Raw genomic sequence first — 453,964 nt, 5'->3', positions numbered from 1 at the left:
TCGCGATGCTCTCGTCGGTCCTGCCGTACTCGCTCGAGACGCTGGCCCTGCGCACGATGCGGCCGGCCGTGTTCGGCATCCTGATGAGCCTGGAACCGGCCGTCGCCGCGACCGCCGGCTTCCTGGTCCTGCACCAGCGCCTGGCCGCCGTCCAGCTGGCCGGCATGGTCTGCGTGGTCGCCGCGTCGATCGCGATCACCCGCACGCCGCGCTCGGAGGCCCCCGACATCTGACGGGTGGCTCTGATCCCGCCCCGCTGACTAGGGTGGGGGTCTGGTGAAGGGGGGAACGGCGATGTCGATCGACAGATTCAGTCCGAAGGCTCGGCTGGCGGACACCGGTGAGGGCATCACCACCGACGAGCTGCACCTGGCGGCCCGCAACCACGGGATGCCGCTGGAGGCGCTGCGCTACGACCTGACGCCGCCCGGGCTGCACTACGTGCTCGTGCACTACGACATTCCGATGACCACCGCCGGCAACTGGCGTCTCACCGTTGACGGTTGTGTCGAGCAACCGATCTCCTTCGGTCTGACCGAGCTGCGGGCGATGGGCCGGCAGACCGTGCGGGTGACGCTGGAGTGCGCCGGCAACGGGCGCGCGAGCCTGCAGCCCCGGCCGATCAGCCAGCCCTGGCTGATGGAAGCCGTCGGCACCGCGGAGTGGACCGGGGTCCCGCTGGCCGACCTGCTCGCCGCGGCCGGCGTCCGGGCGGACGCGGTCGACGTCGTGTTCACCGGCGCCGACCACGGCATCGAGCGCGGCGTCGAGCAGGACTACCAGCGCGGGCTCTCCGTCACCGAGGCGCTGGAGTCGGGCGCGATCGTCGCCTGGGAGATGAACGGGCTGCCGCTGCCGCCCCAGCACGGGTACCCGCTGCGGCTGGTGGTCCCCGGCTGGTACGGCATGGCCAGCGTGAAGTGGCTACGGTCGATCGAGCTGATCGACCACGAGTTCACCGGCTACCAGAACGCCGTCGCGTACCGGATCCGGACCGAGGCCGACGAGCCCGGCACCCCGGTCACGCGGATCGAGCCCCGGGCCCTGATGATCCCGCCCGGGCACCCGGACTTCATGAGCCGGCACCGCTTCGTCACCGCCGGCGAGATCGTGCTGCAGGGCCGGACGTGGTCCGGCTGGGCCCCGGTCGACCGCGTCGAGGTGAGCACCGACGCCGGCGTCACCTGGTACGACGCCGAACTCGATGCCCCAAGCAACGATGACCTCGCCTGGCGCTCCTTCACCTACTCCTGGACCGCCACTCCCGGCGAGCACGTGCTCACCTGCCGCGCCCACGACAGGTCCGGCCGGGTCCAGCCCGTCGAGGCCCCGTGGAACCGTGGCGGCTTCGCCAACAACACCGCCCAGCGGCTGACCGTCCTGGTCCGGTAACACCCCGCGTGTCGCTGCCGGCGCCGCTCACTCCCGGTCACATCATGGGAAGTGGGCAACGCACGACTCTCAGCCAGGAGACAAGCGCGATGAACGGGACCGAGCTGCACCTGCACGCCAGGATTTTCCGCACCGGCACCACCTGGTACGCCGACATCGACGACCCGGTCGACCCCGTACCGGAAGCCCCGCTCTGGTACGGCCAGTACGAGTCCCAGAAGGCCGCCATCGACGCCGCCTGCGAACGTCTCGCCGCCTACCACCTCCCCACCCCGCAACAGCACCTCTCCCCACACCATTTCAAGGGATAACCTCCCAACTTGTGGGTTCACCCCCTCGCATGCGGTCGGATAACCCACAAATTGGCGGGTTATCCCCGGAAAGAGGGTGGGCGGGTTTAGACCTCGTGACGGGGGCGGCTCATGGTGATGAGTACGAGGGCTGCGAGGGCTACCGCAGGCAGGGCCGCGGCGATGGACAGGATGGCGTAGTCGTACCAGCTGGGTGCCCAGTCGGCCGCCGTCGGGAGGAGGCGGGTGCGGTCGGCGGGGTCGACGACCACGGAGATGTAGCTGCCGGGGCCCGGCAGGCCGGGGAGCTTGCCGGCGCCCTCCAGGGCGGTGGGGACCTGGGTCTCGGGGTGGCGGACCATCACCGTCGTCAGCTGGGTGCGCCAGGTGGTGGCGTGGAGCGCGGTGACGACCTCGACCTCGCGGACCGGCTGGGTCTGGATGAGGCGGAGGTCGTCGTCCAGGCGGGCCAGGGCGATCGGAGTCACGACGGCGCCCGCCAGCAGCGCCAGGACGGCGGTGGCGGCTCGGAGGCGGTCGCGCCAGGTCATACTCCAGGGATACCGCAGATGACCGGAACGCGCCTGTCGGGACGGTCGTGCGACGTGGGGCCACGTGCTCGCCGACGACCCGCCGGCTACTCCGGTTCGTTGCCGGCCGAGCCGCCGACGACGTACGGCGTACTGACGCCCTCGTACATGAGGTGGGTCATCAGCCCCTCTGACGCGTGCGGCAGGTTGTGGCAGTGGTCCATCCACAGGCCGGGGTTGTCCGCGGTGAAGGCGATCTCGTAGGTCTCCTTGTCGCCGACCTCCAGGGTGTCGACCCACCACGGGGTACCGGTCGACTTCACCCCGTTGCGGGACAGCACGACGGCGTGGTGGCCGTGCAGGTGCATCGGATGGGACTGGCCGCTGCTGTTGGAGATCGTCATCGTCACCACGTCCCCTTCGGTCACCATGTACATCGGCACGTCGGGGAACTTGTGGCCGTTGATCGTCCACCACAGACCCGGCACACCGTCGAGGAAGCCGGGCCGGCGGCCGATCCGGTACTCGAAGGCGCGGTCGGCCTTCGCCGGGTCCAGCGCCAACGGCGCCGGGGAACCGTAGGACAGCAGATCCACGGTTGCCGATGGCAAAGGATCGGCCGGCGCCTCGACGCCGGGCGGGGCCAGGGCGAGCGAGCCGCCGCCGGCCTCCAAACGTACCCCGGTGGGCGGGATCGTGACGTCGAGGTCGACCCGGGCCCCGGCGGCGAGCGGGAACGCGTCGGTGGTCGGGGTCGGCCCGTTCAGATCCTGACCGTCGACGGCGAGCACCTTCACCGGGGCCCCGACCAGCCCCGTGCGGACGAGGGCGTTGTCGGTGTTGACGATGCGCACCCGCAGCCGCGTCCCGGCCGCGACGTCCTCGCGGGAGGAACCGGTGCGGCCGTTGATCGTCCGGCGGTCGTCGTAGGTGTGGATCGCGGCGACGAGATCCCGGTCCTCCGTCCCGCGCGAGCCCTGCGCCGAGGGGCCGGCCGGCGCCGCCCGCGGGCTGATCACGATGGTGCCGAACAGGCCGTTGCGGACCTGCTCGCTGGAGACCTGGTGGGAGTGGTACCAGTACGTACCGGCCTGCTCCGCGCGGAAACGGTAGACGTGCTTGCCACCCACCGGTACGGCGTCCTGGGTGACGCCCGCGACCCCGTCCTCGGCGTTCGGGACGTCGATGCCGTGCCAGTGCAGGGTCGCGCCGTCGGCGACGGACTCGTTGACCAGCGTGACCTCGACCAGATCGCCCTGGACCGCGCGGATCAGTGGTCCGGGCGACGTGCCGTTGAGGGTGTAGCCGTCGACGGACTGCCCGGTCGCCAAGGTGAACCGCTGCTCGCGCGCCGTCAGGGTCAGCGCGACGTCCGGGGTACCGGCGCGGGGACCGGTGAGGTCGACGACGCTCTTCCCGCCGTGGTGGTCGTGCTCCGACGACGACGCTCCCGGACCGCCGCCGTAGTCGGCGAACCCCATGCCGGTCGCGGAGTACTCGTCCGGGACGAGGCTGGTCGCCCAGAGGTAGGCCAGCGGCACGAGCACCGCCAGCGCCACCCCGACGGCGACCAGCCGGTTGCGCAGCCGGCCGGTCCGCCGCTCCTGCCCGCCGTCGGCCGACGCACCGGCGGCGGGCTGCTCGAGGTTGTTGCCGTCAGCCACTGGTCGCCATCCGGGGTGCGACCGCGCGGCGGGAGGCGGCTCCGGCGACGCCGGCGATGGCGAGACCGTTGATGCCGTGCAGGACGCCGAGTGCGGGCAGGCCGAACGAGGCCACCGCGAGCACGAACTGGAGTACCACCAGGCCGACGACGACACCGGCCAGCATCCGGCCGCGCGGCACGTCGGTCAGGAACGACACGATCAGGAAGATCAGCGCCACCAGGCCGATCGCGATGCCGGCGGTGCTGTGGAAGCTCTGGCCGAGGTTCGTGTAGTCGGCGCCGATCGCCGCGCCGTCCTGCGCGTCGCCGGCGATGGTGAACCCGGCCAGCGCGATCGACGCGACCTGGAGCACCACCGCCAGCGCGATGGCCGAGGCGAGCGCCCGGTACGCCGTCCTCATGCCCGCTGCCCCTGACGCCGCTTCGTCACGAACACGACCGCGGCCACGATCAGCAGCACCGGCAGCACCGGCGGATGCCCGCCGAGCACCACACACCCGACCGCCGCGAACACCGCGACCGCCGCCAGGGCGATCAGCAAGGGCACCGGCACCCGCGACCCACGCGCCGCCCACCCCGGCCCACCGGGCCATCCCGCCCCGGAGCCGGCCGACCCCGGACCGGCCGATCCCGGACCGGCCGATCCCGGACCGGTTGAGCCCACTCCCGGACCGCCCGACTCCGGCGCCGTCCACGGCGGCCGGGTCCAGCCGAACGGACCTGCCCACGCCTGCTCGCCCGCTGCGTCGCCTGCCGTCGCGCTGCCCGCCTGCTGCCCACCCGGCAGGTCCGCGAAGAGTGCCGCCAGGTCGGCGGCCGTCTTCGCCTGCAAGGCCTGACCGACGCGTTCGGTGTGTTCGTCCGTACTCAGCCGGCCGGCCTCGTAGTGCTCGCCCAGCCGCTTGACCGCGTCCTCGCGTTCCTTGTCCCCGATCCGGACTCCGCCGGGTCTGTGCTCACTCATGGCCCCTCCTCGGTGCTCGCCGTCGTTCAACTGCACCGATCGTGTCCTTCCGGACCCCTGCACCGCGTCGCCTCCGCGGCGACACCTCGGCTACCCCGCAGGGAGCACCCTGCCCCGCCCGGCGCAGGACGGCGTACTCCCCCGGGCGTAGTCCTCGTCAGGGACCGGCCCGGGGCCGGCCCCGAAAACCCCAGGCGCCCGGCACCGGTGGGCACTAAACTCGCCGACGGTCGTCCCGCCGCATCCGTGGGACGGATCGCCGGCAGACTCCGGCTGCTCCACCGACCCGGCTCCCCAGTCTGCGTGGGCCGGCCCTGGAGGCGTGATGTCAGCAACCACCGCGGTGATCCGCGCGACGAACCTCACCAAGACCTACCGGTACTCCGAGCAGGCGCCCGGCCTGGCCGGAGCGGTCCGCGGCCTGCTTCGCCCGCAGCGCCGCGAGCGGATCGCGGTCGACGCCCTGAGCCTGACCGTGCCGCCGGGCCAGATCATCGGCCTGCTCGGCCCGAACGGCGCCGGCAAGACCACCACGATCAAGATGCTTTGCGGGCTGCTCCGCCCGACCGGCGGCGAGCTGGAGGTGCTCGGTCACCGGCCGGCGCGCCGCTCGTTCGACTTCCTCAGCCGGATCTCGGTCGTCTTCGGCCAGAAGTCGATGCTGTGGTGGGACGTCTCGACGTACGACTCGTTGCTGATCCACCGGGAGATGTACGCCCTGACCAAGCCGCGCTTCGACGCCGCCGTCGACGAGCTGTCCGAGCGCCTCGACGTCACCGACCTGCTGCACGTCCCGGTCCGCAAGCTGTCCCTCGGCCAGCGGATGCGGTGCGAGCTGGTGCTGGCGCTGCTGCACGGCCCGGACCTGCTGTTCGCCGACGAGCCGACAGTCGGCCTGGACGTCGTCGCCAAGCTTGCCCTGCGCAACTTCCTGGCGGAGTTGAACCGGGACCACGGAACGACGATCGTGCTGACCAGCCACGACATGAGCGACGTCGCCGCGCTGTGCGGGCGGATCGCCCTGATCGACCACGGGGTGATCGGGTTCGACGGCGACCTCGCCGAGCTGCGCGCGCGCAGCGGTCAGCACGCCGACGCGGACCTCGACCAGGTGCTCGCCGCGATGTTCCGGGGCCGCTCGTGAGCGCTCGGCGCACGGTCCGGCTGCTCCGGGTCCTGACCGTGCACGAGGTCCGGATCATGCTGCACTACCGCTGGTGGCTGGCGCTGATGCAGATCGGGAACGTCATCCCGCCGTGCGTCTCGCTGCTGGTCTGGCACGGCGCGATCGACCAGGGAGCGACGCCGCCGGTCTCTTCGACGTACCTGACCAGCTACCTGGTCCTGGTCAGTGTCGTGAACATGCTGACCTCGAGCTGGACGTCGGGCTTCCTCGCCGCGGGCATCCGGCTCGGCGGGCTCAACCGCTGGCTCGTCCGGCCGTGCTCGACCCATCTGGCGAGCCTCGCCAACAACGCGGCCGAGAAGTTCCTGAAGCTCGGATTGCTGCTGCCGCCGGTCGTCGTGCTCGGTCTGGTCTTCCGCGACGATCTGAGCCTGCCGGGCAGCTGGTCGCGCTGGATCCTGTTCACGGTCGCGCTGGTGCTGGCGGCGACGATGACGTTCGCCTTCGACGTCGTGGTCGGCTCGCTGGCGTTCTGGCTGGAGGACATCGCCGCGATCAACCGGCTGCGGTTCCTGCTGGCGCGGCTGCTCTCGGGCGCGCTGATCCCGCTCGCGCTCTTCCCGGCTGCGCTCCAGCCGTTCCTGGCGGCGCAGCCGTTCCGCTTCCTGGTGTCGTTCCCGCTGGAGGTTCTGCTCGGTACGGCGGAAGCGACGGGCTTCCTGCTGCAGGCCGGCTGGTTCGTCGTACTGGTCGGCGGCGCGGTGGTCGTCTGGCGCCTCGGACTGCGCAACTACCAGGGCGCGGGCGCATGAGGGGCCGTTGGCCGCGGCTGCTCTGGGGCTGCTTCCGGCAGGCCGTTCGCCGGGACCTGCAGTTCCGCAGCCAGACCCTGATCAACGCGCTCTCGTCGATCGGCGACCTGGCCCTCGGCATCGTTCCGGTGCTGATCCTCACCGGCGCGGGCGGCACCGCGTGGACCGGTTCGCTGGCCGTCGTGGTCGTCGGGATCTACGGCATCTCCACCGGCCTGATGGACTGTTTCGTCACCCCGAACCTGGCCAAGATCGACGGCTACGTCCGGCAGGGCGATCTCGACCTGATCCTGGTCCGGCCGGTGAACGCGCAGTTGTTCACCGCGCTCCGCTGGATGGAGCCGGCCGAGCTGGGCCGCGTCGCGTCCGGCTTCGCCCTGGTCCTGGCCGGTCTGCACACCGCCGGCCTGCAGCCCGCCCCAGACCTCGTACTGCGTGCGCTGGCCTGGGCAGCGATCGGCTTCGTCGGCTTCAGCCTGCTGTGGGCGAACCTGGTCTACCTGGCGTTCTGGTTCGACAGCGCCGAGCCGGTGAACGAGATCGCGCTCCAGCTACGTGAGGCGGGCAAGTACCCGATCAGCTACTTCTCCGGTCCGGCGCGACTCGTGCTGTCGACGGTCGCGCCGGCCGGCCTGATCGCGGCGGTGCCGGTCCAGACCCTGACCGGCACCACCTCACACCTGCTGCTCGCCCTACCGGCCCTGGTGGTGGGCCTGCTGCTCACGGTGCTGCACTGGCAGCTGGCGAGCCGCCGCTACAGCAGCGCGAGCAGCTAGGACGCCGCCGCGAGGATCTGGTTGACGTCGTCGTTGGCCTCGGCCAGCGACGACGGCTCCTTCTCGAACGACATCACCGAGTCCATCGCCGGCACCATCACCGCGGTGACGTCGGCCGCGTTCGGGTTCGCCGGGAAGGGGAACACGTCGCCGGACTCGACCGGCTCCAGGAACGGCGTGATGTCCCACCCGTCGGCCTCGAACGCGGCCTTCGCGGCCGGCATCGACGCCGTCACCGCCGGGAACACCACGCCGGCCTTGGCGACGATGTCCTGGGCGGTCTTCGAGCCGAGGAACTTCACCCAGGCCCAGGCCGCGTCCCGGCGGGTGGTGTCGGCCCAGATGGTGTCCGCCAAACCGTTCATCATCGACATCCGCTTGCCGACCGGTCCCTGCGGCAGCCGGGCCAGCTTGGTCTTCACCTGCTTCAGACCGGCGTACGTCGCCAGCATCCAGGAGCCGTTCGCCGTGATCGCGTACTTGCCCGCGCCGAACGAGGTCGTCACGTCGACGCCGGACTTGGCCTGCGCGTACGTCGGCATGTAGCCCTTGCTGATCAGGCCGCGCCACCAGCTGATCGTCTCGATGAACTTCGGGTCGTCGTAGAAGAACTTGGTGCCCCACGGCTCACCCTCGGAGTACTTCCAGCCGTTGATCGCGGCGTACCAGCTCCAGCTGGTCTGGCCGTCCGCGCCGCCGGCGTCGCCGTAGCCGAGCCCGTAGACCTTGACGTTGTTCTTGTCGAAGCCGGGCTGGTCGCCGCGCCGGCCCTTCGCGTCGACGGTCAGCCGGGCGACGATCTGCTCGAACGTGCCGCCGTCCTTGGGGTTCCAGGTCATCGCGTTGAGCTGCTCGGTGCTGATCCCGGCCGCGTCGGTGAGCGCGCTGTTGTAGAAGTACACCTCGGTGTCGAAGTCCTTCGGCAGCCCGTACCGCTTGCCGTCGGCACCGATCCAGCGGTCGGCCAGGCCGGGCTGGTAGATCGACAGGTCGACGTTGTCGCGGGCCACGAAGTCGTCCAGCGCGAGCACCTGGCCCTTGTCCGCGAACAGCGGGTACTTCGCCGAGTGCGCGGTGAACACGTCCGGCGCGGTCCCGGAGATGAAGCCGGTGACCAGCTTGTTCCAGTAGTCGTTCCAGCCGTACTGCTCGATCTTCACGCTGTACTGCGGGTTCTGCTGCTGGAACACCTTCGCGCACTCGGCGTACATCGGCAGCTGGGCGGAGTCCCACAGCCAGTAGATGACCTCACCCTCGCCCCGCGAGGCGGCTCCGTTGTTGCAGCCGGCCACGGCCGAGGCGGCCAGGCCGGCCAGCGTCCCCTTGAGCAACGTGCGTCGTGAAACGTTCATCTCGACCCTCACTTGATCCCGGAGAAACCGATGGAGTTGGTGATCCGCTTGGCGAACGCCAGGAACAGGATGATCATCGGCAGCGCCGCGACCAGCGTGGCCGCCATCAGCCCGGCCCAGTCCGGCCCGCCCTGCGGCGTCTGCGACCGGAACACGCCGAGCGCGACGGTGAGCACCCGGACGTTCTCCTGCTGCCCGACCAGCAGCGGCCAGAAGTAGTCGTTCCAGGAGTTGATGTAGGTCAGGATCGCCAGCGTCGCGATCGGTGCCGCGCTCATCGGGATGATGATGCCGAAGAAGATCTTGCGGTGCCCGGCGCCGTCGATCATCGCCGCCTCCTCCAGCTCCCGGTTGATGCCGAGGAAGAACTGGCGCAGGAAGAAGATCGCGAACGGCGTCATCAGCGCGCCCGGCAGGATGATGCCGGCGAAGCTGTTCAGCAGGCCGAGGTTCTTGATCAGCACGAAGTTCGGCAGCGTGGTGAAGATCGGCGGCACCATCAGCGCGGCCAGGAACAGCGCGAACACCTTGTCCCGGCCGGGCCAGCGCAGCCGGGCGAACGCGTACGCCGCCATCGCGCTGAAGAACACCTGGCAGACCGTCGTCACGGTGGACACCACCAGCGAGTTGCGCAGGTAGAGCCAGAAGTTGACCGAGGCCCCGGAGCCGCCCTGGGCCTGCGCCTCCTCGACCGTCGCCAGCCCGAGTACCCGCTTGAAGGCGCCGAGGGTGGTCTCCACCGGCAGCAGCGAACTCGGGTGGCCGGCCAGCTGGGTGTTGTCGGAGAACGCCGTCCGGAGCATCCAGTAGAACGGGAACAGGGTCAGCAGCATCAGCACGATCAGGCAGGCCCACGCCACCGCGCGGCTCGGAGTGAGTGCTTTCCTCATGCCAGGTCACTCTCCTTGGCCCGGAGCAGCCGCAGCTGCAGCAGCGAGACCACCGCGAGAATGGCGAACAGCACCATCGCCATCGCCGAGGCGTAGCCGAAGTCGAACCGGGTGAAGGCCCGTTCGTAGATGTAGAAGTAGATCACCCGGGTGGCGTTGATCGGCCCGCCCTGGGTGGTCACCGCGATCGTGTCGAAGACCTGGAAGGAGCCGATCATGGTGACCACCAGGACCATCACCAGGACCGGCCGCAGCAGCGGCAGCGTGATCCGCCAGAACGTCTGCCACTCCGAGGACCCGTCCACCTCGGCCGCCTCGTACACGTACGACGGGATCATCTGCAGGCCGGCGAACACCAGCAGCGCCGTGTAGCCCATGTGCCGCCAGATGTTGATCCCGGCCACCGTCGGGATCGCCCAGTGCGACTCCCCGAAGAAGGCGATCGGGTCGATGCCGACCCAGGTCAGCGCCTGGTTCACGATGCCGACCTGGAAGTCGAGCATCCAGTACCAGACCAGCGCGACCACGACGTTCGCGATCAGGTAAGGCAGCAGGATGACCGCCCGGACCGTGATCGACTTGGTCAGCCGGTACATCAGCATCGCGATGAACACGGCCAGCACGGTCTGCAGGCCGATGTTGATCACGACGTACTCGACCGTGACGACGAGGGCGTTCCAGAAGAAGCTGTCCTGCACCATCCGCTCGTAGTTCTGCAGCCCGTTGAACTCGGGCGGCTGCAGCAGGCTGTACTCGGTGAAGCTCAGGTACGCGCCGCGCAGGGTGGGCCAGATGTAGAACACCACGAAGCCGAGGGTGGCCGGGGCCAGGAAGATCATCGCGACCTTCAGGTCCCCGAGCTTTTGTCGTTGTCGCCGCGCCGGAGTGCTGGTGGCAGCACTCGCCGGGGAACTCGTCGTCACGGTCACAGCCGATCTCCTCCTCAGTCGATGGCTCGGACGTCCAGCAGGATCGCGCTCTCGGGCCACTGGGCCGGGACCTGGATCCCGACGGCGGCGAGAGCGGCGCCGTTCAGTTCCACCTGGCCACCGTCGACCCACCAGGTCGCGGGGTGCCGCGGCTCGGGGCCGGGCGTGGCCATCTTGCTGACGCGGTACGTCCGCTGCGGTTCCAGGCCGGGCAGCCGGACCCGGCCCACGTCGGAGGTGACCGACTGGGTCAGCTGGACGGCGCTGTAGACCGCGCGGGAACCGTCCTGCGCGACGACGCCGTGCAGCAGGACGTCCTCAGGCCCACGGTCGGCCCGGACCACCCGGCCGGTGTGCAGCAACGGCCGAAGCTCCTTGTGCAGCGCGACCCAGCCTGCCAGTTGCGCGCGCTCCTCGGCCGACGCCGCGCTGATGTCCCACTCGATGCCGAAGTGGCCGAACAGCGCGGTCGCCGCCCGAAAGGCCAAGGTCTGGGTCCGGCCGGTGGTGTGCGCCCTGGGCGGACCGACGTGGCAGCCGATCAGCTCCGGCGGCAGCAGCAGCTGGGTGTAGCGCTGGATCTTCTGCCGCTCCAGCGCGTCGTTGCTGTCGCTGCCCCAGACCCGGTCGGTCCGCTCCAGCACCGCGAGGTCGACCCGGGCGCCGCCGGACGAGCAGGACTCGATCTCCAGCCCTGGGTGCCGGCGCTTCAGCTCGTCCAGCAGCCGGTAGACGGCGAGCGTCTGCTCGTGAATGCCCGCCGCGCCGGTCAACTGGTTGCCACCATCAACGAAATCCCGGTTGTGGTCCCACTTGAGGTAGGAGATGTCGTACTCGTTCAGCAGCGCGTCGAGCCGCTCGAGAATGTAGTCGTACGCCGCCGGGATGCCCAGGTTGAGGCCCTGCTGGTACCGCGCGGTCGGCGGCGTCCGGTTGCCGGTGGCAAGGATCCAGTCCGGGTGCTCGCGAGCCAGGTCGGAGTCGGGGTTGACCATCTCGGGCTCCACCCAGAGGCCGAACTGCAGCCCGAGGCCGGTGACGTGGTCGACCAGCGGGTGCAGGCCCTTCGGCCAGATCCCCTCGTCGACGTACCAGTCGCCCAGGCCGGCGCGGTCGTTGCGACGGCCGCGGAACCAGCCGTCGTCGAGCACGAACCGCTCGGCGCCGACCTCGGCGGCCGCGTCGGCGAGCGCCGTGAGCTTGGTCAGGTCGAGGTCGAAGTAGACGGCTTCCCAGGTGTTCAGCACCACCGGGCGGTCCGTCGACGGGTGCGTCGGGCGGGCCCGCAGGTACTCGTGGAAGCGGGCCGACAGCTGGTCGAGGCCGACGCCGTACGAGCCGTAGATCCAGGGCGTGCTGTAACTGCCCTGCGGTTCCAGCCGGCCCTCGCCGGGCAGCAGCAGCTCGCCGCCGCCGATCACGGCGTACCCGCTCATGCCGCGTTCGGCGTACGAGCGGTGGTTGCCGCTCCAGGCGGTGTGCAGGCCCCACACCTCGCCGAAGCCGAAGCCGAAGCCGCGGGTGCCGGCGATCAGCAGCAGGGTGGCATCGGCACCGGTGCGGCCGCGGCGGTTGTCGCGCAGGTGCGCCCCTTGGGTGAACGCGTGCCGCTGCGGGTGCCGCTCGCCGATGTGCCGGCCGGTCAGGTCGAGCAGTTCGGTCGCCTCGGTCGGCACCGGCAGCGCGAGCACCAGCCCGTCCACCGTGTACGCCGAACCGCCGGTGTTCGTCAGGTCGGCCTTCGCCTTGACCAGACCGGAGTCGGTCAGCTCGATGGTCAGCGCGAGCTTCAGCTGCGCGACCGGATCGACGGCGGCGACCGAGACGACGTTGCCGTCGCGGGTGCCGTTCTCCAGCCGGAACGCGGCGGAGAAGTCCCGGCCGTCGCGGTGCCCGGTGAGCCCGGGCAGGCCGAACCAGCCGGCGGAGTACTCCGGAACGACGGAGACCGGGAGGTCGTCGTTCAGGCCGTTGCCGGTCTGAACCGCGCCGGCGCCGCGCCTGAACTCCACCAGCGCGCTGTCGCTCAGCTCACCCAGGTCCGCGCCCCAGTGCAGCACCGACGGTAGGGCCGGACCGGAGCAGTCCAGCACGAGACTGACGCCCGCGGAGCGGAGCTGCAGCACGTTGATGTTCGACACTGTTGGTTCACTCTGCTTTCTGATTGATTTCAGGACGGAACTATTTCCCTTGACACACCGGATGTCAATGCTTCACGTAATTAAGTAAGTACACTGGGCTGCTGTCCCGTGCGCGCCCAGACCTTTACAACGAAGGAACTGCCGACCGCCGACGGCGGTCAGCTGATGTCCGGCAGCCGGGTCGGCATGCGGATTCGCCTTGTTCAGCAGGGCCTTGAGCGCATTCGCCGGATCGACTCGACCGCACCGGCAGTGTTCGCCTGCACCCGGTCGGGCGCTGCTCACAACTTCACAACATCCTGGTCCGGGCGTTCGGCATCCGGACCGGGTCACGCCTCGGCGATGCTCCTTCGCCGAACCGATCCGAGCCAGGCATCGACCTTGCCGACCTCCGGCGTAGGAGGCAGAACCGACGTCCGCAGCGCGTCGTCGAGTTGCTCGTGGAGGTCGAGACGCCAGCGTTCGACCTCGTCCCACGGCAGCGCGCCCGCCTTGACCGCGAGCAAGCGGTCGCGGTGCGGACCGACGTCGACCACGAGCACACCTTCGGCCAGCAGCGTGCGGGCCGAGAGCAGCAGACGAATCAGGTGCATGACGTGCTTCCACTTCGGCGCACCGTCACGCCGGAAGTCCGCTTCCAGCTTCTTGAACTGGCTCAGCACGTAGCCGGAGTACGTCTGGTAGGCGAGCTGGGACAGGAAGGCCGGCCGCAGCTCCAGCAGTTCGTCGCCGAGCGGCGTCCGCGTCACCACCAGCGGCGAGTGCAGCACCTCGAGCAGGTTCGGATTCGCCTTGAGGGCCAACTCGCAGAACCGCTCGACCTCCCGGGAGAACCATTCCGGCTCCGGCCCCTCGACGTGCGTCGGCGGCTTGGCCAGTGACCAGAACGCCTCCGTCGGCGCGACGTACACGCCGCGGGTGTCGGTGTCCGACGTGTCGGTGTCCAGCCCGAAGGCGCGCGACCCGACCACTGCGGCGTAGATCGTCCGCTCCCGCACGAGGCGGTCCCCGTCCGGCGCCTCCACCCCGATCGCCTCGTCCTGGTACGCCGTCCGCAGACTCAACTGGTCCCGCCTGGCCGTCGTACTCCGCCCGTCGGCGAGCCGCACCTCGTACCGCCCGTCGGCCGTGGCGCCATCGATCCGCCCGGTCGCACCCCGCTGCGCCGTACCGCCGGCGTCGTCCGGCCGGGCAGCACGCAGTACGACCTGAGTCCCGACCGGCAACTGCGGCCCATCGATCGCCATGCGGCCATGCTCCCCCACTGCCGGGCCAGTCGCTGACGGCGTATTGACAAATTAATCTGTCAATACCAGTCTGGTGCTCATGAAGCTGCTGGAAGAGCCGGAGGCGGTACGGGCCGCCCTGTCGCCGTTGCGTCGGGAACTGCTGCGGCGGCTGCGTGAGCCCGCCTCGGCGACGCAGCTCGCGACGGCGCTGGACATGCCGCGACAGCGACTCAACTACCACCTCCGCGCGCTGGAGAAGGCCGGCCTGGTGGAGCTGGTCGAGGAGCGGCAGCGCCGGGGGTGCGTCGAGCGGATCCTGCGTGCGGCCTCGGTCGCCTTCGTGGTGGACCCGTCGGTGATGCAGGGCGAGTTCACCCGGCTGCACGACCAGTACGCGGCCGAGCACCTGGTGGAGGTTGCCTCAGGCACCGTTCGCGACGTCGCCCGGATGCAGCAGAAGGCCGATGCCGCCGGCAAGCGACTGCTGACTTTCACGCTGGAGACGGAGGTCCGGTTCGCCGAACCGGGCGACGTGCACCGGTTCACCGACGCGCTGACCGAGGCCGTCCGCCAGGTGGTCGAGTCGTTCGACGCTCCTGGCGGCCGCCCGTACCGCCTGGTCGCCGGCGGCCACCCAGCACCCCGACCTACCGAAGGAGAGGACGCAGAATGAGCGAGCAGAGGCCGACGATCGTGGTCACCGTGGCCGCGCCGGTCGAGGCGGTGTGGGACGCACTGCGCGACAAGGACAAGATCCGGCACTGGCACGGCTGGGAGTTCGAAGGATCCGAGGGCGGGTTGGACCAGGAGATCGACCACATCTACTTCGCCGCGATCACCGAGGAGGACGCGCAGGCCGGGGTGCTGGAGATCCAGGGCGGCGACCGCTTCGTCGTCGAACCCGCCGACGGCGGCACCCGGGTCACGCTGACCCGGGCCGCCTTCGGCGAAGACCCGGAGTGGGACGCGTACTACGACGACGTCACCGAGGGCTGGATCACGTTCCTGCAGCAGCTGCGGTTCGCGGTTGAGCAGCACGCCGGCGACGCCCGCCGAACCCTCTTCTACTCGGGCGCGGGCGGCCAGCAATCAGCGGCCGACGCACTCGGACTCACCGCGCCGGTCGGAGCGTCGTACGCGCTGGAGCTGGTGGGCGAGCCGGCCACCGGCACGGTGTGGTTCCGCTCCGAGCACCAGGTCGGGATCACGGTCGACGCCTGGGGAAACGGCCTGCTCGTGCTCAGCCACGTCCCGCCCGGCCCGGACAAGCCGGCCGGCGCGGCGATGGCGATCCTCAGCCTGTACGGCGTGGACGACGAGACGCGCTCCGCGATCGACAAGCGCTGGCGCGACTGGTGGACGACTCGCCACCCGGAGCCATCCGCAAGCTGAGCCCGCAACCTTTGCGCCCGACGCCGCATCGAGCCTTGTAGACGACCATCTGGGGGCTCACATGCACAAGACATCGATCGCGCTGACCGGCGCAGCGGCGCTGCTGATCGGGACGAGCGCACCGCCCGCGGCGGCAGAGATCAGCAACCCCGCCGCGGTGGGGGACGTGAGGGTCGCCTGGGCGACGCCGGCGCATGAGGGGGTTCGGGTCACCTGGACCGAGAGTGCTTCCGCCGCGAACACCCTGACGCTCTACTCCAGCGACCCTGGCGCCGGACCAACCGAGCTCGGCACCACGCCCGCCGGAGCGGCGAACGAACTCGTGGTCACGCCCGCCCGCTTCAGGAGATCGAGCGATCCGGCGGTCAAGTGGTGGATCGTCGTGTCCGCAGCGGACGGCGGCTCGGCGAGGTCGGTCGACTTCGACATGTTCACCTACCGACCGTCGGCCGTGGATTTGTCCTTCACGGCCGACGGCCAGGTCCGGTGGACCGTGCCGGCCGACACCAGCACCGACGGAACGCCGAACGACCCGCTCGACCTGCCGACGGCGTACCGCTACCGCGTCCAGCAGTCCGTCGACACCGACCCCGACTACGGCAACTGGGAGTGCGCCGTGGTCAGGGATCTTCCGCCGACGACCAGCCGGACCGGGGTCGTGCCGAGCGCGCAGGGCCTGCCGTACGAGGTCGTGGTCGACGCCGAGAACGAGTGGGGCGTGCAGGACGGCCCGGGTGACTTCGTCGGAGTCACCAACCCGCCCAGTATCGCCGGGCCCGCGAGAACGCAGTACGGGGCGACGACGACGCTGACCGGTCAAGTGTTCATCCGCTGGCTGCTCGTCAGCGGAGGGCCGCCGTCCTGTGACGACCGGAGGACGGAGTCCGTGCTCGACACGGTCGTCGTGCAGCAGCGGACGTCGAGCACGGCGCCCTGGACGGTGGTCGGCACGACCAAGACCGACCTCGCCGGCAAGTACACCGCCGTGGTGAAGAACCCCGGCCACCGCGAGTACCGCGTGGTCAGGCCGAACAAGGACAACGGCGAGAGCCTGTCGTACGGCGCGGTCAGCGGCACCACGACGGTCCGGGCGACGACGCGGGTGGTGTCCGCGAAGTTCATCAGCCCGGTGATCAGCTATGGAACCCGTCCGCAGGCCTACCTGTGGGTGGATCCGGCCGGCGCACAGCGAGCGGCGCTGCAGTTCAAGAACGCCAGTGGTGTCTGGCAGGGCGTGTCCTACAAGACCCTGTACGCCGGTCGCGGGCTGCTGTCGTTCCCCTGGAACCGCCGAGGCGTGACGCAGTTCCGCTGGTGGGTGCCGGGCACAGCGACGGCCGACGCGACGTACAGCGGCGTGTTCAACCTGACCGTGCGCTGACCCGGCCGCATCACCTTGGGGGTGTTCGGTTCACAGGGCTGCGCGTAGCCTCGCGGCGCGTTCGTAGCCCTGCTCCCAACCGTCGCCACCCGGCACGAGGATGACGCGCTCCACCCCCGCCTCCGCGTACGCCGCGAGCTGGTCGACCGCCTTGGCCTCGTCGATGTCGTCGACTTGCGGGCCGACGATGGTGAGGGCCGGTCGCGGCCGGTCGTAGCCGGCCGCAAGGTCCTCCAACGCGGCGATCCGCGCCGGCACGTCGTCGACTGCGAGCCCGATCGAGACCCAGCCGTCGCCGAAACGCGCGGCGCGAGCGAGCGCCTTCTGGCCGTCGCCCGCGACCAGGAGCGGCGGAACCGTCGCACCAGGAGCAATCGCAGCCTCCAGCCCCTCCTCCAACTGGACCTTGCGCCCGGCAATCAGATCAGGAAGCACCTGCAGCGCCTCATCCGTCCGCCGCCCACGGCTTTCGAACGACGTACCGGCCGCACGCCAGCCGACGTCGCCGTGGGCCGGGTTGCCCGTGCCCACCCCGAGCAGGAGCCGGTCGCCGGAGACGTGCTGCAGCGAGGTCACCTGCTTCGCCGCCCAGGCGACTGGCCGCAGCGCCAGCAACATCACGCCGTACCCGATCTTGACCCGCTCCGTCACCGCCGCGGCCGTCGCCAGCACGACCGTGCTGTCGAGCATCGGCGCACTCGCGATCAGGTGGTCGGTGGACCACACCGACTCGACACCGGCCCCCTCGGCCAGCCGCGCCGCGGCCCGGGCGTCACCAAGCACCGGCCGGCTCGGATCCGGCGTGGACGTCGGAAGAATCAACCCCAGTTCGATCGTCATGCCCACTACAACCCGCGCCACCACCGAGGTCTTCCGGAGATGGCCTCCGTTTTTCTTGGTTTTGCTGATCGGAGTCCGCGGAGGTCGGCCGCAGCGTCCGCTGCCGGCCCTGCTCCCCCGTGGCGCGCCGACATGCCGCGTGACGGAACATCCGCTTCCCGCGTCGACGTTGACTTCAATGACCTGGGGACGCTGTCCCCTCGCCGACCGGAAAGGCCGTGATGAGCACCGACGCCGACACGCTGACCGCCGAGGATTTCGAGTTCCTCCAGCGCGCGCTGTACGGATTCCTGTCCGTCGCCGCGGGTCCGCTGCCACCCCAGCCCCGCCCGGTGTGGTTCGAGGCCACCGCAGAAGGCACGATCCAGCTGTTCACCGGCCCGGACACCGTCAAGGTCCGACGCCTCCGCCGCGACTCCCGCGCCTCGATCGTCGTCGCCGCCCCCGTCGGCGAACGCGAACGCTGGGTGTCGATCGCCGGCCGAGCCACGGTGGAACCCGACGGCGGGCGCGAGCTCGCCACTCGACTGGCCGAGCGGTACTGGGACCTGACCGACCCGGTCCGGGCGGAGGACCTCGCCGGGATCCTGGCGGAGGAGTGGGTGCGGATCGTGCTCCACCCGGAGAAGGTCAGTCGGTATTCGTACTGACCTGCGGAAACCACCGACTTTGAGCACGGCTCGGTCATTCCAAGTGGCTGGAGACGGCTGAGCCGTGCTCAAAGTTGGAGTGTGAGGTGCGAGAGACAGCCGCTGGCGGCGGGGAGCGCACGCGGTACGACGCGAGCAGGCGAACCACCGACCACCCCGACGGAATCATCGGGCCCACCCGGTGACACCCGCCGTCGGCCAAGCGGGCGGCAGCACGCATGAACTCAAACGGGCAAGCCGGAGCAGCACCGCAGCGAGCGTGGGCGCCGGCTCGGGCCACACCACAGAAGCCGCACAGACGACTTCGCCCCGGCAGCCAGGCTGCCGGGGCGAAGTCAAACTCTCAGGGGTGGAGGTGGCGGGAATCGAACCCGCGTCCTTCAGCGTCGCTCCAAGACTTCTCCGGGCGCAGTCTGTAATGGCGTTTTCTCAGTCCCAGCGCTCGTACAGACACGTCGCTGACGGACTCAGTCACTGTTAATGTCCCGCATCAACCCCGTGACCGGGTTGATGAAGCAAGCTCCCTAGCTGAGGCCAGGAACCGGGTCGGAAGCACTCCCGGGCTGACCGCTTCTTTAGTTGCTCAGGCCGTCAGGCGGCGAGAGCGAAGCTACTGCGCTTGGAATCGGCAGTTATTGGTTTCCAGAGATCGTTTACGAGATAACCCTGGATCCTCGGCCCGCTTCCCTTGGAACGTACGTCCAAAGTCGAAACCGTTCACCCCCTGTTGAGTTGTCAAACTCCCACCCGCCCCGAAGGACCGGTGGAAGGTCCACACTACCAAGTCCAACAAGCCACCCGCACCCGGGATTCCCGCCGGCCGCCGGCCTACTTGATCAGGCGCAGGGTGAACGGGTAGCGGAAGTTGGTGCCGAGCATGGTGGCCAGGCCGGCCACGCCGGTGAGCACGAACCAGACCAGGCCGAGCATCGGGAACAGGAAACCGGTGAAGCCGTCGGTGACCGCGGTGACGACGCCGAGCAGCATGAACAGGCCGAGGGCGCTGAGCTGGAAGTTCACCGCCTCGACGGCGTGCTTGCGGACGGCCGGGTTCTCCTTGCCGGCGGTGGCCGCGATCAGGGCGGGGCCGACGAAGAACGTGGGGTAGCCGAGCCAGTGCGAGATCGTGCCCAGGCCGCGGCCCTTGCCGTCGTACCGCTGGAGGGGGGCCGGGCGGGTGAACGCGGCCGGCGCGTAGGTGGGGACCGGGCGGGCCAGCAGCCCGTCGAAGGAGCCGTTCAGCTCGGCCCGGGTGCGGGCCTTCAGCGCCAGCTCGAGCCGGGTGTCGAACTCGAAGTGGGTCAGCCGGCCGTCGGCGTACATTTCTTGCAGGATCTCGACCGCGCGGTCCCGTTGGGCCGGCGTCACCAGCAGCTCTGAAGTGGACATGCCTCCACTGTGCGCCGCGGCGGGCGTCCGCCCCATCGGGTTCCGCCCGGAACGACCCCTGAGCCGACCCCAGGGCCGCGCTCAGCCGAAGGGGTCCGTACGCCGGGGTGGTGGCGGGCGACCAGTCCGCGGATCAGCGGCGGTGGCGTTCGGAGAGGGCTCGTTGGGCTTCGCGGGAGGCCTGGCGCTCGGCCAGGGCGTGGCGCTTGTCGTAGTCCTTCTTGCCTCGGGCCGTCGCCAGCTCGACCTTGGCGTAGCCGTCCTTGAAGTACAGCGACAGCGGGACCAGCGTGACGCCCTGCTGCTCGATCGCCTTGATCAGCTTCTGCATCTCGTCGCGGTGCAGCAGCAGCTTGCGGGTGCGGCGCGGCTCGTGGTTGGTCCAGGTGCCGTGCGTGTACTCCGGGATGTGCATGTTCTGCAGCCAGAGCTCGTTGCCCCGCACCGAGGCGAACGCGTCGACGAGGGAGGCCCGACCCAGCCGCAGGGACTTCACCTCGGTCCCGGTCAGCACGAGTCCGGCCTCCACCACGTCGTCGATGTGGTAGTCGTGTCGCGCCTTACGGTTCTGCGCGATCGGCTTCTGGCCGGTCTGTTTCACCATCCCGCCAGTATCCCAGACACCTCACAGCCACTTCATCGGGTTAACCACGCGGCCGTCCTGGTAGATCATGAAGTGCAGGTGGCAACCGGTCGAGTAGCCGGTGTTGCCGACGTAGCCGATGACCTGGCCCTTGCGGACTCGCTGGCCCACCCGGGCCCGGTACCGGGACAGGTGGTTGTAGACCGAGGTGAGGGAGCTGCCGTCGAGAACGCCGTGGGAGACGAAGATCCGGTTCCCGTAGCCGCCGTTGTAGTAACGGTCCGTCACCACCCCACTGGCCACGGCGCGGATCGGCGTACCGCAGCCGGCGCCGAAGTCGGTGCCGTCGTGCAGCTTCCAGTAGCGCAGGATCGGGTGGAACCGCATCCCGTACGGCGACGTGATGTAGGTGTTGACCGGGTAGCTCAGCCCGCCGTCGTTCCGGGGCGGGGGCGGGTCCGGCAGCTTGCGCGGCGGTCGCTTCTCCTTTTTCGCCTTGGCGCGCTCGGCCGCTTCGGCGGCGGCCTTGCGGCGGGCGGCGGCGGCCTTCTCGGCCAGGGCCCGGGCCTTCTCGGCCCGCGCCCGGGCGATCAGGACCTGCTCGACCCGGCGACGCTCGGCGACCAGCGACTGGTACTGCGCCAGCTCGGAGTTCTTGTCCTTCTCGGCCGCCTGCTGGGCGGTCAGCCGGGTCGCGGCGACGGCAGCGGCCTCGGCCTTGTCCGCGGCGACCTGCTTGGTCAGCTTGCTGACCTCCTGAACGGTCCGCGCCGCCTCGGCGCGCTGGGCGGCGACCACTCGCTCCGCCTCGGCCAGCTTGGCCTGCTTGTTCGCCAGCTGCGCCTGGGCGTTGTTCAGGCTGGTGATCACGTTGCCGGTGATGCCGAAGACGTTGCGCTGCACCTGCATGCCGCTGGCCAGGTCGGCGGGCGAGGCGCCGCGCAGCACGATGGCCAGCCCGACCAGCGAGTTCTGCTGCTGGTACGCCGACCGGACCGCGCGTCCCGCGACCTGCTGCTTCTGCGCGATCAGCTTCTGTCCCTCGGCCACGTCGCCGCGGGCCGTCGACAGCGCCTGCTCGGCGGCCCTGAGTTTGCTCGCGGCAACGACGTCGGCGGCCTTGGCGGCGGCCAGCTTGCCCTGCGCCGCGGCGTACCGCGCCTGCACGGTCTCGTACCGCGTCTCCGCCTGGTTGTAGGCGGCAACGGACTTGGCCAGCTGGTCGTACGACTCGTGCAGATCGGCCTTGGACTGGTTGATCTGGGCGTCGAGCTGCTTCTTCTGCGCGTTCGGGTCAGGTGGGTCCGCCTGGGCAGACGGAACCACCGCCAGCGCTCCGGCGGTCAGGGACAGGACAACGCAGCAAGCGGCGACAATCGTCTGCCGAGCGGGCGGTCGCGTGCGTGACCGTCCGCTCGAGGTGGCGCTGGCGCCGATGCTGTCGTCTCGCTTGATGCGCGCCCGCTCTCGCAGGTTCGCACCGGGGAAGTGCGGGACCACAGTCGACCCCTTGCTCTGGGTTGAGGTGTCGTGCTACTGCACGATAAGCCACCCGGGTCAGACTTTGAGGTATTTCCGCGTCGTCAGGAATGTCGGGACCACCGCGAGCACCAGACCCACCACGACCATGATCAGCGTCGCCTGGAAGGTCTCCGCGGCGCCCACCCACTGCCAGACCCGGAAGGTCTCCTGGGCCCGCTGCATGACGACGAAGTACACGCCGACCCAGAGGGTGCCACAGGCAAGCACTGCGCCGATCAGGGCGGCCAGCACCGCCTCCAGCAGGAACGGCAGCTGGATGTAGAAGTTCGAGGCGCCCACCAGGCGCATGATGCCTATCTCCCTGCGGCGGGCGTAGGCTGCCAGCCGGATCGTGTTGGAGATCTGCATCAGCGCGGCGACCAGCAGCAGACCGGCGGCCACCAGCGCCCCGACTTGCAAGCCGTTCAGCGCCTTGAAGAGTGGATCGAGGTACTGTCTCAGGTCCTGCACGGTGTCCACGCCCGGCAGGCCGGCCACCGCGCTGACCAGGTTCTGGTAGCGCTGAGGATCTTTCAGCTTGACCCGGAAGGACTCCTGCATCTGGTCCTCGGTGACCGTGCTGACGATCGGCGAGTCCTTGTACAGCTTCTTGAACTGCTCGAACGCTTCCTTCTTCGTCTCGCCGAACACACCCTCGGGCGCGGTGTCCGGGCTCGACTCGATCACCTGCTTGATCCGGTTCTTCTGCTCCGTGGTCACCTCGGCGCCCGAGCAGCCGCGGCCGCCGGAGTCCTTGGTGCAGAGGAAGATCGAGATCTGGATCTTGTCGTACCAGTTGCCCTTCATCAGCTCGACCTGCTCGCGGGCGAGCAGCGCGCTGCCGAACAGCGACAGCGAGACCCAGATGGTGACGACGACCGCGATCGTCATCGACAGGTTCCGCTTCAGGCCGATCCCGAGGTCGGAAAGGATGTAGTTCAAGCGCATCAGTCAGTCAGTCCCTGTATCAGGCAGTCTCAGTGCTGGTAGCCGTAGACGCCGCGCGACTCGTCGCGGACGACGTGGCCGTTCTCCAGCTCGATCACGCGCTTGCGCATCTGGTCCACGATCGACACGTCGTGGGTGGCCATCACGACCGTCGTGCCGGTCCGGTTGATCCGGTCCAGCAGCTTCATGATGCCCACCGACGTGCCCGGGTCCAGGTTTCCGGTCGGCTCGTCGGCGATCAGGATCATCGGCCGGTTCACGAACGCGCGCGCGATCGCGACGCGCTGCTGCTCACCGCCGGACAGCTCGTCGGGCAGCCGGTCCTCCTTGCCGTCCAGACCGACCAGCTCGAGCACCTCGGGCACCGTCTTGCGAATGTGCGCGCGCGGCTTGCCGATCACCTGCAGGGCGAACGCGACGTTCTCCGCGACGGTCTTGTTCGGCAGCAGCCGGAAGTCCTGGAAGACGGTGCCGATCTGCCGGCGCATCTGCGGGATCCGCCAGCTGGCCAGCCGGTTCAGGTCCTTGCCGGCGACCATGATGTGGCCCTTGGAGGTCCGGTGCTCACGCAGCACGAGACGAAGGAACGTCGACTTGCCGGACCCGGAGGTGCCGACCAGGAAGACGAACTCGCCCTTTTCGATCTCGACGTTCACGTTCAGCAGGGCAGCCTTGGACTGGCCCTCGTACGTCTTGGAAACATTCTCGAAGCGGATCACGGGACATTCCGGCCGTGGTCGGGAACAGGGAGCGACGCAGCGGTAACCACCAGAGCACCGTACGCCACTGGGAGCGGCCGTCGATCAGTGTAGGTGCTCCGGCAGGCGGATTCGGTCAGGCGTGCCGCCCTCAGGCGGGGGCGGGGGCGGTTCCGTTGCCGTTCTCCGGGCGGGCGTCCGCAATCCGGGCGACGGCGGGCTCGGGCTTGCGCCCGGCGCGCCGGGCCGCCTCGACGTGCAACCGGGCCAGCTCGACCGCCTGCCGGGACACCTTCACGGTCTTCTTCTCAGCCATCGGCGACTGCCTTCCTCGACGACTTCGGTGTTCGCGTCCGCGAGTTCAGCGTACGCGGCCTCGCCGACCCGGTCGATCGCCACGGCGGCGGTCAGCGCGGCGACCAGGTCGTAGTCCTCCGGCTGCAACAGCTCGGAGCGCATCAGTGAACGCAGCGTCACCACGCCGGCGTCCGTGCCCACCTCGTCGCCGGCTAAGATCTGCTCGACCGCCCAGCGCACCATCCGCATCGTCTCCTCGCGGTGCCGCCAGGTGTCCAGCTCCCGGTCGGACTTGCGGGTCAGGTAGGCGCCGAGCATCACCCCGCCGAGCGCGAGGAACGGACTCAGCACCGTCGCCACCACGCCCACCACCGAGATCCAGGTCGGAATCACGGACACGTCCCAGTAGTCATCGACGTCCTCCCAAATCCGTGGTGGTGACCGGCGGATGATGCTACGAAGGACAGCACACCAGCCGCCACCGACAGAAAGCGCCTCCGATGGACGACCCCGACTGCTACGACGTGTTCGTCCAGGGGACCGTGTTCCTGGACATCGTTCTCACCGGCCTGGAGAGCGCCCCGACCACCGGGACCGAGATCTTCGCCGAGGGAATGGGGTCCTGCCCGGGCGGCGTCGCGAACTTCGCCATCGCCGCCAGCCGGCTCGGCCTGCGCAGCGGCCTGGCCGCCGTGTTCGGCGACGACGTGTACGCCGACTTCTGCTGGCGCACGCTGGCCGACCAGGAGAAGGTCGACCTGTCCCACTCCCGCCGGATCGGCCACTGGCACTCCCCCGTCACCGTGTCGATGTCGATCGACCGGGACCGGGCGATGGTGACCCACGCGCACGAGGCGCCGGGCGACCCGAGCAAGCTGGTCGGGCCGGGCCTGCTGACCCGGTCGGCGATCGTGCCGGTCGCCGAGGAACTGCCGAGCTGGACCGCGGAGGCCCGGGCGTCCGGCGCGCTGCTGTTCGGCGACGTCGGCTGGGACCCGACCGACACCTGGTCGCCCGCCGTGCTCGACGTGCTCGACGGCTTCCACGCCTTCACCCCGAACGCCGGCGAGGCGATGGCCTACACCCGGACCGACTCGCCGAAGGCCGCTCTGCACAAGCTGGCCGACCGGGTCCCGCTGGCCGTGGTGACGAACGGCTCGGACGGCGTACTGGCGATCGACTCGGCGACCGGTGAGGAGGAGCACATCCCCGCGCTGCCGGTCCGCTCGTACGACCCCACCGGGGCCGGCGACGTGTTCCTGGCGTCGCTCGTGCTCGGTACGTTGCGCGGCTGGCCGCTGGCGCACCGGCTCGCGTTCGGCAACCTGTGCGCCGGGTTGTCGGTGCAGCACTTCGGTGGCTCGCTGGCGGCGCCCGGGTGGGGCGACATCATCGACTGGGTGCGCGACCACAGCCGGCACCGCCCCGGCGACGTCGATCCCGAGATCCTGCGGTACTACACGTTCATCGGCGACGTCCTGCCGGAAGGGCCGGTGCCGATCGTCCGCCGCGCCAGCGCCACCATCGCCCGGCTGTCCGACGCCTGACCGCCCCTGCAACGCCTGACCGCCGGCGCCGCACCGAGGCCCGGTGCGGCGCCAAAAGTGGTCAGCGGCCGAGCCGCAGGTTCCGGACCGGGATCGTGTAGAAGTCGCCGTTGGACGTCTCGGTCACCGCGTTGCGAACGAAGTAGAACCGCCGTCCGTCCGGGGAGAACGACGCGTGGTACTCGTCGGCCTCGGTGTTCACCGCCTCGATCGGATGCGGCGCGCCCCAGCCGTGAGCGGTCCGTGCCGACGCCTGCAGTTCACCCCACGGTGCCTGGAAGGCGGCGATCCGGGAGAACACCAGGTACCGCCCGTCCGGCGAGACCACCGGGTTGAACTCCCAGCCGGCGGTGTTCAGCTTCGGCCCCAGGTTCACGGCCGGGCCGAAGGTCCCGTCGCGGCGCGGCGCTGCCCGCCACACGTCCCAGCCGCCCTGGCCGCCGTCGCGGTTGCTGCCGACGTACATCGCGCCGTCCGGCCCGATGCTCGGGTAGAGCTCGTCGATGGGTGAGCCGTCCGCGGCGACGCCGCCCTGGTTCACCGCACCGGTGTGCCGCGGGGCACTCCAGCTCCCGTCCGGCCGGCGGTCGACCACCCAGACGTCGATGTCGTCGCGTGCGGTGCCGCCGACCGGCCGGATCGAGGAGAAGTACAGGTGCTTGCCGTCCGGGGTGACGAACGGGTCGATGTCGGAGTACGTGCCGGAGAACGGCGCGACGACCGGGGTGCTCCAGCCGGTCCGGGTGCGCTGGGACTGGTAGATCGTGGCCTGCCGGGAGACCGGGAAGAACGAGGCGGCGCGGCTGAAGTACGCCGTCCGGCCGTCGGGGGTGAAGGTGATCCGGTACTCCTCCTGGTCCGGGGTGGAGATCACCCCGGGGGCGAACAAGGCAGGAGCCCGGTGACCCGTGACGGCCGAGTCCCCGGCGCGCGCCGGGGTTTCCGCGGTCGGGCCGGCAGTGGCGGGCAGAAGCAGGGTCGAGCTCAGGGCCGCGGTGACGGCGAGCAGGCGAGCGAGCACCTGGAAACCTCCTGGGTCTGGCGGTGGGACACCGCAAGCCTCGGGGTCCTGGGCACGACCACCGCGCCGGAAAGGGACGAAGCGGTGGACGGCGGGGACGAACCGGCCGTTGCCGAGTGCGGGCTCACAGACCGAGGGCCGCCCGGACGACCGCCGCGTGCGACCGGCCGGAGACGACCTGGTCGCCGGACGCCAGCCGCAGCGCCACCTCGCCGTGCGGGAGCGGCTGCAGCTCCACCACCCGGTCGATCCGGACGATCACCGAGCGGTTGACCCGGACGAACTCCTGCCCCGGCAGCCGGTCCTCCATCTCCCGCAACGTCGCGCGCAGCAGCACCCGCCGGTCGTCGGTGTGCACCCGCACGTAGTTCCGCTCGGCCCGCACCGACTCCACCCGCCGTACGTCGACGAAGCCGATCCCGGTCGGCCCCGGCACGGGGATCCGCCGGGCCGGCGCCGGACCGGCCGGCCGCACCGGGCGGTGGTGCTCCCGCACCCGGGCCAGCGCCTCGGCCAGCCGCTCGCGCGAGAACGGTTTGAGCAGGTAGTCGACGGCCCTCTCGTCGAACGCGCGGACCGCGTGATCGGCGTACGCCGTGGTGCAGACCACCGCGGGGCGGTCGCTCCGGCCGAGCAGTTCGAGCAGCGTGAAGCCGTCGTCACCGGGCAGGCGGACGTCCAGGAACACGGTGTCCGGGCGGTCCTGCGCCAGTCGCCGCATCGCGGCCGGCACGTCGCCGACCGCGGCCACGACCTCGACGTCCGGGTGCTCGCCCAGCATGCGTTCGAGCCGGGCCCGGGCCGGCGGCTCGTCGTCGACGATCAGCGCGCGGATCACGGCCGGACCGCCGCGTCGGCCGGCACAGCCGGCCGGTAGGGGACCCGGATCGTCGCCACGGTGCCGCTCGGCTCGTTCGCGGTCAGCGTCAGCGTCGCGGCCGGGCCGAAGGTCTCGGTCAGCCGGGCCCGCACGTTGGCCAGGCCGATCCCCTCGGCCGCACGCGCGGCGGACCGCCCGCCCGCGGTCGTCGGTCCGGCGTCCGGGCCCCCGGCACCCAGTCCGGCACCGTCGTCGGCCACCTCGATGACCACCTCGTCGCCCGTGCGGACCGCGCGGATCCGCAGCGTGCTCCGGCCGGCGCGCGGCGCCAGACCGTGCTGCACGGCGTTCTCCAGCAGCGGCTGCAGCAGGAACGGCGGTACGCCGGCATCCCGGGCCGCCGGATCCACGGCGACCTCGACCCGCAAGCGGTCCTCGAACCGGTGCTCCTCGATCTTCAGGTACGCCGAACCGATCGCCAGCTCGTCGTCCAGCGGCACGAGCGCGGAACTGTCCCGGCTGATCGACGACCGCAGCAGCGCCGAGAGGTCCACGATCATCGCCTCCGCCACGTCCGGCCGGTGGTGCACGTGCGCCGCGATGGTGTTGAGCGCGTTGAACAGGAAGTGCGGCTGGAGCTGGCTGGTCAGCGCGTCCAGCCGGGCCGCGGTGAACCGTGCTTGCGCGTCCCGGGCGGCCTGCTGGTAGAAGACGGCGTGGGCGAACCCGGTGACGAGCACGAACAGGATCAGATTGTTCACCAGGCTCGCCATCAGCAGCTCCGGCCACCGCGGGACGGTGACCGGGTACCAGCCGACCAGGCCGTTCAGCAGCACCACGGCGACCGCCCGGCCGACCACCACGACGGCGAACCCCGCCAGGTGAACGAGCAGGTTACGCCGGGCACCGGTGATCGGCCACCGGAAGGCGAGCCAGAGGATCATCACCGTGAACGGCACCCACAGCAGCGAGGACGCGACGTTGGTCGGCAGCACCTCCGCCCAGCCCGGCATCGGCTGACCTTCCTGCGACACCATCGTCCGGTACTGCAGGGCGGTGACGATCGCGTCGCCCGACCAGGCGAGGGTGGCGAGCACGGCCCAGCCCGCCGCTCGCCGGCGGGTGATCGGCGCGTCGACCGCGAGCATTGCCATCGCAGCAGCGTAGGCGCGGGTACGGCTCACGGCGACGGAGTCAGGGACGGGCCGGCGCGCACCCTATCGCCGAAAGTCGATCCGGCAAGTGCATTTTCCACAGCGTGGACTTCGGCACCGGCGGACCCGTTCGGTCATAGGGTCGGAGACTGCTGACCGTCGAGGTGGAGGTACGTCGAAGATGTCGGGTACAGGTCGAATCGACCGGCGGGGCTTTCTCACCCTGGGAAGCGGACTGGCCGTGGCGGCGGTCACAGGCTGCGGCTCCAACACCGGCCGCGAAGGGGCCGGTGGCAACGTCAGCGGCGACAAGCCGGCGCTGTCGCAGTGGTACCACCAGTACGGCGAGGCCGGGACCCAGCAGGCCGTCGAGCGGTACGCCGAGGAGTACCCCGACGCCACCGTGAGCGTGCAGTGGTCCCCCGGCGACTACGACAAGAAGACGGCGGCCGCCCTGCTCACCGACGGCGGGCCGGACGTGTTCGAGTACGGCAACGGCCCGAGCATCGACATGATCAAGGGGGGCCAGGTGGCCGACCTGAGCGACCTGCTCGGCGACGCCAGGAGCGATTTCACCCCGTCGCTGCTGGAGCGAGTGACGTACCAGGGCAAGCTCTACGCGATCCCGCAGGCGACCGACATGCAGTTACTCGTCTACCGCAAAAGCCTGCTCCAGCAGGCCGGCGTCCAGCCGCCGCAGACCGTCGACGAGCTGCTCGCGGCGGCGAAGAAGCTGACCACCGACGACGTGAAGGGCCTGTTCGTCGGCAACGACGGCGGCGTCGGCATCCTCGGCGGACCGGCGCTGTGGTCGGCCGGCGCCGACTACCTGACCCAGGACGGGCGGTTCGGCTTCGACACCCCGGCGGTGGCCGAGTCGCTGCGCAAGCTGCGCGAGCTGTTCAGCTCGAAGGCGTTGTTGCTCGGGGCCCCGACCGACTGGTCCGACCCGTCGGCGTTCACCCAGGGGCTGACCGCGATGCAGTTCACCGGCCTCTGGACGCTGCCGCAGATCCAGAAGGCCTTCGGGGACGACTTCGGCGTACTGCCGTGGCCGAAGCTGGACGCCTCCACCGGCGCACCCAGCGTGCCGGTCGGCGCGTACAGCGCCTCCGTCAGCACGAAGTCGAGCAACGTCGACGCGGCGAAGAAGTTCGTCAAGTGGCTGTGGGTCGACCAGACCGACAAGCAGCTGGACTGGGCGCAGAGCTACGGCTTCCACATCCCGGCCCGCAAGAGCCTGGCCGAGAAGGCGGACAAGCTGAAGTCCGGCCCGGCCGCCGACGCGGTGCGATTCGTCAACGAGCACGGGCACGCCCAGACACCGTTGCTGTGGACCCCGAAGTCCGGTACGGCGTACTCGGACGCGCTGAACCGGATCGTCAAGTCCGGCAGCGACCCGGCGACCGAGCTCAAGGCGGTCAAGGCGGTCGTCGAGGCCGAGCTGAAGCGCATCGCCGGCTGATGTCGTCGCCGGCTCCGCTCGGTGCCCGGTTGCGCGGCCGGCACGACCGCAACCTGTGGTTCGCCGTGTTCGTCGGGCCGTTCGTGCTCGGCCTGCTGGTGTTCGTCTACGTCCCGATCGTCTGGTCGGTGGTGCTGAGCTTCTTCGACGCCCGCAACACCGTCACGCCGACCGATTTCGTCGGCCTGGGCAACTACCTGGACATGCTGCGGGACGCGGCGTTCCGGTCCAGCCTGCTCACCTTCGTGGTGTTCGCGGTGTTCATCGTGCCGACCACGTTCGTGGTGTCGCTCGGGCTGGCGCTGATGGTCCACCGGACCCGGTTCGCGCAGACGTTCTTCCGGTCGGTGTTCTTCCTGCCGACCGCCTGCTCGTACGTCGTCGCCTCGCTGGTCTGGAAGTTGTCGATCTTCAACGGGGTCCGGTTCGGTCTGGCGAACACCGTGCTCGGCTGGTTCGGCGCCGAACCAGTCCCCTGGCTCTCGGTGACGCAACCGCCCTGGTACTGGCTGGTGATCGTCACCGCCCGGATGTGGCTGCAGGCCGGGTTCTACATGATCCTGTTCCTGGCCGGGCTGCAGCGGATCGCGCCGTCGCTGTACGAGGCGGCCGCGATCGACGGCGCGACCGGCTGGAAGGTGCTCCGCTACCTCACCCTGCCGCAACTGCGGGCGACATCGACCGCCGTCCTGCTCCTACTCCTGATCAACGCGTTCCAGGCGTTCGACGAGTTCTACAACCTGCTGGCCAGCGACGGGCAGTACCCGCCGTACGCGCGACCGCCGCTCGTCTACCTGTACTACGCGGCGCTCGGTCAGGGCCAGGACTTCGGTCACGGCAGTGCCGGCGCCGTCCTGCTCACGTTGCTGATCGCGCTGGTCGCGCTCGTCCAGGGCCGGTTCCTGGGCCTCGGCCGGAGGGAGGACTGAGATGGCCACGATCCAGCGATCCCGCGCGGACCGGACCGGCTCCGTCCTGCGGTACGCCGTGCTCGTCGTCGGCGCGGTGCTCTTCCTGCTGCCGTTCTACCTGCTCGTGCGCAACGGGTTGTCGACCGAGCAGGACATCACCTCGCCGTCGTGGACGTTCTTCCCGTCGTCGCTGCAGTGGAGCAACGTCGTCGACCTGTTCAACGACCCGGCGGTGCCGATGGCGCGCAGCCTGGTCAACTCGCTGGTGATCTCGGTGGTCCAGACCATCGGCGTCCTGGTGATCTCCGGACTGGCCGGCTACGGGCTGGCGCGGATCCCGTTCCGGTACGCGAACGCGGTGTTCTACTTCATCGTCGCCACCCTGCTGATCCCGGCCGCGGTGACGTTCGTGCCGAGTTTCGTGCTGGTCTCCACGCTCGGCTGGGTCAGCACGTTGCGCGGGCTGATCGTCCCCGGCTTGTTCCAGGCGTTCGCGACGTTCCTGTTCCGGCAGTACTTCCTGGGCTTCCCGCGCGAGCTGGAGGAGGCGGCGCAGCTCGACGGTACGGCGTACTGGGGAACGTTCTGGCGCATCGTCGTGCCGAACTCCACCGGCTTCATCGCCGCGATCGGCACGATCACCTTCATCGGCTCCTGGAACGCGTTCCTGTGGCCGCTGGTGATCGCCCCGGACCGCAACGCCTGGACGGTGCAGATCGCGCTCTCCACGTTCCTGACCGCGCAGACCATCAACCTCCCCCAGCTGTTCGTCGCCGCCACGATCGCGATCCTGCCGTTGCTGGTGATGTTCGTCTTCCTGCAGCGCTGGATCGTCGAAGGCGTCGAGCGTTCCGGAATCAGCGAGTAGCCGACTCAGACGTACGGGATGATGTCGCGGCCGTAGGCGGCGAGCGTCTCCTCCTTGGCGTCGTGCTGGAGGTAGAGGGCGAACTGGTCGACGCCGATCGCCGTCAACTCCGCCAGCCGGGCGAGGTGGTTCTCGACCGGGCCGAGCACGCAGAAGCGGTCGATCACCTCGTCGGGCACGAAGGCGGTGTGGCTGTTGCCGGCGCGGCCGTGCTCGGCGTAGTCGTAGCCCTGCCGGTCCTTGATGTAGTCGGTCAGGGCCTGCGGGATACCGCCGGTCGTGCCGTAGCGGGCGACGATGTCGGCGACGTGGTTGCCGACCATGCCGCCGAACCACCGGGTCTGGTCGCGCTGGTGCTCCAGATCGTGCCCGACGTACGCCGGCGCGGCAACGCAGAACTTGATCGCCGCCGGGTCGCGACCCGCCTGCTCGGCGGAGCGGCGGACCGCCGCGATCATCCAGGCGGCGATGTCGGGATCGGCCAGCTGCAGGATGTACCCGTCGCCGACCTGCCCGGTCACGGCCAGCGCCTTTGGCCCGTACGCCGCGACCCACACGTCCAGCGCGCCCGCGGAGACCCAGCCGAACTTGAGCTCCTGGCCGCGGTAACTGACTGTCTCACCGCGGGCCAGGCCCCGGACCACCTCGACACACTGCTTGAGCTCGGCGAGCGTGCCCGGCTGCGCACCCAGCGTGCGCAGCGCGGAGTCGCCGCGGCCGATGCCGCAGATCGTGCGGTTGCCGAACGTCTCGTTGAGGGTGGCGAACTGGGACGCGATCACGGTCCAGTCGCGGGTACCGGGATTGGTGACCATCGGGCCGACCAGCACGCTGCGGGTGGCGGCGAGGATCTGGGGGTAGAGGACAAACGGTTCCTGCCAGAGCAGGTGCGAGTCGAACGTCCAGACGTAGCTGAACCCGGCCCGCTCGGCCTGGACCGCGAGCTCCACCACCGCCGAGGCCGGCGGGTCGCACTGGAACACCACTCCGAAGTCCACCGGTTTCCCCCCTCAGACCAGGTACGACGACAGCCCGCGCCGCAGGTACCGCCCGTGTCCCTTCCGGCCATGGTAGTTGCCGTCAGCCACGATCACCGTGCCGCGCGAGATCACCGTGTCGACCCGGCCCTTGACCTCGAACCCCTCGTAGGCGGAGTGGTCCAGGTTCATGTGGTGGGTCTCGGCGCTGATCCGGGTGGTGCCGTTCGGGTTGTAGACCACCAGGTCGCCGTCGGCGCCGGGCTGGATCACGCCCTTGCGCGGGTAGAGGCCGAACATCCGGGCCGGCGTCGTCGCGATCGTCTCCACCCAGCGCTCCAGCGACAGCTGCCCGTCGACCACGCCCTGGTAGACCAGATCGACGCGGTGCTCGACGCCGCCGATGCCGTTCGGGATCTTGGAGAAGTCGCCGCGGCCGAGCTCTTTCTGGTCCTTGAAGCAGAACGGGCAGTGGTCGGTCGACACGATCGCGAGGTCGTTGCTGCGCAGCCCCTTCCACAGGTCGCGCGCGTGCGACTCGTGCTTGCTGCGCAGCGGCGTCGAGCAGACCCACTTGGCGCCTTCGAAGCCGGGCGCGCCGAGCTGATCCTCCAGGGTCAGGTACAGGTACTGCGGGCAGGTTTCGGCGAACACGTTGCGGCCGTCGTCCCGGGCGGCGGCGACGTGCTCCAGCGCTTGGCTCGCCGACAGGTGCACGATGTAGAGCGGGCAATCCTGAGCGACCTCGGCCAGCGCGATCGCCCGGTTGGTCGCCTCCGCCTCCAGCGCCGTCGGCCGGGTGAGGCCGTGGTGGATCGGGTCGGTCTCGCCGCGGGCCAGGGCCTGCTGCACGAGCACGTCGATCGCGATGCCGTTCTCGGCGTGCATCATGATCATCGCGCCGTTCTCCCGTGCGGTCTGCATCGCCCGCAGGATCTGGCCGTCGTCGGAGTAGAACACCCCGGGATAGGCCATGAACAGCTTGAAGCTGGTGATGCCCTCGTCGGCGACCAACTGGTCCATCGCCTTCAGCGCGTCGGCGTCGACGCCGCCGAGAATCATGTGGAACGCGTAGTCGACGTGACAGTTGCCTTCGGCCTTGGCGTGCCAGGCGGCGAGCCCGTCCTGCACCACCTCACCGGTCCGTTGCACGGCGAAGTCGATGATCGTCGTGGTCCCGCCGAACGCCGCTGCCCGGGTGCCGGTGTCGAAGGTGTCGCTGGCCGCGGTCCCGCCGAACGGCAGCTCCATGTGGGTGTGCGCGTCGATCCCGCCCGGCACCACGTACTTGCCGGTGGCATCGATCACCTCGTCGGCCTGCACCGGCCCGGCGTACTGCGGGTCGAGCAGCGCGACGATGCGCTCGCCTTCGACCAGGACGTCGGCGACCTGCGTCCCCGTCGGTCCGACGACGGTCCCACCCTTGACCAGCAACGACATCGCGCGCTCCTTCGGCTGATTACGGTGCGGTCAGGTCCCCGTACGCGTCGGGCCGGCGGTCGCGGTAGAACTGCCAGCGGTCGCGGACCGTGTCGAGCAGGCCCAGGTCGAGGTCGCGCACGATCAGCTCCGGGTCGTGGTCGTGCCCGAGGTCGCCGACGAACTTGCCCTCGGGGTCCACGAAGTACGACGACCCGTAGAAGTCGTTGTCGCCGTAGTCGGACTCGATGCCGACCCGGTTGATCGCGCCGATGAAGTACTCGTTGGCCACCGCCGAGGCCGGCTGCTCCAGCTGCCACAGGTACGACGAGAGGCCGCGGTGCGTCGCGGACGGGTTGAACACGATCTTGGCCCCGGCCAGTCCGAGCGCCCGCCACCCCTCCGGGAAGTGCCGGTCGTAGCAGATGTAGACGCCGATCCGGCCGACCGCGGTGTCGAACACCGGGTAGCCGAGGTTGCCGGGCCGGAAGTAGAACTTCTCCCAGAACCCCTTCACCTGCGGGATGTGCGTCTTCCGGTACTTGCCGAGGTACTTGCCATCGGCATCGACGACCGCGGCGGTGTTGTAGAGCACCCCGGGCTGCTCCTGCTCGTACACCGGCAGCACCATCACCAGGCCGAGCTCCCGGGCCAGCGCCTGGAACCGCTCGACCGTCGGCCCGGGCACACTCTCGGCGTACTCGTAGAACTTCGGGTCCTGCAGCTGGCAGAAGTACGGCCCGTAGAACAGCTCCTGGAAACAGATCACCTCGGCCCCGGCCGCCGCCGCCTGACGCGCGTACTCCTCGTGCGCCTTGATCATCGACTCCTGGTCGCCGGTCCACGAGGTCTGCACCAACGCCGCCCGCACGATTTCCGCCATCGTGACCTCCCGCTCGCCGAGCACCCATGCTCCATCCGGCACACCACTCCCGTCAACGGATACCGCGGTCCTGGCCGGTGGTATCGCTCTGCGGGCGCTGAGGTGTCCGGCGGTCAGTAGGTGAAGGTGCGGGCGGGCGCAGGCAGGACGCGGCCGCCGACGGTTGTCCAGTCGTCGGGCAGGAGCGTGGTCAGCAGCTCGGAGCCGGCGCCTTGCACGATGTGGAGGTTCCGGCCGAGGCGGGCGGTGAGCTGAGTGGCGGCGGAACCGGTGGCTTCGTCCTCGGGCACACCCATCGCGGGGGCGAACACCCGGGCGCGGACGCGGCCGGCCGGCTCGTCCTGCCACGCCCACAGGAATGTGTGCCCCGCCGAGTACTCCGCGGGCGAGGCGGCCAGCACGTCCGGCGGGGTGTCCAGCTGGTGCCAGTCGAACGTGCTGCCCCAGGTCGCGTGGGCCCGGACGAAGGTGTAGCCGTCGGCGCGGGTGACCGGTACCTCGCCGGCCGGGACGCGCAGTACGTCGGTGCGGTGGCCCTGGGAGTGCAACCACCAGGCGGCACCGACCGTCGGGTGACCGGCGAACGGCATCTCGGCCGTGGCGCTGAAGATCCGGATCCGGCCGGCCTCGGCCTCGTCGACGAAAACCGTCTCGCTGTAACCGAGCTGCGCGGCGACGGCCTGACGGTCGGCGTCCGGGACCTGCCGCCCGTCGACGATGCCGAGCGGGTTGCCGAAGGCGCCGGAGGAGTCCACGAAGACGCGGACCACCTGGACGTCGAGGGTGGTCACCGGCTCAGCGCGCTCTCACCGGACGGCACGGTCGTACCTCGGAACGGGTCAGAAGACGAGAACGGCCGCGACGACCGCGATCAGGACCACGACGCCGCCGACGACGGCCAGCATCCGGCCGTTCAGCTTCGGCTCCTCGGCGGTCCCGACCTCGCCCTCGTTGACGAAAGCGCGGAACATCTGGGTGCTGGCGCCCGGGTCCTGCTCGTTCTCGGTGACGTTGTTCGTGCCGTTCTGGTCAGCCATGGCGCTGACCCTACCGGCGGCACCGGACCGTCAGCACACTGCAATCGCCGATCCGGCCGACTCTCACTCTCCGTACACGCTACGTCCACCGTCTGCTCATCGACCGCCGTCGTGCGCAGATGTACCATTTGGTACATGCGCTTCGAGCACTCCATCACCATCGACGCCCCGGCCGAACGTGTCTGGGCGGTTTTCAGCGACGTTGCCCGCTGGCCCGAGTGGCTGCCGACCGTGGACGCCGTCGAGCGGCTCGACGAGGGCCCGCTCCGGGTCGGTTCACGAGCCCGCATCCGCCAGCCGAAGCTCGCCGTCGCGGTGTGGGAGGTGACGCACTTCAAGGACGGCGAGTACTTCGAATGGGTGTCCCGCGGCCCGGGGATCCGGACCACCGGCGGGCACCGGGTGGTCAGTACGCCGGCCGGCACGGTCGCGACCGGGACGATCATCCAGGAGGGCCCGCTGGCTTGGCTGCTCGGCCGGCTCTACGCGAAGCTCACCGACCAGTACGTGGCCCTGGAACTGGAGACCCTGAAGAAGGTCACCGAAGGGTGATCCCGCGGACCACCGGAACCCCATTGGCCTTCGCACGGGGTGGGGTGTGAGCCGGGAGACTCTGCTCGCCGACGCGGTCGAGCACTTCGCCCGGCACGGGATCGGCGACGCGAGCCTGCGCAGCATCGCGACCGCGATCGGCACCAGCCACCGCATGCTGATCTACCACTTCGGCTCCCGCGACGGACTGCTGGCCGAGGTGGTCCGCACCGTCGAGCAGCAGCAACGCGACCTGCTCGCGCAGCTGGATGCCGAGGATCTTTCGGTCGAGCAGCAGGCGGAGCAGTTCTGGCGCCGCGTCACCGAGGCGAGCCTGGTCTACGGCCCGCTCTTCTTCGAGCTCTCCGCCCACGCCATGCAGGGACTCCCCCACACCGAGGCCCTGAAGGCCGACCTCATCACGGTCTGGCTGCCACCGTTGACCGACCTGTGCGTGAAGGCAGGCGTCCCTCCCGACCAGGCCCCGGCGTATGCCCGGCTCGGGCTGGCCGCCGCCCGCGGCCTGCTCTTCGACCTGCTGCTCACCGACGACCGTCCGGCCGTTGACGAAGCTTCCGCCCTGCTCAACCGCCTCTTCACCCTGCCCAGCCCGAGCTGACCGCTTCCCGGCAGCGACCGCGAGGCACCGCGGACGCCGGTGGAGGCGGACGGCCGAGCCCGTCGGACCGGCACGCGGGACCGTGAACGCGCAACAGCCCGTCCGTGGTGCCCGCTTCCTGCCCGTGGCCCCCGTTTCCTGTCCGAGGGTTGCGGACCGGAGCAGCACCACCGCTCGCCCGGGTCGGTATCCGGCTCGCTAGTCGGCGCTGGGCAGTCGCCTCGAGATCAACGGGAGACGCGAGCTGTTGCTGCTACTCGGGCTCGGTGGGGCTGGCGATCCAGCCGGCGACCACGGGGAGGCGGGTTTCTCGGTGCAGGGCGGTGAAGGCGAAGGGCTGGGTGAGGGCTACGTCGAGGCGGCGGGATTGGGTGACGGACACGGACGTGCGCATCATGCCCATCGCGGTCACGGCGGCGGCTTCGAAGCCGGTGGCGTAGAACCGGGCGAGCACCGTCTGGTTCGCCTGGCCGACGACGAGCGGGTCCGGGCTGATGGCGCTGAAGTGGCCCTGGGCACCGGGGTCGGACGTGACGGCGGTGAGGCCGAAAAGCTCGCGCTGGGCCAGCAGGTCGTGCTCGGCCTGGACGGCGAAGGACGGCAGGGAGAGGTTGACCTCGGGAGTCGGTGACGTGGTCTGGGTGATCGTGAGGGCCGGGGCCAGCTGCTGACCGGGCTGACCTTGCTGCACGAGCATCGACCCGGGGCGACCGGCGGCAGGCCTGGCAGCTGCCGCGAGCAGACCGGCGAGGACGTCAGGCTGGGCTGCCTCGGGAGAAGCGATGGCGAGCAGAACGTCGACGTCGGCGTCCCCCTGGACAGTGATCACGGTCAGCGGGCCGGCGGCCGGGTCGTCGTACACGCGGACGGCGTCGAGGTCGCGGTCGGTGCGGTCGAGCCAGTGCCAGGAGCCGGACCAGGGGCCGGTCGGGATCCGCTTGATCTGCTCGCGGAACGGGCGGGCCCAGGTGGTGCGCAGGGAGAGCGCCGAGGCGAGCACGACGGCGAGGTCGGGGGTGACCTGCAGCGGCATCTCGCGGATCAGGTGATCGGTGTGCTCGGCGGCCCAGGCGTCCAGTGTGGCCTTGTCGCCGGTCAGGTCACCGGTCAACGTCCCGGTGAGCTCGGTCGGGATGACGCTGTCGAACGTCTCGCTGAGCTTGAGCTGCTGGTGGACCCAGACCCCCAGGGCCGCGTGCAGGTCGGTGGCGGAGTCGACCGTGCGGATCAGGTCGACGGCTTGGGAGGCGGCGGTGGATGCGTCGACGCCGGCGGCTTCGGACAGCTCCGCACGCCCCGGCTCGTCGGCAGCGGTCGCCAGCAGCGCGAGCAACGGCCACAGGCCGAGGCCGGAGATGACGGTGTTGCCGGGCGCGAGGGTGCGCGCCCAGCGGGAGGTGAGACTGTTGACCGCGGTCACGACGTTGGCATCCATGGGCTCCACCCTGCCATGGGGGTCGAGCCGTCAACAGGAACCGCACGAGCACCGAACCTGCACCGGCGACGCACTCACCCCAGGCAAGCCTCCGCAGGGCGACTATTCGGCGGCATGACGCTGATTTTCATTACTGGCCACCCTGGGTAGTCGATCCCACGCACCCCGCTGTGTCAGTATGCCGCCCATGAGCACGCCTGCCGACTCCGCCGAGGCGCCGGATTCTCCCGTCGCGACAGGCGATACCGCGCCCCCGGTCGGCCCGCCGCCGGCCACCTCCGACGCACCCTCCAACCAGCCCGCCGGCGACTCCGGCGAGCCCCCGCACGGCGACGCGCACGGCGAGGAGCAGAAGGAGCCGGCCGCGTCCTCGATCGCGTTCACCGCGACCTTGATCGTGCTGGTCGGCCTCGCGCTGTTCGGGCGCCGGCTCTTCGCCGGGCTGTTCACCGACGACGGTGTCCGGACCTGGGCGACCATGTTCGTCGGCGTGACGGTCCAGGCGCTGCCGTTCCTGGTGCTCGGCGTGCTGCTGTCCGCCGCACTGACCGCGTTCGTGCCGGCCTCCTTCTTCGCCAAGGCGCTGCCGAAGCACCCGGCCCTCGCCGTACCGGTGGCCAGTGCGTCGGGCGTGATCCTGCCGGGCTGCGAATGCGCCTCCGTGCCGGTGTCGGCCGCGCTGATGGCCCGCGGCGTCACGCCCGCCGCGGCGATCGCGTTCCTGCTCTCGGCGCCCGCGATCAACCCGGTCGTGCTGGCCTCCACCGCCGTGGCCTTTCCCGGTCAGCCGAAGGTCGTGATCGCGCGGGCGGTGACCTCGCTCGGGGTGTCGATGCTGATCGGCTGGCTCTGGCTGCTGACCGGCAAGGGCGGTTCCTGGCTGCGGATGCCGAAGAGCCGGCACGCGGAGGGCACCGGCCGGCTCGAGGTCTTCCGGTCGTCGATGCTGCACGACTTCCTGCACGCCGGTGGCTTCCTCGTCGTCGGCGCGGCCGCCGCTGCGACGCTCAACGTGGTGGTCCCGCGCGAGTGGCTCGACACCGTCGCGAGCAACCTGCTGCTCTCGGTCGTCGTGCTCGGCCTGCTGGCGGTGCTGCTGGCGATCTGCTCCGAGGCGGACGCGTTCGTGGCGGCGAGCCTGACCCAGTTCTCGCTCACCGCGCGGCTGGCGTTCATGGTGGTCGGGCCGATCGTGGACGTGAAGCTGATCGCGCTGCAGGCCGGCACGTTCGGCCCGAAGTTCGCCGTCCGGTTCGCGCCGGCCACCTTCCTGGTGGCGATCCTGGCCAGTCTTGTCGTGGGATGGTGGTTGCTGTGAGGCGCAACGTCGCAGGGCTCGTGGTCGTCTTCGTCGGCGCGGCGATCGTCCAGCTGGCGATCTCCGGGACCTACCTGCGGTACGTGAAGCCGGGCATGCGCTGGATGCTGCTGGCGGCCGGAGTGATCCTGATCCTGCTCGCGGTCGCCGACGTCCTGGCCGACACCCGCCGCAAACCGGCAGGTGAGCACGTGGAGCACGCCGACGACGGTCACGGCCACCACGGCCTGCCGCGCGCGGCCTGGTTGCTGCTGATCCCGGTCTTCGCCCTGCTGGTCGTCGACCCGCCGGCCCTCGGCGCCGACGCCGCCCAGCGCCAGTCGCCGGTCGCGGCCAAGCCGGTGGAGCCGAAGGGCAACTCCTGGCTGGCCAAGAGCGCGCAGGGCAACGCCCCGGTGCCGCTGGCGGTCCGCGACTACGCCGTCTGGGCGGTGTGGGAGAAGGAGAGCATGAAGGGCCGCAGCTTCCAGCTCACCGGCTTCGTCACGCCCGGCAAGAACGGCAGCTGGTACGTCTCCCGGATCGGCTTGACCTGCTGCGTCGCCGACGGCACCGCGTTCATGGTCGAGGCGCGCGGCCAGGCCGCCCCACCGAAGAACCAGTGGGTCACGGTGACCGGCGAGTGGGCCGAGCCGACCAAGCGCACCGACGGCGACGTCGCCGCGCTCACCGTGTCCGAGGTGAAGACGGTGACGGCCCCGGCCAACCCGTACGAATGAGCACTGCACGGTCCACCGCCGACCTGCTCGAGGGCCTGGCGAGCACCAAGCGCTACAAGTACGTCTTCTTCTGGGGCGACACCCCGAGCGCCGACGGGCAGGCGGACGCGAGTTGCCTGAGCCAGTGGTACCGGGCGCCGTTCACGGTCGGCGAGGTGCGCTACCCGACGGCCGAGCACTGGATGATGGCGGCCAAGGCGCGGCTGTTCGGGGACCGCGACGCGGAGCGGGACGTGCTCGCTGCAGGACATCCTCAGCAAGCGAAGGCGATCGGGCGCACGGTCCGCGGCTTCGACACCGAGGTGTGGCAGCAGCACCGGTTCGATCTGGTTGTCGAGGGCAACGTGCGGAAGTTCGAGCAGAACCCGGTACTGCGCGACTACCTGCTCGGTACCGGCGAGCGCGTCCTGGTCGAGGCCAGCCCGGTCGACCGGATCTGGGGCATCGGCCTGGCCGCCGACGACGAGCGCGCCGAGCACCCGGACCAGTGGCGAGGCCTCAACCTGCTCGGCTTCGCGCTCATGCAGGTCCGCGACCAGCTCACCACCGATTAGGGCTTCACACCACCTTGTACGCCGACTCGTCGGCCCAGCCGGCGACGAGCGGCGTACCCGTCGGCCGGTGCACCGCGACGAACGCGAACGGCCGGTCCAGGTCCACCCTGAGCCCTCGGGCCCCAGGGATCGGCGCGGACCCGGCCACGGCCGGAATCGCCGTCACCGCGGCCGCCTCGAACCCGGTCGCCGAGAACCGCGCCATCACCGCCTGCTTCGCCTGACTCACAGCCAACGGCATCGAACTCAGCCCCGGGAAGTGCCCCCGCCGCGGGTCCGACGCGGTGACCAGCCCGAACACCTCCGGGCACGCCAGCAGATCGTGCTCGGCATCGACCTCGAAGTACGGCACCGACAAGGTCACCGTCGGTTGCGGATCCATGGTCTCCACCACGGACACCGCCGGGGACGGCAAACCCTCCAGCAACCGGACTGCGTCAGCGCCGCCCTCACCAAGTCCAACCGCCGCAGCGAGAACCTTGTTGCGCGCGACAGCCGGGTCCGCGACGACCAGCCGAACGTCGATGGCGCCGCTCCCCCGCACGGTGACCGCCGTCATCGCGCCGTTTGCCGTGTCGTGGCACCGGACGGTGCTGAGATCCGGATCGACCCGCGACAACCACCACACCGACCGGCCGCCGACTCCTCGCTCCCACGCCTCGAACGGCTGCGCCCAGGTGGTCCGGACAGCCAGCGCGGATGCCAGGACCAGCAGTGTCTCCGCTGTGAGCTGGACCGGCATGCGCTCCAGCAGCCCGTCCGTCTGCTCGACCACCCAACGGTCCAGCGCCTGACGCCCGGTCAGCACACCGCGGAGCTGAGCCGGAATCACCTGGTCCAGCCCCGGCTCCAGCGGAACCTCCGGCCGGGTCCACAGCCCGATGGCTGCCCGCAGCTCCGGCGTACCGGGTAGCAGTCCTGCCCATTGCCCACCCGCGGCCATCAGCTCTGAGCGAGCTGGCTCAACAGCGACAGAGCCGAGTACGGCGAGCAGCGGCGCGGCCCCGTAGCCGGAGAGCACCGTGCTGCCGTCACCGGGCAGTGCTTCGGTCCAGCGGGTGGTCAGGCGGCTGACTTGCTGAGCATCCACTCGACCGAGTCTGCCTCGGTACGGGGTCGGCGGCGGATCACCGTACAGGCCATGCCGCCGATGATCAGCAGCGCCGCGATGCCCTGCTGCAGCCCGACGGCTTCACCGCGCAGCAGCCAGGCCGCGCCCATCCCGACCACCGGGACCAGCAGCGAGAACGGCGCGACCGTGCTGGCGTCGTACACGCGCAGCAGGAAGCCCCAGACACCGAACCCGAACAGCGTCGCCACGAAGGCCAGGAATGCCAGTGCGCCGGCTCCGGTCAGGTCGATTCCCCGCAGCGCCTCCAGATCGGCACGCGGTCCTTCGACCAGCAGCGACAGGCCGCCCAGTGGAAGAACTGCCACGGCACTCACCCAGACCATGAAGCGCAGGGTGTCCTGCGGCTTGGCGTGCCGGGTCACGGTGTTCGAGACGCCCCAGCAGGCACCCGCGGCGATCACCAGCAGCAGCGCACCGAGCGGCGCCGTGAGACCGCGGTCGAGCACGATCAGCAGCAATCCGGCGCAGGCGACGGCAATCCCGGCCAGCTGCGGCCGGCGCGGGCGCTCCCCGAGCAGTAGAACCGCGAAGATCACCGTGAAGATCACTTGGCACTGCAGGACCAGCGAAGCCAGGCCGGCCGGCACACCGCGGTCCATCGCCACGAACACCAGCCCGAACTTGGCCACTCCGAGTGCCAGTCCTACTGCGATCACGTATCGCCACGCGACCGGCGGCCGGCCCAGCACGAAGATCGCCGGCACCGCCGCGAAGAAGAAGCGCAGAGCCGAGAACAGCAGCGGCGGGAAGTCCTCGAGACCCACCTCGATCACGACGAAGTTCACTCCCCAGACCAGGACGACGGTGAGCGCGAGCAGCACGTGACGAGGACGCATGGCCTCAGTCTGGGTGGGCTTACAGTTTAGAACCAGCGCACATTACTACCACTGACAGTGCAGGAGTACTTAATGATGGATCTCGGTCGGTTGCGCGCTCTGCACGCCGTCGCGGTGTACGGCTCGGTCGGCGGCGCGGCGGATGCTCTCGGCTACACGCCCTCTGCGGTCTCTCAGCAGCTGGCCAAGCTGGAGCGGGAAACCCGGACGACCCTGCTGGAGAAGCGCGGCCGGGGCATCGTGCTCACCGACGCCGCCCAGGAACTCGTCGCCACCGCGTCGAAGGTGCTGGAACTCGTCGAGGACGCCGAGCTGCGACTGGAGGAGCACCGCGGCCAGGCGATCGGCGAACTGGTCGTCGCCGCCTTCGCCACGGCGGCCAGAGGACTTCTCCCGGCCGCGCTCCCCGGGCTGATCGACGGCCATCCGGCCCTGGACGTGCGCGTCGTCGAGATGGACCCCTTCGACGCGGTGACGGCGGTGCACCGCGGCGAGATCCACGTGGCGGTCGTGCACGACTGGCACAACACCCCACTCGCGCTGCCGGAGGAACTGTCCCGGCTGAAGCTCGGCACGGATCCCGCGGACATCCTCGTACCGGCCACCCATCGCCTGGCGGGCAAGGAGTTCGTGCGCGCGACCGACCTGGTCGGCGAGCGCTGGATCTGCCAGCCGGCCGGCACGATCTGCCACGACTGGCTGGTCCGGACGATGCGCAAGGCCGGCGTCGAGCCGGAGGTGGCGTACTCGGTCGCGGAGTACCAGACCCAAGTCGCGATGCTTGCCCGAGGCATCGGTATCGGCCTGCTCCCGCGGTTGGGCCGGGGACCACTGCCGCCCGGCGTCGTCGCCGTACCGCTGCAGCCGGCGCCGAGCCGCCGCATCTACGCCCTGTGGCGAACGGCGACCGCCCGACGGCCCGCCGTCGCGGTCACGCTGGCGGCGCTGCAAGCCGCGTGGGCCGAGCGCGACACCGCCTGAGCCGGAGAAGAGTCTGACAACGACAGCCCGACCGGCGAGCACAAGACCGCGGCGTGCCGACACTCTCCGTCACCGATTGACAGCGCGGAGCATCGAGGCTAAGTTCCCGGACAACTATTAGGAAACCTTCCTATCAGGTCCTCACTCCGTCCACCGCCCCCGGCGAAGTAGGAGGCACTCCGGGATGACGCGTACCCGCTGGTCGGCGCTGGCAGTCAGTGTGCTGCTGACCGCCACCGCCCTGGTCACCACGACCGCGACCACCAGTTCCGCCGCCCCCGTCCGCTACGAGTCCGTGAACGCCGCGATCTCCCCAGGCGTCGGCCCGACGGCCGACTCGCTCACCGTCGACACGGTCGCCGCCACCACCCCGGTCGCGATCAACGGCCAGCTCCGGGTCTGCGGCACCAAGCTGTGCAACCAGTACGGCAAGCCGATCCAGCTGCGCGGAATGAGCACGCACGGCCTGCAGTGGTACAGCCACTGCGTCAAGACCGCCTCGCTCGATGCCCTGGCCAACGACTGGAAAGCCGACATCCTGCGCATCTCGATGTACGTTCAGGAGGGCGGTTACCAGACCGACCCGCGGCGGTTCACCGACCTGGTGCACCACTACATCGAGGAGGCCACCCGGCGCGGCCTCTACGCGCTGGTCGACTGGCACCAGCTCGACCCGGGTGACCCGAACGCCAACCTGGCGCTGGCCAAGACGTTCTTCACCGAGATCGCCGATCGGCACAAGTTCAAGACCAACATCATCTACGACATCGCCAACGAGCCGAACAACGTCTCCTGGGCCGGCATCAAGTCGTACGCCGAGCAGATGATCCCGGTGATCCGCGCCAAGGACCCCGACAGCGTGGTCTTCGTCGGCACCCACGGCTGGGCCTCGCTCGGCATCTCGGACGGGCGGACCGAGGCCGACATCGTCAACAACCCGATCAACGCGACGAACTTCATGTACACCTTCCACTTCTACGCCGCGTCGCACCAGGACGAGTACTTCAACGCCCTGGCCCGAGCCGCGGACCGGATCCCGCTGTTCGTCACCGAGTTCGGCACCCAGACCTACACCGGTGACGGCGGCAACGACTTCACCTCCGCGCAGAAGTACCTCGACTTCCTGGCCAGCAAGAAGATCGGCTGGACCAACTGGAACTTCTCCGACGACTTCCGCTCCGGCGCCGTCTTCATCCAAGGCACCTGCGCCGGGAACTCGTTCACCGGCACCAGCGTGCTGAAGCCCGCCGGCGTCTGGGTCCGCGACCGGATCCGCACCCCGGACGACTTCCCGACCAGCTGAGCCGTCCCGGGCCGGCCTCCGCCCCCAGGGCCGGCCCGGGCCTCATCGCGACGGCAACCTCTCGTCTAACCGCGCAGCTTTCTAGCTGCCCCCGGCCGGGACCTCCTCGCGCCGAAGTCCCGGCGTACGGCGCCGGCCGCTCGCGGCACGCGAGCGGATCGCGAAGGACGTCATCGTCCCGGCCGAGCCGCCGTTGACACGTCACCCACCGGCGAGCCTCTGTGCCTCGCCGCCCCAACGGATGCCATCGAGGACTTGAGCACCTCGCCACCTTCGGCACCCGCGCTGGGAGTGGCTGACACGGCGGCGGCACTACGTCGCCCCTGACGTGGGCTGGGACGGGGATTTGACCGTGCCCTAGCGGCACGGTCTGGAGTGGGCTCGTGGACGAACGAGAGAGAGGACCGAAAATGCGTTGTCGACGAGTCGCTCGTGCGGGGCTGGCATTGGTGGTCACTGCTGGTCTCGGCGGGACGTTGATCACCGCCGCGCCGGCGATCGCTGAAGAGACCAGAATTCCCCATGCCGCTGCCGAGCCGGTGAAGCCGGCCTGGGGCAAGTGTCCGACCGGTGTGGCGCCAGGGGCTCCGCAGTTGCAGTGCGCGAAGGTGCCGGTGCCGCTGGACTACTCCAAGCCCGACGGCCGGAAGATCGAAATCTTGATCTCCCGGCTGGCCAGCCCGAAGCCGGCCGGCCGGCGAGGTGTTCTGCTGCTCAACCCGGGCGGCCCGGGCGGATCAGGTGTGGCACAGCCCGCTGAACTGGTCGCGTTGGGACTACCGGCGACCGTCTCCGCGGCGTACGACCTGATCGGCATGGACCCGCGCGGCGTTGGCCACTCGTCACCCGTGAGCTGCGGCTTCCGGGCCGACGACGAGTACGCCGCCAACATCCCGCCGTACGCCGAGAACTCGGCCGCCGTCGTCAGGCAGGCCAAGATCGTCCAGCGGGTGGCCGCTCAATGCGCCGCCAACGACAAGCAGGGGTTGCTGCCGCATATTTCGACGGCCAACACCGCCCGCGACATGGACCAGATCCGGATCGCGCTCGGCGAGCAGAAGATCAGCTTCTTCGGAGCCTCCTACGGTTCGGCGCTGGGCTCGGCCTATGCCTCGATGTTCCGCGAGCGGACCGACCGGATCGTGCTGGACAGCAACCCCGGCACCACCTCCCTGGATCGTGCCGCCGTGCGGCGATTCGGGCCGGGCATGGAGCAGCGGTTCCCCGACTTCGCGAAGTTCGCGGCTGCGCGCCACGCCGGCTACGGTCTCGGCCGGACCCCGGCCGAGGTGCGAAGGAACTTCTTCGCCCTCGCCGAACAACTGGATCGCAAGCCCGTCGACGGAATCGACGGTGCGACCTTCCGGCTCTACGTGTTCGCCGGGTTGTACGGCGATTCGAGGTTCCCGCTGACGGCCCAGATCTGGCAGTCGCTGGCCGGCTCCGACGACGCGGCCGTCCAGCGCCAGCGGGCGGACGGCCGGATGCCGGCTGTCCGCGCCTTGCCTGGGTTGAGCGCCGGCCCAGGCACCGCAGGCGCGGCACCGTCGCCGTACGACAATGCCTTCTCCTCGTTCCTTGCGGTCACCTGCAACGACACAGCCTGGCCCACGGACGTCGCGACCTACCAGCGAGATGTCGCCAGGGATCGCAAGCGCTTCCCGATGTTCGGTGCCGCCGGCGCGAACATCAGTCCCTGCGCCTACTGGCCTCGGCCGGCCGAACCGCCCGTGCGGATCACGAAGGACGGACCGGCCAACGTCCTGATCCTGCAGAACCTGCGTGACCCCGCCACCCCGCATCTCGGCGGAGTGCTGCTGCGCAAGGCGTTCGGGCACCGGGCCCGGCTGGTGAGCGTCGACGCGGGTGAACACGGCGTCTACGTGTACGACGACAACCCGTGCGCGCTCAACCTGACCACCACCTATCTGGTCGACGGAACCCTGCCCAGGCGGGACACGTTCTGCTCGGCATCGACGCTGTCGGGGCTGAACCTCGACGCGGCGGCCCAGCGGACACGCGCCGCCGTACTCGACCGGCTGGATCGCTGAGCCAGTAGCGACACGAACGGGTACACGCGCGACGGCAAGTGCCGTGTCGAGTGCCGCGCAGTAGACGGGGAATTGGGAGACACGCCCTACTGCCAGTGCGTGGGGCGGAGCAGGCTCGCGGGGATGCGGGTGGAGCTGTCTCCCTGCGCCGCGTTGACCTGGGACTGGGTGACGAAGAGCGCCCCGGTGAGATCAGCACCCCGGAGGTCGCAGTCGCGCAGATCGGCGCCGATCAGATCCGCCAGGCGGAGATCGGCGCCGGCCAGGTCCGCGGCGATCAGGTAGGCCCCGCGCAGGTTGGCGCGGCTGAGATCGGCCTTGCCGAGGCGAGCGCCGACGAGATCGGCGCCGCGGCGTTCCTTCTTCTTGCTCTGCTTGCCGCGGACGAGCTCACTGGTCCTGACGAGCAGCTCGTTGACGCTGGAGCGCTCCTTGGCCAGGTCAACGTCCAGCACCGGCTGCAGAGTGAGGCCCTCGACGTGGCGAAGGCTCTGCCGGAGCTCAGCGCGGATCGGCGCGGTCTCCGGCCGCTGCTCGGCATCCGTCAGGTACCAGAGCAGCTCGTGCAGCTGCCGCATGATCGGCAGCGCCGCGAACATCTCCTGCCCGGGCTGCTCGCGCCAGCTCACGCCGGCCAGCTTCGACAGCTTCTGCCCGGCGCCGAAGCAGTCGTACACCGTGCAGCCTGGGAACCCGGCGCCGCGCAACTTCTGGTGGATGCCGCAGCGGTAGTCGTCCTGGAGATTGACGCACGGCTCACCGGCCGCCTTGTCGATCGCGAAATCGGCCGACCGCGCGAAGGTCAGCGCGACGCAGCAGAGCCCGAAGCAGTTGCCGCAGTCCGCGCGCAGCGTCTCCGGGACCGGCACGTCAGTTCTGGTCGGCGACCGTCTGGCCGGTCCGGCGCCAGCGGATACCGGCCTCGACGAAGTCGTCGATCTCGCCGTCGAACACCCCGGAGGTGTTGCCCGACTCGTACTGCGTGCGCAGGTCCTTCACCATCTGGTACGGGTGCAGCACGTAGGACCGCATCTGGTCACCCCACGAGCCCTGCACGTCACCGCGCAGCGCGTCGATCTGGGCCCGCTCCTCGGCCTTCTTCAGCGCGAGCAGCTTGGCCTTGAGAATGACCATCGCGCTGGCCTTGTTCTGCAGCTGGGACTTCTCGTTCTGGCAGGAGACGACGGTGCCGGTCGGCAGGTGGGTGATCCGGACCGCGGAGTCGGTGGTGTTGACGCTCTGACCACCCGGGCCGGACGAGCGGTACACGTCGATCCGCAGCTCCTCCTCGGGCACGTCGATCTCGTCGGTCTGCTCCAGCACCGGGACGACCTCGACCGCGGCGAACGAGGTCTGCCGGCGGCCCTGGTTGTCGAACGGGGAGATCCGGACCAGCCGGTGGGTGCCCGACTCGACGCTGAGCGTGCCGTAGGCGTACGGCGCCTTGACGCCGAAGGTGGTCGACTTGAGCCCCGCCTCCTCGGCGTACGACGTGTCGTAGACCTCGGTCGGGTAGCCGTGCCGCTCGGCCCAGCGCAGGTACATCCGCTGCAGCATCTCGGCGAAGTCGGCGGCGTCGACACCACCCGCGCCGGAGCGGATCGTCACCAGGGCCTCGCGCTCGTCGTACTCGCCGGACAGCAGCGTGCGGACCTCGAGGGACTGGATCGACTTGGCCAGCGCCGCGATCTCCTTCTCCGACTCGGCCAGGCTGTCCGCGTCGTTCTCCTCGCGGGACAGCTCGATCATCACGCCGAGGTCGTCGATCCGGCTGCGCAGGTTGGTCACCCGCTCCACGTCGGCCTGCAGGCTGGACAGCCGCGACGTCACCTTCTGCGCGTTCGCCTGGTCGTCCCACAGGTCGGGAGCGGCGACCTGCTCCCCGAGGTCGGCGATCTCCCGGCGCAGCGCGTCCAGATCGAGCACCTTCTCGATCGAGGTCAACGTCGCGTCGAGCTGCTTGAGCTCCGCGTCAAAATCCAGTCCAGCCACAACCAAGCAGCGTACCCGCTCCGCGTGCCGCACCGGAATCCACCGGTGCCGGTATCCGCCGGTCAGCTCGCGGCAGGCCTGCGGCCAACTGACGAGGTAACCGCTCTCCAGGTCGTCTACGGCAAGATCGAGTCGACGTACCCGCCATCGACCCGCACCGCCCCACCAGTCGTCGCCGACGCCTGCTCCGAGCTCAGATAGACCACCATGTTCCCGATCTCCGTCGGCTCGATCAGCCGCTGGATCAACGAGTACGGCCGGTGCTCCCGCATGAACTGCCGCTGCGCCTCGTCCCAGGGCAGCTCCTCGCCGACCAGCTCGCCCACGAACTCCTCCACCCCCGGCGTGTGCGTCGGCCCCGCCATCACCGAGTTCACCGTCACTCCGGTCCCCGCCGCCGCCTTCGCGAACCCCCGCGTCACCGCCAGCAGCGCCGTCTTCGTGACCCCGTAGTGCACCATCTCCAGCGGCGTCACCACCGCCGAGTCGCTCGCGATGTTCATCACCCGCCCGAACCCGCGCTCCGTCATGCCCGGGAGGTACATCCGGATCAGCCGCACCGCCGACAGCACGTTCACCTCGAAGTACCGGCGCCACTCGTCGTCCTCGATCTCCAGCACCGGCTTGGCGCCGAAGATGCCGAGGTTGTTGACCAGGATGTCCAGCTCCCCGGCACGTTCCCGCAGCGCCTCGGCCCCGTCCGCGGACGCCAGATCCGCCGCCACCGGCAGCAACTCGGCCGAGGGCACCTCCCGGGCGATCGCCTCCGCGGCCCGTTCGGTCCTGTCCTGGTCCCGTCCGTTCACCACCACACTCGCTCCCGCCCGAGCCAGCTCGGTGGCGATCGCCTGCCCGATGCCCTGGCTGGATCCGGAAACCAGCGCCCGTCGTCCCGTCAGATCGATCCGCATGGACCCATCGTGCCCCACTCGGCCGGCAGTTCAGCGGATGGGAACGACGGCGGACGCGGTGGAGGCGATGCCGGCCGATCCCTGCCACCCGGGCGGCTGGAACGGTAGGTCGACGGTCGACGTCAGCTCGACCGTGACCGTGGTACCGGTGACCTCGGCCGACCAGTCCAGCCCGTCGAAACGGTTGCTAGCGGCCACCGTGTCCAGGTACTCCGCGGCCAGCCGCCGAGCCTGCTCGACGTCCAGCTCCGCAGTGCTGCCGGCACTGGTCTGGCCGTAGATCGCCGCCAACCCGTTGGCTGCGGCAAGCACCGCTCCATCGGCGGTCGCATCCAGGTCACGCCGCACCAGGAACACCTTCGAGATGTCGGTGACCACGGCAATCATCAGCAGCACGATCGCGGTGAAGCCGATGATCAGCACCGTCATCTGCCCGCGCTCGTCCCGCCGCCGCATCGCCGGCACGCGGCGTCGCGTTGTCGATCCGGTGATCGCACCGGCTCTCGGCGTACGGCGACTCATGGCGTGCCCTTGGCTTCGCGGTAGTCGCCGTACGGCTCGGTGTGCGAGGCGGAGACCTGGACGGCGGGACGCGAACCGCCGAGCGCCTCGGGGATGAAGGGCAGCGGCACCTGGTAGTCGAGCTCGACGGTGACCGTGGAGCCTGGCTCCAGACAAGCCGGCGTACAGGAGATGGTCAGGTCGCCGGACTGCAGCTCGAGACCTTGGTCCTTCATCGCCAGCCGCGCCGCCTCGAACGCCCGCGCCCGCGCGTCGTCCTCGGTCAGCCCCGACGGCACGATCACGAACGCCCGCCCGGCCGCCCGCGTCGCCGCCGTCGCGCCGTACGAGGCGCGCTGGACGTCGAATACCCCGAGCATCACGTAGATCAACGGCACCAGCAGCAGCAACGCCAGCCAGGAGAACTCCACCACCGCACTACCCTGCTCGTCCCGGACCTGCTTGCGCGCGCAGGCTTCCCGGCGGCTCATTCGCCGGTCTCCTTGATGGCGTGCCCCTCGACGGAGAAGTCGATGCCCGGCCCCCACAAACCGAGCGCGGGCATGTGCGCGGAGATCGCCACCCGGACGACCGGCTGCCCGTCGAGGTCGACCTCTTCCGCGGTGACCGACTCGATCAGCTCGTCCCGGACGACGCCGTCGACGAGCTGCCGGGTCCGGTCGGCGCCGTCGGCGGTGTCGCGGTTGAGCACAGCCGCGTAGTGCGCTCCCTCGGACGCCGCCGCGGTCATCGTGTTCCGGAGGTAGAGGAACAGCCCCACCTGCAGAATGCCCAGGAACAACGGCACCACAACAACCGACACCAGCACGAAGTCCACCACCGCCGCGCCCCGCTCACCCCGCACCCGCCCGCGCCCGGCGAGGCGCAGCCGGTCCCGCCATCGGCGGCATCCGGTGGAACGCCCCCTGCCGCGAACGGCAGAAGGCATCGCCACGCGGCGTACCGATCGCGCGGGCGGGGTGGGCGGGACGTAGGTCACTTGCCAGTGACGGAGTTCAGGGCGCGTTCGAGCATGGCTCTGAGCTCTGTGGCGGCGAACCCCCAGATGGCAACCACCAAGCCGGCGGTCATCACCGTGATCAGCACCCAGCCGGGCACGTCGCCGCGCTCCTTCGCGGCGGGGCGTGGGGTCAGCACCAGCGACAGGAACAGTCTGGTCAGCAACAGGGACATGGTTTCTCCTCAGTTCATCCGGCGATCAGCCGGATCCCGACGGCGCCTGGGTAGAAGGCGAAGGCGATGGTGACGGGCAGCACCAGGAACACCACGGGCACCATCATCGCGACCTCCCGGCGAGCCCCGGACTCGATCAGCTCACGCCGGCTCGCCTCCCGGATGTCGCCCGCCTGGGCCCGCAGTACGTCGGCCAGCGGGGTGCCGCGTTCGAGGGCGACCGCGAGCCCGTCGGCGAACCGGGACAGCGCGACCAGGCCCGTCCGGTCCGCGAGTCCGTCGAGCGCGCGCACCAGCGACGACCCGGCGCGGGTCTCCGCGAGGACGCGCTGCAGCTCGTCGGCCAGCTCGCCCCGGCACGAACGGGCCACCCGGTCGAGCGCCGCCGCCGGACCTTCGCCGGCCGCGACCGAGAGGGCCAGCAACTCCGCGACCGTCGGCAGCTCGGCCAGCAACCGCCGCTCGCGCTTCCGCACCTGACCGGTCAGATAGGTGTCCCGCGACAGGACGCCGAGGACGGCAAGCAGGGCGCAGAACACCAGCAGGCCGACAGGGTTGCCGGCGCCGAAGGACAGGGCGATCAGAGACACGAGCAGACCGCCTCCGAACCCGGCCGTCCCCCACAGCACCTGCTCGATCCGGAACTCCTCCACACTGCGGTCGATGCCCGCCCGAGCCAACCGGCGCCGGATCGACGCCGCTCCACCGAGGATCCGCTCGAGCCGGACCGCTCCCGCCCGCAACGAAGGACCGAACATCCGCAGCATCGCGTGGAACGGTGAGCCCGAGTCGGTGACGCCGAGAAACACGTCGGCGCCGGCCAGGTCCCGCAGGTACGGGCCGATCCGGTCGTCGACCGTCGGCTTGCGCAGGAACGGCAACCGCCGAACCACCAGCAGCAGACCGGCCCCGAACACCGCACCGAGCAGGCCGCCCAGAACCGTCGGGCTCATCGCGGCACCCACCCTGGTCCGCGGCAGGACACGGCCCGCCCGATCACCACGACCGCCCGGCTCATCGCACCACCTGCTCGTTCCTCAGTCGGCCGCGCGTTCCCACGCACCGTGTCGGTCGGCCTCACCGCAGGACTCGTTCCGGCTCGGGGAGGCGGCCGATGCGGAGCATGACGCGGTAGGCGAGCACGCAGACGGCGGCGCCGATACCGATGACCAGTGCGCCGACCGGCGAGTTGTAGCGCTGGATCACGTCACCCTGGAAAGACAGCAGACCAAGCACCAGCCAGGGTGCGGCGACAGCGACGCGAGCGCCGTTGACCGACCAGGACTGGCGGGACTCCAGCTCCGACCTGGTGCGGGCGTCGTCGCGCAGGAAGCTGGACAGAGACCGGAGCAGCCGGCCGAGATCGCCGCCGCCGACCTCGCGGGCGATGCGCAACGCCTCCACCACCCGGTCACCGACCGGGTCCGCCAGCCGCGCCTTCAGCCGGTCGAGCGACTCGGCGAACCGCCCGGTCGACGCGTAGTCGGCACCGAACCGCCGGAACGGTTCGCGCAGCGGCAACGGTCCACGCTCGCCCACCTGCGCCAGCGCCTCGGACAGCGACAACCCGGCCCGGACCGCGGAGGCGATGTTGTCCACCACGTCCGGCCACAACTCCCGGAACTCGGCCAGCCGCTTGCGCGCGCGACTCTTCAGCACCGCCACCGGTACGCCGCCGGCCATCAGCCCGAAGACCACGCCGACCGGCAGGGCCGCCGACACCAGGAACATCAGCACGAACGCCACGAACCCCGTGATCAGGCAGGCCCCGATGAACGCGCCCGGCGTCACCCCCTCGACGCCCGCGCGAGCGAGCAGGTCCCGGCTGCGGGCGACCAGCCGCCCGTCGGTCTTCGCCTTCTCCTCCCGCGGCGCGACGAACGTCCAGACGAGCAGCAGCACGCCGATCCCGAAGAACAGCCCGAGCAGCAGTCCCATCAGTTCACGCCCCGCGGCAACTCGGTGAGCAAACCGGACGGGGAGTAGCCGGCCTGCTGGAAGCGCTCCGGGTGCGGCAGTTGCCCCTCGGCTCGCCGCAGCACGCCGCCGAACGTGCCGAACAGCGTCTCGGTCTCGATCGTCTGCTCCTCGATCCGCCCGCTGACGGCAACGATCTCCCGGACCCGCCGCTGCCCGTCGTGCGCGATGCCGAGGTGCACCACCAGGTCGACACAGCCCGCCACCGTCGGCAGCACGAACCGGGAGCCGATGTTCTCCCCCGCCAGCAGCGGGAGCGTGCACATCTTGGTCAGCGCCTCGCGGGCCGAGTTCGCGTGGATCGTGCACATGCCGGGCAATCCGCTGTTCAACGCGAGCAGCAGGTCGAGGCACTCCTCGCCGCGGACCTCGCCGACGATCACCCGCGACGGCCGCATCCGCAGCGACTCCTTGACCAGGTCGCGCAGCCGCACCTCGCCGGTGCCCTCCAGCCCGGCCTGCCGGGTCTGCATCGACACCCAGTCGGGGATCGGCAGCTTGATCTCGAAGACCTCCTCGCAGCTGATCACCCGCTCACTGCCGGGGATCGAGCCGGCCAGCGCGTTCAGCATCGTGGTCTTGCCCGCCTGCGTCCCGCCGGAGACGAGGATGTTGAGGCCGACGGCAACGGCCGCGTCCAGCACCGCGGCGGCATGCGGGGTCAGCGAGCCGAGCGCGACCAGGTCGGCCAGTCGCGTGGCCCGGACGGTGAACTTGCGGATGTTGATCGCGGCGTACCGCTGGGTGATGCCGCCGAGCACGATGTGCACCCGGCTCCCGTCCGGCAGCCGGGCGTCGGTGAACGGCTGGGAGACGTCGATCCGCCGCCCGGTCGTCTTCAGCATCCGCTCGACCAGGTCCGCGACCTCTTCCTCGGTCAGCACGGTGGTGGTCAGCTCGTGCCGGCCCTCCCGGGCGATGAAGACCCGGGACGGCTCGTTGATCCAGATCTCCTCGACCGCCGGGTCGTCCAGGTAGCGCTGCAGCGGCCCGAAGCCGGCCACCCGGTCGTGCACCTCGCGGCTGACCGCCTCGACGTCGCCGATCGGCGGCACGATCCCGGTCAGGCTGCGCTCGTCGTACTCGCGCACCACGGTGGCGACGATCGCGTTCACCGCGGCCGGGTCGCGCAGCGGGTCGATGCCCTCGCGGCGGACGAGGTCGCGCACCTGCGCGTCGATCAGCTCGACGGCGCCACCGAACCCGTTGCGGCGTGCGGCGACTCTGTCGGCTGTCATCGGCTCCCCGTGTCCGTCGGTGTTCCGGAAAGGCGACCACTTCGTCACCCTGAGCGACCATCTTCCCAAGCCCGAGGGGTCGGGCGCCAACCCGTTCCGCCCGGCCTGTGGACAACTTCCGGCAGGCAGAGGCCGCCTGACCGTAACCACGCGGTCACTGTGAGGTCCACCCCCGTTGCAGCTTCCTGCAGAAACCAGTACGCCGTACGGCGTCCGCCGACCTCGGCCGGATCGGGTGTAACACCCCCGGTGGACCGCAGCGTCGTACAGGGTGAGGCCACGACGGAAGGCAGTGATGAGACCGACGACGGACGATTTCGAGGAGTTCGCCAGAGCGCGGACCCCTCATCTGTACCGAACGGCGTGGCTGCTCACGGGCGACAGGCACCACGCCGAGGACCTGGTCCAGGAGACGCTGGCGAAGATGTTTCGCGCCTGGCGAGGCGTCCGGCGGATCGACAACCCGCCGGCGTACGCGCAGACGGTGCTGGCGCGCACGTTCATCTCGCAACGCCGCCGGCGCAGCTGGACCGAGCAGCCGACGTCGACACTGCCGGAACGGGCCGAACGCCCCGGCGACGTCGAGCTGCGGGTGTCGTTGCAGAACGCGTTGGCCGAGCTGGCGCCCCTCGATCGTGCGGTGCTGGTGCTGCGGTTCTTCGAAGATCGCAGCGTCGAACAGGTCGCGCTCGATCTCGGCAAGAACGCCGGTGCGATCAGAACCAGGACGTCCCGGGCCCTCGACCGGCTCCGGACCGTTCTCGGCGACGACGCCGTCCACCTGATCGCACTCTGACCCGACGTCCCAGGAGAAAACCCCGATGAGCAACCTGAACGACTCGCTGCCCGACTTGATGCGGCGGGCCACCGAGAACCTCGAACCCGAGTCCCCCGACCTGGTCGAGCGGGGAATGCGCCGCGGCGCGGCGCTGCGCCGACGCCGGACCGCCCTGCTGAGCTTGACCGGCGCGACGGCGGCCGTGGCCACCGCCGGCGTCATCATCGGCGGGACCCAGCTGTTCGCCGGCAACGAGCCATCGCAGCCGCCTGTCGCCGGCCCCGGGACGCCGTCGGCCAAGCCGTCGGCCAAGCCGTCTGCCAAGCCTCCGGCCGCCAAGCCGTCTGTCGCCACGCCCGCGCACACGCTGGGAATTCTGACGAAGCTGCTGCCGGGCAACCTGAAGCTGTCGGCTCCGAAAAGCTGGAACGACAACGGATGGCACTACGCGGAGGTCGTCGTCGACGACGGCAAGGGCGCGTCGCTGATCCGCGCCCAGCTGGCCACCACCACGCCACCCGAGAGCTGCGCAGGCCTGCCCAGCAACTGCACGGTCCGTCCGGACGGCTCGATCATCTACTCCACCACGAACGAGTCGATCTCCCCCCTCCTCGCGCCGAGCAACCCCGGCGGTGTGCAGAACACCGTGGTGAACATCTCCTCTGCCGACGGTCGACGAATCAGCCTCTACAGCCTCAACGCGCCGCAGCCGACTGCCGCCCGCACCAGCCGGCCCGAGCCGCTCTTCACGGTCGAGGACCTGACCCCCATCGCGTCCAGTGATCAGTGGGCCTTCCCGCCCGAGCAGGTCGGCACTTCCGAGCCGGACCCCAAGAACCCGGGCACCGGCAAGCCCACCATTGCGTTGACAGCGACTCTGCAAACCTTGAAGAACGTCCTGCCCAAGGGTCTGCAGCTCACCCGCCCCGAGACCTCGGGTGGCGGCACGGAGGGACACAACGCCGCGTCGTACCTCGTCAACGACGGCAAGGGCGTGTCGCAGGTCGCGGTGTCGCTGCGCTACGAGAGGCCGGTGACCAAGTGCTCGGACGAGGGTGGTGCACGGCACTGCGAGGTCCGCGCCGACGGCGCGGTGGTGCGCTGGTCGACGAACGAGCCGTCCTACTCGGACGAGCGTCAGGCCGCCATGGGCGTTCTCGCCAACCGGATCGAGATCCACTACCCGGACGGCCGGTCGATCGACATGGTCAACTACAACGGGCCGGAGGAGAAGGAAGCGCGCACCCGCGCGAAGCCGGTGTTCAGCAAGGACCAGCTGCTGACGATGGCCGGTGACCCGGCGTGGAAGTTCCCGGGAACCGGTACGAACTGAGGCTTGCCCTCGTCCGCCGCAGACCCTCCGAGGGGTGGGTCAGCGGTGGACGAGGGTGTGTTCGAAGGCGTACCGGGAGGCGCGAAACAGGTGTGAGCCGTACTCCACCGCGCGCCCGTGATCGTCGTAGGTGATGCGCGTGGTCGCCAGCAAGGGACAGCCCGGCTCCTCGGAAAGGAGCCGGGCTTGTTCCACGGTCGCGGGCTGTGCCGAGATGGTCTGGTGCGCCACCTTCAGGCGGACGCCCTCCGCCCGCAGCAGTTCGTACAGGCCGCGCTCGGCCAGGGTGCTCGGGTCGGTGTCGAGCATCTCCGGAGGCAACCAGTTGCGCATCAGCGCGAGCGGTTCGCCATCCGCCCGGCGGAGGCGCTCCAGGCGCAGTACGCGATCTCCTGCCTCACACTGGAGAGCTGCGGCGACGTCAGCGCTCGCCGGTGCGACACCGAAGCGCAGTACTTCCGTCTCCGGCTTGCGGCGCGCTGCGGAGAGATCGTCGTACAGGCTGGTGAGCTCCAGCGAGCGGCGGACCTGGCCGGAGTTGCCGACAACCTGCGTACCGACGCCGCGCTTGCGTACGAGCAGGCCCTGGTCGACCAGGCGGGCGATGGCCTGCCGCACCGTCGGACGGCTGAGCCCGTACGCCTCGGCGAGATCCACCTCGTTGCTGAGCCGGGAACCGACCGGGAGGTCACCGCCTTGGATCGCTGCCTCCAGCTGCTGGGCGAGCTGGACGTGAAGCGGGGTACGGCTGGTGCGATCGACGCTGACCTGGACGGTGCTCATGGGCACATCTTGGGCTGTCCAGGGCCTACCGTCGAGTCGCGGCGCAGATTTGATCAGATGTCTTCCTTTGTCGGAACGGGTTTCACCGCACTTCGCCCAGCCTGACCGGACGGTGCTGCTCGTGCGATGTCATCGCGGCCAAGGCGATGCGCAGCGCCCGGCGCGCGTCCTCGCCGGTGACCGGCGGTTCGGCGTTGCCGCGCACCACTTCGGCGAAGTCGAAGAGCTCCTGCACGTAGGCGTCGCGGAACATTTCCTCGTCGCTGCGCAGGGTTCGCTGGTGCGATCCGGTCGCGTCGTAGTGCACGGCCGCAGTGCTGGGCAGCCGCCCGGCGACCACCATGCCCTTGCTGCCGAAGACCTCGCCGCGCACGTCGTACCCGTAGAGCGCGGAGAAGTTCGCCTCGGCGGTCGCGATCGCCCCGTTGTCGAAGGTGATCATCACGACGGCGGTGTCGAGCAGCCCGTCGGCCTTGTACTCGGGCGCGATCAGCGCGTCGGCCCTGGTGTAGACCTCGACCGGCTCGGCGCCGGGATTGAGCCAGAGCAGGGTGTCGAAGTCGTGGATCAGGGTTTCGCGGAAGATCGTCCACGGCCGGACTCCCGCTGCGTTCGACAGACCCGCCGGCCACCCCGGGTCCCGGGTGATCGAACGCATCAGCTGCGGTGTACCGATCCCGCCGGCCTCGACGGTCGCCCGCGCGGCCCGGAAGTCGGCGGCGAACCGTCGGTTGAAGCCGACCTGGAACGGCACCCCGGCCGCTGCGGTCGCCGCGATGGCCCGATCGATCTGCTCCAGCGTGAGCGAGGCCGGCTTCTCGCACCAGACCGCCTTGCCCGCCCCAGCCGCCTTGACCACCAACTCCTGGTGCGCGGCCGCGATCGAGGCGATCACCACGGCGTCGATCTCGGGGTCCGCGAGCAACTCGTCGACCTCGCTGGGTCGCGCGCCGTACTGGCCGGCCAGCTCCTCGGCAGCCTCACGCCGCGGATCCGCCACCGCCACCAGCTCGGCCCCTGCCACGTGCCGCGCGAGGTTGCGCGCGTGCAGCGCCCCGATCCGCCCGGCCCCGACCAGGCCCATCCTGACCACTGCCAACCCGTGATCGCTCCGCATCCGCCCTCCGGTCCCCTCGGTTGTCCTTGGTCCAGCTCAGCTCATCATGGTGGTTCGAGCGTGGAAGGAGCGAGCGATGACGAAGGTGTGGTTCGAGCCACAGGACGTGCGGCTGGAAGATCTGCTCGAGGTGCTGAAGGCGGAGACGGATCCGGCGGACTACCCGCTGGCTGCTCGGGTGGAGCGCCAGGTCCTGGTGTACGACGCTGAGCGGATCCGCGGCGCGGAGAGTCGGGCCGTGCAGACCGAGTTCATCCGGGCGCTCGGGGACGGGCCGGGCCTCGTGGTGCTGAAGGGTGCCTTCGGCAAGGACGTGGTGGATGCCGCGACGGCCGAGTTCGAGGCGATGATCGAGCAGCAGCACCGGGCCGGCACGGCGGCCGGCGACCACTTCGCCACACCAGGGGCGAACGACCGGGTCTGGAACGCGCTGGAGAAGCTCGCGCTGCGCGCCCCGGAGGTCTTCGTCCGGTACTACGCCAACGACCTGCTCGCCCTGGTCGCCCGGGCCTGGCTCGGACCGGCGTACCAGGTGACCTCGCAGGTGAACGTCGTGAATCCAGGAGGTGAAGGTCAGACGGTACATCGCGACTACCACCTCGGATTCCAGTCCGACGTAACCGCCGCGCTCTACCCTGCCCACGTGCACAGGTTGTCGAGCGTGCTGACGCTGCAGGGTGCGGTTGCTCACTGTGACATGCCGGTGGAGTCCGGACCGACGCTCTACCTGCCGCACTCGCACAAGTACGAACTGGGCTACCTCGCCTGGCGCCGGCCCGAGTTCGGCGACCACTTCGTTGCCAACCACGTCCAGCTGCCGCTGGAGAAGGGAGACGCGGTGTTCTTCAACCCGGCGCTCTTCCACGCTGCCGGTGCCAACCGTTCCGCCGGAATCCACCGGATGGCGAACCTGCTGCAGATCTCCTCGGCGTTCGGGCGCGCGATGGAGAGCGTCGACCGGGTCCGGATGGCGGTCACGCTCTACCCCGTGCTGCGTGCCCTCGGGCAGGATGACGCCTTCGATCTGGACACCGTCATCGCCGCCGCCGCCGAGGGTTACGCTTTTCCGACGAACCTGGACCGGGACCAGCCCATCGGCGGTCTCGCACCCCGGACCCAGGCGGAACTGCTCCGCCAGGCCCTCGACGAGGACTGGCCGACCGACCGCCTACGACAAGCCCTCGACGAGCACGCCGTACGCCGCCGTACGGACGACATCTGAAGGAGAAGGCATGGAACCGCTTCGTTTCGGCATCCTCGGCGCCGCCCGGATCGCCGGCCGGGCGATCGCCGAGCCGGCCCGGCTGACCGGCGCCCGGCTGGTCGCGGTCGCGGCCCGGGACACCGACCGCGCCGAAGCCTTCGCCGCCGAGCACGGGGTCGAGCGCGTGCACGCGTCGTACGACGACGTGCTCGCCGACCCCGAGGTGGAAGCGATCTACAACCCGCTCGCCAACGGCCTGCACGGCCCGTGGAACCTGCGTGCCATTGCCGCGGGCAAGCATGTGCTCACCGAGAAGCCGTCGGCGAGCAACGCGGCCGAGGCGGCCACGGTGCGCGACGCCGCGCGCGAGGCCGGCGTCGTGGTGATGGAGGGCTTCCACTACCTCTTCCATCCGGTGATGAAGCGGCTGCAGGAGTTGCTGGCCAAGGGTGAGCTCGGGGAGCTGCGGCACGTCGAGGCGACCATGGTCATGCCTCCCCCGCCGGACCAGGACCCGCGCTGGTCGCTCGCACTGGCGGGCGGTGCGGTGATGGACGTCGGTTGCTACGCGCTGCACGCCCAGAGGATGCTCGCGCCGTGGGGCGGCGGTCAGCCGAAGCTGGTCAACGCGCGCGCCGGCGAGCGCAAGCGGCTGCCAGGTGTCGACGAGTGGCTGAACGCGGACCTGGAGTTCCCGAACGGCGCGACCGGCGCGGTCCGGACCAGCATGGCCGCCGAACAGCTCGACTTCAGCCTCAAGGTGGTCGGCGCCCGAGGTGAGGCGTTCGCGCCGAGCTTCGTGCTGCCGCACCAGGACGACCGGGTGATCGTCACCACCAAGGAGGACCACTGGGTGGAGCACCTCGGGCGCAAGTCGTCGTACACGTACCAGCTGGAGGCGTTCGCCGCGCACCTGCGGGAGGGCACCCCGCTGCCGATCGACGCGGACGACGCGGTCGCCACGATGGAGCTGATCGACGCCTGCTACCGCGACGCCGGTCTCCAGCCCCGCCCGATCACCGAGCTCTGACGTCAACCGGTACGCCGCTCGCGGGGTCGCCTCCGCCCAGGCGATACGCCGCCTGCCGGCCGCGCCGGCCCGAGCCGGTACGACGTGCGCCGGCCGCCACGCTCCTCGAGGTTGCGTGGTGGCCGACGTCGCACGGGGTGACCCTGACGGCTACTTCCGCGCCTGCTTGGTCGGCGGGATGACCGCGCTGTCGGCCGGGCTGGCCTTCGGCTGTTTGGGTTGCTTGGGCTTGCGGACTTCGCGTCCACCCTTGTTCTTCGACATGGCGCACTCCGGGGCTGGATCTGGCACTACGGACGACTCGGCTGAGCCTGGTTCGCCGCGGTACTCCTCTTGCCCCGGGGGTCACCCTCGACGCTACACCTCTGACGGTGATCAGTCGTGGGTTGGGAAGCCCAGGTTCAGGCCACCGTGGCTCGGGTCCAGCCAGCGTGAGGTGATCACCTTGCCGCGGGTGAAGAAGTGCACGCCCTCGGTCCCGTGCGCGTGCGTGTCGCCGAACAGCGAGTTCTTCCAGCCGCCGAACGAGTAGTACGCCATCGGCACCGGGATCGGGACGTTGACGCCGACCATGCCCACCTCGACCTCGGTCTGGTACCGCCGGGCCGCGCCGCCGTCGTTGGTGAAGATCGCCGTGCCGTTGCCGTACGGGTTCGCGTTCACCAGGTCCAGCGCCGCGTCGTACGACGGCACCCGAACCACCGACAGCACCGGGCCGAAGATCTCGTCGGTGTAGATCGACATGTCCGGCGTGACCTTGTCGAACAGCGTCGGCCCGAGCCAGAAGCCGTCGTCGCCGCCGTCGAACGGGCCCTCGCGGCCGTCCACCGCCAGCTCGGCGCCGGCCTCGACCCCGGCCTCGACGTACCCGACGACCTTGTCCCGGTGCGGCCCGGTGACCAGCGGGCCCATGTCGCAGCCGCGGGTCCCGTCGCCGGTGCGCAGCGTCGCCATCCGCTGCTTGATCTTGGCGATCAGGTCGTCGGCGACCGGCTCGACCGCGACCAGCGCCGAGATCGCCATGCAGCGCTCCCCGGCCGACCCGAAACCGGCATTCACCGCGGCGTCGGCGGCCAGGTCGAGATCGGCGTCCGGCAGCACGACCATGTGGTTCTTGGCCCCACCGAGCGCCTGGACCCGCTTGCCGTTCGCGGTGCCCTTCTCGTACACGTAGCGCGCGATCGGGGTCGATCCGACGAACGAGACGGCCTTGATGTCCGGGTGCTCGAGCAGCCGGTCGACGGCCTCCTTGTCACCGTGCACCACGTTCATCACGCCGTCCGGGAGGCCGGCCTCCTTCCACAGCGCCGCCACCGCGTTCACCGCGGACGGGTCTTTCTCGGACGGCTTGATCACGACGCTGTTGCCGCAGGCGACCGCGATCGGCACGAACCACAGCGGCACCATCGCCGGGAAGTTGAACGGCGAGATCACCGCGACCGCCCCGAGCGGCTGGCGGATCGAGTACACGTCGACGTTGGTCGACACGTTCTCGCTGAAGCCGCCCTTCAGCAGGTGCGGGATGCCGCAGGCGAACTCGACCACCTCCAGCCCACGGGTCACCTCGCCGAGCGCGTCCGACAGCACCTTGCCGTGCTCGGCGGTGATCAGCGCCGCGATCTCCTCCTTGCGCGCGTTCAGCAGCTCACGGAACGCGAACAGCACCTGCGCCCGCTTGGTGAGCGACGTCCGGCCCCACGCCCTGGACGCGTCGTGGGCGACCTTGACCACCTCGTCGACGGTCGCGGCCGAGGCCAGGTCCAGCTCGCCGGTCACCTCGCCGGTGGCGGGGTTGTAGACCTTGCTGGTGCGCTCCGAGACGCCCGTCCAGGGCGTCCCGCCGATCAGATGGGTGATTCGCTCAGTGCTCACAGCTGCATCCCTCGTGTCGTCGGTCCTGCGGTGATGTCCTTGCTCCTGCCGGGCACGGCGTGACCGGATCTCATCCGAGCACCTCGCTCCTGCGTGCCATCTCGACCTCCACCGGGCGGCCCTCCTGCAACGACTGCACCCCGGCGGTGCAGACCGCGGCCGCGGCGTAGCCGTCCCAGGCGGTCGGGCCGTCGATCTCTCCCCGCGCCGTGGCGTCCACCCAGCGCTGCACCTCGATGTCGTACGCCGTACCGAACCGGGCGCGGTAGTCGTCGGGCACCGCCCCACCCCAGTGTCCGGCCCGTCTGGTCAGCACGTCGACCCCGAGGCCGATGGTCGCGCTGCCCTTCTCGGCCACCGCCTCGCAGCGGACCTCGTAGCCGACCTGGAAGTTCACGAACACCTCGACGTCCGCGATCGCGCCGCTCGCCATCTCGAACACCGCGAGCTGGGGATCGAGCACCCCGTCGGCGACCAGACCGGTCGGCTTCGGGGCGCGCACGGTGATCCGGGCGATCTCGTCGTCGAACAACCAGCGCGCGACGTCCACCTCGTGCACGAGCGAGTCGCGCACGATCATCTCGCTCCGGAACGACTCAGGGACCGTCTTGTTGCGGTGCACGTTGTGCAGCAGCAGGGTCCGGCCGAGCTCTCCAGAGTCGAGCAACTGCTTCAGCGCCGCGTACTCCGGGTCGAACCGGCGCATGAACCCGACCTGGATCAGCTGCCGCCCCAGCTTGTGCTCCGCCTCGACCACGCGCAGCGAGGACTCGGTGTCCATGGTCAACGGCTTCTCACAGAGCACCGGCTTCCCGTGCTCCAGGCAGGCCATCAACTGCTCGGCGTGCGCAAATCCGGGCGACGCGATGATCACGGCATCGACTTCGGCGTTCCCGATCAGCGCGAGCGGATCCTCGATCACGCGGATCGCGTCCCCGTCTCCAGTCCCCGCCGCGGGAGCAGACGAGCTGCCGAGGGACTCGGCCAGCGTGGTCGCCCGGGGCAGGTCCGGGTCGGAGACGGCGACCAGGCGTGCCCCGGAGATCCGTCGCACCACCCGCTCGGCGTGGTCGGCGCCCATCACCCCGACACCGATGATCCCGATCCTCAGGTCCCGCATCTCCACCTTCTCTCTGACGACTGCTCGCCCCGGCGACTTCCCCACCGCTCCGGCGGGTCCTCCCGCCCGAACCGGCGACTTCCGCCACCGGCCTGCGGTTGCTCCGACACGGCGGTTGCTTCTTGCCGCCGGCGCCAGGGACGTACCCGGCGTCAGCGACTTCTGCCGCCGAGGTCGGCAGCCTTCTCGGCCGAGCCCCGGCCGAAGAGGTGCGTGGCCGGCCTCAGGACCAGCCGGCCACGTCCCGGCGTACTGATCAGTGCGGTTTCGTGGTTTCCTCCGGGCCGACCACCAGTTCGGGGTCGAAGCCGCGGAGCTCGTGGCTCAGCGCCTCCAGCTCCGACCCGCCGGCCATCTCGGTGGTCAGCTGCTCCAACGTGATGTCGGACCGGTGCGTGTCCAGCGCGACCCGCCCGAGCTTGAGGATCACGAAGTGGTTGCCGACCAGGTACGCGTGGTGCGGGTTGTGGGTGATGAAGACGACCCCGATGCCCGCGTCCCTGGCCTTGACGATGTACTTCAGCACCACGCCGGACTGGTTCACGCCCAGCGCCGCGGTCGGCTCGTCCAGGATCAGCACCTTGGCCCCGAAGTGGATCGCCCGGGCGATCGCGACACACTGCCGCTGACCGCCGGACAGCTTGCCGACCGGCTGCTCCAGGTTGGGGATGGAGATCCCCATCTTGGTCAGCTCCTCCTGCGCGATCCGCTTCATCCGCGCCGCGTCGAGCACCCCGAACGGGCCCTTGGTCAGCTCGTTGCCGAGGAAGAAGTTGCGCCAGACCGACATCAGCGGCGCCAGCGCCAGGTCCTGGTAGACGGTTGCGATGCCGCTGTCCAGCGACTCGCGCGGCGAGGAGAAGTGCCGCTGCTCGCCGTTCACCGACATCGTGCCCGAGGTGTAGTCGTGCAGGCCGGCGATGATCTTGATCAGCGTCGACTTGCCCGCGCCGTTGTCGCCCAGCACGCAGGTGATCTCGCCCTGCCGCACCGACAGCGACACCCCGCGGAGGGCGTGGATGTTGCCGTAGCTCTTGCCCACGTTCTCCAGGTGCACAACCGGTGTGGTCGGGCTCCCGGTCGCCTCGCTGGCGAAGCTCTCCGTCGTGCTCATCGGGCATCCGCCTTGTTCTTGACGACCAGGTTGACGATCGTGGCCAGCAGCAACATCGCGCCGAGGAACGCCTTGAACCAGTCCGGGTTCCAGCCGGCGTACACGACGCCGAGCTGCACCATGCCGAAGATCAGCGCGCCGACCGCGCCGCCGACCACCGAGCCGTAGCCCCCGGTCAACAGGCAGCCGCCGACCACCGCGGCAATGATGTACAGGAACTCCTTGCCGACGCCCTCACCGGACTGCACGACACCGTTCTGCACGAACAGCAGCTGCATCCCGGTGAACCAGGCGAAGAACCCGACCGTCATGAACAGCCCGATCTTCACCTTCTTCACCGGTACGCCGACCGCTCGCGCCGACGCGGCGTCGCCACCGACCGCGAAGATCCAGTTGCCGATCTTGGTCCGCAGCAGCATCCAGGCGGCGATCGCGACGAACACGGTCCACCAGACCACGATGATCTTGATCGTCAGGCCGCCGAGCTTGAACTCGGAGGCGAACAGCGCCTTGGCCGAGGTGAACCCGTCCATGTCGCTGATCGAGTTGGACGCGACGGCGCCCGACGTCAGCCGGGTCACCGCGACGTTCAGCCCCTGCAGGATGAAGAACGTGCCGAGCGTGACCAGGAAGCTCGGCAGCCCGGTCCGCATCAGCAGCCAGCCGTTGAACAGACCGATCGCCAGGGCGAGCACGAGCGCGACCGCCATCCCGACCCAGACGTTGACGCTGAACTGGTAGGCGAAGATGCCGGCGGTCAGGCCACCGGTCGTCACCGCCACCCCGGCCGACAGGTCGAACTCGCCGCCGATCATCAGCAGCGAGACCGGAACGGCCATCACCCCGATCAGCGAGGCCTGGTAGAGGATCGTCCCGGCGTTGTTGAGGTCGCGGAACGGCTCCGCGGTGACCAGGAAGAACACCAGGATCACCGCGGCGCCGACCAGCGACCCGATCTCCGGGCGGCTGAGCAGCCGGGCGCCGATCGAACGCGCCGAGACGCGGTCGTCGGCGTCGGCGGGGGCCGCGATCGTCGATGCCATCGCCGCGACCTCAGCGGGTCCCGGCCGCGGCGAACTTCTCGACGGCCTCGATGTTGGACTTCTCGACGAACGACGGGCCGGTCAGCGTGGCCTCGCCACCACCGATCGAGTTGCCGTTGGTCTTGCTCAGCCAGATCGCGTCGATCGCCAGGTACCCCTGCAGGTAGGGCTGCTGGTCGACGGCGAACTGCACGGTGCCGTCCTTGACCGCCTTCGCCATCTCCTTGCTCATGTCGAAGCTGCCGATCTTGGCCGAGGACCCGGCGTCCTTGGCCGCCTGGACCGCGGTCAGCGTGACACCGGCGTTCAGGCCCACCAGGTAGTCGACCGACTTGTCCTGCTGCAGCTTCGAGGTGATCGTCGCCTGCGTGCCCGGCTGGTCGGCACCGTCGACGTTCAGGTTCTCGACGACGCCGAACTTGTTCTTGATGCCCTGGCAGCGCGCCTCGAGGCTGACGTTGCCCTGCTCGTGCACGATGCAGAGAACCTTCTTCGCGCCGAGCTGCTTGAGCTTGTCACCGGTCGCCTCGCCGGCGATCCGCTCGTCCTGGCCGAAGTACCCGATCGCGCCGGACTGCTTCCAGGTGTCCAGGCCGCCGTTCAGCACGGTCACCGGGATTCCCGCCGCGATCGCCTTCTTCACGTTCGGCATCATCGCGTCGGGCTTGTTCAGCGTCACCGCGATGCCGTCGACCTTGGAGTCGATCGCGGTCTGCACCAGGTTGGCCTGGGCGGCGCCGTCGGGGTCCGAGGAGTACTGCAGCTCGATGTTGTCCTTCTGCGCCGCCGCCTCCGCACCGCGCCGGACGATGTCCCAGAACGTGTCACCCGCCTTGGAGTGGGTGATCAGCGCGACCTTGATCCGCGGCGTGGTCGCCACGTTGCCCGAGCCGGCGTCCGCCTTCTGCTCCTCCTGCTTGCCGCCGGAGTCGCTGCAGGCTCCTGCCGCGAGCACCAGCGCCAGTGCCGCACTGGTGACTACGGCCTTTCTATGCCACCGAACCATGACCACAACCAGCCTTTCCGAAGTTCCCGCGGGTACGCCGCGGCGTTGCTACTGACCAGAGAGTGCATACTCTCCTGACCGTCAGACGGATACACCACCCCCGTGGCTGTGCAGGTACGCCAGGGTGCGTCGCGCGATCGGCAGCGGCACCTCAGGCGGACAGGGGAACATGTCCTGCTCGACGATCGCGAACAGGTCGGCATCGAGGCCGGACAGCGCTTCGAGCACCGGCGGCAGCTCGGGTACGCCGCCCGGCGGCTCGCACATCACACCGCGCTTGACCGCCTCGTCGAAGCCCAGACCTTCGGCCTGGACTTCCGCCAGGACGACCGGGTCGACCTGTTTGAGGTGGACGTAGCCGATCCGGTCCGGGTAGTCCCGGATCAGCTGCAGGTTGTCACCGCCGCAGTAGCTGATGTGCCCGGTGTCCAGGCACAAGTTCACCTGGGCGGCGTCGGTCTCGGCCAGGAACCGCTCGACGGTGTCCTGGGTGTCGACGTGCCCGTCGGCGTGCGGGTGGAACTGCGTCCGCAGCCCGTACTCGTCGGCGATCCGCCGGCCCAGCTCGGTCACCTGGCGGCCGTGCCACGCCTGGCCCTCGTGATCCAGCCGCGGCTCGACAATCTCGCCCCCGTCGCCCCGCCACATCGACGGCATGACGACCAGGTGCTTCGCGCCCATCGCCGCCGCCAGCTCGGCGACCGGGGACACCTCGCGCCAGGTCGACTCCCACGAGTCGGGTCGGTGCAGCTGCTCGAACGTCGTACCGGCGGTGACCTCCAGGCCGCGCTGGTCCAGCTGGTCCTTCAGCCGGGCAGGATCGGAGGGCAGGTAGCCGTACGGGCCGAGCTCGATCTTGGTGTAGCCGGCCTCGGCGACCTCGTCGAGAAACCGGGTCCACGGCGTCTGCCGCGGATCGTCGGCGTACCAGATGCCCCAGGAGTCCGGCGCGCTGCCGATCGTAACCTTGCCCATGTCAACGATCCGCTCGGGGATCGACGGGCGCGTAGTACGGCTGCTGCCGCTTCTTGGCCTCCTCGTACGCCGCGGAGGCGGCGCGGGTGGAGTCGAGCTCGGAGACCTGGCTCACCGGCACGTCCCACCACGAGTCGCTGTCCGGCCCGCCGATCAGGGGGTCGGTGGTGACGTGGATCGCGATCGGACCGGTGGCCGCCTTGGCCGTGTGGATCGCCTTCTCCAGCTCGTCGCGGTCCGACACCTCGATCACCTCGACGCCGAAGCTGCGCACGTTCGCCGCCAGATCGACCGGCAGGTGATCGCCGTCGAGCCGCCCGTCCGCACCGCGCCGGCGGTACGCCGTGCCGAACCGTTGGGAGCCCAGGGACTCCGACAGGGCGCCGATCGACGCGAAGCCGTGGTTCTGCACCAGGACGACGATGATCTTCAGGTTCTCCTGGACGGCGGTGACCAGCTCGCTGGACATCATCAGGTAGGACCCGTCGCCGACCAGGACGAAGACGTCGCGGTCCGGGGCGCCGAGCCGCACACCCAGCCCGCCGGCGATCTCGTAACCCATGCAGGAGAAGCCATACTCGACGTGGTATCCCTTCGGGTCGCGGGTCCGCCACAGTTTGTGCAGGTCGCCCGGCATCGAACCGGCCGCACAGACAACGACATCAGACGGCGCCGACAATTCGTTCACGGCACCGAGGACCTGGCCCTGGGTGAGCAGTCCCGCGGCCAGTTTCCCGGTCACCTCGGCCGGCGGGTTGTAGGTGTTGTCCACAACCTGGTCCCACTGCCGGGCCAGCTCGGTGGCCGAGTCCGTGTACTTTCTCTGCACAGACCAGCCATCGAGCGCGGAAGCCAACGAAACAAGGGCTTCCCGGGCATCGGCAACGAGAGGAAGACCCGCATGCTTGCCACCGTCGAAGCGCGCCACGTTGATGTTGACGAACCGCACGTCAGGGTTCTGGAAGGCCGTCCGGGACGCGGTCGTGAAGTCGCTGTAGCGGGTGCCGACGCCGATCACCAGGTCGGCCTCGCGGGCCAACGCGTTCGCCGCCGTCGTCCCGGTCGAGCCGACGGCACCCACCGACTGCGGGTGGTCGTAGCTCAGCGAGCCCTTGCCTGCCTGGGTTTCCGCGACCGGGATGCCGGTGGCCTCGGCGAAGGAGCGCAACGCGTCCTGGGCCTGCGAGTAGGCGACACCGCCACCGGCGACGATCAACGGACGCTGCGCTGCCCGGACCAGCTCCGCCGCCTTCTCCAACATCGATGCCTCCGGCAACGGCCGGGCGACGTACCAGGTACGCTCTGCGAACAATTCGTCCGGCCAGTCGTACGCCTCGGCCTGAACGTCCTGCGGCAGCGCGATCGTCACCGCGCCGGTCTCCACCGGGTCGGTGAGCACCCGCATCGCGTTGAGCAGGGCAGCGGGAAGCTGTTCCGGCCGCCAGACCCGGTCGAAGTACTTCGACACCGGGCGGAAGGCGTCGTTCACCGAGACGTCGCCGGCCGAGAAGTTCTCCAGCTCCTGCAGGACCGGACTCGCCACCCGGGTCGCGAACACGTCGGACGGCAGGATCAGCACCGGCAGCCGGTTCACGGTCGCCAGCGCCGCCCCGGTGACCATGTTGGTCGAGCCGGGCCCGATGCTCGCCGTGCAGGCGTAGGTCTGCAGCCGGTCACGCATCCGGGCGAAGGCGACGGCGCTGTGCACCATCGCCTGCTCGTTGCGGGCCAGGATGTACGGCAGCGCGGCGGGATCCTCCAGCTCGGCCTGCAGCAGGGCCTGCCCCAGACCGGCCACGTTGCCGTGCCCGAAGATGCCGAAGCACCCGGCGAACAGCTTCTGCCGTTGCCCGTCGCGCTCCGAGTACTGGACGCTCAGGAATCGCACCAGCGCCTGGGCGACCGTGAGACGTACCGTCATCGCTGTCCTCCGAAAAGTAGCTGCGGGTCCATCGTGGAAGGGTGCATACCGGCCGGACGTCCGGCCCAGGCCTGGTCACTGCGTGCCGAACGGGAGGCGCGGATCGAGCTGCTGGCTGTCCCACAGCTTGCGGACCCAGCCGTGCTGCGGGTCGTCGCTGATCAGCCACTCCCGCTCGCTGCCAGGACCGGCCATCACGTTCAGGTAGTACATGTCGTAGCCGGGCGGCGCCATCGCCGGGCCGTGCCAGCCGTGCGGGACCAGCACCAGGTCGCCGTTGCGGACCTCGGCGAGCACGTCGATCGGCCGGTCGTCGGTGCCGTAGACCCGCTGGTAGCCGATCGGGTCGTTGCCCTCGACATCTTCCGGCGCCTCGGCCGACAGCTGCATCTCGAAGTAGTAGATCTCCTCGAGCACGCTCTCCTCACCCGGCTTGTGCTCGTCGTGCTTGTGCGGCGGGTACGACGACCAGTTGCCGGCCGGGGTGAGCACCTCGCACGCGATGATCGAGTCGGCCTCGAGCACCGCCGGCGTGCCGAAGTTGCGGACCTGCCGGGAGGAGACGCCGGCACCGCGAAGCTCGGTCTCCACCTGCTCGGTCCCGAGCCGGCGGAACGGGTAGTCACCGGCGGCCTTGGCGTGCGGGAAGGCGATCCGGGCGCCGTCTGCGCTGACAACCGCGACTCTGGTCCCGCGCGGCACGTAGGCGAGATCGGTCGGACCGGCGAACACGTCCGCGCGGCCGGCGAGCGGTACCGTCTCGCCGTCGACCACCACTTCGGCCGAGCCACTGAGCGGCAGCACCAGGTACTCGCAGTCCTCGGTGTCGAACTCGACCGACTGACCGGGCTGCAGAGTGCGGATCGTCAGCCCGGTGTGGTGCCAGTCCTGCTCCCCGGGCCGGACCACGAGGTCGTACCCGTCGCGCGCCGTGGAACCGGCCGGCCTGAACCACTCGGTCATGCGGCACCTCCATGTACCAGCGTGGCGGCTTGCTGGACTGCGGCGGCCACGTCGCCGTCGGGCGGGAAGAGCAGCGCGCGGCCCACGACCAGACCGCGGACCGACGGCAGACTGAGCGCCTTGCCCCAGGATGCATACGTTTCCTCCGGCGCGACAGTCGGATCGCCACCGAGCAGCAAGGTCGGCAACGTGGTGGCCTCCATCACCCGCTCCAATTCGTCGACGACCGGCAGCTTGAGCCAGGTGTACGCACTCGTCGCGCCGAGTCCGGCGGCGATGTGCACGGACCGGATCACCGAATCGGGGTCGAGCAGGTTGCTCACCCGGCCGTCGGTGCGCACGGACCAGAAGGGCTCGACCATGGCCATCAGCCGACGCTCGGCCAACTCGGTGACGGCCTGCGCGCTGCTCTCCAGCGTCGCGGCGGTGCCCGGGTCGTCGAGGCAGATCCGGGTGAGCATCTTGCCGCCGTCCAGCCGCCGCGCAGCGATGTCGTCCGCCGACCGGTACGCCGTGAACCTGTCGTCCAACTCGAAGGAGGCACCTTGCAGACCACCGCGGTTCATCGACCCGATGACCAGCTTGCCCTCCAGCGCTCCCAGCAGCAGGAGATCCTCGAGGACGTCAGGCGTGGCCAGGACGCCGTCAACGCCGGGCTGCTGCAGCGCCGTGCAGAGCCGCTCGATCAGCCCCGGCCGGCTCGCCATCGCCATCCGGTCGTCTCGCACCCCCAGCGCGCCGCGTGCCGGGTGGTCCGCCGCAACGATGAGGAGTCGCCCGTCGTCGCCCACCAGTTCACGGCGACGCCGCTGCTGCCACGCCTCGGCCACCCGCTCCGGATGCCGCACGCGCAGCTCAGTCAGATCCACGCGCTGCCCTGTACCCCCCTCCCTGACCCGTGCTGCACGGTCACCCGGACCCACGCTTCCCGGGCTGCTCGCCGTCTGCGGGGAGGTCGCGGGAGCCGCACGTGCCGCCGTGTTCGGCCCGCTCTCCTGCACCGAGCCAGCCGCCGGGGTGGAGCCGCCTGCCGATGCCGGACCAGCCGGGCTTGGGCCGGTTACGTGCGCCGCACCGCTCGTCGGGACCGACCCCGACGCAGTCGCCGCGCCCATGACCGGGCTCGACTCCGTCGCGGCCGCCGCTCCAGTCGCTGCGCTCGCCCCGGTCATGCGTGTGGGGTCAGTCCCCGGGCTCGTACTGGGCACCGGACCACTTGCCGACTGCGGACTGCTCGCAGGCGCTGGACCGGTCGTGGTCGCCTGCTGCGGGGGTTGGTGGGCGGTCATGCGGTTTCGCCCATCAGGGTGAGGACTTCGGACTCGGTGGGCATCGCGGTGGAGCACTCCAGCCGGGAGGCGACGATGGCGCCCGCGGTGTTGGCGAAGCGGATGATGCGTTCCAGCGGCCAGCCGGCGAGCAGGCCGTGGCAAAGGGCTCCGCCGAACCCGTCTCCGGCGCCGAGGCCGTTGACCACGTCGACCGGGAACGGCGGCACCTCCACGCGTTCGTCCCGAGTGCGGGCAAGTGTGCCTTTCGGCCCCTGCTTCACGACGGCCAGGTCGAGCCCACGGTCGAGCAGCGCTTGCGCAGCCTTGTCCGGATCGGTCTCGCCGACGGCGACCTCGCACTCCTCGCGATTGCCGACAGCAACCGTGCAGTGGGCCAGCGCCCTGCTCACCTGCTCGTGCGCCTCGCTGGGGTCCGCCCAGAACATCGGGCGGTAGTCCAAGTCCAGCACAGTGAGCGGGCGACGCTCACGCGCCTCCCAGGCGGCGAAGTGCGCGGAGCGGCTCGGCTCGGCCGACAGGCCGGTCACGGTCGACCAGTAGATCTTGGCGTCCTTGATCGCCTGCAGATCCAGCTCCTCCGGGTTGATCACCAGGTCCGGTGCCTTCGGGAAGCGGTAGAAGTACAGCGGGAAGTCGTCCGGCGGGAAGATCTCACAGAAGGTGATCGGCGTCGGCAGTCCGTCGACCGGGGTGACGAACCGGTCGTCGACGTTGAGCTCGTGGAGGGTGCGGTGAATGAAGGTGCCGAACGGGTCGTTGCCGGTCCGGCTGATCACCGCCGCCTTCCGTCCGTGCTTGGCCGCCGCGACCGCCACGTTGGTCGCACTTCCGCCGAGGAACTTGCCGAAGCTCTCGACGTCTTCCAGGTGCGTTCCTGTCTGCAGCGGGTACAGGTCCACCCCGATCCGCCCGATCGTCAGCACGTCGTCCACCATCAGCCCACCTCACCTCGCTCCGTTCCATCGCCGGCATCTCCCACAGAACCACCGTCGGTTGCGGAAGCGCGAGCGCCACCGGCTGCGGCCGGGCCATCCGCGGCTGAAGCGAGACCGAGGGCGGTTGCCGCGGGACCGGTTGTGCTCGCAGGTGCGGCGGCGTTCGTGGGGTTGGTGGTGGATTCGGCCAGGGAGCGGAGGTGGGTGATGCTGGCCCGGACGTCGGCGACGGGGCCTTCGTCGGTGGGGCGGGACTGGAGGATGGTGTCCTGCTCGAGGACGTACCAGCCGGTGTAGCCCGAGGACTCGAGGGTGGCGACGATGGCGGCCAGGTCGACGTCACCAGCGCCGAGTGGGCGGTACATGCCCTCGCGGACGGCATCGGTGTAGCTGACCTCGCCGGACTGCACCTTCGCCGCCCAGGCAGCGTCGACGTCCTTGAGGTGCGTGTGCTTGATCCGCGTGGTGTGCTTCAGCGTGAGCGCAACCGGGTCGACACCACCGATCAGCAGGTGGCCGGTGTCCAGGGTGAGGCCGATCGTCGAGCCGGCGAGGACCCGGCGTACGTCGTCCGCGTTCTCGATCATCGTGCCGACGTGCGGGTGGATCGTGGCGAGCACGCCCTGGGCGGCGGCGAGTTCGGTCAGCCGGTCGAGGTTTGCCAGCAGGGTGGACCAGCCGTTGTCGTCCAGCACCGGCCGGCCGTCGTACCCGTCGCTCCCGGTGGCAGCGGCGATGACGAGCGTCGACGCGCCCGCGGCGACGAAGCTTTCGAGGGCCCGCGCGACCTCGGGTACCGGGTCGTGCGCGGCATCGTGCAGCACCACCGGAACGAAGCCGCCGACAGCGCGCAGCCCGAGATCGGCCAGCGTCTTCGCCTTCTCCGCCGGGTCGTCGGGCAGGAACCCGTCCGGCCCGAACTCGGTCGCGGCGATGCCGACGTCGCGCATCTCGGCCAGCACTGTCTCCGGGTCGTACTGCCAGCCCCAGCCGGGGACCTCGCAGACACCCCACGAGATCGGGGCTCCGGCGATCCGGGCAGCAAGGTCACTCATCGGCCGATCTCCTCCAAGGCGACTACGCGGTTCTCATGGCGGGACAGTTCACACGCGTCGGCGACCCGGAAGGCCTGCAGGGCGTCGCGGACGGTGCACGGGACCTCGCGGGTGCCGGCGACCACCTCGGTGAAGGCGGTGAGCTCGGCGACGTACGCGGGGCGGAAGCGATCCATGAACGTGGTGTGCGGAACGCCTGCGGGGAAGGTGACGCCGGGCTCGGCGGATCGCAGCGCGGTGTGGTCGTCGAGGCCGACGGCGAGTGAGCCCTCGCTGCCGAGCAGCTCCATCCGGACGTCGTGGCCGGCAGCGTTGTACCGGGTGCCGCTGACCGCGACGAAGGTGTTGTCGTCGAGGGTGAGCAGCGCGGACGCCGCGTCGACGTCGCCGTACTCGCCGAAAAAGGGCTCGCCGCGGTTCGCGCCGGTCGCGTAGACGGTAACGACCTCGCGGCCGGTGACGTACCGGATGATGTCGAAGTCGTGCACCAGGCAGTCGCGGAAGAAGCCGCCGCTGGTCGGGATGTAGCCGGCGGGTGGCGGGAACGCGTCGTTGGTGTTCGCGCGGATGTGGTGGACGAAGCCCAGCTTGCCGTCGCGCACGGCCTCAGCAGCGGCCTGGTAGCCGGTGTCGAAGCGGCGCTGGAAGCCGATGTGCACCGGGACGTCCGAGCCCTCGACCAGTTCGACGACCTGCCGGGTCGCGGCCAGGTCGAGCGCGACCGGCTTCTCGCAGAAGGTCGGGATGCCCGCGGCGACGCCGGCCGCGATCAGTTCGGCGTGCGCGGAGGTCGCGGCGGCGATCACCAGACCGTCGAGCCGGCTCGCCAGCAGCGCGGGGACGTCCGGCGCGAACTCGGCGCCGAGTTCCTTCGCGGTCAGTTCCGCCCGGCTCGCGTCGGCATCGGCGACCACCACCTGGCCGACCGCCGGCAAGCCCTTCAGCGTCGCCGCGTGGAACGCTCCGATCCGCCCGACCCCGATCAACCCGATCCGCATCCACGTCCCTTTCGTCGCCGCCTGCTGGAACCGTCCCCGCCACCCGGCTGGATGGCAACGCCACCGCCCCGCTGTCACCTCAACTCGCCCGACGGACCCACCGGAGCCGGAGCAGGCGTGCGGCCGCGGGGACGGCGCGGGCGGTGCGTGGCCAGCTTCGTCGGCAGGCCTGGCGAGTGTCAATAGTTTGTTAACACATTTTGACGTTGCGACATACATACCTGCTTCATGTAACATCCGGCCATGGCCGCCCTGCCGATCCAGATCGATCGGACGAGCCCGGTGCCGCTCTATCACCAGCTCGCCGAGCAGCTGACGGCCGCCATCACCGAGGGCATTCTGCGTCCGGGCGACCCGTTCGAGAACGAGGTCGCGATGTCGGACCGGCTCAGCCTGTCCCGGCCGACCGTGCGGCGGGCAATCTCCGAGCTGGTGAACAAGGGATTACTGGTTCGCCGTCGGGGCATCGGCACGACCGTGGCGAACCAGATGGTGCACCGCAAGGCCGAGCTGACCAGCCTGTACGACGACCTGGCGCGCGAAGGGCGGACGCCGCGCACGGACGTGCTGTCGCTGAACTGCGAGGCCCACGACGACCGCGCTGCCGAGGCGCTCGGTCTGCCGCCGGGCACGCCGCTGGTCGCGATCGTGCGCCTCCGGTACGCCGGCGAGGCCCCGCTGGCGATCCTGCGGAACTGGTTGCCGCCGGCACTCAACGACCTGACGGCCGATCAGCTCGAGGCCGAGGGCCTGTACGCCGTCCTCCGGGCGCGCGGGGTCCGGCCGAGCGTGGCGCGGCAACGGATCGGGGCCCGCAACGCGACGGCCGAGGAACGCCGGATCCTGCACCTGTCGAAGGCGGAGCCGCTGGTGACGATGACCCGCAGCGCGTACGACGCGGACGGCTCGCCGGTCGAGTTCGGCGACCACTGCTACCGCGCCGACCAGTACTCCGTCGAGGTCGTCGTCTCCGACCGCTGATCCGGGTCCGGGGCCAACGCGCGCGCTGCCGCGCAGCAGCGGCGCCCAGAGACGGTCAACACGGAGCCGGCCCGCGCGGCGGTGAACGGGTACTGCCGTCACCGCCCCGGGGACGGCCGTTCACCGCCCGGGGACAGGTACCGCCGTACACCCGCCCCGGGGGACGGATGCTGCCGTTCACCGCCCCCGCGGGTCAGGCTTGGTTGTCGAGCAGGGTTCGGACCAGTCGCAGGCCTACCGAGAGGTGGGCCAGTTCTGGGCCTTCGGTCTCGACGATCTCCTCCATCATCGAGGCGGCACGGCCGAGCGCCGTTTCGTTGGTGTCCTGCCAGGCGATGACCCGGTCCTCGGGGTCGGCCGTGGTGTCGGTGGTGGCGAGAACCTGGGCGGTGAGGCGGGCGTGCACCGCGTGCAGGTCGTCCCGGAGGGCGGCGCGGGCCATCGTCTGCCAGCGGTCGGTGCGGGGCAGGCCGACGATGCGCTCGAGAAAGCGGCCGAGCTGGAGGCGTTCGCCGAGGGCGAAGTGGACCTTGGCGACCTCCAGCACGTCGAGGTCGTCTCGGTCGGCGGTCTCCACGATGCCGAGCCCCGCGTACGCCGGCGGCAGCACTGCGATCCGGGTCGCGAAGTCGGCGGGCACGCCCTGCGTCACCAGCGTTTCCCGGCGCTGCTCGAACAGCGCCAGCTCCCGGCCCCGCAGTACGTCGGGCAGGGCGGCGGTGAGCTTGGAGATCCCCGGCGTGAAGAACTCGATCAGCTCGGCGATGTCCATCGGCGGCCGCCGGTTGCTGACCAGCCAGCGGGTCGCCCGCTCGACCAGCGTCCGGGTCTCCAGCCGCATCCGGGTCTGGGTGTCGGCGTCGACGACGTTGTCGAGGTCGGCGTTCAGCGCGAGCAGGTCGGGCTGGGCGAAGATCCGCGATGCCGCGAGGTTGGCGCGCACGACGTCCTCGACCGAGCCGCCGGTCTCCAGCGACAGCCGGTGGAACGCGGTGATGCCGGAGGAGTTGACGAACTCGTTCACCACCTGGGTGGTGATGATCTCCCGGCGCAGCTGGTGCGACTTCATCGGCTCGGCGAACCGGTCCTGGATCGCCTGCGGGAAGTAGCTGACCAGCTTGTGCGCGAGGAAGTCGTCGTCGGGCAGCGAGGTCTTCAGCAGCTCGGCCTCGAGCACGATCTTGGTGTAGGCGATCAGCACCGACAGCTCCGGCGAGGTCAGCCCACGCCCCTCGGCCTTGCGGCGCTTGAACTCCGCCACGCTCGGCAGGAACTCCAGCTCCCGGTCCAGCAGCCCTTGCTTCTCCAGCCGGCGCACCCAGTCCTGGTGCACGTGCATGAGCGCCGCGGCCTGCGCGGTCGCGTTGGCCAGGCCGATGTTCTGCCGGTAGTTGCTCTTCAGCACCAGCGCGGCGACCTCGTCGGTCATCGACGCGATCACGTCGTTGCGCTGCTTCTCGGTCAGGTCACCGTCGGCGACCACCTTGTCCAGCAGGATCTTGATGTTCACCTCGTGGTCGGAGGTGTCCACGCCGGCCACGTTGTCGATGAAGTCGGTGTTGATCCGGCCACCCTTGGCGGCGTACTCGATCCGGCCGAGCTGGGTGAAGCCGAGGTTGCCGCCCTCGCCGACCGCCTTCGCACGCAGGTCGGCGCCGTTGATCCGGATCGCGTCGTTGGCCTTGTCGCCGACGTCGGCGTGGGTCTCGGCGGCCGCCTTGACGTAGGTGCCGATCCCGCCGTTCCAGAACAGGTCGACCGGCGCCTTGATGATCGCCTGCATCAGCTCCGCCGGGGTCAGCGTGGCGGGGGCGCCCTCGATACCGAGCACCTCGCGCACCTCGGGCGAGATCGAGATCGCCTTGTCGGTGCGTGGGTAGACGCCACCGCCGGCCGAGATCAGCGCGCTGTCGTAGTCGGCCCACGACGAGCGCGGCAGCTCGAACAGCCGCCGCCGCTCCGCGAACGAGGTCGCCGCGTCCGGCGAGGGATCCAGGAAGATGTGCCGGTGGTCGAACGCCGCGACCAGCCGGATGTGCTCGGACAGCAGCATGCCGTTGCCGAACACGTCACCGGACATGTCGCCGACGCCGACGACGGTGAAGTCCTCGCTCTGGCAGTCGTGGCCCATCTCGCGGAAGTGCCGTTTCACCGACTCCCAGGCGCCGCGCGCGGTGATGCCCATCGCCTTGTGGTCGTAGCCGACCGATCCGCCCGAGGCGAACGCGTCGCCCAGCCAGAAGCCGTACTCCTTGGCCACCGAGTTCGCGATGTCGGAGAACGTCGCCGTGCCCTTGTCGGCGGCGACCACCAGGTAGGCGTCGTCGCCGTCGTACCGGACCACGTCACGCGGCGGCACGATCTCGCCGGCGACGATGTTGTCGGTGATGTCCAGCAGGCCGGAGATGAACGTCCGGTACGACGCGACGCCCTCGGCCAGCCAGGCCTCCCGGTCGACCGCCGGATCCGGCAGCTGCTTGGCGTAGAACCCGCCCTTCGCGCCGACCGGCACGATCACCGAGTTCTTCACCATCTGCGCCTTGACCAGGCCGAGCACCTCGGTCCGGAAGTCCTCGCGCCGGTCCGACCAGCGCAACCCGCCGCGCGCCACCGCGCCGAACCGCAGGTGCACACCCTCGACCTGCGGGGAGTACACGAAGATCTCGTACGCCGGCCGCGGCTGCGGCAGTTCCGGGATCGCCTTCGGCTCCAGCTTGAAGCTGATGTACCCACGCGGCTCGCCGTCGGGACCCGGCTGGTAGTAGTTCGTTCGCAGGGTCGCCTTGATCACGGTCAGGTAGGACCGCAGGATCCGGTCCTCGTCCAGGCTCTTCACCGTGTCGAGCGCGGCGCTGATCTCCTTCTCCAGCTGCTCGATCGTCTGCCGGCGGACCGGGTCGTCGACGGGGCCGCGGGCCGGGTCGAAGCAGGCCTCGAACAGCTGGACCAGCAGGTTCGCCACGTCGACGTGGTTGAGGAAGGTGTTCTCGATGTAGTCCTGGCTGAACGGCGTACCGCCCTGCCGGATGTAGCGCTGGTAGGCGCGCAGGATCGAGACCTGCCGCCAGCTGAGGTTGCCGCGCAGGACCAGCGCGTTCAGCCGGTCGGACTCGGCCCGGCCTTCCCAGACCGCGCGGAACGTGTCGGAGAACAGCGTGCGCAGGTCCTCGCGCTCCTCCTGGTCCGCCGGCGCCCGCAGACCGAAGTCGTAGATGTACGCCGTGACGTCGGGCCGGCGGATCTCGTACGGCCGCTCGTCGATCACCTCGACGCCCATGTGGGTCAGGTGCGGCAGCACCTGGGACAGCGACAACGCCGAACCGGTCCGGTAGACCTTGAACCGGCGCTCGCCCGGCCACTCCTCGTCGATCGGCGTGTAGAGCGACATCGCCAGGCCGTCCTCGGCCGGCAGGCGGTCGAGAATCATCACGTCCTTGACCGCGACCCGGGCGTCGAAGTCCTCCTTGTACGCCTCCGGGAACGCGCCGGCGTACCGGCTGTTCAGCCGGGTGACGGCACCGTCGCCACCGAGGGCGTGCAGCGCGACGGCGAAGTCGTCCTGCCAGGCGCGGGTGGCCTCGACGACGCGCTGCTCCAGCAGGTCGGCGTCGTACTCGCCGACGGTCTGGCCCTGCTTCATCCGGACCACGAAGTGCACCCGGGCCAGCACGGACTCGGTGACGTGCGCGGCGTAGTCCACCGAGTCGGCGCCGATGGCGTCCTTGAGGATCTGCTGCATCTTCAGCCGGACCGCGGTGGTGTAGCGGTCGCGCGGCAGGTAGACCAGGCACGACAGGTACCGGTTGTAGACGTCACGGCGGACGAACAGCTTGACCGCGCGGCGCTCCTGCAGGTGCAGCACTGTCTGCACGATCGGCAGCAGGTCCTCCACCGGTGCCTGCAGCAGCTCGTCGCGCGGGTAGGTCTCCAGCACGTCCAGCAGGCCCTTGCCGCTGTGGCTGTTCGCCTCGAAGCCGGTGAGCTTGAACAGCTCCAGCGCCTTGCGCCGAAGCACCGGGATCTGCATGACGCTCTCGGTGTACGCGGTCGAGGAGAGCAGGCCGATGAAGCGCCGCTCACCGACCGGCTCGCCGTTCTCGTCGAACGACTTCAGGCCGACGTAGTCCAGGTACGCCGAGCGGTGCACGGTGGAGCGCGAGTTCGCCTTGGTCAGGATCAGCAGCTTCTTCTCCCGGGCCTTCGCGCTGACCTCCGGCGGCAGCAGCCCGGTGTTCTCGTCCTGCTTCGGGTCCTGGCGCAGGATGCCCAGGCCGGTCCCCGGTACGCCGCGCAGGATGCCCTGCTCGCCGCGCATCGTGAACGCGTACTCCCGGTAGCCCAGGAACGTGAAGTGCTCGTCGGCCAGCCACTCCAGCAGCTCGCGGGCCTCCTCGGCCTCGGTGGCGCTGACCGGCAGCTCGGCGTCCTCCAGCGCGGCGGCGATGCCAACCGCCTTCTCGTGCATCTTGGGCCAGTCCTCGACCGCCTCACGCACGTCGCCGAGCACCCGGAGCAGCGCACTCTCCAGTGCGCGGTGCTCGGCCGGGTCGGCGATCCGCTCGACCTCCAGGTGCATCCAGCTCTCCCGGACCAGGTCGTGCCCGTCCGCGGAGGTGGTGTCGTCCAGCACCTCGCGCAGGGTGCCGGCGACGTCACGGCGTACGACGAACTGCGGGTGGATCAGCAGCTGCAGCTCGAGGCCGTGGTCGGTGATCACCATCGCGGCGCTGTCGACCAGGAACGGCATGTCGTCGACCACGATCTCGACGACCGTCCGGCCGTTCGCCGACCAGCCGTGCTCCTCCAGCGTGGGCGTGAACACGTGCACCTTGGCCGTGCCCTGCGGACGCGAGGTCGCGGACTTGTAGTGGTGCTTGGCCGCGCCCAGACAGTCCTGCGGCTGACGCTCGGCCACGTCCTCGGCGGCGACGTACCGGTAGTACCGCTCGAGAAAGCTCTTCAGCTTCCCGGCGTCGACCGACCGGTCGTGTCCCTGCGACCCCGCGGCCACTGCCTTGGCGAGAACATCCGCCTTCTGGACGTCCAGCTTGCTCTGCATTCCCCACCGTTCCACACCGAGATTCCGACGCTGTTCGCGCCCGGCCGCACGCCGTTGTGCGGTCTCTCAGAGATTAGTCCACTTCTGTCACTGGTGTGATGCCGGGACGGTCCTTGCGAGTGCCTTACGAGTCACCTTCAGCCGTCGCCGCGGACCTCGGGCGGGCAGGTCGTCTGCTGGTGCTTCTCGACCGCGGCGACCACCTCGTCGGCAGCCTCACCGAGGGCCACCATGCGATTCGTACCGAGCACGTCGACCACCAGCTCGCGGACCAGCGCGGCATGGGCCGGCGCGCACGCCCGGATGGCCTCCAGCCCCTGCTCGGTGATCGCAATCTCCGGATACCGGGCGTCACAGGCGACCTTGGCGATCAGGCCACGCTTCTCCATCCGGCTGAGGTGGTGCGACATCCGGCTCTTCTCCCACTGGGTCGCCTCGCCCAGCTCGAACGCACGCATCCGCCCGGTCGCCGACTCCGACAGGTTGACCAGGATCTCGAAGTCGGACGCCGACAGTCCGAACTCCCGCTGCAGGTGCCGGGACAAGTGCGCCTCCAGCCGCTTCCACATCAGCAGATGGCTGCGCCACGCCTGCTGCTCGTCCTCGCTGAGCCACGGTTCGTTCACCACGCGACCATCCTACTAGTCTTGGTTGATACATCAACCCGACGGCGGGCCATGAGGCGCGGGAGCTCGACCCGGAGCTGCAGTCGTTCGTGGAGTGGGCGGAGCGGAACAACCCGAAGATCGCGAGCTGACGCCTCGGCGCAGGGTTGTTGTCGCTGACGGTGACGACGCGGGACAAGCTGGTGGCCGGATCGTTGTGGTCCGCGAGCTGACGAAGACCGGACGGCGAGCGGCAGACTCGCCGGGGTGACAAACCGATCGCTGCGGCACAACCGGGAGTTCGTGGCGTTGTGGACCGGCCAGGCCGCGTCCGCGCTGGGGACGAGCATCTCGACGCTGGCCTACCCGCTGCTGATCCTGTCGGTCACCGGTTCGCCCGGCCAGGCGGGTCTGGTCGCGTCGGTGCTGGCGCTGACGACGTTCCTGGTCAGGCTGCCCGCCGGCGTCGTCGCGGACCGCGTCGACCGCCGCCGCTTGATGCTGCTCTGCGACGCCGGCCGGATCGTCGCCGTGGGCAGCATCGCGGTCGCCGCGTGGTTCGGCTGGGTCACCTTGGCGCACGTGCTGGTGGTGGCAGTGGTCGAGGGCGCGCTGGGTTCGCTGTTCGCGCCGGCCGAGGCGGTCGCCGTACGGCGGGTGGTGCCGCCGGGTCAGGTGCAGGACGCGGTGGCAACCAACGAGACCCGGCGCCAGCTCGCCGCTCTGATCGGGCCGTCCGTCGGCGGAGCGTTGTTCGGCTGGGGACGCGCATGGCCGTTCGTGGCGGACCTGCTCTCGTACGCCGTGTCGTTCTGCACCGTGCTGACCGTACGAACCGACCTGCGGCCTCGGACTGCGCCGAAGGGGACGAGTTTTCGGGCGGAGGTGGTCGAGGGTCTGCGGTGGTTGTGGACGCAGCGGTTCCTGCGCGGGGTGACGCTGTGGCTCTCGGCCGCCGGAGTCCTGTTCACGTCGATGGGGCTGGTCACGTTGGTGCTCGCCCGCGACCTCGGCGCGTCGGCGGGTGAGATCGGCATGATGTTCACGATCTCCGGCGCGGGTGGGTTCGCGGGGGCGCTGCTGAGTCCGTGGCTGTTGCGGCAGCTGCGCGCGGGGGTGGTGGTTGTCGGGTACGCGTGGATCGCCACCGGGGCGACGTTTGCGTTGCTGGGGGTCGGGTCGGTGTGGTGGTTGGGGGTGGTGGGAGCTGTCGCGTTCTTCCCGGTGCCGGCGGTGAACGCGCTGGTGATGGCGCGGGTCGCGGTGGCGGTGCCGGACGAGGTGCACGGCAAGGTGTTCAGCGCGACCACGCAGCTGACGACGCTGCTCCATCCGGTGGGCCCGGTGGTGGCCGGGGTGGCGTTGGAGGGGTTGGGGGTGGGGTTGACGGTGGTGGTTTACGGGGTGTTGTTCACGGGGCTGGCGGGGTTGGCAACGGTGCATCCGGTGCTGCGGGGGGAACGGTGAGGGGCGCGGGTCTCAACCCGCGGCACTCACTCGGTCAACTCAGGCGCCTTCGTCGCCGGTGGCGGCTTCGGTGCTCGCAGGCCCGTCGCTCGAAGCTCCAGATCCGCCAGCCGCGCGATCACCGCCGGATCGCGCTCGCGCCACGCGGTGACCGGGTCGTCGGAGATCTTGGCGAGCTTGTGCATCGGCTGGTTGGCCATCGCGCGCAGCGCGAACAGTTCCAGGTCGGCCGCGTTGTCGATGAACTTCTGCGCCGCCGTCGCCCGCCGGGAGAACCGGATCCGCCGCGGCAGCCAGATCAGCAGCGCGAAGAGCACCGGCAGCCCGATCGTCACCCCGGCGAGCAGGTACGCGAGCTGCTCGACCGCGTGCGCCTGGTCCCGGCCGGCTTCCGCCAGGCGGCCCGCGGCTCCGGCGGCGCCGTCGACGGGCGCGCGCAGCTCGTCGCCGACCACTGGCACCTTGCCGATCGGTTCGGACATCTTGCGCAGGTCCGCGGCCAGTCCGTCACCGGCTGCGGCCGCCTTGCGGCCGGGGTACCCGAGCGCGTTGGTGATCCGGAACACCGCCAGCCCGAGCGCCGTACAGAAGGCGATCCAGCCGATCAGCAGCAGATCGCCGACCACCTGCCAGAACCGCTGCGAACCCACCGCGGAGTAGAGCTTCACTGTGCCGTCCTTTCCGGAGCCCTGATCAAGGCGTGCCCGCTGTGGGTGCGCGTGACACTAGCGAGTTTCACGGGTGAACCGTGCAGAACGTCCGGACAAGTCGTGCGAACAACTGATGGGCCTTGCGCCCGCCCGGCCCGAAGGTCGAACCATGACCATCGACAACCCCGTGATTTCAGCACCGCCCCGTACGACGACCAAGGCGCACCCGTGGCGTCACTTCCTCCGGCATGCCGTCGAGATGTTCGTCGCGATGGGCATCGGCATGGTCGTGCTCGGCCCCGCCTGGACCGCCGCGTTCGACCTCGTCGGCCTCCGCACTGACCGGCCCGAGCCGGCTGCGTTCGCCGCCGCCACCAGCATGACCGTCGCGATGACCATCTGGATGCTCTACCGCGGGCACGGCCGCCGTCACGCCGCCGAGATGGGGGCAGCCATGTACGTGCCGTACCTGCTGCTGCTCGTGCCGTACTGGCTCGGCGCCTTCCCTGCCGAGCATGTCGTGGACGGCGGACACCTGCTGATGCTGCCCGCGATGGCTGTCGCCATGCTGGCTCGCCGAGCGGAGTACTCCCAGGCCCACCACCTGACCGGTCACCCCACTCACCCCCTCATCAACACTCTGGCTCGCCGCTGGCCGACCTGGCTGGCGTTGGCGATGTCGATGGACAGCTGGTTCAACCCGGGCGTTCCCGACGCGTGGGTGATGCTGGTGCTCCCGGCGGCGTACCTGCTGATCGGTGGAGTCCGCGGACGCCTTCGCGACCCGAAGATGCTCACGCTGCAACTGGCCGGCCTCGCCCTGTACGTCGTACTGGCGGCAACCGCGGCCGGTGCCGATCCGGAGACGGCGAAGTGGATCGTGGCCGGCGGCTGGGCGTTCCACGCGCTCTGGGACGCCGCCCACCACCGGGCGAACGCCGTGGTGCCGCGAGGGTACGCCGAGTGGTGCATCGTGGTGGATCTCGTCGTTGCCCTCACGATCGTGCTGTTCTTGTGAACATGTGGACGACAGGACCAGGCGAGGATTCCCGACTGCGGCGTACGCGGACGGCGATCCTCGTGCTGGTCGCGGCGATGCTCAGCAGCTGCCTGGTCGTACCTGTCCAAGCTCTGTTCCAGGAGACGCGTCCGGCGCGCCAGGGGCTCGGAGTCGTCGGCCTCCTGGCGCTCGTCGCCCTCTACGCCGCCATCTTGTACGCCGTTGCCACGCCGCACCTCCCGCAGACCCGTCGCCGCTGGCTGTGGCTGAGCTATGGCGCGGTGACGCTGGCGTCGATGCTGCTGGTTGCGCCACTGGGCCCGGCGGACATGTACACCTGGGCATGGCTCGGCGGAGCGGCCAGCGGGCTCGGGCCGGTCGTGTTCAGCGGCTGGAAGCGCTGGCCAGCCGTCGTGCTCCCGGTGCCGGCCGCAGTCCTGGTCGGTGCGTTCACCGGTGGTTCGCTCTGGGCCCACGCGGCGATCGCGGCGTCGGTCGGCGGCGTCATCGTGGGCACGATCGTGCTGCCGCTGTGGTTGTGGGACCTGTTGCTGCAAGCAAAGACCGGCCGCGAGGCGACGGCACGGCTGGCGGTGAGCGACGAGCGGCTGCGGTTCGCCAGGGATGTGCACGACCTGCTCGGTCACCGGTTGGCGGTCATCACGCTGAAGGCAGAGCTGGCCGCGCGGCTGGTCTCAGTCGACCCGGACCGGGCCGCGCAGGAGGCCGCCGAGGTGCAGCACCTGTCGGCGACGGCTCTGGCCGAGGTACGGGAGACAGTGCACGGCTATCGCGCCGTGGACCTCGACGATCAGCTCCAGGCCGTCGAGGGCGTCCTGTCGGACGCCGGGATCCGCTGCACCGTACGGCGTACCGGTGGGGCGGTCGAGCCGGAGGCGGCGACACAGCTGGCCCTGGTACTGCGAGAGGGTTGCACCAACGTGCTGCGGCACAGTACTGCCCGATGGTGCACCATCGAGATCGCCCGGGAGTTCGAGGAGGTGCGCATGACGATGGTCAACGACGGCGCCGGATCCGCACCGGCCGGCCGCGTCGGCTTCGGCCTGCGCGGTACGGCGGAGCGCCTGGCCGGCATCGGCGGCACCCTGCGGAGCCGGCGCGACGGCGCGGTCTTCACGCTCGACGTGACGGTACCGGCGTCTTGATCCGCGTCCTGCTCGCCGACGACGAGGAGATGATCCGCGACGCCCTGGCCGCGCTGCTCGGCCTGGAGCAGGACCTTGACGTCGTCGCGCGGGCAGCAGACGGCCGGGAGGCGGTGGAGGCCGCGCGCGCCCATCGGCCGGACGTGGCGGTGGTCGACCTGCAGATGCCTGAGCTGGACGGACTGGAGGTGACAGCCGAGCTGGCCAGAGTCCTCCCGTCCTGCGCGGTCGTCATCCTGACCGGCCGCGGTCGGCCCCCACACCTCCAGCAGGCCCTCACCGCGGGCGCGAAGGGCTTCCTGCCGAAGGGCTCCCCCGGCGGAACGCTCGCCGACGTGATCCGCCGCGTCCACAACGGCAGCCGGTACGTCGACCCCGCGCTCGCCGCCGACGCCCTCACCGCACCGCCGTGCCCGCTCACCCAGCGCGAGCTCGAAGTACTCCGGCTCGCCGAGTTCGACACACCGGTCGCCACCATCGCGCGGCGTACCAGCCTGTCCCCCGGCACCGTCCGCAACCACCTGGCGGCCGCCGTGGGCAAGCTCGACGTCACCACCCGCGCCGAAGCCTTCCGCGTCGCCCGGGACAACGGCTGGCTCTAGAGACTCGTGCGGAGCTCCCAGAGCTGGGGGTAGTAGCGCAGGTCGAGGCGGGAGCGGAGGTAGCCGGCGCCGGAGGAGCCGCCGGTGCCGGGCTTGGTGCCGATCATGCGTTCGACCATGACGACGTGGCGGGCGCGCCAGGCGGCGGCCAGCTCGTCGTGCTGGAGCAGAGCTTCGGCCAGCTCCCAGATGGCGCCGTACTGGCCGCGGTCGGCGGCGACGGTCTGCAGGGCCTCGCGCAGGTCGTCGTCGGTGTCGGTGCCGAAGCCGGCGGTCCGGAGGACGACGAGGAAGGCGTCCCACAGGGTGGGCTCGGCGAGGCGCTGCTCCAGGCGGACGCGTTCGTCGTCGGTCAGGCCGCGAAAGCGCTTCACGAACGCCGGGTCCTTGGCCGCCGACAAAAACTCGATCTCCCGGAACTGCACGGACTGGAAGCCGCTGGCCGGCGACAGCCGGTGCCGGAACTGACCGAAGTCCTGCGGGGTCATCGTCTCCAGGACGTCGATCTGCTGGGTCAGCGTCCGCTCGATGGTGTGCACCCGGCGCAGCAGGTGCTGGGCCAGCCACAGCTCACCGGACAGCATCGCGTCCCGGGACGCCGTCATCTCGTGCAGGACCTGCTTGAACCACAGCTCGTACACCTGGTGGATCGTGATGAACAGCAGCTCGTCGTGCGCCGGCGGGTCGGACTCCAGCCGCTGCTGGTCGAGCAGCTGCGGCAGCCGCAGGTAGCTGCCGTAGGTGAGCCGGCCGCCCTCCTCGCCGAAGTTCACGTCGACGCCGTCCCATCGGCCGCTCACCGCGTCGGCGTCGGGACGCCCTTCGTCGCTCTTGCTCAGGCTGCTCACTATCTGAGAATAGCTGCCGCTTCAGGTTGTCACCCGGCCCGTACGCCGCTCGCCGGCGGATGCTGTTCGTGACCGGGGCGAGCGGCGGGTGTGACGCGGTGGCCGGTCATTCGTTGAAGTGGAAGTCAACGGGGTCGAGGCGAGATGTGGTGGGTCGAGTGCAGACGCTGGCGGAGCGGACGGCGACCGATGCCGGACCGGCCGAAACCGGATCCATCGGACCTGCCGATGTCGAGGCGGCGTTGCTGGCCAACTACCCGGCCCTGGTGCGCCTGGCCTACCTGATCCTGCCGCCCGCGCTCGGTCGGCACCGCCGGGTGCTGGCTGCGCACGGTGTCGTGCAGCGGGCCCTGCCCGACCGGCGCAAGCTGGAGCGCCTGCTGGCCAGGGAGACCGACGCTGCCGACTTCATCCGCCGCCGCGTGGTCCAGGACGCCGTCCGCCAGGCGCACGCCCGGACGTCGTTGCTGATGCTGCCGCAGGTGTGGGGACTTCGGTTGTTCCCCCGGTCCGGCGCGGCCGACGACCTCGCACTCGACCAGGTGATGGCCGGGTGTTCGCCGGAGGCCCGAGCGACCTGGGCGCTGGTCCGGATCGAGCGGCTCGACGTCGCCGAGACGGAGCGCCAGCTGCGAGCGATGGGCTTCGATCACGCCACCGGAGCGATCCGCGAGGCGGCGGAGCTGGACGAGAACGCCGTCGCCAGTGCCCGTGGGCCGCTGGACGCGCAGGTGTTCGACCCGTGCGCGGTCCGGCTCGCTCCCACCGACCTGCTGCGCCGGAGAGCTCGCGGTCGAGCCGTCGCCATCATCGTCACGACGATCCTGGCGGTGCTGATCCTGCTTTCGCTGCTGCTCACCGCAGGCCGGGACCAACCCGCGGAGGCGACGTCCGCCGTGACGCAGGGTAAGAGCCAGCTCAGCGCCGACGCCGTACGGCGTACTGGGGCTGTGGCGTGGCGGGACACAGCGCGAGTGGACTTCACGGCCTGGCCTGCGCGCGGCGGTCGGGTCGACGACCGCGAACTGCTGTCGAAGGCGCTCAACGCGTGGAGCGACGGGACGCTCATCACCGCTGTCGCCGGCACGTCCACCACCGCACCGGCCGAGGCCCCACAGCTCCTGTACGCCGGTGACGTCGACGGCGCGGCGGTCGTTCTCTTCCACGACGGCCGGCGGATCGCGCGCTACACGGATCGCGACGGCGGCAAGCTGGTCGTGGCCCGGACCGACGACGCCGACGTGACGACGGCCGCCGCGGTCGCGATCAGCGACGTCCCGCGCGGCGTGCGTTTCCTGACCGCGCCATGGGTCGCGACCGTCGGGCTGCGCGACCTCAAGGACCCCGACGCGCCGACCGCCAAACTGCCCTGGGCGGACGGCATCACCGGCCCGGTCAAGCCGCCGGCCGGCGACTGCTCGTCCTGGCCCGCGCTGCAACTGCGGTCGTCGGAAGCGATCGCCGAGAAGCACTCCTTCCTGGTGACCCACCTGGGCGGCCTCTCGCCGGTGCACCTCACCTACCTGCCGCCGCCGTCGTTCGGTGCCGCGCGTTCGCCGCGGGAGGCGACGAGCGGGGCCGCGCTGGTCGGCTGGTCACGGACCGTCTGCGGGCTGCGATCCCTGCAGGACAGGGGCGTCAAGTCCGCTAACAACTGGACATTCGCCGAACAGCAACTGCCCGACGGCACCTACGGCAGCTGGGTCTGCACCCGCTCCGACAGCTGGGCAGGCAGCGGCTGGGCCAGCGTCAAGCTGTTCCCCGCCGGACTGTCCGGCGGCCGCGCGACGAACACGGCGATCTGCAGCCGCTTCGACCAGAACGTGCTGGCCACGACCGCCTGGACCTCGCCCACCGGTACGACGTACTTGCTCGCCGCCGGCAGCCGGAACGTGGACCGGCTGACCATCGGCTCGCAATCCGTTCCCGGTGCAGTGGCAGCGGTTCCCGGCCGGATCGCCTCCCGGGTCAGCGGCCACCTCAGCACCGGCGGGACCATCACGCCGCTGATGAAGTGAGCTTCAGCCAGGCCCGAGCGTGTGCGACCGGTCGAGCAGGCTCCGCATCGCACGATGGAACTCGGTCTTCTGCTCCGGCGTCCAGCGTTCGGTGAGCTGGTCGAACATCGTCTCCTGCCAGCGGTGCGCGTCCTGCAGCAGCTCCAGGCCGGCGGGAGTGATCGAGACGTCGCGGCGCCTCGCGTCGTCAGCCGCGGGCCTCAGCGCCAGATAGCCGGCGCTGACCGCGTCCTTCACCAGCCGTGACGCGCCGCTCTGGTCGATACCGATCTCGCGGGCGACGGCGTTGATCGTCGCCGTTCCCCGGCCGCTGAGGGCGTGCACGGCCTCGGTGACGAGGACCTGACGTCCGCGCTGCGCCACCTGCCCGTCGCCGGCGGCGTTCCACCGCCGGGACCAGTGCCGGACGAAGGCGAACAGTGTTTGCCCAGGGCCCGTATCCGGTGCCGGTGCTTCGGTGTCGCTCATTCCGTCGCGGCCAGTTCGCGGCAGATGTAGGCCAGGTCCAGGGCAGCGGCGAGGTCCGGCAGCCGGAGAGCGGCCGAGACCACGTCGCCGGTGACCCTGAAGACCGTGGCCACCCGAGTCGGCGCGGTGCTGTCCGGCCAGGTCGCGTCCTGCTCGACCACCATCAGGCGCTCGCTGATGGGATGCCACGACCGCGGCACCAACCGGATGCCGGACCGGGTCACCCAGTCCGCGAACTCGCCGGGACCGATCGGCCCCGCTCCGCGCGGGCCCAGGACCACGATCGGGTCACTGACCGCCGCTTCGGCTTTGACCACATCCCCTTCGTTGACTGCCGTGTGCCACCGATCGAGCGCTGATTCCAGGACTGATTCCATGCCGAGTAATATATGCGATTCGCATAGATATAGCGAGGCTGTCCTCCGTTTCCCTCACGTGACGTATTGACCGGATTACGCACAGCGCCCTACGTTGCCATGCAAGCGCTCTCTTCCACCGCCCAGGGAGATTCCGATGCTCGCTGCTCTGCTTGCCCTGACAACGCTGTCGGCCCCGCTCGGTGCGCCGACCCCGCCCCCGAGCACTCCGGCGGTGACGATGTCCACCCAGGCCACGATCTGCAACAAGTACTGCGACGCGCGCGATCCGGCGCTGTCGCCGGGAGACCGGTCACCGGTGAGCGCGAGTCTGTTCGGCCGCACGCTGCGATTGCACTTCGACGACGCCGACGCGATGGGGTGGGCCTCGATCAGCACCGGCTCACCAGGTGACGAGGTGTGGCTGGACCGCTCGTTCGACGGCGGCCGGACCTGGACGTCGGGCAGCCGGCTCGGCAGCACCGCGATCCCGGCCGGGCAGTCCGGCTGGCGCACGCAGATGTACAACGTCGACGACTGGAACAACCACGGCGTCGGCGCCCTACGCGCGTGCGGCAAGGCCGCCGACCGCCCCGACATCGCCTGTACGCCGTGGGCGCGCACGACCTGGAACGCCGGCGACCGGCGGACAGCCGCCGCGACCGCGCAGATGCAGTTCTACAACTACAGCACCGGGTTGTTCGACACGACCGGCTGGTGGAACTCCGCGAACGCGCTGAACGCCGTCATCGACAACGCCCGGGTGACCGGGATGGGCAGCTACCGGTACGCGATCGCGCGCACCTACGACCTCAACCTCGGTGCCCACCAGGGCCAGTTCCGCAACGACTACCTCGACGACACCGGTTGGTGGGGACTCGCCTGGATCGCGGCGTACGACCTGACCGGGGAAGCGCGTTACCTGCAGACCGCCCGGGCGGACGCCGACCACATGGCGGCGTACTGGGACAACACCTGCGGCGGCGGAGTCTGGTGGAGCCAGGCCAAGACCTACAAGAACGCGATCACGAACTCGCTCTACATCCAGCTCAGCGCCGCGCTGCACAACCGGATCGCCGGTGACACGACCTACCTGCAGCGGGCGCAGGCGGGGTGGACGTGGTTCCAGCAGACCGGGATGATCAACGGCTCGAACCTGGTCAACGACGGCATCGACCTGTCCACCTGCAAGAACAACGGCGACGTCGCCTGGACCTACAACCAGGGCGTGCTGATCGGCGCGCTGACCGAGCTGTCGAAGGCCGCGAACAACTCGGCGTACCTGACCCGTGCGCGGCAGCTCGCCGACGCGGCGACCACGTCGTCGTCGCTGCACACCGCCGACGGGATCCTGCGGGAGCCCTGCGAGTCGGGCGACTGCGGTGGTGACGGCCCGTCGTTCAAGGGCGCACACGTCCGCGGCCTCGGCAAGCTCAACGCCGCGCTGGCCGATCGCCCGTACACGGCGTACCTGCGCCGACAGGCCGACCGGGCGTTCGCCAGCGACCGGACGGCGATGGACCAGTACGGCTTGCGCTGGTACGGGCCGATCGACAAGCTCGACGCCGCCCGCCAGCACAGCGCGCTCGACCTGCTGAACGCAACGCCCTGAGCGGCGATGCGGTTTTGCTCCCGGTGTCTACCCTGGCTCGGTGGATCGCCGGGAGCTGCTGCTGGAAGTACGACGAACCCGCAACGACTGCGTGTTCGGCCTCCGGCTCACCCTCGACGCGCAGCGCGGCGAGCGCGGGATCGCCTTCGCCGAAAGTTACGACTACCTGCCCCTGCCCGGCGATCCCGGGCGCGAGTACATCTACTCCGTCTACGCCCCGTACGACGCCCTCGGCCCGCTCACCGCGTACTTCGAGCAGCTGCTCGGGCAGACGTTCGACGGCACGCCGGCCGACCGCTTCGTCGCCTGCTTCCACGCGCTGGTCGCCGCCGGCGAACTCGGCGACAACCTCGCCCTGCAGGAGAACCACCGCCGCGTCGCCACCTGGTGCGAGGCCGCCGGCATCCCCGCCGAGAGCGAAACCTTCTCCTGGATCAACTCGGACTGAGCCCAGGCGATTCGGCTCAGGCAGGAAGCTGAAGGCGCCCGATCCGAAGACGCCAGTGCCGGCCTTCGCGCAGGTGACCGACGATCGCGCGCTGCAGACGGGTTACCTGCGGGAGACTGTCGAGGTCTGGAAGGCGATGCCCGAAGACGGACTGGAGGATGTCGCCGTCGCCGTCGGCGTCGTCGATCGCGGGCTCGAGGGTGAAACGGCGCTGGAAGCGGACAATGTTGCAGTCCGCCGGCAAGTACTCCGCCAACTGCTCGTCCAGCAACCAGGACCGGCAAACAGCCTGGTCCGGCGTGAGCTGGCGGGCGAAGTGCCTGGCGAAGAACGGCTTCGCGGCCGCGAGGGACTCGTCGCAGGCGGTGGGGTCCAGCGGGCCGTCGCCCGGGACGTGAAGGTCGAGGACGGGCTGACCGGCGTACTGGGTGCGCTCGAACTGCAACCGGCCGAGGCGGTAGAGCGTGCCGGAGAAGTGCCGGACGAGCCAGTCCTGCTCGTCGAGCCCGCCAGTGCCGTGGGTGATCCGGTGCGCGGTGAGCTTGGCGCCGAGGTCGGACAGAGTCGCACGGGAGACGTCCTCCGGTACGCGGTGCGCGCTGTGCCAGGCGCGAATGTCGGGGAGCACGCCGAGGAAGACGTGCACGAAGAAGTACGGGCTCTGCGCAGGCAGATCCGGCCAGGACAAGGACTCCGATGTCCCGACGGCCCGGCGCAGTACGTCGCACGCGCGCGCCAGGGCCTCCGGATCCGGCCGGGCAGCGGCGATCGGGGGCAGGTCCTCCGCCGGGAGCTGCAGCCATGTCGTAGGGGACGGCATGGGACCCACTGTGCACGAGTGGTGAGGTGGTCACAGGTGTCACAGGGGCGGAGGGTGTCTCGTCTCGGGGGCATGACGAACTTGGAGCAGACCTCGGTGCTGATCACCGGAGGCAACAAAGGACTGGGGGTACGAGGCAGCGCGGCGGCTCGGTGAGCAGGGGTGGACGGTCTTCCTCGGCTCGCGGGACGAAGGGCGGGGACGGGCAGCGGCCGACAAGTTGGCTGCCGCAGGAGTGAACGTGGTGATGGTCCCGCTGGACGTGACGTCGGACGAGTCGGTGGCCGACGCGGTCCGGCTCGTGCAGGAGCACACCGATCGGCTCGACGTGCTGATCAACAACGCCGGCGCTCCCGGAAAGGGCGTGCCGCCGGCGGACGCGACGGCCGACGAGATCCACTCCGTCTACGACACGAACGTGTACGGACCGGTCAGAGTGACGCACGCGTTCCTTCCGCTGCTGCAGGCGGCGCAGAACCCCCGGGTGGTGATGGTGTCCAGCGGCGTCGGCTCGTTCGCCGTGGTGACCGATCCGGATCAGCCTGTCTCCGCATTCCACGAACTGGCCTACAGCTCGTCGAAAGCGGCGCTGAACATGATCACCGTGCGGTACGCCCAGGCGCTGCCGGGCATCAAGTTCAACCTCGCCACGCCCGGCGAGATCGCGACCAAGAAGTTCGCCGCGACCGACATGAACAATCACACCGGCGCGCTGACGGTCACCGAGGGCACCGACTCGATCCTGCGCCTCGCGACGCTCGACGCCGACGGGCCCACCGGAATCTTCGTCGACCGCCTCGGCCCTGTGGCCTGGTGACGGCCTGACCGGCTCAGGGCGGATCACCCGGATCCTCCCTGAGCCGGCTGGTTCCGGCCGATCAGTCCGCGAGCCGACGGGTCCGCTGCAGCTCACGGGTGATCGCCCAGGCGTCACCCACCGGACCGACGTGCCCGAGCTTGTCGGGATTGAGCACCGACCGGATCGTCTGGATCCGGCCGTCCACGGTGTCGAGCGCGAACGTGCTGACCACCCTGCCGTCCCGGTCGCGGAGAATCGCGCCCGGCTGGCCGTTCAGCTCACGCAGCTCCACCCGCGCCTCGATCCGGTCCAGCACCGGGAAGATCGAGGCGAGCAGCCGGGCCACGTTGTCGGCACCGACCACAGTCCTGGCCAGGGCCGGCGCCTTGCCTCCCCCGTCCCCGACCATCCGCACGTCGGCCGCCAGCAACTCCCGTACGCCGTCGATGTCGCCGTCGCGGAGCGCGTCGAAGAACCGCGCGGCCAGTTCCTCGCGCTCCCGGCGGTCCGCGTGGAACCGGGGGCGTCCCAGCTCCATGTGGCGTCGCGCCCGGACCGCCAACTGACGGCAGGCCGCCTCCGAGCGCCCGACGGCGGCGGCGACCTCGGGAAAGCCGAACCCGAACACGTCCCGCAGCACGAAGACCGCCCGTTCCAGCGGGGACAGGCGCTCGAGCAGCAGCAGGGCCGCCATCGACACCGAGTCCGCCAGTTCCGCCGACCGCTCGGGATCCTCGTACGGGTCGGTGAGCAGCGGCTCGGGGAACCACTGCCCGACGTACGTCTCCCGCCGGACCCGCGCCGAACGCAGGACGTCGATCGAGATGCGGGCGACCACCGCGGACAGGTACGCCTTGACCGACGCGGGTTGCGTCGGGGACGACTCGTAGCGCAGCCAGGTCTCCTGGACCGCGTCCTCCGCCTCGGCCACGCTGCCGAGGATCCGGTACGCGATCGAGAACAGCAGCGCGCGCAGCTCCTGGAACTCCTCGGCCCGGGTCACGCGTGCTTTTCGGCGAAGCCCTGCCGCCACGACGGGTAGCGCAGCTCCCAGCCGAGCTCCCGCTTGGCTTTGGCGTTCGAGAACGCACGCCCCTCGGTCATCATGCCGACCACCATCTCACCGGCCAGCAGCCGAGCCAGCCAGGCCGGAAGCCGCCGCGGTGGTTTCGCCCCGGCGCACTCGGCGAGGTACGGCAGCCACGCGCTGACCGGAGCAGGCTCGTCGTCGACGATGTTGAACACGCCCGTCACCTTCTGCTCCACCGCCAGCACGGTGGCGCTCGCCGCGTCGTCGACGTGCACCCACGAGAAGAAGCCGGTCCCCGTTCCGACGAGCGGGAACAGCCGCTTCCGGACCAGCTCGAGCTGATCGTCGTTGGCGCCCGGCCCGTAGAAGCCGCCGTACCGCAGGACCGCGCCGCCGGCCCCGACCACCGCCTGCTCGAGGTGGTGCATCGCGTGGGTGCCCGGTATCACCTCCAGCGGGTCCTGCTCGGTCTTGACCCATCCGCCCGTGCGGATCCCGTTCATGCTGGCGTGCCCCTGCGAGACGACGTGGGCCACTCCGGTCGCGTCGGCCGCGGCCAGCAGGTGGTCCACTCCTTCGGACCGAAGCCGGTTGGTGCGGGCGAAGAAGCGGTCGGCGTTACGCAGGGTGGGCTTGCCCGCGTGCGTCGTGGACAGCGCCGTCATCTGGTTCACGATGGTGTCCGGCCTGGCCGCCGCAACGGCCTCACCGACCGAGGCGGCATCCAGGCCGTCCATCACCACTCCTTCCGCGCCCAACTGCTCCAGCAACCCGAGCTTGCCCGCGGTGGTCGTCGTCGCCGTCACCTGATGGCCACGGGCCACCAGCTGCGGCACCAGACGACGTCCGAGGACGCCCGTTCCACCTGCCACGAACACTCGCATCTCGTCGACCTCCCGAATCCGGTACTTGCTGCCGGCCCCGAGACGAGACAGCCGGAGATGCTGTGACACGGGCGGCCCGGGGTGGCACGTCTTCACGACCGCACCGGCAACGGGCCGGCGCCGTGACCGACCGGTGGTGCCATGATGTCCGGCATGGAGCTGAAGATGTCGGCGTCGTACGACGCCACCCCCGAAGAAGTCTTCGCCATCGTCACCGACGCCACCTTTCGCGAGCAGGCCTGCGAGAAGACCAAGGCGCTGTCGTACGACGTCAAGGTGAGCTCGACCGGTGGCGACACGGTGGTCCGGGTCGAGCGGAAGATGCCGGCCGACGACGTGCCGGACATCGCCCGCAAGTTCGTCGGCGAGACGCTGACCGTGGTGCAGACCGAGACCTGGCACGCGCCGAACGCCGACGGGTCCCGTGACGCCGACGTGCGCGGCGAGATCACCAACACCCCGGTCACCCTGAAGGGCACCGCGTCGATCCGGCCCGACGGCGCGGGCGCGGTGCAGGCGATCGAGCTGGACGTGAAGGTCGCCGTCCCGCTGATCGGCAAGAAGATCGAGCCGTTCGTCGTCGACGCGGTCCGCTCCGGCCTGGCCAAGGAGCACGAGCTCGGCCGCGAGTGGCACGACGGCACCAACTGACGACCGCCCGACCTGTCCCGGCCCCGTGCTCACCACGCGGGGCCGTGTCGTTGCCGCACCGACGCGACTGCTGGTGGCACTCTGGAGTCGGCCAGTCACCGGAGGTGAGCCTGTCGTGCAAAGGCAACGAGGAAATGTCGCACTGCCCGGCGAGGACGCGCACTACTGCGTGTTCTGCGAGGCGGTGGTGCTGTTCGAGCGGATCGAGGCCGGGGACCACCCGGTGGACGACCCGGCCGGCGAGTGGGTCTGCGTCAGCTGCGGGACAGCGCTGCTGATCGGACCTCCCCTGCACCTCGACCGAACGGCCTGAGACCGCCGGTCCGGGTTTCGCACCACCCTCGGCAGGGCGCGGATGCCGGCTCCCCTGCTGTCGGCATCCGCACCCTTCGGCTCGGGACTACAACGGCGGACCGAAGCCGCAGAGCACCGGCCGGGCTCGCGCCGGGTCCAGCGCGTTCGCGACCAGCTGCGCGACCGTCGGGTCGAAGGCGAGCCCGACGTGGCCGACCGGGTCGAGCGGGCAGACGTCCTGGACGAACAGGTTCCGCACCCCGCTCTCCCGGATGAACGACGTCTCGTGCGGTGTCACCAGGGCGTCGAGACGCGACGCGATCACCGTGTACCGCACCCCCGGCTGGGCGATCGGTCCGGCGGTCAGCTGCTCGACGGCCGCGCCGCCGACGATGAGCTCGTCGCAGGCCGGGCAGCCGAAGTCGCGCAGCACCTGGTCGACCAGCGGCCGCAGCCCGAGGTAGTCGCCGACGCTGACCAGCCCGGCGAACGTCGTACCGTGCGTCGGCGGGGCGAGCGCGACCACCTTGCCGACCTTGGCGGCGTAGCCGCGGACCTTCGGGCCGTAGATGCTCTGGAAACCGCCTTCGGAGTGGCCGACGAGATCGACCTTCGCGGCTCCGGTCGCGGTCCGGACCCGGTCGACGAAGGCCTCGATCTCGGCCGACGACCGGCTGATCGAGACCGTGCCGCCGACCGGGATCGCCGGCGTCGCCTGGCCGTAGGTGAGGGTGAAGGCGCAGTAGCCCCGGGCCGCGAGGTACGGGCCGAGGTAGGAGTAGTTGCCCGGGCCGTTGCCGCCGAGGCCGTGCAGCAGCACGAGCGGGTGGGGATGGGCCGCGGACGGCTTGCAGGCCCAGTTGTCGAAGCCCGCGGACGGCGCGTCGGCCGCGCTCGTCGGACCGGTGCTCGTACTGGCGCTGGTACCCGCGCTCGCCGTACCGGCGGTGACGGCGAGCAGGACGGCGGCGAGGGCACCGGCCGTCGCTCGTCGGAGCAGTGTTCTCATCGGGGCTCCTGAGGGGCTGTGTCGTTCGGTGACGACGAGGTGACCGACAGTGCAGCACGTCGACGGGCTTGCGACAAGACCTCGTGTTGAGAATCGGTGCGACTGGTCACGAACCGGACGCGCGGGGTAACGTCCGCGCATGGGCCGAGTGATCAGGGGTCTCGACGCGGAGCAGCGCCGCGCGGAACGCCGGGAACAGCTGCTGGACGCCGCGCTCGACCTGTTCGCCGCCCAGGGCTACGCGAACACCTCGATCGAGCAGATCTGCACCACGGCGTACGTCGGGACCAAGAGCTTCTACGAGGTCTTCGAGAGCCGTGAGGACTGCTACGTCGCGCTGCTCAAACGTACGTCCGAGCGGCTCGAACAGGGCATGATGGAGCTTGCCGCGGCGAACGCGGACCGCAGCGAGCGCGAGGTCGCGCCCCGGCTGCTCGCCGCGTTCGCGCACGCGCTGGTGGACGATCCTCGCCTCGCCCGGGTCACCTTCGGCCAGGCCGGCGGCATCTCCAGCACGGTCGAGCGCCAGCGCCGGACCAACCGCCGCTGGGCGGCCGGCTTTCTCGAACAGCTCTGGGACCGCTACGACGGTCCGCCGGACGAGGCGGACCGCCGGGCCCGGCGCGGCGTCGCGATCGGCCTGATCGGCGGCCTGTTCGACCAGATCTCCGACTGGCTGCTCGACGCGAACCTGCGCGACGAGAACCACCTCGAGGACCTGATCGACGACATGACCACCTTCTACATCACCGTCCGCCGGGGCCTGGTCACCGACCGCTGACGCCTACAGCACGGACGAGCTCTTCGCCCGGGTCCGCGGCGCGGCAACGAACCGGGCGGCGATGCTGACCGCGCATCGCCGCCTGCGGCAGGTCGGGGGCAGCTCCTGCGGGGAGCTGCCGAATCAGCCCTGGTGGGGGTAGCGGTAGTCGGTCGGCGGGACGAAGGTCTCCTTCATCGACCGGGGGCTGGCCCAGCGGATCAGGTTCCACATCGAGCCGGCCTTGTCGTTGGTGCCGCTGGCCCGGGACCCGCCGAACGGCTGCTGGCCGACGACCGCGCCGGTCGGCTTGTCGTTGACGTAGAAGTTGCCGGCGGCGAACCGCAGGTGGTCGCTGGCCGCCGCGATCGCGTGCCGGTCCTGCGCGATCACCGCGCCGGTCAGCCCGTACGGCGCGGCGCTCTCCATCGCCCGCAGCACGTTGTCGTAGTCGGCGTCGTCGTAGACGTGCACGCCGAGGATCGGGCCGAAGTACTCGGTGGTGAAGACCTCGTCGGTCGGGTCGTCGGAGACCAGCAGCGTCGGGCGGATGAAGTAGCCCTGGCTGTCGTCGTACGTGCCGCCGGCCAGGACCTCGATCGCGTCGGACTGCTGGGCCCGGTCGATCGCGGTCTTGTGCTTGGCGAAGGCCCGGTCGTCGATCACCGCGCCGAGGAAGTTCGACAGGTCGGTGACGTCGCCCATCGTCAGTGCGTCGGTCTCGGCGGCCAGGTCGTCGCGGATCTTGTCCCAGACCGAGCGGGCGACGTACGAGCGGCTGGCGGCCGAGCACTTCTGGCCCTGGTACTCGAACGCGCCGCGCACCATCGCGGTCTTCAGCACCGCCGGGTCGGCCGACGGGTGCGCCAGGATGAAGTCCTTGCCGCCGGTCTCGCCGACCAGCCGCGGGTAGGTCCGGTACGACGCGACGTTGGCGCCGACGGTCGACCACAGGCTCTGGAACGTCTTGGTCGAGCCGGTGAAGTGGATGCCGGCCAGGTCCGGGTGGGTCAGCACGGCCTTGCTCACGTCGAGGCCGTCGCCGGTGACCAGGTTGATCACGCCGGCCGGCAGTCCGGCGGCCTCGAACAGCCGCATCGTCCAGTGCGCCGCGAACTGCTGGGTCGGCGACGGCTTCCAGACCACCGTGTTGCCCATCAGCGCGGGCGCGGTCGGCAGGTTGCCGGCGATCGCGGTGAAGTTGAACGGGGTGATCGCGTAGACGAAGCCCTCCAGCGGGCGGTAGTCGACCCGGTTCCACACGCCCGGTGAGCTGATCGGCTGGTCGCTGACGATCTGGCGCGCGAACGCGACGTTGAAGCGCAGGAAGTCGATCAGCTCGCAGGCGGCGTCGATCTCGGCCTGCTGCGCGGTCTTGGACTGGCCGAGCATGGTCGCCGCGTTCAGGGTGTCGCGCCACGGGCCGGCCAGCAGATCGGCGGCCTTGAGGAAGATCGCCGCCCGGTCGTCGAAGGACAGCGAGCGCCAAGACGGGGCCGCCGCGAGCGCCGCCTCGACCGCGGCCCGGCCGTCGGCCTCGGTGCCGTTGCCCAGGGTGCCGAGCACGTGGGAGTGCTTGTGCGGCTGCACCACCTCGATCGTCGCGCCACCGCCGAGCCGCTGCTCACCGCCGATCGTGCAGGTCAGGTCGATCGGCCCGGCGGCGTTGAACTCCTTGAGCTTCGCCTCCAGCCCGGTCCGCTCGGGCGAACCCGGCGCGTATCCCTTGACGGGCTCGTTCGCGGGCGTCGGTACGGCGGTGACGGCATCCATGACTGCGGGGCTCCTCGATCGGTGGTGGGTACGCCGGTGGTGCGGGCCGCGGGGCCCGATCGGGGTCTGCCGCGACATCTTCGCGTCTTCATGCTGCCACGCCCACGCCCGGACCACGAAGCCGAGTGGTCCCGTCGGGGGGCTCATTGTGTGGAGCGGGCGTTCCACCTGCCGGTCCGGACCTGAGCGCACGCCCCTCCGAGACCTCGCGCGCCGGTCGGTAGATTGCCGGCATGGCAGGGATCGGGCACTTCGTCAGCGCGCAGGCCAGGGACGACTACCTCGCGCGGTACGACGCGCTGATCCGTGCGCTGCCGGGTGAGCCGGGGGCGGTCGACGCGGTGACGACGTTCGGCCAGGTGCGGGTCTTGCAGTTCCGGTCGGGCGGGGACGGGGTGCCGTTCGTGCTGCTGCACGGGCGGGGCGCCACGTCGGCGATGTGGCAGCCCAACCTGGCCGGCCTGACGGCGGCACGGCAGGTCTACGCGATCGACTGTCTGGGCGAGCCCGGGCGGAGCGTGCAGACCGTACCGATCCGGACCGCGGAGGACCAGGCGCTGTGGCTGCGGGAGACGCTGGACGAGCTCGGGGTCGGACGGGCTCATCTGGTCGGACTGTCCAGCGGCGGCTGGCTCGCGTTCAACCTTGCGCGGTACGCGCCGGAGCGGGCAGCGTCGGTCAGCCTGCTCGAGCCCGCGAACGTGCTGGCGAAGTTCGCGCCGAAGTTCCTGCTCGGCGGGTTCACGATGCTGCCGGGGGTGCCGGGAGGCGTGGGTGAACGGTTCCTCGGGTGGGTGTCGGGTGGCGCGGCGATGGATCAGCCGATCATGCGGCTGCTGACCCAGGGGCAGCGCGACTACCGCATGAGGTTGCCGTCGCCGGAGTACGTGACCGACGACGTGCTGCGATCGGTCCAGGTGCCGGTGCTCGCGCTCATCGGCGGACGCAGCGTGGTGCACAGTCCGCAGGTCGCGGTGCGGCGGGCCCAGACGCTGCTTCCGGACGTCGAGGCCGAGCTCTGGCCGGAGGCGAGCCATGCCCTTCCGGGCGAGTTCCCGGCGCAGGTGAACGCGCGGATCATCCGCTTCGCAGCCGGCCACTGACCGGCGGCACGGACGGGCCCCCAACGGCCGATGTGTTCGGCCAGGCTGAGGGGCCAAGCGCTGATCCCGCGACCGGCTCCCAAGGAAGGGAGGCCGGCCGCGGACTGCCGAGCTGTGACCGGGTCAGGCGGACTTCTTGGTGGCCTTCTTGGCAGCGGTCTTCTTGGCCGGCGCCTTCTTCGCGGCGGCGGTCTTCTTGGCCGGCGCGGCCTTCTTCGCAGCGGGCGCCTTCTTCGCCGGCGCGGCCTTCTTTGCCGGTTCACCGTCGGCGGACGCACCGCCACCGGCGCGGCGGGCCTTCGCAGCCTCCACCGAAGCGCGCAGCGCGGCAACCAGGTCGACGACTTCGGCGCCCTCCGGCTCCTCCTCCTCGGTCTCCGGCATCGGTACGCCGGCCGCCTTCGCCTCGACGACCTGCTCCAGCGCCTGCCGGTACTCGTCGTGGTACTGGTCCGGGTCGAACTCGCCGCGCAGGGTGTCGATGTACGACTCGGCCATCGCCTTCTCCTGCTTGCGGATCTCGACGTCCTCGGGCGGCGCCGCGAAGGCGGAGTCGCGCACCTCGTCCGGCCACAGCATCACCTGAAGCACCAGCACGTTGTCGTGCGTGCGCAGCAGGCCGAGGCTCTCCCGGGACCGCAGCGCCACCTTGACCAGCGCGTACAGCTCCGACCCCTCGAGCGCGTCGCGCAGCAGCACGTACGGCTTGCCGCCGGGACCGCCGTCGGCGGCCAGGTAGTACGACTTGCCGAGGTAGAGCGGGTCGACCTGGTCGGCCGGCACGAACTCCAGCACGTCGATGACCTTCTTGCTGGACAGCGGCAGGTCGGCGAAGTCGTCCGGCTCCAGCACCACCATCCGGCCGTCGGCCATTTCGTAGCCCTTGCCGATGTCGGAGTACGGCACCTCCTCGCCGCACTCGGAGCAGACCCGCTTGTACCGGATCCGGCCGCCGTCGGCGACGTGCACCTGCCGGAAGGAGATGTCCTTCTCCTCGGTCGCGGAGTACACCTTGATCGGGATCGTCACCATCCCGAACGAGATGGCGCCCTTCCAGATCGCCTGCATCGCCATCAGCTCCTGTCAGCTCGGCCGGCCGGACCGTCCAGGTCCCACCGGCGCTTCCTAGGCCTTCGCGTCACCCCGCGAGCCCTCCGCGGCGAGGAGATCGGGGATCTCCTGCGTCGCGTACCACAGCAGGTCTTCACCTTCGCACGAGTCGAGGGCGAAAACAGCGTCCTCGTCACCGGCCGCCGCCGCGTCCCAGCTGTCGGCGGCCTTCGCCACCACGGCGACCGCGTCGGCACTGTCCACGTGCACGGCGGCCACCGCCGTCCACGGCACCACGACGTGCAGCTCCAGCCGGGCGTCACCGAGCTCCGTCGAGCCGTCGGCCGGCGGGACCGCGCTCACCTCGCAGGCCACCACCACCCGGCGCCGCGGCGTCCCCGGGTCGGCCGCGATCAGGCCGACCGAGGCGCGGGCCGCCTGCGCCATCGCCGCGTACTCCAGTTCCTCGTCGTCTCCTGAGCTGTACCACTCGCGCAGCGCGGGCGTCACCGCGTACGCCGTGAGCGGGGACGGGCCGAGCTCGCCGGCGTGGCAGGCCGCGTCGAGCAGCGTCAGCGTGGACGGTAGGTAAACCCTCATCAGTCCGCCTTCTTCGTGCTCCGGGGCTTCTTCCGGCCGCGGGTGGCGCGGTTCCGGCTGCCCCTGGTGGTGTCCAGCAACTCGTCCAGCGCGTCGGTGACGCACTGGGCGAACACGGCCAGGTCAGGCATCGCCGTCCGGTCCGCGTTCAGCCCGAACGACACCTTGCCGTCGTACGACGTGACGCCGACCGACAGCCCCTGCCCCGGCATCAGCGGCACCACCGGGTACGACGCCAGCATCGGCGCGCCCTGGGCGTACAGCGGGAACTGCGGTCCCGGCACGTTGGTGATCACCACGTCGTCGATCGGCCGCACGGTGGCGGTCGCGACCCGGGCGGCGAGCGCGTGCAGGGTGGTCGGGGCGAACCCGGCGATGCCGACCAGGGACCGGGCGCTGACCGCGCGGCCGGTGTCCTTGTGCACCTTGGTCTGGTAGGAGATCTGGTGCAGCCGCATCACGGGCGAGTTCTCCCCGACCGGCAGGTTCACGGTCGAGGCGATCACCCGGGAGCCCAGCGAGGTCGGCTCCTCGTCCTCGTCGTCGCGAATGCTCACCGGCACCACGGCCCGGACGCTGCGGGTCGGCCCGACGCCCTCACCGCGGGTCATCATCCAGGCCCGGAAGGCGCCGGCGACAACGGCCAGGACCACGTCGTTCACCGTGCCGCCGTGCAGGGCGCGCACGGCGCGGTAGTCCTCCAGGTCGGTCTGCACGGTGGTGAACCGGCGCTGGCCGGACGTCTTCACGTGCAGCGAGCTCTCGTGGTGCCGCTGGGCGACCAGCGAGCCGACCACGTCGCCGATCACCTCCCGCACCGAGGTGGAACCGGTCAGGCTGGCCATCTCGGCCCGGGCCAGCTCGAGCACCGCGGTCGGGTGCCGGGTGGCGTCGGCGAAGACGCCGGCCAGCAGCTCCAGCGCGGACGGCGGGTGGTCGGGCTGCCAGGTGTCGGTCGGCGTCTCCCGCGGCTGCGCGGTGGAGTCCAGCACGACCTGGCCGATGTCGACCGTGCTGTTGCCGTCGACAAGCGCCTGGTGGGACTTGGAGATGATCGCGAACCGGTCGCCCTGCAGCCCTTCGACCAGGTACATCTCCCACAGCGGGCGGGCCCGGTCGAGCCGCCGCGACATGATCCGGGCGACCAGCTCCAGCAGCTGCGCGTGCGTGCCCGGCCGGGGCAGCGCCGAGCGGCGGACGTGGAAGGTGATGTCGAACTCTTCGTCGTCGACCCAGACCGGCCCGGCGAACCGGCCGGGCACCTGCTGGACCCGCTGCCGGTAGCGCGGCACGAACGCGATCCGGTCCCGGATCAGCGCGACCAGGCTCTCGTAGTCGAACTCGTCGTCGGAGTGCACCGGCGGCTCGAAGATGTCGACCGTGCCGACGTGCATCGGCGTGGCCGGGCTCTCGGCCTTGAGAAAGGTGAGGTCGAGCGACGACAACCGGTCCGGCATCCGCGGTCCCTTCCCTTCTCGAGGCAGGCCTGTTCAGGCTGTGCGATCACCCTAACGGTCCCCGTCGACAGTGAGCTGCGACACTACTGGAGGCGATCGTGACACGACCGGTGGTGAAGGCGGGAACCCGGCGCGGCCGGTGTTCGTAAGGGCCTGTGGGCGTGTCCGCGCCCGTCTGCACCCGATCTTGCTGAAAGGCATCTCGACATCATGCGTTCGACGCTGACCCGTGGTACCGCCCTCGCGCTCCTGCCCGCCCTCGGCATGCTGGTCCTGGCCGGCTGCGGCGACGACTCCAGCGGCGGCAGCCCGGCCGGTACGCCGAGCGCTTCGGCCGGTACCCCGACCGACGTGCCCACCAGCGTCCCGACCAGCACCCCGACCGCCGGCACCCCGAACACCAAGTCCCCGTCGAACACCGCCGACCCGTCCGGCGAGCAGGCCGACGTCACGGTCAACGTCACCGTTGCCAACGGCAAGGTGAATCCGAGCGGCCAGAGCGTCAAGGTGCAGGCCGGCCAGACCGTGCTGATCACCGCCGTCAGCGACGCCAAGGACGAGCTGCACGTGCACGGCTACGACAAGGAGCTCGCGCTGGAGCCGGGCAAGCCCGCCTCGGTGACGTTCACCGCGAACATGAAGGGCACCTTCGAGGTCGAGACGCACGAGAGCGGCAAGCTGGTCGCCAAGCTCGTCGTCTCCTGACCTGATGAGCCCTCTGCTGCTGCCCCTGCACGGGATCGGCGGCCGGCAGGACCTGCCCGTCCCGTTCGGCCTGGCCGTCGGCGGCGCCGCGGTCGCGATCGCGCTGTCGTTCGTCGTGCTCGGCCTGGCCTGGCGCACCCCGAAGTACCGCGGTGACGCGTCGGGCAAACCGTTGCCGGCCGCAATCACCCGGACCGTCGACGCGGTCTGGTTCCGCTGGCTCGTCCGGCTGGCCGGGCTGGCGGTCTTCCTGTACGCGATGGTGTCGCTGCTGTTCGGCGTCGATCGGTTGACCAACCCGATCTTCGGCTTCGTCTACATCCTCGTCTGGGTCGGTCTGGTCCCGATCTCGCTGCTGCTCGGCCCGGTCTGGCGCACCCTGAACCCGCTGCGCACCGTGCACCTGCTGATCAGCAAGCTGCTGCGTCAGCCGCCCTCCCGCGGAGTGCTGGAGCTGCCGACGTGGGTGGGCCTGTGGCCGGCCGCGCTCGGCATCTTCGCCTTCACCTGGCTCGAGCTGGTCGCGCCGGACCGGGCGACCCTGCCGGTGCTGCAGGCCTGGCTCGCGCTGTACGTCGCGATCACGCTGTTCGGGGCGATGCTGTTCGGCGACCGCTGGTTCGCGGCCGGCGACCCGTTCGAGGCGTACGCGACGCTGATGGCCAGGATGTCGCCGTGGGGCCGCCGGACCGACGGCGCGCTGGTGCTCCGCCGCCCGCTGGAGAACCTGGACGGCCTGAGGGTCCAGCCCGGCCTGGTCGGTCTGGTCGCCGCGCTGCTCGGCAGTACGGCGTACGACGGATTCTCCAACTCGTCGGCGTGGATCGGGTGGGCGCAGAACTCCGGCTACTCGATGACGCTGCTCGGCACGCTCGCGCTGATCGGGTTCATCCTGTTCGTGCTGGTGACGTACTCCGGCGCGACACTGCTGGCGGGCCGGCTGTCGGACAGTTCCCGGACGTCGCTGCCCGGCCTCTTCGCGCACTCGGTGGTACCGATCGCCTTCGGGTACGTCGTGGCGCACTACCTGACGCTGCTCATCCTGGAGGGCCAGCGGACGCTGATCTACCTCAGCGACCCGCTCAGCAACGGCGCGAACGTCTTCGGCACCGGCCTGCTCGCGGTCAACACCGGGATCACCAACCACAGCACCGCGATCTCAGTCGTCCAAGTCCTGGCGGTCGTCTGCGGCCACCTCCTGGGTGTGGTCTCGGCCCACGATCGCGCGGTCGCCCTGTTTCCGCGCCACAAGGCCCTGGCCGGCCAGGTCCCCCTGCTGGTCGTCATGGTCGGCTACACCGTCGGCGGCCTCATCCTGCTCTTCTCCACCTGAGCCGGCATGTTCACCACGGAGCAAAGAGCTGCTCTCCGCGACCACCTGATCGCGGAGGCCCGTGCCGATGAGCGCATCACCGGCCTGGCGCTCACCGGCTCGGCCGCCGCCGACGCCGAGGACGAATGGTCCGACATCGACCTCTACCTCGGCCTGGCCCCCGGCGCGGACCAGGCCGCAGTCCTGGCCGACTGGACCGACCGGATGTACGCCGACCGCGGCTGCGTCGCGCACACGGACCTGCGGGTGCGGGGCACCATCTACCGCGTCTTCTACCTCGCCGACACCCTGCAGGTCGACATCGCCTTCGCGCCCGACGGGGAGTTCGGTCCGCTCGGCCCGGCGTTTCGCCCGGTCTTCGGCAGCCCCCGGGAACTGCAGCGCTTCGCCGGCCCCGCGGCTGACGACCTGATCGGCATGGGCTGGCTGTACGCCCTGCACGTCCGGTCCAGCATCGCCCGCGGCCGCGGCTGGCAGGCGGAGTACATGCTGAGCGGCCTGCGGGACCAAATCCTCATGCTGGCCTGCCTGCGGCACGAGTTGCCGCCGGGTGAAGGCCGCGGCTACCACCGGCTGCCTCCAGCGATCACCCAGCCGGTGGAGGCGACGCTTGTGCGCTCGCTCGACGCGGCGGAGCTGACCCGGGCCTTCCGTGCGGCGATCGAGGTCTTCCTGGTGGAGGTTGCCGCGGCCGACGCGGAGCTGGCTAGACGGTTGTCCGGGCCTCTGCGTGAGTTGGCCTAGCCAGCGACTGTGAGGTGTAGGCGAGCACGGCGAAGGCGATCGCACCGAGGATCAGGTGGGAGTTGCCGGGGATGGACTGCCAGAAGGTCCAGCTCAGCTCGCGGTCGTCGCGGTACGGGACCCACCAGATCGAGCGCAGCACGAACAGCCCGTACCAGAGCACGGCGGTGACGACGGCCGGACGCCGGCCCCACCGGCGGTCGACGGCGCGGACCAGGCTGATGCCGAGCGGGATGATCCAGACCCAGTGATGGCTCCAGGACACCGGTGACGCGTACAGCACCGCCAGCGCCATCACCGAGATCGCGGTGACGCGTTCGTCGGCCAGCCAGTAGCGGCGGGCGAGCCAGAGCACCAGCAGGCCGAAGACCGCCGACAGGACGAACCAGACCGGCTGGATCCAGGACGCGTCGTCGCCGAGCCGGCTGAGGAAGCCCATGAACGACTGGTTCGCGGTGTAGGCGAGGCCGCCGACCCGGTTGGCGTTGCGGACCACGACGGTCCAGTACTCCCAGGACTGGTTCGGCACCACGGCGAACCCGATCGCCATCGTCGCGAGCAGCCCGAGCAGCGCGTTGCGGAACGCCCGCCACTGACGGGTGACCAGCAGGAAGGCCAGGAACGGCAGCGGGGTCAGCTTGATCCCGATCGTGACGCCGACCCAGAACCCGCGCCACCGCGCGTCCCGCGGCCGCACCAGGTCCAGCAAGATCATTGCGGTCAGCAACAGATTGATCTGGCCGAACTGGATCGTCTGCCAGACCGGCTCGAGCAGCAGCGAGGCCAGCGTGAGCCCGGCCAGGACGGCGATCCGCCGGCCGCGCCAGGTCTCCGGCAGCAGGGACCACGCGCCGCCGGGCAACGCCGCCCGCCAGATCGCGGCGACGCAGAGCACCGAGATCGTCGTCCAGACCACCAGCGCGACACCCCACGGGACCGCCGCCAGTGGGACCATCGCGATCGCCGCGAACGGCGGGTAGGTGAACGGCAGGCCCGAACCCGGCAGCTGCGCGTCGTACAGGGAGGCCCGGTCGAGCAGGACCGAGCCGCCCATCCGGTAGACGCGCAGGTCGATCATGCCGTCGAACAGCCCGTACGCCCAGGCGCCGAGCGCGACGAAAGCCGTGCAGCCGAGCACGGCGACGGCCAGCAGCCGCGGATCGGTCCGCGGGGGTGTGGTGGTCGAAGTCGCGGTCACGTCAGGTCGACCCCGAACAGCGACTGCAGCTCGCGCCGCGTCTCGTCGTACGACGTGTGGTGGACCGCGGTCATCCCCACCGCGCGGGCGCCGTCGACGTTCAGCTCCAGGTCGTCGACGAACACGCACTCGGCCGGTGCGAGGCCGAGGCGCTCGGCCGCCAGCAGGAAGATCTCCGGCTCCGGCTTGCGCAGGCCGACCTCACCGGAGATGACGATGTCGTCGAACATGCCGTCCCAGGTGTCGCGCGGGTAGGTGTTGCCCCAGGAGTTGGACAGCAGCGCGGTCTTCAGGCCGTGCCCCCGGGCCCGGCGCACCAGGGCGGACATTTGCGGCTGGTGCTCGAAGTGGGCGAACATGCGCTCGATCAGGCCCTCGGCCGGCAGCGGGGTGCCGTCGCGCCGGACCAGCTGCGCAGCCAGCTTGCGCTCGAAGTCGGGAACGGCGATCTGCCCGCGCTCCAGCGCGTGGATCGGGTTCAGCTCGGCCTCCGCCGGGTTCACCGCGAGCCAGTCGACGACTGCCTGGAAGTAGGCCTCGAAGTCGAGGTTGTCCCCTTCGGCCCACCGCCCGAGCGCGTCCTCCAGCCCGGACGTCAGCACCCCACCCCAGTCGACCAGCAGTCCCCGCAGCACCTTGTCGTCAGACATGCGCGCAAGACTACTCAGCAGTCCGGGCCGCTCAGCGGCGGCCGTACTCCACCGTGACGTCGCCGGACGAGGTGGTGGCGGTGACGGTCCGGGTCGCCGCCGGGTCGGTCCGCACCTCGGCGGACTCGTCTCCGGACGCCGTGTCGGTGTCGATCTTGTAGGTCTCCGTGCCCTCGGGCAGAACGACGGTGACGTCGCCGGAGCTCGCCTCGGCCTTGACCTCGGACGGCGCCACCGTGAAGGTCAGGTCGACCTTGCCGGAGCTGGTCTTGCCGGACACCTTGGTCGCGGTCAGCGCGGTCGCCTCGATGTCGCCCGACGTCGTCTGAACGGACAGCTCGCCGCCGATCGCCTGCGCCTCGACACCACCCGAGGTGACGTCGACCTTCGCGCCGCCGGGCAGGTCGGACAGCTTGATGTCGCCGTCGGTGCTCTCGATCGTGACCGCGACGTCCTTGGGCACCGTCAGCACGTAGCTGGTCTCGCACCGGAAGGACAGGAACCCGCAGCCGCCCGCGCCGATCTCGAGCTTGCCGTCGCGGTAGTTCTCCTTCGGGTCCGAGCCGAACACCGTGCGCTTGAACCGGCGGTCGACGGTGATCTCCCGGACGTCGCCCGACCGCACCTCCAGATCGGCCGAGGTGTTGCTGACGGTCAGCGCCGTGCCTTGCAGGGCGTAGCTGTCGTGCGTCGTCCGGGCGTCCTCGGTGAGGTTGGTCAGCGCCCAGTAGGCGCCGCCCAGGATCAGCGCGACCGAGATCGCGATGGCGAAACGGCGATCGGAACTCATCGTGCCGGCCGGACGGCCCTGGACCTCGGACATCGCGTGCTCCCCTGCAGTGACCGCTGGACTGACGGCTGCGGGTCACCGGCGGGTCCGGGACGGCCGGACCGGTGACGCCAGGTTCACCCTGGCACATTCCGGGTCCGGTGTCGGTGGGGTTTTCCCCCCATTCACCTCAGGTGATCCCTGACCACCCCCGCCGCCAGTTGCTGCATCGCCTTGCGCAACTTGCTCGACCGGGCCGCCTCAACCAGGCTGCGGCCGTGCGTCAGCGCCGCGTCGCAGGCCGCCTGGTCGAAGGGCAGCAGCGCGGCGGGATCGACCCCGGCGTACCGGTTCAGGGCCTCGGTGGCGGCGTCGGCCGGGGCACTGCCGAGCGACCCTGAGCGAACCCTGTTCACCACGACCCGGGTGTTTGCCGACGGGACGACCGCGCGGAGCTCGTGCAGCGCCCGGATCAGCCGGGTCAGGCCGATCGGATCCGCCGTCCCGACCACGACCACCTCGTCGGCCTCCGCCAGGGTGGCCAGGGTCGCCCCGTTGCGCCGCGGAGCGAGGGTGTCGAACGAGATCTCCTCGTCGCTCTCGAGGCAGAACCCGACGTCGACCACCGTGCACGGCGCGAGCTGACGGGCCGTCGCCCAGACCGACTCGATCGCCGTCGGCCGCAGCTCGGTCCAGCGGTCGGCGCGGCTGAGGCCGGTCAGGACCAGCAGGTGGGAGGCGACGTGGCGGGCGTGCCGGGCGAGCGTCTCGACGTCGAGCGAGCCGCTGCCCGCCGATCGCGCCGCCGCGGCCAAGCCCGAGGTCTCGTCGAGAATGCCGAGCTGCTGGGCCACCGCTCCGCCGTACACGTCGGCGTCGGCGAGCATGGTGGACACCCCCCGAGCCGCCAGCTCGCCGGCCAGCCCGACCGCGACGGTACTGCGCCCCGGTGCGCCGGTGGGACCCCAGACGGCGACGATCCGCCCGGCCCCGGACGGGTCGTAGTGCCGCTCGGGCATCGCCGTGGAGCCGGGAGCGACCGGAACGAAGCCGCCGGCGAAGTGCGACACGGTGGCCGGCGGTCCGGAGTCGACCGCGTCGGTGATCGCCCGGCCGAGGTCCTCACCGCTGACGTCGGCCGGCAGGATCCGCTCGATGCCCATCCGGGCCAGCCGGTCCTCGGCGCCGCTGGGCTCACCGTTGTCGGACGGGTCGACCAGGGCGAGCACGACGATTCGTCGGGCGTGCAGCGCGGCCACAGCGTCCGAGGTGAGCCGAGGCAGGTCCTCCGCGAGCAGCACGGCCCGGGCCTGACCGCTCGCCGCGGCCGCCATCACGTCGGCGATGTCGACGCAGCGGCGAACGATCCGGAGGCCCGGCGCGCGCTCGACGCGGCGGACCACGTCGGCCTCCCACGGTGCACCGGTGACCGCGAGCAGAACGGGAACCGCCATCAGCGGCCCCGCCGGACCAGCACGGGCTCACCACTGCTCATCGCCGCCAACGCGCCCGGCAGCTTGGGCAGGTCGAGTGGCTCGAGACCGACCAGCACCTGGCGTCGCGCGGAACCACCGGCGACGCCCTTCGAGGCGTCGACCTGGCTGACCCGCACGGCGTCCCAGAGTTTTCTGGCCGGTTGGGTGGCGTCCTTGGGGACGACCCAAATGTCGACCTGGTCACCGGCCGTGATGTCGGCGGGCAGCCGGCCGGTGGCGATCGACAGCGGCAGCTCGGTGCGGTTGTTCTCCGCCTGACTCACGGCGGCCCGCCGAGGCACGAACTCCCCCGCCTTGACCGCGCGGGACATGACCAGCCCTTTCAGGTCGGCGTCCGCCGCGACGTACTGGCCCGCAGCCTCGCTGCTGGTGAACCGGACCCGGACGGTGGTCAAGTCGTCGCTGGTCAGCTTGGTGCCGGCGGGCAGGTCGCGCTCGGCGGCCCAGATCGTGGTGGTGTCGTCGGCCGAGGCGAGCAGCCGGGCGCCGGCCAGCGCGGTGAGCGCGACCAGCAGCACGCCGAGCACCAGCCGGCCGTCCTTCCACCGGGCCCGCCGGTTGCGCTGCGGCGGGGCCGACGGCGCCGCGAAGCCGCTGCGGACTGGACTCTGCACCACGTCTGACTCTCCCCTGTGACCTGTCGATCGCGCTCCGGAGCCGCCATTGTGCCAACTGAGCGGGTTGTGCCGCCCTCGGTTGTCCACAGGGCCGCGGCTTGGGGACAAACTCAATCTCCCGGGAGTGAACCGTGGCAAACTGATGGAACCGTGATTGCAGGACGTTGCAATCCGCCGCCAGCGACCGTCGACCAGCGAAAGGGCGTCAGGACGAATGCCTGCACCGCGCTTCCTCCAGCTCTCCGACGTCGCCGAGGTGCTGAACATCTCGGCCAACCAGGTCTACGCGCTGGTCCGCCGCGGCGACATCCCCGCGGTCAAGATCGGCGGCCGCGGTCAGTGGCGGGTCGAGGCCACCGAGCTGGAAAAGTACATCGAGCGGCTGTACACCGAGACCCGCCAGTTCATCGACAGCCACCCGTTCGGCGAGGACGCCGAGCAGACCGAGGACGTTCGCCAGTAGTCGAGCACCTCGCCGTACGCCGGGTCAGCGGCGACGGAGGGCCGAGAGGGCCTGGGTCGGGACCAGACGGGTGTTGTGGACCTCGGTCCGGCGGCGAGGCGCGTCGAGCGGATGCTCCGCGATCTCGACGAAGTCGGCACCGACACGGTCGACGGTCCCGGTGATCGGGTGCCCACCCGGACCGGCACAGAACAGCGTCACCGGTGAGCGGTCGCGGGCGATGCCGCGCAACAGGTGTGCCAGGCCGAGCTTGGCAGCAACCGCTCCTTCGGCCGGCTCGGCCCAGGGCCCCAGTCCGTGCACGGCGGTCAACGCCGTCGCGGGGATGAGCCACTCCTCGAACCGCTCGGCCTCGATCAGCAGACAGTCCTTGCCGACCCGCGCGAGCTCCCCTTGCACCGGTTCGGCGTACGCCAGCTCCACCCGGATCACCGTGCCGGTCGCGCCACGGAGCCGGTCGAGCAGGGTGATCTTGCCGACCTCGGCCCGGATCCGCTCCGCGACCTCGCCGTAGAGATCCCCGTCCTGCAGGGCGGCGAACTGCGACTCCAGGTCCTCGAACAGAGCATCCAGACGCATGCGGTGAACCTACCCGCTCGCCGGCACGGTGCGTGCCTGCCGTCCCACGCTCCGTAGCGAATCCTCGTCAGCATGGGTTGCCAAACGTCGCATCCGACGGCTTATAGTGATCAAGCCAACGCAAACTGACGCAAACTCATAGTTCAGACGCGAAACCAGGTGAACCGGATGATTCGAGTAATCAGACCGCTCTCAGCGCTGGGCGTTGTGGTCGGGCTGGGCTTCGGCTTGCAATGGGTCACCGCAGGTGCGACGGCTCAGGCGTCGTTCGAGGACCTGATCTCGATGGCCTTCCTCGCCGTCGGCGCTGTCGCCTGGGTCGCGTACGCCTGGCTGCTGGTCGCGGTCCTGGCGACGGCCCTGGAGCAGACCCCGGGTGTTCTCGGACGGGCAGCTTCGGTCGTCGCCGGGGCGATCACTTCGCAGAGTTCGCGACCCCTCCTGCGCTCGGCCCTCGGGGTGGCGGCCGTGACCCCGCTGACCATCGGCGTCGCTCACGCCGCACCGAGCGACGCCCCTCCCCGGCAGCCGTGGACCGCCACCGAACGGGCCTCCACCGTCTCGCTCACGCCGAGTCCCCCCAACTGGCGCCTGACGGAGACGCCGTCCATCCTCCGCCTCACCGAACCTGCTCCTCCGGCTACCGCCCCGACTCGGCGGGCTGCCGCTCACCGGGCCGACGTACCGGCCGAGTCCGCTCCGGAATCGGACCGGCTCCACGGGTCGACTGGCCGGCCGGGCGTCTCACCCAACGACTGGCGCGCCACCGAGAGGCCGTCGAGCGTTCGACTCACGGGATCGGATGCCGCTAGCAACAAGTTGCCCGGCGCGCGGCCGACCGCTGAGCACGGCGCCCGGCCGGGGCGATCGGAGGTTCACGGCCGCGCGAAGCGGCCGCAGCAACAAGCCCATCAACCGGTCGAGCGCACGGACCAGCGGGCCGACCCGGCCAAGCAGTCTCGGACGGACCAGCGGGTCGAAGCTCGGGCGCAGGGGCGCACCGAGGAACCCGGGCGGCCTTCGGTGCGGGTGCCGGATCGGCCTACCGATGGTGCGCCGACGCGGTACACGGATCTGGGCAGCGGGCAGCTCGTCCGCACAAGCAGTCACGTGGTCGTCCGAGGCGACTCGCTCTGGTCGATCGCCGCCGCTGAACTCGGCGCCCGTGCCACAGCTGAAGCGATCGCCGCCCGCTGGCCGCAGTGGTACGCCGCCAACCGCGCCGTGATCGGCCCTGACCCCGACCTGCTGCTCCCAGGCCAGGTACTCCACGCCCCGTCCTCCCTCGACCGTCCCGTGCCGCCGACCCACCAGGAGAAGTGACATGACCACCCGACGCGCTCTCGCCGCCGTTCACCCCACGTCCTCCAACTCCCCCGAGCCCTCGGCCGCCGGCACGCACCTCGTCGGCCCCGAGTCCGTCACCACCCAGCCGGAAGCGAACATGCCCACGAGTCCGGCCGCGGACGCCGACACAGCAACGCACCCGGAAGCCGACAAGGCGACGCACATGGGCCTGGCCGCCCGCCCCCACAGCACGGCGGCCAGCACCGGCACGGGCAGCACCGCGGCCGGCAGCGGCGCCCGTACTCACCCGCGCACCGGGACGACGTACCCCTTGGCGGGGGCGGGGAAGGGGCGCGGGCAGGGCGGTAGGGCTCGTCGGCAGGAGGTGCCGACGCAGGGGGCGCTGGCTCTGCGGTACGACGTTGCTGAGGAGCTGGTGATTCCGGCGCGGCCTCGGTTGCGACTGGTGCACGGTGGACCGGCGTTGCCGGATGCTCGGGCGTGGAGTACTCGGCTGGTTCAGGCGATTGTCGAGGTGCTTGCCGGCGATCGCGCGATCAGCCAGCTGATTCGCTGGACCGACTCGGTGGTCTTCACCGACCTGAACCGCCGTGTGCGGCTGCTCGGTCTCACCACCACCGCCGGCAAGCGCGGGGCCAAGGACCGCAGCTGTGTTCGTTCGATCCACGTCTCGCGGCCGACGGACGACGTGGTCGAGGTTGCTGCCCACGTTCGCGCCGGCGACCGTTCGCGCGCCGTGGCTCTTCGCCTGGAGACCCACCGAGGCCGCTGGGTCTGCACCGCCCTGGAGCTCGGCTGAAACCACCGTCGCTGCTCGGGCGCTGCTGCCCGCGATCACCGAGAGGGTTGTTGATTGCCTGGCGGGCCGATGACCACCTCGGCGTACGCGCCGGCTTGCAGGGGAAAGCGCGGCCTGCCGACCGGGACGTGGCCGGGGTGGCCGACCAGGTCGGGGCGCCTCAAAGGCCGCCACTTGCGGTGGGGGCTCGGTTGGGTTGCGGGTGGATTGCGGCGCGGATTGTGAGCTTTCGGCGCCGTAGCGTGACTGGGGCGGTCGGAGTGGCCGGGTGGAGCGTTCGGGGGAACGGTGACGAAGCACGTGACAGTTGTCAGAGGTGAGCAGCGCGCGAGACCTGCGAACGACGCGAGGAAATCGAATGGGCTGGCGGCTGCGGGCGAGGTGACCGTGGCAGACGCGAGTACCTCGTACGAACAGGTGCCGGCGAGCACATGTGGGTCCGACGAGTCGGCTGCCGACGCAAGGACGCCGTACGGGCTGACACCGGCGGGAGCACATCACGAGCTGACGGCTGCGGAGCGGGAGCGGGTGTTCGGGCGGCGGCGTCGGCGGTGGTGGGTGGCTCGGGTGCCGGGCGTGTACGCGCTGGCGGTGCGGTGGCACCGGGCTCGGCGGCGGGTGGAGTGGTGGCGGTCGGAGGTGGTGTTCGCCGGGAGCCGGCAGGACGAGGGGTTGCCGGTGCGAGTGAAGCGGCACGGTTCGTTGCTGCTGCGGCAGCTCGGGGAGACCGAGATGTGGATGCAGCACAACAAGGTGACCAACCTGCGGCTGGCGTGTGCGCGGGTGGACGGGGTGCTGATCCGGCCGGGTGAGACGTTCAGCTTCAACAAGCTGGTCGGGAACGCGACGCGTCGCAAGGGTTACGTCGAAGGCATGCGGCTGTCCAACGGCGAAGCCCGGCCGGGTGTCGGGGGCGGGATCTGCCAGCTCGCGAACCTGCTGCACTGGATGGTGCTGCACTCGCCGATGACCGTGACGCAGCGCTCGACGCACAGCTTCGACCCGTTCCCGGACAACGCCCGCGCGCTGCCGTGGGGTGTCGGGTGCAGCATCGTCTACAACTACGTCGACCTGCAGTTCCGCAACGACACCGACCGGACGTTCCAGCTCCGGGTCGGCGTCGGTGAGCGGTACCTGGAAGGTGAGATCCGGGCCGACGCGCCGGTGCCGTGGTCGTACCGGGTGTTCGCCCGCGGCGAGCGGTTCCTGCGGGCGGGTGCGCAGTACTTCCGCCGCAACGAGATCTGGCGCACGGTGATCGACCGGCGGACCGGCGAGGTGGTCGGCGAAGAGCTGATCCGGGAGAACGTTGCGCTGGTCAAGTACGTGCCCGAGAACGTGCGGGTCGTCGACGTCGCCACCGGCTGACGCCCGGCCGTAGCCAGGTCGGGTTCCCCGCGGGTCGAGACCGGTGGAGCGACCGCCCCCGGACGCCCCACCGGCAGGTCTATTGGACCACTGCCGAACACGCCGGTCGAAAACTGTCGTCGGCGGGTTGCAGACTGGGTGTGTGGTGGAGGTGGCCTATCGAGAGCGGCCGGCACGGGTGCCGGGCGCGGTGTTGTGGACGCGAACGGCCGACGGACGCGCCTACCGCGTCCTGCCGGACGGGTGCATGGACCTGCTCTGGATCGAAGGGACGCTGGTGGTCGCGGGGCCCGACAGCCGCGCGTACGACGGATCAGCCGAGGGGGGGACGCGGTTCGCCGCGTTGCGGTTCGCGCCCGGGAGAGCGCCGAGTCTGCTCGGCGTGCCGGCGCGGGAGGTGCTGGACCAACGGGTCCCGCTCGCCGAGCTCTGGTCCGCCCGGCGGGTACGACGCCTGGCCGACCGGGTCGGTACGGCGGCCGATCCCGCGGTGGCGCTGGAGGACGCGGCGAGTGAGTTGTTCGACCAGGCGCCCGATCCGCTCACCACACACGTACTGCGGGGCGTCCGGCGCGGCCTCGGCGTACCGGAACTGGCCGCGGGGGTCGGGTTGAGCGAGCGGCAGCTGCATCGACGATGCCTCGACGCGTTCGGCTACGGACCGAAGATGCTCGACCGGGTACTACGGCTCAACCGCGCGCTCGACCGGGCCCGCAGCGGGTCTCCGCTCGCGGAAGTCGCCGCCCGCACCGGGTACGCCGACCAAGCCCACTTCAGCCGGGACGTGAAGGCCCTCACCGGCGTGCCGCCGCGCGTGCTGCTGGCCCCGGAGCGCGTTCCGGCAGGATGACCGGATGAAGCTGCCGACCCCGCCGGTCGCCCGGACGACGCTGCGGCACAATCCGCTGAACGCGGTCACGGCGTCGGTCGAACGCGTCACGGACGCCGACGGCCGCACGGTCATCCGCAAGGAACTCCGCCGCCCAGCGGCGCCACACACCGGGCCGAGCGACCCCTGGGCCGCCTCCGACAACCCTCGGCACTGGAACTACTGGCGGCGCGAGGTCGAGGTGTACCAGGATCCAGCGTTCGGCCGGCAACTGGCGGACACCGGCCTGCATCTCCCGGCCGCCGAGGTCGAGAGCCTCGACGGCGGCGCCGTGATCTGGCTCGAAGAAGTCCACGGCCTACCAGGCTCCGAGTTCTCCCTCGCAGACCACGCCGCCTTGGCCGCGGCCTGCGGACGCTGGCAAGCGCGCCCCGCCGAACCGCGGCCGTGGACGTCCGAAGGCTTCCTCCGCGACTATTCGACCACCCGTGCCGTCCCCTGGGAACTGCTCGACGACGACGCGGCCTGGCGACAGCGGCTGGTCGCCGAGCACTGGCCACCCGGCCTCTGTGCGGCCTGGCTCCACCTGGTTGCTCATCGCACTGAACTGCTGGACCTCGTCGAGCGACTGCCCAGAGCCCGGTGCCACCTCGATCTCTGGGTCAGCAACGTGATCCGCCGCCCGAGCGGCGAGCTGGCGCTGCTCGACTGGGCGTTCACCGGCGACGGCGCCCTCGGGGAGGACATCGGCAACCACATCCCGGACGCCGTGTTCGACCTGTTCTGGCCGGCTGAGCGGATGCCCGAGCTGGCCGAGACCTGCACCGACAGCTACCTTGCCGGTCTGCACGAGGCCGGCTGGCGAGGCGATCCCGGCCAGGTCCGCCTCGCGGTGATGGCGTCCGGGGTCAAGTACGCCTGGCTGCTGCCGCACCTGCTGGGGCGCGCGGCGGACGAGTCCCACCACGCCTACCACCAGCAGGCCGACAGCCAGCACCTCTTCCAGCAACGAGGTCAGGCGCTGACCTTCGTCGCCGGCCAGTGCGCCGAGGCCCTCAGTCGAGTACGACGGTGAAGCCGCCCGCGACCACTGCGACCCGACCAGTCACGCGACGCCGCGACCGCAGCACCCCCGACGCGTCGTACGAGTAGGCAATGCCACGACCGGCGACCGGTACCGACCGAGAGTGAGCGTCGACGCTGGCAAGCAGTTGACCGTCGCCCAGCCGCAGACTGCTGATCAGCGGCAGCAGCAGCAACGCGTCGACGCGCACCGCCTCGCCTGACGACGTGGCCGCCACAGCTCGCGCACCAGCCGGCAACGGCTGCGCCAGGGTTATCGGCAACAGCGCACCGGGAGCAGCGGACACGCCTTGCGCCCCACCAGCTCCGTGGTCGACCACTCCCAATCGCCTTCCAGCACCGGTCCACGTACTCCGGCCGGCGTCGCGCGCAGGCAGCAGGTCGACCACTGGCAGCACCAACCGCGCCTGAGCAGCAGCGGGCACTTCCCAGGAAGCACTCGACCCAGCAGGCAGTGACACGAAGGCTCCACCGCTCCACTGCGACTCACCCGTCCAGGCCGACGGAGGCGTCACGACCGAAGCGCCACCGGCTAGCTGGGCGGACTCTGCCTCGACCAGCTCGAGCCCAGTGCGGGCCAGCTGCCCAGCGCCGAGCCGGCGTGCCAGTCGGGCCAGTGAGGCATCCAGTGCCAGCATCGAGAACAGGCCGTGAATGGTGGACTCGGCTCCGGAGTTCCGGTTCACCACCCCGTCGCCGGAGATGCCGTCGTACGTGCGGCCGGTGGTCGCGTCGTACATGGGCTCGCCGGCCCGGTTCGCGCCGAAGTACCAGGCGGCGACGAACGCGGCGACCTGCCGGAGTCCCGGCCTGCCGGCGACCGCGCCGACGGACAGCAATCCCTGCAACCGCGCGTCGACGCCGTACGCGATCTGCGTCCGGTCGACCGGTGCCGGGAGCCAGCCGTTGTCCGGGCCGCCCGCTGTCATCAGCAGCGGCGTGAAGCCGGCGGTGTCACCGAGCGCGGGCCGGAGCAGTGAGCGGTCGCCGAGTACTGCACTAGCAGCAGCCAGCGCGGACGGCATCTGCGCACCCCACGCGTGCCAGTTCGAGATCGACTCGCCCCACGGCAGCAGAGCGCGGAACGGCCACTCGCGCACGCCGCCCGCACCCATCGCCGCCACCGCCTCGGCGAACCGGCGCAGCGCGACCCGCGCGGCAGCGGACCCGCCGGCACGGACATAGGCCGACAATCCCAGCACAGCCTCGGAAGTGGCATCGGCACCGGCGACGATCAACCAGGCGGGCACCCGTCGCCCGTCCACCACGTTCCACTGGCCGTACCGCACCAGCACCTGCCGCTCCAGCGCCCGCAGCGCCAGCTCCAGCCGCGCCTTCAGGAACGCCGCGAAGCGCGGATCGACCCGCCGGAAGACCGCGTAGCTCTCCCCCAGCGCCCACACCGTCCGCGCCAGCCAGTACGACGGCCCGGAGTCCGACGGGTCCGGCAGCTCGACCGGTTCGGCGCTCGGGTTGAGCGTGCCGTCGGGCTGCATCCACAGCACCACGTTCCCGGCGAACGGACCGGTCGTGGTCTGCAGGTAGGTCAGCCCGCGCAACAGCCCGTACGCCGCCTTGCGGCTGTGCGCGTCACGGAACGCCTTGTAGTGCCGCAGGTAGACGACCGCGGCCCGGGCGATGTCGTCGGTGTTGAACGCACCCTGGCCGTACGTGTCGGTCGCCGCGTCGTACGGGCCGCCGCCGATCCGCGCATAGGAGCCGTCGGCGCGGCGGTCGGCGTACGTCCACAGCACGCCGAGCGGACCGCTGCCGTACGTCGAGTGCCCAGGCGTCGCCGGCGGCGTGACCGTGTCGCCGAGGAAGTCCAGGTGGCTCAGGTTCACCAGGCGTCCCGGTGAAGGCCGACCAGCGGCAGCCGACGTCGCCGGGACCGCGCCTCCGACCGCGACCGCGAGTGATCCGCCGAGCACGGCCCTGCGGGAGACGGTCATGACAACCGGTCCAGCCTGGCAACGCCGATCTTGGCGTCGGCCATTCCGTAGAAGACGTAGTGCACGCCGTCGACCTGCTCGATCGCGGTCGGGAACACCACGTTGCCGACCGTGCCGATCCGTTCCTCGTCGGTCTCCGGCACGAGCATCGGTTCTGCCGTCCGGTCCAGCACCTTCGTCACGTCGTCGGGGTCGAGCAGCAGCGCGCCCGCGGCGTAACTGACCTTCTGGGTGGTCGGGTCGAAGCCCTTCGGCTGTTCCCCGGTCACCCCGTGGTGGATCACCAGCCAGCCCTCCGGCACCCGCAGCGGCGCCGGCCCGGCCCCGATCTTGAGCTGCTCGAACGCGAACTCCGGCATCGCCACCAGCCGGTGGTGCCGCAGGTGCACCAGGTTGCGCACGTCCTGCTCGACCGCGGCGACCGGCACGAACGAGACCCAGATCCCCGGCCGGTCGTCCTTGATCCCGGCGGGCAGGTGCACGCCCTCGCCCTCGCGGAACCAGCCCAGGTCCCACATCGGCCGGTGCAGCATCGCGTACGCCAGTTCGCCGTCCGGGCCGGGCACGGGCTCGGGGAAGAACACGGTGTCCTTGTTCGGGAACAGGTTGAGATCGGTGTCCAGGTCGGCCTGGTACTCGAAGTGCAGCGGGCCGAGCCGGGTCCAGTTCCGCAGGTCGGCCGAGACCGCGAGGGCGGGTCTCGGCCCGAGCGGCCCGTAGGCGACGTACGTCATCACGTGCGTCGCCAGCGCCGGGATCCAGGTGACCCGCGGGTCCTCGACGCCGGCATTGTTCAGGCCGCGCTCCCAGCCTTCGTCGGGAGCCAGGACGACGCCCTCGCGCCGGACGCCGGTCGGTACGCCGTCGGTCAGCTCGACCTCGGCCAGGCCGACCCGGGAGATGTTGCCAGCAGCAACCAGGCGGGGCAGCAGGTACAGCCGGCCGTCGGGGGTGTGGCCGGTGGCCGGGTTCAGTACGCCCATCGACTCGAGCTCGTTGCCCGGTTCCGGCGTCATCACGACACCGAGGCGCGTCAGCGTGTACGGAACAGTCACAGTGGAGACCTTTCAGGGTGGAGCGAGCGGAAGTCAGCCCTTGACGCCGGACTCGAGGCTGGAGGAGATGAAGCGGCGCTGGAACACGATGAACAGCGCCACCGCGGGCGCGGCCAGCACGCAGGCACCGGCGAGCACTGCACCGAACGGGTTGGCGGCCCGGGCCGACACGGTGGTCAAGTAGTTCGACAGCGACACGGCGAGCGGCTGCAGGTCCTGCTGCTTGGTGATCAGGAACGGCCAGAGGAACTCGTTCCACGGGCCGATGAACGTGAGCAGCACGCCGGTCAGCAGCGCCGGCCGGACCAGCGGGACCGCGACCCGCCACAGGATGCTCAGCTCACCGGCACCGTCGATCCGGGCCGCGTCGAACAGCTCCTGCGGCAGTTGCAGGAAGTACTGGCGGAACACGAACACCGCGGTCGAGTTGATCGCGAACGGCAGGATCATGCCCAGGTAGGAGTCGGCGAGCCCGTAGCTGCGCACGATCAGCACGTACAGCGGAATCGTCAGCAGCTGGAACGGGATCACCTGGACCAGCAGCATCAGGTTGAACACCGTGCCCCGGCCGCGGAACTGCAGCCGGGCCAGCGCGTAGCCGGCCAGCACGCCGAAGACCAGGGTGCCGAGGATCACGCCGCCGGTGAAGATACCCGAGTTCAGCAGCGACCGGCCGAGGTCGATCGCCGCGTTGATCTCGGCGTAGTTGTGCCCGGTCAGGTTGCCCGCCGACGGAAACGCGCCGGTCACCGACGGGTCCGGCTCGGTCTGCAGACTGCCGACCAGCATGTAGTAGAAGGGGAACAGGAAGACGAAGGCCCCGGCCAGCAGAGCGAGGAAGCGCCACGGACCGCGCATCATTCCTCCTTTCCGACGAAGCGCCGTTCGATCAGCGCCAGGATCAAAACCCCGATCACCAGCAGCACGCCGATCGCCGCGCCGATGTCGGGATTGCCCTGCTCGATGCCGCGCTGGTACATCACCAGCACCGGTGACGCCGAGGCGCCGTCCGGGCCGCCACCGCCGGTGAGCAGGTAGGGCTCGGTGAACAGGTTCGCCCCGGTCACGGTGGCCAGCAGGACCACCAGCGTGGTGGCCGGCCGGACGCCCGGCACGGTGACGTTCCAGAACGACTTCCACCGGCCGGCGCCGTCCATCGAGGCCGCCTCGTACAGGTCCTTGGAGACGTTCTGCAGCGCGGCCAGGTAGAGCAGGATGAAGAAGCCGAGCTGCTTCCAGGTCACGTAGATCGCGACCGTCGGCATCGCCAGGTTCGAGTTGACCAGCCAGGACGGGTCCGGCGCCAGCGGGCCGAGCACGGAGTTGACCAGGCCGTTGGAGTTGAACAGGAACAGCCAGACCCCGACCACGGCCACGCTCGCCGTCACGTACGGCACGTAGTAGCTGACCCGGAAGAACGTGCGCCACCGGATCGCCGCGTTCAGCGCGTTCGCCAGTCCCAGCGACAGCACGACCGTCAGCGGCACGTTGATCAGCAGGAAGATGCCGACGTTGCCGAACGCCCGCCGGACCGCCGGGTCCGACAGCACCGCGGCGTAGTTCTCGAACCCGACGAACGGCCGCTCCACGATCGCACCGGGGGCGGCGAAGAAGTAGTCGTGGAAGGACATGTAGACCGCGAACCCCAGCGGGTAGGCGAAGACCGCGGCCAGGAACACGACGTACGGGGTGACGAACGCGGTGCCGATCGGCTGCTTGCCGAGCACCCGGTCGAGCACCCCCGCGCGCCGCCGAGCCGAAGGCGGGGCACTCAGCACTGTCATGACTGCTTGGCGAGCTGATCGACCTTCTGGACTGCTCCGTCGAGGGCAGCGCCCGGGTCGTCCTGTCCGAAGATGACGGACCTGGAGTACGCGTCCCGGAAGGTCTGCCAGATCGTGATCGAGTTCGGCACGTTCGGCACCTCGACCGTGCGGGCCGCCTGGTCGGCGAACTGCTGGTAGTCGGGATTGGCCCGGAAGTACTCCGGGTACGCCGTGGCGACCGCGTCCCGCAGCGGCATCTGACCGGTGGCCTCCAGCAACTTGCCGTCCTGCTCCTTGCTGGTCGCGAACTTCAGCACCTCCCACGCCGTGCCGCGGTTCTTGCAGGACGAGTACATCGCGACGTTCTTGGCGTCGCTGAAGGTGTAGGTCTCGGCCGCGGGCTTGCCGGCCGACGTCGGCACCGGCGCCGCGCCCCACTCGACCTTGTTCTTGTACGTCGCGACCGCCCACGGCCCGACGATCGCCATCGCGGCGGTCCCGTCGACGAACGAGTCGCCGGTGTACTTCTCCTGCGAGGCCAGCTTCTCGGCGTACAGGGTCCGCCAGAACGCGGCGACCCGCTTGCCCTCCTCGGACGCGAACTGCGCCTTGCCGTCCTGGATCAGCTGCTTGCCACCGGTCTCGGCCGCGAACAACGGGTAGAAGTCGAACCAGGACTGGTAGAACTCGTTGCTCGGCGCCGGGTAGATCGCGTACTTCGCGGCCTTGGCGGCGACCAGCTTGCGCGAGGTCGCCAGGAACTCGTCGTACGTGGCCAGCGGCGGCTTGGTGGTGTCGATCCCGGCCTTGGCGAAAGCCTTCTTGTTGTAGAAGATCATCACCGGGTTGTCCTTCCACGGCAGCTGGTAGTACTTGCCGTCGGTGGACTTGTACTGCTCGGCGACCTTGCCGCTGCGCTGCTCGAGATAGGTCTTGCCGTCCGGGAAGCTGTCGAGCGCCACCAGGCCGCCCTGCTTCTGGAACTGCGAGACCGACGCCGGCGAGGTGTTGAAGATCAGGCACGGCGCGTTGCCCGCGGTGATCGCGGCGCCGATCACCTCCTCGGAGCTCTTGCCGGCGGGAATCTCCTGCGCGGTGACCTTCTGGTCCGGGTGGGCGGCGTTCCAGGCCGCCACCATCTGTTTGCCCCAGGCCACTTCCTCGGCGTTGTTGGACATCCAGACGGTGATCTCGCCCCGGGCCTGCGCGGCCGCGTCGGCATCACCTCCGCCGTCACCGCCTCCACAGGCGGCCGTGGTTCCGGCCAGGCCGAAGGCCAGCAGCGCAGCTGTCAGCTTGCGTTTCATGACTCCTCCAAACGTGCGGTCGAGCGGCGGACGACGAGGCGCGCCGGTGGCAGCTCCACGTCGGCGACGGTGTCGTCGGTGCCGGCTCCGTCGATCAACTGGTTGAGGGTGAGCGCGGCGGCCTCGCCGAAGGCGTAGGGGTCGGCGCGCACGGTGGTCAGGCCGGGATGCACGAACTCGGCCAGCTCGCTGTCGTCGAAGCCCGCGATGCTGAGGTCGTCCGGCACGGTCAGGCCGGCTTGCTGAGCGGCGCCGAGACCGGCGATCGCCATCCGGTCGTTGGCGTACACGATCGCGGTCGGCCGCTCCGGCAGCGCGAGCAGCCGCCGGGTCGCCTCGATGCCGCCGGCCGCGGTGAAGTCGCTGACCTCGATCGCGACCGGCTCGAGGCCGGCGGCGGCCAGCGTGGCGACGAAGGCGTCCGAGCGCGCGGTGGCGTGCACGAACGCCTGCGGACCGGCGACGTGCGCGATCCGGCGGTGCCCGAGCTCCAGCAGGTGCTCGACCACCGCGACGGTGCCGGGACGGTCGTCCAGGCAGACGGCCGGGAAGGGCGAGTCGCCTTCCGGCCGGTTCAGCGTCACGGCGGGCAGGCCGAGCTCGCTGAGCAGGTCGATGCGGGGATCGTCGTGGCGGAGGTCGGAGAGAAAGACCCCGTCGACCCGGCCGTCCTGGGCGAGGCGCCGGTAGCCGGCCGCCTCGTCCTCCCCCGGCCGGGCGACCTGGAGGACCAGCGCCTGCCCTCGGGTCGCCAGCACGCTCTCCACCCCGGCGATGAACGCCGGGAAGAACGGGTCGGACGACAGCACCGCCGGGTCCCGGGTGATCACCAGGCCGAGCGCGAACGCCTTGGACACCGACAGCGACCGCGCCCGGTTGCTCGGCCGCCAGCCGAGCTCGTCGGCGGCCGCGAGGATCCGGTCCACGGTCGCCTGCGCCAGCCCCGGCCGTCCGTTCAGCGCGAACGAGACCGCGCCCTTGGACACCCCGGCCCGGGACGCCACATCGGCAATCGTCGGTCGATCCTTGGCCACGCGGCCCTCCTGATGAGCGTTTAAACCGGTTTAAACAGGCACTAAACCGGTCAAAACCCGCGCCGTCAAGAGGTCAAGCCCTCTGCAGCCGGTAAGGAACGCTGCCGCCGCGGTCAGCGCGGAGGGCAGGCCGAAGCCGGCGACCACCTCTGCGGTGGTCGCCGGACGACGGGATCGGCTGTCAGCCCAGGGCGCGCTGGAGGTGGTGCCGGTAGGTGCCGAAGTCGGCGAGAACGTCGGCCGCAGTCGGAGCGCTACGGAGCGCGCCGACGCCTTGACCGGCGTACAGGGAGGCGGCGGTGGGGTCGGCGGCGCGGGTGGCGGCGACGTACTCGGCGTGGGCGGCGTCGTCGGTCTTCAGGGCCTGCTCGCGGCCTTGCCAGCGGTCGAAGAAGTCGTTGCGCAGCGCGCGGCCGCCGAACTCGTCCGGCCAGCCGGCCCGGGAGGCGGCATCGAAGACCGTGCCGTAGACCGTGTCCGCCTCGCTCGCCGCGAGCAGGCGATCGCGCGCCGCGGGCGGAGTGAGGGCCTCGACCGCGGTGAGGAAGGCGGTGCCGACCCAGCTGCCGACCGCGCCAGCCGCCAGCACCGCGGCGAGTCCGCGCGGGCCGGAGATGCCGCCGCCGGCGAGCACCGGTACTTCGGGACCGCCGGCCGTCGAGGTGGTCAGGTCGAGGATCGCCTGCAGCAACGGCAACGTGCCGACCTCGTTGCGCCCGTGCCCGCCCGCCTCGGCTCCACGCGCGACGATCAGGTCCACGCCCGCCGAGATCGCGGCCCGCGCGTCGGCGACCGTGCCGGCCTGCGTGGCGACCGTGATGCCCGCCTGCTGCAGCTTCCCGACGTACGGCGCGTAGTCGCCGAAGCTGAGCGACACCAGCGCCGGCCGGAGATCCAGGACGGCGTCGAGGTGCTCCGGACGATCAGCGACCGACCAGGCCATCAACCCGATCCCGTACGGCTTGCCCGACGCGGCGGCGATCGCCCCCTCGGTCCGGATCCACCCGGCGCTCACCGCCGACCCCGCCCCGAGCATGCCCAGCCCGCCGGCCGAGGAGATCGCCGCCGTCAGCTTTCCGCCGCTCACCCCGGCCATCGGCGCCCCTACCACCGGCACCGTCAGCCCGAACCTGTCCATCAGCCAGTTGCCCATGCTCACAGGGCACCACAGCGAGCCGGCGCCCGCCATGGCGAGCATCACCCAGCGAGAACGACGAAGGCCGCCCCGGGGATCCGGAGCGGCCTTCGGGGTGACGACGGGTCAGTGCTTGTAGGCGTCCGACTGCGGGTCGCCGTGGCAGCGCTTGTACTTCTTGCCGGAGCCGCACGGGCACGCCACGTTGCGCGGCGTCCCGGCGTACTCGAGACCGCCGGCGTCGCCGTCCTCGGTGCGGACCTCGACCTCCTCGTCGCCGTCGATCGTCGGCGCGGAGTAGGACAGCCGCTGCGGCTTGCTCTCCTTGCCCAGACCCTTGGCGAGCAGCCGCGGCTTGTCGGTCAGCCGCGGACCGTCCTGCGGGCGGTCGTCCTGGCGGCCGGGGAACTCGGCCACCGGGGCGCCGGGGGTGAGGATGTCCTCGGCCTCCTCGACGACCTCGGCCGCGGCCACCTCGGCGCGCATCGCCTCGACGTCGACCTCGACGTTGAAGATGAACGCGACCGACTCCTCCTTGATCGACTCCATCATCGCGGCGAACATGTCGTAGCCCTCGCGCTGGTACTCGACCAGCGGGTCGCGCTGCGCCATCGCGCGCAGGCCGATGCCCTCGCGCAGGTAGTCCATCTCGTACAGGTGCTCACGCCACTTGCGGTCCAGCACGCTCAGCACGACGCGGCGCTCCAGCTCGCGCATGGCCTCGGTGCCGAGCAGCTGCTCGCGCCGGTCGTACGCCTCGCGGGCGTCGGTGGTGAACTTCTCCACCAGGAAGTCCTGGGTCAGCCCGGAGCGGTCGCCGCCGGCCTCCTGGATCAGGTCCTCTTCGGTGAGCTCGGTCTGGTAGAGCGTGCGCAGGGCGGTGAACAGGGCGTCCAGGTCCCAGTCCTCGGCGAAGCCGTCGGAGGTCGCACCCTGCACGTAGCCGGTGACGGTCTCGTCGAGCATGTCGAGCACCTGGTCGCGCAGGTCGGCGCCCTCGAGCACCCGGCGGCGCTCGTTGTAGACGACGTGCCGCTGGCGGTTCATCACGTCGTCGTACTTGAGGATGTTCTTCCGGGTCTCGAAGTTCTGCGCCTCGACCTGGGACTGCGCCGACGCGATCGCCTTGGTGACGATCTTGTTCTCCAGCGGCTGGGTGTCGTCCTCGTTGCGCGACATCGCCCAGTCGACCATCTCGCGCTTGAACAGCCGCATCAGGTCGTCCTCGAGGGACAGGTAGAAGCGCGACTCGCCCGGGTCACCCTGCCGGCCGGACCGGCCACGGAGCTGGTTGTCGATCCGGCGGGACTCGTGCCGCTCGGTGCCGAGCACGTACAGGCCGCCGGCCTTGCGGACCTCGACCTGCTCTTCCTTCACCTGCTGCTCGAACTGCTCCAGCACCTTCGGGTACTCGGCCTCGTACTGCTCCGGCGACTCGACCGGGTCGATGCCGCGCGAGCGCAGGTCCTTGTCGGCCAGGAACTCCGGGTTGCCGCCGAGAATGATGTCGGTACCACGGCCGGCCATGTTGGTGGCCACCGTGACCGCGCCCTTGCGGCCGGCCTCCGCGACGATCGCCGCCTCCCGCGCGTGCTGCTTGGCGTTCAGCACCTCGTGCGGGATGTTGCGCTTGCGCAGCTGGCCCGACAGCCGCTCGGACTTCTCCACCGAGGTGGTGCCGACCAGGATCGGCTGCCCGGTCTCGTGCCGCTTGACGATGTCCTCGACGACCGCGTCGAACTTGGCGTCCTCGGTGCGGTAGATCAGGTCGCGCTGGTCCTGGCGGATCATCGGCTTGTTGGTCGGGATCGGCACCACGCCGAGGCCGTAGATCTTGGAGAACTCGGCCGCCTCGGTCATCGCCGTACCGGTCATGCCGGCCAGCTTGTTGTACTGGCGGAAGTAGTTCTGCAGGGTGATCGTCGCCAGCGTCTGGTACTCCTCCTTGATCTCGACCTTCTCCTTGGCCTCGATCGCCTGGTGCAGGCCCTCGTTGTACCGGCGGCCGTGCAGCGTCCGGCCGGTGTGCTCGTCGACGATCAGCACCTCGCCGTCGACGACCACGTAGTCCTTGTCGCGCTTGAACAGGTCCTTGGCCTTCAGCGCGTTGTTCAGGTAGCTGATCAGCGGGGTGTTGGCCGACTCGTAGAGGTTGTCGATGCCGAGCCGGTCCTCGACCTTCTCGATGCCGCGCTCGAGGATCGCGACGGTGCGCTTCTTCTCGTCCACCTCGTAGTCGGCGACCGGGCGCTGGTCCTCGGCGATCTTGTCGTCGGCGAACCGCGGCTTCAGCTGGGCCGCGATGTTGGCCATCTCGACGTACCAGCGCTGCGAGTCCTCGGCCGGGCCGGAGATGATCAGCGGGGTCCGGGCCTCGTCGACCAGGATCGAGTCGACCTCGTCCACGATCGCGTAGTTGTGCTCGCGCTGCACGCAGTCGGCGATGTCGTTCGCCATGTTGTCGCGCAGGTAGTCGAAGCCGAACTCGTTGTTGGTGCCGTAGGTGATGTCCTTGGCGTAGGCCAGCCGGCGCTCGGCCGGGGTCATCTCCGGCAGGATCACGCCGTAGTCGACGCCGAGGAAGTGGTACACCCGGCCCATCCACTCGGCCTGGAACTTGGCCAGGTAGTCGTTCACCGTGACCACGTGCACGCCCTTGCCGGACAGCGCGTTCAGGTACGTCGGCAGGGTGCCGACCAGGGTCTTGCCCTCACCGGTCTTCATCTCGGCGATGTTGCCCAGGTGCAACGCCGCGCCGCCCATGATCTGGACGTCGTAGTGCCGCTGGTGCAGGGTCCGCTTGGCCGCTTCCCGGACGACCGCGAAGGCCTCCGGCAGCAGCGCGTCGAGCGACTCCCCGTTCTCCACCCGCTGCTTGAAGTCGGCGGTCTGCCCGCGCAGCTCCTCGTCCGACATCGTGACGAAGTCGTCCTCGATGGAGTTGACCAGTTTGGCGATGCCCTCGAGCCGGCGCAGCGTCTTGCCCTCGCCGATCCGCAGGACCTTGTCGATCACCTTCATGGTGGGCAGTTCTCTCCTTGCTGCTGAAGCCTGGTTGCGGCGGAGGTGCCGGCGTCGCACCCGGACAGGGCGCGGCACGGTCCACCCGCCGGGCGGCGTGCGTCACCTATCGTACGGGCCAGGTGCCACCACGCCACGTCGGCTGCGTGCGTCGGGGCTTTCCAGACCTCACGACCGGCAGGCCGGGAAAGTTCCGCGAAGGCGCGGCCGGTGCGGGTCAGCGGCCGCGCAGGGCGTGACTGAGTGCGGGCGCCAGATCGCCTGACCCGGCGACCTGGACCTGGCTCAGCCCGAGCCAGCCGGCCAGCTGGACCAGCTCGTCGGCGAGCTCCTCCGGGGTCTCGGGAGGCGCTCCGGCCTCGCTGTGCGCCGACTGCACCAGCAGTACGCCGGCCGGCCGGTCCGCCTTGAGGTCGACCCGGGCCACCAGCCGGTCGCCGAGCAGGAACGGCAGCACGTAGTACCCGTAGATCCGCTGGTCGGCCGGGACGTAGATCTCGATCCGGTAGCGGAAGCCGAACAGCACCTCCGTCCGGGTCCGCTCGAACACCAGCGAGTCGAACGGGCTGACCAGGGCTCGCGTGTTCACCCGGCGTGGCAGCCGGGCGTCGCGGTGCAGGTACGCCTGACGCTTCCAGCCCTCGACACCGACCGGCAGCAGCTCGCCGGAGTCGACCAGGTCGCGGACCGCCTGCGCGGTCGGCGCCGGCGCGGTCCGGAAGTAGTCCTTCAGGCACTGGGCCGTCGCCACCCCGTGCGCCTTCGCCGCGATCCGCACGAGCTCCCGGTGCGCCTCCTCGGGCGACGGCGTCGGCGTCGCCAGCACCCCCGCCGGCAGCACCCGCTCCGGTACGTCGTACAGCCGCTCGAACTGCTGGTTGCGCCCGGCGACGGTGATCTCGCCGGCGAAGAACAGGAACTCCAGCGCGCGCTTCACGTCGGACCAGTTCCAGCCCCAGTGGTCGCGGGCACGCTCGACGTCGTCGTCGATCTGGCGCGCGGTCAGCGGGCCCTGGTCGCGCACGTCGGCGAGCACCTGCTTGAGCAGGTCGGGCCGCTCGGCCGCGATCGACCGCGGGCCGCCCCACGCCTCGGTGGTCGCCCGGGCCATCCGCCAGCGCAGCAGCGGGTGGGTCTCGACCGGGATCAGCGACGCCTCGTGCGCCCAGTACTCCACCAGGCGGCGCGGAGCCTTGCCGGACGCGCGGTCGAGCAGGTCACGCGGGTACGGCCCGAGGCGGGAGTAGAGCGGCAGGTACTGCGCGCGGCTGAGCACGTTGACCGAGTCGATCTGCAGCAGCCCGATCCGGCCGAGCACCCGGTTGAGCGCGCGCCGGTCGGGCACGCCCTTGGGGCGCGGGTCGGTGAACCCCTGGGCGGCCAGCGCGATCCGCCGGGCCTGGGCCTGGGACAGCACCTGCGTCTGCGGCTTGCTCGTCGTCACGCCATGATTCTGCCGCCCGCCACCGACAGTTCAGTACACGGCGGTCCAGGGCCGGGACAAGCTGGCCGGCCCTGGGGCCGCACGTCGGCGATTACCAGCATCTGGGTCGACCCAGCGACGGGTCCGAGCCCGGCCACGACGTCGCGGTGATGACCGCGCAGCTCAGCAGCTAGACCTTCAGAGGGCAAGGAAAGGGGCCCGGGCAACCGCTCGGGCCCCTTTCCGTGCTCCTCCCGCGATCTGTGGGCCTGTCGGGTGGCGTGGTTCCTCCGGCTCCACCTGAGGCCCGGAGGAACCACTCCCCGTCAGGTCAGACGGCCAGCCGGATGACGCCGTAGTCGTAGCCGCGGCGGCGGTAGACGACGCTGGGCTGGTTCTCGTCGGCGTCGACGAACAGGTAGAAGTCGTGACCGACCAGTTCCAGCTCGTAGAGCGCCTGGTCCAGCGACATCGGCTTGGCGGTGTGGGTCTTCTCGCGCATCACCAGCGGACCATCGCCGGTCACCGTCAGCGATCCGATCTTCTGGGTGGGCACCTCGTCCTCGGTGCTGTCCTCCGCCTCGGGGGCCAGGCCGTTCACCGGTTGCTTCGCGTTCAGGTGGCGCAGTCCCTCGGGCGCGTGCTCGCCCCGGTGGACCCGGCGCCGGTCGGCCGCCTTGCGGACCTGGGCCCGCAGCCGGTCCAGGCTGACGTCGAACGCGGCCTGCTTGGTCTCACCGCAGGCTTCGGCCCGGACCACCGGACCCTTGGTGTACATCGTGAGCTCGACGCGCATCGCTCGATCGTGCTGTCGCGGGTTCTTCTCCTGACTGACTTCCACCTCGCATCGCAGCACCCGGTGATCGACCTTCTCGATCCTGGCGAGCTTTTCCTCGACGTACTGCCGGAAGCGGTCACTGACCTCGCAGTGATGACCCTTGACAACGACGTCCACGGAAACCTCCATCGATCGGCGACATCTTTTTTACGTCTCGGGACCTCCGTTTCCTGCGTCCCGGCGCCCGAAACGACAGCACCCGCTGGCAAGCCCGCCGGACTCCGTGGAGAGGGATCCGGCTGATCCGGTCCTGTTCCACATCACTGCCCGACAAGCCCTAGCGGGTGTCATGACCCAACGCTAGTCGGCTTCGGCGGAAACCGGTAGGGAAGTTCTCATGAACCGGATGCCGTTCGTCGCCGGGTCGCGGCCAGCACCGCACCGCCGAGCACCGCAACGCCCGCTGATTCCAAGGCCCGGACCGCCTCGGTGAGCGTGGATCCGGTGGTGAGCACGTCGTCGACCACCAGGACCGGCTGACCGGTCAGCATTTCAGCCCACCGCGAACGGGCCGCGAAAGCTCCGGCCAGATTGACCACGCGTTCCGCCTCCGACAGTCCCGCCTGGTCCGCCGGCCGCCGGACCACCCGCAGCGCGTCCGCCGGCCGGACGTCGTAGCCCTGCCGGCGAAGGTGGCGCGCGGCAACGACCACGATCCGCCGCAGCGGCTCGTGCCCGCGCGCGCGGTCCGTGGCCGGAGCCGACGGGACCGGGCACAGCCAGACCGCCCGCCGCCCCTCGATCGCGCGCTCCACCGTCGCGGCGAGCAGGTGCCCGAGCGGTCGGGCCAGGGCGTACCGAGCGTTCTCCTTGTGCTCGATGATCAGCCGTCGCAGCACCCCGTCGTACGCCGCCGCCGCGGTCGCCGGCTTGAACCCAGCAGGCACCGGGTCGGGACGCGCCGCAAACGGAGTCGCCGCTCCCAGTTCGGCGCGGCACTGCGCGCAAACGGAGGCGCCGGGCCGCTCGCACCCCGCGCACGTCCCGCCCAGCACGAGATCCACGAACGCGTCCCGGATCCCCACCCGCCAACCCTCTGGCATGGTCCCCCCACGCCGCAACCACGCCCTGTGGACAACTTCCGGCCCATCAGCCGGGCGCCGCCCCGACTCAGCCGAGCAGACCGGTGATGGTGGTCATGACCGGAATGGAAATCAGGGTGCTGAGCAGGACGGCGCTGCGGGCGAGCCGGCGGCCAGAGCGGTAGTGGACGGCGTACACGTAGATGTTCTGCGCGGTGGGCAGCGCCGCCAGCAGCGTCGGCCCCAGCAGAGCCGTACCCTCGAGGCCGAGCGCCCACCGGCCGACGGCGTACGCCACGGCCGGCTGCACCAGCGTCTTGAGGGTCACCGCGAGCGCAAGGTCCGGGCCGGGGCCCAGGCGGACGGACTGCCGCGCACCGCTCAGGCTCAGCCCGTACGCCACCAGCGCGACCGGCACGGCGGCCGCACCCACCAGATCGATCGGGCGCATCAGGATCGCGGGCAACTCGAAGTCGACGGCCGCGACCAGCAGGCCGAGCAGCGACGCCACGGTCAGCGGGTTGCGCAGCGGGCGCGTGATCACCGTCCGCAGTGATGCCCGGCGACCGGAACCCTGCCGGTCACCGTCCAGCACCGCGAACGCCACCGGCGCCATGATCAGCAGCTGGAAGAGCACGATCGGCGCCACCAGCGCCCCGTCGCCCAGCACGTAGACAGCCACCGGCATGCCGAGGTTGCCGGCGTTGACGTACGAGCTCGCGAGCGCGCCGATCGTCGCCTGCGCGCGGTCCCGGCGCCAGATCAGCACGGCCACGCCGAGGTACGCCGCGAGACCGACGACCACGCCCGCCAGGCTGGTCAGCAGCACCGGCGAGAAGATCGCGCTCAAATCGGCCCGGGCCACCGTCGCGAACAGCAGGGCCGGGGTGGCGACGTAGAACGCCAGCCGCGACAGAACCTGCTCGTCCTCCGGCCGCAGCACGCGACCCAGACCGACCAGGTAGCCGAGCACGGCGACCGCGACGAGCGCGAAGAAGGCACCGACCACGGACGACATGCGCTGCTCAGGCGTCCGGTCGGCTTGTCATCACCAGCATCCTAGGAACCGGCCGCGCTCGCCCCGCCACCGGTCCCGCATGCCGGACCGGTCAGGGTCGGTCCTCTTGCAGCCGCGCCGCCCCGGTCCTGCGGGTGAGTGGCAGCACGGTGGTTGCTGCCAGCACGCTTCCGCACACCATCACCGCGGACACGGACAGGTGGTCCACGACCAGACCGCCCAGCAACGCACCGGCCGACAGCGTCGCCTGGAAGGACGAGGTGAACAGCACCGTGGTGGCTTCCCGCGACTGCGGTGCCGCCTCGGCGAACCAGCTCATCGAGCACGCCGGAATCGCCCCGTACGCCAGTCCCCAGACGACCAGCAGAGCCACCGCCGGAACGGCTGCCCGGCCGACGAGTGGAAGGAGCGCGGTCGCGACGGCCAGCAGACTCGCCGCGGTGACGAACGTGCCCCGGAGGTTCCGGGCGATGCCCAGGCCGGCCAGAACGTTGCCCGCGAACCCGGCCACGCCGTACACCAGCAGCAGCGGGCCGCCGTACGCCGCGGGGATGCCCGTCACCTCGCGCAGGAACGTGGTGACGTAGGTGTAGGTGCCGAAGTGGGCGATGACGATCAGCGAGGTCGCGGCCAGGCCCAGGCGAGTCCGGCGCAGTTTGAGCACTTCCACCAGCAGGCGCAGGCGGGTGGGGAGTTCGGCGGGCAGCGGCGGGACCACCAGGAACAGCATCCCGAGCACGCCCACTGTGACCAGACCCAGCACCGCGAACGCCGTACGCCAGCCCGCCGACTCACCGAGCAGCGTCCCCGCCGGTACGCCGACCACCGATCCCAGGGGCACTGCGGAGAAGATGACGCCGGTCGCCCGGACCACTGACCGTGGCGGCACGAGCCGAGCGGCGAGCCCCGCACCGATCGACCAGAATCCACCGATCACCAGTCCGACCAGGACCCGAGCGACCAGCTGCACCCAGAACTCGGTGGCCATCGCGGCCAGGAAGTTGGCGACCGCCAGGACCGCAATGAGCACGCACAGCATGACCCGGCGGTCCAGTCGCGCCGTCAGTACCGTGACGACCGGAGCAGCGACCGCCGCAACCAGGCCGGGCACGGTCATCAGCAGCCCGGTACGGCCTGGCGTGACGTGGAAGTCGGTGCCGATCGGTCCGAGCAGACCGACCGGCAGCAACTCCGCGGTGACGATCGTGAAGATCCCCGCCGTCACCGCACCGACGGCCAGCCACCCCAGTCCTGACGTCTTCTCGATGGGGCTTGTTGATGGTCGAGCTGTCTGGGACATGAGCCCCAGTCCAGCCGCTCCACAACGCGTCGGCTGGCAGATTCGCGACAGCCTGGTACTTGCTCGACTACCCCGTCGCTTACTTGCCGACTACCCGAACTGCCCCGGCTGGTAGTCGCCGGCGGGCTGCTCGACCATCACGTTCAGCCGGTTCGCCGTGTTGATCATCGCGATCAGGCACACCAGCGTCGCGAGCTGCTCCTCGTCGTAGTGCTTCGCCGCGTTGGCCCACACCTCGTCCGGGACACCCCCCGCGGCGTCGGCGATCCGCGTCCCCTGCTCGGTCAGCTCCAGCGCAGCCCGCTCCGCCTCACTGAACACCGTCGCTTCCCGCCAGGCCGCCACCAGGTTGATCCGCGTGGCGGTGTCCCCGTCGTGCGCCGCGTCCTTGCTGTGCATGTCCGTGCAGAACCCGCAGCCGTTGATCTGACTCGCCCGAAGCATCACCAGATGCTGCGTCCCCACCGGCAGCGTCGACTGCCGCAGTACGGCGTGGGTCGACGCCAACGTCCGCATGACCTTGCCGGCTGTCGCGCTACCCATCAGATCCAGACGAGCGTTCATGGTGTTCTCCTTTGTCCGTTGCGCTGTGTCGGACATAAGGCACCGGTGCTCGGCGCTCTGTGACGCCGGCGGAACGTGAGCTGCACCACGGGGATGGGAGGTCGATCCGTTGCTCAGCTCATCGTCTCTCGGCCTAGCTTGCCTTGAGCGTGTCTGCTGACGCAGGCACCCAGTACGCCGCCCCCTCCCCGGCTAGGTCGGCGGAAACGCCAGGATGTGCAGCAGGGCCACCTGCGAGGCCGCTCCGACGATCTCCCCCTTCGCCATGCGGTCCTTGACCGAGTCCAAGGGAATCCACGCCACCCGCTCGGCCTCGTTGACGTCCGAGGGAGGACCTACGTGATCGGCTCCGAGCGCCACGAAGGTCAGGTTCTCGGCATCGGCCATGCCGACGTTCGGCTGCAGCGCGACCAGCGGTCTGAGATCACGGGGGCGCCAGCCGGTCTCTTCCTCGACCTCCCGGGAAGCTGACTCGATGGGCGTCTCCCGCGGATCGACGTACCCGCCGGGGAGTTCCCACACCCACCGATCGATGACGAACCGATGGCGCCACATCATCAGCACGTTGTCGCGACCGTCCAGCACAGCGACCACCGCGGCCTTTGGCATCCTCAGCACGTACTGCTCGAAAGTCACACCATTGGGGAGCTCGACCGACGCGATGCTGAGGTTCAGCCGGCGGGAGTTGTCCACGGTGCGTTCGCTGTGGATGGTCCACTTGGTCAGCTCATGGTCGCCGTCGGTCGCCATGCGCGGAGGTTACCGGTCGAGGGGCTGCAGGTCGGTCGGCGTGGTTGCCAGCTGGGTGGCGCAGAGGCTGCCGGTGGGTCGCGGCCTGCGTTCAGCGGCGTTTTCCGCGACCTTGAGCACGGTCCAGCCGTCCGTACGCCGGGTCGCTGGCTGAGCCGTGCCCAAAGTCGCCGCTGCAGCGGGGGGACGGGTTCAGCCCGGATACACCGGATCCACCACCACCGGCGGATCCTCCAGCGTCTGCCAGCTCAGGTCCTTCTGCTGCCAGTGCATGCGCCCGTCCGTGTCCTTCACGGCCGGCAGCGTGTCCAGGTTGCTGTTGGAGGCCAGCGTCTTGGCCTCGAAGTTGTTCGCGACGCCCGGGACGAGACGGGGCTGCGACCCGTCGGTGTTGACGAACCAGAGTTCACGAGCGGCATCGGGGCGGGGCTTGCCGGCGACGAGCACGCCGAGCTGACTCCAGGTGGCGTCGGTGATGTCGGTCAGCGAGAGCTCCAGTTTGCGGAACTGGCCGAGCTGGAGCTGCTTGGCGTCGTTGCTGTTGACGGTGCCGGTCTGGACGAAGTTCTTGCCGGCCTTGTCGCGCATCACCATCAGCGCGCGTACGCCGTCCGGCGCCATCCGCAGGCTCAGCGGGGTGTTGCCGAGGAAGTTGACCCGGACGTCGGAGACCTTGCCGTCCTTGGCGCGGACCCGGAGCCGGGGCGCGCTGCTCCTGGCCCGGTCGACGATCCAGAGGTTGTCCTGGTTGTCGAAGCTGGGCCGCAGCACCTCGCCCTCGGTGCGCACGGGATCGACCTTGTCGTCCTCGTCCAGGGTTTCCAGCGGCGCGACGGCGACCGAGGGTTTGCCGTCGACGGTGGTGACGATGGCGCCGTCGGAGCCGCGCAGGTTCACCGCGAACGACTCGGCCGTGTACAGCGAGAGCGCGCTGTCGTCGAGCGGGCTGGGGCCGATCGGGCCGGAGCCGTCGAGCGGGATGCGCTGGACCTTGCCCTTGCTGACGCCGTACAGGTCCTTCATCTGCGGGACCGGGACGGCGGGGTCGAAGTTGGCGAAGTTCGAGAACTGCAGGGTGTCGGGGCTGGTGTCGCCGAGCAGCTTGGTGCCGCCGACGGTGATCTTCACCCGGGTGCTGATCGGGCGCAGCGTCCACATGATCTGCGCGGCGAGCAGTTCGCGGTCGCCTTCGGACAGGCCGTTGGCGACGTCGCTCAGCTCGACGGTGGCGGTGCCGTTGTCGACCGGGACGGACACGTTGACCTGGGTGCCGGGCGGGGCGGCGGTGCCGGCGCCGTTGCCGAGCCGGCTGGTCGGGCCCTTCAGCAGCTGCTGGATGAGCTGGGTGGCGTTCTGGCCGGCCGGCAGGTCGCGGGGCAGGAAGATCGGGTCGGGCACCAGCATGTTGCGTTCGCGGTTGGCGAAGTACAGGGCGAACGGTTCGAGCCGCAGCTCGAGCTGGTTGCTGCCGAGGAACACCCCGGGCGGCACGCTGGCGACCCGGTACTGCCCGTCCACCTGGGTCACCCGGAAGTCGAACGACACGGTGCTGGTGCGGGGCGCCGACGACCAGCTGCCGCGCTGGTCGATGGTGCCGACCAGCGGCGCGCGGAGCCGGAAGACGTTCTTGGTGGCGGGCGTGATCGCTTTCGTCGAGCTCTGGTCGTAGACCGAGATCCGGGTCTCGGGCTTCCACTGCGCGGCCGCTTCCGGCGTCAGGTACTCCCGGGCCACCTCGTAGCCGCCGAAGTCGGACATCGCCTCGACGAACCCGTTCACGATCGCCTGCGGGTTCATGTTGCGGCGCGGCGACTGCGCCTTGACCCCGACCATGCCGCCGCCGGCGGCGGCCGGGCCTTCCTTGCTGTCGCGGCGGATCTCGCCCTTGGTGGGCACGGTCGCGCAACCGGTCGCCAGCATCAGCGCGGCCAGCGCCGCGGCGACCAGGCCGGCACGGCGGTGTCTCACAGCTCTTCACCACCCGTCAGCTTCTGGTACGGCGCGCCGACGTCGACCAGCGACATCTCGCTGACCACCCGGGACGCGTCGGCCGGCCGGGCGGGCAGCGGCGACCCGGACAGGGTGACGTCCGGGCGACGCGGCAACGTGAGCCGGAAGTAGGCGCCGTCGCCGGGCGAGCCCCACGCGTCCAGCCGGCCGCCGTGCAGCCGGGCGTCCTCGAGCGCGATCGACAGGCCGAGTCCGGTGCCGCCGGTGGTTCGGGCCCGGGCCGGGTCGGCCCGCCAGAACCGGCTGAACACCATCTCGGCCTCCTCGGCCCGGAAGCCGATGCCGTGGTCGCGGACGGCGACCGCGGCGGCGTCCTCGTCGGTCGCGGTGCTGATCCGGATCGGCCGGCCCTCGCTGTGCTCGATCGCGTTGCCGATCAGGTTGCGCAGGATCCGCTCGATCCGGCGGGAGTCGACCTGGGCGCGGCACGGCTCGGGCATCGCCAGCTCGACCTCGCAGCCCTTCCGTGCGCGCAGGGTCTCGTGGTTCTCCAGCACCCGGGCGACGATGTCGCGCAGGTCCACGTCCTCGAGGTCGAGCGCGGCCGCGCCGGCGTCGAACCGGCTGATCTCCAGCAGGTCGGCGAGCAGCTCCTCGAACCGGTTGAGCTCGTTCTGCAGCAGCTCGACCGAGCGGCGGCTCATCGGGTCGAACTGGTCGCGCGACTCGTGCAGCAGGTCTGCGGCCATCCGGACCGTGGTCAGCGGGGTCCGCAGCTCGTGCGAGACGTCGGAGACGAAGCGGCGTTGCAGCCGGGACAGCTCCTCCAGCCGGCGGATCTGCTGCTGCAGGTTGCTGGCCATCTTGTTGAACGACACCGCGAGCCGAGCCAGGTCGTCGGTGCCGCGAACCTGCATCCGCTCCTCGAGCTTGCCGGCCGCGAGCCGCTCGGCGATCCGCCGGGCCATCCGCACCGGCGTGACGACCTGCCGGGTGACCAGCCAGGCCACGGCGCCGAGCAGGACGACCAGCAGCAGGCCCGCGGTGAGCAGGGCGCGCTGGACGACGTCGAGAATCTCCTGCTGGACCGTGAGCGGGAACAGGAAGTAGACCTCGTACCGCTCGCCGGTGGAGTTCACCCGGACCTGGGACCCGATCGCCAGGCCGGGTGCACTGGCCTGGCCGTCGTAGTTGATCTCGGTGTAGGTGTCGAACAGCTTGGACTCGTCACTGGACACCGAGGACTGCAGCTCGTGCGGGACCGACGAGCTCTCCACCCCACCGGTCTGCTGGATCAGCGTGGAGCCGGAGGTGTCGGTCGGCATCAGCACCACGTCGTACAAGCCGGCCCGGTTGGAGCTCTGGACCAGCTGGGACAGGTTCTGCGTGATGGTGGCCGGGTCGGCGGCGTTGATCGAGTTGGTCAGCGCGGTCAGCTGCGCGGCAGCCTCGGCCTGGGCACTGGTCCGGCGCGACTCCAGCACGCCGTCGGTGACCTGGCTCATCATCACCCAGCCGACCAGGATCAGCACCACGGTCGACATCAGCAGGGTGCCGGTGACGATCCGGGCCTGGATCGAGCGGCGCCAGATGTCCGGCCAGTGGGCCGGGTGGGTGCGCCAGAACGGCTGCGGCTGGGCGTGCCAGTCCACCCCTGCGGCAGTGAGCTCGATCTCGGTCCCGCGGGGTTCCGGTGCGGTGTCCGGCTTCTCCGCCTGCGACGACTCGTCGCGGCCGTACTCGATCAGTCCGCACCCGCCTTGTAACCGACGCCGCGGACCGTCACCACGATCTCCGGGTGCTCGGGGTCCTTCTCGATCTTGGACCGCAGCCGCTGGACGTGCACGTTGACCAGCCGGGTGTCGGCGGCGTGCCGGTAGCCCCAGACCTGCTCGAGCAGCACCTCACGGGTGAACACCTGCCACGGCTTGGAGGCCAGGCAGACCAGCAGGTCGAACTCCAGCGGGGTGAGCTGGATGGTCTCGCCGCTGCGCTTCACCGAGTGTCCGGCCACGTCGATGGTCAGGTCGCCGATGGTCAGCGACTCCGGGCCGGGCTCGTCCATCCGCCGCAGCCGGGCGCGGATCCGGGCCACCAGCTCCTTGGGCTTGAACGGCTTGACCACGTAGTCGTCGGCACCGGACTCCAGCCCGAGCACGACGTCCACGGTGTCGCTCTTCGCGGTCAGCATCACGATCGGTACGCCGGACTCGGCCCGGATCGCCCGGCAGACGTCGATGCCGTCCATCCCGGGCAGCATCAGGTCGAGCAGCAGCAGGTCGGGCTTGAACTCGCGGAACGCCGGTACCGCCTTGTCACCGGTCGCGCACAGATAGGTGTCGTAGCCCTCGTTGCGCAGCACGATGCTGAGCATCTCCGACAACGCCGTGTCGTCGTCGACGATGAGGATGCGGCCCCGCATCGTCCGGTTACCTTCTGCCACGCCCTGCTCCTTGCCGGTCCGGATCGTAGTGCGCTCAGTGATGCGCCCAGCGGCTGCTGGCCGTGCGCACTACGGATAGTGTCCCATTCCCCAGGTAGTGCACACGCCGGATCGCCGAGCGAACCGCTGCGAATGACGGTGGGTTGACCGCCCGGGGGGTGATCATGGTGCAAGTCGTGGCCGGGGACAACCCCGGCGAGGCGGGAGCGAGGGGAGGCGCGACGTGCAGGACGGCTTTGGCGGACAGCCGGTCCACGGGCCTTCCCAACCGGCCCCAGGGTCCGGCGCAGCACCCGGCCCGGGGTTCGGCGCAGTCCCAGGCGGTGGCGGTGCGGGTGACGGCCTGGGCGTCCGGGAGGACGGCGGTGACGCGCTGCGGCCCTGGCTGCCCGCGGACCTGCTGGACAACGCGGCCCGGACGATCTCCGAGAACAAGGCGATCATGCTGGGCCTGCCGGTCCTGGCCGGCATCGCGCTGGCCGCCGTCCAGGCGGGTCTGACCCAGCTCACCGTGCCCGGCGGCATCAGCGGCTTCCTGGACCAGAGCGACCCGTTCGAGCAGGCCGGCGCCGCCCTGATCCTCATGTACGCCGTCCAGCTGGTCCTCTTCGCCGTGGTGTCGAGCACCCTGGCCGGCATCATCGCGCTGGCGGCGGTCCGCAGCCAGCTGGGTCGCCGGCTGGGGCCACGTGAGCTGCTTCGCCTCGTCCGCCCCGCACTGCTGCCGCTGGCCGCCGTCGGGCTGCTGCAGTCCCTGTCGTTCGTCGTCCTGCTGGCCGGCTGGGGTCTGGCGGTCTTCGGGGCCGGCGCCGGAGCGGACGCGGCGATCAACTCCGACGTCGCCGGGGCTGTCGCCCTCCTGCTGATGCTGCTCGGCGGCCTGCTCGTGGTCATCTTCGGCATCCGCCTGGTCCTGGCCGGCACAGTGGTGCTGCTAGAGGGCAAGCACGCACCGGACGTCGGCCTCTACATCCCTGCCCGGGTCGGCGCCTGGGGTGCGCTGAAGCGCTCCTGGCAGCTGGTCAAGGGTAAGTTCTGGCGGGTCTTCGGCATCCTGCTGTTCGGCGGTGTGGTGGTGAACATCGTCAGCTACGCGCTGCAGTTCGGCATCACCACGCTGGTCGTGACCATCGGCAGCTGGGCCGACGGCAGTGACGGCGAGGCCGCGCTGATCGTCGGCATCGCGGTTGCGGTCGCGGCCGGGGTCGCCACGGTGCTCACGTTGATCGCCAGTCTGGCGTTCATGTCGGCCGTGCAGGCGCTGATCTACCTGGACCTGCGGGTTCGGCGTGAAGGGCTCGACCTGTGGATGCGGCCCTCGCTCCGGCCGACCGTGCCGGGACCGACGGGATGGGCGGACCGGTGATCCCGTTCGAGCCTCCCGTGGACACCACCCGGGACGAGGCGGCCGCCGAAGCGACCCGCGAGCTGTCGAAGCCGGCGTACGGTCAGGCCGGTGACTCCCTGGTCTCCAAGGCGGTGCAGAAGGTCCTGGAGTGGATTGCCGACCTGCTCGACGGTCTGGTCAGTCCGAGCACCGACGGCAAGACCGGTCTGGTGCTCCTGCTCGGCCTGATCGCCCTGATCGCCGTCGTGGTGCTCTGGCGGGCCGGCGTCCTGCGGACCTCCGGGTCCAGTGCGAACCAGGCGGTCTTCGACAGCGAACGGCCACGCAGCGCCGCGCAGTACCGGGCCCAGGCCGAGCAGGAGGCGGCCGGCGGGGACTTCACGGCCGCGGTGCGGAGCCGCTTCCGCGCCTGCGTCGCCGAGCTGACCGAGCGGACCGTGCTGGACGAGCGCGCCGGCCGGACGGCGTACGAGGCGGTCGCGGACGCGGGCCGTGCGGTGCCGGCCCTGCGGGACCCGCTCCGGCCGGCCGCTGACGTGTTCACCGAGGTTGCTTACGGCAACCGCCCAGGAACGCCGGAGCGCTACGCCGCGGTGGTCGCCGCCGACGACGCGGCCCGCCGGGTCTCCACCCGGGCGCTGGTCCAGGGATGAGCACCAGCACTGCCACCGGGCGCAGCCTCGGCGAGGGCTGGCGTGCGTTGCGGGTCCCACTGCTGGTCACCGGGGCGCTCGTGCTCGGTGTGATCGCGTTGATGATCGCGACCGCGGCCAGGACCTCCGGCCCGTTCAGCCCCGACTCGACCGAGGGCAGCGGCGCCAAGGCGCTGGCGACGCTGCTGGAGAACCACAACGTCAAGGTGACCGGTACGGAGGAGCTGGACGACGCGGTGGAGAGCGGGCAAGGCCGGGCTCTCCTGGTCGGCCCCTCCGGCAACCTCAGGAGCACCGACTGGAACAGGATCGCCTCGGCCGGCTGGGACCACGTCATCCTGATCCGGCCGGACCGTGACGCCCTGGACGCGCTCGCTCCAGGCGTCGAGAACGCCCGCGAGTCGCTGCCCAAGGGAAGCCGGGCGCCGGACTGCGATCTGCCCGCGGCCGTCAAGGCCGGCACGGTGACCGTCAGAGGCACCTCGTACTCCGCGCCGCCGTCCGCGCAGGCCTGCTACGGCGACGGCGCCAACCACACCGTCGTACGGCTGGAGCGAAGCGACCGGATCGTCGACGTGATCGGCAGCGTGCAGTCCTTCACCAACGCCGAGCTCGCGCAGGACGGCAACGCGGCGCTGGCGCTGAACCTGCTCGGCACCCACCCTGAGCTGGTCTGGTACCTGCCGCAGTACGAGTCCTCCACGTTCGACGACTCCGACGACGAGGGCGGCGAGCCGCTGATCCCGCCGGGGGTCCGGTACGTCGCCTGGGCGCTGGCCTTCGCGGTGCTCATGGTGGCGCTGTGGCGCGGCCGCAGGCTGGGTCCGGTCGTCCCGGAGCCCCTGCCGGTGATCGTGCACGCTGCGGAGACCACCGAGGGCCGGGCCCGGCTCTACCGGCGCTCACGGGCGCGGGACCGCGCGGCGGCCGCCCTGCGGGAGTCCGCTCTGGGCAAGCTGCACAAGGCGTACGGCATCCCGCGCCGGGCCGAGCCGACCGCCGTGGTGACCGCGCTGGCGGCCCGGACCGGTCTGGACCCGGCCATGCTGTACGAACTGCTCTACGGCGGTCCACCGGTCGACGACGCCGCGCTGCTGTCCCTGTCCGACGCTCTGCAAGTTCTTACCCAGGAGGTAGAACACCCGTGACAACCACGACCGCTGAGGTGACCCCGGAGCGGGCCCGGCAAGCGCTGGTCGAGCTGCGGACCGAGATCGGCAAGGCCGTGGTCGGCCAGGACACCGCGGTGACCGCGCTGGTGCTCGCGCTGCTCTGCCGCGGTCACGTGCTGCTCGAAGGGGTCCCGGGCACGGCGAAGACGCTGATGGTGCGGGCGCTGTCGATGGCGATGCGGCTGGACACCAAGCGGGTCCAGTTCACCCCGGACCTGATGCCGGGTGACGTCACCGGCTCGCTCGTGTACGACGCGAAGACCAGCGAGTTCGAGTTCCGGCCCGGGCCGGTGTTCACCAACATCCTGCTCGCCGACGAGATCAACCGGACGCCGCCGAAGACCCAGGCCGCGCTGCTGGAGGCGATGGAGGAGCGGCAGGTCACCGTCGACGGCGAGCCGCGCAAGCTGCCGTCGCCGTTCGTGGTCGCGGCCACCCAGAACCCGATCGAGTACGAGGGCACCTACCCGTTGCCGGAGGCCCAGCTGGACCGGTTCCTGCTCAAGGTCACGCTGGACATGCCGCCGCGCGACGCCGAGATCGCCGTCCTGGCCCGGCACGCGCAGGGCTTCGACCCCCGCGACCTGACCGCCGCCGGACTGCGCCCGGTCGCCGGTCCCGAGGACCTGCTGGCCGGACAGGCCGCCGTACGCCGGGTCGCCGTGCGCGAGGACATCCTGGCGTACGTGGTGGACCTGTGCCGGGCGACCAGGCAGTCGCCGTCACTGCAGCTCGGGGTGTCCCCGCGGGGCGCCACCGCGCTGCTGGCGGTCGCCCGGGCCTGGGCCTGGCTCTCCGGCCGCGACTACGTCATCCCGGACGACGTGAAGGCGATGGCACGTCCCTGCCTGCGGCACCGGGTGCAGATCCGCCCGGAGGCCGAGCTGGAAGGGGTCACCGCGGACGCCGTGCTGGAGAGCGTGCTCGCCACGGTGCCGGTACCGCGCTGATGGTCGTCACGGGCCGGGCCGGCGTCCTGGCCGGCTTGGGAGTCGTCTTCGTCGCGCTGCTGATGCCGAGCTGGTCCGGCATCGGCGTGGTCGTCGGCGTCGTGCTGCTGGTGTGCGTGGTCGACATCCTGCTGGCGGGCTCTCCCCGGCGGCTGCAGCTCAGCCGGGACGGGGACACCGCCGTCCGGCTCGGGCAGCAGGCCGTGGTCTCGCTGCTGATCGCCAACCCCGGTCGGCGGGTCAAGGGCCTGCTGCGGGATGCGTGGCCGCCGTCGGCCGGCGTACAGGACCCGCCGCACAAGCTGGACCTGCCTGCTGGGGAGCGGCGTCGGCTGATGACGCACTTGGTGCCGACGAGGCGCGGTGACCGCAAGGCGTACCGGGTGACTGTCCGGTCGATCGGTCCGCTGGGCTTCGCTGGGCGGCAGGGGTCGCACCACGTGCCGTGGACCGTGCGAGCCCTGCCGCCGTTCAACAGCAGGAAGCACTTGCCCTCCCGGCTCGCCCGGTTGCGCGAGCTCGACGGGCGGACCGCGCTGCTCGTCCGGGGTCAGGGCACCGAGTTCGACTCGTTGCGGGACTACGTGCCGGGTGACGACGTGCGCAGCATCGACTGGCGCGCCACCGCCCGCCGCGGCAACGTCGTCCTGCGGACCTGGCGTCCGGAGCGGGACCGGCAGGTCGCCATCGTGATCGACTCCGGCAGGATGTCCGCCGGCCGCGTCGGCGACGCCCCACGCCTCGACCACGCGATGGACGCCGCCCTGCTGCTCGCCGCCCTCGCCACCCGCGCCGGAGACCGCGTCTCCTTGCTCGCCTGCGACTCCGCCGTCCGCGCCGACGTACGCCGGCCCGCGCCGGAGGACGTGCTGCCCTCGTTCGTGAACGCCCTGGCGACGGTCGACGCCGAGCTGGTCCAGACCGACTTCCGCGTCGTCGTGTCCCAGGTCCTGGAACGCCTCGGCCAGCGCTCGCTGGTCGTCCTGCTCACCGGCCTGGAACCGGCCGTCATCGAGGAGTCCCTGCTGCCGGTCATCGGCCCGCTGCTGCGCCGCCACGTCGTCGTGCTCGCCTCGGTCGCCGATCCCCGCCTGGACGAGCTGGAGTCCAGCCGCGCCGACCTGATCGAGGTCTACGCCGCCGCCTCCGCCGCCCGCTCCCGCCTCGACCGCGAACGCGTCACCGCCGTTCTCACCCGCGCCGGCGTCACCGTCGTCGACGAGAACCCCGAGCACATCGCCCCCGCCCTCGCCGACACCTACCTCGCCCTGAAGAAGGCCGGCCGGCTCTAGCGAGGGTCTGCTGCATCGGTAGGAGAAGGTGGGCGCTCAACCGCCGCCAGGAATTCATGCATCGAGGAAGACGGGTTGTCGTTCGGAAACTGAGTACCGTTCCGTCGATGACGAGTCACCAGCGCCGCTGCTCGCCGCGAGGCATCCTGCCGAAGGGCCATGTATCGCGCTCCGTCGAGGCGCTTGCCGGATCGACCGTCCAGTTGGCGACTCAGGGCCTCAGCACTCTTGTTGTCGAGAAAGGCGGCCTGGTCGCGATGGTGCAGAACCAGCCACAACTCGAAGCATGGATTGGACACAGCGACCCGAATACCCTTGTCGGCGGCCAGCTTCAGTGCCCGGTGGAGATGCGGATGATTCTGCGGCCACTCGACGTCGAAAACGCACCAGCATTCGTCGATCTCTGGATCGTTCAGCTTCTCGGCGGCTGCCCGCACCAAGGTCAGCGGTACTCCACAGGTGGGATCGATGACCACATTGAGCGCCGTGTTCGCTCGGACCTCCGGAAGGCGCTTCAATGCGTTGATGTAGTCGGGCTCCGAGGCTTCGCCTTCACAGAAGACGACGACAGTGCGACGTTCCGGTCGATTCGCCGTTGTGCGCTTGAGGTCCTTGGCAGTGGTACGTCGGGGAGTCACCGGGTCAACCGATCAGGCCGAGCACGCGCAACAGTTCGGTGCGGTCGGTGTCGGGCAACGCGCCGAATCGACCATGCAAATAGGCCTTCTCCAGATTGACCGACGCGCGGACGCGCTCACCGGCGAACTCTGCCAAAGCGCCCAACCGCGTGGCGCCGCTGTCCGACTTCTCGGTGAGCCACACTTCGTCGCGGTTCAAATGGTTCAGCAGGCTGGTGTCGTGCGTAGTGAAGATCAGCTGGGCGTCCCGGGGATTCGTCGCGGGATCCTGGAACAAGCTGATGAGCTGCCCGGACAGCGTGGGATGCAAACTGGCGTCCAACTCGTCGAACAACAGGACGCTGCCCTGACGGAGAGCGAAGAGCACAGGACCGATGAGCCGGAACCAGGTTCGAGTACCTTCTGATTCCGCAGAGAAGTCCAGTGCGACCGGGCCCTGTGACGTGTTGTGCATCAGTTGCAGCCGCTCTCTGCGCCGCCGGCCGGTAAGGTTGCCCTTCGGTATTGCCTCCGGATCATCCACTACCATCACGTCCGCTATACCCAGATCGGCCAACCGCAGCATTGCCAACGCCTGTGACCGATCTTCGGCCCTCGACGGGTCGAGGTCGTCGAGCGTGAACAGCGAGGCTTGCTCGGGTTCGGGCTCGTTGAACAGATCGGCAGTGGAGTGCCTGTCGTTCGCCGGCGGGCGACGACCGTGGTGACTCAACCCGAGAGACTGGATGTTGGACAGCTCACGGGTGAACGCATCCACCAATGGATCGCCGAACAACCAGGCCCCGGACAACGCGAGTGAACGCTCGCTGAGGAGCTTCCTCATCCCCGAGAGGTGTCCGAGTCCTCGCTGGAGCTTCAGCTCGTTCCCTTCGCGCTCCAGGATGCGCTTGCGCTTCTTCTCCGGATAGTGGAAGAGGGCTTCATAGCCGACCGCTTGCCGGTCCAACTCGAGCACATACTCGAAGCGCACACCGCCGACGGCCAGCTCGAGTGTGAACGTCGATGACTGTTGAGGGCCATTCGCGAAGGCAAATGGCTCGAGGGGGATGCCGTCGCTCCAGGTCTGCAACGACGTGCCAACGGCATCGCGCAGCCAGGTCAAGCCGGCGATGATGTTCGACTTCCCGGACGCATTGGGACCGTAGATCGCGGCGACATGCAGCAGACTGGCGCCAAGGTTAGGCATGTCCCGAGCCGTGGGGCGCTCGGTGTCCACAGCCACCAACGACAGTTCGACCGGCTCCAGTATGGAGCGGAAGTTCGCAAATTCGGCCCGGATCAGCATGCACGTCCTTACGTCGCAGACCGTCATCATAGCGTCAATTTCGTCGATACATGACAGAAATGATGACCTGGCCGCAGGTGCGCAGCTAGCATGATGACGCGCGACTCACACCAGACCGAGCGGCTTGTGCGGTTCGGCGGGGATGACGAGCCGCAAGGGGTCGCCCGGGCGGACCGTGCCGCCGGTGGTGACGACGGACATGACGCCGACGCGGCGGACGACGGTGCCGCCGGGGGCCTTGTGCAGGACCTGTTTGAGCAGGCCGGTGCGGAACTTGTCGATCTGGCGGCACGGGTTGCGCAGGCCGGTGAGGGTAAGGACCGCGGTGTCGCCGAGGTGCAGGGTGGTGCCGGTGGGCAGCGCGAACAGGTCGACGCCGGTGGTCGTGATGTTCTCGCCGAGGTCACCCGGCTGTACGGCGTACCCGGCGCCGGCCAGTTCCTCGAACAGCTCGGACTGGATCAGGTGGACCTGGCGCAGGTTCGGCGCGGACGCGTCCTTGCGGACCAGGTGGAGATGCTGGACGGTGGCGCCGGAGTGGGCGTCGCCCTCCACCCCGACACCCTCGATCAGGCGTACTTCGGGCACCGCGGGCTTGCTGAAGCGGTGCTTGGTGTCCAGGTGGACCGAGTTGACTCTCACCGCCCCAGCTTAAGGAGAAGGCAAGCGGCCTGGTGATCGTCGACCGCCGGCAGGACCGCCAGCGGCGTGGTGGAGCACTCGGCCATCACCAGCTGACAGCGCGGGTGGAAGCGGCAGCCGCTCGGGATGCGGGTCGGGTCCGGCGGCTCACCGGTGAGCACGATCTTCTGCTGGGACTCCGGCAGGACCGAGAGCAGCGCCTGCGTGTACGGATGCTGCGGGTCCTGCAGGACCTGCTCGGTCGGGCCGGACTCGACGATGCGGCCGAGGTACATCACGGCGACCCGGTCGGCGATGTTCCAGGCCAACCCGAGGTCGTGGGTGACGACCAGCGCCGACAGGCCGAGTTCGTCCCGGAGCCGGAGCAGCAGGGCGAGGATCTCGCCGCGGACGGAGGCATCAAGGGAGGCCACCGGTTCGTCGGCGATCAGCACGTCGGGCTTCAGGGCGAGCGCACCGGCGATGACCACCCGCTGCCGCTGCCCACCGGACAGCTCGTGTGGGTAGCGCAGGAAGAAGCGTTCGGGCGGACGCAAGCCGGCCCGCGACAACGCCTCCGCGACCACCTCCTCCTCGTTCGGCAGGCCGTGGATCCGTGGGCCTTCGGCAACCGCTTCGTAGACGGTCTGCCGGGGGTTGAGGGAGCCGGTCGGGTCCTGCAGGACCAGTTGCACCTTGCGCCGGTAGGCCTTCAGGTCCCGCGGCCGGTAGCTCAGCGGCGCCCCGGCGTACCGGACCTCGCCGCCGGCCGGGCGTTCCAGTCCGAGCAGGGTCCGGGCCAGCGTCGTCTTGCCGCAGCCGGACTCGCCGACCAGCGCCACGATCTCGCCCGCTCCGACGGTCAGGTTCACCCCGTCGACGGCCCGGGCCCGCCGTCCGCGCGACGCGAACTCGACCGACAAGTCAGTTGCCTGTAGCACTCAGTCCTCCCCCACCAGAACACACGCCGCCGTACGCCGGTCGCCGGCCGGGCGCAGGTCGATCTGCACGGTCGAGCAGGTCTCCAGCGCGACCGGGCACCGCGGGTGGAACACGCAGCCCGACGGCAGCTGCGCCGGATCGGGCGGATCCCCACCGAGCCCCTTCGGCGCCAGCCGTGAGGCGGGGTCGCCGATCGTCGGGAAGGCCGCCGACAACGCCCGGCTGTACGGGTGCGCGAACGCACCACCGGACGGACCGGTCTCGACCACCCGGCCGGCGTACATCACCGCCAGCCGGTCGCACAGGTCGGCCAGCACGGACAGGTCGTGCGAGATCATCAGCAACGCGATGTCCTCGGCCGCGACCAGTTCGCGGATCAGCGTCAGCACCTGCGCCTGGACCATCACGTCGAGCGCGGTGGTCGGCTCGTCGGCGATGATCAGCCGCGGCTCGCAGGCCAGCGCCATCGCGATCATCACCCGTTGCCGCTGGCCACCACTGAGCTCGTGCGGATAGCTCCTCGACCGCCAGGCCGGCAGCCCGACCTGTTCGAGCAGCTCCGCCACCCGGCGACGGGCCTTCTCCGGACCGGCGAGCTTGTGCACCAGCAACGGCTCGGCGATCTGGTCACCGATCCGCTGGACCGGGTTCAGTCCGTGCTGTGCGCCCTGGAAGACGATCGACGCCTCGGCCCAGCGCACCGCCCGCAACCGTCCCCAGGTCATCGTCAGTACGTCGTCGCCGTCGAGCAGGATCCGCCCGCTGGTCCGCGCGTCGCGGGGCAGCAGCCGCAGCAGCGCCAGCGCCAGCGACGACTTGCCGGACCCCGACTCTCCGACGATGCCGAGCGCCTCACCGGCGTCCAGCGTGAGCGAGACACCTCGGACGGCGGGCACTTCCCCGTCGGCGATCCGGTAGGTGACGGACAGGTCGTCGACCTCGAGCAGACTCATCGGGCTCCTCGCAGTCTCGGGTTCAGCACGGTCTCCAGCGCCCGGCCGCAGAGCGTGAACGCCATCACGACGATCACGATGCACAACCCGGGCACCAGGATGTACCACCAGGCACCGGACGTCGCCGCGCCCCAGTCGTACGAGCCGCGCAGCATCGTGCCCCAGGACGTCTTGTTCGCGCTGACGCCGAGAAAGGCCAGCGTGGACTCGGTCACGATCGCGCTGGCCACCTCCAGCGTCGTACTTGCCAGCAGCAACGGTGCGACGTTCGGCAGCACGTGCCGGGTGGTGATGTGCCAGTGCCCGCCGCCGAGCGCGGTGGACCGTTCGATGTACGGCCGGGCCTCGACCGCCAGCGTCTGGGCCCGGATCAGCCGCGCCGTCGACGGCCACGAGGTGACGCCGATCGCGACGATGATGGTCGCCGTGCTGCCGCCCAGGATCGCGGCGAGCACCAAGGCTGTGACCAGCGACGGCAGAACCAGGAACCAGTCGGTGATCCGCAGCACGACCGCTCCGATCCAGCCGCGGAAGTGGCCGGCCACGATGCCGAGCACGGTGCCGATCACCATGCTCAGCAAGGCCGCGAGGAACCCGATCAGCAGCGACGTCCGGGATCCCCACCAGATCATCAGCAGCACCGACCGGCCCGACTCGTCGGTCCCCAGCGGCGCGTCCCAGCTCGGTGGTGCGAGCTTCTCACCCGTGCCGCGCACGACGTTCGTCACGCCCTCGTCGATGAACAGCGGCGCGACGATCGCCAGCAGCACGGCGACAACGAGAATCGCCAGCCCGGTCACGCCCGCGCGCTGGGTCCGGAACTGCGCCCAGAACCGTCGCAGGCTGCGCTTGCGTCGTGTCCAGGTGACGCTCATGCGGACCTCACCCTCGGGTCGAGCAGGTGGTACACCACGTCGGCCAGCGTGTTCATCAGGATCACCGACACCGTGATCAGCAGGAACGTGCCCTGCATGAGAGTGAAGTCCGGCACCCGGATCGCCTCGTAGAACAGCTGTCCCAGCCCCGGCCAGCTGAAGATCGCCTCGACCGTCACCGCGCCGCCGACGACGAACCCGATCCGCATGAACACCAGCGTCACGGTCGGCAGCAGCGCGTTCGGTACGGCGTGCTTGCGGCGGACGTCGTCGTCGCGCAGGCCCTTGGCCCGGGCCGTGGTCACGTAGTCCTGCCCGACCTCGTCGAGCACCGAGGACCGCATCACCAGCAGGTACTGCGCGTAAACGACCGCCACCATCGTCAGGCACGGCAGCACCATGTGCTTGGCGATGTCCAGCACGTACCCGAACCCGTCCGGCGCGTCGACGCTCTCGATCCCGCGGGTCGGGAAGATGCCCGGAATCGGGCCGACCCCGGCCGCGAACACCATCAGCAGCAGCAGGCCGAGCCAGAAGGTCGGCACCGACCACAGCACCAGCGAGATCGCGGTCGAGAACTTGTCGAACCTGCTGCCGGGCTTCCAGCCGGCCCGGGCGCCCTGCCAGATGCCGAGGCTGACCGCCATCACCAGCGCGGTGCCGGTGAGCAGCAGGGTCGAGCCGATGCGTTCGCCGATCAGGTCCAGCACCGGCCGCTTGTACTCGTACGACGTACCGAGGTCGAATCGCAGCGTCTGCCCGACGAACTGCAGGAACTGCTCCGGCAACGACTTGTCCAGGCCCAGCCGGTGCCGCTCCAGGTCCAGCTGCTCCGGGGTCATGTTCCGGCCCTGCGCCAGCGCGCGGACCGGGTCCCCCGGCAGCAGCCGGAACAGGAAGAACGTCGCGACGATCACCATCGCGATGCTGAGCAGCGCTCCCCCGGCCTTGCCGAGGGCGTAGCGCAGCATCCCGTGCCGGGCCGGCCGCTCGTCGATCGCCTGCGCCGCCGGTTGCGCGACCGTCATCGGTCGCGCTCCACGGCGGTACGGTGGACTGTCCGGTCGGTCATTCGCGCTCGTCCGCGACGCCGCCGCGGCGACGGGCGACGAAGAACCCGGCGGCGGCGAGCACGAGGACACCGGCGGCGATGCCGATGATCAGCCCGGTGTTCGACCCGCTGTCGGTCTCGGCGTCGGCGGTGACCGCCTCGACCGTGTAGAACGGCCAGTAGCTGCTGCCGCCGTACAGCATGCCCCTGTCCTCGGGGATCGGCGTGATGCCGGCGATCCTGTCCTTGCGGTAGCCCTCCAGGTTGTTCGGGTAGTACAGCGCGATCACCGGGGCGTCGGTGTAGAGCCGCTCCTGCATCTGCTTGATGATCGCCGCGCGCTTGGTTCGGTCGAGCTCCTTCTGCTGCTCCTGGTAGAGCTTCTCGAACTGCGGGTCGCAGTAGAACGACTCGGTCCCGCCACCCTCACCGGACGCCGTCGGGCGCCGGCTGCACAGGTGCGTGGCGAGCACCTCCTCCGGGTCCGGGTTGACCGACCAGCCGCTGATCGCGAGGTCGAACAACGCCGTCGTACCGGTCTCCTCGGTGAATTTGCTGGAGTCGAGCCGCTTGGTGGTCAGCGTGATGCCGAGATCCTTGAACCAGCCGGTCAGGTACTCGGCCAGCTTGTCCTCGATCGGGGTGTCGGTGTGGATGCTGAACCGGAACTGCAGCTTGCGCGACCCGTCCGGCATCGTGCGGATGCCGTCGGCCCCCTTCTGGTAGCCGGCGTCGTCGAGGATCTTGTTCGCCCGCGCCGCGTCGAACGAGACCTTGGCACCGCCCTCGGCCTGCCAGAAGAAGTCCTTGTACATCGGCGGCACGATCGACCCGTCGGCCGGCTTGGCCAGGCCGCTCTGTACCTCGTCGACCAGCTTCTGCTTGTCGATCGCGAGGTGCAGCGCCTGCCGGACCCGCGGATCCTTCAGCGCCGGGTGCCCGTCACCGATCGGCTTGTTGTCGCTGGTGGTGGCACCGTGGTTGACCTGCAGGTACGTCGCCCGCCGTCCCTCGGTGTTCCACTGCACGATGTTGTCGTCGCCCTTCAGCGCCTCGAAGTCCGGCGGCGCGAGCCGGCCGATCAGGTCGATGTCGCCCTTCTTCAGCCCGACCACCGCGGCCGCGGGGTTGTCGTAGAAGATCACCTGCAGCTCGTCGATCTTCGGCGCACCCCGCCAGTACTCCGGGTTCGCCTTGAGCTTCACGTACTGGTCCTTCTTGTGCTCAGTCGCGATGTACGGCCCGCTGGTCACCGCCGGGTAGCTGTCCGCCTCGTACTTCGCGATGTCGCCGACCTTCTCCCAGACGTGCTTGGGCATGATCGGCACCGGGTTGTCCAGCATCGAGGCCTGCGGCGTCTTGAGCTTGATCGTCAGGTCCTGGCCGTTCGCAGTGACGCTCGCGAAGTTCTCCACCGCCGGGCCGTTGGCGGTCTTCGCGCCGTCGTCGGTCATCATCTTCGTGAACGTCCAGGCCGCGTCCTGCGCCGTCACCGGCTGCCCGTCGGACCACTTCGCCGACCGGATCTTGAAGGTCCAGGTCAGCCCGTCCGGCGACGTCGTCCACGACTCGGCCAGGTCCGGGCTCGGCTGCAGCGTCTTCGCGTCCGGCACGGTCAGGAACCCGTACATCCACCGATGGATCGACGACGACACCAGCCGCACCGCAAGGAACGGATTCATCGAGTCCATCGCCTGCGTCGCGCCGACCCGGATCACCTTCGCCCCACCCGGTTCGGCCGCCTCCGCCGGCGCCGTCCCCACCGCCAGCAGCACCACCGCCGCCAGCCCCGCGAACCACTTCCTCATCACGCCACGCACCTTCCGCCCTGTGCCGTTTAGAGAGAAAGCCACACCAGAACCGTAGGCAGTGTCAACGATTTACGGAGGTTTGTTTCTGATCCGTGTTGGTGAGGGGTCAACTAGTTGCGGGGTTTTGGGGAGGTGGTTGGGGCGCACTGGTGGTCGGGATGCTGGGGTGTTGCCCGCCTGGACCGTGGTGGTCGGGCGGAGGTGGTTGGGGAGTCCCCCTCTGGTGGTTCGTGGTGCGGGTTTGTTGCAGCCCGCCCGCCCTGGGGGTGGTTGGCTCGGCGTGGTTGGCTCTGGTGGAGGAGGTGGTTGTGGAGTCCCCCACTGGTGGTTCGTGCTGCGGCTTCGTTGCCGCCCGCCACCCTGGGGGTGGTTGGCTCGGCGTTGAGCGGTGCTGGTGGTTGGTGCTGCTGGCGAAGGTGCTTGTGGAGTCCCCAGTGGAGATCCGTGGTCCTGCCAGTCGCACCCCACCCGCCGGCGTGGCGGCTGGTGCTTGCGCGCGTCGGGGATGGTGAGGCGTTGGCTGTACGCGATTGACACGTGGGGCCGTAGGTAGTGGCGACTCATGCGAATCACCAGCACCGCGCAGCGCCGACGCCCCGGCACCACCTGCTCCGCAATAGGCGACGCCCCGACCACCTGACGCGAACTTCACGCCACCGGCACGTGCGTTGAGCAGCGCCACCAATCACCCGAGGGGGACTCCCCAACCACCCCCACCAGCGACACCAACCACCAGCACCGCTCAGCGCGCCCAACCACCTCAGGGCGGGCTGCAACAAACCCGCACCACGAACCACCCGAGGGGGACTCCCCAACCACCCCCACCCCGTCAAACCCCGTTCAGTGCTTGGCGTTGCGCGACCACACGAAGCAGTACACACCGAAGCACGCGATACCGACCGCCATCAGCGTCAGCAGGACCGCGCCGAACGGCTGGTCCTTGATCGTGCGCAGGGCGGTGTCGAGTCCGCCGGCCTTCTGCGGGTCGTAGTCCAGCGCGGCCCACGCGAACAGCACGCCGACGATCACGAAGGCGATGCCCTTGGCGGCGTACCCGACCCGGCCGAGCAGGATGGTCGAGTGGGAGACCCCGCCGGTCAGGTCCTCGGTGAACTTCACCTTCCAGGACTTGTAGAGCTGCCGGACGCCGACCGCGATGATCACCAGTCCGATCAGTACGACGAGCGCTCGGCCCGCGCCGCTCTCCATCAGCCGGGCCGTCATCGACTCCTGCTTGCCGGCGCTCGATCCGCCCGACCCCATCGCGACCCGGATGGCGCTGATCCCGAGCGCGAGGTACACCACCGCCCGGCCGCCCGCGGAGAGCTTCTTCTTCGTGTCGAGGTTGCCGTAGACCAGGTCGAGGACCTTCCAGATCACCAGGGCGAACAGGCCCAGCGCGACCACCCAGAGCAGGAATCCGCCCAGCGGCTTGTCCGCGAGCTCCTGCAGCGCGCCCGACTGGGACGCCTCCTCGGACGAATTGCCCCAGGCCAGCTGGAGGGCGATCCAGGCGACCAGAAGGTAGACGACGCCGTACGCGATCAACCCGACGGTGATCGCCACGTCGTACACGCGGCTGTTCTGGGCCTGCTGGGCGGTCTTCATCATGCTCCTCACGACCCGGCTGACGTTCCGTGTCCCGGATCTCGTACCCAGTTCGCAAACGGTACGACGGGGCGGCCCGGCCGGTTCGGGCCGGCCCGGATCAGGCCGAGACCGGTGCGCTCGCCTCGCGGTCGGCGACCTCGACGTCGCCGTACTCGCCGGCCCGGACGGCGCGCCGGCCGAGGGTCCAGACGTAGCCGAAGAAGGCCAGCTCGGCGACGATCCCGATGCCCACCCGGACCGCGGTCGGCAGCGGCGACGGGGTGACGAAGGCCTCGATCAGTCCGGTGGTCAGCAGGATCACGGCCAGGCCGATCGCCATCCCGACAGTGGCGCGGCCGGTCTGGGCGAGCGCCTGCATCCGGGTCCGCGGCCCGGGCACGATCCACGACCAGCCGAGCCGCAGCCCGGCGGCGCCGGCGACGAACACGGCAGTCAGCTCGAGCAGGCCGTGCGGGGTGATCAGGCCGAAGAAGACGTCGCTCTTGCCGTGGCCGATCATCACGCCGGCGGCGACGCCGAGGCTCTCCGCGTTGTTCCACAGGACCAGCACGGCCGGGATCAGCAGGACGCCGAGCGCGAGCACCGCGGCCGCGATGGTGGCGTTGTTGATCCAGACCCGCAACGCGAAGTCCTGCGCCGGATTCTCCGAGTAGTAGGCGGCGAAGTCCCGGTCGACCAGCTGCTGGATCGCCTGCGGCGGCGCGACCGAGTCGAGCACCTCCGGGTTCGCGATGATCCGCCAAGCGACCCACGCCGCGACCAGGTAGAACAGCAGGCCGATCGTCAGCCACCACCGCCGGCTGACGTAGAGCGCGGCCGGGAAACTCACCAGGAAGTACCGCGAGATGTCGCGCCAGACGGGAGCCTGTACGCCCGTGACGGCGCCGCGGGCGTCCGCGATGAGCCCCGAGAGCCGACCGACCGTCACCGGATCGGCACCACCCGCACGCAGCGCGGACAGGTGCGTCCCGACCCGTTGGTAGAGCTGCACCAGCTCGTCGGCCTCGGCCCCGGTCAACCGACGCTGCCGGCGGGTCAGCAGGGCCAGCCGGTCCCACTGCGGCTGATGGACCGACACGTACGCCTCGACGTCCATCCCCCCGCCTTTCTGCCGGCCCGGCCCCGTTGCCTGCGGGAACGAGTCTCCCCCATTCCGGGGTCGGGTGCGTAGTACCGCCCCTCGCATAGGCGACACTGGCACCCTCGGGAAGACACGGAGGGGGCGCGGGTGAGTCAGCTCGTCACGGGGGAAGCGGTTGTCCTCCAGGTGCGGATCGCCCGGATGCCGACCCGGGCGCTGGCGTGCGCGATCGACTTCGCGCTGCAGGTGATCGTGCTGATCATCCTGTTCGCGACGCTGTTCGGCTTCCTGATCGGCGGGGCCAGCGAGGCGCTCGGGGCCGCGCTCACCTTCGTCATCCTGCTGCTGGTGCTGGTCGGCTACCGGGTGGTGATGGAGACGCTGACCCGCGGGCGGACCATCGGCAAGCTGATGCTCGGGCTGCGGGTGGTGCGCGACGACGGCAGCTCGATCCGGTTCCGGCACGCGCTGGTGCGGGCGCTGCTGTGGGTGTTCGTCGACTTCGCGCCGTGGTTCGCGGCCGGGCCGGGCATCGTGGCGAGCCTGATGAACAAGCAGGGCAAGCGGATCGGCGACATGGTCGCGGGCACGGTGGTGATCCGCGAGCGGCACCAGCCGATGGCGTCGCCGCCGCTGTTCGTGCCCGGGCACCTGGTCCAGTGGGCGCAGTCGCTGGAGCTGTCCCGGCTGACCGACGACCTGGCGAACACGTCGCGGGAGTATCTGGCGCGCTACAAGGAGCTGGAGCCGCAGGCGCGGGTGGCGCTCGGCGACGCCCTCGCCTTCAAGGTCGGCGGTCTGACCGCCCCGGCTCCTCCGGTGCCGGTCTCCTCCCCTGCCTTCCTCTCCGCCGTCCTCGCCGAACGCCGCCGCCGGGAGCTCTCCCGCCTGGCCGCGAACCGGCCCACCGGCCACACGGGCCCGTTCGCGCCGGCCAATCCGTACGCGCAGCCCCAGTCCTTCGGCGCTCCGTCCTTCCCGACGCAGTCCCCGTACGGCGCAGCACCTGCCGGGCCGCCGTATGCCGCTCCACAAGGCGTCCCGTACGGCGGACAGCCGCAGTACGGCGCGGCCCCCACCGGTCCCGGACTGCAGTACGGCGTACCGCCGGCTGGGCCGGGCAGCCACATACCGCCGGGCGCACCGCAGCGGCCCTACGGCGCCGGACCGGGCGCACCGCAGCCGCCCTACGGCGCCGGACCGGGCGCACCGCAGTACGGCACACCGCCGGGTGGATCGGCCGGCACGCAATCGCCGTACCGGCCGGCGCCGGGCGGGCTGCAGGACGTCCCGCCGAGTGGAGCGCCGCAGGCGCCGGCTGCCGGCGAGCGGCCGCAGGATTCCCGGGTCAACGCCGAAGGGTGGCACGCCCCCGGGGGTGACGAGGCGGAGCGCTGGTCCTAGTCTTGCGACCATGTCGCAGGTAGGGATTGACTGGCAAGGCTGGCTGCAGCGTTGGGACGACCAGCAGGCGGGCTATCTGCCCGACCGCGAGCAGCAGTTCGCGCTGATGCTGGAGATCGTCGAGCGGCTCGTCGGCGCACCGGCGCGCTTCGTCGACCTCGCCTGCGGACCCGGCTCGATCTCGGCCCGAGCCCTGACGCGCTTCCCGGCGACGGAGATCGTCGGCGTCGACCTCGACCCGTTCCTGCTCGAGATCGCTCGTCAGGCCGTCGCCCCCGCAGCAGCCGGAGCGGCCCGGGTGCGGTTTGCGGAGGCGGATGTGCGGGCGCCGGGCTGGGACGCAGTACTGGGCGACGGGCCCGTCGATGCCGTCTGCTCCGCGACCGCCTTGCACTGGCTGGATCCGAGCGACTTGAGCTCGCTGGCGCAGACGTTGGCTCAGCGGATCCGGCCCGGCGGGGTCTTCCTGAACGCCGACACGATGCGCCTCGGGCCGGTCGAGGTCCCCCGGCTGGACGCTCTGGCGGTCGCCCTGCGGGACGAGATCTGGTCGACCTCGCACGCGAACGGCGTGGAGGACTGGGAGACCTGGTGGAACGCCGCCGCGGCCGAGCCGGCCTTCGCAGAACTGCTCGCCGAGCGCGAACGGCGCTTCGCCGACCGGTACCGCGGGCGCGAGATCACCCTGACCGACACCGTCGAATCGTTCCAAGGCCGGCTTCACCGAGGTCGCCGTGCTCGGCCAGGTCGCGGACAAGCACCTGTTCGCCGCCCTTCGCTGACCGGACGCCGAGAACCACCCGCCGCGCGGGCGAACGGGTCATGGGAAGCGGCCTTCTCCTCACCGGGCGCGGACCAGCGAAGTTCAGCGCCGGGCGGTGAGCTTCGCGTAGTACGCCCGGGCGTCCTGCGTTCGCCCGGCACCGAGGACGCGGAGGGCTTCGGCCAGATCGGGGTGGTGGGCCGCCAGCAGCCGGGCCGCGTCCTCCAGCTCCGAGGCCGAGGCCAGGTCGCGCAGCAACGACTGGATGATCGCGACCGGGTCCGCCGCAGCCGCCGGCTCCGCACCGGGATGCTTGGCCTGGTCGACCGTCAGTGTCGTCTGCCTCGCCGCGCGCACGGCCTCGATCCGGCGCTCCTGCTCGGTCCGCGAGAGCGCGTCCCACCCCGGCTCCCCTACCATCGCCTCCAACTGCAACAGCCTCGACAGGACGGCGGGATTGCTGATCTTGGCACGTTGGCCGGACATCAGCTGGGACAGCATCGGCGCCGACAGGCCGAGCACCCCGGCCAGCTGCGCCTGGGACTGGCCGAGCCGGTCGAGCAGCCGCCGGAAGCGGTCACCCAGCGGTTCGCCGTACCACTGTCGCTGCAGGTCGAGGTTGCGTGCGTGCGCGTCGGTCACGACACCTCCGAATTACTGTTTGCAAATTGCGAATGCAAACGCTAGGTTGGACGTGTTGTCGCCCTCATCGTCTGGAGAAGCTCATGATACGACGGACAGCCGTCGCCGCGGCCGTGACCGCACTGCTCGCCGGATTAACATTCGTGAACGCGTCCACCGCGGCCGCCGCCGGTGAGCTCTCGCCGGTGATGGTGGTGCTCGACTCGTCCGGTTCGATGACGGCCCGGGACGCGGGCGGCAGCGGCACCCGGATGGACGCCGCCAAGCGCGCCGTCGGCTCGATGGTCGACGGTCTGCCGGCCGGCGCGCAGGTCGGCTTGGCGATCTACGGCGCCGGGACCGGGTCCAGCGGCGCCGAAAAGGTTGCCGGCTGCAAGGACGTTCGAGTCGTCCAGCCGGTCGGCCCGGTCAACAAGCCGGCCCTCAAGCGGGCGGTCACCGCCACCAAGGCCAGCGGCTACACCCCGATCGGGCAGGCGCTGCGGACCGCCGCGGCGCAGCTGCCCAAGGAGGGGCAGCGGTCGATCGTGCTCGTCTCCGACGGTGAGGACACCTGCGCGCCGCCGCAGCCCTGCGAGGTGGCGAAGGAGCTGAGCAAGCAGGGCGTCGACCTGCACGTGCACACGATCGGCTTCCGGGTCGACGCGAAGGCCCGCGCGCAACTCGCCTGCATCGCGCAGAACACCGGCGGCACGTACCACGACGCCTCCGACGCCGACTCGCTGCTCGGTGTGCTGGGCCGGGTCACCGAGCGGGCACTGCGGCACTACGAGCCGACCGGCAAGCCGGTGACCGGTACGGCGGATCCGTTCGCGGCGCCGGCGCTGGCACCGGGGCAGTACCTCGACACGATCGACCCGGTCGAGGAGCGCCACTACGCGGCCGAGCTGAAGGCGGGCGACACGGCGTACTTCGCGGCGACCGCGGTCCTGCCGCGGGGCAATCCGCGCGGCATCGAGGTGCTCGACATCCGGATCACCGGACCGGACGGCGCCGACTGCTACCACCGGGAGCGCGAGCTGAACACCCGCGGCAGGGACGGCGGCTCGCTGACCACGGTACTGCGCTGGAACGGCACGGTCGCGGGATCGTCCAAGCCGAAGGGCTGCAGCGTGCCGGGCAAGTACGTCTTCCGGGTCACCCGCGACGCCGACGGCGGCGGCACCGACCGGGTCCCGATCGAGCTGCAGCTGCGGATCGAGCCGCCGGTGACGGGCAGCATGGGCGAGCCGGCCCAGACCAGCCTGGTCGGCTTCGCGCAGCAGCCGGCCGGTGGGGTCCGGGCGGTGCGGGGCGGTGGGTCGTTCAACGAGGCGACGACGCTGGCCGGGCCCGGGCGGTACGGCGAGACGATCTACTACGGCGAGGAGCTGTTCTACCGGGTCAAGCTCGACTGGGGACAGGGCCTGGCCTACCGGATCACGTTCGCCGGCCGGCCGGACGGCGCGACGACGAACATCCGGACCGCTCTGTTCAGCCCGGTCCGGGCCGAGATCAAGGTCGACACGACGGCGTACACGGGGTCGACGCAGACCCTGCCCACCAGCGGCAAGCCGATCGCGACGCCGCGGGCGGTCTACCTGAACCGGAACGCGGACAACTCCGACTTCCGCAAGGCCAGCGTCGACGGCTGGTACTACATCGTGGCGAAGCTCGGCGTGGCGAGCGGCGACGCACCGGCCGGCGGCGTACCGGTGACGATCGACGTCGCGGTCGCCGGCGACAAGGTCGCGGGACCGGAGTACGGCGCGGCCACGGGCGAGACGCCGGGGACGCCGACGCCGAGCGCGTCCGAGCCCACGCCGTCGGAGTCCACGCCGTCGGAGTCCACGCCGTCGGGCCCGGCCACCGAGGCGGGCGGTGAGGTCACGCCGCAGCCGGTGGCGGACGAGTCCTCGTCGACGCTGCCGTGGATCATCCTCGGGGCAGTGCTGGTGCTGGCGGCGGCGATCGTCGCCGCCGCGCTGATCCTGCGCCGCCGTAAGCCGCCCGCGCCGCCGACGTACCCGCAGGGTCCGCCGATGCAGGGCTGGTCTAACCGGCCCTGAGCCAGCGGTACGACGCCCCTTGCTGACGGCACTCGACCCGGGTGCCGTCGGCCGTCGTCTCCACGCTGCCCGCCTCCTGCCAGCCGCAGGTCGCGTTCAGCACCACGCTGGGGTTGGGGACACGGGTCACCGGGCCGGTGGGGATCGGCTCGGGGGCCGGCGAGGGCGTCTCGGAAGCCGATGTCCTGGGCGACTCGGACGCCGACGCACCTGGCTGGGACACCGACGTACCGGGCGACGGCGTACCGCCGCCGTCGTCGGGCCCGAGGGTCGACGCCACCACCGCGATCACCCCAGCAACCAGCACTCCCGCACCCACCATCACCAGCCGCCGTAGGTGACGGGTCGGCGCGTGCGCCACAACTGCCCCGCTCCGGCCGTCAGCACCCGTCGCCCGGGCAGGAGCCGACGCATTGGGGAAGCTGCCCGAAGAATCCTCGGCGCGCTCTGACGCCGGCACAAACTGGCCGAGGCGGGGTTCAGGGCCGTCTGAGCCAGTTCGCTCTCTCCGAGCCGCCGACGCACCTGCGGCGTCCTTCGCCGCCGGGGCGAGCTGGCCGGGACCCGGCTCGGAGCCGAGGGCAGCCCGCCCAGCCGAAGCGGCCGACGCAACCGACGACGGCTGACTGGCGTTGGCGGGCGACGAGCCAGCCGGCTCGGCGGACCTCCCCGGCGACGAAGCGCCCGAACTGCCGGAGGCGGCCGACGGCGGGCGGGTTGCACCGTCGGCGGCGTGCGCGCGGTTGGAGGGCCTCGGGGCGTCGGCGTACTGCGCGGGTGGAGGTGGGAGGTGGGTGAAGACCTCGATGGGTTCGCCGTCGGGGGTGTGGGAGGGGATGGGGAGAGGCGTCGCGAGGTGCGGGGTCAGCGCGGCGAGGGCTGCTTCGGCGGACGGGGTTCGGGTGGTGGGGTCGGGGTCGAGGAGGGCGGCGACCACCGGCCAGAGGGGGCTGGGCGCGGGCGGCAGGGGGGTGGCACCGGGAGGTGGGTCTTCGCCGGTGAGCAGTTGCCAGGCGGTGACTCCGGCGGCGTACAGGTCCTGGGCGGTGGACGGCGGCTCGCCGGCGAGGATTTCGGGAGCGATGTAGCCGGGGGTACCGACGACGGAGCCGTGCTGGGTGAGGCGTGGTTCGCCCACGGACAGCGCGATGCCGAAGTCGGTGAGCCGGAGGACGGGTGCGTCGGTGCCGGTGGCCTGGAGCAGGAGGTTGGCCGGTTTGACGTCACGGTGCACGAGGCCGGCGGCATGCACCTGCGCAAGACCCGCGAGCAGCTGCGCAAGGAGCTCCGCCGCGTAGCGATCCGGCAGACCCCCGAAGTCGGCCAGCAGATTGCTCACCGAACCGCCGTCGACCAGATCCATCGCCAGCAGCGCCTGATCGTCGTCCGCGGCCCAGCTGTACGGGCTCAGGACGTGCGGGTGGTCCAGCCGCAGCCCCTGCTCGCGGACGAACCGCAGCAGCGCGCCCGCGTGCCGCTGGCGCAGGACCTTGGCCGCGCACAACCGCTCGAGCCGCCGGTCCCAGGCGCGCCAGACCGTACCGGTCCCGCCGGATCCGATCGGGTCGATCAGCTCGAACCGTCCGGCGAACACATCCGGCACCAGCGGTCCTCCTCTCACCCGGTCCGCGGCTAGCTTGCCAGCCATCCCAGGTCCGGAGCCAGCGAGCCCGGCGGGTTCGCCATGAACTTGCCGTCAGCAATGAATTCGGCGGGGCTGCGCGCGCGGCTCACAGTCCCGCCGGACAACAGCGCGCAGGCGCCGCACCCGATGGGTGCGGCGCCTGCGTGGCGTACCGGAGTACCGCGGGAACTCAGTAGCGGTAGTGGTCCGACTTGTACGGGCCCTCGACCGGAACGCCGAGGTACTCGGCCTGCTCCTTGGACAGCTCGGTCAGCTTCACGCCGAGCGCGTCGAGGTGCAGCCGGGCGACCATCTCGTCGAGGTGCTTGGGCAGCACGTAGACGTCGGTCGGGTACTCGGCGGTCTTCACGAACAGCTCGATCTGCGCCAGCACCTGGTTGGTGAAGGAGTTCGACATCACGAACGACGGGTGCCCGGTCGCGTTGCCGAGGTTCAGCAGCCGGCCCTCGGACAGGATGATCACGGTGTGGCCGTCGGCGAACCGGAACTCGTCGACCTGCGGCTTGATCGTGACCCGCTCGATGCCCGGCGTCTTGTACAGGCCGGCCATGTCGATCTCGTTGTCGAAGTGACCGATGTTGCCGACGATCGCCTGGTGCTTCATCTGCGCCATGTGGTCGGCGGTGATGACGTCCTTGTTACCGGTGGTGGTGACGAAGATGTCGGCGGTCCCGACGACGTCCTCGATCGTGGTCACCTGGTAGCCGTCCATCGCGGCCTGCAGCGCGCAGATCGGGTCGATCTCGGTGACGATCACCCGGGCGCCCTGGCCCCGCAGCGACTCCGCGCAGCCCTTGCCGACGTCGCCGTAACCGCAGACGACCGCGACCTTGCCGCCGATCAGCACGTCGGTGGCGCGGTTGATGCCGTCGATCAGCGAGTGCCGGCAGCCGTACTTGTTGTCGAACTTCGACTTGGTGACCGAGTCGTTGACGTTGATCGCCGGGAACAGCAGCGTGCCGGCCTTGTGCATCTCGTACAGCCGGTGCACGCCGGTGGTGGTCTCCTCGGTGACACCCAAGATGGCCTGGCCGATGGTGGTCCACAGCTGCGGGTCCTCCTGCAGCGTGCGACCCAGCAGCTTCAGCACGACGGCGAACTCCTCGGACTCCGCGGTCGACGGGTCCGGCACGGCGCCGGCCTTCTCGAACTCGGTGCCCTTGTGGACGAGCATGGTGGCGTCGCCGCCGTCGTCCAGGATCATGTTCGGACCCTCACCACCGGGCCACTTCAGCGCCTGCTCGGTGCACCACCAGTACTCCTCCAGCGTCTCGCCCTTCCAGGCGAAGACCGGGACCCCGGCGGGAGCGTCGGCGGTACCGTCCGGGCCGACGACGACCGCGGCGGCCGCGTGGTCCTGGGTGGAGAAGATGTTGCAGGAGACCCACCGCACCTCGGCCCCGAGCGCCGTCAGCGTCTCGATCAGCACGGCGGTCTGGATGGTCATGTGCAGCGAGCCCATGATCTTCGCGCCGGCCAGCGGCTTGCTCTCGCCGTACTGGGCGCGCATCGCCATCAGACCCGGCATCTCGTGCTCGGCGAGCCGGATCTCCTTGCGACCGAACTCGGCCAGGCCGAGGTCTGCCACCTTGTAGTCGAACGTCATACGGTGCCGCTCCCTGAGGGTGTCGGTTGGTGAAGTCTTCGGGCACGAGGCTAGCGGTCCGGGCACCCTCGCGTCGGCCCGGGGTGTTGGTTCCTGACACCGAAATGTCAGGATAAAGCCGCGCGGCTGTCAGAATGAGACATGCGCATCACCGAGGCCGCCAAGCTGCTGGGCACCACGCCCCGCATGCTGCGCTACCGGGAGAAGCTCGGCCTGCTGCCGAGGACCCGGTCCAGCCGCACCGCCCAGCGCCAGTACGACGACCGCGACCTGGCCGCGGTGAAACTCGCCCTCGAGCTCGAGCACCGGTACGACGTGACGCCGGCCGCGCTCGCCTTCGCGCTCCGCGCCCTGGCCGAACCGTCGGTCGCCGCCGACCTGCGCAACCTCGGCTACCGTACCGGCCGGCTCAGCAGCCCACCCAGCCCGGCCGAGATCGACCGCGAGCGCGCCCTGCGCTGGCTCGGCCGCTCCGGCGTCCTGCCACCCCCACCCAAACGCCCCCGCTGACCCCGGGCCCGCCCACCCCCGCCCCCGCGCCGCATTGTGCGGGGATAACCCGCCAAGTGGTGGGTTGTCCCCCGGCATACCGGCCGGTGGACCCACAAAGTGGCGGGTTATCCCCGCACATGGGGGCGGGGGTGGGCGGCGGGTCGGTGGGCGGAGGCAGGGCCGAGGCCGAGGGCGGGGCAGGGCCGAGGCCGGGGCGGGCCGGGGCCAGGCGGGGCTAGTGCGCGGGGGTCAGTGGGCGGGGGCGCCGGGGACCGGGGGGCGTTCGTCGGGGACGTAGCCCTCGACGTAGATGTCCGGCTCCAGGTAGATGTGCTGCGCCATCGGCTCGGCGCCGCGGACGGCGCGTTCGGCGGCGTTGATGGTCTCGGCCACCACGGCGGCGTCGGCGGTCGGCTCGAACGCGATCTTCGCCGCGACCAGCACCTCCTCCGGGCCCAGGTGCAGGGTCTTGATGTGGATCAGCCGCTGCACGCCGGGCACGTTCTCGATCGCCGCCACGATCTTGCCCTGCGATTCGCGGGTCGCCGACTCGCCGAGCAGCAGCGACTTCATCTCGATCGCCAGGAAGACCGCCACCACGACCAGCAGTACGCCGATCGCCATCGAGCCCGCGCCGTCCCAGACACCGTTGCCGGTGACAATGGTCAGCACGACGCCGATCAGCGCCAGCACCAGACCGGTGAGCGCGGCGAAGTCCTCCAGCAGGATCACCGGCAGTTCCGGCGACCGCGCGTTACGGACGAACTCGCTCCAGCTGGCGTCGCCGCGGACCTTGTTCGTCTCGACGATCGCGGTCCGGAACGAGAACGTCTCCATGATGATCGCGGCCACCAGCACCGCGACCGGCACCCACTTCCAGTCGTCCAGCGGGTGCGGGTCGTGGACCTTGTGCCAGCCCTCGTACAGGGCGAACAGGCCACCGACGCTGAACAGCACGATCGCGACGATGAACGAGTAGACGTAGCGCTCCCGGCCGTAGCCGAACTGGTGCAGCTCGTTGGCCTGCCGCTGGGCGCGCTTGCCGCCCACCAGCAGCAGCACCTGGTTGCCGGCGTCGGCGACCGAGTGGATCGCCTCGGCCAGCATCGAGGCCGACTGGGTCAGGCCCCAGGCAGCGAACTTGGTGATCGCGATGCCGGTGTTCGCCAGCAGTGCCGCGACGACGGCTTTCGTACCGCCACCAGCCATTTCGGTAGTCCTCCAGAGAGTCAGGGGGCCCAGAGTTGGACAAACGTCAGCGAGCGGACACGACGAACGCCGTGCCGGAACCACGCAGAGTACAGGGTCCTTCGGGTCCGGCGAGGAACGCCGACTGTCCAGCGGACAACGCTTCGGTCTCATCGGTGCCATCGGCACCGACCGTGACGGATCCGTCCACCACCGCAACGATGCGTGGTCCGTCCGCGGCCACCGTCACCGCGTCCCCGGCGAGGTGCACCCGGCGGACCGCGAAGTACGGACAGCCCGTCTCGTACGCCGTGACGCCGTCCGCCGCCGGCGTCCCGCGCAGGACCGGATCGGCGAGCGGGCTGAAGTCGACCACCGAGACCAGCTCCGGGACGTCGATGTGCTTGCTGGTCAGCCCGCCGCGCAGCACGTTGTCGGAGTTCGCCATCACCTCGAAGCCGGTGCCACGCAGGTAGGCGTGCACGTTGCCGGCCGGCAGGTAGACCGCCTCGAACCGCTGCAGCGTGACCCGGTTGAGCAGCAGCGCCGCGAGTACGCCGGGGTCGTCGGGGAAGTCCGTGGACAGCCGGTCGAGTGTCTCCACCTCGGCGGCGAAGGCGTCACCGGTGTACTGCCGGCAGGCCTCGCCGAGGGCGGCGACCAGCGGCCGGATGGTGTCCCGGTCGCTGCTCATGAACTGGGCGAACGCGTCCTGCAGCTTGCCGTCGCGCAGCAGGTCGGTGAGCTCGGCCAGGCCGGTCGGGGCGAGGGCGTCGAGCAACGCGACGGTCCGGTCGAGCGGCCGGAAACCGACCAGCGCGTCGAACGGCTCGAGCGCGATCAGGATCTCCGGCTTCGGCCAGGAGTCCTTGTAGTTGCGGTCGGCCGCGTCCCGCGGGACCCCGGCCTGCTCGTCGCGGCGGTAGCCGTCGACGGCCTGCTCCGGTGACGGGTGCGCCTGGATCGACAGCGGTTGCGCGGCGGCCAGGATCTTGGCCAGGAAGGGGAACCGGCCGTCGAACCGTTCGGCCGTCTCGGCTCCCAGCGTCTCGGCCGGGCGGGCCGACACCGCGTCGTACAGGGACTCGCCGGACGGCAGCACCGAGGGCGCCGACTCGTGCGCGCCCATCCAGAGCTCGGCCTGCGGCGAGCCGTCGGGCTCGACGCCGAGCAGCTCCGGGATCGCGGTCGGCGATCCCCACGCGTAGTCGCGGATCGCGGTCCGCAGCCGGGCTACCACGCCGGGTCCACGGCCGGGTTGCCCGGCACGATCGGTGTCTCGGTCGCCTCGGTCCCGTACCGGCCCAGGCCGATGCCCAGGTACGCCGCGGCGTACCGGCCGTGCTGGGTCAGCGCGGCGTAGCGGGCGATGTCGGTCCCGTTGGCCTGGGTGACGACGTGCACGCGGACGTCGTGCCGCTCGGCCTTCTCCTCCAGCTGGCGACGGTGCTCGGCGACCCCGGGGTCGTCCACGCCGTCGTCCAGGATGACCAGCCCCGGCCGCAGCTCCTCCGGCTTGTCGAACGGGTCCGCGAACACGTCCCGCGGCGGCTGGTTCAGCACCGGCAGCAGGTGGCCGGCGTCGGCGGCGAGCGCCGGACGGCCACTGGCCAGCCGGAGCGCCTCGACCACGCGGCGCGCGGCGCGGGCCGCCAGCACCGAGCCGCCCCAGACCAGCGGCAGCGCGTCGGCCAGCATCAGCGACAGGTCCTTGGCCGGGTTCGACGCGACGTCGTTGTTCGGCGAGCACTCGATCGCGACGTCGTCGAGCATGGCCGCGACGGCCTTGGCGTCGACGACCGGTCCGAGCTCCATCTGGTGCAGCCCCTGCAGTACGGCGACCGCCGCCGCGAGCTGGTCGTCGGACTGCGACGGCAGCCGGATCGCGTGCCGGGAACCGGCCGACGCCTGATCGATCGGCGAGCCGGCCGGGCAGGCGATCATCAGGCCACAGCCACGACGTTCGGCCTCGGCGGCGGCCGAGATGGCTTCGGCGTCGGCGGCGTTGCCACCCAGCACGATCACCAGGTCCAGCGGACCGGTCCAGCCGGGTAGACCGGGACCGGGCCAGGCCACGAACGGCACCGGGCAGACCGGCTCCAGCACCGCACGGACCAGGCGGGCGTCCCGCCCGGCCGCGACGATCGCCCGCGGGCGGAAGCCGTCGGAGCCGAGCTTCGACAGCACCTCCTCGGCCGCGTCGATCTCGGCCCGGACGCGCGCGCCGGCGCCGGCCAGCCGGCGCAGCAGGTGATCGGTCGCCTCGAGGGCGGCGGGGTCGTCCAGCCGCGAGTCGTCGAAGGAACTCATCAGTGGGTTTCGGCCTCTTTGGTCTCACGGGCTTCGTCGATCAGCAGCACGGGGATGTCGTCCCGCACCGGGTAGGCCAGCGCACAGCCGGCGTTCGTGCAGACCAGCTCGTTCGCGTCGTCGTCCACGCGGAACTCCGAGCGGCACTTCGGACAGACCAGAATGGCCAGCAGGTCCGGGTCCAGGTTGATCTTTGACGCAGCCATCAGTTCTTCTCCTCCACCGGTGCACCGGTGATCAGGGCCAGTACTTCGTCCCGGACACGCTGCATCGTGGCAGCGTCCCCGGCCTCGACGTTCAGCCGCAGCAGCGGCTCGGTGTTGGACGCGCGGACGTTGAACCACCACTGTCCCGCGTCGACCGTCAGACCGTCCAGACGGTCAACGGTAGTCCCGTCCCGGCCCGCGTAGGTGTCCTCGATCGCGGCGACCGTGGCGGCCGCGTCGTCGACCCGGCTGTTGATCTCGCCGGAGGCCACGTACCGCTCGTACTCGGCGAACACCTCGCTGGCCGGCCTGTCCTGCTCCCCCAGCGCCGCCAGCACGTGCAGCGCGGCGAGCATGCCGGTGTCCGCGCGCCAGAAGTCGCGGAAGTAGTAGTGCGCCGAGTGCTCACCGCCGAACACGGCGTCGGTCTCGGCCATCTGCTGCTTGATGTAGGAGTGCCCGACCCGCGACCGGACCGGCGTACCGCCGTGCTCGGCGACGAGCTCCGGCACCGCCTTGGAGGTGATCAGGTTGTGGATCACGACCGAGCCCGGGTGCTTGGCCAGCTCGCGCACGGCGACCGCGCCGGTGATCGCGCTCGGCGAGATCGGCGCGCCCAGCTCGTCGATCACGAAGCAGCGGTCCGCGTCGCCGTCGAAGGCCAGGCCCAGGTCGGCGCCGGCCTCGACCACCTTGGCCTGCAGGTCGACCAGGTTCTTCGGGTCCAGCGGGTTGGCCTCGTGGTTCGGGAAGTCGCCGTCGAGCTCGAAGTACAGCGGCACGATCTCGACCGGGCCGGTGGCGAAGACGGCCGGCACGGTGTGGCCGCCCATCCCGTTGCCGGCGTCCACGACCACCTTCAGCGGCCGGATGCCGCTCAGGTCGACCAGGTCGTTCAGGTGGTCGGCGTACGCCGTGAGCAGGTTCTTGCGGGTCACCCGGCCGGGCACCGGGACGGCGACCGGGCCGTCGGCGAGGAACTTGGCGACCAGGTCGGCGATGTCCCGCAGCCCGGACTCCGCGCCGACCGGCGAGGCGCCCGCCCGGCACATCTTGATCCCGTTGTACTTCGCCGGGTTGTGGCTGGCGGTGAACATCGCGCCGGGCAGCTGCAGCCGGCCGGAGGCGAAGTACAGCTGGTCGGTGGAGGCCAGGCCGATGTCGACCACGTCCGCACCGGTGCTGGTCACCCCCTCGGCGAAGGCGGCCGCGAGGCCGGGGCTGGACGGCCGCATGTCGTACCCGATCACCACGGACCCGGGTCCGGCGAGCACGTCCAGCACCTCGACGAAGGCGGCCCCGGTGGCCCGGGCGACCGCCTCGTCCAGCTCGTCCGGGACGACCCCGCGTACGTCGTACGCCTTGAAGATCGCAGCAACGTCAACCATGCGTGGACCCTATCCCGTCACCCCGGGCCAACCGCTCGCACCATCGCCGCGACGGCGGGTCACCGCATCGTCTTGATCACCGCCACGTGCTCCTCGTCGCCGTAGCCGGCCGCGACCGCGCGCTCGAACACCGCCGCGGCGAAAGCCGGGAAGGTGTCGTCGATGCCGGCCTCCGCGGCTTGGCGGACCAGCCCCTGGATGTCGTGGCCGGCGGTCCGCAAGGTGCTCTCCGGGTCGGTGAACCGGTTCTCGGCGACGACGGTGGCCATGTGCACGTTGTCGGCCGCGAGGATCGGTCCGAGCCCGGCCAGCAGCCGGCCGAACTGCTCGACGCCGAATCCCTCGGCCTGGTAGATCCGGGCCCCGTGCGCGAAGCCGATCCAGTGCCCGGCCAGGTAGGCCAGCGTCGCGGCGAACTGGGCGGCGGCGCCGGTCACCCGCGGACCGGCGTACGTCGCGGCGCCGGCGACGCTCAGCAGCAGTTTCTCGACCCGCCGGAAGGTGGCCTCCGGACCGGACACGGCGACGTACGCGTCCGGCGTACCGATCTGCCGGGGCCAGGCCAGGATGGCGCCGTCGAGGTACTCCGCCCCGAGGCCGCGGACCAGTTCGTCGAGCTCACGGGCGTCCTGCGGCGTACCGGTGCTCAGCTGGACCAGCACGCGGCCGGCGAGCTGCCCGCCGACACCGGGCGCTTCGAGAATCGCGCGGGTCGCCGCGTAGTCGGAGACGCAGACCAGCACGACCGGGCTCGCCGCGACCGCCGCGGCCGCATCGTGGGCCGCCGTCGCGCCCCGGTCGGTCAGTGCCGCGGCCTTGCCTCGGCTGCGGTTCCAGACCGTCACGCGGTGACCGGCGCCGACCAGGGCGCCGGCCAGCGCCGAGCCCATCTCGCCCAGGCCGATGACGGTGATGTCGTTGTGCATGTGGTCCTCTCCGGAATGTCGATCGCTGTCCCGTCGAGGATCCGGGCCGCGCCCCGGCCACGGCAATCACTGACATTTAGGTCAGCTCCCCGACCGAGAACTGTCGGTCGGGGCCTGGACGATGGGGCGAGAGTCGGAGGAGGCGCGATGAAGTATCCGGAGGCGGACAGCTGCGGGTTGGGCGCGGCGCTGCGGGTGATCGGCGGGCGGTGGAAGGCGGCGCTGATCTGGGAGCTGCACGCCGGTCCGGTCCGGTTCGCCGAGCTGCGGCGGCGGGTGCCCGGGATCAGCGAGAAGGTCCTGTTCCTGCAGCTGCGGGAGCTGGAGGCCGACGGCGTGGTGAGTCGCCGGGTCGTGCGCGAGAAGCCGATCTGGGTGGAGTACCGGCTGACGGCCGACGGCGCCCAGCTGAACGACGCGGTGCACGCGTTGGCCGAGTGGGGCAAGGCGTACGCGACCCCTCCGCCGCGAACGACGGAGGGGCCGATGGTGCTGAACACGCCCTAGCAGATCGAGGTCACTGCGCCTCGAACCAGCCCCGGTCCTTGCGGTGGTGCACGGTCGGTAGCTGGCGCGGGCTGGTCGGCGCGGCCCAGCGGACGGCGTTGGCGATGATCTGCTGGACCTCCGGCTGGTGGTACGTCGGGTACTCCTGGTCGCCGGGGCGGAAGTAGAAGACGCGGCCCTGGCCCCGGCGGTAGCAGCAGCCGGAGCGGAACACCTCGCCGCCGGAGAACGAGCTGACGAAAACCAGTTCGTCGGGCTGCGGGATGTCGAACAGCTCGCCGTACATCTCCTCGCGCTCGATCACCAGCGGGTGCGGCACTCCCTGCGCGATCGGGTGCCCGGCGGCCACCGTCCAGAGCAGCTCGCGGTCGTTGTCGTTGCGCCAGTCCAGCGAGCAGGTGGTGCCCATCAGCCGGATGAAGATCTTCGAGAAGTGCGCCGAGTGCAGCGCGATCAGGCCCATCCCGGACAGCACAGCCTGCTGGACCCGGTCGACCACGGCGTCGTCGACGTCCCCGTGGGCCGCGTGTCCCCACCAGGTGAGCACGTCGGTCTCGGCCAGCACCTCCTCGGTCAGCCCGTGCTCCGGCTGCTGCAGCCAGGCGGTCCGGACGGTGACCTCGTCGCCGAGCTTGGCCCGGACCCCGGCCGCGATCGTCTCGTGCATGGTGTCGGGGTAGATCTTCTGCACCGAGGCGTCGCGCTGGTCGTGCACGTTCTCGCCCCAGACGGTGACGTTAATCATTCAGCACTACCTCTCGTCCCGCCTTCGCCGAGGCGTAGCAGGCGTCGATGACCTGGGTCCGGAGGAGCGCCTCCGAACCGTCGTGCCCGGCCCAGTCGCCGGACCGCACGATGCCGACGAACTCCTTGACCACCGCGCGGTGCCCGAGCCCGGCGCCGGTGGCCGGCTTCACCTCGGCCGGCACCCCGGCGACGTCGGTGAAGATCCGCAGCGTGTCGGTGGTGGTGTAGTTCTGCACCTCGATCTTGGCGCCGCCCTCGGTGCCGAACAGCTCGATGCCGAAGTTGTCACCGGGCGCCCGGTAGGTCGCCCAGCTGGTCTCCAGCTGCAGCGCCTCGCCGCCCTCCAACCGCAGGTACGCCGTGGCCAGGTCCTCCACCTCGAACTTCGATCCCAGCGTGTCGACCGTCGGCCGGATCGCGCTGGACGCGCTGCCGCGGCCGCGCGGGCCCAGCTCGGCGAAGGTGCTCGCGCTGACCGTGGTGACCTTCGGCTCCTGCAGCAGGTGCAGCGCCAGGTCGAGGATGTGCACGCCCAGGTCGATCAGCGGGCCGCCGCCGGACAGCTCGCGGTTGGTGAACCAGCCGCCCATGCCGGGGATCCCGTTGCGCCGCATCCAGTGCGCCTTGGCGTAGTACACCCGGCCGAGCTGGCCCTCGTCGATCTGGTGCTTCAGCGCCGCGACGTCGCCGCGCTCACGGTGGTTGAAGATGACCTTGAGCACCTTGCCGGACTTCTTCGACGCCTCGACCATCCGGGCGCCCTCGTCGACCGTGCGGGCCAGCGGCTTCTCGCACAGCACGTGCAGCCCGCGCTCGAGCGCGGCCAGCGTGATCGGGGCGTGCAGCTGCGTCGGTGTTCCGATGCTGACGGCGTCCAGGCCGTCGGTCTGCAGCAGGTCCTCCCACTTCTCGTAGAGATGCGGTACCCGGTGCTTCTCGCCGAGCTCGGCCAGGGTGTCCTTCTCCAGCCCGGCCAGCGCCACCACCTCGACGTCCGGCAGCTCCGAGAACGCTTCCAGTGCGGTCCGCCCGGCAAAGCCGAGACCGACCACTCCGACCCGTAGTTTTTGATCGTTCACAGATCAGGAGTCTTGTCAGTACGTGACGATGCGGTCAACCTCATCCCACGCTACGAAACACTTTCCAACACGGCGACGTCCGCGGGAGGCGAGGTGACAGCGCCGGGTTCCACGCCCGGACGGCGCGGCGGTCAGCCTTGTTCGGTGCTGCCCTGGGTCGGGGTGTTGCTGGGGTCCCGGAGCATCCGGAGGTGGCCGCGCCGGGCGATCTCGACGGGCGCGCCAGGCCCGGGCCGGCCGGTGTCGCGCGGCAACGGGCGGGCCGCTTCGCGGACGGCGTTCGCCAGCGCCTCCAGGTCGTCGGAGGACGGACCGGCGGCGGCCGGGTCCGGAGCCAGCCGGATCACTTCCCACCCGTTCGGCGCGGTCAGCCGGTCGGCGTGGTCGGCGCACAGGTCGTAGCAGTGCGGTTCGGCGTACGTCGCCAGCGGGCCGAGCACGCAGGTGGAGTCGGCGTAGACATAGGTGAGCGTCGACACAGCCGGCCGATGACAGGCGGCGCGCGAACAGATCCTGGCGATGCTCACGACCAGACGTTACCCCCACTAGGCTGAGCGCGTGACCGAGGCTCGCCGTCATCGCAGGCACATCGACCGCCACGGCCGGGGCATGCTCGGGCCGATCAGCCGCCCGAGCAGCTTCGCGCCGCGTGGACTGCCGCTGCAGCGGTCCGCCGCGGCGCAGTTCGACGAGGTGGTCGCGATCGAGGTCACCCGGCTGGAGAAACGGCTGCCGCAGGTGGTCGCCCGGGTCGAGTTCGCGATCGAGGACGTGCCGAACCTGGACGCCCACGCCGGCGAGATCCCGCTCACCCACTCCACCGGCGGCACCTCGCATGAGCCGTACCGCATCGTGGTGTTCCGGCGGCCGATCGAGCTGCGCGCCGAGCGGTCGGGCACCAGCCTGGCCTGGCTGGTCCGGTCCGCGCTGGTGCTGGAGCTGGCCGACGTCCTGGCGCTGTCGCCGGAGCAGATCGACCCGGACTTCGACACCGACGACGACTGACGACCCGGCCGCCGGTGCCCGGCGGCCGGTTACCTCAGCGCGGCGGCGACGTCGGACTGCGCACCCAGCTGGGCGCGGAAGACCAGCGACGTGGTCAGCGGCCAGGCAGCCACCTGCGGTACGTCGTCGTCCTTCGGCTTGGCGGCCGGCATCAGCGTGACGCCAGCGACGATGTCACCGCGCAGCTGCTCCACCATCAGGTACGTCGGCCTGGCCTGCGCCTTGAAGGTGATCAGGTTCGTCGCCCCGCCGACCACGTCCAGCTTCCGCGCCTGCAGCACCTTGTTCGCGCCGTCGCGCAGCTCGAAGCGGACGCCGGCGGTCTCCCCCGGCGCCGTCACCTGCAGCACGGCCGGCTGCGCGTGTGCCGGCAGCACCAGGTACGCCGGTCCGCGCAGCGGCTCGGTCGCGCCCATGGTGGCGAACTCGCGCACCGACGAGTCGGTCATCCGGACCGCGGCGGTCACCGGCTGGTCGGAGTTCACCGTGACGGCCGAGGCGTTGCCGAGCAGCACCTTCTCCAGCCGGACCACCTTCACCGACCCGGCCGGGACCTGCACCGTCGACAGCCCGGCCGGCTTGAACGGCCCGTTCGGCCCGTTCACGGTGAGCGTGGCGGTGGCCTGCAGGTCCGTCGGGTTGGCGATCGTCAGGATCCGGACGCCGCCGCCGGGAGCCATCGCCGGCACGACCACCTTCGACGCCGGCGGCGCGGACAGGTTGAGCCAGTCGATGCCGGCCGGGACCTTGCCGGTGGTCGCGTTGTCGCGGACCGCGGGCGCGACCCGGCCGCCGGTGGACTCGACGTGCAGGGCGAGGTCGCGCTGGCCGCGGGCGATCTGGCCGAGGTAGATCTCGCTGGTGCCCCGGGCCGGGACGACGACGCCGCGCGCGTTCGGGGTGTCGAGCTGGCCGTCGGCGCCGTACAGGGTGACGTTCACCTCGGCGTTGACGCTGTCCAGGTTGGTCAGCACCAGGACGTCCCGGCGACCTGGTGCGCCGGAGGCTCCGACGAACCAGAAGTTCGACCCGGGCACCTGGCAGGGCACGCTGGCCATGCCGCGGTTCACGCCCTCCGGGGCGGACGTCGTACTGGTCGCGACGGTGCCCGCGGCGAGCGGTCCGGTGCCCCGGACGGTCAGCGGCAGCAGCTTCGAGGTCGGCGCGGTCGATGCGATCCGGCCCCGGGCGAGCACCGAGCCGACCGGGTTGGAGGTCGGGTCGAGCGGACTCATCGACAGCGGCTGCTCGGTGCCCTCGGCGGTCGGCGTACCGTCCGGCAGGACCGGTGCGACGGCGCTGACACTGCTCTGCGTCTTCGCGCCCGCGCCGGGGACCGGGCAGGCCAGAGCGGTCCGGTTGACCACCGTGCGGGTCGCCTCCTCGCTGCCGTCCGCCTGGGGCGTCGGCGGCTTGGCGCTGGTCACCGCTGCCAGACCTCCGAGCACGCCCATCGCCAGGACGCAGGCCCCGACCCGGACCCGCAGGTCCGACAGCAGTGCGATCACGACGACCTCCTGGCGTGCGTGCCGTGCGGTACGGCGACCGTGCGCCGCGCGCTCGGCAGGCAGAAGACCAGCGCGATCAGCCAGCCGATGATGCCGAGCACCCGCCACAGCTCGCGGACGTCGTCCTGGATCGGTGCCGTGCCCTCGACCCGGCTCCGGTCGACCAGCCAGGAGGCGTCACCGTCGGCGGCGCTGGCCCTGGTCAGGCCCGGCAGGGAGTCGAGCGTGGACATCAGGGTCGAGTCCACCGGCGCGGGCAGGTAGACGTAGTCGATCGCGAGCGCGGCCAGCTGCCGGCCCTCCTCACCCGTGCCACCGCCGCCGAGCGTGGAGAGCACGTCCGTGATCGGCTTGGTCTGCTCCGGCTTCGGCGCCGCTTCCAGTGCGCCCATCCGTGGGCCGCCGTCGCGGACCAGCGCGAACCGGGTCGCGGTGCTGGGATCCTTGCGCACCACCAGGATCGAGGCGTGCTGCGGTGGCCCCTGCGACGACACCAGGTACGCCGGGAGGTCCTGCGCGGGGCCTCGCCACAACGGGCCGTCGTCGCCGCGCACCAGCCAGAACCCGGCCGTCACCACGGTCGCCACCAGCACGACGCCGAGCACGCCCTGGACGATCAGGTCGGACGACCTGCCGACCGAGTCCCAGGCCACTGTCACGGTCATGATCCAGCCGGCCGTCGCGAGGAACATCAGCGGTCCGCTGCCGCCGCCGAGCCGGCTCGCGACCAGCGTGCCGACCAGTCCGGCGATCGCGGCGAACCAGCCGACCAGCTCGTACCGCTGGCGGGTCCGCCGCGTCAGCGCCAGCAGCGCGACCACGATCAGCGGGACGGCGAACCACCACGGCGCGGGCGCACCCACCGGCGTACCGGTGAGGAGGTGGGCCAAGCTGTCGCCGGGGCCGACGGACGCCGTCGGTGGCCCACCGGCTTCCTGGCCCAGGCGGGACGGGTGCAGCACCAGCTGGATCGTCCACGGCAGCACCAGCAGCAGACCCAGCACCACCGAGAACACCAACTGCCGCCCCTGGCGACGCCAGCCGAGCCCGATCAGGGCGCCGGCCACCAGGGTGACCGCGACCAGCAGGCCGAGCGCCGGAGTGAACGCGAACAGCACGGCCTGGCAGATCCCGGCGAACCAGGCGGCTCGCCAACTGCCCTGGATGACCACCCGGCGACGCCGGACGACCGTGTGCACCGCGGCACCGAGCAGCGGCAGCGCGATCGCGGCCACGCACGTCCCCAACCGTCCCTGCGAGATCGCGCCGTTCGTGAACACCGCCAGCCCGTACGCCGAGGCGCCCCACGCGCGGGCCACCCGGTCGACGACGAACGCCCGCAGCAACGCCCAGGCGGCCAGCGCGGCCAGCGGGATCGCACCGAGCAGCAGCACGGTGGTCGCACCGGACGGGCCGAAGGTCACGGTGGACAAGGCCCAGAACTGCGCCAGCCAGGCCGGCGGGGTGACCCCGGCCGGAGCGGCGGCGGCCGCGTGCCACAACGACGCGACGCTGTCGTGCGGCGGAAGCATCAGGTCGGACCGGAGCACGCCGCCGCCGATCAGGTCGCGCGCGGCGACGACCGCACCGACCGCGAGCACCACCCAGGCGACCAGGAACGGGCGGCGGATCAGCTGGCGGCGCCAGCGCGGCTGGTCCACCGCGACGCGGGCCGTGCTCTTCGCCCGCCGGGCAGTGGTGGGCACGGGTTCTTCGGGCTCGTCCGCCCAGGCCTCGCGCAGCCGCTCGGAGATCGTGCCGCCGGTTTCCTCGAGGTTGTGCCGCAAGGCGTGCACCGAGCGCGAGAAGAGGCCTTTGATGTCGTCGTACGGCACCCGGTCGAGCCGGCGCCGGTCCTTGCGGGCCTGCGTCCAGCCACCGGCCAGCACCGTGCCCAGCAGCGCGGTCCACTCGTCGACCGCGCCGGACGGCGTCTTGCCGATCAGGAACCAGACGGACCGGACGACGGTCCCGGCCAGGAACCGCAGGATGAGCAGCGGCAGCAGCTTGGCCGGAGCGTTCGCCAGCACCGTGTAGTACGCGTGCGCGCGGTCCAACTGGTAGGCGTGCCGCCGGGTGCCGGCCAGAGTGCGCTCACCGGTCGCGGCGGCCTGCGCGTGGTAGACCACCGCCTCCGGCGCGACGCCGACCCGGTACCCGGCGCGGCTGGCGCGCCAGCCGAAGTCGATGTCGTCGCGGAACATCGGCAGCCGCGGGTCGAACCCGTTCAGCGTCTCCCAGACGTCGCGGCGGACCAGCATGCCGGCCGAGCTGACCGCGAGCACCTGCCGCGGCTGGTCGTGCTGGCCCTGGTCGAGCTCGCCGTTCTCGATCCCGGTGTCGCGGCGGCCGCCGAGCGAGGTGGTGACGCCGACCTCGAGCAGTTCGCGGTCACGCGGCCAGAGCCGCAGCTTGGGTCCCCAGATCGCGGTCTCCGGGGACAAAGTTGCCTGATGCAACAAGTGTTCCAGCGCCTTGGGCGCCGGCGCGCAGTCGTCGTGCAGCAGCCACAGCCACTCCACCACCGGCAGCCGGCCGTCGTCGCCGTACGGACCGACCGCGGACGGAATCGGCGCGAAACCGACCGTTTCCAGGCCGCGGGTGACGGCGGCGCCGAACCCGGTCCGAGCGGACAGGCCGACCACCGGCTCGACCCCGGGCATCGCGGCCAGCAGCTCGGCGGTCTCGTCGGTCGAGCCGGTGTCGATCGCGATCAGCCGCTCGGGCCGGCGGTCGAGCGCCCACAGCGCCTCGGTCAGCCGGGGCAGCCAGGCAGCACCCTCGTGCCCGACCACGACCGCGGTGACGACGTGCCGGACCGGCGCGCGACCCATCGGGTCGTGGGTGAGGTCGGTCGGGAAGTCGACGGAGTCGAAAAAGTCCCAGCCGGCCGGAGCTTCGGGTTCCATCAGGAGCGGTGCACCTCAAGGGAAAGGATCGGCCAGCCACGACCCAGGGGCCGCGGCGAGCACTCACCTTACGCGAACCCCGGCACCGCCCGTACACAGCCGCGGGCCCCGGTGGACAGAGTCCAGCCGGGGCCGCACGCGAAGTCTGTGTACTTTTCTCCGACCCGACGACGGCGCAGTGGCAGGCACCACCACCCGTCGGCCGTGGGTTCCTAGACGGCCCTCTTCTTCAGCTTGCGGCGTTCCCGCTCCGACAGACCGCCCCAGATCCCGAAGCGCTCGTCGTTCTGCAGCGCGTACTCGAGGCACTCGCCCCGGACGTCGCAGCCGAGACAGACCTTCTTCGCCTCGCGGGTGGATCCGCCTTTTTCCGGGAAGAAAGCCTCTGGATCGGTCTGGGCGCACAGCGCCCGTTCCTGCCAGTTCGGCTCCTCCTCGATCGCCTCACCGTCGACAATCGCCATCAGCGCCTCTGTCACGGTACGACCTCCTCGACCCTGTTCGTTCCCCTGTACATGTGGAGTTTGCGGTCCACATGCCTGACCTCGACCGCTCTGTGTGCTGAAAGCGGTCCCCGATACCGAGTGTCCAACGAACGACACGGTTGAAATTACATTCCTGCAATCCACGAAAGTCAAGCTGTGGTCTGCTATTGGCGGTATCCGCAACACGGCTGCAAAAGAACGAGAGGCCTGTGTCCACAGGCCTCTCGGGCTCTTTCACTGCCGCGTCAACAGCTGGAAACCGCTGCCGGGTGGCATCGTGCAGCCGGCCGGGAATACGCCGTCCGGTCGGCGAGGCCGCTCAGGACGGCTGGGACCACCAGCCCTGCTGACCGGGCTGACCACCCTGACCGCCCGGCTGCTGCGGCTGGTCGTCGTCCTTCGCGGTGTCCGCGACCCGCGGTTCCACGCGGGTTTCGTCGGCCGCCTCCGGCTCCGGCTGGGCCTGGACGTCGGCCGCGGTCGCACCGGTGGAGTCCTCGGCCGGCCAGGTCTGGCCCTGCTGCCAGCTCTGCTCGGACCAGGCCTGCTCGCCCTGGGCGGCGGCCTCGTGCTGGCCCGCTTCGTGCTGAGCCTGCTCGTGCAACGGCTGCTCGTGCTGAGCCTGCTCGTGCTGTCCCTGCCACTCCGGCTGGACCTGCTGGCCGTACTGCTCCTGGCCGGCCCACTGCTGCTGACCGGCGTCAGCGCCGCTCCACTGCTGCTGCTCCTGCGGCCACACCTGGCCCTGCTCCTGGCCGGCCCACTGCTGACCCTCGGGGCTCCACTGCTGCGTCGGCTCGGCGCCCTGCGCTTCGGCCGCCGACCACGCCTGCTGGTCGCCGGCGCCCTGCCGGGCGTCACCCTCGCCGGCGGCCCAGGCCTGCTGCTCGCCCTGGTTCCAGCTCTGCTCCTGCGGCCACTGCTGCTCGCCCTGCTGGGCTGCCGCGTAGCCACCGACTGCGCCCGCACCGGCACCAGCCGCGGCACCTGCTCCGAACGCGCCGTACTGACCCGCGCCCTGCTCGGCTTGGCCGTACTGGTTGCCGTAGGCGCCGTACTGCTGGGTCGGCTGGGCCTGCTGCGCGCCGCCGTACTGGTTGCCCTGCGGAGCGCCGTACTGGCCGCCGTACTGACCCTGCTGGCCGGCGAACTGGCCCTGCGAGCCGGGCTTCGGGGCGCGCACCGGGGCGGGCAGCGTCTGGAAGGTCTTGAGGATGTACAGGCCCGCCGCGCCGTACAGAGCGAGGCCGCCGAGGGCGTAGATGAAGCTGACGATCTTCAGGCCGGCCGTGCTCGTCTCACCGAAGCCGGCGAACGCCGTGACCAGGCAGAGCAGACCGATGACGCCGATGATCACCAGCGCAGCGAGAGCGACGGTCCGGGCGTTGGCGGTGCGCTCGCCCGCTTCCGACACCAGCCACACGGCCGCGACCAACGCCGCCGCCAGGGTCAGCGCGGTCAGACCGGGCGGGGTGAGCGTGCCTTGCACACCACCGGCCGCGGCGGTGAAACCGGCCCCGCCGACGAACAGCCGGATCAGTGAGGCCAGGGCCACGAGGCCGGCGAAGGCGAGCAGGATGTACGCGACCGGCTCTCTGAGCTTCTTGGTTGCGTCGGTGACCACGAGGGCTCCTCGGGATGTTGGGCCAAGATTTTGCTGGGGCAACTGACTGATTACACACTTCGGACCCACGGCAGCATAGTCGTGCGGTGGTTCGTCGCATTGACGACTCGTGCAGACTCTTCCCATGCGATTGACAGTGCTGGCCGGTGGCATCGGCGGATCCACCTTCCTCCGCGGCCTGCTCGAGGCCCGTCCGGACGCGGAGATCACCGTGATCGGCAACACCGCGGACGACATCACCCTGTTCGGCCTGCGGGTCTGCCCGGACCTGGACACGGTGATGTACACCCTGGGTGGCGGCATCTCCCAGGAGCGCGGCTGGGGGCGGGAGGACGAGACCTGGGTGATCAAGGAGGAGCTCGCCGCCTACGGGGTGGAGCCGACCTGGTTCGGGCTCGGCGACCGGGACGTGGCGACCCACCTGGTCCGCACCCAGATGCTGGACGCCGGGTACGGGCTGAGCGCGGTCACCGAGGCGCTGTGCGCGCGGTGGAAGCTGCCGGTCCGGCTGCTGCCGATGAGCGACGACCGGATCGAGACCCACGTGGTGGTCGACGATCCGGACAACCCGGGCACCCGCAAGGCGATCCACTTCCAGGAGTACTGGGTCCGGCTGCACGCCGAGGTGCCGGCCCACCAGGTCGTCGCCGTCGGCCGGGACAAGGCCAAGCCGGCGCCCGGCGTGCTGGAGGCGATCGCCGGCTGCGACGCGCTGCTGCTGCCGCCGTCGAACCCGGTCGTCTCGATCGGCACGATCCTCGGCGTGCCCGGGATCCGGGAGGCGGTCCGGGAGACCGCGGCACCGGTGATCGGGCTGTCGCCGATCATCGGCACCGGCCCGGTCCGCGGCATGGCCGACAAGGTGCTGGCCGCGGTCGGCGTCGAGTCCACCGCCGCAGCGGTCGCGCGGCACTACGGCGCGCGGGCCGCCGGCGGCGTGCTCGACGGCTGGCTGATCGACACCTCGGACTCCGCGCAGCTGGACTCGATCGCCGCCGCCGGAATTCACGCCCAGGCCGTGCCGTTGTGGATGACGGACGAGAAGACGACCGCGGCGATGGCCGACGCGGCGCTGACCCTGGCGGAGGCTGTCCGGCGATGAGGAAGCACCTGGAGGTCTTCGCGGTCACCGGTCTGCCCGAGGTGGCGGCCGGGGACGACCTCGCCGCGCTGATCGGCGAGGCGGCCGACCTGCGCGAGGGCGACGTGCTCGCGGTGACCTCCAAGATCGTCAGCAAGGCCGAAGGCCGGCTGACCACCGGCACCCGCGCGGAGGCGGTGGACCGCGAGCTGGTCCGCGTAGTGGCTCAGCGCGGCGAGACCCGCATCGTGCAGACCCGGCACGGCCTGGTGATGGCCGCCGCGGGCATCGACACCTCGAACACGGTTCCCGGCACGGTCCTGCTGCTCCCGATCGACCCGGACCGCTCCGCCCGGCAGCTCCGCGAGGCACTGAAGCAGCGGTACGACGTCAACGTGGGCGTCGTGATCACCGACACCCTGGGACGACCGTGGCGGGTCGGCCAGATCGATCTGGCGATCGGCGCGGCCGGCGTCCGGGTGGTCGAGGACCTGCGCGGCACCACCGACAGCCATGGCAACGTGCTGGCGGTGACCGAGCCGGCCGTCGCCGACGAGATCGCCTCGGCGGGCGAGCTGGTGAAGGGCAAGGCCGACGGCGTACCGGTCGCCGTACTGCGGGGCCTGGCGGACGTCGTCCTGCCGGTCGGGCAGCACGGCGACGGCGCTCGGGCACTGGTCCGGGACGCCGAGCAGGACATGTTCAGCCTGGGCACCCGGGAGTCCGCCCGAGCGGCCGCCTTGCAGCGTACGCCGCCGGCCGGGCCGCGGGCGGTGGACCCGGCGCTGTGGGACGGGCTGCTCGCCGACGACGAGGACGTGCATCTGGAGGTGCTGGACACCTCGGTCGTGGTGTTCGGCGACAACCCGGTGGCGGTCGGCATCATCGCCGAGCGGCTGGCCGTGCTGCTGCACGCCGAAGGCTACGGGGTGAGCGTCCGGACGGGTTCGGGCAGTGAGGCGACGGTCACGTTCGGCTCACGGTAGCGATGCCTTTCTAGGCATCCTCTCAGGCGGCCTGCGTACACTGCATCCGCACGGCGGCGCCGGACCGCCCGGATCGGAAGACCAAATCACTGTGGGTAAAGCGTCGTCGCAGAAGCAGTCGCGCCGCGAACTGATCGAGAAGATGCAGCGGGACCAGGCCCGGTCCGACAAGCGCCGCACCTGGATCATCGTCGCCGCCTCGATCCTGGTCGGCCTGGCGATCATCGCCTACCCGGCGATCCGCGTGATCCAGGACTCCCGCACCGCCGACCAGGCGATCACCGCGTTCGGCGCCTCTCCCTCGGAGGCCTCCTGCGACAAGGTGATCGACGACAAGGCCACCGGCACCCAGGACCACAAGCCGGACGGCGAGATGATCGCCTACCCGGTGTCGCCGCCGTCGTCGGGACCGCACTACCAGACCTGGGCGCCGTTCGGGAAGAAGTTCTACACCGCCGACGACCGGCCGCCGGTGCCCAACCTCGTGCACAACCTCGAGCACGGCTACACGATCCTGTGGTACCGCGACTCGCTGCCGCAGGAGCAGGTCGACGAGATCGAGAAGATCTCGAAGGCGAAGCTGCCGGAGTCCACGCTCGGCAAGTTCATCGCCGCCCCGTTCAGCGACAGCGACGGCCCGGCCTGGCCGGCCGGCAAGCAGGTCGCGTTCTCGCACTGGAGCGGCAACACCGCGGGCCAGCAGACCGCGCTCGGCCACCGCCAGTTCTGCAATGCGGTCTCCGGCCAGGCCCTCAAGGAATTCATGGAGAAGTACCCGGCCATGGACGCCCAGGAGCCGAACGGCGGCTGACCGCCCGCTTCCTGTACGGCGCACAGGGCGCCTGGTCCTCGGACCGGGCGCCCTTCGTCGTACCGGGGGTCAGACGTAGCGTTCGGCGTGGTCGGACTGGACCTGGGCGACCAGGTCCTTGACCCGCTCGCCGTCGGCCAGCGGGCAGACCATGGTGACGTCCTGGGTGTGCACGATGATGTGGCCGCGCAGGCCGACCGCGGCGATCAGGTGGTCGGGGTCGTCGGTGACGATCACGTTGTCGTGGCTGTCCAGCAGGCAGCTGAGCGCCGAGCCGTCGTGACGGTTGCCCAAAGCATCGACCTGGTAGGTGCCGGCCAGCGCGGCCCAGGAGCCGACGTCCAGCCAGTGCACCGGCATCGGCACGACCACCACGTCGGCGTCCACCTTGCCCTGCGAGGCCGGCTCCATCACGGCGTAGTCGACGCTGATCTTGCGCAGCGTCGGGTAGATGCCGGCCAGCGTGGCGTCCCGCTCGGGGGTGTCCCAGACCGCGGCGACCTGGCGCAGCTGGGCGGCCGACTCGGGCAGCAGCGCGTCGAGCACGCTCAGCACGGTCTCCGCCCGCCAGACGAACATGCCGGAGTTCCACCAGAACCGGCCGGTCGCCAGGTACTGCTCGGCGGTCGCCCGGTCCGGCTTCTCCCGGAACCGGTCCACCACGTACGCCGCGGTGCCGTCGATCGCCACGCCGCGTTCGACGTACCCGAGGCCGGTGTGCGGGTGGGTCGGCTCGATCCCGAACGTCACCAGCGAGCGGGGACGGGACTCGACCAGCTCGAACCCGCTCTCGATCGCCGCCCGGAACTGCGCCTCCGGAGTGATCAGGTGGTCCGACCCGACGATCGCGAGCACCGCGTCCGGGTCGTTGCGGGCGACCACCGCGGACGCCAGCCCGACCGCGTTGGCGGTGTCGCGGCCGACGGGTTCGCCGATGATGTTGTGCTCACCCAGCTCCGGCAGCTGCTCGCGGACCAGCTCGGTGTGGGCGGCGACGGTGCACACGTAGATGTTGGCCGGGTCGACCAGACCCTGCAGCCGGTTGTACGCCACCCGCAGCAGCGAGTTCCCGGCCGCCAGCGGCAGCACCTGCTTGGGCTTGTCGGCCCGCGACAACGGCCACAACCGCGTCCCCGAGCCACCGGCCAGGATCACCACGTTTCGCATGAGCACGAACCCTACCTGCTGCCCACCCCACCGCGGCCCCGGCGTACCACCCACCCGATTGGTCTGGTGCGGCTCCCCGGCGGACGGCGCACGGTGGACCGGACACCGTCGACACTGGAGGCATGACCGCACCCCCGAACGGACTGCCCATCTACCGCCTGCTCACCGGACCCGACGACGCGACGTTCTGCGAGCGGGTCAGCGAGGCCCTGGCGCTCGGTTACGAGCTGCACGGCGGACCCTCGCTGACCTTCGACGGTTCCCGGGTGATCGCCGGCCAGGCGCTGATCTGGCGCGCGACCCACCAGCAGTCCTGAGACTCTGCCGACGGTGCAGCCGCGTTCCGATCTCGCGGCTGCTGCCGGCTCACGCCGACGACCTCCAGCGGGCGAGGATCTCGTCGCCCGAGTCGACCACGTGCTCGGGCCGGCTGTAGCGGAGCAGATCGCGGGCCGCCTTGTTGTCGGTCTCGTCCCCGAAGTCCTGTCCCGAGACCAGGTCCTGAGGAACCACGTAGTGATACCCGCGTTCCTGCGCACCGAGCACGGCGTACAGGACACAACAGATCAACTCCACGCCACAGATGACGAGGCCGTCGATGTCGCGGGTCTCGAGGAACTGCACGAACGGCCTGCTCTGCCAGGAATCGAACCGGTGCTTGACGACGACGCTGGAGCCGGGCACGGGGTCCAGGAACAACTCGGCTCCCCAACTGCCGGCCACGCAGAGGCCGTCGGCGCGCTCCCACCGTCGCTGGCGAGGAGTCAGCGCCGAGAAGTCGAGGACCTGCTGCGTGTAGACCACGTGCGCGCCCAGTTCAGCCGCGTTCTCGGCGAAGCGGTGGGCACGCCGGGCGGCCGCGGCGTTGTGGGTGTTGGTGACCGGGCCGTCCCCGGCGACCTCCGGACTGCAGAAGTCGTTCTGGAAGTCCACCAGCACCACCGCGACCTTGGACGGTGGAAGTCAAAAGAACTCTTCAGTGGCGTTCTGAATGTGATTCATGACCCGCAGTCTACGAGCCGCGTTCCACCGTCTCCTCGTCCTGCTCGTCCAGTTCGCAGGCGGGGGACGGCGGCGGTTCCGGCTCCCGTCGAGGGGGCGGCAGGCGGAGGTGGGCGAGGTCCGGCGGGACCGGGCTGTCCGGGATCCAGGTCGGGTCGGACTCGCCGTCGAGGGCGGTGGCGGGCGCATCGGTGAGGCGGAAGCGGTCCCGCAGCCGGCCGTAGAAATCCGTCGGGCGGAGCCGGACCAGCCGCAGCCGGCGCGGCGAGCCGTAGACGCCGATCCAGTCACCGGGGTCGAGCACCCCGCGCAGCTGCCCGTCGATGCTGACCGCCGCCTGCCCCGAGTGCGGCAGCACCCGCAGCGACACCGGCTCGTCGGGGGCGGCGACGACGGAGCGGTTGAAGGTCATGTGCGGCGCGACCGGCGTGAACACGATCGCCTCCGTGTTCGGCGACAGGATCGGACCACCCGCCGCGAAGCTGTACGCCGTACTGCCGGTCGGGGTCGCCACGATCACCGCGTCCGCCGAGTACGACGCGAGCAGCCGCCCGGACAGGTAGACCCCGAGCGCAACCTGGTGGTCCCGGGCCAGCTTCTCCAGCACCACGTCGTTCAGCGCGGTGACGTCGAGCGCGACACCCCAGCCGTCCCCGTCGCCGTCGGGCCGGACTGCGGGCGGCGGCAGCGACGGGCCGTGGCCGTACCGCAGCAGCGACTCGATCCCGGCCGGGATCTCCAGCTTGCGGGACGCGCGCATGGTCAGCGTCATCCGCTGCTCGATCGTCGCCCCGCCGTTGTGCACCGCCTCCAGCGCCGCCTCGACGTCGCTGCAGGCGACCTCGGTGAGGAAGCCGACCTTGCCCAGGTCCACGCCGAGCACCGCGGCGTCGTTCTTCGCCGCGATCCGGGCGCCGCGCAGGAACGTGCCGTCGCCGCCGAGCGTGACGACCAGGTCGGGGTTGCCCGCGTGGTGCAGCTCGTCCATGCCGCCGCGGCGGTCCTGGTGCTGGTTCCACACGTCGATGTCGGTGCAGCCGATGTCGTGCTCGCGGCACCAGGCACGGACCACCTCGGCCGCCTGGACGGCGAGCGGGCGGCCCTCGTGCACGACCAGGCCGATACGACTGATGGGCACGCTGTCTCCTTCACGCTGCGACGGGCCGCGCGGCCCGGCGGGGTGTTGTGCGACCACCGTAAGGCGTGCGGACAAGATCGCCACCCGGAGGACAGGCCCTAGTCGGCCCTGGCCTGCCGAGTCTCACGGGCGGCGGTGATGATCGGGTCGGTCTCGTCGTCGAACTCGCCGATCACCTCCTCCAGCAGGTCCTCCAGCGCGACCACCCCGACCGGGCGGCCGCCGTCCTGGACGACGGCGAGCTGGGACCGGCGTTCCCGCATCACCCGGATCGCTGCGGCGACCGGCGTCGCCGCGGCGATCCGCAGCGGCTCCGTCATCAGGTCGCTCGCCCGCAACGTCACCCCGCCGCCGGTGGTCGCCCGGGCCGCGTCGCGGACGTGCACGATGCCGCAGATCGCCCGGCTCTGCGCCGACACCACCGCGAGCCGCGACCGGCCCTGGTGCCGGCTGGCCAGCTCGACGTCGCGGGCGGACGCCTCGGCCGGGATCGTGGCGAGCCGGCTGGTCGGCGTCATCACCTGCGCGACCGTGGTGTTCTGCAGGGCGAGCATCGCGGTGAGCAGGTCGTGCTCGGCCGGCTCCAGCGTGCCGTGCTCGCGGGACGACTCGATCAGCAGGCGCAACTCCTCCGGCCCGTGCGCGTTGGCGATCTCGTTCTGCGGCGTCACGCCGACGGCCCGGACGAGGGCGTTCGCGAGCCAGTTGAGCACCAGCAGCAGCGGCCGTACGACGTACGTGAAACCGCGGAACGGCAGCGCCAGCAGGAGCGCCGACCGCTCCGGGTCGCTGATCGCCCAGGACTTCGGGGCCATCTCACCGAGCAGCACGTGCAGCAGGCCGATGCCGCCGACCGCGATGACCAACGCGATCACGTGGCCCGCGTCGTCCGGCAAGCCGATCAGTTCGAACAGCGGGTGCAGCAGGTGCGCGACCGCCGGTTCCGAGAGCGACCCGAGACCCAGCGTGCACAACGTGATGCCGAGCTGCGCGCCCGCCAGCATCAGGGACAGTTCGCTCACCCCGGCGATCGCGGCCCGGGCGGACCGGCTGCCGTCGGCCGCGGCCTGCTCGAGCCGGTGCCGCTTGGCGGCGACCAGCGCGAACTCCGCCGCGACGAAGAACCCGTTGCAGACCAGCAGGGCCAGCGAGATCAGCAGGGCGACCGTCGTACTCATCGGACCCGCTCCAGCACGACCAGGCCCGGCACGTGCCGCAGGACCGTCTCCACGATCAGCCGGGCCTGCTCCGGCGGGACGCGGCGCCCGTCATGGTCGAAGCGGGGCGGCAGGTCGACCACCAGGCGGTCACCGACCACCGGGATCCGGCCGAGGCGGGCCATCACCAGACCGGAGACGGTGTCGTAGTCGTCGTCCTCGGGCAGCGCGATGCCGGTGGCTTCCTGCACCTGGTCGAGCCGCCAGCGCGCCGGCAGCGTCCAGCCACCGTCGCCGTTGTCGACCAGCTCGCTCTCCGGCAGGTCGTCCTCGTCCCGGATTTCGCCGACCAGTTCCTCGGCGATGTCCTCCAGCGAGACCACGCCGGCGAACCCACCGAACTCGTCCACGACGATCGCCAGCTGCCGGTGCGCGGTCCGGAGCTGCTCCAGCACAACGGGCAGCGGCAGCGTGAACGGCACCACCACCGGCGCGGCCGCCAGCGAGCCGGCCGTCACGTGGTGCCGGTCGGCCGGTTCCACCTCGACGACGTCGCCGACCGCGACCACCCCGACCACCTCGTCGACCGAGGACGCGATCACCGGGAACCGGCTGTGCCCGGTGTCGAGCAGGTCGACCACCCGGCTCAGCGGGTCGTCCTCGTGCACGGTCACCACGTCCACCCGCGGCACCATCACCTCGCCGGCGATCCGGCCACGGAAGTCCAGCCCGTGGTCGAGCAGCCGGGTGGTGTCCTGGTCCAGCAGCCCCTGCTCGTACGACGTGGCGATGATCCGGTCCAGGTCCTGCGCGGTGGCGCCCTGCGGCAGCTCCTCCACCGGCTCGATCCCGACCCGGCGCAGGATCCGGTTCGAGGTGGCGTCGAACAGGTGGATGACCGGCCCGGCCACGGCCAGGTAGACCAGCGTCGACCGGGACAGTCGCAGCGCGACCGCCTCGGCCCGGGCGATGGCGAGGTTCTTCGGCGCCAGCTCCCCGAAGACCATCTGGATCACCGTTGCCAGCAGCAGCGCCGCGATCACCGAGACGGCCAGGCCGACGCCCGTGGGTAACCCGGCGTTCCCGAGCAGTTTCTGCAGCCCTTCACCGAGGTACGGCTCGGCCACGTAGCCGGCCAGCAGCGCGGTGACGGTGATCCCGACCTGGGCACCGGACAGCACGAACGACAGCCGGGCGGTGACCTTGAGCGCCCGGGCAGCGGCCGCGTCCCCTGCGTCGGCCAGGGCCCGCAGCCGGTTCCGATCCACCGCGACGTAGGAGAACTCCTGCGCCACGAAGTAGCCGGTGGCAACGGTCAGCGCCAGGATCAGCCCGAGGCCGATCAGGATCAGCATGACGCGAGCTTACTGGCGCCGCTGCCCCGTAGGCTCTGCCGCATGGCCGGAACCCTGCCCGAACTCTTCGCTGCCGCGGTGCGCCGCGACGGCGCCAGCCCGTTTCTCACCTACTACGACGACGTGACCGGCGAACGGATCGAGCTGAGCGCCGTCACCACCGCGAACTGGATCGCCAAGACCGCGAACCTGCTCGTCGACGAGTACGACCTCGCGCCGGACGAAACCGTCGCCCTCGCGTTGCCGCCGCACTGGCTGGGCGTGGTCTGGGCGCTGGCCACCTGGTCCGCGGGTGCGGCGGTGACCACCGGTGCGGGCGACCTGGCGATCACCGGCCCGGACTTCCGCGCCGCGGGCCGGCGGGAGACGATCGCCACCGCCCTGCTGCCGCTCGGCGGAAGGTTCCGCGAGCCGGTGCCGGAGGGCGTGCACGACTACGGCGCCGAGGTCTACAACCACCCGGACCTGTTCGTCCCGGCCGACCCGCCGGCCGCCATCAGCCCGGCGTACGACGGCCGGACGCACGCCGACCTGATCGCGGCCGCGGAGCCGATCGCGGAGCGGGTGCTGACCACCCGCGACCTGGTTGCCCCGGCCGGGCTCGATCTGCTGGTCGGAGTGATCCTCGGAGGTGGTTCGCTCGTGCTCTGCCGCAATCTGGACCCGGCGAAGCGGGAGCGGCGGATCACCGACGAAAAGGTCGACCGAGTAGTGGAGGACTGAATGCAGCGTTTCGCGGGCAAGGTCGCGCTCGTCACGGCGGCGGCACAGGGCATCGGGGCCGGAGTGGCCCGGCGGATCGCGGCCGAGGGCGGCTCGGTCGTCGTCACCGATCTGCAGCAGGACAAGCTCGACGCGCTCGTCGCCGAGCTCGGCGACCAGCGCGCCCTCGCGGTGCGGGTCGACGTGACCCGGCGGGCGGAGGTCGACGCGGCCGTCGCGGCGGCGGTCGAGCGGTTCGGCCGGCTCGACGTCCTGGTCAACAACGCGGGCGGCTGCATCGTCACCTCGCTGCCCGAGGAGACGACCGTCGAGGAGTGGCGCCGCCAGCTGGACCTGACCCTGATCGGTGCGGCCCAGTGCGTCCAGGCCGCGCTCCCCCACCTGCTGGAGTCGCGCGGCAACGTCGTGACGATCAGCTCGGTGAACGGCCTGGCCGCGTTCGGCAACCTCGAGTACTCCGCGGCCAAGGCCGGCCAGGTCGCGATGACGAAGAACTTCGCCGCCCGCTACGGCTCCAGCGGCGTCCGGTTCAATGTCGTGGCTCCCGGCACCATCCGGACCCCGAACTGGGACCACCAGCCCGACACCCTGGAACGCTTCGCCGCCGCCTACCCGCTCGGCCGGGTCGGCGAGCCCGAGGACATCGCCGCCGCGACCGCCTTCCTGGCCTCCGACGACGCGGCCTGGATCACCGGCATCACGCTGCCGGTCGAGGGCGGCATCCTGCTCGGCCCGGGCATGTTGGACCTCACCCCGTCCGGCCCGACCGGCCAGCACGCCGCGGACTGAGTCCACCGACCGTTCCACACTGTGGACGGTCACCCGGGGTCAATCTGCAGTAACTCTATCGTCTTTGTATGACTACCACCCCGAGCTGGTCCTTCGAAACCCGCCAGATCCACGCCGGGCAGAGCTCCGACCCGACCACCAAGGCGCGGGCGCTGCCGATCTACCAGACCACGTCGTACACCTTCGACAGCACCGACCACGCGGCGAGCCTGTTCGGGCTGCAGGAGTTCGGCAACATCTACACCCGGATCCAGAACCCGACCCAGGACGCGGTCGAGCAGCGGATCGCCAGCCTGGAAGGTGGCACCGCCGCGCTGCTGGTGTCGTCCGGCCAGGCCGCCGAGTCGCTGGCCCTGCTGAACATCGCCGAGGCCGGCGACCACATCGTCAGCAGTCCCAGCCTGTACGGCGGCACGTACAACCTGTTCCACTACACCTTCCCCAAGCTCGGCATCGAGGTGTCGTTCGTCGACGACCCCAACGATTTGGCCTCCTGGCAGGCGGCGATCCGGCCGAACACCAAGGCGTTCTTCGCCGAGACGATCGCCAACCCGAAGAGCGAGATCCTCGACATCGAGGGCGTCGCCGGCGTCGCCCACGCGTACGGCGTCCCGCTGGTGGTCGACAACACCGTCGCCACGCCGTACCTGATCCGCCCGATCGAGCACGGCGCCGACGTGGTGGTGCACTCGGCCACCAAGTACCTCGGCGGGCACGGCACCGCGATCGCCGGCGTGATCGTCGACTCCGGCAGGTTCGACTACGCGGCGAACCCGGAGCGCTTCCCGGGCTTCAACCAGCCCGACCCGAGCTACCACGGCCTCACCTACGCCCAGGCCCTCGGCGTCGGCAGCGAGCTGGGCAACCTCGCGTACATCCTCAAGGCGCGGGTCCAGTGGTTGCGCGACCTCGGCCCGGCGGTGTCGCCGTTCAACGCGTTCCTGATCGCGCAGGGCCTGGAGACGCTGTCGCTGCGGATCGAGCGGCACGTGGACAACGCGCTCGAGGTCGCGCAGTGGCTGGAGGGCCGCGACGAGGTGGACGGCGTCGCCTACGCCGGCCTGCCGTCGTCGCCCTGGCACGCGCTGGCCCGCAAGTACGCGCCGCGCGGTGCGGGCGCGGTGGTCGCGTTCGAGATCAAGGGCGGCGTGGACGCCGGCAAGCGGTTCGTGGACGCGCTGGAGCTGCACAGCCACGTCGCGAACATCGGCGACGTGCGGTCGCTGGTGATCCACCCGGCCTCGACCACCCACAGCCAGCTGTCCGCCGAGGACCAGCTCGCCGCAGGCGTCACCCCGGGCCTGGTCCGGCTGGCCGTCGGCATCGAGCACATCGACGACATCCTGGCCGACCTCGAAGCCGGCTTCGCCGCGGCCAAGTCCGCCTGAGCGCCGATGAGCCAGGATCACGCCGTGCACGCACCAGGTCAGGTGGCCGGTGGGTGGCGGCCGGGTGATCCTGCCGCCGGGCGGCAGTTCGCCGAGCTCGGCGAGCTGCCGCTCGAGCGCGGCGGTTCGTTGCCTGACACAACGATCGCCTACGAGACCTGGGGCCGGCCGAACGCCGCCCGGGACAACGCCGTGCTGATCTGCCACGCCCTCACCGGGGACGCGCACGTCGTCGGTCCGGCCGGCCCGGGGCAACCGACCCCGGGCTGGTGGGACGGGCTGATCCCGGCGTACCTCGACCCCACCGACTGGTACGTCGTCGCCGCGAACGTGCTGGGCGGCTGCCAGGGATCCACCGGCCCGTCCTCGACCGCCCCGGACGGACGAGCCTGGGGCAGCCGGTTCCCGGCGATCACGATCCGGGACCAGGTGGCCGCCGAGGCCGCGCTGGCCGATGCGCTGGGGATCGACCGGTGGGCGGCGGTGATCGGCGGCTCGATGGGCGGCATGCGCGCGATCGAGTGGCCGCTGCTGTACCCCGACCGGGTGGCGACGGCCGTCGTGCTCGCCTCGACCGGGTACGCGTCGGCCGAGCAGATCGCCTGGTGCGCACCGCAGCTCGCCGCGATCGAGGCGGACCCGCACTGGCACGGCGGCGACTACTACGGCACCGGCGAGGCGCCGCTGGCGGGACTCGGTATCGCGCGGCGGATCGCGCACGTCACGTACCGGTCGGAGTACGAGCTGGCGATCCGGTTCGGGCGTACCCCGCAAGGCGACGGCCGGTTCGCCGTCGAGTCGTACCTCGATCACCACGCCGCCAAGCTCGCCGCCCGGTTCGACCCCGGCTCGTACGTCGTGCTGACCCGGGCGATGAACTCGCACGACATCGGCCGGGACCGCGGCGGACAACACGAGGCGCTGCGCGGCCTGCGTTCCCGGCTGGTCGTGGCCGCCGTCGACTCCGACCGGCTGTACCCGCCCCGCCTGTCGGCCGAACTCGTCGACGCCCACCCGGCCGCCGGCCCCCTCCACCTGGTGAAGTCGCCGTACGGGCACGACGGCTTCCTGATCGAGGTGGACCAGGTCGGCCAACTCGTCGCCGACGTCTTGCACTGATCCGTTCCGCCTCCTTGGACCGGGTGGTGGTTAGCGTGCTGGGGTGGAAATCGATCGTGGGGTGGCGGAGAACTACGACGAGTTGCCGTTGTGGTCGGCGCCGTTCGGGCAGTTGATCCTGGACCGGGTGCCGTTGCGGCGGGGGCAGACGGTGGTGGACATCGGCGCCGGCACCGGGTTCCTGACGGTGGAGCTGGCGCAGCGGTCAGCAGCCCGGGTGATCGCCGTCGATCCGTGGGCGGACGCGATGGACGTGCTGCGGCGCAAGGTGGAGTACCTCGGGCTGCGGGACGTCGAGCTGGTGGTGTCCGACGCGGCCCGGCTCGAACTGCCCGACGGGTCCGTCGACGTGGTGGTGTCCAACCTCGGGATCAACAACTTCGCCAACGCGGCGACCGTGCTCGCCGAGTGCCACCGCGTCCTGCGCCCAGGCGGGCACCTGCTGATCAGCACCAACCTGGTCGGCCACATGCAGGAGTTCTACGACGTACTCCGCGAGGTCGTCGGCGCCAGCGCCAAGCTCGACGAGCACCTCGGCCACCGGGCGACCGTCGAGGGCACGCTGGACCTGCTGACCACCGCCGGCTTCGCGGCGACCGCCGACCGGACGCAGTTCAGCATGCGCTTCGCCGACGGCACCGCCCTGCTCGACCACTACTTCATCCGCCTCGGCTTCCTCGACGGCTGGCTCGACGCCGTCGGCCCCGAAGCTCTCCACGCCACCGAGCAGCAACTCAACCGCCGCGGCGAACTCACCCTCACCATCCCAGCCGCCTGCTTCACCGCGGTCAGAAGCTAGGCAACGCCGCCAGCGCGCGCAGCGGCACTCCCGGCACTGCGATTCCGAACCACGCTCCCCGGCCCAGCCAGCAGAACCCCCGGTGCCGCCGGAAGGCCTGCGACACCAGCGAGCCGAGCACCACCGCTCCCAGCAACCCCGCCAGGATCCAGCCGAACAAGGGGAAGCCCCAGAGCAGTGCGGCGACCACCGCGACGTACCAGAGCATCCCGCCGATGAACGAGGCCGGGCTGTAGAGATCGTCCCTGGTCCGCCAGGGCTGTTCTACGCCGAGGCCGCACGGGCAAGCGGGCGACGGTTCGACGGCCTGCCAGGGACCTGCCGGGCCGTCGGGCTGGTGGCCGGTCAGTTCTTGGGCCATGACTCCCACGCGGAGGCGAACATCTCGTCGACGGTGTGGGTGTTCTTCCACTCCAGGTCGCGGGCGGCGAGCTCGCCGGACGCGACGACACGGGACGGATCGCCGGGGCGGCGGGGGCCTTCGGTGGGGGTGAAGTCGATGCCGGTGACGCGGCGGGCGGCGTCCATGATCTGGCGCACGCTCGTGCCGGTGCCGCTGCCCAGGTTGTAGACCGGCTCCAGCGACTTGCCGGAGTCCAGCGCGCGGGCGGCCGCGACGTGCGCCCGGGCGAGGTCGGCGACGTGCACGTAGTCCTTGACCGAGGTGCCGTCCGGCGTCGGGTGGTCGGTGCCGTAGATCTGCGGCACCTTGCCCTGGGTCAGCAGGTTGCAGACGATCGGGAACAGGTTGTACGGGCTCGCGTCGTACACCTTCGGGTCTCCGGAGCCGACCACGTTGAAGTAGCGCAGCGAGGTGTGCCGCAGCTCGACCGCCTTCGCCTGGTCCGCCAGCAGCCACTCGCCGACCAGCTTCGTCTCGCCGTACGGGCTCTGCGGGTCGGGCCGGGTCTGCTCGGTGACGACCTCGTCCTTCGGGGTGCCGTAGACGCCCGCGCTGGAGGAGAACACGATGTTGCGCACGCCCGTGTCGGCCATCGCGGTGAGCAGCGAGACCATCGCGGTGACGTTCTGCGTGTAGGTGTGCAGCGGCTTGTCCACCGACACCCCGGCGTACTTGTAGCCGGCCAGGTGCACGACGCCGCTGACGCCGTCCAGCGTCGTGCGCACCACGTCGGTGTCCAGCAGGTTCGCCTCGACGAACGGCACCCCGTCGACCAGGAAGTCGACCTTACCGCTCGACAGGTCGTCGATCACCACGACGTCGATCCCGTCGGCCGCGAACGCCCGCACCACGTGCGCCCCGATGTACCCCGCCCCACCCGTCACAAGCCAAGTCATGCGGCCTATCCTGCCAGTCCCGCGACCCCCTGTCCGAACCGGTCCGAATCGGTATCATCAGCCAATGATCGGACTGGTTCTCGCCGCGGGTGCCGGCCGCCGGCTGCGCCCGTACACGGACACGTTGCCGAAGGCGCTGGTCCCGATCGACGCCGGCACCACCCCGCTGGACCTCACGCTGGCGAACTTCGCCGAGGTCGGGCTGACCGACGCGGCGATCGTCGTCGGGTACGCCGCGGCCGCGATCGAGGCCAGGGTCGGCGACCTGCAGGACCGGTACGGCGTCCGGCTGCAGCTGGTGCACAACGACAAGGCCGAGATCTGGAACAACGCCTACTCGTTGTGGTGCGCCCGCGACCTGTTCGCCGAGGGGGTGCTGCTCGCCAACGGCGACACGGTGCACCCGGTCTCGGTCGAGCGCACGCTGCTCGACGCCCGCGGCGGTGACCGGCGGCTGATCCTCGCCCTGGACACCGAGAAGCAGCTCGCCGACGAGGAGATGAAGGTGGTCTGGGACGACGCGGTGGGCGTCCGGCGGATCACCAAGCTGATGGACCCGGCGACCGCGACCGGCGAGTACATCGGCGTCACCCTGATCGAGCCGGCCGCCGCCGGCGACCTGACCGCCGCGCTGCGCAAGACCTGGCAGAACGACCCGGACCTGTACTACGAGGACGGGTACCAGGTGCTTGCCGACGCCGGCTTCCGGATCGACGTCGCTCCGATCGGCGCGGTCGACTGGGTGGAGATCGACAACCACGCAGACCTGGCCCGGGCCCGGGAGATCGTATGCCCCTCCTAGCCCGCTTCGTCACCGCGCCGCTGGTCGTCGACGTCCGGCGGGGCGCGCTGCGGGAGCTGGCCGAGGTGCTCGCCGACCAGCGCATCTCGACCTCCGGCCGGGTCGCGATCGCGGTCGGTCCGACGTACGGGCCGATCGTGCAGAGCACGTTCGAGCACGGGCTGGTCGAGGCCGACTGGTTCACCGTGGACGGCGGCACGATCAACACCGCGATCAAGCTGGTCGAGCAGATCCGGCAGCACCGCTACGACGCGATCGTCGGGATCGGCGGCGGCACCGTGCTGGACGTGACCAAGTTCGCCGCGGCCCGGCTCGGGCTGCCGATGGTCGCGGTCGCCACCAACCTGGCCCACGACGGCATCGGCTCACCGATCAGCACGCTGGACAACGACGCCGGCCGCGGCTCGTACGGCGTTCCGGCGCCGATCGCGGTGATCGTCGACCTGGACCTGATCGCCCAGGCGCCGCCGCGCTCGGTCCGCTCCGGCATCGGCGAGATCGTCTCGAACCTGTCCGCGCTCGCCGACTGGGAGGCCGCGCACAGCCAGCACGGCGAGGAGATCGACGGGCTCGCGGTGTCGCTGGCCCGCACGTCGGCGCAGGCCGTGCTGCACCACCCCGGCAGCATCCTCGAAGAGACCTTTCTGGCCACGTTGGCCGAAGGGCTGGTGCTGTCCGGCATCTCGATGGTGGTGGCCGGCACGTCCCGGCCGTCGTCCGGCGCCTGCCACGAGATCTCGCACGCCATCGACCTGCTGCACCCCAGCCGGCGCGCGTTCCACGGTGAGCAGGTCGGGCTGGGCGCGGCGTTCGCGTGGTTCCTGCGCGGTGATCTGGCGGCCTTCCACACCACCGTCGACTGCCTGCACCGGCACGGGCTACCGGTCCGGCCGGCCGATCTCGGCTTCGGCCTGGAGGAGTTCGGCGAGATCGTCGCCTACGCGCCGCAGACCCGGCCCGGCCGGATCACCGTGCTGGAGGAGTCGGCGCTGACCCCGGCCCGGATCGCGGCGACGGTGGCCGCGTTCAACGACCACGTCTACGCCCGGATCGCCACCGGCGACGGCGGGATCACGCCTGAAGGAAGAATCCTGGAGGACCGGTGAGGCCGGACCCGGCGACCCGTCGGCTGGACTGGCCGGGCTGCCGCAACGCACGCGACCTCGGCGGCCTGCCGACGGCGGACGGCGGGGCGATCCGGACCGGTGCGCTGATCCGCGCGGACAGCCTGCAGCACCTGACCCCGGACGCCACCGAGACGGTTCGGCAGTCCGGGGTGAGCCGGATCCTGGACCTGCGGTCGCACGGCGAGGTGACCGGCTTCCCGACACCGTTCACCGGCGACTCGCTCGGCCTGCACCTGTCACTGCAGGACCCGGCTGACCCACCCAGTACGGCGACCACGATCGTCGAGTCCTGCACCGAGATGCTCGACCGGCACCCCGAGCTGGTCGCCGCCGCCCTGCTGGCGATCGTCGAGGCGCCGCCGGGCGCCGTGGTCGTGCACTGCGTCGGCGGCAAGGACCGGACCGGGGTGATCGTCGCGCTAGCCCTCGCGGTCGCCGGCGTGCCCGAGGACGAGATCGTCGCCGACTACTTCCTCACCCAGGAGAACCTGGCGCCCTTGCTGGCCGAGCAACTGGCGGCCGAGCCCGACACGTCGCAGCACGCCTGGCTGGTCGAGTTCCGCGACACCCGTGCGGAGTCGATGACCGCGATCCTGCGCCACCTCGACACGACGTACGGCGGACCCGTCGCATATCTGCGGCACGCCGGCCTCACCGAGGAGCAGTTGGCTGCTTTGCGGGCCCGCCTCACGGCCTGACAACGCTCGGCGCGAAGGCCGGAACACACCGCAATCGCTGTGTCACCGAGAGATCCGGTCACCGAGGGTGGCCGAGCAACCCCGGCTGAAACGGTTCAGAGCGCGCCGATGTGAGGTCCGAGGCCCGCGCCCAGTAGATTGGCCCGCATGTCAACCGCCGCCGAGTCGGCCAAGACCGCTGAGATCGCGGCACTGGCCGAACGCTACGGGTTGTTCAGGAGTGCGGCGCGACCGCCGCTCCGGAGCTACCTTCGTGAACTGTGGGGACGCCGCCAGTTCATCTACAGCTACGCCCGCGCACGGACCTATGCGCTCTACGCGGGAGCGCGACTGGGATCGGTCTGGCAGGTCCTCACTCCGCTGCTGAACGCCGGGGTGTACGCCCTGGCCTTCGGTCTGCTGCTCGGGACCGCGACAGGCATCGAGAACTACGCCGCGTTCCTGATCTGCGGCATGTTCGTCTTCACCTTCACTCAGCGGTCGATGACCGAGGGGTCGCGCGCGATCTCGACCAACATGTCGCTGATCCGCACCCTGCACTTCCCCCGCGCCACGCTGCCGCTGGCCTACGTGGTGAACGAGCTGAACCAGCTGTTCATCTCGATGGGCATCCTGCTGGTGCTGGTCGGGTTCACCGACGGGCCGGCCTGGCGCTGGTTCCTGATCGTGCCGGCACTGCTGCTGCAGACGATGTTCAACATCGGCATGACGCTGATCTTCGCCCGGCTGGGCACGTTCCTGACCGACATCAGCCAGCTGCTGCCGTTCATCACCCGGACCTGGCTGTACGCGTCCGGCATCTTCTTCTCCATCCCGGACAAGCTGCGGGACGCCGACGCGCCGGGCTGGGTCATCCACGTGCTGGCCCTGAACCCGATCTCGGCGTACATCGACATCGTCCGCCGCGCCCTGCTGGAGTCGCACGCCGAGCACGAACTGCCGAATGCCTGGCCGATCGCGATCGGCTGGGCGGTGGTGACCCTGGTCGGCGGATTCATCTACTTCTGGCGTGCGGAGGACAGGTATGGCCGTGGCTGAACAGGCAGCTCCGACGCCGGCGGCGGTGCCGCCGGCCGGTGAAGCTGTCCCGACGGTGATCGCGGACAACGTCAACATCATCTACAAGGTCGCGGCCGGCTCCGGCGGCAAGGGCACCGCGGCGACCGCCTTCCGGCGGATCCTGAAGCGCCAGGACCGGCCCACCATCCGCGAGGTGCACGCGGTCAAGAACGTCTCGTTCACCGCGTACAAGGGCGACGCGATCGGCCTGATCGGCCGCAACGGCTCCGGCAAGTCGACCCTGCTGCGGGCGATCGCGGGCCTGCTGCCGCCGGCCTCGGGTGCGATCTACACCGGCGGCCAGCCGTCCCTGCTGGGCGTCAACGCCGCGATGATGAACGACCTGACCGGTGACCGCAACGTCGTGCTGGGCTGTCTCGCGATGGGCATGAGCGCCGAGGAGATCGAGCAACGCTACGACGAGATCGTCGAGTTCTCCGGCATCGGCGACTTCATCGACCTGCCGATGTCGACGTACTCGTCGGGCATGTCGGCCCGGCTGAAGTTCGCGATCGCCTCGGCCAAGACCCACGACATCCTGCTCGTCGACGAGGCGCTGGCCACCGGCGACGCGGAGTTCCGGGTCCGGTCGGAGCAGAAGATCAAGGACCTGCGTGACCAGGCCGGCACGGTCTTCCTGGTCAGTCACTCGCTGGACGTCGTGCTGGACACCTGCAACCGGGCGATCTGGCTCGACAAGGGGGTGTTGCGGATGGACGGCGACGTCAAGGAAGTGGTCGACGCCTACAACAAGGAAGCCACCGGCAAGCGCTGACGCCCGCCGTGCAGTACCGTTGATGCAACCGAACGTTGCAGAACCGGGAGATGCCGTGGAGTACGCCAGCCTGGAACGCGAGATCCACATCGACGCCTCGCCGGAGGTGGTCTTCGAGGTGGTCAGCAGCCCGGAGCACCTGCGGGAGTGGTGGCCCGACGACGCCGACCTGTCGCCGGTGCCCGGCGGCACCGGCGAGCTCGTCTTCGGCGACCGCAGCGGCCCCGACGCGCAGGTCGTCGCGCTGACCGTGGTGGAGGTCGAGCCGCCGCGCCGGTTCTCCTTCCGCTGGGTCTATCCCGGCGACGAGCCGGCGACGGCGGCGAACTCGCTGCTGGTCACCATCGACCTGGTCCCGGCCGGCGACGGCACCGTACTGCGGCTGACCGAGACGGGCTTCCGGGAGAAGGGCTGGGAGGTCGCGGTGCTCGAGCAGGCCTACCGCGAGCACGAGACCGGCTGGGACCACTTCCTGCCCCGGCTGGACGCCTACGTCACCCGACTGGTCGCCCGCCGATGACCACCGCGGTCGACGACGACCTCTGGTCCGCGATCGGCGACCCGACCCGTCGCCGCATGCTCGACCTGCTGCTGGCCGAGGGCGGCGGCACCGCCACCTCGCTCAGCGAACAGCTTCCGGTCACCAGGCAGGCCGTCGCCAAGCACCTCGGCGTACTGGACCGGGTGGGACTGGTGCACGTCACCCCGGCCGGCCGGGAGATGCGCTACCGGGTCGACGACGAGCAGCTCGCCCGGGCCGCGGCGCAACTCGCCACCGTCGGCGCCGCCTGGGACGGCCGTCTGCGCCGGATCAAGCGCATCGCCGAAACCATTCAACGCAACCAGCAGCAGAAACCCGACAGCTGAGGCCCGCGCGCGGCCGCGCTCACCGCAGCGCGTCCGCGCGGGCGAGCAGGTACCGGCGTTCGACCTCGTTGGCGGTGAGACCGGCGGCCGACAGGTAGCTCGCCCGAGCGGCTGCGCGGTCGCCGGTGGACTCCAGCAGATGGGCCCGGACCGCCGGCTCCCGATGCCGGGTCAGCGGGTCCTCGGCCAGGTGATACGTCGCGTTGAGGTCGTCCAGCAGGGCCAGTCCTCGCTGCGGACCGAAGGCCTTCGCCACGGCCACGACGCGGCTGAGCCGGATCGGAGCGGTGGGGGCCAGCTTTTCCAGCCAGAGGTAGAGCGCGGCGATCTGCGGCCAGTCCGTCTCCTCGGCGGAGGCGGACTGGGCGTGCACCGCGGCGATCGCGGCCTGGAGCTGGTACGGGCCGACCTCGCGCTGCGCCCAGACGGTCTCGATCAGCGCGACGCCTTCGTCGATCAGCTGACGGTCCCACTGGGACCGGTCCTGGTCCTCCAACTGCACGAGGTGGTTGTCCGCGTCGGCCCGGGTCGAGCGCCGCGACTCGGTCAGCAGCATCAGGGCCAGCAGGCCGCCGACCTCCGCATCGCCGGGCAGCAGGCGGCGCAGCATCCGGGTCAGCCGGATCGCCTCCGCGGTGAGGTCGGTCCGGGCGAGGCGATCCCCTCGGGTGGCGGTGTAGCCCTCGTTGAAGATCAGGTAGAGCACGTGCCGGACGGCCGCGACCCGGTCGTCGCGGTCGTTGTCGGTCGGCGGGCTGAACCGTGCGCCACTGTCCCGGAGCCGCTGCTTGGCCCGGCTGATCCGGGTGGACATGGACGCCTCGGTCACGCCGTACGCGTGGGCGATCTCCGCCGTCGTCAGGCCGCCGACCGCTCGGAGCGTCAGGGCGACCTGCGAGCCCGGGCTCAGCGCCGGGTGGCAGCACAGGAACAGCAGCAACAGGCTGTCGTCCTGGTCGGCCGGGCTCGAGGCGGCCGGGTTCGGGACGACCTGGTCGGCGACCTGCTGCTCCCGCCGGCGGGCGGCCTGCTCGGAGCGCAGCAGATCGACCATTCGCCGGTACCCGACCCGGATCAGCCAGCTCCGCGGATCGACCGGAACACCTTCCGCGGGCCATCGCCGGCTGGCGGCCAGCAGGGCCTCCTGGGTGGCGTCCTCCGCAATGTCGAAGTGGCTGAATCTGCGGACCAGCGCGCCGAGCACCTGCGGCGCCTCGGTGCGCAGCAGGTGCTCGATCTCGTCGGTGGCAACCATCAGTGGGTCAGGCTCCGGTCAGGATCCGAACTCCGGCCCCATGATCGGCCGGATCTCCATCGGCTCGCCCAGGACCTCGACCATCCGGGTGACGATGTCGGTCGCCCGCTCCAGGCTCACGCAGTCGAGCACCGCGAAGCTCGCCAGGACTTCCTTCAGCTCGGCGAACGGCCCGTCGGTGGCCACCACCCCGGCGTCGGTCTTCCGGACAGTGGTCGTCACCGCCGGGTGCCCGAGCCCTTCGCTGGTGACGAACTCCCCCGTCTCGCGCAACTCGGCCTCGAACTTCTGGTACGCCGCGAACGCGGCCAGCGCCTCCTCGGACGGGGTGTCCGCGGTCTCGGCGTCCCAGCTCGCGGCGGGGGTGTAGCTCAGCAGCAGGAACTTCATCGACGTCTCTCCTTTGTCCGAAGTGGTCACCGGCTACCTCGGTGCCGGCAGGCGGATCTCAACAATCCTCAGCTGTGACCTGGATCACATCGATTCCACGTTGAAGTCATCCCGACCGGCTCCGAGGTGTCGGTGAGTGCGGCCGACGGGGCCCACCGGAGATCGAGGAGACCACCATGAACGAGATCGTGCAGCCGAGTGCGGACCTGAAGGCGCTGGACCGGCTGGTCGGTGAGTGGACCGTGACCGGAGGCGCGGAGGGCGTCGTGCGGTACGAGTGGATGGAGGGCGGGTTCTTCCTGCTGCAGCACGTCGAGCTGACCCAGTACGGCCAGTCGATCACCGGGCTGGAGGTCATCGGTCACCTGCGGCCGTTCGGCGAACCGGCCGGGGCCGATGTGGTGTCCCGTTTCTACGACGCGGCCGGCAACACCCTCGACTACACCTACGAGCTGAGCGGGGACAAGCTGACGATTTGGGGTGGCCCGAAGGGCAGCCCGGCGTACTTCGAGGGCACGTTCAGCGCCGACGACCAGGTGATGAGCGGTGAGTGGATCTACCCCGGCGGCGGTGGCTACGAGTCCACCATGACCCGCCGCTGACGCCGTACGGCTCAGGCCGTGCCCGGCGTGGTGAGCGCCGGGCCGGCCGGCTTCTCCTGCAGGCCGACGATGAAGCCGAGGCCCCAGGAGATGTGCATGGTCGCGATCACGGCCGGCAGCCAGAACAGCGCTTTCCACGGCAGGTAGCGGCCTTCCATCGCGGAGCCGGCGATCACAGCCAGCGCGTAGCCGAGCGGGATCACGAACCCCAGGTCGAGCAGGCTGCTGCCGACGATCAGGCCGACGATGCCGACGATCGTGCCGAGGGCGAGCAGCGCCACCGCGACCGGCGGGGCCAGGTACCGCTTGCTGGCGGTCTCCGGGTGCCGGCGGATCACCTCGCGGCGCCACTGGCCGGTGTGGAAGAACTGCTTGGCGACGGCCGCCAGCGAGGAGCGCGGCCGGTAGGTCACCGACAGGTCGGGGCTGAACCAGATCAGCCCGCCGGTCTTGCGGATCCGGTAGTTGAGCTCCCAGTCCTGGGCGCGGTGCATCGACTCGTCGAAGCCACCGACCCGCTCCAGCGCCGCGCGCCGGAAGACGCCCAGGTAGACGGTGTCGGCGGGCCCGGCCTGGCCGCCCTGGTGGAAGGTCGAGGCGCCGAGCCCGAGCCGGGACCGGTACGCGCAGGCGACCGCCATCTCGAACGCCGTGCGGCCCTCGGCCGCCATCACGCCGCCGACGTTGTCCGCGCCGCTCTCCTCCAGCACCTCGACCGCCCGGGTGATGTAGCCCTGGGTCAGCACGCCGTGCCCGTCGACCCGGACCACGATGTCGTGCTTGGCCTGGGCGATGCCGACGTTCAGCCCGGCCGGGGTCTTGCCGGTCGGGTTCGGCACGATGGTGATCCGGGAGTCCGCCGCGGCCAGCCGCTCGGCGATCTGCTCGGTCCGGTCCTTGCTCGGGCCGATCGCGAGCACGACCTCCAGCTCGCCGGGGTACTCCTGGTCGAGAACGCGGCCGACCGCCTCCTCGAGGTGGCGTTCCTCGTTCAGCACGGGCATCACGACGGAGACCGGGGGCCAGTTGGACAGCGGCATCTTCAGGTCAGGCCTTACAGACTTGTGCGACGTCGTCGACGTCGGATGATGGCTTGGACGGGGTCGTCCCGGACTTGCCCGGGCTGGTGCTCGGCTTCTTGCTGGGTGACACGCTACTCGGTGTGTCCGTCTTCTGACCGTCCCCGTCCCCCGCCGCCCGGTCCAGCGCCTCGGACTTGCCGATCGCCTCGGCCACCTTGCTGCGGATCAGGTCGAAATCGGGATCACCGGTCTTGATGAGCGGTGGAACCGGCGAGAAGCTTGACACCGGAAGCTTCTTCGAGTCCAGGGCCAGATCGGTGAAGGTGCCCAGCTCGCCGGACGGGATGTTCGTCTGCACCACCTGCTTGCCGGCCGCGGCGATGCCCTGGAACTTGGTCAGCACCTTCTGCGGCGACAACTGGTTCAGCATCGCGGTCATCACGCACTTCTGCCGGGTCATCCGCTCGTAGTCGCTGGCGTTGGCCCGCGACCGGGCGAACCACATCGCGTGGTACCCGTCCAGGTGCTGGTTCTTGCCTGGCTCGATGTAGCCCTTGATCGGTGCGCCGATGCCGCCGATCGGCACCCGCTTGCCGACGTCGACGGTGATCCCGCCGACCGCGTTCAGCAGGTGCTGGAAGCCGGCGATGTCGATCAGCACGTAGTAGTTGACCTTCAGCCCGGTGATGCCCTCGACCGCCTGCTGGGTGGCCAGCAGACCGGGCTCCTGCACGCCGGGGAAGTGCTGCTTGTGGCCCATCGCCCAGGTGTAGACGCCGTTCAGGTAGCAGTTGTGGCCGCAGTCGTCCCACTCGAACCCGTTCGGGAACTGCTTGGCCATCTCGCTGCCCGCCGGGAACGGCACCTTCGCCATGTTCCGCGGCAGCCCGATCAGCACGGCCCGGCCGGTCTCGGCGTCGATGCTGGCCAGCGTGATGCTGTCCGGCCGGACGCCGATCCGGTTGGCGCCGGAGTCGCCGCCGAGCAGCAGCACGTTGTAGCGGCCCTTGTCGGCCGAGGACTTCTCGCCGCTGCCGAACACGCTGGCGACGAAGTCGCGCTGCGCCGACACGATCGTGCTGCCCCAGACCAGCGCACCGACCACCAGCACCACCAGTACGCCGTCCAGGATGCTCGCGGCCAGCCGGTGGTTGCGTTCCAGGGTGAGGGGCCGGCCGAGCCGGTACGCGTCGACGAACAGCGCCGCCCACCCGATCGCCAGCACGATCAGCAGCACCTGCACGACGCGCAGCGTGGCCGGCGCGACGATCAGGTTGATCGTGCCCGACCGCCAGACCAGCGACAGCAGGACCAGGAACAGCACGAGCGCGATCAGTCCGGCGACCACCCGCCACGCGTAGCGCCCGGCACGCTTGCTGCCGGCGACGATCTGCGCCGAGCCGGGCAGTACCAGCGTCATCAGCAGCAGCGCCACGGCTCGCCGGAAGCGAACAGGCTCGCTGAGGGTGCGCAGGTCTGGCTTCTCCTGCGGCATGACGTCCTTCCGTTCTCCGTACGGCGCTGCCGGCGCTTGCCGGGACGGCCCCCGTGGCCGGTCGTCGCGACGTTCAGTATGGCCATGGGCCGGCGAACGCCCCCAGCAGGCGCGCCGCCGTCCCTCCGGTTCCCCCTACCACCTGGTACGACGTACCGGGTGGGGCGATGGTTCGAGCCGGGCGGGTCCGGGGACGAAGCGTAACAGCCTGACAACGCAACGAAGGCGCCGCCCCGGATGGGTGCGGCGCCTTCGCGGGTGTGGTCAGCGCAGGCCGTACGCGTCCGTGATCGTCTGCTCCAGGGTGTTGCCGTGGGAGTCCGCGGCTTTCACCCGCAGCGAGATCGTCTTCGCCGGCAACGGAGTCGCACCGACGGCCAGGTAGTTGTCTCCACCCGTCGCCACCACGCCGACGCGCCGCCAGGTCTTGCCACCGTCACCGGAGAGCTCCACCTCGGGCAACTTCATTCGGCCCACCTTCGCGCCCGGCTGGGAGGTCACCGTCAGCGGCAGTTTCGTGACCCGCGTCGCCGTCGCAACGTTGGTCTGGTCGACCTCCGGCTGGAACTGCACCGACCACAGCGGCAGCGCTTCGCCGGACTCGCTCGCTGTGTCCGACCGGAACGTCCAGGCGGCCTTGATCGTCGTCGACCGCCGCGTCGCGTCCGGCCGGTCGATCTCACCCTCCAGCCGGAACGTCGCCGGACCGGGTCCCATCTCGACGCCCCGGCCGATGTCGCCCGGCCGGCCCGACTCCGCGATCAGCTTGCCGTCACGGTAGAGCCGGGTCGCCACGGCGTCGTCGACTCCCCAGCCCGCATTGCCCGCGGCGTCGTTGTACATCACGATCCCGGTGCCCAGCACGTCGCCGTATCGGGTGGCTGAGCCCTCGCGGACTCGGGGGCCGAGCACCGCCTGGTTCCAGCTGAAGTCGTAGCTCCGGCCGGCCTCGAACGTGCGAGACGCCGGCCAGTCCAGAGCGGTCACCAACTGACTGTCGGGACCGGCGGTGCGCTCCTGGAAGTTCCCGAACAGTTCCGCGCCGGCTTCGACGTACTCTGTGACGGTGCCCGGTCCGGTCCGGGGCAGACCTCTGCCCCAGGCCCCGAACATGCCGGGAGCCAGCACGGTCACCGATTTGTTCAGGCTGAGGCCGGGTGCGGTCGTGGACAAGCGGGACACCAGCGCTGCCATCTCGGCTTTGCGCACCAGCCGCTGGTGGCCGGTGAAGAACTCACCTTCCCGCACGGTGTCCAAGGTGTTGTAACTGACGGGGCTGTTCGCGAAGTCACCGGCCGGGCCCGGGACCGCCCAGTAGGACACCAGGCTCGAGGTCAGCTCGGCCGCCGGCACGGCCGGGCCGACGTGGCCGGCGAGCAGTTGGTCCACCGGCCCGGCGTACAGGTCGAACTGGATCGTCGTGCCGTCGTCCATCCGGCGAGCGAAGTAGAGAGCGCTGGCGGCCGACGCGACGGTGGGGTCGTCGACCGTGACGTCCAGCGGTTCTGCCCGGCGGGCGTCGAGCGTGGCCGTGGTGTCGGCGGTCAGGTCGAGCAGGGGCTGCACGAGCAGAGTCGTGCTCTCCCCGGTGCGTTGCAGGCTGACGACGACGTAGCGGCCGACGGGCAGTTCGACGCTGACCTCGCCGGTGCCGACCTCGATCGGGGTGTTGACGGAGCCGTCCAGGCTGGCCAGCGCGGTCTGGGCGCCGGGAGCCAAAGCGCCGGTCCGGTCGAGGTGGCGCAGGGTCAGCTTGGCCGTGCCGGCAGCGGTACGGGTGCCGCGGGACCGCTGCGAGATCGTGGCCGGGGACTGGGTCGGCGCGGTGGGGTCGAGCTTGGCCGCCTTGCCGGGCAGCACGCGGTAGGTCCCGCCGGCGGCTGTGGCCGGTGGAGGCTGTGGCTGGGTCGCGGCGGCAGGTACCGCGGTCAGTGGCGTGAGGACGAGGGCAGCGGTGACTGCGAGCTTGCACAGGACGAGTGGTAGTGAACGCATACCTGCTGAAGGCCGCTGCCCCGGCGAAAGGTTGCACGGGTGGAGGGAAACCCCTGCTCGGTCCCGCGGGTCTGCGGTTTTCACGGTTCTGTGATGGTTGACCCCGGGCCGGATCGGATACGAAGAGTTCCATGACCGTCACGCCCTGTCTGCAGTGCTGGTCGCAGACTCTCCTCCGGACAAAGGATTCCCGCCCATGAACCTGATCCGCTCCGTCGTGGTGTCGACAATCGCGTGTGGTGCCGTGCTGCTCGCCGGCAGCCAGGCCCACGCGCTCGAGGCCGCTCCCCGAGCCGCCACGCCAGCGGCACAGGCCGCGGCGCCTGGTGCCGACTACACCGGCATCGCCGCGCTGAGCAACTGCTCCGCGTCCCTGGTCCGGTACGCCGAGTCCGTCAGCACCGACAAGGCGCTGGTGCTGACCAACGGCCACTGCTACGAGGGCGGGCTGCTGAACCCCGGCGTCGTCCTGGTCAACCGGGCGTCCACCCGGTCCATCACACTGCTCCGGCCGGACTCCAGCGCGGCCGGCACGGTCCGCGCGAGCCGGATCCTCTACGGCACGATGACCAAGACCGACATGCTCGTCTACGAGGTGACCGAGAGCTACGCCACGCTCAAGACCCGGCTGAACGTCAGCCCGCTCACGCTGGCCAAGCAGGCCCCGGCCGCCGGCGCCGGGATGGCGGTCGTGTCCGGCTACTGGAAGCGGATCTACACCTGCTCGGTCCAGGCCACCCTTCCCGAGCTGCGCGAGGCCGGCTGGACCTGGAAGAGCTCGATCAAGTACCGGCAGCCGGGCTGCGAGACGATCGGCGGCACCTCCGGCTCGCCGATCGTCAGCACCAGCACCGGTGAGGTGATCGGCGTCAACAACACCGGCAACGAGGACGGCGCGCGCTGCACGATGAACAACCCGTGCGAGGTCGATGCGGCAGGCAACATCACCGTCGACCAGGGCGCGGCGTACGGGCAGCAGACGTGGTGGCTGTACACCTGCCTGACCGCGTCCCGCACGATCGACCTGAACAAGACCGGCTGTCAGTTGGTGAAGCCCGCCCGCGTCCGCTGAGCGTCCCGAGTCACTGCGCGGCGGCAACCGGTCACCACCGGTTGCCGCCCCCGGGTTCCGGAGGTTGCAGCTCGGGATGCTCGGGCGTCGAAGGGGTGACGTGGGTCACTGCGCTGGGTAGGGTCCCGGCCCATGGCAGTCGATTCTTCAACCACCGGCACCACTGCGCCCCAGCACTGGAACAGCCCGTTCGGGGTGAAGCCACGACTGGTGGCCGCGAGCGCGCTGATGCTGTTCCTCGAGCTCGCGCTGATCCGCTGGACCGGCTCGAACGTGGTCCACCTGAGCTACTTCTCGAACTTCGTGCTGCTCGGGTCGTTCCTCGGCATCGGGATCGGCATCCTGCGGGCCGGCCGGGCCCAGCGGCTGCCGTACTACTCGCCGGTCATGCTCGGCCTGCTGGTACTGGTGATCGCCTGGAAGCCGGTGACCGTGAACCGGTCCGGCGACAGCGTCATCTACTTCACCAGCCTGGACACCAGCGGCCCGCCGGTCTGGGTGATCCTGCCGATCGTCTTCGTCGCGGCCGCGGTCGTGCTGGCCGGACCGGCCGAACTGGTCGGGCGCTGCTTCACCGAGCTGCCGCGGCTCACGGCGTACCGGTACGACCTGATCGGCAGTCTGTCCGGGATCGTCCTGTTCACGGTGCTGTCGTTCCTCGGGGCGCCGCCGGTCTGGTGGGGGTTGCTGGTCACCGCCGGGTTCATCGCGCTGATGGTGCCGGGGCAGCGCGCCACCGCCGCCGTGCTGAGCGGGGCCCTGGTGGCGACGCCGTTGCTGGCGATGCTCGGCGTCCTGCTGCACGAGTCGACCCGGCCGGAGAACAGCTGGTCGCCGTACTACAAGGTGCAGACGTCCTCGTCGACCCACGAGAACACGCCGCTGCTGACGATCACGGTGAACGGCGTGCCGCACCAGCAGGCGATCCCGGCCGAGAAGCGGCTGCAGTGGGAACCGCAGTACGGGCTGCCGTACGAGCGGGCGGCGCAGAAGAACCCGGAGAACGTGCTGATCATCGGCGCCGGCTCCGGCACCGACGTGGCCATTGCCCTGCGCAACGGTGCGCGGCACGTCGACGCGGTGGAGATCGACCCGCGGCTGCGCGACATCGGGCGCGAGCAGCACCCGGACCGGCCGTACCAGGATCCGCGCGTGACGTCGCACATCGACGACGGGCGGGCGTTCCTGTCCCGGACCGACAAGAAGTACGACCTGATCCTGCTCGCGCTGCCGGACTCGCTGACGCTGGTGAACGGCGCCAGCTCGCTGCGGCTGGAGAGCTACCTGTTCACCGAGCAGGCGTTCGAGAGCGCCCGCGACCACCTGGCGCCGGGCGGCGCGTTCGCGATGTACAACTACTACCGCGAGACCTGGCTGATCGACCGGCTGGCGTCGACGGCGCAAAAGGCCTTCGGGCACAAGCCGTGCGTGGACAAGGTCGGCGACGACCTGCAGCAGGCGGTCGTCACGGTCGGGCTGACCGCGGCCGACCAGTCCTGCGGCGCGGAGTGGGCCGGGGCGAGCGCGACGACGCCGCCGCCGGCCACCGACAACCGGCCGTTCCTGTACCTGTTCACCGACCGGATCCCGTCGCTGTACCTGATCACGATCGGGCTGATCCTGGTCGCCGGCCTGATCGGTGTCGGCGTCGCGGGCGGCGGTTCGTCGTACCGGCGGATGCGGCCGTACGCCGACCTGTTCCTGCTCGGCGCGGGCTTCATGCTGCTGGAGACCAAGAGCATCACCGGGTTCGCGCTGCTGTTCGGTACCACCTGGGTGGTCAACGCGATCGTCTTCGCCGGGGTGCTGGTCGCCGTGCTGGCGGCGGTCGAGGTGACTCGCAAGTTCCGCACTCCACCACTGAAGACCATGTACGTCGTGCTCTTCGGCGGCCTGCTGCTGAGCTGGGTCTTCCCCGACAGCTGGCTGCTCGGCATGCCGGTCGGGCTGCGCGCGATCGTCGCGGTGCTGATCGCGTTCCTGCCGATCTTCGCGGCCAACGTCATCTTCGCCAAACGCTTCACCGACACCGCCGACGGCACCGCCGGCTTCGGCGCCAACCTGCTCGGCGCCCTGCTCGGCGGCTGCCTCGAGTACGCCGCCCTGCTGATCGGCTTCGACGGCCTGATCCTCGTCGCCGCCCTGCTCTACATCGGCGCCTTCCTCCTCCGCCCCAAATCCCTGGCAACAGCCGGCCGGTGACAGCTAGGTTCTGATGCCTGGGTCCTACCCGGCCTCCGCGGACGACGACGGAGGCCTTCGATGAGCGACCTGACCGACTACTACCGCCGCCGCGCACCCGAGTACGACGCGGTGTACGCCAAGCCCGAACGCCAGGACGACCTGCGCCGGCTCCGGTCGACGCTGGTCGAGCTGGTCCGCGACCAGAGGGTGCTGGAGGTTGCGGCGGGGACCGGCTACTGGACTGCTGCGCTGACGACGACCGCTCGCTCGGTCCTCGCGACGGATCTGACCGAGGAGACGCTCGCGGTCGCGCGGGAGCGCGAGTACCCGGGGAACGTGTCCTTCCGGGTCGCGGACGCCTACCGGTTGGACGAGGTCGGCGGGGAGTTCGACGTGGTGTTCGCCGGGTTCTTCTGGTCGCACGTGCTGCGGGCGGAGGCGGCGGACTTCCTGCGGAAGTTGGCGCGGCGGGTGCGGGCGGGTGGGTGGGCGGATCGTGCTCACCGACAACCTGTACGTCGAGGGCAGCAGCCGGCCGATCGCGTCCGTCGGGCCGGGTGGCGACACGTACCAGCTGCGGGAGCTCGCGGACGGTTCGGCGTACGAGGTGCTGAAGAACTTTCCCACGGGCGGACAGGTGGAGGCCGACCTTCGGGCGGTGGGCGCGGAGGTCGGCTACCAGGAGCTCCAGTACTTCTGGGTCGGGTCCGTGACGGTAGGTGTCAGGGCTGGTGGGGTGGCGGGCCGCCGGGGAAGGTGCCCGGGCCGCCGGGGAAGGTGTTGGCGCGGCGGGCGCGGCGGCGTTTGACGTTGTCGACGACGAGCAGCACGACGCCGATCACGAAGAAGAGCAGGAAGCTGCCGATGCCCAGCAGGACCGAGCTGATGAACGTGCCGAGGGCCAGCTTCGGTCCGGCGTAGTACGTCGCGCTGGTCTGGTCGTCCTGGCAGTCGACGACGACCTCCTGGGCCGGCACCTTGTCCACCGACTGCGCCACGACGTACCAGGTCTTGCCGTTGACGGTGAACTCCTGCGAGCCCGACGGCCGCTCCAGCGGGATGTCCGCGCCGGACGCGTCCTTCGCCGTGCAGGTCGGCACGAGCACCGGCACCGACGAGTACACGGTCAGCCCGTCCGACTTCAGCTGGACCGGCCCCTCGCTGATCCGGCTCGGCGTCGACGGCACGCTGTCGACCACGCGCCAGACGAAAAAGGCGCTCAGCACCAGCCCGACGACGAAGGAGGCGATCGCGAGCCGCGTCAGCGTCCGCTTCGGCGCCGGGGGCTGCCCTGGATAACTGGTCATGGCGAGCACGCTAACCCGCCGCAGGTTCCCGACCACCCGGACCGCCGCACAGCACGATCCTGATCAGTTCGTCCGCGAGCGGAGGGAGGCGCTGCCTGGCCGAACGCGGCGGCGGCCAACGGGCTTCAGCGTGAGCACCGTCGTACCGACAGCGGCGGACGCCAGCACCGAGCCGACCACCCCGACGATCGCCAGCACGAACGCGACGACCGTCGACTGCGGCCCCACCGCGTACGCCGTACCGCTGTTGTCGGCGCTGCAGTCCACCGTGACGGCCTGCGGTGGCACCGGGGCGACCGAGCGAGCCACCACGTACCAGACCCGGTCGTCGGCCGTGATCGACTCGGCTCCGCGCGGCGACTCCAGCGGGATCGGAACACCGTCGGCGTCAACCGCGTGGCACGGCGGATCCACCATCCGCTGCGATCCGTACAGGGTGAGCCCGTCCCGCTCCAGCTGGATCGCGCCGGCGCCCACCTCGGCCGGTGGACGCGGGGCCGCATCGGCGATCCGCACGGCGAAGAATCCCGCGAGCACCAGCCCGACCGTGAAGCAGGCGACCGCCAGCCACGTCCGCGTCCGCCGCGGCAGCGTCAGGGGTCCTGGGTCGTGCGTCATCTCTGAACGGTAGTGCCCACCGCGACCGGCTTTGACGCACCCTCCCGCCAAGTCGTGCCGATCAGGGCACGCCGAGCAGCCGCAGCCCCGCCGCGGTGACGGCGGCCGAGACCACCACGAGCACGAACGGCGCCCGCCGCCAGGCGAGCACACCGCCCACCAGGACGCCGGCCGGCCGCGCGATCCCGGCGTGCCCGTCCCCGTCGGTCAGCGCGGCCGTCGCCACCAGCGCCGTCAGCAGCACGACCGCCGCCGTGCCGAGCATCTGCTGCACGCGGTCCGGCAGCTCGAAGCGGGACCGCATCAACGGCCCGGCGACCCGCATGGCGAAGGTGCCGGCAGCAAGTACCAGGACAGCACCGAGAACCAGCAGAGGGTTGTCCATCAGACCGCCTCCAGCTCGGGCGTCGTACGGATCGGACGGTAGAAGAACAGGCCGAGCAGGGCCAGCAGCACCGGCAGACCGGCGGGCAGGAACGGCGTCACCGCGAGCGCGACCACGGCCCCGATCAGCCCGGCCGTCCGGGTCGCCTTGTCCTTCAGCGCCGGCAGCACCAGCGCCAGCAGCACGGCCGGGAACGCCGCGTCGAGCCCGAAAGCGTCGGTGTCGGTGATCACCGAACCTGCCAGCGCGCCGACCAGCACCCCGAGGTTCCAGCAGACGAAGATGCCGATCCCGCAGGCCCAGTACGCCGCCCGCTTCTGCCGCACGTCGTCCTGCCCGAGCGCGAAGGCGACGTTCTCGTCGGTCATCAGGTGACTGCCGGGCAGCCGCCGCCAGCCCTGGCCGACCAGGTCGCTGACCGTCAGGCCGAAGGCGACGTGCCGGCTGTTCACCAGCAGGCCGGCGACGGTGGCGGCGATCGGGCTGCCGCCGGCCGCGACGATGCCGACGAACAGGAACTGCGACGCACCCGCGAACACCAGCAGCGACATCGCCACCGGAACCCAGAGATCGAGGCCGCCACCGACGCTGATCGCGCCGTACGAGAGTCCGACCACCCCGTCGGCCAGGCAGACCAGCGCGATGTCCCGGGCCAGCCCTGGATCCAATGTTCGCCATATCGAACGCATGAGTTTTATGATGAACAGATCACAGCCGTTCGTCAACCCGAACGCCCGTACCGATGGAGCGAACACTCGATGGACAGCAAGGCACCACTCGACGTGATCGCCGGCTCGCTGCGCCGGGAGCGCGCCCGGGCCGGCCTGTCCCTCAGCGAGGTGGCCAAGCGCGCCGGCGTCGCCAAGTCGACGCTGTCGCAGCTGGAGTCCGGCACCGGCAACCCGAGCGTGGAGACGCTGTGGGCGCTGTGCGTCGCGCTGGAGATCCAGTTCGCCGACCTGATCGACCCGCCCCGGCCGCGGGTGCAGGTAATCCGCGCCGACGAGGGGCCGGCGATCTACTCCGAGCAGGCCGACTACAGCGCCACGCTGGTCGCATCCTGCCCACCGAACGCCCGGCGGGACATCTACCGCATCGCCGTCGCGCCCGGTCAGGGCCGCGAGTCGAGCCCGCACATGCCCGGCACGATCGAGCACGTCGTGCTCGGCACCGGCCGGGCTCTGGTCGGCCTCAGCACGGAGCCGGTCGAGCTCAACCCGGGCGACTACATCGCCTACCCCGGCGACCTTCCCCACCTGTTCCGCGCCCTGGAACCGGGCACGACGGCGGTGCTGATCTCCGAGACCTCCTGACGCCTCAGACCTTGCGGCCGACGCCGCCCGCGATGCACTCCTCGACCTGGTTCAGCGGCTTGACCCGCGGGCCGTCCGGCCACCACTCGTCGCACAGGACCAGGCCCGGCTCGACCAGCTCCTGCCCAGGGAACAGCGCGCGGATCTGCTCGTAGGTGCGGAAGACGCCGCTGCCCATCGGGCTGTGGGTGAACTTCTCCTCCATCGCCCGGGCGATCGCCGAGTGCTCCGGCGTCTGCGGGTCGAGGAAGTGCGCGACCACCGTGTACGAGCCGGGCACCAGCGCGTCGACGTACGTCTGCATCAGCTGGGGACCGTCGTCGCCGAGATAGTGGTGCAGGGTGCCGTTGTGGATCAGCGCGATCGGCCGGCTGAAGTCGAGGAACTCCCGCACCTGCGGCGCCTTCAGCACCTCCTCGGGCCGGAAGATGTCGGCGCTGATGAACAGGGTCTGGTCGTTCTCCTCCAGCAGTGCGCGGCCGTGCGCGAGCACCACCGGGTCGTTGTCGATGTAGAGCACCCGGGCGGACGGCTGCAGCCGCTGCACGACCTGGTGGGTGTTCTCCGCGGTCGGCAGCCCGGAGCCGCAGTCGAGGTACTGCGTGATGCCCGCCTGCCCGGCCAGGAACCGGCAGGCCCGGATCAGGAAGTTCCGGTTCGACCAGGCCAGGTCCTTGACCTGCGGCGCCACCGTCGCCACCTGGCGCAGCACCTCGCGGTCGATCTCGAAGTTGTCCTTGCCGTTCAGCGCGGCGTCGTACACCCGGGCGATGCTGGCCCGGGTGGTGTCGACGCCCACCGGTTCCGAGCTCGGGGCCTTGGTGGCATCAGGCATACGGCGACCTCGCAGTAGGACGGGCACGGACAGGACGGCACGGCTGGCACTCCGAGACTATCCATATCAGGACCAAGGGATCACAGCCCGTAGCGAGTCGCCCCTGCCTTTCGGCGGAGAGGTCGTGGTTAGATCGATCGGGCAGGTGCTGAACCAGACCGAGGGAGAGGGCCGTCGTGGCCGAGGAACCGGGCACGCCGGGCGGACCGACCGCCCTGCGGATCATGCTCGGGGCGCACCTGCGGCGGATGCGCGAGGAGGCCGGCATCAGCCGCGCCGACGCCGGCTGGGCGATCCGCGGCTCGGAGTCCAAGATCAGCCGGCTCGAGCTCGGCAAGGTCGGCTTCAAGGTCCGCGACGTCGAGGACCTGCTCACCCTCTACCAGCAGACCGACCCCGACGAACGCGCCCGGTTGATCGGACTGGCCGAGCAGGCGAACAGCCCCGGCTGGTGGCAGCGGTACGACGACGTCACGCCGAACTGGTTCCAGGCCTATCTCGGCCTGGAGGTGGCGGCCGACATGATCCGGACGTTCGAGTCCCAGTTCGTGCCCGGCCTGCTGCAGACCGAGGACTACGCCCGCGCGGTCACCCAGCTCGGGCACAGCGAGGCCCCGCTGCCGCAGGTCGAGGTGGACCGGCTGGTCGCGCTGCGGATGTCGCGGCAGGAGATCCTCACCCGCGGCCACCGGCCGACCCGGTTCTGGGCCGTGCTCGACGAGGTCGTGCTGCGCCGGTCGATCGGCGAGCCCGGCGTACTGCGCACCCAGCTGGAGCACCTGCTCGAGATGTCCCGGCGGCCGAACGTCACGCTCCAGGTCATCCCGCTGTCGGCCGGCTGCTACCCGGCGACCGGCGGCGCCTTCAGCCTGCTGCGGTTCGCCGAGGTGGACCTGCCCGACGTCGTGTACATCGAGCACCTGACCAGCGCGGTCTACCTGGACAAGCGCGAGGACCTGGACAAGTACGTCGTCACGATGGACGCGCTGTCGATCACGGCCGGCACGCCCCGGGAGACCGAGGAACTGCTCAGGTCGCTGATCGCGTCGACGGACTGACCCCACGCCGGCGAACCGGCCGACGAACCGCACTCAGAACGAAAACGCGCCGCGGACCGCCTCGACCCGGGTCTTCACGTTGCGCAGGAAGCGGTCCGGCACCGACCGGTCGCCGAGCTGGCGGAGCAGCGGGCCGCACTCCTGGTGGCCCGGACTGAGCCGCAGCGTCATCTCCCGGGTCAACCGGGTGCCTTCGGCAACTGGTTCGAAGACGTAGTCGACCTCGGCGCCGACGCCGCGCCAGCCGTACCGGTCGGTGCGCACGGTCCACCGTCGCCCCCACTCCGCCCGGGTGACCGTCCAGGACGCCGAGAACATCTCGTCGCCGCCGGCCAGGACCTGGGTGACCTGGTCGCCGGCCACCGCGCACCGGTCCGTCACGCCGGTCAGGTGCACGACCAGCGGATGGGTCCGCAGCACGTTCCGCGGCATCGTCAGGAAGAAGTAGGTGGCATCGGGATCACGCCCGACGACGACCTCGTTCCGGGTCCGGATCACCGCATCGCTCGTCGCCGGCATGCGTCGATGCTAGGGAGCCGGGCGCGGCAGCGGGAACGGATCCGGTCAGGCTTAACCGTTTCTCAACGGTTCCGGCTCCCCGGGCGGGTACGGCGCCCGAAGGCCAGGACGCAGGCACGTCCACGGCCGGTGCGGGCCGTCGCCGGGCGACTTCGGCCCGAACCAGGCGTCCAGCGCCACGTCCTCGCCGGCCGGTTCGAACGGCCCGCGCTCGACCAGCCGCAGCAGCGCGATCAGCCGCCAGGCCGGTTCCCCGGTGATTTTCATTGCCTCAGGCCCCTCCCCTGCCCGTCCTATCGAGGCGGGCCTGGGATTCGTTTCAGCCTCGTCGAGTGGGGACTGTCACACTCACCGGTCGCGGCGGGCCCGCCACTCGTCGTCACGGAACGCGAAGACCAGCTCGTCGATCCACTGCCCCTTGAAGAAGGCGTTGTGCACGAAGTGCGCCTCCCGGCGCATGCCGAGCCGTTCCAGCAGGCGGGCCGACGCGGTGTTGCCGGCCACCACGACCGCGCAGATCCGGTGCAGCCCGAGCTCGTCGAACCCGAGCCGCAGCATCGCCTCGGCGGCCTCGGCCGCGAGTCCGCGGCCGTGGTAGTCGGTGTGCAACGCGAAGCCCAGCTCACCCTGCCGGTCGGCACGACTCGCCCATTTGAGCAGCACCTCGCCGATCACCGTGCCGGTCTCGCGCAGCTCGATCGCCAGCACGAGCCACTGCCCCTCCTCGGTGAGCGTGTGCCGGTCGAGCTTGGCCTCCAGCGCCACCCGGGTCTGCTCGAGGTCGCGGACGGGCCACGGCGTGTACCGCACCACCTCGGGCCGCGAGTGGAAGGCGAACAGGTCAGCCAGGTCGTCGCGGCGGTGCGGCCGCAGATCCAGCCGGGCGGTCCGCACGGGATAGCTGGGTCGCAAGCCGTCGATCCGGTCGGCGGGCATCGGGATCCTCCCTGTCTAATGCTGTTAGACGGTAACCTAATGACGTTAGACAGACCTCACAAGGGGAGATTCGCGATGAGCTCCGGCCGGGACGCCTCGTCGCACGCGGCCGCCGGTCTGACCATCACCACGATCGTCGAGGCGGCGCTGGCCGTCGTCCGCGAGCACGGCCTGGACGGCCTCACGATGCGCTCGCTGGCCGACCGGCTGCACGTCCGGGCCCCCTCGCTGTACCACCACGTGCGCAACAAGGACGAACTGCTGGACCTGGTCGCCCGCAACGCCTTCGACGCGTTCGCCGCCGACCGGGCGGCGTACGGGCAGGTGGAGACGCTCGACGACTGGATCGCGGTGACCACCGCCGGGTCCCACCGGCTGCGCGGGTTCTATGCCGGGCACCCGGGTCTGGCCGCCCTGATCCAGGCGAAGGCCACGCCGTACCGCGACCTCGGCGAGGGGTCGCGAGCCGCCCTGATCCGGGCTCAGATCGCCGCGCTGACGAAGCTCGGCGTGCCCGAACCGGAAGCCCGCGCGCTCTTCGAGGCGACCGCCCACTGGACGCTCGCCGCCGTGGCCGCCGGCGGACCCGACCACCTTTTCACCGAAGGCCTGGAGCTCTTCATGCTCGGCGTCCGAACCCGGCTGAGCTAAAGCCTCACAGCGGCGAGGCCGGCGGCGCGGCGAACGCCGACAGCACGGTGGCGGTGATGAGGCCGGCGGCCTGCTCGGGCTGGACCCGACCGGCGTGGATCTCGTCGGCGGCGTTGTGCATCACGCTGTGCATGGTGCCGACCAGCCAGGAGACCGGCAGGTCGGAGCGGAACACCCCTTCCGCCCGGCCACGCTCGACCAGGTGCTCGACCCGTTCCATCGGGCCGGCGTGCAGGGCGCGGATCCGGCCCGGCGGCAGCACGCTTTGCGCGGCCAGCAGCAGCGAGCGGGACCGGTCGACCAACTGCCAGCTCGACGCGATCAGCCGGGCCAGCGCCTCGCGCGGGTCGCCGCTCAGGTCTACTCCGTCCAGAGCGGCGTGCCCCTCCTCGATCGCCCGGGCGAACGCCGCGTCCACCAGCTCGGCGCGGGACGGAAAGTGTCCGTAGACAGTGACCCGGCCGACACCGGCGGCCTTCGCGATCTCACTGACGCTGGCCTCGGGATTGCGGCCGAGGCAGGCCAGCGCGGCGTCCAGGATCGCCGCGATGCTGCGCTGCGCGTCCGCGCGCTTCACCTGCTGCGACATCGCCGAATCCCCTCTTTTCGAACACCGGTGTACGAGTTACTCTATCCCGAGGAACCTGAACACTGGTGTTCGAGTTATTTCCCTGGAGGTCCTCTTGTCCGCCGAAGAACCGGCCGCCGATCCCCGCCGCTGGCGCCTGCTGGGGTGGCTCGGGGCCGCGCAGTTCATGCTCATCCTCGACGTCACCGTGGTAGCGATCGCGTTGCCGAACATCGGCGCCGACCTCGGCCTGGCCCGGGACACGCTGACCTGGGTCGTCAGCGCGTACACCGTGATGTTCGGCGGCCTGATGCTGCTCGGCGGCCGCGCGGCCGACCTGTTCGGCGCGCGCCGGGTGGTGCTCACCGGGCTGACCGTGTTCACCGCGGCGTCGCTCGCGACCGGCCTGGCGAGCAACGCCGAGCTGCTGATCGGCGGCCGGGTCGCGCAGGGCATCGGTGCCGCGATCCTCTCCCCGGCCGCGCTCTCGGTGGTCACCCGCGCCTTCGCCGGCGAGGAGCGCAACAAGGCGCTCGGCATCTGGTCCGCGCTCGGCGGCGCCGGCTCCGCGGTCGGCGTGCTGCTCGGCGGCGTGCTCACCGCCGGTCCGGGCTGGCAGTGGATCTTCTACATCAACGTGCCGCTCGGCGTCGCCGTCCTGATCGCGCTCAGCCGGATGCTTCCGACCGGCCTGCCCGCGCAAACCGGCGCCCGCCTCGACGTGCCCGGCGCCCTGCTCGTCACCGCGGGCACCGGCGCCGCGATCTACGCGCTGATCAACGCCGGCGACCGCGGCTGGCTGTCCGCCGCCACTCTCGGCACCCTGGCCGGCGCGGCCGTCCTGTACGCCGCCTTCGCCTTCGTCCAGCGCGTCGTCAGCTCACCCCTGATGGATCTGCGCATCCTGGCCCGCCGCCCGGTTGCCTCCGGCACCTTCCTGATCCTGGTCGCGACGGCGCTGATGATCGCCGTCTTCTTCCTCGGCTCCTTCTACCTGCAGCACCTCTTGGGGTACGGCGCACTGCGGACCGGCCTGCTCTTCCTGCCGGTCGCTCTCGCCACCACCGTCGGGGCCCACTCGGCCGGCCAGGCGATCGCCCGGACCGGAGCCCGTACGGTCGCCGCGGCCGGTCTCGCCGTCGCCGCGCTCGGTACGGCAGCTCCGGCCCTCTGGACTGGCTCGGTGGCGGTCGTGCTGGGAATGAGCGTGGCGGCCGCCGGCATCGGTGCCGCGTTCGTGGCGGCCTCCACGACGACGTTCTCCCAGGTCGGGCACCATGAGGCAGGCCTGGCCTCGGGCATCCTGAGCACGTTCCACGAGTTCGGGGCCGCGTTCGGTGTCGCCGTGGTGTCCAGCATCGCCGCCGCCAGCATCGCCGGGACCACCGGCACCGGATTCACCCGCGGCTTCACCTTCGCGGCGATCACGGCCGCCGCGTCCGCCGTACTGGCTCTGCTGGTGGTTCCGACCGCCGGGCCGGCGGCCGATCTTGCCCAGCACGCTCACTGACCATCGCACCGATCGGAGCACCTGCATGAACGCCACCATCCGCCGCGCCCGTCCCGAGGACGCCGCCTTGGTCAGGACGCTGGTCGGCGAACTGGCCGACCACCAGGACGAGGGGCGGTACGTGACGTCGACCGTCGACCGCTGGCAGGAACTGCTGGCCGAGGACGCCGTCATAGTCCTGCTCGCCCAGTACGACAGCGAGCCGGCCGGCTACGTCTCGGCCGTCCGCCGGCTGCACCTGTGGAGCGGCACGGATGTCCTCGGGCTGGACGACCTCTACGTCCGGGAGGCCTTCCGCAGCAAGGGAATCGGCCGCTTGCTGATGCTCGAGCTGGCCCGTGTCGCGCTGCCCGAGCGGCTCACGATCTCCTGGGGTATGCGGCCCAGCAACCACGGCGGCCAACGCTTCTACCGGCGCCTCGGCGCGATCCTCGGCGACAAGGTGGTCGCCAGATGGCCCGCCGAGGCGTACTCCCGGCAGCTGACCGATGAGTCGGCGGCGACCGGCAAGGCGGCATTGGCCGACGAGGCGGCTCTGGCCGACAAGGGCGGCGTTGGCTGACGTGTAAGGGGCGCTTGCAGTCGCTGCGCCTGGGGTACTGGGCCGCCGCAGCGACGGCGCGTCCAGGCGCCGTCCAGAACGTGAAGGAGTCAACGCCATGGCGGGCGATGTCGTCGATCTGATCATGCAGGACCACCGTGAGGTCGAGCGGCTGTTCGACGAGCTGAAGGACAACCCGGAGACCCGGCGCAATCTCGTCCCGGTGCTGACCACGCTGTTGACCGCGCACAGCCGGGCCGAAGAGGCCGAGGTGTACCCGGCGGCGGCGTCCGAGGCCGGCGAGGCCGACGACGTGGCGCACAGCCAGGAGGAGCACGTCGAGGCCGACGAGCTGCTGGAGAAGCTGGCCGGCACCGACCCGGAGTCCGCGCAGTTCGACAAGGTGCTGCAGGACCTGATCGACGCGGTCACCCACCACGTCGAGGAGGAGGAGTCGAAGGTGCTGCCGGGCCTGCGCGCCAACCTCAGCGCCGAGCGCCTGGCCGAGCTCGCCGACGCCTTCGCCACCAGCCGCGAGAAGCACCTCGGCGAGCAGCCGACGGACATCACCCGCGAGCAGCTGCAGCAGCAGGCCCGCAACGCGGACGTGTCCGGGACCTCGGGGCTCGGCAAGGACGCGCTGCAGTCGAAGCTGCGCGAAGAAGCCTCGGAGTGACAGCCGGCTGCGGAAGGAAGCGACCATGAGCGCGGTACTCGTCACCGGCGCCGGCAGCGGGATCGGCGCCGCCACCGCCCTGCGGCTGGACCGGCTGGGGATGCGCGTCTTCGCCGCGGTGCACGACACCCATGACGGCGAGATCCTGGCCAAAGGTGCGTCGGCGTCGCTGTCGGTCCACCAGTACGACGCCACCGACCAGGCCTCGGTCCGGGACCTGGTCGGGGCGGTCGACACCGCCCTCGGCACCGAAGGCCTGACCGCCGTCGTCAACGTCGCCGGTGCGGGCGTCGCCGGCCCGTTGGAGCTGCTGGCGATCGACGACCTGCGGCACCAGCTCGACGTCGACGTCGTGGGACCGGTCGCGGTGACGCAGCTCGCGCTGCCGCTGCTGCGCCGCGCCGAGGGCGGCCGGGTGGTGTTCGTCGGCGCGGCGGGCAGCCTGGTGTCCATGCAGCTGGCCGGTGCCTACCACGCCTCGAAGTACGCGGTCGAGGCGATCAGCGACGCCTGGCGCCAGGAGCTCGCGGCCGAGGGCATCTCGGTCTGCCTGGTCGAGCCCGGTCCGGTCGCCACGCCGCTGTGGTCGAAGGCGCTGCAGACCCTGGACCGGCTGCCCGCCAGCGACCGGTACGCCGACCGGGTCGCCGCCGTGCGCGAGTCGTTGCACAAGGCATCGAAGAACGGCGAGAGCCCGCACAAGGTGGCCGAGCAGATCGAGCACGCGGTCACCGCTGCCCGGCCGAAGAGCCGCTACCCGGTCGGGGCGGCGGCGCACGTCGTCCCGAGGATCCGCCGGCTGCTGCCGGACCGGCTGTTCGACCGGGCCGCCCAGCGGATCGCCGCCGCCAGGTCCTGATCCACCGCTTCTCCCCAGCTGAGCCCCGCTTTCCCGGCGGGGCTCACGCATGTCTGCGCACCGCACAGACAGACGCGTTGGACAGTAGTGTGTGGTGCACTGTATTGTGACGATCATGGCCGACGCCGAAGAACTGATCCTCAGCCAGGCCCAGGAGCTCCGTCGCGGGACGGTCGTCCTGGCCTGTCTCGCGCTGCTCGAAGCACCGCAGTACGGCTACGCGCTGCTGGTGACGCTGAACGACGCGGGCGTCACGGTCGACGGCAACACGCTGTACCCGTTGCTGCGCCGGCTGGAGAAGCAGGGCCTGCTGACCAGCGACTGGAACACCGACGAGTCGCGGCCGCGCAAGTTCTACCGCGTGACGCCGGAGGGTTCGCGGGTGCGGACCGGACTGGTGCGCGAGTGGGAGGACCTCGTCGCCTCGATCGCACGACTGACCAAGGAGAACCGATGAGCGGGACCACGCTGACCGATCGCTACGTGCACGAGGTGGTCCGGCGGATCCCCGCCGACCAGCGCGCCGACGTGGCCGACGAGCTGCGGACGACCATCGCCGACACCGCCGAGGCGCGGGGCGCGGCCGACCCGGAGGCCGCGGAACGGGAGGTGCTCGCCGAGATGGGCGATCCGATCCGCCTCGCCGCCAGGTACGCCGACCGGCCGCTGGCGCTGATCGGCCCGGAGCTCTACCCGGCGTACGTCCGGCTGCTCAAGCTGCTGCTGACCACCGTGCTGCCGATCGTGGTGGCGGTCCTGGTGGTGCTCGAGGTCCTCGACAGCAACGACGTGGGCTCGGTGATCGGCAGCGCGATCGGCGGGATCCTCACCGTCGGCGGGCAGATGATCGCCTGGCTGACGGTGGTATTCGCCCTGATCGACCGGTCCCGGCACCGCGAGACGGCGGCCGCGGAGGTGAACCAGTGGAGCCCCGACGACCTGCCCGAGCTCCGGCAGACCGAGAAGCGGGACTCCGGCGCCGCCCTGGCCGTCGGGTGGAACGCGCTGATCCTCGCGCTGATCGTCTGGCAGCACACCGCCGAGCCGTACCGGGCCGGCAACGACCGGATCGAGGTGCTCGACCCGGCGCTGTGGTCGGGCTGGATCTGGCCGATCCTGGCCGGTCTGGCCGGCGTCGTGACGCTGGAAGTGATCCGCTTCGCCACCCGCAGCACGACCATGCTGCACGCCACCCTGTACGCCGTGGCCGAACTGCTCGTCACCCTGCCGCTGGCTTGGATCCTCTCCCAGCAGCAGTTCTTCAACCCGGTCTTCCTGGCCCACTTCAACAACGGCTGGACCTCGCCCGACGCCATCTACACGATCGCCGTGATCGTCGTCCTGCTGGTCGGCGGCTCCGAGATCGTCACCCGGTTCCGCGAGGCCCGCGAGCGGAGCTGACTGCGGCGGAAGGCAGCTCGGGCCCGCCTACTAGGGTGGGGGGCGGCCCCGAGCATGCCGGGGCCGCAGCGCGCGACGGCCGATCGCCGGAGCGCGGGACCGGGACGGTCCATGACGGAGTGTTCGCAGACTGGGAGCGGAGTACGCGGTGACTGACTCGACCATCATCTATACGCACACTGACGAGGCGCCGGCGCTGGCCACCTACTCGTTCCTGCCGGTGATCCAGGCGTACGCCGCCCAGGCCGGTGTCGCGGTGGAGACCCGGGACATCTCGCTCGCGGGCCGGATCGTCGCGCTGTTCGGCGAGTACCTGCGCGAGGACCAGCGGATCACCGACGACCTCGGCGAGCTGGGCGAGCTGGCCAAGACACCCGCGGCGAACATCATCAAGCTGCCGAACGTGTCGGCCTCGATCCCCCAGCTGAAGGCCGCGATCGCCGAGCTGCAGAGCCAGGGCTACGCGCTGCCGGACTACCCCGACGAGCCGAAGACCGACGAGGAGCGGGAGATCCAGGCCCGCTACGACAAGGTCAAGGGCTCCGCGGTGAACCCGGTCCTGCGCGAGGGCAACTCCGACCGCCGCGCGCCCGCCTCGGTGAAGAACTACGCCAAGACCCACCCGCACCGGATGGGCGCCTGGACCCCGGACAACAAGACCAACGTCGCCACGATGGGCACCGACGACTTCCGCTCGACCGAGAAGTCGGCCGTGATCCCCGCCGACACCACACTGCGGATCGAGCTGACCGGCGACGACGGCTCGACCACGGTGCTGCGCGAGTCGGTCCCGGTGCTGGCCGGTGAGGTCGTCGACGCCTCCGTCATGCACGTCGCGCCGCTGCGGGAGTTCCTCACCGCGCAGGTGGCCCGGGCCAAGGCCGAGGACGTGCTGTTCTCGGTGCACCTGAAGGCCACCATGATGAAGGTCTCCGACCCGATCGTCTTCGGCCACGTGGTCCGGGCGTTCTTCCCGAAGACCTTCGCGTCGTACGGCGAGACGCTGGCCAAGGCCGGCCTCACCCCGAACGACGGCCTCGGCGGCATCCTGGCCGGACTGGCCGCGCTGCCCGAGGGGCCTGCGATCAAGGCCTCCTTCGACGCCGAGCTGGCCGACGGCCCGCAGCTGGCGATGGTCGACTCCGACAAGGGCATCACCAACCTGCACGTGCCGTCCGACGTCATCGTCGACGCCTCGATGCCGGCGATGATCCGCACCTCCGGCCACATGTGGGGCCCGGACGGCCAGGAGCACGACACGCTGGCCGTGCTGCCGGACAGCAGCTACGCCGGCATCTACCAGGTCGTGCTGGACGACTGCCGCGCCAACGGAGCCTTCGACCCGGCCACGATGGGCTCGGTGCCGAACGTCGGTCTGATGGCCCAGAAGGCCGAGGAGTACGGCAGCCACGACAAGACCTTCGAAGTTCCCACCACCGGCACCGTCCGGGTGGTCGACGCCGACGGCACTGTCGTGCTCGAGCAGACCGTCTCGGCCGGCGACATCTTCCGCGCCTGCCAGACCAAGGACGCGCCGGTCCGCGACTGGGTCAAGCTGGCCGTCACCCGGGCCCGCGCCACCGGCGACCCGGCGGTGTTCTGGCTGGACGAGACGCGCCCGCACGACGCGAACCTGATCGCCAAGGTGAACGAGTACCTGACCGAGCACGACACCGACGGCCTGGCCCTGCGCATCCTGCCGCCGGTGGAGGCGATCGCGTTCTCGCTGGAGCGGATCCGGCGCGGCGAGAACACCATCTCGGTGACCGGCAACGTGCTGCGCGACTACCTGACCGACCTGTTCCCGATCCTCGAGCTCGGCACCAGTGCCAAGATGCTGTCGGTCGTGCCGCTGATGGCCGGCGGCGGTCTGTTCGAGACCGGTGCGGGCGGTTCCGCGCCGAAGCACGTGCAGCAGCTGGTCAAGGAGAACTACCTGCGCTGGGACAGCCTGGGCGAGTTCTTCGCGCTGGCCGCGAGCTTCGAGCACCTGGCCCAGACCACCGGCAACGCCCGCGCCCAGGTGCTGGCCGACACCCTGGACCGGGCCACCGCGACGTTCCTGAACGAGGACAAGTCCCCGACCCGGCGCGTCGGCGGCATCGACAACCGCGGCAGCCACTTCTACCTGTCCCTGTACTGGGCGCAGGAGCTGGCCAAGCAGACCGACGACGCCGACCTGGCCACGACGTTCGCTCCGCTCGCCGAGACGCTCGCGGGCAACGAGCAGACCATCGTCGAGGAACTGCTCGCCGTCCAGGGCAACCCCGTCGAGCTCGGCGGCTACTACCACCCCGACCCGGCCCTGGCCGCCGCGGCGATGCGCCCCTCCAAGACCTGGAACGACGCGCTCGCCACCCTGGCCTGACCTTTGTCGCCGGGGGTGCCCCGCCTCAGCTGGGCACCCCTACGGTGGGCTCCGGCTTGGCCAGGACGAGGAGTCCGACCATGGAGACGGCGGCGCCGGCGGTGATGAGGGTGGCCATCGGTACGGCGGTGTGCTCGCCGCCGAGTCCGGCGAGCGGCGCGATGGTTCCGGCGGCAACCCATTGCACGAATCCCTGCACGGCTGCTCCGGTGCCGGGGTGCTCCGGGACGGCGGCGGACGCGAGAGCACCGCCGTTCGGGATCATCAGCCCCTGGGCCGTCATCAGGACGAAGAAGCACACGAGCGCGAGCGGCAGTGGGGTGCCGAGCCACAAGGCGCCGGCCAGCATGGCGCCGCCTGCCACCAGAGCGGCGATCTGGCCGGTCAGGATGAGCTTTCGGGTGGAGACCCGCCCAGCGAGCCGGGCCGCGAGCAGCGCGGCGATCGTCATCCCGACGGCGTTGACCGCGAAGTCGATGGAGTACGCGAGCGGCGAGAGCCCGTTCATCGACTGCAGCACGAACGCGGACGTGGCGACATAGGCGAACAGCGCGCCCATTGCGGCTCCGGCGACCACCAGGTAACCGACGTACTCCCGGTTGGCCAGGACGATGCGGCCGGCGCCGACGAAGTTCCGTAGCCCGCCGGCGTGACGTCGCTCGCGCGGGAGCGATTCGGGCACTGCCAACAGCGCCGCCAGGGTCATCGCGAGACCGAGCGCTGCGACGAGCCAGAACGAGACCCGCCAGTGGGACAGCTGCAGGATGAGCCCACCGAGCAGCGGACCGACGATGGGTGCGATGCCGCCGACCGCGGCGACGACGTTCAGTACCCGGACCAGTTGGTTGCCGGTGGCCAGGTCGACGATGACGGCTCGCCCGATCACCATCGCCCATCCACCGGCGAATCCCTGAACCAGCCGGGCCGCCGTCATCACCCCGATGGTCGGCGCGACCGCACACCCGATCGAGGCCGCGGTCATGACCAGCAGAGCCGCGAGCAACGGAATCCGCCGGCCGCGCTGATCCGAGACCGGCCCGCCGATCAACTGCCCGAGCGCCATCCCGACGAAGAACGTCGTCAAGGTCAGCTGGACCTGCGTCGCGGTACCGGACAGGTCACCGGCGACCTGCGGGAACGCGGGGACGTACATGTCGGTGGCCAGGGGCGCGATCGCGGTCACGAACACCACGGTCGCGACCAGTCCGGCCGTCAGCCGCGCCTGGCGACGTGCCTGCGCCAACGGTGGCGTCGGCCCGGTGACCGCGGTAGGCAGTGGCGCCTGGTGCATCAAGCCTCTTTCAGGTAGGGAGTGGTGTCAGCGCTGGAGCTGGACCGTGATGGAGCCGTCCATGGTCGCGATGCGCTCGGCGGCGTCAGCGTGCAGGCGACCCAGGACGACGATGCCGTCGTAGTACGACTGGTCGCCGTAGTACAGGACGAGATCGTTGCCGGGGGCGTAGTAGCCGACATCACCGACGTCGGGGTCGGCGCCGGCCGGTTGACCGTCCAACGACAGCGGTGACGGCAGACGACCCGTCTTCTCCACACCACCGTGATCGCTCATCTCGACGGTGAGCGGGAGCTGCGCGGCCAGATCGCGCGTGGCGGCGCTGTCGTCGAGAGTGGCTTGGAACTGCTGACCACCGATCGTGATGCGAATTCTTGTTCCGTCCCCTGCTGTACTCCGGGGGCGCGGCGAGGTGGGCCGGGCGGATTGCTGCCCTGCGGATGGCGATCCGGTCGGCTGGTCGACGGGAGCACTGGTGGTGGGTGTCGTGGGACGGCCGTCGGGTTGACGGCTCTGACCGCTGTCGGGTGCGCACGCGGCCAGGGCCAACGCGGCGATTGTGGCCGGAACGGCGGTAGGGATACGGCGTGCGGCTTTCATCGGTCCCCTAGGGCAGACGCGGACGCGGTCAGACGGTAAGCAGGACCTTGACGGCGGTGCGCTCGTCCATGGCGCGGTAGCCCTCGGCAGCACGGTCCAGGGGCAGAGTGAGGTCGAAGACCTTGCCCGGGTCGATCTTGCGGTCCCAGATCAGCTGAACCAGTTCGGGCAGGAACCGGCGAACCGGGGCCGGGCCGCCGTGGAGGTGGACGCCGGCCATGAACAGCTCGTCGCCGGGGATCGCGACGTCGTGGGAGACGCCGACGAACCCGACGTGGCCACCCGGCCGGGTCGAGCGAATGGCCTGCATCATCGCCTCCTGGGTGCCGACCGCCTCGATCACCGAGTGGGCTCCGAGTCCGTCGGTGAGGTCCTTGACCCGGGCCACGCCGGCGTCTCCGCGCTCTTCGACGATGTCGGTGGCGCCGAACTCCCTGGCGAGTGCTTGCCGGTCGGCGTGCCGGCTGACGGCGATGATCCGCTCCGCACCGAGCTGCTTGGCGGCCAGAACTCCCAGCAGTCCGACGGCGCCGTCGCCGACGACCGCGACCGTCTTGCCCGGGCCGGCCTCGGCGGCGACCGCGGCGAACCAGCCGGTGCCGAGCACGTCGGAGGCCGCCATCAGCGACGGGATCAGGCTGGGGTCGGGCATGCCCGGGGTGGCGACGAGCGTGCCGTCGGCCAGCGGGACGCGCGCCCGCTCGGCCTGCGTGCCGATGGTGCCCATCAGCACCCGGTGCACGCAGTACGCCTGGTAGCCGGCCCGGCAGATCTCGCAGGTGTTGTCGGAGGCCCAGAAGGAACCGACGACGAAGTCGCCGACCTCGACGGTGTGGACGTCGTCGCCGATCTGCTCGACGACGCCGACGTACTCGTGGCCCATCACCTGGTGGTCGACGGGCTCGGCGCCTCGGTAGGGCCACAGGTCGCTGCCGCAGATGCAGGTCGCCGACAGGCGGATGATGGCGTCCGTCGGCTCGATGATCTTCGGGTCCTGGCGCTGCTCGACCTGGACGTTGCCCGGCCCGTGCATGACTACCTGGCGCATCGCGCGCTCCTCCTCGTGGTGACGACGGGCCCCGGCGTGGAGGGACCCGGCTTTCGAGTGAACTCGACGGCCGGAAGAGGGAGAAGTCCCTGTCGATGGGTGTACTGACAGGGCACCCTTGACGGCCTCGGGAGCATCGTCGGCGGGCTAGTGTCGACGTCGTGGACAACCGTCAAGAGGTACGCGAGTTCCTCACGACTCGCCGTGCTCGGATCACCCCGGACCAGGCGGGGCTGCCCGCGACCGGTTCCCGGCGGGTCCCGGGGCTGCGCCGCAGCGAGGTCGCAACGATCGCCGGGCTCAGCGTGGAGTACTACGCCCGGCTCGAGCGCGGCCAGATCGCCGGTGCCTCCACCGGCGTGCTCGACGCACTCGCCCGCGCGCTGCAGCTGGACGAGACCGAACGCGCCCACCTGTTCGACCTCGCCCGGGCCGCCGACGGGATCCCGGCCTCGGGCCGGCCGCGCCGCCGTACGCCCGGCAAGGCCGCGTCGCGGCTCAGCCTGCACTGGGCACTCGACACGATCAAGGACGGCGTCGCGTTCGTCCGCGACCCGCGCCAGAACCTGCTCGCCACGAACGCCCTGGGCCGCGCCTTCTACTCACCCGTGATCGGAGACAGTGGCCGGACCCCGAACCTGGCCCGGTTCCAGTTCCTCGACCCCGCCTCCCGGGACTTCTACCCCGACTGGGACCTGTTCGCCCAGATGTGCGTCGGCATCATGCGTGCCGAGGCCGGCCGCGACCCGCACGACCGCGGCCTCCAGGACCTCGTCGGCGAACTGTCCACCCGCAGCGAGACCTTCCGCAGCCTGTGGGCCGACCACAACGTCCGTACCCACGGAAGCGGCACGAAGCGCTTCAACCATCCCGTCGTCGGCGAACTCACCCTCGTCTACGAGGAACTGGCGGTCACCGCCGAGCCGGGCCTGGTACTTCTGATCTACACCGCCGAGCCCGGCTCCCCGTCGGCCGAGCGGCTCCAGCTGCTCGCCTCGTGGGCGACACCGGCCGACGTACCGACGACCAACAGCTGAAGGAACCTCTGCGGATCACCCGCAGCTGCGTCGACACGCCAAGGGGTCGGCCGACGGGTTCACTCGTCCGCAGCACTATCAGGAAGTGTCGGGACGTCTTCTGTCTGCAACTCCGCCCGGTGCCGGACCAGGCGGAGTGGATGGCGGTAGTGCCCGGCCTGCAGGGCGGCGTCGGCCGCGACTTCCACCACGACCTTGGGCTGCACCTTGATGATCGGGGTCCGGCTGCCCCGGCCCCAGTGGGTGCTGATCTCGTCGGGCCACGGGTGCCGTTGGCCCGCCGGTCTCAGCAACCGGCCGACGGCCTCGGCCTGGGCGGCTTTCAGCGTCGTCGTCCGGCCGATCACCTCGAGCTCGCGACCGCGGTACCGCCCGACGACCAGCACCTCCGGCCGCTGCACCGATCCGGTGACCGCGCCGACGATCACGTCGACGGTCTCCCGGAACTTCACCTTGACCCAGTCCCGCCGCCCCGGCTGGTACCGGCTCGACGCACCCTTCACGACCAGGCCTTCCACTCCGCTGGCCTTGAACGCCTCCAGCCATTCCTTCGCTTCCTCGACATCAGCCGTGGCCGGCGACACCTGCAGCGGCGGCCGCCACCCTTGGGCGAGGCGCTCCAGCCGGGCCCGCCGGGCCGTCCACCGCATCGGCCGTACGTCGACGCCGCCGACCGCCAGTACGTCGAACGCCACGAACGCCGCCGGAAACGCCGGCGCCAGCTTCCGCCGTACCGTCGTCACCGTGTTGACCATGCGCTGCTGCAACGCGTCGAAGTCGAGCCGCTCCCCGTTCCACACCACCAGCTCGCCGTCCAGCACGCAGTCGGTTCCCAGCTGAGCCTGGAGCGCCGCCTGGACGTCGGGGAACTTCGCGGTGAAGTCCTTCCCGTTCCGGGACCACAACCGCACCTCGCCACCCCGGCACACCACGCCGACCCGGTAGCCGTCCCACTTCAGCTCGAACCTCGAACCTCCAGGCATGGCGTGCTCACCGGGCAGCTGGTCGACCGCCCGGGCCAGCTCCAATCCGACCGGCCCGAGCAAATCGGCCGCCAGCTTGCCCATGGTGCCAGTGTTGCGCTGGGCAAGCTTTGGCGCCACCTGGGAGGAGTGAGCCGGCGGCCTACCGCGCGTGGAGGAATCGCAGCCGGGGCGTTGTAGGGGCCTCGACACGAAACGTGGCACCAGCGGCAACGAGCTAGGCCGACTGCCTCGGGAGAAACCAACCGCCACCAGTGGCGGCGGTCAAGGGTCCGTCGCCGGTCGGTGACGGACTCGAACTCGCGCCTACGAGGCGGCCACCAAGCCGTCTGCTGACCACGTTCGACCTGACGTACGGGATCGTCGCTGCCGGTCGAGCGCCGCCCGGCTGCCCCTCACACCATGCACGCTGACGAGCCGGCGAACACCGCTATCCCTGGCCCTCGGCGTGGGTGACGCCTGGTCGCCACGGCTCGTGCACGTGCGCGAGCCAGACCTTCTCGGGGTCGAGCGCACGGATTTGCCGCTGCCCTTCGGTGCGCGGTTCGTCCAACTCACCGAACCACACCGCAGTATCGCCACAGATGACCTCTGGGCGTCCCCCGGTCTCGACCACGACGATCTGTGAACCGGGCGTATGACCCGGCGCTGGGACGAGCCGGATGCCGGGAAGCAACTCGAGTTCTCCGTCTACCGGCACGTACTGCAGGTGGGCAGCGTCGACCCACTCGCGAATCGTGTATTCCTCCTCGCTGTGGGCGTCCTCGAGCTCCCGGCGCTGAACGTAGATCGGCCGTCCGGCGAAGAGGTGGTTGCCGCCGCAATGATCGGCGTGAAGGTGCGTGTTGACGACGATGTCGATGCCGGCGACGTCGAAGTCCTGCTCGCTCAAGGGATAGAGGCGGGGATCGAAGGCGGCCACCACCGCCGGGTGCATCTCCGTCATGCCGGTGTCTACCAGAACCCGACCCTCGGGATGGTCGATCACGTGCACGCAGACCGGCATGACCTCTCCCTCGACGTGCAGCTCGGCAACGAGGATCGGCGTGACGGTGATGGCTCCGTCGGCGTTCATCGGTCTCCGGTTGCGCGGTCGGCAGCGACCGTGGTGAGTCCCTGGCTGACAATGCTGGCCTCTAGAGGTGTGGCCGGTGCCGTTGTCATCGATGAGTTCCTTCCTTGGGCCCGGGCCCACTTGCGGCGCCCGATGAGGTTGTCGAGCCACGGCTCTCGCTGACCGGGACGGTACCCCAGTCGGCCACCTTTTCGGAGAAGTGTTCGTTCTCCCATCAGCTCGCGTCCCGTACGAGCTCGTGACGACCCACCTCGTCCCGCTCAGCCGGGAGACAACCCGGTCCGTGACCACCTGCGCGGCGCGTGCGGAACGGGAATCAGACGAGGTTCAACGCTAGTGCGACGATGCCGCCGACCATCGAGATCGAGGTCGACCCGACGTGCATACCGATCGACAACCGGATGTCCTTCTTCTTCCAGACGAACCACGGCCCCGGGAAGAAGAAGATCAGCTTCGACACGAACGTCCAAGGGGCCCAGAAGTGGTACAGCGAGAACAAGACCGTGCTGAGCACCGGCGCTGCTGGGCCCAGCTGGGCGATCCGGGGCAGGAGGAACCCGCGGAAGTAGAACTCCTCGATCAGCGGCAGCGAGATCCCGGTCAGCGGCAGGCAGATCGCCAGCGTGGTGAGCATCACCGAGCGTCCGTTGCCCTCGAGGTACGTGGTGGCGCTGCCGCCCACCTCGGCGAACGGGAGCCAGGTGAAGAAGTGGTCGAAGACGAAGCCGTCCAGGGGGACGAGTGCCGTCGACACCACCATCATCCACAAGAACATCGGGATGACCAGGGCGACGAGCTTTCCCCTCGGCAACGGCTTGTCGGTGTAGTGCAGCACGCCGCGCAACGAGAACCGGCCGTTGCGCTTGCGCCCCAGCCAGTACAAGCCCGCCATCAGCGGTCCGAGCACCAGGGACAGGGCGATCGCCCAGCCCAGAAACACCGGATAGCCGATGGCCAGGACCAACGGTTCGGCGATCAGCAGATAAACCGCGACGATCAGAGCACCGGGGACCAGGTGCAGAGCGATGGACAGCGGCAGCGAGTGCCGGTCGGCCAGCAAGCGCTGTGCGATGCCGTGGGGTGGCTGGGGTTCCGTCGGGACCGTGGGCTCCTGCGTGTTTTCCATGCCCACTACGGTTGCCGGGCCGCCCGACACAGCCCTGACACGACCCTGACACAGTCTCGACTGGTCAGAGCCCGTAGCGCAGCAGCACCACCCCGTTGTGGAATCCGGTGGCCTCGAGCAGCTTCAGGCTCCGGCGATCCCCGAACAGCCGCGTTCCCTTGCCGCGAGCTGCCGGGCAGACCAGCAGCCGGACCTCGTCGACGACACCGGCCTCCAGCAGCGAACGCAGGAGGGTCAAGCTCCCCCACAACCAGATGTCCTTGCCGCGCTGTGCCTTGAGCTCGCGCACCGTGGCGGCCGGGTCGCGGATCACGGTCGCCGCCGGGAAGTCGCCCCACGGCGCGTCGTCCAGCGTCGACGAGGCGACGAACTTGGTCAGACTGTTGAGCTTCTGGCCGTACGCGCCCTGATCCTCGGCGTACGGCCAGTAGCCCTTGGACTGCTGGTACGTCGCGGCGCCCAGAATCATCGTGTCCACCGAGTCGATGAAGCCCATCAGGTTGTTCTGGAAGGGATTGTCGGTGACGGCGTCGTCGAACGGCTCCCCGGCCACGAAGCTGAGGCCCCCGTCCTCCTCCGCGGCGATGTTGTCGACGGTGACCCACTGCTGCACTACGAGCTTCCGCATGGCTGTCCTTCCCTGGCGATCGTGCGGCCACCCCGGCCGCATCTACCCCTGGACGAAGCCACCGCGCCGATCTCTACATCGCCGTCCCACCGTTTTGCGAGAAGGCGCGATCAGGGGTGGCGGCGCCGAACCAGTTCGGGAGGTGGTTGCGCAGGTCGTCCTGACCTTCGCCGATCCAGGCGATGTGGCCGTCGGGGCGGAGCAGTACGGCGGGGACGTCGAGTTCCTCGCTGGTGTCGACGACGTGGTCGACGCGATCCGCCCAGCCTTCGATCGAGAGCCGCCCGGTCTGGTCGAGCAGGAGACCGCGGCCCTGGTGCATCAGGGCGTAGAGGCGGCCCTGCTTCAGCTGTACGTCCCGCAGGCGGCGGCCGAGCAGTTCGTGGCCCTCGCCGAAGTCGTAGCGGACGCCGATCGCGCTGACCATCTCGACCAGGAACCGGTTCACGTCGTCGAAGTCCAGCAGTTTCGCCACCAGCCGGCGGACCGCCTGAGGGCCGGGCTCGGTGGACATCAGCTCCATCTGCGCGCGGGTGTTGTCCAGTACGTCGGCCGCCACCGGGCGGCGCTCGCTCTCGTAGCTGTCCAGCAGCCCGTCCGGCGCCCAGCCGTTGATCTCCGCGGCCAGCTTCCAGCCGAGGTTGAACGCGTCCTGGACGCCGAGGTTCAGTCCCTGCCCGCCGGCCGGTGGGTGAACGTGCGCCGCGTCGCCGGCCAGCAGCACCCTGCCGGTCCGGTAGCGCTCGGCCAACCGGGTGGCATTGCCGAACCGGGAAAGCCACCGCGGTGAGTGCACACCGAAATCGGTGCCACCGACCGCACGCAGCTGCCGCTTGAACTCCTCGAACGTCGGCGGAACCGCCCGTTCGTCGGCCACCCCGTCGGCAGGCACGACCACGCGGTACAACCCGTCCTTGAGCGGCATCGCGCCGAACCGCAATTGAGTCTTGCGTACTTCGGCCATCACCTCGGCCAGCGTCTCCGCCGAAGCGGTCAGCTGCATTTCCCCCAGCAGCGTCTCGACCGTCGACGGCTCGCCAGGAAAGCCGACGCCGAGCAATTTCCGCACCGTACTGCGTCCGCCGTCGCAGCCGACGAGATACCGCGCACGCAATTGCGTACCGTCGGCCAAGGTGGCCGTGACACTTTCGTCGTCCTGAACGAGCCCGGCAACTGCACAGCCACGCCGTACCTCGGTACCGAGCTCGACGGCCCACTCGGTCAGCAGGCGGTCGGTGATGGTCTGCGGCAGTCCGAGAGTGTACGGATGGGCGGTGTCCAGCCCGTCCGGCGAGGCCTTCGGAATGCCCGCGAAGAAGCCACCGACCGGGTACTGCCGGCCGTGCGCGAGGAACCGCTCCAGCACCCCACGCTGGTCCATCACCTCGACGCTGCGGGTGTGCAGCCCCAGCGAGCGGACCACCGGGCTCGGCTCCCGCTCCTTCTCCAGGACCACGACGCGCACGCCCTGCAGGCGCAGTTCACCGGCCAGCATCATGCCGGTCGGCCCACCACCGGCCACGATGACGTCAATCATGAAAAACCCCCAGATTCCCCGAGTTCGCCTGCCGACGAGATCGGCTCGTCGACACAGTCCGCGTTTTTCCGCTGCGCGGATTCGGCGTCGGCTGGAGATTCTGCAGCACCATGCGGGGCTTGCGGCAAGCCCCGGGGTGCGCTATACCTTGGGTGTGGCAAGGAGATTCATCTCCTTGCCTTTTCGTTTGCGCCTTCGTTTCCGGCGCGGCCGCCGGCCGGGACCTAGGAGCGGACCAGGCGGGCGATCGCCTCGGAGGCTTCCTTGAGCTTGCGGTCGGCCTCCGGGCCGCCGGCCGCCGCCGCGTCCACGACGCAGTGCGCGAGGTGGTCGTCGAGCAGTCCGAGCGCGACCGACTCCAGCGCCTTCGTCATCGCCGAGATCTGGGTCAGGATGTCGATGCAGTACTGCTCGTCGTCGACCATGCGCTGCAGGCCCCGGGCCTGACCCTCGATCCGCTTCAGCCGGCGCAGGTACGCCTCTTTGTCGCCGATGTAACCGTGCGGTGCCTGCTCGGCCACGCTCACCACTTCCCTTCGCTGCCGTCGTCGCGCACCCTACCGGCCCGGCCGGATCCTGCTGAGGTCTTGCGCTCGCATGGGGTACCCCCCTAGGGTATCGAACCATCCCCCCGCACAAGCCGGGGACCCGTTCGGGGTGCATTGATACCCCATACCGGTAAGGAGTAGAGGATGAGTCACACCGAAGCACCAGCGGCGAGCCGGCGCTGGTGGGCGCTCGGCCTGATCGCCGCGGCGCAGTTCATGGTGATCATGGACACCTCGATCATCGGCGTCGCGCTGCCGAAGATGCAGGCCGAACTCGGGTTCAGCCCGGGCGACCTGTCCTGGGTGTTCAACGCCTACGTGGTCGCGTTCGGCGGCCTGCTGCTGCTCGGCGGCCGGCTGTCGGACCTGCTGGGAGCGCGCCGGGTGTTCGCGGCCGGCTGGGCGGTCCTGCTGGCCGGGTCACTGGTGGCCGGCTTCGCCACCGGCGTCGCGGCGGAGCTGATCGGCCGGGCGGTCCAGGGCGTCGGAGCGGCGCTGATCGCGCCGGCGGCCCTGACGCTGCTGATGATGCTGTTCGGCGGCAACCCGCGCGAGCTGACCAAGGCGATCGCGCTGTACGGCGCGGCCGCTCCGGCCGGTGGCACGGCCGGGGTGTTCCTCGGCGGCGTGATCACCGAGTACCTGTCCTGGCCCTGGGTGTTCTTCCTGAACGTCCCGATCGCCGCGGTCGCGCTGATCGCCACTCCGGCCCTGATGCCGGCCGCGCCCGCACGCCGTGGCTCCATCGACTTCGTCGGCGCGCTGACCGTCACGCTCGGACTCGGCGCCGGCGTGTACGCGATCGTGCGCGCACCCGAGGTCGGCTGGACCGACAGCTCCACCCTGCTCGTCGGCGCGGCGGCGGTGGCGCTGCTGCTCGTGTTCGTCGCGGTGCAGGCGGCCCGACGGGAGCCCTTGATGCGGCTGGGCATCTTCAGCGCACCGAACCTCGCGGCCGCCAACGTCGCGCAACTGCTGCTCGGAGCGGCGTGGGTGCCGATGTGGTTCTTCCTGAACCTGTACCTGCAGCAGGTCCTCGGCCTCAGCGCGTTCCCGAGCGGCTCGGCGCTGCTGCCGATGACGACGTTCATCATGCTCGGCATGATCGTGGTCGCCCCGAAGGCGATCGCCGCGTTCGGCCCGCAAAAGACGCTCGTCGCCGGCATGACGGTGCTCACCGCCGGACTGGCCGGCCTGTCGCTGATCCGCTCCGACGGGTCGTTCTGGGCCGATGTGCTGCCCGCCTCGCTGGTCGCGGCGGCCGGGATGTCGCTGGCCTTCATCCCCAGTCTGGGCATCGCGCTGTCGTCGGCACGCCCCGAGGAAGGTGGCCTGGCGTCCGGAATCGTCAACACCAGCTACCAGATCGGTTCCGCGCTCGGCCTGGCCGCGATGACCGCGGTCGCGGCGGCGAACGGCGCCGACCGGCTGGGCGACCTGTCCTCGCTCACCGACGGCTACTCGGCGGCATTCGTCGGAGCAGCCGTCATCGCCGCAGCCGGCGCCGTGCTGGCCGCGGTCACCCTGCGCACCCGACCGACTGACGCCCCGGCCGGCGACCCGACCGACGCCGCGGCGAGCGACCCGACCGCCGACTCGGCGGCGAGCGGGGGTTCGGTCGACGCCCCGGCGAGCCGGTGAGCTGTCGACGGCCTCCCCGGCCCACCGCCCCAGGCGGCGGCCGGGGAGGCGACCCGTCGTACCAGCAAGCGGCAGTGGTTAGGGTTGGAGCGATGGACAGGTGGCGCGCACGCATCCGACGGGCACCGCCGACCCCCTGGCGCCGCACCACCTTGTCGCAACTCTGCGTGCTCCGCACCTAGGCCGGACCCTGCCCACAACCGGGTTCCGGCCGACGCGCCGCCCCCGGGGTTCACCGCAGCACACGCTTCGAAACGACAAGGACTCACCCGATGCGACACCACCTGTGGAGAACCGCTGCCCCGACGGCACTGCTCGTGCTGGCCGGACTCGCCCTGGCCGGGTGCGGAGACAACAGCGACAGTGGAACGATGCCCGGCATGGACCACGGCGCACCGTCCAGCACCCAGTCCAGCTCGGCACCCGCGGCCGGGGACTTCAACGACGCCGACGTGACCTTCGCGACCCAGATGATCCCGCACCACCAGCAGGCCGTGCAGATGGCCAACATGGCGGACTACAACGCCTCCGCGCCGGCGGTGAAGAAGCTCGCCAAGGCAATCAGGGCCGCGCAGGGCCCCGAGATCAAGACCCTGTCGGCTTGGCTCACCAGCTGGGGCAAGCCGGTGCCCACGCCCTCGCACGGCGACCACAGCGCACACGAGATGCCCGGCATGCTGTCCGAAGACGAACTGTCCGATCTGGGCAACGCCAGCGGCTCCACCTTCGACCGCCTGTGGGCGCAGCAGATGATCAAGCACCACCAGGGCGCGATCGGCATGGCGAAGGCCGAGCAGACCGGGGGCCGGAACGCCGGCGCGGTCGACCTGGCTCGGAAGATCGCGACCGACCAGGCGCGCGAGATCGCGGCGCTGCAGCGTCTGCTCGCTCGGCTCCCGGCCGACTGATCCGACCCGGGTCAGAAAATTTCGCTCGATGGGAAATACCCCAGGGGGGTACCGTGTTCTTTGTCGTGAGGCCGCGGGTTCGCCCGCGGCCGCACGGAACGGGACGCTGAGAGGACAGATCATCATGGTGAAGGCCACCTCGTCCGGCCAGGAGCACCACAACCCTGGCCACCAACACCCCCACGACACGCGCCCGGCGCCGGTCCGCGCAGGCGTCCACGACCACTCAGGTCACAGCGGGCACGCCGGCCACACGGGGCACGACGAACACACCGGGCACGACAAGCACGCCGGCCACGACCCCGAGATGTTCCGGCGCAAGTTCTGGCTCAGCCTGCTGCTCACGCTGCCGATCGTTGCCACCAGCCACATGGTGATGGACTGGTTCGGCTACACGCTGGACTTCCCCGGGATGAGCTGGGTCGGTCCGCTGCTCGGTACGTTCGTTTTCCTGTACGGCGGCCGGCCGTTCCTGGTCGGCGGCGTGCGGGAGGCGCGCGACCGGGCTCCGGGCATGATGCTGCTGATCTCGATGGCGATCACCGTCGCGTACGTCGCGTCGCTGGCCACCAGTCTGGGCGCGTTCGACCTGGACTTCTGGTGGGAGCTGGCCGCGCTCGTCACGATCATGCTGCTGGGCCACTGGCAGGAGATGAAGGCGATCGGCCAGGCGCAGGGCGCCCTCGCCGCCCTGGCCGCGCTGCTGCCCGACGACGCCGAGCGGGTCACCGACGACGCTGTCGAAACCGTCTCCGTCACCGAACTGCGGGTCGGCGACGTCGTCCTGGTCAGGTCCGGTGCGCGGGTGCCGGCCGACGGCGAGATCGTCGAAGGCGCGGCGGAGCTGGACGAGTCGATGATCACCGGCGAGTCCCGGCCGGTCTCCCGGACCGTCGGTGAGCGCGTGGTCGCCGGCACCGTGGCGACCGACTCTGCCATCCGGGTCCGCGTCGAGGCGATCGGCGAGGACACCGCGCTGGCCGGGATCCAGCGGCTGGTGAGCCAGGCCCAGCAGTCCAGCGGCCGCGCCCAGGTGCTGGCCGATCGCTTCGCCGCGATGCTCTTCTTCATCGCCACCGCGGCGGCGCTGGTCACCTTCCTGGCCTGGTGGGCGTTCGGCAACCTCGACGAGTCGGTCGTCCGGACCGTCACCGTCCTGGTGATCGCCTGCCCGCACGCCCTCGGGCTGGCGATCCCGCTGGTCATCGCGCTGTCGACGGCGGTCGCCGCCAAGGCCGGGATCCTGGTCAAGGACCGGCTGGCGCTGGAGCGGATGCGGACCGTGCAGGCGGTGCTGTTCGACAAGACCGGCACGCTGACCAAGGGCGAGCACGTCGTCACCGGCGTCGCGGGCGACGGGATCGACGAGCAGGACGTGCTGCGGATCGCGGGTGCGGTCGAGGCCGACAGCGAGCACCCGCTGGCCAGGGCCATCGTCACCGCCGCCGACCGGCGCTCAGGACGAGCACGGGCGAGCGAGTTCAAGTCACTGACCGGCCGGGGCGTGCAGGCCGCCGTCGACGGTACGACGTACGCGGTCGGTGGTCCGGCTCTCCTGCGGGAGCTGGGCGTCGAGGTGACGGGTGTGCTGTCCGAACGCGCCGACGAGTGGTCCGGGCGTGGTGCCGCCGTGCTCTACCTGCTGCGTCTCGACGGGCCCACCGCGGTACCGGCCGGAGCGATCGCCCTGGAGGACGAGGTCCGGCCCGAGGCGCGGGAAGCGGTCGAGCAGCTCCGGGCGGCCGGGGTGGCGAAGATCGTGATGATCACCGGCGACGCCGAGCCTGTCGCGCGGGCCGTGGCGGCCGATCTCGGCTTCCGCGACGGCGTCGACGAGGTGTTCGCCGAGGTGCTGCCGGCCGACAAGGACAAAGCGGTCAGCGAGCTGCAGTCCCGGGGCCTGACGGTGGCGATGGTCGGCGACGGCGTCAACGACGCGCCCGCCCTGGCCCGCGCCGACGTCGGCATCGCGATCGGCGCCGGCACCGACGTCGCCATCGAGTCGGCCGGGGTCGTGCTCGCCTCGTCCGACCCGCGCGGTGTCACCGGCGTGATCCGGCTGTCCAAGGCGTCGTACCGCAAGATGATCCAGAACCTCGCCTGGGCAGCCGGCTACAACGTCGTCGCCATCCCCCTGGCTGCCGGTGCGCTCGCCTGGGCCGGCATCTCCCTCAGCCCGGCCGTCGGCGCCGTCCTGATGTCCGCTTCGACCATCGTCGTCGCCGCCAACGCCCAGCTCCTCCGCCGCGTCCACCTCAACCCCACCCGCTGATCTCCGTCAGCAGAACGCCGCCCGCCATCCGGGGTCCCGCAGCAGCCGAACCGCCCACTCGTACTGCGGGCCCCGGAGTGCGGCCAGCTCCGCGCGGCTGCCCGGACCGAGAGAGGCCAGGTCGCGAAGGAACGTCAGCGGCGTACGGACGATCGCCAGCGGAAGCGCCGCCCGCTCCACCGAGCTGAGCGAAACGGCCAGGGCACCGTCGTACCAGCCGCGCGAGTGCGGATCGTCCGCGGGACCGGCCAGCCACGGGCCCGGAGATACTCCCGCACCGCCTGCACGGCGGCCAGCCGATCGGGCTCGATCCAGTCGGGGGTGACCCGGACGACCAGCGCGCCGCGGTCGGAGGCGACCTGCAGGTTCAGGTTGTAGTTGCCGCCGAGGTCGCGCACGAAGGCGGCCTCCGTCAGGGGGTACTCCTGACGGACCAGCTCCAGCCACTGCTCGGTCGCCTCGGCGCGGACCCCGGTCATCGCCCCAGCCTCACCCAGTGGTCAGAGCAGGAGGTTGAGCACGATGGTCAGGACGACGGAGGCGACCACCGAGATGAGGATCATCATCAGGCAGCCGACGCCGCCGCCGAGGGGTCGGACTTGCAGGGGGGCCATGGGCTTTCCTTCCGGCCAGTGACGAGGGACAGCGGCCCGGTACCCAGCTGTACGAGCTTAGACTGCGGGACATGGCCCGCAGGAAAGCTCGGGTGGCGGACGTGCACGAAGTGGCGGCGGGCATGCCGCACGTGACGGTGGAGCGCGGGGGTGCGGGCAACCCCGTCTACCAGGTGGGCGGGAAGTCGTTCGTGTTCTTCCGCACGCCGCGGCCCGACGCGTTCGACCCGGACACGGGTGAGCGGTACGACGACGTGATCGTGATCTGGGTACCGAGCGAGGACGACAAGCTCGCCCTGGTGTCCGACGAGTCCACCCCGTTCTTCACCACGCCGCACTTCGACGGGCACCTGTCGGTGCTGGTCCGCGCCGGCCGGATCGGTGAGCTGTCCCACCAGGAGCTGACCGAGGTCATCCAGGACGCCTGGCTCTCCCGCGCCTCGAACCGCCGCGCCACCACCTGGCTCGCCGAGCACCGCCTGACCTGATCCGCACGGGCTGCGTCTTCCCGCCGGTACTTACCAATCGTTAGTATGACGAGGTGCCGCCGACCCGTGTGCCCAGGCCCCGGCCTGGAAGCCGCAGACCCGCTCGGGCCCGTCTCCCCGACGGGCACCTGGCCAACGTCTACAGCGCGGCGTGCCCGTCCCGGCAGGCGCTGGACCGGCTCGCGGACAAGTGGAGCGTCCTGCTCATCGGCGCACTGGAGGCAGGACCACGCCACTTCGGCCAGTTGCGGCAGCAGGTCGACGGCATCAGCGAGAAAATGCTCACCCAGACCCTGCGCAGCCTGGAAACCGACGGGCTGGTCATCCGCCGCCCCAACGCGGACCGGACCGTCAGCTACGAACTGACCCCGCTGGGACACACCGTGCGTGAGCCGATGGCCGCCGTTCGGGCCTGGGCGGAGCGGTACATCGACGACATCGAACAAGCCCGCGAGCAAGCCGGCCGCCAGGAGTCCGGCGACCGCTGACCGGGCCGGATCAGTGGGTGGTGACGGCCCACCGGTACTGCCGCCGGGCGGGCAGGAAGCGGCCGAACACGGTGCCTGCGAAGTGGCCGCCGGCGATCAGCGTGTTCTGGTCCTGGTACTGCTCCAGCACCCTGCCGCGCGTCCTGGTCCCCTCGTCGGCGTCGACGTCGAGCAGGAAGTTCCAGTCGGTCTCGCTGATCTGGGCCTGGGTGTGCATGACGTCGCCGAGGATGAGCAGGCGCTGCTCGGTGTCCGGGTCGGTGACCAGCAGGCTCGTGTGACCCGGGGTGTGCCCGGCGGTGGCGATCGCCCGGACGCCGGGCACCACCGGCCGGTCGTGGTCGAGGAACTCGACGACCGCGCTGAGCGGCTTCTGCACGGCCTGCAGGTCCGGACCGGTGACCTCGTCCCGGCCGTTCCAGTAGTCCCACTCGGCGCTGTCGACCAGGTGGCGGGCGTTGCCGAACGTCAGCGGGCCCACCGGTCCACCGGACGGGGAGCCGGGAGCGGGCGCGACGTCCGTGGTCCAGCCGACGTGGTCGTGATGGAGATGGGTGTACACCACCGTGTCGATGTCAGCCGGCCGCAGTCCTTCGCCGGCGAGGCTGTCGAGCAGCGCCCCACCCTTGAACGACCCGAAGTTCGGCACCTCGAAGTCCACCGCTCCCAGGCCGAGATCGACCAGCACCCGGTGGTCGCCGGTGCGGATCAGGAACGACCCGACACTGATCGGCAGCCGGCCGTCCGGATCGAGGTACGGCGCGTAGGCGTTCCAGCCGTCGGGGCCGGACGCCGGGAAGAGCGCGGCCGGGTCCAGGTGGACCTCGCCGTCCGGCAGGTAGCTGACCGTCGTCGATCCGATCGTGAGCCGGCTCGGGCCTGCGGGATTGAGCATCGTCGTTCCTTTCGTGGGCTTGACTTCAACCATCGGCGCGACCCGTTGCCGCCCGCAAGTACGCACTTGCAAGTGCGGAGGCCCTACCCGAGCAGCAGAGGATCTCGATCCGATCACGATGCGTTAGAGGGGCGGGTACTGGCACCTGGCACTCACCAACCAACCAACCAAGGAGTGAAGATGTCCGCGTACCAGCAAGGTCCCCCGCCCGGCGGCATGCCCCAGGGCCAGGCGCCTGTCGGCGCTCCGCAGACTCCGCCCACCGGTGGAGGGCCCGGTGTCGGCGCTCCGGTCCGAGGCTGGCCCTCGGAAACCAAGGCTGCCTACAAGACCACCGAACTGATCGCCTACGTCGCCGCGGTCCTCGGCGTTCTGATCGCCGCCGCGGTCGTCGGTGAGGACAGCGAGGGCCGCGACGGTTTCGGCGCCGACCACGCCTGGCTGTATGTCACCTTGCTGACCATCGGCTACTTGATCAGCCGGGGGCTCGCCAAGTCCGGCAGCCGGTACGAAGGTCAGTAGTTCGCTTGATCCCGGACCCGGAAGCCCGGGCACGTACGCGATCTTCTCGTACTCCGGCAGCGGCGCCCGGCGGTCCACGGGGACGTGGGGCCGGGCGCCGCGTCGGGTCAGCTCGGGTTCAGCAGCACGACCTCCGGATGGGCGCCGAACAGGCTGATCGGGTGGCGACTGTGGAGTGCGAGGCCTGCCTTCTCAGCGTCCCGCAGTCGATCGTCGGCCTCGGTCAGCAGCACGACCGCGCGACCGTCGGGCCGGAGGACTCGGTGGAGTTCGCGCCAGAACCGCTGAGGCCGACGGGCCAGCACGCCGGCCGCGGGCACCTGCCGGTCCCACGGTGGATTGGAGACCGCCAGATCCACCGAGTTAGAGGCCAAGGGCAACGAACCGGCATCCGCGATCAGCCAGCGGATCGACGAGCCTGCGCCGTTCGCCTGGGCCGCACCGACGGCGTCTCGGTTCCGGTCGCTGCCCAGAACCGACAGCTGCCGACCGATGGACGCCGCCTCGATCGGGATGGTCCCGGCCCCGCAACAGGGGTCGAGCACAGTGGCCCGGTCGAGCGGCCGCGCGAGCCGGACCATGGCAGCCGCCACCGGCGGATGCACGCTGCCAGGCCGGGTGATTTGTCGATATGTCCTGCGATGCAAGGGCTCTGCACCGATCCGCAGACCGAGCAGTGCCCTGGTGCCGTCCACCGTGAGCCGCCACGACATCGCGCCGGGCGGGGGAACTGTCCCGGCGCGGCGGCTGTAGTACGGCAGACCGGCAGCCGCTGCCAGCGGCTCGCCGACAGCGTCCTCCAGGTCGTACCGGTTGTAGTTCCGCTGTCCCAGGAAGGAAGCAGAGACGTCCACGGACAGAGGCTGCTCGGAGCCACCGAGTTGCTCGCGCAACGCCTGCAACTCCCGCACCGGCACTTCCCGGGCCGCGGCCGCCAGCGTCGCCAGGCTGGCCTTGGTCCGGTCGATTCCCGGCACCGCGGCGCCGACCACGAACACGTCGTCCGCACAGCGCAGGTCGAGCACCCGCGCGCCGGAGGCGGCGTACCGGAACCACACCTCGCGATGCCCTTGCTGCTCGACCGTTCCCAGCCCGCCGGCCTCGATCTCCCCGGCCAGGAGGGCCTCGAGACCGCGTACTGTCCGCGCCACCAAGCGCGCGCCCGTCACGTGACGGGCGTGGCACCTGGACGCGGAGAGAGTCCGGCGCGCACCTGCGCCGCCGGCGTACGAAAGATCATCGGATCTTCTCCCACGTCGCGACCCGGAGCGACAGGTCAGCGCTCCGCATCGCCGGCAAGGGGGTGTCCGCACCCGCCGGCGGTCGCGTCAGCCGAGGAAGAAGAAGTTCACGGGCGAGAAGCTACCGCGCCCGACAGCCCCCGCGCACCTGAATAAAGGGATCAGGACGACGCGGTGAGCGGTGCGGGCATTCCGTCGGTGAACAGCTGGGCGTCGATCTGGTCGAGAGCGACCCGCAGCGCGCCGAGGGCCACGCTGTCGGCGCCGAGGCTGGAGGCCCGGATCTCGGGCACGCGCAGGCACAGCCGGCCGAGCTCGTGCGCGAGCGGGTCGATGATCAGGTCCGCGGACCGGGAGTAGCCGCCGCCGAGCACGACGACCTGCGGGTCGAGGGTCAGCACGAGGGCCGCGGTGCCGACGGCGAGATCCTTCACGTACCGGCGCAGCGCGGTCTTCGCGTCCCGGTCGCCCAAGCGGGCCTGGGTGAAGACCCAGGCGGCCTTGTCGTCGGGATGGATGTCGTCGGGTACGCCGGGGCAGTTCTCGATGTGGGACGGCGCGGAGTCCCAGCGGACCGCCTTGAGCGCGCCGATCTCGCCGGCCGCGCCGCCGTGGCCGCGGCGCAGAGTGCCGTCGAGAATGAGGCCTGCGCCGGTACGCATGCCGGCCAGCAGGTAGACGATGTCGTCGGCGTCCTGCGCCGCGCCCTTCCAGCGCTCGGCGACGGCGGCGAGTTTGCAGTCGTTCTCGACCAGGATCGGGCAGCTGAACCGGACCGCGAGGTGCTCGGCCGGAGAGACGCTCGCCCAGCCCGGCAGCGGGGTGAACAGTGTGGTGCGGCCGGTGGCATCGACCGGACCGGTCACCCCGACCGTCACGGCCCAGACCTGGTCGGGCCGCATCCCGGCGGCGGCCAGGCACTGGGTGATCGCGGTGTCGACGGCCTGGAGCCGGGCGGCCGGGTCGGCGTCGGGCTGCACCGGCAGCCGGTGGCTGTGCACGACGCTGCCTTCGAGATCCGCGAGCAGCACGAGGATCTTGTGGCCGCCGACGTCGACGCCGAGCACGTGCCCGGCGTCGGCGTTGAAGCGGTAGCGCCTGGCCGGCCGGCCGACACTGCTGCCGTCGGGCTCGACCACCTTCACCCAGCCGTCGGTGACCAGCCCGCGCACGACGACGTCGGTTCCGGGGCGGGACAGGCCGGTCCGGGTGGCCAGCTCGGTGACCGTGGCGGGCGGCTGGCCCCGCATCGCGCGGACGATGCTGATCGAGTTGAGCTCGCGCAACGTGCTCACGTCGGCTCCGGACGCCGCCGTGCTGGTTACCCCGAACTCCCGATTACGCTTCATTGAAGCGAAATTTTAGCGCGGTCACGAGATCGGGTACTGCTGTCCCCGGTTCAGCGCGGCGGTGAAGTCGACCGGACGCCCGTCGACAGTGAACCGGTACCGGCCGTCCTGCCCGATCTCGGGCTGCCGCGCAAGGTACCTGACCAGGCGTTCGAGCTCCTCGGGCGTCAGCCAGGACGGCGGGTCGGAGACGGCTTTGAACCCGCAGATCGCGGCCAGGTCCTGCAGCCAGCTCATCTGGGCGTCGGTCAGCAGGTTGAGGCGGCTGCGGAAGTACACGACATCGGGATCCACCTCGGCCAGCGGCGCCTGCCACAACCGGTGCAGGGTGTTCACCAGGGCGTTGTAGGCCATCGCGTCGGACGGATCGTCGCTGGCGTAGTTGGTCCACAGCGGCGCCACGTCGGGTCCACTGCGCATCCCGTCGACCAGTCCGAGCGCGGGCAGCAGCAGACCGCCGCTGCCGAGCAGGTAGACGTCAGGTCCCGCGACCTCCCTGATCAGGGCCAGTGCGTCCCGATAGGCCTGTTCCCGGTGCACCCCGGACGCGCGAACCCCGGGCATGGCGCCGGCGTTGATGAAGTCGAGCTTGAGATACCGGAAGCCCCAGTCGTGCACCACCCGCCGGATCAGCTCGGAAAGGTGCTCCCGTACGCCGGGGTGGGTCAGATCCAGCGCCCAGTACCCGGTCCCCCAGTTGTGGCCGGCCACGACCGGCTCCCCGGCAGCGTCGCGCAGCACGAACTCGGGGTGCTCGCGCGCGGTCGCCGAGGTGGGCAGCACGATGAACGGGGCCAGCCAGAGCCCCGGACTCATCCCGGCAGCGGTGATCCGCTCGGTCAAGGCGCGCATGCCGGAGGGGAACTTCTCGTTGGGCTGCCAATCCCCGACAGCCTGCTGCCAGCCGTCGTCGACCTGGACGACGTCGAACGGCAGGTCGGTCAGTGCGGCGATGTCCTTGTTCAGCAGCTGTTCGGTGATGCCTTCGTAGTAGGCGTACCAGGTGCACCACACGTTGCCGGCCCGCCGGTCGCTGCTGCCGAGCCGCGCGGCCAGCTGCTCGGCGTACCGCGCGAAGACGTCCTGTTCGGGGCCATAGGCCAAGAACCAGGGGGCGCCGTCCTGCTCGCACCACCCGGCGAGGGTGTCGTGGTCGGCGGCCAGGCGGGGCGTTCCGAGCCCGAGCGAACCGAGCAGCAGCACCCGGCCGTCGGCGCCCTGCAGCGCGGCGACGGCCGACGAGTGGTGCCGGGCCGGATCGTCCCACCCGGTGTCGTCGGCGGTGAGGCGCCGTTCGGGGTTGGCGATGCGCAGCGGGGGTTCGCTCAGGCGCCGCCAGCCGCACGGGCTCCAGGAGTTCTGGCCGTGGCGGTAGAACAGCGCGTCGCCGAGGCCGTGCAGGACCGCGACCCGGCCGGGCGGCAGGATCAGGCCGCCCGGCACGGACTCAGGGGGCTCGGATCCGGTCAGCTCCACCGCGAAGTCGCGGCCGGCCAGGTCAACGAGCAAAGGCATGGGTCTCCTTGAAGCAGCAGTGACCGTTCGGCGGGTCCGCGGGGTGCGGGCCCGCCGAACGGGACAGGTTCGGTTCGATCAGTTCAGCAGGCTGTTGACCTGCTGGTTGGCCTTCTTCAGCGCGTCCGCGGGTTCGGACTGGCCGAGAATGACCGCCTGCAGGGCATCCTGCACGATCTGGCTGATCTCGGTGCCGTGGTCGGTGATCGGCAGCAGGAACGTGCCGCCGGGCGTCTTGGTGTAGTCGACGTAGACCTGCACGTCCCGGCCCTTGGCCTTGTGCGCGGCCAGCGCCTTGTCGGTCGCGGACTTGATCGCCGGGAACACCACGGCGTTGCCGCCGACAACGTTCTGGCAGTCGGCCGAGCCGAGGTACTTGACCCACTTCCAGGCCGCGTCCTTGTGCTTGGTGCCGGCCCAGATCGCGTCCGACAGACCGTTGATGGCGCTCTTGCGCACCCCGACCGGACCGACCGGCAGCGGCGCGAGCGCGAACTTCTGCTTGGCGTCGGCCCCCAGATAGGTGTTGATCGTCCAGGACCCCGCGATCGTCAGCGCGGCCTTGCCGGAGTTCATCACCGCGTCGATGCCGAGCGTCGACTGCTTGTCGAACCTGGGCGCGTAGCCCTTGTCGGTCAGGGCCTTGTACCAGCTGATGGTCTCCACCAGCTTGGGGTCGTCGTACTTGTACTGCGTGCCCCACGGGTTCTTGTCCAGGTAGGTGAAGCCGTTGGCGGCCGCCAGTTCGCCCCAGCCGTTCTGGCCCTGGGACCCGTCGTTCCACTCCGGCTGGTACCCGTACACCTTGACCTTGGTCTTGTCGAAGGCGGGATCCAGGCCGTTGCGGCCGTTCGCGTCGACGGTCAGCTTCGCGATGGTCTGCTCGAAGGTGCCACCGTCCTTGGGGTTCCAGGTCAGGTTCGCCAGGTCCGCGGGCTTGATGCCCTGCTTGGCGAGCAGCTGGCTGTTGTAGACGATCGCCTCGGTGTCCCAGTCCTTGGGCAGGCCGTACCGCTTGCCGTCCTTGACCCACAGCTCGGCCAGGCCGTCCTGGTACTGGCCCAGGTCGACCTTGTCCTCGTCGACGTACGGCTGGAGGTCGAGCAGCTGCTGGCTGGAGACGAACTGCGGGTAGTAGGAGACCTGGTTGGTCCACACGTCGGGCGCGTCACCAGCGGCCAGCTGCGTGGTCAGGTTCTGCCAGTACTGCGCCCACGCCGTCTGGGTGATCTTGACGGTGATGTTCGGGTTCGCGGCGTGGAACGCGTCGGCACAGGCCTGGTACGACGCCTGCTGGTTGTCGTCCCAGAGCCAGTAGTCCAGCGTGACCGGGCCGTCCGCCGCCGCGTCGTCGCCCTGCGAGCCGCTGCACGCGGTGAGCGCCGTGGCCGCCATCAGGCCGCACAGCAGGGCCGCGCGGACCTGCTTGATCTTGATCATCGAGTGCCTCTTCCTGGGATGTGGCCGGGGACGGGCGTTCCCTCTTGCCATGGTCGGCTGTCTCGAATAATGATGTGGCGCATCGAAAATTTGTCAAGGGCAGATCGTAAACCCTGGCGCATCCCTGGAGGCTTCGATGGTCCCGTTACCGATCTCCCGCCGGATCCGGACGGCGCTCCTCGCCGCCTTGGTCGCGCTCGCCGTCGCGCTGCCGGCCTCGACCGCGGCCGCCGGCCGGCCGCACGAGAGCTGGCAGCCGCTGCCGGCCGCGGCCGCTCCCGACGTCAATCCGCTGAAGGGCTTCATCCCCTACGCGGGCGACTACTCGACGTTCCCGCACTCGATGGAGTGGTTCTACCTGCCCCTGAACGCGGTGATGACCGGCCCCAACCGGTTCGACTGGGAGCCGTTGGAGCAGCAGCTCGACGCCATCGCCGCCCGGGGCCACCAGGCGGCGTTCCGCTTCTACCTCGACTACCCGGCCAAGCCCAGTGGCATCCCGCAGTTCCTGCTCGACCAGGGCCTGCTGACCCGCCCCTACGACGACTTCGACAACAACGGCCTGAGTGTGTCGCCCGACTACGACGACCCGCGGCTGGCCGCAGCGCTCGATACGTTCATCGCAGCGCTCGGCAAGCGGTACGACGGTGATCCGCGGGCGGGATTCATCCAGCTCGGCCTGCTGGGCTTCTGGGGTGAGTGGCACACCTGGCCGCACAACGGGGAGCCGGGCACGGAGAACTGGTTCGCCTCCCCCGGCCAGCAGCTCAGGGTCCTGAAGGCGTACGACGAAGCCTTCGACAAGACCAAGCTGATGGTCCGCTACCCCAGCACCGACAACAAGGCGCTCGACCTGGGCTACCACGACGATTCCTTCGCCTACTCGACCCTGCCCGGGCCCGGCTGGCACTTCATGGACCTCATGCAGCAGGCCGGCACGACCGGCAAGTGGTTGAACGCTCCGATCGGCGGTGAGCTCCGGCCCGAGCTGCAGGGCTGCATCTTCACCGTGCCGATGGAGTGCGCCGGCGACGGCGACAACAACTTCGCCGACGGCGTGACCCAGACCCACGTGTCCTGGCTGCTGAACCAGTACGCCTTCAGTCCCGGCTACACCGGCGCCACCTACGACAACGCCTTGGCCGCTGCCACGTCGATCGGCTACCAGCTGCGGGTCGCCGCGGTGAAGACCAGCCGTCAGCGCCGCGGTCTCGACGTCTCGGTCCGGATCCAGAACGACGGCGTCGCCCCGTTCTACTACGACTGGCCGCTGCAGCTCGCCGCCGTCGGCCGGGACGGCCGGATCGCCCGGACCTGGACGACGTCGTGGAAACTGGCGAGCGTCAAGCCCGGTGCGCCGGTCGAGCTGAGCGCCGCCGTCCGCACCGCCGGTCTGCGCAAGGGCGAGTACACGCTGGTCCTGCGGGCCGCGAACCCGCTGCGCGGCGGCATGCCGCTGCGCTTCGCCAATGCCGGCCAGGACACCACCGTGTCCGGCTGGCTCACGCTCGGCCGGACCCGGGTCTCCTGACCCGGTCCGTCCACCAGCGGGGGATCCATCACCCAACCCTGGAGGTCACCGCCCATGCCATCCCTCCTGGCGCGGTCATACCGCGCCGCCCTGCTACCGAGCATCGCCCTGGCCCTCGGGGCACTGCTGACGGTGCCGCCGACGGCACCCGCGGCAGCCGCCCCGCAAGGTCCGCCGCCCAGGCCGGCGGCTCCCGCCGCCCCTGACCCGTCCTTGACCGTGCACCCGCTCGCCGCGGCCGACGGCCCGGTCGACAACCCCCTCAAGGGCTTCGCCCGCTTCTACTCTCCCGGCAGCAACCAGAACCAGGGCTACCCGCACTCGCTCACCTGGACGTACTTCGGGCTCTCCGAGATCATGACCAACGCCTCGAACTGCGGCGCCTACGACTGGTCGCTGGTCGACCAGGCCCTCAACGAGAGCGCGACGTACGGCAACCAGGTCGCGATGCGGATCTACATGGAGTACCCCGGCGGCTCCGGCACCCATCCCGCCAACGCCATCCCCCGCTGCTTCGACGGCCGGGTCCCCTACCGCACCAACACCTACTGGGGCACCACCAGCCCGGACTACGACAACGCCTACCTGCTGACCGCGGTGAAGAACTTCATCGCCGCGTTCGGTGCCCGGTACGACGGGGATCCGCGGGTCGGCTTCATCCACACCGGCCTGGTCGGCCTGTGGGGCGAGTGGCACACCTGGCCGTACGACACCGACACCGCGGACGGCTATCCCAACTACATGCCGACCGATGCCCACGGCACCGAGATCCTGCAGGCCTTCGACAACGCCTTCAACACCACCAAGCTCGAAGTACGGTACCCAGGCTCAGGGGGTGCCGCCGCGAACGGTCTGAACATCGGCTACCACGACGACTCGTTCTGCTTCCGCGAAGGCAGTCCGCTGGCCGGGGTGACCCTGCCGGCGTCGCTGGGTGGTGCGAGCTACTCCCAGCTCCAGCGGGCCCTCGAGCAGGGCGTGGAGAACAAGTGGATCACCAACTCGATGGGCGGTGAGGTGCGGCCGGAGATCCAGTCCCAGGCGTTCAACTACTGGCCGGGCGGCTCGGGCCAGGTCGACAACATGAAGGCGTGCATCGAGCTCGAGCACGCCACCTGGAAGATGAACGAGCAGAGCTCCGGCTACAGCCCGACGGACCCGAACGTCGCGGCCGCCGTCCGGCTGATGGGCTACAACCTCACCGTCACCAACGCCTACTACCCGAACTCCGTGTCCGGCACCGCCAAGGTCGGGGTCCAGATCAGCAACACCGGGGTGGCGCCGTTCTACTACCCGTGGACGGTGACGCTGGGCCTGAAGAACAGCGCCGGCACCGTGGTGAAGTCCTGGGACACCTCCTGGGACCTGCGCACGGTGATGCCCCGCCGGATCCGGGCCTTTCCCGACTGGGGCGTCGGCGCGGACCCGACGTACCGGGACTTCGGCTACCCGCAGTACTTCGACACGACGGTCAACCTCTCCGGCGTCGCCAACGCCGGTTACCAACTGGTGCTTCGGGTGAAGAACCCGCTGGAGGCCGTCAACGCCAACGCCAAGAAGCTGCGCTTCGCCAACGCCACCCAGAACGCCGACGGCTGGCTCAGCCTCGGGGCCATCACCGTCGGGTCCGCGGCCGGCGCCTCCACGGTGGAGGCCGAGAACCCGGCCAACACCCTGACCGGCGGGGCCGTCACCGCACCCTGTACGGGCTGCTCGGGCGGCGCCAAGGTCGGCTACGTCGGCAACGGCGCAACGGTTGCCTTCAACAACGTCACCAGCGCCACCGGCGGAAACCGCACGCTCACCGTGTCCTACCTGTCCGCTGTCGCGCGGACGGCGACCGTCAAGGTCAACGGCGGGACACCGATCAGCGTCGACTTCCCGGCGACCGCCGACTGGAACACGGTCGGCACCCGCAGTCTCACCGTGCCACTGGCCGCCGGCGCCAACACCATCACGATCGCCAACCCGACCGGGTGGGCGCCCGACCTCGACAAGATCACCATCAGCTGACCACCGGGTGGCCCCGGACCTACCAGGTCCGGGGCCACCCGCCGTCACTTCAGGCCGGAAAAGTTCAGCGACTCCACCAGCCGCTTGCCCAGGAAGATCAGCAGCAGGAGCACCGGGACGACCGACAGCACCGATCCGGCCATCAGTCCGGTCCAGTCCGGCGCCCGGTTCGGCGACTGCTGGAGGAACACTCCCAGCCCCACCGTGAGGACCCGGGTGTCCTCCCCCTTGCCGACCAGCAACGGCCACAGGTAGTCCTTCCAGCTCCAGACGATCGTGGTCAGGCCGATCGTGATCAGCGGACCCCGACTCATCGGCAGCACGATCCGCCAGAACATGCCCCACGGGCCGACGCCCTCGAGCATCGCGGCCTCTTCCACCTCGCGCGGAATCGACAGGAAGAACTGGCGCAGGAAGAACACCGCGAACGGCGTCATCAGCAGGCTCGGCAGGACCAGGCCCGGGATCGTGTTCAGCAGGCCCAGTTGCTTGGCCAGTACGAAGTTCGGCAGCAGCGTGAAGATCGGCGGCACCATCAGCGCGGCGATGATGACGCCGAACGCCAGGTCCCGGCCGGGAAAGCGCAACCGGGCGAACGCGTAGCCGGCCATCGCGCAGCAGAAGGTCTGCACGACCGCGATCGAGCCGCTGTAGACCAGCGAGTTGACCGTGTACCGCAGGAAGTTGATGTGGGCACCGGATCCGCCCGCGGCCCGTGCTTCCTCGGGACCGACCAGCCCCAGCACACGGCTGAAGTTGATCAGGGTCGGGTTCTGCGGCCACAGCGCGGTCGAGCCGCTGAACAGGTCGGCGGCGGGAGTCAGCGCGGTACGGATCATCCAGTAGAAGGGAAAGATCGTCAGCGCGAGCGCGATCGCGAGTGCGGCCCAGGCGACGCCCCGGCCGATGCTGGTGCGGGAGAACATCGCAGGCTCCTCAGCTCAGGTCCGAGCGGGACGCACGCAGCATCCGCATCTGGACGACAGTCAGCAGGCCGAGCACGACCACGAGCACCATCGCGACCGCGGCGGCGTAGCCCATGTGGAAGTAGGTGAAGGCCTGCTGGTAGATGTAGTAGTAGATGACGCGGGTCTCCGGGATCGGAGCCTTCCCGCCGTACACGACCGCGACGGTGTCGAAAATCTGGAACGAGCCGATCAGCGAGACCACCAGCACCAGCGCCAGCACCGGCCGCAGCAGCGGCAGGGTGATCGAGCGGAACATCCGCAGCTCGCCCGCGCCGTCGATCGCCGCGCTGTCGTACAGGTGCTGCGGGACCTGCAGCATCCCGGCGTACAGCAGCAGGGCGGTGTAGCCGGTGTAGGCCCAGCTGTTCACCAGGGCGACCAGCGGCATCGCCCACAGCGGGGAGTTGAACGAGAGCGTGGTGTCCAGCCCGACCGAGCCGAGCATCCGGTTGACGAATCCCAGGTCGGGGTCCAGCAGCCAGGCCCAGAGCAGCCCGATCGTCACGTTCGGGACCAGCCAGGGAACCAGCAGTGCCGCCCGCAGCACGACCGAGCGGGTCAGGCGGTGCATCAAGGCCGCGAGGCCCAGCGCGAGGGCTGTCTGGGAGACGATGTTCAGCACGACGTAGTACGCCGTGACCTTGAGCGCGTTCCAGAACTGCTCGTCGTCGATCAGCTGCCGGTAGTTGTCGGCGCCTACGTACGACGGGTCGTTGAGCAGGCTGTAGTCGGTCAGCGAGTACCAGATCCCACGGACCGTCGGATAGGCGTAGAAGACCAGGAACCCGACGATCACCGGCAGCAGGAACAGCCACCCGACCCGTCGATCGTCCCGCCGCCTCGGCCGGCTGTGATCGCCGCCTGTCAGTGCCGGGTACTGCGCCACCCCGGCATCGAGCCGGGTCCCCACCGCGTTCATGCCGGGTCCTCCTCGGGTCGCCCTCACGTCGGCGCCCCTCGGGCCGCCCGTCGGATAATAATGATGCGGGCTAGCGAAAATTTGTCAACAGCCAATCATATTCAGCGCGTAGCTCAGCGCTGCCTGATCGCCGGGTCGGTCAGGAGATGGAATCCTGCGCGGCGATCAGGTGATCGGCGGCCGGGAGGCGGCTGTAGAGCACCGAGCGGCCCGCCCGGCGCCGGATCACCAAGTGGGCGTCGAGCAGGATCTGCAGGTGGCGACCCACCGAGCCGAGACCGAGACCGGTCAGCGCCACCAACTGGGTGGTGCTTTTCGGCGACTCGAGCAGAACGAGGATCTCCGCGCGCGCCGGTCCGAGCAGTCTGCCAAGTGCCGCTGGTGCAGGCGGTCTGCCGTGCTCAGCGAGCACACCTGAGCACGGATAGACCAGCGCGTACCGGTGGGGTTCGTCCCAGGAGACCCAGCCGCGCCCCGGCGTGACCGGCACGAACAACAGCTGGGCACCGGAGATGTCCCGGGGCGGGTAGGCGTGGCTGTTGATCCGCAGCCGACCGGCGCCGAGCCACCGCATCTCCGGCCGCAGGTCGTCCATCGCGGCCGCCCAGCCGCCCAGGCTGAGCTGCCGGGTGCGAGCGACGATGTCTGCTTCGAGAATGTGCCGGCGCTGAGCCCAGTACGGCGCCACGGTCTCCAGCCAGACCCACTCGAGCAGGTCCGCGGCTCTCGCGGCGAGGTCCGTCCGCCGGAGCTCGCCGGGAAGCGGACCGCCTGTCGCCCTGGCCACATCTGCCCAGACGGTCTCGGTCGGCGTCGCCCGCACCCTGGCGACCTCGTCCGCGAACGGCACCTCACCCTCAGCGGGCGGCGTCGGGGTCAGGAAGTCGGCGATCCAGGTCGCGCTGAACGCAGCGCGGACCAGCTGGGCCGTGACCGGCTCACGCTCGAGCAGCAGGCGGTACGGCGACAGGTGCGTGGCGAGCCAGGCACGTTCGCCCGGGTGCGCTGCCGATCCACGCGTCAAGCTGGCCAGTCCGGCGACCGTCTCGGTGAACTCCGAGACGACGAACCGGCTTCTGGCCAAGGTGTCCGCGTCCAACTGCCACCAGCCCATGTTTCGCCTCCGAGCGAAAGCCTAACGACCTCGTCCCCCGGACCCGGATGCTGCAGCAGACACCTTCGGTCCGGACAACACACGCAAGGAGCAGGCAATGACAGAGGTCGTCACCGTCCAGGAAGTCGGCGAGGAGCAGCGCGCCGTGGTCGAGCGGCTGGGGCAGCTCGAGCGCCACGACCTGTCCGAGTTCCGCGGCTACACACCCGATGCCGACGGCATCTTCTGCTACGAACGCCTGCCGTTGTTCTTCAGCGACCCGGAACGGCGCGTCTACCTCATCCATCACGGCGCGACGCTGGCCGGGTTCGCCACCACCCGGCCGTTGCCCGACGGCTCGACCTCGATCGGCGCGTTCTTCGTGGTCCGCGCGCTGCGCCGGCGGACCGTCGGTCACCGAGCGGCGCTGGAGCTGCTGCACCACCGGCCGGGCCGCTGGTCGATCGCCTTCCAGGAGGAGAATCCCGGCGCGGCCCGCTTCTGGCGCCGCCTCGCCACCGCCGCGGTAGGCCCGGCCTGGACGGAAGAACAACGCCCGGTCCCGGGCCACCCGGACCACACCCCGGACACCTGGCTCCTGCTGGACACCGGCGCCCCTCGGCACCCTTGACTTCCATCGTTGTAGATGCCTTAATTCAAAGGCTGAACCCAGGTCACCCGCCCCGGCACCTGCCGCTGACCGCGTGAGGTTTTCCATGAGGCTTCTGCCTGCCCGAAATCTGCGAGTGCTCGCTGCGGCGAGCTGCCTGTCCCTGCTCGCCGGTACGGCGCTCGCCGCGCCGGCGCCTTCGTCCGTGGCCGTCGCGGACACCGTGCAGGGGGTGGTGACCGACGGCAACGCGCGATTCCAGGTCCTGACTCCGACCCTGATCCGGCTGGAGTACGCCGGCGACCGGTCGTTCCAGGACGCGACCACCTTCACCGTGGTCAACCGCCCCCTGTCCCGTACGCCCTTCACGACCAGGGTCACCCCCGGCGGCTTCCGCGAGATCCGCACCAGCGCCTTGACCCTGCGCTACCGGCAGGGCAGCGGCCCGTTCACCCGGTCGAACGTCTCGATGGTTGTCCATGGCAACGGAGTCACCGCCAGCCCGGCCTTTCCCTCGTACTGCGCCCTGGCGACCGCCTGCGAAGGCGAGAACGCCGCGCTGCTCGGCAAGGCCTCCACGGCGTACGACCACACCGGCCACACCGGCTCCGGATTCGTCGCCGGCTACGAGAAGGCCGGTGCGGGCATCTCCGTGAACGTCTCCGGCGTACCGGCGGCCGGCACCTACCGCCTCGCCGTCCGGTACGCGAACTCCACCGGCGGAGACGGGCAGAACACCACCCGCACCCTGTCCACGCAGGTGAACGGCGCTGCGGGCCCGGGTCTCACGCTGCCGCCGACCGGTTCCTGGGACACCTGGTCGACGGCCACCGCCACGGTCGACCTGAAGGCCGGCACCAACACCGTCGGCATCCTCTTCAAGGACGGCGACAGCGGTCGAGTGAACGTGGACAGCCTCGCCGTGACCCCCACGTCGGTGACGGACTACCCGGCGGCGCAAACCGGCCTGCTGACCACCGCGTACGGCGCCGGCCCGGCCAGCACCCTGGGCGGCTGGAGCCGCTCACTGGACAATCCGCGCCAAGTCCCTGCTCACCAGCACCCGGGGATCCTGAACCGCGACGGCTGGTACCTGCTCGACGACACCCGAACCGCTGTGCTGACGGCCGATCACGAGGTCCGCGCCCGGCCGACCCACGGCACCCATCCCTATCAGGACGGCTATCTCTTCGGCTACGGCCGCGACTACAAGCGTGCCCTGGGTGACCTCAACGTGCTGACCGGCAGGACCAACCTGCTCCCCCAGTCGGCGTACGGCGTCTGGTACTCGCGCTACCACCCGTACAGCGCGGACGACTACCAGAACACCTTGCTGCCCAAGTTCCGCTCGACCGGCGTCCCGGTGGACTGGCTGGTCCTCGACACCGACTTCAAGGCGCCGAACAGCTGGAACGGCTGGAACTGGAACACGTCGCTGTTCCCGAAGCCGCAGACGTTCATGGACTGGACCAAGCAGCAGGGGTTGTCGGTGGCGCTGAACGTGCACCCGACCATCGCGGAGGACGATCCGAAGTTCGCTGAGACCAACGCGGCGGCCGGTGGACTCGAGCTGGACACGTCCGCGTGGACGCACGTCCGGCCGCACCTGTTCGACTGGTCGAAGCCGGCCCAGCTGGCGGCGTACCAGCAGCTGCACAAGCCGTTCGAGCAGCAGGGTGTGCGCGCCTGGTGGCTGGACTACTGCAGCTACTGCGGTGCGTCGACCGCATCTGACCCACAGGTTGCCCCCGACAACCTGATCAACCAGGCGTACGCCGATGCGGCCACCCGGCGGGGCCTGCGCGGGTTCTCGTTCGCCCGGATCGGCGGGGCGGAGTACGGCGGCATCGAGAGCTCCTACCCGATCGGCCCGTGGTCGGAGCGGCGCAACACCCTGCAGTTCACCGGGGACACGCCGGGGACCTGGGACTTCCTGCGCTACGCGGTGCGGTACACCGCCGACGAGGCCGCGGCCGGGCTGTCGAACGTGAGCCACGACGTCGGCAGCTTCCACGGCGACCACCTGCCCGACGACATGTACGCCCGCTGGGTCCAGTTCGGCACGTTCCAGCCGATCGACCGGTTGCACTCCGACCACGCGGACCGGCTGCCCTGGGAGTACGGCACCGAGGCGGCGGACAGCGCGACGAAGTTCCTGCGGCTGCGGGAAGCGCTGGTGCCCTACACCTACACGATGGCCCAGCAGGCGCACGCGACCGGCGTACCGATCGTTCGGCCGATGTACCTGGAGTACCCGGCGCAGGAAGCGGCGTACGCCGTGCCCGGCCAGTACCTGTACGGCGACAGCCTGCTCGTCGCGCCGATCACCTCGCCGAACTCCGACGGTGTCGGCTCGACCTCGGTCTGGGTACCGCCGAGCACGTGGACCGACTACTTCACCGGAGCCAGCTACACCGGGCCGTCCACCGTCACGATCAGCGCCCCGCTGTCCCGGATGCCCGTGCTGGTGAAGGGCGGCGGCATCGTCACCACCCGGACCGACTACGTCGACAACCAGTCCCAGGGCGTGCTGACCCAATTGACCGCCACTGTGGCCGCCGGGGCCAACGGCAGCTTCACCCTCTACCAGGACGCCGGTGAGGGCACCGGCTACCAGCGCGGGCAGTCGGCAACCACTCGGCTGTCATGGCACGACCGGGCCGGCACATTCACCATCGGCCGTACAACCGGCAGCTACCCGGGCGCCGCATCGGCTCGGGCGTACACCCTCCGCCTGTCGAACAGCAAGGCCCCGGCCGCGGTGTCCGTCGACGGACGGCTGCTGCCCAGGACGGCCTGGTCGTACGACAGAACCACCCGCACGGTGACCGCCACCACCGGCCGGCTGTCCGTCCGCTCGGCCCACGCCATCACGCTGCACGGCAGAGTCACCCCAGCCCACTGAACACGCCGGCCCCCCGGCCAACGCTTCCTCGACGAGGGCGTTGGCCGGGGGCGCGCCTCAGACCGCAAGGTCCGCGGCGGCACCGAGGGCCTGATGAGCGTTCTCGATCGGAGCGCCGTGACCGACGCAGGCCAGGCGAGGGCCGAGCGCCGCGAGCTTGCCGAACGAGCGCAGCATCTCGTCGCGGTCGAGGTTGAACACCCCTGGGATGACCTGCCCGTCCACGTGTGCCACGGTGTCGCCGGTGAACAGGACCTGCGCGGCCGGAAGGTGGATCGCGATGCTGCCGTCGGTGTGCCCCGGCGTAGCGATCACCTGAGCGCCTCCGCCGAAGTCGATCACGTCGCCGTCCTCGAGCTCACGGTCCACCCGGCACGGCGGCGCGGGGGGAAGCAGATGTGCGCCGAGACTGCGGTGCAGTGCGCGCTCCTCGTCGGTGAAGTTCGGCGGCGGAGCCGGCACCTCTCCACGGATCACCGCAGCCTCCAGCCGGTGCGCCATCACGACGACGTCACCCCACGAGCTGACCTCGGCCGCGCCACCTGCGTGGTCCTCGTGGAAGTGGGTGAGCACCACCTTCCGTACGTCGCTGCGGCGGAACCCCAGCCGCTCGACGGCCTCGGCGATCTCACCGCCGGAGGTGGCGATGCCACTGTCGACGAGGGTCAGTACGCCGGCGTCGTTCCACAGGTACGCCTGCCCGAACTCGAGCAGCAGCAGGTGCAGTTGGGGCCGGACCTCGATGATCTCCACAGCACCAGCAAAGCCGCCCGGCGATGGAGGTGTCCAACACCGATCGGCCGGCAATTGACAACCAACGGTTGTCGGCCGAAGCTGACCGGATGGGAACAGCGGACATCGAAGGCCTGCGGGCTTTTCTCGTCACCGCGGAGGAGCTGCACTTCGGACGCGCCGGCGAGCGGCTGTTCTTCAGCCAGCAGGCACTGTCCAAGCGCATCCGCCGGCTCGAGCAGGCACTGGGCACCGCCCTCTTCGACCGCACGACCCGGACGGTCGAGCTCACGGCGTCCGGACGGCGCCTGCTACCGCTCGCCGTGGAAGCCGTGACCGCCTTCGACCGAGCCGTCGCGGCGATCCAGGTCAGCGAGGATCCGCTGCGCGTCGACGTGTACGACGAACGCTTCACCCCGCTGCGGCTGCTGCGGGAGGCGAGCGATCGGGATCCCCGGCTCCGCGTCGAGCTGAGCATGCGGCAAGGTCTTGCCGTCGCGCTCCCGGCCGTCCGGCGGCAGGAGCTCGACGCGGCGTTCGGGCGTGTGCACGACCTGCCCTGGCCGTGGCCGCCGGAGCTGGCTCATCGACTCGTCCACCTGGAGCCGCTGCACGCGTTCCTGCCCGAGGACCATGTGCTGGCGGGCAAGAGCGAGTTGCGGCCCGCGGACCTGCGGGAGTGGGGGATCTCGATGCCGGACCCGGCGGGCGCCGCCGAGTGGCGGGGCTATCTGACCCGGCTGGCCGAACGGTTCGACGTACCGCTGCGCTTCACCGCCCCGGCGATCGGCCAGGGCCATCTCGTCGATGAGTTCCTCCGCGAGAAGCGGGCCGTCGGGCTGGGCGAGATGAGCATCGACGCCGGCGGCTCCGGCTTGCGCAGGGTCCCGATCGTGGCACCGACGCCCTTGCTGCCCTGGTCGGTGGTGTGGCATCGCCGCAATCCGCGTCCGCTGCTGCAGACGCTGATCGCCACCCTGCGCCCCGCCGTCCTGCCGGCTGCGGGAGATCCTGACCACTGGATCCCCGATCCGGACTTCCTGCCGGTGGACTCCTGAGCCGACTGCTCCGTCGATGACGACGGAGCAGTCGATGCTCGTGGCAACTACGACGTGCCGTTGTGGGTCACGGTCAGCCCGTAGATCTCCACCTGACCGAAGTTGCTGTCGGCACACGGTGAGGCATTGCCGCAGTTGGCCTGGGTGTACGCCCCGGCCTTGAAGTAGCCGCCGGAGAAGTTCTTGGTCAGCGTGGTCTGCAGCATCCCGTTGTAGTAGGCCTTGATCTCACCGCCGCTGACCACGAACTTGGCCTGGAACCGGGTGCCGAGCACGTAGTTGTCGGTCACCAGCTTGTGCCGCGGTGTGTCGCCGTCGGTGACGTACAACCGGTTGCCCTCCAGCCGGAACACCGTGACGTCGTCGCTGCCGTCGTGGATCTGGCCGGCGACCACGTACGGCCGGCCCTGCGGCACGGCGGTGATCGCCTGGTCGATGACCATCGTGTGGGTGCCCGAGGTGGACGACCAGCCGGCCTTGGCCGCTCCGGACATCTCGCGCAGTTCGGAGCGCGGGTAGTTCGACCCGCTCGTGGTCACGCCGTTGACCGCCGCTCGGAACCGGACCGCGTCGCACTTGGCGGTGGCGACGAACCACGGGTCGACGGAGAACGTGGCGAGCTGCGGCTGCTCGACGTTCTTGGGGCTCTCGTTCTCGCCGATCGGGAGTCCGATGTACCAGTTGCGCAGGTTCAGCACGTCGGCCGGGGACTTGCAGCTGCCGCCGCCGCCCCCGTTGCCGCCGCCCCCGCCACCACCGTTGCCGCCACCGCCACCGCCGTCCGGGCCGTTGACGAAGATCTCGGTGACGCTGTTCCAGTCGTTCTCGGTGTTGCCGTGGCCGACGATGCGCAGGTACCGGGCGGAGCGGTCGGCGAAGTCGTGGCGTTCCGGCTGCACGGTGGTGCCGCTGCTGACCTTGCGCGCGAGGGCCGGCGTCCACGTCGCCCCGTCCCGCGACGACTCGATGTCGAAGGTCTGTTTCCGGTTCGCCCCTCGGTACCAGGCGATCGACAGCGAGCCGACGGTCCGCAGCGACCCCAGGTCGTACCGGATCCAGGCCCCGTCGCCCTGACCCGACCACCGGGTGCTCAGATCGTTGTCCCGCGTGTTGGCGGGGACATTGCCGTCGTGCGCGCTGGCGGTGGCGACGGCCACCGGCAGCCGCCCCGCGGCCGACACTACCGAGCCGGTCACCGCGGTCAACCCGACCGCGAGCCCAGCGGCCACGATCACCCGACACACTCTTCGCATGGGAACCTCGCTTGTAGACAACGGATGGCACCACCGAGTGTGCGGACCTGGCCGCCCACCGCCCGCGCCCTGACCGGTAACTGCCACCGATCGTGCGGAGAGCGAGGCGTTGCCGTTCTAGCGCTCCCGGTACAGCACGAGGTGCTCGTGGTAGAGGACTCCGTCGCGGACGTCACCGGTCGCGGTGAAGCCGAGGTCGTCGAAGTAGTCCAGGTGCGTGCCGGTGACGGTGTAGCGGCCGGTGTAGGCCCGGGCGCGGCCGTCACGCTCTTCCTCGTACCGGCCGTTGGGCAGGAGCTCCTGGCGGATGCGGCCGTCGGCGGTCACCCACATCCCGACGTACGGGTGTGGATCGGCAGACGAGGTGGCGGAGGGTGTGGCGGAGGGCTGGCTGGCGCCGGCCCCGTCGGTGACACACGCGGCCAGGGTGGTGAGGAGGCCGAGGACCAGCAGATTTTTCCTGATCATGGTTGTGGTGAGCCAGGTGGCCATGATGTCCTTCCTTCGCCGTGGCTTCGGCGGGAGGTTCCCGCCGCTGACCGTCATGAGTCTGTCGAGGCCGCCAGAGCCGGAGAAGTCCGCGATTTTCCTGGGAGTGCTCTACCCAGGAACAGCTCCGGAGTCCGCGTGCAGCGTCTGCTCGGCGCGCTCGCGCAGCCGGTCGAACGCGGCCGCGGTCGGGGTCGCCGGCCTCAGGGGGAAATGTCCGCAGCCTCGGTGGCGGTACGGCGGATCAGGCGTAGGGCCTTGGCGAAGGAGATCGAGCCGGGGTCGAGGTCGGCGGCTGCGGAGGCTTGGGCGGTCAACGCGCTGATGGCGTGGTGGACGATCAGGGAGGCCCAATCTCTTGATGGACCAGGTCGGGATCTCTTGATGGACCAGGTCGGGCAGCCTCGCTCGCAGGACCCGCCCGGGGCCGCGCAGATGGGTCTTGAGTTGGTCGTTCGCGGTCTCTTCTTCCCATCACTGCTGGTAGGCGGCGGCCAGCTCGTCGGGTCATCCACCTGGCCAGAGTCATCGAGACCGCGAGTCCGCGGTCGTCGAACGCCTCAGAGACGGCGTTGATGTCGCTGAGGTCGGCGTCGGCGCGGGCGGCGGCGAGCAGACGCTCGCGGCGGCGCCCGCGGATGGTGGGCGCGATCAGTGCGGTGAGGTAGGTCCGATCTCGAACCCGTCGATGGCCAGCAGCCGCCACCGGCGCAAAAACGACCCACGCGCGGTGCCCAACGCCACGGCCTCGGCGGTCAGACCGGCCTCGCTGACGACCGGGCCGCAGGCACGTTCGAACAGTTCCGGGAACACGCAACGACCCAACCATTTCCGGGCCTGGGTGATGGCACTGACCGTCGGCACACTCCATGCCGCGTTCCAGCAGTTCCACCGGTCCAGCACCCCCAGCGACGCCTGATCCGGCCGCACCACCACACCATCCCCCATGACCAGTGACCGTGCCAGCCCCACAACCCCAAACGACCACGCCGAACCGAACCGACCAGGTCAGCGACTTGGTCGACTGAGGCTACATGGCATTGGGTCAGAATCCGGCCGTGCGCGGCTCATCCCTCGCAAGCTCAATCAACCGGAGACCTGATCGCTGTATTCAACTCTCCCAGCCGATCATTCGTTCAACAATACCACGTGACTCTCGAATCTTGAACTGCGGTGCGGAAGACGGCATCGATCGCGGTCTGGTGCGGATCGTCCCGGACAGCAGTAACGACCCAGAGGCCGTACGTACCATTGTTGCTATAACCACGCATCTGCGAACCGGGGTACCACCATTGGGGATTCGCGCAGAAGGTGCTGCGCTCCGGGTGCGCACGGGGAGCGTTCCAATCTCCATTGCCGGCCGAGGCCGGCGGGACGGATACGATCACCCCAGCCGCGAGGACAGCACTGGCGGCGACGGCACGGTACAAATTCCGCATCGGTGAGTTACCTTTCAGTGGGCAGCAAGATCTGCCATTCACCCCACCTCACTTGAAGACTCACCGCAAACACTTGAACTCAGATTGAAGTGTTAGCGCCGGACCGTGCTCAATCACTAACCTGGGGCCGTTCTGGCACCTCGACAGCTCGACAGGCCTGGAGCGACAATCAACCGCCATGAGTGCTTACATGATGCTAGCAGCCGTCGTATGGTGATCGCCGCACGCAAGCATGAGCGCCTCAAGGTGACGGGCGTCCGCCGCAGGACTCAGGATCAGCCCTGCAAACATCAGCTATCACACTGCGGTATTGCGCGCGGCCGGACTGATCACCTCACAGCGCCGCGGATCGACCGCACTCCATCCAACCACGCAGCGGGGCCGCGGTCTGCTCGAAGGCCGTTCTCTCAAGTTAGTAAGACGTTCCGGCAGACGCATCTGTCGCAATGACCATCGACGGACGCCGAGTCGTCGCGGAGTTTCTCCGCCCGAGCGAAAGGTCAAGAATTCTGGACCCGCCTTGATTCTTGAACTCCGAGTCAATTTTCAAATTTTCCAACCAAGGGAGCTTCATGAAGCAGAATTCATTCCGAGCCGCAGCGGGCGTACTACTCCTGGTCGGCGCCGCGACCCTTCACACCCAAGCCGCTGTCGCGGGAAATTCAAGCTGGAATGCGCCTCGAGCCGATCCGGAACGGATCGGTTTCTGTTCGAACCCGCAGAGATGGTACATCGGATTCCGATTCAGCGGATACAGCGTGAACGGCACAGCCGGAGGATGGACAATCGACAATATTCGGGACGATCCTCATCAGACCGCGTTCGATGCCACTTTCACCGAACAAAGAGCTGGTGTCAGATCGTTCGTGACCTTCTACTGCGTCTAAGACAGGCGTCCACTGTCGATCCGCGCGACCTCGCTTCAGTAGTTCATTGATATTGGCAGACGTCACAGCATCCGCCCGGTGATCAGTCAGTATGCCGGTCGAGAACTTCATCGGCTGCGAGCCCGGTCGGCGGACACACCGCGCGGCCGGGCGCAGCAATTGTTCAGTTTCCACCGTTGTCACTCTGCTGGGAATCTGCAAATTGCTCCTGTCCGGATCGGCGAACGTACCGAAGTTGCCCTTGTCCCGGTCGTCCACAGAGATTCGCTCGGCGCGGGCCGCGTCCGGCCGGGCGTCCACGGCGCCGAAGCCATCATCATGGAGGGTGGCAATCACCCGATTGGTTCATCGTTTTTCTCCGCGACATCGTCGCGACCATCGATGGCCTTGGAGTGCTGATCGTAGATGACGGAAGTGCCGATGAACGCTGGCACGGATGCGCGAACTCGCCATCGCGACGATCGAATTGGTACATACCTGTCACCCGCAATTTTCGGAGATCGAGGCTGCTCAGGAAGCCGGATTCCGACACGCGTCGCGGCAGCGGCTAGTGCAACTGGACGCTGATTTGCAGTCACCGCCCGAAGAGGCCTTGACGCTGCTGGCGGGTCAACTCGTCAGGGCGCGTACGACGTCGTTTCCGGCTCCGCGAGGTTCGACGTGATCCTGGACCCGCCGATCGGGATCGACCGGGTCGGGATCCATTGCGCGGACGCTTTTGAATATTCACGGTCCGCGCAGCGCCTCAGTCTTGCGGCTAATCCACATTCCAGTGGCCAGGACGATTGCCGCGCTCGAACTCGGTAGTTCCGGACAAGGCCGTCAGCATCGTCTCCCTTGCGCGTGTCTCATCGCTGGATCGCAGCCTACTCGGGCGGTATCGGTACAGGTTTCCGCTGTCATCGCGGACTGTGGGGGCGGTCAGAAGCGTGGCGAACCCGGTACAACTAGCTGCTCCTGGCTCGCGCTGAACGGGGTCGGCGTCTTGCCGTGATCGGAAGCCGCAGCGACTCGCCACTCGCTCTGATCGAGCGCGAGTCGCTGAGAGGTCCGCCGGCCGCCGAGACCAGGCTGGTGCACAATCCTTGGCCCGGCTATCGCGCGCGACCCTCGGCGCGGCCTGCTGCACTGAACTCTGGCGTGGCTACCACGTCCGGGTGCTCTCCGCCGCGATACCACCCAGCAGGTGAACCCGAACGGTCCGCGCCGACCCCGTCGGTGACACACGCGGCCAGGGTGGTGAGGAGGCCGAGGACGAGCAGGTTCTTGCCAATCATGGTGGTGGTCCTTTCGGTCACTGCCAGGGTTTGAGCAGTTCGGTGGTCAGCTGGTGCAGTTCGTCCTGGGCGGCGTGGTCGCGAGCGGATCGGCTCGGCTGTGCGGGGCTGCCGTCGTCGAGGTACGCGCCGGACGTCACGCCGGACGCCGTTGCGGCCTCGACTACGTTGCGGGCGCCGTGCTCGGTCGGTGCACCGCCGACGCCGTACATGGCGTGCAGCAGACCGGTGCTGATGACACCTGGGCTGATGCTGACGATCGTGGGTGCGGCCTGCTGCCGAGCAAGCCACAACGCGTGCATGATCATCACCAGCTTCGACCGGGCGTAGGCGATGGTCGGGCTGTAGGGGTGACGCTCGAGCTGGAGGTCGTCCAGCTCGAGGTCGGCCGACAGGTGGGTTGCCGAGGAGACGTGCACCACCCGGCCACCCGGTCGCTCCAGCAGCAGCGGCATGAGGTGTTCCGTCAGCAGTACCGCGGCCAGGTAGTTGACCTGGAGGGTCGTCTCGTAGCCGTTGGCACTGAGCTTGCGTTCGCCAGGTCCGGGCCGGCCCGCATTGTTGACCAGGACGTCCACCTGCCCGGTCAGGTCGCGGACCCGGCCGGCCAGGGTGACGACCTCGTCCAGGTTGTCGAAGTCGGCTTGCAGGTAGTCGATCCTGGCCTTCCCACCGAGCCGGGACAGCAGGGGCTGTACGGCGCTCTCGGTCTCGGGCCCGTGCAGGATGAGGTGGGTGGACTCGTCGCGAGCCAGCTGCTGCGCGGCGGCCAAGCCGATTCCGCTGGTCGCCCCGGTGAGGACGATCGTGCGCTCGGCTGCGCGGTCGGTCATCACGATTTCCCTTCGTTGCGTGGGTGTCAGGCGGTGCGCGCGGTCTGCAGCACGCGGTCCCGGGACTCCCGTACTTCGTCCCGCAGCGTCGGCAGGTCGACGTCCAGGACGGTGCCGGCCCACTTGCGGACCTCACCGGCGATGAGGACCGCGTCGATGTTGCGCGGATCGGAGCCCAGCACGAGCGTGCCGATCGGGTCGTTCAGCGGCATGTTGTTCAGGTCCTCGGCGCGGACGACCAGCAGGTCGGCCTGCTTGCCCGGCGTGAGCGAGCCGGTGACGTCACCGAGCCCGATCGACCGGGCGCCCTGCAGGGTGGCGAAGTCGAGCACGTCCCGGACGCCGATCCGGCTGGGCGTCGCGGTGGTGCCGTAAGCGCCGTTGACCGCGCGCATCCGCTGGATCGCGTGCAGGGTTCGCATCTGGGTGAACATGTCGCTGGCCAGGGCGACCTCGACGTCGATGCTCAGCCCGGGCCGGATCCCGGCCCCGAGCGCTTCGTCGATGGCCGGGATCGCGCTCTCCAGGCCGATCTGGGCGTCCGAGGTCGGCGCGAGCGAGACGGCGGTGCCGGTGTCGGCCATCGCCTGCCACGCATCCGCAGTCAGGCCCGTGCAGTGGATCAGCGAGACCTCCGGCCCCAGCAGCCCGTCCTCCGCCCAGGACACGATCGCGTTCGACGAGGGCACTCCGAAGACGGCGTCGACGCTGACCCCGACGCCCAGGTCGCGCGCGACCCGGCCCAGCCGGTCGCCGTACGCGAGGTCCGGGCCGGCGATCTCGTCGGTGGCCAGCGTGGCCAGGCGCAGCGTGACCAGCTGGTCGTCGGAGCCGAAGTACTGCTCCTTCAGCCGGGTCAGGTCCGCCGGCCACTGGCCGTCCCACTCACCGAAGTGCGGCCGCATGGAAGCGTGCACGCCGCGGATGCCGGTGTCGAGCAGAGCCTGGATGGCGCTGTCGGAGTGCGCGGCGGTGCGGGAGTTGTGGGAGAAGTCGAGCATGGTGGTGATGCCGCTGTCGATCGCGGTCAACGCGGCGAGCCTGGTTCCGACGTACACGTCGTGAGGCCGGTACGCCGGGGCGATGCCGGACAGGGTGGACATCACGTACTCGCCCAGGTCGTTGACGTCCGGCATGATCCGGCGCAGCTGCGCTTCCCAGGCGTGGCGGTGGGTGTCGACGAAGCCCGGGGCCAGGATCGAGCCGGTCACGTCGATCACGAGCGTGCCGTCGGCGACGCCGTCGCTGCGCAGGTCAGGGCCGACAGCAACGATCTTGTCACCTTCGACGAGCAGGTCACCGTGCGGCAGGACACCGAGCTGGGCATCCATGGTGACGATGGCGGCACCGGTCAGCAGGATGCGCCGGGTGGGGTCGGCGGACCGGTTGCGCAACTGGTCCAGCACAGCGGCTGCGGACATCGGAGTGGTCATGCTGTTGCTCATTCAGATCACCTGCGCCGTCGGCAGGATGGTGATCTCGGTCAGGTTGACGTGCGCCGGCAGGGCGGTCATGAAGGCCACGGTCTCGGCGACGTCGGTCGACTGCAGTACGTCGATCTGCGCGATCAGGTCGGCCATCAGCCGGGTGGCGTCGGGGTCGGTGACGTGGTCGGGCAGTTCGGTGTCGACCATGCCGGGCTCGATGGTCGCCACCCGGATGTTCTTGGGTCCGAGCTCGACGCGCAGCAGGCGGGTCAGGTGGCTGATGTAGGCCTTGGTGCCGGAGTAGACGGAGAACTTCTCCAGGATGCGGGTCGCCGCGATCGACGAGGTGGTGATCAGGTCGGCGGGCCGGCCGGCCTCGGCGGTCGCGCTCAGCTGGGGCAGGAAGGCGCCGATGACGTTCATCACGCCGGTGACGTTCAGGTCGATCTGGCGCTGCCAGTCGTCCATCCGGAGCTCGGTGATGCCGGAGATCAGCTGGACGCCGGCGTTGTTGAAGACGAGGTCGGCGGTGCCGAGCTGGTCGGCGACCTGGTCGGCCGCGGCCTGGACGGCGTCCCGGCCGGTGACGTCGACGGGGACGGCGAGAGCGGTCCCGCCGGCAGCCCGGATCGAGTCCACCAGCGCGTCCAGCTTGTCCTTGCGCCGGGCGAGCACGGCGACGTTCGCGCCGAGCTCGGCCAGCCGCTGGGCGGTGGCAGCGCCGATGCCGCTGGAGGCGCCGGAGACCACGGCGACGCGGCCGGCCAGCGGAGTACCTGTGAGCAGAGCAGACATGACGGACCTCTTTCAGGAGTTCGGATGACAGGGGAGGGAATCGCCGGAACCGACTCCGGCGGGTGGTGCGCTTCGACCGGGCGGAGCGTTACGCCGCGGTGGCGTCGTCGTGGGCGGTGGCGGCGGACTTCTCGCGCCACGGAGCCAGGTCCTGCTCGATCTGGTCGAGCTTGACCTGCAGCCGGTCGAGGGTGTCCGGACCGAGGTACAGGTGGGTCGGCAGCTGGTCCTGCGAGGTGACCTCGTGGATCAGGGCCGCGCTCTTGACCGGGTCGCCCAGCTGGGTGTGGTTGGCGGTGCCGACCCAGTCCAGGGTGACGTGGGCGGGGGTGCCGTCGTACTCGGCGATCCGGGAGCTGGGCAGCGACAGCGAGCTGGCGTCCAGGAAGTCGGTCCGCAGGACGCCGGGCTCGACCACCATGGACTGGATGCCGAACGGCGCCAGTTCCTTGGACAGCGACTCGCTGAGGCCGGCGACCGCGAACTTCGAGGCGCAGTACAGGCCCACGCCCGGCTCGCCCTCGAAACCGGACCGCGAACCGATGTTGACGATCTTGCCCGCGCCCTGGCCACGCATCACCGGCAGCACGGCGCGGGTCATGTCGATCAGGGCGAAGACGTTGAGGTCGAACAGCGAGCGGGCCTCGGCGTCGGTGATCTCCTCGACCGCGCCCAGCAGGCCCCGGCCCGCGTTGTTGACCAGGACGTCGATCCCGCCGAACCGCTCGACCGCGGCCTGCACGGCGGCGGGAATCTGCTCGGAGCGGGTGACGTCCAGCTCGACGCCGAGCACGTGGTCGGACGTCGTCAGGTCGTCCGGCAGCCGGCCGAGGTCGCGGGCCGCGACAACGACGTCGTCGCCGCCGGCCAGGGCGGCCCGGGCGATCTCCGCGCCCAGACCGCGGGAGGCTCCGGTGATGAACCAGGTGGCCATGATGTCCTTCTTTCGCCGTGGCTTCGGCGGAGAGTTTCCGCCGCTGACAGTCATGAGTCTGTCGAGGCCGCCAGGGCCGAAGAAGTCCGCGACTTTCCTGGGAGTGCTCTACCTAGGAACAGCCTCGGCGTCCGCGCTCAGCGTCTGCTCGGCGCGCTCGCGCAGCCGGTCGAACGCGGCCGCGGTCGGGGTCGCCGGCTCGGCCTGGTAGACGACGAGCTGCTGGTCGGGTGCGCCGTTGACGGTGAACGCCGAGAACTGGATGTGCAGGTCGCCGACCGCCGGATGCCGCAGGTGCTTGCCCTCCTGCGTCTTCGGCTTCACGTCGTGCCGGCCCCACAGCTCGGCGAACTCCGGGCTCTGCGCCGAGAGGTCCGCCACCACCTCGGCGATGCGCCTCGACTCCGGATCGTGACCGTAGGCGAAACGTAGCTCGGCCACGCAGGAGTGCGCGGCCCGCTCCCACTCCTGGTAGAAGTCCCGCCCGGCCGGGTCGACGAAGACCATGCGCGCCAGGTTGTCCGCCGGGGTGAACGCCTCGTGCAGCGCGGTCGCCAGCGTGTTGCCCGCAAGGATGTCCAGCGCCGGCCCGAGCACGAAGGCCGGAGAAGTGGACCAGCCGTCCATGAGCTGCAGCAGCTGCGGACTGACGGGCGTCTCCTCCGCGCGGCTCCAGCGGCGCGACTCCGGCGCCTGGACGAGCCGCCACAGGTGCTCGGTGGCGACGGCATCCAGCCGTAGCGCCTGCGCCACCGCCTCGACGACCTGCGGAGAAGGACTGGACTCGCGGCCTTGCTCCAGCCGTACGTAGTAGTCGCTGCTCATCCCTGCCAGCATCGCCACCTCCTCCCGGCGCAGCCCCTTGACCCGGCGGCGGCCGTACTCCGGGAGTCCGACGTCTTGCGGCTTGAGGGCATCGCGACGGGCGCGCAGGAAGTCGCCCAGCGGTGTGCTGTCGCTCATGCCGCAAGATTAGACGGTCCGCCCAGGAGTTCGGGGTGGTTGTCCACGACGCCCTGCTGCCTCCGTATCCAGGGTGTAACGTGCCCAGGCTGAGCAACGGATCCGGCCCTGTCTCCCGCCTAACCTCGGGGTCATGGACAGTGACAAGACCAACCCGCTGGGCGACTTCCTGCGCGCGCGGCGCGCGGATCTCCGTCCCGAGCAGGTCGGGCTGAGCGGGGGCAACCGCCGCGTCCCTGGACTGCGTCGCGACGAGGTGGCGACGTTGGCCGGCCTGAGCGTCGGCCACTACACCCGCCTGGAGCAGGGAAAGGAGCTCCACCCCACCCGCCAGACGGTGGCGAGCCTGTGCCGCGCGCTGCGCCTCGACAAGGCGGCGTCGCTCGAGCTGTACCGGCTGGCGCGCCCGGTGGCGCGACGGACCCGCCCGCACCGCATCGAACGAGCTGCTCCGGAGGTACTCCGGCTGCTCAACGACTGGACCGTGGCGCCTGCCTACGTCATGGGCCGCTTCCAGGACGTGCTGGCCCGCAATCCGCTGGCAACCGCGTTGCACAACCGGTTCGTCCTCGGTGACAACCTGCTACGGATGATCTTCCTGGACCCAGCGGGGCGGGAGTTCTTCCGCGACTGGCGCACCACCGCGCGCGCCGCCGTGCACGACCTGCGCCAGGCCGCGCAGGAGACTCCGGACGAGCAAGGCGTACGGGACCTGGTCGGCGAACTGTCGATCGCCAGCGCCGAGTTCCGGCAGCTGTGGGCCGGCCGTGATCCGCGCGGCCGGATCTCGCGCGGCGGCTCCTACTTCCATCCCGACGTCGGTCTCCTGCAGCTGCGTCCGCAACGCTTCTCGCTCACCGACCACCCCGGCCAGCACCTGATCGCCGAACCGGCCGAGCCCGGCTCCCCCTCCGCAGACGCCCTCACCCTGCTGAGCACGCTCGTCACCCACAACTGACCAGCCCTACGCCGGCAGCCGGTCGGCGATCGCGTGAGCAGCTGCGGCCACGGACATCAGACTCGGGGTGACGAACGAGTTGTCCGCCGCGATGCCGCCCAGCAGGTGGACCTGACCAGTCCGCGCCGACAGCCCGCCCGAGGGCGGCGAGCTGACCGCGCCCGATGCCAGCAGCGACCTCACCAGTGCCGCCGTCTCCCCCGGGATCGCGTGCACGGGCGGGTTCACCGCGTTCACCACGACGTCGGCCCGCAGTACGTCGGTTCCGACGATCCGGAATCCACCCGCGGCCGCTTCGATGCTGCGCAGACCACCGGCGAGCCGGAGCTGGCCCGAGTCGATCGACCGCAGCACGATCTCGGCGTTCAGCGGCACCATCGGCGACGCCAGGCTGTTGATCGTGCGGAAGTGTTCGGTGAACAGGAACTCCCGATCGCCGGGCAGCAGCCGGTGCCACGCGGCGGCGCCGAGCCTGTGGATCGCGGCGGTCAGCATCCGCCGCCCCAGGTGCGGCCCGTCGACCTCGTCCAGCTGCCGGCGCAGCCGCTCGACCGGGTCCTCCCGAGCCAGCACTTCCTGCACCAACGGCGCCAGCTTCTGCCCGTACTCCGCCAGCTCGGCTTCCAGCAGCGACACCAGGCCCGAGAACGTGGACGGCAAGGTCTCCCGGCTGAGGTGCCGGAACTCGAACTGGACCGGCCGCTGCTGAACTTCCGGCAGGACGCCGCGGCGCGACAGCATCGTGATCGGCCCGTTGTGGCCCGAGGCAACGAGTCCGGCCACGATGTCGACTGCGGTGAGACCGCTGCCGATCACAGCGACCTGACTGCCGGTCCCGATGCCGGCCAGCGTGGTGGCGAGCGGATAGGGGTCCTGCACGAACCCCGGGCTTCCTGCGAGACCGTAGTGATCGATCGGCCGCCCTCCGCCCACGGACACCACTACCTGATCGACCGGACGGGTCACGCCCCCGGCGGTCCGCAGTGGAAGCGCACTCGTTGCCCAGTCCTCGATCACCTCCACCCGCCACCCGTGGTCCCGCAGCCGGCAGACAGCGGTCTCCGCAGTCGCTTGCAGGTACTCGCCGTAGACGGCCCGCGGCACGATCGGAACGCCGAGCAACCGGTCGACGTACCCATCGCGCTCGCCCAGCCAGCGCTGGTAGTGCTGCGGATCCTGGTGCCGGACCGACATCAGCACCGGCGGGGCGTTCACCCGCACCGCGTCGAGGTCCGGTTGGTAGGCACGGCCGCGCCACAGCGAGGCAGCGCCCTCGACCACGACGACGCTGCCCGCGGTTGTCTGATCGACCTTCTGCGCCAGGGCGTCGAGCAGGCTGACGCCCGCCGCACCCGCGCCGATGATTCCGATGTGCATGCGGTTCAGCCTGCGCGGGATCGGCGGGCGGTCCCATCCCCCGTTCGCGGGATTGTCCGGCGGCGTTCCGCGAGCAACCATCGAGCCATGACGACAGCGCGCCTGGCCGGGACGACCGCACTGACGAAGGCGCCGGACGCGCTCGCCTTGTTCCACCAGGCCTCTGCCGTCCTGCGTCGCGCGGTGCCGTTCGACGCAGCCGTCTGGCAGTCGACGGACCCCGGGACCGGACTGGCGACCGCCCCGATGCGGGCGGAGAACCTCGGCGAGGACGGCTGCGCGACGTACTGGAACGCGGAACTGCTCTCGGAGAAGGTCAACCTGTTCCGCGACCTCGCCCGCGCGGCCGTACCGGTCGCCGCCCTCAGGGACGGCACGGCCGACGCCCCCGAGCACAGCGCGGTCTACCGGCACTTCCTCCAGCCCCGCGGCCTCGACGACGAGCTCCGCGCGGTACTGCGGACCGACGGGCAGTGGTGGGGTCAGATCAGCCTGTTCCGGTCGAAGGGCCGCCCGCACTTCAGCCGGCAGGAGCTCGCCGCGGTCGCCGGGCTGACGACCTTGCTCGCCCGACGGCTCCGGTCGTACGCCGAGCCCACCCCCGAGCCGGTCGTCGATGCCGGCCCTGGCCCCGGGCTGCTGTTGTTCGACAGCTTCGGAGCACTGCTGTCCGTCAACGACGAGGCACGGGAGTTCCTGGCCGGGATGCCGGCGGGACCGTCGGCTCCCTCGAGGTTCGGCGTTCCGGTGCCGGCCTGGATCCACAGCACGGCAGCCACTGCGAGTCACCGCGAGCAGGCGCGGGTCCGGGCCAAGGATCGATCGGGACGGTGGCTGGTGTTCCACGCCTCCTGCCTGCGAGACGCCGACGGCGCTCCGCGGCAGACGGCCGTGGTGATCGAGCCCGCCAAGGCCTCGGAGGTCGCGGCCCTGATCACCGCGGCGTACGGTCTGACCGACCGCGAGCTGGAGATCACCCAGCTGATCGCCCGAGGCCTGTCCACCGGCCAACTGGCTGCCAGGTTGTACCTGTCCCAGCACACCGTGCGCGACCACGTGAAGTCGATCTTCGCCAAGACCGGCGTGACGAGCCGGGGCGAGCTCGTCGCGAAGCTGTACGCCGAGCACTACCAGCCGTTGAACCCGGACAGCCGGATCCGGGTCTGGGACTGACGCGCACGACCCGCTTGGGTCCGATCAGCACGTCGGCTCAGCTCGCGCTGAGGGCCTCCTGGCGAATCCACTGAAGCAAGGTGGGGTTGTCGACGGTGGTGATGACGCTGACGGTCGTGCGGACGTAGCGGTCGGCGTCGAGCAGGCCCAGCAGGCAGGCGGCCAGGTCGGCGCGGGCTGTGAACCGGCCGTCGGCGTGGCCCTCGACGAGGGTGTAGCCGGTCACCGACGGCAGGTGATAGAGCCCGCTCGGCCGCACGATCGTCCAGTCGAGATCGCTGGCACGGACGAGGTCCTCCATCCGCCGCATGTCGTCGTACAAGGTCTTGCCCAGGACCCGCGTCACGTACGGCAGCATCACCCGGTTGAACAGGAAGCCGCCGTCGGAGTACGGGTGCGGGTCGACCCCGCTGGAGCTGACTACGGCGAGCCGACGCACCCGATGCAGCTTCATCGCGGTGACGATGTTCGCCACGCCACGGGAGTAGGTGCTGATCGGTTCTTTACCGGCCGGCACGCCGAGGGTCGACAGGACCGCGTCCTGCCCGGCGACGGCGGCGTCGACGGCCGGCGGATCGAGCACGTCCGCACCGATCACGTGGAGCCGCTCATGCCGCAGGGGGAACGCGTCCGGCTGCCGCGTGATCGCGGCGACGTGATGGCCTGCAGCCAGTGCCTGTTCGGTCAGCAGGCGCCCCGTGGAGCCGTTGGCCCCGAAAACTGCGATACGCACGACACTGCCCTTCTTCTGATCCGACGACTCCGTGGTGCTGTGACCTGAGACGAGACGAGACAGCCCGCTGTGGTGTGACATGGACGAAGCCGTCCACCGGCCGCGGCGATGTCACAAACCGGCCCGGCTGTCTCGTCCCAGACAGTGCAAGGAACAGACTGTGGAAAGGTGATCGGAATGCGGGTGTTCGTGGCCGGTGGGGCCGGGGTGCTGGGGCGGCGGCTGGTATCACAGCTTGTCGCCCGAGGGCACGAAGTGACGGCGACGACGACAGGTCCGGCGAAGATGGACCTGCTGCGGCAACTGGGCGCCGAGGCGGTCGTGATGGACGGGCTGGACGCGAGCTCGGTCGGCCAGGCTGTGGCCCAGGCGCGGCCGGAGGTGATCGTGCACCAGATGACCGCCATCTCCGGCAAGCCCGACATCAAGCATTTCGACCGTTGGTTCGCCACCACGAACCGACTGCGAACCGAGGGGACCGACCATCTGCTGGCCGCCGCCGAGGCAACCGGCGTGCGGCACTTCGTCGCACAGAGCTACGCCGCCTGGAACGGCATCCGGGAGGGCGGCTGGGTGAAGACCGAGGAGGATCCGCTGGACCCGACGAGCACGGGCGCGGCGGCCGCGGCGATCCGTCATCTCGAGGACGCGGTACTCCGGGCCGGTGGCGCGGTGCTGCGCTACGGCGCGTTCTACGGGCCCGGTGCCACCGACGACCAGGTCGAACTCGTCCGTCGGCGGCAGTACCCGGTCGTCGGCAACGGTGCCGGTCACAGCTCCTGGGTGCATCTCGACGACGCGGCGACCGCGACCGTCCTGGCCGTGGAAGGCCGGGCGCAGGGCGTGTTCAACATCGTCGACGACGACCCGGCGCCGGCCAGCGAGTGGCTGCCCCATCTGGCGGTGTGTGCGGGCGCGAAGCCGCCACTGCGGATACCCACCTGGCTGGCGCGTCCGCTGGCCGGCAGGACAGCGGTGACGATGATGACCGAAGGACGCGGGTTCTCCAACGCCAAGGCCAAGCGCGAACTCGGCTGGCAGCCGCGCTACCCCTCCTGGCGGCAGGGCTTCCGGGAAGAGCTGCGGTGAACCGGGTGGAGGAGTTCGAACGGCAGCGGCCCCTGCTGTTCTCGATCGCCTACCGGATTCTCGGCAGCGTCAGCGAGGCCGAGGACGCGGTCCAGGAGACGTGGCTGCGCTACCAGGCCACCTCGACGGAACCCGCCTCGGCCAAGGCGTTTCTGGCGGCCATGGTGTCCCGGATCGCTATCGACGTCCTGCGCTCGGCACGCGTCCGGCGGGAGAAGTACCCCGGCCACTGGTTCCCCGAGCCGCTGCTGTCCGACCCGTACGAGGACCCCGAGCGGTCGGCCGAGCTGGCCGACACGGTGTCGATGGCGGCCTTGCTGCTGCTGGAACGGCTCAGCCCACTCGAACGAGCGGTTTTCGTGCTGCGGGAGGTGTTCGGCTTCGGCTTCGCCGAGGTCGCGTCATCGGTAGGTCGCTCGGAGGCGGCCTGCCGTCAGCTCGCGGTCCGGGCGCGCCGTCACATGGACGCGGGACGTGCCCGGTTCGCGGCCGATCGACGGGAGCGCGAGCAGCTGGCCGGGCGGTTCTTCGCCGCCTTCCGGGAAGGTGACGTCGACGGCCTGCGGACGCTGCTGGCCGCCGACGTGCAGATGGTCGGTGACAGCGGCGGCAAGGCGCCGTTGTGGGGTCAGGGAGTTTTCGGGGCCGAGAAGGTGGCCCGGACGCTGGCCGCGTTCGTTGCCCCGTTCGTCCGGATCGGCGGCTCGGTGCAGCCGCAGCCGGTGAACGGTCAGCCGGGCGCGATCCTCCGCGACCGTGACGGCAGGGTGGTGAACACCCTGACCGTCGACATCGCAGGCGGTCAGGTCGTGGCCATCCGCGCCGTGATCAATCCTGACAAGCTTCGGCACCTCGGTCCGGTCGCCGACGCCGGCGCCGTCGTCCGCGCGACGAATCGAGCCCGTCGTCCCACCGTGGGCCCCTGGCCCGGCGATCGCCGCACCGGTCTGTGAGCTCGAGCTTTTGCTCCGCACGCCACCGGCGTTCGGCCGCAGGTCACCAGGAGGTCACGTGGGTCGGTCAGCGTGTGCGCGGATTCCGCCGATCCCCTGGAGACCGCATGAACGACGTACCCCCGGCCCGCCCTGCGCGCCGGACCCTGCTCGGGGCCGCTCTGGCCACGCCCGCCGCCGCCGCGACGGCCGCCGCCCTCGACGCCTCGCCCGCCGCGGCCGGTACCGGCGGTGCGCACCGGTTCGACGCCCACGACCCGCGGTTCACGATCGCCGTGCTGCCGGACACGCAGTACCTGTTCGACGAGGACCGTTCCGACCCCGCGCCGGTCCGCGCCACCTTCAAGTACCTGGTCGAGCAGCGGCGTGAGCGCAATCTGGCGTTCATGGCCCATCTCGGCGACCTCACCGAGCACGGCACCGAGCACGAGATCGGTCTGGCCGCCGAGACGTTCCGCGCGATCGACGGCAAACTGAACTACAGCGTGCTGGCCGGGAACCACGACGTCCCCGGCAGCACCGACGACCAGCGCGGCGCCACGCCGTACCTGCGGGCGTTCGGTCCGGCCCGGTACTCCCGGATGTCGACCTTCGGCGGCGCCTCGCCGGACGGGTACAACAGCTACCACCGGTTGCAGGCCGGTGGCCGGCAGTGGCTCGTGCTCGCACTGGACTGGCGGCTGTCCGACAAGGGCCTGCAGTGGGCGCAGCGCGTGATCAGCGCGCATCCCCGGCTGCCCGTCATCCTCACCTCGCACGACCTGGCTTACGGGCAGGACGACGGCGAGGCCACGCTGTCGCAGTACGGGCAGCGGCTGTGGGACCAGCTGATCCGGCGCAACGACCAGATCTTCCTCACCCTCAACGGGCACTACTGGCCGCCGGGGCGCACGGTGCTGAAGAACGATGCGGGCAACGACGTGCACGTGCACGTGACCAACTACCAGGACCGGTACTACGGCGGGGCCGGCATGGCGCGCCTGTACGCGTTCGATCTGGTCCGCAACGTGATCGACGTGGAGACCGTTGCGCCCTGGTTCCTCGAGCAGGACGCCGAGGACCGCAGCCTGCTCGCCGCGGAGAACCTGGAACTGTCCGGGCCGGTCGACCGCTTCAGCGTGGAGATCGACTTCACCGAGCGGTTCCGCGGTTTCGCTCCGCCGGCAGCGCCGGCGCCGCGACCGGCGAGTGCGGTGCTGCCCCGTGGCACCGTCGCGTACTGGCGCTTCGACGCCTCGGGTCTGCCGGTCGCCGGCACCGACGGCGCGGTGGTGTCGGCGGGCGTGGTGGCCAAGGACCTGAGCCGCAACGGCAACGACCTCACCGTCCAGCGGCTGCACGCCAGCCCGCCGGAGGTGCTGACCTGGTCGGACGAGCACCACGTGGGCCAGCCCGCGCACGCCAGCCTGCGCTTCGACGGTGGCAAGCAGCCGGACCGCGGCGCCGTTCTGCGCACCGGCGCGAACGCGCCGATCAACAGCATGAAGTTCACCTCCGGCTACACCATCGAGCTGTTCGTCAAGCTGCCCGAGCCGTTCGAGGGTGACCACGCGTGGATGGGCCTGCTGAGTTGGGAGGGGCGCAGCGGCGACGCCGGCAAGTCCAGCGGCTGGTCACCGGACGAGCCGACCTGCAGCCTCAACCTGTCCCCGGAACGGTTCCTGCAGTACGTCGTCTACCCGACCGACCGGGACGCCGACCCGACCTCCTGGAGCCACGCGGTCCCGGTCGGCCGGTGGATGCACGTTGCCGTCGTCAACGATTCCCGGCAGACCGTGATGTACGTGGACGGGTCGAAGATCGCCCGCAACCCGACCCAGCCGTCGAAGGGCATCTCCACGCTGGGCCTGCCGTTCGCGATCGGCGGCACCCAGTTCGCCCGGCGCTACGGCCAGGGCTTCTACGGCTTCATCGGTGACGTCCGCATCGTCGCCCGGGCCCTCCACCCGCGCGACTTCCTCACCCCGTTCGCCTGACCCGAGCAGCGGTTCCGGGTGCCGGCGGCGCAGAGTGGTCGCCGGTACCCGGGACCGGTCAGCGGATGCCATGGCGGCGGAGGTCACCCGAAGCTGCCGGCCGGTACGGGTTACACCATCGAGATCAGCGCGGCCGACGGCAAGGTCGGCCGCGCCGAGCCACCGTCGGGTTCGATGGTCAGGCCGAACGCGACCTTTCCGGCGACACCGCCGGTGATCACCGTGGTCAGACCGGCGGCCGAGGCGCTGTCCACGACGCCCACGGAGTGCGCGGTGCGGGCGCCGTCGGTCAGCCACAGCTGATAGCTACGGCCCGGCGGCAAGGGTCGCAGCCCACGCAGTACGACCACGGCCGCGTCGCGGCTCCTGGATGCCACCACGGTGGCCTGGCCGCCGCCGGACACGTCGCCGTGGACAGTCCGTACGTCGGGCTCGGCGAGCACCGCGGCGACCTGGTCGTTGGTGCGGGCCAACTCGCTCTTGTCGCGGTACTGATCGATCGCGATGCCGCCGCTGGTCGCGGCGGCCAGGACGGCGGCCGCCAGGGCCAGCATCGAACGGACCTTCGACCAGCGCCGAGGCGCCGCCACTCCGCTCGGGACAGCGGAGTGGCGGCCGACCAAGGGCGGCACCTGTCGCGCCCGGCTGATCGAAGCCAGCACCAAAGCCTTCAGACGAGCCGGGGGCGGGATCGCGACCTGGGTGCTCAGCTTGACCACGGCTTCCCGCAGTTCGGTGACCTCGGTGGTGCAGGCCGCGCAGGAGAGCAGGTGGTGCTCGAAGTCGCGGCGCTCGTCGTCGGGCAGCGCGTCGAGCACGTACGGGCCGGTGAGTGTGTGGACGTCGGGACTGCCGGTCATCGGGCATCACTTCCCTGCAGCAGAACCGGGTGACGCCTGCCCCCGCAGGGACAGGCGCCGTTGGACTGGAGGCCGGTACCGTCAAGCATCTGGACTACGACTCGACGGCACCGGCCCGTTTGATGCGGCCGGTAGGGATCGTCAGGCCGCCGGCGGCATCAGTACGGTGTCGATCAGGTAGACGGTCGCGTTGGCGGTCTTCACGCCACCGCAGATCACCTTGGCGTTGTTGACCATCAGGTTCTGGCCCGAGCCGGTCACGGTGACCGCGCCCTTCTGCACGGTGGTCTGCTTGCCCATCACCGCCGTCGGGTCGAGCTGACCCGGCACGACGTGGTAGGTCAGGATTTTGCTCAGCAGCGCGCTGTCGGTCTTCAGCGTGTTGATGGTCGCGGCCGGGATCTTGGCGAACGCCGAATCGACCGGCGCGAACACGGTGAACTCGCCGCCGTTGAGCGTGGAGACCAGGTCCACCTTCGGGTTCAGCTTGCCCGACACCGAGGCGACCAGCGTCTTGAGCAGCGGGTTGCCCGACGCGGCGGTCGCGACCGGCTCGGCCGCCATCCCGTCGATCGACCCGGCGCCGGTGGCGTTGGCCTTCGCGTAGTCCGCGCAGCCCGGACCGACCAGACCGGACATGTTGTCCATCGACGGCGAGCTGCTCGGCGTCTCAGCCGGCGCCGAGGACGTGGTGGTCGCGGGGGCACCACTGGAAGCGTTGTCGCCGTCACCGTCACTGCCACACGCCGCGGTGGCAAGCACCAGGGCGAGAGCGGAGGTGGCCAGGCCGACGCGAACGATGTTCTTGGGCATGACGAAATCTCTTTTCGGAAAGGGTTGTCCAAGAGCGGAGGCGACTACCGCCTCCGGCCACTCGCGGATGCTCGCGGCTGACACCGGTACTTCGGCACCGCCACCCCCGCGGATAGGTGGAAGCGGAAAATGGGTCCTGCTCAGTCGGTCGTGCCCGTGCTGTCCCGCGGCCAGACCGCTTCGGTGACCTGCCCGCCGGCCACCTCCACGCTCAGCTGGACGGGCCCGTCGGGCCGCACGTACAGCTGGTACCGGCCCTGGGGTACCTCGAAGAAGACGGCCGAGTGGATGAGCCGCCCGTCGAGGGCCGGCCGCGGGACGACCGCCACGTGCGGCAGGCCGTTCCCGTGGCCGTGCCCATGACCGTGGCCGTGCCCATGACTGTGGGCCGTGGCCCTGTTCAGGCCCGTTCCCGGGCTCGTCGGCGCGCAGGCCCCCGTTCTGGCCGTCGCTGGAGAAGATCATTCGCTCCGTGGGGCGCAGCTCGATCTCTTCCCCTTTAGCCCGGCCCAGGCACTCACCTGCGACCCTGCCGCAGCCGCTGTGATGTGGACCATAGATGCGCCTGCCAGGGCTCGAAGCCAACCGGCGACCGGATGGGTCGGCGGGAGAGAAGACCGAAGTTGACGCGATTTGCGCCTGCGTTCACCAGGTACGGCGGAACCTGAAGCCGTGGCCGTCGTCGCCTTCGTCGTAGCCCATCGCCTGAATCGTCTTGTCAGCCGGCGACCGCGCCAGAAACTCGCGCAGGGGACGCGTCCGACCACCGCACAACTCGGTGACCGTCAGGAATGCGAGCGCGGGATCATCGCCGATCATCTCGGTCGCGCGATACAGCAGAGCCAGGACCGGGACGACGTCTCGTTGGTCGGTCGTGAGGTCGAGAGCGATGACCGCCGCCAGGAGACCGGCGCGCACCTCACGGGAGTCCTGATGGCGCACCGCGATCGATGCCGCCCTTTCCGCGAAGGCGGCCAGTACTTCGTCAGCGCCGGACGGCACGACGGACTTGATCCGGTCGATTCCGGCGTCATCACAACGTGGAGCAGCAGGTCGCGGATCTCACTGTCCGTGGCCGAGGGAAGCTCCGCAGTCCCATCATCTGTGTGCCGCGAGGGATCAAGGGCGAAAGAGAGTCGCATCTCCAGATTCATGACTCAACCTCCCCGGCCGACGGCTTACACGTCCTGAAACAACTCAGAGTCCGTTTCGTCGCAGACAATCGCCCGCAGTTGACAGGCAACCTGCCGCACGTCTCCAAGATGATCCCATGTCTACAGTCCAGAAAAGAGGTGACGAGCTCCTGGTGCTGCGTAGGTGACACCCACTGGACCGACGCCCCCTTCTCAGGGGAGATTACTCAGAGCACGGTCGAGGTCGGAGAGAAGAGCATGGTGAGCGAACACTTCGGACGTGATCGCGCTGTCGTCGAATCGACCGTAAGTCCTTGCAACGAACCGATTGCCGCGTAGCTCCATGATCGAAGCGCGAAGTAACGACGTCGAATCGGTTGCCGTCGATGCAATCGACCAGCACTCGTCGTGGCAGTCGACAGGATGTTCCGCCGTCCATCCCACGCAAACGGCACTCCTGGTTCGTGTGACCTCGAGCGCGCGGGGCAGCTCACCCATCTCGAAGCACATGGTGCCTGCGAAACGCAGATGGTCCTGGCCGTTGACACTGTGTTCGACCCGCGTCCCGTGCGGAAGAGCGCTGCCGGACCTCTCCAGCGCGCCCCAGAGTTTGTCACGTTCAGCGGTGAACCTTGCGATCCGGCTGGGTGTCGCCACCTTGTCGCCCACCGCGAGCAAGGTGAATCTGCGGTCGCCTGGAAGCACTTCGCGCAGAGCCGTCGACAAGATCCTCGAGACGTCTGCAGCCGCTGACACCATCGTTTCGTCAGGGCGGCGGGCGATCTCCACAGACACGACCCCGACCTCGGCGACCGACAAACCATGAAAGATCGGCCAGTCACCCGCCTGCTCGCGACGAACCATGGGCCGTCTAGTAGTCATAGTGGTCGCCGTTCTCGGTGTTGAAATGGGGACCGCCTGTGTGACGAGGTGCCGACACTCCGGACTCGCCCGTGCAACTACTGGGCCCAAGAAACGCCTCTGTAGCATTGAGGAACGTTCCACCGCAAGCGCCGAGGTTTTGCCATTCGCCGATCCATCTCAGGCGCCCACCGGTGACCGCTCCCCATACGTCGTAAGACTCGACGACGACCCTCACGCGATCAGAAGAGCGCGAGAAGTTCCATCTGACCTCACTCGGTTCGAGGTCAAGAGAAACCCGTTCAGAGCTCGACCCGCGGACAATCCTTTCCACCGCAGCCAACAACTCGGTCGGCGCGTCGGTGGTATCGCTGACGGTGCACCTGTACTGATGAGCGCCCTCGGTGAGCAGGACGGAGATCCAACCTGGGCGACCTTGACCCAGTCAAAATCTGGCATCTGCGTTGCCTCAATCATCGACTCATCTCGGATACGCGGTGCATACTTGCCGGACGGCGGTTCCAACAATACAAGCGGCTCACTGACTCGCACTGCTCTCCACAGGAGAGCAACTTGTTCTCCGACCCATCCGCAACTCTCACTGAATTCGCAGGGAGTATGCGAGCTTCATTTCTTATGGACATCTCGAGCGCCCGGCCCATGCGGATGGTTCGATATGGGCAGCCCTGCATCACTTAATCGGGTGGCTGGCTACTGACGCCCGTGACTGAAGGTGGTCTTGCGGTCGTCGGTTGCGCCAGGCTCAGCAATCGTTTGCGCAGTTGGCCGCCAACCACGCGGAGCCGTCCGCCAACAATTCCGGCTTCAACTCCATCAACCGCTTTCCATCGAGTGATTCAGCCATGGGCTTGCCGAGTGCCCGGGCGAGAGCCTCGAGGGCGATCCGTTGCCCGACACTGCCACTGCTCGAGTCGACGCAGGCGCCATGCACGCCACGAAACAGCTCACAGTCGGTGTTCTCTCGCAGGTATTCTCCGGCAGCTGACAGAGCAACCTGGCGCACGTCTTCGAAATGATCCCAGTCCACTCCGGCAACGAACCTCTTGATGAAGTCCAGGTACTGCGCCGACAGGCCCCAAAAAGAGCACAACGTTTGCAGAGCCAATCTGGCCAGCATCGGGTCGTCTGCACAGTCCAGAAAAGAGGCCACGAGCTCCTGGTGCCGCGTAGCGCGGGCGCGACTCACGACGTACAGAAGGTCATAGGTCGACTCGTCGACAGCTCCACGCCTCAATCGCTCCGCGACCGCATCCACATCGGCCGTGGACAACCGTCCTTCCTTCGCCCGCTCGACCAACTTCCGATCAGCGCTCCGGCCCATCATCATCCCCTATCGCGGAACATACTTCTCAGAATAGTCCAGCATTCTACTTGCCCGGGACAGATCTGCACCGAGTAAGCCACGACTCTCGGCGTCGAGCCGTGGATCCGAAAGCCGGCGACGAGCCTGCTCGATTACGTTCAAGAGTCCGTTCTGTGCAGCTCGTACCTCATGCAAATGGTTCCACGGTGTTCCGTCGGGCTTCCGAGCGACTACTTCACCATTTAGTTCGCGCCGAGCCGCCGACAAATCACGCTCTGTTAGATGCGTGGCGATATTGTCGAGTTTCCTGCCGAACACGCTACAGGAATTGTGCACCAGGACGGGGACGAAGCCGGCGAGTACATAGTATGTGTGGGGACCGGTGATGGTGAGGTTGTGGGCGGTGGTGTGTCGCTGCGTGTGGATTCGTAGGCCTGCGACCGTCGCTTTACGACCGCTCGCGGTGAGCAGTCGACGGTTTCGGAGATGCGGGGCGCTTCGTTGTCGCTGGTGCCGCCGATGGATGCCGACGACGAAAAGGGCGTCGCGCTGGCCAGATTGCTTGCGGACGGAGTACGAGACGAGGCTCGGATCGACGTTGATCGCCTGTTCGTTGCAGGCATGCGCGAGTTCGAGCTGGCACATGTCCGAGTCCTTCGACACATGGCTGAAGGTGCCAACCCCAGGACCAGCCATCGGCAAGACCTGCGGGTGCACCGCAGGAGTGGGCAACGGAGCATGTGCGCGATGCGCTCCCACTCCTCGCAGAGGGACTGGATTACCTTCTCGCCACACTCGTCCAGAGCGGCTGCATCGCAGTAGGCGCCTCACGTTTCAGCGTTTCGTCCTGGCGGGTCGTGACGCCATTCGGCCACGGCCTCTTAAGATTCCTGGCCGCGGCCGATGGTGGCTAGCACAAGCTGGCCACCCGGCTCTGCAACATTGCTGGCATTCGTGTTGCGAGCCACGAGCCCTGCGGGACGAGCGGCTTAGTGCTCGGCTGCCAGTTGCTCCCGGAGGCCGAACCAGTCCCTTGTGCGGTGGTCGGCCGTTCGCCCGCTCTCGGCCGTCGGCATGTCGTACACCAACCACGCGGAGTAGAGACGGAGGTCTTCCGGTGCCGCCAACTGCTTTCCACCCTCTTTTGGATCGCGGATGGGGTTCACGGCGGCTGGGGCAGCTGTCCTCAAGACAGCACCCGTTCTGGATCGATTCCGAGTTGAGCGACGGCCACCTTCACGCTGTCGACGAACTCGTGGATACATGCCGCAACCTCAGCCCAGGAGACCGGAGAACTTTGCCTGTCCGGCGTGAAGGCAGACGAGATCACCCAACCGGACGAGCTGGGAGTGATCGTGACGGCGCCCGGGTTCTCGAAAGACAAAGACGAGAACTGGAAGGGCGACGGTGGCGACCCGCCCGGAGCGGCCCAACGAGCTAGCTCGCGCGCCAGTTCCGCCACCGGAAAGGATGGTTCTGAATAAACCTCCTGGCGTCCATCGATGATCTCGAAATCTGCCTCGATGTTCACCAGGTAATCTGCAAGCGTTTGGCCCTGCAGATCCCTGGCGCTGACATCGTGGTGAACCATCCGTATCAACTATCTCACCTCGAAGGGGAATGCATTGATTACTCTGCCGTCGTCGCTCACGATGGCCCGGAGACCAGTCTGCCCCTTCGTTCCGATGGTTCTCTGCATATCGACCTCCACCTTGAAGGTGCCGTCCAATCCGTTCGGCCTGAAGCTCGCGCGGTCAGATCGAAGCCCTTCGGCGATCCACGACTGGGCCTCAGCCTTGTCTGTGGTCGCGAACTTCGAGTAGCGACCTCCGAAGGACGACAGGTGTTTGTCCTTGACGAAGATGCTCGCCGGATCATCCGCCGCCTTGAATGCTGCCTCAGATGCCGATCGGAGAGGGCAAGTGTTGTGGACGAGCACGGGTGTGCCGACGGCGACGACGTAGTAGGTGTGCGGGCCGGCGACGGTCAGATTGTGAGCGGTGGTGTGCCGTTGGCTGTGCGGTCGTAGGCCTCGGACCGTCGTGTTACGGCCGCTCGCGGTGAGTAGTTTGTCGCCGGCGTCGAGGTGGTCGGCGCGTTGGTACTGGTGGTCGGTGGCGTTCCAGAAGGGGTGGTCTTCTGTGGTGGCGATGATGTCGCCGGCACCGTCGCTGTCGTCATCGGCCGTGATCTCGAGGTCGAGCACGATGTCGAGGTGAGCCCAGGTGTGGGTGACTTGACGGGCTGAGGTTTCTCCGGTCTCGGGATCGGTGGCGAGAACTTCGTCGCCGACAACGATTTCGGAGATGGGTTTGGTGCTGCCGTCGGCCATGAGGACTTTGGTGTCGCCGGTGAAGCTGCAACTGCCGTCGGGTGAGCGATCTGGCGTGCGGGTGCCGAGTTTGCCGGCCTTGCCGAGGGCGCCGATGCCGCCGGTACCGAGTGTTGCGGCGTCGAACAGGCCTCGTCCGACGGCGCGGTCGTAGCGTTGTGCGGCTGCGTCGTCCGCGTAGGGTTGCTTGAACTCGTTGAAGGTTCGAACGGGGTGCAGGAGTGCTTCGCCGGCGGATGGGTCGGCCGGGGAGAAGGGACCATTACTGCATTCGGCCCGCTCAGGTCGGCTGGGCGTGTCCTTCGTCATCGAGCGGCAGGAACCGGGCCCAGCCCGCGCTCCGGATCTCATCCAGCGAGGCCGGCCGACTTGACGAGGCGCTGTCCGGTTGCGCGGGGTGTACGCGGCTGAGATCGGCCGGCGTGTCGTAGGTACGCCCGCAGCCCTTGCACTCCAACTGCAGCCGGCCGCTCGCGGAATCAACGGTGAACAACAAAGCCCGTCCATCGAACAGGCATGAGCAACTGCAGGGGTAAAAACTGTCTGACCAGCCCTCGTCCGTGTCGTCTGCCGGTGTTGCACGTCGTCGTGGTTGGTGATGTATGTCGATGCTGCGGCAGATCACCTCGTAGATGCCGTGCTCGTCGAACGAGATCAGGAAGTGCCGCAACTCCCGATCGAAGCCTTGGGCCGCCAGAGCTGCCAGCCGATCCGAGCCCTCGAGCTCTCCCAGCTCGAGTCCCCCCTCGGCCGCTTGGTCGTCATCCACGTCGAAGTACTTCCACCGGTATTCCACGACGTCGTCGAAGACAACGCGGGTACGGCTCGCCACCCAGCCTTGCTCCACCGGCTGCGTGGCCCACGACAACTCGAGCGAGCCGAAACCGTCGCGACGATTGCGGACCACCACCGACGGCTCGTCGTCCCACCGCGTCCGCAGCCCTTCACCCGAAACCGGCCGATATGTCACAGCTCGCCTCTTACGGTATGTGGATTTCGAATGGGGACACCAGCCTCAAATCGGTCTGGCTCCGTGTCACACCGATCCTCGGCGACGGCAGCGTTTCACCAAACACACTAGGCTGGTTCAGTCTAGCCAACACACTGTTCTCGATCTTATTTCGCGAGACAATTGTAAGGTTCAGCCCGACCTGAGGTCGCATCCCCGCAAGGCTCAGTGCGGCCAAGCCGCGGTTGTTCTTCGACACCAGCTGGCCACCTTCGCGCCATGCCTCGATATTGAACACACTGGGTGACAGCCTGCCACTCGACAGGTCATCTGCCACGTCCTCGATGTGTCGTCCTCGCAGCTGCGGAACGTGCCCCTGCGGGGAGAAGCGCGGACTGATTCGGGCCTGACCGAACAAGACCCGTTCACCTTGGTCGACCGTGTCCGCCCCGCGCAGTGCCTTGGTTCCCTTGAGGGCCTTGCCGCCGGGGACGATTGCGGCGGCAGCCCAACCGCAGTTCTGAAGGCCGCCCTCGGTTCCACAGGTGTGGATGTCGGTGGCACCGGTCAGTGGCTCCGCCTTCTCCTCAAGCTTCTTCCAGCTCTCGTAGAGCCCTTGGAGCTTCCAGTCGGGGTTCTCGACGGTCTTGGCGTCGAGCTGGTCCAACGCGGAGTCGACCTTGTCGGCGCCACCCTTGAACCAGTCGCCGACCTTGTTGAGCGTGCCGCCGTCATCATCGCCGCCGCCCCCGGAGCTTTCGCTGGTGGTTTCGGTGCTGGTGGACGTGGTGGTGGTGCCGCCGGAGGTGGTGCCGCCTCCGCCGCCTTCGGCCATGTTGATGTGGCCGTCGATCTCGACGTTGGACACCGGGTTGCCGCCGGCCAGCGCGTACCGGTTCTGGCTCAACGGGTCCAGCGAGAGGCCGAGGTCGCCCAGGGCGTCGGAGTACATGTCTTGTTGGAGGAAACGGGTGGTGTCGAGGCTGTAGCGGCGTGCTCCCATGTCGAGGGTGGTGGCGTCGCGGCCGGTGCCGGCGGTGCCGGAGTCGAGGCGTTTGCCGGCGTAGCGGTAGGGGTTGAAAGGTTTGAGGTCTTCGAGGTCGCCGCTGCTGAGGCCGGTGGTGTCGGTGTCTTTGGTGTCTTGGCGGCCGTAGGCGTCGTAGCCGTAGCTGGCCTTGATGCCGCCGTTTTCGTCGAGCAGTTGGGTGACCGAGCCGTGGACGTCGGTGCCGTAGGTGTAGGAGGTCTGGGTGTCGTCGAGGGAGCCGGTGGCTTGGTCGGTCATCGACGTGCGTTGGCCGACGGCGTTGTAGGCGTAGGTCTTGGTGCGTGGGTCGGTGCCGCCGGTTTGGACCTCGCGGGTCGGCTGGTTGCTGAGGCCCAAGTGGCTGAACGCGGTCTTGCGGTCGTGGGTGGTGCCGGCATGGTCCTCGGTTTGCTCGATCAGCCGGTCGACGGCGTCGTAGATGTACTCGCTGGAGTCGGTGGGTGCGCCACCGGTGGAGGCGTAGGTGGCTTGGGCGAGAAGTCGTTCGAGGGGGTCATAGGTGTACTCGGCGCGGACGCTCGCGTCGGGGCGGTTCTTCGGTCCGTTGCACTTCGAGGCGTCACCTGTGCTGGTGGTGACGCAGTCGGTGTTGCCGAGGGAGTCGTACCAGGTCTTGAGGGTTTCGGTGCCGGTGGCGCTGGACTCCTTGAGCTGGTTGGCCTCGTAGCGGCGGGTGGTGGTGACGGCGTTGTTGGTCTCGGTGGTGACGTTGCCGGCTCGGATGGAGGTGTCTCCGATGAGCTGGGTCGGCTGGTCGAGTGCGTAGGTGGCGACCTTGCCGGCCTGTTTCTGGTGGCGCAGCACCTTGCCGCGGGCGTCGTAGTCGTAGTCGGCGGTGCAGGGCGATCCGGGGATGCAGTTGGTGGCGGTGGCACGGTCGGCCGCCCGCTTCAGCACGAACGTGTCGGTGACGCGGTGACCGTCCTCGTACCGGGTGCCTTCGAAGTAGCCGAGGTCATGGGACTCGGTGACCGCTCCCGCGCCGTTCTTGGTCGACATCGAGGCGAGCTTGCCGTTGTCGAAGTGGGTCCACGAAGTGGTCTGGCGCTTCTTCCACGACGTCACGTCAACGCTGCAGCCGGTGGCAGCGCGCCACTGGTCGCGGGTCCTTTCCCAGCCGTTGTCCCAGTACGTCGAGATGGTGCGGGTGTCGCCCTTGCAAGCCGTCAGCGAAGTTCCGTCGTCGATCTGCTCGACGAGTTGATCGGCTGAGTCGTAGCTGAGGCGGACCCGCTTGGGCGCTTTGGTCTGCGTGCCGGCGGTGTCCTCCTCGCCGTTCTCCAGCCGGGTGGTGGGCAGGCCGTGCTCGTTGTAGGTGAACGACGAGAAGGTCCACGCGGTGGCGCCCTGCTTGCGGTGACGCGACTTGGCGACCTCGCCGAAGCCGGTGTACGTCGCCTGCGCGTCGACGGCTTTGTCATCGGCGCCGTGAACTCCGGTCGGGTCGTAGGAGCCGGTGACCTGGTTGTGCTCGTCGTAGGTCCAGGTGGCGCTGTTGCCGTCGCGGTCGGTCATCGACTTCTTCTGCCCGTCGACGAAGTAGTCCCAGCGCATCTGCTGAGCGACATCCAGTTCGCCCGGGGCGGATCGCTTGGCCGGGGTTCGGATGGTCTGCAGGCCGAGGGCGTTGTGGTCGAAGTGCAGGACGGGGTTGACGTTCTTGCCGAGCGTTCGGATCCAGCCGGGGTCGAAGTATGACTGTTGCGTCTTGGCGGCGTCGGTGACGTGGGCGGGATCGGCGTTGGTGGTCGGCAGCGAGGTCCAGGTCACGCGGCTGTTCTTGTCGTAGGCAGCGTGCACGTACTGGCGTTCGGTGCCGTCGCGGTCGTCGTACGGGAGGGTGGTCTTGAGACGGCGGCCGGCCGGGTCGTAATCGTGCCGGGTGGTGTACTTGGCGGTTGCCGGGTCGGTGCTCAGGCCGGCGTTGGCGTCGGTGTCGACGGCTCGGGGTGAGTAGACGGCGACGGTGTTGCCGTCTGCGTCGTAGCCGTAGCGGCTGGTCAGCTTGCGGCCGGTGGCGCCGGAGAAGGTCTCAACGGTTTGCGTGGCGAGGCCTCGCCCGTTGTAGGTGAGTTCGGTGCGCTGGACCCGTTTCGGCGTGGCGTTGGCGTCGATGTCTTTCTCGGCGGTCGTGGTCCGGCCGTTCTTGTCGTACGTCGAACGCTGCTGCCTTCCGGCGGGATCGGTCACGACGGTGACGCGGTGCGCGTTGTCGTAGGTGTAGCGGGTGGTGTGCGGAGTCATTGTGGCCGCACAGTCGATCGTGGCCAGACCGGCTCGGGGCGCGGTGGAGCTGACCACGTCGTCGGCCGCGTTGTAGCACTGGTGGCTGTAGCGCACGTCGGTCGCCGAGGCGCCGTACGCGGCGACGCGCACGATCCGGTCGAGCACGTCGTAGCTCGTCACCGACTGGTAGTCGCCGTCCGTCGCCGACCGTACGCCCTTCGCCGAGACCTGGGTGATCGGCCGGCCCGCATCGTCATACGTGGTCGCGGTCCGTTCGCCCGCCGGATCGACCGACGTGTCCGGACTCGTGGACAGCACCGGCCGATCCATCGGGTCGTACGACTGCACAGTGCGGGCCGCGTCCGGTGGTCCCTCGATCCCGGCGTACGCCGGGACGGTGGTGGCCGTGGCGTTGTCGCCTGCGTCGAAGGTGGTGGTGCTCCAGACCAGCCGGTTCTCCTCGGTGGTGGTGGACTTCGGCTGGCTGTGCCGGGCTACCCGGCCGAACTCGTCCAGATCGAAGGTCTGCTGGTAAGCGCGAGGTTGCAGGCCGGCCCGAGGGCTTTGATGTTCACCGTCCTGGACCGCGACCACCTGGGAGTCGGTGTCGTAGCCGTAGCTGGTGACGTTGCCGACCGGATCGGTCACCTTGGTGGGCAGCCCGGATGGGTGGTACTCGTAGCCGGTCACCCCACCGCCGGGCCTGGTCCGGGTCTTCACAGTCCCGGCGTCCGGGCTTCCGCGCAAGTTGTAGGCGTACGTACTGGCGAAGCCGTCGGGATCCTTCACGCTCGTGATGTTGCCGTCGGCATCGGCGCCGAAGGTCCAGGTGTGGTCGCCGGCCGTGGCGCTGGCCACGCCTTCGGGGAGCTCGCGGGTCTTGAGCACCGACCAGTGACCGACGGTGTCACGGACGTCGAGCTTGCGGTGCTCGTAGGTCAGGCGGGAGGTCTCGCCCGCCTCATTGGTGTCCGAGGTGAGATAGCCGTTGTGGTCGTAGGTGAACTTCTCGGTCCTGGTGCTGGGGTGGGTCACCTGGGTGACCTTGTTGTCGGTCGACCAGACCAGGGAGGTGGTCCGCTCGGCCGGATCGATCAAGCTGGTCACCCGCCCGGCGGTGTCGAGGTGGTAGTCGGTGTCTCGCGCGGCTGGGGCGTTGACGGTGGTGATTCGTGATTGCCAGTCGTAGGTGAAGGCAGTGGCCTTGCCGGCCCGGTCGGTCCACGACTTCAGCTTCCAGCGGTTCTTCGGGTCCGGTGTCGGTCCCCAGTAGCTGAAGGTGCTTTCCTTGTCGCGGGGATCGCGGATCGAGTAGACCTTCACCGACTGGTTGTTCGTCGCCGGGTTCGGATCGACGCGGTCGGCGGCCAACGGGATGGCCGGCTGATCGCCGTTGGAATCTGTGTAGGTGAACACGAAGGAGCGATCGGCGACCGCCACGCCCTGGCCCGAGACACCGCCCTTCTGGGTCAGGCGCCGGAGGTTGCCGTCGTTGTAGTAGTCGAAGGCGAGCACCGACCCCGAGTGGTCGGAGATCGTCTGTACCTTGCCGCGGATCCGGCCCGGTTTCGCCTCTCCCTTGTCCCAGTAGTCGACGGCGTAGGAGCGACGGGCGGCGTCCCAGATCTTGACCACTCGCTTCTTCGGACCGCCAGGGTCGTCACCGGAGGGGGTGTCGACGAGCTCGAACTCCAGCACGTTGCCGTTGGTGTCCTCCACCAGCCGGGGATAGCCGTCGGCGTCGAAGTAGTACGTCGACCGGTCCGGGCGAGTCAGCGCCCAGTAGCGTTTCGGATCGGTCGAGCCGGTCGAACGCAGGTACAGGTTGACTCCGGCGGGCTCGGTCCACGTGACCGTGCTGTCCGCGTTGACCGTGCCGGTGAACTCGTGCAGCGTGCCGTCACCGTCCACGAACCGGACGTACCGCTTCGCCTTGCCGTTCAACTGATCGGCCTTGTTCGGGTGGATGTCGAGCCGGGATCCGAACCGGACGAGGCCGGAGATGTTCAGCGACACGTTGTTGCCCGCAGGAGAGTCGGAGTGTTCCTCCAGCGAGTTGTAGGACAGATCCACCAGCGACGCGATGCCGCGACCGGGCGTCGCCCACGGCGACCAGCGCCACAACAAGTTGCCATTAGCCACATTACCGTACGCCGAGGCGCCGGTCCCCAGCGCGAGCTGTTCGTAGTGCCAGAACCGCTCGAACCCGAGCTGCTTGGACAGCGCCTTGTTCACGATCACCGGATTGTCCACCGGCTTGCTGCCACCTTGTGCGAACCACCGGCCGGTCGCCGAGTCGTAGACGTCCATCCGCAGCCGCAACCGGGTCCGCTGCGCCGCGTTCACGCCGGGCGGCGGCTCGATCGTCATCGGGATCGTCTTCGTCGCCCCGGGGTTCAACGTCGCTGGGAAGTAGTCCGAGCCCGGCCCCTCGAAGACCACCACACCATCCTCGGTGTACCAGCGGTACCACAACTGCAGCCCCGTACCGGTCGTACTGTTCTTCCAAGCGACGGACGAGTCGTTGCGGACGGCAACATCGAGCTGGAAGGCGTGCGGGGACACCGGATCGCCCGCGACCACCGCCGTTGCCTCGGCGTCGGACCCGGCCACAGCGGCCGGACTGGTGCACGAGACGTCACAACTCGGCGGTGCTGCCAGGTCGCCCTTGCCGCCTATGCCGGTACCGCCGCCGATATCACCCGTGCCGCTCGAGGTGGTCTCCTCGACGCTGTCGGTGTCGATCATCGGGGGGAGCTCGAACGGTTCCGTCGATGCGCCGTACCCGTTGAGGGAGAACGACGCCTTGTACGGCCCGGCGGTGTTGTTGTCCACGGTCACCGCAACCTCGGCAGATGTTGTGGTCTGCCCGCCCGAGTCGGTCGCCACCACCGTCAGTTTGTGCTCGCCGTCGAACGCCTGACTCAACGGCGCGGTCGTGTTCCACGCGAACGAGTACGGCGCCGCCGCATCAGACCCGACCAGCACCCCGTCGACCATGAAGTCGACCCGGCTCACCGAGACATCGTCGGTCGCCGATGCCGTCACGGCGACCGTGCCGCGGACCGTGCTCGAGGCCGACGGAGTCGTCACCGCCACACCGGTCGGTGGAGGTGAGTTGTCCACCCGGACGGACCGCCCGGCGCTGGTCACCGCCTCATCCGCCGACGACACGGCAGTCGCCGTCACGACCTGGCTACCGGCGGCGCCGGCAGTGCTGTCCCATTCCACCGCGTACGGCGCGGACTCGTCCTCACCCACGGTCGTGCCGCCGACCGAGAACCGCACCTTCTTCACCCCGCGGGGCGACGACGCATCGGCGGTCAGCCAGGTCTTGCCTCGCACCACCGAACCGTCAGCCGGTGACGTCACCCGCGCCGTCGTCACCGCGACCCGGCTCGGCTCCTCCCACTCCAACTGCAGGAACGGCCGCTTGTCCGCCAGTGTGCTCTGGTCGGAGTAGTAGCTCATCCGCGAGCCCGGTGCCGTGTAGGTGGTCGGCTCGGTTGCCTGTTTCAGCAGGAAGCCATGGTTCGGCGTACCGTCTACCCAACTCTGAATCAAGGACAGCAGTTGGAACCGGTCGGAACCGGCGGTACTGCGGCTCTTCACCGGCAGCGTCACGGCCGCGGTAGCGTCGAACGCGCCGCCCAGGACCGGCGCACCCGACTTGCGCCAAGCGACGCCCGGTTGCGCCTCACCCCAGCTGGCTCCCGACGCTGCGCCGCCACAACTGCTGGCGCCAGTGCCCTCTACCCACGGCTGTAGCACCCGGTGCAGTCGCACGCCGCTGTCCGTGGACGTGGTCGCCGGGTAGTACATGTCCAGCGTCGCCCAGGTGACCTTCGCCTTCGCCGGAACAGCAGCCAAATCAAGCTTGAGCAAAGACCGGTTCACGTAGTGGTTCGGCCCGACACCCAGATCCAGGGTGCCGTAGCCGCCCATCGTGTAGTCGGTCCCGCATGGCGAACCACCTTGCCCGTAGGTCAGGTACGTCGCCGCGTCAGAGGCATCCATCCGCACCAGCAGCCTGCCACGGCCCCGCGGTGGCAACGCGGCCTCAACCGGAGTCGACGCCGCCCCACCCGCGACCACCCGGTACCAGTAGATGGTGCTTCCCGCCGCCGCGGTCGGCGCCGAATCGTCGGTGAACGCCGTCGTCGCGATGTCCCCGATCCGCGTCACCAGAGTGGCTGCGGACGGGGAGAACGCCGCAGAAGTACCCCGATGCACCTCGTAGCCCGCGAACGGGGCCTCGGCACTCGGCTGGTACCGCGACCACGACAGAGCTGCGCCGTTGCCGTACAACAGCCGGGGCACCGCGACGCTCACCGCGGTCGCCGCTCTCGCCGATGGCAACGTCGACGGCAACGACACCGCCTGCAACACTCCCGCGACCAGCGCCAGACAGACCGCAGCGCTCCAGCAGAAAAGGGAAAACCGCATCCGACGGCGCACGGCGCCACCCCCAGCATTCGCTCCCCCGAGCGATGTTGCGGCAAAGTCAACGAGGACGGTGCAACGAAGTCAACGCGGAAGCGACCGCTTTGCATCAACGTGCAAGTGGGCTGTCCAGCGCATACACGACCGCATTCGAGGGGTGCTCCCAGGTCCCGACGGCGTCCTGGTCAGTGGGTGCCACTGCATGCCCAGTGCCGGCGTCCGAAGGCACGAGATCGTCGGTCTGATGGAATCGGGGCGACCATCGACGACGACGGAGGGTGTACGGGGATGCGGGTTTGTCTTGTCACGGGTGGGGGCGGGGCGCGGATCGGTGGGGGGATCTGCCGGGTGCTGGCGGCCAAGGGGTGGACCGTGGTGGTTGCGGATCAGGACCTCGGTGCGGCGAAGGCGGTGGCCGAGGAGCTGCGGGCAGCAGGAGCTACCGCGGTAGAGATGAGCCTGGACGTCACCGATGCCGGCTCGGTGCGGAACGTCGTGGCGGCGACCGCGGACGCGTACGGGCGGATCGATGCCTTGGTCAACAGCGCGGGGGTGGGGCTGCGCAAGCCGGGCGCGGCGGCGACGCCGGAGGAGTTCGATCGGCTGCACGCGATCAACTACCGCGGGCCGTGGACCTGCATCCGGGAGGTGGTGCCGGTCATGCTGGCCACCGGCGGCGGCAGCATCGTGAACATCGGCTCCGTGCACGCGGCGGGAGCCGCCGAGACGTTCACCTTGTACGCCGCGACCAAGGCGGCGCTCGCCGCGCTGACCCGGGGCATCGCGCGGGACTACGGCAGGCAGAACATCCGGTGCAATATCGTGCACCCCGGCGCGGTCGAGGCCCCGGGCAACGAACATCTGCTCGCCGACTTCGTCGGGACCAAGCAGATGCTGCCGGCCGCGATCGAGCCGACCGACATCGGCAACGCCGTTGCCTTCCTGCTCTCGCCGGAGGCCCGGTCGATCACCGGAGTCGAGCTCTTCGTCGACGCCGGCACCACGGCGATGCTGTTCGAGCAGTGAAACCGGCCTGCTTCGCGTGGCGGCCGTGGTGCTCACCACGGCGGATCGAACGACACAGGGCGTGAACTGGCCCGTCCGGCCTTCTCCGGCCCGGTCCTTTCACATCGCGCACGGGCGGCGGCCTCGGCTGACCCCTCCGCAGCCGAAGTCGCCGGTCGGACCACCCCCAGAGTGGTCCGACCGGCAGGTCGGCTACCCGTACTCGACGCCGGCGAAGGTCTGCCGGCCGGCTTTGTCGAAGGTACGGAAGTCGATCTCCATCTGCCCGCGTCGGTGGACCGCGCCCGGTTGCGACGCGGCCACGTAGCCGCCGCCCGCCACCACCGGTACGCCGTACCAGGGTGAGGCGCCGCCCGTCCACCGGATCCTCACCTCGACCCGCGCCACGTCGGGCATGGTGACGAAGCTGAAGTCGGCGAAGAGCACGGTGGACCGGCCGTGCGGAACCTCCGCGATCGTCCACTGACCGTTGATCGGCTCGGCTGCGTTGAGAGACACGCTCTGCTCGAACGGGATCCCTGCCCTGGCCGGGTCGAACACCTGGTAAAGGTCCGAGTCCAGACACAGGGCCCAGACGCCCTCCCGGGTGGTCAGGGTCTGCGCGAGCATCCTGTCTCTCGCCGGTCGCAGCTTGCCGTGTTCACCGGGCAGCACCTTCAGCCAGCGTGCCTGATGCACCGTCGCCGTCTCGGCGTCGGCCGGCTGAGCCGAGTTCGGTGCGCCGTTGTGGCCCCCGCGGTGCGCAAGGCACTTCCGGGCGGCTTCCTTGGCGTCGGCGGCGGAGGCCGGGCCCAGGTCGAGCGACACCCGCGGCGAACTGCCGGCAGGCACCTTCTGTACTTTGGCAGGGCTCGGGGAGGAGGTCGACGGGGTGGCCGCCGAAGGGCCTGGCCTGTCGTCCGGCTGGGCGAGGACGACCACGCCGGTGGTGATGACGGCGATTCCGCAGGCTGCGGCGATCACCGGTGCCCAGACGGAACCCTTGCGCTGGCCGCGCCGGGCGTTCTTCACCAGTTCGGCGCGGAGCTGGTCCGCGTAGTCCCGGTCGAGTTCTTCGACCGGCGGTGGGGTACTGAGGTTCATCGGGCCTCCTCCGGTCCGGTGTGGTCGAGCAGAGCAGGCAGCCGGCGCCGGGCGCGGGAGAGCCGCGCCTTGACGGTCCCCTCGGCGACCCCCAGGACCGCGGCAGCCTCGGCGAGCGGCAGCTCCGCCCAGTAGACGAGTTCGACCGTCTCCCGCTCGTGCGCCGGGAGTCGTTTCAAGGCAGTTCGCACGGCCTGGATGTGCCGCTCCGAGTCGAGCCTGGCGGCGACGGTGTCCGCGTGGTCCGGGTGGTGCAGCGGCAGCGGCTGTCGACTCACGAACTGCGCCAGCCGCCGCTTGGCCCGGGTGGTGTTGCGGAGTTCGTTGCGCGCAATCGTCAGCAACCACGCTCGCGCGCTGTCCTGGAGCAACGGCCCAGGATCCGACCGGCTGAACTGCCGCCACGCCGTGATGAAGGTCGCCTGCACCGCGTCGTCCGCGGACCCGTAGGAGCCGGTATGACGTACGGCGTACGCGTGCACGACCCCGGAGTACCGGCTGAACAGTTCTCCCAGGGCGGCCGGCTCGCAGCGGCGCAGGGCGTCCCACAACTCGTGGTCGGACGGCCCCGGCGGCACGGCAGGAGGCGGCTTGTCCGGCCGCCTCGATGTCATGGTCATACCTAACAGGGTCCGCAGGTCCCCGCGGGGTTGCCGAGCACCTGACAGCGAGCGACCTCCCAGGGCACTTGCGGCGCGGAGGTGCTCAGCAGCCGACGGGCTCGCGGGAGGTCAGGAGAACTTGTGGCGGGCGCCGCCCTCGAGGTGGATCGTCTCGCCGGAGACGAAGCCCGCGCGGAGTAGCCACATCACCGCGTCGACGACGTCGTCGGACTCGCCGTACCGTCCGACCAGCGTTCCGGCGGCGCTCCTGCTCAGCAAGCCTGCCTTGCCGTCGCCCAACCGGTCCCAAGCACCCGAGTCGACGACACCGGGCGAGATGGCGTTGACCCGCACCGGGGCGAGGTCCGCCGCGAGATGGCGGGCGACGTACTCGACCGCGCCGTTGGTCACCCCCTTGACCAGCGAGCCGGGGCCGGGCCGCCATCCGACGACTCCCGAGAACAACACGACCGACCCGTTCGGTCGCAGCAGCGGCGCGAAGTGCTTGGCGACCAGCAGCGGTCCGATCACCTTCGCCGTGAACGCAGTCAGCAGCTTGTCGTGATCCAGTGCGACAGCCCGTACGTCGTGCGGCGCCGAACCGGTCGTCACGATGTGGTCGACGCCGTCCGCGAGTTGCCTGGCCGCGGCGGCGATCGTCGTCTCGTCCTGCAGATCGATACGCAGTGCCGTCGCGTCGATCTCGGCCGCCGGCCCCTCGGCGGCCGCCGGATCACGTGCGCCGATCACCACCTCGTAGCCGTCGTTCACCGCTCGCCGCGCGACCGCTGCCCCCAGCGCCCGTGCACCACCGATGACCAGGATCCGTTCCATTTCTCGTCACTCCCTCTCGTAGGATCGGATCCTCACGGTATGGATTTGATACCGGTATCTACAACGGAACTGGGAGCACCCATGGGCAAGGCCTACAACGTGATGGCGGCGACCTGTCCGAGCCGAACCGTGCTGCACCGCATCGGCGCCCGCTGGACCGTGTTCGTCGTCAACGCCCTCGACGACGGCCCTCGCCGCTTCACCGACCTCAAAGCCCACATCCAGGGCATCACCCCGAAGGTCCTGACCGAGACCCTGCGCTCCCTGGAAGCCGACGGCCTGATCAGCCGGCACGAGTACGCCGAAAACCCGCCGCACGTCGAGTACGCCCTGACCCCACTGGGACGCTCCCTGCTCGTCCCGCTCCGCGCCGTACGGCTCTGGGCCGAACAACACGTCCCCGCCATCGAAGCCGCCCGGGCCCGCCACGAGAAGGACGCCGACGACGAGGTGTGATCGGGGGCGGTGGTGCTGGTGCAAATCGGCATTTTATGGCCTCGCCGAGGGGCCAATACGGTCCGACGCATGGAATGGAATCTTCGAACGGCCGAACAACTCCTAGTTGCCCTGCGCGCCGGTGAAGTGACGTCGGTGGAACTGACCGAGCAGGCGATCACCCGGATCGAACGCGAGGACGAAGTGATCAACGCGATCTGCGTACCGGACTTCGACCGTGCGCGGGCCGCGGCGCGCTCGGCCGATGCGGCGCGGGCCGGTGGCGAGGACCGTCCACTGCTGGGTGTTCCGGTGACGGTCAAGGAGTCGTACGACATCGCCGGGCTGCCCACGACGTGGGGCATGCCGCAGTACCGGGCCCATGTGCCGGCCGAGGACGCGGTCCAGGTGTCGCGGCTCCGGGCCGCCGGCGCGGTGCTGCTCGGTAAGACCAATGTGCCGTTGGGGTTGCAGGATCTGCAGAGCTTCAACGAGATCTACGGCACGACCAACAACCCGTGGAATCACGCCCGTACGCCGGGCGGCTCCTCCGGCGGATCGGCGGCGGCCCTGGCGGCCGGCTTCGGCGCGTTGTCCATCGGCTCCGACATCGGCGGTTCGTTGCGCACGCCCGCGCATTTCTGTGGTGTGTACGCGCACAAGCCGACCCTCGGGCTGGTGGCGCCGCGCGGTATGGTCGCGCCGCCCGGACCGGCCTTGCCGGTCGAGCTCGACCTCGCCGTCGTCGGTCCGATGGCGCGCACCGCCCGCGACCTCACGCTCCTGCTCGACGTCATGGCCGGGCCGGACCCGCTGACGCTCGGCGTGGCGTACGACCTGAGCTTGCCGCCCGCACGCCACCAGCGGCTGAGCGACTTCCGGGTCCTGGTCCTCGACGAGCATCCGCTCATCCCGACCGGGGCCGCTGTCCGGGCCGGCGTGAACCGGGTGGCCGACGCCCTCGTCGACGGCGGCGCTCACGTCGTACGGCACAGTCCCCTGCTACCCGACCTGGCCGAAGCAGGGACGCTCTACCTGCAGTTGCTGGTCTCGGGCTCTGTCGCGCGTTTTCCCATCGAAGCGTACGAGCAACTGCAGGCCCGCGCCGCTGGACTGAGCGCCGACGACCGAAGCCTCGACGCGGCGCGGCTGCGCGGGATGGTGTTCAGCCACCGCGACTGGATGGAAGCGAACAGCCGCCGGGAGCTGCACCGCCACGGCTGGCGGCAGCTCTTCGCCGAGTTCGACGCCGTGGTGTGCCCGATCACGCCGACGCCCGCGTTCCCGCACGACCCCAACCCCGATCTGCTGGAACGCCGGATCGACATCGACGGCGTCGAGTACCCGTTCTTCGACCAACTCGTCTGGGCCGGTCTGGCCACCATGCCCGGCCTGCCCGCCACCGCCGTACCGGCGGGCCTGTCCCCCGACGGCCTGCCGGTCGGAGTGCAGCTCATCGGCCCGACGTTCGAGGACCGCACCCCGCTACGACTGGCCGAACTGCTCGAGCCAAGGATCGGCGGCTTCCAGGCACCGCAGTAGGGCCGGGCTCGGCGGTCACCCCGTGGGCGTCGACAACAAGGGTTCCGTCCGTGACGGTCAGGCGCATAGTGCGCGGACTTCTTCGCGTACCTGATCACATCGGTCAACGGCGTACCCGGTAGCGCAGGTGAAGCACCCGGTGGCCCTGACTCACCACGTCGGGATCCTCCAACAGGTGCTGCGCGTCGACCGACCCGAAGTAGCGCTTGCCGGACCCGAGCACGACCGGTACGACGTCCATGCGTACCTCGTCGACCAGGCCCGCGGCAAGCACCTGGCCACCGACGTCGCCGGCGGCGACCTCGACCACGCGGTCACCCGCAAGCTGCTGCGCCGTCGCCATGGCTGCCTCGACGCCGTCGACGAAGTGAAACGGCGCCGCGGAGTCCCAGCCCTCGGGCGGCGGTCGGTGCGTCACGACGACCACGTGGTCGATTCCACCCGGAGGCTTCCCGTCCCAGCCGCCCGTCAGGTCGAAGACGTGACGGCCGACGAGTGTCACCCCGATCTGGTCCCAGTACGCCCGGGTGTAGTCGTAGGACACCTGCGACACCTTCAGCTCGCCGCTCTCGTCCAACGGGACGTCACCGCTGGACAACCAGTCGAACAGCGGTCCGGGCTGATCGTTGCTGTCCGCGACGAAGCCGTCCACCGACACCGAGCTGTACATGACCACCTTGCCCACGGGACTCTCCTCTGTTTGGGGGAGTCCCCATACTGGCGTGTCGTCAGCTGTCGCTCTTGTAAGAAATCAATCGGCCGGCAGCGGCCAGCTGTCCAGCACGTGGCCGGGATGCTCGCGCAGAAATCGCCGCCGGACTTCGACGTACCGGGTCGGCGTGAGCCCGGTGAACGCCCGGAACTCGTGGCCGAAGTGGGCCTGGTCGAAGTAGCCGGCGCCGGCGGCGAGGGCACCCCAGTCGATCGGTCCGGCGGGATCGATCGCGAACACGGTGGCGGCGAAGCGGTGGGTGCGGGCCAGCCGCTTCGGCGTGACGCCGACGAACTCCTTGAACCGCTGAGCCAGATGAGTGCTGCTGACACCGGCTGCCGCGCTCAGGTCGCCGATCGCCACCGCCCCGCCGGCCGCCGCGATGACGGTGCTCGTCTGGCGAACCAGCCCCAACCCGGGGGTCTCGCACAGCCGTCGCATCAGCTCCTTCTCGAGCAGCGTCAGCATCTCGTGTGGTCCGTCCGCTGCGGCCAGCCGGTCTCTTAGCTCAGCGACGGCGGGCCGGCCCCACACCTGCTCTACCGTCACCGGACGGTCACACAGCTCGGCCGCGGGCATCGGCAGGAACGGTGCCGGCCCCCACGGCTTGAAGTGCACGCCGACGGACCGGGTCCGGACTGGGTAGCCGAACTCCAGCGCGCGGGTGGGCATGGTGACCACGCAGCCGTCGGCGTACTCGGCCGTCTCGACGTCGGCGCCGGCACGGATGTGGAACGGCTCCCCGAGGTTGACGATGAGCAACGCCCCCGGCACCGGCGGCAGCATCAGCCGGGCGTACGGCCGCGCACCCTCCAGGTAGTAGAGGTCGTCGATCAGCCCGTCCAGCGGCGGTCGGGGCACTCTGGACACGTACTCCACGCCCACAGCATCGCACTCGTCCGACGCGATCCGGTACGGCCAGGTCGGTGTCCTCGGGCACCTGCGGGTCAGGGGCCGGTACCCCGGGGCGTCCGCTGCCTCAAGGTGGTCCTCAAGGAAGAGGCCGAGCACCAGCGGCTCGTCGGCGCTTGGCGCGGTGCTGGTTGAGGATGTCGCCGACGACGACCGGGAGCTCGATCAGGCGTGCGCGCTTGGCGCGCTCGGGATGGTCGAGCCGTTCGAACAGCATCCGCGCGGCCTGGGCGCCGAGTTCCCTGGGGTCGTGGGAGACGACCAGCAGTGGAACCTGCATCAGGTGGGCCAGCTCCACGTCGTCGAAGGCGATGAGGGTGGGCGGCGACAGCTTGGGGTCACGAAGGCGGCGTTGCCCGATGGCTTCGAGCGCACCGATCGTGTTGCGGTTGTTGGTGCTGAACACCGCGGTGGGCGGATCGTCGAGCGCCAGCAGCGCCTCCATCGCCTTGCGGGCGGCGGCGGCGTCCTGCTGACCTCGGGTGACCAGGTCCGGGTCGGACTCGATGCCGAACTCGGCGAGGGCCTGGCAGAAGCCCTCGTACCGCCGGCTCGCGGTGGCGACCGAGATGACGTTGCCCAGGAAACCGATTCTGGTGTGCCCGGCTTCCAGAATCCGTTTGGTGCTCTCGTAGGCCCCGTTGACGTCGTCGATGAGCACGGTGTCCGCCTTCAGCCCGCGCACCGTTCGCGACGCCAGGACCAGCGGGATGTCCCCCAGCCGCGTCCCCTTCAAGTGGTCGGCCGCGCCTCCGGTCGGTACGACGATCAGCCCCTCTACCTGGCGGCCGACGAAGTCCGAGACGAGCTGTTTCTCCCGGGCGACGTCCTCACCGGTGTTGCCGAGCAGCATCCGGCGACCGTGCTGCGCCGCCACCTCCTCGACGCCCAGCGCGAAGTGCCCGTAGTACGGGTTGGCGAGGTTGGTGATCGCGACCCCGATCAGGTCCGAGCGATGGCCGGGCCGGATGCTGCGGGCGTTCTCGTTGCGGTGGTACCCCAAGGTGGCGACGGCGTCCATGACGCGTTGCTGCACCTCGCGGCGCACGTTCTTGCCCCCGGACAGCGTGCGGGAGACAGTCATCGGACTGACCCCGGCAAGCTCGGCGACCTCCCGTACGGTCGGTGCCGCCTTCGGTCGGGAGGGTCCAGGGTTCACCAGCGCACTCCTTACAGCCACAAGCCCCGAGCTTCCAGATCGACCACCGGCCGCCGGATGCTCCGCTCACGGTATCAAGGGCCCTCAGGACATCTCGGTACCACGGACGAACGCTTTCACCGTGCCCAGCCGCTTCCCGACCCCGGCGCCGTGCGGCCGGACACGGTACCGGCCGACGGCGGCCGGGACGATGAACGTCTCGGCGTAGTGGACCACGAACGGCTCGAAGCCGCCGTCGAGGCTCTCGACCACTGCTTCCGGCCCTTCGACGAGGTTGAGCACGTTGACCGTGCCGCAAGTGTCGTGCTCGACCGCGTCGGTGAACCAGTGGCGCCGGACCTCGATGAACTCCAGCGTGTGCAGCCCGGTTCTCTCCTCCACCCAGCCGGGTCCGCTCGCGAGCTGCTCCACCTGACCGACCAGATTCTCCTGGGTCCACTTGGTGTCGCGGTCCCACTGGATGTTGCGCCGGGCATGGTCGAGGTGGACCGGGCGCGGCACTCCGTCCAGCCCGACCCGGTCCCAGTCCCACATCTTGAAGGTGAACAGGTACGGCGTCGCCGAGATCTCCAGCACCACGGAGTTCGCGCCGGAGCAGTGCACGGTGCCGGCCGGGATCGAGAAGTGGTCGTGCTTGCCGGCCGGGAACGCGTTGACGAACTGCTCGACCGCAAAGCTGATCTCGCCACGCGAGGCCGATTCCAGCGTCCTGGTCATCTCGGCCGGGTCGATGCCGGTCTTCAGCCCCAGGTACACCACGGCGTCGTCGGCCGCGTCGAGCAGGTAGTAACTCTCGTCCTGGGTGTAGTGCATGCCGAAGGTGTTGGTGATGTAGTCGGTCAGCGGATGGACCTGCAGTGACAGGTTGCCGCCCCCCATGGTGTCGAGGAAGTCGAAGCGGATCGGGAACTCGGCGCCGAACCGCGCGTGCACCAGCTCACCGAGCAGCTCGCGGGGCCGCAGGAACACCACGTCGATCGACGGCAGTTCCACGATCTGTCCGTCGAAGTCGAGCAGTACGCTGTTCTCCTCCGGAACACAGTCGAAGCACCACGCGTAGTTGTCGGCGTCGGAGTCCAGCTCGAACTTCTCCTGCATCCAGTGGCCGCCCCACACGCCCGGGTCGAAGAACGGCACCACCCGGAACGGCGTACTGACGGCGGCCTGCATGCCGAGGTGGAACGCCTCGGCCGTGATCAGTTTCGCCTCACTCGTCGAGCGGTTGGTGTCCAGGACGTAGTCGATGGACGGGAACAGCGCACGCTTGTGCCGGTCCGCGACCCGCCACTCCACGAAGAATCCCCGCTTGACCTTGCGCAGGTTGTCCTCGTCGCCGTTGGCGCACCGCCAGTTCGGCGCACCGCGTCGTTGCCGTTGCTGGATCTCCCAGCGCGCCATGTCCGCCAGCACGAGCGTGGACCGCTGCAACGGGACAAGCGCAGCGCCCCAGCCGATCAGCACCGTCGGCTGGGTCGAGTCCAGCACCCGGTCCGCGAGCGAGGCCAGCCGGTCCGCGTCGTAGAACTGGTCCAGGCTGTGGTGGCTCATCACGCCGAACACCCGGTCGTTGGTGAGGTTCGCCTTGATCAGGGTGTCGATGTCCTCGATGGGCTTGGCCGCGGCGTCCTCGACGTTGATCACGACGTACTCCGGCAGCGCGGCGCGGACGACGGCCATCAGCTGCGCGAGGTCCGTGCCCGGGTAGGTGTCCACCACGATCACCGGTGTCCGGCGCCCACCGTTGCGGGCGTGCCGGTCGACCTCGGCCCAGGCCTGGTCACCGGTGAAGACCCGGTGCTGACCTGGGACCCGGACGGTCGGTTGCTTGTCGTAACGACCTGGTGCCGAAGCGAGCATCTGAACTCTCTATTCCCTTGATCGAAGCGGGCTGTTAACGTTACCAGAACGTCGGCCGCAGCACTCGTACTGCTTCGCCCATCAAGGAGGAACGGATGAAGAACCCCAAAGACGCCGTCGAGCGGACGGTGTCGCGGCGCAGCTTTCTGAGCTCGGCAGCGCTGGCGAGCCTCAGCGTGGCGGCGTCCGGCACGCTGTTGTCGGCCTGCGGCGGCGGGAGCAGCGGCGGACCGGCCGGCGGAGGCGGCAACGGCAAGGCCACCGGTGCGGTCACCTGGGCCAGCTGGGTCGCGACCCCTGGTGAAGTCGGTCTGCTGAAGAAGTATTCCGCCGACTACCAGCAGAAGACCGACGTCAAGACGACCTACCAGACCGTCACCGGTGACTATCTGGCCAAGATGCTCACCCAGCTGCAGGGCGGCAAGGCGCCGGATGCCTTCTACGCCGACCCGTCGTGGCTCAACAAGTTCGTCGAGACCAACCAGGTCGTGGATCTCGAGCCGTACCTGTCCTCGGCCGACGCGCCGGTGAAGTTCGCCGACTTCTTCCCCGGACTGGTGGCCTGGGCGAAGGGAGCCGACGGCAAGGGTGTGTACGGCCTGCCGGTCGACTGCAACCCCTCGGTGTTCTGGTTCAACAAGAAGTTGCTGTCGGCAGCCGGCGTCACCCAGGACCCGGCCACCGCCTTCGAGGCCGGCGCCTGGAACCTCGACGCGGTGACCGATCTGCTCAGCAAGGTCAAGGCGACCGGCAAACGGGGCATGGTGTTCGAAGCCAGCTGGGGCCAGCTGTTCAGCTGGGTGACTTCGCTGGGCGGCACGGCCTTCGACGACGCCGGCAAGGCTGTCTTCGACACAGACCCGAAGGCCCAGCGTGCGATCGAGTGGCTCTTCGACCAGATGCGGGCCGGCACCATCACGTACGGCGGATCGTTGCCGAAGGGACAGGGCGTCGACGCCTTGTTCTACGGCGGTCAGCTGGCCACGGTTCCGGGCTACGGCCGCTGGCTGCTGCCGAACCTGAAGAAGCTCGGCGGCAGTGTCGAGTACGACATCGCTCCCTACCCGTCGGAGGACGGCAAGACGGTGATGCCGGTGGCCGTCTACACCGCGGCGATGGCCGTCAACGCCAAGGCGAGCAGCAAGGAAGCGGCCGAGGCGTTCGCGGGGTACTTCGTCAGCCCCGACGGCGTGCGGGCCCGGCTGGCCGGCGGCGGGAACGCGGTGCCCGTCCTGTCCGGACTGGAAGACATCGTCACCGAGAACAACGACCCGCCGCACGGCAAGTGGTTCCTCGAGATCGCCAAGAACGGGTACGCGCTGCCGAACGCGATGGCCCGCAACGCGAAGAAGAACACCGACTTCCCGCTGGTGATGGACACCCTGCTGAAGTCCAAGGCCGAGTCGCCGAAGTCGTTCAGCACGAAGCTGGCGAATCTCCTGAACGGATGATCCGATGACCACGACCGTACGACGTCCGACCCGAACGCCGCCACGGTCGGGAGCGGACAAACCCGCCCGGCCGGGCAGCGGGCAGCGACGGCGCCGGGACAACCTGGCCGGCTACCTGTTCCTGGCGCCGCAGCTGATCGGCCTGCTCGTGTTCATGCTCGGGCCACTGGTGTTCGCCGTGGTCCTCAGCGTGTCGCACTGGGACGGCTTCGGCGCCCGGTCCTGGGCGGGCCTGTCCAACTTCGGCACCGTGCTGCAGGATCCACAGCTGCGCACCTCGGCCAAGAACACGATCTGGTACACGGTCCTGTCGGTGCCCGGAACGATGGTCTCGGCGTTCGTTGTCGCGTACCTGCTGCAAAAGGTGAAGCGCAAGTCGTTCTACCGCACGTTCTACTTCGCTCCGGTCGTCACCTCGACGGTGGCCGTGGCGGCGATCTGGTTGTGGCTGTTCAACCCCGAGATCGGCCCGCTCAACGCGCTGCTGCGACGCGTCGGGATGCCGGCTCCGGACTGGTTGCAGGACGCCCGTTTCGTGATCCCGGCCTTCGCCCTGGTCGGGATCTGGCAAGGTCTGGGCTACCAGATCGTGATGATGATGGCCGGTTTGGAGAACGTCCCGCGCACGCTGCTCGAGGCCGCCGACATCGACGGCGCCTCGGAGTGGCAGAAGATGCGCCGGATCACGATCCCGCTGCTGTCACCAACGATCCTGTTCCTGTCGGTCACCTCGGTGATCGGGTCGTTCCAGATCTTCGACTACATCTACGTCTTCATGGGCGCCAACGCGCCCGCGTCGTCCCGGACGGTGGTGTACGAGATCTACCAGAAGGCCTTCGTCGAGTTCGACTTCGGCCTCGGGTCCGCGATCGCCGTCTTCCTGTTCGCCGCCCTGCTGGCGCTGACCGGCCTGCAACTCCTGGCCCAGAAGAGATGGGTTCACTACACCGAATGACCACGTCAGAACTGGACCACCTCGAAGCCACCGGCACGGCTCAGCCGAAGCACCAGGCCGAGCGGCCCCGGCTGCGCTGGACGCGCGTCCTGCTGCACCTGTTCCTGCTGGCGGGCGCCGTCGTGATGGCGCTGCCCTTCGCCTGGATGGTGCTGAGCTCGTTCAAGCCGCTGGAGGAGATCTTCATCCAGCCCCCGAAGCTGCTGCCGAAGGTCTGGCAGCCGGAGAACTACCGCAACGCACTGGAGGCCGCTGACTTCGTCAGAGGTTTCGTCAACAGCCTGTACATCGCGGTGATCGTGGTCGTGGTGTCGGTCTTCACCGCGGCGATGGCGGCCTACGCCTTCGCGCGGATCCGGTTCACCGGACGGGGTCCGCTGTTCATGGTGTTCCTGGCGACCTTGATGGTGCCGGTCCAGCTGACCGTGATCCCGCTCTACCTCATTCTCGGCCGGCTGAACTGGATCGACACCCACCTGGCGCTGATCGTGCCGGCGTCGCTGTTCAACGCGTTCGGCGTCTTCCTGCTGCGCCAGTACGTCCGGGGTATCCCGATCGAGCTCGAGGAAGCCGCGGCGATCGACGGCGCCGGCCGGGCCAGGATCTTCCTGACCGTCATCCTGCCGCTGCTGCGCACGCCGATGGTCGCTCTGGGCATCTTCACGTTCCTCGGCCAGTGGAACAGCTTCTTCCACCCACTGATCTTCCTGAACTCCGACAGCTTGTTCACGCTGCCGCTGGTCGTCAACCAGTTCAAGGGCACGTACTCCAGCGACTGGACCGGCCTGATGGCCGCGGCGACCCTGGCCGCCGCTCCCCTGCTGATCGTTTTCGTCATCGCCCAACGGCAGATCGTCGAAGGAATCGCACTGTCCGGCTCGAAGAGCTGACAAACCAACCATGAAGGAGTGAGGCATGCATCCGGAACGTTCCGCACTGTCGCGCCGCGCATTCACCGCCGGCCTCGGCGGCCTGAGCCTGGCCGCCCTGTTGCCCACCGGAGTCCAGTCGGCCACGGCCGCCCCCGGCAAGAGCAAGTGGGCCGACCGCGCTCTGGTCAGCTACACCGCCCTGCAGCGCTACCTGTACCTGCCGGACACCGGCCTGTACAAGGAGAACCACCCCACCTTGACCGGGGAGAACCCGTACTCCTACGTCTGGCCCCTCCGCGAAGCCACCGCGGCCACCATCGACGTGAACCAGTTGCCGCCGGCCGGCAGGCGCTACGACGACGACGTGAAGCGGCGCTTCAAGGCGCTGGAGCTGTACTGGGACGCTCCCCGCGGCGCCTACGACTCCTACCCGCCGGAGCCGCTGGGCACCCGAGGCGATCCCTTCTACGACGACAACGCCGTCATCGGCCTGGAGTTCGTACGCCGCTACCGGCTGTCCGGGGACCGGGAGATGCTGAGGCTGGCGGCGAGGGTGTTCGACTTCGTCGTCAAGGCCTGGGACACCGACCCCAACCGCCCGGTCCCCGGTGGAATGCACTGGGTCGCTGCTTCCTGGAATCCGTACCGGGGAGCCGCCAACGTCACCAGCCTGGCCTCGGAGCTCGCGGCGCATCTCTACGAGGCGACCGGTGACCAGCGCTACCTCGAGTGGGCGCGCCGGACCTACGACTGGGTGCGCGAAGCCCTCGGTCGCGGGCCGGGCCTGTACGCGAACGGCATCCGCCTCGACGAGACCGTCGAGGAGACGCTGTGGACCTACAACTCGGGATCGATGATCGGCGCGGCGGCGCTGCTCTACCGATCGACCAGGAACAAGGCGGATCTGAGCAAGGCGGTCCAGGACGCCGAAGCCGCGATGGCGTACTGGACCCGGAACGACCGGCTCTACAACCAGCCGGCCATCTTCAACGCGATCCTGTTCGCCAACCTGCTGCTGCTCGAGTCGATCAAGCCCTCGCAGAGCTACCGCGACGTCATGACGTCGTACGCCGAGCGGATCTGGCAGTCGAACCGCGATGAGAGCACCGGGCTGTTCCGCTTCCAGCACTCCGGTGGTGGAGCACCCGATCCCGCCCTGCGCCCCCAGACGCTGCACCAGTCGGCAGCCATCCAGATCTTCGCTCTGCTGGCCTGGCGGCCGAGCGACTACAAGTTCGCCGCCTGACCACGTCGGCCGCCGCGATGACTCCGTCCACCGACTCGGAGTCGTCGCGGTGGTTGCCGGCGGCCCTCAGCCGAAACCGTGCTCCACAACGGTGGTCGGTACGACGGCCCGTCGCATCGGCCCTGTATAGCGCCGATCCCCCGGTTGCAGCCGCTCCAGCAGGAGTTGAGCGGCCCGGCGGCCCAGCTCGTCGGCGTCGTAGTCGACGATGAGCGTCGGCACGCTGAGCATGTCGGACAGCTCGAAGTCGTCGAAGCCGGCGAGGACGACCTCGGCGGACACTCGGTGCACGGCCCGGTACGCACCGAGCGTGTTGCGGTTGTTCGTGCAGAAGACGGCGTCAGGCGGCTCCGGCAGGGCGAGCAGTTCGGCCAAGGCTCGCTCCGCCGAAGCGATGTCGCGGGCGCGCTTGACGTAGCTGTCCCGCAACGGCACACCGGCGGCTTCCAGCGCGGCGCAGTACCCGCGGAAGCGTTCCGAGCCGGTGTAGACCGAGGGCGGGTTCCCGACGAACCCGATCCGGGTGCGGCCGTGCAGAATGAGCCGCCGAGTCGCTTCGTAGGCGCCACCGAAGTCGTCGACCAGGACACAGTCGGCCTCGACGCCCGTCGGCGGCCGTGCGACCATCGCGATCGGCGTGCGCTCGGGGACGTCGTCCACCAGGTACTCGTGGTTCGACCCGGCGGGCACGATGATGATGCCGTCGACCTGCCGCGAGACGAAGTCGCCGACCGCGGCCCGCTCCCGGTCGGGATCCTCGTCGCTGTTGGTCACCATCACCCGGATGCCGTCGCGGGTGACGACCGACTCGATGCCCAGCGCCAGCCGGGCGTAGAACGGGTTCGCCAGATTGGTGACGATCAGGCCGACCGCACCCAGCCGCCGGCCCTGGCTCAGCACCCGCGCCAGGTCGTTGCGGCGGTAGCCCAGCTGCTTGACCGCCGCGAGCACACGCCGGCGGTTCTCGGCCGACACGTTCGGGTGGTCCTGGAGGACCCGCGACACCGTCATCGGGCTCACCTCGGCCAGCGACGCGACGTCGCGCATGGTGGGCGCCGAGCCGTCCACTGCTCGCCTGCGGGGCATGCGGGTCACTCTAGGCGTTCTGTACGACGCACCTGCTGGACAGCTCCGACCAACGCGGCACTGTCCGGGTGCGCGGCACGAGCCAGTACGCCGGACGCGGCGTACCGGCCGGTGAGCCCGGAACTGATCGCCGGTTCGAGCAGGTCCCACGACCCGGTCATCGAGCCGCCGACCACGACGAGGGTCGGCGCGAAGCGGAGCAGCCACGGATCCAGCGCCTGGCCCAGCGCCCGGAAGGTCCCGTCCAGCAGGGTCTGTGCGACAGCCTCGCCGCCGCGCGCCCGCGCCGCGATGTCGCGGACATCCAGCAGTTGTCCGGTCCGCTCGCGGTAGCGCGCGATGATCGCCCGCCGGCTGACAGTGTCCTCGAGCGGCCGGCCGTCGTGCTGCAGCAGATCCGCGCGGCCCTCCGGCGGGACCAGCGGACCGTCGGCGACGATGGTGCCGTCGGCAAGAAAGGCACTGCCGACGCCGGTACCCAAGGTGATCCCGACGACGCGCACGTGCCCGGACGCCGCTCCGTGGCTCCACTCGCCGATCAGGAACGCCTCGGCGTCGTTCACGAACGTGAGCGAACCCGGCCGGGCCTGCATCCGCGCGGACAGCTCGCCGCGCAGGTCCACGCCGTACAGGGCGTCGAACTTGCCGACGGACCGGTACTGCGCCACGCCGCGCTCGTGATCGAAGGGGCCCGGGACGGCGACTGCCCAGTCCATCCCGGAACGGCCGGCCAGGGAGTCCGCGCAAGACGCGATGGTCGACAGCAGATGCTCGGCCGTGCCGTCCGGCTGAAGCGAGACCCGTGTCACGGAACGGACCACCGGCTGCCGCTGGTCGAAGGCGATCAGCGCACCGGTCACATGGGTGCCACCGACGTCCAAGGCGCCGTACACGACACCATCGGCAGGCGGGCGGAAAGGCTTGTCAGAGGTCATGGCCAACTATCTGGAGCACGGACGTGGTACCGGTACCTTACCGGAGGTTTGGCCGGTCCGGCAGACCTGGCGCCTGACAGGCAACGAAGTCCGGTCGATATCGCGCAGCGATGTTGTGAGTGCACGGTTGTTAGCGGTACCTTCGACCAACTCGACCCTACGTCTGAGAGTGAGCCAGCGACATGACAGGTTCGACTCGATCCTCCTGGTGGGACAGCACGATCGCCCGGACCGGATTGATCGATCGCACGGCGGAGACGGCGCACGGCGCGGGCGGTGGCACGCTCCGGTTCTGGCTGGAGCCGCTGTTCCGGGCCGACGGATCCGGCGGCCTGCTCCAGGCGGTCCGGGTCGAGCTCGCCGGCGACCGCCCGCCGCGGACCGCCACGGCGCGCACCGAGGGCGGCACCCAGGTGCCGTGCGTGGTCGAAGCCGCTCCGGCCGGCACCGTGCGGCTGCTGCTGCCGGCGGTCGACGAGGACACCACGGTCACGATCGAGTTTCCGGAGGTCGCGCCGGGCGTGGAGTTCGCCGTCCGGCTCCGGCCGCAGCGACGCTGGACGCTGCACCTCGTGCAGCACTCGCACCTCGACATCGGCTACACCGACCCGCAGGGCACCGTCCTGGCCGAAGGCCGGTCGTACCTCGACGCCTGCCTCGACCTCGCCCGCACCACGGACAGCTGGCCCGAGGAAGCGCGGTTCCGCTGGTCGGTGGAAGGGTTGTCGTCGTTCGAGCAGTGGGCGGCCGCTCGGACCCCCCGCCAGGTCGAGGAGTTCGTCGACCGCGTGCGCGAAGGCCGCCTGGAACTCACCGCGATGCCGTTCAACCTGCACACCGAGACTTGTTCCACCGACGAGCTGCACGAGCTGCTCCGGCCCGCCCGCGCGGTGAGCCGGCGGTACGGGCTGCCGATCGTGACCGCGATGCAGACCGACGTCCCGGGCCAGGTGGTCGGTCTGCCCGACGTACTCGTTGCGAACGGCATCGACTACCTGTCGGTGGCGCACAACTGGGCCGGCCGCGCGGTGCCACACCTGGTCGGCGGAGCCAACCTGCCGCGGCTGTTCAGGTGGCGTGCCTCGGACGGCCGCAGCGTGCTGGTGTGGCGCACCGACACCCCGCACGGCCTGGCGTACATGGAAGGCTCGATCATCGGTTTCGACGAGTCGTACGCGCGCGTGGACGAGTTGCTCCCGGCGTACCTGAGCTCACTGTCCGCGAACCCCTATCCCCATGCAGGCAAGGGCATCCCGGGCTACCCGATCCTCGACGCGCAGTTCGACCGGGACCCGTACCCCTGGGACATCCTGCACCTGCGCGTACTGGGCACCTTCGCCGACAACGGCCCGCCGCGCTACGTCGCCGCGGAGACCGTACGGCAGTGGAACGAGACCTGGGCCTACCCGCGGATGCGGCTGTCCCGGCACGAGGACTTCTTCCGCGACGCCGAGGACCGGCTCGGGGACTCCCTGGAGACGTTCGAGGGCGACTGGACCGACTGGTGGGTCGACGGGGTCGGTGCCGGAGTCGTCCCGATGGCGTTGAACCGGCAGGCCCAGTCGACGCTCGCCGACGCCCAGACGCTCAGCACGCTGAGCGGAATCCTGGGCGCGGACGGCGTGCACGAGGACACCGAGGAGGCGCCCGCGGTCTACGACAAGATCTCACTGTTCAACGAACACACCTGGGGCGCCGGCGACCCGTGGACCCACGGCTGCGTGGCCCACCAGTCCGGCGAACGCCAGTGGATCTGGAAGTACAGCCAGGCCGTCGACGCGCACGACCGGGCCGACGTACTGCTCGATCGGGCCCGCGCCCGGCTGGCCGAGCGCGTACCACGCGGCGCGGACGCGCTCGCCTCGTACGCGGTGGTGAACACCACGAGCTGGAGCCGGACCGACCGGGTGGAGTTGTTCCTGGCCGACAGCGTCATCAGGCTCGGCCAGCGGGTGCAGCTCGTCGACAGCCGGACCGACGAGGTGATTCCGTTCGTCGAGCGAGCCCAGGTCAACCCGCTGCACCGGATGGCCGGCCGATTCGTGCAGTGCATCGTCGCGGACATCCCGGCGATGAGCGTTGTCCGGCTGGACGTCCGGCCGGCCGACGACCCGGCCGAGCCGACGTACGGGCTCGACGCAACGACGTCCACGGTCCTGGAGAACGAGTTCCTCGTCGTCCAGGTCGATCTCGCCCGCGCCCGCATCAGCTCGATCGTTGACAAGGGCACCGGTCGCGAACTCGTCGCGCAGTCCTCCGCCTTCGGCTTCAACGGTTACGTCTACGACCAGTACGCGACGGCCGGCGGTTTCAACCACCAGTCGAGCAAAACCGTGGCGGACGACTCGATGCACCTGCTGGCCGGTCGGTGGGAGGCTCCGCCCGCGGCGATGGTCGCCCGCGAGTCCACGGCGATCGGCGAGACGCTCGTGTACGAATGCGTGCCGGCCGGCACCAGCAAGCTGCGCACCACCGTCACACTGCCGCGCGGAATCGCCCGGGTCGACATCGTGAACCGGGTGGTGAAGCCCTCGACGCTGGTCAAGGAGAGCGCGTTCTTCGCGTTCCCGTTCGCGACGGACAGTCCTCGCATCCGCACCGAGACCACGGGCGGTGTGCTGGGGACCGACCTTCCGGCGGTTCCTGGCTCCGCGACCCACCTGCGAGCAGTCCGGCGGTGGGTGACCCTGGACGACGCCGACGGAACCGTCGCCTGGGCCACCCATGACGCGCCCTTGGTCCAGCTCGGCCGCATCAGCATCCCGTACGTGCCGTACCCGTCGTCGATGACGACCGACGAGCCCGGCACCATCTACTCCTGGGCCCACAACAACATCTGGGACACCAACTTCCCCAGTGAGCAGGCCTTCGACCAGGAGTTCCGCTACTCCCTCACCTTCGGCCCGCCCGCGCCGGGAACCGCGCCGGCCGAACTCGGGATGCGCCTCGCCGCAGCAGAGAGCCGCCCCCTGCGCGCTCTCCGGGTCACCGGTGAACCGGGGCCCGCCCCGGCAGCCCAACCCCTGCTGGAAGTCGGCGACCCCCGAATCCGCGTCGTGGGCCTGACCTCACCGGACGACAACACCGTGCTGATCCGCCTCCAGTCGTTCGCCGACGAGCCGGTCGAGTGCCAGGTCCGGCCGTTCTTCGACTGGACGAGCGCGTTCGCCGCCACCTATCTCGGCGAACGACTGGAGCAACTGACGCCCGGTCCCGACACCGCGATCCCGCTGGCGCTACCTCCCCGCGGTACGGGCGCGCTGGCACTCACCCGAGGCTGAATCCGCCCGCCGGCCTCGGGCTACTCGCCGGAGTGCTCGGCCAGGTAGGTGTCGTCGAGGCCTTCGAGCTTGCTCTCCTGCCGACCGAGCGCCCAGAACCGGCCGTCGTGCACGGCCGCGCCGAGCAGCACCGACGCCTTCGCGGGAGTCGGCACGTCCACGAAACCGGCCGGTGTCCAGCGCAGCGCGGTGCTGTCCGGCCACCCGTCCCCGACGACGAACGGTTTGCCGTTCAGCACCTCGACGGCCAGCGGTTGGCCCGTCTGCTGCGGCGTGCGCACCTCGGACCAACGCTTCCCGTCGAAGTGATACGCGACCGGCGTCCGGTAGTAGACCGGATCCTCACGATGCCCGACCGCCCAGATGTCGTTCGGCCCGACCACCGCGAAGTCGTTCAGGAAGGCGCCGGCGGTCCCGGGCAGGGCGGCCTTGGTCCAGCGGTGGCCGTCGTAGTGCTTGATCCCGTCCGCGAACGCCGCGACCCAGATGTCGTCCGGTGACACGACCGCGATGTCCGAGGCGTACCCCGGGACGCCGAGTACGTCGTCGGTCAGCGGGAGCCAGCTCTTGCCGTTGTACCGCTCGACGAAGACGGTGGACTGCTCCCCCTCGGTGCCGACCACCCAGATCTCGTCCTCGACGACCGCGACGGATTGCAGGACGCCGTCGGGATGGCTCGGCAGCGCGATCTCGCGCCAGTCCGTCCCGTCCCAGTGCTGGACCAACGGCCCGCCGGAGCCGTCAGCTTCCGCCCAGCTGCCGACCGCCCAGACGTCGTTCGCCGATCGGACCGCCACATCGAGCAACCGGCCGAACGTGCGTGGCTGGGCCGTCGCCTGCCACCTGCCGTTCTCCCAACGAGCCGCGACCGGACGGTCCCAGTCCTTGCCGTCCTCGCGGCTGGATCCGACACCCCACAGCGCGCCGCCACCTGAGCTGATCGAGTCGAACGTCGAGCCGGCGGCGGGTTTCGGCTGCTCCACCCACCCCACGGAGGTGGGCGCGGCGAGCAGGCTGAGAACGGCGACGAGCGAGGGGATCATCTGGGCGTCTCCGAGGTGCTCGGGTCGGGGGTTCGGGACGTGTACGGCGGTTCGGCCGGTTGGACGTCGGGGGTGAACAGCTTGGCCGCAGCCGCAGTGAGGTCTGGGGAGACGTGCTGCTGCCAGAGCGGATCGAGGGCGACGGTCCGGAGCTGGGCCAGGCTGAGCGGGGGTTCGGGCCGGGTGCCCGGGCCTTTCCAGGTCTCGGCGTTGTCGGACCTGACGGTCAACAGCCAGCCGTCCTTGTCCATCAGCCAGGCCTCGTAGCGCTTGTACTTGTCGGGCCCGGTGTCCTTGAACAGGACCAGTCGCTTGCCGTCCGGCAGCTTCTCCGTCGTGCAGACAGCGTTGTCGCCGGTGCACGCCAGTGACGTCTCCTTCCAGTCCAGTTCGATCGAGAGGTTGGACGGGCCACCGCGGTCCGTGTAGACGGCACGGGCCCAGAGCAGGTCGGGATTCGCCAACGGGCCCTGGTGTCCGCCACGGACGTCCTTCAGCTTGGCGCCTTTCGGCAGGTGGTCGATCACGATCTTCCAGGCTGCTTGCGGGGTGATCGGCTCCAGAGTGGGCGGGGCCGCCGGACCGGCGTACGACGGTTCCGTCGGACCAGGCGAGGTTCCGACGCTGAGGACGACGCCGACGACCGCGGCGGTGGCGGTCGCGGAGAGTAGGGCCTGACCGAGGCGGCGCCGGCGGGTGAAGCGGCGTCCGGTGGCGCGGCCCCCGGCGATCAGGCGGTCGATGTCGACGGTCGTGTCGTCGACGCCGGCGTGCAGCCGGTCCTTGAGTTCGGTCTCGAAGTTCATTGCTGGCCTCCTGTCAGTTCGCTGAGGTCGCTCCCGAGGTGCTCACGCAGCCGCGACAGCGCGCGCATGCTGCGGTTGCGGACCGCCCCGGGGCTGGCCTTGACGAGCACAGCGGTGTCTTCGACGCTGAGGTCGTGCCAGTAACGCAGTACGACGACTGCGCGGTCCTCGCGGCTCAGCTCCGCAAGCGCGGCGAACAACGTCAGCCGCAGTGAGATGTCGGCGTCCGGCGCGACCGGCTCGCGATGCGGTTCGCCGACGTGCTCCAGCCGGGTCTTGTGGCGGGCAGCCAGGTAGCTGCGGATCATCACCGTCCGCGAGTAGGCCACGAGGTTGTCGGCCCGCCGCGCCTTCGACCAGGCGCTGTACAGCTTGCCCAGCGTGATCTGCGCCAGGTCCTCGGCGGCGTACCGCTCACCCGTGAGCAGGTACGCCATCCGAAACAACTGCGTCCCGCGGTACGCCACGAACTCGACGTAACCGTCCGGCTCGCCCATGCTCCTCCTTCCGACGGTAACCGCTGTCGGAGAGGTAAGAGCCGGCTGCGCCGGGTTTTGTTTCACGACTCGCTCAGTGACTTCGTGGTGCAGCCGATATCGATGCCATCGGCAACCTCATCGAGCACGTTGTCACCTTGGCGGAGGATGACGGTGCGGTCACCTCCCTGGCCCGGCGAGAGTCGCTCACGGTGGTCGCTGACCCAGCGCTGCCCGTACCTACCCGTACCGGCGAGCCACGCGGGGAGATCGCATCGGGGTCACTTTCTCGTGATGAGCCCGAACACAAGGCTGACGAGTCCGAGTACGCCGACCGTGGCGCTCGTTGTGACGAACCCTCGAGCGACCACGGAGAACCTCTCGGCGTCGCCTCCTCCGCCGAGGACGAAGAGCCCTGCCAGCATCACCAGGATGAGGGCAGCCAAGGCCAGCAGCACACCTCCGTCGATGAGGCCGGTCACGCTGAGCCGCTTTCGTGAGGAGTGGTTGCCGGGTGCCTGGTGGGGAAACTGATGTTGGCGCGGAGGGACGTTCCACCGTCGCGGGTCGCTGGGCCCTGGACTGCCGGGCGCGGACTGTGACATGCCTGGACACTACCGGCCGACCGGCTCTGCGGGCCTGCTCGTTCGGGCCGGCGTGGGAAGTAGAAGCGGAGCAAATCTCTCTGACCGGCGAGGTGAGCCGGCGACCCATACCTGCTACCCCTCGGCCCGAATATCTGTGCTGGCGACATTAGACATTGATGGTTGGCGTGTGTAGTGTTCCTCGTGTTGACGACGGAAGAACAGCGAAGTTGAGGTGGACAGTCACCGTCCTGTCCGTGTGTACGTTGGCGAAGTAAGGACGACGGCGGACTCAGCCGGGCCGATCAGCGAACGGGCTCGGGTTTCACGCCAAGGTCAGAGTCTGTGGAGCCAGTGGTTGAGCGGGGTTCCGGACTTGACGATCGAAGTACCAGTTCGTGTTCCAGTACGCAGTTCCGTACCCGCAGTGATGCGCAGTTCGTGGTGCTGTTGTCGTTGAAGTAGCACCGAGTAGTTGATGTTCGACACAGAAGGGAAGGGATTGCACCGTCGGATCGCCCGCCAGTGCCGGTACGTCGCCGGGCGGGTGCCGTAGTTCCATCGCAAGGGAAGGTGGTCTTCGGTTACGCATTCAGCGATCCCCGCAGCGACAGCCTTTGACGAGGCGCACTGCGGCGAAGCAGGACCGGCCTCTCGCCGGTAGATGGTGACAATCCAACAACCTTGAGGGCCTCGGTGCTTCGGCACCGGGGCCCTTCGGCCGGCAGGCTCCGTTCACGCAAGAATCCGTAGCGACGAAAGGTCCTGTTCTCGGCCGGGTCGGGCATGATGTGGTAGTGAAGCTCTCGACAGCGGGGGTTCCTTGATCGTGCGCGGGAGCTTTGGTGACCTCTTCTGATTCTGCTGTGCCGCTGGATGCCGGCGCCTTCGCCCGATTGGCGCTCGAGCTGCACGATGCCGACGGCTTCGATGACACTGTCGAGGCGGTGGTGCAGTTCGCACTGCACGCCGAGAACTGCTCCTACGCCGGCGTCGCGCTAGCAACGACCGGCGGCGCGGTCGAGATCGGCGCAGTCACCGATCCGGTCGTCGCAGCGATCTACACCGCACAGATCAAGGCCGCCGACGGGCCGGTGCTGACAGCACTGCGCACCGGGACCACCGTCTACATCGCCGACGTCACGCACGAGACCCGCTGGCCGCACTGGCAGAGCGCAGTCACCGCGGAGAAGATCCGCAGCGTGCTGCACGTGCCGATGAAGGCCGGCGACAAGGTCATCGGGGTGTTGTCGCTCTACACCCTCCACCCGGACGCGTTCACAGCCGACGACGAAGCGGTCGCGCACATCCTTGCCCGGCACGCCTCCGTCGCGGTCGCGACCGCACGGCAAGAAGAAACGATGGCCCGGGCAGTGGACGCGCGCAAACTCGTCGGGCAAGCAATGGGCATTCTGATGGAACGCTTCGACCTCAACGGCGACCAGGCCTTCGCGGTCCTGCGGCGCTACTCCCAAGACACCAACACCAAACTGCGCGACGTCGCCCAGGAGCTCATCGACACCCGGAAACTGCCCTCCGGGAAGTGATCCACCTGGTATCGCTCGGACTGCATGCCTTGCGCGATGGCGACCGCCAGCACAGGGTCAGTCCCGGTCGGGCCCAGGAAGCGGTGAGGGAGCGGTCCGTTGACCATGCCGTGGCCTTCCAGGGCCTCACAGCGCGCGGAACCCTTGGTTGAACCGCTGACTGCGAGCCTGAACGGCTACGCCGAGAAGCCGACAGCCTTACCAGCGTACGCGGAGAACCCGCCACGCTCACCTCTACCTCGACTCGTGGCCAATAGCTCCGGCCCCGGCGTGAAGTAGTCGACTGCGGGAGCCCCAGGTTCTCGCCTTCACGACGACAAGCGGCCCGGCCGGCCGTCGTCGGTGGCGCCTGCGCGGCCGCGTCGTGGATCTGCGGGCTGGTCAGGGCAGCGTGTTGGTGGCGAGGAGCCAGTTCGCGACCTCACCGAGGGGCAGGCCGCGCGCGGCGGCGCGGGACTTGAGCAGCTCGCGGGCCAGGTCCAGTGGCAACCTGTAGCGCTCGACCAGAATTCCTTCGGCGATGGCGATCGCTGTGAAGGGGTCGACGTGTTGGGGTTCGACATGGTGCGCGTGGGGGTCCTCGTGGTCGCCGATCAGGCGCCTACCTCACGGCCACCGCTGATCGGGTAGCCAGTGGTGGTTCACCGCAGGCGGTGCGCCTGGGGTGGCGAGCCGAAAAGCCGACGGTCCACCCTCAGTCTACGCGCTACCGCACCGGCACGCCGCCCCCAGCGAGCGGCGCCGGCGCCCGAGCGGGACTACTCGGCTTTCCGGGTGGCGTCCTCGATGATGCCGGAGGCAACGTCGCGCAGTTTCACGTTGGCGGTCCGGGAGGTGCGGACAGCCAGATCGGCGAACAACGCGCCGATCTGGCGTGACTCGGCGGTGATCTCATGGGTCCGGGTCGAGTACGGGTTCAGCGCACCGCGAGCGTGCGGCTCGGCATGGAACTGAAACCCCAGCTGCGCCCCGATCCCAAGCTCCTTGGCAGCACGCGGCCGTACCTGGGCCAGCGCAGATCGGTACCGACGTCATCGACCTGAACCACCGGCTCCTCGAACACCACGTCCAGGCACGGGCCCTCACCGAGCTCGTACTGCAACGCATCACCCCTGCGAGCGACCTCGTCGGTCGGCGCCAGGGTCTGGATCCGGCCGTCCTTGCCGGTGATCGAAATGCTCGCCACCCAGGTCAAGCCAACAAGGCCGCAGGGGCCTACCCGACGGCCGGCGAGTACCCCCACGCCCTTCAGCAGTTGGCGGGCGGTGCGCTGGACCCGGTTGGTGCCTTCGCTGCGGCACACGCTCGAGCAGTCACCGGAGCGACTCGTCGAAGGCCCGCCGTGGTACTGCGACCTGAGCTTGTTCACTCGTGCGGGCAGGCGCCGCATGGCTGCAGCCAGGGCCGAGGCGTGACCGAGAACCTCGTGCCGAGCGGTCTCCCCGGGGGCCGACGGCTTCCGGCCCTTCGTCCAACCCTGGTGATTGCAAGTTGGTGCAAAGACCCTTGGCCGTCAGGAGTCCTGTCAGGCAAGGTCTGGGGGTGCAGACGTCATGGAGATCCTTGAAGCCCAGCAGACGGCAACTGTTCGCCGCCGGTGCCGTAGCGACGGTCGCGTCGGTTGCCTCGACCTCCACCGCCCTCGCCGCCGACGACTACGGCTCGGGTCCACTCGGCCCGTGGGAGAACGCTTCGCGCGTGATCTCCACGCCGACCACGATCCGCCAGGTCCGGGACGCCAACGGCATCTACCTGTTCGGCGACAGCATCTCCGTCCGGGACGGAAGGGCGCTGGCCGAGCGGCTGCACGATGTCAACACCCTGCTCGCGGTCCACAACTGGTCCAGCCGGCCGACACTGCCCGCCGTCGACGCGCTGGAAGACTGGGCGGCAACCTACGGGACGCCGCAGCGAATCCTGATGGCCACCGGGTCCAACGACATCTTCAACCCACCGGTGATGGCGGCCCAGATCGACCGGACGATGAGCATCGTGGGTCCGACCCGGACGGTCTACTGGGTGAACGTCCAGGTCGCCCGGACGGGGAGCAGCTATGACGCGTTCCGGCTCTCCGACCAGCGCAACAGCGGCTGGGTCAACCTGCAGATCGCGGACGCGCAGAAACGGCATCCGAACCTGAAGATCGTGCGCTGGGCCGAGTTCCTGGCCGCCAAGCCGTCGCGGCTCACGGCGTACCTGGTGGACGGCGTGCACACGACCGAAGATCTCGGCCGGGCCGCACGCAACGAGCTGATCGTCCAGACGATCACCTGAGCGGGTACGGCGGCGGAGGGACTGACGTCGAGACCGCGGCCAAGTGAGGGCCGTCCAGGGCCTATGGTGCCGCTGACCGTTCACTTGACGAGTGATCGAATCGAGTGGCTACCGTCGCGGAGATGAGCGGTGAGGTGGTCGACGGCAGGCATCGACCGCCGTGGAAACGGAAACCGCGGTCGCTGCGGCGCTGGGCTCTGGCCGCGTTGTCGGCATCGGGCGTGGAGCCCGCCGCGATGCTCTGCGGGCTCATGGGGCTCGGGGTGATTTCTCCGGCCCCGCCGCAGTCATCAACGGGGGCGAGCCTTCGCGACGACGGACGGGACAGCGGGCCGCTTCGTTGCTGAGGGCAGGCGGCATGGTCGGTGCCACACTCGGACCATGGACATGACCGTGGCGGACGGAAGCGTCCTCGTCGATCGCTCGGGCACTGTGGTTCATCGATCGCACACGGGGTGGGCCGATGCCGCGTCCGGGGCCGCGTGCACCGCGATGACTCCGTTCCAGATCGCCTCGATCAGCAAGCACTTCACGGCTGCCGCCGCACTGTGGGTGATCGAGCGGGGCCTGGCCTCACTGAGCGACCCGGTGGCCCGTTGGTTGCGTCCGGCTGAGGCCCGCTGGCGGGAGGTCACGATGCATCAACTGCTCTCGCACACCGGAGGCGTCGGGCACTGGGAGGACTACCCGGACATCGATCTGTATGAGCGTCCGAGCGTCGAGATGACCCGACTGATCCTTGACCGGCCTCCCGACCGTACGCCGCGGGGGCAGTTCTCCTACTCCAGCCCTGGCTACGTGCTTCTCGCACACATCGTGGAGGAGATCACCGCAGAGCCGTACCGGGACTTCGTCCAGAAGCGGTTGTTCGATCCCGCGGGCATGGTCGCTTCGTTCGTCGGCGAACCGGCACCAGGACTGGCGGTGGCCGTTCCTCAGGACGGCAGGACGGCCGTGCGATCCTTCGAGCTCGATGTTGTCGCTCGGGGTGCAGGGGACATCTGGTCCACTGCGGACGACCTTGTGCGTTGGGACAGCGCGCTTCGAGACGGTGCGGTGCTGACGGAGAAGTACCGGACCCTGGCTTTCAGCAGGCAGGCAGATGTGCCCGGGAGCGACAACGCCTACGGCTATGGCTGGACACTCGGCGCGTTCGGTGGACGCCCAGCTCGGTTCCACGGCGGCGACAACCACGCTTACCGCAGCCTGCACGTCTGGTGGCCGGAGGACGATCTACGCCTTGTGGTGCTGACCAACAGTCAGTTGACCTCGCACGAGAACATCCACGCGTTGGCCCATCTCGTTGGCCGTTCGGGTACAGCGAGAGGGTGACCTCCGGTTCCGCCGTCAGCCCAGGCCCTTCAGCAGCTGGCGGGCCATCACGATGCGCTGGACCTGGTTGGTGCCCTCGTAGATCTGGGTGATCTTGGCGTCGCGCATCATGCGTTCGACCGGGTAGTCGTGGGTGTAGCCGTAGCCGCCGAGGAGTTGGACGGCGTCGGTGGTGACGGCCATCGCGACGTCGGAGGCGAAGCACTTGGCGGCGGCGCCGAAGTAGGTGAGGTCGGGCTCGTTGCGCTCGGAGCGGGCGGCGGCGGCGTAGGTGAGCTGGCGGGCGGCCTCGATCTTCATGCCCATGTCGGCGAGCATGAACTGCAGGCCCTGGAACTCCGCGATCGGCTTGCCGAACTGCTTGCGCTCCTTGACGTAGCCGAGCGCGTAGTCGAGCGCGCCCTGGGCGATGCCGAGGGCCTGCGCGGCGATCGTCACCCGGGTGTGGTCGAGCGTCGCCATCGCGGTGCCGAAGCCGGTGCCGGGTTCGCCGATCATCCGGTCGGCGGGGATGCGCACGTTGTCGAAGTACACCTCGCGGGTCGGCGAGCCCTTGATGCCGAGCTTCTTCTCCGGCGCGCCGAACGAGACGCCCTCGTCGGACTTCTCCACCACGAACGCGCTGATGCCCTTCGAGCGCGCCGACGGGTCGGTCACCGCGAAGACCGTGTAGTAGTCGCTGACGCCGGCGTTGGTGATCCAGCGCTTCACGCCGTTCAGCACGTACTGCGAACCGTCGGCGACCGCGCGGGTCTTCATCGACGCCGCGTCCGAGCCGGCCTCGGGCTCCGACAGGCAGTACGAGAACATCGCGTCACCGGCGGCGACCGGCGGCAGGTACCGCTGCTTGACCTGCTCCGAGGCCGACAGCAGCAGCGGCAGCGAGCCGAGCTTGTTCACCGCCGGGATCAGCGAGCTGGACGCGCAGGCGCGGGCGACCTCTTCGATCACGATCACCGTGGCGAGCGCGTCGGCCCCGGCGCCGCCGTAGGCCTCCGGGATGTGCGGGGCGTGGAAGTCCGACGCCTTCAGCGCGTCGTACGCCGCCTTCGGGAACTCGGCCAGCTCGTCGACGTCGCCGGCGTGCGGGGCCACCTTGGCGTCGCAGACGTCGCGGACCGCCTCCCGGATCGCCTGGTGCTCCTCGGACAGCGCGTACAGGTCGAATGAGTTACTCACGAGTTCGAATGTACGACGGATCGCCCGCGACCGGGACCTCACGGCACCGGAAAGTGACGAACGGCGCACCCCCGGGCACCACCCGGACCTGAGCCGTTCACCGACCGGTCAGCCGGATCGGTAGAGTCGCCCGCATGACTGAAGGCACGCCCACCGGCTCGCTGCGGATCGCCGTCATCGGCACCAACTACCTCGGCGCCAACACCGCCGCGGGAATGGCCGAGTTCGGCTTCGACGTGATCGGCGTCGAGATCGACGAGCACCGGCTCAAGCTGCTCAACGACGGCAAGGCCCCGCTGTACGAGCCGGGCCTGGACCCGCTGCTGAAGAAGCACGTCGACTCCGGCCGGCTGCGCTTCACCAAGGACTACCGCGAGGTCGCCGACTGGGCCGACGTCTACTTCATCTGCGTCGGTACGCCGCAGCAGGAGGGCAGCGACGCCGCCGACCTGGGCCAGGTGAACTCGGTCGTCGACATGCTGGCGCCGCTGCTGACCCGCCCGTGCCTGGTGGTCGGACGGTCCACCGTCCCGGTCGGTACGTCGAAGCTGGTCGAGCAGCGGTTCCACAGCGAGTCCCCGGCCGGCATCGGCGTGGAGATCGCCTGGCAGCCGGAGTTCCTGCGCGAGGCGCACGGCGTCGACGACACGCTGCACCCGGACCGCCTGGTCTTCGGCGTCCAGTCCGCCGAGGCGGAGGCGACGCTGCGGCAGGTGTTCGCCATCCCGATCGCCGAGGGCTGCCCGGTCGTGGTCTGCAACCTGCCGACCGCCGAGCTGGTCAAGGGCGGCGCGAACGCCTTTCTGGCCACCAAGATCTCGTTCATCAACGCGCTGTCGGAGATGGCCGACGCGACCGGCGCCGACGTCACCCAGCTCGCCGACGCGCTCGGCTTCGACAAGCGGATCGGCCGCGGCATGCTGAACGCCGGCCCCGGGTACGGCGGTGGCTGCCTGCCGAAGGACCTGCGCGCCTTCATGGCCCGCGCGGGCGAGCTCGGCGTCGAGGAGGTGATCACGCTGCTGCGCGAGGTCGACGACATCAACTACCGGCGGCGGGCGCGCGTCGTCGACGTCACCCACGAGCTGCTCGGCGCCGAGTGGGTCGGGCGCAACGTGACCGTGCTCGGCGCGGCGTTCAAGGCCGGCACCGACGACGTCCGCGACTCGCCGGCGCTCGACATCGCCGGCCGGATCCAGCTGCACGGCGCCACCGTCACCGTCTACGACCCCGAGGCGATGGACAACGCGCGCCGCGTCCGTCCCACCCTGCGGTACGCCGACTCCGCGGTCGAGGCCTGCGCCGACGCCCACCTGATCCTGCACCTGACCGAGTGGCCGGAGTTCCGCGCGCTCGACCCGGTCGCGCTGAAGGAGATCGTGGCGACCCCGGTGATCCTGGACGCCCGCCTGCTGCTGGACGCCGCCAGCTGGCGCGCCGCCGGCTGGAAGTACCGCGCCCCCGGCAAGGCCTGATCCGACCCCACGGCGACCCCGCGACCGTACGGCGCGGGGTTCTCGTCAGGCGACCGCGGCGTTCCGCATCACCGGACGGGTCAGCGCCACCACGCCGATCAGCGCCGAGGCCACGCTGATGCCCAGACAGACGCCGGTGATCCCGATGCCGTCGACATCGGCCAGCGACCCGAGCAGCGGGTTCATCACCACGAGGGCCAGGTTCTGGCAGAGCACGACCACCGACTGCAGGCGCGACTGGTACTCACGCTCGACCGAGTTCATCAGCAGCGGCAGCACGTGGCCGGTGAACAGGCCGACCCCGGCACCGCTCACCACCGCCGCCGCGAGAGTCAGCGGCAAGGGCTCGAACATCGACAAGCCAAGCAGCCCGACGGAAGCGCACAGCAGGCCGACCGCGGCGACCATGCCGGGCCTGCTGAACGCGCCGCGCATCAGGATGCGCAGCGCGATCGCGCCGACCCCGATGCTGCGGGCCGCGACCAGCAGCGCCGCCGTCCCCGCGTCCCACCCGTGGTCGCGGGCCAGCAACGGCAGCAGCAGGATGTCCATCGGCATCAGCAGTCCCGCGGCCAGGGTCATGCTGATCAGCAGCGTCCGGGTCAGCGGGCGCCCGAACGCCATCCGCACGCCGTCGCCGATCGAGCGGAACATGCCCGTCGTCGCTTTCGGCGGCAGGTCGATCGACCTGCTGAGCACCGCCATCACGGCGATCATCACCGCGAACGTCAGCGCGTCGAACCCGGCGGCCGCGGTCAGCCCGGCCCAGCCGACCAGTACGCCGCCGACCGCCGTACCGATCACCGCGAAGACCATCCCGGTGACCTGGAAGCTGGCCATCGCCCGCGGGATCTGCGCCGGCGGCACCAGGAGCCGGGGCATCGAGCGGGAGGACGGCAGGAAGAAGGCGTCGATCATCCCGACCACCAGGGCCAGGCCGAGCAGCAGCCAGACCGGCTCGTCGACCGCGATCGTCACCGGGACCAGGGTCGCGGTGAGCAGGAACATCGCCGTACAGCTGGCCAGCAGCACCCGCGGGGCGCCGTAGCGGTCACCGATCGCGCCGCCGATCAGCAGCAGGGCCGCCCGGGGCGCCGCCGCGAACAGCAGCACCAGCCCGGCCACCCGGCCGCCGTACTGGCTGGCGGACCAGCCGATGGCGAAGGTGATCGCGAGGTCGCCGAGCAGGGACACAGCGGCGCCGAAGAGCCAGATCCAGTAGCGGACCGGAATGCGCTCGGTGTCCGGTGCTGCGGGCGGAGTCACGATCGACGACCTTAGACGACGTTGGTTGGGATCACACGGCTACCCGCAGCGGAGTTGTGGAAAACCGTCACGGCTCAGTCTTGACGCAGCTCTTCCGCGCCGTCACGCACCGTACCGCCTTTGGCCCGGGCCAGGTCGGCCAGCGACTCCTGGAAAGTGGTCATCTGCTCGAGCAGCTTCGGGTCGTGCGCGGCGAGGATCCGGACCGCGAGCAGGCCGGCATTGCGGGCGTTGCCGATCGACACCGTGGCCACCGGTACGCCGGCCGGCATCTGCACGATCGACAGCAGTGAGTCCATCCCGTCCAGGTACTTCAGCGGCACCGGCACCCCGATCACCGGCAGCGGCGTGACCGCGGCCAGCATGCCCGGCAGGTGCGCGGCCCCACCGGCGCCGGCGATCAGCACCTTGAGCCCGCGCTCGTGCGCGCTCCGGCCGTAGTCGATCATCTCCACCGGCATCCGGTGCGCGGAGATCACGTCCGCCTCGAACGGCACGCCGAACTCGACGCAGACCTCCGCCGCCGCCTTCATCACCGGCCAGTCGGAGTCCGACCCCATCACGATGCCCACGGTCATGGTCAGCCCCCTACTCGTCGATGGTGCCGGTCAGGTACGCCGCCGCGTGCCGCGCGCGCTCGCGGACCTGCTCGAGGTCGTCGCCGTAGGCGGTCACGTGGCCGACCTTGCGGCCCGGCTTCACCGACTTGCCGTAGAAGTGCACCCGCAGCCCGGGATCACGGGCCAGGCAGTGCAGCAGCCCGCGGTGCATGTCCGCGACGTCACCGCCGAGCACGTTCACCATCACCGTGTACGGCGCCCGCGCGGCCGGCGATCCCAGCGGCAGGTCCAGGACCGCGCGCAGGTGGTTCTCGAACTGGCTGGTGACGGCACCCTCGATCGACCAGTGGCCGGTGTTGTGCGGCCGCATCGCCAGCTCGTTGACCAGCAGCCGGCCGTCCCGGGCCTCGAACATCTCGACGGCCAGAACTCCGACCACGCCCAGCTCGCCGGCGATCCGCAGCGCGGTCTGCTGGGCCTGCGCCGCCCGCTCCGGCGCGAGCCCGGGCGCGGGCGCGGTCACCTCGACGCAGATGCCGTCCCGCTGGACCGACTCGACGATCGGATAGGCGACCGCCTGGCCGTGCGGGCTGCGCGCGACCACGGCGGACAGCTCGCGGACGAAGTCGACCTTCTCCTCGGCCAGGATCGGCACGCCTGCGGCGAAGGCCTGGGCCACCGTGGGGTCGTCCGGACCGTCGACCACCCAGACGCCCTTGCCGTCGTACCCGCCGCGGGTGGTCTTCAGGATGATCGGGAAGCCGCCGGTGCGCTTGGCGAAGTCGGCGACGTCCTCCCGGCCGGCGACCACCTGGTGGGCCGGCGACGGCGCGTCGATGGTGTCCAGCCGCTGCCGCATCACCGCCTTGTCCTGAGCGTGCACGAGCGCGTCCGGGCCCGGCCGGACGGCGACGCCGGCGGCCTCCAGCTCGCGGAGCAGCTCGGTGGGCACGTGCTCGTGGTCGAAGGTGACCACGTCGGCCTCGGCGGCGAAGGCCCGGACCGTCGCCGGGTCGCGGTAGTCGCCCACCGGCGCGTCGGCGACCGCCTGCGCCGCGGACACCGTCGGTCCCTCGGCGAGTACCCGGAGCTGGATGCCCAGCGCGATCGCGGCTTCCTGCGTCATCCTGGCCAGCTGACCGCCGCCGATCATGCCCACCACGGGGGTGCCGACCGGGAGGTCCTTGCGCTCGAACTTCACGATCTGAGCGTAGTGCCCGCCCACCCGGGCGCTGACAGCACCCGGGTGGGCCGCCGCCGGTCGGGCTCGCGGGGATTTTCGTGTGTGACCCCCCGGCGGGTACCGTGAAGACTGCCCTCACCGGTCGTCGTTCACTGTCGTCGTTCACAGAGAGTCCACTGGTCCGTTGAAGATCGTCACCACGCTGTACCGCCAGGTCGAGCACCTGGTGCACGAAGTGGCCAAGTTCGGGCTGGTCGGTCTGCTCGGCATGGTCGTCGACCTGCCGATCTACAACTGGCTGGTGTTCGACAACCCGCTGGTGGTCTTCGGCACGCACGGTGACGGCATGCTGCACGACAAGCCGGTGACCGCGAAGTTCATCTCGGTGTCGATCGCGACGGTGGCGACGTACCTGGGCAACCGGCACTGGACCTGGCGGCACCGGGAGCGTTCCGGCCTGCACCGCGAGTACGTGCTGTTCTTCGTGCTGAACGGCATCGGCCTGCTGATCGCGGCCGCCTGCCTCGGTTTCTCGCGGTACGTGCTCGACCTGCACACCGCGCTGGCCGACAACATCTCGGCGAACGTGATCGGCCTGGGGCTGGGCACGCTGTTCCGGTTCTGGTCCTACCGCAAGTGGGTCTTCCGCGCGGAGATCGAGCTCGAGGAGGCCGAGCAGCAGGGCAAGGCCCCGCACTCCCCCGCCGAGCTGGACGCCGAGTCCACCGGCGACCTGCCGGCGGTGCGCTGACCGCACGCCCCGACGACGTCCGAAGGCCGGAACAGGAAACTGTTTCGGCCTTCGGTCTGTTCGGGGTGCAGCTCAGCGGCGGTCGGGGTCCTCGGAGCTGAACAGCGTCTCCGCGTCCGGCTCGACGGCCGGGCGTCGCTCGGTCGCCGGGCGGACGCGCTGGTGGGCCGGCGGCGTCTCGTCGTCGAGGTAGCCGTCGCCGGGCTTGCCGTCCGGACCGCCGAAGAGCAGGTCGGACATCTTCAGGTGCATCTGCTCGACGTTCGGCACGTCGGGCAGCACCACGTGACCGCCCTCGCTGGCCGACTGGATCTGCAGCGTGCCGCAGCCGAGCATTCGGTCGATCAGCCCGTGTTCGTAGGAGACGTCGTTGATCCGCATCAGCGGGATGTCGCGACCGGTCCGGGTCAGGATGCCGTGCCGGGTGATCAGCCGCCGGTTGGTCAGCGTGTAACTGGAGAAGAACCAGTTCAGGAACGGTTTGGCGCCGAACACCGCCAGCACCAGCAGGCCGATCACGCCGATCGCAAGCCGGGCGGGTGTCTGCAGGCCGCCGTCCGGCACGATCGCGGCCAGGAATCCGCCGCCGGCCGCCACCACCAGAAGCAGGAAGACCGGGAAGATCAGTGCCTTCCAGTGCGTCCGGGTGCTGACGACGACGTACTCGTCCTCACCCAACAACTTCGCCGAGATCGCCATGGCTCCAGTCTCACAGTTCCGGGGGTGCGTTGTCGCCGCCCGACACGATGGTTGAAGACTTCACAAAGTGCGGACACCTCGGGAAGGATGCCCGAGGGGGTCCGCCACCTGGGGGCGACTACTGAAGGAGTCGTGATGGGCATCTTGTCGGTTCTCGATCGGGAGCACACGGTCGCACCCGCGGGCTACAGCCGCTGGCTGATCCCGCCGGCCGCCCTGGCCGTGCACCTGTGCATCGGCCAGGCCTACGCGACCTCGGTCTACAAGACGTCGCTGGTGCAGCACTTCGGCACCGGCCAGACCGCGATCGGCGTGGTGTTCAGCATCGCGATCGTGATGCTCGGGCTGTCGGCCGCGGTCGGCGGCACCTGGGTCGAGCGCAACGGGCCGCGCAAGGCCATGTTCGTCTCCGCCTGCTTCTGGGCCGCCGGCTTCCTGGTCGGTGCCCTCGGCATCGGTACCGGCCAGCTCTGGATCGTCTATCTCGGCTACGGCGTGATCGGCGGCATCGGCCTCGGCATCGGCTACATCTCGCCGGTGTCCACGCTGATCAAGTGGTTCCCGGACCGCCCGGGCCTGGCCACCGGGCTCGCGATCATGGGTTTCGGCGGCGGCGCGCTGGTCGCCAGCCCGCTGTCGCGCCAACTGCTCAGCCTGTACGACGACAGCTACGACCCGGGCAACTCGGCCTCGGTCGCCGGCGGCGGCGCGCTGGTCGCGCTGTTCCTCACCCTGGGCATCGGCTACTTCGTGATCATGATGTTCGGCGTGTTCACCATCAGGGTCCCCGCCGAGGGCTGGAAGCCGGACGGTTTCGACCCGTCGGCGGTTCGGCAGAAATCGCTCGTCACCACCGCCAGCGTCTCCGCCGCGAACGCGATCAAGACTCCGCAGTTCTGGTGCCTGTGGGTGGTCCTGCTCTGCAACGTGACCGCGGGCATCGGCATTCTCGAGCAGGCCAGCCCGATGATCCAGGACTTCTTCCGCGGCGGTGACGGCAAGTCCTCGGTCGCGGTCGCCGCAGCGGCCGGCTTCGTCGGGCTGCTGTCGATCTTCAACATGGCCGGCCGATTCGCCTGGTCGACCACCTCGGACGTCATCGGCCGCAAGCCGATCTACGCGCTGTACCTCGGGGTCGGCATCGTCGCCTACGCCCTGCTGGCCACCGTCGGGCACACCAGTACGGCGGTCTTCGTGCTGCTGGCCGCGGTCATCCTGTCCTTCTACGGCGGCGGTTTCGCCACCGTGCCGGCGTACCTGCGGGACCTGTTCGGGACCTACCAGGTCGGCGCGATCCATGGCCGGCTGCTGACCGCCTGGTCGGTTGCTGGGGTGACCGGGCCGCTGATCATCAACGGCTTCCTGGACCGGGAGGGCAAACCGGGCACGCTGACCGCGGGAGCCTACCGGCCGGCGCTGTTCACCATGGTCGGGGTGCTGGCGGTCGGCTTCGTCGCCAACCTGCTGATCCGGCCGGTGGCCGAGCGGTTCCACGAGAAGACCAGCACCGAGACCGCGGAGGCGACCCGATGAACCAGACCCCTCGACTCGTCGTCTCCTGGCTGCTCGTCGCGGTCCTGCTCGGCTACGGCGTCATCCAGACGCTGATGACCGCGGTCAAGCTCTTCACTCACTGACGCGCAGGTGCGTGACGTCGCCGGCGGCCAGCGGACGCGGGCCGTCGGCGGTGTCGAGCACCAGGCGGCCGTCGGTGTCGAGCCCGGACGCCGTGCCCTCCAGGAACCGGCCGTCCGGCAGCTCGACCCGGACGCGCCGGCCGAACGTTGCCGACAGCTCCTGGTAGTCGGGCAGAACCACCGCCGGATCGCCGTCCGCGTCCACCCACTCCTGGTAGCGGGTCGCCAGCTCCCGGAGCGTGGCGGCCAGCACCGTCGCCCGGTCCGTGGTCGCCGCACCTTCCAGCGCCAGCGAGGTCGCCGCGGCGTGCGGGCGCTCGTCCGCTCGCAACGTGACGTTCAGTCCCATGCCGACGATCACGGCCGGCCCGTCGACCCGCTCCAGCAGGATGCCGGCCAGCTTGCGATCCTCCACCAGGACGTCGTTGGGCCACTTCACCTGCGCCGGGATCTCGGCCACCCGGCGTACGGCGGAGGCGACCGCGAGCGGTACGAGCAGGCCCAGCCACGGCCAGCGGACCGCGGGAACCGTCGCCGGGCGCAGCAGGACCGACGTGAGCAGTGCTGATCGCGGCGGAGTCGTCCACGTCCGCCCCAGCCGGCCACGGCCGGACGACTGGTACTCCGCTGTCACCACCAGGCCCTCCGGGGCACCAGAGGCGGCAGCAGCGGCTACGACCGCGTTGGTCGACGGTGTCTCGGTCAGTACGTCGACCTGCGTCCACAGCGAACCCGGTCGGACCAGGCGCCCGCGCAGGAACTTCTCGTCCAGCGGCGGGCGCTCCAGATCGCCGAACATCAGCCGGTGTTCTGCAGACCGGCAGCAACACCCGAGACGGTGAGCAGCAGCAGCCGGCGCGTCCGCACGATCTGCTGCTCGTCCAGCGAGTCGTCGGTGCGCAGGTCGCGCAGGGCCCGCAGCTGCAGGTAGCTCAGCGCGTCGACGTACGGGTTGCGCAGCTCGACCGCGCGTCCCAGGACCCGCCGGCCGGCCAGCAGCCGGTCGCCGTCGAGCACCTTCAGCACCCACTCGGTGGTCAGCGCGTGCTCGTCCAGCATCAGCTGGGACAGGTCCGGCCGGTCGCCGAGCTCGAGGTAGCGGCCCAGGATGCGCCGGTCGGTCTTCGCCAGCGACATCTCCGCGTTCTCCAGCATCACCTGGAACAGCGGCCAGTTCTTGTTCGCGTCCTGCAGCACGGCGACGTCGCCGACCGCCGCGAGTGCCGAGCCGAGGCCGTACCAGCCCGGCGCGTTCACCCGGGCCTGCGACCAGGCGAAGACCCACGGGATCGCCCGCAGATCCTCCAGCGACGACACCGCGACCCCCCGCCGGGCCGGGCGGGAGCCGAGCGGCAGCTGACCGAGCTCCTCCAGCGGGGTCACCCGGCCGAACCACTCCGCGAACCCGTCGGCCTTGACCAGCCGGTGGTACGCCGTCCGGGCCGCCTCGTCGAGCGTCTTCTCCACCACGGCGAACCGGTTGGCGGCCGCCGCGGCCCGGTCCTCGACCGCCGGGGTGGAGGCGAGCAGCGTCGCGGCCGTGACCTGCTCGATGTGCCGCTGCGCGATCGGGGCGTTGCCGTACCGGGCCGGGATCGCCTCGCCCTGCTCGGTGAGCTTGAACCGCCCGCCGACCGAGCCGGGCGCCTGCGCGAGCACCGCCCGGTTGGCCGGACCGCCGCCCCGGCCGAGCGCACCGCCGCGGCCGTGGAACAGGGTCAGCCGGATCGCGTTGCGCTGCGCCCACGCGGTGATCCGCGCCTGCGCGTCGTACAGGGCCAGGGTGGCCGAGACGGGCCCGACGTCCTTGGCGGAGTCGGAGTAGCCCAGCATCACCTCGAAGCGCCGGTCGTTGGCGGTGAGCCGGTGCCGGACCCGGGTGAGCTGGATCGCGTTGTCCAGCACCTCCACCGAGTTCTGCAGGTCCTCACCGGTCTCGAACAGCGGTACGACGTCCAGCTCGATCGGCCGCCCGTCCATCGCCGCGTCGGCCAGCTCGTACACGGCGGCCAGGTCGGCGGCGCTCCGGGTGAAGCTCACGACGTACCGGCGGCAGGCCTCGGGGCCGAAGCGCTGCTGGATCTGCCCGATCACACGCAGCGTCGCCAGCACCTCCTCGGTCTGGTCGGACAGCTCGCCACCGCCCAGGACCTCCTCCAGCGCCTTGGCGTGCACCGACGAGTGCTGGCGCACCTCCAGCTCGGCCAGGTGGAAGCCGAACGAGCTGACCTGCCAGATGAGCTGCTGGAGCTGCCCGTACGCTTGGCGGGGCGCTCCGGCCGACACCAGGGAGTCCTGGAGCACCTTCAGCTCGTGCAGGAAGTCCGCCGCGCGCGGGTAACCGAAGTCGGCGTCCCGGGACCGGGTGGCGGCCAGGCGGCGCGCTGCGAGCAGCAGGAGCTGCCGGTGCGGCTCGGACGGCGACCGGGTCTCGATGTCGGCGATCAGCGCCGGGTTGGCCGCGCGGGCGTCCTCCAGGATCCGCCGGACCGGGGCGGACGGCGGAGTGGTCGCGGCGTCCAGGGTCAGCGCCCGGCCGAGCTCGTCGGTGGCCTGCTCCAGCGCCCGCAGGACGTGGTCGGCCTGGATCTGCATCGCCTCGCGGGTGATCGCGGCGGTGACGTTCGGGTTGCCGTCGCGGTCGCCGCCGATCCAGGAGCCCAGCCGCACGAACGGCGCGACCACCGGCGGCCGGGTCCCGGCCGCGTCCCCGGCCAGCGCGTCGTCGAGCCGGCGGTAGACGTTGCCGACGACATCGAACAGCGTCTCCTCGAACACCGCCATCGCCGAGCGGACCTCGTCCAGCGGGGTCGGCCGGCTGGTGCGCAGCTGCGAGGTCCGCCAGAGGATGTCGACCTGCTCGACCAGGCGGCGCCGGTTCTCGGCCAGCTCGCTGTCGCCGGCGCGCGGGTCGTTGCGCTCCTCCAGCAGCGAGGAGATCCGCCGGATGGTCGCCAGCACGGCCCGCCGCCGGGCCTCGGTCGGGTGGGCCGTCAGCACCGGGCGGAACTCCAGCCCGTTGAGCAGGGCACGGGCCTGCTGCTCGCCGGCGTCGGCGGAGATCCGCTCGACCGCCTGCGCGAGCTCCGACACCGCCGGGGCGTCGCCGGAGCGGTCACGCTCCCGCAGGACGCGGGCGCGGTGCAGCTCCTCGCTGAGGTTGGTCAGGTGGAAGTAGCAGGTGAAGGCCCGGGCAACGTCCTCGGCCCGCTCGTGCGGCCAGGAGGCGACCAGTTGCTCGGCGGCCTCACCGTCCCCGGCGATGGTCAGCTCGCGCAGCTTCTCCACGTCGTCCAGCAGCGGCTGGCCGGCGTACTCGACCAGTACGCGGCCCAGGATCTCGCCGAGCAGGCGTACGTCGGCGCGTAGCTCCTCGGGGACTTCGAAACGTGCGCGGGTACGGGTGCGGGCGCTCGCCTGACTTCCGGTCTCGGTCACGTTCGCCCACCCTATCCGTGGCCGCGCTCTCTCGCCTCATGGTCCGGCCAGTGAGCAACCATCGTGACGGTCCGTTCCGGTGACCGGACAGTAAGCGCCCGAACCGTCCGGGTCCGGCGCTCAGCCGGCGCCGAAGCCGCCGCCCGCCTCCCCAAACTCTTCGCCGCCGGCCCTGAGGGCGTACGACGGTCAGCGGTTGCGCGGGCGGTTGTCGTTGGGGCGCGAGGTGGTGTGGGTGGCCCGGGGTCGGGTCTGCGCCGGATCCGCCGCCGGGAGCCGGGAAGGCGGAGATTGGGACTGCAGAAGGGCGCGGAGGGCAGCGAGTTCGCCTTCGCTCGGGGTGGCGGCCGGGCGGTCTCCCGCGGTACCGCTCCGCTCTGCGCGGCTGGGGCTGGAGATGATCTCCAGGCGGACCTGCGAGCGGTCCACCACGCGCTCACCGGCCGCGGGCGGCTGGAAACGGCGTTCGGCGCGACGGACGGCCTGAGCGGCGGCGTGGGCGATCTCCGTGCCGCGCTGGCCCGAGGTGGTTCGGAGATCGGCCGAGCGGTCGTCGCGCAGCGGCAGCAGGTCGGCGAAGCCCTGGTCGATGGCGGCCCGGATCTCCGCCCGGACCGCCGCCTGCGCGTCGGTCGGAACCAGCGAGGGCAGTTCTGAGGCATCGAAGAGCAGATCGGCCGCAACCTGCCCTTTCCCGGTCCGGCCCGCGCGGTTCAGCTGGTCCAGCACCTCGCGGTAGTCCAGCCCGATCTCCGCGCCGACGCTCTGCGCGAACGCCCGGGCCGCCGGAGCCCAAGCCGGATACGACTCCACCCCACGCACCGACTTGAGCTGGGCGGCGAATTCGGGCGGCAGCACCCGGTCGATCACCCGATCCAGCCGAGCCTGGCTCCACGCCTCCGTGGTGCCCTCCTCGATCGGAGTGAACTCCGGCCGGCGCATGCCGAGCGCCCGGTCGACGTGCTCGAAACCCGGCTCGGCCGCCAGGTGGCTGAACTCGTGCGCGACCGTCTTCACCGCGTTCCGCCAGGCAATCAGCTGCTCACGGTTGTTCGGCCGGCCTTGCTGCTCGTACATCTCCTGCAGCGGACGCACCACCAGCTCGCGGCTGAGCCGCACGGTGCCGTCAGCGGCCGCACTGCCGCGCACCCGTTGATTCGGGTCGGTGTAGTGCAGTTGCCCGTTCCACAGCGTCTTGGCCGCGCCGGACTCGGCCAGCACGGCGTCCTGGATCCGCTCCCACAGACCGTCACCGACATCCGGCACCTCGCTCGCGGGATGACGGCCGGCCATCTCAGACCTGCCCGTCCTCGAGCATGTCCAGGATCTCGGCCAGGGTCTCGTTCAGGTCCAGCACGGCGTCGCGTACGCCGACCGACGACGCCTCGTCCGCGATCCGGCCGATCTCGGCCAGGCCGGCCTCGGCCCGCGCCCGCCGCTCGGCCGGCGTACCGCTCGGGTCGGCCGCGCGCTGCATGACGTCGGAAGCCCGGACGAGCGCCTCGTCGACCGGGTTCCGGGCCTCCTCGACCAGCTGGTCCAGCGCCACCAGGTGCCGGCCGGCGCGAGCCCGGTCCCGCTCGCCGTGCACCGTCGAGGCCAGTTCCCGGAGCCGCTCCACTTCGGCCGCGAGCACCTCGGGGTCGGTGATCTCCCGCCCCCACGCTCGCACGACCCGCATCCGCTCGGCGTCGAACTCGTCGTACTCCACCGGCCCATCGTCCCACCTCGCCCGGCCGCCGGGCCGGACGACGGGGTCGCGACAGGCTGCGGTGGAGGTCACAGCACAGGATGGCTACTGGGAAGTTAGGCTGCCCGCTTATGGGAGAGACCGTGAACATCCACACCACCGCCGGGAAGCTCGCGGACCTGGAGCACCGGCTCGACGAGGCCGTGCACGCGGGGTCGGAGCGCGCGGTGGACAAGCAGCACGCGCGGGGCAAGAAGACCGCGCGGGAGCGGATCGCGCTGCTGCTGGACGAGGGGTCCTTCTCGGAGCTGGACGAGTTCGCCCGGCACCGGTCCACCGCCTTCGGCCTGGACGCGAACCGCCCGTACGGCGACGGCGTGGTGACCGGCTTCGGCACCATCGACGGCCGCCAGGTGTGCGTGTTCGCGCAGGACTTCACCGTCTTCGGCGGCAGCCTGGGCGAGGTGTTCGGCGAGAAGATCGTCAAGGTGATGGACCTGGCGATGAAGATCGGTTGCCCGCTGATCGGCATCAACGACTCCGGCGGCGCCCGGATCCAGGAGGGCGTGGTCTCGCTCGGCCTGTACGGCGAGATCTTCCGCCGCAACGTGCGCGCGTCCGGGGTGATCCCGCAGATCTCGCTGATCATGGGGCCGTGCGCGGGCGGCGCGGTCTACTCCCCGGCGGTCACCGACTTCACCGTGATGGTGGACGAGTCGTCGTACATGTTCATCACCGGCCCGGACGTGATCAAGACCGTCACCGGCGAGGACGTCAGCCAGGAGGAACTCGGCGGCGCCCGGACGCACAACACCCGGTCCGGCAACGCGCACTACCTGGGCAGCGACGAGGAGGACGCGATCGACTGGGTGAAGGCCCTGGTCGCGCACCTGCCACAGAACAACCTGGAGGACCCGCCGGCCTACGACGAGGTCGCCGACCTGACCGCCGGGGAGACCGACCTGGCGCTGGACACGCTGATCCCGGACTCTCCGAACCAGCCGTACGACATGCACACGGTGATCGAGGCGGTCGTCGACGACGGCGACTTCCTCGAGGTGCAGACGCTGTTCGCGCCGAACATCGTGGTCGGCTTCGGCCGGGTCGAGGGCCGCCCGGTCGGCGTGGTCGCGAACCAGCCGCTGCAGTTCGCCGGCACGCTCGACATCGACGCCTCCGAGAAGGCGGCCCGGTTCGTCCGGACCTGCGACGCGTTCAACGTGCCGATCCTGACCTTCGTCGACGTGCCGGGCTTCCTGCCGGGCACCGACCAGGAGTGGAACGGCATCATCCGGCGCGGCGCGAAGCTGATCTACGCCTACGCCGAGGCCACCGTGCCGATGATCACCGTGATCACCCGCAAGGCCTACGGCGGCGCGTACGACGTGATGGGCAGCAAGCACCTCGGCGCCGACATGAACATCGCCTGGCCGACCGCGCAGATCGCCGTGATGGGCGCACAGGGTGCGGTGAACATCCTGCACCGGCGGGAACTCGCCGCGGCCGACGACGTCGAGGCGCGCCGGCAGCAGCTAATCACGGAGTACGAGGACACACTGGCCAACCCGTACGTCGCGGCCGAGCGCGGCTACATCGACGCGGTGATCCGGCCGAGCGAGACCCGCGCCGAGATCGTCCGGGCGCTGCGGCTGCTGCGCACCAAGCGCGACACCCTGCCGCCGAAGAAGCACGGCAACATCCCCCTCTGACGGGAGCCACGCCATGACCGACACCCCCGCAGCTTCCGACGACGGCACTGCGATCCTGCGCGTCGTCAAGGGCGACCCCTCCGCCGAGGAGCTGGCCGCCCTGGTCGCCGTCGTCTCCGCCCGCGCCGCCGCTCCCCCCGCGTCCGCCGACCCGGACCGCGCGAGCGACTGGGCGACGTACTGGCGGACCCGGCAGCGGCCCCTGCACCCTGGTCCGGGCCGCTGGCGCGCCAGCGCTCACCCGTAAACCACCGGCGCGGGCAGAATCGGGGTATGGCCAAGTACAGCGTCAACCCCGCGGCGGTCGAGCACGCACGCAAGCTGATCGAGGGGCGGCAGTACGTCCTGGACAGCGAGTGGGGCGAGGTGCAGCCGGACGCCGAGGCGCAGAACGCGTACCTCGCCCGGCACGGCTGGGACGAGTACGCCGCCTGGCACCTCGGCCTGACCGACGGCGCGAACGACGAGACCAAGGCCCGGTACGCGTTCGTCTTCGGCGACTTCCGCCGGATCCACCGGACCGGGCTGATCGCGTCCGTCTACCGCGCCTCCGAGTGGCGCCACAAGGCGGTCGAACTCGCCGCCCACGACCTGCTGCAGCTGCTCGACGCCAAGGCGGGCATCAAGTAGCACCCACCGCCTGGGTCAGGGCCGGGTACGGCGGAAGCGGACCAGCGGGTAGACCGGGGCGGCGCCGCCGCCTCGGGGTGGGCCTTCGAAGGTGGTGGCGCCGTCGAGGGTGAGGCCGTGCTGGGCGGCGCGGGCGACCAGCAGGGCGAGCGCGTCCTCGGAGCGGCGTTCCTTCGGGGAGCGGCCGTCGGCGTAGCGGGCGGCGTCGGACTTCTCGGTGGTGGTGACGAAGGTGCCGCCGGGGCGCAGGACGCGGGCGACCTCGGCGAGCACCGGTTCGCTGTCGTCGAGCAGGTGCAGCAGCCAGACCGCGACCACCGCGTCGCACCGGCGGTCGGCGAACGGGAGCCGGGCCGCGTCGGCCGCGGCGACGTGACCGGGCAGCCGGTGACGGGCGTGCCGCAGCATCGCCGCCGACAGGTCCACGCCGTGCATCAGGTTGCCGAGAGCAACCAGCTCCGCGCTGACGATGCCGGTGCCGACGGCAATCTCCACCACCCGGGACAGGCCCGGGTCGAGCAACCCGTGCACCGCTTCGGCCGCAGCGCGGGCTCGTTGCACACCGCCGCGGGACTCGTCGTAGCCGGCCGCCTCCGCCTCGTCGTACGCGAAGTGCGCGGGCTGCCACAGCGACGGCCAGCCGATGCCGACCTCGGCGAGCATCCGGCGAACGAGCGGCAGCGAGATGCCGACGACGTTGTGGTAGTCGCCCTCGATGCCGGTCACGAACGGGCCGCCGAAGCCGTCGACGGTGAACGAGCCGGCCACCACCAGCGGTTCGCCGGTGGCGACGTACGCGTCGATCTCGTCGTCGGTCAGGTCGGCGAAGTGAACCGTGGTGGAGGCGAGCTCGCGCAGCTCGTGCTTGGTGTTGGTGTCGAACAGGCAGTGGCCGGTGTGCAGGACGCCGCTGCGCCCGCGCATCATCCGCAGCCGTTCGCGCGCGACCTCCGGCGTACCGGGCTTGCCGTACGCGACGCCGTCGATCTCCAGCACCGAGTCGCAACCGAGCACCGTCGCGTGGTCGTCGAGCGTCGCCACCACCGCGCGGGCCTTCAGCGACGCCAGCAGCCGGGCCAGCTCGCCGGGGCTGTCCGCGGTGACGTTGTCCTCGTCGACACCGGAGACGATCACCTCCGGCTCCACGCCGGCGTTGCGCAGCGTCTTCAGCCGTGCGGGCGACGCCGACGCCAGCACGAACCGTGGCCGCTGCACCGCCCGGCCGTCGTCCGCGCTCACAGGCGGGCGAGGGCGCGACGCAGCGGGTCGAGCCCGAGCGAGCCGAGGTCGAGGGCGTCGCGGTGGAAGGTCCGCAGGTCGAACGCGGCGCCCTGCCGCTGCCTGGCCTCTTCCCGCGCCTGCAGCCAGATCCGCTCACCGACCTTGTACGACGGCGCCTGCCCGGGCCAGCCGAGGTACCGGTTCAGCTCGGCGCGCAGGAACTCGGTCTCCATCCGCGAGTACGCCCGCAGGAACTCGAACCCGAGCTCGGCGTTCCAGCGCTCGCCCGGCCGGAAGCCGAGCGGGTTGTCCCGCGGGATCTCCAGCTCCAGGTGCATGCCGATGTCGACGATCACCCGGGCCGCGCGGAACCCCTGCGCGTCGAGCATGCCGAGCCGCGCGCCCGGTTCCTCCAGGTAGCCGAGCTCCTCCATCAGGCGTTCGGCGTACAGGGCCCAGCCCTCGCCGTGGCCGGAGACCCAGCAGCCGATCCGCTGCCAGCGGTTCAGCTTGTCGGCCCGCAGCATCGTCTGCGCGACCTGGAGGTGGTGGCCCGGAACGCCCTCGTGGTAGACGGTGGTGACCTCGCGCCAGGTGGCGAAGTCCTCGACGCCGCTCGGCACCGCCCACCACATCTGGCCGGGCCGGGTGGTCAGGTCCTCGCTGGGACCGGTGTAGTAGATCGACCCGTCGGAGGTCGGCGCGATCATGCACTCGATCTTCTTGATCGCGTCCGGGATGTCGAAGTGCTCGCCGGCCAGCTCCTCGACGGCGGCGTCGGCGAGCTGCTGCATCCAGTCGCGGAACGCCTCCTTGCCGTGGATCTTGCGGGCCGGGTCGTTGTCGAGCAGCTCGGCCGCGGCGACGATGCTGCGGTCGCCGCCGTTCAGCGACGCGGCGATGCCCTGCATCTCCTGATCGATCCGGGCCAGCTCCTGCCAGCCCCACGCGTAGGTCTCGTCGAGGTCGACGGCCGCGCCGAGGAAGTTGCGCGAGGCCAGCTGGTAGATCTCCCGGCCGCAGGCGTCCCGGGCCGGTGCCTGCGGGGCGAGCTCGGTGGTCAGCCACTGCCCGAACTGGTCGTACGCCGTGCGCGCCGCCGCCGCGGCCGCCTCGACGGTGGCCTTGATCGCGGTGTCCGGCGCCCGCGCGGCCAGGCCGGCGAAGTAGTCGTCGCCCTCGGCCCCGGTCCAGCTGGCGATCCGGGTGGCCAGGTCGTTCACCTGCCGGACGGCGGAGACCTGCCCGCGGGCGGCCTGGTCGAGCAGCGACTCGCGGAACCCGTCCAGCGTCGTACCGATCTGGTTGAGCCGGATCGCGATGGTCTCCCAGTCCGACTCGGTCGCGGTCGGCATCAGGTCGAACACCTGGCGGATCTCGGCCGGCACCGAGGTCAGCGCGTTGACCTGCGACTGCGGCACGCCCGCCTCGTACGTCTCCAGCTCCAGCCCGAGCCGCTCCAGCAGCGCGTCCTTGGCGACCTCCTCGCGCGGGCTCGCCGGCTGCACGGCCGACGCCTCGGCCAGCGTGCGCCGGTTCAGCTCGATCAGCGCCTGGTACCCGGCCGGCGAGTGGTCCGGCAGCCGGTGGTCGTAGCCCTCGACGCCCGCGAACGTCGCCGAGGTCGGCATCAGCTCGAGGTACTGCTCGAAGAACCGCTCGGAGATCTGGTCGATCGGGCTGGTCGGTGTGGTCGCGTCCGTCACCCGCCCGACCCTACCTGCCACCACCGCGCCGGTCCCGCCGATTACCGCCACTGCGGAGAGTCCGCTGCGGCGCCGGTCTGTAACGTCTGCCTTTCCCGCACGATTGGTGGTCTGATGACCCAGTCCGTCAACGGCGTCCGTCTGCTGCACCACCGCGAACCGCAGACCTTCACCGACGTCACTCTCACGTTCGCCGTCGGCGCGCGCGACGAGACGCTGCCCACGGTCGGCGTCGCGCACGCGCTGGAGCACCTGGTGATGAGCACCGTGCGCCGGCTGCCGATCAAGCTGGACGGCCAGGTCGACACGATGACGACCAGCTTCATGGCCTCCGGGTCGCCCGCCCGCGTCGGCGAGTTCCTCAACGGCGTCTGTGCGGCGCTGGCGGTCCCGCCGGTCTCGCGACTCCCGCTGGAGGCGGGCGTGCTGGCCGCCGAGGACGGCTGGGTCACCCATCCGATGGCCGCGCTCCTGTACTACGTGCGGTACGGCGCCCGAGGGCCTGGACTCGCCTGGCTCGACGGGGGCGGACCCGACGGTCTCACCGGCGACCAGGTGAAAGCGTTCGCGCACAAGTGGTTCACCGCCGACAACGCCGTCCTGCAGATCACCGGGCCGGTCCCGGACGGGCTGGAGCTCGCCCTTCCCGCCGGAGTCCGGCCGAGTCACGACCGGTACACCGCCAGGTCGTTCGACGGACCAGTCGCCGTCGAGTACGGCGTACCGGGTGCTGCAGTTCTGCTGACGCTGCCCGACGGGGATTCGGCCCGGACCCCTTACCTGGCGATCGACGTGCTGCAGCAACGGATCGAGGAGAGCTGCCGGCACGTCGGCGGGCACAGCTACGTGGTCGACTCCGACTTCGTGCACCAGCCGGACGGCACCACGGACTGGGTGCTCTACGCGGAGGCCCGGGAAGGTACCGACGATGCGGTCGCCCGCGCGGTGGCCGGTGCAGTGACGGACCTGGCCGAAAAGGGCCCGACCGACGAGGAGCTCGCGCTGGCGATCGCCCGCTTCGACGAGGAGCTGGCGACCACCGACGTCGAGCTGCGGGCCGAGTTCGCCCGGCTGCGGCGGGAGCTGTTCGACGAGCCCCAGTCCGCTCCGGTCGTACCCGAACAGGTGCGGGCGGTCCGGCCGGCCCAGATCGCCGCCGTACTGCGTGCTGCGTTGCCGTCGGCGATCGGCTATGCCTCGGAGGCCGGCTCGAACGGCTGGACCGACCTGGGCTTCTCGATGGTGCCCCTGTGCCCGGTTGGTGGCGAACTGCCCGCGGGGCAGGTGTTCCGGCCGCCGCTGGGCACGCGGGCGTTCTCCCGCGAGGCACGGTCGATGACGCTGGTGCTGACGCAGGACGGGCTCGCTGTCCGGGACGACGAGGGCGTGCACAGCATCCCGTTCGACGCCGTCGCCGGTGTGCTGCGCGCCCACGACGGGACCACCGTCGTCTTCGGCGCGAACGGCTGCGTGTTCCCGGTCTCCGCCGACCTCTACCGCGGCGGCGCCAAGGTCGTGGCCGAGCTGACTCGGCGGGTCGATCCAGCTCTGTGGTACGACGAGTCGAAGTTCACCGCCGAGGAGGACTGAGCCGCGCCGGCCGGAGCTACTTGTCGGGCGCGGTCAGGCCGGTGGGGGCGGCCTGCTGCCAGGAGTCGAGCAGGATGTCGTGCAGCTCGTCGGTGCCGTCGAGTGCGGCCAGGCGGACGCGGACCCAGGCGGAGCCGGCCTCGTGCGGCGGGACCCAGAACTTCTCCGGCTCGGCGGCGATCAGCTCGTCGCGCTCCAGCCGCGGGCAGCGGACGGCGAACGAGGTCTGGTCGTCCGGCACGGTGACGAACATCCGGCCCGCGACGTCGAAGGTCGGGTGGTTCCAGCGCTGCTTCTCCACCGTCTCCGGCAGCGACAGCGCGATCCGGCGTACGTCCTCCGCGTCCAGCACTTCCCGTTCCTCCGTCGTCGGCACAGCGGTCCCCCCGGCACCGGGTTCCGGTGGCGAGGGGACCATCCTGCCGTACGCCGGGGACAGCGCCGGCGGCATCGTTCAGCGGGTCCGGCGCGGGCCCGGGATGAGCAGCGCGACGAACGCCCCGACCGCCACCACGGCCGCTCCGACCCAGACCGCGGGGACCAGCCCGTCGACGTAGCGCGCCGGCGACTCGTACGACCCGGCCGAGGCGAACACCGAGGCGAGCACCGCGACGCCCATCGCGACCCCGACCTCGCGGATCGTGTTGCTGGTCCCGGAGGCGACCCCGCGGTCGGTCTCCGCCGCGGCCGCCATCACCACGCTCGCGGTCGGCGCGAAGGTCAGTCCCATCCCGATCCCGGCGAGCACGAACGGTACGACGTACGAGCCGTAGGTGACGTCGACGGTGGTGACGAGCGCCATCCAGGCCAGGCCGACGGCCAGCAGGGCCTGCCCGGTCGCGATCAGCACCCGGGCGCCGACCCGGTCCACCACCAGTCCGGCGATCGGCGCGACCACCATCGGCGCCATCGTCCACGGCAGGGTCCGCAGGCCCGACTCCAGCGGCGAGTAGCCCTGCACCACCTGGAAGAACTGGGCCAGCAGGAAGACCGCGCCGAACACGCCCACCGAGAACGTGAACGACGTCGCGTTGACCGCGCTGATCGCCCGGATCCGGAACAGCCGCAGCGGCAGCATCGGCGCCGGCGACCGGCTCTCCCAGACCAGGAACGCGGCCAGCAGCACCGCACCACCGACCAGTGCACCGAGAACCGGACCGGCCGTCCAGCCGTCCTCGGCGCCGTGCACCACACCCCACACGACCGCCAGCACGCCGACCGCGGACAGCAGCAGGCCGACCGGGTCGAACCGCCGGCTGCCGCCGAACGACTCCCCCAGCACCCGGGCGGCGAACGGCAGCACGAGCACGCCGATCGGCACGTTCAGCCAGAAGATCCACTGCCAGTTGAGCCCGTCCACGACCGCTCCGCCGACGACCGGCCCGACCGCGACGCCGAGGCCGGAGATGCCACCCCAGATCCCGATCGCGGCGCTGCGCTTCCCGGCCGGTACGGCGGCCGACAGCAGCGTCAGCGACAGCGGCATCACCGCGGCCGCGCCGACGCCCTGGATCGCCCGGGCGCCGATCAGCATCCAGGGCTCGGTGGCCAGTGCGCAGGCCGCGGAGGCCAGCGTGAACAAGACGATGCCGGCCAGGAAGATCCGCCGCCGGCCGAGCCGGTCGCCGATCGCCGAGGCGGTCAGCAGCAGCGTCGCGAACGACAGCGTGTAGGCGTTCACGAACCACTGCAGGTCGGTCAGTGTGGCCCCCAGGTCGGCCTTGATCACCGGCAGCGCGGTGGTCACCACGAGGTTGTCCAGAGTGACCATGAACACCGGGATGCCGACCACGGCCAGCACCGTGGCGAGTGAGCGCGGGGCCGGCCGGGCGGCGGCCGGCAGGTCGGGCTCGAGGGCGGTGGAAGTCATCGCGTTCCCCTCCGTCAGAAAGTTGTTATCGACTGATAACTAACGCCGCTCAAAGTATGCATCGACTGATAACATGTCAAGCGTCCACCGAGAGGAGCACGATGACGAGGACCAGGCTGACCGCGGCCGAGCGCGGCGAAGAGGTGCTGGACGCGGCAGTGGTGGCGTTCGGCGCGTCGGGCTATGCCGGCACCAGGACCGACGAGATCGCCCGGCTGGCCGGGGTGTCCCAGCCGTACGTGATCCGGCTGTTCGGCACCAAGCAGCAGTTGTTCCTGGCCACCGTCCACCGGGTCAGCGACCGGGTCGAGCAGACGTTCCGTGCGGCCGCCGACGAGCAGACCGACCTGGCCTCGCTCGGCAAGTCCTACGAGCAGCTGCTCACCGAGCGGGAACTGCTGGTGGTCCTGCTGCACGGCTTCGCGGCGAGCGCCGAGCCCGCGATCGGCGACGCCGTCCGGGAACGTTTCGGCGGCATCTACCGGCTGGTGCGCGAACTGACCGGCGCGTCCCGCGAGGAGGCCCGCGAGTTCCTCGCCACCGGCATGCTGCTGACCGTGATGGCCGCGATGCAGGTCGCCGGCCCGAACCCGATCACCTGCGGCTGGTCCACCGAACTGCTGGACGATCTCTAGTCGTTCACCGACTGGCCGGAGGAGAACCAGATCGCGGCGGTGGCGACGGCCAGCGCCGCGACCGTGACCAGCAGCGAGCCGGGCACCTCGGCGCCCCGCACGAGCGCCGCGCCGACCGCGGCGACCGGTCCGAGCAGCGCAGCAACAGTTGCTGGCAGCAACCACCGGCGCAGAGCCGACCGGCCGATCCGGACGTACGACGGCAGCTGCGCCGCGAACGCCGAGGCCAGGTGCAGCAGGAGCAGCGCAAGCCCGGTGACGACGGTCCCCCAGCCGACGTCGGCCGGTGCCCGGAGCAACCAGCCGGCCACCACCAGGAGCAGGAAGCAGAGCGCGGCCAGGGAGTCCGGCAGCACCACGCACACGACCAGCAGCGGTAGGCCGACCACCGGGACCACGTCCGCCGCGTCCCACGGCTGCACCGCCGGCACCACCAGCGCGACGACTCCGGCGAAGGCGATCAGCGTCCGGGCGTACAGCGATCCCTGCCCGGTCCCCCGCAGCTCCGCCAGCCAGCGCGTCAACCGCTCCGCCGCCGTCACCGCAGCACCCCCTGCCCGGCGACCGCCGCACGCCGCGCGACGCCGCGTCCTTCCCGGGCCTCGACGGGGCGAGCCGCGCGCCGCGCCTCGGCGAGGGCGGCGGCGCTTCGCGGCGTCATGAGCGCATCCTCGGGGCGGAGGCGACCCGCGCGGCGTCGCGAAGGACCTCGTCCAGCGTGCCCGCGCCGCGCCAGCGCACCGTCGGTACGCCGAGGTCGCCGAGCCGGTCCAGCTCGCGGCGACGCTCCAGCAGCCTGATCCGCCAGGCCAGCGGCCAGAAGTGCGCGTCGTGCTGGTCCAGGTCGATCACGTCGGACACCCCCTCCGGCAACGTGTCGACCGCGATCACCGTGCAGCCCGAGTGCACCAGCGTGACGACGTACCCGAGGATTGCGGGACGCAGCAGCGGGCTGAGCACCAGCACCAGGCTGTCGGCCCGGATCCGGTGCCGCCGGGCCAGTGAGGTCTCGTCCTGCTGCCGCCCCTTCTGGTCGGCGTGCACCAGGACGTCGAGGATCCGGCGCAGGTGGGACCTCCCGCTTCCGGCCCGGACGCCGCCCACCGCCGTACCGGTGTCGACCAGGCGGACCCGGTCGCCGTGCCGCAGGTAGTGCTCGGCGATCGAGGCAGCCGCGCGGACGGCGGTGTCCAGGCTGCTGGAGCGACCACCGATGCCCTCGCTGACCCCGACCTCGCCACCGGTGTCCAGCAGGATGACGACCTCGGTGTCCCGGTCGGACCACGTCGAGGTGACGTGCAGCTCCCGGGTCCGCGCGGACACCGACCAGTTGATCCGCCGCAGCCGGTCACCGGTCCGGAACGGCCGGACTCCGGCCAGCTCCGTCCCCTCACCGGGCCGCCTGGATCGGTGCAGCCCGACCAGCCCGGCAGGCCGCGGTACGGCGTCGACCGCCTCGAAGCCTTCGCGCAGCGGCAACGTGCGCACGGTCTGCGCGGCCGCGGGCGGCAGGTGCACCCGGTACGAGCCCAGCGCGGACGTGGCGATCACCTGCGGCTTCTCGAGCTGGCGCCGCCCCCAGCGCTCGGACCGTAGGCCGACCTCAAGCGACAGCGGCCCCTCCGTCGCCGGCTCGGCCACAGCGGCCTGCGGCGGGTCGTAGCGGAACCACTGCGTCCTCGGCAGCGCGGCGACCACCAGGTCGATGTCAGGGTCGAGCGTGCCCGGCACTCGCACCCGGTACGTCGTGGCCTGGCCCTCGAACAGCACGTTCGCGTCCAGCTCGGTCTCGGCCACCGGCACCTCCCGCGGCCGGAAGAACCGTCCCCAGACGGCGACGAAGGCCAGCGGCAGCCCGAACACGGCCAGGTCCGGTCGCCGGGCGACCACGGCGACCACCAGCAGTCCCGCGGCCGCACAAACCGCCCGGACCTGCGCGTGCGTGGGCCGCCAGGTCACTGCCGCGCGCCCACGACGGTCGGTGGCGCCGGAACCAGCCCCAGCACCGCCCGTACGACGCTGGCGCCGGTGACATCGTGCAGCCACAACTCAGGCCGCACGGTGATCCGGTGCGCCAGCGCAGCCACCGCAACCGCCTTCACGTCCTCCGGTACGACGTAGTCGCGGCCCTTGATCACCGCGTAGGCCCGAGAGGTCAGCAGCAGCGCCAGCGACCCTCGCGGCGACGCACCGACCAGCACCTGGGAGTCCCGACGCGTCGCGGCCGCCAGCTCCACGCAGTACCGGCCGACGGTGTCGTCGACGGTGACGGTCTCCACCGCGCGCTGAGCTGCGAGCAGGCCAGCCGCATCCGTGACGGGCTGGACGAACTGGTCTTCCTGGCGGCGTGCCATCCGGCGCTGGAGCACCTGCCACTCCTCGTCGGCGCTCGGGTAGCCGAAGCCGATCCGGAGCATGAAGCGGTCAAGCTGTGCCTCCGGCAGCGGGTAGGTGCCTTCGTACTCGACCGGGTTCGCCGTGGCCAGCACGTGGAACGGCGACGGCAGCGGGAAGGTCTGGCCCTCGACGGTGACCTGGTGCTCCTGCATGGATTCCAGCAGGGCCGCCTGGGTCTTCGGCGGTGTCCGGTTGATCTCGTCGGCGAGCAGCAGGCCGGTGAAGATCGGTCCCGGCCGGAACACGAACTCCGAGTCCTTCTGGTCGTAGACGAAGGCACCGGTGACGTCCGAGGGCAGCAGGTCCGGCGTGAACTGGACCCGGCGGAACTCCAGCCCGAGTGCCTGCGCGAAGGATCGGGCGGCGAGCGTCTTGGCCAGTCCGGGGTAGTCCTCCAGCAGCACGTGACCGCCGGCCAGCACCCCGGCGAGCACCAGCTCCAGCGCCTCGGCCTTGCCGACGACGGCCTCACCGACCCGGTCCAGCACCTTCCGGCTCAGTGCGGACACGTCCGCCGGGTCCAGCACGTCGACCGGACCCACTCCGGCTTCCCGATCAGTCACGGTTCCTCACAGCTTCTCGATGGTCTGGACAGCCTGCTCGAGCTCGGCGTAGGACGCCGTGCGCGACTCGGTCCCGGTGATCAGCTGCCACAACTGGTCGCCGACGAGCGCCTTGGCCCGCTCCGGCTCCAGCGCGGGGTCGATTCCGTGCCGGTGTACCAGCCGGTCGGTCGTCAGCTCCAGCAGCAGCGGGCGGATTCGCCGCTCGAACGTCAACGAGCCCTCGCCGGTCCGGCGCTCGCGGCTCGCCTCCTGCACCCAGGTGGCCAGGAACTGGGTCCGGTTGTCGTTGCTGCGGGTCCGCAGCGCTGCCCACTTCTCGTCGTACCGGGTGGGCCAGGTGGTCTCCAGCAGCTGTGGAAAGACCAGCCGGACCGCGACCGAGAGGAAGCCGACCGCCAGGGCCAGTGCGACGAACCACAGTGGCCGCGGCGACGTACCGGCCAATCCGAACGCCGCGATCAGCAGCAGAGCGCAGCCGATCGAGATCAGCAGGTGGCGCAGGAGCACCCTGTTCAGCGACCGGCCCTGCTCGGCCGGAGCCGTACTCATCCGGCCGTCCCCGCGGTGGCTGCGCCGTCGCGGGCCATGGCTGCGGCCAGCTCGTCGCGGAGCCTCAGCAGCGCGGCCCTCGCCTGGGCCCGGGCGTCCTCGCTGGAGCCGTGGGTCGAGTACCGCGCCTCGCGGTAGAGCTCGGCGAGCCGGAGCAGCTCGGGCTCGGAGATGCCCCCGACCCCGAGCACGCGGACGGTGAACTCGGCCGGCGTCTCGGACGGCTCCCGGGCCACTCCCGCGGAAGCAGCTGCCTCCTCCAGCGCCACCCAGCACGCGATCACCGCGTCGCTCGCCGTACCGGACTCGACGGAAGCCAGACCGGTCTCGACCGCCTCCGCCAGCCGGTCCACCTTGACCCGCTCCCAGTCGGTGTCGTCGTCCTCGCCCTGTGGCAGCTCCACCTTGCGCAGCAGGCGGTACAGCGCGCGCAGCAGGAACAGCGCGACCAGCGTCGCCACGGCATACACCAAGGCTTGCCACAGCGCCTTGAGCCACTCGGGCATCTCGACCGGCGTCACTTCCTCTGGCGACGGCCCGTCGATCGGTGTGGGGGCAGCGAACGGCTGGCTCACGCTCTGCGTCGGGATGGATCGCGGTGAGGCGCTGAGCGTGCTCTCGCTGAACGGCTGCACGCTGCCACCGGCGGACGCCAGCACCACCAGCACGACCACAGCGATCCCCAGCACCACCGCAGCCGTCACCGCCAGCACACTGCGTCGGGTCCGCTGCATCCCGGAAGGGTAGCTCCGATTCAGAAGCCTGTGTCGAGCCAGGGGAGGCGTTTTCCGAGGAACGCCCGGGAGGTGGCCGCCAAAGCACCTTCGGTCCGCTCCTCGACGAGTCCGGCCGCGCCGAGCAGCGCGAGCGACGGCTTGCCGAGGTACACCGCTCCCAGCTCCCGTACGTCGAGTTGCACGTCGGCCGGGCGGTCGGTCTTCTCGCAGCTGGCGCCGCCCGGTCCACCGGTGAGGTGCCACTGCCCCGCGTTCCACGGGAGGAAGTCGTCGGAGACGCCCAGCACCACGTCGACCTCCTCGGCGTACGTGCGACCAGCCAGGGCACGGCCGACGTCCGCGAGCCGCACCCAGAGCCCGTCGGCCGTCGTCGGCTTCGGCGCCCGGGGGTCGACCAGCAACGACAGCAGCGGGTCGTCCGACGGCAGATGCTCGTACGTCGTCTCGCCGAGCAGGTCCTGGTTCAGCAGGAGTTGCCAGAGCGCGACGTGCGAGGCCAGGTCACGCGCATGCACCCGAGACACGTCCACGAAGCCCTTGGTTGTCCGGCGGGTCCGGAAGTACGCGTAGCCGGTGACCTCGCCGTCCACCGTCGCCAGCACGCAGCGCAGGGGCGAAGCGCCGGAGGTGTCGGTGACGACGTTCTCGCCGGAGACGTAGTCGTGCCAGCGGTCGTCGTGCTGGAACATGCCGGGCCGGCCGGCCGCTTGCTCGTTGTGGATCCGGGTGGTGACCGCCCGTGCCTCCTCCAGGTCGGCGTACCGGACTCGCACCGCGTCGACGCCGGCCACCGGGCGCAGCGCTCGGGCTGTCTTCGGCACGGTGATCTGCTGGTGGTCCGACCCGAGCCCGTAGCCGAACCGGCCGTAGATCACCGGCTCGCTCGCGGTGAGCACGGCGACGGGCTCCACCCCATTCTCGTGCAGGTCGGTGAGCTGGGCGCGCATCAGGTCACGCAGGATGCCGCGACGCGTGTGGGTCGGGCTGACGCACACCATGCTGACCCCGGCCACCGGGAGCTGCGCGCCGGGCACGGTCATCCGCAGCGAGAAGGCGGTGGTGTGCCCGGTGAGCTCCTTGTCCTCCGCGGCGACGAAGCTACGGGCCGGCTCCCAGACCTTGCGCTCGGCCTCCAGCTGCGCGTCGTTCCACGGCTGCGCGAACCCCAGGTTCAGCAGTCGTACCAGCTCGTCCCACTCGCCCTCGAACCGCCCGATGCCGTTGGTCATGAGTCCTGCCTACCAGACTGCCCGGCGCACCGCCCCCGACTTTCCGGATTGCGACCGCCCACCCCGGCTCTGGACTGATGAAAACCGTTTTCATATACTCCGGACATGGCCGCCCAGCGCACGACCCCGCTGACCCTGCTCGTCGGGCTCTCCACGACCCTCCGCCAGCCGGTGCTCGACGCGATCGTCGACGCCGGCACCGTGGCCGTCGTGGTGGACCAGGACGAGCTGCCCGACCGCGGCGTCCTCACCTGGCGGGTCACCGACGCGAGCGGGCCGGTCGACGCCGGCGAGTTCACCGTGGACGACGACTGCGGCTCCTGCCAGCTGATCGAGTCGTTGCTGCCGCTGCTGGAGACGCTGGTCGAGCGCGGGCACTGGCAGCACGTCGTACTGGCGGCGCCGCCGGCGATGGAAGCCCGCTCTCTGGTCAACGCGCTGGTCGCCACGGCGCCGGGCGTCACCGTGGACACCGTGACGTGTGTCGTCGACGCGGTGCTGCTGGTCGAGCAGCTGTCCGGCGACGAGCTCCTGGACGAGCGCGGGCTCGCCCTCAGCCCGGCCGACCGGCGGAACGTCGCCGAGCTGACCGCGCGGCAGATCGAGTACGCCGACGTCTGCGTGCTGGCCAACGCGCACCGCGGCCGTGCACCGGAACGCCTGCAGAACCTGCTGCTCCACCTGAACCCACGGACGACCGTGGTCGAGGCAGGACCGAGCGGCGTACCGGCGGGGCCGGTGGCGCGGACCGGGCTGTTCGACTTCTCGGCGGCCGAGCAGTGGGCAGGCGAGGTGGCCGACGGTCAGCGGCTGCAGCCGAGCGGTGAGGGCGTCACGACCGTGCTGTGGCGGTCGACCCGGCCGCTGCACCCCGCGCGCCTGAACGACGCGCTGGAGGACATCGTCAACGGGGTGGTCCGCAGCCGCGGCGTGGTGTGGCTGGCGAACCGGCCGACCCAGCGGGTGCGGTGGGAGTCGGCCGGCTACAGCGCCTCGCTCGGCACACTCGGCGAGTGGGCCGACACCGAGCACCTTGCCGAGTGCACCGTCGTCGCCACCGGAGTCGGGCTCGACCCCGCCCGGCTGCAGTCGACGCTCGACGCCTGCCTGCTGACCGAGGCGGAGCTGGCCGGCCTGGACTGGCAGTCCCTCGACGACCCCTTCGCCGGGGTGCTCTGACCCCCCGACCTCAGTACGCCGGGTCGGTGCTGCCGGCCCTGAGCCCGACCGTCGCGAGATGGTCGGCGGCCACCGCCTGCAGGTGGTCCAGGTCCGACGACACCGTCGCGAAGGTGTACCCCTCAGCGAGCCGCCGCTTGGCCGTCGCGCCGTCGTTGGTGTGGATGCCGGCGGCAACACCCGCGGCAGCCGCCACTTCGGCGATGCGCTGCACCGCGGCGTCGAACACCTCGTCCACCTCCGGATCGCCCGGGAACGTGCCCCCGACGGCCAGGCACAGGTCCGACGGCCCGACGTAGACACCGTCCAGCCCGGGAGTCGCGCAGATCTCCGCGACGTTGTCCAGCCCGGCCGCGGTCTCGATCATCGCCAGCACCACCGTCGCCGCGTCCGCCTCGGCCGGCACCGGCCCGACCCGCAGCCCCGACCGGGCCGGCCCGTACGACCGGATCCCCGCCGGCGGGTACTTCGCCGCCCGCACCGCCCGCGCCGCGTCCTCCGCGGAGTCCACCAGCGGCACGATCACCCCGGCCGCGCCGGCGTCCAGCGCCCGCCCGATCGGCGTTGCGTTGTTCGCCTCCACCCGCACCAGGCCGACCGTCGCCGTACCGGCCGCGTCGATCGCCATCAGGCCGTCGAGGATGCCCCGGGTGCTGAGCAGGCCGTGCTGCTGGTCGAGCACCACGTAGTCGTAGCCGACGCGGGCGATGCGTTCGGTCGCCGGTGGGGCGTCGAGCATCACCCAGTAGCCGACGAGCTGGTCACGGGCGCGGAGGCGAGCGGCGAAGGAGTTCACCCGACCGTTCTACCCGATCAGCGGCAACCGGCTCGCGTGGGTGCCGAGCAGGTCGAGGTCGTCGTCGTCCAGCGGCAGCCGCCCGGTCGCCTTCAGCACGTACGTCGTGGTGTCCCAGGCGATCACGTCCCACGCCTCCGGCCCGAACAGCCCGTCCAGCGTCCGCGCGGTCACCTGCAGCGCCTCGTAGTCCGGCTCCGGCGCGTCCGGCAGGTCCACGACCAGGTCCAGGTGGTGCACGGTCGCCTCGACGATCAGCGTCGCCACGAAGTCCTGCACCCGCAGGACGTGCCCCTGGGTCTCGATCCGCTGGTCCTTGTCCACCAGCGCGAACGCCGCCGCCCGCACCGCCGCCTCGGACAGCTCCCGCCAGTGCCGCACCAACCCGTCGGACGGCCGCCGGTACGCCGAGGCGACCGTCCGCACGAACGCGGTCTCGTCCTCCCCGCCCGGGTGCGGCGGGAAGTCCTTCCAGTAGCTGACGAAGTCCCGGTCCGGCGCGGCCGCCGACGGACTCGCGAACGCGGCGAGCGCCCGCTCCGCGTCGTACAGCAGATGCACCAGCAACGGCCCGACCGCCATGCCCGAGCAGCGGGTCGGCCGCGCGAAGTCCTCGTCGGACAGCCCCTGCACGACCTCGGTCACCCGCCCGTACGCCCGGCCCAGCGTCGTGGCGAGCCACAACGGCAACGCACCACGCTCCGGAGCCCTCATACGCACGAACCTAAACCCGGTGCGGGTCCAAGCCAACTCCGGGCAGAATCCGACCATGCCCGGTACTGAGCTGCTGCACCAACTCGTCGCCGATGCCGGGCTGGCGCCCGTGCGGTCGTGCACCGCGCTGAGCGGCCACGGGTTCGACCACGAGATCCTGCGCGCGACGCTCGTCGACGGCCGGGAAATCGTGCTCCGGCATCGCCCGGACGTCGCTCGACCGTTGCCGATCGAGCTCGCACGGTTCCTGGCCGCGCACGACGTACCGGCGCCGGCTCTGCTGGGCGGGAACGACCGGGCCACGCTGTACGAGTTCGTGCCCGGCGAGATGCTGTCCGCCTTGGTCGCCGAGCAGCGGATGACCGACGACAACTGGCGCTCGGTCGGTACGACGTTCCGTCGGCTGCACGACATCCGGTTCCCCGCGGGCCTGACCGGCGTACTGCGCGATGGCAGGCTGGAGCTGGCGATCGCCGACCCGGTCCGGGCGCTGCACGAACTCCTGGTCGGGTCGGAGCCCTGGTTGCAGGCCAACCTGCCGATCGCCGTACCGCACCTGGCCCAGTTGCACGAGGCAATCGACGCGCGCGCCGGTCAGCTGCGTGAGGCCCCAACCGCCTTGCTCCACTGGGACGTCAACCCCGCCAACGTCATCGTCGGCCCGGAGCGGACCGCGCTGATCGACTGGGGTGACCCGTGGGTGGGCGACCCCGCGCAGGAGATCGCCGCGCTGGAGGAGCACGTCTACCTGATCAACGGCTCCGACGTCCCGGCCGCCTTCTTCGAGACCTACGGACCGCGCCCGGCGAACACCGCGCTCCACCGTCTCACCGGCGCGATCGGCTGGCTCAGCTCGGGCGACTTCGAGGAGTGGGAGGACCTCGCCCCGGAGCTGAAGGTCAAGGCCGATCGGTGGCAGGCCGGCCTGGTCACCTACCTGTCGGCGGTCGCCGACCACCTGCACCGGCTCTGACGAACGCCCACCACTCATCAACCAGCCCCGACGCCCGGCGCAGGGAGGTGCTGCCGCCAGCGGGGCGTACTTGGTGAGTGGTGGGGACACCTACACCGGCGGTACGCCGTGCCGCTTGGTGCTGAAGTGGCGGTCCTTGGTCTGTGCCGCGGCCAACCGAGCGATCAGGTCCTCGCGCAGGTCCTCCGGCTCGACGATCGCGTCGATCACCAGGTCGGCGGCCAGCCGCAGGATGTCGATGTCGGTCTCGTACTCCTCGCGCAGCTTCGCGACGTACTCGACCCGCTCGGTGTCGTCCGCGATCTCCTGGATCTTGTTGTAGTAGACCGCGTTGATCGCCGCCTCCGGACCCATCACCGCAATCTTCGCCGTCGGCAGCGCGACGCAGGCGTCCGGCGAGAACCCCGGCCCGCACATGGCGTACAGCCCGGCGCCGTAGGCCTTGCGCACGATCACCGACACCGTCGGCACGGTCGCCTCCGACACCGCGGTGATCATCTTCGCGCCGTGCCGGATGATGCCGGCCCGCTCGACCTCCGAGCCGATCATGAAGCCCGGCACGTCGCACAGGTAGACCAGTGGCACGTTGAACGCGTCGCACAGCCAGATGAACCGGGCCGCCTTGTCCGCGGAGTCGACGAACAGCACGCCACCCTTGACGGCCGGCTGGTTCGCGACGATGCCGACCACCTGACCGGCCAGCAGCCCGAAACCCACCACCAGCTCCGGCGCGTACGCCGGTTTCAGCTCGAAGAACGTGTCCGCGTCCAGCAGCGCGTCGATCACGTCGTGGATGTCGAAGCCGACCGACTCCTCGGCCGGCACCAGGTCGCGGGTGAAGTCCCGCCCCGGCGCGGACGCGTCGTACGACGGCGGCCGGGACTGCCAGGAGCCGGGCAGGTACGAGAAGTACTGCTTGGCCAGCTCGATCGCCTCGGCGTCGTCGGCCGCGAGCAGGTCGCCGCAACCGGACACGCTGGTGTGCATCCGGGCGCCGCCCATCTCCTCCAGCGTCACCTTCTCGCCGACCACCATCTCGGCCATCCGCGGCGACCCCAGGTACATCGAGGCGTTGCCGTCGACCATGATCACCAGGTCGCAGAACGCCGGGATGTACGCCCCGCCGGCCGCGGACGGGCCGAACAGGCAGCAGATCTGCGGCACCTTGCCGGACAGCGCGACCTGGTTGTGGAAGATCCGGCCCGCGCCGCGCCGGCCCGGGAACAGCTGGACCTGGTCGGTGATCCGGGCGCCGGCCGAGTCGATCAGCCAGAAGATCGGCAGCTCGTCGCGCAGCGCCACCTCGGTGATCCGGACGATCTTCTCCACCGTCCGCGCACCCCAGGACCCGGCCTTCACGGTCGGGTCGTTGGCGACGATCAGCGCCGGCCGGCCGTCGACCAGCGCGCGGCCGGTGACCACGCCGTCGGCGGGCAGGCCGGGGTTCAGCGCGTTCGCCAGCTGCGCCTCCTCGACGAAGCTGCCCTCGTCGACGAGCTGGGCGATCCGGTCCCGGACGTAGAGCTTGTTCTGCGAGGCCAGCTTGGCCGCCGCCTTCTCGGGCGGCGCCAGCGTCGCCTCACGGGCGGCCTTCACCTCGGTCCAGTGATCGCGACTCACAACCCCTCCAACCCTGAAAAGGCGAGTATCGCAAAGGTCATGGGGCCTCCCGGCCTGGACTGAGGAGCGGAGGGAGCGAAGCGACTGGAGTGACGAGGGAAGGCCGGGAGTTCCAGCTCCATGACCCGCCGAGCCGGAGGCGAGGCCGAAAGCACTGTCACTCGACCGGGAGGCCGAGGCCGCGGGCGATCAGCATGCGCTGCACCTCGGAGGTGCCCTCGCCGATCTCCAGGATCTTGGCGTCGCGGTAGAACCGGGTCACCGGGTACTCCTCCATGAAGCCGTAGCCGCCGAACACCTGGGTCGCGATCCGGGTCGCGGTGACCGCCGACTCCGTCGCGTACAGCTTCGCCACCGCGGCCGCCTGCTTGAACTCCTGCACCGAGGCGCCGGAGTCCTTCAGCGCCGCCGCCCGGTAGACCAGCAGCTCGGCCGCGTCGGCCATCACCTTGAGGTCGGAGATCTGGAACGCGACACCCTGCTTCTGCCCGATCGGTACGCCGAAGGTCTTGCGCTCACCGGCGTACTGGACCGACATCTCCAGGCAGGCCTTGATGCAGCCGAGTGCGACCGCGCCGATCGCGACCCGGCCGTCGTCCAGCGTCGCCAGGAACTGCGCGAACCCCTTGCCGCGCCGGCCCAGCAGGTTCTCCTGCGGAACGCGGCAGCCCGTGAACGTCAGCGGGTGGGTGTCCGACGCGTGCCAGCCGAGCTTGTCGTACTGCGCCTCGGCGACGAAGCCCGGCGTCCCGGCCGGGACGATGATCGTGGAGATCTCCGGCCGCCCGTCGGCCCGCTCGCCGGTGCGCGCGGTCACGGTGACGACCGAGGTGATGCTCGAGCCGGAGTTGGTGATGAACTGCTTCGACCCGTCGATCACCCACTCGTCGCCGTCCAGCACCGCGCGGGTCCGGGTGGCGCCGGCGTCGGAGCCCGAGTCCGGCTCGGTGAGGCCGAAGCCCGCCAGCGCGCGACCCGCGACCAGGTCCGGCAGCCAGCGCTGCTTCTGCTCGTCGGTGCCGTAGGTGAGGATCGGGTTGATGCCCAGGCCGACCGCCGCTTCCAGCGTGATGCCCATCGACTGGTCGACCCGGGAGATCTCCTCGATCGCGACGCACAGGCTGGTGAAGTCGCCGCCGGCGCCGCCGTACTGCTCCGGCGCGGTCAGCCCGAACAGGCCGAGCTGCCCCATCTTCTGCACCGTCTCCACCGGGAAGTGGTGCTTGCGGTCCCACTCCGCGGCGTGCGGCGCGATCTCGGCTTCGGCGAAGTCGCGCACGCTGGTGCGGAACGCGCGGTGCTCCTCGGACAACTCGTACGACATCGTGAACTCCCGGCCTGATCGATTGACGCTTACGTAAACGTAAAGCACGATGGGCCGGGTGCACAATGACCGGGTGAGCCTGGATCAACGGACGTGGTCGATCGCCGAGCTGGCGGCCGAGTACGACGTCACCCTGCGCACGATCCGCTTCTACGAGGACCGCGGCCTGCTCACCCCCGAGCGTCGCGGCACCGTCCGGGTCTACCACTCCCGCGACCGGGTCCGGCTCGGCCTGATCCTGCGCGGCAAACGCCTCGGCTTCAGCCTCGACGAGATCGCCACCATCGTCGACATGTACGACGCCGAACCCGGCGAGGAGGGCCAGCTCGCCTACCTGCTGGACCAGATCACCGTCCGCCGCGCCGAGCTCGAACAACGCCGCCGCGACATCGACGAGACCCTGCGCGAGCTCGCCGAAGTCGAACGCCGCTGCCACGCCGACCTGACGAAACTCCGCCAGCACCAGTAGCCGCCGGCCCCCCGTCCACGCCCCCGCAGGATGCCACCTCGGGACGTACTCGGAGCCGGTGCCGATCAGGCCGGCAGGCGGCGTTGCCAGGTGAGGGGGCCGACGGAGATGCGTTGGGTGGAGGAGCCGTTCCACTCGACGGGCAGGCCCTGGTCGGTCAGGGTCTGCTGGATCCGGCGGCCGACCGCCTCGTCCTGCTCGGCGACGCGGCCGGGCTCGGGGTCGAGCGTGCCGAAGGCGAGGAACAGGTACGCCGGGTCGTCGGTGAGCCGCTCGCTGTCCTGCTGGTGGAAGAACACGTACCCGGTGGACGGCCGGTCGGCCGGGCGCTCGTCGTCGATCTCGGCGACGCCGCAGGTCTGGCAGCAGGTGAAGTTCATCCGGGCGACGATGCCGTTCTCGTCCAGCTCGTCGAAGGCGGCCTCGACCTTGTCCGCGTCCGTGCGGTCGGGCCACGTCTGCTGCTCGGCCAGCCGCGCCTGCCAGACCTCGTCCACCAACTGCTCGACCTGCCCGTCGCCAACCTGCATCTCGTCGTCGTCCCGGAACTGCCGCGCGTACTCCGCCACCTCCTCGCGGTCCAGGAACCCCGGCCGCACCCACAGCTCGATCTGCTCCCGCAGATCCGCCACCGCCTGCGCATCCGCAGCCGGCTCGGCAGCCGCCTGCTGGGCAGCGATCACCTGCGGCCCGGCAGCCGCCTGCGACTCCGCCGCTTGGGCCTCGGAGGCCACCGCCGGCTGCTCGGCGGCGGGCTGACGCTTGAACCTGTCGAAGATCCCCACAGCCGAAGACTAGTCAGTGCCCTCCGACAATTTTGGACCTCGCCAGTTCCCGCGCCCGTCGCGTGCCCGGGCAAGCGCAAGCAGGCTCACTCGGGTCCGCCGCCCAGCGCCGGGCGACCGCCTCGTCGAAGCGGCGTAGCGCAAGCGTCGCCAGGCGGGGATCCGGTCCGAGCGGTGCGCTTGCGGTCGCGCCCGCTCGTGCGGCGACCGTGGCGATCCGGTCGGCGAAGAAGCCGGGAGCCAGCAGATAGGTCGCCACAGCCACTCGTCCGGGAGTCCGCTCCAGTACGGCGCCCAGCCGCTCGCCGGCCCCCGAGACGTAGCCGACCTCCACCGGCCGGTTGACGAGCGCGGCCAGCGAAGCCGCCACCGCCGAGCAGTCCAGCAGCGCCCGTCGGTCGGACGACCCTGCCGCCGCCAGCACCACCCGGTCGACGCCGCGAACGTCGCCGTCCGGGCGCAGGCTCGCCGCCAGCCGGTCGGCCAGGATCTCTGCCAGGACCGGGTCCGGCCCTAGCGCTTCGGCGGCGGCCACCTGGTCGGGGCGGCGGGTTGCCTCGCCGAGCACGTCCACCGCCACGTGGTACCCCGAGCTGAGCAGCAACGGCACCACCACCGCACGGTTGCTGTCAGCAACAACCCTGGTCATCAGCGACGGCAGCGCCGGCGTGTCCACGTCCACAAACCCCAGCGAGACCGGCACTTCCGGCCGCAACCGCGCGATGATCCGGACCAGCGAGTGGACCGCCCGGATCCCGCGCGGATCGGCCGTGCCGTGCGCCGCCGCCACCAGATCGGTCATGACGGCACCGCTGCCGGCTCGACGGCCAACCGGTACCCCCGCCGTACGACGGTCCGTACCAGCTCGGGTTTCCCGACCGCTGTGCGCAACCTGTTCACCGTCACCTCCACCGCATGGACGTCCTCGGCCCCCGGCAGCACCGCGAGCAACTCCGGTCGCGACACCACGTCGCCACCGGCGGCCACCAGCGCGGCCAGCACGGCCCGCGGCCCCGGGCCCAACGGCAGCACCACGCCGTCGAGCACCGCGGCCCCACCCCGGATCACCAACTGCCCGTACGCCGTCTCGATCGACCGCGCGTTCTCGTCGGTCAGCCGGTCGGTCACGCTCCGGATCAACGCTCCCAACCGGTACCGGTCGGGCACCAGCGGCTCCAGCCCCAGCGCCACGAACGGCCCGGCGGTCACCGGGCCGACGCAGGCGTTCAGCACCCGCCCGGTCCGCAGCGCGGTCACCAGTGCGTCGTACTGGCCGTTCAGCGCGGCCGCGTCGAGCATCGCCTGTGCTGCCGGTGCCGACGTGTGGACGACAGCGTCGACAGCGCCGGCGGAGATCTGCCCGATCACCCGCTCGACCACCACCGGGTCCGGCGCCGGACCCCACCGGTAGACCTCCAGTCCCCGCACGGACGCGCCGGCCTGCCGCAGCGTGTCCTGCAGACCCGGTTCCGACATGCCGTGCAGCTGCACGACGATCTTGCGGCCGGCCACGCCCTGGTCCTTCAGCCACTCGACGACCTCGGTCGTGGTCTCCGAGCGCGCCGACCAGTGCTCCACCAGCCCGGCGGCCCGGATCGCGCCGCGCGCCTTCGGACCCCGGGCCAGCAGCCGGGCCTGCTCCAGCGTGCCCAGCAGGTCGGCCGCCAGTCCGGCGGTGTCGGCCGCCTCGACCCAGCCGCGGAACCCGACCGCGGTGGTCACCACCACGTCGTCCGGCGGGTTCGCGATCACCCGCCGGGTCGCCTCGATCAGCGTCTGGTCGTCCGGCGCCGGCACGATCTGCAGCGTCGGCGCGTGCAGCACCTTCGCGCCCCGACGCTCGAACGACGCGATCAGGTCGTCGGCCCGCCGGTGCGCGGTGACGGCGATCGTGCAGCCGCTGAGCGGCCCGGGCCTACTCGCCACCGAGGCCCACCAGCACCCGGCCGTCGACCACCTGGACCGGGTACGCCGCGACCGCGACGTCCGGGTCGTCCAGGCAGACGCCGGTCCGCAGGTCGAAGACCTGCTTGAACATCGGCGAGGCCACCGTCGGCACGTCGCCCCGGCTGCCGACGATGCCGCGCGACAGCACGTTCGCGCCGCAGAACGGGTCCAGGTTGTCCAGCGCGAACACGGCACCGTCGTAGGTCCGGAACAGAGCGATCTGCCGGTCGCCCAGCAACGCGGCGACCCCTCGCTCGGGCAGCAGCTCGTGATAGCCGCACACCACCGTCGCAGCCGTCGTGACACTCATCGGCGTACCTCCAATCGGGGGCCGGCCAGCAGCACCGGCTCCAGCTGTCCGCGTTCGTCCGGGGTCGCCGGCCGCGGCTGGTTGCGCTCGACCACGTAGCGCAGGTCGGCGTCGGGCTGGTCGGGCGCGTTCACGAAGGAGACGAACCGGGACAGCTTGTCCGGGTCCTGCAGGGTGGCGCGCCACTCGTCGACGTAGGAGTCGACGTGCGCGGCCATCGCCGCGTCGAGATCGGCCGCGATGCCGAGGCTGTCGTTCAGTACGACGTCGCGGACGTGGTCCAGGCCACCGTCGATCTCGTTGATCCAGACGGCGGTACGCTGCAACCGGTCCCCGGTGCGGATGTAGTACATCAGGAACCGGTCGATCGCCTGCAGCAGCTGCTCGTCGCTGAGGTCGGAGGCCAGCAGCTGCGCGTGCCGCGGCGTCATCCCGCCGTTCCCGCCGACGTACAGGTTCCAGCCGTGCTCGGTCGCGATCACGCCGACGTCCTTGCCGCGCGCCTCGGCGCACTCCCGGGCACAGCCGGACACCCCGAGCTTCAGCTTGTGCGGCGAGCGCAGGCCGCGGTACCGCAGCTCCAGCGCGATCGCCATGCCCACCGAGTCCTGGACGCCGTACCGGCACCAGGTCGACCCCACGCAGGACTTCACCGTGCGCAGCGCCTTGCCGTACGCGTGCCCGGACTCGAACCCGGCGTCGACCAGCCGCGCCCAGATCGCCGGCAGCTGCTCGATCCGGGCCCCGAACAGGTCGACCCGCTGGCCGCCGGTGATCTTGGTGTAGAGGCCGAAGTCGCGGGCCACCTCGCCGATCGCGATCAGCCCGTCCGGCGTCACCTCGCCGCCCGGGATGCGCGGTACGACGGAGTACGTGCCGTCCTTCTGGATGTTGGCCATCACGTGGTCGTTGGTGTCCTGCAGGGAGGCGCGCTCACCGTCGAGCACGTGCACGCCCGGGTCCAGGCTGGCCAGGACCGACGCGACCACCGGCTTGCAGATGTCGCAGCCGCGACCGGTGCCGTGCCGTTCGACGATCTCGCTGAACGTGCGCAGCCCGGTCACCCGGACGACGTCGAACAGCTCGGCCCGCGACAGCGCGAAGTGCTCGCACAGCGCCTTGCTCACCTCGACGCCGGCCGCGGCCAGCTCGGCGTTCAGCAGGTTCTTCACGATCGGCATGCAGGAGCCGCAGCTCGTACCCGCCTTGGTCTTCCCGCACAGCGACTTCAGATCGCCGCAGCCCTCCTCGCGGACGGCACACCGGATGGTCCCGGCGGACACGTTGTTGCAGGAGCAGACCGGCGCGTCGTCCGGCAGCTCGAGCTGCGTCGGCTGCGCGCCCTCGGGCAACAGGTACGACGCCGGGTCGGCGCCCAGCTCGCGTCCCACCATCGGCCGCAGCGCCGCGTACGCCGAGGCGTCGCCGACCAGGATGCCGCCGAGCAGCGTGCGGGCGTCGTCGGACAGCACCAGCTTCTTGTAGACCCCGGCGACCGGGTCGGCGTAGACGATGTCGAGCGCGCCCTCGGTGGCCCCGAAGGCGTCACCGAAGCTGGCGACGTCGACGCCGAGCAGCTTCAGCTTGGTCGACGAGTCCGCGCCCGGGAAGGTCGCCTCGCCGCCGAGCAGCCGGTCGGCCACGATCTCGGCCATCGCGTAGCCGGGCGCGACCAGGCCCCAGACCCGGCCCTCGATGCAGGCCACCTCACCGATCGCCCAGACTCCCGGCACCGAGGTCCGGCAGGACTCGTCGACCACGACACCGCCGCGCTCGCCGATCGGCAGGCCGGCCGCGCGGGCAAGTCCGTCCCGCGGCCGGACGCCGGTCGCGAACACCACCACGTCCGCGGCGAGATCGGGGCCCTCGGCCACCGCCATCGCGCGGGCCGCGCCCTGCGAGGTGAGCTTGACCCGGGTGGTCTGAGTCGAGGTGTGCACGTTGACGTCGAGACCGCGGATGAGCCGGGCGAGCGCGCTGCCGCCGCCCTCGTCCACTTGCAGCGGCATCAGCCGCGGCGCGAACTCGACCACGTTGGTGACGGCGCCGAGCGCCCGCAGTGCACCCGCTGCCTCGAGGCCGAGCAGACCACCACCGACCACGACACCGTGCACGACCTTGCGCTCGGGCTTGCTCTCCGCCTCGCGCTCGGTGCGCAGCCGCTCGACGTACGTGCGCAGCGCGGCGACGTCGTCGATCGTGCGGTAGACGAAGCAGCCCTGCGCGTCGCTGTTCTTCACCGGCGGCACGAAGGCGCTGGAGCCGGTGGCCAGCACCACCTCGTCGTACCGGATCACCTCGTCGCGGGTGGTCCGGACGGTCCTGGCCTCGACATCCAGCGCCGCGACCGTGACCCCCTTGCGCAGCGTCACCGCCGGGTCGTCCCACAGCTCCGGCTCGCCGAGGCTCAGGTCGTGCGGGTCGCGGCCGGAGAAGTAGCTGGTCAGCGCGACCCGGTCGTACGGCAGCCGCGGCTCCTCGGCCAGCACGGTGATGCGCCACCGGATGCCGGTGTCGCGCGACCGCAGGGCCTCGACCAGCCGGTGCGCGACCATGCCGCCGCCCACGACCACCAGGTGTTTCGCCTTGCCGAGCTCTGTCATGGTTGCCCTCCTGGTCGGGACGGGTTCGGTCTCGCCGCGCCGCAGCCGGTCGAGAAGGTCACCGACGGCGCCGGTACAGCTGCCGCAGCCGGTGGTCGCTCTGGTCCTGTCCGCGATGCCGGCCACACTGTCGGCACCCGCCTTCCACGCCGCCTCGATCACGGCCCGGGTCACTCCGTTGCACCGGCACACCGGCCGGCTCGACCGCGGCGTTTCCGGTGCCTTCAGCAACATTTCGCCGAGCACCGGGGTACGCCGGTCCGCCAGCTGCACCAGCTCGGCGGCCACCTCCGGCGCACCGACCGCCACCGCAGCCCGGACCACGCCGTCCACCAGCACGGCCCGCACGTACCGCTCGTCCTCGGCCAGCCGCACCACCTCGCCGTCGGCGTCGCGCTCCCCCAGCACCATCACGTCCAGCCCACCCGCGGTCAGCCGAACCACCTCGGCCGGCAGCTCTTGGGCGGGTGGGTCGATCCGCGCGGGCGAAGGCGTACTCGCACCGGGTGCCGCCGACGACAGGCCGGAGACCGGGGCGGTGGCGGTCAGCTGGGCAGCCAGTACTTCCGCCTGGGCCCAGGTGGACTCGACCGTGCCGGTGACGACCCCTCGGACCTCGGCGCAGTCGCCGAGCGCGTGCACCCGCGGGTCGTCCGGCGTGGTCAGCGTGCCATCGACCGCGATGCCCCCGGCCGGCCCGATCGCCAGACCGGCCTGTTCGGCGAGAGCCGTCCGAGGCCGTACGCCGCAGGTGACGACGAGCAGGTCGGCGAAAACCGCTCGGCCGCCGTCGAGCTGCAGCGCGCGAAAGCGGCCGTCGCGGGCGTCGGTGGAGTGGATCCGCGTGCTGAGCAGCACCTCGATCCCGAGCCGGCGCACCGCCCGGGTGACGGCTCGCCCGGCCGTCGACCCGACCCGCGTGTCCAGCAACGTCTCACCGTCGTGAACGAGCGTCACCGCGACACCGCGCTCCCGCAGCGCGCAGGCCGTCTCGACCCCCAGTACGCCGCCGCCCAGCACCACCGCCCGCCGCGCCTCGACCGCCGCCGCCCCGATGCCCTCGGCGTCAGTTGCCGTGCGCAACAAGTACACTCCGCCGCCGGCCACGACTCCGCCGGGAACCACCGGTTCGGCCCCGGTCGCGAAAACCAGCCGGTCGTACATGTGCTCGCCGCCGGCCTCGTCGACCACAACCTGCCGCGCCCGATCCACCCGAACCGCCGCGCGCCCGTTCGGCCCTGTCGGCGCACCGGGACGCGGTGCCCGGCCGGCGACGTACTCGGTGAGGCGGTGACGCTGGTAGTACGGCTCGTCGGCGAGCAGCGTCACGTCGTACTGGCTGGACAGCAGCTCGGCCAGCCGGGTGCCGCCCATGCCGCCGCCGATGATCACTACCTGTTCGGTCATGCCGGCACCTCCGCGAAGCCGGCCCCGGCCACGGCCACCAGCTCGACCGCGCACGCCTTGAACTCCGGCATCCGCGACACCGGGTCGAGCACGTCGTTGGTCAGCTCGTTCACCGCCGCCGCACCGCCGTAGTGGAACGGCACGAACACCGTGTCCGGCCGCACGTCACCGGTCACCCGGGCCGCGCACACCATCGACCCGCGGGCCGTGCGCAACCGGACCAGCCCGCCGTCGCGAAGTCCCAGCGCGGCCGCGACCCGCGGGTGGATCTCCGCGAACACCTCCGGCTCGGCCTCGGCCAACTCGACGACGCGCCGCGTCTGCGCGCCGCTTTGGTAGTGCTGCAGCAGCCGACCGGTGACCAGGTACAGCGGGGCGTCGCTGCGCAGGTCGTCGGCAACCGCCCGGTGCTCGACCGTGATCACCCGCGCCCGCCCGTCCGGCGTACCGAACCGGTCAGCGAACAACCGGGGCGTGCCCGGGTGGTCCTCGGCCGGCACCGGCCAGAACAACGCCTCGCCGGCGTCCAGGCGCGACCAACTGATCCCCGAGTAGTCCGCGATCCCGCCCGCGCTGGCCAGCCGCAGCTCCTCGAACACCTCGGCCGGATCGGTCGGGAAGGACGCCGAGCACCCCAGGCGCGACGCCAGGCCGGCGAAGATCGCCAGATCGCTCCGCACGTTGCCGGGCGGCGTGATCGCGGCCCGCCGCCGCAGTACCCGGCCCTCCAGCGAGGTCATCGTGCCGTCCTCCTCGGCCCACTGCGTGACCGGGAAGACGACGTCCGCCAGCAGCGCGGTCTCCGACGGTACGACGTCCGCCACGACCAGCAGGTCCAGCGACGCCAGCCGCTCCCGCACCGACGCCAGCCGCGGCGCCGACACCAGCAGGTTGCTCCCGTGCACCAGCAGCGCGCGCGGGCCGTCCGGCGTACCCAGAGCGTTGATCAACTCGACCGCGCTCTTCCCAGGCCCCGGCAACGACTCCGGCTCGACTCCCCACACGCGGGCGACGTGCGCCCGCGCAGCAGGAACGCCGATGCTCCGGTAGCCCGGCAGCTGATCCGCCTTCTGCCCGTGCTCCCGGCCGCCTTGCCCGTTGCCCTGACCAGTGATGCAGCCATAGCCGCTGCCGACCCGACCGGGCAGTCCGAGTGCCAGGGCGAGGTTGATGCAGGCGGTGACGGTGTCGGTGCCCTTGCTGTGCTGCTCAGCTCCGCGCCCAGTGAGCACGAAGGCCCCAGCACCGCCATGCACCGGCGCAGCACCCGCCAGCACCCGCGCGGCCTGCCGAATCACTCCAGCCGGTACGCCGGTCACCCGCTCCGCGCGCTCGGGCCACCAGGCGGCGGTCGACCGGTACAGCGCGTCCGGGTCGTCCGTCCGCTCCCGCAGGTACGCGGTGTCGGCCAGCCCTTCCTGCAGGACGACGTGGGTCAGGGCCAGCACCAGCGCCAGGTCCGACCCGGGCGTCGCCTGCAGGTGAATACCGGCCGCCTCTTCGGTGAGCTGAGCAGTCGCGGTACGCCGCGGGTCGACGACCAGAAGTCCACCCGCGTCGCGTGCGCCGGCCAGATGCGCCACGGCGGGCGGCATCGTCTCGGCCAGGTTGCTGCCCACGAGCAGGATCGCGCCCGCTCCGCCCAGGTCCGTCAGCGGGAACGGCAGGCCACGGTCGACGCCGAAGGACCGGTTCGTCGCCGCGGCCGCCGACGACATGCAGAACCGGCCGTTGTAGTCCACGTTCGCGGTGCGCAGCGCGACCCGGGCGAACTTGCCGAGCGCGTACGCCTTCTCGTTGGTCAGCCCGCCGCCGCCGAAGACCGCGACCGCGTCCTGGCCGTACGCCGTCTGCAGCGCCGTGATCCGCTCGGCGACAACATCAAGAGCGTGCTCCCAGGTCGTCTCGACCAGCTCCCCCGCGGCGTCGCGGACGAGCGGAGCAGTCAACCGGTCCGGCACAGTCAGCACCTCGGCCGCCGTCCAGCCCTTGCGGCACAGGCCACCCCGGTTGGTGGGGAACTCGCGCGGCTGCACGGTGACCGGCGCCGCACCCGATCCCCGGACCAGCGACGTGGCGCACTGCAGCGCGCAGTACGGGCAGTGGGTGGCGGTCACACGCGCTCCCCGCTGAGCGGACCACCCCGGCGCAGGTAGCAGAAGTAGGTCACCGCCAGGCAGACCACGTAGAACCCGCAGAAGGTGTAGAGGGCCGGCACCAGCGAGCCGTACTGGCCGTTGGACATCGCGAACCCGCGCGGCACCAGGAACCCGCCGTACGCGCCGACCGCGGAGGCGATGCCGATGCAGGCCGCCGCCTCCCGCCGGGCACGGACCAGGTCCGGCCGGCCGTCCAGGTCCCGCGTGGTCTGCCGGAACACCGCCGGAATCATCCGGTACGTCGACCCGTTGCCGGCGCCGCTGGCCACGAACAGCACCAGGAAGCTGATCAGGAACCCGGCGAAGCTGCCCGCGTTCAGCGACACGATCGCCGCCAGGATGCCGAGCCCCATCACCACGAACGCGCAGACCGTCACCCAGGCGCCGCCGACCAGGTCGGCCAGCTTGCCGCCGAACGGGCGGGACACCGAGCCGACCAGCGCGCCGAGAAAGGCCAGCTGGATGCCGGCGACGTCGGGAAAGGTGGTCTTGATCAGCAGCGGGAACGCCGCCGAGAAGCCGATGAACGAGCCGAACGTGCCGATGTAGAGGAACGAGATGACCCAGGTGTGCGGGCGCTTCGCCGCCGCCACCGAGGCCCGGAACGACGAGGTCGCCGCGGACAGGTTGTCCATCAGCTTCCAGGCCAGCACGGCGGCCAGCACGATCAGCGGCAGCCACATCAGCCCGGCCCGGTTCAGCGACAGGCCGGCGCCGGCCACGATCACGATCGGCACCAGCAGCTGCACCACCGCGACGCCCAGGTTGCCGCCGGCCGCGTTCACGCCGAGGGCGAAGCCCTTGTCCCGCTCGGGGAAGAAGAAGGAGATGTTGGTCATCGAGCTGGCGAAGTTGCCACCGCCGGCGCCCGCGGTCGCCGCGACCAGCGCCATCAGCCAGAACGGGGTGTCCGGCCGGCTGACGAAGACGGCCAGGCCGACCGTCGGCACGATCAGCAGCGTCGCCGACACGATCGTCCAGTTCCGGCCGCCGAACTTCGGCACCGCGAACGTGTACGGCAGCCGCAGCGTCGCGCCGACCAGGCTCGGCAGCGCGACCAGCCAGAACATCTGGTCGGTGCTGTACGCGAAGCCCGCGGCCGGCAGCGAGACCACCACGATGCTCCACAGCTGCCACACCGAGAAGCCCAGGAACTCGGCGAAGATCGACGGCCACAGGTTGCGCCGGGCCACCCGGCGTCCCTTCTCGGCCCAGAACGTGCGGTCCTCCGGGTCCCAGACATCGATCCAGCGCCCGCGCCGCGGCGCCTCGACGGTACCGACGCCGCCGGTCTGCTCGCGCGGTGCGGCGACCTCCGGCCGTGCCTCGAGCGTCATCGTTCGTCTCCGATCATCCGACCCGGTTCATTAGGCCAGGACGCTATGACCGGGGTGTTTCCGAGCGGTCATCTCGTTGTTACGCCGCCGAAACGGCCTCCGCACACACGGCCCGGACCGGTGAGAGATGTGCTCGCGCGGGGCCTGCGCCGTACCGTCGGCGGGCCTCGGTACTGTGCGGGCAGACAAGCCGGCGGCAGACCGATGAGGGGACCACGGTGAACCAGCAGTACGGTGGGGTGGAGCAGCAGCAGCGCGCGGGACGGCGTACGGGCGGGCGGTGGGCCTGGCGGGCGGCGGTCGCGGCGGTGCTGATCGGCTGGCTGGTGGTGGGCTCGCTCGGCGGCCCGACCGTCGGACGGCTGAGCGAGGTCCAGGAGAACGACAACGCCAACTTCCTGCCCCAGCAGGCCGAGTCGACGCTGGTCGCGGACCAGGCGGCCAAGTTCACCGACTCCGAGTCGCTGCCGTACTTCGTGCTGATCGAGCGCGACAGCGGGATCACCGGCGAGGACCTGGCCAAGGCGAAGGAGTTTCTCACCGCGGTCCCGAAGCTGGAGCTGGGCAACGGCAAGACGATCGGCGACTACCTGGTCGCGCCGGCCCAGCAGGTGGTCCCGTCGCAGGACAAGCAGGCGCTGCTGGTCACCGTCGAGCTCGACCAGAACCGTGCCGACGAGGTGGTCACCGAGGGCGAGACCGTGCTCTTCGTGGTCGCCGAGAAGATGCGCGAGGAGATCCGGGAGGTCCTCACCCCGACCGGTGTGCAGGCCTACGTGACCGGCCCCGGCGGCGTCTTCGCCGACTTCGTCGTCGCGTTCAGCGGCATCGACGGCATCCTGCTCGGGGTCGCGCTCGCGGTCGTCTTCGTCATCCTGCTGATCGTCTACCGCAGCCCGATCCTGCCGATCGCGGTGCTGTTCACCGCGCTGTTCGGCCTCGCGCTGGCCGCCCTGGTGGTCTACCCGCTGGCCGACGCGAACGTGATCGAGCTGAACGGCCAGAGCCAGGGCATCCTGTTCATCCTCGTCGTCGGCGCCGCGACCGACTACGCCCTGCTGCTGGTCTCCCGGTACAAGGAGGAACTGCACGACTTCGAGAGCAAGTACGCCGCGATGCGGGTCGCCTGGCGGGCCTCGATCGAGCCGATCGCCGCCAGCGCCGCGACCGTCATTCTCGGTCTGCTCTGCCTGCTGCTGTCCGAGCTCGGCAGCACCAAGGGCCTCGGCCCGGTCGGCGCGATCGGCATCGCCGGAGCGCTGGTCAGCGCGATGACGTTCCTGCCCGCCGTCCTGCTGGCGTTCGGCCGGCGGATCTTCTGGCCGTCGATCCCGCGGGTCGACCACGTGCACGCCCGCGACCAGGTCGGCGGCCGCAAGCTGTGGGGCCGGGTCTCCGGCCTGGTCGGCCGCAGCCCGCGCAAGGTCTGGGCGCTGAGCGCGCTCGCCCTGCTGCTCTGCGGTGCCTTCCTGCCCACCTTCAAGGCCTCCGGCATCTCCCAGGACGAACTGTTCCTGGACAAGGTGGAGTCCGTCACCGGCCAGGAGGAACTGGCCAAGCACTTCGACGCCGGCGCCGGTACGCCGGTGCAGATCCTCACCCCGGTCGACCAGGCCGCCCAGGTGGTGCAGACCGCGATGAAGGTCGACGGCGTCGGCACCGCCACCGCCTCGGCCGCTCCGGGCGTGCCCCCGAAGGTGGTCGAGGGCAAGGTCCTCGTCCAGGCCACGCTCAAGGTCGCGGCCGACTCCCCCGAGGCCACCGAGGTCGTCGAGCACCTGCGCACCGAGCTCGACCAGGTCAGCCCCGACGTCCTGGTCGGCGGCAACACCGCGATCAACCTGGACGTGCTGAACGCCAGCGAACGCGACCTGCGGGTGATCATCCCGGCCATTCTCGCGGTGATCTTCCTGGTGCTGATGGTCCTGCTGCGCTCCGTGGTCGCCGCGCTGCTGCTGGTGGTCGCCAACGTGATCTCGTTCGGCGCCACGGTCGGGGTGAGCGCGCTGATGTTCAACCACGTCTTCGACTTCCCCGGTGCCGACCCGTCGATCCCGCTGTACGCGTTCGTCTTCCTGGTTGCGCTCGGCATCGACTACTCGATCTTCCTGATGACCAGGGTCCGGGAGGAGTCGATCGAGCAGGGCACCCGACCGGGCATCCTGATCGGTCTCGCGGTCACCGGCGGCGTCATCACCTCCGCCGGCGTCGTGCTCGCCGCCACCTTCTCGGCCCTGGCCGTGCTGCCGATCCTGTTCCTGGTCCAGATCGCCTTCATGGTCGCCTTCGGCGTCCTGCTCGACACCACCGTCGTCCGCTCACTGCTCGTCCCGGCCCTGGCCCACGACCTCGGCCCCAGGGTCTGGTGGCCCAGCAAACTCGCGAAGGCCGACCAGCCGACGCAGGCGTGACGTGATGCAGACCTTCGAGGCCGTGATCCGGGACGCCGGCCACGGCGGCGCGTACGTCGAGATCCCCGCCGAGGTGCTCACCGCGCTCGGCGGCGGCGCCCGGATCCCCGTCCAGGCCACGTTCGACGGCGTCCCGTACCGCGGCTCGGTCGTCTCGATGGGCGGCTGCCAGGCACTCGGCCTGCTCAAGGGCATCCGCAGCCGGCTGACCAAGTCGCCGGGCGACACGGTGACCGTGACCGTCACCCGCGACACGGCCGAACGCACCGTCGAGATCCCGCCGGACCTGGCCGAAGCGCTCGACGACGCCGGTCTGCGCGCTGCCTTCGAGCGGCTGAGCTACAGCCGTCGCCGCGAGCACGTCACCGCGGTGCTCGGTGCGAAGAAGCCGGAGACCCGCACGCGTCGGATCGGAAAAACCCTGAGCCTCCTGCGCGATGCCTGAGCGTGCCGGCGGCTCGTCGATGGTTGCTGTCGATCTGCTGTGTGCTGGTTCGTGTAGGGGGTGACAGCGCCGGCCGGTGGTCGGTGAAGCTCGACGAAACGAGGTGGTGTCATGCCCGAACCGAAGGTCCTGCTGGACGGTCTGGGGATTCCCGAGTCGCCCCGGTGGCACGACGGGCGGTTGTGGTTCGCGAACTGGATCGACCAGCAGATCGTGTCCGTCGGCGCGGACGGTGACGTGGAGGTGGTGCCGTCGCCGTCCGCGCACCCGATGGGCTGGTCCATCGACTGGCTGCCCGACGGCAGTCTGCTGACCACCGGGGACAAGCTCCGCCGCCGCGGGCCCGACGGTTCGTTCACGGAGTACTCCGGTCAGGGCGGCAACGAGATCGTCGCCGACGGCCACGGCAACGTGTACCTGAACGGCGCGGACTTCGACTTCGCCGGCGGCGAGGCCCCGCGCCCGGGCTACATCAGGCTGGTCACCCCGGACGGCACCGTGCGTGAGGTCGCGGACGACATCCAGTTCCCCAACGGCATGGTCATCTCCCCCGACGACCGCACGCTGGTCGTCTCCGAGTCGTTCGCCGGGCGACTCACCGCGTTCGACATCGCCGCCGACGGCGGGTTGAGCAACCGTCGTACCTTCGCCGACGGCCTCGGCCCCGACGGCATCTGCGTCGACGCCGACGGCGCGATCTGGGTCTCCGCGGCCGACTCCTCGATCGTCCGCGTCACCGAGGGTGGCGAGATCCTGCAGCGCATCGACCTGAGTGAGCACGGGGCCTGCTTCGCCCTGGCCCTCGGCGGACCCGACCGTCGCACGCTGTACATCCTCACCGCCGAGTGGCGCTCCGCCGACAGCATCACCGACAACCTCGACCGGCTGGTCAACGGTCCCCGCACCGGCGAAGTGCTCAGCCTCGAGGTCGCGGTGCCCGGCGCGGGCCGCCCCTGACCACGGTCGGTGAATCCACGCCCACAGCAACCACCTGCCGGACCGCTGAGCGGATCCGCCGGTTCGGTCCGGTAGGTGGTGTCGGGTCGCCACGGGCGGGATCGTTGGCTATGGTCCGTGGATCGGGGGTCGACCCGGGAGCGAGGAGCCCATGGCAGACACCACGTCCACAGAGCACAGCTTCAACCTGCCCACCAAGAACCTGCCGGCACCGCAGGTTCGTGACCTGCCCGAACCACCGACCAAGGTCTGGCGGATCGTCGGACCGGGCATGGTCGGCGCCGGCGTCGGCCTGGCGTCCGGCGAGTTCATCCTCTGGCCGTACATCTCGTCGCAGGTCGGCCTGGTGTTCCTCTGGGGCGCCGTCGTCGGCGTCGCGATCCAGTGGTTCCTGAACATGGAGATCGAGCGGTACACGCTGGCCACTGGTGAGACGGCGTTGACCGGGTTCAACCGCTACGGCAAGCACTGGGGCCTGTTCTTCGCGATCATGACGTACTTCGCGAACCTCTGGCCCGGCTGGGCGACCAGTTCGGCGTCGATGCTCAGCTACCTGTTCGGGGGCGGGAATCCGCGCTGGATCGCGATCGGCATCCTGCTGGTGATCGGGCTGATCCTGACGCTGGCGCCGGTGGTCTACGTGATGCTGGAGCGGCTGATCTTCGTCAAGATCGCGGCGGTCGCGCTGCTGGTCGTACTGGCGCTGATCTTCGCGATCCGCGGCCGCACCTACAGCGCGCTCGGCGACGCCGTCACCAAGCCGGAGTTCCCGGTCGACCAGCTCGGCTTCGCGCTGATGATGGGCGCGATCGCGTACGCCGGCGCCGGCGGCGGGCAGAACCTGTGCCAGAGCAACTGGATCCGGGACAAGGGCTTCGGCATGGGCGTGCACGTGCCCCGGCTGAGGTCTCCCGTCACCGGTGAGCCCGAGGCCGATCCGCGCGCCAACGGCTACACCTTCCCGCCGGACGAGCAGAACCTGGCCCGCTGGAAGCGCTGGTGGAAGTTCGCCAACCTCGAGCAGGCGTTGACGTTCGTGCTGATCACCGTGCTGACGATCATGTTCACCTCGATGCTGGCGCACTCCACGTTGTTCGGCGACGAGTCGGTCAAGAACAACATCAGCTTCCTGAAGATCGAGGGCGTCAACCTGCAGTCGCTGGTCGGCGGCTGGTTCGGCTACCTGTTCTGGGCGATCGGCGCGTTCTCGCTGTTCGCGGCCGCGGCCGGCATCGTCGACTACACCTCGAGGCTGGCCTCGGACATGATCAAGGCCCGGTACCTGCGCGACTCCACGATCACCGAGTCCAAGCTGTACTTCTGGCTGGTCTGGGGCCTGGTTGCCTTCGGCATCATCGTGCTGCTGGCCGGGCTGGACCAGCCGCTGGTCCTGCTGGTCATCTCGGCCTGCACCGCCGGCACGATGATGTTCGTCTACTCCGGCCTGCTGTGGTGGATGAACTCCCGCGCCCTGCCGGCGCCGATCCGGATCAGCAAGCTGCGCACCGCGGTGATGCTGTTCGCGTTCCTGGCCTTCGGTGGTCTGGCCACCTTCACCGTGATCGACCAGATCCAGAAGAACTTCTGACCTCGTACGGCGAACGGCCCCGCACCCCCGCCGGAAGGCGGCAGGTGCGGGGCCGGGCCTCGCCGGCCGTTGCGCGGGTTCTCAGTCCTTGATCTCGCAGATCGCCGCACCGGCGGCGACCGTGGCGCCGACCTGAGCGGTGAACCCGGTGACGGTGCCGGCCTTGTGCGCGTTCAGCGGCTGCTCCATCTTCATCGCTTCCAGCACGACGACCAGGTCGCCCTCGGCCACCGTCGCGCCGTCCTCGACGGCGATCTTCACGATCGTGCCCTGCATCGGCGAGGTGAGCGCGTCGCCGGACGCGGCCGCCTTGCCGCCGCCGCCCGACCGCTTGGCCGGCTTCTTCTTCGCCGCCGGGCCGGCGGCCGCCGCGGAGGCCCCCAGTCCGGCCGGCAGGACCACCTCGAGGCGCTTGCCGCCGACCTCGACGGTCACCTTCTCCCGCTCACCGGCCTCGGCCGACTCGGCCGCGCCCTCGTACGGCGGGATCCGGTTGTCGAACTCGGTCTCGATCCACCGGGTGTGCACCGCGAACCCGTCGTCGCCGACGAAGGCCGGGTCGCTGACCACGGCCGCGTGGAACGGGATCACCGTCGGCATGCCCTCGACGACGAACTCCTTCAGCGCCCGGCGCGACCGCTCCAGCGCCTGGGTCCGGTCCCGGCCGGTGACGATCAGCTTGGCCACCAGCGAGTCGAACGACCCCGGCACGGTCTCGCCCTGGTCGTACCCGCCGTCGAGCCGCACGCCCGGTCCGGACGGCGCGTGCCAGCGGGTCAGCGTGCCCGGCGCGGGCAGGAAGTTGCGGCCCGGGTCCTCGGCGTTGATCCGGAACTCGATCGAGTGCCCGGACACCGCCGGGTCGTCGTAGCCGAGCTCTTCGCCGTCCGCGATCCGGAACATCTCCCGGACCAGGTCCAGCCCGGTGACCTCCTCGGAGACCGGGTGCTCGACCTGCAGCCGGGTGTTCACCTCGAGGAACGAGATCAGCCCGTCCTGGCCGACCAGGAACTCGCACGTGCCGGCGCCGACGTAGCCGGCCTCGCGCAGGATCGCCTTGGACGAGGTGTAGAGGATCTCCAGCTGCTCGTCGGTGAGGAACGGCGCGGGCGCCTCCTCGACCAGCTTCTGGTACCGGCGCTGCAGCGAGCAGTCCCGGGTGGAGACCACCACGACGTTGCCGTGGGCATCGGCCAGGCACTGGGTCTCGACGTGCCGGGGCTGGTCCAGGTAGCGCTCGACGAAGCACTCGCCGCGGCCGAAGGCGCTGATCGCCTCCCGGGTCGCGGACTCGAACAGCTCCGGCACCTCCTCCAGCGTGCGGGCCACCTTCATCCCGCGGCCGCCACCGCCGTACGCCGCCTTGATCGCGATCGGCAGCCCGTACTGCTCGGCGAACGCGACCACCTCGGACGCGTCGGCGACCGGGTCGGGCGTGCCGGGGACCTGCGGGGCGCCGACCTTCTCGGCGATGTGCCGGGCCTTCACCTTGTCGCCGAGCGAGTCGATCGCCGACGGCGGCGGGCCGATCCAGATCAGGCGAGCGTCGATCACCGCCTGCGCGAACTCGGCGTTCTCGGCCAGGAAGCCGTAGCCCGGGTGCACCGCGTCCGCGCCGGAGCGGGCCGCGACGTCCAGGATCTTGGCGATGTTCAGGTACGAGTCCGCCGGCGTGGCGCCGTCCAGCGAGTACGCCTCGTCGGCGAGCCGGACGAACAACGCGTCGCGGTCCGGCTCGGCGTACACGGCGACGCTGGCCAGGCCGGCGTCGGCGGCGGCGCGCACGACCCGGACGGCGATCTCGCCCCGGTTCGCGACCAGGACCTTGGTGATCTTCTTGCTGTTCGGCACAGCGCAGCTCCCTTCGGCGTCGCCTGAGTGTAGGACGAAGTTACTGGCCGGAAGGCAGGTTGTGCGTCACACCACGGCGGACGGCCGCCCGAAGGCGGTCGCCGGCACGGCAACTGTCTGAGGACTGGTCACGGTGTCCACGTGACGATCAGCGCGGCGTGGGCGGCGTGGTGGGGGTACGCACCCACCGGTACGTGGCGGACAGATGCGACGCCCAGGCGTCGAGCAGCGCTTCCAAGTGCTCGTCGGCGGCGAGCGTCAGCAGTTCGTCACTGGTGATCGGGGCCGCGATGCCGGCCTGCTCGTCCGGGAAGAGCGCCAACCGCAGGCCGAGACCGTGGTGGTCGACGACCAGCCACCAGATCTTGGCGCCGGGGACCGGTCGCAGCACCGTGACGCCGTTCTCCACCGTCTGCTGCTGGGCGCCACTCTCCTGCCGCACGATCGCGAGCCCTCCGGACGGGACCTGCCGCACCTGACATCCGTCGTCCCCTGGCTCCACCCGCACGGTGCCCTTGTCGAGCGGCGTCGGCGGGACGCAGCGGGTGCCGGGGGACGGGAAGTCGGCCATCGGCTCGAGCAGTTCCACCTGCAGCGGGAACGTCGCACCGTCGGCCGTCACGGTGAGGTTTCCCTTGCCGCCGCCCGGCGCGACCTGGACCTCACCGAACCGCTCGGGCAGCAGCACGGACAACGTCTCCGCCACGTGGTCGAGAAACTCGTCGTACTCGAGCACCGGGGGGATCGACCGGAGCGTGCTGCCGGGTTCCACGACCGGCATGGTCGACCGGACCGCGGGCACGACCGTCACCGCCCCGGCCACCAGAGCGACCGTCGAGAACACCGCTGTTGCTCCGGCCAGGGCTCGACGCCGGCGCACCGAGCGGGCGCCTGCCGCCAGGACGGTCGGCACCACGTCGGGCATGGGCTCCACGTCGGCGAGCGACGTGGCCAGACCTTGCTTGAGATCGAGCGTCATGTCTCCTCCTAGTTCGCGGACAGTGCCTGGTAGTCCTCGCCCAAGCGGTCCCGCAGCAGGGCGAGCGCGCGGGACGCGTGCGACTTCACGGTGCCGGGACTGCAGCCGAGCGCGTCGGCCGTCTGCTCGATGCTGAGGTCCTCCCAGTACCGGAGGACGACGACGGCGCGAGCGCGGGCCGGCAGTTCGGCCAGTGCCGCCAGCAGCGTCATCCGCAGGTCGACGGACGGCGCCGGCCGGGCGGCATCCCGTCTGCGGTGCCAGTCCAGCTCCCGCCGCCGGCGCCGCTCACCGTCGAGGTAGGTGCGGACCATGGTCTTGTACCCGTAGGCGTCGACCTGTTCCGCGCGCCGGACCGACGGCCAGGCGCGGTACAGCTTCAGCAGCGTCGCCTGGACCAGGTCCTGGGCGCTGTCCCGGTCACCGCACAGCAGGTAAGCCTGCCGGAACAGCCGCTGCTGCCGAGCTCTGGCGTACTGCTCGAACTCCTCGTCACGTCGCACCGACGGTCTCCCCTCTCTCACCCTGCAAGAGAGAGTCCGCCCGGAAAAGGTTCAAGGGGGCCGTCCGGCGCGCTGTCGCCGTACGATCGCGGGTGACCACGCTGTCACCCGATCGTGAGGAGTGCGGATGTCCCTGCTCGAGCCACTCGCCGGAACGGTTCCCGCTGTCTGGGAGAAGCTGGACGACCGGTTCACCGGGATCCGGGGCGATGCCCACCTGGAGCGGTTGTGGACGGGTGGGCGGTGGCTGGAGGGACCGGTGTACTCGCCGGCCGGCCGGTCCGTGCTGTTCAGCGACATCCCGAACGACCGGATCCTGCGCTGGGACGAGACGTCGTACCAGGTCTCGGCGTACCGGACGCCGGCCGGCTACACCAACGGGCACACCCGGGACGAGCAGGGCCGGCTGGTCAGCTGCGAGCACGGCAACCGCCGGGTCACCCGGACCGAGCACGACGGGTCCGTGCGGGTGCTGGCCGACGGCTACGAAGGGCGCCGGCTGAACAGCCCGAACGACGTGGTGGTCCGGCCGGACGGCTCGGTCTGGTTCACCGACCCGGCGTACGGGATCGACAGCGACTACGAGGGCCACCAGGGCGAGATCGAGACCGAGGGCTGCCACGTCTACCGGATCGGTCCGGACGGCGCGATCACCCGGGTCGCCGACGACTTCAACCGGCCCAACGGCCTGGTCTTCTCCCTTGACGGTTCGCGGCTCTACGTGACCGACACCGAGGAGGCGACGATCCGGGTCTTCACGGTCAGCGACGACGGTACGGCGCTGTCCGGCGGCGAGCTGTTCGCCGAGTGCGGCAACGGCGCCTTCGACGGCATCCGGCTCGACGCGGCCGGCCGGATCTGGGGCGCGGCCGGCGACGGCGTGCACGTCTACGACCCCGACGGCACCCTGCTCGGCAAGCTGCTGGTCCCGGAGACCGTCTCCAACCTCTGCTTCGGCGGCGCCAAGCGCAACCGCCTGTTCCTCACCGCGACCACGTCGCTGTACTCGGTCTTCACCTCGGTCAACGGCGGCCCGGAGGCGTACGACCCGCGCTGACGCCGGTGGCGTGCCGCACCGATTAACAGCTGATTCTCAGGGTTTGGCGGTAGGTTCCGGGCAGCGTTGGCCCGTTCCAGGTGAGGAGTGAGATGTCCAAGAAGACCCATCAGCAGCAGCTGGCGGCGCGGAAGGCGCAGCGGCAGGCCGAGCGGGCCCAGGAGCGGGCGCGGCAGCGCAGGATGCTCGCGATCACGATCACGGCGATCGTGTCGGTCGTCGTGGTGATCGTCGGCGCGGTGCTGATCGCGGCGAACACCGGCGGCAAGGACACGCCGGTCGCGGGTGAGTCCCCGTCGCCGGCGCCCACCACCGAGCTGCCGGCCACCGCGGGTCCGGACAACAAGCCGAAGTCGATCCCGACCGCGCTCGCGCCGCCGCCGAAGCGGCCGACGGCGCTGCCGGCCGAGGTGGACTGCAGCTACCCCAAGGGCAGCGAGCCGGCCGCGAAGAAGGTCGACCCGCCGGCGAACGGCAAGGTCAAGGCCAGCGGCACCACGGCGGTCACCCTGAAGACCAGTGTCGGCGACCTCGGACTCACCCTGGACAGCGCGCTCGCCCCCTGCACGGTGAAGAGCTTCGTCAGCCTGGTGAACCAGAAGTACTTCGACAACACGATCTGCCACCGGCTCACCGTCGGCGAGGGCCTGCAGGTGCTGCAGTGCGGCGACCCGAGCGGCAGCGGCAGCGGCGGCCCCGGCTACAGCTTCAAGGACGAGGTGTTCCCGGAGCTCAAGTACGGCCGCGGCACACTCGCGATGGCCAACTCCGGCCCGAACACCAACGGCAGCCAGTTCTTCGTCGTGTGGGGCGACGGCTCCGCCCTCGACCCGGCGTACACCGCGTTCGGCACCATCGACGAGGCCGGTCTGAAGGCGATCGACAAGGTCGCGAACGCCGGGGTGATCCCGAAGGACGGCCCGACCGACGGCGCGCCCGGTACCGAGGTCAGGATCACGGCCGCGACCACGGCCGCCAAGAACTAGGGCATGACGAGCCGAGGGCTCGGTCGAACCCGTGCGGTTCGGCCGAGCCCTCGGACGTTTCAGGCGAGCTCGTCGTAGCGACTGCGGGGCCAGGCGAGCAGCGCGTCGATCTGGACCATGCCGGCCTGCTCCAGCAGCTGGACCGGTCCCTCGACGAAGTGGAACAGGCCCGTGGCAGGATCGCGGGCCTCCTTCCACGCCCGGTCGGAGTACGCCTTCATGACCGCCTTGTACCGCGGGTCGTGGTCGACCGAGTCCAGGATCAGCAGGTTCTTGAACCAGATCGCGTTGAACCGGGTCGGCTGCTTCCAGAGCCGGTCCTCACTGCCGTAGAACGCCAGCGACGCGTTCGCGACTGCCTTGGCCTCGGTCAGGTAGCGCTCCTGCCCGGTCGCCTTGTACAGCAGCACGCCGGCGCCGAGCATCACGCCCTGGTTGTAGCTCCACTGGGTCTTCTCGATGGTGCCGGCCAGGTCGATGTGGTCCCAGTACAGCCCGTTCGGGGCCAGCATGCAGTTCCGGGCCCACTCGTACATCTTCTGCGCCCAGGTCAGGTACGACCGGTCCCGGGTGAGCAGGTAGAGGTGCGCGCCGAGCTCGGCGCCCGGGCCGTTCGAGATCGTGTTGCGGTCCTGGCTCCAGGGCGCCTGGGTCCAGTAGACGCCGCCCGCGCACGGGTGCGACGGGTCGTTGTCCCAGCCGTGCACGACGAGCGTGAAGATCTCCTTGGCCCGGGCCAGCGACGAACGGTCGCCGGTGCGCTGGTAGTGCTGGATCAGGTGCAGCCCGATCCACTCGTTGTCGTCGTAGAACTTGTCGCCACCGTGGCCCAGCGGCGGCCGCAGGTAGGAGTCGTAGCCCTTCGGCGTGGTGGTCGTGTTCCAGTACGGCTCGTAGCCGTCGAGCCGGCGTTCCGCCTCGGCGGCGTACTTGCGGCCGGTGCCGGGAATGCCGGCCAGGTTCTCGGCCGCGACCGCGGCCTGGGAGTACGGCCAGATGTAGGAGTACGGGTTCTGCTGGTGGTTCGGGTACTCCTCCAGCAGCAGGCCCGGACCGGCCGAGAAGTACTTGTTCAGCGCCTCGTACGACGTGGTGGCGCGGGCCGCCGCACCGACGGGCGCCGGCCGGCCGGTCGCCTCCTCGGCAGCGGGTGCGGCATTGGCCGCGGGGGCGTGCAGGGCACCGAGCATCGCGACGGCGAGAACTCCACCGGCCAGCTTGGTTGATATACCAATTCTTCTGCGCATCGAGGTGCTCCTCCTGGGCGGCAGCGGTTGACATCGATGTCACGTTCTAACTGGCGCAAGGAGGACGCGTCAATGGCTCGGGCCGGACTTATTCTGGCGGAGCAGTTGGCATATCAAGTGGTCGAACCCCGGCAAAAGTGAACCAGGCGGACTTGAGTTTGAGCTTGCTCCGGACCTGATCACCGGTGAGCGTGCGGGTGCCGGCGGCCCCGACCGCGACGACCCGCAGCACCCGTCCACCGGCCGGCCCGAAACCGGTCCGGGAGGTCACCCGCACGCTGCTCAGCGCGCCGACGCCGAAGGCCGCCCGCAGCTGTGCGCTCGTCCGGGTCACGGTCCAGCTCGCGTTCGGGTTCTTGTTGCCGGGATAGGCGTCCCAGCCGTCCAGCTTGGCCACCTGGTACGGCACCGGGCCGGCCGCCGTCGCCCCGCCGTTGGACGAGGAGAACTCGGCGATGATCGGCGAGTTGCGGTACAGCCGGACCTGTCCGGCCGTCGCCGCGATCGCCTTGTTCGTGGCGGGTTTCTCCGACCCGTGGCCGCCGTACACCTGGCAGGCGATCGTGTCGCACAGGTCGTAGGCCCGCTTCCCGGACCGCTTGCGGTGGTACGCCGCGTAGGTGCGCGCGGCAACAGCTTGGGCCTGCAACGCGGCCGGTCGCCAACTCACGATCGCCTCCCGCGGCACGACGCCCCGCAGGTAACTCTCCATCGGCAACGCGTTGACCGTGTCCAGGTGCGCGCCCGCGGCATCGATCGATCGCAGCACGCCACGGTACCTGGCCTGCGCGCCGCTCGGCATGACCAGCGCGATCACAGCCGGCCCTTCGAACTGCGCCATGCCCGGCAGGGTCCGCCACAGCGCCCACTTCCGGGTCTTCGCGTCGAACGACCTGACCCGGGTGCCGTGCTGACCGTGCGGGTCGATCGACCACTGACTCCGGGTCGGGGCCGTCGGCAACTGGTGGACCTGGTTCGCGCGCAGGTCCCGCAGCTTCAGGCCGGTCGCCGCGACCACCCGGACGCCGTCCGTGGTGTCCCGGGTGAGCCGGATCCGGACCGTCCCGGTCGCCTCGCCGGTGGTCGTGCCGGGATAGTAGAAGTCGAGGATCTGCTGGACGCTCCGGCCGGCCAGCGCGGCGCCCTGCGCACCGAACTGGGACATCCCGCGACCGTGGCCGAACCCCCGGCCGGTGATCGTGTGCACCGCCTCCGGCTCCGGCGGATCGGGTTCGCGCGCGACGGCCGGACCGCTCGGCAGAACCGCCAGCACGAGGCCGGCACAGACGAGGCGCCTCACGAGACGTAGACCTGCTGGGTCCGGGTGCTCGCGGTCAGCCGGCCGTGCTCGAACCGCTGCTGCACCCCGCCGTTCACCTGGTACGCGCCGGACGTCGGCAGGCCGAGCCAGGAACCCTCCGCGCCCAGAGCGCCGTACTTGCGGGAGATCAGGCCGGCGACCGGGAACATGCCCGTCCGCGGCGACCAGTAGATCGCGCCGTTGAGGAACGGCTGGACCCGGCTGCCGCTGACCTTGCCGTTGCGCTGCTCGCCGACCGGCAGACCGAGCGGCGAGTCCGGACCGATCTGCCGGAACCGGCTGCGGAACCCACCGTGCACCGAGTGCGCGCCGGTACGGGCCGACCAGTAGATGTCCCGGACGCCGAAGTGCGTCGCGCGGCCGGTCCGGGTCGGATGCTCGCCCCAGAACGGCTGACCGATCGCGCGGTAGCCGCCGAGCTGCTGCGCGTACTGGTAGATCTCGGTCGAGATGCTCTTGCCCATCAAGGCGTGCGCCCGTTGCCTCAGCCAGCCGAGCCTGGAGTACAGGTTGTTGCCCGGACACGCGGTCGCCTTGGCGTCGCGGTGCCCGGACACCGTGTTCAGCCTGCTGCCGGCGAGCACGACGGTCGACACCGGCGACCGGTAGTTCGCGTCGAGCTTCCAGGCGATCACCCGAGCCGTTGCCTCCAGCATCGACGTGGTCGGTACGGCCTGCTCGAAGTTGCCGATCAGCGAGACGCCGAAGGAGTTCGCGTTGAACGCGCTGGTGTGCGCGCCGAGCACCGGCAGCTGCATGCCGCCGTACCGGCCCTCCCAGGTCCGGCCGAACCGGTCGACCAGGAAGTTGTAGCCGAGGTCGCACCAGCCGCGGCTCTTCACGTGGTAGGTGTACATCGCGCGGATCATCGCCGGCACCTGCGCGCTGGTGTAGTCGGACCGATCGGCGGTGTGGTGCACGAACGCGGCCTGCACGGTGCTGGTGTACTTCGGCTTCGCGCAGGCGGCGCCGTTGTGCGCGCGCAGCCGCTCGTCGGCGCCCCAGCCCGGCCGGCCGATGATGCGCGGGATCGGGTACGGCGCCCGGCCGGCGTCGCGTCCCGGCACCTGCTCGGTCTCCCGGGCGGGCGGAGGGGCGGCGTCGGTCGCGCGGGCGCCGGGCTGGATCAGGACCACCTTCGCGTCGGTGACCTGCGTACCGTCCGTGGCGGTCACCGCCGCCTGCACGCCCTCGGCGCTGCCGACCCACAGCGGCTCGGTGCCCGACCGCGGCCGGCCCTCGGAGTCCCCCGGCCCGTGCTCGTCCTCGACCGGCAACCGCTGCCAGGCGGTCCAGGACCCGTTGCGCTGGACCCGGATCTTCGCCTCCACCCGCGCGGAACTCTTCCGGTACGGCCAGGTCACCCCGACCATGCCGAACTGCCGCGTCCGCGCGACGGCGCTGCTGATCCGGGCGCCGGACGACGGCTGCAACGGCAGCTCCTGGTACGACGGCTCGACGGCGTACTCGGACCGCGGCGCGGCGCCGGCCGGGGCCGGGTCGCTCCAGGGAGTCCGAACCAGCGGCACGAACAGGGCCAGGCCTGTCACCGCGGTCAGGGTCAGTCGCAGGGATCGCGTCGCACGCATCGAACAGCCTCCGCCGATCTGATTGCCTATGAGGCAGCGGTGACAGAGTAAACGCATTCCGTGACCGGACCGGGCAATTGTGGTCACCCTGCGTGGCGCGTCGACAGCTTCGACCGACCCCGCCGGTACCGCCCGATTGGCCCGACTCGGTAGGCTCTTCGTAAAGCCCGTCGAGGAAGGCTCGTCATGGAATTGATCCTGCTGATCGCGGTGATCGTGATCGCAGTACTGGCATACCGGTCGTACCGGCGGACCCAGTTGCAGACCAAGAAGCAGCACGAGATCACCGCGGCCGAGGTCGAGTCGGTCAAGCGCACCGCCGACGAGGACATCACCCGGTTCGGCGAGGAGCTCCAGGACCTGGATCTCGACATGGTCGGCAAGGACCTCGGGGACGGCGCCCGGCAGGACTACCAGCGCGCGCTGGACTCCTACGAGTCCGCCAAGCAGGCGGTCGCCCAGGTGACCGAGGCCGACCAGATCAAGCACGTCATCGAGATCCTCGAGGACGGCCGGTACGCGATGGCCTGCGTGCGCGCCCGGGTGAACGGCGAACCGCTGCCGCAGCGCCGCCCGTCCTGCTTCTTCAACCCCCAGCACGGCCCGTCGGTCGAGGACGTCACCTGGGCGCCGCCGGGCGGTGCTCCGCGGGAGGTCCCGGCCTGCGCCGCGGACGCCGAGCGGGTCCGGGCCGGCGCCGAGCCGGACGTCCGCAAGGTGATGGTCGGCCCGCAGCGGGTCCCCTACTGGCAGGCCGGACCGGCGTACGCGCCGTACGCGCAGGGCATGTTCGGCGCCCTCGGTGGCGTGATGACCGGCATGTTCATCGGCACGATGCTGGGCGGCATGTTCGCCGGCGGCGGCTACGGCGACTTCGCCGGTGGCGAAGGCGGCGGTGAAGGCGGCGAGGGCGGCGGCGACGACTTCAACTTCGGCGACGACCCGGGCGGCGACGCCGGTGGCGGCGACGGCGGCGGCTGGGGCGACTTCGGCGGCGACTTCGGCGACTTCTGACCGAGCGGTACGCACGTTCGACGGCCCCTGGGAGCAGCATGCTCCTGGGGGCCGTCGGCGTCTCAGGAGCTCAGCGACGGCACGTTCGCTCGGGAGCGGAGCGCGAGCAGCGGGACGGCGGATAGGGCAATGGCAACGGCGTGCCTGCTAGGCGTACGTCGTGCAGGGCGGAGGGGTTGTCGAGCAGGGGTCGTGCCGCCGAGCCGGTAGATCTCGAGGCCGACCAGCGCGTGCTGCCAGGGCAGTGGCAGAACGATGCCGACGGCAACACACATCTCCAGCGTGGGCCCCGAGCGGCCGTCCGCGCTCGAACTGGATGAGAGCCTTCTCAGATTCGGCTCACGGCCGCCTCATGCTCGGCCGGCAGGGTTCTGGACATGGCGGAACAGCGGGAGCTCCTGACCGGGGAGCAGGCGGGTGAGGTGCTGGCGGCGGTGGTCGAGGCGGCCGGTGGGCGGCTGCTCGACTGGCGCGCGACCGAGGTCGACCATCACGGCGACCAGGCAACCGTCTCGTACCGGACCCGCATCGCCTGGAACGCCGAGGTCGGCGGTGCTGGGCAGGCGGAGGTTGTTGCCGAGGAGACGTTGGGGGCGACCTGCGGAGGGCGCTTGCCCGAGGGAGTCGCGGTGGTCGGCGACGGCGAGACACGGATCGGTGTCTGGCAGGCGGCGCACGATCCGCAGCTGCCAGGACTGCGGACCGCCCTGAATCCGGCCGCGGTGGCGGCGCTGTTCGCCCGTTGCGGACTCGGGTCCGGGCCGGTTTCGGTACACCTTCGGGCGTACCGGCCGCTGCGGCGGGCCGTGGTCGAAGCCGTCGGGCCGCTCGGGCGGTTGTTCTTGAAGGTCGTACCGCCGGCCAAGGCGCGAGCGCTGCACGACCGGCACCGACTGCTCACCGGCGCCGGCGTACCGGCTCCTCGCAGTTTGGGCTGGAGCGACAACGGCTTGGTCGTCCTCGAAGCCCTGCACGGACGGACCCTCCGATCAGCCCTGCGCTCCTCCCGGCCGCACCTCCACCCGGCCGCGGTGACCGAGCTGCTGGACCGCCTCCCGACCGAACTGCTCGACGCACCACGGCGTACGTCGTGGCTGGAGCGGACCGAGTACTACGCCCAGGCGATCGGCAGCGTCGTCCCCGAGGTCTCCAGCTGGTCCACCCAGCTCGCCCGCTCGATCGTTGCCGAGAGCACCATCGGGCCGATCGTGCCGGTGCACGGCGACTTGTACGAGGCGCAACTGCTGGTCGACCACCGCGGCGCGATCACCGGCCTGCTGGATGTCGACACCGCCGGCCCGGGCGACCGGCTGGACGACCTGGCCTGCTTGCTCGGGCATCTCAGCGTGCTCGCCCAGGTGCTGCCCGCGAACGCGGACGCCATCACCGGACTGGCCGACCGCTGCCTGTCCACCTTCGACCGTCAGGCCGACCCCCGCCAGCTCCGGCTGCGGGTCGCCTCGGTCGTCCTCTCCCTCGCCACTGGCCCGCACCGCGTGCAGGAAGCCGGCTGGCAGCAGACCACCCGGAGGCGCGTCGCGCTGGCGGAAAGCTGGTTCGACAGCGCTCACCGGGTCCACCGGGGCCTCGAGTTCCCCCTCCAGGAAAGGAATCACCATGTCAGCACCGCGTAAGTGGGCCGTCGTCGGAACCCTCGCCGCCGCCTCCGGCCTCGGCATCGGCACCGCGGCGTACGCCGCCCCCGCCGACCTCAACGACCCGGCCACGGTCCAGCCCACCGCGACCACCCCCGGCCCCAGCGCCACCGCCCCGTCGACCCCGCCCCAGTCGCCCGCCGACTCCACCGACACCAACTCGGCCAACACCCCGGGCGACACCAACTCAGCGGACACCCCGAGCGACACCAACTCGGCCGACACCCCGGCCGACATGGGCTCCACCGACACCCCGGGCGACACGGACTCGGCCAACACGCCGAACGACTCCACCTCGGCGAATTCCCCCGGCACCGCCGACTCCGCGAACACCCCCAACTGAACGCCCGACCCACCGCACCCAGCGGACGGCTTCCCACCCGGCCACCCCGTTCCACTCTGGTGGGTTGACCCATCAGCTACATGGTTGGCCCACCAGATTCCGGTGGGCCAACCATGCGTCTGGCGGGTCAACCCACCAGCGTTAACGCAGCGGCGGCCGGGAGCCGGGGGGCAGGGGGTTGGGGATCGACGGGGGACGGAGGGGTCAGGAGCGCAGGTGGAGGCGGCGGGCCGCTTCGGCGATCGAGCCCGAGACCGACGGGTAGACGGTGAACGACTGCGCCATCTGGTCGACCGTCAGCCGCGCGCCGACCGCCAGGGAGATCGGGTGGATCAGCTCGCTCGCCCGCGGTGCGACGACCACGCCGCCGACGATGATGCCGGTGTTCGGCAGGCAGAACAGCTTCACGAAACCGTCCTTGACGCCCTGCATCTTGGCCCGGGCGTTGTCCGCGAGCGGCACCTTCACCGCCATCGCCGTACTGCCGCCGGCGTCCACCACCGCCTGGGTCAGGCCGACGGTGGCGATCTCGGGCGCGGTGAAGACGTTCGACGAGACGGTCGACAGGTTCAGCGGCGCGACCGCGTCGCCGAGCGCGTGCGACATCGCGATCCGGCCCTGCATCGCGGCCACCGAGGCGAGCATCAGTACCCCGGTGCAGTCGCCGGCCGCGTACACGCCCCGGGCACTGGTCCGGGACACCTTGTCGACGGTCACGAAGCCGCCGTCACCCAGCGACACGCCCGACTCGACAAGTCCCATGTCCTCGGTGTTCGGCAGCGAGCCGACCGCCAGCAGCGCGTGCGAACCCTCGACCGACCGGCCGTCGGTCAGCGTCACCACGACCCCGTCGCCGTGCCGCTTGACCGACTCCGCGCGCGACTTGCCGAGCACTGTCATGCCGCGCCGCTTGAACACGTCCTCCAGCACCTCGGCCGCGTCCTGGTCCTCACCCGGCAGCACCCGGTCCCGCGAGGAGACCAGCACCACGTCGCTGCCGAGCGCGTCGTACGCGCTGGCGAACTCCGCGCCGGTCACGCCGGAGCCGACGACGATCAGCCGCTCGGGCAGCTCGGTCAGCTCGTAGACCTGCTCCCAAGTCAGGATCCGCTCGCCGTCGGGCTCGGAGCCGGGCAGGATGCGCGGCCGGGCCCCGGTGGCGATCAGCACCACGTCGGCGGCCAGCCGCTCGTCGCCGACGACCACGGTCTCCGGCCCGTCCAGCCGGCCGCGGCCGCTGATCACCCGGACGTTGTCGGCGGCCAGGCGCCGGCTGATGCCCTCGGACTGGGCCGTGGCGAGCGCCTTGACCCGCTGGTTCACCACCGGCAGCTCGACGCTGACCGAGTTCGCCGGGTCGTCGTCGCCGTCGTCCACCCGCAGGCCCAGCTCGCCGGCCTCCACCACCTCGGTCATCACCTCCGCGGTGGCGATCAGGGTTTTGCTGGGGACACAGTCGGTGAGCACGGCCGAACCGCCGATCCCGTCGGAATCGACAACCGTCACCTCCGCTCCCAGCTGGGCGGCCGCACTCGCCGCTTCGTACCCGCCAGGACCGCCACCGATGATCACAACTCGCGCCACGAGAGGCCATTGTTCCGTATCCTGTGGTCTCGTGACCCTGTACGCCGCGTTTGCGTCGAATCTGGACCCGAACCTGATGGCCGATCGGTGCCCGTACTCGCCCTTGCGCGGGACCGGGTGGATCGTCGGCTGGCGCCTCACGTTCGGGGGTGAGGAGCTCGGCTGGGAGGGCTCGATGGCCACCGTCGTCGAGGACCCGTCCGACCCGACCAACCAGGTCTTCGTCGCCCTGTACGACGTGCATCCCAAGGACGTCGAGCGGCTGGACGAGTGGGAGTGGATCGACCAGGGCGTCTACCGCAAGATCCAGGTCCGGGTGCAGACCCTGGACGGCGAGCAGCTGGCCTGGATGTACGTGCTGAACGCCTACGAGGGCGGCCTCCCGTCGGCCCGCTACCTCGGCATCCTCGCCGAGGCGGCCGAGGCCGCCGGCGCCCCTGACGACTACGTCGCCGACCTCAGGGCCCGCCCCTGCCAGTCCTCCGGCCACTAGCGAACCTCCACCACTCACCAACCACCTCCCGGCCGGGCGGATCACGCTCGGCCCAGCGGCGGCGCGGGCTGTTCGACGCGCTTGATGAGTGGTGCAGGTCCGCCGGTTATCGTGCGGAGGTGATCGATGACCTCCGCAGCGCCGCCGAAGCCTGGCTGAGCGAAGACCCCGACCCCGACACCCGTGCCGAGCTGCAGGCTCTGCTGAACGCCGACGCCGACGCCGAGCTGGCCGACCGGTTCGGCGCCAAGCTCGAGTTCGGTACGGCGGGTCTGCGCGGCGCCGTCGGAGCCGGCCCGAACCGCATGAACCGGGTCGTGGTGATCCGCGCCGCGGCCGGACTGGCGGCGTACCTGAAGGCCAACGGCCTGACCGACGGCCCGGTGCTGATCGGGTACGACGCGCGGCACAAGTCCGACGTGTTCGCCCGGGACACCGCCGCCGTGATCCGCGGCGCCGGGCTGGACGCCGTCCTGCTGGACCGGCCGGCGCCGACCCCGGTGGTCGCGTTCGGCATCCGGCACCTGAACGCGGTCGCCGGCGTCGTCGTCACCGCGTCGCACAACCCGCCGCAGGACAACGGCTACAAGGTCTACCTCGGCGACGGCTCGCAGATCGTGCCGCCCGCGGACCACGGGATCGCCGCGGCCATCGACGCGGTCGGCCCGCTCGACTCCGTACCGCGCGGCGACGACTGGCAGACCGCCGGCGACGACCTGCTCGGCGCGTACCTGGACCGGATCGCCACGCTGGTACCGGCCGACGCGCCGCGCGAGCTGAAGGTCGTGTACACGCCGCTGCACGGGGTCGGCCGGTTCCTGGTCGAGGACGCCGTCCGGCGCGCCGGATTCGCCGTGCCGGCGGTGGTCGCGACGCAGGCCGACCCGGACCCGGACTTCCCGACGGTGGCGTTCCCGAACCCGGAGGAGCCCGGCGCGATCGATGCCGCGCTGGAGCTGGCCCGCAGCGTCGGCGCCGACCTGGCCGTCGCGAACGACCCGGACGCCGACCGGTGCGCGGTGGCCGTGCCGGACCCGTCGGCCGAGGGCGGCTGGCGGATGCTGCGCGGGGACGAGCTGGGCGCGTTGCTCGGCGAGTTCCTGCTGGCGTCCCGGCCGGACGGCGTGGCCGCGTGCTCGATCGTCTCGTCGTCGCTGCTGGGCAAGATCGCCGCGGCGTACGGGGTGCGGTACGTCGACACGCTGACCGGGTTCAAGTGGATCGGGCGGGTGCCCGGGCTGGTGTTCGGCTACGAGGAGGCGCTCGGGTACTGCGTGGACCCGGCCGCGGTGAAGGACAAGGACGGGGTCTCCACGCTGATCCGGGTGCTGGAGCTCGGCGCGCGGGCGAAGGCGCAGGGACGGACCCTGCTGGACCTGCTCGACGCCCTGGCGATCAAGTACGGGCTGCACGCGACGGACCAGTTGTCGGTCCGGGTCGAGGACCTGAGCCTGATCGCCGCCGCGATGGACCGCCTGCGCGCGACACCGCCTACCACCCTCGGCGGCCACGCCGTCGAGCGCGTCGACGACCTGAGCACCGGCAGCGAGCACCTGCCACCCACCGACGGCCTGCGCTACACGCTCTCCGAGGGTGCCCGCGTCGTCGTCCGCCCCTCCGGCACCGAGCCCAAACTCAAGTGCTACCTGGAGGTCGTCATCCCGGTCGAAGGCGAGGACGTGCCCGCCGCCCGCACCCGGGCCGCCCAGCACCTCACCGCCATCAAGCAGGACCTCGCCACCGCCGCCGGCATCTGACCCCCGCGCAGCGCCCGCGCAAGCCGAAGGGCCCCTCGGTGAGGGGCCCTTCGGCTTGCGGGTGTTCAGTTGGCCGGTGGGAGCACCTGGCGGGAAACTCCCAGCCCTCGCGCCGTCAGCGGCGGCGAGCGGTTGGGGTCAGCGGACCGCGGCGGCAGCTTCCTGGTCGGCCTGTTCGGCGCGCAGGGAGCTCTGCAGCGAGGAGTGCAGGATGCGCAGGGTGCTGGTCGACTGCATCAGCGCCTCACGCTCGTCCGGGTTTCGGTTCGCGAGGGCGGTGATGTCGTTGATGCTCGCCTCGATCCGCCCGATCCGGTCCGCGACGGTGCCCTCCTGGCTGCTGGCCCGGCGGATCGCCTCGGAGGTGACCGTCCAGACGTCTTCCTTGTCGTTGGTGCGGCGGGACAGGTCGACCATCTGCGCGAGCGCGGCGAGATCGCTGTCGATCTGGTGGCGCTCGGCCGGCACCGTGATGCCCGCGGTCGACTGACGGAGCCGGGTCACGTGCCCGGACAGCTCCGACCAGCTGCACTTACCGCTCTTGATCTTGTCCAGCACCTTCGTGTACTCGGTGTTGAACTCGTCGTAGTTCACTGTCCTTGACTCCTGCCGTTCGACAATCGACCCAGACTAAGGCGTGCGGACCGAAACACGGTGACCACACGATCGCAGATCGTGCACGTGTCGGCAAAACGCTGAGGCGCCCGGAGAGCCAACGCTCTCCGGGCGCCCGTGTTACGCGGAGCCTACGACCTTTTACCGAACCGCGTCAGACGATCCGGGTCACGATCAGGAGATCCGGGTCGCCGGAGCGGCCCAGGTCTGGCAGCTGCCCGGGTGGCTGTACCGGCCGTTGCCCTTGAAGCCGGCCTGCGACCAGAAGTTGTGGCTGGTCCACGAGCCGTGGTCGCGCGGGTAGCCCGGACGGTCGCCGGAGTGCGAGACGACCCAGTCCCATTCGGCCTTCAGCCCGCCGGTCATCGGGTAGTACGCCTTGTTGGCGCCGATGTAGGCCGAGCCGAAGCAGGACGCCTGCAGCTCACGACGACGGCTCTCCGCCAGCCCCGCGTCGCGGGACATGTGGTTCTGCCGCCACCAGGACGCGGTCAGCAGACCGCTCATCGCCTGGACGTGGTGACCGTACTCGTGCGCGATCGTGTTGGTCGCGTACGCGATGGTGAAGGTCGGGTTCTGCGCGTACCAGGTGACCAGCTGACGCCACGAGATGTAGATCGTGCCGTTGCCGGCGCTGCAGTAGAACGCGGTCCAGCCCGGCACCGTGCCGCAGACGGTCTTGACCTGGTTGTAGCCGTGCACGACCAGGTTCGGCTTGACGTTCCACTTGGGGTTGCCGGCCTTCCACAGGTTGGTGCGCCACACGGCGTGCATGCAGCGGACCAGTTCCTGCTCGAAGTACCGGACCCGCGCCTCGGTGTTCAGCGCGACGGCCGGCCGCTTGCACCGCGACGCCGGGATGGCGCCGGTGTTGTACAGCTTGTTGTACCGCACCGCGTTCCACGCGCTGGCCGCGGTCCAGCCGGCGTCACGGCCGGCGTTCGGGACCTCGGGGACCTCGGCGACCTCGCCCGGGACGGGGATCGGCCGCACCTCGGTGGCGCCGGCCTGGGCGGCCTGTGCGTTCGGCATCGCGACGGCCGCGCAGCTGGCCAGGGCGACAACGCCGACCAGGCCGCGCAGCTTCTTGCTGGAGAGAAAGTTCATGCGCTCCACTCTCGAGTACTGGGGGACTTACCGGGGACATCCTGGATCATCCAGAGGTTCATGCCGGCACGGACACGGGCTCGGACGCGACATTGCGGTGTGAAGTTCCCTGGAACCCGGGAAAATCACCGGCCGGGCCGAGTGCCGAGGAATCGCAGCTGGTCAGGGAGCATGCGCCGCCAGTAACCGGCGGTGTGCGCACCGGGTTGGATCCCGCCGGCCGCGGCAACCTCGTCCCGCAGCTCCCGGACCGCACCGGCGAACGGGTCGTCCCGGCCGCAATCGATGCGCAGGGCAACTTCTTTGAGCGGGTCCGGGTGTCCCAGCACCTGGTGGGCGGCGAAGTCCTCGGCGCCGTCGAAGGCGCCGTCCGCCGCGTCCCCGGCATGCCGCCAGAGCGCCGGACTGATGGCCCCGGCCGCAACCGCTCGACCGCCACTGTCAGCTGCGCCCCGGCCGGCGTGCAGCAGAGCGCCGTAGCCACCCATCGACCACCCGAGTACGCCGTACTGGTCCGTGCGCAGGCCACGTTTCGCCAGCAGGGGCAGGAGTTCCGTGGTCAGCATCCGCTGCGGATCCTCACCGCTGGACCGACGGTGCCAATAGGTGTCCTGGCCACCGTCGACCGTGGCGAGCGCGAACGGCGGAGTCCCCGACCGCACCACGTCGCTGAGGTACCGGTCGGCGCCGAGGTCGTTGACCGCCGACGTGTGGTCACCACCGCGCCCGTGCAGCACCAGCACCACCGGCAGCCGAGCATCGGCTCGCTGGCCGTGCGGGTAGATCACCGACCACCCGACCGTCGTACGCCGTGCTGTGGAGCGGAACGTCCCGGACACCACAGGGCCGGCCGGCACGTCCGGCACGACTCCGTCCTCACCGGTGAGCCCGAGCACACCGTGGACCCGCGCCCGGCCCGGCAAGATCCCCGTCTCGAGTCCGGCGACGGTCCCCACTGCCACAGCCGCTCCCCCGAGGGCGAGTACCTTGCGCCTGCTCAGTCCACCGGCTCGTTGCTCCACAGAGGATGGGACGCCGCCTCGGCGTACCCGGTTCACCTCGACGCGGTGTCAGCGGAGGAGTTGGCCGACGAGGGCGGTGAGGACAAGGGCGGTCAGCACGGCGAGCTCCGGAACGGCCCAGCGGGTCGAGACCTCGCCGGTGGCGGTGCCGGCGTGACGTTCGCGGTGGTTGTCGATGCGGTCGACCACGAAGTCGGCGCGGGTGATCGAGTTCTCCGCGCTGAGCTTGCGGCCGCCGACGCGCTGCTTGCGCAGGTCCTTCATCACCAGCTGCACACCGGGGCACCGGATCCGGCGGCCGGACTCGGTCTCCACCCGCAGCAGGTCGGTCACGTCGGCGTCGGCGACCTTGTTCCACGGGACGTGGTGGTCGCGCACGTGGTTACGGATCAGCAGCCCGTCGGGGCGCAGCGTCACCGACGGCCGCACCAGCCCGATGTAGGTCACCACCATCAGCGCACCGATCAGCGAGCCGACCACCAAACCGCCGAGCGTCCGCCACTCCAGCACGATGTCCAGCAGCGCGATCAGACCGATCACCATCACCACCACACCGGTGATGCGGTTCGACGTCGACAGGTACTGCTCGCTCTCGGGCACCTTCGCTTTCACCCGGACAAGGTAGCCGCTCCACCCCCGCCCGACGACCCTGCAACTCGTCACCGACGTGACTCCGACCACCCTCGGCACCCCCCGCGGAGCGCCGAGCGGATCCTTCCCGGAAGTCCATCGTCCGCAAAGCGCTTTAGCGTGGCGTCATGACTGAGAACGAGTGTCCTTGGGAGCCTCCGGTGGCGGGAACCGAGGCGGAGCATCTGGTGGGGGCGCTGGAGCGGTTGCGGACGACGTTCCGGTGGAAGGCGGACGGGCTGGACGCGGCGGCGTTGGGCGCGCGGGTCGGGGCGTCCTCGCTCACGATCGGTGGCCTGCTCAAGCATCTGGCCGTGCAGGAGGACTACCTGTTCACGACCAAGTTCCGTGGCGAGCGGCTCGGGGCGCCCTGGGACTCGACCGGGTGGGACGAGACCGACGACTGGGAGTTCAGCTCGGCGGCCGACGACAGCCCGGAGCAGCTGTACGCCTACTGGGACGACGCCGTCCGGCGCTCCCGGGCGACGCTCGGCGCCGCGCTGGCCGATGGCGGGCTGGACCAGGAGTCCGCCGTGGCCTGGCCGGACGGGCGACGTCCCAGCCTCCGCCGGCTGGTCTTCGACCAGGTCGAGGAGTACGGCCGGCACACCGGGCAGGCCGACCTCCTGCGCGAGGCCGTCGACGGCCTGGTCGGCGAGGACCCGCCGCCCGGCTGGCGGGCGCGATCGGGCACCTACACCGTCTGATCCCACCACCACGACCGGCGCGATGCCGTCGTCGCCGGGGCGGTCGAACTGGGGGTGGCGAGGATTAGACTGCCGAAGGTGACCACTACCGACAGCAGCCCCGGCGCAGGGGTGGACAGCCTCGCCGACGTGACCTCGTCCGAGGACCGGCTGCGCCGGTTCCTGCTCGGTCTGCCGGGCGTCGACCAGGTCGGCGCCGAGGCCCGGGCCGCCACCCTGAGCACGCGGTCGATCAAGACCACCGCCAAGGCGTACGCGCTGGACCTGGCGATCCAGATGATCGACCTGACCACGTTGGAGGGCCAGGACACCCCCGGCAAGGTGCGGGCGCTGTGCGCGAAGGCGAAGCGCCCCGACCCGGCCGACCCGACCGCGCCCCAGGTCGCCGCGGTCTGCGTCTACCCCGACCTGGTGGCGACCGCGAAGTTCGAGCTGCGCGGTTCCGGCATCAACGTGGCCAGCGTGGCGACCGCCTTCCCCAGCGGCCGGTCCAGCCTGGCGATCAAGGTCCAGGACACCAAGGACGCGGTGGCCTCCGGCGCCGACGAGGTCGACATGGTGATCGACCGGGGCGCGTTCCTGTCCGGCCGGTACGGGCTGGTCTTCGACGAGATCGCCGCGATCCGCGAGGCGGCCGGCGACGCGCACCTGAAGGTGATCCTGGAGACCGGCGAGCTGGTCACCTACGACAACGTCCGCCGGGCGTCCTGGCTGGCGATGCTGGCCGGCGCCGACTTCATCAAGACCTCGACCGGCAAGGTCTCGCCGGCCGCGACGCTTCCGGTGACCCTGGTGATGCTGGAAGCCGTGCGCGACTACCACGAGGCCACCGGGCTGCACATCGGCGTCAAGCCGGCCGGCGGCATCCGGACCGCGAAGGACGCGATCAAGTACCTGGTCACGGTCAACGAGACGGCCGGACCGGACTGGCTGGACCCGGAGCTGTTCCGCTTCGGCGCCTCCAGCCTGCTCAACGACCTGCTGATGCAACGCACCAAGCTGGCCACCGGGTTCTACCCCGGCCCCGACTACTTCACGCTGGACTGAGGCATGAGCAGATTCGAGTACGCACCGGCCCCGGAGTCGCGGGCCATCGCCGACATCAAGTCGTCGTACGGCTTGTTCGTGAACGGCGCCTTCGTCGAGGCGACCGCAGGCAAGTCGTTCAAGACCGTCAGCCCGGCGTCGGAGGAGGTGCTGGCCGAGGTCGCCGAGGCCGGTCCGGCCGACATCGACAAGGCGGTCCGGGCGGCCCGCAAGGCCTTCGACAAGGTCTGGGGCCCGATGGCCGGCCGGGACCGGGCGAAGTACCTGTTCCGGATCGCCCGGCTGATCCAGGAGCGGTCGCGCGAGCTGGCCGTGCTGGAGTCGCTGGACAACGGCAAGCCGATCCGGGAGTCGCGCGACGTCGACCTGCCGCTGGTCGCCGCGCACTTCTTCTACTACGCCGGCTGGGCGGACAAGCTGGAGTACGCCGGCGCCGGGCAGAACCCGCGCCCGATCGGTGTCGCCGGCCAGGTGATCCCGTGGAACTTCCCGCTGCTGATGCTGGCCTGGAAGATCGCCCCGGCGCTCGCCGCCGGCAACACCGTGGTGCTGAAGCCGGCCGAGACCACGCCGCTGACCGCGCTGGCGTTCGCCGAGATCTGCCAGCAGGCCGACCTGCCGCCGGGCGTGGTGAACATCGTCACCGGCGCCGGCCGGACCGGTCAGGCGCTGGTCGAGCACGAAGGCGTCGACAAGGTCGCCTTCACCGGCTCGACGGCGGTCGGCCGCGCGATCGCCAAGTCGGTCGCCGGTACGCAGAAGAAGGTCACCCTGGAGCTGGGCGGCAAGGCGGCGAACATCGTCTTCGAGGACGCGCCGATCGACCAGACCGTCGAGGGCATCGTGAACGGCATCTTCTTCAACCAGGGCCACGTCTGCTGCGCCGGGTCGCGGCTGCTGGTCCAGGAGAGCGTGTACGACGAGGTGCTGGCCCGGCTGAAGCGCCGGATGGGCACCCTGCGGGTCGGCGACCCGCTGGACAAGAACACCGACGTCGGCGCGATCAACTCGCCGCAGCAGCTGGCCAAGATCCGCGAGCTGTCCCAGGTCGGCGAGGACGAGGGCGCCGAGCGCTGGTCGCCGGAGTGCGAGCTGCCGCAGCAGGGCTACTGGTTCCCGCCGACGGTGTTCACCGGCGTCTCGCAGGCGCACCGGATCGCCCGCGAGGAGATCTTCGGCCCGGTGCTGTCGGTGCTCACCTTCCGTACTCCGCAGGAGGCGGTCGAGAAGGCCAACAACACGCCGTTCGGGCTGTCCGCCGGGGTCTGGACCGACAAGGGGTCCCGGATCCTGTGGATGGCGAACCAGCTGCGCGCCGGCGTCGTCTGGGCGAACACGTTCAACCGCTTCGACCCGGCCTCGCCGTTCGGCGGCTACAAGGAGTCGGGCTACGGTCGCGAGGGCGGCCGCCACGGTCTGGAGGCCTACCTTGCCCAGTAAGGACTCGTCGACGCGCCTGGACGTGCGCAAGACCTACAAGCTGTACGTCGGCGGCGCCTTCCCCCGCAGCGAGTCCGGCCGGACGTATCTGGTGCACGACTCCCGCGGCCGGTTCGTGGCGAACGCGTCGCAGGCCTCCCGCAAGGACGCCCGGGACGCCGTCGTCGCGGCCCGCAAGGCGTTCGGCGGCTGGTCCGCGCGGACGGCGTACAACCGCGGCCAGGTGCTCTACCGGATCGCCGAGGTGATGGAAGGCCGGCACGACCAGTTCAGTGCCGAGGTCGCCGCCGCCGAAGGGCTGTCGGTCGCCAAGGCCCGGCCGCTGGTCGACGCCGCGATCGACCGCTGGGTCTGGTACGCCGGCTGGGCGGACAAGCTGGCTCAGGTGGTCGGCTCCAGCAACCCGGTGGCCGGCCCGTACTTCGACTTCTCGGTGCCGGAGGCAACCGGTGTGGTGGCGCTGCTGGCCCCGCAGGACTCCAGCCTGCTCGGTCTGACCAGCGTGCTCGCGCCGGCGATCGTGTCCGGCAACACCGCGGTCGTGGTGAGCTCGTTCGCCCGTCCGGTGCCGGCGATCACGCTCGGCGAGGTGATGGCGACCTCCGACGTTCCCGGCGGCGTGGTCAACATCCTCACCGGTTCGGCGTCCGAGATCGGTCCGTGGCTGGCCTCGCACCAGGACGTCAACGCGATCGACCTGTGCGGCATCGAGTCCGCCGACGAGGCCCGGGAGCTGGAAGCGGCCGCCGCGGAGAACCTCAAGCGCGTCCGTCGTCCCGTCGCCGAGGACTGGTTCGCGTCACCGGGGCTGTCCCGGCTCACGCAGTACCTGGAGACGAAGACCGTCTGGCACCCGATCGGCCTCTGACCCGAGTGACCGCGGCCGGGCTCCGGTCGCGGTCCGCGTCAGTCGAGCGGGCTCAGTCCGGGCGCCGGGCGACGGCCAGCAGCGAGCCGCCGGCCGGGAGCCTGAGCCCGGCCCGGATCAAGGCGATCTCCAGCCGCATCACCGCGAAGCAGGCGGCGTTGAGCGGGGCCGCCATGCCGAGCTCGCCCTCGACGTCGGCGGTCTCCTTCTTGCCCAGCCGCGCCGCCATCATGGCGGGCAGCAGCAACGACACGAACGACGTCACCCGGACCGGCTCGAAACCGGCGGCGCGCAGCTCCTCGATCAGCTCCCGCCGGGTGTACCGCTTCACGTGGTGCGCCGCGACGTCGGCAGCGCTCCACAACCACCGGTGCTGCGGAACGGTGACCAGCACCCCGCCGCCCGGGCGAACGGCCTGGAACATGCCGGCCAGCACCGCGGGCGCGTCCTCGATGTGCTCGATCACGTCGAAGGCACCGGCCACGTCGAACTCCGCCCGGTACGGGTTCTGGGTCGCGTCGAGCTGCCGAAGCTCGACGCCCGCGGGCATTCTGACCCGGGCGTTCAGCAGGCCTTGCTCGAACAGTTCGGTGCCGACCAGCCGCCAGTCAGGGTGCAGCTGCCGGACCCGGTCGAGCACGTAGCCGTTGCCGCAGCCGAGCTCCAGCAACGATTGCGCGCCGGGAAAGTACCGGTCCAGGGCCCAGTTGATCAGGTCGCTGCGCGCGCGGAACCAGAAGCTGCCCGCCTCCAGCGCGAACAGCTGCTCGAACTTCGCCGGGTCGTACCCCCCGCCTGCTCCCACGCTTGTCATCGCTGCAACGTACGCCCGATATCGCGGTGCGCCAAGCGCGACGCGACGCTACGGTCTGGCCATGATCTTTCCTCCCAAGCCGGTACCGGGTGACCGGGTCGCGGTGGTGTCCCCGTCCGGCGGCCTGTCCGAGCTCTTCCCCGCGCCGTACGAGCTGGGTCTGGAGCGGCTGCGGTCCTTCGGGCTGGAGCCGGTGGAGTACCCGACGACGGGCAAGCTGGACACGACGCCGGCCGAGCGAGCCGCTGACCTGCACGCCGCCTGGTCGGACCCGTCGATCCGCGCGGTGGTCGCCAGCATCGGCGGCGACGACCAGCTGACCGTGCTCAAGCACCTCGACCCCGAGGTGTTCCGGTCCGATCCGAAGCCGTTCTTCGGCTACAGCGACAACACCAACCTGCTGAACTTCCTGTACTCGGTGGGCATCGCAGCCTTCCACGGCGGCAGCGTGATGGTCCAGTTCGGCCGCGGCGGGGCGATGCACCCCGACAGCGAGCGCTCGCTCCGGGCGGCGCTGTTCGAGTCCGGCGACTTCGAGCTGACTCCTGCGACCGGCTGGACGGACCGCGACCGCGACTGGACCGACGCGAGCTCCCTGGAGACCGAACCCGAGCTCTTCCCAGGCACCGGCTGGCAGTGGCACGGCCCGGCCGAACCGGTCACCGGGCGGCTCTGGGGCGGCTGCCTGGAGATCCTCGAGTGGCAGCTCGCAGCCAACCGCTGGATGCTCCCCACCGACCAGTACTCCGGAGTGTTGTTTCTGGAGACGACCGAGGAGCTGCCGACCGCGGCCGAGGTCCACCGCATCGTCCGGAACCTGGGCGAGCGCGGACTGCTCGAGCGCTTCGACGCGGTGCTGTGGGCGCGCCCGAAGGCCTGGTCGCTGGACAACCGCCGGTCCACCGAGGACTGCGCGGCGTACGTGGCCGACCAGTACGCGACCGCCCGCGCCACGATCGCGCAGTACAACCCCGACGCGCTCGTGGTCACCGGGCTGGACATCGGTCACACCGACCCCCAGCAGGTCCTGCCCTACGGTGGCACGGTCCGGCTCGATCCGGCCGCGCGGCGCATCACCGTCACCTACTGACGGTCAGCGGATCTGGGTGCGGGTCAGCGCCGGGTTGGGGTCGGGGTAGCAGTCGACCGGGGACTTGACGGTGACGAACTTCCACTTGATCGTCGCCTGCAGGGTGAGGCCGGGGTTGTCGTGGCTGGAACCCGACAACCTGGTCTCGACGACCCCGGAGCGGCCCGCCTTGAGATGCACGGTCAACTGCGGAAGGTGGTACGCCGCTCCGCCGCGGATCGGGCCGGCGACCCGCAGCGTGGCCACGCCGTGGCGCACCTCGATCGTCGGCTTCGACCCCAAACCGGAGCCCCGGGACAACCAGGCTGAGACGTACTGCGCGTTCCGGGGAACGGGCAGCCGCAGCGACAGGTCACGGACCTCCTGCAGCTTGAAGCCCTTCACCTCGCTGGGCAGCGACCCGGGCTTCAGGTCGACCACGACGTAGAAGTGGGCGCCCGGACGGACGGTCGCCGGTGCTGCGGCGGTGGCGCCCTGGCGCAGGGAGAGATGGTGCCGTCCGAACTTGGTGTCGGCCCGGCAGGAGTAGCTGACGGCCGCGGAGACCGCGGCGGCCGGGATGACGGTGGCCAGCGCCACGGTGGAGACTGCTACCGCCGCCGAGAACTTCCGCAGAGTAGTCATATCGTCACCCTACGCAGTAGTACGCAGCACTGAAGCCTGCGGTCTCAGCTGATGAGCGGTCAGCGGCCGGCGAAGTACCAACTGCCGACTGCGGCGGCCGCGAAGAGCAGCGGCAGCAGGACTGCGAGCAGCAGGCCCCGCTTGCCCCGTTCACGGGGAGGCGTGCGGCCATCAGCGAGCACTGTGCCGGTCTCGTCCTGATCGTCAGCGGCGGCCGTGCGGAGCGACGCTAGCCACGGGGCTTCCTGCTCCAGCCGGTACGCCTCTGCCTCGAGGCGCTCGGCCAAGGTGTCGGCCCGGCTCCAGCGATCGCCCGGGCGGTACGCCAGCGCGCGGGCCAGGATCTCGTCGACCTGGCCGATCGCGTCGTGCAGCAGCGGCCGCAGACCGGGCGGTGGCTGGTCCGGGTCCCTGCGCAGGACGTCGGTGATCGACGCCGCCACGAATGGCGGCCGGCCGGTGAGCAGCGCGTACGTGACGGCCCCGACGGCGTACACGTCGGCGCGTTCGTCGAAGCCGCCGTCGCCCCGGGCCTGCTCCGGCGCCATGTACGACGGAGTGCCGACGGCCTGCGTCAGGCCCGACGCCTCGGCCGCTCGCTTGGCCAGCCCGAGGTCGGCCAGCACGATCCGGTGCGTGCCGCCGCCGGACTCCTGGCCGTGGGACGGGCGCAGCAGCAGGTTCGCCGGGGTGACGTCGCGGTGCACCACACCCTCGGCGTGCAGCGCCGCGACCGCCCGGGCCAGGTCGGCGCCCCACCAGAGTGCGTCGGCCGGGTCGAGCGGACCGGCCGCGAGCACCTCGGCCAGGGTTCCGCCGCCGACGAGGTCCATCACGAAGTACGGGCGGCCGTCGGGCAGCTGGCCGAGGTCGAAGACCCGGACCACCCGGTCGCTGGCGATCCGCCGCATCAGCCGCGCCTCGGACAGGAAGCGCTCGCGCACGTCGGCGCGGGAGGCCCAGTTGTCGGCCAGCACCTTCACCGCGACGTCCACGTCCAGGTCGTCGTCGTAGCCGCGCCAGACCGTCGCGAAGGCACCCGCGCCGATCTTCGACCGCAGGCGGTACCTTCCGATCGCGTCCATCGCGACTATTGTCGGTGACGGAGAGGATCTTCGCGAACACCTCTGGGGGACCATGGACGAGGAGCTCGAGGAACTGGCCGCGCGGGCCGCCGGTGGTGACCAGGCCGCGCTGCCCGAGCTGCTGCAGGCGATCCGCCCGCAGGTTCAGCGCCGGGTGGCCAAGTTCCTGCCGTACCGGGAGGACGCCGAGGAGGCCGCGCAGGACACCCTGATGACGGTGGCGACCAAGATCCACACCTTCAAGGGCACCGGCACGTTCGCCGGCTGGCTGACCGTGGTGGCCACCAACCAGGCCCGGCAGACCTACCGGTCGCTGAAACGGCGCTCGGTCGAGCAGTCCGCGGAGGTGCTGCCGGAGGCGATCGACCCGCGCACCACCTCGGTCATCGCCGGCTCCCGCCTCGACCTGCTGGAAGCCCTCGAAGCCCTGGAGTCGAACCACCCGCAGCTGGTCCAGCCGCTCGTGCTGCGCGACCTCGGCGCTCTCACGTACGCCGAGATCGCCGACGAGCTGAAGGTCCCGCTCGGCACCGTGAAGGCGCGGATCCACCAAGCCCGCAAGGAAGTGGCCGAGCACCTGACCATCCGCTGACTCCGCGGTGGCCCAGCCTCGCCGGCGCGCTCCGGGCTCAGCGGGCCGTGGCGCGGAGGGCTCCGGGGTCGACGGTCCTGTGCTGAATCGCCGGGTTCACCGCGACACCCATCCACTTCTGCAGGATCGTCGTCGCCTCGGTGCGCTGCGCGGCCGGCAGTCCACCGATGCTCGCGCCGTGGTTGCCGCCCGGCACCGTGTACCAGTGCGAGTCCCGGGTGCCGGCGCCCGGCGCGAACTTCTCCGCGCTCCACGGGTCGTTCTCGCCGTACACGAACAGCATCCGCTGCCCCGAGTTCTTCAGCCACAGGTCCACGTCGCGCAGCGCGGACGGGTCCTGCTTCGGCTCGATGTCGTCCGGTACGGCGGCCGGCGCGTCGCCGGCCTCGCGGTACCGCAGCAGCCCCTTCAACCAGGTCGTCCTGCTCGCCACATCGGGCCAGTTGAGCTGGTGGCTGGCCTGGTAGAAGTACGGCAGGAAACCGGCCGTGCCCTCGTCGGAGTAGAACGACCAGCCGGCGATCCGGTCGATGAAGTCGAACAGCTGCTGGTCGGTCGCGGTCGCGCTGCCGGGCACCGACGCGCAGCTCGCCTGGGTGCTGTACTGCCAGAACGCGAACGGCGTGTCGAGCACCGCCGCCTCGAGCGCACGGTCCGCCGAACCGAAGGTGCGGTCGTAGGTCAGGCCGTTCGCTGCGGCGTACTGCTTGAGCTTCGCGAGCATGGCCGGACGCCGGACCAGGGTGTTGCGCTGCAGGTTGCGCAGCGCGAGGTTGCACTGCGGGTCGGTGCCGGCACCCTGGATGAAGTCGACGTAGGCGTCCTGCCGGTTCACCACGTCGTGCGGCGCCACGTAGGCCACGGTCGCGTCGACGTCGGCAGGGTAGAACCGGCGGTGGTAGACCGAGGTCATCCCGCCCTTGGAAGCGCCGGTCGAGACCCACTTGCCCGGGTAGAGCGCCTTCCTGAACGCCGTGACGATCCGGTGGTGGTCGCTCGCGGCCTGCCAGATCGAGAGCTTGGACCAGTCCTTGCTCGCCGGGGTGGACGCGTTGAAGAAGCGCTGCTCGACGTTCAACTGGTTGCCGTCGACCAGCCGGGTCGGCTCGGCGACGAAAGGCCCGCCGACACCGCCGTACCCGGTGGTGTGCAGGACGGTCGGCCGGGCGAAGTCGCGGTGCCACAGCGTGATGCGCTGCTCGAACTTCTCGCCGTCCGGGGCCTTGTGGTCGCCCGGCTGGGTGTAGCGCAGCACGAAGAACGGCCGCTCGCCGATCAGAATGCTGCTCTCGATCCGCAGCCCCGGGATCGTCGCGAGCCGCGCGGCCACGTCGTCCAGCACGGCCGCCCCGGCCACGGCAGGGGTGAGCAACGAGCAGGTCAGGGCAGCGACCAGCACAGCGGCAACACTGACAACGAATCGGCGCATGGCAGCTCCTCTGCGTCGGACGGCAACGCTTCCGACAGTAAGGGCTTCGGCACGTTACGTCGCCCGCACCCGCCGTGTCGGTCAGCCGGCCGACCTCCGGACCGCGAGGGCGCGGACCAGGTCGTCGGTGGCGTCCGCGACCCCGCGCCGGATGCCCGGGGCAACCGATTCGTCGGCGGCGAGCTGCCGGGCCAGCGTCACGGTGGCGGGATCGACGACCAGCGACGGGAACATCCGGCCGGCCGTCATGCCGAGGGTCAGGCCGAACCGGATCTCGGCGGTCCGGCGGATGTCGGTGAAGTAGCGGGCGACGTACGGCGCGGTGAGCTCCGTCTGGGTGGGGTGCCAGAACCCCTCGCAGAGCGCGTAGAGCTCGCTCATCCCGATCGCCGGGTCGGTCATGATCCGGGTCCAGGCGGCCTCCTTGCCGGCCGGCAGCGCGGCGCGGCAGCGAGCGGCCTGGATGGCGCCCTCGCTGGAACGGTCGCGCGCCAGTTCGGCGTCGATCTCGGCGGCGCCGAACGCGGTCAGCCGGACCAGCTGCAGGATCAGCGCCCAGCGGAGCTCGCTGTCCACGACCAGGCCGTCCGGCACCTGGCCGCCCTCGCCGGAATCCAGCCAGGAGCGGAGCAGCTTCTCGTCGTTGCTGGTCCGGATCACGCCGCGAGCGATCGCGAGCTGCAGGCTGCTGCCGGGCGGGCACGTGCCGAGCCGTGCGGTCAGGGCGTCCGCGAGCCGTGCGCGGTGCGGCTCGTACGGCAGAGCCACACCGAGCAGCCGGTCCTCGGCCCAGCGCAGCAGGGACCCGACCGCGATGTCGCTGTCCTCCTGCGGCAGTGCGGCGAGCAGGATGTCCAGCGCCTGCACGGGATCCAGCTCCGCGTCGGCGACGGCGTCGCGGATGCTGTTCCAGATGACGGCGCGGGTGATGCCGTCGGCGATTGCCGGCAGGACCCGCGGCAGCGCCTCCAGACTGGCCGCGTCCAGCCGGATCTTCGCCCAGGTGTCGTCGGCCGCGTCCGGTACGACGACGGCCACCGACGGGTCCAGCGCGACCTCGAGCTCGTCCACGTCGAGCAGGACGTCGACCGACGGGCCGCGGCCGGTCTTGTCGTACCCGGCGACGGTCAGCCGGTGCGGCCGCTCGGCCTGGTCGGGCCGCGAGCGACGGAGGACGACTCCGGTCGCCGTGCGCTCGGCGCTGATCGTGTCCAGTCCCGACGTTCGCAACCACTGGTCGGACCACGACGCCAGGTCCGTGGCGCCGGCCTCGGTCAGCTTGCCGACGAACTCGGCCAGGTCGGCGTTGCCGTACTCGTGCGCGCCTAGGTGGGCGTTGATGCCGCGCAGGAACACCTCGTCACCCAGGTAGGTGGCGAGCTGCTTCAGCACCGCCGCTCCCTTGGCGTACGAGATTCCGTCAAAGTCCTCCAGCGCCGCCCGGGCGTCCTTGCCCGGCTCGGTGGCGACCGGATGGCTCGACGAACGCTGGTCGGCCTGCAGGCCCCACCACTTGCGGACGAAGCCGAAGTCGGTCCAGTGGCCGGGGTGGTCGAGCACGTCGTGCGACACCCGGTGCGCCATGTAGTCCGCGAACGACTCGTTCAGCCACAGGTCGTTCCACCAGCGCATCGTGACCAGGTCGCCGAACCACATGTGCGCCATCTCGTGCACCATCACCCGGGCCCGGGTGCTGCGCTCGGCGTCGGTCACCGCGGACCGGAAGACGAAGTTGTCGGCGAACGTCACGCACCCCGGGTTCTCCATCGCGCCGAGGTTCAAGTCGGGCACGAAGACCTGGTGGTACTCGCCGAACGGGTACCGGCGGCCGAACAGCCGGTGGTACTCGTCGAAGGCCTGCCCGGTCACCCGGAACAGCTCCTCGGCGTCCTGCTCCAGGTACGGCGCGAGCGACTGCCGGGCGGCGAGCCCGAGCGGGATCCCGTCGTGCTCGCCGCGGATCAGGTGGTACGGGCCGGCCACCAGCGTGACGAAGTACGTCGACAGCGGTTTGGTCTCGGCGACCTGCCACCGGCCGGGCGCGACCTCGGTGGCGGTCGCGTTGCCGAGCACGATCCACCCCTCCGGCACGGTCGCGGTCATCCGGTACGGCGCCTTCAGGTCCGGCTGGTCGAAGCAGGCGAAGTACCGCGGCGCGGACTCCAGCGACGACATCCCGTACAGGTAGACCCGCCCGTCGGCGTCGACCGAGCGCTGCAGGCCCTCGCTGTCGTGCGCGTACTCCATCACCGCGTCGACGACCAGCTCGTTCTCCGCCCGCAGCCCGGTCAGCGGCAGCCGGCCGTCGTCGAGCCCGGTGACGTCGAGCGGTACGCCGTTCAGCACGGCGGAGACCAGCTCGCGGGGCTTCACGTCCAGCCAGGTCTGCTCGGCGGTCGCAGCGAACCAGACCGTCGACACCGCCCGGAACGTCTCGTCGCCGGTGGTGAAGTCGAAATCCAGGTGATACCCCCGGACCTCCACCGCGTCGGCCCGGGCCCGCGCTTCGTCCACAGTCAGAGCTGGCATGGCTCGAACCTAGCAATCCCTTCGGCGGCCCGCCCCGGTCTACCGACGGCAGAAGGGGACGGTCAGGGGCGCGGGCCGAGGGGGTCGTCCTCCGGCGGGGCCGGCGTACGGCGGGTGTCGTTGGTGAGAGAGCGTTCCGGCAGCCACAGGACGAAGGTGCTGCCGACACCGACCTCGGAGTGCAGCGCCACCGAACCGCCGTGCGACTCCACGATCTGCCGCACGATCGCCAGTCCGAGCCCGGCTCGCCGCTCCCCCGTCGACGGCACGGTCGCCGGCGACTGCCGCTGCCCGGACCGGAAGAACCGGTCGAACACCCGGTCCGCGTCCTCCGCCGCGATACCGGGTCCGTCGTCGCGGACCGCGATCCAGGCCCAGCCGTTGCGACTGCCGACGGCCAGCACCAGCTCGCTGCCACCCCGGGCGAGCCGGACCGCGTTCGACAGCAGGTTGTCCACCGCGCGCCGCAGCGCCGAGGCGTCGCCGGCCGCGATCGGGCCGGGCGCGAGCCGGCGGACCAGCCGGATCTCGCGGTCGGCGGCGATCAGCCCGTACTCCTCGGCGGCCTCGCCGGCGATCGCGGCCAGGTCCACGTCGGCGTCCACGAAGGCCGGCGACGACCGGCGCGCCGAGGCGAGCAGGTCCTCCACCAGCCGGGTCATCCGCTGGATCGCCCGGGCCACGATCGCGGTCGCCTGGGCCCGGTCCTCCGGCGGGGTGTCGTCGTGGGCCAGCACCGCGTCGACGTTCGCCTGGATCACCGCGAGCGGGTTGCGCAGCTCGTGCGACGCGTCGTCGACGAGCTGCCGCTGGGCGACGAACGCGGTCTCCAGCCGGGCCAGCATGTCGTCGACGGTGTCGGCGAGCGTGCGCAGCTCGTCCCGTGGACCGGTCATCGCGATCCGCCGGGACAGGTCGGTCGCGGAGATGTCCTGCGCGGTCGCGGTGATCGCGCGAACCGGCCGCAGCGCCCGCCCGGACAGCCACCAGCCGGTCCCGAGGCTGACCAGGAACAGCACGCCCATCCCGGCCGCCGAGTAGTTCCGCAGCGTCTGCAGGGTCTGGTAGTGCACGGCGGACTGGATGCTGGAGATCTCCGCCGCCTGGATCACGTAGCCCGGCTTGACCTTGATCTCGCCGTCGTGCCCGTAGGTCACCTTCTTGACCGTGATCGGGTCGAGCGGCTTCGGGTCGAGGTACGCCGTCAGCGCGGCGTACACCCCACCGAGCAGCAACGCCGACAGCGCAATCAGCACCGCGGAGTACGCCAGGGTGAGCCGGAACCGGATGGTCTGTGCCCAGCTCGGCAGGCGAGAGGTCGCGCCGTTCAGCCGACGCAGAATCGGACCATTCATGTTGCACCTCGGAGTCGGTAGCCTCGGCCGATCACCGTTTCCAGCAAGGGCTCCTCGCCCTCCTGGGTGAGCTTGCGCCGCAGGGTGCCGACGGTCACCCGGACGCTCTGGGTGAACGGATCGGCGTTCTCGTCCCAGACGTGCTCCAGCAGTTCCTCCGCCGACACGACGTGCCCGGGCCGCGACATCAGGTACCGCAGCACGCCGAACTCCTTGAGCGTCAGCGACAGCTCGCGCCCGCCCCGGGTGGCCAGGTGCCGCGACGAGTCCAGCACCAGTTCGCCGACGTGCAGCTGGGTGGTCCCGTTCGTCACGTCGCGACGCAGCAGCGCGCGGATCCGGGCCAGCAGCTCGACCAGCGCGAACGGTTTGGTGAGGTAGTCGTCGGCACCCTCGTCCAGGCCGCGGACCCGGTCGGCCAGCGAGGCGCGGGCCGTCAGCATCAGCACCCGCAGCTCGCGCCCGGACGCCACCTCGATCTCGCCCCGGCGGACCGCCCGGCACAGGTCGAGCCCGTTGGTGTCCGGCAGCGTGATGTCCAGGATCGCCAGGTCGTACGCCGTGGTCGCCAGTTTCTCCACCGCCTCCGCACCGGTCAGCGCCGTGTCGACGGCATAGCCGGCCCGGCCCAGTCCCGAGCGCAGCGCGCTGACCAGGCCTTCCTCGTCCTCCACCACCAGTAGTCGCACGTCCCCACGGTAACGGTGAATCCGCCACCGGCCGGGATGCGCTTTCGGCCGGCTTTCGCTCTGCTTTCCGGTCGTTTTCGGGCTGCGCTGATGAAGTGGTCGCACCATCCCGAGCGAAGGAGTTTGTATGAACCTCCCCGGAAAGCGCGTCCTGCTCGGCAGTGCGATCGCCGTCGCGGCCCTGGGGGCCGGCGGTTTCGCCTACGCCGCGGGCAACGACCCGGTGCCCGAGCAGGGCTACGTGACCATCGAGGACGGCGCGACGACCCCGTCGCCGGCGCCGGAAGGCCAGAGCGCGCAGCGTGACGGCCGCGACTGCCCGGAGAAGAACGGCGGCTCCGGCACCGAGCAGGGCCAGGGCCAGACCCAGCCCGAGCAGAACCAGGCCGACCCGCAGGGCAACGCATGAGTGCAGTTCTCGAGCGGGCCCTCTTCGAGGTGAAGCGGGTCGTCGTCGGCCAGGACCAGCTGGTGGAGCGGATGATGGTGGGCCTGCTGGCCCGCGGTCACTGCCTGCTGGAAGGGGTCCCGGGCGTCGCCAAGACGCTGGCCGTGCGGACGCTGGCGGAGGTGATCGGCGGCCGGTTCGCCCGGCTGCAGTTCACCCCCGACCTGGTGCCCGGCGACATCGTCGGCACCCGGATCTGGCGGCCGTCGGCCGAGGGCTTCGACACCGAGCTCGGTCCGATCTTCGCCAACCTGGTGCTCGCCGACGAGATCAACCGGGCCCCGGCCAAGGTGCAGTCGGCGCTGCTGGAGGCGATGGCCGAGCAGCAGGTCAGCATCGGCGGCACCAGCTACCCGTTGCCGGAGCCGTTCCTGGTGCTGGCGACCCAGAACCCGATCGAGTCCGAGGGCGTCTACGCGCTGCCCGAGGCGCAGCGGGACCGGTTCCTGCTGAAGATCACCGTCGACTACCCGACCCCGATGGAGGAGCTGACCATCCTGCAGCGGATGAGCTCGCACCGGCCGCACGCGAACGCGGTGCTGACACCGGCGATGGTGCAGGAACTGCAGGAGGCCACCGAGGACGTGTTCGTGCACAACGCGGTGGCGGAGTACGTCGTCCGGCTGGTGCACGCGACGCGGGAGCCGCAGCAGTACGGGATCAACGACCTCGGCGGCGTACTGGAGTTCGGCGTGAGCCCGCGGGCCACACTCGGCCTGGTCGCCGCCGGGCGGGCGCTGGCGCTGCTGCGCGGCCGGGACTACGTGCTCCCGGCCGACGTGTACGACGTGGCGCACGACGTGATGGCGCACCGGCTGGTGCTGACCTTCGACGCGCTCGCCGACGGGGTCGACCCGCGGGCGGTCGTGTCCCGGGTGCTGCACGCGGTCGAGCAGCCCCACGTCGTACCGGCTGACGACACGCCTGCTGGCCCGGGCGTCAACACCGTTCACGGCTACGACGCGACCGGTGGCGCGGCAGCATGATGAGCCGCAAGCCCCGGCAGGCGGATGCTTCCCCGCCCGGCCCGGATCTGCTGGCCGGCCGGGAGCGGGCCCTGCGCTCGCTGGAACTGACGGTGCAGCGCCGGCTGGAAGGGTTTCTGCACGGCGACATCACCGGGCTGCTCAGCGGTCCGGGCAGCGAGCCGAACGAGGCGCGGCCGTACCAAGCCGGGCAGGACGACGTACGGCGGATGGACTGGAACGTCACCGCCCGCTCGCTCGAACCGCACGTCCGGGCGCCGCTGGCGGAGCGAGAGCTGGAGACCTGGGCCCTGGTGGACGCCTCGGCCAGCATGGACTTCGGCACCGCGCTGAGCGAGAAGCGCGATCTCGCCGTCGCCGTCGTCGGGGCGGTCGGTCTGCTGGCCGACCGGCCCGGCAACCGGCTCGGCGTCCGCGTTGCCCTGGGCAATGAGCTGCACAGGCGGCCGGACTCCGGCGGGGCAGCCGCCTTGCGCCGGACCCTGCGCACGCTGATGTCGTTGCCCAGGGCAACTCCCGGTGAGCACCCGCCGGTGGACCTGGCCGCGGCCATCACCCGGCTGAACCGCGAACATCCCCGCCCCGGCCTGCGCGTCATCGTCTCCGACTTCCACTCCGACCCGGCGCTGCGCGCCGGGTCGGAAGAAGACCGGAGCAGCGCGCAGCCCACCTGGGGCTCGGGCGGAAGCAACGCCCGGGACGCCGTTGGCTGGGCCGATGCGTTGCGGCGGTTGGGGGCCCGGCACGAGGTGATCGCGGTGGAGGTGCTGGATCCGCGGGAGCTGGAGCTGCCGGAGGTCGGGTTGCTGACCGTGGTGGACCCGGAGACGGGTCGCCGCCGTGAGGTGCAGACCAGCAGCAAGAAGCTGCGCCGCCGGTACGCCGAGGCGATGGCCGCGCACCGCGACCGCACCGCCCAGGCGATCAGGGGCGCCGGTGCCGCCCACCTCGTCCTGCGGACCGACACCGACTGGGTCCGCGACGTCGCCGCCTTTGCGGCCGCCCGCCGCCGGGCGGCCGTCCGCCGTACCCCTCGAGACAGGACCGGAATCCGATGAGATTCGAGCAACCGCTGTGGCTGTGGCTGCTGCTGGTGGCCGCGGCGCTGGTCGTCGCCTACGTGCTCGCCCAGCGCCGCCGCAGCCAGTACGCCGTGCGTTTCGCCACCCTGCCGATGCTGGACAAGGTCGCACCGAAGCGGCCCGGCTGGCGGCGGCACGCACCGGCCTTCGCCTTCCTGGCCGCGATCGTGGTGCTGACCATCGCGATCGCCCGCCCGGTCGCCGACGTCCGGGTGCCCCGCGAGCGCGCCACCGTGATGGTGGCGATGGACATCTCCAACTCGATGGCCGCCACCGACGTCAGCCCGGACCGATTCACCGTGGCCAAGGAGGCGGCGACCGAGTTCGTCCGCAACCTGCCCGAGCAGTTCAACGTCGGGCTGGTCTCGTTCGCCCGGACCGCGACCGTGGTGGCGCCGCCGAGCACCAACCACCAGGCGGCCGTCGACGCGATCGAGCAGCTCACGCTGACCGACAGCACGGCGATCGGCGAGGCGGTGCTGACCAGCCTGCAGGCGGTCCGGTCGCTCGACGCGCAGGCCGCCGAGGACCCGCCGCCGGCCCGGATCGTGCTGCTGTCCGACGGCGGCAACACCTCGGGCCGCCCGATCGACGAAGGCGCCCGGGCGGCGACCGAGGCCGGCGTACCGGTCTCGACCATCGCCTACGGCACGCCCGAGGGCACCATCGACCTCGAAGGCCGGTCGATCCCGGTCCCCGCCGACACCGAGTCCCTGCGCGGACTGGCCGACGCGACCAGCGGTTCCTTCTACGCCGCCGAGAGCGACGAGGAACTGCGCGACGTGTACTCCGACCTCCAGTCGTCGATCGGCTGGACCACCGAGGAACGCGAGATCACCAACCTGGTGGCGGGCATCGCCCTGGCCGCGGCCTTGCTGGCCGGCCTGGCGTCGCTGCTGTGGTTCTCGCGGCTCCCGTGAGTTTCAGGAGAAACCTGTGAGTCCTCATCTGGGTCATCCCTTCCGCGGCCCGCAGTACCGGCCCGGCCCGCCACCGACCGCTCCACCCGCGCCACCCGCCGGTCAGCAGCTGCCCGGCTTCCCGTTCCCCGTCACCCCGGCCTCCGCCACGCCGGCTCCCCCCTCTCCGGCCGCGGCACCTCAGGCCGGGGTGACGGGTTCACCTCCCGTCCGCCGTTCCCGGACCGGGCGAGCCCTCGCCGCCGGGATCGCGGTGTCCGTCCTGGCGGGGGGTCTGGCCGGCGCGGTCACCGGCGGGTGGGGCGATCCGGCGCCGCCCGTCGCCACCGCCGAACTGCCGCAGGCGTCGGCTCCGTCGGCGCCCGGCGCGGGTGGCTCGTCGATCGCCTCGGCGGCGGCGAGCGTGCTGCCCGGCGTGGTGTCGGTGCGGGCCGGACGAGCGACCGGTTCGGGCTTCGCGATCGACCAGCAGGGCCATGTGGTCACCAACGCCCACGTGGTGGAAGGAGCGAGAAACGTCTCGCTGGTGCTGTCGAACGGGCGCACACTGGACGCCGACATCATCGGCATCGACGCCGACAACGACCTGGCGGTGCTGCAGGTCGCCGGCAACGCAGCCGGCTCGGGCCTTCGCGCGCTCACGCTCGGCCGGTCCTCGCAGCTCCGCGTCGGCGATCCGGTCCTGGCCGTCGGCTCACCGCTCGGCTTGGAGGGCACGGTGACCGCGGGCATCGTCTCCGCCGTCAACCGCCAGGCCCGCTTCGGCGACAACGGCGCACGGCAGACCGCCGTTCAGACCGACGCCGCGATCAATCCCGGCAACTCCGGCGGCCCGTTGGTGAACGCCGCCGGCCAGGTGGTCGGCGTCAACACCGCCATCGCCACGCTCGGCTCCAGCAGCCGCTCCGGCAACATCGGCATCGGCTTCGCCATCCCCGTCGACCGGATGACCACCATCGTCCAGGGACTCATCGACTGACCTTGATCCTGAACGCCCACCACTCACCAACCCTCCCCCACCACGGCGTGTCGCGCTCGGCACGCCGTGGTGGGCGGGGTTGGTGAGTGGTGCAGCTCCGCGACCCGGAGCAGCGCCGTGCCGGTTCGCGCCGACGCCGCTCTTCCGGACCAGCCCAGTGGAGCTACGGGTAGTACGGCGGCCGGCGGTACAGTGCGCCGGGCGCCCAGAACGGGCCGACCTCGTAGTAGTCGTAGACGTTCGTGAAGTACTCCGGGGCGTCGGTCAGCTCCGGGTCGTAGGCCGGCGCGCCGATCACGGTCTGCCGGTCACGCTCGATCACCACCTGGTCCTCGTCGACCGAGCGCACCAGCTCGACCGGAACCAGCCGGGACTCCTTGCCCAGGCCGAGGAAGCCACCGTCGACGATCTCCAGCAGCCGGACCTTGGCCTCGTCGTGGTCCAGGAACAGACCGTCGACCTTGCCGAACTTCTCCCCGTCCGGGCCGACCACCGCCCGTCCCCGGATGTCGTCGGCCGGATCGACCAGCACCAGGTCGGTGTCGCCGAGCTTCACCAGCGGTACGTGCGACTGCTCGTTCATCGTCGTTCTCCCTTCCACCGATCCGGTAGCCGGAACGACCCAGCAGCAAACTCACCGGTACGGCGTACGCCCGCTCAGCACCCCGGACACCGGCGCCGGCCCGAAGTCGCTGTCCAGGTGCCGCCGGACCCAGTCGTCGAGGTCGGACGCGGCTTCGAACGGCTCGCGCAGCAGGTGGTCCCGCCACCAATCCGCGGTCTCGCCGGTGGCAGCCTGCTGGTCCCGGAGTTGTTGCTCGGGACAGCCGAGAGCGTCGGAGATCTCCCGCCACGACGTGCCCTGGAGGCGAGCGTGCCTGAGAACCGCCTGCACATAGCGAGTGGTCGCTTCCAGTACGGCCGCCGCAGCAGCGAGCTCATGGGTTGCTGCCGGCACCGCGGCCGCGGCCGCCTCGGCCAGTTCGCACGCCTCGTAGGACAGTGCGACCCGGGCGCGCACCACGGCGTCGTGATCCGGCATCGGTCCACCTCCCTCCCTCCCGAGCATCCATCCCCTCGGCACCGGCGGACAATGCGGGATCGACGCACCTTGCCTCAGGCCGAGCCGTAGGCTGGCTGGATGCGGTACGACCTCGACGACCTCCGGCTCTTCGTGCACGTGGTGACCGAGGGGTCCATCACAGCAGGCGCTCGGCGGATGCACCTGAGCCTGCCATCGGCCAGCGCCCGGGTCCGCGCGCTCGAAGCCCAGGCCGGCCTGCCTCTCCTGATCCGCGAACGCAGAGGCATCCGCCCGACTCCCGCCGGCAGCACTCTGGCCCGCCACGCGGAGTCGGTGCTCGCCGAGACCACCCGCCTGGACAGCGCCGTCGCGAGCTACACCGCCGCACCTCGCCGGCCGGTTGTCCTGGTCGCCGGCGCCTCCGGGATGCACCGCTTGGTCCCCCGCGCCCTGACCACCTTCCTGCGCGCCTACCCGGAGTACGACGTGTCGGTGTCCGAACGTCCCACCCCGGACAGCCTGCGCCTGCTCGCCGACGGCGAGGCCGATCTCGGTATCGTGCTGCACGACGAGGCCGGTGACACCGACCTGCGGATCGAACAGCTCAGCGAGGACCACTTGGTGGTCATCGGACAGGCAGGCGGCGTTCTCACCGGCCGCACCGGCATGACCTACCGCGAGGCCGCCGAGCACCCGATGGTCGGCCTCTCCCAGGAGTCCTCGCTCCGCCAGTGGATCGACCGCCACCTTCCCGCCAACGCCCCCGTCGCCCGGTACCGGACCCAGGTCCCGGACCTGCACAGCCTGATCACACTCGCCACAGCCGGCGCCGGCCTCGCGATCGCCCCACGCCCCGCGGTCACCCCACGGCCGGACCTCGACATCTGTCCCCTCCAGGACTCCTGGTCCCTACGCCGCCATCTACTCGCCCACGGCACCCGCCGCTCGGCTTCCCGCCGAGCGACGAACGCCCTTGCCGACCACATCCGCGCGGCTGCGAGCTCCTGATCAGGTGCGCCGCACCGCGGTCCGGGAGGCCGTCAGCGCGAGCGACGGCAGCCCGCGCCGGCGGAGCAGCAGCTCGGCGACGACGATGTTGGGCAACCAGCACAGGAACGGCAGGACCGCGTAGGCCGTGTCGAACACGTGGTCGACGTCGACGGTGCCGGTGGCGAACGGCAACTGGACCCCGATCAGCACTCCCAGCCACAACCGCAAGGTGACTCCGGCGTAGGTCAGTGCGAAGTTGCGGATCATCCATGCCTGGTGGCTGAGGTGGTCGCCCGTGCGGATGGCGCGCCAGCCCCGCCAAGCCGTCCATCCCCACAGCACCGCGAGGGTGCCGAAGCCGAAGAACCCGTTGATCGCCGCGGAGTTGAAGCAGGCCATGATCAGTGAGGAGACCGACCCGATGGCCACCGAGACCAGGTACACCCGGCCGATCCAGCGGTGCAGCCGCGGCCGGCGCCGCCGTACCGTGCCGGCGAACTGCAACGGCCCGATGCCCAGCGCCAGCGCGGAGAAGGTGATGTGCGCGTAGAACGCGGCCTGCACCGGCGCGGCCCGATCGGCGTACGTGGTCGCCAGCCCCGACTCGTTCTGCGCGAGCGTGGCCAAGCTGCCCTGGGCGTAGGTCGCGAGGACGTAGCCGACGATGGCCAGGCTGGTCAGGGCAACCGCAAGCCAGCTGACTCGTCCGCCCGTCTTCGAAGGTGGGCGGGACACGCGCGGTGTTCCAGAACGCGTGGCCACGTCGGTCATGAGGTACGTCCTACGGACGGGGCGAGCTCCTGCCGGGTCTCCGGAGTCTCGTCCTGCGCCAAGGCTTCACCCTCGGTGTCGACGTTCGGCAGCACCCGGTCCAGCCAGCGCGGCATCCACCAGCTGGCTTCGCCGAGCAGTTGCAGGGCGGCGGGCACCAGGACCATGCGGACCACAAGCGCGTCGACCAGCACGCCAACGGTCAAGGCCAGTCCGACAGACGCGACCATCGCGTCGCCACCGCTGAACGCGAAGCCCGCGAACACCGCCGCCATGATGGTCGCCGCGGCGACGACGATCGGAGAGGCCTGACCGAAGCCTCGCAGCACGGCGGCCCGGGTGTGCACGCCCTGCCGGTGCGCCTCGTGCATCCGGGAGACCAGGAACACCTGGTAGTCCATCGCCAGGCCGAACAGCACGCCGACCACGATCAGCGGCATCAGACTTGCCAGCGGCCGGGCTTCGTCCAAGCTGACCAGGCTGCCCGCCCAGCCCCACTGGAAGACGGCCACCGTCACTCCGAGACCCGCCGCCAGCGACATGAGGAACCCGGCCGTGGCCAGCACCGGCACCGCGACCGATCGGAACACGAGCATCAGCAGGAGCAAGGAGAGCCCGACCACGCAGATCAGGTACGTGACGAGACCGGACGAGAGCTGCGAGTCGACGTCCACGTCGACCGCGGTCTGACCAGTCACCGAAACTTCGGCACCCTCGGTGTCGGCCATCGCCGTGCGCAACGCGTTCACGAGCTCGCCGGTGCGTGCGTCGGTCGGGCCGTACTCCGGCGTCACCGCCAGGAAGGCGACGTTTCCCCCTTCGGCGGGCTGCGCAGGGCTCACGTCGACCACACCGGCGAGCGCTGCGATCTCTTTGGTTGCCGCTGTCGCGGTGCTAGCTGCACCAGCGCCTTCGAACAGCACGATCAGCGGATTCTGCTCTCCGGCGCCGAACGCCTCGCTGACGGTGTTGTACGCGGCGCGCTGGGAGCTGGCGGGGTCGGGCCCACCGGGAGGGTCGAGCTCGGTTTCCAGCGAGAGGGTCGGTACAGCGAGCGCGGCGACGGCGACCGTGGCGGTCAGCATGCTGAGGACAGGCCGATCGACCACCAGCAAGGCCCAGCGGCGCAGCAGGCCGGACCGCGACGCCGCCTCGGTGTGATCCGCCACCACCACGGCCCGCGCCGACTGGTCCGCGGCCGGGCGCTCCCTGCGCGGCAACGCCTTGTAGCCAAGGGTTCGCAGCACAGCCGGTACGACGGTGAGCGAAGCGGCCACGGCCACAACCACCGCGAAGGCCGCTCCCAGCCCCATCTCGGTGATGAACGAGATCTGCACGATCGCCAGTCCCGCCAGGGCGATGACCACGGTGGTCCCGGCCACCACCACGGACGTGCCCGCCGTACCGGAGGCTCGGGCGACGGCAGCGGTGACGTCGGCTCCGCGCCGCAGTTCGTCCCGGAACCGCGACAGGATCAGCAGCGCGTAGTCGATTCCCACCGCCAGGCCCAGCATCAGTCCGAGGATCAGCGTGGTGGACTGGATGCCGCCACCGACCGACGACCACGCGAGGACCCCGAGCACGCCCACGACGACGCCCGACAGGGCCGTCAGCATGTTCGCGCCGGCGGCGGCCAACGATCCGAAGGTCAGCAGCAGCACGACAAAAGCGACCACCACCCCCGCCGCTTCGGTGATGCTGGCGATCTCCGGCGGTCCATCGTCGAGGGAGCCGCCGAGCTCGATCGTGTACCCCGCACCGGTCAGGCTCACCGCCGCCTCGCGAAGGGTGTGCTCGACCGCGGCCTGGTCGGCCTCGAGGTCGACGGCGAGCGTCGAGACGGCCACCGAACCGTCCTCCGCGACGAACGGACGGCGCTCGTCGTACGGATCCGCGGCGGACAACACCTCGGGCAGGGCGTCGGCGCGGACCACCAGGTCCGTGACCAGCTTCTGAGCGCCGGGCTCGGCCAGGGACGTGCCGTTCGGCGCCTCGACGACCAGCATCAGCTCGCCGGTCGCCGGACCGGGTGCTGCCGGGAAGGCTTTGTTCATCGTGGCGAGCGCCGTGGTCGACTCGGCACCGCCGATGCTGAACGCGGCGTCGGAGAACTTGGCTCCGGTGATCGTCAAGACCGCGAAGAGCGCGGTGGCGACCAGCCAGGCGCCGGCGACGACGAGACGGTGGGCGGCGCTGAAGGCGCCGACCCTGGACAGGAATCGGGACATGAAGGCTCCTGGACGAAGGCGGTACGACGGTCGCTGACGCGGACCTGATGCCTCACCTTCGGTCCCGGAGCGCCTCCCGGTCGTCGTCCGGAGGCGGTACCGGCGTACCGCGTCCGCAGTACGTCCGCGCTCGGGTCAGTCGTCGCCGAGCAGGCCTGCCCGCAGCGCGGCGACGACGAGCTGGGCCCGGTCCGAGACGTGCAGCTTGCTCATCGCCCGGTTGACGTGGGTCTTCGCCGTCATCGGGGAGATGAACAGGTGCTCGGCGATGACGTCGTTGCTGAGCCCTCGGGCGACCAGTGTGACGACCTCACGTTCTCGAGACGTCAGGGAGTCGACTCTGCGAAGCTCCTCGGCGGAGGCCTGCTCGTGAACCGACGGCTTGCGTGCGGTGCTCGCGAGATGCCCCACGACGGTGTTGGTCGCGACGGCGGACAGTGACGCGTCCCCGGCGGCGACCCTGCCGACCGCCTGCCTCAGCTCCTCGTAGTCCGCGGACTTCCCGAGGAAGCCGTTGGCGCCGGCCTTCAGTGCGGCGAGCACGTTCTCGTCGGTGTCGAAGGTGGTCAGGACCAGGATGCCGATGCCGGCCGTGACCGGATCGGCTCGCAGCTGGGCGATCGCCCCGACGCCGTCGAGCACCGGCATCCGGAGATCCAGCAGGACGACGTCGGGCACGAGAGCGCGCGCCATGCTGACCGCCCGTTGCCCGTCGGCAGCCTCGCCCACCACCTCGATGCCGTCGCCGGTCTCCAGCAGCGCACGGAGCCCGGATCGGATCATCAGCTGGTCGTCGACGACGAGGACGCGGATCGCGCTCATCCGGGCGTCTCCTTCGCTGCGGTCCGCGGTGCAGCCGCCGGGAGCTTCGCCGTCACCGTGAAACCGTCCGGCTCCGGACCCGCGTGGAAGGTGCCACCCAGCAGCTGCACCCGTTCCTCCATGCCCACCAGTCCCAGTCCGCTTCCCAGCTCGGGTCCGGTCGACGGAGTCTCGTGCCGCGCGACGGCGTTGTGGATCGACACGGTGACGTACCCGTTCACGGCAGCCTCGACGACAACCTGGGCGCGACCGTCGCCGTAGCGCTGCGCATTGGTCAGACCTTCCTGCAGAAGTCGTTGCGCGGCGGTGCGGGCGACCGGTGCGAGCGCGCGCAGGTGATCCAGCCCCTTGGTCTCGACCCTCAGGCCGATGCCCTCGAAGCTTTTCAGCAGCTCGTCGATGAGGTCGGCATCGACCGGAGTGGACGGGGCCGGCTCGGGTTCCGAGGCTCGAAGGACGCTGAGCACCACTCCGAGCTCCTGCAGCACGGACTGGGTGGCGACCTGGACGTCGTCGAGCGCACGCTCGGCCACCTGTGGAGACCGCAGCAGGTTGGCCCTCGCGACGTTGGTGTGCACGCTGACGACCGCAAGGTGGTGGGCGACGCTGTCGTGCAGCTCGCGGGCGATCCGCAGGCGCTCCTCGGCGACGTGACGGGCCACTTCCTCCCGTCTCCGCTCGGCCTCCTGCCGTCGTCGTCCCACCTCGGCGACGACGTAGCGCCGCTGGGCCTGCACCCACTGGCCCACTCCGACCATCGCGGCAGCGAGGGCGATCAGCCCGAACGCTCCGCTGCCACCGCCGTCCAGCCACGGAAGGTACGCCGCACCCATCGCGGCCCCGGCAAACACCAGACCGGCGGCGACCGCGTCGAAGCGAGGACGGCGCAGTGCGAACAGGAACAACAGCGCCCCGGCAACCGTCCAGGTACCCCACGGGGCCGGATCACCCACTTCCAGAGCGACCAGGAGCGCGGCCATCACCGCGGTCAGCACCGGTGCCCACCAGGACACCGCCAGACCCACCGCACCCACCCCGAGGATGATCCACAAGCGCCCGGAGCCAGCGTGCTCGCCGACAACAGCCGACACCCCACCCACCACCAGCGACCCCACCGCCACCAGCACGCCGGCGACCGCCCACGGATCCCTCCGCCGTCCCACCGGCCGCTCCTCGCTCATGCTCGAACCATAGGCCAGCCACCTGCTGCCGACCCCGAAGCGACCGGAAGTGCGGCTGCCCGGTCGTTCTCGTTCTGGCCATCGCGTACTACGTGCGCCGCCGCCCTACCTCCACGACCAGCAGCGGCGCACGGGTCACCAGCAGCTCTGTCTAGGGTCGAGGCTGGGCCAGCAGCGGGCGGGTGCCGTTGAGCACAGCGGCGTAGCGGGCTCGGATGTCCGCGGCCTCGGCGTCGGTGAGGATCGCGGTCTCGGGCTTGCCGGAGGCAACTTCCCAGGTCGGGAGAGTGCCGGTGAGGGCCCAGGCGGCCTGGCGGGCGGCGCCCAGGGCGACGTACTCGCCGGGCTCGGGCAGCACGACCGGCGCGCCGAGCAGGGCCGGCGCAAGAGCCTGTACGGCGCGGGAGCGGGCGGCGCCGCCGAGCAGCAGGACGCGCTGGACCGGCAGGCCCTGGGCGCGGAGGGCGTCGACGGCGTCGGCCAGGCCGCACAGCATGCCTTCGACGGCGGCGCGGGCCATCGTCGCAGGCTGCATGGTCGCGCGGGTCAGGCCGTAGACCAGGCCGGTGGAGTGCGGCAGGTCCGGGGTCCGCTCGCCGTCGAGGTACGGGAGCATCACCAGGCCGTTGCTCCCGGACGACGTGAGCGCGGCCTCGTCCAGCTCGGCCAGGTCCATCCCCAGCAGCTGGGCGGTCGCGGACATCACCCGGGCCGCGTTCAGCGTGCAGACCAGCGGCAGGTACCGACCGGTCGCGTCCGCGAAGCCCGCCACCAGGCCGCTCGGGTCCGAGGTGGGATGCGTGCTGACGGCGAACGCCGTACCGCTGGTGCCGAGCGACACGGCCACGTCGCCGGGCTGCAGGTCGAGCCCGAGCGCGGCGGCCATGTTGTCGCCGGTCCCGGCGGCCAGCAGCGCGCCGGAGGCGGTCTCGCCGACGGTCTCCGCGGGCTCGGCCACCCGCGGCAGCGCCAGCGACCGTCCGAAGGCCCGCTCGACCAGGTCGGTGCGGTACGAGTTCGTCGCAGGCGACCACCAACCGGTCCCGGACGCGTCGCCGCGGTCCGTGGTCAGGTCCTCGATCCCGTTCCGGCCGGCGGCGAGCCGGTGCGTCAGCCAGTCGTGCGGCAGGGCGACCGCCGCGGCGCGGTCGGCGACGTCGGGCGCGGCCGACCGGACCCAGCGCAGTTTGGTGACGGTGAAGCTCGGGACCGGCAGGGACCCGGTCGCCTCGGCCCACGCCTCCGGTCCCAGCTCCGCGACGAGCTCAGCGGTGGCGTCGGCCGAGCTGGTGTCGTTCCACAGGACGGCCGGGTGGACCACCTGACCGTCCGCGTCGAGCAGCACCATGCCGTGCTGCTGACCGCCCACCGAGACGGCCTGGACGTCGTCCAGCAGCCCGTCCGACGCGATCTCCCAGGCCTTGAACCACTCGGCCGGGTCGACCTGGGTGGCGTCCGGGTGCGGTGCGCGGCCTTCGCGCAGCACCTCTCCGGTCGCCGCGTCGCACACGACCACCTTGGTGGCCTGGGTGGAGCAGTCGACACCGGCGACCAGTTTCTGCTGTGACATCAGACGGAGTTCCTCTCGAAGGCGGCAAGCAGGCGCAGGACTTCGCGGGCCAGATCGGTGGTCGTCACCAGGGTGCTGACCAGGCCGGACCGGACCGCCGCGATCACTGCGGGAGCCCGGTGCGCGCCGGCGGCCAGTGCGACCCGTTCGGCCGGGCGGCGCAGCTGGTCCAGCGACACCGCGATGATCATCTGCTCCAGCGGTGACTCGACCAGTCTGCCGTCCACGTCCAGCAGATGCCCGCTGACCTCGGCCACGGCGCCACCGGCCAGGCCCGCGGCCCGGACCTGCTCCGAGACCGCGTCCCAGACGGTCGAGCAGCCCGCGCGCCACGCGCCGATGGCAACGACCGACACGTCCAGGGCATCGGCCATCGCCAGCGTGTCGGCGATACCGGGCTGGCGGCGCAGGGCGGTGACGGCGGCGACGTCGTCGACCACCAGCGGCGCGTGCACGGCGTACGCCGTCCCGCCGGCCAGCTCGGCCGCGCGCCGGGCCAGGTCGACGGTCGAACCGCCGCCGTCCGGGGCGTGCAGCGAGCCTGCCATCTGGATCACCGTGCAGGCCGGCAGGGCATCGAAGTGGTCGACCATCGCGTCGACCGCCCGGCTCCAGGTCAGGCCGAGCAGATCGCCGTCGCGGACCAGCGGCGCGACCGTCCGGGCCGCGGCCTCGGCCACCTGCGCCCGCACCTGCTCGGCGGAACCGGTGGTGGCGGTGACGACGCAGCGCGGCAGCTCGAGAGCCTCGGCGAGCTGCTCGGACAAGGCCCGGTCGAGCGGGCTCGGACTCTTGATCTGGATCTGGACGATGCCCCGCTCGCGGGCGTCCTCGAGCAGCCGGGCGACCTTGAAACGGCTCAGGTCGAGCTGCTTGGCGATGTCCACCTTGGAGGTGTTGTCCAGGTAGTAGCGGCGGGCGACGTCGGCCAGCAGCTCGTCGTCCTCGTCGCTGTCGCCGAGTGTCTGTCCCCGGTTGTTCACCGTCCCGCCCCCAATCCGTGTCCGTCCGGCACCGTAACCGCTGTCAGGCCCCGGCCGCGACCGGTCGTCCGTTGCCGGTCACCCGCGCCGCGCCTCCAGCGTCGCCCGCGCTCCGCGCTCGTGCAGGGACGCGAGCGAAGTGGTGTACGCCGCTACGAACCGCTCGTCGTCGACCAGGTCACCGAACAGGTCCCGGTCGGACACGAAGAGCAGCGGCTGCTCCCGGTTGTGCTGCGCGCGCTCGACCAGCTTGTCCCGCAGCCGGTCGACCACCTCGATCGGCCGGCCCTGCTCGTCGACGCCCTCGGCGTACCGGGCCCAGGCGGCCACGACCAGCGCCGACCGCTCGATCGCGCCGTCCCCCGCGAGCTGGGCGCGGATCACCGGCACCAGCCACTTCGGGATCCGGTCCGAGCTCTCGGCGCAGAGCCGGGCCAGCGTGTCGCGCACCTCCGGGTTGGCGAAGCGCTCGATCAGCTGGTGCTTGTACCGGTCCAGGTCGACGCCGGGCACCGGCGGCAGGGTCGGCGTACCCTCCTCGTCCATGTAGCCGAGCAGGAAGTCGACGAACAGCTTGTCCTGGCAGACCTCGTGCGCGTAGCGGTAGCCGGCCAGGTAACCCAGGTAGCACAGCGCCTGGTGACTCGCGTTGAGCAGCCGCAGCTTCATCAGCTCGTACGGCTCGACGTCGTCCACCAGCTGCACGCCGACGTCCTCGTACGACGGCCGGTCGCCGCCGAAGTCGTCCTCCAGCACCCACTGGGTGAACGGCTCGCACACCACCGGCCAGCCGTCCTCGATTCCGAACCGCTCGGCCAGCGCCTGCCGGTCGGCCTCGGCCGTGACCGGGGTGATCCGGTCCACCATCGAGTTCGGGAACCGCACCTCGCGCTCGATCCAGTCGGCCAGCTCGGCGTCCTTGAGCCGCGCGAACGCGGTGAGCATCTTGCGCGCCACGTGCCCGTTGCCCGGGATGTTGTCGCACGACATCACCGTGAACGGCGGTACGCCGGCCGCCCGGCGCCGCGCCAGCGCCTCGACCACGAACCCGAAGACGCCGGCCGGGGTCGCCCCCGGGACGAGGTCCGCGGCCAGGCCGGGATCGCTCGCGTCCAGCTCACCGGTCACCTGGTTGACGTGGTACCCGCCCTCCGTGATGGTCAGCGAGACGATCCGGATCGCCGGGTCGGCCAGCCGGGCCAGCACCGCCTCCGGGTCGTCCGGCGCGAACAGGTACTCGACGATCGAGCCGATCACCCGCGGTTCCAGCGTGCCGTCCGGGTGCTTGACCACCAGCGTGTACAGCCCGTTCTGCGCGGCCATCACGTCGGCCATCCGCCGGTCCTGCGGCAGCACGCCCACACCGCAGATGCCCCAGTCGAGCGCAGCGCCGTCCCCGTGGTTGTCGTTCATCAGCCGGTCCAGGTACATCGCCTGATGCGCCCGGTGGAACCCGCCGACACCGAAGTGCACGATGCCGGCACGGACCGCCGTCCGGTCGTAGCGCGGGACGCCGACCTGGTCGCCGAACGAGTCCACCGTGGCCGGGCTGAGTTTCTGCACGTTGATGTCCTCCGTCACTTGACCGCCCCGAGCGACAGTCCCTGGACCAGTTTGTCCTGTGCCGCGAACCCGGCGATCAGCACCGGCAGCGAGACCACCAGCGACGCCGCGCAGACCTTGGCCAGGAACAGGCCCTGGCTGGTCACGAACCCGGTCAGGAAGACCGGCGCGGTCTGCGCCACGGTGCCGGTCAGCACCCGCGCGAACAGCAGCTCGTTCCAGCTGAAGATGAAGCAGATCAGCGCCGCCGACGCGATGCCCGGGGTGACCACCGGCGCGACCACCGAGCGCAGGGTGCGGACCAGGCCGGCGCCGTCGACCGAGGCCGCCTCGAGGATCTCCACCGGGACCTCGGCCAGGAAGCTGCGCAGCATCCAGACCGCGATCGGCAGGTTCATCGAGGTGTAGAGCACGATCAGCAGCCAGATGTTGTCCAGCAGGCCGACCGACTGGGCGAACAGGTAGATCGGCAGCAGTCCGGCGACCACCGGCAGCATCTTGGTGGAGAGGAAGAAGAACAGCACGTCGGTCCACTTCTTCACCGGTTTGATCGACAGCGCGTACGCCGCCGGGAAGGCCAGCAGGATCACCAGCACCGTGGACAGGATGCTCGCGGTCAGCGAGTTCGCGATCGACGGCCAGGGGCCGGTGTCGAAGAACGAGCGGTAGCCGTCCAGGGTGAGCGGCGCGGCGATGTCCGGCGGGTTCTTCGCCGCGTCCTCCTCGGCGTGGAACGAGGTCAGCGCCATCCAGAGCACCGGCAGCACGAACAGCGTGCCCACGATCCAGGCCAGCCCGCTCAGCGCGAGGCCACCGCCACGCTTCTTCCGGCCGGTCACCATCGCCACCTGCGTACTCATCCACGTCCTCGCTTCGCGCCGGGCGCGGAGGAGGCTCCGACCACGCTGTGCTTTCTGATGAACTCGCTTCGCTCCTTCATCGGCTCTCCTCCTTGAACAGCGTGGACACCGAGCGCAGCGCCAGCGTCGCGATCACGATCGTGCCGATCACCACGATCACGCCGGCCGCCGAGGCCCGGCCGTAGTCGTGCGCGGTGTAGAAGGTCTGGTAGATCGTGTACGGCAGGTTCGCCGTCCCGAGGCCACCAGAGGTGATGGTGAAGACGGCGTCGAAGTTCTGCACCACGTAGATCGAGCCGAGCAGGGCGCTGAGCTCGAGGTACTGGCGCAGGTGCGGCATCGTCATGTACCGGAAGATGTCCCACTGGCTGGCGCCGTCGATGCCGGCTGCCTCGATCACGTCCAGCGGGCGGCTCTGCAGGCCGGCCAGCAGGATCAGCATCATGAACGGCGTCCACTGCCAGACCAGCGCGAAGATCACCGACCACAACGGCTGGTTGCTGATCCAGTCCGGCTGCGGGGCGTTGTCGCCGAAGATCCAGGTCAGCACCCCGTTGAACAGCCCGTACTCCGGGTTGTAGAGCGCGTGCTTCCACAGCAGCGCGGCGGCGACCGGGACCACCAGGAACGGCGTGATCATCATCGTCCGGACCACGCCCCGGCCGCGGAACTTCCGGTCCAGCAGCAACGCGATCCCGAGCCCGAGCAGCAGGCTGATCAGCACCACCGCCGCGGTCAGCAGGATCGTCACCAGGATCGCCTGCCGGGTGTTCGCGTCGGTGAGGACCCGGCGGAAGTTGTCGACGCCGGCGAACCCGCGCTCGTCGGGGTAGTAGGCGTTCCAGTCCATGAAGGAGGTGAAGACCGTGACCAGGAACGGCAGCTGGGTCACCAGGATCATGAAGACCAGCGCGGGCAGCAGCGGGGCCCGGCGGGCCCAGTCGCCGGTCCTGCGCAGCATTGTGGACTGCCCCCCGGGCGGGACCGCGGCGCGCCGGCCGCCCGGCCGGGTCTGGGTGTCGACACTCATGACGGCTTCCTCACTTCGCTTCTCGGGAGCGATAGCGCTCGGCGACGTCGTCGGCGAGCTCCTGCCCGCGTTCCAGCGCCTCGTCGACGCTCATCCGGCCGGCGATCGCCGAGCTGACGTCCTGGCTGACCTGCGTGCCGAGGTCGGGGAACTCCGGGATGTCGACGAACTGGATCCCGATCGCCGGCCGCTTCTGCACGCCCGGGTTGCGCGGATCGGCCGCCTCGATCGCCTGCCGGGTCGGCTCCGCGAACGCCGCCGCCTCCTTCAGGTACGCCGGGTTCTCGTACGTCGAGGCGCGCTTGCCGGCCGGCACCCGGGACCAGCCCAGCTGCGCGCCGACCAGTTCCTCGTACTCCTTGCTGGACGCCCAGGAGATGAACTTCCAGGCGTTGTCCTTCTTCTTGCTGGCCTCCTGGATGCTCCAGGACCACGCGTACAGCCAGCCGGAGCTGTCGGTCTTCACCACCGGCGCCGCGGCGTAGCCCATCTTGCCCCGGACCGGCGAGTTCGGCGCCTCCAGCGAACCGGCCGCCGAGGTGGCGTCGTACCACATCGCGACGTTGCCCTGGACAACGTTGTTCAGGCACTCGGTGAAGCCGGCCTGCGGTGCGCCCAGCTGGCCGTGGTTGCGGACCAGGTCGACGTAGAACTTGGTCGCCTCGGTGAACTCCGGAGCGTTGACCTTCGCCTGCCAGTCCTCGGTGAACCAGGTGCCGCCGAAGGTGTTCACCACCGTGGTCAGCGGGGCGAACAGCTGGCCCCAGCCCGGCTGGCCGCGCAGGCAGATGCCGCGCATCCCCGGCTGGGCGTTGTCCACCCGGGCCGCGATCTCGGCGACCTGCTGCCAGGTCGGCTTGGCCGGCATCGTGATGCCCTTCGCGGCCAGCACGTCCTTGCGGTACATCAGGAACGAGGACTCGCCGTAGAACGGTTCGCCGTACACCTTGCCGTCGGCGCCGCTGAGCGACTCGGTCATCGACTTCAGCACGTCGTCCTGGTTGAACTTCGGGTCGCCGGCGATGTAGTCCGACAGCGGGGCGATCCACTTGCTGGTCGCGTAGATCGGGATCTCGAAGTTGCTGAGCGAGGCGACGTCGTACTGGCCGGCCTGGCTGGAGAACTCCTGGCTGATCTTGTCCCGGACGTCGTTCTCCGGCAGCACGGTGTAGTTGACCTTGATCCCGGTCTGCTTGGTGAAGTGGTCCGCGGTCAGCTTCTGCAGGTCGACCATCTGCGGGTTGTTCACCATCAGCACGTTGATGCTGTCGGCACCGCCGCCACCCGCACCACCACCCCAGCCGGCGCAGCCACTGGCCGCAGTCACCAGGACCAGAGCGGTCGCCACGGCCCCGATCCGCTTTCGCTGTTCCAGCACGAGCAGCTCCTTCGTTCCGTCGGATTCGCTCATATGAGCAGGGCGTTGCTCAGACTCGAGTGAACCGGGTGCGCGCAGGCGTGTCAAGGCCTCGCGCCCCACCAGAGCGCAGGCCTGCTCACCTGAGCGGAGTGCTGGTTACGGCTGCTCGGGGCGCGCGGCTGCGGCCGCTCGCCGGGTCTCCTCCACGCCTTCCCAGTACGCCGCCTCGAGCCGGCGCACCCAGAACGGCGCGAACACCGCCGGCAGGTTCGGCCAGAGACCGAAGGCGTCCAGCGAGCTCGCTGCCGAGACCACCACGCCGACGGCGGTCAGCCCGACCACCACCCAGGCCCCGCACCGGCTGAGCGGGCGGCCGTCGCCGGACGGCGGAGGATCGCTCTCGATCAACGGGATCCGGGTGATCGCCGAGGTGGCGAAGAGGCCGGCCGTTGCCAGGCCGATTCCCGTCAGGGTCGCGGCCGCCCAGGTCTGACCGGTCCCCCAGACGCCGTCGAGCCGGAGCAGCCGGATCACCTGGGCGGTGACCAGCACCGCGACGACGGCGTACGCCAGCATGCCTGGACGGGTCAGGCGGTTCGGCATGGGGGGCTCCGCTCGGTCGGGGGGCCGGTGACATCGACGGGCGGATGCCTGGTGTTAGCCGGGTGTTCAGGATGACGGAGAATAGCGCGGGTGAGCGCGCGTGTGGTCCTGCTGGCCGGGCCGTCCGGGACCGGGAAGTCGCACCTGGCCGAACTGGTCGGGCTGCCCGTCGTCCGCCTGGACGACTTCTACCGTGACGGCGACGACGACGCCATGCCGCGTTCCCCGCTGGGCATCGTCGACTGGGACGACCCGGGCTCCTGGGACGCCCGCCGCGCGGTCGACGCACTGGAGACGCTGTGTACGACAGGGTCGGCGGACATGCCGATCTACGACATCGCGGTCGACTCCACCGTCGGCCACCGCGCGGTGACCACCGGCGGCAGTCCACTGGTGATTGCCGAGGGCATCTTCGCGGACCAGATCGCCGGCGAGCTGAGGACGCGCGGTCTGCTCGCGGCCGCGATCTGCGTGCGGCACCACCGGGTGGTCACCTTCGTCCGCCGCTTCCAGCGCGACCTCCGCGAGCACCGCAAACCCCCGTGGACCCTGCTGCGCCGCGGCCTGCTGCTGCTCAAGGACGACCCCCGGGTGGTCCGCCGCTGCCTCGACGCCGGCTGCGAACCCCTGCACCCCAGAGCCGCCCGCCGCCGCATCGCCGACCTGCTCGCGGCTGCGACCACCCGCTAGTACGGACGTCTTCGGCTCGCGGTGTTGCCGATCAGCGCGGGTGATGCCTTGCTCACAGCGAGTTCTGTCGTCCCGGTGTTGCCTGGCGTTCATCTTCGTCTGGTGCGATCAGGCGGAATCCCTTGAGTTGCGGAGGAGTTGTGAGGCGGACTGCACCGGGCGTGACGGCGCTGATCGGCTGCGCCCTGCTGGCCCTGGCCGGCTGTGCGGGCGGCAACGCCGGAGCCGCGACCACCGGTACGCCGAACGCCGGACCACCCGCTCCCAGCGCACCGCCTGCCGTCACCCCGAAGAGCGCCCTGGCCGTACTGGTCGTCGTCCCGAAGGGCTACCCGCCCCACCCGCGCGAGCTGAGCGGGCCGTTCACCCTCCAGTCCTTTCTCGGCACCCTGTCGGCCATCCCCGCCGAGGACCGCGCGCTGTTGCTCAACGCAAGCTTCACCGAGGGGTACCAGGCGAGCCGGATCAGCCCGGACCGCAAGAAGCAGTACACGGTGCGCCTGTTCAAGACCGGCTCGAAGAAGAAGGCCAAGGACCTGCAGCTCGGCTTCTGGAACCAGGAGACGCACAGCGGGAAGTTCGCCGTCCGCGGGGTGCCGGGCGTACTCAGTGGCCGGCGGATCGCGCCGACCGGTGGACCGGACGAGTCGGAGGCGGTCGCCGAGGTCAGCTTCGTCGTCGGCACGCTGGTCGCCCGGATCAGCGTCCGTGAAACCGGCCCGGTGTCCAGCGACCTGACTCCCGACACGACGTTGGCCGCCACCGTCGGTCGCCAGCAGTACGCGCGGCTCTCCTCCAAGTCCGGCTGAGGTCGCGCGTACGCCACCCGAGCACGGGCGCCCGCGCGGTGGGCGACGACGGGCGGCACTCCCTAGCGTCGAGCCATGGACAGATTGACGAAGCTAGGGGCGACCGCCTGGGCGGTCGGGGTCACGCAGTTCTTCGTTCTGATGGTGGTCGTGCAGCTCAGCTGGAAGACTCGCTACAGCTGGGCGGACAACAACATCAGTGACCTCGGCAACGTTCACTGCGGCGATTTCGGTGGCCGCTACGTCTGCTCGCCGCTACACGGCCTGATGAACGGGTCGTTCGTCGTCGGCGGTGTACTGATCATCGCCGGAGTGCTGCTCACCTACGCCGCTTGGCCGCGCGGCGTGGCGTCGTGGACAGTCCGGGTGTTGCTGATGGCAACTGGTAGCGGCTGGATGGTGGCCGGGCTCTCCCCCGCCGACATCAACGAGGACCTGCACGTGCTCGGCGGCGCCGTGGTGATCTTCCTCGGCGGCAACCTCGCGCTGCTGCTCGCGGGACTGCTCCGCCCGGACAGCCCGATCAGCCGCACCCGCTGGTACGCCGTGGGCTTCGGTCTGCTCGGACTCGTCGCGATGGTCCTGCACTTCGGCGGGCACGGCCTCGGCCTGGGGACCGGCGGAATGGAACGCGTGACCGCGTACGGCGTACCGGTGTGGCTGCTGATCGCGGCGCTGACCTTGCTGCGGCCGACCCCTTCGCGCCGGGAGAGCTCCGGTGCGAGGAGGCGGCGGGCCGCGGTCAGGCGGTGATGTGGTCGGGCGTGATGCGGTCAGGCGGTGATGCGGTCGATCACCAGCGGGGTCGCGTCGTACGCGTCACCGATCTCCACGGCGTCGGCCAGCGACTCCAGTGCCCGCTCGAAGCGGCTCGGGTCGTCGGCGTGCAGGGTGAGCAGCGGTTGCCCGGCGGTGACCTGGTCGCCCGGCTTCGCGTGCAGCTCGACACCGGCGACCGGTGAAACCGGGTCCTCCTTGCGCGCCCGCCCGGCACCGAGGCGCCAGGCGGCGACTCCGACCGCCAGCGCGTCGAGGCGGCTCAGCACACCGGACGTTTCGGCCTTGACCACGTGCTGCTCCGGGGCGACCGGCAGCTCGGCGTCCGGATCGCCGCCCTGGGCCGCGATCATCCGGCGCCAGACGTCCATCGCCGTCCCGTCCTTGAGCTTCTCGGCCGGGTCGACATCGGTCACGCCGGCCGCGGCGAGCATCTCGGCGGCGAGCGCCACGGTGAGCTCGACGACATCGGCCGGACCGCCGCCGGCCAGTACCTCCAGCGACTCCCGGACCTCCAGCGCGTTGCCGGCGGTGAGCCCGAGCGGTGTCGACATGTCGGTCAGCAGCGCGACCGTGCGCACCCCCGCGTCGGTGCCCAGGGCAACCATTGTCTCGGCCAGCTCGCGGGCGTCGGCCAGGTCCTTCATGAACGCGCCGGTCCCGACCTTCACGTCCAGCACCAGCGCGCCGGTGCCCTCGGCGATCTTCTTGCTCATGATCGAGCTGGCGATCAGCGGGATCGCCTCGACCGTCCCGGTCACGTCGCGCAGCGCGTACAGCTTCTTGTCCGCCGGCGCCAGTCCGTCGCCGGCCGCGCAGATCACCGCGCCGACGTCGTCGAGCTGGCGCATCAGCTCGTCGTTCGACAGCGCGGCGCGCCAGCCGGGAATCGACTCCAGTTTGTCCAGCGTGCCGCCGGTGTGACCGAGACCGCGGCCGGACAGCTGCGGGACGGCGACTCCGCAGGCCGCCACCAGCGGGGCCAGCGGCAGGGTGATCTTGTCGCCGACGCCGCCGGTGGAGTGCTTGTCGGCGGTCGGCCGGGACAGTTCGGCGAAGTTCATCCGCTCGCCCGAGGCGATCATCGCGGCGGTCCAGCGGGCGATCTCCCGGCGGGTCATGCCGTTCAGCAGGATCGCCATCGCCAGCGACGACATCTGCTCGTCGGCGACGTCGCCGCGGGTGTAGGCGTCGATCACCCAGTCGATCTGGCCGTCGCTCAACTCACCTCGGTCCCGCTTGGTACGGATCACGTCGACGGCGTCGAAAGTCACCAGTGCCCTCCGTTCGTAGTCAGTGCGCCGGAGACAGTGTGTTGACCTCGGACGGCCGGCACTAGTCCTCCATGTGTTCGGGTCCGAAGGCCTCGGGCAGCAGCTCACGCAGCGGACGGCTGCCGGTGGGCGACTCGATCAGCAGCTCGGGGCCGCCGTGCTCGTGCAGCAGCTGGCGGCACCGTCCGCACGGGGTGAGCAGTTCCTCGTTGTGGTCCACGCAGGTGAAGGCGACCAGCCGGCCACCGCCGCTCGCGTGCAGCGCGGAAACCAGCCCGCACTCGGCGCACAGGGTCAGCCCGTACGACGCGTTCTCCACGTTGCAGCCGGCAACGATCCGCCCGTCGTCCACCAGCGCGGCGGCGCCCACCGGGAAGCCGGAGTACGGCGCGTACGCCCGTCTCATCGCCTCGACCGCAGCGGTGCGCAGTACACCCCAGTCCACATTCATCCCACCAGCATCCCTCACCGGACCACCTGCACGCCGCCGCCCCTGCGGGCGGGTCAGTGCGGGGAGCGGAAGACGCGCGCCCTCCACCGTCGAGTCAGCGCCCGGCGCCGAACCTGCAGCACTCAGCAAGGTCCGCGATCGGGCGCCGCCCCCGCTCACCCATCCTCGCGATGCCGCCGCCGAGTGGGGTTGGTGAGTGCTGCAAGTTCGCCGGACTGATCCGGAGTCAGCAGTCGTGGGTCCGGACGGGTCCACGGCGGGAGCCGCCCCCGGGACCGGCCGTACCGGGTTACTCGGTGACGTAGGGCTCACCGTCGGCCTTCGGGGCTCTGACTCGGCCTACCAGGCCGGCGACGGCGATGACCGTGGCCAGGTACGGGGCCATCAGCAGCAGTTCGCCGGGGATGGGGGTCTGGATGATCTGGAGCTGGGACTGCAACTGGGTGGCGAAGCCGAAGAACAGCGCCGCCACCATCGCGCCGATCGGGTGCCAGCGGCCCATGATCAGCGCGGCCAGCGCGATGAACCCGTTGCCCGCGGTCATCTCCTTGCTGAACGAACCGGCGTACCCGACGGTGAAGAACGCGCCGCCGAGCCCGGCCAGCACGCCCGCCCAGAGCACCGCGGAGTACCGGACCCGCTTGACCTTGATACCGACCGTGTCGGCCGCCTTCGGGTGCTCGCCGACCGCGCGGACCCGCAGGCCCCAGCGGGTCTGGAACAGCACGAACGTGACCACCGCGACCGCGAGGTAGGTCAGGTAGACCAGGACCGTCTGGTTGAACAGGATCGGGCCGATGAACGGGATGTCACCCAGGCCGGGGATCTTCACCGCCGACAGCACGGCCGGGGTGTTCAGGTTCTCCGCGTCCTCCTGCAGGAACTGGTCGAACAGGTACCCCGTGATGCCCGACGCGAAGACCACCAGCACGACGCCGAGCACGACCTGGTTGACCAGGTACTTGATCGAGAACACGGCCAGCAGCGCCGCCATCAGCACGCCGGTCAGCGCGGCGGCGACCAGCGCCGCGGCCGCGCTCCCGGTCGTGCTCGCCACCACGGCCGCGGTGAACGCGCCGACCAGGAACTGCCCCTCGATCGCGATATTGATGACGCCGGCCCGCTCGCACAGCACCCCGGCCAGCGCGCCGAGGATCAGCGGGGTGGCGAAGTTCAGCGTGCCCTGGAACTGGTTGGCCAGCGGGAACGTCTTGCCGGCCGCCGCCCAGCACAGGAACGCGCCGATGAAGCAGACCCCCAGCACGACGGCCAGCCAGCCGGCGTACCGCTGCGGGACCCGGCGGAGCACGTAGGCGACTGCGGCGACCAGGCCGAGCGCGCCGAGCAGCAGGGCCACCGGCTGGGCCGGCACGCCGAGCAGGTTGTTCTCCAGGTCGCCGGAGGTCAGCTGGAACGTCGCCTTGCCGCCGCCGGTGAAGATCGCCAGGCCGAGGCCGATCAGCGCGAACACCACCATCAGCCCGCCGACGCGCAGCCGGCGGATCCGGTCGGCAGGCCCCTCGATCGCGGCCGGTGCCGGCACCCGGACGGTCTCCGGGGTGGTCGTGTGGCTCATCCGTTCCAGCCTTTCGCGAGGACGGCGCCGGTGCCGCGTTCCTTGGGCAGGAACCGGAACACGGAGCGGACCAGCGCCGGAGCCGCGACGAACAGCACGATCACGGCCTGCAGCACGGTGGTCAGGGTCAGCGGCGTCTGGGTCTGCAGCTGCATCTGCAGGCCGCCCGCGTTCAGCGCGCCGAACAGCAGACCGGCCAGCACGGTGCCGAGCGGCGTACCGCGGCCGAGCAGGGCGACGGTGATGGCGTCGAAGCCGATCGTCGCGGCGACACCGTCGGTCAGCGGCAGGTCGGTGCCGAGCACCTGCTGGGTGCCGGCCAGACCGGCCAGCGCACCGGCCACCAGCATCGCGACGATGTAGGCCCGGCCGACCGACATTCCGGCGGTCCGGGAGGCGTCGGCGTTGGCGCCGACGGCACGCAGCTCGAAGCCGATCGTCGAGCGGTTCAGCAGCCACCAGACGAAGACCGCAGCCACCAGCGCGAGCAGGAAGCCCACGTGCAGCCGGGTGTCACCGAACTGGGGGTACTGCGCGTTGGCGTCCACGATCGGGCTGATCGGGTCCTCGCGGCCGGGCCGCTTGAACGCCGAGGTGGTCAGCAGCCACTGCAGCAGGTAGATGGCGACGTAGTTGAGCATGATCGTGACGATCACCTCGTGCGCGCCGGTGCGGGCCTTCAGCAGACCGACCAGACCGCCCCAGATCGCACCGCCGACCAGGCCGGCCACCACCGCGAGCACGAGGTGCAGCACCGGCGGCAGGTGCCAGGCGAATCCGACGTAGCCGGCCAGGATCGCGCCGATGATCAGCTGGCCCTGGGCGCCGATGTTGAACAGTCCGGTGCGGAACGCCAGCGAGACCGCCAGGCCGCCGCAGATCAGCGGGGTCGCCTGGGTCAGCGACTCCGCGATCGGGTTCAGCCCGCCGACCGCGCCGACCGCGAGCGCCTTGTACGCCTCGCCGACCGCGGTCGCGGCGGCGGACAGGGTGTCCAGCGGCGCGGCGCCGAAGTAGCCGATCGCGGTCTTCACCTCGTCGTCGCCGACGATGATCAGCAGTGCGCCGACGACCAGCGCCAGCACGATCGCGCTCAGCGAGACCAGTCCCTGGACCGCCCAGCCGGGCAGGCCGCCGCGGCCGGGTTCGCGCACCGGGCTCGCCGGAGCCGGTGGCTGCTGCGGCTCGGTGGCCGTGTCGTTGCTCATCTAGATGGTTCCCAACGTGGTCGGGTTCTCGGTCGCCTCGACCTCGGCCTCGCGCTGGGAGGCGCCGGCCATCATCAGGCCGAGCTCGTCGCGAGGCGTGTCGGACGGTACGACGCCGACCACCTTGCCGCGGTACATCACCGCGACCCGGTCGGCCAGCGCGGCGATCTCGTCCAGCTCGGTGGACACGATCAGCACCGCGGTCCCGCGGTCGCGTTCCTCCACGATCCGGCTGTGCAGGAACTCGATCGAGCCGACGTCCACGCCGCGGGTCGGCTGCGAGGCGACCAGCAGCTTCAGCGGCCGGGACAGCTCGCGGGCGAGCACGACCTTCTGCTGGTTGCCGCCGGACAGCGACGAGACCGGCAGGTCCGCGCCCTGCGTCCGGATGTCGAACTCCTCGATCCGGGCCGCGGCGTTCCGGTCGATCTCGTCGGTCCGCAGCGCCAGCCCGGTGCCGAACGGCGCCTGCCGGAACAGGTCGAGCACCAGGTTCTCCGCGACGCTGAACGAGCCGACGAAGCCGTCGTGGCCGCGGTCCTCGGGCACGTAGCCGATGCCGGCGTCGAGCCGCTGCCGGGTACTGCGGTGACTCAGGTCGGCGCCGTCGAGCGAGATCGTGCCGGCCGCGATCGGGGTGAGCCCGAGCAGCGCCTCGGCGAGCTCGGTCTGACCGTTGCCCTGGACACCGGCCACGGCCAGGATCTCGCCGGCCCGGACCTCCAGGTCGACCGCGTCGACGGCGGTGAAGCCACGCTCGTCGATCACGGTCAGGCCCTCGACCCGCAGCACCGGGTCGCCGGGCTGGGCCGGCTCCTTGTTCACCACCAGGTCGACCGCGCGGCCGACCATCAGCTCGGCCAGCTCCTCCTCGGACGCCGACGGCTCGGCACTGCCCACCACCTTGCCCCGGCCGATCACGGTGATCTTGTCCGCGATCGCCTTGACCTCCTTGAGCTTGTGGGTGATGAACACGATCGAGGTGCCGTTGTCCTTCAGCTGGCGCATCACCGCGATCAGCTCGTCGATCTCGGCCGGGGTGAGCACCGCGGTCGGCTCGTCCAGGATCAGCACCTTGGCGTCGTTGGTGAGCGCCTTGATGATCTCCACCCGCTGCTGCACGCCGACCGGGATGTTCTCCACCAGCGCGTCGGGGTCGACCGCGAAGCCGTACCGGTCGGACAGCTCGGTGACCAGCGCGTGCGCCTTCTTGCGGTCCAGCACACCGCCGGCGTGGGTGTTCTCCCGGCCGAGCATGATGTTCTCCGCGACGGTGAACACCGGCACCAGCATGAAGTGCTGGTGCACCATGCCGATGCCGTGCCCGATCGCGTCGCGCGGCGAGGTGATCGCCACCTTTTCGCCGTCGATCACGATCTCGCCGGAGTCGGGCTGCAGCAGCCCGTAGAGCATGTTCATCAGCGTGCTCTTGCCGGCGCCGTTCTCTCCGAGCAGGCAGTGGATCTGGCCCGGCTCGATCACCAGGTCGATGTGGTCGTTGGCGACCAGGGAACCGAAGCTCTTGGTCAGCCCCGAAAGCTCTAGATGCATGCGGACATGCCTACTTTCCCAGGAGAACAGCCTTCAGACGGCGAGCCAGGAAGGCGGCCCCCCGCAGGGTTCGCCTTCCTGGCTCGCACCGTACTACGTGGTCGCGCCGGGCCTCAGGAAGCCTTCGGCTGCGCCTTCGACGCGATCGTGATCTTGCCGCTCACGATGTCGGCCTTGAGCTGCTCCAGCTCGGCCTTCAGCTCGGCCGAAACCAAGCTGTCGAACTCGTGGAACGGGGCCAGCGAGGTGCCGCCGTTCTCCAGGGTGCCGATGAACTGGCTGTTGTCGAACTTGTTGTCGACGACCGAGGTGATGGCGTCCTGGACCGCGACGTCCATGCCCTTCTTCACGCTGGTGATCAGCACCGAGCAGTACTCCGCGGCGCTCTCGCAGCCGTCGGTGTCGACCCAGATCGCGTTGACCTTGCCGTTGCTGGCCTTGGCCGCCTGCAGGCCGCCCAGACCGGCCGGGCCGGCCACCGGGAAGATGATGTCGGCGCCCTGGGTGATCAGGTTCTGCGCGGTGTTCTGGCCCTTGGCCTTGTCCTCGAAGTCACCGGTGAACAGGCCGGACTGCTTGGCGTCGTCCCAGCCGAGCACCTGGACGTTCTTCGACTTCTGCTTGTTGTAGTGCCGCACGCCCTCGGCGAAGCCGTCCATGAAGATGGTCACCGGCGGGATCTTGATGCCGCCGAAGGTGCCGACCTTGCCGGACTTCGACATCGCCGCCGCCAGGTAGCCGGCCTGGAAGCTGGACTGCGCGGTGTTGAAGCCGAGCGGCTTCACGTTGGCGATCGGCTTGGCCGGCGCCGAGTCGACGATCGCGAACTTGATGTCCGGGTTCGCCTGGGCGGCCTTGTCGGTGGCGTCCTCGAGCTTGAAACCGACCGAGATGATGATCTTGCAGCCGGCCTGGACCATCGCGGTCATGTTGGTCGGGTAGTCGTTGTCCGACTTCGACTCGGCCTTGACCTCGGTCAGGCCCTTCTCCTTCACCGCGGCCTGGAGACCGGCGTACGACGTCTGGTTGAACGACTTGTCGTCGAAGCCACCCGAGTCGGAGACCATGCAGGCCTTGAAGTCCTTGTTGGCGCCGCCACTCGCCGAGTCCTCGGCCGGCTTGCTGCCACAAGCGGCGACGGCGAGCGTCACCGCGCCCACGATCGCCAGTCCCCGCACGTACTTCTTCACCGGACGTCTCCTTCGTCGACCAAGTTCCTGACCCGGCACGCCTTCCCCAGCGTGCCGCATCCGCAGACTATAGGGGCCGGTCCCGCCATCTTGAACGCCAAGAGCCGCTCGATACCGGAAAGTAATCGGCGCTTTCGTCACACCGCGGAAACTCCTGCGGTCCGGCGACCAGGTGATCACTGTAGGTCACGAAGAAGCCGTTTCCGGGGAGGCCGGGCGGTTCAGCGGTCGTAGCGGACGGTGAAGGTGGTCGCGCCGGAGCCGACCTCGTAGTGGGCTCGGCCGTTCTTGTGGCCGAGGTAGCGGGCGTGGCCGGGTCCGTCGGCGTCGTAGCGGAGGTTGCCAGGGGCCGGGAGGGAGACGGTGGCGGTCACGTTGACCGGGAGCTCGACCTCGGCGCGGACTCCGCCCGCCGGGCGCCGGCGCCACTCGACCGTGACGGGTCCTCGCTGGGTCGGGACTGTGCCCTGCGCGAACTCCAGGTCGATGTCCGGAACGGTGACGGACAACCGGGCGGCGCCGGGCGCGGCGAGGGTGACGCCGAGGATCGTGCCGAGCACGTCGACCGCGGCTTGCGCACCCCAGCCGTGCGAGTAGCTCTCGTCGTTGACCGGATTCCACTGCTCCCACAGGAACGTGCCGCCGCGCGCGAGCACGTTGGCCCAGCCGAGGTCGTCCGGATCGGTGAGCCTGGTCAGTACGGCGTCCGCCCGGCCGGCGTCGGCGAGTGCCTGCAGCAACCAGTGCGCGGTCATCGGCCCCTGCTTCATCCCGAGCCCTGCGAGGTACTCGGCCAACTGCGGGAAGTCCGCCGCCGGCGCGACCCGGAAGGCGATCGCGTACGACGTCGAGTGCTGCCCGGCGTGCGTGCTCTGCCGTCCGTCGGCGTACAGGCCGTCGATGTAGACGCCGTCGGACCGCCGCAGCTTCGCGTTGATCGCGTCCCGCAACCGCTCAGCCGGTACACCGTACGCGCTGATCTCCGCCGCGGGCCGTCCCAGCGCCGCGGCCAGATCCGCCGTCCGGCGCAGCACGTCGTACCCCTGGACGTTGATCGTGGTCCGGGCCGCGGTGTCCATGTCGTAGCCGAAGCGCCCCGCGGCGGGCCAGTCGACGATTCCGTACTGGTAGGGCCCGCTGCCGCCGGACAGGTTGGTCACGAGTCCGGCGGTCGGGCCGGTCGCGGGGATGTGGCGCGTGACGTAGTCGGCGGTATTGCGCAGGTACGGGTAGGCCTGCCGGACCAGCGCGGTGTCGCCCGTCTCGAGCCAGTAGCGCCAGACCCAGTTCACGAACATCTCGGAGTAGTCCGGGATGTCCCGCTTGCCGTCGCCGTTGGGGTAGACCGCGTTGTAGCGGCCGAGATCGTTGCCGGTGGACCAGTACCGGTCCTGCGAGTGCAGGAACTCGCGGATCGCCTTCTGGGTGGCGTCGCGTTCGCCGAGGGCCGCCATCGTGGCGTAGGAGATGTCCACCGCGTCGCCCAGGAACTGGCCCTTCTCCCGGGTCGGGGTGTCGACGAACTGGTGCTGCACGGAGTACAGGGCCGAGCGGCGCAGCAGTTCCCACACCTCGTTGAGCGTCCGGTCCGAGCTGACGAAGCGGGCTTCGCGGTCGACGTCGGTGTGCTCGACGATCGCCGCGATGTCGCCCGCGCCGAGGACCTCGCCGGGTGCCTTGATCTCCAGGTACCGCCAGCCCCAGTGCAGGTTCGCCTCGACCCGCTGCCGGCCGGCGCGCTGGGTGTAGCGCATCGTCAGGTCGCTGCCCTGGGTGTCCGTCCGGCCGGTGGAGGCGTGGCCGTCGGGGGTGAGGTTGTAGCTGGTCTGGATGTCGACGACCCGTCCGCTGACGCCGTGCGCGAAGCGGATCACCGGACGCGCCGGGACGACCACACCGAAGTCCGCGACGACCGTCCCGTCGGCGAACCGGCGGACGGACACCGGCCGCTTCACGGTCTTGACCAGGCGGGGCTCCTGCCCGGTGAGGCGCGGCATCTCTGTCGGCGCCGCAACTGTGGCAGCTACCCAGGGAACCACCGAGTCGTCGTAGCCGGGCTTGTCCCAGCCGACTGGCTCCTGCCGCGCGTCGATCCGCTCGGTGTAGTCGCCGGCATCGCTGTTGCGCCGCGGAGCGCCGGTCTCGAAGTGGGAGGCGCGGCGGACCCGCCAGCTGCCGTCGGACACGACCACCTGGCGCCGGCCGTCGGCGTACTCGACGACGAGCTTGAGCAGCATCCCCCGGTGGTCGTTCGCCGCCGGCCGGCCCTGGCCGCCGCCGTACCAGTGGTAGAGGACGCCGATCGCGAGATGCCGGCCGGCCTGGAGCTGCTGGGTGACGTCGGTGGCCTGGTAGTAGCCCTCGCCGGGGTAGGAGAAGGCCGGGCCGTCGTCGACCTCCGCGCCGTTCAGGTACAGGCGGTACTGGTGGTACGCCGAGACGTAGGCGCGGGCACGGACCACCCGGCCGCGCGGGATCGCGACCTCCTTGCGGGCCAGGGTGTAGTCGTCGGGCTCCGTGGACAGCCTGCGGATCCAGGCGGCGCCCTCCCAGTCCTGGTCGGTGAGGCCGGTCTCGAAGGTCGCCGGCGGCGCCCACGGGGACACCCGGCCGGCACGGTCCCAGGTCCGTACGGTCCAGCGGTACGCCGTACCGGAGGCGAGCGCAGGACCGGCGTACGCGACGTACTGCTGCTCCGCCGAGCGCACCTTGCCGCTGTCCCACTGCTCCGCGCCGTCGGCACGCAGGACGCGCAGCTGGTACGCCGTCTGGATCTCGTTGCCGTCGGAGTCCTGCGGCCACCACCCGAACTGCGGCGGGCCCTCGACCGCCAGCGGGCGTTCCCGGTCCCCGACGGTCAGGTGGGTCGGCGCGTCCGGAGCGGATCCCCGACTGGCCGCGGCGCCAGTCGTGGTGCCGGTGGAGACGGAGAGAACGGCGAGGGCGAGCAGCAGGGCGACGGTACGGCGGCTGGACGGGCTCGGGCGGCGACTCAGCATGGGACAGCTCCTCCGGGGGCGGTTCCCGCAGTCTAGGAAAGCCCTTACCGTCCTGCCCAGGGATGTGTCCGGGTCCGGCCAGCCGGGGCCTGCGCCGCCCGCCGCGCCTGGACCGGGTCAGCCATCTTCCACCATCACCCCCGGGCTCGGAACGAGCTGATGCGAGAATCGGCCCTATGACGACTTCGCACGAGCTGCTGCTCGCGGACGTGGCAGCTCGCGTCAAGGAGGTCCGGGACGAGTCGATCGCGGTCCGCCGGGCACTGCACGCGCACCCCGAGCTCGGCTGGCACGAAGTCCGGACGACCGAGTTGCTGCGCAAGCGGCTCACCGAGGCGGGACTGTCGCCGCAGGTCCTGCCGACGGGGACCGGACTGATCTGCGACATCGGCTCCGGCGACACCTGTGTGGCGCTGCGGGCGGACATCGACGCGCTGCCGGTACCGGACGGCGTCGAGGCCCCTTGGCGCTCGACGATCGAGGGTATGGCGCACGCCTGCGGGCACGACGTCCACACCTCGGCGCTGCTCGGCGCGGCGCTGGTGCTGGCCGGGCTGTCGCGGGACGGGCTGCTCGACCGGCGGGTGCGCCTGATCTTCCAGCCCGCCGAGGAGAAGATGCCGGGCGGCGCACTCGGCGTGATCGCGGCCGGCGGGTTGGACGGCGTTCAGCGCATCTACGGGCTGCACTGCGACCCGCGGCTGGATGTCGGGCAGGTCGGTCTGCGCGTCGGCGCGCTGACCGCGGCCGCGGACCGGATCCTGGTCCGGCTGACCGGTCCCGGCGGGCACACCTCCCGCCCGCACCTCACCGGCGATCTGGTCTACGCCCTGGCCACGATGGTCACCGAGCTCCCGGCCGCGCTCTCCCGCCGGGTCGACCCGCGCGCCGGCATGTCGCTGGTCTGGGGCCGCATCACCTCCGGGTCGGCCGCGAACGCGATCCCCGCCCGCGGCGAGGCCGAGGGCACGCTGCGCTGCTTGGACGTCAGCGCCTGGCGCCTGGCCGCCGAGCTGATCCCCGGCCTGGCCGAGCAACTGGTCGCGCCGTACGGCGTGGAGGTGGACACCGAGGTCACCCACGGCGTCCCGCCGGTGATGAACGACCCGGCCGCGATCGAGGTGCTCCGGACCGCGGTCGAGCAGACGATGGGCGCGGGCGCGCTGGCCCAGACCGACCAGAGCCTCGGCGGCGAGGACTTCGCCTGGTACCTCGAGCACGTGCCCGGCGCGATGGCCCGCCTCGGCGTCCGCCCCGCCGGCCAGGACTCCGCCGCCGACCTGCACACGCCCGGCTTCGACCCCTCCGAGGACGCCATCACCCTCGGCACCCAGATCCTGGTCTCCACCGCCCTGCTGGACTGAGCCCCACCCCCGAAACTGAACGTGGGACGGGGTGGGTCAGAAGGTGTCGGCGGGGACGTAGACGCCCCAGACCGCGCGGAGCGCGTCGCAGACCTCGCCGACGGTGGCTCTTGCCTTCAGCGCCTTTTTCATCGGGTAGAGGCAGTTCTCCGACCCGCTGGCGGCCGCGCGCAGTTCGGCGAGGGCCTCGTCGACCGCCGCCTGGTCCCGTTCGGCCCGGAGCTTGCCGAGGCGCTCGACCTGCTGCGCCTCGATCGCCGGGTCGACCTGGAGCGGCTCGTACGGCTCCTCCTCGGCGACCTTGAACTTGTTCAGCCCGACCACGACCCGCTCGCCGCTGTCGATCTGCTGCGAGATCCGGTACGCCGACCGCTCGATCTCCTGCTTCTGGAAGCCCTTCTCGATCGCGGCCACCGCCCCGCCGTACTGCTCGACCTGGTCCATCAGTTCCCGCGCCGCGGCCTCCACCTCGTCGGTGAGCGCCTCGACGACGTACGAGCCGGCGAACGGGTCGACGGTCGCGGTCACGTCGGTCTCGTACGCGAGCACCTGCTGGGTGCGCAGCGCGAGCCGGGCCGCCTTCTCGGTCGGCAGCGCGATCGCCTCGTCGTAGGAGTTGGTGTGCAGCGACTGGGTGCCGCCGAGCACCGCGGCCAGGCCCTGCACCGCGACGCGGACCAGGTTGACCTCGGGCTGCTGGGCGGTGAGCTGGACACCGGCCGTCTGGGTGTGGAAGCGCAGCATCAGCGACTTCGGGTTCGACGCGCCGAACTCGTCGCGCATCACCTGCGCCCAGATCCGCCGGGCGGCACGGAACTTGGCGACCTCCTCCAGCAGCGTGGTCCGGGCGACGAAGAAGAACGACAGCCGGGGCGCGAACGCGTCGACGTCCAGGCCGGCCGCGACCGCGGTCCGGACGTACTCGATGCCGTCGGCCAGCGTGAAGGCGATCTCCTGCGCGGGCGTCGCGCCGGCCTCGGCCATGTGGTAGCCGGAGATCGAGATCGTGTTCCAGCGCGGCAGCTCGGCCTGGCAGTAGGCGAAGATGTCGCTGATCAGCCGCAGCGACTCCTTCGGCGGGTAGATGTAGGTGCCGCGGGCGATGTACTCCTTGAGCACGTCGTTCTGGATCGTGCCGGTCAGCTCGGCGCCCTCGACGCCCTGCTCCTCGGCGACGAGTTGGTAGAGCAGCAGCAGGACCGAGCCGGGCGCGTTGATCGTCATCGACGTCGAGACCTGGTCCAGCGGGATCTTGTCGAACAGCACCCGCATGTCGTCGATCGAGTCGATCGCCACCCCGACCTTGCCGACCTCGCCGTGCGCGATCGGCGCGTCGGAGTCGTAGCCCATCTGCGTCGGCAGGTCGAACGCCACCGAGAGCCCCATCGTGCCGGCGTCGATCAGCTGGTGGTACCGCCGGTTCGACTCCGCCGCGGTGCCGAACCCGGCGTACTGCCGCATCGTCCACGGCCGCTGCGTGTACATCGTCGGGTAGACCCCCCGCGTGAACGGGAACTGCCCCGGCTCGCCCAGCTTCTCCGCCGGATCGAACCCGTCCAGCGGACCGTACACCGGCTTGAAGTCCCACCCGGACTCGGTCTGATGGCTCATCCCCCCACCGTAGAAGAACCAGCCCCCCACTGGTATGCACCAACCAGGTGAGATCGGGCACGCCCCCGCCCCTCGCCCTCGCCCTCGCCCTCGTCACCGCGCAGTAGTCGGTTGGTCACCGTTCAGGGAGTGATTGGTCGCCTGGTGTGTGGTTGCCCGCCGCCAGGGGCTCGTCGTCGCGTCACACGAAGGTGGCCGAGGGTTCACCGGGGCTGGGGAACCTTCGTGGCGTGCGCATCGTGATGGTCGCTGAGTCCTTCCTGCCGCAGATCAATGGCGTCGCGAACACCGTTCGCCACGTCGCCGACCGGTTGCTCGCCCGGGGGCACGAGCTGCTGATCATTGCCGCCGGCCCCGGTCCGGACAGCTACCAGGGAGTCCGGGTGCTCCGGGCCAGGAGCTTCGGGATCCCGGGCTACAAGGAGTTCCCGGTCGGGTTGCCCGATCCGGGCATCGAGCGGGCGATGGCCGAGTTCCGGCCCGCGCTGGTGCACCTGGCGTCGCCGTTCATTCTCGGCGCGTACGGGTTGCGGGCCGCGCGGCGGCTCGGGCTGCCGACCGTGGCCGTGTTCCAGACCGACATCGCCGGGTTCGCCCGGCAGTACCCGTGGTTCGCCAAGACCGACCGGGCCGTCTGGGCCTGGCTGCGGCGGACGCACTCGCGGGTGGACCGCACGCTGGCGCCGTCGTCGGCGTCGATGGCGCAGCTCGTCCAGGCCGGCGTACCGCGGGTGCACCACTGGGGCCGCGGGGTGAACCTGGACCTGTTCGACCCCGGGCACCGCTCGGAGCAGTGGCGCCGGGAGATCTCACCCGACGGGCGGCCGATCGTCGGCTACGTCGGACGGCTGGCGGCGGAGAAGAAGGTACGGCGGCTCGCGGAGCTGGCCGGGCTGAACTGCCGGCTGGTCGTGGTCGGCGACGGACCGGACCGGGTGTCCCTCGAGCACACGTTGCCGGACGCAACGTTCCTGGGGATGCGCCGGGGTGCCGAGCTGGCCTCGATCTTCGCCGGGCTCGACGTGTTCGTGCACACCGGCGAGCACGAGACCTTCTGCCAGACGATCCAGGAGGCGCAGGCCTCGGGCGTCGCGACGGTCGGGCCGGCGGCGGGTGGACCGCTGGACCTGATCCACCCGGGTGAGACCGGGCTGCTCTTCGAGCCGGGGCAGGCCGGGTCGTTGCGGGACGCGGTGTCGTTCCTGCTCGACCACCCCGACGCCCGCGCCTCGATGGCGGCCCGCGGCTTGCTGCGCGTCCAGACCAGGACCTGGCCGGCCGTGGTGGACGACCTGATCGACCGCCACTACGCCGACGTACTGCGTGAGGTCGCGCCGGGCCGGCAGCCCGCAGCTCAGCTCACCGGCACCGACGGCCCGGCCGGCGGTCCGGCGTCCGGACCCGCGGCCGGCAGCCGTACGGCGACCGGGCGTGCGGCGACCGGGCGTGCGGCGCGGGTTCGGCGGGTCGCATGACGCTGCGGATCGCCCAGCTGGCCAACTTCGTCGGCCCCACCTCGGGCGGGATGCGGACCGCGATCGAGCACCTCGGCCAGGGCTACCGCGACGCCGGCGCCGACCGCATCCTGATCACCCCCGGCGAACGCGACAGCGTCACCGACACCGACGCCGGCACCGTGGTCCGGATGAAGGCCCCGAAGGTCGGCGGCGGCTACCGCCTGATCACCGACCCCTGGCGGGTGATCGAGACGCTCGAACGTTTCGGCCCCACCACGGTCGAGATCTCCGACAAGTCCACCCTGCTGCCGGTCGCCCGCTGGGCCCGGCGCAACGGCATCGGCTCGGTGCTGTTCAGCCACGAACGCCTGGACGCCATGCTCTCCCTGCGCGCCGCCCGCGCGGTCCGCCGAACCGGGGAGGTCGTGCGGCCGAGCTGGTGGGGCGGCGAGACGGGCCAGTACCGGCAGTTCGGTGTGGCCGCCGGGGTCGGCGCGCTCTACAAGCTGCTCGGCCGCACGTACGACGCGGTCGTGGTCACCTCCCGCTACGCCGCGGCCGAGTTCGACGAGGTCACCACCCCGCTGGTCCGCATCCCTCTCGGCGTCGACCTCGACACCTTCCACCCCGCCCGCGCCGAACCCGCCGACGACGGCATCCTCAAACTCGTGCACGCCGGCCGCCTCTCCCGCGAGAAGAGCCCGCACCTGGCCGTCGCCACCGCCGTCGAGCTGCACCGCCGCGGCGTACCGCTGCGGATGGACGTGTACGGCGCCGGCCCGCACCTCGACGAGCTGGTCGCCATCGCCGGCACCGCCCCCGTGCACTTCCACGGCTACGTCGACGGCCGCACCACCCTGGCCCGCCACCTCGCCGAGGCCGACGTCGCCCTGTCCGTCTGCCCCGGCGAAACCTTCGGCCTCGCCGTGCTCGAAGCCCTCGCCGCCGGCACCCCCGTCGTCACCGCGGACACCGGCGGCGCGAGAGAACTCGTCGACGAAACCTGCGGCCGCTGGGCCCAGGCACACCCGAAAACGCTCGCGGACGCCGCACAGGAGCTGATGACCGTGCCAGACCGCAGACCCGCAGCCCGCGCCCGCGCCGAGCAGTACGACTGGGCCACCTGCGTCCAGCGCATGCTCACCCTGCACAACCGGCTGGCTCGGAGCAGGCTGGCGGCTTAGGGTGCCTTGATCAACGAGCCCTCAGCGCGGGCTCAGGTCAGGTGGTCGTAGTCGCCGCGGGCCCAGGCGGCGTGGCGGTCGGCGGAGAAGCGGACGACCTGGCGGGCGTCGACCGGGATGGAGCCGCCGAAGTTGCCGTACAGGCGGTCGTACTCGAAGACGTCGAGGGACTTGGCGACCCGGTCGACGACAGCGCCGGACAGCGGGATGCGGTTGGGGTAGGAGCGCATGAAGCTGACCGACGTCCGGTCCGGGTTGGCGAAGATGGTGTCGCCGGCCAGGATGACGCCCTTGCCGTCGGCTCCGGCCGCCCAGTGCACGACCGCGCTACCGGGGAAGTGCCCGCCGGGCTGGATCAACGTGACGCCGGGCAGCAGGTCGAGCGTGCCCGACCAGGTCTGGATGACGGGGTCGGGGCGCGCGATCCAGGACGCGTCCGCCTCCGACACGTACACCGGTACGCCGCCCAGCCGACGGCTCCACTCGACCTGGACGCCGAACATGTGCGGGTGGCTCGCGATCACCGCGGCCACGTCCCCCAACTCCCGGACCGCCTGCACGGCGTCGTCGTCGAGGTAGCCGATCGGGTCCCACAGCAGGTTGCCCTCGGACGTCCGGACGAGCATCGACTGCTGACCGATGCCCGCGCCGGGCTCCGACGTCACGCCGTACAGGTCGGGCTCGACCTCCTTGACCTTCACCCGGTAGCCGGCCGCGGCCAGCTCCTCCAGGGTGGTCCACTGCTGGCCGTCGGCCGGGACCCACTGCCGCTCGTCGGCGCAGATCGCGCACACCTCGACCTGCTCCGCGTGCTCGACCGCGCAGGTCGCACAGATCCAGAAACTCACCGTGATCCCCTCTCCTTGTGCTCTGCTCCGACCCTAGGGCCGCCGCGGGCCGGACGCAGGAGCCAATCGGGCCGCGAACCACTGGGCCAGTGAGCGGGAACACCCGGGAGAGCGATGTCACACGGGCACGGCCCGGAAAGGGATCGGCGCAGCGATAGCATCGGAAACGACCTGGTTCCTTTCCAGGCCGAGCCGATCGCGGCCCCTTTGCTGATCTGACGCCCCGGAGTCGCCGCGTCCCCCGGCTGCGGTCTGTCGTCCGATCGGAGGATCGGTTTGCCCAGCAAGCCAGCTGGCACCCTGTACCGCGGCCGCGAGGGCATGTGGTCGTGGGTCCTGCACCGGATCACCGGCGTCGGCATCTTCTTCTTCCTGCTGGTGCACGTGCTCGACACCGCGCTGGTCCGGGTCTCCCCGGAGGCGTACAACGAGGTGATCGGCACCTACAAGAACCCCGTCGTCGGCCTGCTCGAGGTCGGCCTGGTAGCCGCCATCCTGTTCCACGCGTTCAACGGCGTCCGGCTGATCCTGGTCGACTTCTGGACCCAGGGCCCGCGCTACCAGCGGCAGATGATGATCGGCGTCGGCGTCGTCTGGGTCGCGCTGTTCGTGCCGTTCGTGATCCGCCACCTGACCCACGTCTTCGGAGGCTGACCTGACATGAGCACTCCTGAGATCGCTCAGCCGCGTTCCTCCAGCCGGGCTCGCTCGCTCAAGGGCGGGGGCCGGAACCGCTCCGGACAGACCAACTTCGAGCTGTACGGCTGGCTGTTCATGCGGCTGTCCGGGCTGGCGCTGGTGGTGCTGGTGCTCGGCCACCTGTTCGTCAACCTGATGGTCGGCGACGGCATCAACGCGCTCGACTTCGGCTTCGTGGCCGGCAAGTGGGCCAACCCGCTGTGGCAGGTCTGGGACCTGCTGATGCTGTGGCTGGCGATGCTGCACGGCACCAACGGCCTGCGCACGATCATCAACGACTACGCGGAGAAGGACCAGACCCGGTTCTGGCTGAAGTCCCTGCTGGTCACCGCCTCGATCGTGGTGGTGGTGCTCGGCACCCTGGTCATCTTCACCTTCGACCCCTGCCTGGATCCCCACTCCACGCTGTCGGTCTGCCAGTAATTTTTCAGAGAGGCCTGTCATGCAGCGGCATCAGTACGACGTCGTCATCGTCGGTGCGGGGGGCGCGGGGATGCGCGCCGCCCTGGAGTCCAGCAAGCGGACCCGGACCGCGGTGCTGACCAAGCTCTACCCGACCCGGTCCCACACCGGCGCGGCCCAGGGCGGCATGTGCGCCGCGCTGGCCAACGTCGAGGAGGACAACTGGGAGTGGCACACCTTCGACACCGTCAAGGGTGGTGACTTCCTGGTCGACCAGGACGCGGCCGAGGTGATGTGCCGCGAGGCCGTCGACGCGGTGCTCGACCTGGAGAAGATGGGCCTGCCGTTCAACCGGACGGCCGAGGGCAAGATCGACCAGCGCTTCTTCGGCGGCCACACCCGCAACCACGGCGAGGCCGTCGTGCGCCGGTCCTGCTTCGCCGCGGACCGGACCGGCCACATGATCCTGCAGACGCTGTACCAGCAGTGCATCAAGCAGAACGTCGAGTTCTTCAACGAGTTCTACGTGCTCGACCTGCTGATGGTGGCCGGCAAGGCGACCGGTGTGGTCGCCTACGAGCTGGCCACCGGCGAGCTGCACATCTTCTCGGCCAAGTCGGTGGTGTTCGCCTCCGGCGGCTTCGGCAAGGTCTTCCGGACCACCTCGAACGCGCACACCCTGACCGGCGACGGCATGGGCATCGTCTGGCGCAAGGGCCTGCCGCTGGAGGACATGGAGTTCTTCCAGTTCCACCCGACCGGCCTGGCCGGGCTCGGCGTACTGCTGTCGGAGGCGGCCCGCGGTGAGGGCGGCATCCTGCGCAACAAGGACAACGAGCGGTTCATGGAGCGTTACGCCCCGACCGTGAAGGACCTGGCGCCGCGGGACATGGTCGCCCGGGCGATGGCGAACGAGGTCCGCGAAGGCCGCGGCTGCGGCCCGGACGGCGCGTACGTGATGCTCGACCTGACCCACCTCGAGCCCGCGCACATCGACGCGAAGCTGCCGGACATCACCGAGTTCGCCCGGACCTACCTCGGCGTCGAGCCGTACACCGAGCAGATCCCGGTCTTCCCGACCGCGCACTACGCGATGGGTGGCATCCCGACCAACATCAAGGGCGAGGCACTGGCCAACAACGAGGACGTCATTCCCGGCCTGTACGCCGCCGGTGAGGTCGCCTGCGTGTCCGTGCACGGCGCCAACCGGCTGGGCACGAACTCGCTGCTCGACATCAACGTGTTCGGCCGCCGGGCCGGCATCGCGGCCGCGGAGTACGCCGAGACGGCCGGTTTCGAGGAGCTGCCGGAGCACCCGGAGCAGTTCGTCGTCGAGCTGGTCGAGGGGCTGCGCAACGCCACCGGCGACGAGCGGGTGGCGGCGATCCGGGCCGACCTGCAGGCCACGATGGACCTGAACGCGCAGGTGTACCGGACCGAGGGCTCGCTCAAGCAGGCGCTGGTCGACATCGAGTCGCTGAAGGAGCGGTTCGCCCGGGTCGCGGTCCAGGACAAGGGCAAGCGGTTCAACACCGACCTGCTGGAGGCCGTCGAGCTGGGCTTCCTGATCGACCTGGCCGAGGTGCTGGTGGTCTCCGCGCTGGAGCGCAAGGAGTCCCGCGGCGGGCACTTCCGCGAGGACTACGACAAGCGCGACGACGTGAACTTCATGCGGCACACGATGGCGTACCGCGAGGTCGATGCCGATGGCAACACCAGCATCAGGCTGGACTACAAGCCGGTGGTCCAGACCCGTTACAAGCCGATGGAGCGCAAGTACTGATGGATGTCAAGGTCAAGATCCTCCGGTACAACCCGGAGGTCACCGAGGACTCCGAGTGGGTCACCTACGCGGTGACCCTGCAGCCGACGGACCGGGTGCTGGACGCGCTGCACAAGATCAAGTGGGAGCAGGACGGCACGCTCACCTTCCGCCGGTCCTGCGCGCACGGGGTCTGCGGCTCCGACGCGATGCGGATCAACGGCCGCAACCGGCTGGCCTGCAAGACGCTGATCAAGGACCTGAACCCGGACCGCGAGATCACCGTCGAGCCGATCAAGGGCCTGCCGGTGCTCAAGGACCTGGTCGTCGACATGGAGCCGTTCTTCGACGCGTACCGCTCGGTGATGCCGTTCCTGGTCACCGACGGCCACGAGCCGAGCCGGGAGCGGATCCAGTCCCAGGCCGACCGGGAGCGCTTCGACGACACCACCAAGTGCATCCTGTGCGCCGCCTGCACGACGTCCTGCCCGGTCTTCTGGTCCGACGGCCAGTACTTCGGCCCGCAGGCGATCGTCGGCGCGCACCGGTTCATCTTCGACAGCCGCGACGAGGGCACCGAGCAGCGGCTGGAGATCCTGAACGACTCCGAAGGTGTCTGGCGCTGCCGCACCACCTTCAACTGCACCGACGCCTGCCCCCGCGGCATCGAGGTCACCAAGGCCATCCAGGAGGTCAAGCGCGCGCTGATCTTCCGCCGGGTCTGACCGTCCCGCGCTCGGCGCCCCAGAACCCCAGAAGTGGGTTCTGGGGCGTTTTGTTCTCCGAGGTTTGGCGGTGGCCCGAAGTGGCAACCATGTCCTGTCGGGTACAGACATGTCGCCCACAGCAACGTGATGGGAAAGGCATTTCCCGTGCTCAGCACTCTCGAAGCCCCGCAGCTCGCCGCCGACCGGCCGCCCGCCCCGCGCGCCGCGCTGTACGCCCTCGTGGACCGCCCCCGCCTCCACTGGCTCCGCCTCACCCACCGCTCCCGCGCCGAGGTCGTCACCGCCGCTGTCGCGCTGACGCTGTCGGCCACCGCCTTCACGCTCGC

The 453,964-nt window shown here is 70.4% G+C and carries 424 protein-coding genes, 1 other RNA gene and 3 pseudogenes (2 of these 428 running past the window's edge); 164 read left to right on the top strand and 264 right to left on the bottom strand.

Annotated features, from left to right (window positions below; genetic code table 11):
- The 3 genes from KFLA_RS08695 to KFLA_RS08685 all read left to right on the top strand — a co-directional run.
- Positions 1-233: the 3' end of an EamA family transporter gene (locus tag KFLA_RS08695; RefSeq protein WP_012919413.1), read on the top strand. The gene continues 625 nt to the left of window position 1, outside the view; 233 of the gene's 858 nt are visible here — the last part of the coding sequence; its start codon lies off the left edge, out of view; its stop codon occupies positions 231-233.
- A 61-nt stretch (positions 234-294) separates the two neighbouring features.
- Positions 295-1,392 carry a sulfite oxidase gene (locus tag KFLA_RS08690; RefSeq protein WP_012919412.1) on the top strand — a complete coding sequence of 366 codons (1,098 nt, stop codon included), beginning with the start codon at positions 295-297 and terminating at the stop codon, positions 1,390-1,392.
- An 89-nt stretch (positions 1,393-1,481) separates the two neighbouring features.
- Positions 1,482-1,703 carry a hypothetical protein gene (locus tag KFLA_RS08685; RefSeq protein WP_012919411.1) on the top strand — a complete coding sequence of 74 codons (222 nt, stop codon included), beginning with the start codon at positions 1,482-1,484 and terminating at the stop codon, positions 1,701-1,703.
- Positions 1,704-1,789: 86 nt separating this feature from the next.
- Here KFLA_RS08685 and KFLA_RS08680 read toward each other — a convergent pair whose 3' ends face one another.
- The 4 genes from KFLA_RS08680 to KFLA_RS08665 form a co-directional block, all read right to left on the bottom strand.
- Positions 1,790-2,233 (bottom strand): hypothetical protein, encoded by a 444-nt coding sequence (locus KFLA_RS08680; protein WP_012919410.1) that lies wholly within the window; start codon positions 2,231-2,233, stop codon positions 1,790-1,792.
- Positions 2,234-2,319: 86 nt separating this feature from the next.
- A complete protein-coding gene (locus KFLA_RS08675; RefSeq protein WP_012919409.1) occupies positions 2,320-3,876 on the bottom strand; it encodes a multicopper oxidase family protein in 1,557 nt (518 codons plus the stop codon).
- Positions 3,869-4,279 carry a hypothetical protein gene (locus KFLA_RS08670; RefSeq protein WP_012919408.1) on the bottom strand — a complete coding sequence of 137 codons (411 nt, stop codon included), beginning with the start codon at positions 4,277-4,279 and terminating at the stop codon, positions 3,869-3,871. Before KFLA_RS08670 ends, KFLA_RS08675 begins: the two co-directional genes overlap by 8 nt.
- On the bottom strand, positions 4,276-4,842 hold the full coding sequence (locus tag KFLA_RS08665) for a DUF1707 SHOCT-like domain-containing protein (protein ID WP_012919407.1): 567 nt from the start codon (positions 4,840-4,842) through the stop codon (positions 4,276-4,278). The genes KFLA_RS08670 and KFLA_RS08665 overlap by 4 nt, the downstream gene beginning before the upstream one ends.
- 325 nt (positions 4,843-5,167) lie before the next feature.
- Here KFLA_RS08665 and KFLA_RS08660 point away from each other — a divergent pair, with 325 nt between their 5' ends.
- Genes KFLA_RS08660 through KFLA_RS08650 form a run of 3 tightly spaced genes read left to right on the top strand, consistent with a single transcriptional unit; the run spans position 5,168 to position 7,556 of the window.
- Entirely contained in the window at positions 5,168-5,986 is an 819-nt protein-coding gene (locus KFLA_RS08660) for an ABC transporter ATP-binding protein (protein ID WP_012919406.1), read from the top strand.
- Positions 5,983-6,780 carry an ABC transporter permease gene (locus tag KFLA_RS08655; RefSeq protein WP_012919405.1) on the top strand — a complete coding sequence of 266 codons (798 nt, stop codon included), beginning with the start codon at positions 5,983-5,985 and terminating at the stop codon, positions 6,778-6,780. Before KFLA_RS08660 ends, KFLA_RS08655 begins: the two co-directional genes overlap by 4 nt.
- On the top strand, positions 6,777-7,556 hold the full coding sequence (locus KFLA_RS08650; RefSeq protein WP_012919404.1) for an ABC transporter permease: 780 nt from the start codon (positions 6,777-6,779) through the stop codon (positions 7,554-7,556). Before KFLA_RS08655 ends, KFLA_RS08650 begins: the two co-directional genes overlap by 4 nt.
- On the opposite strand, the gene KFLA_RS08645 is transcribed toward KFLA_RS08650, so the two are convergent.
- The 5 genes from KFLA_RS08645 to KFLA_RS08625 all read right to left on the bottom strand — a co-directional run bounded on the left by KFLA_RS08645 (position 7,553) and on the right by KFLA_RS08625 (position 14,115).
- On the bottom strand, positions 7,553-8,908 hold the full coding sequence (locus tag KFLA_RS08645) for an ABC transporter substrate-binding protein (RefSeq protein ID WP_012919403.1): 1,356 nt from the start codon (positions 8,906-8,908) through the stop codon (positions 7,553-7,555). The two genes, KFLA_RS08650 and KFLA_RS08645, sit on opposite strands and share 4 nt — an antisense overlap.
- 8 nt (positions 8,909-8,916) lie before the next feature.
- Entirely contained in the window at positions 8,917-9,798 is an 882-nt protein-coding gene (locus KFLA_RS08640) for a carbohydrate ABC transporter permease (RefSeq protein ID WP_012919402.1), read from the bottom strand.
- Complete coding sequence (locus KFLA_RS08635; protein ID WP_012919401.1) at positions 9,795-10,727, bottom strand: carbohydrate ABC transporter permease; 933 nt, start codon at positions 10,725-10,727, stop codon at positions 9,795-9,797. The genes KFLA_RS08640 and KFLA_RS08635 overlap by 4 nt, the downstream gene beginning before the upstream one ends.
- Before the next feature lie 14 nt (positions 10,728-10,741).
- Positions 10,742-12,868, bottom strand: coding sequence for an alpha-galactosidase (locus tag KFLA_RS08630; protein WP_012919400.1), 2,127 nt, complete (start codon positions 12,866-12,868; stop codon positions 10,742-10,744).
- Between the two features lie 329 nt (positions 12,869-13,197).
- Positions 13,198-14,115 carry a nucleotidyltransferase domain-containing protein gene (locus KFLA_RS08625; RefSeq protein ID WP_012919399.1) on the bottom strand — a complete coding sequence of 306 codons (918 nt, stop codon included), beginning with the start codon at positions 14,113-14,115 and terminating at the stop codon, positions 13,198-13,200.
- 79 nt (positions 14,116-14,194) lie between these two features.
- On the opposite strand from KFLA_RS08625, the gene KFLA_RS08620 reads away from it, so the two are divergent.
- The 3 genes from KFLA_RS08620 to KFLA_RS08610 all read left to right on the top strand — a co-directional run bounded on the left by KFLA_RS08620 (position 14,195) and on the right by KFLA_RS08610 (position 16,870).
- Positions 14,195-14,770: a winged helix-turn-helix domain-containing protein gene (locus KFLA_RS08620; RefSeq protein ID WP_012919398.1), complete on the top strand. Its 576-nt coding sequence runs from the start codon at positions 14,195-14,197 to the stop codon at positions 14,768-14,770.
- The gene (locus tag KFLA_RS08615; RefSeq protein ID WP_012919397.1) at positions 14,767-15,489 is read left to right on the top strand and encodes an SRPBCC family protein; all 723 of its coding nucleotides are present in this window, start codon (positions 14,767-14,769) and stop codon (positions 15,487-15,489) included. The genes KFLA_RS08620 and KFLA_RS08615 overlap by 4 nt, the downstream gene beginning before the upstream one ends.
- A gap of 61 nt (positions 15,490-15,550) precedes the next feature.
- Entirely contained in the window at positions 15,551-16,870 is a 1,320-nt protein-coding gene (locus KFLA_RS08610) for a hypothetical protein (protein ID WP_012919396.1), read from the top strand.
- Positions 16,871-16,900: 30 nt separating this feature from the next.
- Here KFLA_RS08610 and KFLA_RS08605 read toward each other — a convergent pair whose 3' ends face one another.
- Entirely contained in the window at positions 16,901-17,710 is an 810-nt protein-coding gene (locus KFLA_RS08605; protein ID WP_012919395.1) for an LLM class flavin-dependent oxidoreductase, read from the bottom strand.
- A gap of 221 nt (positions 17,711-17,931) precedes the next feature.
- Between KFLA_RS08605 and KFLA_RS08600 the strand changes: the two genes are divergently transcribed.
- Positions 17,932-18,360 carry a pyridoxamine 5'-phosphate oxidase family protein gene (locus KFLA_RS08600; protein ID WP_012919394.1) on the top strand — a complete coding sequence of 143 codons (429 nt, stop codon included), beginning with the start codon at positions 17,932-17,934 and terminating at the stop codon, positions 18,358-18,360.
- Between the two features lie 347 nt (positions 18,361-18,707).
- Here the strand turns inward: KFLA_RS08600 and ssrA are convergent.
- From ssrA to KFLA_RS08570, 8 genes are all read right to left on the bottom strand, one after another.
- Positions 18,708-19,085: a transfer-messenger RNA gene (gene ssrA / locus KFLA_RS36195) on the bottom strand.
- 103 nt (positions 19,086-19,188) lie between these two features.
- Positions 19,189-19,749 carry a DUF1707 and DUF4870 domain-containing protein gene (locus KFLA_RS08595; RefSeq protein WP_148256581.1) on the bottom strand — a complete coding sequence of 187 codons (561 nt, stop codon included), beginning with the start codon at positions 19,747-19,749 and terminating at the stop codon, positions 19,189-19,191.
- Between the two features lie 133 nt (positions 19,750-19,882).
- Positions 19,883-20,353, bottom strand: coding sequence for an SsrA-binding protein SmpB (gene smpB, locus KFLA_RS08590; protein WP_012919392.1), 471 nt, complete (start codon positions 20,351-20,353; stop codon positions 19,883-19,885).
- Positions 20,354-20,374: 21 nt separating this feature from the next.
- Complete coding sequence (locus tag KFLA_RS08585) at positions 20,375-21,658, bottom strand: M23 family metallopeptidase (protein WP_237706755.1); 1,284 nt, start codon at positions 21,656-21,658, stop codon at positions 20,375-20,377.
- Positions 21,659-21,889: 231 nt separating this feature from the next.
- Positions 21,890-22,801, bottom strand: a complete 912-nt coding sequence (ftsX, locus tag KFLA_RS08580; RefSeq protein WP_012919390.1) for a permease-like cell division protein FtsX — start codon at positions 22,799-22,801, stop codon at positions 21,890-21,892.
- Between the two features lie 29 nt (positions 22,802-22,830).
- Positions 22,831-23,520 carry a cell division ATP-binding protein FtsE gene (gene ftsE, locus KFLA_RS08575; RefSeq protein ID WP_012919389.1) on the bottom strand — a complete coding sequence of 230 codons (690 nt, stop codon included), beginning with the start codon at positions 23,518-23,520 and terminating at the stop codon, positions 22,831-22,833.
- 130 nt (positions 23,521-23,650) lie between these two features.
- Complete coding sequence (locus KFLA_RS37830; RefSeq protein WP_012919388.1) at positions 23,651-23,815, bottom strand: hypothetical protein; 165 nt, start codon at positions 23,813-23,815, stop codon at positions 23,651-23,653.
- Positions 23,794-24,189 carry a hypothetical protein gene (locus tag KFLA_RS08570; protein WP_012919387.1) on the bottom strand — a complete coding sequence of 132 codons (396 nt, stop codon included), beginning with the start codon at positions 24,187-24,189 and terminating at the stop codon, positions 23,794-23,796. Before KFLA_RS08570 ends, KFLA_RS37830 begins: the two co-directional genes overlap by 22 nt.
- 107 nt (positions 24,190-24,296) lie before the next feature.
- Between KFLA_RS08570 and KFLA_RS08565 the strand changes: the two genes are divergently transcribed.
- A complete protein-coding gene (locus KFLA_RS08565) occupies positions 24,297-25,343 on the top strand; it encodes a carbohydrate kinase family protein (RefSeq protein ID WP_012919386.1) in 1,047 nt (348 codons plus the stop codon).
- A 61-nt stretch (positions 25,344-25,404) separates the two neighbouring features.
- On the opposite strand, the gene KFLA_RS08560 is transcribed toward KFLA_RS08565, so the two are convergent.
- From KFLA_RS08560 to KFLA_RS08550, 3 genes are all read right to left on the bottom strand, one after another.
- Positions 25,405-26,364: a PD40 domain-containing protein gene (locus tag KFLA_RS08560; RefSeq protein WP_012919385.1), complete on the bottom strand. Its 960-nt coding sequence runs from the start codon at positions 26,362-26,364 to the stop codon at positions 25,405-25,407.
- Positions 26,365-26,488: 124 nt separating this feature from the next.
- Positions 26,489-27,202: a LytR/AlgR family response regulator transcription factor gene (locus KFLA_RS08555; protein ID WP_012919384.1), complete on the bottom strand. Its 714-nt coding sequence runs from the start codon at positions 27,200-27,202 to the stop codon at positions 26,489-26,491.
- The gene (locus tag KFLA_RS08550) at positions 27,199-28,338 is read right to left on the bottom strand and encodes a sensor histidine kinase (protein ID WP_012919383.1); all 1,140 of its coding nucleotides are present in this window, start codon (positions 28,336-28,338) and stop codon (positions 27,199-27,201) included. The genes KFLA_RS08555 and KFLA_RS08550 overlap by 4 nt, the downstream gene beginning before the upstream one ends.
- 241 nt (positions 28,339-28,579) lie before the next feature.
- Here KFLA_RS08550 and KFLA_RS08545 point away from each other — a divergent pair, with 241 nt between their 5' ends.
- From KFLA_RS08545 to KFLA_RS08535, 3 genes are read left to right on the top strand one after another with little or no spacing between them, the layout of a single operon-like run.
- Positions 28,580-29,803, top strand: coding sequence for an ABC transporter substrate-binding protein (locus KFLA_RS08545; protein WP_237706754.1), 1,224 nt, complete (start codon positions 28,580-28,582; stop codon positions 29,801-29,803).
- Positions 29,803-30,732: a carbohydrate ABC transporter permease gene (locus KFLA_RS08540; RefSeq protein WP_012919381.1), complete on the top strand. Its 930-nt coding sequence runs from the start codon at positions 29,803-29,805 to the stop codon at positions 30,730-30,732. The genes KFLA_RS08545 and KFLA_RS08540 overlap by 1 nt, the downstream gene beginning before the upstream one ends.
- A 1-nt stretch (position 30,733) precedes the next feature.
- The gene (locus KFLA_RS08535) at positions 30,734-31,582 is read left to right on the top strand and encodes a carbohydrate ABC transporter permease (RefSeq protein ID WP_012919380.1); all 849 of its coding nucleotides are present in this window, start codon (positions 30,734-30,736) and stop codon (positions 31,580-31,582) included.
- 5 nt (positions 31,583-31,587) lie between these two features.
- On the opposite strand, the gene KFLA_RS08530 is transcribed toward KFLA_RS08535, so the two are convergent.
- The 5 genes from KFLA_RS08530 to KFLA_RS08510 form a co-directional block, all read right to left on the bottom strand.
- The gene (locus KFLA_RS08530) at positions 31,588-32,580 is read right to left on the bottom strand and encodes a TIGR03842 family LLM class F420-dependent oxidoreductase (RefSeq protein WP_012919379.1); all 993 of its coding nucleotides are present in this window, start codon (positions 32,578-32,580) and stop codon (positions 31,588-31,590) included.
- Between the two features lie 12 nt (positions 32,581-32,592).
- On the bottom strand, positions 32,593-33,999 hold the full coding sequence (gene hydA / locus KFLA_RS08525) for a dihydropyrimidinase (RefSeq protein WP_012919378.1): 1,407 nt from the start codon (positions 33,997-33,999) through the stop codon (positions 32,593-32,595).
- A 19-nt stretch (positions 34,000-34,018) separates the two neighbouring features.
- Complete coding sequence (locus tag KFLA_RS08520; RefSeq protein WP_237706753.1) at positions 34,019-34,903, bottom strand: nitrilase-related carbon-nitrogen hydrolase; 885 nt, start codon at positions 34,901-34,903, stop codon at positions 34,019-34,021.
- A 71-nt stretch (positions 34,904-34,974) separates the two neighbouring features.
- A complete protein-coding gene (locus KFLA_RS08515; protein ID WP_012919376.1) occupies positions 34,975-35,652 on the bottom strand; it encodes a PhzF family phenazine biosynthesis protein in 678 nt (225 codons plus the stop codon).
- A gap of 48 nt (positions 35,653-35,700) precedes the next feature.
- Entirely contained in the window at positions 35,701-35,898 is a 198-nt protein-coding gene (locus KFLA_RS08510; RefSeq protein WP_012919375.1) for a hypothetical protein, read from the bottom strand.
- Positions 35,899-36,033: 135 nt separating this feature from the next.
- On the opposite strand from KFLA_RS08510, the gene KFLA_RS08505 reads away from it, so the two are divergent.
- A complete protein-coding gene (locus tag KFLA_RS08505) occupies positions 36,034-36,450 on the top strand; it encodes an SRPBCC family protein (protein ID WP_012919374.1) in 417 nt (138 codons plus the stop codon).
- A gap of 46 nt (positions 36,451-36,496) precedes the next feature.
- A complete protein-coding gene (locus tag KFLA_RS08500) occupies positions 36,497-37,048 on the top strand; it encodes a TetR/AcrR family transcriptional regulator (protein ID WP_012919373.1) in 552 nt (183 codons plus the stop codon).
- Between the two features lie 253 nt (positions 37,049-37,301).
- On the opposite strand, the gene KFLA_RS08495 is transcribed toward KFLA_RS08500, so the two are convergent.
- Positions 37,302-38,483, bottom strand: a complete 1,182-nt coding sequence (locus KFLA_RS08495) for a serpin family protein (protein ID WP_012919372.1) — start codon at positions 38,481-38,483, stop codon at positions 37,302-37,304.
- Between the two features lie 187 nt (positions 38,484-38,670).
- Here KFLA_RS08495 and KFLA_RS08490 point away from each other — a divergent pair, with 187 nt between their 5' ends.
- From KFLA_RS08490 to KFLA_RS08480, 3 genes are read left to right on the top strand one after another with little or no spacing between them, the layout of a single operon-like run.
- Positions 38,671-39,801 (top strand): permease, encoded by a 1,131-nt coding sequence (locus KFLA_RS08490; RefSeq protein WP_012919371.1) that lies wholly within the window; start codon positions 38,671-38,673, stop codon positions 39,799-39,801.
- A complete protein-coding gene (locus tag KFLA_RS08485) occupies positions 39,798-40,520 on the top strand; it encodes a TIGR03943 family putative permease subunit (RefSeq protein WP_148256579.1) in 723 nt (240 codons plus the stop codon). The genes KFLA_RS08490 and KFLA_RS08485 overlap by 4 nt, the downstream gene beginning before the upstream one ends.
- Positions 40,517-41,074 (top strand): NADAR family protein, encoded by a 558-nt coding sequence (locus KFLA_RS08480; RefSeq protein WP_012919369.1) that lies wholly within the window; start codon positions 40,517-40,519, stop codon positions 41,072-41,074. Before KFLA_RS08485 ends, KFLA_RS08480 begins: the two co-directional genes overlap by 4 nt.
- 4 nt (positions 41,075-41,078) lie before the next feature.
- Here the strand turns inward: KFLA_RS08480 and KFLA_RS08475 are convergent, their stop codons facing one another.
- Together KFLA_RS08475 and KFLA_RS08470 are read right to left on the bottom strand one after the other, a co-directional pair.
- Positions 41,079-42,164, bottom strand: a complete 1,086-nt coding sequence (locus KFLA_RS08475) for a serpin family protein (RefSeq protein ID WP_041289212.1) — start codon at positions 42,162-42,164, stop codon at positions 41,079-41,081.
- A complete protein-coding gene (locus KFLA_RS08470) occupies positions 42,137-43,042 on the bottom strand; it encodes an EamA family transporter (protein ID WP_012919367.1) in 906 nt (301 codons plus the stop codon). The genes KFLA_RS08475 and KFLA_RS08470 overlap by 28 nt, the downstream gene beginning before the upstream one ends.
- 72 nt (positions 43,043-43,114) lie before the next feature.
- On the opposite strand from KFLA_RS08470, the gene KFLA_RS08465 reads away from it, so the two are divergent.
- The 3 genes from KFLA_RS08465 to KFLA_RS08455 all read left to right on the top strand — a co-directional run bounded on the left by KFLA_RS08465 (position 43,115) and on the right by KFLA_RS08455 (position 47,377).
- Positions 43,115-44,023: a LysR family transcriptional regulator gene (locus KFLA_RS08465; protein WP_012919366.1), complete on the top strand. Its 909-nt coding sequence runs from the start codon at positions 43,115-43,117 to the stop codon at positions 44,021-44,023.
- Between the two features lie 184 nt (positions 44,024-44,207).
- Entirely contained in the window at positions 44,208-45,326 is a 1,119-nt protein-coding gene (locus KFLA_RS08460; RefSeq protein ID WP_012919365.1) for a glycoside hydrolase family 5 protein, read from the top strand.
- 449 nt (positions 45,327-45,775) lie between these two features.
- Positions 45,776-47,377: an alpha/beta hydrolase gene (locus KFLA_RS08455; protein ID WP_041289211.1), complete on the top strand. Its 1,602-nt coding sequence runs from the start codon at positions 45,776-45,778 to the stop codon at positions 47,375-47,377.
- 86 nt (positions 47,378-47,463) lie between these two features.
- Here the strand turns inward: KFLA_RS08455 and KFLA_RS08450 are convergent, their stop codons facing one another.
- From KFLA_RS08450 to KFLA_RS08405, 10 genes are all read right to left on the bottom strand, one after another.
- Positions 47,464-48,246, bottom strand: a complete 783-nt coding sequence (locus tag KFLA_RS08450) for a pentapeptide repeat-containing protein (RefSeq protein ID WP_012919363.1) — start codon at positions 48,244-48,246, stop codon at positions 47,464-47,466.
- A gap of 1 nt (position 48,247) precedes the next feature.
- Entirely contained in the window at positions 48,248-49,369 is a 1,122-nt protein-coding gene (prfB, locus tag KFLA_RS08445) for a peptide chain release factor 2 (protein WP_012919362.1), read from the bottom strand.
- A 116-nt stretch (positions 49,370-49,485) separates the two neighbouring features.
- Positions 49,486-50,280, bottom strand: a complete 795-nt coding sequence (locus KFLA_RS08440; RefSeq protein ID WP_012919361.1) for an SDR family NAD(P)-dependent oxidoreductase — start codon at positions 50,278-50,280, stop codon at positions 49,486-49,488.
- 30 nt (positions 50,281-50,310) lie between these two features.
- Positions 50,311-50,802 (bottom strand): pilus assembly protein TadG-related protein, encoded by a 492-nt coding sequence (locus KFLA_RS08435; RefSeq protein WP_237706752.1) that lies wholly within the window; start codon positions 50,800-50,802, stop codon positions 50,311-50,313.
- Positions 50,799-51,272: a hypothetical protein gene (locus KFLA_RS08430; RefSeq protein ID WP_012919359.1), complete on the bottom strand. Its 474-nt coding sequence runs from the start codon at positions 51,270-51,272 to the stop codon at positions 50,799-50,801. Before KFLA_RS08430 ends, KFLA_RS08435 begins: the two co-directional genes overlap by 4 nt.
- Entirely contained in the window at positions 51,269-51,646 is a 378-nt protein-coding gene (locus KFLA_RS08425) for a TadE family protein (protein ID WP_012919358.1), read from the bottom strand. The genes KFLA_RS08430 and KFLA_RS08425 overlap by 4 nt, the downstream gene beginning before the upstream one ends.
- A gap of 131 nt (positions 51,647-51,777) precedes the next feature.
- The gene (locus KFLA_RS08420) at positions 51,778-51,975 is read right to left on the bottom strand and encodes a hypothetical protein (RefSeq protein ID WP_012919357.1); all 198 of its coding nucleotides are present in this window, start codon (positions 51,973-51,975) and stop codon (positions 51,778-51,780) included.
- Positions 51,976-51,989: 14 nt separating this feature from the next.
- On the bottom strand, positions 51,990-52,928 hold the full coding sequence (locus KFLA_RS08415) for a type II secretion system F family protein (protein ID WP_012919356.1): 939 nt from the start codon (positions 52,926-52,928) through the stop codon (positions 51,990-51,992).
- Between the two features lie 124 nt (positions 52,929-53,052).
- Positions 53,053-53,913: a type II secretion system F family protein gene (locus KFLA_RS08410; RefSeq protein WP_012919355.1), complete on the bottom strand. Its 861-nt coding sequence runs from the start codon at positions 53,911-53,913 to the stop codon at positions 53,053-53,055.
- The gene (locus KFLA_RS08405; RefSeq protein WP_012919354.1) at positions 53,913-55,190 is read right to left on the bottom strand and encodes a TadA family conjugal transfer-associated ATPase; all 1,278 of its coding nucleotides are present in this window, start codon (positions 55,188-55,190) and stop codon (positions 53,913-53,915) included. The genes KFLA_RS08410 and KFLA_RS08405 overlap by 1 nt, the downstream gene beginning before the upstream one ends.
- Positions 55,191-55,485: 295 nt before the next feature.
- Between KFLA_RS08405 and KFLA_RS08400 the strand changes: the two genes are divergently transcribed.
- The gene (locus KFLA_RS08400; RefSeq protein ID WP_012919353.1) at positions 55,486-55,986 is read left to right on the top strand and encodes a SigE family RNA polymerase sigma factor; all 501 of its coding nucleotides are present in this window, start codon (positions 55,486-55,488) and stop codon (positions 55,984-55,986) included.
- Positions 55,987-56,011: 25 nt separating this feature from the next.
- Positions 56,012-57,301 (top strand): hypothetical protein, encoded by a 1,290-nt coding sequence (locus KFLA_RS08395; RefSeq protein WP_012919352.1) that lies wholly within the window; start codon positions 56,012-56,014, stop codon positions 57,299-57,301.
- A gap of 39 nt (positions 57,302-57,340) precedes the next feature.
- On the opposite strand, the gene KFLA_RS08390 is transcribed toward KFLA_RS08395, so the two are convergent.
- Both KFLA_RS08390 and KFLA_RS08385 read right to left on the bottom strand, forming a co-directional pair.
- Entirely contained in the window at positions 57,341-58,084 is a 744-nt protein-coding gene (locus KFLA_RS08390; protein ID WP_012919351.1) for a GntR family transcriptional regulator, read from the bottom strand.
- 82 nt (positions 58,085-58,166) lie between these two features.
- Positions 58,167-59,201, bottom strand: coding sequence for a Gfo/Idh/MocA family oxidoreductase (locus tag KFLA_RS08385; RefSeq protein WP_012919350.1), 1,035 nt, complete (start codon positions 59,199-59,201; stop codon positions 58,167-58,169).
- A 76-nt stretch (positions 59,202-59,277) separates the two neighbouring features.
- Here KFLA_RS08385 and KFLA_RS08380 point away from each other — a divergent pair, with 76 nt between their 5' ends.
- Positions 59,278-60,423 (top strand): phytanoyl-CoA dioxygenase family protein, encoded by a 1,146-nt coding sequence (locus KFLA_RS08380; RefSeq protein WP_012919349.1) that lies wholly within the window; start codon positions 59,278-59,280, stop codon positions 60,421-60,423.
- Positions 60,424-60,433: 10 nt separating this feature from the next.
- Positions 60,434-61,435: a Gfo/Idh/MocA family protein gene (locus KFLA_RS08375; protein WP_012919348.1), complete on the top strand. Its 1,002-nt coding sequence runs from the start codon at positions 60,434-60,436 to the stop codon at positions 61,433-61,435.
- Positions 61,436-61,810: 375 nt separating this feature from the next.
- On the opposite strand, the gene KFLA_RS08370 is transcribed toward KFLA_RS08375, so the two are convergent.
- The 12 genes from KFLA_RS08370 to KFLA_RS08315 all read right to left on the bottom strand — a co-directional run bounded on the left by KFLA_RS08370 (position 61,811) and on the right by KFLA_RS08315 (position 75,729).
- The gene (locus KFLA_RS08370; RefSeq protein ID WP_012919346.1) at positions 61,811-63,307 is read right to left on the bottom strand and encodes a CoA-acylating methylmalonate-semialdehyde dehydrogenase; all 1,497 of its coding nucleotides are present in this window, start codon (positions 63,305-63,307) and stop codon (positions 61,811-61,813) included.
- A gap of 70 nt (positions 63,308-63,377) precedes the next feature.
- The gene (locus KFLA_RS08365; RefSeq protein WP_012919345.1) at positions 63,378-64,427 is read right to left on the bottom strand and encodes a Gfo/Idh/MocA family protein; all 1,050 of its coding nucleotides are present in this window, start codon (positions 64,425-64,427) and stop codon (positions 63,378-63,380) included.
- A 256-nt stretch (positions 64,428-64,683) separates the two neighbouring features.
- Positions 64,684-65,541 carry an ATP-binding cassette domain-containing protein gene (locus tag KFLA_RS08360; RefSeq protein ID WP_012919344.1) on the bottom strand — a complete coding sequence of 286 codons (858 nt, stop codon included), beginning with the start codon at positions 65,539-65,541 and terminating at the stop codon, positions 64,684-64,686.
- Entirely contained in the window at positions 65,538-66,584 is a 1,047-nt protein-coding gene (locus KFLA_RS08355) for an ABC transporter permease (protein WP_012919343.1), read from the bottom strand. Before KFLA_RS08355 ends, KFLA_RS08360 begins: the two co-directional genes overlap by 4 nt.
- Before the next feature lie 10 nt (positions 66,585-66,594).
- A complete protein-coding gene (locus tag KFLA_RS08350) occupies positions 66,595-67,590 on the bottom strand; it encodes a substrate-binding domain-containing protein (RefSeq protein WP_012919342.1) in 996 nt (331 codons plus the stop codon).
- A gap of 81 nt (positions 67,591-67,671) precedes the next feature.
- The gene (locus tag KFLA_RS08345) at positions 67,672-68,565 is read right to left on the bottom strand and encodes a TIM barrel protein (RefSeq protein ID WP_012919341.1); all 894 of its coding nucleotides are present in this window, start codon (positions 68,563-68,565) and stop codon (positions 67,672-67,674) included.
- A 1-nt stretch (position 68,566) separates the two neighbouring features.
- Complete coding sequence (iolD, locus tag KFLA_RS08340) at positions 68,567-70,486, bottom strand: 3D-(3,5/4)-trihydroxycyclohexane-1,2-dione acylhydrolase (decyclizing) (RefSeq protein ID WP_012919340.1); 1,920 nt, start codon at positions 70,484-70,486, stop codon at positions 68,567-68,569.
- Between the two features lie 75 nt (positions 70,487-70,561).
- Positions 70,562-71,449, bottom strand: coding sequence for a 5-deoxy-glucuronate isomerase (gene iolB / locus KFLA_RS08335; protein ID WP_012919339.1), 888 nt, complete (start codon positions 71,447-71,449; stop codon positions 70,562-70,564).
- Entirely contained in the window at positions 71,446-72,318 is an 873-nt protein-coding gene (locus KFLA_RS08330; RefSeq protein WP_012919338.1) for a Cgl0159 family (beta/alpha)8-fold protein, read from the bottom strand. Before KFLA_RS08330 ends, iolB begins: the two co-directional genes overlap by 4 nt.
- A gap of 416 nt (positions 72,319-72,734) precedes the next feature.
- Positions 72,735-73,676 (bottom strand): 5-dehydro-2-deoxygluconokinase, encoded by a 942-nt coding sequence (iolC, locus tag KFLA_RS08325; protein ID WP_012919337.1) that lies wholly within the window; start codon positions 73,674-73,676, stop codon positions 72,735-72,737.
- The gene (locus KFLA_RS08320; RefSeq protein ID WP_012919336.1) at positions 73,676-74,731 is read right to left on the bottom strand and encodes a sugar phosphate isomerase/epimerase family protein; all 1,056 of its coding nucleotides are present in this window, start codon (positions 74,729-74,731) and stop codon (positions 73,676-73,678) included. The genes iolC and KFLA_RS08320 overlap by 1 nt, the downstream gene beginning before the upstream one ends.
- Positions 74,728-75,729 carry a Gfo/Idh/MocA family protein gene (locus KFLA_RS08315; RefSeq protein ID WP_012919335.1) on the bottom strand — a complete coding sequence of 334 codons (1,002 nt, stop codon included), beginning with the start codon at positions 75,727-75,729 and terminating at the stop codon, positions 74,728-74,730. Before KFLA_RS08315 ends, KFLA_RS08320 begins: the two co-directional genes overlap by 4 nt.
- 243 nt (positions 75,730-75,972) lie before the next feature.
- On the opposite strand from KFLA_RS08315, the gene KFLA_RS08310 reads away from it, so the two are divergent.
- Positions 75,973-76,710 (top strand): GntR family transcriptional regulator, encoded by a 738-nt coding sequence (locus KFLA_RS08310; RefSeq protein WP_012919334.1) that lies wholly within the window; start codon positions 75,973-75,975, stop codon positions 76,708-76,710.
- A 193-nt stretch (positions 76,711-76,903) separates the two neighbouring features.
- Here the strand turns inward: KFLA_RS08310 and KFLA_RS08305 are convergent, their stop codons facing one another.
- Both KFLA_RS08305 and KFLA_RS08300 read right to left on the bottom strand, forming a co-directional pair.
- Positions 76,904-81,769: an NAD-glutamate dehydrogenase gene (locus KFLA_RS08305; RefSeq protein ID WP_012919333.1), complete on the bottom strand. Its 4,866-nt coding sequence runs from the start codon at positions 81,767-81,769 to the stop codon at positions 76,904-76,906.
- A gap of 137 nt (positions 81,770-81,906) precedes the next feature.
- On the bottom strand, positions 81,907-82,398 hold the full coding sequence (locus KFLA_RS08300) for a MarR family winged helix-turn-helix transcriptional regulator (protein ID WP_012919332.1): 492 nt from the start codon (positions 82,396-82,398) through the stop codon (positions 81,907-81,909).
- Between the two features lie 243 nt (positions 82,399-82,641).
- Between KFLA_RS08300 and KFLA_RS08295 the strand changes: the two genes are divergently transcribed.
- Entirely contained in the window at positions 82,642-83,841 is a 1,200-nt protein-coding gene (locus tag KFLA_RS08295) for an MFS transporter (RefSeq protein ID WP_012919331.1), read from the top strand.
- Between the two features lie 26 nt (positions 83,842-83,867).
- On the opposite strand, the gene KFLA_RS08290 is transcribed toward KFLA_RS08295, so the two are convergent.
- Complete coding sequence (locus KFLA_RS08290) at positions 83,868-84,509, bottom strand: hypothetical protein (protein WP_012919330.1); 642 nt, start codon at positions 84,507-84,509, stop codon at positions 83,868-83,870.
- A 151-nt stretch (positions 84,510-84,660) separates the two neighbouring features.
- On the opposite strand from KFLA_RS08290, the gene KFLA_RS08285 reads away from it, so the two are divergent.
- Genes KFLA_RS08285 through KFLA_RS08275 form a run of 3 tightly spaced genes read left to right on the top strand, consistent with a single transcriptional unit; the run spans position 84,661 to position 87,259 of the window.
- Positions 84,661-85,509, top strand: coding sequence for a hypothetical protein (locus tag KFLA_RS08285; RefSeq protein ID WP_012919329.1), 849 nt, complete (start codon positions 84,661-84,663; stop codon positions 85,507-85,509).
- 2 nt (positions 85,510-85,511) lie between these two features.
- The gene (locus KFLA_RS08280; RefSeq protein ID WP_041289209.1) at positions 85,512-86,657 is read left to right on the top strand and encodes a sensor histidine kinase; all 1,146 of its coding nucleotides are present in this window, start codon (positions 85,512-85,514) and stop codon (positions 86,655-86,657) included.
- Positions 86,654-87,259, top strand: a complete 606-nt coding sequence (locus KFLA_RS08275; protein WP_012919327.1) for a response regulator transcription factor — start codon at positions 86,654-86,656, stop codon at positions 87,257-87,259. The genes KFLA_RS08280 and KFLA_RS08275 overlap by 4 nt, the downstream gene beginning before the upstream one ends.
- Here the strand turns inward: KFLA_RS08275 and KFLA_RS08270 are convergent.
- Entirely contained in the window at positions 87,256-88,107 is an 852-nt protein-coding gene (locus KFLA_RS08270; RefSeq protein WP_012919326.1) for a tryptophan 2,3-dioxygenase, read from the bottom strand. The two genes, KFLA_RS08275 and KFLA_RS08270, sit on opposite strands and share 4 nt — an antisense overlap.
- A 158-nt stretch (positions 88,108-88,265) precedes the next feature.
- Between KFLA_RS08270 and KFLA_RS08265 the strand changes: the two genes are divergently transcribed.
- Positions 88,266-90,125, top strand: a complete 1,860-nt coding sequence (locus KFLA_RS08265) for a hypothetical protein (protein ID WP_049797287.1) — start codon at positions 88,266-88,268, stop codon at positions 90,123-90,125.
- Positions 90,126-90,128: 3 nt separating this feature from the next.
- Here the strand turns inward: KFLA_RS08265 and KFLA_RS08260 are convergent, their stop codons facing one another.
- Together KFLA_RS08260 and KFLA_RS08255 are read right to left on the bottom strand one after the other, a co-directional pair.
- Positions 90,129-90,593: a MarR family winged helix-turn-helix transcriptional regulator gene (locus KFLA_RS08260; RefSeq protein ID WP_012919324.1), complete on the bottom strand. Its 465-nt coding sequence runs from the start codon at positions 90,591-90,593 to the stop codon at positions 90,129-90,131.
- The gene (locus KFLA_RS08255) at positions 90,590-90,970 is read right to left on the bottom strand and encodes a hypothetical protein (protein WP_012919323.1); all 381 of its coding nucleotides are present in this window, start codon (positions 90,968-90,970) and stop codon (positions 90,590-90,592) included. Before KFLA_RS08255 ends, KFLA_RS08260 begins: the two co-directional genes overlap by 4 nt.
- Positions 90,971-91,106: 136 nt before the next feature.
- Between KFLA_RS08255 and KFLA_RS08250 the strand changes: the two genes are divergently transcribed.
- Positions 91,107-92,561 (top strand): glycoside hydrolase family 76 protein, encoded by a 1,455-nt coding sequence (locus tag KFLA_RS08250; protein ID WP_012919322.1) that lies wholly within the window; start codon positions 91,107-91,109, stop codon positions 92,559-92,561.
- 40 nt (positions 92,562-92,601) lie between these two features.
- Entirely contained in the window at positions 92,602-93,009 is a 408-nt protein-coding gene (locus tag KFLA_RS08245; protein WP_012919321.1) for a hypothetical protein, read from the top strand.
- 16 nt (positions 93,010-93,025) lie between these two features.
- On the opposite strand, the gene KFLA_RS08240 is transcribed toward KFLA_RS08245, so the two are convergent.
- On the bottom strand, positions 93,026-93,829 hold the full coding sequence (locus tag KFLA_RS08240; protein ID WP_012919320.1) for an acyltransferase domain-containing protein: 804 nt from the start codon (positions 93,827-93,829) through the stop codon (positions 93,026-93,028).
- Between the two features lie 187 nt (positions 93,830-94,016).
- Between KFLA_RS08240 and KFLA_RS08235 the strand changes: the two are divergent.
- Positions 94,017-94,646 (top strand): annotated as a pseudogene (locus KFLA_RS08235) (SDR family NAD(P)-dependent oxidoreductase); the annotation flags it as partial.
- Positions 94,647-94,707: 61 nt separating this feature from the next.
- Here the strand turns inward: KFLA_RS08235 and KFLA_RS08230 are convergent.
- Together KFLA_RS08230 and KFLA_RS08225 are read right to left on the bottom strand one after the other, a co-directional pair.
- Positions 94,708-95,631, bottom strand: coding sequence for an RNA polymerase sigma-70 factor (locus KFLA_RS08230; protein WP_012919318.1), 924 nt, complete (start codon positions 95,629-95,631; stop codon positions 94,708-94,710).
- Positions 95,628-96,542 (bottom strand): NAD-dependent epimerase/dehydratase family protein, encoded by a 915-nt coding sequence (locus KFLA_RS08225; RefSeq protein ID WP_012919317.1) that lies wholly within the window; start codon positions 96,540-96,542, stop codon positions 95,628-95,630. The genes KFLA_RS08230 and KFLA_RS08225 overlap by 4 nt, the downstream gene beginning before the upstream one ends.
- 153 nt (positions 96,543-96,695) lie before the next feature.
- On the opposite strand from KFLA_RS08225, the gene KFLA_RS08220 reads away from it, so the two are divergent.
- Positions 96,696-97,193, top strand: a complete 498-nt coding sequence (locus KFLA_RS08220; RefSeq protein WP_148256577.1) for a DUF2505 domain-containing protein — start codon at positions 96,696-96,698, stop codon at positions 97,191-97,193.
- 115 nt (positions 97,194-97,308) lie between these two features.
- Entirely contained in the window at positions 97,309-97,506 is a 198-nt protein-coding gene (locus KFLA_RS08215; protein WP_012919315.1) for a hypothetical protein, read from the top strand.
- Positions 97,507-97,593: 87 nt separating this feature from the next.
- Here KFLA_RS08215 and KFLA_RS08210 read toward each other — a convergent pair whose 3' ends face one another.
- Positions 97,594-98,496, bottom strand: a complete 903-nt coding sequence (locus KFLA_RS08210) for a lipase family alpha/beta hydrolase (RefSeq protein WP_012919314.1) — start codon at positions 98,494-98,496, stop codon at positions 97,594-97,596.
- Between the two features lie 139 nt (positions 98,497-98,635).
- Between KFLA_RS08210 and KFLA_RS08205 the strand changes: the two genes are divergently transcribed.
- Positions 98,636-99,277 carry a TetR/AcrR family transcriptional regulator gene (locus KFLA_RS08205; protein WP_012919313.1) on the top strand — a complete coding sequence of 214 codons (642 nt, stop codon included), beginning with the start codon at positions 98,636-98,638 and terminating at the stop codon, positions 99,275-99,277.
- A gap of 123 nt (positions 99,278-99,400) precedes the next feature.
- On the opposite strand, the gene pruA is transcribed toward KFLA_RS08205, so the two are convergent.
- Positions 99,401-101,029, bottom strand: a complete 1,629-nt coding sequence (pruA, locus tag KFLA_RS08200; protein ID WP_012919312.1) for an L-glutamate gamma-semialdehyde dehydrogenase — start codon at positions 101,027-101,029, stop codon at positions 99,401-99,403.
- Positions 101,030-101,262: 233 nt separating this feature from the next.
- Here pruA and KFLA_RS08195 point away from each other — a divergent pair, with 233 nt between their 5' ends.
- On the top strand, positions 101,263-102,132 hold the full coding sequence (locus KFLA_RS08195; protein ID WP_012919311.1) for an alpha/beta fold hydrolase: 870 nt from the start codon (positions 101,263-101,265) through the stop codon (positions 102,130-102,132).
- 123 nt (positions 102,133-102,255) lie between these two features.
- On the opposite strand, the gene ku is transcribed toward KFLA_RS08195, so the two are convergent.
- From ku to KFLA_RS08180, 3 genes are read right to left on the bottom strand one after another with little or no spacing between them, the layout of a single operon-like run.
- Positions 102,256-103,200 (bottom strand): non-homologous end joining protein Ku, encoded by a 945-nt coding sequence (ku, locus tag KFLA_RS08190; protein WP_012919310.1) that lies wholly within the window; start codon positions 103,198-103,200, stop codon positions 102,256-102,258.
- Between the two features lie 57 nt (positions 103,201-103,257).
- Positions 103,258-103,782: a DUF6912 family protein gene (locus KFLA_RS08185; RefSeq protein WP_012919309.1), complete on the bottom strand. Its 525-nt coding sequence runs from the start codon at positions 103,780-103,782 to the stop codon at positions 103,258-103,260.
- Positions 103,782-105,239: a WS/DGAT/MGAT family O-acyltransferase gene (locus tag KFLA_RS08180; RefSeq protein ID WP_012919308.1), complete on the bottom strand. Its 1,458-nt coding sequence runs from the start codon at positions 105,237-105,239 to the stop codon at positions 103,782-103,784. The genes KFLA_RS08185 and KFLA_RS08180 overlap by 1 nt, the downstream gene beginning before the upstream one ends.
- Before the next feature lie 210 nt (positions 105,240-105,449).
- On the opposite strand from KFLA_RS08180, the gene KFLA_RS08175 reads away from it, so the two are divergent.
- Genes KFLA_RS08175 through KFLA_RS08165 form a run of 3 tightly spaced genes read left to right on the top strand, consistent with a single transcriptional unit; the run spans position 105,450 to position 108,021 of the window.
- Entirely contained in the window at positions 105,450-105,944 is a 495-nt protein-coding gene (locus KFLA_RS08175) for a cupredoxin domain-containing protein (RefSeq protein WP_012919307.1), read from the top strand.
- A 4-nt stretch (positions 105,945-105,948) separates the two neighbouring features.
- On the top strand, positions 105,949-107,277 hold the full coding sequence (locus KFLA_RS08170) for a hypothetical protein (protein ID WP_012919306.1): 1,329 nt from the start codon (positions 105,949-105,951) through the stop codon (positions 107,275-107,277).
- A 6-nt stretch (positions 107,278-107,283) separates the two neighbouring features.
- Complete coding sequence (locus KFLA_RS08165) at positions 107,284-108,021, top strand: hypothetical protein (RefSeq protein ID WP_012919305.1); 738 nt, start codon at positions 107,284-107,286, stop codon at positions 108,019-108,021.
- On the opposite strand, the gene KFLA_RS08160 is transcribed toward KFLA_RS08165, so the two are convergent.
- From KFLA_RS08160 to KFLA_RS08140, 5 genes are all read right to left on the bottom strand, one after another.
- Positions 107,984-109,219, bottom strand: a complete 1,236-nt coding sequence (locus KFLA_RS08160; RefSeq protein ID WP_012919304.1) for a glycosyltransferase 87 family protein — start codon at positions 109,217-109,219, stop codon at positions 107,984-107,986. The genes KFLA_RS08165 and KFLA_RS08160 overlap by 38 nt on opposite strands.
- Entirely contained in the window at positions 109,216-109,869 is a 654-nt protein-coding gene (locus KFLA_RS08155; RefSeq protein WP_012919303.1) for an HAD family hydrolase, read from the bottom strand. The genes KFLA_RS08160 and KFLA_RS08155 overlap by 4 nt, the downstream gene beginning before the upstream one ends.
- 31 nt (positions 109,870-109,900) lie before the next feature.
- Complete coding sequence (locus tag KFLA_RS08150) at positions 109,901-110,692, bottom strand: DUF4097 family beta strand repeat-containing protein (RefSeq protein ID WP_012919302.1); 792 nt, start codon at positions 110,690-110,692, stop codon at positions 109,901-109,903.
- Positions 110,693-110,823: 131 nt separating this feature from the next.
- Complete coding sequence (locus KFLA_RS08145; RefSeq protein ID WP_012919301.1) at positions 110,824-112,092, bottom strand: CpaE/TadZ family protein; 1,269 nt, start codon at positions 112,090-112,092, stop codon at positions 110,824-110,826.
- Complete coding sequence (locus KFLA_RS08140) at positions 112,092-112,751, bottom strand: SAF domain-containing protein (protein WP_012919300.1); 660 nt, start codon at positions 112,749-112,751, stop codon at positions 112,092-112,094. The genes KFLA_RS08145 and KFLA_RS08140 overlap by 1 nt, the downstream gene beginning before the upstream one ends.
- 214 nt (positions 112,752-112,965) lie before the next feature.
- Between KFLA_RS08140 and KFLA_RS08135 the strand changes: the two genes are divergently transcribed.
- Positions 112,966-113,214, top strand: a complete 249-nt coding sequence (locus KFLA_RS08135; RefSeq protein WP_012919299.1) for a helix-turn-helix domain-containing protein — start codon at positions 112,966-112,968, stop codon at positions 113,212-113,214.
- A 24-nt stretch (positions 113,215-113,238) separates the two neighbouring features.
- Here the strand turns inward: KFLA_RS08135 and KFLA_RS08130 are convergent, their stop codons facing one another.
- Complete coding sequence (locus KFLA_RS08130; protein ID WP_012919298.1) at positions 113,239-113,793, bottom strand: hypothetical protein; 555 nt, start codon at positions 113,791-113,793, stop codon at positions 113,239-113,241.
- A gap of 168 nt (positions 113,794-113,961) precedes the next feature.
- Here KFLA_RS08130 and KFLA_RS08125 point away from each other — a divergent pair, with 168 nt between their 5' ends.
- The 5 genes from KFLA_RS08125 (at position 113,962) to KFLA_RS37825 (ending at position 119,172) form a co-directional block, all read left to right on the top strand.
- The gene (locus KFLA_RS08125; protein WP_148256576.1) at positions 113,962-115,116 is read left to right on the top strand and encodes a LysM peptidoglycan-binding domain-containing protein; all 1,155 of its coding nucleotides are present in this window, start codon (positions 113,962-113,964) and stop codon (positions 115,114-115,116) included.
- A 1-nt stretch (position 115,117) separates the two neighbouring features.
- Complete coding sequence (locus tag KFLA_RS37330; protein WP_012919296.1) at positions 115,118-115,900, top strand: Rv3235 family protein; 783 nt, start codon at positions 115,118-115,120, stop codon at positions 115,898-115,900.
- A 387-nt stretch (positions 115,901-116,287) separates the two neighbouring features.
- On the top strand, positions 116,288-117,268 hold the full coding sequence (locus KFLA_RS38745; RefSeq protein ID WP_237706751.1) for a VanW family protein: 981 nt from the start codon (positions 116,288-116,290) through the stop codon (positions 117,266-117,268).
- A 142-nt stretch (positions 117,269-117,410) separates the two neighbouring features.
- Positions 117,411-118,118: a helix-turn-helix transcriptional regulator gene (locus tag KFLA_RS08105; protein WP_237706750.1), complete on the top strand. Its 708-nt coding sequence runs from the start codon at positions 117,411-117,413 to the stop codon at positions 118,116-118,118.
- 4 nt (positions 118,119-118,122) lie between these two features.
- Positions 118,123-119,172 carry an aminoglycoside phosphotransferase family protein gene (locus tag KFLA_RS37825; protein ID WP_012919293.1) on the top strand — a complete coding sequence of 350 codons (1,050 nt, stop codon included), beginning with the start codon at positions 118,123-118,125 and terminating at the stop codon, positions 119,170-119,172.
- On the opposite strand, the gene KFLA_RS08095 is transcribed toward KFLA_RS37825, so the two are convergent.
- From KFLA_RS08095 to mtrA, 18 genes are all read right to left on the bottom strand, one after another.
- On the bottom strand, positions 119,153-121,024 hold the full coding sequence (locus KFLA_RS08095; RefSeq protein WP_237706749.1) for a hypothetical protein: 1,872 nt from the start codon (positions 121,022-121,024) through the stop codon (positions 119,153-119,155). The two genes, KFLA_RS37825 and KFLA_RS08095, sit on opposite strands and share 20 nt — an antisense overlap.
- A gap of 104 nt (positions 121,025-121,128) precedes the next feature.
- Positions 121,129-122,187 (bottom strand): glycoside hydrolase family 130 protein, encoded by a 1,059-nt coding sequence (locus tag KFLA_RS08090; RefSeq protein WP_012919291.1) that lies wholly within the window; start codon positions 122,185-122,187, stop codon positions 121,129-121,131.
- A gap of 33 nt (positions 122,188-122,220) precedes the next feature.
- A complete protein-coding gene (locus KFLA_RS08085) occupies positions 122,221-123,045 on the bottom strand; it encodes a carbohydrate ABC transporter permease (RefSeq protein WP_012919290.1) in 825 nt (274 codons plus the stop codon).
- On the bottom strand, positions 123,045-123,971 hold the full coding sequence (locus tag KFLA_RS08080) for a carbohydrate ABC transporter permease (RefSeq protein WP_012919289.1): 927 nt from the start codon (positions 123,969-123,971) through the stop codon (positions 123,045-123,047). The genes KFLA_RS08085 and KFLA_RS08080 overlap by 1 nt, the downstream gene beginning before the upstream one ends.
- Complete coding sequence (locus tag KFLA_RS08075) at positions 123,968-125,260, bottom strand: extracellular solute-binding protein (protein ID WP_012919288.1); 1,293 nt, start codon at positions 125,258-125,260, stop codon at positions 123,968-123,970. Before KFLA_RS08075 ends, KFLA_RS08080 begins: the two co-directional genes overlap by 4 nt.
- Positions 125,257-126,294, bottom strand: coding sequence for a LacI family DNA-binding transcriptional regulator (locus KFLA_RS08070; RefSeq protein WP_012919287.1), 1,038 nt, complete (start codon positions 126,292-126,294; stop codon positions 125,257-125,259). Before KFLA_RS08070 ends, KFLA_RS08075 begins: the two co-directional genes overlap by 4 nt.
- Positions 126,295-126,475: 181 nt before the next feature.
- A complete protein-coding gene (locus tag KFLA_RS08065; RefSeq protein ID WP_041289891.1) occupies positions 126,476-127,447 on the bottom strand; it encodes an NAD(P)H-dependent flavin oxidoreductase in 972 nt (323 codons plus the stop codon).
- A 108-nt stretch (positions 127,448-127,555) separates the two neighbouring features.
- A complete protein-coding gene (gene secA / locus KFLA_RS08060) occupies positions 127,556-130,450 on the bottom strand; it encodes a preprotein translocase subunit SecA (protein ID WP_012919285.1) in 2,895 nt (964 codons plus the stop codon).
- A gap of 217 nt (positions 130,451-130,667) precedes the next feature.
- Positions 130,668-131,894 (bottom strand): winged helix-turn-helix domain-containing protein, encoded by a 1,227-nt coding sequence (locus tag KFLA_RS08055; protein ID WP_012919284.1) that lies wholly within the window; start codon positions 131,892-131,894, stop codon positions 130,668-130,670.
- Between the two features lie 310 nt (positions 131,895-132,204).
- Positions 132,205-132,828, bottom strand: a complete 624-nt coding sequence (hpf, locus tag KFLA_RS08050) for a ribosome hibernation-promoting factor, HPF/YfiA family (protein ID WP_012919283.1) — start codon at positions 132,826-132,828, stop codon at positions 132,205-132,207.
- Between the two features lie 218 nt (positions 132,829-133,046).
- Positions 133,047-133,736, bottom strand: coding sequence for a ComF family protein (locus tag KFLA_RS08045; RefSeq protein WP_041289205.1), 690 nt, complete (start codon positions 133,734-133,736; stop codon positions 133,047-133,049).
- An 85-nt stretch (positions 133,737-133,821) separates the two neighbouring features.
- The gene (locus KFLA_RS08040; protein WP_012919281.1) at positions 133,822-134,751 is read right to left on the bottom strand and encodes an AEC family transporter; all 930 of its coding nucleotides are present in this window, start codon (positions 134,749-134,751) and stop codon (positions 133,822-133,824) included.
- Between the two features lie 91 nt (positions 134,752-134,842).
- Positions 134,843-136,051, bottom strand: coding sequence for an MFS transporter (locus KFLA_RS08035; protein ID WP_012919280.1), 1,209 nt, complete (start codon positions 136,049-136,051; stop codon positions 134,843-134,845).
- A 90-nt stretch (positions 136,052-136,141) separates the two neighbouring features.
- Positions 136,142-136,615, bottom strand: coding sequence for a carboxymuconolactone decarboxylase family protein (locus KFLA_RS08030; RefSeq protein WP_012919279.1), 474 nt, complete (start codon positions 136,613-136,615; stop codon positions 136,142-136,144).
- A 192-nt stretch (positions 136,616-136,807) separates the two neighbouring features.
- A complete protein-coding gene (locus tag KFLA_RS08025; protein ID WP_012919278.1) occupies positions 136,808-137,365 on the bottom strand; it encodes an NUDIX hydrolase in 558 nt (185 codons plus the stop codon).
- Between the two features lie 192 nt (positions 137,366-137,557).
- Positions 137,558-139,333, bottom strand: a complete 1,776-nt coding sequence (locus KFLA_RS08020; protein ID WP_012919277.1) for an LpqB family beta-propeller domain-containing protein — start codon at positions 139,331-139,333, stop codon at positions 137,558-137,560.
- A complete protein-coding gene (gene mtrB, locus KFLA_RS08015; protein WP_012919276.1) occupies positions 139,330-140,967 on the bottom strand; it encodes an MtrAB system histidine kinase MtrB in 1,638 nt (545 codons plus the stop codon). The genes KFLA_RS08020 and mtrB overlap by 4 nt, the downstream gene beginning before the upstream one ends.
- A gap of 92 nt (positions 140,968-141,059) precedes the next feature.
- The gene (gene mtrA, locus KFLA_RS08010) at positions 141,060-141,737 is read right to left on the bottom strand and encodes an MtrAB system response regulator MtrA (protein WP_012919275.1); all 678 of its coding nucleotides are present in this window, start codon (positions 141,735-141,737) and stop codon (positions 141,060-141,062) included.
- A 244-nt stretch (positions 141,738-141,981) separates the two neighbouring features.
- On the opposite strand from mtrA, the gene KFLA_RS08005 reads away from it, so the two are divergent.
- Genes KFLA_RS08005 through KFLA_RS07985 form a run of 5 tightly spaced genes read left to right on the top strand, consistent with a single transcriptional unit; the run spans position 141,982 to position 147,173 of the window.
- Positions 141,982-143,124 (top strand): hypothetical protein, encoded by a 1,143-nt coding sequence (locus KFLA_RS08005; RefSeq protein WP_012919274.1) that lies wholly within the window; start codon positions 141,982-141,984, stop codon positions 143,122-143,124.
- A complete protein-coding gene (locus KFLA_RS08000) occupies positions 143,109-143,759 on the top strand; it encodes a DUF4129 domain-containing protein (protein ID WP_012919273.1) in 651 nt (216 codons plus the stop codon). The genes KFLA_RS08005 and KFLA_RS08000 overlap by 16 nt, the downstream gene beginning before the upstream one ends.
- The gene (locus KFLA_RS07995; protein ID WP_012919272.1) at positions 143,756-144,907 is read left to right on the top strand and encodes a DUF4350 domain-containing protein; all 1,152 of its coding nucleotides are present in this window, start codon (positions 143,756-143,758) and stop codon (positions 144,905-144,907) included. The genes KFLA_RS08000 and KFLA_RS07995 overlap by 4 nt, the downstream gene beginning before the upstream one ends.
- Positions 144,904-145,881: an AAA family ATPase gene (locus tag KFLA_RS07990; RefSeq protein ID WP_012919271.1), complete on the top strand. Its 978-nt coding sequence runs from the start codon at positions 144,904-144,906 to the stop codon at positions 145,879-145,881. The genes KFLA_RS07995 and KFLA_RS07990 overlap by 4 nt, the downstream gene beginning before the upstream one ends.
- Complete coding sequence (locus tag KFLA_RS07985) at positions 145,881-147,173, top strand: DUF58 domain-containing protein (protein ID WP_012919270.1); 1,293 nt, start codon at positions 145,881-145,883, stop codon at positions 147,171-147,173. The genes KFLA_RS07990 and KFLA_RS07985 overlap by 1 nt, the downstream gene beginning before the upstream one ends.
- Here KFLA_RS07985 and KFLA_RS36535 read toward each other — a convergent pair.
- The 10 genes from KFLA_RS36535 to KFLA_RS07940 all read right to left on the bottom strand — a co-directional run bounded on the left by KFLA_RS36535 (position 147,170) and on the right by KFLA_RS07940 (position 158,056).
- On the bottom strand, positions 147,170-147,811 hold the full coding sequence (locus tag KFLA_RS36535; protein WP_083792818.1) for an RloB family protein: 642 nt from the start codon (positions 147,809-147,811) through the stop codon (positions 147,170-147,172). The two genes, KFLA_RS07985 and KFLA_RS36535, sit on opposite strands and share 4 nt — an antisense overlap.
- A 4-nt stretch (positions 147,812-147,815) precedes the next feature.
- On the bottom strand, positions 147,816-149,096 hold the full coding sequence (locus KFLA_RS07980) for an AAA family ATPase (protein WP_012919269.1): 1,281 nt from the start codon (positions 149,094-149,096) through the stop codon (positions 147,816-147,818).
- A 105-nt stretch (positions 149,097-149,201) separates the two neighbouring features.
- Positions 149,202-149,738, bottom strand: a complete 537-nt coding sequence (locus KFLA_RS07975; protein ID WP_012919268.1) for an MOSC domain-containing protein — start codon at positions 149,736-149,738, stop codon at positions 149,202-149,204.
- Positions 149,735-150,658: an ABC transporter ATP-binding protein gene (locus tag KFLA_RS07970; RefSeq protein WP_012919267.1), complete on the bottom strand. Its 924-nt coding sequence runs from the start codon at positions 150,656-150,658 to the stop codon at positions 149,735-149,737. Before KFLA_RS07970 ends, KFLA_RS07975 begins: the two co-directional genes overlap by 4 nt.
- Positions 150,659-151,612, bottom strand: a complete 954-nt coding sequence (locus KFLA_RS07965; RefSeq protein ID WP_012919266.1) for an ABC transporter ATP-binding protein — start codon at positions 151,610-151,612, stop codon at positions 150,659-150,661.
- Complete coding sequence (locus tag KFLA_RS07960) at positions 151,609-152,487, bottom strand: ABC transporter permease (RefSeq protein ID WP_012919265.1); 879 nt, start codon at positions 152,485-152,487, stop codon at positions 151,609-151,611. Before KFLA_RS07960 ends, KFLA_RS07965 begins: the two co-directional genes overlap by 4 nt.
- Positions 152,484-153,515, bottom strand: coding sequence for an ABC transporter permease (locus tag KFLA_RS07955; protein ID WP_012919264.1), 1,032 nt, complete (start codon positions 153,513-153,515; stop codon positions 152,484-152,486). Before KFLA_RS07955 ends, KFLA_RS07960 begins: the two co-directional genes overlap by 4 nt.
- A gap of 40 nt (positions 153,516-153,555) precedes the next feature.
- Positions 153,556-155,346, bottom strand: a complete 1,791-nt coding sequence (locus tag KFLA_RS07950) for an ABC transporter substrate-binding protein (protein ID WP_012919263.1) — start codon at positions 155,344-155,346, stop codon at positions 153,556-153,558.
- Positions 155,347-156,189: 843 nt separating this feature from the next.
- The gene (locus KFLA_RS07945; RefSeq protein WP_041289204.1) at positions 156,190-156,957 is read right to left on the bottom strand and encodes a DUF1206 domain-containing protein; all 768 of its coding nucleotides are present in this window, start codon (positions 156,955-156,957) and stop codon (positions 156,190-156,192) included.
- Between the two features lie 100 nt (positions 156,958-157,057).
- Positions 157,058-158,056, bottom strand: a complete 999-nt coding sequence (locus KFLA_RS07940; RefSeq protein ID WP_012919261.1) for a stage II sporulation protein M — start codon at positions 158,054-158,056, stop codon at positions 157,058-157,060.
- 132 nt (positions 158,057-158,188) lie between these two features.
- On the opposite strand from KFLA_RS07940, the gene KFLA_RS07935 reads away from it, so the two are divergent.
- Positions 158,189-159,445 carry an RDD family protein gene (locus tag KFLA_RS07935; protein WP_012919260.1) on the top strand — a complete coding sequence of 419 codons (1,257 nt, stop codon included), beginning with the start codon at positions 158,189-158,191 and terminating at the stop codon, positions 159,443-159,445.
- 10 nt (positions 159,446-159,455) lie between these two features.
- A pseudogene (locus KFLA_RS39630) lies at positions 159,456-159,869 on the top strand (class I SAM-dependent methyltransferase); the annotation flags it as partial.
- 441 nt (positions 159,870-160,310) lie between these two features.
- Here KFLA_RS39630 and KFLA_RS39625 read toward each other — a convergent pair.
- Positions 160,311-160,850, bottom strand: a complete 540-nt coding sequence (locus tag KFLA_RS39625; protein ID WP_012919259.1) for a helix-turn-helix domain-containing protein — start codon at positions 160,848-160,850, stop codon at positions 160,311-160,313.
- A gap of 83 nt (positions 160,851-160,933) precedes the next feature.
- On the opposite strand from KFLA_RS39625, the gene KFLA_RS07920 reads away from it, so the two are divergent.
- Entirely contained in the window at positions 160,934-162,898 is a 1,965-nt protein-coding gene (locus KFLA_RS07920) for a vWA domain-containing protein (RefSeq protein ID WP_012919258.1), read from the top strand.
- On the opposite strand, the gene KFLA_RS38230 is transcribed toward KFLA_RS07920, so the two are convergent.
- Both KFLA_RS38230 and ahcY read right to left on the bottom strand, forming a co-directional pair.
- Entirely contained in the window at positions 162,885-164,501 is a 1,617-nt protein-coding gene (locus KFLA_RS38230; RefSeq protein ID WP_012919257.1) for a serine/threonine-protein kinase, read from the bottom strand. The two genes, KFLA_RS07920 and KFLA_RS38230, sit on opposite strands and share 14 nt — an antisense overlap.
- A 211-nt stretch (positions 164,502-164,712) precedes the next feature.
- A complete protein-coding gene (gene ahcY, locus KFLA_RS07910) occupies positions 164,713-166,149 on the bottom strand; it encodes an adenosylhomocysteinase (protein WP_012919256.1) in 1,437 nt (478 codons plus the stop codon).
- 141 nt (positions 166,150-166,290) lie between these two features.
- Between ahcY and KFLA_RS07905 the strand changes: the two genes are divergently transcribed.
- Positions 166,291-166,659, top strand: a complete 369-nt coding sequence (locus KFLA_RS07905) for a MerR family transcriptional regulator (RefSeq protein ID WP_012919255.1) — start codon at positions 166,291-166,293, stop codon at positions 166,657-166,659.
- Between the two features lie 231 nt (positions 166,660-166,890).
- On the opposite strand, the gene KFLA_RS07900 is transcribed toward KFLA_RS07905, so the two are convergent.
- Genes KFLA_RS07900 through KFLA_RS07875 form a run of 6 tightly spaced genes read right to left on the bottom strand, consistent with a single transcriptional unit; the run spans position 166,891 to position 172,725 of the window.
- Positions 166,891-167,850 carry a cation diffusion facilitator family transporter gene (locus KFLA_RS07900; RefSeq protein ID WP_012919254.1) on the bottom strand — a complete coding sequence of 320 codons (960 nt, stop codon included), beginning with the start codon at positions 167,848-167,850 and terminating at the stop codon, positions 166,891-166,893.
- Between the two features lie 46 nt (positions 167,851-167,896).
- Positions 167,897-169,069, bottom strand: a complete 1,173-nt coding sequence (manA, locus tag KFLA_RS07895) for a mannose-6-phosphate isomerase, class I (protein ID WP_012919253.1) — start codon at positions 169,067-169,069, stop codon at positions 167,897-167,899.
- Positions 169,063-170,139 (bottom strand): SIS domain-containing protein, encoded by a 1,077-nt coding sequence (locus KFLA_RS07890; protein ID WP_012919252.1) that lies wholly within the window; start codon positions 170,137-170,139, stop codon positions 169,063-169,065. The genes manA and KFLA_RS07890 overlap by 7 nt, the downstream gene beginning before the upstream one ends.
- Positions 170,139-170,345, bottom strand: a complete 207-nt coding sequence (locus KFLA_RS07885; RefSeq protein ID WP_012919251.1) for a Trm112 family protein — start codon at positions 170,343-170,345, stop codon at positions 170,139-170,141. Before KFLA_RS07885 ends, KFLA_RS07890 begins: the two co-directional genes overlap by 1 nt.
- Positions 170,345-171,733: a phosphomannomutase/phosphoglucomutase gene (locus tag KFLA_RS07880; protein WP_012919250.1), complete on the bottom strand. Its 1,389-nt coding sequence runs from the start codon at positions 171,731-171,733 to the stop codon at positions 170,345-170,347. The genes KFLA_RS07885 and KFLA_RS07880 overlap by 1 nt, the downstream gene beginning before the upstream one ends.
- Before the next feature lie 59 nt (positions 171,734-171,792).
- Positions 171,793-172,725 carry an NAD(P)-dependent oxidoreductase gene (locus KFLA_RS07875; RefSeq protein WP_272941291.1) on the bottom strand — a complete coding sequence of 311 codons (933 nt, stop codon included), beginning with the start codon at positions 172,723-172,725 and terminating at the stop codon, positions 171,793-171,795.
- An 81-nt stretch (positions 172,726-172,806) separates the two neighbouring features.
- On the opposite strand from KFLA_RS07875, the gene KFLA_RS07870 reads away from it, so the two are divergent.
- Entirely contained in the window at positions 172,807-173,166 is a 360-nt protein-coding gene (locus KFLA_RS07870; protein WP_012919248.1) for a winged helix-turn-helix transcriptional regulator, read from the top strand.
- Positions 173,167-173,176: 10 nt separating this feature from the next.
- Here the strand turns inward: KFLA_RS07870 and KFLA_RS07865 are convergent, their stop codons facing one another.
- From KFLA_RS07865 to KFLA_RS07855, 3 genes are all read right to left on the bottom strand, one after another.
- Entirely contained in the window at positions 173,177-173,911 is a 735-nt protein-coding gene (locus KFLA_RS07865) for a ThuA domain-containing protein (RefSeq protein WP_012919247.1), read from the bottom strand.
- Positions 173,904-174,992, bottom strand: coding sequence for a Gfo/Idh/MocA family protein (locus tag KFLA_RS07860; protein ID WP_012919246.1), 1,089 nt, complete (start codon positions 174,990-174,992; stop codon positions 173,904-173,906). Before KFLA_RS07860 ends, KFLA_RS07865 begins: the two co-directional genes overlap by 8 nt.
- A gap of 131 nt (positions 174,993-175,123) precedes the next feature.
- A complete protein-coding gene (locus tag KFLA_RS07855) occupies positions 175,124-175,519 on the bottom strand; it encodes a DUF3499 domain-containing protein (protein ID WP_012919245.1) in 396 nt (131 codons plus the stop codon).
- 31 nt (positions 175,520-175,550) lie between these two features.
- On the opposite strand from KFLA_RS07855, the gene KFLA_RS07850 reads away from it, so the two are divergent.
- A complete protein-coding gene (locus KFLA_RS07850) occupies positions 175,551-175,997 on the top strand; it encodes a metallopeptidase family protein (protein ID WP_012919244.1) in 447 nt (148 codons plus the stop codon).
- 29 nt (positions 175,998-176,026) lie between these two features.
- Here KFLA_RS07850 and KFLA_RS07845 read toward each other — a convergent pair whose 3' ends face one another.
- From KFLA_RS07845 to KFLA_RS07830, 4 genes are all read right to left on the bottom strand, one after another.
- The gene (locus KFLA_RS07845) at positions 176,027-177,505 is read right to left on the bottom strand and encodes a DUF5719 family protein (RefSeq protein ID WP_012919243.1); all 1,479 of its coding nucleotides are present in this window, start codon (positions 177,503-177,505) and stop codon (positions 176,027-176,029) included.
- Complete coding sequence (locus tag KFLA_RS07840; RefSeq protein WP_012919242.1) at positions 177,502-180,414, bottom strand: glycosyltransferase family 2 protein; 2,913 nt, start codon at positions 180,412-180,414, stop codon at positions 177,502-177,504. Before KFLA_RS07840 ends, KFLA_RS07845 begins: the two co-directional genes overlap by 4 nt.
- 212 nt (positions 180,415-180,626) lie before the next feature.
- The gene (locus KFLA_RS07835) at positions 180,627-180,878 is read right to left on the bottom strand and encodes a WhiB family transcriptional regulator (protein WP_012919241.1); all 252 of its coding nucleotides are present in this window, start codon (positions 180,876-180,878) and stop codon (positions 180,627-180,629) included.
- A gap of 340 nt (positions 180,879-181,218) precedes the next feature.
- Entirely contained in the window at positions 181,219-182,523 is a 1,305-nt protein-coding gene (locus KFLA_RS07830) for a hypothetical protein (RefSeq protein WP_012919240.1), read from the bottom strand.
- Positions 182,524-182,647: 124 nt separating this feature from the next.
- On the opposite strand from KFLA_RS07830, the gene cofD reads away from it, so the two are divergent.
- The 3 genes from cofD to KFLA_RS07815 all read left to right on the top strand — a co-directional run bounded on the left by cofD (position 182,648) and on the right by KFLA_RS07815 (position 185,401).
- Complete coding sequence (cofD, locus tag KFLA_RS07825; RefSeq protein ID WP_012919239.1) at positions 182,648-183,625, top strand: 2-phospho-L-lactate transferase; 978 nt, start codon at positions 182,648-182,650, stop codon at positions 183,623-183,625.
- Entirely contained in the window at positions 183,622-184,590 is a 969-nt protein-coding gene (locus KFLA_RS07820; RefSeq protein WP_012919238.1) for a coenzyme F420-0:L-glutamate ligase, read from the top strand. Before cofD ends, KFLA_RS07820 begins: the two co-directional genes overlap by 4 nt.
- A gap of 91 nt (positions 184,591-184,681) precedes the next feature.
- Positions 184,682-185,401 carry a DUF3105 domain-containing protein gene (locus KFLA_RS07815; RefSeq protein WP_012919237.1) on the top strand — a complete coding sequence of 240 codons (720 nt, stop codon included), beginning with the start codon at positions 184,682-184,684 and terminating at the stop codon, positions 185,399-185,401.
- A gap of 69 nt (positions 185,402-185,470) precedes the next feature.
- Here the strand turns inward: KFLA_RS07815 and KFLA_RS07810 are convergent, their stop codons facing one another.
- Positions 185,471-186,568: a mannose-1-phosphate guanylyltransferase gene (locus tag KFLA_RS07810; protein ID WP_012919236.1), complete on the bottom strand. Its 1,098-nt coding sequence runs from the start codon at positions 186,566-186,568 to the stop codon at positions 185,471-185,473.
- A gap of 122 nt (positions 186,569-186,690) precedes the next feature.
- Between KFLA_RS07810 and KFLA_RS07805 the strand changes: the two genes are divergently transcribed.
- Positions 186,691-186,885 (top strand): DUF1737 domain-containing protein, encoded by a 195-nt coding sequence (locus tag KFLA_RS07805; protein WP_012919235.1) that lies wholly within the window; start codon positions 186,691-186,693, stop codon positions 186,883-186,885.
- A 49-nt stretch (positions 186,886-186,934) separates the two neighbouring features.
- On the opposite strand, the gene KFLA_RS07800 is transcribed toward KFLA_RS07805, so the two are convergent.
- The 4 genes from KFLA_RS07800 to KFLA_RS07785 form a co-directional block, all read right to left on the bottom strand.
- Positions 186,935-187,507: a cysteine hydrolase family protein gene (locus tag KFLA_RS07800; protein WP_158307265.1), complete on the bottom strand. Its 573-nt coding sequence runs from the start codon at positions 187,505-187,507 to the stop codon at positions 186,935-186,937.
- 73 nt (positions 187,508-187,580) lie between these two features.
- Positions 187,581-188,708, bottom strand: coding sequence for an NAD(+)/NADH kinase (locus tag KFLA_RS07795; protein WP_012919234.1), 1,128 nt, complete (start codon positions 188,706-188,708; stop codon positions 187,581-187,583).
- A 98-nt stretch (positions 188,709-188,806) separates the two neighbouring features.
- Positions 188,807-189,886 carry a hemolysin family protein gene (locus KFLA_RS07790; RefSeq protein WP_012919233.1) on the bottom strand — a complete coding sequence of 360 codons (1,080 nt, stop codon included), beginning with the start codon at positions 189,884-189,886 and terminating at the stop codon, positions 188,807-188,809.
- Positions 189,883-191,220 (bottom strand): hemolysin family protein, encoded by a 1,338-nt coding sequence (locus KFLA_RS07785; protein ID WP_012919232.1) that lies wholly within the window; start codon positions 191,218-191,220, stop codon positions 189,883-189,885. Before KFLA_RS07785 ends, KFLA_RS07790 begins: the two co-directional genes overlap by 4 nt.
- Positions 191,221-191,262: 42 nt before the next feature.
- Here KFLA_RS07785 and KFLA_RS07780 point away from each other — a divergent pair, with 42 nt between their 5' ends.
- From KFLA_RS07780 to KFLA_RS07760, 5 genes are all read left to right on the top strand, one after another.
- The gene (locus tag KFLA_RS07780; protein ID WP_012919231.1) at positions 191,263-191,943 is read left to right on the top strand and encodes a TIGR03089 family protein; all 681 of its coding nucleotides are present in this window, start codon (positions 191,263-191,265) and stop codon (positions 191,941-191,943) included.
- Complete coding sequence (locus tag KFLA_RS07775) at positions 191,944-192,732, top strand: SDR family NAD(P)-dependent oxidoreductase (protein ID WP_012919230.1); 789 nt, start codon at positions 191,944-191,946, stop codon at positions 192,730-192,732. It begins immediately after the preceding gene.
- Positions 192,733-192,800: 68 nt separating this feature from the next.
- Positions 192,801-194,120 (top strand): bifunctional o-acetylhomoserine/o-acetylserine sulfhydrylase, encoded by a 1,320-nt coding sequence (locus tag KFLA_RS07770; RefSeq protein ID WP_012919229.1) that lies wholly within the window; start codon positions 192,801-192,803, stop codon positions 194,118-194,120.
- A gap of 6 nt (positions 194,121-194,126) precedes the next feature.
- Positions 194,127-195,239: a homoserine O-acetyltransferase MetX gene (gene metX / locus KFLA_RS07765; RefSeq protein ID WP_012919228.1), complete on the top strand. Its 1,113-nt coding sequence runs from the start codon at positions 194,127-194,129 to the stop codon at positions 195,237-195,239.
- 43 nt (positions 195,240-195,282) lie between these two features.
- The gene (locus KFLA_RS07760) at positions 195,283-196,038 is read left to right on the top strand and encodes a class I SAM-dependent methyltransferase (protein ID WP_012919227.1); all 756 of its coding nucleotides are present in this window, start codon (positions 195,283-195,285) and stop codon (positions 196,036-196,038) included.
- Here the strand turns inward: KFLA_RS07760 and KFLA_RS37315 are convergent.
- Together KFLA_RS37315 and galE are read right to left on the bottom strand one after the other, a co-directional pair.
- Positions 196,028-196,399 carry a hypothetical protein gene (locus KFLA_RS37315; RefSeq protein ID WP_148256574.1) on the bottom strand — a complete coding sequence of 124 codons (372 nt, stop codon included), beginning with the start codon at positions 196,397-196,399 and terminating at the stop codon, positions 196,028-196,030. The two genes, KFLA_RS07760 and KFLA_RS37315, sit on opposite strands and share 11 nt — an antisense overlap.
- The gene (gene galE / locus KFLA_RS07750; protein WP_012919225.1) at positions 196,384-197,337 is read right to left on the bottom strand and encodes a UDP-glucose 4-epimerase GalE; all 954 of its coding nucleotides are present in this window, start codon (positions 197,335-197,337) and stop codon (positions 196,384-196,386) included. Before galE ends, KFLA_RS37315 begins: the two co-directional genes overlap by 16 nt.
- 64 nt (positions 197,338-197,401) lie before the next feature.
- On the opposite strand from galE, the gene KFLA_RS07745 reads away from it, so the two are divergent.
- From KFLA_RS07745 to KFLA_RS07715, 7 genes are all read left to right on the top strand, one after another.
- The gene (locus KFLA_RS07745) at positions 197,402-198,139 is read left to right on the top strand and encodes a phosphocholine cytidylyltransferase family protein (RefSeq protein WP_012919224.1); all 738 of its coding nucleotides are present in this window, start codon (positions 197,402-197,404) and stop codon (positions 198,137-198,139) included.
- The gene (locus KFLA_RS07740; protein WP_012919223.1) at positions 198,127-199,245 is read left to right on the top strand and encodes an iron-containing alcohol dehydrogenase family protein; all 1,119 of its coding nucleotides are present in this window, start codon (positions 198,127-198,129) and stop codon (positions 199,243-199,245) included. Before KFLA_RS07745 ends, KFLA_RS07740 begins: the two co-directional genes overlap by 13 nt.
- Entirely contained in the window at positions 199,242-199,964 is a 723-nt protein-coding gene (locus KFLA_RS07735; RefSeq protein ID WP_012919222.1) for a tyrosine-protein phosphatase, read from the top strand. The genes KFLA_RS07740 and KFLA_RS07735 overlap by 4 nt, the downstream gene beginning before the upstream one ends.
- A 147-nt stretch (positions 199,965-200,111) precedes the next feature.
- The gene (locus tag KFLA_RS07730) at positions 200,112-201,002 is read left to right on the top strand and encodes an ABC transporter permease (RefSeq protein ID WP_012919221.1); all 891 of its coding nucleotides are present in this window, start codon (positions 200,112-200,114) and stop codon (positions 201,000-201,002) included.
- The gene (locus KFLA_RS07725) at positions 200,989-201,798 is read left to right on the top strand and encodes an ABC transporter ATP-binding protein (protein ID WP_012919220.1); all 810 of its coding nucleotides are present in this window, start codon (positions 200,989-200,991) and stop codon (positions 201,796-201,798) included. The genes KFLA_RS07730 and KFLA_RS07725 overlap by 14 nt, the downstream gene beginning before the upstream one ends.
- A 55-nt stretch (positions 201,799-201,853) precedes the next feature.
- The gene (locus tag KFLA_RS07720; protein WP_012919219.1) at positions 201,854-202,318 is read left to right on the top strand and encodes an SRPBCC family protein; all 465 of its coding nucleotides are present in this window, start codon (positions 201,854-201,856) and stop codon (positions 202,316-202,318) included.
- A complete protein-coding gene (locus KFLA_RS07715) occupies positions 202,315-202,665 on the top strand; it encodes an ArsR/SmtB family transcription factor (RefSeq protein WP_012919218.1) in 351 nt (116 codons plus the stop codon). The genes KFLA_RS07720 and KFLA_RS07715 overlap by 4 nt, the downstream gene beginning before the upstream one ends.
- A gap of 19 nt (positions 202,666-202,684) precedes the next feature.
- Here KFLA_RS07715 and KFLA_RS07710 read toward each other — a convergent pair whose 3' ends face one another.
- Together KFLA_RS07710 and KFLA_RS07705 are read right to left on the bottom strand one after the other, a co-directional pair.
- Complete coding sequence (locus tag KFLA_RS07710; protein WP_012919217.1) at positions 202,685-203,920, bottom strand: RNA polymerase sigma factor; 1,236 nt, start codon at positions 203,918-203,920, stop codon at positions 202,685-202,687.
- Positions 203,921-203,938: 18 nt separating this feature from the next.
- Positions 203,939-204,310: a YciI family protein gene (locus KFLA_RS07705; protein ID WP_012919216.1), complete on the bottom strand. Its 372-nt coding sequence runs from the start codon at positions 204,308-204,310 to the stop codon at positions 203,939-203,941.
- A 176-nt stretch (positions 204,311-204,486) separates the two neighbouring features.
- Between KFLA_RS07705 and KFLA_RS07700 the strand changes: the two genes are divergently transcribed.
- Positions 204,487-204,912 carry a hypothetical protein gene (locus tag KFLA_RS07700; protein WP_012919215.1) on the top strand — a complete coding sequence of 142 codons (426 nt, stop codon included), beginning with the start codon at positions 204,487-204,489 and terminating at the stop codon, positions 204,910-204,912.
- Between the two features lie 11 nt (positions 204,913-204,923).
- Here KFLA_RS07700 and KFLA_RS07695 read toward each other — a convergent pair whose 3' ends face one another.
- The 3 genes from KFLA_RS07695 to KFLA_RS07685 form a co-directional block, all read right to left on the bottom strand.
- Positions 204,924-205,952: a glycosyltransferase family 2 protein gene (locus KFLA_RS07695; protein WP_012919214.1), complete on the bottom strand. Its 1,029-nt coding sequence runs from the start codon at positions 205,950-205,952 to the stop codon at positions 204,924-204,926.
- A gap of 7 nt (positions 205,953-205,959) precedes the next feature.
- The gene (locus KFLA_RS07690) at positions 205,960-207,429 is read right to left on the bottom strand and encodes an LCP family protein (protein WP_012919213.1); all 1,470 of its coding nucleotides are present in this window, start codon (positions 207,427-207,429) and stop codon (positions 205,960-205,962) included.
- 264 nt (positions 207,430-207,693) lie between these two features.
- Positions 207,694-209,424: a hypothetical protein gene (locus tag KFLA_RS07685; protein ID WP_148256573.1), complete on the bottom strand. Its 1,731-nt coding sequence runs from the start codon at positions 209,422-209,424 to the stop codon at positions 207,694-207,696.
- 196 nt (positions 209,425-209,620) lie between these two features.
- Here KFLA_RS07685 and KFLA_RS07680 point away from each other — a divergent pair, with 196 nt between their 5' ends.
- The 3 genes and pseudogenes from KFLA_RS07680 to KFLA_RS39620 form a co-directional block, all read left to right on the top strand.
- Positions 209,621-210,496, top strand: coding sequence for a trypsin-like peptidase domain-containing protein (locus tag KFLA_RS07680; RefSeq protein ID WP_012919211.1), 876 nt, complete (start codon positions 209,621-209,623; stop codon positions 210,494-210,496).
- Positions 210,497-210,628: 132 nt separating this feature from the next.
- Positions 210,629-212,698, top strand: a complete 2,070-nt coding sequence (locus KFLA_RS07675; protein ID WP_012919210.1) for a spermine/spermidine synthase domain-containing protein — start codon at positions 210,629-210,631, stop codon at positions 212,696-212,698.
- Positions 212,699-212,758: 60 nt separating this feature from the next.
- Positions 212,759-213,157 (top strand): annotated as a pseudogene (locus KFLA_RS39620) (class I SAM-dependent methyltransferase); the annotation flags it as partial.
- Between the two features lie 245 nt (positions 213,158-213,402).
- Here the strand turns inward: KFLA_RS39620 and KFLA_RS38735 are convergent.
- From KFLA_RS38735 to KFLA_RS07655, 4 genes are all read right to left on the bottom strand, one after another.
- The gene (locus KFLA_RS38735; RefSeq protein WP_237706747.1) at positions 213,403-213,987 is read right to left on the bottom strand and encodes a hypothetical protein; all 585 of its coding nucleotides are present in this window, start codon (positions 213,985-213,987) and stop codon (positions 213,403-213,405) included.
- A gap of 63 nt (positions 213,988-214,050) precedes the next feature.
- Positions 214,051-214,605: a hypothetical protein gene (locus KFLA_RS07665; RefSeq protein WP_012919208.1), complete on the bottom strand. Its 555-nt coding sequence runs from the start codon at positions 214,603-214,605 to the stop codon at positions 214,051-214,053.
- Positions 214,606-214,666: 61 nt separating this feature from the next.
- The gene (locus tag KFLA_RS07660; protein WP_012919207.1) at positions 214,667-214,990 is read right to left on the bottom strand and encodes an AzlD domain-containing protein; all 324 of its coding nucleotides are present in this window, start codon (positions 214,988-214,990) and stop codon (positions 214,667-214,669) included.
- A complete protein-coding gene (locus KFLA_RS07655) occupies positions 214,990-215,679 on the bottom strand; it encodes an AzlC family ABC transporter permease (protein WP_012919206.1) in 690 nt (229 codons plus the stop codon). Before KFLA_RS07655 ends, KFLA_RS07660 begins: the two co-directional genes overlap by 1 nt.
- 69 nt (positions 215,680-215,748) lie before the next feature.
- On the opposite strand from KFLA_RS07655, the gene KFLA_RS07650 reads away from it, so the two are divergent.
- Positions 215,749-216,303, top strand: a complete 555-nt coding sequence (locus tag KFLA_RS07650) for a helix-turn-helix domain-containing protein (RefSeq protein ID WP_012919205.1) — start codon at positions 215,749-215,751, stop codon at positions 216,301-216,303.
- 4 nt (positions 216,304-216,307) lie between these two features.
- Here KFLA_RS07650 and KFLA_RS07645 read toward each other — a convergent pair whose 3' ends face one another.
- On the bottom strand, positions 216,308-217,138 hold the full coding sequence (locus tag KFLA_RS07645; RefSeq protein WP_012919204.1) for an SAM-dependent methyltransferase: 831 nt from the start codon (positions 217,136-217,138) through the stop codon (positions 216,308-216,310).
- A gap of 176 nt (positions 217,139-217,314) precedes the next feature.
- Between KFLA_RS07645 and KFLA_RS07640 the strand changes: the two genes are divergently transcribed.
- Positions 217,315-218,196 (top strand): helix-turn-helix domain-containing protein, encoded by an 882-nt coding sequence (locus KFLA_RS07640; protein WP_012919203.1) that lies wholly within the window; start codon positions 217,315-217,317, stop codon positions 218,194-218,196.
- Positions 218,197-218,229: 33 nt separating this feature from the next.
- Here KFLA_RS07640 and KFLA_RS07635 read toward each other — a convergent pair whose 3' ends face one another.
- From KFLA_RS07635 to KFLA_RS07625, 3 genes are all read right to left on the bottom strand, one after another.
- Positions 218,230-218,715, bottom strand: coding sequence for an SRPBCC family protein (locus KFLA_RS07635; RefSeq protein WP_012919202.1), 486 nt, complete (start codon positions 218,713-218,715; stop codon positions 218,230-218,232).
- Between the two features lie 51 nt (positions 218,716-218,766).
- The gene (locus tag KFLA_RS07630) at positions 218,767-218,982 is read right to left on the bottom strand and encodes a hypothetical protein (protein ID WP_012919201.1); all 216 of its coding nucleotides are present in this window, start codon (positions 218,980-218,982) and stop codon (positions 218,767-218,769) included.
- An 81-nt stretch (positions 218,983-219,063) separates the two neighbouring features.
- Positions 219,064-219,651: a GNAT family N-acetyltransferase gene (locus KFLA_RS07625; protein WP_012919200.1), complete on the bottom strand. Its 588-nt coding sequence runs from the start codon at positions 219,649-219,651 to the stop codon at positions 219,064-219,066.
- 75 nt (positions 219,652-219,726) lie between these two features.
- Here KFLA_RS07625 and KFLA_RS07620 point away from each other — a divergent pair, with 75 nt between their 5' ends.
- Positions 219,727-220,302 (top strand): TetR/AcrR family transcriptional regulator, encoded by a 576-nt coding sequence (locus KFLA_RS07620; protein WP_012919199.1) that lies wholly within the window; start codon positions 219,727-219,729, stop codon positions 220,300-220,302.
- Positions 220,303-220,306: 4 nt separating this feature from the next.
- Here KFLA_RS07620 and KFLA_RS07615 read toward each other — a convergent pair whose 3' ends face one another.
- Positions 220,307-220,891, bottom strand: coding sequence for a TetR/AcrR family transcriptional regulator (locus KFLA_RS07615; protein ID WP_012919198.1), 585 nt, complete (start codon positions 220,889-220,891; stop codon positions 220,307-220,309).
- A 94-nt stretch (positions 220,892-220,985) separates the two neighbouring features.
- Between KFLA_RS07615 and KFLA_RS07610 the strand changes: the two genes are divergently transcribed.
- From KFLA_RS07610 to KFLA_RS07580, 7 genes are all read left to right on the top strand, one after another.
- On the top strand, positions 220,986-222,380 hold the full coding sequence (locus tag KFLA_RS07610) for an MFS transporter (protein ID WP_012919197.1): 1,395 nt from the start codon (positions 220,986-220,988) through the stop codon (positions 222,378-222,380).
- Between the two features lie 25 nt (positions 222,381-222,405).
- Positions 222,406-222,942 carry a GNAT family N-acetyltransferase gene (locus tag KFLA_RS07605; RefSeq protein ID WP_012919196.1) on the top strand — a complete coding sequence of 179 codons (537 nt, stop codon included), beginning with the start codon at positions 222,406-222,408 and terminating at the stop codon, positions 222,940-222,942.
- A 97-nt stretch (positions 222,943-223,039) separates the two neighbouring features.
- Positions 223,040-223,597: a hemerythrin domain-containing protein gene (locus tag KFLA_RS07600; protein ID WP_012919195.1), complete on the top strand. Its 558-nt coding sequence runs from the start codon at positions 223,040-223,042 to the stop codon at positions 223,595-223,597.
- A 25-nt stretch (positions 223,598-223,622) separates the two neighbouring features.
- Positions 223,623-224,456 (top strand): SDR family NAD(P)-dependent oxidoreductase, encoded by an 834-nt coding sequence (locus KFLA_RS07595; protein WP_012919194.1) that lies wholly within the window; start codon positions 223,623-223,625, stop codon positions 224,454-224,456.
- Positions 224,457-224,571: 115 nt separating this feature from the next.
- Positions 224,572-224,913: a PadR family transcriptional regulator gene (locus KFLA_RS07590; protein WP_041289200.1), complete on the top strand. Its 342-nt coding sequence runs from the start codon at positions 224,572-224,574 to the stop codon at positions 224,911-224,913.
- A complete protein-coding gene (locus KFLA_RS07585; RefSeq protein WP_012919192.1) occupies positions 224,910-225,857 on the top strand; it encodes an HAAS signaling domain-containing protein in 948 nt (315 codons plus the stop codon). The genes KFLA_RS07590 and KFLA_RS07585 overlap by 4 nt, the downstream gene beginning before the upstream one ends.
- A 148-nt stretch (positions 225,858-226,005) precedes the next feature.
- Positions 226,006-228,225: an NADP-dependent isocitrate dehydrogenase gene (locus KFLA_RS07580; RefSeq protein WP_012919191.1), complete on the top strand. Its 2,220-nt coding sequence runs from the start codon at positions 226,006-226,008 to the stop codon at positions 228,223-228,225.
- Positions 228,226-228,250: 25 nt separating this feature from the next.
- Here KFLA_RS07580 and KFLA_RS07575 read toward each other — a convergent pair whose 3' ends face one another.
- The 3 genes from KFLA_RS07575 to KFLA_RS07565 form a co-directional block, all read right to left on the bottom strand.
- Positions 228,251-229,516, bottom strand: coding sequence for a multidrug effflux MFS transporter (locus KFLA_RS07575; RefSeq protein WP_012919190.1), 1,266 nt, complete (start codon positions 229,514-229,516; stop codon positions 228,251-228,253).
- 27 nt (positions 229,517-229,543) lie between these two features.
- On the bottom strand, positions 229,544-230,065 hold the full coding sequence (locus tag KFLA_RS07570; protein ID WP_012919189.1) for a cyclophilin-like fold protein: 522 nt from the start codon (positions 230,063-230,065) through the stop codon (positions 229,544-229,546).
- A 79-nt stretch (positions 230,066-230,144) separates the two neighbouring features.
- Positions 230,145-231,164, bottom strand: coding sequence for a zinc-dependent alcohol dehydrogenase family protein (locus KFLA_RS07565; protein ID WP_012919188.1), 1,020 nt, complete (start codon positions 231,162-231,164; stop codon positions 230,145-230,147).
- Between the two features lie 161 nt (positions 231,165-231,325).
- Here KFLA_RS07565 and KFLA_RS07560 point away from each other — a divergent pair, with 161 nt between their 5' ends.
- A complete protein-coding gene (locus tag KFLA_RS07560) occupies positions 231,326-232,201 on the top strand; it encodes a helix-turn-helix transcriptional regulator (RefSeq protein ID WP_012919187.1) in 876 nt (291 codons plus the stop codon).
- 59 nt (positions 232,202-232,260) lie between these two features.
- Here KFLA_RS07560 and KFLA_RS07555 read toward each other — a convergent pair whose 3' ends face one another.
- The 6 genes from KFLA_RS07555 to KFLA_RS07530 all read right to left on the bottom strand — a co-directional run bounded on the left by KFLA_RS07555 (position 232,261) and on the right by KFLA_RS07530 (position 238,077).
- Positions 232,261-233,268 carry an ATP-dependent DNA ligase gene (locus KFLA_RS07555; RefSeq protein WP_012919186.1) on the bottom strand — a complete coding sequence of 336 codons (1,008 nt, stop codon included), beginning with the start codon at positions 233,266-233,268 and terminating at the stop codon, positions 232,261-232,263.
- A 346-nt stretch (positions 233,269-233,614) separates the two neighbouring features.
- A complete protein-coding gene (locus KFLA_RS07550; protein ID WP_012919185.1) occupies positions 233,615-234,259 on the bottom strand; it encodes an MBL fold metallo-hydrolase in 645 nt (214 codons plus the stop codon).
- Between the two features lie 316 nt (positions 234,260-234,575).
- A complete protein-coding gene (locus KFLA_RS07545; protein ID WP_012919184.1) occupies positions 234,576-235,385 on the bottom strand; it encodes a CPBP family intramembrane glutamic endopeptidase in 810 nt (269 codons plus the stop codon).
- 64 nt (positions 235,386-235,449) lie between these two features.
- Positions 235,450-236,013, bottom strand: coding sequence for a dihydrofolate reductase family protein (locus KFLA_RS07540; protein ID WP_012919183.1), 564 nt, complete (start codon positions 236,011-236,013; stop codon positions 235,450-235,452).
- Between the two features lie 73 nt (positions 236,014-236,086).
- A complete protein-coding gene (gene rox, locus KFLA_RS07535; protein WP_012919182.1) occupies positions 236,087-237,550 on the bottom strand; it encodes a rifampin monooxygenase in 1,464 nt (487 codons plus the stop codon).
- A 224-nt stretch (positions 237,551-237,774) separates the two neighbouring features.
- Entirely contained in the window at positions 237,775-238,077 is a 303-nt protein-coding gene (locus KFLA_RS07530; RefSeq protein ID WP_012919181.1) for a metal-sensitive transcriptional regulator, read from the bottom strand.
- Positions 238,078-238,242: 165 nt separating this feature from the next.
- On the opposite strand from KFLA_RS07530, the gene KFLA_RS07525 reads away from it, so the two are divergent.
- From KFLA_RS07525 to KFLA_RS07515, 3 genes are all read left to right on the top strand, one after another.
- On the top strand, positions 238,243-239,739 hold the full coding sequence (locus KFLA_RS07525; RefSeq protein WP_012919180.1) for an MFS transporter: 1,497 nt from the start codon (positions 238,243-238,245) through the stop codon (positions 239,737-239,739).
- Positions 239,740-240,011: 272 nt separating this feature from the next.
- Positions 240,012-240,647 carry a DUF305 domain-containing protein gene (locus KFLA_RS07520; protein ID WP_012919179.1) on the top strand — a complete coding sequence of 212 codons (636 nt, stop codon included), beginning with the start codon at positions 240,012-240,014 and terminating at the stop codon, positions 240,645-240,647.
- Between the two features lie 124 nt (positions 240,648-240,771).
- Positions 240,772-242,919: a heavy metal translocating P-type ATPase gene (locus KFLA_RS07515; protein ID WP_012919178.1), complete on the top strand. Its 2,148-nt coding sequence runs from the start codon at positions 240,772-240,774 to the stop codon at positions 242,917-242,919.
- 134 nt (positions 242,920-243,053) lie between these two features.
- Here KFLA_RS07515 and KFLA_RS07510 read toward each other — a convergent pair whose 3' ends face one another.
- The gene (locus KFLA_RS07510) at positions 243,054-243,398 is read right to left on the bottom strand and encodes a phosphotransferase (protein ID WP_012919177.1); all 345 of its coding nucleotides are present in this window, start codon (positions 243,396-243,398) and stop codon (positions 243,054-243,056) included.
- A 206-nt stretch (positions 243,399-243,604) separates the two neighbouring features.
- On the opposite strand from KFLA_RS07510, the gene KFLA_RS07505 reads away from it, so the two are divergent.
- Positions 243,605-244,021 (top strand): MmcQ/YjbR family DNA-binding protein, encoded by a 417-nt coding sequence (locus tag KFLA_RS07505; protein ID WP_041289199.1) that lies wholly within the window; start codon positions 243,605-243,607, stop codon positions 244,019-244,021.
- A gap of 53 nt (positions 244,022-244,074) precedes the next feature.
- Positions 244,075-244,509, top strand: coding sequence for a winged helix-turn-helix transcriptional regulator (locus KFLA_RS07500; protein WP_237706746.1), 435 nt, complete (start codon positions 244,075-244,077; stop codon positions 244,507-244,509).
- 10 nt (positions 244,510-244,519) lie between these two features.
- On the opposite strand, the gene KFLA_RS07495 is transcribed toward KFLA_RS07500, so the two are convergent.
- Positions 244,520-245,404 (bottom strand): MBL fold metallo-hydrolase, encoded by an 885-nt coding sequence (locus tag KFLA_RS07495; RefSeq protein WP_012919173.1) that lies wholly within the window; start codon positions 245,402-245,404, stop codon positions 244,520-244,522.
- A 180-nt stretch (positions 245,405-245,584) separates the two neighbouring features.
- On the opposite strand from KFLA_RS07495, the gene KFLA_RS07490 reads away from it, so the two are divergent.
- Positions 245,585-245,926 carry a hypothetical protein gene (locus tag KFLA_RS07490; protein ID WP_012919172.1) on the top strand — a complete coding sequence of 114 codons (342 nt, stop codon included), beginning with the start codon at positions 245,585-245,587 and terminating at the stop codon, positions 245,924-245,926.
- 107 nt (positions 245,927-246,033) lie between these two features.
- Here KFLA_RS07490 and KFLA_RS07485 read toward each other — a convergent pair whose 3' ends face one another.
- From KFLA_RS07485 to KFLA_RS07470, 4 genes are all read right to left on the bottom strand, one after another.
- Positions 246,034-247,077 (bottom strand): methyltransferase domain-containing protein, encoded by a 1,044-nt coding sequence (locus KFLA_RS07485; RefSeq protein WP_148256571.1) that lies wholly within the window; start codon positions 247,075-247,077, stop codon positions 246,034-246,036.
- Between the two features lie 251 nt (positions 247,078-247,328).
- The gene (locus tag KFLA_RS07480; protein ID WP_012919170.1) at positions 247,329-248,516 is read right to left on the bottom strand and encodes an ROK family transcriptional regulator; all 1,188 of its coding nucleotides are present in this window, start codon (positions 248,514-248,516) and stop codon (positions 247,329-247,331) included.
- Positions 248,517-248,537: 21 nt separating this feature from the next.
- On the bottom strand, positions 248,538-250,031 hold the full coding sequence (locus KFLA_RS07475; protein WP_012919169.1) for a glycoside hydrolase family 36 protein: 1,494 nt from the start codon (positions 250,029-250,031) through the stop codon (positions 248,538-248,540).
- A gap of 78 nt (positions 250,032-250,109) precedes the next feature.
- Positions 250,110-251,471 carry an ABC transporter substrate-binding protein gene (locus KFLA_RS07470; RefSeq protein WP_012919168.1) on the bottom strand — a complete coding sequence of 454 codons (1,362 nt, stop codon included), beginning with the start codon at positions 251,469-251,471 and terminating at the stop codon, positions 250,110-250,112.
- A 136-nt stretch (positions 251,472-251,607) separates the two neighbouring features.
- Between KFLA_RS07470 and KFLA_RS07465 the strand changes: the two genes are divergently transcribed.
- The gene (locus KFLA_RS07465) at positions 251,608-253,002 is read left to right on the top strand and encodes a DUF4832 domain-containing protein (RefSeq protein ID WP_012919167.1); all 1,395 of its coding nucleotides are present in this window, start codon (positions 251,608-251,610) and stop codon (positions 253,000-253,002) included.
- Between the two features lie 54 nt (positions 253,003-253,056).
- Complete coding sequence (locus tag KFLA_RS07460; protein ID WP_012919166.1) at positions 253,057-255,015, top strand: DUF4832 domain-containing protein; 1,959 nt, start codon at positions 253,057-253,059, stop codon at positions 255,013-255,015.
- 44 nt (positions 255,016-255,059) lie between these two features.
- Here the strand turns inward: KFLA_RS07460 and KFLA_RS07455 are convergent, their stop codons facing one another.
- From KFLA_RS07455 to KFLA_RS07445, 3 genes are all read right to left on the bottom strand, one after another.
- On the bottom strand, positions 255,060-255,941 hold the full coding sequence (locus tag KFLA_RS07455; RefSeq protein ID WP_012919165.1) for a carbohydrate ABC transporter permease: 882 nt from the start codon (positions 255,939-255,941) through the stop codon (positions 255,060-255,062).
- A gap of 10 nt (positions 255,942-255,951) precedes the next feature.
- Positions 255,952-256,902 (bottom strand): carbohydrate ABC transporter permease, encoded by a 951-nt coding sequence (locus KFLA_RS07450; RefSeq protein WP_012919164.1) that lies wholly within the window; start codon positions 256,900-256,902, stop codon positions 255,952-255,954.
- 139 nt (positions 256,903-257,041) lie between these two features.
- A complete protein-coding gene (locus tag KFLA_RS07445; RefSeq protein WP_012919163.1) occupies positions 257,042-258,016 on the bottom strand; it encodes an ArsR/SmtB family transcription factor in 975 nt (324 codons plus the stop codon).
- Between the two features lie 97 nt (positions 258,017-258,113).
- Here KFLA_RS07445 and KFLA_RS07440 point away from each other — a divergent pair, with 97 nt between their 5' ends.
- Both KFLA_RS07440 and KFLA_RS07435 read left to right on the top strand, forming a co-directional pair.
- Positions 258,114-258,626 carry a GNAT family N-acetyltransferase gene (locus tag KFLA_RS07440; protein WP_012919162.1) on the top strand — a complete coding sequence of 171 codons (513 nt, stop codon included), beginning with the start codon at positions 258,114-258,116 and terminating at the stop codon, positions 258,624-258,626.
- Between the two features lie 85 nt (positions 258,627-258,711).
- A complete protein-coding gene (locus KFLA_RS07435; protein WP_012919161.1) occupies positions 258,712-261,510 on the top strand; it encodes a TIM-barrel domain-containing protein in 2,799 nt (932 codons plus the stop codon).
- A gap of 57 nt (positions 261,511-261,567) precedes the next feature.
- Here the strand turns inward: KFLA_RS07435 and KFLA_RS07430 are convergent, their stop codons facing one another.
- A complete protein-coding gene (locus KFLA_RS07430) occupies positions 261,568-262,263 on the bottom strand; it encodes an MBL fold metallo-hydrolase (protein ID WP_012919160.1) in 696 nt (231 codons plus the stop codon).
- 89 nt (positions 262,264-262,352) lie between these two features.
- Between KFLA_RS07430 and KFLA_RS07425 the strand changes: the two genes are divergently transcribed.
- The gene (locus tag KFLA_RS07425; protein ID WP_012919159.1) at positions 262,353-263,300 is read left to right on the top strand and encodes a LysR family transcriptional regulator; all 948 of its coding nucleotides are present in this window, start codon (positions 262,353-262,355) and stop codon (positions 263,298-263,300) included.
- Positions 263,301-263,347: 47 nt separating this feature from the next.
- Here the strand turns inward: KFLA_RS07425 and KFLA_RS07420 are convergent, their stop codons facing one another.
- From KFLA_RS07420 to KFLA_RS37305, 4 genes are all read right to left on the bottom strand, one after another.
- Positions 263,348-264,535, bottom strand: a complete 1,188-nt coding sequence (locus KFLA_RS07420; RefSeq protein WP_202797092.1) for a polysaccharide lyase family 7 protein — start codon at positions 264,533-264,535, stop codon at positions 263,348-263,350.
- 135 nt (positions 264,536-264,670) lie between these two features.
- Positions 264,671-265,045, bottom strand: coding sequence for an Atu4866 domain-containing protein (locus KFLA_RS35410; protein ID WP_012919157.1), 375 nt, complete (start codon positions 265,043-265,045; stop codon positions 264,671-264,673).
- A gap of 648 nt (positions 265,046-265,693) precedes the next feature.
- Complete coding sequence (locus KFLA_RS07405; RefSeq protein WP_012919156.1) at positions 265,694-265,990, bottom strand: transposase domain-containing protein; 297 nt, start codon at positions 265,988-265,990, stop codon at positions 265,694-265,696.
- A gap of 1,153 nt (positions 265,991-267,143) precedes the next feature.
- Entirely contained in the window at positions 267,144-267,704 is a 561-nt protein-coding gene (locus tag KFLA_RS37305) for a hypothetical protein (protein ID WP_148256569.1), read from the bottom strand.
- 100 nt (positions 267,705-267,804) lie between these two features.
- Between KFLA_RS37305 and KFLA_RS37300 the strand changes: the two genes are divergently transcribed.
- On the top strand, positions 267,805-268,032 hold the full coding sequence (locus tag KFLA_RS37300; protein ID WP_148256568.1) for a hypothetical protein: 228 nt from the start codon (positions 267,805-267,807) through the stop codon (positions 268,030-268,032).
- Between the two features lie 630 nt (positions 268,033-268,662).
- Here KFLA_RS37300 and KFLA_RS07400 read toward each other — a convergent pair.
- The 5 genes from KFLA_RS07400 to KFLA_RS07380 all read right to left on the bottom strand — a co-directional run bounded on the left by KFLA_RS07400 (position 268,663) and on the right by KFLA_RS07380 (position 273,597).
- Positions 268,663-269,478, bottom strand: a complete 816-nt coding sequence (locus KFLA_RS07400; protein ID WP_012919155.1) for an SDR family NAD(P)-dependent oxidoreductase — start codon at positions 269,476-269,478, stop codon at positions 268,663-268,665.
- Between the two features lie 26 nt (positions 269,479-269,504).
- Complete coding sequence (locus KFLA_RS07395) at positions 269,505-270,923, bottom strand: amidohydrolase family protein (protein ID WP_012919154.1); 1,419 nt, start codon at positions 270,921-270,923, stop codon at positions 269,505-269,507.
- A complete protein-coding gene (locus tag KFLA_RS07390; protein WP_012919153.1) occupies positions 270,924-271,700 on the bottom strand; it encodes an SDR family oxidoreductase in 777 nt (258 codons plus the stop codon).
- An 88-nt stretch (positions 271,701-271,788) separates the two neighbouring features.
- Positions 271,789-272,634 (bottom strand): SDR family NAD(P)-dependent oxidoreductase, encoded by an 846-nt coding sequence (locus tag KFLA_RS07385; protein ID WP_012919152.1) that lies wholly within the window; start codon positions 272,632-272,634, stop codon positions 271,789-271,791.
- A gap of 108 nt (positions 272,635-272,742) precedes the next feature.
- Positions 272,743-273,597 (bottom strand): helix-turn-helix transcriptional regulator, encoded by an 855-nt coding sequence (locus tag KFLA_RS07380; RefSeq protein ID WP_012919151.1) that lies wholly within the window; start codon positions 273,595-273,597, stop codon positions 272,743-272,745.
- Positions 273,598-273,730: 133 nt separating this feature from the next.
- Between KFLA_RS07380 and KFLA_RS07375 the strand changes: the two genes are divergently transcribed.
- Positions 273,731-274,555 (top strand): helix-turn-helix transcriptional regulator, encoded by an 825-nt coding sequence (locus tag KFLA_RS07375; protein ID WP_012919150.1) that lies wholly within the window; start codon positions 273,731-273,733, stop codon positions 274,553-274,555.
- Between the two features lie 6 nt (positions 274,556-274,561).
- Here the strand turns inward: KFLA_RS07375 and KFLA_RS07370 are convergent, their stop codons facing one another.
- On the bottom strand, positions 274,562-275,932 hold the full coding sequence (locus KFLA_RS07370; RefSeq protein WP_012919149.1) for an FAD/NAD(P)-binding protein: 1,371 nt from the start codon (positions 275,930-275,932) through the stop codon (positions 274,562-274,564).
- A gap of 87 nt (positions 275,933-276,019) precedes the next feature.
- On the opposite strand from KFLA_RS07370, the gene KFLA_RS07365 reads away from it, so the two are divergent.
- Positions 276,020-277,105 carry a helix-turn-helix transcriptional regulator gene (locus KFLA_RS07365; RefSeq protein ID WP_012919148.1) on the top strand — a complete coding sequence of 362 codons (1,086 nt, stop codon included), beginning with the start codon at positions 276,020-276,022 and terminating at the stop codon, positions 277,103-277,105.
- A gap of 37 nt (positions 277,106-277,142) precedes the next feature.
- Here KFLA_RS07365 and KFLA_RS07360 read toward each other — a convergent pair whose 3' ends face one another.
- Positions 277,143-277,838, bottom strand: coding sequence for an NAD(P)-dependent oxidoreductase (locus tag KFLA_RS07360; RefSeq protein WP_012919147.1), 696 nt, complete (start codon positions 277,836-277,838; stop codon positions 277,143-277,145).
- A gap of 177 nt (positions 277,839-278,015) precedes the next feature.
- Here KFLA_RS07360 and KFLA_RS07355 point away from each other — a divergent pair, with 177 nt between their 5' ends.
- The 3 genes from KFLA_RS07355 to KFLA_RS07345 all read left to right on the top strand — a co-directional run bounded on the left by KFLA_RS07355 (position 278,016) and on the right by KFLA_RS07345 (position 281,856).
- Complete coding sequence (locus KFLA_RS07355; RefSeq protein ID WP_012919146.1) at positions 278,016-278,927, top strand: NAD-dependent epimerase/dehydratase family protein; 912 nt, start codon at positions 278,016-278,018, stop codon at positions 278,925-278,927.
- Entirely contained in the window at positions 278,924-279,880 is a 957-nt protein-coding gene (locus KFLA_RS07350; protein ID WP_012919145.1) for an RNA polymerase sigma-70 factor, read from the top strand. Before KFLA_RS07355 ends, KFLA_RS07350 begins: the two co-directional genes overlap by 4 nt.
- Before the next feature lie 107 nt (positions 279,881-279,987).
- Positions 279,988-281,856, top strand: a complete 1,869-nt coding sequence (locus tag KFLA_RS07345) for a LamG-like jellyroll fold domain-containing protein (RefSeq protein WP_012919144.1) — start codon at positions 279,988-279,990, stop codon at positions 281,854-281,856.
- Between the two features lie 110 nt (positions 281,857-281,966).
- Here KFLA_RS07345 and KFLA_RS07340 read toward each other — a convergent pair whose 3' ends face one another.
- The 11 genes from KFLA_RS07340 to KFLA_RS07295 all read right to left on the bottom strand — a co-directional run bounded on the left by KFLA_RS07340 (position 281,967) and on the right by KFLA_RS07295 (position 297,848).
- The gene (locus KFLA_RS07340) at positions 281,967-282,716 is read right to left on the bottom strand and encodes an anti-sigma factor (protein WP_012919143.1); all 750 of its coding nucleotides are present in this window, start codon (positions 282,714-282,716) and stop codon (positions 281,967-281,969) included.
- A gap of 141 nt (positions 282,717-282,857) precedes the next feature.
- A complete protein-coding gene (locus tag KFLA_RS07335) occupies positions 282,858-283,529 on the bottom strand; it encodes a fasciclin domain-containing protein (protein ID WP_012919142.1) in 672 nt (223 codons plus the stop codon).
- Positions 283,530-283,669: 140 nt separating this feature from the next.
- The gene (locus KFLA_RS07330; RefSeq protein ID WP_012919141.1) at positions 283,670-283,858 is read right to left on the bottom strand and encodes a hypothetical protein; all 189 of its coding nucleotides are present in this window, start codon (positions 283,856-283,858) and stop codon (positions 283,670-283,672) included.
- A 316-nt stretch (positions 283,859-284,174) separates the two neighbouring features.
- On the bottom strand, positions 284,175-284,531 hold the full coding sequence (locus KFLA_RS07325; RefSeq protein WP_041289194.1) for a hypothetical protein: 357 nt from the start codon (positions 284,529-284,531) through the stop codon (positions 284,175-284,177).
- Positions 284,532-284,875: 344 nt separating this feature from the next.
- On the bottom strand, positions 284,876-285,526 hold the full coding sequence (locus KFLA_RS07320) for a hypothetical protein (RefSeq protein WP_041289193.1): 651 nt from the start codon (positions 285,524-285,526) through the stop codon (positions 284,876-284,878).
- A gap of 760 nt (positions 285,527-286,286) precedes the next feature.
- Entirely contained in the window at positions 286,287-286,814 is a 528-nt protein-coding gene (locus KFLA_RS07315) for a hypothetical protein (RefSeq protein ID WP_148256566.1), read from the bottom strand.
- A 60-nt stretch (positions 286,815-286,874) separates the two neighbouring features.
- On the bottom strand, positions 286,875-287,492 hold the full coding sequence (locus KFLA_RS36515) for a polymorphic toxin type 28 domain-containing protein (protein WP_202797091.1): 618 nt from the start codon (positions 287,490-287,492) through the stop codon (positions 286,875-286,877).
- Between the two features lie 541 nt (positions 287,493-288,033).
- A complete protein-coding gene (locus tag KFLA_RS07310; RefSeq protein ID WP_049797282.1) occupies positions 288,034-288,438 on the bottom strand; it encodes a DUF7878 domain-containing protein in 405 nt (134 codons plus the stop codon).
- A gap of 9 nt (positions 288,439-288,447) precedes the next feature.
- Positions 288,448-289,488, bottom strand: coding sequence for a polymorphic toxin-type HINT domain-containing protein (locus KFLA_RS07305; RefSeq protein WP_012919137.1), 1,041 nt, complete (start codon positions 289,486-289,488; stop codon positions 288,448-288,450).
- The gene (locus KFLA_RS38225) at positions 289,460-290,089 is read right to left on the bottom strand and encodes a hypothetical protein (protein WP_041289191.1); all 630 of its coding nucleotides are present in this window, start codon (positions 290,087-290,089) and stop codon (positions 289,460-289,462) included. The genes KFLA_RS07305 and KFLA_RS38225 overlap by 29 nt, the downstream gene beginning before the upstream one ends.
- 70 nt (positions 290,090-290,159) lie before the next feature.
- Positions 290,160-297,848 (bottom strand): Ig-like domain-containing protein, encoded by a 7,689-nt coding sequence (locus KFLA_RS07295; protein WP_012919135.1) that lies wholly within the window; start codon positions 297,846-297,848, stop codon positions 290,160-290,162.
- A 285-nt stretch (positions 297,849-298,133) separates the two neighbouring features.
- On the opposite strand from KFLA_RS07295, the gene KFLA_RS07290 reads away from it, so the two are divergent.
- Positions 298,134-298,871 (top strand): SDR family NAD(P)-dependent oxidoreductase, encoded by a 738-nt coding sequence (locus tag KFLA_RS07290; protein ID WP_012919134.1) that lies wholly within the window; start codon positions 298,134-298,136, stop codon positions 298,869-298,871.
- Between the two features lie 192 nt (positions 298,872-299,063).
- On the opposite strand, the gene KFLA_RS07285 is transcribed toward KFLA_RS07290, so the two are convergent.
- From KFLA_RS07285 to KFLA_RS07275, 3 genes are all read right to left on the bottom strand, one after another.
- Entirely contained in the window at positions 299,064-299,954 is an 891-nt protein-coding gene (locus KFLA_RS07285) for a hypothetical protein (RefSeq protein WP_012919133.1), read from the bottom strand.
- Positions 299,951-300,574 (bottom strand): RNA polymerase sigma factor, encoded by a 624-nt coding sequence (locus KFLA_RS07280; RefSeq protein WP_148256565.1) that lies wholly within the window; start codon positions 300,572-300,574, stop codon positions 299,951-299,953. Before KFLA_RS07280 ends, KFLA_RS07285 begins: the two co-directional genes overlap by 4 nt.
- Before the next feature lie 111 nt (positions 300,575-300,685).
- Positions 300,686-301,390 carry an SDR family oxidoreductase gene (locus KFLA_RS07275; protein ID WP_012919131.1) on the bottom strand — a complete coding sequence of 235 codons (705 nt, stop codon included), beginning with the start codon at positions 301,388-301,390 and terminating at the stop codon, positions 300,686-300,688.
- 81 nt (positions 301,391-301,471) lie between these two features.
- Here KFLA_RS07275 and KFLA_RS07270 point away from each other — a divergent pair, with 81 nt between their 5' ends.
- Both KFLA_RS07270 and KFLA_RS07265 read left to right on the top strand, forming a co-directional pair.
- Positions 301,472-301,846, top strand: coding sequence for a winged helix-turn-helix transcriptional regulator (locus KFLA_RS07270; RefSeq protein ID WP_012919130.1), 375 nt, complete (start codon positions 301,472-301,474; stop codon positions 301,844-301,846).
- A gap of 9 nt (positions 301,847-301,855) precedes the next feature.
- On the top strand, positions 301,856-303,367 hold the full coding sequence (locus KFLA_RS07265; protein WP_237706745.1) for an amidase: 1,512 nt from the start codon (positions 301,856-301,858) through the stop codon (positions 303,365-303,367).
- A 103-nt stretch (positions 303,368-303,470) separates the two neighbouring features.
- On the opposite strand, the gene KFLA_RS07260 is transcribed toward KFLA_RS07265, so the two are convergent.
- From KFLA_RS07260 to KFLA_RS07245, 4 genes are all read right to left on the bottom strand, one after another.
- Complete coding sequence (locus KFLA_RS07260; protein WP_012919128.1) at positions 303,471-304,052, bottom strand: dihydrofolate reductase family protein; 582 nt, start codon at positions 304,050-304,052, stop codon at positions 303,471-303,473.
- Positions 304,053-304,118: 66 nt separating this feature from the next.
- Positions 304,119-304,958, bottom strand: a complete 840-nt coding sequence (locus tag KFLA_RS07255; protein ID WP_237706744.1) for an AraC family transcriptional regulator — start codon at positions 304,956-304,958, stop codon at positions 304,119-304,121.
- A 112-nt stretch (positions 304,959-305,070) separates the two neighbouring features.
- On the bottom strand, positions 305,071-306,150 hold the full coding sequence (locus KFLA_RS07250; RefSeq protein ID WP_012919126.1) for a LacI family DNA-binding transcriptional regulator: 1,080 nt from the start codon (positions 306,148-306,150) through the stop codon (positions 305,071-305,073).
- An 84-nt stretch (positions 306,151-306,234) separates the two neighbouring features.
- Positions 306,235-308,007, bottom strand: a complete 1,773-nt coding sequence (locus KFLA_RS07245) for a class I mannose-6-phosphate isomerase (RefSeq protein WP_012919125.1) — start codon at positions 308,005-308,007, stop codon at positions 306,235-306,237.
- Between the two features lie 95 nt (positions 308,008-308,102).
- Between KFLA_RS07245 and KFLA_RS07240 the strand changes: the two genes are divergently transcribed.
- Genes KFLA_RS07240 through KFLA_RS07225 form a run of 4 tightly spaced genes read left to right on the top strand, consistent with a single transcriptional unit; the run spans position 308,103 to position 312,531 of the window.
- Positions 308,103-309,458 carry an ABC transporter substrate-binding protein gene (locus tag KFLA_RS07240; RefSeq protein ID WP_012919124.1) on the top strand — a complete coding sequence of 452 codons (1,356 nt, stop codon included), beginning with the start codon at positions 308,103-308,105 and terminating at the stop codon, positions 309,456-309,458.
- A gap of 4 nt (positions 309,459-309,462) precedes the next feature.
- Positions 309,463-310,413 carry a carbohydrate ABC transporter permease gene (locus KFLA_RS07235; protein WP_012919123.1) on the top strand — a complete coding sequence of 317 codons (951 nt, stop codon included), beginning with the start codon at positions 309,463-309,465 and terminating at the stop codon, positions 310,411-310,413.
- Complete coding sequence (locus KFLA_RS07230; protein ID WP_012919122.1) at positions 310,410-311,303, top strand: carbohydrate ABC transporter permease; 894 nt, start codon at positions 310,410-310,412, stop codon at positions 311,301-311,303. Before KFLA_RS07235 ends, KFLA_RS07230 begins: the two co-directional genes overlap by 4 nt.
- 25 nt (positions 311,304-311,328) lie before the next feature.
- Complete coding sequence (locus tag KFLA_RS07225; RefSeq protein ID WP_012919121.1) at positions 311,329-312,531, top strand: glycoside hydrolase family 76 protein; 1,203 nt, start codon at positions 311,329-311,331, stop codon at positions 312,529-312,531.
- A gap of 66 nt (positions 312,532-312,597) precedes the next feature.
- Here KFLA_RS07225 and KFLA_RS07220 read toward each other — a convergent pair whose 3' ends face one another.
- Entirely contained in the window at positions 312,598-313,617 is a 1,020-nt protein-coding gene (locus KFLA_RS07220; protein WP_012919120.1) for a LacI family DNA-binding transcriptional regulator, read from the bottom strand.
- Between the two features lie 5 nt (positions 313,618-313,622).
- Entirely contained in the window at positions 313,623-314,552 is a 930-nt protein-coding gene (locus KFLA_RS07215; RefSeq protein WP_012919119.1) for an ROK family protein, read from the bottom strand.
- A gap of 182 nt (positions 314,553-314,734) precedes the next feature.
- On the opposite strand from KFLA_RS07215, the gene KFLA_RS07210 reads away from it, so the two are divergent.
- On the top strand, positions 314,735-317,833 hold the full coding sequence (locus tag KFLA_RS07210; protein WP_012919118.1) for a glycoside hydrolase family 38 N-terminal domain-containing protein: 3,099 nt from the start codon (positions 314,735-314,737) through the stop codon (positions 317,831-317,833).
- 20 nt (positions 317,834-317,853) lie between these two features.
- On the opposite strand, the gene KFLA_RS07205 is transcribed toward KFLA_RS07210, so the two are convergent.
- The 4 genes from KFLA_RS07205 to KFLA_RS07190 all read right to left on the bottom strand — a co-directional run bounded on the left by KFLA_RS07205 (position 317,854) and on the right by KFLA_RS07190 (position 320,640).
- On the bottom strand, positions 317,854-318,876 hold the full coding sequence (locus KFLA_RS07205) for a beta propeller repeat protein (RefSeq protein ID WP_012919117.1): 1,023 nt from the start codon (positions 318,874-318,876) through the stop codon (positions 317,854-317,856).
- The gene (locus KFLA_RS37820) at positions 318,873-319,682 is read right to left on the bottom strand and encodes a hypothetical protein (RefSeq protein ID WP_012919116.1); all 810 of its coding nucleotides are present in this window, start codon (positions 319,680-319,682) and stop codon (positions 318,873-318,875) included. Before KFLA_RS37820 ends, KFLA_RS07205 begins: the two co-directional genes overlap by 4 nt.
- Positions 319,679-320,179 (bottom strand): SigE family RNA polymerase sigma factor, encoded by a 501-nt coding sequence (locus KFLA_RS07195; RefSeq protein WP_012919115.1) that lies wholly within the window; start codon positions 320,177-320,179, stop codon positions 319,679-319,681. Before KFLA_RS07195 ends, KFLA_RS37820 begins: the two co-directional genes overlap by 4 nt.
- 260 nt (positions 320,180-320,439) lie before the next feature.
- Complete coding sequence (locus tag KFLA_RS07190) at positions 320,440-320,640, bottom strand: hypothetical protein (RefSeq protein WP_041289187.1); 201 nt, start codon at positions 320,638-320,640, stop codon at positions 320,440-320,442.
- Between the two features lie 947 nt (positions 320,641-321,587).
- On the opposite strand from KFLA_RS07190, the gene KFLA_RS07185 reads away from it, so the two are divergent.
- Positions 321,588-322,289, top strand: a complete 702-nt coding sequence (locus KFLA_RS07185; RefSeq protein WP_012919114.1) for a GAF and ANTAR domain-containing protein — start codon at positions 321,588-321,590, stop codon at positions 322,287-322,289.
- A 916-nt stretch (positions 322,290-323,205) separates the two neighbouring features.
- Here the strand turns inward: KFLA_RS07185 and KFLA_RS35405 are convergent.
- On the bottom strand, positions 323,206-323,679 hold the full coding sequence (locus KFLA_RS35405) for a hypothetical protein (RefSeq protein ID WP_012919112.1): 474 nt from the start codon (positions 323,677-323,679) through the stop codon (positions 323,206-323,208).
- A 173-nt stretch (positions 323,680-323,852) separates the two neighbouring features.
- On the opposite strand from KFLA_RS35405, the gene KFLA_RS07175 reads away from it, so the two are divergent.
- Both KFLA_RS07175 and KFLA_RS07170 read left to right on the top strand, forming a co-directional pair.
- Positions 323,853-324,563: an SGNH/GDSL hydrolase family protein gene (locus KFLA_RS07175; RefSeq protein ID WP_237706742.1), complete on the top strand. Its 711-nt coding sequence runs from the start codon at positions 323,853-323,855 to the stop codon at positions 324,561-324,563.
- Positions 324,564-324,944: 381 nt separating this feature from the next.
- Positions 324,945-325,895: a serine hydrolase domain-containing protein gene (locus tag KFLA_RS07170; protein WP_012919110.1), complete on the top strand. Its 951-nt coding sequence runs from the start codon at positions 324,945-324,947 to the stop codon at positions 325,893-325,895.
- Between the two features lie 15 nt (positions 325,896-325,910).
- On the opposite strand, the gene KFLA_RS07165 is transcribed toward KFLA_RS07170, so the two are convergent.
- A complete protein-coding gene (locus KFLA_RS07165) occupies positions 325,911-327,074 on the bottom strand; it encodes an acyl-CoA dehydrogenase family protein (RefSeq protein WP_012919109.1) in 1,164 nt (387 codons plus the stop codon).
- Positions 327,075-327,208: 134 nt separating this feature from the next.
- Between KFLA_RS07165 and KFLA_RS07160 the strand changes: the two genes are divergently transcribed.
- Positions 327,209-328,549 (top strand): UDP-glucose dehydrogenase family protein, encoded by a 1,341-nt coding sequence (locus KFLA_RS07160; RefSeq protein WP_012919108.1) that lies wholly within the window; start codon positions 327,209-327,211, stop codon positions 328,547-328,549.
- A 45-nt stretch (positions 328,550-328,594) separates the two neighbouring features.
- On the opposite strand, the gene KFLA_RS07155 is transcribed toward KFLA_RS07160, so the two are convergent.
- The 3 genes from KFLA_RS07155 to KFLA_RS07145 form a co-directional block, all read right to left on the bottom strand.
- The gene (locus KFLA_RS07155) at positions 328,595-329,815 is read right to left on the bottom strand and encodes an MFS transporter (RefSeq protein ID WP_012919107.1); all 1,221 of its coding nucleotides are present in this window, start codon (positions 329,813-329,815) and stop codon (positions 328,595-328,597) included.
- Between the two features lie 74 nt (positions 329,816-329,889).
- Positions 329,890-330,393: a 5-(carboxyamino)imidazole ribonucleotide mutase gene (purE, locus tag KFLA_RS07150; RefSeq protein WP_012919106.1), complete on the bottom strand. Its 504-nt coding sequence runs from the start codon at positions 330,391-330,393 to the stop codon at positions 329,890-329,892.
- Between the two features lie 10 nt (positions 330,394-330,403).
- Positions 330,404-331,528 carry a 5-(carboxyamino)imidazole ribonucleotide synthase gene (locus tag KFLA_RS07145; protein WP_041289866.1) on the bottom strand — a complete coding sequence of 375 codons (1,125 nt, stop codon included), beginning with the start codon at positions 331,526-331,528 and terminating at the stop codon, positions 330,404-330,406.
- Between the two features lie 214 nt (positions 331,529-331,742).
- On the opposite strand from KFLA_RS07145, the gene KFLA_RS07140 reads away from it, so the two are divergent.
- Positions 331,743-332,309 (top strand): GtrA family protein, encoded by a 567-nt coding sequence (locus tag KFLA_RS07140; protein ID WP_012919104.1) that lies wholly within the window; start codon positions 331,743-331,745, stop codon positions 332,307-332,309.
- Between the two features lie 72 nt (positions 332,310-332,381).
- Here KFLA_RS07140 and KFLA_RS07135 read toward each other — a convergent pair whose 3' ends face one another.
- On the bottom strand, positions 332,382-333,008 hold the full coding sequence (locus KFLA_RS07135; RefSeq protein WP_012919103.1) for a PH domain-containing protein: 627 nt from the start codon (positions 333,006-333,008) through the stop codon (positions 332,382-332,384).
- A 135-nt stretch (positions 333,009-333,143) separates the two neighbouring features.
- Between KFLA_RS07135 and KFLA_RS07130 the strand changes: the two genes are divergently transcribed.
- On the top strand, positions 333,144-334,541 hold the full coding sequence (locus tag KFLA_RS07130) for an OFA family MFS transporter (protein WP_012919102.1): 1,398 nt from the start codon (positions 333,144-333,146) through the stop codon (positions 334,539-334,541).
- The gene (locus tag KFLA_RS39615) at positions 334,538-334,645 is read left to right on the top strand and encodes an MFS transporter small subunit (protein ID WP_012919101.1); all 108 of its coding nucleotides are present in this window, start codon (positions 334,538-334,540) and stop codon (positions 334,643-334,645) included. Before KFLA_RS07130 ends, KFLA_RS39615 begins: the two co-directional genes overlap by 4 nt.
- On the opposite strand, the gene KFLA_RS07125 is transcribed toward KFLA_RS39615, so the two are convergent.
- The 4 genes from KFLA_RS07125 to KFLA_RS07110 all read right to left on the bottom strand — a co-directional run bounded on the left by KFLA_RS07125 (position 334,635) and on the right by KFLA_RS07110 (position 339,794).
- Positions 334,635-335,444, bottom strand: coding sequence for a biotin--[acetyl-CoA-carboxylase] ligase (locus KFLA_RS07125; protein WP_012919100.1), 810 nt, complete (start codon positions 335,442-335,444; stop codon positions 334,635-334,637). The genes KFLA_RS39615 and KFLA_RS07125 overlap by 11 nt on opposite strands.
- Positions 335,444-338,083: a phosphoenolpyruvate carboxylase gene (locus tag KFLA_RS07120; protein WP_012919099.1), complete on the bottom strand. Its 2,640-nt coding sequence runs from the start codon at positions 338,081-338,083 to the stop codon at positions 335,444-335,446. The genes KFLA_RS07125 and KFLA_RS07120 overlap by 1 nt, the downstream gene beginning before the upstream one ends.
- Before the next feature lie 189 nt (positions 338,084-338,272).
- On the bottom strand, positions 338,273-339,376 hold the full coding sequence (locus KFLA_RS07115; protein ID WP_012919098.1) for a hypothetical protein: 1,104 nt from the start codon (positions 339,374-339,376) through the stop codon (positions 338,273-338,275).
- Position 339,377: 1 nt separating this feature from the next.
- Positions 339,378-339,794: a hypothetical protein gene (locus tag KFLA_RS07110; RefSeq protein WP_012919097.1), complete on the bottom strand. Its 417-nt coding sequence runs from the start codon at positions 339,792-339,794 to the stop codon at positions 339,378-339,380.
- Positions 339,795-339,904: 110 nt separating this feature from the next.
- Here KFLA_RS07110 and KFLA_RS07105 point away from each other — a divergent pair, with 110 nt between their 5' ends.
- The 3 genes from KFLA_RS07105 to KFLA_RS07095 are packed head-to-tail and all read left to right on the top strand — an operon-like array spanning position 339,905 to position 342,112.
- Complete coding sequence (locus KFLA_RS07105) at positions 339,905-341,482, top strand: acyl-CoA carboxylase subunit beta (RefSeq protein WP_012919096.1); 1,578 nt, start codon at positions 339,905-339,907, stop codon at positions 341,480-341,482.
- A gap of 13 nt (positions 341,483-341,495) precedes the next feature.
- Positions 341,496-341,729: an acyl-CoA carboxylase subunit epsilon gene (locus KFLA_RS07100; protein WP_012919095.1), complete on the top strand. Its 234-nt coding sequence runs from the start codon at positions 341,496-341,498 to the stop codon at positions 341,727-341,729.
- A gap of 26 nt (positions 341,730-341,755) precedes the next feature.
- Positions 341,756-342,112: a hypothetical protein gene (locus KFLA_RS07095; protein WP_012919094.1), complete on the top strand. Its 357-nt coding sequence runs from the start codon at positions 341,756-341,758 to the stop codon at positions 342,110-342,112.
- 15 nt (positions 342,113-342,127) lie between these two features.
- Here the strand turns inward: KFLA_RS07095 and KFLA_RS39525 are convergent, their stop codons facing one another.
- Together KFLA_RS39525 and KFLA_RS07085 are read right to left on the bottom strand one after the other, a co-directional pair.
- Positions 342,128-343,351 carry a Maf family nucleotide pyrophosphatase gene (locus tag KFLA_RS39525; protein ID WP_012919093.1) on the bottom strand — a complete coding sequence of 408 codons (1,224 nt, stop codon included), beginning with the start codon at positions 343,349-343,351 and terminating at the stop codon, positions 342,128-342,130.
- Positions 343,348-345,039, bottom strand: coding sequence for a DUF885 domain-containing protein (locus KFLA_RS07085; RefSeq protein WP_202797090.1), 1,692 nt, complete (start codon positions 345,037-345,039; stop codon positions 343,348-343,350). Before KFLA_RS07085 ends, KFLA_RS39525 begins: the two co-directional genes overlap by 4 nt.
- 114 nt (positions 345,040-345,153) lie before the next feature.
- Between KFLA_RS07085 and KFLA_RS07080 the strand changes: the two genes are divergently transcribed.
- On the top strand, positions 345,154-346,629 hold the full coding sequence (locus tag KFLA_RS07080; RefSeq protein ID WP_012919091.1) for a peptidase M16 family protein: 1,476 nt from the start codon (positions 345,154-345,156) through the stop codon (positions 346,627-346,629).
- Positions 346,630-346,645: 16 nt separating this feature from the next.
- Here the strand turns inward: KFLA_RS07080 and KFLA_RS07075 are convergent, their stop codons facing one another.
- Both KFLA_RS07075 and KFLA_RS07070 read right to left on the bottom strand, forming a co-directional pair.
- The gene (locus KFLA_RS07075; RefSeq protein ID WP_012919090.1) at positions 346,646-347,005 is read right to left on the bottom strand and encodes an MmcQ/YjbR family DNA-binding protein; all 360 of its coding nucleotides are present in this window, start codon (positions 347,003-347,005) and stop codon (positions 346,646-346,648) included.
- A gap of 78 nt (positions 347,006-347,083) precedes the next feature.
- The gene (locus KFLA_RS07070) at positions 347,084-348,499 is read right to left on the bottom strand and encodes a DHA2 family efflux MFS transporter permease subunit (protein WP_012919089.1); all 1,416 of its coding nucleotides are present in this window, start codon (positions 348,497-348,499) and stop codon (positions 347,084-347,086) included.
- A gap of 101 nt (positions 348,500-348,600) precedes the next feature.
- Here KFLA_RS07070 and KFLA_RS07065 point away from each other — a divergent pair, with 101 nt between their 5' ends.
- Positions 348,601-349,134 (top strand): TetR/AcrR family transcriptional regulator, encoded by a 534-nt coding sequence (locus KFLA_RS07065; protein WP_012919088.1) that lies wholly within the window; start codon positions 348,601-348,603, stop codon positions 349,132-349,134.
- On the opposite strand, the gene KFLA_RS37815 is transcribed toward KFLA_RS07065, so the two are convergent.
- The 7 genes from KFLA_RS37815 to KFLA_RS07035 are packed head-to-tail and all read right to left on the bottom strand — an operon-like array spanning position 349,131 to position 354,612.
- A complete protein-coding gene (locus tag KFLA_RS37815) occupies positions 349,131-349,676 on the bottom strand; it encodes a hypothetical protein (protein WP_012919087.1) in 546 nt (181 codons plus the stop codon). The two genes, KFLA_RS07065 and KFLA_RS37815, sit on opposite strands and share 4 nt — an antisense overlap.
- Entirely contained in the window at positions 349,673-349,795 is a 123-nt protein-coding gene (locus tag KFLA_RS39280) for a hypothetical protein (RefSeq protein WP_012919086.1), read from the bottom strand. The genes KFLA_RS37815 and KFLA_RS39280 overlap by 4 nt, the downstream gene beginning before the upstream one ends.
- Positions 349,792-351,093, bottom strand: a complete 1,302-nt coding sequence (locus tag KFLA_RS07055; protein ID WP_012919085.1) for a DUF58 domain-containing protein — start codon at positions 351,091-351,093, stop codon at positions 349,792-349,794. Before KFLA_RS07055 ends, KFLA_RS39280 begins: the two co-directional genes overlap by 4 nt.
- Entirely contained in the window at positions 351,090-352,094 is a 1,005-nt protein-coding gene (locus KFLA_RS07050) for an AAA family ATPase (RefSeq protein ID WP_237706741.1), read from the bottom strand. The genes KFLA_RS07055 and KFLA_RS07050 overlap by 4 nt, the downstream gene beginning before the upstream one ends.
- 6 nt (positions 352,095-352,100) lie before the next feature.
- Entirely contained in the window at positions 352,101-352,646 is a 546-nt protein-coding gene (locus KFLA_RS07045) for a hypothetical protein (protein WP_012919083.1), read from the bottom strand.
- Complete coding sequence (locus KFLA_RS07040; protein ID WP_012919082.1) at positions 352,643-353,380, bottom strand: DUF4129 domain-containing protein; 738 nt, start codon at positions 353,378-353,380, stop codon at positions 352,643-352,645. Before KFLA_RS07040 ends, KFLA_RS07045 begins: the two co-directional genes overlap by 4 nt.
- 20 nt (positions 353,381-353,400) lie before the next feature.
- Positions 353,401-354,612 (bottom strand): GNAT family N-acetyltransferase, encoded by a 1,212-nt coding sequence (locus KFLA_RS07035; RefSeq protein WP_012919081.1) that lies wholly within the window; start codon positions 354,610-354,612, stop codon positions 353,401-353,403.
- Between the two features lie 105 nt (positions 354,613-354,717).
- Between KFLA_RS07035 and KFLA_RS07030 the strand changes: the two genes are divergently transcribed.
- Positions 354,718-355,791 carry a GTP-binding protein gene (locus tag KFLA_RS07030; protein WP_012919080.1) on the top strand — a complete coding sequence of 358 codons (1,074 nt, stop codon included), beginning with the start codon at positions 354,718-354,720 and terminating at the stop codon, positions 355,789-355,791.
- A 10-nt stretch (positions 355,792-355,801) separates the two neighbouring features.
- Here the strand turns inward: KFLA_RS07030 and KFLA_RS07025 are convergent, their stop codons facing one another.
- Both KFLA_RS07025 and KFLA_RS07020 read right to left on the bottom strand, forming a co-directional pair.
- Entirely contained in the window at positions 355,802-356,587 is a 786-nt protein-coding gene (locus KFLA_RS07025) for an HpcH/HpaI aldolase family protein (RefSeq protein ID WP_012919079.1), read from the bottom strand.
- A gap of 9 nt (positions 356,588-356,596) precedes the next feature.
- Complete coding sequence (locus tag KFLA_RS07020) at positions 356,597-357,301, bottom strand: maleylpyruvate isomerase N-terminal domain-containing protein (protein WP_012919078.1); 705 nt, start codon at positions 357,299-357,301, stop codon at positions 356,597-356,599.
- Positions 357,302-357,356: 55 nt separating this feature from the next.
- Between KFLA_RS07020 and KFLA_RS07015 the strand changes: the two genes are divergently transcribed.
- Complete coding sequence (locus tag KFLA_RS07015) at positions 357,357-358,274, top strand: phosphotransferase family protein (RefSeq protein ID WP_012919077.1); 918 nt, start codon at positions 357,357-357,359, stop codon at positions 358,272-358,274.
- 90 nt (positions 358,275-358,364) lie between these two features.
- Here the strand turns inward: KFLA_RS07015 and KFLA_RS07010 are convergent, their stop codons facing one another.
- Complete coding sequence (locus tag KFLA_RS07010) at positions 358,365-359,894, bottom strand: acyl-CoA carboxylase subunit beta (protein WP_012919076.1); 1,530 nt, start codon at positions 359,892-359,894, stop codon at positions 358,365-358,367.
- 157 nt (positions 359,895-360,051) lie between these two features.
- Complete coding sequence (locus KFLA_RS07005) at positions 360,052-361,218, bottom strand: acyl-CoA dehydrogenase family protein (protein ID WP_012919075.1); 1,167 nt, start codon at positions 361,216-361,218, stop codon at positions 360,052-360,054.
- Between the two features lie 73 nt (positions 361,219-361,291).
- Between KFLA_RS07005 and KFLA_RS07000 the strand changes: the two genes are divergently transcribed.
- The gene (locus tag KFLA_RS07000) at positions 361,292-361,687 is read left to right on the top strand and encodes a MerR family transcriptional regulator (protein ID WP_148256561.1); all 396 of its coding nucleotides are present in this window, start codon (positions 361,292-361,294) and stop codon (positions 361,685-361,687) included.
- Between the two features lie 65 nt (positions 361,688-361,752).
- Here KFLA_RS07000 and KFLA_RS06995 read toward each other — a convergent pair whose 3' ends face one another.
- From KFLA_RS06995 to KFLA_RS06965, 7 genes are read right to left on the bottom strand one after another with little or no spacing between them, the layout of a single operon-like run.
- Positions 361,753-362,472, bottom strand: coding sequence for a DUF6891 domain-containing protein (locus tag KFLA_RS06995; protein WP_012919073.1), 720 nt, complete (start codon positions 362,470-362,472; stop codon positions 361,753-361,755).
- Between the two features lie 13 nt (positions 362,473-362,485).
- Positions 362,486-363,274 carry a sirohydrochlorin chelatase gene (locus tag KFLA_RS06990; protein WP_012919072.1) on the bottom strand — a complete coding sequence of 263 codons (789 nt, stop codon included), beginning with the start codon at positions 363,272-363,274 and terminating at the stop codon, positions 362,486-362,488.
- On the bottom strand, positions 363,271-364,398 hold the full coding sequence (locus tag KFLA_RS06985) for a uroporphyrinogen-III synthase (RefSeq protein ID WP_012919071.1): 1,128 nt from the start codon (positions 364,396-364,398) through the stop codon (positions 363,271-363,273). The genes KFLA_RS06990 and KFLA_RS06985 overlap by 4 nt, the downstream gene beginning before the upstream one ends.
- Positions 364,388-364,729, bottom strand: a complete 342-nt coding sequence (gene nirD, locus KFLA_RS06980; protein ID WP_012919070.1) for a nitrite reductase small subunit NirD — start codon at positions 364,727-364,729, stop codon at positions 364,388-364,390. The genes KFLA_RS06985 and nirD overlap by 11 nt, the downstream gene beginning before the upstream one ends.
- The gene (gene nirB / locus KFLA_RS36510; protein ID WP_012919069.1) at positions 364,726-368,739 is read right to left on the bottom strand and encodes a nitrite reductase large subunit NirB; all 4,014 of its coding nucleotides are present in this window, start codon (positions 368,737-368,739) and stop codon (positions 364,726-364,728) included. Before nirB ends, nirD begins: the two co-directional genes overlap by 4 nt.
- Complete coding sequence (locus KFLA_RS06970) at positions 368,736-370,856, bottom strand: molybdopterin oxidoreductase family protein (protein WP_012919068.1); 2,121 nt, start codon at positions 370,854-370,856, stop codon at positions 368,736-368,738. The genes nirB and KFLA_RS06970 overlap by 4 nt, the downstream gene beginning before the upstream one ends.
- On the bottom strand, positions 370,853-372,235 hold the full coding sequence (locus KFLA_RS06965; RefSeq protein WP_012919067.1) for an MFS transporter: 1,383 nt from the start codon (positions 372,233-372,235) through the stop codon (positions 370,853-370,855). Before KFLA_RS06965 ends, KFLA_RS06970 begins: the two co-directional genes overlap by 4 nt.
- 218 nt (positions 372,236-372,453) lie before the next feature.
- Here KFLA_RS06965 and KFLA_RS06960 point away from each other — a divergent pair, with 218 nt between their 5' ends.
- The 4 genes from KFLA_RS06960 (at position 372,454) to KFLA_RS06945 (ending at position 377,636) form a co-directional block, all read left to right on the top strand.
- Entirely contained in the window at positions 372,454-374,646 is a 2,193-nt protein-coding gene (locus tag KFLA_RS06960) for an MMPL family transporter (RefSeq protein WP_012919066.1), read from the top strand.
- A 4-nt stretch (positions 374,647-374,650) separates the two neighbouring features.
- Positions 374,651-375,091, top strand: coding sequence for a YdeI/OmpD-associated family protein (locus tag KFLA_RS06955; RefSeq protein WP_012919065.1), 441 nt, complete (start codon positions 374,651-374,653; stop codon positions 375,089-375,091).
- Positions 375,092-375,202: 111 nt separating this feature from the next.
- Positions 375,203-376,048, top strand: a complete 846-nt coding sequence (locus KFLA_RS06950) for an SMP-30/gluconolactonase/LRE family protein (protein ID WP_012919064.1) — start codon at positions 375,203-375,205, stop codon at positions 376,046-376,048.
- 151 nt (positions 376,049-376,199) lie between these two features.
- Positions 376,200-377,636, top strand: coding sequence for an Nramp family divalent metal transporter (locus KFLA_RS06945; protein WP_012919063.1), 1,437 nt, complete (start codon positions 376,200-376,202; stop codon positions 377,634-377,636).
- Between the two features lie 81 nt (positions 377,637-377,717).
- Here KFLA_RS06945 and KFLA_RS06940 read toward each other — a convergent pair whose 3' ends face one another.
- The 3 genes from KFLA_RS06940 to KFLA_RS06930 form a co-directional block, all read right to left on the bottom strand.
- A complete protein-coding gene (locus tag KFLA_RS06940) occupies positions 377,718-379,487 on the bottom strand; it encodes an acetyl/propionyl/methylcrotonyl-CoA carboxylase subunit alpha (RefSeq protein ID WP_012919062.1) in 1,770 nt (589 codons plus the stop codon).
- Between the two features lie 148 nt (positions 379,488-379,635).
- On the bottom strand, positions 379,636-380,466 hold the full coding sequence (locus KFLA_RS06935; RefSeq protein WP_012919061.1) for a hypothetical protein: 831 nt from the start codon (positions 380,464-380,466) through the stop codon (positions 379,636-379,638).
- Between the two features lie 8 nt (positions 380,467-380,474).
- On the bottom strand, positions 380,475-380,969 hold the full coding sequence (locus KFLA_RS06930) for a SigE family RNA polymerase sigma factor (protein ID WP_012919060.1): 495 nt from the start codon (positions 380,967-380,969) through the stop codon (positions 380,475-380,477).
- 127 nt (positions 380,970-381,096) lie between these two features.
- Between KFLA_RS06930 and KFLA_RS06925 the strand changes: the two genes are divergently transcribed.
- Entirely contained in the window at positions 381,097-382,026 is a 930-nt protein-coding gene (locus KFLA_RS06925; RefSeq protein ID WP_012919059.1) for an SMP-30/gluconolactonase/LRE family protein, read from the top strand.
- A 92-nt stretch (positions 382,027-382,118) separates the two neighbouring features.
- On the top strand, positions 382,119-383,012 hold the full coding sequence (locus KFLA_RS06920; RefSeq protein ID WP_012919058.1) for a peptidylprolyl isomerase: 894 nt from the start codon (positions 382,119-382,121) through the stop codon (positions 383,010-383,012).
- Positions 383,013-383,071: 59 nt separating this feature from the next.
- On the opposite strand, the gene KFLA_RS06915 is transcribed toward KFLA_RS06920, so the two are convergent.
- The 3 genes from KFLA_RS06915 to KFLA_RS06905 all read right to left on the bottom strand — a co-directional run bounded on the left by KFLA_RS06915 (position 383,072) and on the right by KFLA_RS06905 (position 387,169).
- Positions 383,072-384,259, bottom strand: coding sequence for a glycoside hydrolase family 76 protein (locus KFLA_RS06915; RefSeq protein ID WP_012919057.1), 1,188 nt, complete (start codon positions 384,257-384,259; stop codon positions 383,072-383,074).
- A gap of 88 nt (positions 384,260-384,347) precedes the next feature.
- Positions 384,348-385,559, bottom strand: a complete 1,212-nt coding sequence (locus KFLA_RS06910) for a SpoIID/LytB domain-containing protein (RefSeq protein ID WP_012919056.1) — start codon at positions 385,557-385,559, stop codon at positions 384,348-384,350.
- Entirely contained in the window at positions 385,556-387,169 is a 1,614-nt protein-coding gene (locus tag KFLA_RS06905) for an N-acetylmuramoyl-L-alanine amidase (protein WP_012919055.1), read from the bottom strand. The genes KFLA_RS06910 and KFLA_RS06905 overlap by 4 nt, the downstream gene beginning before the upstream one ends.
- Before the next feature lie 186 nt (positions 387,170-387,355).
- On the opposite strand from KFLA_RS06905, the gene KFLA_RS37810 reads away from it, so the two are divergent.
- The 3 genes from KFLA_RS37810 (at position 387,356) to KFLA_RS06890 (ending at position 390,181) form a co-directional block, all read left to right on the top strand.
- The gene (locus tag KFLA_RS37810) at positions 387,356-388,183 is read left to right on the top strand and encodes a hypothetical protein (protein WP_012919054.1); all 828 of its coding nucleotides are present in this window, start codon (positions 387,356-387,358) and stop codon (positions 388,181-388,183) included.
- 377 nt (positions 388,184-388,560) lie between these two features.
- Positions 388,561-389,817 (top strand): phosphotransferase family protein, encoded by a 1,257-nt coding sequence (locus tag KFLA_RS06895; RefSeq protein WP_012919053.1) that lies wholly within the window; start codon positions 388,561-388,563, stop codon positions 389,815-389,817.
- Positions 389,801-390,181, top strand: a complete 381-nt coding sequence (locus KFLA_RS06890; RefSeq protein ID WP_012919052.1) for a RodZ family helix-turn-helix domain-containing protein — start codon at positions 389,801-389,803, stop codon at positions 390,179-390,181. Before KFLA_RS06895 ends, KFLA_RS06890 begins: the two co-directional genes overlap by 17 nt.
- Before the next feature lie 204 nt (positions 390,182-390,385).
- Here KFLA_RS06890 and KFLA_RS06885 read toward each other — a convergent pair whose 3' ends face one another.
- Positions 390,386-391,765: an NAD(P)H-quinone dehydrogenase gene (locus tag KFLA_RS06885; protein WP_012919051.1), complete on the bottom strand. Its 1,380-nt coding sequence runs from the start codon at positions 391,763-391,765 to the stop codon at positions 390,386-390,388.
- A gap of 31 nt (positions 391,766-391,796) precedes the next feature.
- Here KFLA_RS06885 and KFLA_RS06880 point away from each other — a divergent pair, with 31 nt between their 5' ends.
- Together KFLA_RS06880 and KFLA_RS06875 are read left to right on the top strand one after the other, a co-directional pair.
- The gene (locus KFLA_RS06880) at positions 391,797-392,258 is read left to right on the top strand and encodes a gamma-glutamylcyclotransferase (protein WP_012919050.1); all 462 of its coding nucleotides are present in this window, start codon (positions 391,797-391,799) and stop codon (positions 392,256-392,258) included.
- Between the two features lie 119 nt (positions 392,259-392,377).
- Complete coding sequence (locus tag KFLA_RS06875) at positions 392,378-394,015, top strand: phospho-sugar mutase (protein WP_012919049.1); 1,638 nt, start codon at positions 392,378-392,380, stop codon at positions 394,013-394,015.
- Positions 394,016-394,153: 138 nt separating this feature from the next.
- Here KFLA_RS06875 and KFLA_RS06870 read toward each other — a convergent pair whose 3' ends face one another.
- The 4 genes from KFLA_RS06870 to KFLA_RS06855 form a co-directional block, all read right to left on the bottom strand.
- Positions 394,154-394,609 carry a hypothetical protein gene (locus KFLA_RS06870; RefSeq protein WP_012919048.1) on the bottom strand — a complete coding sequence of 152 codons (456 nt, stop codon included), beginning with the start codon at positions 394,607-394,609 and terminating at the stop codon, positions 394,154-394,156.
- 195 nt (positions 394,610-394,804) lie between these two features.
- Entirely contained in the window at positions 394,805-395,737 is a 933-nt protein-coding gene (locus KFLA_RS35400; protein WP_012919047.1) for a neutral zinc metallopeptidase, read from the bottom strand.
- Positions 395,738-395,862: 125 nt separating this feature from the next.
- Positions 395,863-396,699, bottom strand: coding sequence for an alpha/beta hydrolase (locus KFLA_RS06860; RefSeq protein WP_012919046.1), 837 nt, complete (start codon positions 396,697-396,699; stop codon positions 395,863-395,865).
- A gap of 108 nt (positions 396,700-396,807) precedes the next feature.
- Positions 396,808-397,371: a PH domain-containing protein gene (locus KFLA_RS06855; protein ID WP_148256560.1), complete on the bottom strand. Its 564-nt coding sequence runs from the start codon at positions 397,369-397,371 to the stop codon at positions 396,808-396,810.
- A 146-nt stretch (positions 397,372-397,517) separates the two neighbouring features.
- Between KFLA_RS06855 and KFLA_RS06850 the strand changes: the two genes are divergently transcribed.
- The 4 genes from KFLA_RS06850 to KFLA_RS06835 all read left to right on the top strand — a co-directional run bounded on the left by KFLA_RS06850 (position 397,518) and on the right by KFLA_RS06835 (position 401,451).
- Positions 397,518-398,096 (top strand): mycothiol transferase, encoded by a 579-nt coding sequence (locus tag KFLA_RS06850; protein ID WP_012919044.1) that lies wholly within the window; start codon positions 397,518-397,520, stop codon positions 398,094-398,096.
- 78 nt (positions 398,097-398,174) lie between these two features.
- The gene (deoC, locus tag KFLA_RS06845) at positions 398,175-399,143 is read left to right on the top strand and encodes a deoxyribose-phosphate aldolase (protein WP_012919043.1); all 969 of its coding nucleotides are present in this window, start codon (positions 398,175-398,177) and stop codon (positions 399,141-399,143) included.
- Between the two features lie 3 nt (positions 399,144-399,146).
- Entirely contained in the window at positions 399,147-400,583 is a 1,437-nt protein-coding gene (locus KFLA_RS06840; RefSeq protein ID WP_012919042.1) for an aldehyde dehydrogenase family protein, read from the top strand.
- Positions 400,573-401,451, top strand: coding sequence for an aldehyde dehydrogenase family protein (locus KFLA_RS06835; protein ID WP_012919041.1), 879 nt, complete (start codon positions 400,573-400,575; stop codon positions 401,449-401,451). Before KFLA_RS06840 ends, KFLA_RS06835 begins: the two co-directional genes overlap by 11 nt.
- Before the next feature lie 52 nt (positions 401,452-401,503).
- On the opposite strand, the gene KFLA_RS06830 is transcribed toward KFLA_RS06835, so the two are convergent.
- Positions 401,504-402,265 (bottom strand): class I SAM-dependent methyltransferase, encoded by a 762-nt coding sequence (locus KFLA_RS06830; RefSeq protein WP_012919040.1) that lies wholly within the window; start codon positions 402,263-402,265, stop codon positions 401,504-401,506.
- A gap of 61 nt (positions 402,266-402,326) precedes the next feature.
- Here KFLA_RS06830 and KFLA_RS06825 point away from each other — a divergent pair, with 61 nt between their 5' ends.
- Positions 402,327-403,355, top strand: coding sequence for a S66 peptidase family protein (locus KFLA_RS06825; protein WP_012919039.1), 1,029 nt, complete (start codon positions 402,327-402,329; stop codon positions 403,353-403,355).
- 3 nt (positions 403,356-403,358) lie between these two features.
- Here the strand turns inward: KFLA_RS06825 and KFLA_RS06820 are convergent, their stop codons facing one another.
- Together KFLA_RS06820 and KFLA_RS06815 are read right to left on the bottom strand one after the other, a co-directional pair.
- Positions 403,359-403,979 carry a hypothetical protein gene (locus KFLA_RS06820; protein ID WP_012919038.1) on the bottom strand — a complete coding sequence of 207 codons (621 nt, stop codon included), beginning with the start codon at positions 403,977-403,979 and terminating at the stop codon, positions 403,359-403,361.
- A 59-nt stretch (positions 403,980-404,038) separates the two neighbouring features.
- A complete protein-coding gene (locus KFLA_RS06815) occupies positions 404,039-405,064 on the bottom strand; it encodes a serine/threonine-protein kinase (protein ID WP_041289184.1) in 1,026 nt (341 codons plus the stop codon).
- Between the two features lie 52 nt (positions 405,065-405,116).
- Between KFLA_RS06815 and KFLA_RS06810 the strand changes: the two genes are divergently transcribed.
- A complete protein-coding gene (locus KFLA_RS06810) occupies positions 405,117-405,656 on the top strand; it encodes an RNA polymerase sigma factor (RefSeq protein ID WP_012919037.1) in 540 nt (179 codons plus the stop codon).
- 37 nt (positions 405,657-405,693) lie between these two features.
- On the opposite strand, the gene KFLA_RS06805 is transcribed toward KFLA_RS06810, so the two are convergent.
- The 4 genes from KFLA_RS06805 to KFLA_RS06790 all read right to left on the bottom strand — a co-directional run bounded on the left by KFLA_RS06805 (position 405,694) and on the right by KFLA_RS06790 (position 411,658).
- Positions 405,694-407,085, bottom strand: a complete 1,392-nt coding sequence (locus KFLA_RS06805; RefSeq protein ID WP_012919036.1) for a S28 family serine protease — start codon at positions 407,083-407,085, stop codon at positions 405,694-405,696.
- A gap of 81 nt (positions 407,086-407,166) precedes the next feature.
- Entirely contained in the window at positions 407,167-409,614 is a 2,448-nt protein-coding gene (gene pepN / locus KFLA_RS06800) for an aminopeptidase N (protein WP_012919035.1), read from the bottom strand.
- Positions 409,615-409,676: 62 nt separating this feature from the next.
- Positions 409,677-410,969 (bottom strand): sensor histidine kinase, encoded by a 1,293-nt coding sequence (locus KFLA_RS06795; protein ID WP_012919034.1) that lies wholly within the window; start codon positions 410,967-410,969, stop codon positions 409,677-409,679.
- Complete coding sequence (locus tag KFLA_RS06790) at positions 410,966-411,658, bottom strand: response regulator transcription factor (protein WP_041289183.1); 693 nt, start codon at positions 411,656-411,658, stop codon at positions 410,966-410,968. The genes KFLA_RS06795 and KFLA_RS06790 overlap by 4 nt, the downstream gene beginning before the upstream one ends.
- Positions 411,659-411,785: 127 nt before the next feature.
- On the opposite strand from KFLA_RS06790, the gene KFLA_RS06785 reads away from it, so the two are divergent.
- Genes KFLA_RS06785 through KFLA_RS06765 form a run of 5 tightly spaced genes read left to right on the top strand, consistent with a single transcriptional unit; the run spans position 411,786 to position 416,073 of the window.
- Positions 411,786-412,067, top strand: coding sequence for a hypothetical protein (locus KFLA_RS06785; protein WP_012919032.1), 282 nt, complete (start codon positions 411,786-411,788; stop codon positions 412,065-412,067).
- Positions 412,064-413,092, top strand: a complete 1,029-nt coding sequence (locus KFLA_RS06780; protein ID WP_012919031.1) for an AAA family ATPase — start codon at positions 412,064-412,066, stop codon at positions 413,090-413,092. Before KFLA_RS06785 ends, KFLA_RS06780 begins: the two co-directional genes overlap by 4 nt.
- Positions 413,089-414,150, top strand: a complete 1,062-nt coding sequence (locus KFLA_RS06775; RefSeq protein ID WP_012919030.1) for a DUF58 domain-containing protein — start codon at positions 413,089-413,091, stop codon at positions 414,148-414,150. The genes KFLA_RS06780 and KFLA_RS06775 overlap by 4 nt, the downstream gene beginning before the upstream one ends.
- Positions 414,147-415,094, top strand: coding sequence for a VWA domain-containing protein (locus KFLA_RS06770; protein ID WP_012919029.1), 948 nt, complete (start codon positions 414,147-414,149; stop codon positions 415,092-415,094). The genes KFLA_RS06775 and KFLA_RS06770 overlap by 4 nt, the downstream gene beginning before the upstream one ends.
- Positions 415,095-415,110: 16 nt before the next feature.
- Positions 415,111-416,073, top strand: coding sequence for a S1C family serine protease (locus KFLA_RS06765; RefSeq protein WP_012919028.1), 963 nt, complete (start codon positions 415,111-415,113; stop codon positions 416,071-416,073).
- Between the two features lie 163 nt (positions 416,074-416,236).
- Here the strand turns inward: KFLA_RS06765 and KFLA_RS06760 are convergent, their stop codons facing one another.
- Together KFLA_RS06760 and KFLA_RS06755 are read right to left on the bottom strand one after the other, a co-directional pair.
- Positions 416,237-416,656: a PRC-barrel domain-containing protein gene (locus tag KFLA_RS06760; protein WP_012919027.1), complete on the bottom strand. Its 420-nt coding sequence runs from the start codon at positions 416,654-416,656 to the stop codon at positions 416,237-416,239.
- A 51-nt stretch (positions 416,657-416,707) separates the two neighbouring features.
- Entirely contained in the window at positions 416,708-417,115 is a 408-nt protein-coding gene (locus KFLA_RS06755) for a hypothetical protein (protein WP_012919026.1), read from the bottom strand.
- A gap of 99 nt (positions 417,116-417,214) precedes the next feature.
- On the opposite strand from KFLA_RS06755, the gene KFLA_RS06750 reads away from it, so the two are divergent.
- Positions 417,215-418,105 (top strand): LysR family transcriptional regulator, encoded by an 891-nt coding sequence (locus KFLA_RS06750; protein WP_012919025.1) that lies wholly within the window; start codon positions 417,215-417,217, stop codon positions 418,103-418,105.
- Here KFLA_RS06750 and KFLA_RS06745 read toward each other — a convergent pair whose 3' ends face one another.
- From KFLA_RS06745 to KFLA_RS06695, 11 genes are all read right to left on the bottom strand, one after another.
- The gene (locus KFLA_RS06745; protein WP_202797089.1) at positions 418,106-418,822 is read right to left on the bottom strand and encodes a DUF2306 domain-containing protein; all 717 of its coding nucleotides are present in this window, start codon (positions 418,820-418,822) and stop codon (positions 418,106-418,108) included.
- A 32-nt stretch (positions 418,823-418,854) separates the two neighbouring features.
- Positions 418,855-421,086: an MMPL family transporter gene (locus tag KFLA_RS06740; protein ID WP_012919023.1), complete on the bottom strand. Its 2,232-nt coding sequence runs from the start codon at positions 421,084-421,086 to the stop codon at positions 418,855-418,857.
- A gap of 135 nt (positions 421,087-421,221) precedes the next feature.
- A complete protein-coding gene (locus tag KFLA_RS06735) occupies positions 421,222-421,908 on the bottom strand; it encodes a response regulator (RefSeq protein ID WP_012919022.1) in 687 nt (228 codons plus the stop codon).
- On the bottom strand, positions 421,905-423,089 hold the full coding sequence (locus KFLA_RS35395; protein ID WP_049797278.1) for a sensor histidine kinase: 1,185 nt from the start codon (positions 423,087-423,089) through the stop codon (positions 421,905-421,907). The genes KFLA_RS06735 and KFLA_RS35395 overlap by 4 nt, the downstream gene beginning before the upstream one ends.
- Before the next feature lie 151 nt (positions 423,090-423,240).
- Positions 423,241-424,659, bottom strand: coding sequence for a xylulokinase (gene xylB, locus KFLA_RS06725; RefSeq protein ID WP_012919020.1), 1,419 nt, complete (start codon positions 424,657-424,659; stop codon positions 423,241-423,243).
- Positions 424,659-425,642 (bottom strand): sugar-binding transcriptional regulator, encoded by a 984-nt coding sequence (locus tag KFLA_RS06720; RefSeq protein WP_012919019.1) that lies wholly within the window; start codon positions 425,640-425,642, stop codon positions 424,659-424,661. Before KFLA_RS06720 ends, xylB begins: the two co-directional genes overlap by 1 nt.
- Positions 425,643-425,720: 78 nt before the next feature.
- Complete coding sequence (locus KFLA_RS06715) at positions 425,721-427,205, bottom strand: mannitol dehydrogenase family protein (protein ID WP_041289849.1); 1,485 nt, start codon at positions 427,203-427,205, stop codon at positions 425,721-425,723.
- A gap of 14 nt (positions 427,206-427,219) precedes the next feature.
- The gene (locus KFLA_RS06710; protein ID WP_012919017.1) at positions 427,220-428,065 is read right to left on the bottom strand and encodes a carbohydrate ABC transporter permease; all 846 of its coding nucleotides are present in this window, start codon (positions 428,063-428,065) and stop codon (positions 427,220-427,222) included.
- A 76-nt stretch (positions 428,066-428,141) separates the two neighbouring features.
- A complete protein-coding gene (locus tag KFLA_RS06705) occupies positions 428,142-429,095 on the bottom strand; it encodes a carbohydrate ABC transporter permease (RefSeq protein ID WP_012919016.1) in 954 nt (317 codons plus the stop codon).
- A gap of 10 nt (positions 429,096-429,105) precedes the next feature.
- A complete protein-coding gene (locus tag KFLA_RS06700) occupies positions 429,106-430,473 on the bottom strand; it encodes an ABC transporter substrate-binding protein (RefSeq protein WP_041289848.1) in 1,368 nt (455 codons plus the stop codon).
- 138 nt (positions 430,474-430,611) lie between these two features.
- On the bottom strand, positions 430,612-431,058 hold the full coding sequence (locus tag KFLA_RS06695) for a hypothetical protein (protein WP_012919014.1): 447 nt from the start codon (positions 431,056-431,058) through the stop codon (positions 430,612-430,614).
- 90 nt (positions 431,059-431,148) lie between these two features.
- Here KFLA_RS06695 and KFLA_RS06690 point away from each other — a divergent pair, with 90 nt between their 5' ends.
- The 3 genes from KFLA_RS06690 to KFLA_RS06680 all read left to right on the top strand — a co-directional run bounded on the left by KFLA_RS06690 (position 431,149) and on the right by KFLA_RS06680 (position 433,310).
- Positions 431,149-431,748, top strand: coding sequence for an ATP-binding protein (locus tag KFLA_RS06690; protein WP_012919013.1), 600 nt, complete (start codon positions 431,149-431,151; stop codon positions 431,746-431,748).
- A gap of 140 nt (positions 431,749-431,888) precedes the next feature.
- Entirely contained in the window at positions 431,889-432,557 is a 669-nt protein-coding gene (locus KFLA_RS06685; protein WP_012919012.1) for a hypothetical protein, read from the top strand.
- A gap of 75 nt (positions 432,558-432,632) precedes the next feature.
- Entirely contained in the window at positions 432,633-433,310 is a 678-nt protein-coding gene (locus tag KFLA_RS06680; protein WP_012919011.1) for a DUF998 domain-containing protein, read from the top strand.
- A 20-nt stretch (positions 433,311-433,330) separates the two neighbouring features.
- Here KFLA_RS06680 and KFLA_RS06675 read toward each other — a convergent pair whose 3' ends face one another.
- From KFLA_RS06675 to KFLA_RS06645, 7 genes are all read right to left on the bottom strand, one after another.
- Positions 433,331-434,611 (bottom strand): thymidine phosphorylase, encoded by a 1,281-nt coding sequence (locus KFLA_RS06675; protein ID WP_202797171.1) that lies wholly within the window; start codon positions 434,609-434,611, stop codon positions 433,331-433,333.
- Positions 434,612-434,669: 58 nt separating this feature from the next.
- Positions 434,670-435,059, bottom strand: a complete 390-nt coding sequence (locus KFLA_RS06670; protein WP_012919009.1) for a cytidine deaminase — start codon at positions 435,057-435,059, stop codon at positions 434,670-434,672.
- 289 nt (positions 435,060-435,348) lie between these two features.
- Positions 435,349-436,635: an ABC transporter permease gene (locus KFLA_RS06665; protein WP_012919008.1), complete on the bottom strand. Its 1,287-nt coding sequence runs from the start codon at positions 436,633-436,635 to the stop codon at positions 435,349-435,351.
- Positions 436,632-437,843: an ABC transporter permease gene (locus KFLA_RS06660; protein ID WP_012919007.1), complete on the bottom strand. Its 1,212-nt coding sequence runs from the start codon at positions 437,841-437,843 to the stop codon at positions 436,632-436,634. The genes KFLA_RS06665 and KFLA_RS06660 overlap by 4 nt, the downstream gene beginning before the upstream one ends.
- Positions 437,844-439,394 carry an ABC transporter ATP-binding protein gene (locus KFLA_RS06655; protein WP_012919006.1) on the bottom strand — a complete coding sequence of 517 codons (1,551 nt, stop codon included), beginning with the start codon at positions 439,392-439,394 and terminating at the stop codon, positions 437,844-437,846.
- 113 nt (positions 439,395-439,507) lie between these two features.
- Positions 439,508-440,584 carry a BMP family lipoprotein gene (locus tag KFLA_RS06650; protein WP_012919005.1) on the bottom strand — a complete coding sequence of 359 codons (1,077 nt, stop codon included), beginning with the start codon at positions 440,582-440,584 and terminating at the stop codon, positions 439,508-439,510.
- Positions 440,585-440,805: 221 nt separating this feature from the next.
- The gene (locus tag KFLA_RS06645; protein WP_012919004.1) at positions 440,806-443,583 is read right to left on the bottom strand and encodes an alpha-L-rhamnosidase-related protein; all 2,778 of its coding nucleotides are present in this window, start codon (positions 443,581-443,583) and stop codon (positions 440,806-440,808) included.
- Positions 443,584-443,759: 176 nt separating this feature from the next.
- Between KFLA_RS06645 and KFLA_RS06640 the strand changes: the two genes are divergently transcribed.
- Complete coding sequence (locus KFLA_RS06640) at positions 443,760-444,947, top strand: amidohydrolase (RefSeq protein ID WP_012919003.1); 1,188 nt, start codon at positions 443,760-443,762, stop codon at positions 444,945-444,947.
- 36 nt (positions 444,948-444,983) lie between these two features.
- On the opposite strand, the gene KFLA_RS06635 is transcribed toward KFLA_RS06640, so the two are convergent.
- Positions 444,984-446,558, bottom strand: coding sequence for an acyl-CoA mutase large subunit family protein (locus tag KFLA_RS06635; protein WP_012919002.1), 1,575 nt, complete (start codon positions 446,556-446,558; stop codon positions 444,984-444,986).
- A gap of 230 nt (positions 446,559-446,788) precedes the next feature.
- Between KFLA_RS06635 and KFLA_RS06630 the strand changes: the two genes are divergently transcribed.
- Both KFLA_RS06630 and KFLA_RS06625 read left to right on the top strand, forming a co-directional pair.
- On the top strand, positions 446,789-448,033 hold the full coding sequence (locus KFLA_RS06630; RefSeq protein ID WP_202797088.1) for a glycosyltransferase family 4 protein: 1,245 nt from the start codon (positions 446,789-446,791) through the stop codon (positions 448,031-448,033).
- Positions 448,030-449,199 (top strand): glycosyltransferase, encoded by a 1,170-nt coding sequence (locus KFLA_RS06625; RefSeq protein WP_012919000.1) that lies wholly within the window; start codon positions 448,030-448,032, stop codon positions 449,197-449,199. Before KFLA_RS06630 ends, KFLA_RS06625 begins: the two co-directional genes overlap by 4 nt.
- A 32-nt stretch (positions 449,200-449,231) precedes the next feature.
- Here the strand turns inward: KFLA_RS06625 and KFLA_RS06620 are convergent, their stop codons facing one another.
- A complete protein-coding gene (locus tag KFLA_RS06620) occupies positions 449,232-450,047 on the bottom strand; it encodes an MBL fold metallo-hydrolase (protein ID WP_012918999.1) in 816 nt (271 codons plus the stop codon).
- Between the two features lie 276 nt (positions 450,048-450,323).
- Between KFLA_RS06620 and sdhC the strand changes: the two genes are divergently transcribed.
- The 5 genes from sdhC to KFLA_RS06595 form a co-directional block, all read left to right on the top strand.
- Positions 450,324-450,701, top strand: a complete 378-nt coding sequence (gene sdhC / locus KFLA_RS06615) for a succinate dehydrogenase, cytochrome b556 subunit (protein ID WP_012918998.1) — start codon at positions 450,324-450,326, stop codon at positions 450,699-450,701.
- 6 nt (positions 450,702-450,707) lie between these two features.
- Positions 450,708-451,169: a succinate dehydrogenase hydrophobic membrane anchor subunit gene (locus KFLA_RS06610; RefSeq protein ID WP_012918997.1), complete on the top strand. Its 462-nt coding sequence runs from the start codon at positions 450,708-450,710 to the stop codon at positions 451,167-451,169.
- A gap of 19 nt (positions 451,170-451,188) precedes the next feature.
- Positions 451,189-452,931: a succinate dehydrogenase flavoprotein subunit gene (gene sdhA / locus KFLA_RS06605; protein ID WP_012918996.1), complete on the top strand. Its 1,743-nt coding sequence runs from the start codon at positions 451,189-451,191 to the stop codon at positions 452,929-452,931.
- Complete coding sequence (locus KFLA_RS06600) at positions 452,931-453,635, top strand: succinate dehydrogenase iron-sulfur subunit (RefSeq protein ID WP_012918995.1); 705 nt, start codon at positions 452,931-452,933, stop codon at positions 453,633-453,635. Before sdhA ends, KFLA_RS06600 begins: the two co-directional genes overlap by 1 nt.
- 147 nt (positions 453,636-453,782) lie before the next feature.
- Positions 453,783-453,964: the 5' portion of a hypothetical protein gene (locus KFLA_RS06595; protein ID WP_041289181.1), read on the top strand. Its footprint extends 13 nt past the window's final position; 182 of the gene's 195 nt are visible here — the first part of the coding sequence; its start codon is at positions 453,783-453,785; its stop codon lies off the right edge, out of view.

Origin of the sequence: Kribbella flavida DSM 17836, assembly GCF_000024345.1 — a bacterium.
Lineage (GTDB): Bacteria > Actinomycetota > Actinomycetes > Propionibacteriales > Kribbellaceae > Kribbella > Kribbella flavida.
Note: the sequence above shows the minus strand (reverse complement) of the source record. Positions and strands in the feature narration are given on the sequence as shown.

Excerpts from the sequence above, each read along its gene's own strand:
- KFLA_RS08380 (WP_012919349.1), top strand. The coding sequence starts at position 59,278 with ATGACGAAGGTGTGGTTCGAGCCACAGGACGTGCGGCTGGAAGATCTG.
- iolC (WP_012919337.1), bottom strand. The coding sequence starts at position 73,676 with ATGGTGGACGACGTGCTGACGATCGGGCGGATCGGGGTGGACCTGTAC.
- KFLA_RS37330 (WP_012919296.1), top strand. The coding sequence starts at position 115,118 with ATGACCACCCGACGCGCTCTCGCCGCCGTTCACCCCACGTCCTCCAAC.
- KFLA_RS08310 (WP_012919334.1), top strand. The coding sequence starts at position 75,973 with ATGGCCGCCCTGCCGATCCAGATCGATCGGACGAGCCCGGTGCCGCTC.
- hydA (WP_012919378.1), bottom strand. The coding sequence starts at position 33,999 with ATGTCGTTGCTGGTCAAGGGTGGGACCGTCGTCGGACCGACGGGGACG.
- KFLA_RS06850 (WP_012919044.1), top strand. The coding sequence starts at position 397,518 with ATGACTGAGAACGAGTGTCCTTGGGAGCCTCCGGTGGCGGGAACCGAG.
- KFLA_RS07940 (WP_012919261.1), bottom strand. The coding sequence starts at position 158,056 with ATGGACGTCGAGGCGTACGTGTCGGTCCATCAGCCGCAGTGGGACCGG.
- KFLA_RS37300 (WP_148256568.1), top strand. The coding sequence starts at position 267,805 with ATGCGCGAACTCGCCATCGCGACGATCGAATTGGTACATACCTGTCAC.
- KFLA_RS08505 (WP_012919374.1), top strand. The coding sequence starts at position 36,034 with ATGCGCTTCGAGCACTCCATCACCATCGACGCCCCGGCCGAACGTGTC.
- KFLA_RS08185 (WP_012919309.1), bottom strand. The coding sequence starts at position 103,782 with ATGAGGGTTTACCTACCGTCCACGCTGACGCTGCTCGACGCGGCCTGC.
- KFLA_RS07275 (WP_012919131.1), bottom strand. The coding sequence starts at position 301,390 with ATGGAACGGATCCTGGTCATCGGTGGTGCACGGGCGCTGGGGGCAGCG.
- KFLA_RS07425 (WP_012919159.1), top strand. The coding sequence starts at position 262,353 with ATGGGAACAGCGGACATCGAAGGCCTGCGGGCTTTTCTCGTCACCGCG.
- KFLA_RS07955 (WP_012919264.1), bottom strand. The coding sequence starts at position 153,515 with ATGACGGTCGCGCAACCGGCGGCGCAGGCGATCGACGAGCGGCCGGCC.
- KFLA_RS08260 (WP_012919324.1), bottom strand. The coding sequence starts at position 90,593 with ATGAGCGACACCGAAGCACCGGCACCGGATACGGGCCCTGGGCAAACA.
- KFLA_RS07235 (WP_012919123.1), top strand. The coding sequence starts at position 309,463 with ATGACCACGACCGTACGACGTCCGACCCGAACGCCGCCACGGTCGGGA.
- KFLA_RS08620 (WP_012919398.1), top strand. The coding sequence starts at position 14,195 with ATGAAGCTGCTGGAAGAGCCGGAGGCGGTACGGGCCGCCCTGTCGCCG.
- KFLA_RS08680 (WP_012919410.1), bottom strand. The coding sequence starts at position 2,233 with ATGACCTGGCGCGACCGCCTCCGAGCCGCCACCGCCGTCCTGGCGCTG.
- KFLA_RS07540 (WP_012919183.1), bottom strand. The coding sequence starts at position 236,013 with ATGCGGAAGCTCGTAGTGCAGCAGTGGGTCACCGTCGACAACATCGCC.
- KFLA_RS06680 (WP_012919011.1), top strand. The coding sequence starts at position 432,633 with ATGGACAGATTGACGAAGCTAGGGGCGACCGCCTGGGCGGTCGGGGTC.
- KFLA_RS06925 (WP_012919059.1), top strand. The coding sequence starts at position 381,097 with ATGTCCCTGCTCGAGCCACTCGCCGGAACGGTTCCCGCTGTCTGGGAG.
- secA (WP_012919285.1), bottom strand. The coding sequence starts at position 130,450 with ATGAAGGTGATCGACAAGGTCCTGCGGATCGGCGAGGGCAAGACGCTG.
- KFLA_RS07480 (WP_012919170.1), bottom strand. The coding sequence starts at position 248,516 with ATGAAGCGTAATCGGGAGTTCGGGGTAACCAGCACGGCGGCGTCCGGA.
- KFLA_RS07035 (WP_012919081.1), bottom strand. The coding sequence starts at position 354,612 with ATGACCAACGGCATCGGGCGGTTCGAGGGCGAGTGGGACGAGCTGGTA.
- KFLA_RS08395 (WP_012919352.1), top strand. The coding sequence starts at position 56,012 with ATGAGCAACCTGAACGACTCGCTGCCCGACTTGATGCGGCGGGCCACC.
- KFLA_RS08255 (WP_012919323.1), bottom strand. The coding sequence starts at position 90,970 with ATGGAATCAGTCCTGGAATCAGCGCTCGATCGGTGGCACACGGCAGTC.
- KFLA_RS06640 (WP_012919003.1), top strand. The coding sequence starts at position 443,760 with ATGACGACTTCGCACGAGCTGCTGCTCGCGGACGTGGCAGCTCGCGTC.
- KFLA_RS08640 (WP_012919402.1), bottom strand. The coding sequence starts at position 9,798 with ATGAGGAAAGCACTCACTCCGAGCCGCGCGGTGGCGTGGGCCTGCCTG.
- KFLA_RS08610 (WP_012919396.1), top strand. The coding sequence starts at position 15,551 with ATGCACAAGACATCGATCGCGCTGACCGGCGCAGCGGCGCTGCTGATC.
- KFLA_RS07680 (WP_012919211.1), top strand. The coding sequence starts at position 209,621 with ATGAACCTGATCCGCTCCGTCGTGGTGTCGACAATCGCGTGTGGTGCC.
- purE (WP_012919106.1), bottom strand. The coding sequence starts at position 330,393 with ATGACCGTGGGCATCGTGATGGGGTCGGACTCCGACTGGCCGGTGATG.
- KFLA_RS07705 (WP_012919216.1), bottom strand. The coding sequence starts at position 204,310 with ATGAAGTTCCTGCTGCTGAGCTACACCCCCGCCGCGAGCTGGGACGCC.
- KFLA_RS07490 (WP_012919172.1), top strand. The coding sequence starts at position 245,585 with ATGTCCGCGTACCAGCAAGGTCCCCCGCCCGGCGGCATGCCCCAGGGC.
- KFLA_RS07905 (WP_012919255.1), top strand. The coding sequence starts at position 166,291 with ATGCGCATCACCGAGGCCGCCAAGCTGCTGGGCACCACGCCCCGCATG.
- KFLA_RS08305 (WP_012919333.1), bottom strand. The coding sequence starts at position 81,769 with ATGCAGAGCAAGCTGGACGTCCAGAAGGCGGATGTTCTCGCCAAGGCA.
- KFLA_RS07835 (WP_012919241.1), bottom strand. The coding sequence starts at position 180,878 with ATGGCGATTGTCGACGGTGAGGCGATCGAGGAGGAGCCGAACTGGCAG.
- KFLA_RS07600 (WP_012919195.1), top strand. The coding sequence starts at position 223,040 with ATGGCGGGCGATGTCGTCGATCTGATCATGCAGGACCACCGTGAGGTC.
- KFLA_RS35410 (WP_012919157.1), bottom strand. The coding sequence starts at position 265,045 with ATGGCCACCTGGCTCACCACAACCATGATCAGGAAAAATCTGCTGGTC.
- KFLA_RS08465 (WP_012919366.1), top strand. The coding sequence starts at position 43,115 with ATGATGGATCTCGGTCGGTTGCGCGCTCTGCACGCCGTCGCGGTGTAC.
- KFLA_RS07225 (WP_012919121.1), top strand. The coding sequence starts at position 311,329 with ATGCATCCGGAACGTTCCGCACTGTCGCGCCGCGCATTCACCGCCGGC.
- KFLA_RS07370 (WP_012919149.1), bottom strand. The coding sequence starts at position 275,932 with ATGCACATCGGAATCATCGGCGCGGGTGCGGCGGGCGTCAGCCTGCTC.
- KFLA_RS35400 (WP_012919047.1), bottom strand. The coding sequence starts at position 395,737 with ATGAACTTTCTCTCCAGCAAGAAGCTGCGCGGCCTGGTCGGCGTTGTC.
- KFLA_RS08660 (WP_012919406.1), top strand. The coding sequence starts at position 5,168 with ATGTCAGCAACCACCGCGGTGATCCGCGCGACGAACCTCACCAAGACC.
- KFLA_RS07135 (WP_012919103.1), bottom strand. The coding sequence starts at position 333,008 with ATGGCGATCTCGGCGAAGTTGTTGGGTGAGGACGAGTACGTCGTCGTC.
- KFLA_RS07270 (WP_012919130.1), top strand. The coding sequence starts at position 301,472 with ATGGGCAAGGCCTACAACGTGATGGCGGCGACCTGTCCGAGCCGAACC.
- KFLA_RS07995 (WP_012919272.1), top strand. The coding sequence starts at position 143,756 with ATGAGCACCAGCACTGCCACCGGGCGCAGCCTCGGCGAGGGCTGGCGT.
- KFLA_RS08170 (WP_012919306.1), top strand. The coding sequence starts at position 105,949 with ATGAGCCCTCTGCTGCTGCCCCTGCACGGGATCGGCGGCCGGCAGGAC.
- KFLA_RS06815 (WP_041289184.1), bottom strand. The coding sequence starts at position 405,064 with ATGGACGCGATCGGAAGGTACCGCCTGCGGTCGAAGATCGGCGCGGGT.
- KFLA_RS08285 (WP_012919329.1), top strand. The coding sequence starts at position 84,661 with ATGACCATCGACAACCCCGTGATTTCAGCACCGCCCCGTACGACGACC.
- KFLA_RS08435 (WP_237706752.1), bottom strand. The coding sequence starts at position 50,802 with ATGAGTCGCCGTACGCCGAGAGCCGGTGCGATCACCGGATCGACAACG.
- KFLA_RS08345 (WP_012919341.1), bottom strand. The coding sequence starts at position 68,565 with ATGGGCAAGGTTACGATCGGCAGCGCGCCGGACTCCTGGGGCATCTGG.
- KFLA_RS07310 (WP_049797282.1), bottom strand. The coding sequence starts at position 288,438 with ATGGTTCACCACGATGTCAGCGCCAGGGATCTGCAGGGCCAAACGCTT.
- KFLA_RS07725 (WP_012919220.1), top strand. The coding sequence starts at position 200,989 with ATGGCCGTGGCTGAACAGGCAGCTCCGACGCCGGCGGCGGTGCCGCCG.
- KFLA_RS06625 (WP_012919000.1), top strand. The coding sequence starts at position 448,030 with ATGACGCTGCGGATCGCCCAGCTGGCCAACTTCGTCGGCCCCACCTCG.
- KFLA_RS07985 (WP_012919270.1), top strand. The coding sequence starts at position 145,881 with ATGGTCGTCACGGGCCGGGCCGGCGTCCTGGCCGGCTTGGGAGTCGTC.
- KFLA_RS07080 (WP_012919091.1), top strand. The coding sequence starts at position 345,154 with ATGACCCAGTCCGTCAACGGCGTCCGTCTGCTGCACCACCGCGAACCG.
- KFLA_RS08225 (WP_012919317.1), bottom strand. The coding sequence starts at position 96,542 with ATGCGAGTGTTCGTGGCAGGTGGAACGGGCGTCCTCGGACGTCGTCTG.
- KFLA_RS07470 (WP_012919168.1), bottom strand. The coding sequence starts at position 251,471 with ATGATCAAGATCAAGCAGGTCCGCGCGGCCCTGCTGTGCGGCCTGATG.
- KFLA_RS07160 (WP_012919108.1), top strand. The coding sequence starts at position 327,209 with ATGACTGAAGGCACGCCCACCGGCTCGCTGCGGATCGCCGTCATCGGC.
- KFLA_RS06655 (WP_012919006.1), bottom strand. The coding sequence starts at position 439,394 with ATGCATCTAGAGCTTTCGGGGCTGACCAAGAGCTTCGGTTCCCTGGTC.
- KFLA_RS08390 (WP_012919351.1), bottom strand. The coding sequence starts at position 58,084 with ATGAGCACCGTCCAGGTCAGCGTCGATCGCACCAGCCGTACCCCGCTT.
- KFLA_RS35405 (WP_012919112.1), bottom strand. The coding sequence starts at position 323,679 with ATGCGGCGCCTGCCCGCACGAGTGAACAAGCTCAGGTCGCAGTACCAC.
- KFLA_RS08220 (WP_148256577.1), top strand. The coding sequence starts at position 96,696 with ATGGAGCTGAAGATGTCGGCGTCGTACGACGCCACCCCCGAAGAAGTC.
- KFLA_RS07115 (WP_012919098.1), bottom strand. The coding sequence starts at position 339,376 with ATGGCCGGCCGTCATCCCGCGAGCGAGGTGCCGGATGTCGGTGACGGT.
- KFLA_RS07950 (WP_012919263.1), bottom strand. The coding sequence starts at position 155,346 with ATGAGGAAGTGGTTCGCGGGGCTGGCGGCGGTGGTGCTGCTGGCGGTG.
- KFLA_RS06915 (WP_012919057.1), bottom strand. The coding sequence starts at position 384,259 with ATGCGCAGAAGAATTGGTATATCAACCAAGCTGGCCGGTGGAGTTCTC.
- KFLA_RS07980 (WP_012919269.1), bottom strand. The coding sequence starts at position 149,096 with ATGCTGATCCGGGCCGAATTTGCGAACTTCCGCTCCATACTGGAGCCG.
- KFLA_RS07665 (WP_012919208.1), bottom strand. The coding sequence starts at position 214,605 with ATGACGCACGACCCAGGACCCCTGACGCTGCCGCGGCGGACGCGGACG.
- KFLA_RS06665 (WP_012919008.1), bottom strand. The coding sequence starts at position 436,635 with ATGAGCCACACGACCACCCCGGAGACCGTCCGGGTGCCGGCACCGGCC.
- KFLA_RS08400 (WP_012919353.1), top strand. The coding sequence starts at position 55,486 with ATGAGACCGACGACGGACGATTTCGAGGAGTTCGCCAGAGCGCGGACC.
- KFLA_RS06905 (WP_012919055.1), bottom strand. The coding sequence starts at position 387,169 with ATGCGTGCGACGCGATCCCTGCGACTGACCCTGACCGCGGTGACAGGC.
- KFLA_RS07710 (WP_012919217.1), bottom strand. The coding sequence starts at position 203,920 with ATGGTTGCCACCGACGAGATCGAGCACCTGCTGCGCACCGAGGCGCCG.
- KFLA_RS08210 (WP_012919314.1), bottom strand. The coding sequence starts at position 98,496 with ATGAGAACACTGCTCCGACGAGCGACGGCCGGTGCCCTCGCCGCCGTC.
- KFLA_RS07290 (WP_012919134.1), top strand. The coding sequence starts at position 298,134 with ATGCGGGTTTGTCTTGTCACGGGTGGGGGCGGGGCGCGGATCGGTGGG.
- KFLA_RS08135 (WP_012919299.1), top strand. The coding sequence starts at position 112,966 with ATGCCTGCACCGCGCTTCCTCCAGCTCTCCGACGTCGCCGAGGTGCTG.
- KFLA_RS07770 (WP_012919229.1), top strand. The coding sequence starts at position 192,801 with ATGACTACCACCCCGAGCTGGTCCTTCGAAACCCGCCAGATCCACGCC.
- KFLA_RS07515 (WP_012919178.1), top strand. The coding sequence starts at position 240,772 with ATGGTGAAGGCCACCTCGTCCGGCCAGGAGCACCACAACCCTGGCCAC.
- KFLA_RS06600 (WP_012918995.1), top strand. The coding sequence starts at position 452,931 with ATGGATGTCAAGGTCAAGATCCTCCGGTACAACCCGGAGGTCACCGAG.
- KFLA_RS07195 (WP_012919115.1), bottom strand. The coding sequence starts at position 320,179 with ATGGGCGAGCCGGACGGTTACGTCGAGTTCGTGGCGTACCGCGGGACG.
- KFLA_RS08320 (WP_012919336.1), bottom strand. The coding sequence starts at position 74,731 with ATGAGTGACCTTGCTGCCCGGATCGCCGGAGCCCCGATCTCGTGGGGT.
- KFLA_RS06955 (WP_012919065.1), top strand. The coding sequence starts at position 374,651 with ATGCAGACCTTCGAGGCCGTGATCCGGGACGCCGGCCACGGCGGCGCG.
- cofD (WP_012919239.1), top strand. The coding sequence starts at position 182,648 with ATGCGATTGACAGTGCTGGCCGGTGGCATCGGCGGATCCACCTTCCTC.
- iolD (WP_012919340.1), bottom strand. The coding sequence starts at position 70,486 with ATGACGGTACGTCTCACGGTCGCCCAGGCGCTGGTGCGATTCCTGAGC.
- nirD (WP_012919070.1), bottom strand. The coding sequence starts at position 364,729 with ATGAGTGTCACGACGGCTGCGACGGTGGTGTGCGGCTATCACGAGCTG.
- KFLA_RS08205 (WP_012919313.1), top strand. The coding sequence starts at position 98,636 with ATGGGCCGAGTGATCAGGGGTCTCGACGCGGAGCAGCGCCGCGCGGAA.
- KFLA_RS07775 (WP_012919230.1), top strand. The coding sequence starts at position 191,944 with ATGCAGCGTTTCGCGGGCAAGGTCGCGCTCGTCACGGCGGCGGCACAG.
- KFLA_RS08315 (WP_012919335.1), bottom strand. The coding sequence starts at position 75,729 with ATGCGGATCGGGTTGATCGGGGTCGGGCGGATCGGAGCGTTCCACGCG.
- KFLA_RS07465 (WP_012919167.1), top strand. The coding sequence starts at position 251,608 with ATGGTCCCGTTACCGATCTCCCGCCGGATCCGGACGGCGCTCCTCGCC.
- KFLA_RS07810 (WP_012919236.1), bottom strand. The coding sequence starts at position 186,568 with ATGCGAAACGTGGTGATCCTGGCCGGTGGCTCGGGGACGCGGTTGTGG.
- KFLA_RS07375 (WP_012919150.1), top strand. The coding sequence starts at position 273,731 with ATGGACAGTGACAAGACCAACCCGCTGGGCGACTTCCTGCGCGCGCGG.
- KFLA_RS06695 (WP_012919014.1), bottom strand. The coding sequence starts at position 431,058 with ATGCCGAACCGCCTGACCCGTCCAGGCATGCTGGCGTACGCCGTCGTC.
- KFLA_RS08125 (WP_148256576.1), top strand. The coding sequence starts at position 113,962 with ATGATTCGAGTAATCAGACCGCTCTCAGCGCTGGGCGTTGTGGTCGGG.
- KFLA_RS07380 (WP_012919151.1), bottom strand. The coding sequence starts at position 273,597 with ATGAGCGACAGCACACCGCTGGGCGACTTCCTGCGCGCCCGTCGCGAT.
- KFLA_RS06760 (WP_012919027.1), bottom strand. The coding sequence starts at position 416,656 with ATGAACGAGCAGTCGCACGTACCGCTGGTGAAGCTCGGCGACACCGAC.
- KFLA_RS07215 (WP_012919119.1), bottom strand. The coding sequence starts at position 314,552 with ATGACCTCTGACAAGCCTTTCCGCCCGCCTGCCGATGGTGTCGTGTAC.
- KFLA_RS08430 (WP_012919359.1), bottom strand. The coding sequence starts at position 51,272 with ATGAGCCGCCGGGAAGCCTGCGCGCGCAAGCAGGTCCGGGACGAGCAG.
- KFLA_RS06710 (WP_012919017.1), bottom strand. The coding sequence starts at position 428,065 with ATGAGTACGCAGGTGGCGATGGTGACCGGCCGGAAGAAGCGTGGCGGT.
- KFLA_RS08150 (WP_012919302.1), bottom strand. The coding sequence starts at position 110,692 with ATGTCCGAGGTCCAGGGCCGTCCGGCCGGCACGATGAGTTCCGATCGC.
- KFLA_RS08665 (WP_012919407.1), bottom strand. The coding sequence starts at position 4,842 with ATGAGTGAGCACAGACCCGGCGGAGTCCGGATCGGGGACAAGGAACGC.
- KFLA_RS08535 (WP_012919380.1), top strand. The coding sequence starts at position 30,734 with ATGGCCACGATCCAGCGATCCCGCGCGGACCGGACCGGCTCCGTCCTG.
- KFLA_RS08540 (WP_012919381.1), top strand. The coding sequence starts at position 29,803 with ATGTCGTCGCCGGCTCCGCTCGGTGCCCGGTTGCGCGGCCGGCACGAC.
- KFLA_RS07125 (WP_012919100.1), bottom strand. The coding sequence starts at position 335,444 with ATGTTCGGCGATCTGGAGCGCCCGCCGCTGGACGAGAAGTTCCTGCGC.
- KFLA_RS06935 (WP_012919061.1), bottom strand. The coding sequence starts at position 380,466 with ATGACGCTCGATCTCAAGCAAGGTCTGGCCACGTCGCTCGCCGACGTG.
- KFLA_RS08415 (WP_012919356.1), bottom strand. The coding sequence starts at position 52,928 with ATGAGCCCGACGGTTCTGGGCGGCCTGCTCGGTGCGGTGTTCGGGGCC.
- KFLA_RS07740 (WP_012919223.1), top strand. The coding sequence starts at position 198,127 with ATGCCCCTCCTAGCCCGCTTCGTCACCGCGCCGCTGGTCGTCGACGTC.
- KFLA_RS06825 (WP_012919039.1), top strand. The coding sequence starts at position 402,327 with ATGATCTTTCCTCCCAAGCCGGTACCGGGTGACCGGGTCGCGGTGGTG.
- KFLA_RS07525 (WP_012919180.1), top strand. The coding sequence starts at position 238,243 with ATGAGTCACACCGAAGCACCAGCGGCGAGCCGGCGCTGGTGGGCGCTC.
- iolB (WP_012919339.1), bottom strand. The coding sequence starts at position 71,449 with ATGACCGAGTGGTTCAGGCCGGCCGGTTCCACGGCGCGCGACGGGTAC.
- KFLA_RS07030 (WP_012919080.1), top strand. The coding sequence starts at position 354,718 with ATGGCCGCCCAGCGCACGACCCCGCTGACCCTGCTCGTCGGGCTCTCC.
- KFLA_RS07520 (WP_012919179.1), top strand. The coding sequence starts at position 240,012 with ATGCGACACCACCTGTGGAGAACCGCTGCCCCGACGGCACTGCTCGTG.
- KFLA_RS07280 (WP_148256565.1), bottom strand. The coding sequence starts at position 300,574 with ATGACCATGACATCGAGGCGGCCGGACAAGCCGCCTCCTGCCGTGCCG.
- KFLA_RS08600 (WP_012919394.1), top strand. The coding sequence starts at position 17,932 with ATGAGCACCGACGCCGACACGCTGACCGCCGAGGATTTCGAGTTCCTC.
- KFLA_RS06705 (WP_012919016.1), bottom strand. The coding sequence starts at position 429,095 with ATGAGTGTCGACACCCAGACCCGGCCGGGCGGCCGGCGCGCCGCGGTC.
- KFLA_RS07340 (WP_012919143.1), bottom strand. The coding sequence starts at position 282,716 with ATGACCGGCAGTCCCGACGTCCACACACTCACCGGCCCGTACGTGCTC.
- KFLA_RS07630 (WP_012919201.1), bottom strand. The coding sequence starts at position 218,982 with ATGAAAATCACCGGGGAACCGGCCTGGCGGCTGATCGCGCTGCTGCGG.
- KFLA_RS06770 (WP_012919029.1), top strand. The coding sequence starts at position 414,147 with ATGAGATTCGAGCAACCGCTGTGGCTGTGGCTGCTGCTGGTGGCCGCG.
- KFLA_RS07355 (WP_012919146.1), top strand. The coding sequence starts at position 278,016 with ATGCGGGTGTTCGTGGCCGGTGGGGCCGGGGTGCTGGGGCGGCGGCTG.
- KFLA_RS07390 (WP_012919153.1), bottom strand. The coding sequence starts at position 271,700 with ATGTCTGCTCTGCTCACAGGTACTCCGCTGGCCGGCCGCGTCGCCGTG.
- KFLA_RS06805 (WP_012919036.1), bottom strand. The coding sequence starts at position 407,085 with ATGCGCCGATTCGTTGTCAGTGTTGCCGCTGTGCTGGTCGCTGCCCTG.
- KFLA_RS07890 (WP_012919252.1), bottom strand. The coding sequence starts at position 170,139 with ATGAGTTCCTTCGACGACTCGCGGCTGGACGACCCCGCCGCCCTCGAG.
- KFLA_RS06610 (WP_012918997.1), top strand. The coding sequence starts at position 450,708 with ATGAGCACTCCTGAGATCGCTCAGCCGCGTTCCTCCAGCCGGGCTCGC.
- KFLA_RS08550 (WP_012919383.1), bottom strand. The coding sequence starts at position 28,338 with ATGGCAATGCTCGCGGTCGACGCGCCGATCACCCGCCGGCGAGCGGCG.
- KFLA_RS07965 (WP_012919266.1), bottom strand. The coding sequence starts at position 151,612 with ATGAGTCTGCTCGAGGTCGACGACCTGTCCGTCACCTACCGGATCGCC.
- KFLA_RS08165 (WP_012919305.1), top strand. The coding sequence starts at position 107,284 with ATGTTCACCACGGAGCAAAGAGCTGCTCTCCGCGACCACCTGATCGCG.
- KFLA_RS08280 (WP_041289209.1), top strand. The coding sequence starts at position 85,512 with ATGTGGACGACAGGACCAGGCGAGGATTCCCGACTGCGGCGTACGCGG.
- KFLA_RS38735 (WP_237706747.1), bottom strand. The coding sequence starts at position 213,987 with ATGACCAGTTATCCAGGGCAGCCCCCGGCGCCGAAGCGGACGCTGACG.
- KFLA_RS07045 (WP_012919083.1), bottom strand. The coding sequence starts at position 352,646 with ATGAGTACGGCTCCGGCCGAGCAGGGCCGGTCGCTGAACAGGGTGCTC.
- KFLA_RS08025 (WP_012919278.1), bottom strand. The coding sequence starts at position 137,365 with ATGGCGACCGACGGCGACCATGAGCTGACCAAGTGGACCATCCACAGC.
- KFLA_RS06660 (WP_012919007.1), bottom strand. The coding sequence starts at position 437,843 with ATGAGCAACGACACGGCCACCGAGCCGCAGCAGCCACCGGCTCCGGCG.
- KFLA_RS06775 (WP_012919030.1), top strand. The coding sequence starts at position 413,089 with ATGATGAGCCGCAAGCCCCGGCAGGCGGATGCTTCCCCGCCCGGCCCG.
- nirB (WP_012919069.1), bottom strand. The coding sequence starts at position 368,739 with ATGACCGAACAGGTAGTGATCATCGGCGGCGGCATGGGCGGCACCCGG.
- KFLA_RS06890 (WP_012919052.1), top strand. The coding sequence starts at position 389,801 with ATGTCAGCACCGCGTAAGTGGGCCGTCGTCGGAACCCTCGCCGCCGCC.
- KFLA_RS07020 (WP_012919078.1), bottom strand. The coding sequence starts at position 357,301 with ATGAGGGCTCCGGAGCGTGGTGCGTTGCCGTTGTGGCTCGCCACGACG.
- KFLA_RS08350 (WP_012919342.1), bottom strand. The coding sequence starts at position 67,590 with ATGGTTCGGTGGCATAGAAAGGCCGTAGTCACCAGTGCGGCACTGGCG.
- KFLA_RS07040 (WP_012919082.1), bottom strand. The coding sequence starts at position 353,380 with ATGCAGCGGACCCGACGCAGTGTGCTGGCGGTGACGGCTGCGGTGGTG.
- KFLA_RS39615 (WP_012919101.1), top strand. The coding sequence starts at position 334,538 with ATGAACCAGACCCCTCGACTCGTCGTCTCCTGGCTGCTCGTCGCGGTC.
- KFLA_RS07505 (WP_041289199.1), top strand. The coding sequence starts at position 243,605 with ATGGCCCGCAGGAAAGCTCGGGTGGCGGACGTGCACGAAGTGGCGGCG.
- KFLA_RS07865 (WP_012919247.1), bottom strand. The coding sequence starts at position 173,911 with ATGATTAACGTCACCGTCTGGGGCGAGAACGTGCACGACCAGCGCGAC.
- KFLA_RS07230 (WP_012919122.1), top strand. The coding sequence starts at position 310,410 with ATGACCACGTCAGAACTGGACCACCTCGAAGCCACCGGCACGGCTCAG.
- KFLA_RS08490 (WP_012919371.1), top strand. The coding sequence starts at position 38,671 with ATGAGCACGCCTGCCGACTCCGCCGAGGCGCCGGATTCTCCCGTCGCG.
- KFLA_RS06755 (WP_012919026.1), bottom strand. The coding sequence starts at position 417,115 with ATGCCGGATCACGACGCCGTGGTGCGCGCCCGGGTCGCACTGTCCTAC.
- KFLA_RS06830 (WP_012919040.1), bottom strand. The coding sequence starts at position 402,265 with ATGACAAGCGTGGGAGCAGGCGGGGGGTACGACCCGGCGAAGTTCGAG.
- KFLA_RS06840 (WP_012919042.1), top strand. The coding sequence starts at position 399,147 with ATGAGCAGATTCGAGTACGCACCGGCCCCGGAGTCGCGGGCCATCGCC.
- KFLA_RS06740 (WP_012919023.1), bottom strand. The coding sequence starts at position 421,086 with ATGTCCCGATTCCTGTCCAGGGTCGGCGCCTTCAGCGCCGCCCACCGT.
- KFLA_RS08365 (WP_012919345.1), bottom strand. The coding sequence starts at position 64,427 with ATGCGGGACCTGAGGATCGGGATCATCGGTGTCGGGGTGATGGGCGCC.
- KFLA_RS06965 (WP_012919067.1), bottom strand. The coding sequence starts at position 372,235 with ATGACGCTCGAGGCACGGCCGGAGGTCGCCGCACCGCGCGAGCAGACC.
- mtrA (WP_012919275.1), bottom strand. The coding sequence starts at position 141,737 with ATGCGGGGCCGCATCCTCATCGTCGACGACGACACGGCGTTGTCGGAG.
- KFLA_RS08195 (WP_012919311.1), top strand. The coding sequence starts at position 101,263 with ATGGCAGGGATCGGGCACTTCGTCAGCGCGCAGGCCAGGGACGACTAC.
- KFLA_RS06735 (WP_012919022.1), bottom strand. The coding sequence starts at position 421,908 with ATGAGCGCGATCCGCGTCCTCGTCGTCGACGACCAGCTGATGATCCGA.
- KFLA_RS08175 (WP_012919307.1), top strand. The coding sequence starts at position 105,450 with ATGCGTTCGACGCTGACCCGTGGTACCGCCCTCGCGCTCCTGCCCGCC.
- KFLA_RS07220 (WP_012919120.1), bottom strand. The coding sequence starts at position 313,617 with ATGCCCCGCAGGCGAGCAGTGGACGGCTCGGCGCCCACCATGCGCGAC.
- KFLA_RS07335 (WP_012919142.1), bottom strand. The coding sequence starts at position 283,529 with ATGCCCAAGAACATCGTTCGCGTCGGCCTGGCCACCTCCGCTCTCGCC.
- KFLA_RS08360 (WP_012919344.1), bottom strand. The coding sequence starts at position 65,541 with ATGAGCACGACGGAGAGCTTCGCCAGCGAGGCGACCGGGAGCCCGACC.
- KFLA_RS08080 (WP_012919289.1), bottom strand. The coding sequence starts at position 123,971 with ATGACAGTGCTGAGTGCCCCGCCTTCGGCTCGGCGGCGCGCGGGGGTG.
- KFLA_RS07620 (WP_012919199.1), top strand. The coding sequence starts at position 219,727 with ATGAGCTCCGGCCGGGACGCCTCGTCGCACGCGGCCGCCGGTCTGACC.
- pruA (WP_012919312.1), bottom strand. The coding sequence starts at position 101,029 with ATGGATGCCGTCACCGCCGTACCGACGCCCGCGAACGAGCCCGTCAAG.
- ahcY (WP_012919256.1), bottom strand. The coding sequence starts at position 166,149 with ATGACGTTCGACTACAAGGTGGCAGACCTCGGCCTGGCCGAGTTCGGT.
- KFLA_RS07695 (WP_012919214.1), bottom strand. The coding sequence starts at position 205,952 with ATGCCGCTGTCCAACTGGCCCCCGGTCTCCGTCGTGATGCCCGTGCTG.
- KFLA_RS06945 (WP_012919063.1), top strand. The coding sequence starts at position 376,200 with ATGGCAGACACCACGTCCACAGAGCACAGCTTCAACCTGCCCACCAAG.
- KFLA_RS08470 (WP_012919367.1), bottom strand. The coding sequence starts at position 43,042 with ATGCGTCCTCGTCACGTGCTGCTCGCGCTCACCGTCGTCCTGGTCTGG.
- sdhA (WP_012918996.1), top strand. The coding sequence starts at position 451,189 with ATGCAGCGGCATCAGTACGACGTCGTCATCGTCGGTGCGGGGGGCGCG.
- ftsX (WP_012919390.1), bottom strand. The coding sequence starts at position 22,801 with ATGCGCTTGAACTACATCCTTTCCGACCTCGGGATCGGCCTGAAGCGG.
- KFLA_RS07460 (WP_012919166.1), top strand. The coding sequence starts at position 253,057 with ATGCCATCCCTCCTGGCGCGGTCATACCGCGCCGCCCTGCTACCGAGC.
- KFLA_RS08035 (WP_012919280.1), bottom strand. The coding sequence starts at position 136,051 with ATGTCCCAGACAGCTCGACCATCAACAAGCCCCATCGAGAAGACGTCA.
- KFLA_RS08625 (WP_012919399.1), bottom strand. The coding sequence starts at position 14,115 with ATGGCGATCGATGGGCCGCAGTTGCCGGTCGGGACTCAGGTCGTACTG.
- KFLA_RS37825 (WP_012919293.1), top strand. The coding sequence starts at position 118,123 with ATGAAGCTGCCGACCCCGCCGGTCGCCCGGACGACGCTGCGGCACAAT.
- KFLA_RS36515 (WP_202797091.1), bottom strand. The coding sequence starts at position 287,492 with ATGTGCCAGCTCGAACTCGCGCATGCCTGCAACGAACAGGCGATCAAC.
- KFLA_RS08460 (WP_012919365.1), top strand. The coding sequence starts at position 44,208 with ATGACGCGTACCCGCTGGTCGGCGCTGGCAGTCAGTGTGCTGCTGACC.
- KFLA_RS07440 (WP_012919162.1), top strand. The coding sequence starts at position 258,114 with ATGACAGAGGTCGTCACCGTCCAGGAAGTCGGCGAGGAGCAGCGCGCC.
- KFLA_RS08075 (WP_012919288.1), bottom strand. The coding sequence starts at position 125,260 with ATGAAACGCAAGCTGACAGCTGCGCTGCTGGCCTTCGGCCTGGCCGGA.
- KFLA_RS37315 (WP_148256574.1), bottom strand. The coding sequence starts at position 196,399 with ATGGCCCAAGAACTGACCGGCCACCAGCCCGACGGCCCGGCAGGTCCC.
- KFLA_RS07730 (WP_012919221.1), top strand. The coding sequence starts at position 200,112 with ATGTCAACCGCCGCCGAGTCGGCCAAGACCGCTGAGATCGCGGCACTG.
- KFLA_RS06645 (WP_012919004.1), bottom strand. The coding sequence starts at position 443,583 with ATGCTGAGTCGCCGCCCGAGCCCGTCCAGCCGCCGTACCGTCGCCCTG.
- KFLA_RS08030 (WP_012919279.1), bottom strand. The coding sequence starts at position 136,615 with ATGAACGCTCGTCTGGATCTGATGGGTAGCGCGACAGCCGGCAAGGTC.
- KFLA_RS07385 (WP_012919152.1), bottom strand. The coding sequence starts at position 272,634 with ATGGCCACCTGGTTCATCACCGGAGCCTCCCGCGGTCTGGGCGCGGAG.
- KFLA_RS07595 (WP_012919194.1), top strand. The coding sequence starts at position 223,623 with ATGAGCGCGGTACTCGTCACCGGCGCCGGCAGCGGGATCGGCGCCGCC.
- KFLA_RS08480 (WP_012919369.1), top strand. The coding sequence starts at position 40,517 with ATGAGCACTGCACGGTCCACCGCCGACCTGCTCGAGGGCCTGGCGAGC.
- KFLA_RS07715 (WP_012919218.1), top strand. The coding sequence starts at position 202,315 with ATGACCACCGCGGTCGACGACGACCTCTGGTCCGCGATCGGCGACCCG.
- KFLA_RS07400 (WP_012919155.1), bottom strand. The coding sequence starts at position 269,478 with ATGACCGACCGCGCAGCCGAGCGCACGATCGTCCTCACCGGGGCGACC.
- KFLA_RS08420 (WP_012919357.1), bottom strand. The coding sequence starts at position 51,975 with ATGTCCCTGTTGCTGACCAGACTGTTCCTGTCGCTGGTGCTGACCCCA.
- KFLA_RS07070 (WP_012919089.1), bottom strand. The coding sequence starts at position 348,499 with ATGACTTCCACCGCCCTCGAGCCCGACCTGCCGGCCGCCGCCCGGCCG.
- KFLA_RS07145 (WP_041289866.1), bottom strand. The coding sequence starts at position 331,528 with ATGATCGGCGGCGGTCAGCTGGCCAGGATGACGCAGGAAGCCGCGATC.
- KFLA_RS07790 (WP_012919233.1), bottom strand. The coding sequence starts at position 189,886 with ATGAGTACGACGGTCGCCCTGCTGATCTCGCTGGCCCTGCTGGTCTGC.
- KFLA_RS08000 (WP_012919273.1), top strand. The coding sequence starts at position 143,109 with ATGGGCGGACCGGTGATCCCGTTCGAGCCTCCCGTGGACACCACCCGG.
- galE (WP_012919225.1), bottom strand. The coding sequence starts at position 197,337 with ATGACTTGGCTTGTGACGGGTGGGGCGGGGTACATCGGGGCGCACGTG.
- KFLA_RS08685 (WP_012919411.1), top strand. The coding sequence starts at position 1,482 with ATGAACGGGACCGAGCTGCACCTGCACGCCAGGATTTTCCGCACCGGC.
- KFLA_RS08130 (WP_012919298.1), bottom strand. The coding sequence starts at position 113,793 with ATGCGTCTGGATGCTCTGTTCGAGGACCTGGAGTCGCAGTTCGCCGCC.
- KFLA_RS06750 (WP_012919025.1), top strand. The coding sequence starts at position 417,215 with ATGCGGTACGACCTCGACGACCTCCGGCTCTTCGTGCACGTGGTGACC.
- KFLA_RS07405 (WP_012919156.1), bottom strand. The coding sequence starts at position 265,990 with ATGGGGGATGGTGTGGTGGTGCGGCCGGATCAGGCGTCGCTGGGGGTG.
- KFLA_RS06795 (WP_012919034.1), bottom strand. The coding sequence starts at position 410,969 with ATGAATGGTCCGATTCTGCGTCGGCTGAACGGCGCGACCTCTCGCCTG.
- KFLA_RS07780 (WP_012919231.1), top strand. The coding sequence starts at position 191,263 with ATGGCCGGAACCCTGCCCGAACTCTTCGCTGCCGCGGTGCGCCGCGAC.
- KFLA_RS37820 (WP_012919116.1), bottom strand. The coding sequence starts at position 319,682 with ATGAACTTCGAGACCGAACTCAAGGACCGGCTGCACGCCGGCGTCGAC.
- KFLA_RS39280 (WP_012919086.1), bottom strand. The coding sequence starts at position 349,795 with ATGACGCCGCGAAGCGCCGCCGCCCTCGCCGAGGCGCGGCGCGCGGCT.
- KFLA_RS37810 (WP_012919054.1), top strand. The coding sequence starts at position 387,356 with ATGGAATTGATCCTGCTGATCGCGGTGATCGTGATCGCAGTACTGGCA.
- KFLA_RS07880 (WP_012919250.1), bottom strand. The coding sequence starts at position 171,733 with ATGGTTGACGTTGCTGCGATCTTCAAGGCGTACGACGTACGCGGGGTC.
- KFLA_RS07660 (WP_012919207.1), bottom strand. The coding sequence starts at position 214,990 with ATGGACAACCCTCTGCTGGTTCTCGGTGCTGTCCTGGTACTTGCTGCC.
- KFLA_RS07450 (WP_012919164.1), bottom strand. The coding sequence starts at position 256,902 with ATGAACGCGGTGGGGACCCGGCTCGATGCCGGGGTGGCGCAGTACCCG.
- KFLA_RS08615 (WP_012919397.1), top strand. The coding sequence starts at position 14,767 with ATGAGCGAGCAGAGGCCGACGATCGTGGTCACCGTGGCCGCGCCGGTC.
- KFLA_RS08410 (WP_012919355.1), bottom strand. The coding sequence starts at position 53,913 with ATGGGACTGCTGCTCGGGCTGTTCTTCGGGATCGGCGTGCTGCTGCTC.
- KFLA_RS07635 (WP_012919202.1), bottom strand. The coding sequence starts at position 218,715 with ATGCCGGCGACGAGCGATGCGGTGATCCGGACCCGGAACGAGGTCGTC.
- KFLA_RS07170 (WP_012919110.1), top strand. The coding sequence starts at position 324,945 with ATGGACATGACCGTGGCGGACGGAAGCGTCCTCGTCGATCGCTCGGGC.
- metX (WP_012919228.1), top strand. The coding sequence starts at position 194,127 with ATGAGCCAGGATCACGCCGTGCACGCACCAGGTCAGGTGGCCGGTGGG.
- KFLA_RS07550 (WP_012919185.1), bottom strand. The coding sequence starts at position 234,259 with ATGAACGCCGACGGAGCCATCACCGTCACGCCGATCCTCGTTGCCGAG.
- KFLA_RS06950 (WP_012919064.1), top strand. The coding sequence starts at position 375,203 with ATGCCCGAACCGAAGGTCCTGCTGGACGGTCTGGGGATTCCCGAGTCG.
- KFLA_RS07455 (WP_012919165.1), bottom strand. The coding sequence starts at position 255,941 with ATGTTCTCCCGCACCAGCATCGGCCGGGGCGTCGCCTGGGCCGCACTC.
- KFLA_RS07700 (WP_012919215.1), top strand. The coding sequence starts at position 204,487 with ATGAACGAGATCGTGCAGCCGAGTGCGGACCTGAAGGCGCTGGACCGG.
- KFLA_RS08085 (WP_012919290.1), bottom strand. The coding sequence starts at position 123,045 with ATGCGCGGTCCGTGGCGCTTCCTCGCTCTGCTGGCCGGGGCCTTCGTC.
- KFLA_RS08440 (WP_012919361.1), bottom strand. The coding sequence starts at position 50,280 with ATGCGGATCGATCTGACGGGACGACGGGCGCTGGTTTCCGGATCCAGC.
- KFLA_RS07130 (WP_012919102.1), top strand. The coding sequence starts at position 333,144 with ATGGGCATCTTGTCGGTTCTCGATCGGGAGCACACGGTCGCACCCGCG.
- KFLA_RS07565 (WP_012919188.1), bottom strand. The coding sequence starts at position 231,164 with ATGCGCCAGGTAGTCATGCACGGGCCGGGCAACGTCCAGGTCGAGCAG.
- KFLA_RS07005 (WP_012919075.1), bottom strand. The coding sequence starts at position 361,218 with ATGTCGTACGAGTTGTCCGAGGAGCACCGCGCGTTCCGCACCAGCGTG.
- KFLA_RS06780 (WP_012919031.1), top strand. The coding sequence starts at position 412,064 with ATGAGTGCAGTTCTCGAGCGGGCCCTCTTCGAGGTGAAGCGGGTCGTC.
- KFLA_RS08155 (WP_012919303.1), bottom strand. The coding sequence starts at position 109,869 with ATGTCTGACGACAAGGTGCTGCGGGGACTGCTGGTCGACTGGGGTGGG.
- KFLA_RS08250 (WP_012919322.1), top strand. The coding sequence starts at position 91,107 with ATGCTCGCTGCTCTGCTTGCCCTGACAACGCTGTCGGCCCCGCTCGGT.
- KFLA_RS07655 (WP_012919206.1), bottom strand. The coding sequence starts at position 215,679 with ATGCGTTCGATATGGCGAACATTGGATCCAGGGCTGGCCCGGGACATC.
- KFLA_RS08375 (WP_012919348.1), top strand. The coding sequence starts at position 60,434 with ATGGAACCGCTTCGTTTCGGCATCCTCGGCGCCGCCCGGATCGCCGGC.
- KFLA_RS08495 (WP_012919372.1), bottom strand. The coding sequence starts at position 38,483 with ATGGATGCCAACGTCGTGACCGCGGTCAACAGTCTCACCTCCCGCTGG.
- KFLA_RS07675 (WP_012919210.1), top strand. The coding sequence starts at position 210,629 with ATGGCAGTCGATTCTTCAACCACCGGCACCACTGCGCCCCAGCACTGG.
- KFLA_RS07555 (WP_012919186.1), bottom strand. The coding sequence starts at position 233,268 with ATGGGCAAGCTGGCGGCCGATTTGCTCGGGCCGGTCGGATTGGAGCTG.
- KFLA_RS07575 (WP_012919190.1), bottom strand. The coding sequence starts at position 229,516 with ATGCACCAGGCGCCACTGCCTACCGCGGTCACCGGGCCGACGCCACCG.
- KFLA_RS06670 (WP_012919009.1), bottom strand. The coding sequence starts at position 435,059 with ATGAATGTGGACTGGGGTGTACTGCGCACCGCTGCGGTCGAGGCGATG.
- KFLA_RS08065 (WP_041289891.1), bottom strand. The coding sequence starts at position 127,447 with ATGGGCAACTGGCTGATGGACAGGTTCGGGCTGACGGTGCCGGTGGTA.
- KFLA_RS06810 (WP_012919037.1), top strand. The coding sequence starts at position 405,117 with ATGGACGAGGAGCTCGAGGAACTGGCCGCGCGGGCCGCCGGTGGTGAC.
- KFLA_RS08605 (WP_012919395.1), bottom strand. The coding sequence starts at position 17,710 with ATGACGATCGAACTGGGGTTGATTCTTCCGACGTCCACGCCGGATCCG.
- KFLA_RS07475 (WP_012919169.1), bottom strand. The coding sequence starts at position 250,031 with ATGCCTTTGCTCGTTGACCTGGCCGGCCGCGACTTCGCGGTGGAGCTG.
- KFLA_RS07305 (WP_012919137.1), bottom strand. The coding sequence starts at position 289,488 with ATGACGAAGGACACGCCCAGCCGACCTGAGCGGGCCGAATGCAGTAAT.
- pepN (WP_012919035.1), bottom strand. The coding sequence starts at position 409,614 with ATGCCAGCTCTGACTGTGGACGAAGCGCGGGCCCGGGCCGACGCGGTG.
- KFLA_RS07960 (WP_012919265.1), bottom strand. The coding sequence starts at position 152,487 with ATGAGCGTCACCTGGACACGACGCAAGCGCAGCCTGCGACGGTTCTGG.
- KFLA_RS07095 (WP_012919094.1), top strand. The coding sequence starts at position 341,756 with ATGGCCAAGTACAGCGTCAACCCCGCGGCGGTCGAGCACGCACGCAAG.
- KFLA_RS07510 (WP_012919177.1), bottom strand. The coding sequence starts at position 243,398 with ATGACCGGGGTCCGCGCCGAGGCGACCGAGCAGTGGCTGGAGCTGGTC.
- KFLA_RS07805 (WP_012919235.1), top strand. The coding sequence starts at position 186,691 with ATGACCGCACCCCCGAACGGACTGCCCATCTACCGCCTGCTCACCGGA.
- KFLA_RS07690 (WP_012919213.1), bottom strand. The coding sequence starts at position 207,429 with ATGCCGCAGGAGAAGCCAGACCTGCGCACCCTCAGCGAGCCTGTTCGC.
- KFLA_RS07650 (WP_012919205.1), top strand. The coding sequence starts at position 215,749 with ATGGACAGCAAGGCACCACTCGACGTGATCGCCGGCTCGCTGCGCCGG.
- KFLA_RS07840 (WP_012919242.1), bottom strand. The coding sequence starts at position 180,414 with ATGGAACCCGAAGCTCCGGCCGGCTGGGACTTTTTCGACTCCGTCGAC.
- KFLA_RS07065 (WP_012919088.1), top strand. The coding sequence starts at position 348,601 with ATGACGAGGACCAGGCTGACCGCGGCCGAGCGCGGCGAAGAGGTGCTG.
- KFLA_RS07495 (WP_012919173.1), bottom strand. The coding sequence starts at position 245,404 with ATGCTCAATCCCGCAGGCCCGAGCCGGCTCACGATCGGATCGACGACG.
- KFLA_RS06920 (WP_012919058.1), top strand. The coding sequence starts at position 382,119 with ATGTCCAAGAAGACCCATCAGCAGCAGCTGGCGGCGCGGAAGGCGCAG.
- KFLA_RS06785 (WP_012919032.1), top strand. The coding sequence starts at position 411,786 with ATGAACCTCCCCGGAAAGCGCGTCCTGCTCGGCAGTGCGATCGCCGTC.
- KFLA_RS07365 (WP_012919148.1), top strand. The coding sequence starts at position 276,020 with ATGACGACAGCGCGCCTGGCCGGGACGACCGCACTGACGAAGGCGCCG.
- KFLA_RS07785 (WP_012919232.1), bottom strand. The coding sequence starts at position 191,220 with ATGCTGATCCTGATCGGCCTCGGGCTGATCCTGGCGCTGACCGTTGCC.
- KFLA_RS08670 (WP_012919408.1), bottom strand. The coding sequence starts at position 4,279 with ATGAGGACGGCGTACCGGGCGCTCGCCTCGGCCATCGCGCTGGCGGTG.
- KFLA_RS07240 (WP_012919124.1), top strand. The coding sequence starts at position 308,103 with ATGAAGAACCCCAAAGACGCCGTCGAGCGGACGGTGTCGCGGCGCAGC.
- KFLA_RS08595 (WP_148256581.1), bottom strand. The coding sequence starts at position 19,749 with ATGTCCACTTCAGAGCTGCTGGTGACGCCGGCCCAACGGGACCGCGCG.
- KFLA_RS08355 (WP_012919343.1), bottom strand. The coding sequence starts at position 66,584 with ATGGCATCGACGATCGCGGCCCCCGCCGACGCCGACGACCGCGTCTCG.
- KFLA_RS08565 (WP_012919386.1), top strand. The coding sequence starts at position 24,297 with ATGGACGACCCCGACTGCTACGACGTGTTCGTCCAGGGGACCGTGTTC.
- KFLA_RS07885 (WP_012919251.1), bottom strand. The coding sequence starts at position 170,345 with ATGGCTGCGTCAAAGATCAACCTGGACCCGGACCTGCTGGCCATTCTG.
- KFLA_RS08405 (WP_012919354.1), bottom strand. The coding sequence starts at position 55,190 with ATGACAGCCGACAGAGTCGCCGCACGCCGCAACGGGTTCGGTGGCGCC.
- KFLA_RS07205 (WP_012919117.1), bottom strand. The coding sequence starts at position 318,876 with ATGATCCCCTCGCTCGTCGCCGTTCTCAGCCTGCTCGCCGCGCCCACC.
- smpB (WP_012919392.1), bottom strand. The coding sequence starts at position 20,353 with ATGGTGAAACAGACCGGCCAGAAGCCGATCGCGCAGAACCGTAAGGCG.
- KFLA_RS08240 (WP_012919320.1), bottom strand. The coding sequence starts at position 93,829 with ATGCCGTCCCCTACGACATGGCTGCAGCTCCCGGCGGAGGACCTGCCC.
- KFLA_RS07105 (WP_012919096.1), top strand. The coding sequence starts at position 339,905 with ATGGGAGAGACCGTGAACATCCACACCACCGCCGGGAAGCTCGCGGAC.
- KFLA_RS08690 (WP_012919412.1), top strand. The coding sequence starts at position 295 with ATGTCGATCGACAGATTCAGTCCGAAGGCTCGGCTGGCGGACACCGGT.
- KFLA_RS07345 (WP_012919144.1), top strand. The coding sequence starts at position 279,988 with ATGAACGACGTACCCCCGGCCCGCCCTGCGCGCCGGACCCTGCTCGGG.
- KFLA_RS08145 (WP_012919301.1), bottom strand. The coding sequence starts at position 112,092 with ATGGCGGTTCCCGTTCTGCTCGCGGTCACCGGTGCACCGTGGGAGGCC.
- KFLA_RS07820 (WP_012919238.1), top strand. The coding sequence starts at position 183,622 with ATGAGGAAGCACCTGGAGGTCTTCGCGGTCACCGGTCTGCCCGAGGTG.
- KFLA_RS07645 (WP_012919204.1), bottom strand. The coding sequence starts at position 217,138 with ATGCCTGATGCCACCAAGGCCCCGAGCTCGGAACCGGTGGGCGTCGAC.
- KFLA_RS06820 (WP_012919038.1), bottom strand. The coding sequence starts at position 403,979 with ATGACTACTCTGCGGAAGTTCTCGGCGGCGGTAGCAGTCTCCACCGTG.
- KFLA_RS06895 (WP_012919053.1), top strand. The coding sequence starts at position 388,561 with ATGGCGGAACAGCGGGAGCTCCTGACCGGGGAGCAGGCGGGTGAGGTG.
- KFLA_RS07100 (WP_012919095.1), top strand. The coding sequence starts at position 341,496 with ATGACCGACACCCCCGCAGCTTCCGACGACGGCACTGCGATCCTGCGC.
- KFLA_RS07585 (WP_012919192.1), top strand. The coding sequence starts at position 224,910 with ATGAGCGGGACCACGCTGACCGATCGCTACGTGCACGAGGTGGTCCGG.
- KFLA_RS07745 (WP_012919224.1), top strand. The coding sequence starts at position 197,402 with ATGATCGGACTGGTTCTCGCCGCGGGTGCCGGCCGCCGGCTGCGCCCG.
- KFLA_RS07625 (WP_012919200.1), bottom strand. The coding sequence starts at position 219,651 with ATGCCCGCCGACCGGATCGACGGCTTGCGACCCAGCTATCCCGTGCGG.
- KFLA_RS06990 (WP_012919072.1), bottom strand. The coding sequence starts at position 363,274 with ATGACCGATCTGGTGGCGGCGGCGCACGGCACGGCCGATCCGCGCGGG.
- KFLA_RS07900 (WP_012919254.1), bottom strand. The coding sequence starts at position 167,850 with ATGGCTGGTGGCGGTACGAAAGCCGTCGTCGCGGCACTGCTGGCGAAC.
- KFLA_RS07295 (WP_012919135.1), bottom strand. The coding sequence starts at position 297,848 with ATGCGGTTTTCCCTTTTCTGCTGGAGCGCTGCGGTCTGTCTGGCGCTG.
- KFLA_RS08385 (WP_012919350.1), bottom strand. The coding sequence starts at position 59,201 with ATGCGGAGCGATCACGGGTTGGCAGTGGTCAGGATGGGCCTGGTCGGG.
- KFLA_RS07545 (WP_012919184.1), bottom strand. The coding sequence starts at position 235,385 with ATGGAAAACACGCAGGAGCCCACGGTCCCGACGGAACCCCAGCCACCC.
- KFLA_RS07435 (WP_012919161.1), top strand. The coding sequence starts at position 258,712 with ATGAGGCTTCTGCCTGCCCGAAATCTGCGAGTGCTCGCTGCGGCGAGC.
- KFLA_RS07945 (WP_041289204.1), bottom strand. The coding sequence starts at position 156,957 with ATGAAGACCGCCCAGCAGGCCCAGAACAGCCGCGTGTACGACGTGGCG.
- KFLA_RS08650 (WP_012919404.1), top strand. The coding sequence starts at position 6,777 with ATGAGGGGCCGTTGGCCGCGGCTGCTCTGGGGCTGCTTCCGGCAGGCC.
- KFLA_RS08180 (WP_012919308.1), bottom strand. The coding sequence starts at position 105,239 with ATGCCGGACCGGTTGTCGTCGCTCGACCTCACCTTTCTCAAGGCCGAG.
- KFLA_RS07245 (WP_012919125.1), bottom strand. The coding sequence starts at position 308,007 with ATGCTCGCTTCGGCACCAGGTCGTTACGACAAGCAACCGACCGTCCGG.
- KFLA_RS07590 (WP_041289200.1), top strand. The coding sequence starts at position 224,572 with ATGGCCGACGCCGAAGAACTGATCCTCAGCCAGGCCCAGGAGCTCCGT.
- KFLA_RS35395 (WP_049797278.1), bottom strand. The coding sequence starts at position 423,089 with ATGAGCGAGGAGCGGCCGGTGGGACGGCGGAGGGATCCGTGGGCGGTC.
- KFLA_RS08645 (WP_012919403.1), bottom strand. The coding sequence starts at position 8,908 with ATGAACGTTTCACGACGCACGTTGCTCAAGGGGACGCTGGCCGGCCTG.
- KFLA_RS08040 (WP_012919281.1), bottom strand. The coding sequence starts at position 134,751 with ATGTCGTCCGTGGTCGGTGCCTTCTTCGCGCTCGTCGCGGTCGCCGTG.
- KFLA_RS07615 (WP_012919198.1), bottom strand. The coding sequence starts at position 220,891 with ATGTCGCAGCAGGTGAAGCGCGCGGACGCGCAGCGCAGCATCGCGGCG.
- KFLA_RS07395 (WP_012919154.1), bottom strand. The coding sequence starts at position 270,923 with ATGAGCAACAGCATGACCACTCCGATGTCCGCAGCCGCTGTGCTGGAC.
- KFLA_RS07870 (WP_012919248.1), top strand. The coding sequence starts at position 172,807 with ATGAAGTATCCGGAGGCGGACAGCTGCGGGTTGGGCGCGGCGCTGCGG.
- KFLA_RS07445 (WP_012919163.1), bottom strand. The coding sequence starts at position 258,016 with ATGGGCTGGTGGCAGTTGGACGCGGACACCTTGGCCAGAAGCCGGTTC.
- KFLA_RS37830 (WP_012919388.1), bottom strand. The coding sequence starts at position 23,815 with ATGGCTGAGAAGAAGACCGTGAAGGTGTCCCGGCAGGCGGTCGAGCTG.
- ku (WP_012919310.1), bottom strand. The coding sequence starts at position 103,200 with ATGCAGGCGATCTGGAAGGGCGCCATCTCGTTCGGGATGGTGACGATC.
- xylB (WP_012919020.1), bottom strand. The coding sequence starts at position 424,659 with ATGTCACAGCAGAAACTGGTCGCCGGTGTCGACTGCTCCACCCAGGCC.
- KFLA_RS07685 (WP_148256573.1), bottom strand. The coding sequence starts at position 209,424 with ATGCGTTCACTACCACTCGTCCTGTGCAAGCTCGCAGTCACCGCTGCC.
- KFLA_RS07210 (WP_012919118.1), top strand. The coding sequence starts at position 314,735 with ATGACAGGTTCGACTCGATCCTCCTGGTGGGACAGCACGATCGCCCGG.
- KFLA_RS07015 (WP_012919077.1), top strand. The coding sequence starts at position 357,357 with ATGCCCGGTACTGAGCTGCTGCACCAACTCGTCGCCGATGCCGGGCTG.
- KFLA_RS07605 (WP_012919196.1), top strand. The coding sequence starts at position 222,406 with ATGAACGCCACCATCCGCCGCGCCCGTCCCGAGGACGCCGCCTTGGTC.
- rox (WP_012919182.1), bottom strand. The coding sequence starts at position 237,550 with ATGATTGACGTCATCGTGGCCGGTGGTGGGCCGACCGGCATGATGCTG.
- KFLA_RS07285 (WP_012919133.1), bottom strand. The coding sequence starts at position 299,954 with ATGAACCTCAGTACCCCACCGCCGGTCGAAGAACTCGACCGGGACTAC.
- KFLA_RS08510 (WP_012919375.1), bottom strand. The coding sequence starts at position 35,898 with ATGGCTGACCAGAACGGCACGAACAACGTCACCGAGAACGAGCAGGAC.
- KFLA_RS06635 (WP_012919002.1), bottom strand. The coding sequence starts at position 446,558 with ATGAGCCATCAGACCGAGTCCGGGTGGGACTTCAAGCCGGTGTACGGT.
- KFLA_RS07320 (WP_041289193.1), bottom strand. The coding sequence starts at position 285,526 with ATGGTTCGTCGCGAGCAGGCGGGTGACTGGCCGATCTTTCATGGTTTG.
- KFLA_RS07920 (WP_012919258.1), top strand. The coding sequence starts at position 160,934 with ATGATACGACGGACAGCCGTCGCCGCGGCCGTGACCGCACTGCTCGCC.